Origin of the sequence: Paenibacillus sp. FSL R7-0198 (assembly GCF_038000415.1) — a bacterium.
GTDB lineage: Bacteria > Bacillota > Bacilli > Paenibacillales > Paenibacillaceae > Paenibacillus.
The window spans coordinates 3,748,643-4,210,015 of the sequence record NZ_JBBOCB010000001.1 but is presented as its reverse complement, the minus strand read 5'-3'; the positions used below and the strand labels follow the sequence as shown (position 1 = coordinate 4,210,015).

General features: G+C 47.2%; 384 protein-coding genes, 46 tRNA genes, 12 rRNA genes, 3 other RNA genes, 1 pseudogene and 5 riboswitches (2 of these 451 only partly in view). Of the genes and pseudogenes, 101 read left to right on the top strand and 345 right to left on the bottom strand.

Annotation, left to right across the window (positions count from 1 at the left end; translation table 11 throughout):
- Positions 1 to 672: the 3' end of an alpha-glycosidase gene (locus tag MKY87_RS18360; protein ID WP_340965648.1), read on the top strand. It extends 1,083 nt beyond the left edge of the window; only the last 672 of its 1,755 coding nucleotides appear in the window; its start codon lies beyond the left edge, outside the window; the stop codon is at positions 670 to 672.
- A 134-nt stretch (positions 673 to 806) separates the two neighbouring features.
- On the opposite strand, the gene MKY87_RS18355 is transcribed toward MKY87_RS18360, so the two are convergent.
- The 26 genes from MKY87_RS18355 to MKY87_RS18230 all read right to left on the bottom strand — a co-directional run bounded on the left by MKY87_RS18355 (position 807) and on the right by MKY87_RS18230 (position 28,047).
- Positions 807 to 1,319, bottom strand: coding sequence for a PadR family transcriptional regulator (locus MKY87_RS18355; protein WP_339786759.1), 513 nt, complete (start codon positions 1,317 to 1,319; stop codon positions 807 to 809).
- Positions 1,320 to 1,373: 54 nt separating this feature from the next.
- The gene (locus tag MKY87_RS18350; RefSeq protein WP_339786761.1) at positions 1,374 to 2,588 is read right to left on the bottom strand and encodes a YhgE/Pip domain-containing protein; all 1,215 of its coding nucleotides are present in this window, start codon (positions 2,586 to 2,588) and stop codon (positions 1,374 to 1,376) included.
- Between the two features lie 264 nt (positions 2,589 to 2,852).
- Positions 2,853 to 3,791 carry an L-serine ammonia-lyase, iron-sulfur-dependent, subunit alpha gene (sdaAA, locus tag MKY87_RS18345; protein ID WP_339786764.1) on the bottom strand — a complete coding sequence of 313 codons (939 nt, stop codon included), beginning with the start codon at positions 3,789 to 3,791 and terminating at the stop codon, positions 2,853 to 2,855.
- Positions 3,781 to 4,470 (bottom strand): L-serine ammonia-lyase, iron-sulfur-dependent subunit beta, encoded by a 690-nt coding sequence (sdaAB, locus tag MKY87_RS18340; RefSeq protein WP_339786766.1) that lies wholly within the window; start codon positions 4,468 to 4,470, stop codon positions 3,781 to 3,783. Before sdaAB ends, sdaAA begins: the two co-directional genes overlap by 11 nt.
- A gap of 112 nt (positions 4,471 to 4,582) precedes the next feature.
- A riboswitch (glycine riboswitch) is annotated at positions 4,583 to 4,718 on the bottom strand.
- Positions 4,719 to 4,722: 4 nt separating this feature from the next.
- Positions 4,723 to 4,847, bottom strand: a riboswitch (glycine riboswitch).
- A gap of 355 nt (positions 4,848 to 5,202) precedes the next feature.
- Entirely contained in the window at positions 5,203 to 6,219 is a 1,017-nt protein-coding gene (locus tag MKY87_RS18335) for a phosphotransferase enzyme family protein (protein WP_340965647.1), read from the bottom strand.
- 199 nt (positions 6,220 to 6,418) lie between these two features.
- Positions 6,419 to 7,174 carry a phosphate ABC transporter ATP-binding protein PstB gene (gene pstB / locus MKY87_RS18330; protein WP_036616781.1) on the bottom strand — a complete coding sequence of 252 codons (756 nt, stop codon included), beginning with the start codon at positions 7,172 to 7,174 and terminating at the stop codon, positions 6,419 to 6,421.
- A gap of 12 nt (positions 7,175 to 7,186) precedes the next feature.
- On the bottom strand, positions 7,187 to 8,074 hold the full coding sequence (gene pstA, locus MKY87_RS18325) for a phosphate ABC transporter permease PstA (protein ID WP_026081329.1): 888 nt from the start codon (positions 8,072 to 8,074) through the stop codon (positions 7,187 to 7,189).
- A 2-nt stretch (positions 8,075 to 8,076) separates the two neighbouring features.
- Entirely contained in the window at positions 8,077 to 9,012 is a 936-nt protein-coding gene (pstC, locus tag MKY87_RS18320; protein WP_017690972.1) for a phosphate ABC transporter permease subunit PstC, read from the bottom strand.
- 115 nt (positions 9,013 to 9,127) lie between these two features.
- Complete coding sequence (locus MKY87_RS18315; protein WP_340965646.1) at positions 9,128 to 10,054, bottom strand: phosphate ABC transporter substrate-binding protein PstS family protein; 927 nt, start codon at positions 10,052 to 10,054, stop codon at positions 9,128 to 9,130.
- A gap of 565 nt (positions 10,055 to 10,619) precedes the next feature.
- Positions 10,620 to 11,912, bottom strand: coding sequence for an arsenic transporter (locus tag MKY87_RS18310; protein ID WP_047840355.1), 1,293 nt, complete (start codon positions 11,910 to 11,912; stop codon positions 10,620 to 10,622).
- Positions 11,913 to 12,099: 187 nt separating this feature from the next.
- A complete protein-coding gene (locus MKY87_RS18305) occupies positions 12,100 to 14,187 on the bottom strand; it encodes a methyl-accepting chemotaxis protein (protein ID WP_339786770.1) in 2,088 nt (695 codons plus the stop codon).
- A 173-nt stretch (positions 14,188 to 14,360) separates the two neighbouring features.
- The gene (locus MKY87_RS18300; protein ID WP_340965645.1) at positions 14,361 to 15,428 is read right to left on the bottom strand and encodes an EAL domain-containing protein; all 1,068 of its coding nucleotides are present in this window, start codon (positions 15,426 to 15,428) and stop codon (positions 14,361 to 14,363) included.
- Between the two features lie 214 nt (positions 15,429 to 15,642).
- Positions 15,643 to 17,892, bottom strand: coding sequence for a bifunctional 2',3'-cyclic-nucleotide 2'-phosphodiesterase/3'-nucleotidase (locus tag MKY87_RS18295; RefSeq protein WP_340965643.1), 2,250 nt, complete (start codon positions 17,890 to 17,892; stop codon positions 15,643 to 15,645).
- 477 nt (positions 17,893 to 18,369) lie between these two features.
- Positions 18,370 to 18,786 carry a pyridoxamine 5'-phosphate oxidase family protein gene (locus tag MKY87_RS18290; RefSeq protein ID WP_036673192.1) on the bottom strand — a complete coding sequence of 139 codons (417 nt, stop codon included), beginning with the start codon at positions 18,784 to 18,786 and terminating at the stop codon, positions 18,370 to 18,372.
- Positions 18,787 to 19,429: 643 nt separating this feature from the next.
- Positions 19,430 to 19,888, bottom strand: a complete 459-nt coding sequence (locus MKY87_RS18285) for an NUDIX domain-containing protein (RefSeq protein WP_340965641.1) — start codon at positions 19,886 to 19,888, stop codon at positions 19,430 to 19,432.
- A gap of 99 nt (positions 19,889 to 19,987) precedes the next feature.
- Positions 19,988 to 20,761, bottom strand: coding sequence for a LamB/YcsF family protein (locus tag MKY87_RS18280; RefSeq protein WP_340965640.1), 774 nt, complete (start codon positions 20,759 to 20,761; stop codon positions 19,988 to 19,990).
- Positions 20,761 to 21,792 carry a 5-oxoprolinase subunit C family protein gene (locus MKY87_RS18275; protein ID WP_340965638.1) on the bottom strand — a complete coding sequence of 344 codons (1,032 nt, stop codon included), beginning with the start codon at positions 21,790 to 21,792 and terminating at the stop codon, positions 20,761 to 20,763. The genes MKY87_RS18280 and MKY87_RS18275 overlap by 1 nt, the downstream gene beginning before the upstream one ends.
- Positions 21,789 to 22,505 carry a 5-oxoprolinase subunit PxpB gene (pxpB, locus tag MKY87_RS18270; RefSeq protein WP_340965637.1) on the bottom strand — a complete coding sequence of 239 codons (717 nt, stop codon included), beginning with the start codon at positions 22,503 to 22,505 and terminating at the stop codon, positions 21,789 to 21,791. The genes MKY87_RS18275 and pxpB overlap by 4 nt, the downstream gene beginning before the upstream one ends.
- Before the next feature lie 38 nt (positions 22,506 to 22,543).
- Entirely contained in the window at positions 22,544 to 23,377 is an 834-nt protein-coding gene (locus MKY87_RS18265) for a DUF2785 domain-containing protein (RefSeq protein ID WP_340965636.1), read from the bottom strand.
- Between the two features lie 3 nt (positions 23,378 to 23,380).
- A complete protein-coding gene (locus tag MKY87_RS18260; RefSeq protein ID WP_340965635.1) occupies positions 23,381 to 23,971 on the bottom strand; it encodes a histidine phosphatase family protein in 591 nt (196 codons plus the stop codon).
- Positions 23,968 to 24,558 (bottom strand): DUF1572 family protein, encoded by a 591-nt coding sequence (locus MKY87_RS18255; protein ID WP_340965634.1) that lies wholly within the window; start codon positions 24,556 to 24,558, stop codon positions 23,968 to 23,970. Before MKY87_RS18255 ends, MKY87_RS18260 begins: the two co-directional genes overlap by 4 nt.
- Before the next feature lie 68 nt (positions 24,559 to 24,626).
- Positions 24,627 to 24,956, bottom strand: a complete 330-nt coding sequence (locus MKY87_RS18250) for a DUF952 domain-containing protein (protein WP_340965633.1) — start codon at positions 24,954 to 24,956, stop codon at positions 24,627 to 24,629.
- Positions 24,957 to 25,007: 51 nt separating this feature from the next.
- Positions 25,008 to 25,565 (bottom strand): GNAT family N-acetyltransferase, encoded by a 558-nt coding sequence (locus tag MKY87_RS18245; RefSeq protein ID WP_339786799.1) that lies wholly within the window; start codon positions 25,563 to 25,565, stop codon positions 25,008 to 25,010.
- Between the two features lie 28 nt (positions 25,566 to 25,593).
- Complete coding sequence (locus tag MKY87_RS18240) at positions 25,594 to 26,001, bottom strand: ribosomal maturation YjgA family protein (RefSeq protein WP_339786803.1); 408 nt, start codon at positions 25,999 to 26,001, stop codon at positions 25,594 to 25,596.
- 4 nt (positions 26,002 to 26,005) lie between these two features.
- Positions 26,006 to 26,557, bottom strand: coding sequence for a GrpB family protein (locus MKY87_RS18235; RefSeq protein ID WP_339786806.1), 552 nt, complete (start codon positions 26,555 to 26,557; stop codon positions 26,006 to 26,008).
- A 383-nt stretch (positions 26,558 to 26,940) separates the two neighbouring features.
- Complete coding sequence (locus MKY87_RS18230; protein ID WP_340965631.1) at positions 26,941 to 28,047, bottom strand: Ig-like domain-containing protein; 1,107 nt, start codon at positions 28,045 to 28,047, stop codon at positions 26,941 to 26,943.
- A gap of 181 nt (positions 28,048 to 28,228) precedes the next feature.
- Between MKY87_RS18230 and MKY87_RS18225 the strand changes: the two genes are divergently transcribed.
- Positions 28,229 to 28,432 carry a hypothetical protein gene (locus MKY87_RS18225; protein WP_133386936.1) on the top strand — a complete coding sequence of 68 codons (204 nt, stop codon included), beginning with the start codon at positions 28,229 to 28,231 and terminating at the stop codon, positions 28,430 to 28,432.
- Between the two features lie 223 nt (positions 28,433 to 28,655).
- Here MKY87_RS18225 and serS (MKY87_RS18220) read toward each other — a convergent pair whose 3' ends face one another.
- The gene (gene serS / locus MKY87_RS18220; RefSeq protein WP_340965629.1) at positions 28,656 to 29,954 is read right to left on the bottom strand and encodes a serine--tRNA ligase; all 1,299 of its coding nucleotides are present in this window, start codon (positions 29,952 to 29,954) and stop codon (positions 28,656 to 28,658) included.
- A gap of 387 nt (positions 29,955 to 30,341) precedes the next feature.
- Here serS (MKY87_RS18220) and MKY87_RS18215 point away from each other — a divergent pair, with 387 nt between their 5' ends.
- Positions 30,342 to 31,577 (top strand): MFS transporter, encoded by a 1,236-nt coding sequence (locus tag MKY87_RS18215; RefSeq protein WP_340965628.1) that lies wholly within the window; start codon positions 30,342 to 30,344, stop codon positions 31,575 to 31,577.
- 435 nt (positions 31,578 to 32,012) lie between these two features.
- Here MKY87_RS18215 and MKY87_RS18210 read toward each other — a convergent pair whose 3' ends face one another.
- Positions 32,013 to 32,522, bottom strand: coding sequence for a hypothetical protein (locus MKY87_RS18210; RefSeq protein WP_338590340.1), 510 nt, complete (start codon positions 32,520 to 32,522; stop codon positions 32,013 to 32,015).
- Between the two features lie 173 nt (positions 32,523 to 32,695).
- Here MKY87_RS18210 and MKY87_RS18205 point away from each other — a divergent pair, with 173 nt between their 5' ends.
- From MKY87_RS18205 to MKY87_RS18175, 7 genes are all read left to right on the top strand, one after another.
- Complete coding sequence (locus tag MKY87_RS18205) at positions 32,696 to 33,082, top strand: VOC family protein (RefSeq protein ID WP_289390983.1); 387 nt, start codon at positions 32,696 to 32,698, stop codon at positions 33,080 to 33,082.
- 17 nt (positions 33,083 to 33,099) lie between these two features.
- A complete protein-coding gene (locus MKY87_RS18200) occupies positions 33,100 to 33,855 on the top strand; it encodes an NAD-dependent epimerase/dehydratase family protein (protein WP_340965627.1) in 756 nt (251 codons plus the stop codon).
- Positions 33,856 to 34,000: 145 nt separating this feature from the next.
- Positions 34,001 to 34,113: riboswitch (TPP riboswitch) on the top strand.
- 221 nt (positions 34,114 to 34,334) lie between these two features.
- Entirely contained in the window at positions 34,335 to 35,375 is a 1,041-nt protein-coding gene (locus tag MKY87_RS18195; protein ID WP_340965626.1) for an ABC transporter substrate-binding protein, read from the top strand.
- A gap of 215 nt (positions 35,376 to 35,590) precedes the next feature.
- On the top strand, positions 35,591 to 35,881 hold the full coding sequence (locus MKY87_RS18190) for a thiamine-binding protein (protein WP_127551654.1): 291 nt from the start codon (positions 35,591 to 35,593) through the stop codon (positions 35,879 to 35,881).
- Positions 35,881 to 36,639 carry an ABC transporter permease gene (locus tag MKY87_RS18185; RefSeq protein ID WP_076216030.1) on the top strand — a complete coding sequence of 253 codons (759 nt, stop codon included), beginning with the start codon at positions 35,881 to 35,883 and terminating at the stop codon, positions 36,637 to 36,639. The genes MKY87_RS18190 and MKY87_RS18185 overlap by 1 nt, the downstream gene beginning before the upstream one ends.
- 37 nt (positions 36,640 to 36,676) lie before the next feature.
- Positions 36,677 to 37,585 carry an ABC transporter ATP-binding protein gene (locus MKY87_RS18180; protein ID WP_339786840.1) on the top strand — a complete coding sequence of 303 codons (909 nt, stop codon included), beginning with the start codon at positions 36,677 to 36,679 and terminating at the stop codon, positions 37,583 to 37,585.
- 81 nt (positions 37,586 to 37,666) lie between these two features.
- Positions 37,667 to 38,497, top strand: a complete 831-nt coding sequence (locus tag MKY87_RS18175; RefSeq protein WP_340965624.1) for a TatD family hydrolase — start codon at positions 37,667 to 37,669, stop codon at positions 38,495 to 38,497.
- A 115-nt stretch (positions 38,498 to 38,612) separates the two neighbouring features.
- Here MKY87_RS18175 and nfsA read toward each other — a convergent pair whose 3' ends face one another.
- The 15 genes from nfsA to MKY87_RS18100 all read right to left on the bottom strand — a co-directional run bounded on the left by nfsA (position 38,613) and on the right by MKY87_RS18100 (position 53,307).
- Positions 38,613 to 39,356 (bottom strand): oxygen-insensitive NADPH nitroreductase, encoded by a 744-nt coding sequence (nfsA, locus tag MKY87_RS18170; protein WP_340965623.1) that lies wholly within the window; start codon positions 39,354 to 39,356, stop codon positions 38,613 to 38,615.
- Positions 39,349 to 39,948, bottom strand: a complete 600-nt coding sequence (locus MKY87_RS18165) for a TetR family transcriptional regulator (RefSeq protein ID WP_340965622.1) — start codon at positions 39,946 to 39,948, stop codon at positions 39,349 to 39,351. The genes nfsA and MKY87_RS18165 overlap by 8 nt, the downstream gene beginning before the upstream one ends.
- Before the next feature lie 155 nt (positions 39,949 to 40,103).
- Complete coding sequence (locus MKY87_RS18160) at positions 40,104 to 41,264, bottom strand: YhgE/Pip domain-containing protein (RefSeq protein WP_338590320.1); 1,161 nt, start codon at positions 41,262 to 41,264, stop codon at positions 40,104 to 40,106.
- A 352-nt stretch (positions 41,265 to 41,616) separates the two neighbouring features.
- Positions 41,617 to 44,103: a heavy metal translocating P-type ATPase gene (locus tag MKY87_RS18155; RefSeq protein WP_340967478.1), complete on the bottom strand. Its 2,487-nt coding sequence runs from the start codon at positions 44,101 to 44,103 to the stop codon at positions 41,617 to 41,619.
- Positions 44,104 to 44,320: 217 nt separating this feature from the next.
- Complete coding sequence (locus MKY87_RS18150; RefSeq protein ID WP_017691004.1) at positions 44,321 to 44,521, bottom strand: copper ion binding protein; 201 nt, start codon at positions 44,519 to 44,521, stop codon at positions 44,321 to 44,323.
- Between the two features lie 58 nt (positions 44,522 to 44,579).
- Positions 44,580 to 44,981 carry a metal-sensitive transcriptional regulator gene (locus MKY87_RS18145; protein ID WP_340965621.1) on the bottom strand — a complete coding sequence of 134 codons (402 nt, stop codon included), beginning with the start codon at positions 44,979 to 44,981 and terminating at the stop codon, positions 44,580 to 44,582.
- Positions 44,982 to 45,106: 125 nt separating this feature from the next.
- Positions 45,107 to 45,595, bottom strand: a complete 489-nt coding sequence (locus MKY87_RS18140; RefSeq protein ID WP_339786852.1) for a GNAT family N-acetyltransferase — start codon at positions 45,593 to 45,595, stop codon at positions 45,107 to 45,109.
- A 123-nt stretch (positions 45,596 to 45,718) separates the two neighbouring features.
- On the bottom strand, positions 45,719 to 45,904 hold the full coding sequence (locus MKY87_RS18135; RefSeq protein WP_017691007.1) for a hypothetical protein: 186 nt from the start codon (positions 45,902 to 45,904) through the stop codon (positions 45,719 to 45,721).
- Positions 45,905 to 46,345: 441 nt separating this feature from the next.
- Positions 46,346 to 46,957, bottom strand: a complete 612-nt coding sequence (locus MKY87_RS18130) for a hypothetical protein (RefSeq protein ID WP_340965620.1) — start codon at positions 46,955 to 46,957, stop codon at positions 46,346 to 46,348.
- A 254-nt stretch (positions 46,958 to 47,211) separates the two neighbouring features.
- Positions 47,212 to 47,970: a nucleoside phosphorylase gene (locus tag MKY87_RS18125; RefSeq protein WP_340965619.1), complete on the bottom strand. Its 759-nt coding sequence runs from the start codon at positions 47,968 to 47,970 to the stop codon at positions 47,212 to 47,214.
- Position 47,971: 1 nt separating this feature from the next.
- Positions 47,972 to 48,643, bottom strand: coding sequence for a sulfite oxidase-like oxidoreductase (locus tag MKY87_RS18120; RefSeq protein ID WP_340910878.1), 672 nt, complete (start codon positions 48,641 to 48,643; stop codon positions 47,972 to 47,974).
- 47 nt (positions 48,644 to 48,690) lie between these two features.
- Positions 48,691 to 49,614 carry an ABC transporter permease gene (locus MKY87_RS18115; protein ID WP_017691011.1) on the bottom strand — a complete coding sequence of 308 codons (924 nt, stop codon included), beginning with the start codon at positions 49,612 to 49,614 and terminating at the stop codon, positions 48,691 to 48,693.
- Positions 49,598 to 50,665 (bottom strand): ABC transporter permease, encoded by a 1,068-nt coding sequence (locus MKY87_RS18110; RefSeq protein WP_062837193.1) that lies wholly within the window; start codon positions 50,663 to 50,665, stop codon positions 49,598 to 49,600. Before MKY87_RS18110 ends, MKY87_RS18115 begins: the two co-directional genes overlap by 17 nt.
- Complete coding sequence (locus MKY87_RS18105; protein ID WP_340967477.1) at positions 50,662 to 52,161, bottom strand: ABC transporter ATP-binding protein; 1,500 nt, start codon at positions 52,159 to 52,161, stop codon at positions 50,662 to 50,664. The genes MKY87_RS18110 and MKY87_RS18105 overlap by 4 nt, the downstream gene beginning before the upstream one ends.
- A 114-nt stretch (positions 52,162 to 52,275) precedes the next feature.
- A complete protein-coding gene (locus MKY87_RS18100; RefSeq protein WP_017691014.1) occupies positions 52,276 to 53,307 on the bottom strand; it encodes a BMP family lipoprotein in 1,032 nt (343 codons plus the stop codon).
- A 276-nt stretch (positions 53,308 to 53,583) separates the two neighbouring features.
- Here MKY87_RS18100 and MKY87_RS18095 point away from each other — a divergent pair, with 276 nt between their 5' ends.
- The 3 genes from MKY87_RS18095 (at position 53,584) to MKY87_RS18085 (ending at position 57,982) form a co-directional block, all read left to right on the top strand.
- Positions 53,584 to 55,005: a hypothetical protein gene (locus MKY87_RS18095; protein ID WP_340965617.1), complete on the top strand. Its 1,422-nt coding sequence runs from the start codon at positions 53,584 to 53,586 to the stop codon at positions 55,003 to 55,005.
- Positions 55,006 to 55,247: 242 nt separating this feature from the next.
- Positions 55,248 to 55,838 (top strand): DUF5317 domain-containing protein, encoded by a 591-nt coding sequence (locus MKY87_RS18090; RefSeq protein WP_338590296.1) that lies wholly within the window; start codon positions 55,248 to 55,250, stop codon positions 55,836 to 55,838.
- A 311-nt stretch (positions 55,839 to 56,149) separates the two neighbouring features.
- Positions 56,150 to 57,982: a bifunctional diguanylate cyclase/phosphohydrolase gene (locus tag MKY87_RS18085; RefSeq protein ID WP_340965615.1), complete on the top strand. Its 1,833-nt coding sequence runs from the start codon at positions 56,150 to 56,152 to the stop codon at positions 57,980 to 57,982.
- Between the two features lie 138 nt (positions 57,983 to 58,120).
- Here the strand turns inward: MKY87_RS18085 and MKY87_RS18080 are convergent, their stop codons facing one another.
- On the bottom strand, positions 58,121 to 58,288 hold the full coding sequence (locus MKY87_RS18080; RefSeq protein ID WP_017691019.1) for a hypothetical protein: 168 nt from the start codon (positions 58,286 to 58,288) through the stop codon (positions 58,121 to 58,123).
- 305 nt (positions 58,289 to 58,593) lie between these two features.
- Here MKY87_RS18080 and MKY87_RS18075 point away from each other — a divergent pair, with 305 nt between their 5' ends.
- From MKY87_RS18075 to MKY87_RS18060, 4 genes are all read left to right on the top strand, one after another.
- Positions 58,594 to 59,424 carry a sensor histidine kinase gene (locus MKY87_RS18075; RefSeq protein ID WP_340965614.1) on the top strand — a complete coding sequence of 277 codons (831 nt, stop codon included), beginning with the start codon at positions 58,594 to 58,596 and terminating at the stop codon, positions 59,422 to 59,424.
- A gap of 1 nt (position 59,425) precedes the next feature.
- A complete protein-coding gene (locus MKY87_RS18070; protein ID WP_036616682.1) occupies positions 59,426 to 60,082 on the top strand; it encodes a response regulator in 657 nt (218 codons plus the stop codon).
- A gap of 207 nt (positions 60,083 to 60,289) precedes the next feature.
- A complete protein-coding gene (locus MKY87_RS18065; RefSeq protein ID WP_340965613.1) occupies positions 60,290 to 62,005 on the top strand; it encodes a copper resistance CopC/CopD family protein in 1,716 nt (571 codons plus the stop codon).
- Positions 62,006 to 62,502: 497 nt separating this feature from the next.
- Complete coding sequence (locus MKY87_RS18060) at positions 62,503 to 63,264, top strand: YcnI family copper-binding membrane protein (RefSeq protein WP_047840387.1); 762 nt, start codon at positions 62,503 to 62,505, stop codon at positions 63,262 to 63,264.
- Positions 63,265 to 63,496: 232 nt separating this feature from the next.
- Here the strand turns inward: MKY87_RS18060 and MKY87_RS18055 are convergent, their stop codons facing one another.
- From MKY87_RS18055 to MKY87_RS18040, 4 genes are all read right to left on the bottom strand, one after another.
- Positions 63,497 to 63,769 (bottom strand): hypothetical protein, encoded by a 273-nt coding sequence (locus tag MKY87_RS18055; RefSeq protein ID WP_338590284.1) that lies wholly within the window; start codon positions 63,767 to 63,769, stop codon positions 63,497 to 63,499.
- Between the two features lie 56 nt (positions 63,770 to 63,825).
- The gene (locus MKY87_RS18050) at positions 63,826 to 65,115 is read right to left on the bottom strand and encodes a lipase family protein (RefSeq protein WP_338590282.1); all 1,290 of its coding nucleotides are present in this window, start codon (positions 65,113 to 65,115) and stop codon (positions 63,826 to 63,828) included.
- 31 nt (positions 65,116 to 65,146) lie between these two features.
- Positions 65,147 to 65,428: a hypothetical protein gene (locus MKY87_RS18045; RefSeq protein WP_017691026.1), complete on the bottom strand. Its 282-nt coding sequence runs from the start codon at positions 65,426 to 65,428 to the stop codon at positions 65,147 to 65,149.
- Positions 65,429 to 65,807: 379 nt separating this feature from the next.
- Positions 65,808 to 67,064: a DUF445 domain-containing protein gene (locus MKY87_RS18040; protein WP_340965612.1), complete on the bottom strand. Its 1,257-nt coding sequence runs from the start codon at positions 67,062 to 67,064 to the stop codon at positions 65,808 to 65,810.
- A gap of 454 nt (positions 67,065 to 67,518) precedes the next feature.
- On the opposite strand from MKY87_RS18040, the gene MKY87_RS18035 reads away from it, so the two are divergent.
- The 3 genes from MKY87_RS18035 to MKY87_RS18025 all read left to right on the top strand — a co-directional run bounded on the left by MKY87_RS18035 (position 67,519) and on the right by MKY87_RS18025 (position 69,988).
- A complete protein-coding gene (locus MKY87_RS18035) occupies positions 67,519 to 68,346 on the top strand; it encodes an aldo/keto reductase (RefSeq protein ID WP_340965611.1) in 828 nt (275 codons plus the stop codon).
- A gap of 275 nt (positions 68,347 to 68,621) precedes the next feature.
- The gene (locus MKY87_RS18030) at positions 68,622 to 69,140 is read left to right on the top strand and encodes a sigma-70 family RNA polymerase sigma factor (protein ID WP_340965610.1); all 519 of its coding nucleotides are present in this window, start codon (positions 68,622 to 68,624) and stop codon (positions 69,138 to 69,140) included.
- A complete protein-coding gene (locus tag MKY87_RS18025) occupies positions 69,137 to 69,988 on the top strand; it encodes a hypothetical protein (RefSeq protein ID WP_340965609.1) in 852 nt (283 codons plus the stop codon). The genes MKY87_RS18030 and MKY87_RS18025 overlap by 4 nt, the downstream gene beginning before the upstream one ends.
- 152 nt (positions 69,989 to 70,140) lie before the next feature.
- Here MKY87_RS18025 and MKY87_RS18020 read toward each other — a convergent pair whose 3' ends face one another.
- Positions 70,141 to 70,602 (bottom strand): cupin domain-containing protein, encoded by a 462-nt coding sequence (locus MKY87_RS18020; RefSeq protein ID WP_017691032.1) that lies wholly within the window; start codon positions 70,600 to 70,602, stop codon positions 70,141 to 70,143.
- Positions 70,603 to 70,859: 257 nt separating this feature from the next.
- Here MKY87_RS18020 and MKY87_RS18015 point away from each other — a divergent pair, with 257 nt between their 5' ends.
- Positions 70,860 to 71,711, top strand: coding sequence for an AraC family transcriptional regulator (locus MKY87_RS18015; RefSeq protein WP_017691033.1), 852 nt, complete (start codon positions 70,860 to 70,862; stop codon positions 71,709 to 71,711).
- A 153-nt stretch (positions 71,712 to 71,864) separates the two neighbouring features.
- Here MKY87_RS18015 and MKY87_RS18010 read toward each other — a convergent pair whose 3' ends face one another.
- Positions 71,865 to 73,478 (bottom strand): glycoside hydrolase family 28 protein, encoded by a 1,614-nt coding sequence (locus MKY87_RS18010; protein WP_340965607.1) that lies wholly within the window; start codon positions 73,476 to 73,478, stop codon positions 71,865 to 71,867.
- Between the two features lie 481 nt (positions 73,479 to 73,959).
- Between MKY87_RS18010 and MKY87_RS18005 the strand changes: the two genes are divergently transcribed.
- The 4 genes from MKY87_RS18005 to MKY87_RS17990 all read left to right on the top strand — a co-directional run bounded on the left by MKY87_RS18005 (position 73,960) and on the right by MKY87_RS17990 (position 77,256).
- Entirely contained in the window at positions 73,960 to 74,688 is a 729-nt protein-coding gene (locus MKY87_RS18005) for an amino acid ABC transporter ATP-binding protein (RefSeq protein WP_051449904.1), read from the top strand.
- A gap of 39 nt (positions 74,689 to 74,727) precedes the next feature.
- Complete coding sequence (locus MKY87_RS18000) at positions 74,728 to 75,558, top strand: transporter substrate-binding domain-containing protein (RefSeq protein ID WP_340965605.1); 831 nt, start codon at positions 74,728 to 74,730, stop codon at positions 75,556 to 75,558.
- Positions 75,559 to 75,659: 101 nt separating this feature from the next.
- The gene (locus tag MKY87_RS17995; protein WP_036616642.1) at positions 75,660 to 76,382 is read left to right on the top strand and encodes an amino acid ABC transporter permease; all 723 of its coding nucleotides are present in this window, start codon (positions 75,660 to 75,662) and stop codon (positions 76,380 to 76,382) included.
- A gap of 223 nt (positions 76,383 to 76,605) precedes the next feature.
- Positions 76,606 to 77,256, top strand: a complete 651-nt coding sequence (locus MKY87_RS17990; RefSeq protein WP_340965604.1) for an amino acid ABC transporter permease — start codon at positions 76,606 to 76,608, stop codon at positions 77,254 to 77,256.
- 507 nt (positions 77,257 to 77,763) lie between these two features.
- Here MKY87_RS17990 and MKY87_RS17985 read toward each other — a convergent pair.
- The 14 genes from MKY87_RS17985 to MKY87_RS17920 all read right to left on the bottom strand — a co-directional run bounded on the left by MKY87_RS17985 (position 77,764) and on the right by MKY87_RS17920 (position 93,037).
- On the bottom strand, positions 77,764 to 79,101 hold the full coding sequence (locus MKY87_RS17985; RefSeq protein WP_340967476.1) for an FAD-dependent oxidoreductase: 1,338 nt from the start codon (positions 79,099 to 79,101) through the stop codon (positions 77,764 to 77,766).
- 59 nt (positions 79,102 to 79,160) lie between these two features.
- The gene (locus MKY87_RS17980; protein WP_340965602.1) at positions 79,161 to 80,015 is read right to left on the bottom strand and encodes a carbohydrate ABC transporter permease; all 855 of its coding nucleotides are present in this window, start codon (positions 80,013 to 80,015) and stop codon (positions 79,161 to 79,163) included.
- Positions 79,999 to 80,913 (bottom strand): carbohydrate ABC transporter permease, encoded by a 915-nt coding sequence (locus MKY87_RS17975; protein WP_340965600.1) that lies wholly within the window; start codon positions 80,911 to 80,913, stop codon positions 79,999 to 80,001. The genes MKY87_RS17980 and MKY87_RS17975 overlap by 17 nt, the downstream gene beginning before the upstream one ends.
- 351 nt (positions 80,914 to 81,264) lie before the next feature.
- On the bottom strand, positions 81,265 to 81,969 hold the full coding sequence (locus MKY87_RS17970; protein ID WP_340965599.1) for a hypothetical protein: 705 nt from the start codon (positions 81,967 to 81,969) through the stop codon (positions 81,265 to 81,267).
- 27 nt (positions 81,970 to 81,996) lie between these two features.
- Positions 81,997 to 83,292, bottom strand: a complete 1,296-nt coding sequence (locus MKY87_RS17965) for an ABC transporter substrate-binding protein (protein WP_340965597.1) — start codon at positions 83,290 to 83,292, stop codon at positions 81,997 to 81,999.
- Positions 83,293 to 83,395: 103 nt separating this feature from the next.
- Entirely contained in the window at positions 83,396 to 84,163 is a 768-nt protein-coding gene (locus tag MKY87_RS17960) for a response regulator transcription factor (protein WP_340965596.1), read from the bottom strand.
- Positions 84,164 to 84,168: 5 nt separating this feature from the next.
- Positions 84,169 to 85,992 (bottom strand): sensor histidine kinase, encoded by a 1,824-nt coding sequence (locus MKY87_RS17955; protein ID WP_340965595.1) that lies wholly within the window; start codon positions 85,990 to 85,992, stop codon positions 84,169 to 84,171.
- 241 nt (positions 85,993 to 86,233) lie between these two features.
- Positions 86,234 to 86,422, bottom strand: a complete 189-nt coding sequence (locus tag MKY87_RS17950) for an aspartyl-phosphate phosphatase Spo0E family protein (RefSeq protein ID WP_223868875.1) — start codon at positions 86,420 to 86,422, stop codon at positions 86,234 to 86,236.
- A 190-nt stretch (positions 86,423 to 86,612) separates the two neighbouring features.
- Positions 86,613 to 86,882, bottom strand: a complete 270-nt coding sequence (locus MKY87_RS17945; RefSeq protein ID WP_340910929.1) for a hypothetical protein — start codon at positions 86,880 to 86,882, stop codon at positions 86,613 to 86,615.
- Between the two features lie 78 nt (positions 86,883 to 86,960).
- Complete coding sequence (locus MKY87_RS17940; RefSeq protein WP_340965593.1) at positions 86,961 to 87,647, bottom strand: hypothetical protein; 687 nt, start codon at positions 87,645 to 87,647, stop codon at positions 86,961 to 86,963.
- Between the two features lie 333 nt (positions 87,648 to 87,980).
- Complete coding sequence (locus tag MKY87_RS17935; protein ID WP_340910935.1) at positions 87,981 to 88,166, bottom strand: aspartyl-phosphate phosphatase Spo0E family protein; 186 nt, start codon at positions 88,164 to 88,166, stop codon at positions 87,981 to 87,983.
- A gap of 463 nt (positions 88,167 to 88,629) precedes the next feature.
- Positions 88,630 to 89,988 carry a helix-turn-helix domain-containing protein gene (locus tag MKY87_RS17930; RefSeq protein WP_340910938.1) on the bottom strand — a complete coding sequence of 453 codons (1,359 nt, stop codon included), beginning with the start codon at positions 89,986 to 89,988 and terminating at the stop codon, positions 88,630 to 88,632.
- A 30-nt stretch (positions 89,989 to 90,018) separates the two neighbouring features.
- Positions 90,019 to 91,389, bottom strand: coding sequence for a helix-turn-helix domain-containing protein (locus MKY87_RS17925; RefSeq protein WP_340965592.1), 1,371 nt, complete (start codon positions 91,387 to 91,389; stop codon positions 90,019 to 90,021).
- A 253-nt stretch (positions 91,390 to 91,642) separates the two neighbouring features.
- Entirely contained in the window at positions 91,643 to 93,037 is a 1,395-nt protein-coding gene (locus MKY87_RS17920; RefSeq protein WP_091020017.1) for a helix-turn-helix transcriptional regulator, read from the bottom strand.
- Positions 93,038 to 93,301: 264 nt separating this feature from the next.
- Here MKY87_RS17920 and MKY87_RS17915 point away from each other — a divergent pair, with 264 nt between their 5' ends.
- Complete coding sequence (locus MKY87_RS17915; RefSeq protein ID WP_340965588.1) at positions 93,302 to 94,426, top strand: LLM class flavin-dependent oxidoreductase; 1,125 nt, start codon at positions 93,302 to 93,304, stop codon at positions 94,424 to 94,426.
- 96 nt (positions 94,427 to 94,522) lie between these two features.
- Here MKY87_RS17915 and MKY87_RS17910 read toward each other — a convergent pair whose 3' ends face one another.
- A complete protein-coding gene (locus MKY87_RS17910) occupies positions 94,523 to 95,101 on the bottom strand; it encodes a TetR/AcrR family transcriptional regulator (RefSeq protein ID WP_340965587.1) in 579 nt (192 codons plus the stop codon).
- Positions 95,102 to 95,387: 286 nt separating this feature from the next.
- On the opposite strand from MKY87_RS17910, the gene MKY87_RS17905 reads away from it, so the two are divergent.
- The gene (locus MKY87_RS17905; RefSeq protein ID WP_340965586.1) at positions 95,388 to 96,596 is read left to right on the top strand and encodes an MFS transporter; all 1,209 of its coding nucleotides are present in this window, start codon (positions 95,388 to 95,390) and stop codon (positions 96,594 to 96,596) included.
- Between the two features lie 142 nt (positions 96,597 to 96,738).
- On the opposite strand, the gene MKY87_RS17900 is transcribed toward MKY87_RS17905, so the two are convergent.
- Together MKY87_RS17900 and MKY87_RS17895 are read right to left on the bottom strand one after the other, a co-directional pair.
- Complete coding sequence (locus MKY87_RS17900) at positions 96,739 to 97,107, bottom strand: VOC family protein (protein WP_249912958.1); 369 nt, start codon at positions 97,105 to 97,107, stop codon at positions 96,739 to 96,741.
- A 131-nt stretch (positions 97,108 to 97,238) separates the two neighbouring features.
- Positions 97,239 to 98,291, bottom strand: a complete 1,053-nt coding sequence (locus tag MKY87_RS17895) for an oxidoreductase (protein WP_340965582.1) — start codon at positions 98,289 to 98,291, stop codon at positions 97,239 to 97,241.
- A 165-nt stretch (positions 98,292 to 98,456) separates the two neighbouring features.
- On the opposite strand from MKY87_RS17895, the gene MKY87_RS17890 reads away from it, so the two are divergent.
- The 4 genes from MKY87_RS17890 (at position 98,457) to MKY87_RS17875 (ending at position 102,650) form a co-directional block, all read left to right on the top strand.
- The gene (locus tag MKY87_RS17890; RefSeq protein ID WP_340965580.1) at positions 98,457 to 99,320 is read left to right on the top strand and encodes a LysR family transcriptional regulator; all 864 of its coding nucleotides are present in this window, start codon (positions 98,457 to 98,459) and stop codon (positions 99,318 to 99,320) included.
- Positions 99,321 to 99,383: 63 nt separating this feature from the next.
- Positions 99,384 to 100,967 carry an AraC family transcriptional regulator gene (locus tag MKY87_RS17885; protein WP_340965578.1) on the top strand — a complete coding sequence of 528 codons (1,584 nt, stop codon included), beginning with the start codon at positions 99,384 to 99,386 and terminating at the stop codon, positions 100,965 to 100,967.
- Positions 100,968 to 100,979: 12 nt separating this feature from the next.
- On the top strand, positions 100,980 to 102,071 hold the full coding sequence (locus tag MKY87_RS17880) for an ABC transporter substrate-binding protein (RefSeq protein ID WP_340965576.1): 1,092 nt from the start codon (positions 100,980 to 100,982) through the stop codon (positions 102,069 to 102,071).
- Complete coding sequence (locus tag MKY87_RS17875) at positions 102,072 to 102,650, top strand: nitroreductase family protein (RefSeq protein WP_340965575.1); 579 nt, start codon at positions 102,072 to 102,074, stop codon at positions 102,648 to 102,650.
- Positions 102,651 to 102,980: 330 nt separating this feature from the next.
- Here MKY87_RS17875 and MKY87_RS17870 read toward each other — a convergent pair whose 3' ends face one another.
- The 4 genes from MKY87_RS17870 to MKY87_RS17855 all read right to left on the bottom strand — a co-directional run bounded on the left by MKY87_RS17870 (position 102,981) and on the right by MKY87_RS17855 (position 109,020).
- Positions 102,981 to 105,047, bottom strand: coding sequence for a methyl-accepting chemotaxis protein (locus MKY87_RS17870; protein ID WP_340965574.1), 2,067 nt, complete (start codon positions 105,045 to 105,047; stop codon positions 102,981 to 102,983).
- A gap of 229 nt (positions 105,048 to 105,276) precedes the next feature.
- On the bottom strand, positions 105,277 to 106,383 hold the full coding sequence (locus tag MKY87_RS17865; RefSeq protein ID WP_340965573.1) for a Glu/Leu/Phe/Val family dehydrogenase: 1,107 nt from the start codon (positions 106,381 to 106,383) through the stop codon (positions 105,277 to 105,279).
- Between the two features lie 286 nt (positions 106,384 to 106,669).
- Positions 106,670 to 107,299, bottom strand: coding sequence for a sporulation-specific diadenylate cyclase CdaS (cdaS, locus tag MKY87_RS17860; RefSeq protein WP_338590224.1), 630 nt, complete (start codon positions 107,297 to 107,299; stop codon positions 106,670 to 106,672).
- Between the two features lie 206 nt (positions 107,300 to 107,505).
- Positions 107,506 to 109,020 (bottom strand): DUF6359 domain-containing protein, encoded by a 1,515-nt coding sequence (locus MKY87_RS17855; protein WP_339790378.1) that lies wholly within the window; start codon positions 109,018 to 109,020, stop codon positions 107,506 to 107,508.
- 224 nt (positions 109,021 to 109,244) lie between these two features.
- Between MKY87_RS17855 and MKY87_RS17850 the strand changes: the two genes are divergently transcribed.
- The 3 genes from MKY87_RS17850 (at position 109,245) to MKY87_RS17840 (ending at position 110,526) form a co-directional block, all read left to right on the top strand.
- Complete coding sequence (locus tag MKY87_RS17850; RefSeq protein ID WP_339786951.1) at positions 109,245 to 109,538, top strand: hypothetical protein; 294 nt, start codon at positions 109,245 to 109,247, stop codon at positions 109,536 to 109,538.
- Positions 109,539 to 109,691: 153 nt separating this feature from the next.
- Positions 109,692 to 109,847, top strand: coding sequence for a hypothetical protein (locus tag MKY87_RS17845; protein WP_017691064.1), 156 nt, complete (start codon positions 109,692 to 109,694; stop codon positions 109,845 to 109,847).
- Positions 109,848 to 109,971: 124 nt separating this feature from the next.
- Entirely contained in the window at positions 109,972 to 110,526 is a 555-nt protein-coding gene (locus tag MKY87_RS17840) for a GNAT family N-acetyltransferase (protein ID WP_340965572.1), read from the top strand.
- A gap of 89 nt (positions 110,527 to 110,615) precedes the next feature.
- On the opposite strand, the gene MKY87_RS17835 is transcribed toward MKY87_RS17840, so the two are convergent.
- Positions 110,616 to 111,392 (bottom strand): Crp/Fnr family transcriptional regulator, encoded by a 777-nt coding sequence (locus tag MKY87_RS17835; protein ID WP_240768291.1) that lies wholly within the window; start codon positions 111,390 to 111,392, stop codon positions 110,616 to 110,618.
- Positions 111,393 to 111,765: 373 nt separating this feature from the next.
- Here MKY87_RS17835 and MKY87_RS17830 point away from each other — a divergent pair, with 373 nt between their 5' ends.
- The 8 genes from MKY87_RS17830 to MKY87_RS17795 all read left to right on the top strand — a co-directional run bounded on the left by MKY87_RS17830 (position 111,766) and on the right by MKY87_RS17795 (position 118,931).
- Positions 111,766 to 112,197, top strand: coding sequence for a GAF domain-containing protein (locus MKY87_RS17830; RefSeq protein ID WP_340910970.1), 432 nt, complete (start codon positions 111,766 to 111,768; stop codon positions 112,195 to 112,197).
- A gap of 215 nt (positions 112,198 to 112,412) precedes the next feature.
- Entirely contained in the window at positions 112,413 to 114,023 is a 1,611-nt protein-coding gene (locus MKY87_RS17825; protein ID WP_340965571.1) for an AraC family transcriptional regulator, read from the top strand.
- A gap of 117 nt (positions 114,024 to 114,140) precedes the next feature.
- A complete protein-coding gene (locus tag MKY87_RS17820; protein WP_091038061.1) occupies positions 114,141 to 115,139 on the top strand; it encodes an ABC transporter substrate-binding protein in 999 nt (332 codons plus the stop codon).
- Between the two features lie 123 nt (positions 115,140 to 115,262).
- A complete protein-coding gene (locus MKY87_RS17815) occupies positions 115,263 to 115,913 on the top strand; it encodes a response regulator (protein ID WP_017691068.1) in 651 nt (216 codons plus the stop codon).
- Positions 115,906 to 117,021, top strand: a complete 1,116-nt coding sequence (locus MKY87_RS17810) for a PAS domain-containing sensor histidine kinase (RefSeq protein WP_338590209.1) — start codon at positions 115,906 to 115,908, stop codon at positions 117,019 to 117,021. Before MKY87_RS17815 ends, MKY87_RS17810 begins: the two co-directional genes overlap by 8 nt.
- 267 nt (positions 117,022 to 117,288) lie before the next feature.
- Entirely contained in the window at positions 117,289 to 117,783 is a 495-nt protein-coding gene (locus tag MKY87_RS17805; protein WP_062837151.1) for an Lrp/AsnC family transcriptional regulator, read from the top strand.
- 12 nt (positions 117,784 to 117,795) lie between these two features.
- A complete protein-coding gene (locus MKY87_RS17800; RefSeq protein WP_074093159.1) occupies positions 117,796 to 118,383 on the top strand; it encodes a chromate transporter in 588 nt (195 codons plus the stop codon).
- A 2-nt stretch (positions 118,384 to 118,385) separates the two neighbouring features.
- Positions 118,386 to 118,931: a chromate transporter gene (locus MKY87_RS17795; protein WP_145152194.1), complete on the top strand. Its 546-nt coding sequence runs from the start codon at positions 118,386 to 118,388 to the stop codon at positions 118,929 to 118,931.
- A gap of 159 nt (positions 118,932 to 119,090) precedes the next feature.
- Here the strand turns inward: MKY87_RS17795 and MKY87_RS17790 are convergent, their stop codons facing one another.
- Entirely contained in the window at positions 119,091 to 121,448 is a 2,358-nt protein-coding gene (locus MKY87_RS17790) for an Ig-like domain-containing protein (protein WP_340965570.1), read from the bottom strand.
- Positions 121,449 to 121,674: 226 nt separating this feature from the next.
- Between MKY87_RS17790 and MKY87_RS17785 the strand changes: the two genes are divergently transcribed.
- Positions 121,675 to 122,280 (top strand): methyltransferase domain-containing protein, encoded by a 606-nt coding sequence (locus MKY87_RS17785; protein WP_036616541.1) that lies wholly within the window; start codon positions 121,675 to 121,677, stop codon positions 122,278 to 122,280.
- A gap of 262 nt (positions 122,281 to 122,542) precedes the next feature.
- Here MKY87_RS17785 and MKY87_RS17780 read toward each other — a convergent pair whose 3' ends face one another.
- From MKY87_RS17780 to MKY87_RS17755, 6 genes are all read right to left on the bottom strand, one after another.
- Positions 122,543 to 123,679, bottom strand: coding sequence for a glycosyl hydrolase (locus tag MKY87_RS17780; RefSeq protein ID WP_340965568.1), 1,137 nt, complete (start codon positions 123,677 to 123,679; stop codon positions 122,543 to 122,545).
- 73 nt (positions 123,680 to 123,752) lie between these two features.
- The gene (locus MKY87_RS17775) at positions 123,753 to 125,705 is read right to left on the bottom strand and encodes a glycosyl hydrolase (protein WP_340965567.1); all 1,953 of its coding nucleotides are present in this window, start codon (positions 125,703 to 125,705) and stop codon (positions 123,753 to 123,755) included.
- A complete protein-coding gene (locus MKY87_RS17770) occupies positions 125,698 to 127,626 on the bottom strand; it encodes a heparinase II/III domain-containing protein (protein ID WP_340965566.1) in 1,929 nt (642 codons plus the stop codon). Before MKY87_RS17770 ends, MKY87_RS17775 begins: the two co-directional genes overlap by 8 nt.
- Before the next feature lie 367 nt (positions 127,627 to 127,993).
- On the bottom strand, positions 127,994 to 128,650 hold the full coding sequence (locus MKY87_RS17765; protein ID WP_076216567.1) for an SGNH/GDSL hydrolase family protein: 657 nt from the start codon (positions 128,648 to 128,650) through the stop codon (positions 127,994 to 127,996).
- Between the two features lie 141 nt (positions 128,651 to 128,791).
- Complete coding sequence (locus tag MKY87_RS17760) at positions 128,792 to 129,121, bottom strand: AzlD domain-containing protein (protein WP_340965564.1); 330 nt, start codon at positions 129,119 to 129,121, stop codon at positions 128,792 to 128,794.
- Positions 129,112 to 129,816, bottom strand: a complete 705-nt coding sequence (locus tag MKY87_RS17755; protein WP_339790381.1) for an AzlC family ABC transporter permease — start codon at positions 129,814 to 129,816, stop codon at positions 129,112 to 129,114. Before MKY87_RS17755 ends, MKY87_RS17760 begins: the two co-directional genes overlap by 10 nt.
- 446 nt (positions 129,817 to 130,262) lie before the next feature.
- Here MKY87_RS17755 and MKY87_RS17750 point away from each other — a divergent pair, with 446 nt between their 5' ends.
- A complete protein-coding gene (locus tag MKY87_RS17750; RefSeq protein ID WP_339786977.1) occupies positions 130,263 to 132,263 on the top strand; it encodes a methyl-accepting chemotaxis protein in 2,001 nt (666 codons plus the stop codon).
- A gap of 378 nt (positions 132,264 to 132,641) precedes the next feature.
- Here the strand turns inward: MKY87_RS17750 and MKY87_RS17745 are convergent, their stop codons facing one another.
- Positions 132,642 to 133,121, bottom strand: a complete 480-nt coding sequence (locus MKY87_RS17745; protein WP_235193904.1) for a MarR family transcriptional regulator — start codon at positions 133,119 to 133,121, stop codon at positions 132,642 to 132,644.
- Between the two features lie 287 nt (positions 133,122 to 133,408).
- Here MKY87_RS17745 and MKY87_RS17740 point away from each other — a divergent pair, with 287 nt between their 5' ends.
- Positions 133,409 to 133,810 carry a RidA family protein gene (locus MKY87_RS17740; protein WP_091038044.1) on the top strand — a complete coding sequence of 134 codons (402 nt, stop codon included), beginning with the start codon at positions 133,409 to 133,411 and terminating at the stop codon, positions 133,808 to 133,810.
- Positions 133,811 to 133,834: 24 nt separating this feature from the next.
- Complete coding sequence (locus tag MKY87_RS17735; protein ID WP_340965563.1) at positions 133,835 to 135,331, top strand: monooxygenase; 1,497 nt, start codon at positions 133,835 to 133,837, stop codon at positions 135,329 to 135,331.
- Between the two features lie 188 nt (positions 135,332 to 135,519).
- On the opposite strand, the gene MKY87_RS17730 is transcribed toward MKY87_RS17735, so the two are convergent.
- From MKY87_RS17730 to MKY87_RS17720, 3 genes are all read right to left on the bottom strand, one after another.
- Positions 135,520 to 135,693 (bottom strand): hypothetical protein, encoded by a 174-nt coding sequence (locus MKY87_RS17730; RefSeq protein ID WP_176873052.1) that lies wholly within the window; start codon positions 135,691 to 135,693, stop codon positions 135,520 to 135,522.
- A gap of 99 nt (positions 135,694 to 135,792) precedes the next feature.
- Positions 135,793 to 136,986, bottom strand: a complete 1,194-nt coding sequence (locus tag MKY87_RS17725) for a DUF2087 domain-containing protein (RefSeq protein WP_340965562.1) — start codon at positions 136,984 to 136,986, stop codon at positions 135,793 to 135,795.
- Between the two features lie 272 nt (positions 136,987 to 137,258).
- Positions 137,259 to 139,232, bottom strand: a complete 1,974-nt coding sequence (locus MKY87_RS17720; protein WP_340965561.1) for a methyl-accepting chemotaxis protein — start codon at positions 139,230 to 139,232, stop codon at positions 137,259 to 137,261.
- A gap of 267 nt (positions 139,233 to 139,499) precedes the next feature.
- Here MKY87_RS17720 and MKY87_RS17715 point away from each other — a divergent pair, with 267 nt between their 5' ends.
- Complete coding sequence (locus tag MKY87_RS17715; protein ID WP_340965559.1) at positions 139,500 to 140,900, top strand: serine hydrolase; 1,401 nt, start codon at positions 139,500 to 139,502, stop codon at positions 140,898 to 140,900.
- 176 nt (positions 140,901 to 141,076) lie between these two features.
- Here MKY87_RS17715 and nagZ read toward each other — a convergent pair whose 3' ends face one another.
- The 7 genes from nagZ to MKY87_RS17680 all read right to left on the bottom strand — a co-directional run bounded on the left by nagZ (position 141,077) and on the right by MKY87_RS17680 (position 149,551).
- On the bottom strand, positions 141,077 to 142,798 hold the full coding sequence (gene nagZ / locus MKY87_RS17710) for a beta-N-acetylhexosaminidase (protein WP_340965558.1): 1,722 nt from the start codon (positions 142,796 to 142,798) through the stop codon (positions 141,077 to 141,079).
- 31 nt (positions 142,799 to 142,829) lie between these two features.
- A complete protein-coding gene (locus MKY87_RS17705) occupies positions 142,830 to 144,026 on the bottom strand; it encodes an exo-beta-N-acetylmuramidase NamZ family protein (protein ID WP_340965557.1) in 1,197 nt (398 codons plus the stop codon).
- The gene (locus MKY87_RS17700) at positions 144,026 to 144,736 is read right to left on the bottom strand and encodes a hypothetical protein (protein ID WP_340965555.1); all 711 of its coding nucleotides are present in this window, start codon (positions 144,734 to 144,736) and stop codon (positions 144,026 to 144,028) included. The genes MKY87_RS17705 and MKY87_RS17700 overlap by 1 nt, the downstream gene beginning before the upstream one ends.
- Positions 144,737 to 145,168: 432 nt before the next feature.
- Positions 145,169 to 146,278, bottom strand: a complete 1,110-nt coding sequence (locus MKY87_RS17695; protein WP_091038031.1) for an ABC transporter ATP-binding protein — start codon at positions 146,276 to 146,278, stop codon at positions 145,169 to 145,171.
- Between the two features lie 43 nt (positions 146,279 to 146,321).
- Positions 146,322 to 147,155, bottom strand: a complete 834-nt coding sequence (locus tag MKY87_RS17690; RefSeq protein ID WP_340967474.1) for a carbohydrate ABC transporter permease — start codon at positions 147,153 to 147,155, stop codon at positions 146,322 to 146,324.
- Positions 147,156 to 147,219: 64 nt separating this feature from the next.
- Positions 147,220 to 148,143, bottom strand: a complete 924-nt coding sequence (locus tag MKY87_RS17685) for a carbohydrate ABC transporter permease (protein WP_017691097.1) — start codon at positions 148,141 to 148,143, stop codon at positions 147,220 to 147,222.
- 55 nt (positions 148,144 to 148,198) lie between these two features.
- Positions 148,199 to 149,551 (bottom strand): ABC transporter substrate-binding protein, encoded by a 1,353-nt coding sequence (locus MKY87_RS17680; RefSeq protein ID WP_339787003.1) that lies wholly within the window; start codon positions 149,549 to 149,551, stop codon positions 148,199 to 148,201.
- Positions 149,552 to 149,908: 357 nt separating this feature from the next.
- On the opposite strand from MKY87_RS17680, the gene MKY87_RS17675 reads away from it, so the two are divergent.
- Positions 149,909 to 150,871 carry an N-acetylglucosamine kinase gene (locus tag MKY87_RS17675; RefSeq protein WP_340965552.1) on the top strand — a complete coding sequence of 321 codons (963 nt, stop codon included), beginning with the start codon at positions 149,909 to 149,911 and terminating at the stop codon, positions 150,869 to 150,871.
- Positions 150,872 to 150,893: 22 nt separating this feature from the next.
- Positions 150,894 to 151,799, top strand: a complete 906-nt coding sequence (gene murQ, locus MKY87_RS17670) for an N-acetylmuramic acid 6-phosphate etherase (RefSeq protein WP_339787009.1) — start codon at positions 150,894 to 150,896, stop codon at positions 151,797 to 151,799.
- Positions 151,800 to 151,958: 159 nt separating this feature from the next.
- Here murQ and MKY87_RS17665 read toward each other — a convergent pair whose 3' ends face one another.
- Both MKY87_RS17665 and MKY87_RS17660 read right to left on the bottom strand, forming a co-directional pair.
- Positions 151,959 to 152,798 (bottom strand): MurR/RpiR family transcriptional regulator, encoded by an 840-nt coding sequence (locus MKY87_RS17665; protein ID WP_036616797.1) that lies wholly within the window; start codon positions 152,796 to 152,798, stop codon positions 151,959 to 151,961.
- Between the two features lie 125 nt (positions 152,799 to 152,923).
- On the bottom strand, positions 152,924 to 154,153 hold the full coding sequence (locus MKY87_RS17660; protein WP_340965549.1) for an anhydro-N-acetylmuramic acid kinase: 1,230 nt from the start codon (positions 154,151 to 154,153) through the stop codon (positions 152,924 to 152,926).
- Positions 154,154 to 154,435: 282 nt separating this feature from the next.
- On the opposite strand from MKY87_RS17660, the gene MKY87_RS17655 reads away from it, so the two are divergent.
- Both MKY87_RS17655 and MKY87_RS17650 read left to right on the top strand, forming a co-directional pair.
- Positions 154,436 to 155,848, top strand: a complete 1,413-nt coding sequence (locus tag MKY87_RS17655; protein WP_340965548.1) for an N-acetylmuramoyl-L-alanine amidase family protein — start codon at positions 154,436 to 154,438, stop codon at positions 155,846 to 155,848.
- 34 nt (positions 155,849 to 155,882) lie between these two features.
- Positions 155,883 to 156,443: a GerMN domain-containing protein gene (locus tag MKY87_RS17650; RefSeq protein ID WP_340965547.1), complete on the top strand. Its 561-nt coding sequence runs from the start codon at positions 155,883 to 155,885 to the stop codon at positions 156,441 to 156,443.
- Positions 156,444 to 156,518: 75 nt separating this feature from the next.
- Here MKY87_RS17650 and MKY87_RS17645 read toward each other — a convergent pair whose 3' ends face one another.
- The 4 genes from MKY87_RS17645 to MKY87_RS17630 form a co-directional block, all read right to left on the bottom strand.
- Entirely contained in the window at positions 156,519 to 158,117 is a 1,599-nt protein-coding gene (locus MKY87_RS17645) for an MBL fold metallo-hydrolase (RefSeq protein ID WP_340965546.1), read from the bottom strand.
- Positions 158,114 to 159,784 (bottom strand): ABC transporter permease, encoded by a 1,671-nt coding sequence (locus tag MKY87_RS17640; protein ID WP_076254000.1) that lies wholly within the window; start codon positions 159,782 to 159,784, stop codon positions 158,114 to 158,116. The genes MKY87_RS17645 and MKY87_RS17640 overlap by 4 nt, the downstream gene beginning before the upstream one ends.
- Before the next feature lie 118 nt (positions 159,785 to 159,902).
- Positions 159,903 to 160,976, bottom strand: coding sequence for an ABC transporter substrate-binding protein (locus MKY87_RS17635; protein ID WP_133387000.1), 1,074 nt, complete (start codon positions 160,974 to 160,976; stop codon positions 159,903 to 159,905).
- A 70-nt stretch (positions 160,977 to 161,046) separates the two neighbouring features.
- The gene (locus MKY87_RS17630) at positions 161,047 to 162,063 is read right to left on the bottom strand and encodes an ABC transporter ATP-binding protein (protein ID WP_047840482.1); all 1,017 of its coding nucleotides are present in this window, start codon (positions 162,061 to 162,063) and stop codon (positions 161,047 to 161,049) included.
- A gap of 406 nt (positions 162,064 to 162,469) precedes the next feature.
- Between MKY87_RS17630 and MKY87_RS17625 the strand changes: the two genes are divergently transcribed.
- The 4 genes from MKY87_RS17625 to MKY87_RS17610 all read left to right on the top strand — a co-directional run bounded on the left by MKY87_RS17625 (position 162,470) and on the right by MKY87_RS17610 (position 167,587).
- Positions 162,470 to 163,378 carry a LysR family transcriptional regulator gene (locus MKY87_RS17625; protein ID WP_340965545.1) on the top strand — a complete coding sequence of 303 codons (909 nt, stop codon included), beginning with the start codon at positions 162,470 to 162,472 and terminating at the stop codon, positions 163,376 to 163,378.
- Between the two features lie 147 nt (positions 163,379 to 163,525).
- A complete protein-coding gene (locus MKY87_RS17620; RefSeq protein ID WP_340965543.1) occupies positions 163,526 to 164,386 on the top strand; it encodes a hypothetical protein in 861 nt (286 codons plus the stop codon).
- 371 nt (positions 164,387 to 164,757) lie between these two features.
- A complete protein-coding gene (locus MKY87_RS17615; protein ID WP_339787028.1) occupies positions 164,758 to 166,440 on the top strand; it encodes an AraC family transcriptional regulator in 1,683 nt (560 codons plus the stop codon).
- 94 nt (positions 166,441 to 166,534) lie between these two features.
- Positions 166,535 to 167,587: an ABC transporter substrate-binding protein gene (locus tag MKY87_RS17610; RefSeq protein ID WP_339787030.1), complete on the top strand. Its 1,053-nt coding sequence runs from the start codon at positions 166,535 to 166,537 to the stop codon at positions 167,585 to 167,587.
- A 138-nt stretch (positions 167,588 to 167,725) separates the two neighbouring features.
- On the opposite strand, the gene MKY87_RS17605 is transcribed toward MKY87_RS17610, so the two are convergent.
- The 25 genes from MKY87_RS17605 to MKY87_RS17485 all read right to left on the bottom strand — a co-directional run bounded on the left by MKY87_RS17605 (position 167,726) and on the right by MKY87_RS17485 (position 179,649).
- Positions 167,726 to 168,331 (bottom strand): short chain dehydrogenase, encoded by a 606-nt coding sequence (locus MKY87_RS17605; RefSeq protein WP_133387007.1) that lies wholly within the window; start codon positions 168,329 to 168,331, stop codon positions 167,726 to 167,728.
- A 185-nt stretch (positions 168,332 to 168,516) separates the two neighbouring features.
- Positions 168,517 to 168,587 (bottom strand) — tRNA-Gly (locus tag MKY87_RS17600).
- A 12-nt stretch (positions 168,588 to 168,599) separates the two neighbouring features.
- Positions 168,600 to 168,673, bottom strand: a tRNA-Pro gene (locus MKY87_RS17595).
- A gap of 16 nt (positions 168,674 to 168,689) precedes the next feature.
- Positions 168,690 to 168,766 (bottom strand) — tRNA-Arg (locus tag MKY87_RS17590).
- A gap of 6 nt (positions 168,767 to 168,772) precedes the next feature.
- Positions 168,773 to 168,847, bottom strand: a tRNA-Gly gene (locus MKY87_RS17585).
- 8 nt (positions 168,848 to 168,855) lie between these two features.
- Positions 168,856 to 168,943: transfer RNA gene (locus MKY87_RS17580), tRNA-Leu, on the bottom strand.
- Positions 168,944 to 168,952: 9 nt separating this feature from the next.
- Positions 168,953 to 169,028, bottom strand: a tRNA-Lys gene (locus tag MKY87_RS17575).
- A gap of 10 nt (positions 169,029 to 169,038) precedes the next feature.
- Positions 169,039 to 169,113, bottom strand: a tRNA-Gln gene (locus MKY87_RS17570).
- An 11-nt stretch (positions 169,114 to 169,124) separates the two neighbouring features.
- A tRNA-His gene (locus MKY87_RS17565) sits at positions 169,125 to 169,200 on the bottom strand.
- Between the two features lie 97 nt (positions 169,201 to 169,297).
- Positions 169,298 to 169,373, bottom strand: a tRNA-Thr gene (locus tag MKY87_RS17560).
- A 22-nt stretch (positions 169,374 to 169,395) separates the two neighbouring features.
- A tRNA-Asp gene (locus tag MKY87_RS17555) sits at positions 169,396 to 169,473 on the bottom strand.
- Between the two features lie 26 nt (positions 169,474 to 169,499).
- Positions 169,500 to 169,573 (bottom strand) — tRNA-Met (locus MKY87_RS17550).
- A gap of 16 nt (positions 169,574 to 169,589) precedes the next feature.
- Positions 169,590 to 169,665: transfer RNA gene (locus MKY87_RS17545), tRNA-Val, on the bottom strand.
- Between the two features lie 6 nt (positions 169,666 to 169,671).
- Positions 169,672 to 169,743: transfer RNA gene (locus tag MKY87_RS17540), tRNA-Glu, on the bottom strand.
- 17 nt (positions 169,744 to 169,760) lie between these two features.
- Positions 169,761 to 169,852, bottom strand: a tRNA-Ser gene (locus MKY87_RS17535).
- A 3-nt stretch (positions 169,853 to 169,855) separates the two neighbouring features.
- A tRNA-Asn gene (locus MKY87_RS17530) sits at positions 169,856 to 169,931 on the bottom strand.
- Between the two features lies 1 nt (position 169,932).
- Positions 169,933 to 170,008, bottom strand: a tRNA-Ala gene (locus tag MKY87_RS17525).
- A gap of 34 nt (positions 170,009 to 170,042) precedes the next feature.
- A tRNA-Ile gene (locus tag MKY87_RS17520) sits at positions 170,043 to 170,116 on the bottom strand.
- 57 nt (positions 170,117 to 170,173) lie between these two features.
- Positions 170,174 to 170,290: ribosomal RNA gene (gene rrf, locus MKY87_RS17515) — 5S ribosomal RNA — on the bottom strand.
- 75 nt (positions 170,291 to 170,365) lie between these two features.
- Positions 170,366 to 173,292: ribosomal RNA gene (locus MKY87_RS17510) — 23S ribosomal RNA — on the bottom strand.
- 368 nt (positions 173,293 to 173,660) lie between these two features.
- Positions 173,661 to 175,213: ribosomal RNA gene (locus tag MKY87_RS17505) — 16S ribosomal RNA — on the bottom strand.
- The 16S, 23S and 5S rRNA genes sit together here with 17 tRNA genes alongside, the layout of an rRNA operon.
- Before the next feature lie 617 nt (positions 175,214 to 175,830).
- On the bottom strand, positions 175,831 to 176,796 hold the full coding sequence (gene rocF, locus MKY87_RS17500) for an arginase (protein ID WP_340965540.1): 966 nt from the start codon (positions 176,794 to 176,796) through the stop codon (positions 175,831 to 175,833).
- Positions 176,786 to 178,006, bottom strand: coding sequence for an ornithine--oxo-acid transaminase (locus MKY87_RS17495; RefSeq protein ID WP_340965539.1), 1,221 nt, complete (start codon positions 178,004 to 178,006; stop codon positions 176,786 to 176,788). The genes rocF and MKY87_RS17495 overlap by 11 nt, the downstream gene beginning before the upstream one ends.
- Positions 178,007 to 178,147: 141 nt before the next feature.
- Positions 178,148 to 178,804: an amino acid ABC transporter permease gene (locus MKY87_RS17490; protein ID WP_091039262.1), complete on the bottom strand. Its 657-nt coding sequence runs from the start codon at positions 178,802 to 178,804 to the stop codon at positions 178,148 to 178,150.
- 23 nt (positions 178,805 to 178,827) lie between these two features.
- The gene (locus tag MKY87_RS17485) at positions 178,828 to 179,649 is read right to left on the bottom strand and encodes a transporter substrate-binding domain-containing protein (protein ID WP_091039264.1); all 822 of its coding nucleotides are present in this window, start codon (positions 179,647 to 179,649) and stop codon (positions 178,828 to 178,830) included.
- A gap of 322 nt (positions 179,650 to 179,971) precedes the next feature.
- Between MKY87_RS17485 and MKY87_RS17480 the strand changes: the two genes are divergently transcribed.
- Positions 179,972 to 180,616, top strand: coding sequence for a GntR family transcriptional regulator (locus MKY87_RS17480; protein WP_338590119.1), 645 nt, complete (start codon positions 179,972 to 179,974; stop codon positions 180,614 to 180,616).
- Between the two features lie 58 nt (positions 180,617 to 180,674).
- On the opposite strand, the gene MKY87_RS17475 is transcribed toward MKY87_RS17480, so the two are convergent.
- Complete coding sequence (locus tag MKY87_RS17475; protein WP_340965536.1) at positions 180,675 to 181,409, bottom strand: class I SAM-dependent methyltransferase; 735 nt, start codon at positions 181,407 to 181,409, stop codon at positions 180,675 to 180,677.
- A gap of 164 nt (positions 181,410 to 181,573) precedes the next feature.
- Here MKY87_RS17475 and MKY87_RS17470 point away from each other — a divergent pair, with 164 nt between their 5' ends.
- Entirely contained in the window at positions 181,574 to 181,918 is a 345-nt protein-coding gene (locus tag MKY87_RS17470; RefSeq protein WP_091039268.1) for a hypothetical protein, read from the top strand.
- Between the two features lie 247 nt (positions 181,919 to 182,165).
- On the opposite strand, the gene MKY87_RS17465 is transcribed toward MKY87_RS17470, so the two are convergent.
- The 4 genes from MKY87_RS17465 to MKY87_RS17450 all read right to left on the bottom strand — a co-directional run bounded on the left by MKY87_RS17465 (position 182,166) and on the right by MKY87_RS17450 (position 184,352).
- Positions 182,166 to 182,393 (bottom strand): cold-shock protein, encoded by a 228-nt coding sequence (locus MKY87_RS17465; protein ID WP_017691121.1) that lies wholly within the window; start codon positions 182,391 to 182,393, stop codon positions 182,166 to 182,168.
- A 187-nt stretch (positions 182,394 to 182,580) separates the two neighbouring features.
- Positions 182,581 to 182,781 carry a cold-shock protein gene (locus MKY87_RS17460; protein ID WP_024633772.1) on the bottom strand — a complete coding sequence of 67 codons (201 nt, stop codon included), beginning with the start codon at positions 182,779 to 182,781 and terminating at the stop codon, positions 182,581 to 182,583.
- A gap of 395 nt (positions 182,782 to 183,176) precedes the next feature.
- Positions 183,177 to 183,413 (bottom strand): DUF6953 family protein, encoded by a 237-nt coding sequence (locus tag MKY87_RS17455; protein ID WP_036607962.1) that lies wholly within the window; start codon positions 183,411 to 183,413, stop codon positions 183,177 to 183,179.
- A gap of 150 nt (positions 183,414 to 183,563) precedes the next feature.
- Positions 183,564 to 184,352: a CPBP family intramembrane glutamic endopeptidase gene (locus tag MKY87_RS17450; RefSeq protein WP_340965535.1), complete on the bottom strand. Its 789-nt coding sequence runs from the start codon at positions 184,350 to 184,352 to the stop codon at positions 183,564 to 183,566.
- 306 nt (positions 184,353 to 184,658) lie between these two features.
- Between MKY87_RS17450 and MKY87_RS17445 the strand changes: the two genes are divergently transcribed.
- A complete protein-coding gene (locus MKY87_RS17445) occupies positions 184,659 to 185,330 on the top strand; it encodes a phosphatase PAP2 family protein (RefSeq protein WP_338590111.1) in 672 nt (223 codons plus the stop codon).
- Positions 185,331 to 185,464: 134 nt separating this feature from the next.
- Here the strand turns inward: MKY87_RS17445 and MKY87_RS17440 are convergent, their stop codons facing one another.
- Positions 185,465 to 186,244, bottom strand: a complete 780-nt coding sequence (locus tag MKY87_RS17440) for a helix-turn-helix transcriptional regulator (protein WP_338590109.1) — start codon at positions 186,242 to 186,244, stop codon at positions 185,465 to 185,467.
- Between the two features lie 112 nt (positions 186,245 to 186,356).
- Between MKY87_RS17440 and pyk the strand changes: the two genes are divergently transcribed.
- Positions 186,357 to 187,772 (top strand): pyruvate kinase, encoded by a 1,416-nt coding sequence (pyk, locus tag MKY87_RS17435; protein WP_062838171.1) that lies wholly within the window; start codon positions 186,357 to 186,359, stop codon positions 187,770 to 187,772.
- A gap of 140 nt (positions 187,773 to 187,912) precedes the next feature.
- Here pyk and MKY87_RS17430 read toward each other — a convergent pair whose 3' ends face one another.
- On the bottom strand, positions 187,913 to 189,442 hold the full coding sequence (locus MKY87_RS17430; protein WP_340965534.1) for a methyl-accepting chemotaxis protein: 1,530 nt from the start codon (positions 189,440 to 189,442) through the stop codon (positions 187,913 to 187,915).
- Positions 189,443 to 189,622: 180 nt separating this feature from the next.
- On the bottom strand, positions 189,623 to 190,072 hold the full coding sequence (locus MKY87_RS17425; protein WP_091039275.1) for an SRPBCC family protein: 450 nt from the start codon (positions 190,070 to 190,072) through the stop codon (positions 189,623 to 189,625).
- A 256-nt stretch (positions 190,073 to 190,328) separates the two neighbouring features.
- Here MKY87_RS17425 and MKY87_RS17420 point away from each other — a divergent pair, with 256 nt between their 5' ends.
- On the top strand, positions 190,329 to 191,066 hold the full coding sequence (locus tag MKY87_RS17420) for a WecB/TagA/CpsF family glycosyltransferase (protein WP_340965532.1): 738 nt from the start codon (positions 190,329 to 190,331) through the stop codon (positions 191,064 to 191,066).
- 28 nt (positions 191,067 to 191,094) lie between these two features.
- Entirely contained in the window at positions 191,095 to 191,934 is an 840-nt protein-coding gene (locus tag MKY87_RS17415; RefSeq protein WP_340965530.1) for a helix-turn-helix domain-containing protein, read from the top strand.
- Positions 191,935 to 191,951: 17 nt separating this feature from the next.
- On the opposite strand, the gene MKY87_RS17410 is transcribed toward MKY87_RS17415, so the two are convergent.
- The gene (locus tag MKY87_RS17410) at positions 191,952 to 192,485 is read right to left on the bottom strand and encodes an MOSC domain-containing protein (RefSeq protein WP_339787161.1); all 534 of its coding nucleotides are present in this window, start codon (positions 192,483 to 192,485) and stop codon (positions 191,952 to 191,954) included.
- Positions 192,486 to 192,741: 256 nt separating this feature from the next.
- On the opposite strand from MKY87_RS17410, the gene MKY87_RS17405 reads away from it, so the two are divergent.
- From MKY87_RS17405 to MKY87_RS17395, 3 genes are all read left to right on the top strand, one after another.
- Positions 192,742 to 193,107, top strand: a complete 366-nt coding sequence (locus tag MKY87_RS17405; RefSeq protein ID WP_081745883.1) for a DUF1304 domain-containing protein — start codon at positions 192,742 to 192,744, stop codon at positions 193,105 to 193,107.
- A gap of 76 nt (positions 193,108 to 193,183) precedes the next feature.
- The gene (locus MKY87_RS17400) at positions 193,184 to 194,023 is read left to right on the top strand and encodes a DUF4261 domain-containing protein (RefSeq protein ID WP_340965528.1); all 840 of its coding nucleotides are present in this window, start codon (positions 193,184 to 193,186) and stop codon (positions 194,021 to 194,023) included.
- Between the two features lie 261 nt (positions 194,024 to 194,284).
- Positions 194,285 to 194,644, top strand: a complete 360-nt coding sequence (locus MKY87_RS17395; RefSeq protein ID WP_338590089.1) for a hypothetical protein — start codon at positions 194,285 to 194,287, stop codon at positions 194,642 to 194,644.
- Positions 194,645 to 194,791: 147 nt separating this feature from the next.
- On the opposite strand, the gene MKY87_RS17390 is transcribed toward MKY87_RS17395, so the two are convergent.
- The 36 genes from MKY87_RS17390 to MKY87_RS17215 form a co-directional block, all read right to left on the bottom strand.
- Positions 194,792 to 195,301, bottom strand: a complete 510-nt coding sequence (locus MKY87_RS17390; RefSeq protein WP_339787165.1) for a GNAT family N-acetyltransferase — start codon at positions 195,299 to 195,301, stop codon at positions 194,792 to 194,794.
- Positions 195,298 to 195,825, bottom strand: a complete 528-nt coding sequence (locus tag MKY87_RS17385; RefSeq protein WP_339787168.1) for a hypothetical protein — start codon at positions 195,823 to 195,825, stop codon at positions 195,298 to 195,300. The genes MKY87_RS17390 and MKY87_RS17385 overlap by 4 nt, the downstream gene beginning before the upstream one ends.
- Positions 195,826 to 196,158: 333 nt before the next feature.
- On the bottom strand, positions 196,159 to 197,166 hold the full coding sequence (locus tag MKY87_RS17380; RefSeq protein WP_339787171.1) for a LacI family DNA-binding transcriptional regulator: 1,008 nt from the start codon (positions 197,164 to 197,166) through the stop codon (positions 196,159 to 196,161).
- Between the two features lie 120 nt (positions 197,167 to 197,286).
- Complete coding sequence (gene iolB, locus MKY87_RS17375) at positions 197,287 to 198,093, bottom strand: 5-deoxy-glucuronate isomerase (protein ID WP_074093115.1); 807 nt, start codon at positions 198,091 to 198,093, stop codon at positions 197,287 to 197,289.
- A gap of 111 nt (positions 198,094 to 198,204) precedes the next feature.
- Positions 198,205 to 199,257 carry an inositol 2-dehydrogenase gene (gene iolG / locus MKY87_RS17370; RefSeq protein ID WP_340965527.1) on the bottom strand — a complete coding sequence of 351 codons (1,053 nt, stop codon included), beginning with the start codon at positions 199,255 to 199,257 and terminating at the stop codon, positions 198,205 to 198,207.
- 68 nt (positions 199,258 to 199,325) lie between these two features.
- Positions 199,326 to 200,801 carry a CoA-acylating methylmalonate-semialdehyde dehydrogenase gene (locus MKY87_RS17365; RefSeq protein WP_340965526.1) on the bottom strand — a complete coding sequence of 492 codons (1,476 nt, stop codon included), beginning with the start codon at positions 200,799 to 200,801 and terminating at the stop codon, positions 199,326 to 199,328.
- A gap of 98 nt (positions 200,802 to 200,899) precedes the next feature.
- Positions 200,900 to 201,910, bottom strand: coding sequence for a 5-dehydro-2-deoxygluconokinase (iolC, locus tag MKY87_RS17360; protein WP_339311763.1), 1,011 nt, complete (start codon positions 201,908 to 201,910; stop codon positions 200,900 to 200,902).
- Between the two features lie 199 nt (positions 201,911 to 202,109).
- Positions 202,110 to 203,012 (bottom strand): myo-inosose-2 dehydratase, encoded by a 903-nt coding sequence (gene iolE, locus MKY87_RS17355; RefSeq protein ID WP_340965525.1) that lies wholly within the window; start codon positions 203,010 to 203,012, stop codon positions 202,110 to 202,112.
- 53 nt (positions 203,013 to 203,065) lie between these two features.
- Positions 203,066 to 204,931 carry a 3D-(3,5/4)-trihydroxycyclohexane-1,2-dione acylhydrolase (decyclizing) gene (gene iolD, locus MKY87_RS17350; protein WP_340965524.1) on the bottom strand — a complete coding sequence of 622 codons (1,866 nt, stop codon included), beginning with the start codon at positions 204,929 to 204,931 and terminating at the stop codon, positions 203,066 to 203,068.
- Between the two features lie 391 nt (positions 204,932 to 205,322).
- A tRNA-Gly gene (locus tag MKY87_RS17345) sits at positions 205,323 to 205,393 on the bottom strand.
- A gap of 10 nt (positions 205,394 to 205,403) precedes the next feature.
- Positions 205,404 to 205,477: transfer RNA gene (locus MKY87_RS17340), tRNA-Pro, on the bottom strand.
- A gap of 7 nt (positions 205,478 to 205,484) precedes the next feature.
- A tRNA-Leu gene (locus tag MKY87_RS17335) sits at positions 205,485 to 205,563 on the bottom strand.
- Positions 205,564 to 205,580: 17 nt separating this feature from the next.
- Positions 205,581 to 205,657 (bottom strand) — tRNA-Arg (locus tag MKY87_RS17330).
- Positions 205,658 to 205,664: 7 nt separating this feature from the next.
- A tRNA-Gly gene (locus tag MKY87_RS17325) sits at positions 205,665 to 205,739 on the bottom strand.
- A 10-nt stretch (positions 205,740 to 205,749) separates the two neighbouring features.
- A tRNA-Leu gene (locus tag MKY87_RS17320) sits at positions 205,750 to 205,830 on the bottom strand.
- Between the two features lie 6 nt (positions 205,831 to 205,836).
- Positions 205,837 to 205,912: transfer RNA gene (locus MKY87_RS17315), tRNA-Lys, on the bottom strand.
- Between the two features lie 10 nt (positions 205,913 to 205,922).
- Positions 205,923 to 206,008 (bottom strand) — tRNA-Tyr (locus tag MKY87_RS17310).
- Between the two features lie 9 nt (positions 206,009 to 206,017).
- Positions 206,018 to 206,093 (bottom strand) — tRNA-Thr (locus tag MKY87_RS17305).
- A gap of 19 nt (positions 206,094 to 206,112) precedes the next feature.
- Positions 206,113 to 206,188: transfer RNA gene (locus MKY87_RS17300), tRNA-Phe, on the bottom strand.
- Between the two features lie 16 nt (positions 206,189 to 206,204).
- Positions 206,205 to 206,282 (bottom strand) — tRNA-Asp (locus MKY87_RS17295).
- A 26-nt stretch (positions 206,283 to 206,308) separates the two neighbouring features.
- Positions 206,309 to 206,382 (bottom strand) — tRNA-Met (locus MKY87_RS17290).
- A 16-nt stretch (positions 206,383 to 206,398) separates the two neighbouring features.
- Positions 206,399 to 206,474 (bottom strand) — tRNA-Val (locus tag MKY87_RS17285).
- Positions 206,475 to 206,480: 6 nt separating this feature from the next.
- Positions 206,481 to 206,552, bottom strand: a tRNA-Glu gene (locus MKY87_RS17280).
- Positions 206,553 to 206,556: 4 nt separating this feature from the next.
- Positions 206,557 to 206,632, bottom strand: a tRNA-Asn gene (locus MKY87_RS17275).
- Position 206,633: 1 nt separating this feature from the next.
- Positions 206,634 to 206,709, bottom strand: a tRNA-Ala gene (locus tag MKY87_RS17270).
- A gap of 34 nt (positions 206,710 to 206,743) precedes the next feature.
- A tRNA-Ile gene (locus tag MKY87_RS17265) sits at positions 206,744 to 206,817 on the bottom strand.
- A gap of 38 nt (positions 206,818 to 206,855) precedes the next feature.
- A 5S ribosomal RNA gene (gene rrf, locus MKY87_RS17260) occupies positions 206,856 to 206,972 on the bottom strand.
- A gap of 77 nt (positions 206,973 to 207,049) precedes the next feature.
- Positions 207,050 to 209,977, bottom strand: a 23S ribosomal RNA gene (locus MKY87_RS17255).
- A 364-nt stretch (positions 209,978 to 210,341) separates the two neighbouring features.
- Positions 210,342 to 211,894 (bottom strand): 16S ribosomal RNA (locus tag MKY87_RS17250).
- Positions 211,895 to 212,523: 629 nt separating this feature from the next.
- Positions 212,524 to 213,069 (bottom strand): GNAT family N-acetyltransferase, encoded by a 546-nt coding sequence (locus tag MKY87_RS17245; protein ID WP_340965523.1) that lies wholly within the window; start codon positions 213,067 to 213,069, stop codon positions 212,524 to 212,526.
- 51 nt (positions 213,070 to 213,120) lie between these two features.
- A complete protein-coding gene (locus tag MKY87_RS17240) occupies positions 213,121 to 214,725 on the bottom strand; it encodes a response regulator (RefSeq protein ID WP_340965522.1) in 1,605 nt (534 codons plus the stop codon).
- Positions 214,722 to 216,590 carry a cache domain-containing sensor histidine kinase gene (locus tag MKY87_RS17235; protein WP_340965520.1) on the bottom strand — a complete coding sequence of 623 codons (1,869 nt, stop codon included), beginning with the start codon at positions 216,588 to 216,590 and terminating at the stop codon, positions 214,722 to 214,724. Before MKY87_RS17235 ends, MKY87_RS17240 begins: the two co-directional genes overlap by 4 nt.
- A gap of 28 nt (positions 216,591 to 216,618) precedes the next feature.
- Positions 216,619 to 217,467 carry a carbohydrate ABC transporter permease gene (locus tag MKY87_RS17230; protein WP_036616400.1) on the bottom strand — a complete coding sequence of 283 codons (849 nt, stop codon included), beginning with the start codon at positions 217,465 to 217,467 and terminating at the stop codon, positions 216,619 to 216,621.
- Entirely contained in the window at positions 217,464 to 218,414 is a 951-nt protein-coding gene (locus MKY87_RS17225) for a carbohydrate ABC transporter permease (protein WP_340015285.1), read from the bottom strand. The genes MKY87_RS17230 and MKY87_RS17225 overlap by 4 nt, the downstream gene beginning before the upstream one ends.
- A gap of 47 nt (positions 218,415 to 218,461) precedes the next feature.
- A complete protein-coding gene (locus MKY87_RS17220) occupies positions 218,462 to 219,802 on the bottom strand; it encodes an ABC transporter substrate-binding protein (RefSeq protein WP_340965517.1) in 1,341 nt (446 codons plus the stop codon).
- Between the two features lie 266 nt (positions 219,803 to 220,068).
- The gene (locus MKY87_RS17215) at positions 220,069 to 222,312 is read right to left on the bottom strand and encodes a glycoside hydrolase family 88/105 protein (protein ID WP_340965516.1); all 2,244 of its coding nucleotides are present in this window, start codon (positions 222,310 to 222,312) and stop codon (positions 220,069 to 220,071) included.
- Between the two features lie 565 nt (positions 222,313 to 222,877).
- Here MKY87_RS17215 and MKY87_RS17210 point away from each other — a divergent pair.
- The gene (locus MKY87_RS17210) at positions 222,878 to 223,705 is read left to right on the top strand and encodes a methyl-accepting chemotaxis protein (RefSeq protein WP_249913659.1); all 828 of its coding nucleotides are present in this window, start codon (positions 222,878 to 222,880) and stop codon (positions 223,703 to 223,705) included.
- A gap of 155 nt (positions 223,706 to 223,860) precedes the next feature.
- On the opposite strand, the gene MKY87_RS17205 is transcribed toward MKY87_RS17210, so the two are convergent.
- Complete coding sequence (locus MKY87_RS17205) at positions 223,861 to 224,679, bottom strand: endonuclease/exonuclease/phosphatase family protein (protein ID WP_340965515.1); 819 nt, start codon at positions 224,677 to 224,679, stop codon at positions 223,861 to 223,863.
- A 301-nt stretch (positions 224,680 to 224,980) separates the two neighbouring features.
- On the opposite strand from MKY87_RS17205, the gene MKY87_RS17200 reads away from it, so the two are divergent.
- Both MKY87_RS17200 and MKY87_RS17195 read left to right on the top strand, forming a co-directional pair.
- Positions 224,981 to 226,738 (top strand): SWIM zinc finger family protein, encoded by a 1,758-nt coding sequence (locus MKY87_RS17200; RefSeq protein ID WP_340965513.1) that lies wholly within the window; start codon positions 224,981 to 224,983, stop codon positions 226,736 to 226,738.
- A 5-nt stretch (positions 226,739 to 226,743) separates the two neighbouring features.
- Positions 226,744 to 229,764 (top strand): DEAD/DEAH box helicase, encoded by a 3,021-nt coding sequence (locus tag MKY87_RS17195; protein ID WP_340967472.1) that lies wholly within the window; start codon positions 226,744 to 226,746, stop codon positions 229,762 to 229,764.
- Between the two features lie 146 nt (positions 229,765 to 229,910).
- Here the strand turns inward: MKY87_RS17195 and MKY87_RS17190 are convergent, their stop codons facing one another.
- On the bottom strand, positions 229,911 to 230,375 hold the full coding sequence (locus tag MKY87_RS17190) for a hypothetical protein (RefSeq protein ID WP_091038735.1): 465 nt from the start codon (positions 230,373 to 230,375) through the stop codon (positions 229,911 to 229,913).
- A 383-nt stretch (positions 230,376 to 230,758) separates the two neighbouring features.
- Between MKY87_RS17190 and MKY87_RS17185 the strand changes: the two genes are divergently transcribed.
- Positions 230,759 to 231,442 (top strand): type 1 glutamine amidotransferase domain-containing protein, encoded by a 684-nt coding sequence (locus MKY87_RS17185; protein WP_340965511.1) that lies wholly within the window; start codon positions 230,759 to 230,761, stop codon positions 231,440 to 231,442.
- A 102-nt stretch (positions 231,443 to 231,544) separates the two neighbouring features.
- On the opposite strand, the gene MKY87_RS17180 is transcribed toward MKY87_RS17185, so the two are convergent.
- The 4 genes from MKY87_RS17180 to MKY87_RS17165 all read right to left on the bottom strand — a co-directional run bounded on the left by MKY87_RS17180 (position 231,545) and on the right by MKY87_RS17165 (position 236,970).
- A complete protein-coding gene (locus MKY87_RS17180) occupies positions 231,545 to 232,504 on the bottom strand; it encodes a 2-keto-3-deoxygluconate permease (RefSeq protein ID WP_340965509.1) in 960 nt (319 codons plus the stop codon).
- Positions 232,505 to 232,510: 6 nt separating this feature from the next.
- Positions 232,511 to 233,968 carry a glycoside hydrolase family 1 protein gene (locus MKY87_RS17175; protein ID WP_036674654.1) on the bottom strand — a complete coding sequence of 486 codons (1,458 nt, stop codon included), beginning with the start codon at positions 233,966 to 233,968 and terminating at the stop codon, positions 232,511 to 232,513.
- Between the two features lie 89 nt (positions 233,969 to 234,057).
- Complete coding sequence (locus MKY87_RS17170; protein WP_339787214.1) at positions 234,058 to 235,986, bottom strand: beta-glucoside-specific PTS transporter subunit IIABC; 1,929 nt, start codon at positions 235,984 to 235,986, stop codon at positions 234,058 to 234,060.
- A 138-nt stretch (positions 235,987 to 236,124) separates the two neighbouring features.
- On the bottom strand, positions 236,125 to 236,970 hold the full coding sequence (locus MKY87_RS17165; RefSeq protein ID WP_340965508.1) for a PRD domain-containing protein: 846 nt from the start codon (positions 236,968 to 236,970) through the stop codon (positions 236,125 to 236,127).
- 329 nt (positions 236,971 to 237,299) lie between these two features.
- Here MKY87_RS17165 and MKY87_RS17160 point away from each other — a divergent pair, with 329 nt between their 5' ends.
- The 7 genes from MKY87_RS17160 to MKY87_RS17130 all read left to right on the top strand — a co-directional run bounded on the left by MKY87_RS17160 (position 237,300) and on the right by MKY87_RS17130 (position 245,864).
- Positions 237,300 to 237,836 (top strand): sigma-70 family RNA polymerase sigma factor, encoded by a 537-nt coding sequence (locus MKY87_RS17160; protein WP_124118256.1) that lies wholly within the window; start codon positions 237,300 to 237,302, stop codon positions 237,834 to 237,836.
- Positions 237,820 to 238,944, top strand: coding sequence for a DUF4179 domain-containing protein (locus MKY87_RS17155; RefSeq protein ID WP_340965506.1), 1,125 nt, complete (start codon positions 237,820 to 237,822; stop codon positions 238,942 to 238,944). The genes MKY87_RS17160 and MKY87_RS17155 overlap by 17 nt, the downstream gene beginning before the upstream one ends.
- A 33-nt stretch (positions 238,945 to 238,977) precedes the next feature.
- Entirely contained in the window at positions 238,978 to 239,559 is a 582-nt protein-coding gene (locus MKY87_RS17150) for a VanZ family protein (RefSeq protein ID WP_340965505.1), read from the top strand.
- Between the two features lie 200 nt (positions 239,560 to 239,759).
- Positions 239,760 to 240,392 (top strand): uridine kinase, encoded by a 633-nt coding sequence (udk, locus tag MKY87_RS17145; protein WP_017691162.1) that lies wholly within the window; start codon positions 239,760 to 239,762, stop codon positions 240,390 to 240,392.
- Between the two features lie 113 nt (positions 240,393 to 240,505).
- Positions 240,506 to 240,835 (top strand): chaperone CsaA, encoded by a 330-nt coding sequence (gene csaA / locus MKY87_RS17140; RefSeq protein WP_062837691.1) that lies wholly within the window; start codon positions 240,506 to 240,508, stop codon positions 240,833 to 240,835.
- A gap of 345 nt (positions 240,836 to 241,180) precedes the next feature.
- Positions 241,181 to 242,467 (top strand): S-layer homology domain-containing protein, encoded by a 1,287-nt coding sequence (locus MKY87_RS17135; RefSeq protein WP_338590036.1) that lies wholly within the window; start codon positions 241,181 to 241,183, stop codon positions 242,465 to 242,467.
- Positions 242,468 to 242,951: 484 nt separating this feature from the next.
- Positions 242,952 to 245,864 carry a DUF5704 domain-containing protein gene (locus MKY87_RS17130; RefSeq protein ID WP_340965504.1) on the top strand — a complete coding sequence of 971 codons (2,913 nt, stop codon included), beginning with the start codon at positions 242,952 to 242,954 and terminating at the stop codon, positions 245,862 to 245,864.
- Between the two features lie 364 nt (positions 245,865 to 246,228).
- A riboswitch (cobalamin riboswitch) is annotated at positions 246,229 to 246,346 on the bottom strand.
- A gap of 128 nt (positions 246,347 to 246,474) precedes the next feature.
- Here the strand turns inward: MKY87_RS17130 and MKY87_RS17125 are convergent.
- The gene (locus tag MKY87_RS17125; RefSeq protein ID WP_133387237.1) at positions 246,475 to 247,302 is read right to left on the bottom strand and encodes an AraC family transcriptional regulator; all 828 of its coding nucleotides are present in this window, start codon (positions 247,300 to 247,302) and stop codon (positions 246,475 to 246,477) included.
- 203 nt (positions 247,303 to 247,505) lie between these two features.
- Here MKY87_RS17125 and MKY87_RS17120 point away from each other — a divergent pair, with 203 nt between their 5' ends.
- Positions 247,506 to 248,807, top strand: coding sequence for an alpha-glucosidase/alpha-galactosidase (locus MKY87_RS17120; protein WP_338590030.1), 1,302 nt, complete (start codon positions 247,506 to 247,508; stop codon positions 248,805 to 248,807).
- 116 nt (positions 248,808 to 248,923) lie between these two features.
- On the opposite strand, the gene MKY87_RS17115 is transcribed toward MKY87_RS17120, so the two are convergent.
- The 8 genes from MKY87_RS17115 to ytxJ all read right to left on the bottom strand — a co-directional run bounded on the left by MKY87_RS17115 (position 248,924) and on the right by ytxJ (position 259,121).
- The gene (locus tag MKY87_RS17115; protein WP_074093094.1) at positions 248,924 to 249,625 is read right to left on the bottom strand and encodes a response regulator; all 702 of its coding nucleotides are present in this window, start codon (positions 249,623 to 249,625) and stop codon (positions 248,924 to 248,926) included.
- 1 nt (position 249,626) lies between these two features.
- Positions 249,627 to 251,219, bottom strand: a complete 1,593-nt coding sequence (locus MKY87_RS17110) for an ATP-binding protein (RefSeq protein WP_340965503.1) — start codon at positions 251,217 to 251,219, stop codon at positions 249,627 to 249,629.
- A 7-nt stretch (positions 251,220 to 251,226) separates the two neighbouring features.
- Positions 251,227 to 253,566, bottom strand: coding sequence for a histidine kinase (locus tag MKY87_RS17105; RefSeq protein WP_340965501.1), 2,340 nt, complete (start codon positions 253,564 to 253,566; stop codon positions 251,227 to 251,229).
- 88 nt (positions 253,567 to 253,654) lie between these two features.
- A complete protein-coding gene (kdpC, locus tag MKY87_RS17100) occupies positions 253,655 to 254,215 on the bottom strand; it encodes a potassium-transporting ATPase subunit KdpC (protein WP_340965499.1) in 561 nt (186 codons plus the stop codon).
- Between the two features lie 61 nt (positions 254,216 to 254,276).
- On the bottom strand, positions 254,277 to 256,277 hold the full coding sequence (gene kdpB / locus MKY87_RS17095; protein WP_340967470.1) for a potassium-transporting ATPase subunit KdpB: 2,001 nt from the start codon (positions 256,275 to 256,277) through the stop codon (positions 254,277 to 254,279).
- Positions 256,278 to 256,485: 208 nt separating this feature from the next.
- Positions 256,486 to 258,165: a potassium-transporting ATPase subunit KdpA gene (gene kdpA, locus MKY87_RS17090; RefSeq protein WP_445669423.1), complete on the bottom strand. Its 1,680-nt coding sequence runs from the start codon at positions 258,163 to 258,165 to the stop codon at positions 256,486 to 256,488.
- Positions 258,166 to 258,223: 58 nt separating this feature from the next.
- Complete coding sequence (locus MKY87_RS17085) at positions 258,224 to 258,355, bottom strand: potassium-transporting ATPase subunit F (protein ID WP_340965498.1); 132 nt, start codon at positions 258,353 to 258,355, stop codon at positions 258,224 to 258,226.
- Between the two features lie 226 nt (positions 258,356 to 258,581).
- Positions 258,582 to 259,121 (bottom strand): bacillithiol system redox-active protein YtxJ, encoded by a 540-nt coding sequence (gene ytxJ, locus MKY87_RS17080; protein WP_340965496.1) that lies wholly within the window; start codon positions 259,119 to 259,121, stop codon positions 258,582 to 258,584.
- 418 nt (positions 259,122 to 259,539) lie between these two features.
- On the opposite strand from ytxJ, the gene MKY87_RS17075 reads away from it, so the two are divergent.
- On the top strand, positions 259,540 to 260,397 hold the full coding sequence (locus MKY87_RS17075) for a hypothetical protein (protein ID WP_340965495.1): 858 nt from the start codon (positions 259,540 to 259,542) through the stop codon (positions 260,395 to 260,397).
- Between the two features lie 116 nt (positions 260,398 to 260,513).
- On the opposite strand, the gene MKY87_RS17070 is transcribed toward MKY87_RS17075, so the two are convergent.
- The 27 genes from MKY87_RS17070 to MKY87_RS16940 all read right to left on the bottom strand — a co-directional run bounded on the left by MKY87_RS17070 (position 260,514) and on the right by MKY87_RS16940 (position 295,300).
- Entirely contained in the window at positions 260,514 to 260,942 is a 429-nt protein-coding gene (locus MKY87_RS17070; protein ID WP_340965494.1) for a VOC family protein, read from the bottom strand.
- 167 nt (positions 260,943 to 261,109) lie between these two features.
- Complete coding sequence (locus MKY87_RS17065; RefSeq protein WP_340965493.1) at positions 261,110 to 261,670, bottom strand: hypothetical protein; 561 nt, start codon at positions 261,668 to 261,670, stop codon at positions 261,110 to 261,112.
- Between the two features lie 79 nt (positions 261,671 to 261,749).
- Positions 261,750 to 261,977 carry a hypothetical protein gene (locus MKY87_RS17060; RefSeq protein ID WP_017691180.1) on the bottom strand — a complete coding sequence of 76 codons (228 nt, stop codon included), beginning with the start codon at positions 261,975 to 261,977 and terminating at the stop codon, positions 261,750 to 261,752.
- Between the two features lie 188 nt (positions 261,978 to 262,165).
- Positions 262,166 to 263,038, bottom strand: coding sequence for a sugar phosphate isomerase/epimerase family protein (locus tag MKY87_RS17055; RefSeq protein ID WP_340965492.1), 873 nt, complete (start codon positions 263,036 to 263,038; stop codon positions 262,166 to 262,168).
- Positions 263,039 to 263,050: 12 nt separating this feature from the next.
- Complete coding sequence (locus MKY87_RS17050) at positions 263,051 to 263,926, bottom strand: sugar phosphate isomerase/epimerase family protein (RefSeq protein WP_338590008.1); 876 nt, start codon at positions 263,924 to 263,926, stop codon at positions 263,051 to 263,053.
- 17 nt (positions 263,927 to 263,943) lie between these two features.
- Positions 263,944 to 267,075, bottom strand: a complete 3,132-nt coding sequence (locus MKY87_RS17045; RefSeq protein WP_339787263.1) for an alpha-mannosidase — start codon at positions 267,073 to 267,075, stop codon at positions 263,944 to 263,946.
- The gene (locus MKY87_RS17040) at positions 267,072 to 269,384 is read right to left on the bottom strand and encodes a glycoside hydrolase family 3 N-terminal domain-containing protein (RefSeq protein WP_340965491.1); all 2,313 of its coding nucleotides are present in this window, start codon (positions 269,382 to 269,384) and stop codon (positions 267,072 to 267,074) included. Before MKY87_RS17040 ends, MKY87_RS17045 begins: the two co-directional genes overlap by 4 nt.
- A gap of 50 nt (positions 269,385 to 269,434) precedes the next feature.
- Positions 269,435 to 271,654 carry a helix-turn-helix domain-containing protein gene (locus MKY87_RS17035; protein ID WP_340965490.1) on the bottom strand — a complete coding sequence of 740 codons (2,220 nt, stop codon included), beginning with the start codon at positions 271,652 to 271,654 and terminating at the stop codon, positions 269,435 to 269,437.
- A 175-nt stretch (positions 271,655 to 271,829) separates the two neighbouring features.
- A complete protein-coding gene (locus MKY87_RS17030; RefSeq protein ID WP_083679689.1) occupies positions 271,830 to 273,467 on the bottom strand; it encodes an extracellular solute-binding protein in 1,638 nt (545 codons plus the stop codon).
- A gap of 133 nt (positions 273,468 to 273,600) precedes the next feature.
- On the bottom strand, positions 273,601 to 274,509 hold the full coding sequence (locus tag MKY87_RS17025; RefSeq protein WP_082763028.1) for a carbohydrate ABC transporter permease: 909 nt from the start codon (positions 274,507 to 274,509) through the stop codon (positions 273,601 to 273,603).
- Between the two features lie 15 nt (positions 274,510 to 274,524).
- On the bottom strand, positions 274,525 to 275,502 hold the full coding sequence (locus tag MKY87_RS17020; RefSeq protein WP_074093076.1) for an ABC transporter permease: 978 nt from the start codon (positions 275,500 to 275,502) through the stop codon (positions 274,525 to 274,527).
- Between the two features lie 314 nt (positions 275,503 to 275,816).
- Positions 275,817 to 277,229 (bottom strand): alpha-L-fucosidase, encoded by a 1,413-nt coding sequence (locus MKY87_RS17015; protein ID WP_340965488.1) that lies wholly within the window; start codon positions 277,227 to 277,229, stop codon positions 275,817 to 275,819.
- 691 nt (positions 277,230 to 277,920) lie between these two features.
- On the bottom strand, positions 277,921 to 278,979 hold the full coding sequence (locus tag MKY87_RS17010) for a Gfo/Idh/MocA family protein (protein WP_076210238.1): 1,059 nt from the start codon (positions 278,977 to 278,979) through the stop codon (positions 277,921 to 277,923).
- Positions 278,980 to 279,234: 255 nt separating this feature from the next.
- Positions 279,235 to 280,101, bottom strand: a complete 867-nt coding sequence (locus MKY87_RS17005; protein ID WP_340965485.1) for a sugar phosphate isomerase/epimerase family protein — start codon at positions 280,099 to 280,101, stop codon at positions 279,235 to 279,237.
- A gap of 105 nt (positions 280,102 to 280,206) precedes the next feature.
- On the bottom strand, positions 280,207 to 281,988 hold the full coding sequence (locus MKY87_RS17000) for a glycoside hydrolase family 35 protein (RefSeq protein ID WP_340965484.1): 1,782 nt from the start codon (positions 281,986 to 281,988) through the stop codon (positions 280,207 to 280,209).
- The gene (locus MKY87_RS16995) at positions 281,969 to 283,450 is read right to left on the bottom strand and encodes an alpha-L-fucosidase (RefSeq protein WP_340965483.1); all 1,482 of its coding nucleotides are present in this window, start codon (positions 283,448 to 283,450) and stop codon (positions 281,969 to 281,971) included. Before MKY87_RS16995 ends, MKY87_RS17000 begins: the two co-directional genes overlap by 20 nt.
- A 30-nt stretch (positions 283,451 to 283,480) precedes the next feature.
- Positions 283,481 to 284,245 (bottom strand): copper homeostasis protein CutC, encoded by a 765-nt coding sequence (locus MKY87_RS16990; protein WP_339787284.1) that lies wholly within the window; start codon positions 284,243 to 284,245, stop codon positions 283,481 to 283,483.
- Between the two features lie 450 nt (positions 284,246 to 284,695).
- Positions 284,696 to 284,869, bottom strand: coding sequence for a hypothetical protein (locus MKY87_RS16985; RefSeq protein WP_244661153.1), 174 nt, complete (start codon positions 284,867 to 284,869; stop codon positions 284,696 to 284,698).
- Between the two features lie 203 nt (positions 284,870 to 285,072).
- Complete coding sequence (locus tag MKY87_RS16980) at positions 285,073 to 287,856, bottom strand: glycoside hydrolase family 3 C-terminal domain-containing protein (RefSeq protein WP_339787287.1); 2,784 nt, start codon at positions 287,854 to 287,856, stop codon at positions 285,073 to 285,075.
- Positions 287,857 to 288,278: 422 nt separating this feature from the next.
- On the bottom strand, positions 288,279 to 289,367 hold the full coding sequence (locus MKY87_RS16975; RefSeq protein ID WP_339787290.1) for a low temperature requirement protein A: 1,089 nt from the start codon (positions 289,365 to 289,367) through the stop codon (positions 288,279 to 288,281).
- Between the two features lie 230 nt (positions 289,368 to 289,597).
- Entirely contained in the window at positions 289,598 to 290,554 is a 957-nt protein-coding gene (locus MKY87_RS16970; RefSeq protein ID WP_340965482.1) for a ring-cleaving dioxygenase, read from the bottom strand.
- Between the two features lie 132 nt (positions 290,555 to 290,686).
- Positions 290,687 to 290,914, bottom strand: a complete 228-nt coding sequence (locus MKY87_RS16965; RefSeq protein ID WP_076333539.1) for a DUF896 domain-containing protein — start codon at positions 290,912 to 290,914, stop codon at positions 290,687 to 290,689.
- 249 nt (positions 290,915 to 291,163) lie between these two features.
- A complete protein-coding gene (locus MKY87_RS16960) occupies positions 291,164 to 292,207 on the bottom strand; it encodes an SPFH domain-containing protein (protein WP_076210220.1) in 1,044 nt (347 codons plus the stop codon).
- 48 nt (positions 292,208 to 292,255) lie between these two features.
- Entirely contained in the window at positions 292,256 to 293,056 is an 801-nt protein-coding gene (locus MKY87_RS16955) for a TPM domain-containing protein (RefSeq protein WP_340965481.1), read from the bottom strand.
- Complete coding sequence (locus MKY87_RS16950) at positions 293,053 to 294,084, bottom strand: hypothetical protein (protein WP_047841485.1); 1,032 nt, start codon at positions 294,082 to 294,084, stop codon at positions 293,053 to 293,055. The genes MKY87_RS16955 and MKY87_RS16950 overlap by 4 nt, the downstream gene beginning before the upstream one ends.
- 68 nt (positions 294,085 to 294,152) lie before the next feature.
- Positions 294,153 to 294,854, bottom strand: a complete 702-nt coding sequence (locus MKY87_RS16945) for a PspA/IM30 family protein (RefSeq protein ID WP_340965479.1) — start codon at positions 294,852 to 294,854, stop codon at positions 294,153 to 294,155.
- Between the two features lie 227 nt (positions 294,855 to 295,081).
- Positions 295,082 to 295,300 (bottom strand): hypothetical protein, encoded by a 219-nt coding sequence (locus tag MKY87_RS16940; protein ID WP_338589967.1) that lies wholly within the window; start codon positions 295,298 to 295,300, stop codon positions 295,082 to 295,084.
- Between the two features lie 229 nt (positions 295,301 to 295,529).
- On the opposite strand from MKY87_RS16940, the gene MKY87_RS16935 reads away from it, so the two are divergent.
- The 4 genes from MKY87_RS16935 to pdxA all read left to right on the top strand — a co-directional run bounded on the left by MKY87_RS16935 (position 295,530) and on the right by pdxA (position 300,754).
- On the top strand, positions 295,530 to 297,212 hold the full coding sequence (locus MKY87_RS16935; RefSeq protein ID WP_340965478.1) for a sigma-54-dependent transcriptional regulator: 1,683 nt from the start codon (positions 295,530 to 295,532) through the stop codon (positions 297,210 to 297,212).
- A 166-nt stretch (positions 297,213 to 297,378) separates the two neighbouring features.
- A complete protein-coding gene (locus tag MKY87_RS16930; protein ID WP_036616292.1) occupies positions 297,379 to 298,365 on the top strand; it encodes a 2-keto-3-deoxygluconate permease in 987 nt (328 codons plus the stop codon).
- A gap of 95 nt (positions 298,366 to 298,460) precedes the next feature.
- Positions 298,461 to 299,756 (top strand): four-carbon acid sugar kinase family protein, encoded by a 1,296-nt coding sequence (locus MKY87_RS16925; protein ID WP_340965477.1) that lies wholly within the window; start codon positions 298,461 to 298,463, stop codon positions 299,754 to 299,756.
- Entirely contained in the window at positions 299,753 to 300,754 is a 1,002-nt protein-coding gene (gene pdxA, locus MKY87_RS16920) for a 4-hydroxythreonine-4-phosphate dehydrogenase PdxA (protein ID WP_340965476.1), read from the top strand. The genes MKY87_RS16925 and pdxA overlap by 4 nt, the downstream gene beginning before the upstream one ends.
- A 206-nt stretch (positions 300,755 to 300,960) precedes the next feature.
- Here pdxA and MKY87_RS16915 read toward each other — a convergent pair whose 3' ends face one another.
- The gene (locus MKY87_RS16915) at positions 300,961 to 301,884 is read right to left on the bottom strand and encodes an AraC family transcriptional regulator (RefSeq protein ID WP_340965475.1); all 924 of its coding nucleotides are present in this window, start codon (positions 301,882 to 301,884) and stop codon (positions 300,961 to 300,963) included.
- 198 nt (positions 301,885 to 302,082) lie between these two features.
- On the opposite strand from MKY87_RS16915, the gene MKY87_RS16910 reads away from it, so the two are divergent.
- Positions 302,083 to 305,253: an alpha-mannosidase gene (locus MKY87_RS16910; protein ID WP_340965474.1), complete on the top strand. Its 3,171-nt coding sequence runs from the start codon at positions 302,083 to 302,085 to the stop codon at positions 305,251 to 305,253.
- A 234-nt stretch (positions 305,254 to 305,487) separates the two neighbouring features.
- Here MKY87_RS16910 and MKY87_RS16905 read toward each other — a convergent pair whose 3' ends face one another.
- The 17 genes from MKY87_RS16905 to ssrA (MKY87_RS30755) all read right to left on the bottom strand — a co-directional run bounded on the left by MKY87_RS16905 (position 305,488) and on the right by ssrA (MKY87_RS30755) (position 322,375).
- Entirely contained in the window at positions 305,488 to 306,339 is an 852-nt protein-coding gene (locus tag MKY87_RS16905; RefSeq protein WP_339787322.1) for an aldo/keto reductase, read from the bottom strand.
- Positions 306,340 to 306,480: 141 nt separating this feature from the next.
- Positions 306,481 to 308,400: an AraC family transcriptional regulator gene (locus MKY87_RS16900; protein WP_340965473.1), complete on the bottom strand. Its 1,920-nt coding sequence runs from the start codon at positions 308,398 to 308,400 to the stop codon at positions 306,481 to 306,483.
- 193 nt (positions 308,401 to 308,593) lie between these two features.
- Entirely contained in the window at positions 308,594 to 309,847 is a 1,254-nt protein-coding gene (locus MKY87_RS16895; protein WP_340965472.1) for a mechanosensitive ion channel family protein, read from the bottom strand.
- 149 nt (positions 309,848 to 309,996) lie between these two features.
- A complete protein-coding gene (locus tag MKY87_RS16890; RefSeq protein WP_340965471.1) occupies positions 309,997 to 310,638 on the bottom strand; it encodes a polysaccharide deacetylase family protein in 642 nt (213 codons plus the stop codon).
- A gap of 186 nt (positions 310,639 to 310,824) precedes the next feature.
- Positions 310,825 to 311,700, bottom strand: coding sequence for a carbohydrate ABC transporter permease (locus MKY87_RS16885; protein WP_340965470.1), 876 nt, complete (start codon positions 311,698 to 311,700; stop codon positions 310,825 to 310,827).
- 15 nt (positions 311,701 to 311,715) lie between these two features.
- On the bottom strand, positions 311,716 to 312,585 hold the full coding sequence (locus MKY87_RS16880; RefSeq protein WP_017691225.1) for a carbohydrate ABC transporter permease: 870 nt from the start codon (positions 312,583 to 312,585) through the stop codon (positions 311,716 to 311,718).
- Positions 312,586 to 312,799: 214 nt separating this feature from the next.
- Positions 312,800 to 314,113, bottom strand: a complete 1,314-nt coding sequence (locus MKY87_RS16875) for an extracellular solute-binding protein (RefSeq protein WP_340965469.1) — start codon at positions 314,111 to 314,113, stop codon at positions 312,800 to 312,802.
- Positions 314,114 to 314,304: 191 nt separating this feature from the next.
- Positions 314,305 to 316,056 (bottom strand): response regulator, encoded by a 1,752-nt coding sequence (locus tag MKY87_RS16870; RefSeq protein WP_340965468.1) that lies wholly within the window; start codon positions 316,054 to 316,056, stop codon positions 314,305 to 314,307.
- The gene (locus tag MKY87_RS16865; protein ID WP_340965467.1) at positions 316,047 to 318,179 is read right to left on the bottom strand and encodes a cache domain-containing sensor histidine kinase; all 2,133 of its coding nucleotides are present in this window, start codon (positions 318,177 to 318,179) and stop codon (positions 316,047 to 316,049) included. The genes MKY87_RS16870 and MKY87_RS16865 overlap by 10 nt, the downstream gene beginning before the upstream one ends.
- Before the next feature lie 566 nt (positions 318,180 to 318,745).
- A complete protein-coding gene (locus MKY87_RS16860; protein ID WP_340965466.1) occupies positions 318,746 to 319,108 on the bottom strand; it encodes a hypothetical protein in 363 nt (120 codons plus the stop codon).
- Positions 319,109 to 319,213: 105 nt separating this feature from the next.
- Positions 319,214 to 319,666, bottom strand: coding sequence for a uracil-DNA glycosylase (locus MKY87_RS16855; protein ID WP_340965465.1), 453 nt, complete (start codon positions 319,664 to 319,666; stop codon positions 319,214 to 319,216).
- A 93-nt stretch (positions 319,667 to 319,759) separates the two neighbouring features.
- Positions 319,760 to 319,921: a hypothetical protein gene (locus MKY87_RS16850; protein WP_340965463.1), complete on the bottom strand. Its 162-nt coding sequence runs from the start codon at positions 319,919 to 319,921 to the stop codon at positions 319,760 to 319,762.
- A 213-nt stretch (positions 319,922 to 320,134) separates the two neighbouring features.
- Positions 320,135 to 320,707 (bottom strand): zeta toxin family protein, encoded by a 573-nt coding sequence (locus MKY87_RS16845; protein WP_340965461.1) that lies wholly within the window; start codon positions 320,705 to 320,707, stop codon positions 320,135 to 320,137.
- Entirely contained in the window at positions 320,700 to 320,897 is a 198-nt protein-coding gene (locus MKY87_RS16840; protein ID WP_340965459.1) for a hypothetical protein, read from the bottom strand. Before MKY87_RS16840 ends, MKY87_RS16845 begins: the two co-directional genes overlap by 8 nt.
- A gap of 194 nt (positions 320,898 to 321,091) precedes the next feature.
- On the bottom strand, positions 321,092 to 321,292 hold the full coding sequence (locus MKY87_RS16835; protein WP_340965458.1) for a hypothetical protein: 201 nt from the start codon (positions 321,290 to 321,292) through the stop codon (positions 321,092 to 321,094).
- A 171-nt stretch (positions 321,293 to 321,463) separates the two neighbouring features.
- The gene (locus MKY87_RS16830) at positions 321,464 to 321,841 is read right to left on the bottom strand and encodes a hypothetical protein (RefSeq protein WP_340965456.1); all 378 of its coding nucleotides are present in this window, start codon (positions 321,839 to 321,841) and stop codon (positions 321,464 to 321,466) included.
- Positions 321,842 to 322,114: 273 nt separating this feature from the next.
- Positions 322,115 to 322,375, bottom strand: a transfer-messenger RNA (tmRNA) gene (ssrA, locus tag MKY87_RS30755).
- 89 nt (positions 322,376 to 322,464) lie between these two features.
- On the opposite strand from ssrA (MKY87_RS30755), the gene MKY87_RS16825 reads away from it, so the two are divergent.
- Both MKY87_RS16825 and MKY87_RS16820 read left to right on the top strand, forming a co-directional pair.
- Positions 322,465 to 323,628 carry a DNA cytosine methyltransferase gene (locus MKY87_RS16825; RefSeq protein ID WP_340965455.1) on the top strand — a complete coding sequence of 388 codons (1,164 nt, stop codon included), beginning with the start codon at positions 322,465 to 322,467 and terminating at the stop codon, positions 323,626 to 323,628.
- Positions 323,629 to 323,631: 3 nt separating this feature from the next.
- Positions 323,632 to 324,366 carry an Eco29kI family restriction endonuclease gene (locus MKY87_RS16820; RefSeq protein ID WP_340965454.1) on the top strand — a complete coding sequence of 245 codons (735 nt, stop codon included), beginning with the start codon at positions 323,632 to 323,634 and terminating at the stop codon, positions 324,364 to 324,366.
- Positions 324,367 to 324,613: 247 nt separating this feature from the next.
- On the opposite strand, the gene MKY87_RS16815 is transcribed toward MKY87_RS16820, so the two are convergent.
- Positions 324,614 to 325,201, bottom strand: a complete 588-nt coding sequence (locus MKY87_RS16815; protein WP_340965452.1) for a hypothetical protein — start codon at positions 325,199 to 325,201, stop codon at positions 324,614 to 324,616.
- 231 nt (positions 325,202 to 325,432) lie between these two features.
- Positions 325,433 to 325,993: an RES domain-containing protein gene (locus MKY87_RS16810; RefSeq protein WP_340965451.1), complete on the bottom strand. Its 561-nt coding sequence runs from the start codon at positions 325,991 to 325,993 to the stop codon at positions 325,433 to 325,435.
- On the opposite strand from MKY87_RS16810, the gene MKY87_RS16805 reads away from it, so the two are divergent.
- The gene (locus tag MKY87_RS16805; protein ID WP_340965449.1) at positions 325,982 to 326,806 is read left to right on the top strand and encodes an ankyrin repeat domain-containing protein; all 825 of its coding nucleotides are present in this window, start codon (positions 325,982 to 325,984) and stop codon (positions 326,804 to 326,806) included. The two genes, MKY87_RS16810 and MKY87_RS16805, sit on opposite strands and share 12 nt — an antisense overlap.
- Before the next feature lie 476 nt (positions 326,807 to 327,282).
- Here the strand turns inward: MKY87_RS16805 and MKY87_RS16800 are convergent, their stop codons facing one another.
- From MKY87_RS16800 to MKY87_RS16750, 11 genes are all read right to left on the bottom strand, one after another.
- Entirely contained in the window at positions 327,283 to 328,230 is a 948-nt protein-coding gene (locus tag MKY87_RS16800; RefSeq protein WP_340965448.1) for a DUF3800 domain-containing protein, read from the bottom strand.
- A gap of 523 nt (positions 328,231 to 328,753) precedes the next feature.
- Positions 328,754 to 329,118: a transfer-messenger RNA gene (gene ssrA, locus MKY87_RS16795) on the bottom strand.
- 585 nt (positions 329,119 to 329,703) lie between these two features.
- Positions 329,704 to 330,186 carry an SsrA-binding protein SmpB gene (gene smpB / locus MKY87_RS16790; protein WP_062837738.1) on the bottom strand — a complete coding sequence of 161 codons (483 nt, stop codon included), beginning with the start codon at positions 330,184 to 330,186 and terminating at the stop codon, positions 329,704 to 329,706.
- A gap of 258 nt (positions 330,187 to 330,444) precedes the next feature.
- Entirely contained in the window at positions 330,445 to 333,240 is a 2,796-nt protein-coding gene (rnr, locus tag MKY87_RS16785; protein ID WP_340965447.1) for a ribonuclease R, read from the bottom strand.
- A 564-nt stretch (positions 333,241 to 333,804) separates the two neighbouring features.
- A complete protein-coding gene (gene secG / locus MKY87_RS16780) occupies positions 333,805 to 334,038 on the bottom strand; it encodes a preprotein translocase subunit SecG (protein WP_062837740.1) in 234 nt (77 codons plus the stop codon).
- 212 nt (positions 334,039 to 334,250) lie between these two features.
- Positions 334,251 to 335,537, bottom strand: coding sequence for a phosphopyruvate hydratase (gene eno, locus MKY87_RS16775; protein ID WP_076291983.1), 1,287 nt, complete (start codon positions 335,535 to 335,537; stop codon positions 334,251 to 334,253).
- A gap of 240 nt (positions 335,538 to 335,777) precedes the next feature.
- On the bottom strand, positions 335,778 to 337,322 hold the full coding sequence (gpmI, locus tag MKY87_RS16770) for a 2,3-bisphosphoglycerate-independent phosphoglycerate mutase (RefSeq protein WP_253429051.1): 1,545 nt from the start codon (positions 337,320 to 337,322) through the stop codon (positions 335,778 to 335,780).
- A 1-nt stretch (position 337,323) separates the two neighbouring features.
- Positions 337,324 to 338,076 carry a triose-phosphate isomerase gene (gene tpiA, locus MKY87_RS16765; protein ID WP_253429049.1) on the bottom strand — a complete coding sequence of 251 codons (753 nt, stop codon included), beginning with the start codon at positions 338,074 to 338,076 and terminating at the stop codon, positions 337,324 to 337,326.
- 36 nt (positions 338,077 to 338,112) lie between these two features.
- Positions 338,113 to 339,294 (bottom strand): phosphoglycerate kinase, encoded by a 1,182-nt coding sequence (locus MKY87_RS16760; protein ID WP_310342101.1) that lies wholly within the window; start codon positions 339,292 to 339,294, stop codon positions 338,113 to 338,115.
- 151 nt (positions 339,295 to 339,445) lie between these two features.
- The gene (gene gap, locus MKY87_RS16755) at positions 339,446 to 340,453 is read right to left on the bottom strand and encodes a type I glyceraldehyde-3-phosphate dehydrogenase (protein WP_017691243.1); all 1,008 of its coding nucleotides are present in this window, start codon (positions 340,451 to 340,453) and stop codon (positions 339,446 to 339,448) included.
- A 106-nt stretch (positions 340,454 to 340,559) separates the two neighbouring features.
- The gene (locus MKY87_RS16750; protein ID WP_221822444.1) at positions 340,560 to 341,585 is read right to left on the bottom strand and encodes a sugar-binding transcriptional regulator; all 1,026 of its coding nucleotides are present in this window, start codon (positions 341,583 to 341,585) and stop codon (positions 340,560 to 340,562) included.
- Positions 341,586 to 342,011: 426 nt separating this feature from the next.
- Between MKY87_RS16750 and MKY87_RS16745 the strand changes: the two genes are divergently transcribed.
- Positions 342,012 to 342,086 (top strand) — tRNA-Arg (locus tag MKY87_RS16745).
- 176 nt (positions 342,087 to 342,262) lie between these two features.
- Positions 342,263 to 342,859: an ATP-dependent Clp endopeptidase proteolytic subunit ClpP gene (gene clpP, locus MKY87_RS16740; protein ID WP_017691245.1), complete on the top strand. Its 597-nt coding sequence runs from the start codon at positions 342,263 to 342,265 to the stop codon at positions 342,857 to 342,859.
- A 166-nt stretch (positions 342,860 to 343,025) separates the two neighbouring features.
- Here clpP and MKY87_RS16735 read toward each other — a convergent pair whose 3' ends face one another.
- From MKY87_RS16735 to MKY87_RS16690, 10 genes are all read right to left on the bottom strand, one after another.
- Positions 343,026 to 344,123 (bottom strand): stalk domain-containing protein, encoded by a 1,098-nt coding sequence (locus tag MKY87_RS16735; protein WP_340965443.1) that lies wholly within the window; start codon positions 344,121 to 344,123, stop codon positions 343,026 to 343,028.
- Between the two features lie 387 nt (positions 344,124 to 344,510).
- Positions 344,511 to 345,263 carry an SIMPL domain-containing protein gene (locus MKY87_RS16730; protein ID WP_253429045.1) on the bottom strand — a complete coding sequence of 251 codons (753 nt, stop codon included), beginning with the start codon at positions 345,261 to 345,263 and terminating at the stop codon, positions 344,511 to 344,513.
- 156 nt (positions 345,264 to 345,419) lie between these two features.
- Entirely contained in the window at positions 345,420 to 345,689 is a 270-nt protein-coding gene (locus MKY87_RS16725; RefSeq protein WP_017691248.1) for an HPr family phosphocarrier protein, read from the bottom strand.
- Positions 345,690 to 345,947: 258 nt separating this feature from the next.
- Entirely contained in the window at positions 345,948 to 346,886 is a 939-nt protein-coding gene (gene whiA / locus MKY87_RS16720) for a DNA-binding protein WhiA (protein WP_253429043.1), read from the bottom strand.
- A gap of 6 nt (positions 346,887 to 346,892) precedes the next feature.
- Positions 346,893 to 347,879 (bottom strand): gluconeogenesis factor YvcK family protein, encoded by a 987-nt coding sequence (locus MKY87_RS16715; RefSeq protein ID WP_017691250.1) that lies wholly within the window; start codon positions 347,877 to 347,879, stop codon positions 346,893 to 346,895.
- 13 nt (positions 347,880 to 347,892) lie between these two features.
- Positions 347,893 to 348,792, bottom strand: coding sequence for an RNase adapter RapZ (rapZ, locus tag MKY87_RS16710; RefSeq protein ID WP_017691251.1), 900 nt, complete (start codon positions 348,790 to 348,792; stop codon positions 347,893 to 347,895).
- 51 nt (positions 348,793 to 348,843) lie between these two features.
- Positions 348,844 to 349,794, bottom strand: coding sequence for an ROK family glucokinase (locus MKY87_RS16705; protein ID WP_062837749.1), 951 nt, complete (start codon positions 349,792 to 349,794; stop codon positions 348,844 to 348,846).
- Between the two features lie 447 nt (positions 349,795 to 350,241).
- Complete coding sequence (locus MKY87_RS16700; protein WP_338594798.1) at positions 350,242 to 351,273, bottom strand: AI-2E family transporter; 1,032 nt, start codon at positions 351,271 to 351,273, stop codon at positions 350,242 to 350,244.
- A 162-nt stretch (positions 351,274 to 351,435) separates the two neighbouring features.
- Complete coding sequence (gene trxB, locus MKY87_RS16695; protein ID WP_124118319.1) at positions 351,436 to 352,395, bottom strand: thioredoxin-disulfide reductase; 960 nt, start codon at positions 352,393 to 352,395, stop codon at positions 351,436 to 351,438.
- Positions 352,396 to 352,566: 171 nt separating this feature from the next.
- Complete coding sequence (locus MKY87_RS16690) at positions 352,567 to 354,300, bottom strand: tetratricopeptide repeat protein (protein WP_340965441.1); 1,734 nt, start codon at positions 354,298 to 354,300, stop codon at positions 352,567 to 352,569.
- A 314-nt stretch (positions 354,301 to 354,614) separates the two neighbouring features.
- Between MKY87_RS16690 and MKY87_RS16685 the strand changes: the two genes are divergently transcribed.
- A complete protein-coding gene (locus MKY87_RS16685; RefSeq protein ID WP_340965439.1) occupies positions 354,615 to 355,070 on the top strand; it encodes a hypothetical protein in 456 nt (151 codons plus the stop codon).
- Positions 355,071 to 355,213: 143 nt separating this feature from the next.
- On the opposite strand, the gene MKY87_RS16680 is transcribed toward MKY87_RS16685, so the two are convergent.
- The 49 genes from MKY87_RS16680 to rpoE form a co-directional block, all read right to left on the bottom strand.
- The gene (locus MKY87_RS16680; RefSeq protein WP_340965437.1) at positions 355,214 to 356,971 is read right to left on the bottom strand and encodes a hypothetical protein; all 1,758 of its coding nucleotides are present in this window, start codon (positions 356,969 to 356,971) and stop codon (positions 355,214 to 355,216) included.
- A 253-nt stretch (positions 356,972 to 357,224) separates the two neighbouring features.
- Positions 357,225 to 358,175: a sugar phosphate isomerase/epimerase family protein gene (locus MKY87_RS16675; protein WP_253429031.1), complete on the bottom strand. Its 951-nt coding sequence runs from the start codon at positions 358,173 to 358,175 to the stop codon at positions 357,225 to 357,227.
- A 49-nt stretch (positions 358,176 to 358,224) separates the two neighbouring features.
- Positions 358,225 to 359,097, bottom strand: coding sequence for a carbohydrate ABC transporter permease (locus tag MKY87_RS16670; protein ID WP_091038632.1), 873 nt, complete (start codon positions 359,095 to 359,097; stop codon positions 358,225 to 358,227).
- Positions 359,098 to 359,166: 69 nt separating this feature from the next.
- Positions 359,167 to 360,066, bottom strand: coding sequence for an ABC transporter permease (locus MKY87_RS16665; RefSeq protein WP_253429029.1), 900 nt, complete (start codon positions 360,064 to 360,066; stop codon positions 359,167 to 359,169).
- Positions 360,067 to 360,183: 117 nt separating this feature from the next.
- Positions 360,184 to 361,785 (bottom strand): extracellular solute-binding protein, encoded by a 1,602-nt coding sequence (locus MKY87_RS16660; protein ID WP_340965434.1) that lies wholly within the window; start codon positions 361,783 to 361,785, stop codon positions 360,184 to 360,186.
- A 447-nt stretch (positions 361,786 to 362,232) separates the two neighbouring features.
- A complete protein-coding gene (locus tag MKY87_RS16655) occupies positions 362,233 to 364,494 on the bottom strand; it encodes a helix-turn-helix domain-containing protein (RefSeq protein WP_340965432.1) in 2,262 nt (753 codons plus the stop codon).
- A gap of 254 nt (positions 364,495 to 364,748) precedes the next feature.
- A complete protein-coding gene (locus MKY87_RS16650; protein WP_036616184.1) occupies positions 364,749 to 365,696 on the bottom strand; it encodes a ribose-phosphate diphosphokinase in 948 nt (315 codons plus the stop codon).
- A gap of 264 nt (positions 365,697 to 365,960) precedes the next feature.
- Positions 365,961 to 366,785: a histidinol-phosphatase HisJ gene (gene hisJ, locus MKY87_RS16645; protein ID WP_340965431.1), complete on the bottom strand. Its 825-nt coding sequence runs from the start codon at positions 366,783 to 366,785 to the stop codon at positions 365,961 to 365,963.
- A gap of 12 nt (positions 366,786 to 366,797) precedes the next feature.
- Positions 366,798 to 367,523, bottom strand: a complete 726-nt coding sequence (hisIE, locus tag MKY87_RS16640; protein ID WP_340967465.1) for a bifunctional phosphoribosyl-AMP cyclohydrolase/phosphoribosyl-ATP diphosphatase HisIE — start codon at positions 367,521 to 367,523, stop codon at positions 366,798 to 366,800.
- A gap of 1 nt (position 367,524) precedes the next feature.
- Entirely contained in the window at positions 367,525 to 368,286 is a 762-nt protein-coding gene (gene hisF / locus MKY87_RS16635) for an imidazole glycerol phosphate synthase subunit HisF (RefSeq protein WP_253429021.1), read from the bottom strand.
- Between the two features lie 30 nt (positions 368,287 to 368,316).
- Positions 368,317 to 369,051, bottom strand: coding sequence for a 1-(5-phosphoribosyl)-5-[(5-phosphoribosylamino)methylideneamino]imidazole-4-carboxamide isomerase (hisA, locus tag MKY87_RS16630; RefSeq protein ID WP_340965429.1), 735 nt, complete (start codon positions 369,049 to 369,051; stop codon positions 368,317 to 368,319).
- 62 nt (positions 369,052 to 369,113) lie between these two features.
- Positions 369,114 to 369,740, bottom strand: coding sequence for an imidazole glycerol phosphate synthase subunit HisH (gene hisH, locus MKY87_RS16625; protein WP_105602314.1), 627 nt, complete (start codon positions 369,738 to 369,740; stop codon positions 369,114 to 369,116).
- A 3-nt stretch (positions 369,741 to 369,743) separates the two neighbouring features.
- Positions 369,744 to 370,373, bottom strand: a complete 630-nt coding sequence (gene hisB, locus MKY87_RS16620; RefSeq protein ID WP_315939114.1) for an imidazoleglycerol-phosphate dehydratase HisB — start codon at positions 370,371 to 370,373, stop codon at positions 369,744 to 369,746.
- On the bottom strand, positions 370,366 to 371,670 hold the full coding sequence (gene hisD, locus MKY87_RS16615; protein WP_340967463.1) for a histidinol dehydrogenase: 1,305 nt from the start codon (positions 371,668 to 371,670) through the stop codon (positions 370,366 to 370,368). Before hisD ends, hisB begins: the two co-directional genes overlap by 8 nt.
- Positions 371,671 to 371,825: 155 nt before the next feature.
- Positions 371,826 to 372,485 (bottom strand): ATP phosphoribosyltransferase, encoded by a 660-nt coding sequence (gene hisG / locus MKY87_RS16610; RefSeq protein WP_062837770.1) that lies wholly within the window; start codon positions 372,483 to 372,485, stop codon positions 371,826 to 371,828.
- A 1-nt stretch (position 372,486) separates the two neighbouring features.
- Positions 372,487 to 373,686 (bottom strand): ATP phosphoribosyltransferase regulatory subunit, encoded by a 1,200-nt coding sequence (locus MKY87_RS16605; RefSeq protein WP_340965427.1) that lies wholly within the window; start codon positions 373,684 to 373,686, stop codon positions 372,487 to 372,489.
- 389 nt (positions 373,687 to 374,075) lie between these two features.
- The gene (locus MKY87_RS16600; RefSeq protein WP_340965425.1) at positions 374,076 to 374,618 is read right to left on the bottom strand and encodes an acyltransferase; all 543 of its coding nucleotides are present in this window, start codon (positions 374,616 to 374,618) and stop codon (positions 374,076 to 374,078) included.
- Positions 374,615 to 375,271, bottom strand: a complete 657-nt coding sequence (gene ppaX / locus MKY87_RS16595) for a pyrophosphatase PpaX (RefSeq protein ID WP_211083888.1) — start codon at positions 375,269 to 375,271, stop codon at positions 374,615 to 374,617. The genes MKY87_RS16600 and ppaX overlap by 4 nt, the downstream gene beginning before the upstream one ends.
- Positions 375,272 to 375,277: 6 nt before the next feature.
- Complete coding sequence (gene lgt, locus MKY87_RS16590; RefSeq protein ID WP_340965421.1) at positions 375,278 to 376,303, bottom strand: prolipoprotein diacylglyceryl transferase; 1,026 nt, start codon at positions 376,301 to 376,303, stop codon at positions 375,278 to 375,280.
- 121 nt (positions 376,304 to 376,424) lie between these two features.
- Positions 376,425 to 377,363, bottom strand: coding sequence for an HPr(Ser) kinase/phosphatase (gene hprK / locus MKY87_RS16585; protein WP_091011999.1), 939 nt, complete (start codon positions 377,361 to 377,363; stop codon positions 376,425 to 376,427).
- 420 nt (positions 377,364 to 377,783) lie between these two features.
- On the bottom strand, positions 377,784 to 378,908 hold the full coding sequence (locus MKY87_RS16580; protein WP_062837775.1) for an ABC transporter ATP-binding protein: 1,125 nt from the start codon (positions 378,906 to 378,908) through the stop codon (positions 377,784 to 377,786).
- A gap of 103 nt (positions 378,909 to 379,011) precedes the next feature.
- Positions 379,012 to 380,205, bottom strand: a complete 1,194-nt coding sequence (locus MKY87_RS16575; RefSeq protein WP_340965419.1) for a PucR family transcriptional regulator — start codon at positions 380,203 to 380,205, stop codon at positions 379,012 to 379,014.
- Positions 380,206 to 380,348: 143 nt separating this feature from the next.
- Positions 380,349 to 380,421: transfer RNA gene (locus tag MKY87_RS16570), tRNA-Lys, on the bottom strand.
- A 7-nt stretch (positions 380,422 to 380,428) separates the two neighbouring features.
- A tRNA-Tyr gene (locus tag MKY87_RS16565) sits at positions 380,429 to 380,514 on the bottom strand.
- Positions 380,515 to 380,526: 12 nt separating this feature from the next.
- Positions 380,527 to 380,599 (bottom strand) — tRNA-Phe (locus MKY87_RS16560).
- Between the two features lie 21 nt (positions 380,600 to 380,620).
- A tRNA-Asp gene (locus tag MKY87_RS16555) sits at positions 380,621 to 380,698 on the bottom strand.
- Positions 380,699 to 380,707: 9 nt separating this feature from the next.
- Positions 380,708 to 380,783 (bottom strand) — tRNA-Thr (locus MKY87_RS16550).
- 5 nt (positions 380,784 to 380,788) lie between these two features.
- Positions 380,789 to 380,864, bottom strand: a tRNA-Val gene (locus MKY87_RS16545).
- A gap of 9 nt (positions 380,865 to 380,873) precedes the next feature.
- Positions 380,874 to 380,950, bottom strand: a tRNA-Met gene (locus MKY87_RS16540).
- Positions 380,951 to 380,993: 43 nt separating this feature from the next.
- Positions 380,994 to 381,085, bottom strand: a tRNA-Ser gene (locus MKY87_RS16535).
- Between the two features lie 82 nt (positions 381,086 to 381,167).
- Positions 381,168 to 384,096, bottom strand: a 23S ribosomal RNA gene (locus MKY87_RS16530).
- Between the two features lie 203 nt (positions 384,097 to 384,299).
- Positions 384,300 to 384,375, bottom strand: a tRNA-Ala gene (locus MKY87_RS16525).
- Between the two features lie 22 nt (positions 384,376 to 384,397).
- Positions 384,398 to 384,474 (bottom strand) — tRNA-Ile (locus MKY87_RS16520).
- A 36-nt stretch (positions 384,475 to 384,510) separates the two neighbouring features.
- A 5S ribosomal RNA gene (gene rrf / locus MKY87_RS16515) occupies positions 384,511 to 384,627 on the bottom strand.
- A 106-nt stretch (positions 384,628 to 384,733) separates the two neighbouring features.
- Positions 384,734 to 386,286: ribosomal RNA gene (locus MKY87_RS16510) — 16S ribosomal RNA — on the bottom strand.
- A 347-nt stretch (positions 386,287 to 386,633) separates the two neighbouring features.
- A complete protein-coding gene (locus MKY87_RS16505) occupies positions 386,634 to 386,903 on the bottom strand; it encodes a pro-sigmaK processing inhibitor BofA family protein (RefSeq protein ID WP_340965418.1) in 270 nt (89 codons plus the stop codon).
- Positions 386,904 to 386,937: 34 nt separating this feature from the next.
- Entirely contained in the window at positions 386,938 to 387,213 is a 276-nt protein-coding gene (locus MKY87_RS16500) for a DUF2508 family protein (protein ID WP_340965417.1), read from the bottom strand.
- A gap of 186 nt (positions 387,214 to 387,399) precedes the next feature.
- Complete coding sequence (gene recR, locus MKY87_RS16495; RefSeq protein ID WP_062838113.1) at positions 387,400 to 387,999, bottom strand: recombination mediator RecR; 600 nt, start codon at positions 387,997 to 387,999, stop codon at positions 387,400 to 387,402.
- Between the two features lie 35 nt (positions 388,000 to 388,034).
- Positions 388,035 to 388,346 (bottom strand): YbaB/EbfC family nucleoid-associated protein, encoded by a 312-nt coding sequence (locus tag MKY87_RS16490; protein WP_036607248.1) that lies wholly within the window; start codon positions 388,344 to 388,346, stop codon positions 388,035 to 388,037.
- A gap of 41 nt (positions 388,347 to 388,387) precedes the next feature.
- Positions 388,388 to 390,133, bottom strand: a complete 1,746-nt coding sequence (dnaX, locus tag MKY87_RS16485; protein WP_340965416.1) for a DNA polymerase III subunit gamma/tau — start codon at positions 390,131 to 390,133, stop codon at positions 388,388 to 388,390.
- 174 nt (positions 390,134 to 390,307) lie between these two features.
- Positions 390,308 to 390,575: signal recognition particle sRNA large type (ffs, locus tag MKY87_RS16480), an RNA gene on the bottom strand.
- A 146-nt stretch (positions 390,576 to 390,721) separates the two neighbouring features.
- Positions 390,722 to 390,919 carry a 50S ribosomal protein L31 gene (gene rpmE / locus MKY87_RS16475; RefSeq protein WP_036607255.1) on the bottom strand — a complete coding sequence of 66 codons (198 nt, stop codon included), beginning with the start codon at positions 390,917 to 390,919 and terminating at the stop codon, positions 390,722 to 390,724.
- 103 nt (positions 390,920 to 391,022) lie between these two features.
- On the bottom strand, positions 391,023 to 392,297 hold the full coding sequence (locus MKY87_RS16470; RefSeq protein WP_339238988.1) for a radical SAM protein: 1,275 nt from the start codon (positions 392,295 to 392,297) through the stop codon (positions 391,023 to 391,025).
- Positions 392,298 to 392,394: 97 nt separating this feature from the next.
- Positions 392,395 to 393,720, bottom strand: coding sequence for a transcription termination factor Rho (gene rho / locus MKY87_RS16465; RefSeq protein ID WP_036607258.1), 1,326 nt, complete (start codon positions 393,718 to 393,720; stop codon positions 392,395 to 392,397).
- Positions 393,721 to 394,185: 465 nt separating this feature from the next.
- Positions 394,186 to 395,439 (bottom strand): UDP-N-acetylglucosamine 1-carboxyvinyltransferase, encoded by a 1,254-nt coding sequence (locus MKY87_RS16460; RefSeq protein WP_340965414.1) that lies wholly within the window; start codon positions 395,437 to 395,439, stop codon positions 394,186 to 394,188.
- 147 nt (positions 395,440 to 395,586) lie between these two features.
- Positions 395,587 to 396,441, bottom strand: a complete 855-nt coding sequence (fba, locus tag MKY87_RS16455) for a class II fructose-1,6-bisphosphate aldolase (RefSeq protein WP_076334179.1) — start codon at positions 396,439 to 396,441, stop codon at positions 395,587 to 395,589.
- A gap of 260 nt (positions 396,442 to 396,701) precedes the next feature.
- Complete coding sequence (locus tag MKY87_RS16450) at positions 396,702 to 397,088, bottom strand: response regulator (RefSeq protein WP_017691292.1); 387 nt, start codon at positions 397,086 to 397,088, stop codon at positions 396,702 to 396,704.
- A gap of 230 nt (positions 397,089 to 397,318) precedes the next feature.
- On the bottom strand, positions 397,319 to 398,923 hold the full coding sequence (locus MKY87_RS16445) for a CTP synthase (protein WP_076217010.1): 1,605 nt from the start codon (positions 398,921 to 398,923) through the stop codon (positions 397,319 to 397,321).
- A gap of 453 nt (positions 398,924 to 399,376) precedes the next feature.
- Positions 399,377 to 399,946, bottom strand: a complete 570-nt coding sequence (gene rpoE / locus MKY87_RS16440) for a DNA-directed RNA polymerase subunit delta (protein ID WP_091039194.1) — start codon at positions 399,944 to 399,946, stop codon at positions 399,377 to 399,379.
- A 462-nt stretch (positions 399,947 to 400,408) separates the two neighbouring features.
- On the opposite strand from rpoE, the gene MKY87_RS16435 reads away from it, so the two are divergent.
- Positions 400,409 to 401,563 (top strand): S8 family peptidase, encoded by a 1,155-nt coding sequence (locus MKY87_RS16435; RefSeq protein WP_340911322.1) that lies wholly within the window; start codon positions 400,409 to 400,411, stop codon positions 401,561 to 401,563.
- A gap of 283 nt (positions 401,564 to 401,846) precedes the next feature.
- On the opposite strand, the gene argS is transcribed toward MKY87_RS16435, so the two are convergent.
- The 5 genes from argS to MKY87_RS16410 form a co-directional block, all read right to left on the bottom strand.
- Positions 401,847 to 403,526, bottom strand: a complete 1,680-nt coding sequence (argS, locus tag MKY87_RS16430) for an arginine--tRNA ligase (protein ID WP_091020191.1) — start codon at positions 403,524 to 403,526, stop codon at positions 401,847 to 401,849.
- The gene (locus tag MKY87_RS16425) at positions 403,523 to 403,948 is read right to left on the bottom strand and encodes a DUF1934 domain-containing protein (RefSeq protein WP_017691299.1); all 426 of its coding nucleotides are present in this window, start codon (positions 403,946 to 403,948) and stop codon (positions 403,523 to 403,525) included. The genes argS and MKY87_RS16425 overlap by 4 nt, the downstream gene beginning before the upstream one ends.
- 265 nt (positions 403,949 to 404,213) lie before the next feature.
- Positions 404,214 to 404,483 (bottom strand): DUF6171 family protein, encoded by a 270-nt coding sequence (locus MKY87_RS16420; protein WP_338589831.1) that lies wholly within the window; start codon positions 404,481 to 404,483, stop codon positions 404,214 to 404,216.
- The gene (locus MKY87_RS16415) at positions 404,483 to 405,964 is read right to left on the bottom strand and encodes an alpha-N-arabinofuranosidase (RefSeq protein ID WP_338589829.1); all 1,482 of its coding nucleotides are present in this window, start codon (positions 405,962 to 405,964) and stop codon (positions 404,483 to 404,485) included. The genes MKY87_RS16420 and MKY87_RS16415 overlap by 1 nt, the downstream gene beginning before the upstream one ends.
- A gap of 218 nt (positions 405,965 to 406,182) precedes the next feature.
- Entirely contained in the window at positions 406,183 to 407,370 is a 1,188-nt protein-coding gene (locus tag MKY87_RS16410) for a WD40/YVTN/BNR-like repeat-containing protein (RefSeq protein WP_340965412.1), read from the bottom strand.
- A gap of 628 nt (positions 407,371 to 407,998) precedes the next feature.
- On the opposite strand from MKY87_RS16410, the gene MKY87_RS16405 reads away from it, so the two are divergent.
- A complete protein-coding gene (locus MKY87_RS16405) occupies positions 407,999 to 408,130 on the top strand; it encodes a hypothetical protein (protein ID WP_017691304.1) in 132 nt (43 codons plus the stop codon).
- Positions 408,131 to 408,438: 308 nt separating this feature from the next.
- On the opposite strand, the gene speB is transcribed toward MKY87_RS16405, so the two are convergent.
- Both speB and speE read right to left on the bottom strand, forming a co-directional pair.
- Positions 408,439 to 409,308: an agmatinase gene (gene speB, locus MKY87_RS16400; protein ID WP_340965411.1), complete on the bottom strand. Its 870-nt coding sequence runs from the start codon at positions 409,306 to 409,308 to the stop codon at positions 408,439 to 408,441.
- Between the two features lie 15 nt (positions 409,309 to 409,323).
- Positions 409,324 to 410,151 carry a polyamine aminopropyltransferase gene (gene speE / locus MKY87_RS16395; RefSeq protein WP_017691306.1) on the bottom strand — a complete coding sequence of 276 codons (828 nt, stop codon included), beginning with the start codon at positions 410,149 to 410,151 and terminating at the stop codon, positions 409,324 to 409,326.
- Positions 410,152 to 410,554: 403 nt separating this feature from the next.
- Between speE and MKY87_RS16390 the strand changes: the two genes are divergently transcribed.
- A complete protein-coding gene (locus MKY87_RS16390; protein WP_340965410.1) occupies positions 410,555 to 412,633 on the top strand; it encodes a transglycosylase domain-containing protein in 2,079 nt (692 codons plus the stop codon).
- A gap of 202 nt (positions 412,634 to 412,835) precedes the next feature.
- Here MKY87_RS16390 and MKY87_RS16385 read toward each other — a convergent pair whose 3' ends face one another.
- Positions 412,836 to 413,339: a YwhD family protein gene (locus tag MKY87_RS16385; protein WP_091039209.1), complete on the bottom strand. Its 504-nt coding sequence runs from the start codon at positions 413,337 to 413,339 to the stop codon at positions 412,836 to 412,838.
- A gap of 101 nt (positions 413,340 to 413,440) precedes the next feature.
- Here MKY87_RS16385 and MKY87_RS16380 point away from each other — a divergent pair, with 101 nt between their 5' ends.
- From MKY87_RS16380 to MKY87_RS16360, 5 genes are all read left to right on the top strand, one after another.
- Positions 413,441 to 415,432, top strand: a complete 1,992-nt coding sequence (locus tag MKY87_RS16380) for a M1 family metallopeptidase (protein WP_338589819.1) — start codon at positions 413,441 to 413,443, stop codon at positions 415,430 to 415,432.
- 10 nt (positions 415,433 to 415,442) lie between these two features.
- Entirely contained in the window at positions 415,443 to 416,294 is an 852-nt protein-coding gene (locus MKY87_RS16375; RefSeq protein WP_340965409.1) for a hypothetical protein, read from the top strand.
- 245 nt (positions 416,295 to 416,539) lie between these two features.
- Positions 416,540 to 416,677, top strand: a riboswitch (cyclic di-AMP (ydaO/yuaA leader).
- Positions 416,678 to 416,680: 3 nt separating this feature from the next.
- Complete coding sequence (locus MKY87_RS16370; protein ID WP_091039214.1) at positions 416,681 to 417,151, top strand: C40 family peptidase; 471 nt, start codon at positions 416,681 to 416,683, stop codon at positions 417,149 to 417,151.
- A 355-nt stretch (positions 417,152 to 417,506) separates the two neighbouring features.
- Complete coding sequence (locus MKY87_RS16365) at positions 417,507 to 418,001, top strand: GNAT family N-acetyltransferase (protein ID WP_339787424.1); 495 nt, start codon at positions 417,507 to 417,509, stop codon at positions 417,999 to 418,001.
- Positions 418,002 to 418,151: 150 nt separating this feature from the next.
- Positions 418,152 to 418,508 carry a c-type cytochrome gene (locus MKY87_RS16360; protein ID WP_036607288.1) on the top strand — a complete coding sequence of 119 codons (357 nt, stop codon included), beginning with the start codon at positions 418,152 to 418,154 and terminating at the stop codon, positions 418,506 to 418,508.
- Positions 418,509 to 418,582: 74 nt separating this feature from the next.
- Here MKY87_RS16360 and rbsK read toward each other — a convergent pair whose 3' ends face one another.
- From rbsK to MKY87_RS16340, 4 genes are all read right to left on the bottom strand, one after another.
- Positions 418,583 to 419,566, bottom strand: coding sequence for a ribokinase (gene rbsK / locus MKY87_RS16355; RefSeq protein WP_340965408.1), 984 nt, complete (start codon positions 419,564 to 419,566; stop codon positions 418,583 to 418,585).
- Between the two features lie 44 nt (positions 419,567 to 419,610).
- Complete coding sequence (locus tag MKY87_RS16350) at positions 419,611 to 419,907, bottom strand: 4a-hydroxytetrahydrobiopterin dehydratase (RefSeq protein ID WP_062838136.1); 297 nt, start codon at positions 419,905 to 419,907, stop codon at positions 419,611 to 419,613.
- 30 nt (positions 419,908 to 419,937) lie between these two features.
- A complete protein-coding gene (locus tag MKY87_RS16345; RefSeq protein ID WP_167483873.1) occupies positions 419,938 to 420,093 on the bottom strand; it encodes a hypothetical protein in 156 nt (51 codons plus the stop codon).
- A gap of 64 nt (positions 420,094 to 420,157) precedes the next feature.
- Entirely contained in the window at positions 420,158 to 420,451 is a 294-nt protein-coding gene (locus tag MKY87_RS16340; RefSeq protein ID WP_074092938.1) for a hypothetical protein, read from the bottom strand.
- Between the two features lie 233 nt (positions 420,452 to 420,684).
- On the opposite strand from MKY87_RS16340, the gene motA reads away from it, so the two are divergent.
- Together motA and motB are read left to right on the top strand one after the other, a co-directional pair.
- The gene (motA, locus tag MKY87_RS16335; protein ID WP_017691317.1) at positions 420,685 to 421,485 is read left to right on the top strand and encodes a flagellar motor stator protein MotA; all 801 of its coding nucleotides are present in this window, start codon (positions 420,685 to 420,687) and stop codon (positions 421,483 to 421,485) included.
- On the top strand, positions 421,472 to 422,290 hold the full coding sequence (motB, locus tag MKY87_RS16330) for a flagellar motor protein MotB (protein WP_338589808.1): 819 nt from the start codon (positions 421,472 to 421,474) through the stop codon (positions 422,288 to 422,290). The genes motA and motB overlap by 14 nt, the downstream gene beginning before the upstream one ends.
- Positions 422,291 to 422,503: 213 nt before the next feature.
- Here motB and rluF read toward each other — a convergent pair whose 3' ends face one another.
- Positions 422,504 to 423,205: a 23S rRNA pseudouridine(2604) synthase RluF gene (gene rluF, locus MKY87_RS16325; RefSeq protein ID WP_338589806.1), complete on the bottom strand. Its 702-nt coding sequence runs from the start codon at positions 423,203 to 423,205 to the stop codon at positions 422,504 to 422,506.
- Positions 423,206 to 423,223: 18 nt separating this feature from the next.
- Positions 423,224 to 425,563, bottom strand: a complete 2,340-nt coding sequence (locus tag MKY87_RS16320) for an ATP-binding protein (RefSeq protein WP_339787429.1) — start codon at positions 425,561 to 425,563, stop codon at positions 423,224 to 423,226.
- Positions 425,564 to 425,895: 332 nt separating this feature from the next.
- Here MKY87_RS16320 and tadA point away from each other — a divergent pair, with 332 nt between their 5' ends.
- Complete coding sequence (tadA, locus tag MKY87_RS16315; RefSeq protein ID WP_091039227.1) at positions 425,896 to 426,402, top strand: tRNA adenosine(34) deaminase TadA; 507 nt, start codon at positions 425,896 to 425,898, stop codon at positions 426,400 to 426,402.
- A 43-nt stretch (positions 426,403 to 426,445) separates the two neighbouring features.
- Entirely contained in the window at positions 426,446 to 427,015 is a 570-nt protein-coding gene (locus tag MKY87_RS16310) for a GNAT family N-acetyltransferase (protein WP_249913816.1), read from the top strand.
- A gap of 237 nt (positions 427,016 to 427,252) precedes the next feature.
- Here the strand turns inward: MKY87_RS16310 and MKY87_RS16305 are convergent, their stop codons facing one another.
- The 14 genes and pseudogenes from MKY87_RS16305 to MKY87_RS16240 all read right to left on the bottom strand — a co-directional run bounded on the left by MKY87_RS16305 (position 427,253) and on the right by MKY87_RS16240 (position 441,832).
- Positions 427,253 to 428,347 (bottom strand): hypothetical protein, encoded by a 1,095-nt coding sequence (locus MKY87_RS16305; RefSeq protein WP_315939820.1) that lies wholly within the window; start codon positions 428,345 to 428,347, stop codon positions 427,253 to 427,255.
- Positions 428,348 to 428,581: 234 nt separating this feature from the next.
- The gene (locus MKY87_RS16300; RefSeq protein WP_036607296.1) at positions 428,582 to 428,734 is read right to left on the bottom strand and encodes a small acid-soluble spore protein P; all 153 of its coding nucleotides are present in this window, start codon (positions 428,732 to 428,734) and stop codon (positions 428,582 to 428,584) included.
- 21 nt (positions 428,735 to 428,755) lie between these two features.
- Positions 428,756 to 428,932: a hypothetical protein gene (locus tag MKY87_RS16295; protein WP_340965405.1), complete on the bottom strand. Its 177-nt coding sequence runs from the start codon at positions 428,930 to 428,932 to the stop codon at positions 428,756 to 428,758.
- A gap of 29 nt (positions 428,933 to 428,961) precedes the next feature.
- Positions 428,962 to 429,300, bottom strand: a complete 339-nt coding sequence (locus MKY87_RS16290; protein WP_036607297.1) for a hypothetical protein — start codon at positions 429,298 to 429,300, stop codon at positions 428,962 to 428,964.
- A gap of 192 nt (positions 429,301 to 429,492) precedes the next feature.
- A tRNA-Ser gene (locus tag MKY87_RS16285) sits at positions 429,493 to 429,581 on the bottom strand.
- Between the two features lie 194 nt (positions 429,582 to 429,775).
- Positions 429,776 to 431,059, bottom strand: a complete 1,284-nt coding sequence (gene serS, locus MKY87_RS16280; RefSeq protein WP_340965404.1) for a serine--tRNA ligase — start codon at positions 431,057 to 431,059, stop codon at positions 429,776 to 429,778.
- Positions 431,060 to 431,333: 274 nt separating this feature from the next.
- A complete protein-coding gene (gene pdxT, locus MKY87_RS16275) occupies positions 431,334 to 431,924 on the bottom strand; it encodes a pyridoxal 5'-phosphate synthase glutaminase subunit PdxT (protein WP_340965403.1) in 591 nt (196 codons plus the stop codon).
- A gap of 18 nt (positions 431,925 to 431,942) precedes the next feature.
- Positions 431,943 to 432,053: pseudogene (locus MKY87_RS16270) on the bottom strand (pyridoxal 5'-phosphate synthase lyase subunit PdxS); the annotation flags it as partial.
- Between the two features lie 175 nt (positions 432,054 to 432,228).
- Entirely contained in the window at positions 432,229 to 433,617 is a 1,389-nt protein-coding gene (locus tag MKY87_RS16265; RefSeq protein WP_340965402.1) for a D-alanyl-D-alanine carboxypeptidase family protein, read from the bottom strand.
- 416 nt (positions 433,618 to 434,033) lie between these two features.
- Complete coding sequence (gene guaB / locus MKY87_RS16260) at positions 434,034 to 435,491, bottom strand: IMP dehydrogenase (RefSeq protein ID WP_289390816.1); 1,458 nt, start codon at positions 435,489 to 435,491, stop codon at positions 434,034 to 434,036.
- A gap of 367 nt (positions 435,492 to 435,858) precedes the next feature.
- Positions 435,859 to 435,975: ribosomal RNA gene (rrf, locus tag MKY87_RS16255) — 5S ribosomal RNA — on the bottom strand.
- 80 nt (positions 435,976 to 436,055) lie between these two features.
- Positions 436,056 to 438,982, bottom strand: a 23S ribosomal RNA gene (locus MKY87_RS16250).
- Between the two features lie 307 nt (positions 438,983 to 439,289).
- Positions 439,290 to 440,842 (bottom strand): 16S ribosomal RNA (locus tag MKY87_RS16245).
- Positions 440,843 to 441,280: 438 nt separating this feature from the next.
- Entirely contained in the window at positions 441,281 to 441,832 is a 552-nt protein-coding gene (locus MKY87_RS16240) for a hypothetical protein (RefSeq protein ID WP_340965400.1), read from the bottom strand.
- A gap of 88 nt (positions 441,833 to 441,920) precedes the next feature.
- On the opposite strand from MKY87_RS16240, the gene MKY87_RS16235 reads away from it, so the two are divergent.
- Positions 441,921 to 442,511 carry a TetR/AcrR family transcriptional regulator gene (locus tag MKY87_RS16235; protein WP_340965399.1) on the top strand — a complete coding sequence of 197 codons (591 nt, stop codon included), beginning with the start codon at positions 441,921 to 441,923 and terminating at the stop codon, positions 442,509 to 442,511.
- 88 nt (positions 442,512 to 442,599) lie between these two features.
- On the opposite strand, the gene MKY87_RS16230 is transcribed toward MKY87_RS16235, so the two are convergent.
- The 19 genes from MKY87_RS16230 to ftsH all read right to left on the bottom strand — a co-directional run.
- Complete coding sequence (locus tag MKY87_RS16230) at positions 442,600 to 443,937, bottom strand: TrkH family potassium uptake protein (protein WP_340965398.1); 1,338 nt, start codon at positions 443,935 to 443,937, stop codon at positions 442,600 to 442,602.
- Positions 443,938 to 444,140: 203 nt separating this feature from the next.
- Positions 444,141 to 445,652: a lysine--tRNA ligase gene (gene lysS / locus MKY87_RS16225; protein WP_253428933.1), complete on the bottom strand. Its 1,512-nt coding sequence runs from the start codon at positions 445,650 to 445,652 to the stop codon at positions 444,141 to 444,143.
- A gap of 116 nt (positions 445,653 to 445,768) precedes the next feature.
- Positions 445,769 to 446,248 carry a transcription elongation factor GreA gene (gene greA, locus MKY87_RS16220; RefSeq protein ID WP_076216743.1) on the bottom strand — a complete coding sequence of 160 codons (480 nt, stop codon included), beginning with the start codon at positions 446,246 to 446,248 and terminating at the stop codon, positions 445,769 to 445,771.
- Between the two features lie 248 nt (positions 446,249 to 446,496).
- Entirely contained in the window at positions 446,497 to 447,516 is a 1,020-nt protein-coding gene (dusB, locus tag MKY87_RS16215) for a tRNA dihydrouridine synthase DusB (RefSeq protein ID WP_253428931.1), read from the bottom strand.
- A gap of 96 nt (positions 447,517 to 447,612) precedes the next feature.
- Positions 447,613 to 447,807 (bottom strand): helix-turn-helix domain-containing protein, encoded by a 195-nt coding sequence (locus MKY87_RS16210; protein WP_339242857.1) that lies wholly within the window; start codon positions 447,805 to 447,807, stop codon positions 447,613 to 447,615.
- Positions 447,768 to 448,316 carry a 2-amino-4-hydroxy-6-hydroxymethyldihydropteridine diphosphokinase gene (gene folK, locus MKY87_RS16205; RefSeq protein WP_253428927.1) on the bottom strand — a complete coding sequence of 183 codons (549 nt, stop codon included), beginning with the start codon at positions 448,314 to 448,316 and terminating at the stop codon, positions 447,768 to 447,770. Before folK ends, MKY87_RS16210 begins: the two co-directional genes overlap by 40 nt.
- A gap of 9 nt (positions 448,317 to 448,325) precedes the next feature.
- Entirely contained in the window at positions 448,326 to 448,688 is a 363-nt protein-coding gene (folB, locus tag MKY87_RS16200) for a dihydroneopterin aldolase (protein WP_150364151.1), read from the bottom strand.
- Between the two features lie 116 nt (positions 448,689 to 448,804).
- On the bottom strand, positions 448,805 to 449,668 hold the full coding sequence (gene folP / locus MKY87_RS16195) for a dihydropteroate synthase (protein WP_340965396.1): 864 nt from the start codon (positions 449,666 to 449,668) through the stop codon (positions 448,805 to 448,807).
- Positions 449,665 to 450,549: an aminotransferase class IV gene (locus MKY87_RS16190; protein ID WP_340965394.1), complete on the bottom strand. Its 885-nt coding sequence runs from the start codon at positions 450,547 to 450,549 to the stop codon at positions 449,665 to 449,667. Before MKY87_RS16190 ends, folP begins: the two co-directional genes overlap by 4 nt.
- A 1-nt stretch (position 450,550) precedes the next feature.
- A complete protein-coding gene (pabA, locus tag MKY87_RS16185; protein ID WP_124118817.1) occupies positions 450,551 to 451,126 on the bottom strand; it encodes an aminodeoxychorismate/anthranilate synthase component II in 576 nt (191 codons plus the stop codon).
- A gap of 50 nt (positions 451,127 to 451,176) precedes the next feature.
- Positions 451,177 to 452,787, bottom strand: coding sequence for an anthranilate synthase component I family protein (locus MKY87_RS16180; RefSeq protein ID WP_340965392.1), 1,611 nt, complete (start codon positions 452,785 to 452,787; stop codon positions 451,177 to 451,179).
- A gap of 139 nt (positions 452,788 to 452,926) precedes the next feature.
- Positions 452,927 to 453,865, bottom strand: coding sequence for a cysteine synthase A (gene cysK, locus MKY87_RS16175; RefSeq protein WP_253428920.1), 939 nt, complete (start codon positions 453,863 to 453,865; stop codon positions 452,927 to 452,929).
- 345 nt (positions 453,866 to 454,210) lie between these two features.
- On the bottom strand, positions 454,211 to 455,161 hold the full coding sequence (locus MKY87_RS16170; RefSeq protein WP_340965391.1) for a peptidyl-prolyl cis-trans isomerase: 951 nt from the start codon (positions 455,159 to 455,161) through the stop codon (positions 454,211 to 454,213).
- 23 nt (positions 455,162 to 455,184) lie between these two features.
- The gene (hslO, locus tag MKY87_RS16165; RefSeq protein WP_253428916.1) at positions 455,185 to 456,105 is read right to left on the bottom strand and encodes an Hsp33 family molecular chaperone HslO; all 921 of its coding nucleotides are present in this window, start codon (positions 456,103 to 456,105) and stop codon (positions 455,185 to 455,187) included.
- A gap of 73 nt (positions 456,106 to 456,178) precedes the next feature.
- Positions 456,179 to 456,949, bottom strand: a complete 771-nt coding sequence (locus MKY87_RS16160; RefSeq protein WP_026081372.1) for a type III pantothenate kinase — start codon at positions 456,947 to 456,949, stop codon at positions 456,179 to 456,181.
- A 6-nt stretch (positions 456,950 to 456,955) separates the two neighbouring features.
- Positions 456,956 to 457,822 (bottom strand): carboxylating nicotinate-nucleotide diphosphorylase, encoded by an 867-nt coding sequence (nadC, locus tag MKY87_RS16155; protein ID WP_253428914.1) that lies wholly within the window; start codon positions 457,820 to 457,822, stop codon positions 456,956 to 456,958.
- Positions 457,819 to 459,453, bottom strand: coding sequence for an L-aspartate oxidase (nadB, locus tag MKY87_RS16150; protein ID WP_340967462.1), 1,635 nt, complete (start codon positions 459,451 to 459,453; stop codon positions 457,819 to 457,821). Before nadB ends, nadC begins: the two co-directional genes overlap by 4 nt.
- Positions 459,454 to 459,488: 35 nt before the next feature.
- Positions 459,489 to 460,427, bottom strand: a complete 939-nt coding sequence (gene nadA, locus MKY87_RS16145) for a quinolinate synthase NadA (protein WP_340965389.1) — start codon at positions 460,425 to 460,427, stop codon at positions 459,489 to 459,491.
- Between the two features lie 299 nt (positions 460,428 to 460,726).
- A protein-coding gene (gene ftsH, locus MKY87_RS16140) for an ATP-dependent zinc metalloprotease FtsH (protein WP_253428908.1) crosses the window boundary here: on the bottom strand, positions 460,727 to 461,373 show its 3' end. The gene runs 1,399 nt beyond the window's last position; only the last 647 of its 2,046 coding nucleotides appear in the window; the start codon falls outside the window, past its right edge — the gene reads right to left on this strand; the stop codon is at positions 460,727 to 460,729.

The following is a 461,373-nucleotide window of genomic DNA, read 5'->3' as shown; positions in this document are numbered from 1 at the left end:
CTGCAAGGTGACCAGTTCGATGCGTCCATGAACTATCCGTTTACCGATGCCGTGAATGCTTTCTTTGTGAAAAATACAATGCACGCAGAACAGTTCGCGAACTCCATCGGACGACAGTTATCCCGTTATCCGCTTCAGGCCAGCGAAGTGGCGTTCAACTTGCTGGACAGCCACGATACCCCACGGCTGCTCACGCTGTGTGAAGGCGACCAGCGCAAGATGAAGCTGGCTGCGTTATTCCAGTTCAGTTACATGGGTGCTCCGTGCATCTATTACGGAGACGAGATTGGCATGGACGGCGAACATGATCCGGGCTGCCGTAAATGCATGGAATGGGACGAAGCGAAGCAGGACCGGGAGCTGCTCGACTTTTATCAGAAATTGATCTCACTGCGTCATGCTCACCCTGCCCTGCGTGCAGAAGGCACCGTTCGTTTCCTGCAGGCTCGTCCCGATGGCAGCCAGCTGGTATTTGAGCGGCAAAATGAGGAGGAACGCATTCTGGTTCTGTTCAATCGATCAGAAGAGACGGCTATTGTCGAGCTGGAGGCCGATGACGAGGAATGGACCGAGTTATTCGGCGGAAACCATCGTACCGCCAAGGAAGATGGCGTACTCGCCATTGAACTGCCTGCGTATGGATATGCCGTACTAAGTACTAGTCTCACATAAATATCAAGTTATACTTGCTCATATGCAAGACAGGAGTCTGTTCAATTCATCGGCATATCAAACGAAATAGGCGCTCACAGATCTGTTCCTGATCTGTGGAGCGCCTATTTTGCATATCAATCACTATCATGGGATTACTCCGGCTGATCCAGTTGTTCCTTGAGCAATTGAATGGTGGCTTCATACTGAACAAGTCCCACTTGCATGCACAACCGTTGTGAAGGCGAGATGTGTTCGCCAAATTCCTTCATCTGATGCTGAAGCTTGTCATATAACAATTCCTTGCGTTTCAACTCTGTTGAAATCCACCCCGTTACAGTATTCTCATCCGCCAACTCTCCGAAATACAACCGCATCAGAAAATCAGAACGGAACACCTCGTCTTCCAGGGGACTCATCAGGTATGCGTGAAACTGTGCTGCTCCCTCCGGAGTCAATGAGTACACATTCTTGTCGGGTTTCCCTTCCTGCCTCACCGATTCCTTCGTAAGCAACCCTGACTTCTCCATCTTCGCGAGTGTAGGATATATGGTGCCAAAGCTGGCATCAAAGAAAAATGAAAAATATTGTTCAAAGTACTGCTTGATCTCATATCCCGAACATGGCTGATTGTGCAGTATTCCGAGGATGACATGCTGCGTGTTCATCGGTGCACCGCTCCTTTCCATTCCTCTTAACGTATCACAATCAGCCCCCCATATTCAATGATCGGATGAAGACACGGATGCTTCCAGAGAAGAAGGTACAGTAGCAATCTGTTTCTCCCTGTGAGATTCAGAAATTGCCGGGCCGGAACGTCTGATCCAGATGCTAAGGGCACCCAGAGTTAGCGTTGTAACCCCTATTGCTGCAAGGAACAATACATCCCTGCCGATCCCGTTTCCTCCAAGCACAAGGTTCGTCATCCCCTCTACGGCATAGGTCGCCGGTAGATACTGACCGATCCCTTGGTAGAACTCAGACATTACATCACGCGGAATTGTTGAGCCCGAGGACAACATCAGCAGAGGCAACAGCGCACTGTTTAACCAAGCCCCAGCATTGCCAAGCAACAACAAGCTCAACTGAGCCATGAGTATAAAAGATATGGTGACCAGCAACTGGAACAGCCATAACATGAACCAACCGTCTGCTGACGATACCCCCATAACATGCATCATCCCCGATCCAACGAGCGAAACAATAAATGCAGCACCAAGATTAACGATGTTGCGGGCCCAGAAACGCTCCCATTTCCCTGCCCTTCCACTCAGTTCACCAGACACTTTTTGCAGATTCATGCCAAGCAACATCGCTCCGGTAAACGTAGCCGTTACAATCAACATCGGTACCATGGAGAAAGCAAAATTATCAACAGGATTCAGTCGCTCCACCTCTGCCTCCACGCGTGAAGACAACCCTACCGCAAGCGCATCGGACTGATCAGCAGTCATACCGGACTGATTCAGCACTCCGCGAATGCCATTCTCTTGTACTTCACGGTTCAACGTCGCTGTAACTTGTGCGGCTACGTTCTGCATCACACTTTTCACGGTAGCCACGTTTGATTCGTTCATCACATACTTAACTGCAATCGGCTTCGACAAGTCTTCTGCCTGCTGCATGAAACCTGATGGAATCTCAATAATCATGTACACATCCCGATCCGTTAACATCTGTCGTGCTTCTTGCATCGATTCAGATGGTTTGATCTCGAAATTAAGACCTGCCGCCAAAGACTCGGCTACCGGTTCAGCCGCTACCCCATCTTCATTCACGATGGTGACAGCTAGCTCAGTCATTCTCTCATTAACCTGATCATATCCACTAAGCCAGATGATGTTAAAAAAAACCTGGAACAGCACGGCCGTAATTAAACCTACAATGGTGGCTCCGTTTTTCAAAAACAGTAGACTCGTCTGGAAAATTCCTTTCATTCTATCCATCTCCTTTAATTTTGTTTCGCTCTCATATATATCGTATTGATATATGACAATAGTTAATATATCAATACGATATATATGTCGTCAATGTTTTTTGTTTTTCTTCGTTGGAAAAAGACAAAAAAAAGCCGATACATCTCTTCACCAGGAAGGTATGTATCGGCTTTTCGTATCATGTAAGGAACTCTTCTTCACCTCTAATAATCAAGGCTCATGGTATCACGAGTTAGTGTTAGATTTAATTCATATCAATCCTATTTATGCCTTAGGTTCTACGTCATTTTCAGCAGGAGACTCCTGCTCAGGCTCTGCACGCTTTGCCTTTGGTTTAGCCAACTTCTGCATCATTTTGCGGCCGGTTGGTGTCTGGGCCAACCCGCCCTGGGCTGTCTCCCGATGGCGGCTCGGCATCGCGCTGCCTACTTCCAGCATGACGTCGATGACTTCGTCTGACGGAATGGCGCTACGCACTCCGGCCAGGGCCATGTCAGCCGCAGCCAGCGCCGTAACCGCACCCAGTCCATTACGGACGATGCAAGGAATTTCAACGAGGCCTGCAACCGGATCGCAGATCAGGCCCAGTGTATTTTTTAACGCCAAACCAACGGCATGAACTACCTGTTCCGGTGTACCTCCACGCAGTTCAACCATGGCACCCGCAGCCATGCCGATAGCTGAACCCACTTCCGCCTGGCAGCCACCTTCGGCACCGGAGATAAATGAATTGTTGGCAATAACATAACCAATCGCTCCCGCACAGAACAACCCGTTCACCAAATGTTCGTCCGTCCAGCCAAACCGCTCTTGTGAACTGATAAACACACCCGGGATAATGCCACAGGAACCAGCTGTTGGTGTTGCCACGATCCGACCCATGGAGGCATTCACTTCAGATACACACAGGGCATACGCCATGGCAAGTGCGGAAGCATCTCCTGAACAAGTCTCACCCTTGCGAATGTACTCGGCCATTTTTTTCCCGTCCCCACCGGTTAACCCACTGCGTGATGTTGTATCTTCCGTTAACCCTTTGCGTACCGCTTCCTTCATCACCTGATAATATTCAGACATCTGCTTCACAACATCCGCTTCCGGTGTATTGGTCTCCTGAACCTGCTCCTCGATCATCAGCTGAGCAATGGTTTTGGATTCCGCTGTACAGATCGTATTCAGTTCGTGTAAATGTTTAAATCGCATCCGAATCAACTCCTCTCTTCAAATCAATGACACGAATGTCTAACACATGGTCCAGCTCCCTTAGACGCTTGAGCATATCAGGATTAGGCACACCATCCATTTCCATCGCGGTAAGTGCTTCGCCATCACGGGCTTTCCGGTCCACCTGCATATAGCCGATGTTAACCCCGGATGAACTGATCGTGGACGTTACCGATGCAAGCACCCCTGCCTTGTCTGCATGTCGCAGAACGAGTGTTGGAAACTCACCACTAATCTGAACACGAAAATCATTCATCGCATGCACCGATACACTGCCACCACCAATGGATGCACCGATTAAGGAGCAGGCACGTTCTCCATGCCACAACTCAATTTTGACCGTATTCGGATGAGGAGCAGGCAGGCCACTTGTATAAAACTCAACCTCCATGCCTGCTTCCTCTGCGTATTGCTCTGCATCCGGGATACGTGGATCGTCTGTGACATAGTCCAAAAGACCGCCGATCAGTGCCAGATCTGTTCCGTGCCCCTGATAGGTGTCAGCGAATGAACCGTATAACGTCAGCCGGGCACGTTCTGGCGTACATCCCAGCCACTGACGAGCGATTCTTCCCAGCCTTGCCGCTCCAGCTGTATGTGAACTTGAAGGCCCTGTCATGGACGGACCAATAATTGAGAAAACATCTTTAAATCGCACTTTATAACCCTCCAATTGTATTCGTCATTTACATCCAGAATCTAATCCATATTGTTCCTTATTTACTGAATGATGACATCAAAAAAGGACAGAAGAAGGCCTCAGGCCCTCTCTCTGTCCTCGATACCTGAGAGTTTCACGATCAGCAGTGTCTCACGACAAGGTGCATTGCCTGCGATTACAGACAAGTTCACCGGTCTGACTGATCATATACCCCTTGGGTGGCGCAGTTCGCGCACTCTCCAGAGTTGCGTCCAACGATGGTACATTTACCTGAGAGATTAACCACTGCGCCGGGTGCGCAGCAGCTTGCTCCTTCGGTGCCTGAGCACTAGCCATTTTGCTCGGCTAATCCAGATCTCTCCCGCTCGTTATCATCCGCTATATGGAACCATTCTGAGCTTATGTCAGAACAGTCATGGAAGTCATTAATTTCTTCTTCATTAAGATTAATCGACCGGAAGATCAGTGTCAACAAACTTGACGATTTCTTTGGATGTATTTCCTTCATTTTCGATTGAACCGATGAAAACCAGAATATTTTGTCAGCTTTCATTACATTAATACGTTAAAAAGATCTTTTAAACAGCTCATTTCGTTCTACTTCAATCAATGATGTGCTTACTATTATTTATGATATTGTCCATGAAACCGTTCGGGTATTCAGGCAACCATAATCTTTGATCCACACTGCTCACTAACCCATCCGAGTCTGCACATCTGGATTATAATTCACAATTCGTAGAAGATACTCTTGTTCTGTACATAAGGTCTGCAATACTTGCTGCATAGCTTCGGCATGCGATCTTTCATCCATTCGTGCCTCGACTCATTCGCCATCTGAAAGGCATAATAACCCAGTGTAAAGATCAACATGAACCCTTCCATTAATCGGATATCACGATCCGTCAGTGGCGCGATCTGTTGGGTATAACCGGATAAGAATATGTCACGTTCCTCCCGATTAAACATAAGTGCTGCCCCTCCGGCATCAAAAAGATAATAACCATAACCGTGTAGACAAAAATCAATCATGGATATCCCCTGATCCGTTATCAGCAGATTGTTGCGAGTAATATCCCCATGAATGATCCCCCATGTCCCTGCGTGCTGCGGGTATGTTTCTAACTGTTCATTAATGTTCTCAAACGTCTCACGAAGCAGATCGAAGTCTTCCGTTGTAAAAATCCCAAGTCGGACGCCTTCCTCCAGCTGCCCTAGCATGACCAAGTTCTCATGGATGTTGCCATATGCCGGCCGCACCTTTGTTCGATCTGTCTGATTCTGCTCACGCCCATATTGATGAAGCATCTGCAGTTGTGCCCCCAGATCATAGATCTGCTCTGTTGTCAGGCGTTCTCCCTGCTGGATGTCCCTTCCCTCAATCCACTCCAGTACTGTACAGCAGATTTCTTTACCCGCTTCACTTTTCCATACCGTGACCCAGTCTCCCGATACATTCCGTACCGGATGCTGCACGCGCAATGCCGTCGTTGCATTTAACTCATGAAGCAGGTTCATCTCTGCCTCCAGCGCAGGAAGCGTATGCTGAATGCCTGTCATACTTGCATATGCGGCTTGATGGATACGTAGCAGATACTTCTGCCCGCTTGCTTCATCGACGACATGATACGTCAGATTCTCATTATGACGAATATATGAAACGACAGGTTTCTCAATAGTGTAGTTCTGTATAATCTGAGCTGCCATATGGTCGTAAGACATCTGATCCGTAGTGATTATCAACATCTCCTTCGAAGTCATGTAAACGTTCTCTTCACACTAAATATCGTAGCATAATGTTTATCCCGCATACAGAAAATCCCACTAAAATTATAAATTAAAAAAGCACAACCCCCGAACAACCGTCCAGGCATTGTGCTTTCTTTTGTCTCTATTAGTTCTTTATCTCTCTGTCTATTACTCTATGTTACACTCCATGATCCAATTAACCGAAACGTCCCATAATGTATTCTTGCGTCAGACGATTGTCCGGGTTCGTGAAAATATGCTCTGTATCCCCGTGCTCAATCATGCTTCCCAGATAGAAATAAGCTGTGTAATCCGAGATGCGTGCCGCCTGCTGCATGTTATGGGTAACAATAACAATCCGCAGCTCCTTCTTGAGCTCGGTAATCAACTCTTCAACTTTACCCGTAGATACCGGGTCAAGTGCAGATGCCGGCTCATCGAGCAGCAGAATCTGTGGTTCAACAGACAAAGCGCGAGCGATACATAGGCGCTGCTGTTGTCCGCCAGAGAGAGACAGAGCTGACTCATGCAGTCTGTCTTTCACTTCGTCCCAGAGCGCAGCACGACGCAAACTTTTTTCCACAATTTCATCCAGTGCCTTCTTACTCTTCGTACCGCGGTAGCGGGGGCCAAACGCGATATTGTTGTAGATGGACTTATGAAAAGGGTTCGGCTTCTGCCACACCATGCCAATCTTCTGGCGAAGCTTGATTACATCGGTTCCAGGCTCATTCAGATCGTTACCGTCCATCCAGATATGTCCCTCTGTACGGGAACCGGCAATCTCGTCGTTCATCCGGTTCAGCGACCGGAGGAACGTGGATTTACCGCAACCAGACGGCCCAATAAGAGCCGTTACGCTTGCTTCAGGAAACGTCAGGCTAATCTGCTTGACCGCCTGGAAATGTCCATAATATATGCTTAACTGTTCCGTACCAAAAGGTATGGCCATGTTGGTTCCTCCTTATTTCGAAGCTGTCATGCGGCGGAATACAACCCGACCGATCCAGCGTGCACTTAGATTGAACGCCAGCACGAGAATGACAAGCACGGCGGATGCCCCTGCTGCCACTTCTTTGGAATCTGGTCCAATACCTTCACTATTCACTTTCCAGATATGGACAGCAAGTGTCTCTGCCGGACGGAAAGGATTAAGCGGTGACCTTGGACTCGTCGGATTCCAATCTGTAAAGTCCAATGGTGGACTACTCATACCTGCGGTGAACATCAGCGCGGCTGCTTCACCGAAGATCCGGCCCGATGCCAGGATCGTACCCGTAATCAAGCTCGGCAATGCCACAGGCAGCAGAATGGAAGTGATAATCTTCCACTTGGACAGTCCAAGCGCCAGACCTGCTTCCTTCTGTTCCTTCGGAACGGCCCGGAAGGCCTGCTCCGTTGTCCGTACCATCAGTGGCAAGTTAAAGATCGCCAGAGCCAAGGCACCCGAGATCAGGGAGAAACCAAGACCAAATTGATTTACTAGCAGCAAGAGACCAAACAAACCGATAACGATGGATGGGAATGATGACAATACTTCAACGACCAGACGAATGAAGCTGGTAATCTTGCCTGGTTTGGCGTATTCCGCCATGTAAATCCCGCCACCCCATCCGAGTGGAATGGTAACAATCAAGGTCAGGACAAGCAAGAATACGGAGTTGAAGAGCTGTGGACCAATCCCGCCGCCACCCTTAAGCAACTGTGGTGCGCTTGTCAGGAAGTTCCAACTGATATGTCCAATACCTCTATACATGATGAAGCCAAGCAGACCGAGCAATAAAATAACAATGAACAGGGCCAGTACAACGATAACGGATGTTGCAATTTTATCTACCGTCTTTGCCTTCATTTTCATACCCGGTTTCTCCTTTCAAGCAGGCGAACCAGAATGACGAAGACAAATGTCATCACCAACAGGACAAGCGCCATACTCCACAGTGCATTGTTATGAACAGAACCCATCGTGGTGTTACCCATGCTGAGAGTAATTACACTTGTTAATGTTGAAGCTGATTCGAGCAAGGATGTTGGAACATGCGGTGCATTACCAATAACCATCTGTACAGCAAGAGCTTCACCAAACGCACGAGCCATACCCAAAACGACACCTGTCAACAAAGCTGGCAAAGTCGTTGGAATAATGACACGGTAGATGGTTTGCCAGCGAGTGGCACCCAGTGCATAGGAGGATTCACGTAATCCTTTTGGCAATGCGGACAATGCATCTGCCATAATACTTGTCACCGTAGGGAGAATCATTACCGCGAGAACAAGACATCCGGCTGCAATCCCGACGCCTGTTCCACCAAAGATACTGCGAAGCAAGGGTACGATGACACTCAGTCCGATAAATCCGTACACAACGGATGGAATTCCGGACAAGAGCTCAATCGCAGGCTGCAAGATTTTTTTCCCTTTACCCGGGACAATCTCTGTCATGAAGAGCGCTGCACACAGGCCAAGCGGACTTGCGATCAATGCTGCAAGCAAGGTTGTAATGAAAGAACCTGTAATGAACGGCAATGCCCCATAGAAAGCAGGTTCCCCCGTTGGATTCCACGTTTTCCCACCAAGGAATTCACTTATGCTTATTCCATTTTGGAAAAATGTTGATAGTCCCTTGGACGCTACAAAATAAACAATGGAAAACATGACAACGATCAGGAAAACGACACAAATCGACGTATAGATCCGTCCCGTCCACTCTTCCCAATAATGTTTCTCTTTTAAGGGCCGGCGCGGTTTCAACTTGTTATTCATTACCGTTCCCCCTTCGGTCTGTTCCATAACAACCATCCTTCTATAGTAGAATTAATGCAAAATATGGGATTATTTTAGAGCAAACCGCGTAAAGAGGCGGGACCTAAGTCCGCCTCTTTCGCTGTATGCGCAAGTTCAAAGATTATTGAACCACATTACCTGCTGCATCGCGTTTTACTTTCATACCTGACATTGGAATGTATCCCAGTTCTGTCACGTCATTTTGTTGAATTTCGTCACTCAAGATGTAGTCCAGGAATGCTTGTGTTGCTGCATCTGGCGTACCTTTCGTGTACATGTGCTCGTAAGCCCATACTGGATAAGTTCCTGCTTCTACGTTCTCAACTGTTGCTTCTACACCTTCGTATTTCAACACTTGCAAGCTGTCATCCAAGTAAGACAAGGCGAGGTAACCAATAGCACCTGGCGTTTCAGATACCAATTTTTTTACGTTACCAGAAGAATCTTCTTGAATCGAACCTTGGATATCACCCATTTTTGCACCCAATGCATACTTCTCAAAAGTTGCACGAGTACCGGAACTGCTCGGACGGTTTACAATAACGATTGCTTTATCCGCGCCGCCAACGTCTTTCCAGTTCGTTACTTTACCGGAGAAGATGTCGACCAGTTGTTGCTTCGTCAAATCTTTTACACCTGCATCTTTGTTACTAACTGGCGCCATAGCTACTACTGCTACTTGATGGTCAACCAATTCTTTTACTTTGGCTTCGTCCTCCAGTTTCTCTTCTGCAAATACATCAGAGTTACCGATTGTAGCTTGTCCGTCAGATACTTGTGTCAAACCAGTACCACTACCGCCACCTTGAACTTGAACCGTTACGTTCTTATATTCATCAACTGCCATAAATTTCTGTCCAGCTTGTTCTACCAGAGGTAGCAATGCTGTCGATCCGACTGCCAGAATGTTACCGCTAAGCTCAGTAGCAGCTTCTCCTGATCCATTGCTTGCGGCACCCTCTGTACCAGCGTCATTTTTCGATCCGCATGCTGCGAGTACCAGTACGAACGTTAAGGTCATCAAAATAAACGGCAACTTTTTAAACATGTTTTGTTTTCCTCCCCCAATGTAGTGATGGCGTTTTGTGAATTTGTTTGTTCACCATCAACTCTTTACTCATTGTAGTTTCGGTATGTCATCTTAAAATCAGTGTTTTGTAAACGCAATGTTAAAAATATCGGCTGTATATTGAAACATTTGGGATTTATTTGGCGCTGAGGTGGCCGCTTCGGGAGTGGACGTTGCTTCAATCGCTGTTATCCCCGGATTTATATGATTTACTTTTTATATGGAATACATCCGGGGATAAAGGCGAACGCTTCGCTTTTCCACAATCGTTCCGCTCCCTGCGCTGTGTCAGCGCTTGTTGGATCTCAGGCATTTCAATCTCCTGCCTGGGGAGTAGGCAAAGAAGGCCAGCCCTACAATGGGCTGGCCTTATGTAAATGCTTAACTGCTTAATTGAAATAGAGCATTCATTTCTTCTATAGAAGAAACAAAAGAGGAACAAAAAAAAACTGCCTCGCTGCCAGTGCGTAGCACCAGCTGTGAGAGCAGCTTTTACATTACAACAGAATTACCTTATTGATACTTAATGTAAAATCTAATTTTACTAACCTAGGATCCATAACCACAATGCCAACCCGGCTAGGGTAATTAACAATGTTGGAATCGTCAGGATGATGCCTGCTTTGAAATAATACCCCCATGTGATCTTCACACCTTTACGGGATAACACGTGCAGCCACAGCAATGTGGCAAGTGATCCAATCGGGGTCATTTTGGGACCCAGGTCAGAACCAATGACATTGGCATAGATCAATGCTTCCTGAATAATACCTTCGGTATGCGCGCCCTGGATGGCTAGAAGGTTAATCAACACGGTTGGCAGGTTGTTCATCACCGATGATAATACAGCAGCGATGATGCCCATCCCAAGCGAAGCAGCCAGCAGACCATGCTCTGCTATGGCATCCAGCCAGCGGCTCAGATGATCCGTTAACCCTGCATTACGTAGTCCATATACGACGATATACATGCCCACCGAGAACACCACAATCGACCATGGCGCTTCCTTGATTACCCGTTTCAGATCAACAGCCTCGCTCTTGCGTGCCAATAAAGCGAACAGCAACGCAACGGAGCCAACGATAACCGACACGGGAATCGGCAGAAACTCACTGGATGCATAGGCAACCAATAACAGCCCAAGCATGAACCAGGCGATTCGGAACATCCGTGGATCACGTATCGCTTCCTTCGGGTCACGTGCAGCGGAGATGTCGTAGCGAAGGGGTATGCTTTTGCGATAAAACAAAAACAACATCCCCGTACTCGCTACAATTGAGAACAGATTGGGCACAACCATGCGTACCGCATACTCCACAAATGTAATGCCAAAGAAATCGGCCGATACAATGTTAACCAGATTGCTGACGACCAGCGGCAACGATGTAGTATCGGCGATAAATCCACTCGCCATCACAAAAGCCAGCACCATGCGCTCATCAAACTTCAATGCACGCACCATCGCGAGCACAATTGGCGTCAGAATGAGCGCCGCACCGTCATTCGCGAACAAGGCAGACACCGCGGCTCCCAGCAGAATGGAGTAGAAGAACAGTCTGCGACCGTCTCCTCCAGCCAGCCTTGCCATATGAAGGGCAGCCCATTCGAAGAAACCCGTCTCGTCGAGAATGAGAGAAATCATAATAATGCCGACAAAGGCCAGCGTTGCATTCCATACAATAGATGCCACATCCGAGGCATCGTTTAAGCTGACAACTCCACATAGCAGGGCAAGCAATGCCCCGCCCGAGGCAGTCCAACCGATACCCAACCCACGAGGTTGCCAGATTACCAAGGTGATTGTCACTACAAAAATCAGTATTGCTACGTATACCATAGAGCCTCCTGCTGTACCCTGTATCCATATATTATTTCGTTAATTCAATCTTGTTTTGTAAGATTACACCGCTATATGCGCAGAATAACCAGACGATATATTTATACAGGGCTGCAGGAGCAATGTCTATCTTTATTTTCTTCTATTATAAAATGTATGGTAAATTGTGGTGGTAAAATACTAGGATTTATTCTTTGCCCTTATCCTTCGGTGTATCCTCTACCATCTTGAACATGCCAAGCAGTCCTTGTAATTGTTCTGCCATGCTATTCAGATGTGCCGACGATGATGCAATCTCTTCTACCGATGCCAGTTGTTCTTGCGAAGATGCAGACACGGATTCTGTATTCGCAGCCGATTCCTGGGTCACATTCGAAATATCACTCATCGCCTTGGCAACGTGGGATGCACCACTCTCCAGTTGCTTCGTTGTTGCGGATAAGTCATCCAATGTATGAACCGCATCTTCCACCGCCTCCCGAATCTGAGCAAAGGATTGTCCTGATGTATTCACGGCCTGAATTCCTTCTCCTACCCGAGTCTGAGCCGCATTCATAGCGATTAGAGCGGCATCCATGTCCTGACGGATATTATGAACCACCTCACCGATCTGCGCTGCCGAACTTCCGGATTCTTCTGCCAGTTTGCGTACCTCACCGGCTACAACTGCAAACCCACGACCCGCATCCCCCGCTCTTGCCGCTTCAATAGAAGCATTTAATGCGAGCAAGTTCGTTTGTTTGGAGATGGATGCAATGACATCAACCATACTACCAATCTCAACGGAACGAGCATTCAGAGATTGAACCACAGTCCCCAGCTGCTCCACCGTTTCCTGGATACTGTTCATCTGCACCACAGCCTGTCCTGCTGCCTCATTACCAGAAGTAGCTGCTCCGGACGTATTCCGCATATTCGCCGTAATCGATTGCACACGCTCTGACATCATCCGGACATCTTCTGCCATTCGGCTCATCTGTCCCGATCCGTCTTTCACGCTGTTTACCTGCTGCTCTGCACCTTCAGCCAGTTCCTGAATGGCCTGTGTTGAATGTTCAATCGCTTTGGTGGTTTGTTCTGCACTGGCAGACAACTCTTGAGAAGAAGCAGATACCTGCTCTGTCGTTTCCTGTACGCCCAGAATCATCATTCGAAGGTTATCGACCATACGTTCAAAATACTTCGCAAGTTCTCCGACTTCATCTTTACGCCCTGTTTCCATTTTCACGGTCAAGTCACCTTTACTCACGGCTCTGGCAGATTCCTGCAGTCGTTTAATTGGACGCAGCATGGAGCGTGTAAACCAGATAATAAAGATGAGTGTAAGGAAAGTAGCCGCCAGAATAACAATAAATGTGGCCATGCGAATATCCTTACTCGCATTGGTTATTTCACTCTTGAACATCGTGCCGGCAATTTTCCAGCCCGTTGCTTCATTTGTTGAGAAAATCATCATTTTCGGCTGATTGTTATACACGTAATCGAATTGGCCTTCTTGACTCTGATACATCTCATCAAGGGTGCCGCTAGTTTCCTGTGTACCTGCATCTGCTATAGGGGAAACGACATAGTTTTTGTTTGCATCCATAATAATGACGTAACCTTCTTTGCCCACCTTAATGGATGCCTGTTCTCGCAGGTCTGTCAGATCCAGAGACAAACCGATAACACCGGATTGATCCTTTAATGTTTTGGAAATAAATACAACTGCAACACCATCGGTATTAACAGACACAGCTGATACAACAGCTGTACCTGGCTTTTCCATCGCTAGTTTGTACCACTCCCGCTCCCTAGGATCATAAGCATCTCCCCGCGTACTGCTCGCTGTTGGTTTACCTCGAACCATGACTCCGTCTGTTGTTCCCACAAAAATATTCATGGCATCGGGATGCAAGCCCAGGTATTGCTCCAGCTTCACCTGAAGCTCCGGACTATCGTTCTCCCCTTTGATCAGGCTCGGATCAAGGGCATCCGCGAAATAGTTAATGTCATGAATCTTGTAATTCACTTGGCTTTCTACAATGGTATTGGCAGTGCTCACACTTTGCATGGCACTATCTACTAATTGTCCTTGTACGCCATCTTCAGCCATCGTTAGTGTGATCAAGCCGACTGCCAAGCTTGGCAGGAGTAGAACGGCCAGGAAGGAGACTAACAGTTTGTTCCTTATATTCCAGACGAAACCTTTCTTTTTCTTCTTTTTATTTTGATTATGTTTTGGTTTGGCAGGTTTCGCTGCTTTCATTGGTTTATTATCCTGAGTTTCACTCATGTCTTTCTCCCCCTCAAAATGTAAAAATGCCCTCTTTCTTTGTATGTATGGATCAATCTAAAAGGCTTATCTTATATATCGGCTAAATGAGGGTTTTTATTTGAGAGAAAAATGTGCAGGCACGCCAAACAAGCCACCTCTGATCAGAAGCGACTTGTACAAGGTACAGGTTACTAATTATTCCATGAATTAGATGAAGTATTGGAGTACGGGCCGCCTGGCGGTTGTGCCGAAGGTTTACCAAAATAGTAGCCCTGGGCAAGCTCAATACCTATGGAACGACAGAATTCAAACTCTTCCATCCGTTCGATCCCCTCGGCAAGGACTTGCCCTCCAAATCGACTCGACATCTCAACAATATGAAGAATTTGCTGTTGTTTGGTCGAATCCTGATCACAACGGTCAATAAGACTTCGATCTATTTTGACAAAATCCGGTTCTAACCGATTCATCAACTCTATTGTCGAATATCCGGCACCCACATCATCCAGTGCAACCGACATTCCACGGGAACGATATACCTCAAATATTTGCTGCAAGATGGGCATATGCTGAATCTGCTCTGTTTCCACGACTTCAAACACAAAATCTTTAGGGTCCAGCGAAAGGCGTTCAATCGCTTCAAACGTATGTGTCAGACAATATTCGGGATTATATATGGAGGAAGGCAGGAAATTTACGAAGCGTTTGACACCATGCGGCAGAAAAAGGGCACTGGTCTCAATAGCAGTAATACGCGCCAATCGATCCAGAAAAGAATGTAGTCCGGTCTCACGCGCAACTTCAAATAATTCATAGGAACTGAAGGATTTTCCATTCTCAGCAGGACGAAGCAAAAACTCATATCCGATAATCTGCTCCGATGCATCAACGATGGGTTGCATATGACTGCTGAATTGATGCTCCAGAATAATGGAAACAAGCTCCGCATGTTTGAAACGGGACTCCTGCATGGTTAGACTAATCCAACTTTCTTCATTAGCCTGTTCGTAAATAGGCATAATCTGAACAGTTAGGGTATCACGTAATGTCGGATCAATTTCGCCGATCTCTTCTATTAAGTTCTGAACTGTCTCAAGATTCGAAAAATGTATCCACATCATGTCATCCGACGTCTCGATAAGTCTTCCCGGCGTTTGTAGCGTTTGTAGCGCTTCCAGCAAAGCGGGGGAAATGGGACGCAAGTACAAGGTACCTTGGCCCTCTATAGGATAGATTGGACTGCAGCCACTGCAATTCATGTAGGACCCCCCTTGCCAATTTAGATTCCATGTCCATTAATGTTCACTTGTATATACCCAAAGTTTGTAAATATTATATCATGGGTCTTAAAATTAATCTCTACTGTTTTGATGACTTCCTGTATGACGGTTCTTGGAACAAATATATTCAAATTTGCAGAAAAAAAGACCGACAGTCTGATGACTGTCAGTCTCCTCCTCAGCTTATTAAACTTTAAGAAGCGGGAATCACGATTTTCTGTCCAACTTTCAGGTTATGCACATTTGAGATCTTGTTGGCTGTCGCAAGTTTGCGCCAGTCCACACCATATTTCAAACCGATGCGGTACAGGTTATCCCCTTTTTTCACTACATATACAACCTTGTTGTTGGTTGCCGGTTTCTCAGGTTGTGGCTTAGGCGTCGGTGTTGGCGTTGGTTTAGGCGTTGGAGCTGGCTCCGCACCTGTTTCAGGTGTTGTCGTTGCTTCACCTGTCAGTTTCAAGCCATACTCTGCAAAACCTTCATTGTTTGTACCGATGAATGACATCGCCGGGTTCGCTTCAACCAGATCTTTCGCATCCGGGGAAGAAGCAAACACAACTTCAAGATCGTTCAGCGCTGCTGCAGTTACACCAGCAGATGGTTTGATTGGTGCCAGGGACCAGTTGCCGTCCGCTGCCGGATTAATCGTTTTATTTTCACGAATGTAGTCGATGATCACTTGACGGTTCTCATCCGGTGCAGCCAGAACGATCCGTTTGCCGTCCGGGTTAGCAAGTTTGGATGAAGAAGCACGGTAGTTATTTGTCGCTACAATGAATTTTTGTGCTGGGTCAACCGGTTTGCCGTTAAAGCTCAGATCCTTGATCCGGCTTGCAGATGCATTAACAATCGTAGCTTTGCTATCGTATTTGGCTGGTTGGGTCACATCAATCTGATACGTTACACCATCGATAACATCGAAGTTGTACGTCGGGAAGTCATTGTTGATCAGTTGTTGTTGTCCACCTTTAGCCGGGTCGATCTGGTTGAACTGGCCTGCAGACCATTCCAGCCATTCTTTCAGTTCTGCGCCGTTAACCATTACAGCATGTACCGTATTTGGATATACGTACAGGTCAGCAACGTTTTTGATCGCAATGGTGCCTTTAGGAATATTCGTGTAATACGAAGCGCCTGAACGTCCACCGGCTTTGAATGGTGCACCTGCGGACAATACAGGGATTTTCTCGTATTCCGTACCTTGCATATGTTTTTCGACATACCATTTCTGTGCATTCGTTACGATCTGAATGGATGGATCATCCTGAACCAGAGCGAAGAAGCTGTTGATAGGTGCAGTCGTTTCGCCCACCGGACCACGAACATACTCCAATGTACCTTCATGCTCTTCATGAACCGCATCAATGATGTCCTGATCAGCCTCTACTAATGGTTTTTTGTTGGCTGTGTCATAGATTGGGCGTGCTTCCGTTTTGGAATCGACCACTTTCCATTTGCCATCCACTTGTTCTAGATCCAGATCAATAATCCCCAGATGATCACCCCAGAATCCTGGCTCTACAGCAGGAACGCCGTTAATGGTGCCCTTTTCCAGGTCTACCCCTTTTTTGCCGGCAAAATCAGCACTTGGGAACACTTTGTGGGCATGTCCAAATAGAATGGCATTAATGCCTTCAACTTGGCTCAGATACAGTACGGAGTTCTCCATCAGATCCGTTTGAGGAATTTCCTCAAATCCGGAGTGAGGAATAGCTACAATAATGTCGGCACCTTCAGCCTTCATTTTTGGAATGAATTTTTTCGCGGTAGCAATAATATCCTTGGCGATTACTTTGCCTTCAAGGTTAGCGCTGTCCCACTGCATGATTTGTGGCGGTACAAATCCGATCACACCTACTTTGATCGTATGTTCTTTGCCAGTCTCATCCGTTACCTTTTTATCCAAAATCTCATACGGTGTGAAGTAATTCTTGTCATTTGTCTCATCATCATCACCATCGTCTACATAGACATTGGCATTAATGTAAGGGAAGTTTGCTCCCTCCAGCGTCATGTCCAAGAAATCCAGACCATAGTTGAATTCATGGTTACCGATGTTACCTGCATCATAATCGAGCAGATTCATCGCTTTATATACAGGGTGAGTCTCACCCTTTTTCAGTGGATCAATTTTCGCAGAGTAGTCTCCCAGCGGATTCCCCTGAATCAGATCTCCATTATCAAACAGCAGGCTGTTCTTCGCCTCTTCACGGGCTTTCTTAATCAGTGTAGCTGTTTTGGCAAGTCCATACTGGTCTGTCTCTTTGTCGGAATAGTAGTCATAGTTAACCAGATTTGTATGAATGTCTGTGGTTTCCATGATCCGCAGTTTAACTTTGGCAGCATCCGCAGCCGATACAGGTACCGGAAACACCGCAAGCACGTTTAATGCAACCAAAGCGGCAGTCAGGCTTGATAATACTTTTTTACTCGTTTTCAAAATAACCCCTCCCGGTTATGTACATTGAATCATGCATTAATGGGCAAACGAAGAGCGCAGAAAAAAGATAGATTTCATGGGTTGTGCGTACTGACGCTCTGATGACATGCATCGGAATTTCAGGTAAGTTTATCTCACATGAACATCTATTTATGTCTGTGCTTGTCGTTTACATTCCAAATCATAACGCAATGTTCAGCCATTGAAAAGCATTATTTTTTACATTACCCGCACATACCTAGGCGAGTTTACATTATCATGCGTGATTTCGACAATTTTTTCAACATTTTAGTAGGTATATAGTGCTTATTATCTTTAAAATACGTATATTACATGTTTCTTACATGTATATCCAATTCAGAGTTATTCATCCATACCAAAAACCGTGAAACCATATTGGCTTTCACGGTTGGATTAAACTCTGCGCGTATTTTCGCATAAGGACGCTACTTTGCAGAGGTTATTTTCACATTCGGATTATTGTTCCCACACATGATGCTCATGATCTTTCCCTGTGTATTCAATACGAGTCGGGGTGATGTCCAGAATGACATAGTTCGGATCATTAGGTCCATCGAACCACGCTTTCAGTTCATCGTTCCACACTTGCTCACGCAAACCTTCGTTCTTTGTCACTTCACAGGTTCCTTCAATCTCAACTACTTCCTTGGAACCACCAGCCTCGTAACCAAGTAGCAGGCTAACATTCGGATTATTCTCCAGTTCCTCTACTTTGTGTGTACGGCGGTTCGTGGCCAGATGAATGTTCAGTCCATCGTTGAAAAGCGCCATATAGCGGGATTTCGGTTTACCATTCTCCACAGTTGAGAAGCTGCAAAAAGGGTTGTTTTCCAATGCTTTTACAATGTTTTGTTCCAATTCATTCTGGTTCATGGGAAGTGCTCCTTTCGGTTTTGGAGGTATATTGGAAGGACTCTTGTAGGCGGCCGTTTCGGGTACGAATCGTTCTTTGGATCGCTGTTATCTCTCAATGATCCTGATCTCTTCCTCATATGCATTGGATTAAAACCGATTCACACTGGCACTACGATGACAGAACAACCTTCCAATCGCTGTTATCCCCAGATTTTTTGATTCCCTTTTTCTAAAGGGAAAATCCGGTGATAAAGGCGAGCGCTTCGCTTTTTCAGGTTTCTTCTGTGCTCTCCGTTATCGTGTGAATGCTTAATTCCAAAGGATATATGATTGAAAATCCAAGATACATGCGAACACTTCGCTTCCTCAGAATCGATTCCGTACCCTCCACTACGTCTACCGTTCTCCCAATTAAGGTTGATTAATAAAAGTACAAAGAGAAGTGTAATTGTTACTATCTCTTTTTGTTTAATGACAGTTCATTAATCGCTTATAACTAGAGACAGCCTAATGCAACTCTGTAATAAGCCTGTACTTATAGTGTACCCACCTCACCTATGGTGAATCCCTTAAACCTGTACGCAAACGTGACAAAATCGGCAAAGCTGATTATTAAAATGTTTACATAAAGGGATTATCCCGTATTGTTCCTAGGATCTTTTTAATTCAGATCTCCAAGATAGATTGATGAAGAATCCGATTTAAGAAGCAATTCGCCAATTGTTTTTGGATATAAACGAATCTGGGACAGCTCTTCAAGTGCAATCCATTCCACAGCGACTTGGTGGTCGTCTGGATTGGAGCCTTCAAAAACGGTTGCCTCCGGATCTATCAGGCTGCACGCAAAATAAAATTCAACCTGGTGGATGTCTGCATCCCACTCGGCGAATTCATGATTTTTTCCGATATACTCTCGAATATGTAACAGCTCTCCCACGTTCACGGCCTGACCAATCTCCTCCAGACATTCACGTACGACCGCATCCTTGAGTTCTTCCCCTTTCTCCTGTCCTCCACCCGGGAATACATAAGCCGTACCATATTGGTCTTCCAGCCGGATGACCAGCAATCGTCCATCCTGCACAATGACAGCCTTCGCGGAGTTGCGTATGGGTTTCATTCTGTTGATCCACTCCTTGTCATTCTAAAATTTCAAAGTTCAATCCGAACAACCTGATACTACAACCTAATACTACTATTGTTCTGCTGAAAAGGCGTATCATCCTGTTGTATGCGCGGATAACTTAGTACCTTCAGATTCCAGCACACGACGAATCTCTTGAGCAAATGTGAGAGCGTTTGCTCCGTCACCGTGGATACAGACCGTCTCTGCCTTAATGGGAACCAACGTACCATCCGTGGATACAACTACGCCGTCTTTTACCATCTGGAGCACTTGAGCAATCGCTTGTCCCGACTCTTCAATGACAGCTCCTGCTTGGCTACGAGGGGTTAGCTTACCATCCGCCCCATAGGTTCGATCCGCAAACACTTCGCTCACACTACGCAGACCGATGCGATCCGCGGCGTGAATCAACTCACTGCCCGCCAGACCATACAAATACAGATCAGGCTGTACTTGATAAATCGCCTCCACGATGGCTTCAGCAAGCTTTGTATCTTCTGCAGCCATATTGTATAAGGCACCGTGCGGTTTCACGTGATGCATTCGCCCCCCACTTGCCCGGACAAAGGCATCCAGCGCACCAATCTGATACACCACCATGTCATATGCTTCCCGTGGCGTAATGTCCATACGTCTTCTGCCAAACCCCTGCAGATCCGGCAACCCAGGGTGGGCTCCAATGGCCACCTGATGCTCCAATGCCCTCTCTACCGTCAGCCGCATCGTAGCCGGGTCCCCTGCATGATACCCGCAGGCAATATTGGCTGATGTAATTAAGGGTAGAATGGCTTCGTCCGATAAAGTGCGATATATACCATAACTTTCGCCCAGATCACAATTGATATCCAAGGTTTTCGAGGTATTCATTAAGTGCCCCCCATTCCTGCCATTCTTCTGCGTATCAACTTATCCATGAGCTGCATATTGATTTCCTGTTGCATATACAACTGTCCAGCTTGATCAGGCATAATCTTTTTAAAATAAATTTGGGTTCCTGGCCTAGCCTGAGCCAGGATAGGTATATCCACCCGAGCTACCTGTGCAATGACAGGATAACCTCCAATCGTCTGATGGTCCGCCATCAGGATGATGGGCTGACCATCCGGTGGCACCTGCACCGTGCCATAGGTAACCGCTTCAGACAGCCGATCCAGCGGCTGATCCAGCTCCAGTCTGGAGCCCTGCAAGCGATAGCCCATCCGATCGGATTGCGGAGAGATCACGTATTTTTCGGCATAGAATTGTCCCAAGCTTGCCTCACTGAACAGCGAACTATCCTTGCTCTCCATCACACGAATAACAGATCTCCCATAATAGTCAGGTCTCTCACGTTCAGATAAAAACCACGCAGGGGCCAAAAATCGTTGATCCCGATCACTCTCCTCTACCTGCTGCTCAAGACGCTTCATCCAACCTTGTGCTTCACCAGAAGGTTCACCTGTAGATAACAGATCTGCCACACGCAGGGCTCTTCCTTCCAAACCCCCAAGACCTGTCTTGAGATCTGTACTTCGACTGCCCATGACTTCAGGCACAGCTATTCCACCCGCAATCGCCAGATAACTGCGCAAGCCATGACGACATGAGCCAAACTTCAGTACACTTCCAGCACGCACCAGCACAGGGCGCCACAAAGGTACGGGCAGATGATCCACCGTTGCCGTCAGATCGGCCCCACATAATGAGATGAGCTGGCTCTCCTGAAATCGAAGCTCCGGCCCCGTCATCGTCAACTCCAGCGCTGCCGCATGTCGGGAGTTGCCCACAAGCATATTGGCTGCTCTGGCTGCAAAGGTGTCCATGACCCCGCCAGGATGAATACCATACCGGCGATAACCGGTTCTGCCTTCATCCTGAACGGTAGATAACAGACCAGGGCGAATCACTTCAATACTCATCGTTCGCCCTCCTTCCGCTTCAACGCCAGATAGTCCTGCATCGTAATCTGTTCGAATCGAACCCGATCACCTGCTGCCAGCAAACTCGGTACGTTCTCATCCGGCCGAAACAACCGGAGTGGCGTTCGTCCAATACATTGCCATCCCCCGGGTGTATCCACCGGATAGATTCCCGTCTGTTTGCCACCGATACCTACTGTGCCCGCCTCAACCCGAAGCCTTGGCGTTGCCCGTCTGGGCGTAGCAATCTGTTCAGACAACCCGCCGAGATACGGAAAACCCGGTGCAAATCCAATCATATGTACGAGATAATCCCCGGATGTATGAATCGCAATAACGTCTTCTGGGGTCAGTCCATGTTCACTGGCAACATAGCCCAGATCAGGGCCCCACTCGCCACCGTAACATACGGGAATCGTGACCGTTCTGGGTTTGTCTTGAAGGGATTCCTTCATTTGATTCAACTGCTGAAGCAGGATTCGGCATAACTCGGGGTACGGGGAGATGAACGGATCATAAAATACTGTAACGGATGTATATGAAGGCACCCATTCGATCATGGCTGGCAAAGTGCTTTTTTCCAGCAAAGCACATACAGACATCACTCTGCGCTGCACAGCGTCAGACAATTGATCTCCACACTGGATGATAACCGCTGTCTCACCCAGCAGAGATAAAATCTCCTCCGTCCATGCATACGTCTGTTTGGTCATGCGCCATCTCCCCCTTTTTCCAAACGTTTAGCGTATCGTTATTTATCTCTCTCCAATGCCTGCAATACCAGTGAACAAACCGCCGGAAACGGCTCATCTTCTTCTGTACGTATCGCAAGATACAGTGTCTGCAAAAACAGACGCACATTCAGGTTCCTATGACTGGTTTCCAGAAGTGATCTGTTCACCGCCTGGTCTCCTTGATGAAGGAAATCGATCCACGTCGTAATATCCTTTGGCTCCAACAGATTGCGACGCAGAATGGTAATCACAGCATGCGCTATTCGCTGATCTTCATCATGGATGTAAACCACACTTGATTCCGTTATTTTTACAGCGAGTGCGTGCAGAAGTTCCAGCAGATCCGTTCGCTCCAGATATGGCGATTGTGCCAAGTCTTCAACCGCATCCGCCGCGTGTGCAGAGGCATGCGCCCAGCCTTTATTATCGGCGTAGCCGCGAACATCTTTTTCACGTTCCAGATATGTAGTTAACCGATGATGAATCCCTGCGATATCCTCATTGTCCAGGAAAGGTCGCTGACGATCCACATTCAGAATTGGAGGCAGTAACAATACGGAGAACGTCCGCGTAAACACACTATCCGTTCCCTGCTCTCCGATCCCATAGAACAGGTGCTGATCGTCCAGCGCCAACTGCAACATATGCCTTAGCTGATCTTCCGAAAATACACCCTGTCCAATCCATGTTGCAAACGTAACATAGATCAATTCATCCCGCAGGACAGGGTCAGTACTACCAATATGCTTCATCATATGCAGTGCCAATTCGTAAGGCTGTTCCTCGTGATCAATGGCATGATTAGACGACTGAATATGCTGTAATTTTTGTTTTAATATCAGAGCATCCATCTATTAGGACTCCCTAGACAAATCCAAATGTACGCTGCAATTGTACAGTTCGCATTGCCACGTATCATCTTTCTTGGCGATCCGGGTAATGGATGTGTTGGACAGCTTCACGCTAATATCCAGTTCAGGCACCAGACCTCGCAGTGTATTCCGCAGGACGGCCCCATGACTGACAACGATCACTTTTCCATTCGGGTGCTGCTGTACAATATCCTCAAGCACCGCACTACCTCGAACAGTTCCTGCATCTGCAAGCTCACGTCCCAGATCCAGAGTACTCCAGTCCGCTCCCCACTTGGCTAACCGTTCCTCTTCCGTCGTTCCTTCGACCTGTCCTCCGCCCATCTCGCGAAGTCTAGGGTCCAGATGAATCTCCTGAATGCCCAAGCGATCACCAATGATGCGAGCCGTCTCACTTGCGCGCTCCAAGTCACTTGCATAGATGGCATCCCAGGATTCTTCGGCGAGTCTAGCGGCAAGTAAAACTGCCTGTTCCCTGCCCTCCTGATCCAGCGGATTATCCGTCTGGCCCTGTGAACGTTTTTCCTTATTCCACGCTGTGCTTCCATGGCGAATCAATGCAATTTGAGTCATTGTTGTTCCTCACCTTTTTCTATATGAAGTTCATCTTCTGTAAAATGTTTGCGTGCCTTCGGCTTGGCAAATTTGCCGCCATTATATTGATCTGAACCGTTTCTCGGAATCGAGAGACTGTCCCAAGCTGTTTCTTTAAGCATTTTCGCGGCAAATACAATCTGCCCGACATGATACGGATAATGCGCCAATTGCCGAATAATAGCCTCCATGACGGTATGCCCTTCATTGCGAATGTATATGATATGAGACAATTGTTCCGGGGTAAACGAACGAATAGCTTCGAGTAGGCATGTCCAGCCTTCCTCCCATTTAGCGAGCAACTCTTCCCGGGAAGAAATATCATTCACGAACTCGGCGTCCCGTTCACGCCACGGTTTCTCACCATCTGTTGTCAGTACATCCGTCCAACGGGACAGCATATTGCCCCACAGATGTTTTACGATTACCGCAATGCTGTTCGCGTCTTCATTCCAGGATTGAAACAATTGCTCGGACTCCAGTTGTGCCATGGCTTTTTCCCCGAGCTGCTTGTAATACAAGGATTGTTTCTCGGCTGTCTCCAGAAAAACCTGATTCATATCCATCCGTTAACCACCCTTCGGAAAAGTATGTTGTCCCCTGATCATGTTCAAACAGAAGCGTCACATGTTACTTATTCAGGAAATGAGAATGTGCCGTCTGCATTCGGTTCAAATGGAATGACCTTACGCACTGCTTCCAGATTGAGTTCTCCATAGATATGTGGAAATAGTTCATTCAATTCGTAGAGATCCTCATACACCAGCTCTGGCTTTAACGCCTTCTCATCAATACTGAGTAATAACAGATCCGTGTGGCCTGCATAATATTGCCCGGCTACCCATGGAATCTGTTCCTTGGTGGAACAATGAATGAATCCGTCCGTCTCCAGGCTATCTGGTGCATACTCAGTCCCTTTCGACACTTGCTCCCACAACGAACGGGAAATAATACTATAAATCATGGTTCCGCCTCCTTCAATTTCTGCGATGTACCCTATGTGGCATTGGAAGTATTATAGATCATCCCGGATACGGGAGTACAATTTTTGATCTGTAAATACACCTTTGATCTTCAACTGTTTGCGTATCAAACCTTCGTACGACATGCCCAGCTTCTCCATTACGCGTGCAGAGCCTATGTTGCCTGCATTACATTTTCCCTCCAGCCGATTGCAGTCCAGTTCCCGAAAGCAATAATCCACGATAGGTTGCATCGCTTCTACTGCAAGACCCTTACCCCAGTGACTGCTGGCTATTGCGTACCCCAATTCAGCACTCTGCATGGGTTCGTTGAGATGAAAGATGCCACCTCTCCCGATCAAGGTCCCTGTTTCCTTCAGGACAAAAGCCCAGATATGTACCGTTTTTCGTTCATAATTATCCAGTACCCGCTGAATATATTGAATCGAATCCTCCACCGTCTCATGGCAGTTCCACAAGCTTTGCTGACTCACTCGCGGATCAGAGGCAAACGCATAATATTCATCAAGATCATCCATCGTAAGCCGCCTCAGTTTTAACCGCTGTGTTTCGAATTCGGGTAATTCGGCAAAAAGTTTTTCTACATTCATTCAGCACACCTCCATGATTCACTTGATTTCATGATCCAGCCATCTTATTTCTCAGGAAATAACGATCTATCATAACCATGCACAGAATACCAACCGAATATCGAATCAGATCGATCACCAGAAAACCATGTCCCAAAATAAGCGCACCCCATACGGTTGAACGTATCTCAATCAGCCAAGGCGTCTGAATCAACTGTGAGAACTCAATCATCCAACTGAATGCACAACTCAAACACATCGCCCATACCAAGCTGCGATGAGGCCACACCATGCGTACTCCGAAATAAATCATGCCCGCCCAACATGCATCCCCGAAATGTTCATGCACCCAACCTGGCAATCGTTCACCATAGTGTCTGGATGCGAGCCCTGCCGTCATGGTCATCATGACTGCGAAGAAATAGATCAGCCTGTCTCTGATAAGTACGCTTTTCAATCAATCACACGCCTTCATCAAGCACTTGTAAAATAAATTGCGTTTTGGCAGCGGTATACGATTCCCTATCTTCCTTGTTCTCATCAGCAAGCTTCGTCTTCAGGATGGCGTAAGCTTCCACGAGATCTGGGCGTTTTCTCAGCACATCCCGAAACCGAATTTGACGATCCCAGCGTTCTTCTCCCGGGCGCATTAGATGAAGGTGTACCGCTCTCTTGCCATCCTTGACCCTGACCCAGAATCGCCTGTATTCCCGTCCATCCAGTTCAGGCGGAACGTAATTCCAGCCCACCGGATTCAGCTGATCCGCAATCAAATCCATGTCGTCCCATGACTGTACCTCTGCCATTAGATCAATAATGGGTTTGGCGGGTAACCCTGGAATGGACGTGCTTCCAATATGTTCGAATTGATGGATATTAAACTGCTGTAACAGGTGTTTAAGTTGCCGGATTTCATCCTGAGCCTGCGCATCCCAATTGGGGTTGGCCGGAGCAATCTCTACCGACTCTGTCGCCCAGGCAGGCCAGTTTTCCGGTTGCATTGGATCTTTCATTCAGGCACCTCCTCTTCACCATGACATTTTAAATGGTAACCTTCTCTGTATTTTTCATAGGTGCGTTGCTTCATGCGCTCAATCGTAGTACTCCGTTGAAATGTAAGTGTGGAACTTAGGGATAAAAGAAGATATTTCAGGTAAGCCAGATCACTAGAGTTAGCGTCTGAGCTTATAATCGATGCTTTCATTTTCATCCCATCCAATCCCCATATATAGTTGTTAAAGCAGAAGGCATTTCAGATACATATTTCTATATATCCAAAAAGGAGCGTATGTCTACGCCCCTAGTTGTCTGTTACATTGATGATATTGATGATTTTAACGTGTCATGTACTGATTTTATCTTTGAATTGATGCAAAGCACTTCATTATATGAAGATTTATTTTACCGTCACAGGGATCGTCACTTTTTTGTTGCCCCACTTGGCCGTGATAGACGTTTTACCTTTGCCTACAGCCACGATCTTGCCATTTGTTACTGTCGCTACGCCCGGCTTTGTGCTGCTCCACACCGCACTGTTCGTCACAACAGTGGTTTTGCCAGTATCATACTGTGCCATCACACTCAGCGTTGTACTTCCCTGTGGGGATAAAACCAGTTTTTTCTGCCCTGTAATCAACTTTTTGAGCAAAGGTACAACGGTAACCTCTGCCTTTATTGTCTGATTTTGATAAGTTCCTGTCAAGGTCGCTTGTCCTTCAGTCAGCGTTTTGACTGCTCCATTTTTCACGATAGCTACATTTGTATTGGAAGAGGTCCATATCACTTGTTTCGAAAGGTTAATGGTTTTGCCATTCGCGTAGGTGCCGATCACCTTCAACGCTTTGGACTTCTTGATGTTCAGCTGCATTGTGGCAGGAGTGACCTCAACTTTGGTAATCTCGTCCGTCACAGCAACGGGGACTTTCACAATCGTTGTTCCGTATTTGCCTTGAAGCAATACTCTGCCGGGTGTAACGCCTTTGATTTTACCGTTTTCCAGCACAGCCGAAGAAGTGGATACGGACCACACAATCTCGGACGTTACGTCTTCTTCCTTCCCATTCGCACGGGTAATGCTTACTTTCGGAAGGGTGCTTTCACTGCCTTTTACAAAACTGTAGGAGTTTGGTGATGCTTTGATGCTTTTGATCTTCTCCTGCACTTGGACAACCAACTGGGCTTTAGACCCATCTACTTCTGCAAAAATGGTTGCTTCGCCCGCGGCCACAGCCTTGACTTTACCTTTCACCATCGTCGCGACTGCTGCATTACTGGTGGACCAAGTCACGCCTTCGGTAACATCCTGCTTGTTATCAAAACCTTCTACCGTTGCCATCACCTGAAGCGCAGCTGTTTCGGAAACACTCATCTTCTGCGGGCTGTTATTGGTTATTTCAATCGATTTCACGTCACCAGTAGCCGCCAAGGCCAACGAAGGGACCAGTATTGTTAATGTCATAATTAGAGCAAGCGTGCCTCGAAGCGCCAGTTTGATTCTACTCATTTTTAATTTCCAACTCCCATAATCCAATATTTTACTTCTATTATATTATATCGGATACGAATTGCATAAAGTTGAATAACATAAGTGGGAGTCTTGGAACAATTCATGATTTTCATTGTATAATATGGGAAGGCCGCGTAATACTGTTTTAATAAACCTAAAAGATGGGGGTGGGGTATGTATGATCGAAAAGAATTTGCTTGATATGGTTTCACCTAAAAATAACCGTAAACGTATGAAAGCTATCGTCACTTCGACATCCACCAAGATTCGTCCTGAAGACGAAGTGGTTCTATTGATGAAAACAGCCCGCAATCGTTTCAAAAAAGCCCTTGAATCTGGACAAATTGAAATCATTAACGAGCGTGAATGGAAGCTGCGTTGACATTAAAGAAATAATTTTATTTACTTACATAAACGAAGAAAATTCTGATTAAGAAAGCTATATCTTAGGTCCGAGCACTAACCATCAGTTATATTTGGCACAACATAGTAGGAGATCGGTTCGTTAAATAGTGTTATCGTTGAAAAGGGGATGTCCATCGTCACATGCAACATGACGTTTGGAACATCCCCTTTTTGAATTACTAGAGCTTTAACTAACCTCTCTAATTCACTTCATCCTGCTCTGGCAAAATCAAGCTCTCGGCCCCGCCCATATAGGGCCGCAGGGCTGGCGGAATGTGAATGCTTCCATCCTCCTGCTGATGATTCTCAAGCAACGGAATCAGGATACGCGGCGATGCCACCGCCGTATTATTGAGCGTGTGACAGTAGGCCAACTTGCCTTCGGCATCGAGGCAACGAATATTTGAACGGCGAGCCTGGAAATCATGCAGATTCGACGACGAATGCGTTTCTCCATATGCACCGCGGCTTGGCATCCAGGTCTCGATGTCATACTGTTTGTACGTTTTCTGCGACATATCCCCGGTACATACAGCGACAACACGATACGGCAGTTCCAATAATTGCAGCAATTCTTCAGCGTGTCCTGTAATCTCTTGCAACATGCGCTCCGATTCTTCCGCATCAGGGGCACAGAGAATGACCTGCTCAACTTTGGCAAATTGGTGCACACGATACAATCCGCGTACATCACGTCCGCCGGAGCCAACCTCACTGCGGAAACACGTCGATACCGCAGCCAGCTTCACCGGATCCTTAACATCGACAATCTCATCCGCATAATACGACACCAGCGGCACTTCAGAAGTTCCCACCAGCCACTTGTTCTCCCCTTCGAGTTCATAGACCTGATCTCGACCGGTTGGGAAGAATCCGGTGTTCACCAGCGCATCCTCCCTGACCATCAGCGGTACCTCCATTGGTGTAAACCCATGCTTCAGCAACAGATCCAAGGCAAGTTGCTGTACTGCCCGATGTAATAACAGACCAGCGCCTTTTAATACATAGCTTCGTGTACCGCCAATCTTAACTCCACGGGGAATATCGATGAGATCATGCAACTCCCCAAGTTCCACGTGATCTTTGGTATTATACTCGAACGTTGGCACCTCTCCCACACGTCGCAGCTCTACATTATCCGCATCCGACGAGCCATTGGGGGTATCCGGGGATACGATATTGGGTACCAGCCATTGCAGCTTGGTTACTTCCTCCTGCACAGGGGCCAGCCTCGCTTCCACCTGTTCCAACTGTTCATTGAGCTGTTTCACCTGGGCCCGCAAACCCTCGGCCTGTTCCCGATCCCCCGCTTGCATGAGTCTGCCAATGTCCGCGGATAACGTATTGCGCAATCTGCGTCCTTCTTCAATTTCCTGCAAAAGTGTTCTGCGTTCTTCATCACGCTCTAACAATGTGCGAATGTTGATCTTGATTTTTTTCCCGTCTGCTGCTGCCTGAACCTCTTCTTCATGTGCACGAATCCACTTCATTTCCAACATGGTCACCGTCTCCTTTGGCTGTAAAAATGCAAAGAGCGCCCTCATCCCTTGGGACGAGGAGCGCTCTGCTCGCGGTGCCACCCAACTTGCTGAATCAGGATATCCTGCTTCCAGCCTCTTGGTCCGCGATAACGGGCGGTTCCGGTTAACTTGGGGAAATATCGCTCCCCTGGCGAAAACGCCTCCGAGTTGGATGCTCTTCAACGGCATGGTCCGATCTGTAATTGTTGGTCTCAGTATATACGAACGCCGGACCAAATTGCAACCTTCTGTATCGATCAGGAATTCATGGCACATCGTAACATGTCCTGTTATGATAGACTTTGTCTTCAAGATTGCGCTCTATTGTGATCCTCAATTTATGTATATAAGTAGAAGGAGTTCTTTATGAAAAAATTACTTTGGATCGGATGTCTGTCCTATTTCCTGATTGGACTTGCCCACGTCGTGCTCGGTTCCATTTTACCGGTTGCACTTGAACATTACGGCAAAGATTATAGCCAAGGCGGAACGCTGATCTTTGCTCAATTTGCCGGATTCCTCGGTGGTGTATTGTTATCTCCATGGCTGAACAGACGCTTTGGTAAACGGGGTGGCCTGTTAATCGCCACAGCGTTGCTCTGTATTGCAGAATTATCCTACATGCTGTTGCCACCATGGGGCTGGATGTTCGTCATTGCACCCGCTGCCGGCTTTGGATTCGGAATGGTTGAGGCTGTTATTGGCACCATTATCATCGCTGCAATCAAAGACAATACAGCCGTTGCCATGAGTCGACTGGAAGTGTTATTCGGGATCGGGGCGATGGTCATGCCGCTTATTGCCAGCGGTCTGATTGCTGCCGGATACTGGCGTCTCTCCTTTCTCGTTGTTGCGATCTGCGCATCGCTGACCTTTGTTTTCTGGGCAAAAGGATCATTCGGTGAACTCGATAAGTTTCTGGAGCGACAGAGTTCAAATCACGCTTCCGTAAATACGCACTCTGCTGGGACATCGGGTGAGATGCATCCCGCATCTCCAAGTACACCCAGTCCAACCTATCGTGGCCGTAACAGGACTCTTCTGGTATTATTCGTTCTGTTCTTCTTCCTATATGTTGGCACAGAAATGAGTCTTGCGAACTTCATGCCGGCGATCCTGATTGAGAAAATGAACATGAAGGAAGCCGGAGCAGCGCTTAGTGTCACCTGTTTCTGGATTGCCATGTCCGTAGGACGACTCTTCGCCGGGTATATCGCAGAGAAATTCCAATACCGCGTATATGTCCTGTACAGTTGTCTCGCGTCTGTTCTTTTGTTAATGCTATTTCCATTTACAAACCAAATCTGGTCTGCATTTCTCATCATCTTGCTGCTTGGACTTGCGATGTCAGGTATTTTCTCCATTGCCCTTGTCTTCGCCAGTAAACTGCTGCCCGGAACTGAAGAATCCACACCCAGCATTTTGATTGCCTCAGGTGGAGTTGGCGGTGCCATTCTGCCTTTGACTACGGGATGGAGTCTTGATCATCTGGCGGTTAATCAATCTGCATGGATGCTTGCGATCTTTGCAGTTGGCCTGCTTGTCATTAGCGTAATCACGTATCAATGGCAGAACAAACATGTGGTGGATCCAGCGACTTAACAGTTATGTGTCGATGCAGTCCTGAGAATTAGAATTAGAAATAGAATACCTATTATAGAGATTGAGATGTCCACCGCCATGACCTGACGGTGGATATTTTGTTGTAGCGTTACTCTGTTCTAACGAACCTAACACACGCTATTCCCCTCCATTTCCGCATGTTTGAAATCTAACGAATCCTAAAGACGTTATTGTAGGTAATTATCTAAAATTCAAGGTCTCGTTGCAGTTTTTCTGCATAATAACACCCCTGAGATTCGTTAGATTTTTCATTCCCTAAAAACTGGCCTAATAAGGTGTCCTCGATTCGTTAGCGCTGTTATCATGGTGGAAAGTGTCCTATCTTTGCCTCGCTGATCACCTTTCATTAAAGGTGAAAATACGATCTATTCATTTGCACAAGATTGCCCAGGAAATACTTTGGGTCTGGGTGAATCACACACTTTTGTTAACGACAGGCATTACGGGCCCGTTATCCTTGATGAATTTACCAAATACATATCGGACGAGTGGCCCCAAAATGATCAATTGATATGGAAGCGCCAGGCTGAAGTTACGAGCGATTGTATGAAGGTACGTACGGAGTACGAATGACCCACTTAATTGATCCGCGAGATATGCCGAGATCATTCCATACATGGACATAATCAGTACCATGCCAATCACCATAAAAAATGACATAGCAAGCACACCCAAAATCTTGTTGGACTTGTCGAAGGGCAAGGAGAATGCAATCTTTCTCGCCACAGGGCCAACAATGAAAGACTCCACCAGAAACGCGATGACAAAACATAATATGAATTGAAGCAGTATCTCAAGCGGGGACATCTTGCCGAGTAACCCACTGTGCCATAGATTGAAGAACATCATGACCAAGACCATTCCTGTACACATCATTAATCCGAAAATAATTTGTTCCTTCTTGCTTGCTGGCAATTCTCTCATCCTCTCTGTTTACCTTCGTAATTATAGAGATGAGGAAACCCTCCACATAAGTGAACATTATGTGAACATTTATGGTTTTTTCAAATTAAAATCCGATTTGACAACCTCGTAGTACAGCCCTATGATATCCCTTAAAATGGTAGAGAATTTACTACATTTGGAGGAATATAATTATGAGTTTTCAAAAGCGCATTGACCACGTCGGCATTGCCGTTCGTGATCTGGATACTACGCTTCGTTTTTATACGGAGGTTGTTGGATTGGAACTGAAAGACCGGGTGACGCATACGAACGGTGTCATTCAGCTCGCCTTTCTCGGCTTCAATGGAAGTAACGAGACTGAGATTGAGTTAATTCAAGGATACAGCGACAAGCTGCCTTCCGAAGGTACGGTACACCATTTTGCGATCCATGTAGATGACCTTGATTCTGAGTACAAACGCATCCAAGCCACCAAAGCCGTATTTATTGATGGAGAGATTATTACACTGCCTAACGGTTACCGCTATTTCTTCATCTATGGACCTGAAAAGGAATGGATTGAGTTCTTCCAGCGCTAAGAATTGGAGTTGATTTCATGAACATTTTAATTACTGGCGCAGCCGGGAAAATTGGCCGGGACTTGTCCCAACACTTGTCAGAAGCATATCACCTGCGACTAACGGATTTGAATATCGGCAGACTGCATACGTATCAAGAAACCGACCATGAGATCATGACACTGGATGTGACAGACCCTGAAGCCTGTCAGCATGCTTGCGAAGGCATGGATGTGGTAGTACATCTGGCGGGAGACCCTTCCCCGAATGCCGGATTCTATGAATCGTTGTTGGACATCAATATCAAAGGTACATTTAATGTATTCCGTGCAGCTAAGGACCAAGGTGTGCAAAGAGTCATTCTGGCGAGCAGTGCACAGACGATTGAGGGGTATCCCATTGATGCTCAAGTCTATCCGGACATGCCAACACACCCACGGAATTTGTACGGGGTTAGCAAATGTTTTGGAGAATCGCTCGCTTCCTATTTTGCGTATACCGAGGGTTTACAAAGTGTTGCGATACGTATAGGTGCATATGATGATTTTCAACCGGACGGACCAGCGCTGGAAGCAAGGGATATGAGCGCGTATATTAGTCCGGCTGACTTGTGTGATTTGATGTTCAAAGCCATTACCGTTACCAATCTGGAGCCCTTCACCATACTGCATGGGATCTCGAATAATCGGTTTAAACGATTGAATCTGGAAACCACTCAGAAACAGGTAGGCTATGACCCAAAATCCGATGCTTTTGCACTCAGTCAGATTTCCTTATATGATTCGCCACGATAATTAATGAAAATAACACATCCAAACAGACCGTTATACATATGTATAACGGTCTGTTTGATAAGTTCATACGTGTCCCCATCCAGTTCCTGACTGGACACGTTCCACCTGCTGGCCTATAATTACACCTAGTAATGCCCGTAACTTCATAGTTTCCCAGGGGAGTCGGAATTGGCCGGCTGAGAGTGTATCCCACCAAGATACTAACCCTTAGACCTGATCTGGATCATGCCAGCGTAGGAATCGGAGTATATCGAAATGGCACAGCCCTATGGCTGAACGCCACCTCTCTAACGCCTGCACGCGTCCCGGATTACGGGACGCTTTTTTAATGTTCTTTTATATAGCCAGAGAGCTAAAAAAAGTGACGTTATCCAGATCTCAACTGGTATAAATCTGTCGATTTATGCAAGATGATTGGATATGAAGCCAAGGAGTACCCCGTGCCACTCGGCCGGACATACCGAAGGAGAGAATCACAGATGAAATGGCGTAAAACAATGGGACTGCTGCTCTTGTGTGTACTGCTGGTGACTGTAGCCGCATGTGGCGGTAAAGAAGCCGCCCCCGTAGAGCAGAACGGCAACACAAATACAGAAAGCAGTAACGAAGGTGGCACTGCCGCCTTAAAGGATATTAAAGTGGTGCTCGACTGGACACCAAATACGAATCATACCGGCCTGTATGCGGCTGTAGATCAAGGTTTTTACAAGGCCGAAGGCTTAAACGTGGAGATTGTACAACCAGGTGCCGGTGGCGCGGATACGATGGTTGCATCGAACGAAGTGCCTTTTGGCGTAAGTTATCAGGAGAGTGTAACTCAAGCCCGTACACAGGGTGTTCCTCTCGTCTCCATCGCAGCAGTTATTCAGCATAATACATCCGGGTTCGCTGCTCCGGCGGATCGGAATATCAAATCACCGAAAGATTTTGAAGGTAAAACCTATGGCGGTTGGGGTTCCCCAGTCGAAGAAGCCGTGATGCAATCCATTATGGAAGGCGACGGAGCAGATGTATCCAAAGTGAAAAACATTAACATGGGTGACGCTGACTTTTTCACCGCAGTGAAACGGGACATTGATTTCGCGTGGATTTTCTACGCTTGGACGGGGATTGAAGCCGAATTGCGCGGAGAACCAATCGACATGTTATATGTGAAGGATTATTCAGATGCATTGGATTACTACACGCCTGTCCTCGTAACAAACGAGCAGACGATCCAAAACGACCCTGAGCTGGTGAAAGCATTTCTGAAAGCCACTTCCGAAGGATATCAATATGCCATTGATCATCCCGAAGACGCAGCGAACATTCTGATCAAGGCTGTACCGGATCTGGACAAGGAATTGGTCCTGGCAAGCCAGAAATGGCTTAGTCCAAAGTACACAGATGACGCCCCGCGCTGGGGTGAGCAAAAGCAGGAAGTATGGCAGAATTACACCGACTGGATGTTTAGCAAAAAACTGCTCGATGAACAGATCGATGTAAGCAAGGCATATACAAACGCGTTTTTACCCCAATAAAAATTGCTTAAGTTTAACTTTTTACACAAGAACGAAGAGTGCAGAACCCATCTGAAGAAACAAAGTGTTCGCCTTTATCCCCGGATTTCCCCATTGAAAATGGATTCAAGAAATCTGGGGATAACAGCGATCGGAAGAGGGTACTGCAATCGGAGTGATAAGTGTAAACCTGGTTCAATTCATGCAATTTATCACGAAAGGAGCCGTGATCTCTCATGGCAAGCACACTACTTAGCATTCAGGTTATTCCCAAAACGCCAAATGGCGAGAATTCTTATCCTTACGTAGATCGCGCCATTGAAGTTATTCAGCAATCCGGCCTGAAATATCAGGTGAACGCGCTCGACACCACGATGGAGGGAGAACTGGAGGAACTGCTCGAGGTTGTCCGTAAAATGCACGAGGTACTTGTGGAGGCTGGTAGCCCAAGCATCATCTCCCAGATCAAAATCGCCCATAGCCCTGCTGGCTTCAGCATGGATACCCTGACGGAGAAGTATCGCTAATGCATGCCTATTTCAAAAGTGTATGGCCGCCCATTGTGGCGGTTATTCTCTTTATAGCGATATGGCAGGGAGCCGTCTCCCTCTTCCATATTGAGAAATGGATGCTGCCTGCACCATCCGACATCGCCCGCGAAGCGGCAACCCAGGCCGAGCGGCTTGGCATGCACGCTTCCGCAACCATTCAGTTAACCCTGATCGGATTCGCGGCCGGCACCGCGGTTGGATTATTAATTGCGATGGTGCTGCATTTGGTCCCTTTTCTCAAGTCGGCCCTGTATCCTTTACTTATTCTTAGTCAAAATATCCCAACCATCGCGCTCGCGCCGCTCCTGTTAATCTGGTTCGGATTCGGGCTGTTGCCCAAGCTGATTACGATCATCCTGGTATGTTTCTTCCCCGTTGCAGTGGCGGCCATGGATGGCTTGACCCGTACTGACGCCGCGATGATGAACTATATGCGCATGGCTGGTGCGAAACGTCACCATATCTTCTGGAAGCTGGAGCTCCCCCATGCGCTGCCATCCGTGTTCTCCGGTGTCAAAATTGCCGCTACCTATAGCGTGATGGGTGCCATCATCGCCGAATGGATTGGTGCAGACAAGGGTATTGGTTATTATATGATGCTGCAAAAGTCGGCTTATCGCACGGATCGCCTATTCGTGGCGATCATGATTATTGTCGCGCTCAGCTTGCTGCTCTTCCTGTTCATTGCCCTGCTGGAGAAGCTACTCGTGCGCTGGCGGCCACAGAAGCGATAATAAAGAAGTAATCTGTATATTAGGAAGTGATGACCATATGAATCGGCAACAGGACGAACAAGTCCAGCCTGGACGAGGAGCAAGTGTAGTGGAGCCAACGCACGGTGAAAAGTTAAACTCGGCTACGCCTAATCGACCTGCCAATACGACTCCTGCTTCGGTTCCACCTGCACTGGACGTTGTTAATGTTCATGCATCATTCCGTGAACGGCGGAGCAGGTTACCGGTTCTGAACGGCCTGTCCCTGACTGTGGAGCAAGGCGAGTTTGTCGCTATCGTTGGACCATCCGGCTGTGGCAAAAGCACCCTGTTCCACATCATCGGCGGTCTGCTGAAGCCACAGGAAGGCCAAGTGCTTATGAACGGTCAGAATGTAACGGGACAACGTGGCAAGATTAGTTATATGCCTCAACAACCCGCTCTTTTCCCTTGGCGTACCATTGAAGATAATGTACTACTTGCTGGTGAAGTAGCTTCAAGCGCTCCTCCTCGGGCTGAAGCTCTTGCGGAAGCTCGTAAGTGGTTAAGCAGCGTGGGTCTTGCCGGGTTTGAGCAAGCATACCCTCATATGCTGTCTGGCGGAATGCAGCAGCGTGCTGCATTTCTGCGTGCCCTGCTCAGTCCGCAGGAACTCATGCTGCTGGACGAACCTTTCAGCGCGCTGGATGCACTGACACGTAGCGACATGCAACGCTGGCTGCTCGATATCTGGGAACAGAACCGCCGCTCGGTGCTGTTCATCACCCATAATATCGAAGAAGCACTGCTGCTTGCGGATCGGGTCTATGTGTTATCCAACCGACCTGCAACAGTGTTGCACGAGGTACATGTTCCTTTTGATCGCCCAAGACGAGAAGAAATTACGGAGGAATCCGCTTTTCTGGAGCGTAAACGGCAGATTGCACAGTGGATGAGAGAAGAACAGCAGAAAGCCCGCCTATCTTGATAGCGCGGGTTTTTAAGTTATTATTTTCCTTTAATGGGTGATCCACCACAATGAATTCTGCGTAACATAGTTAGAATATAAATGAACACAAGGAGGAATTCCCTCGTGCATTCTCAAGCTTTTGCACCATTAATTGATGCTCATATTCACTTCGATCAGTATACCCCTGACGAACAACGCGAGATGCTGCTATCTTTCCCGTCTCAGCAGGTCGAAGCCGTCATAGCCGTGTCCATGAATCTCGCTTCTGCCCAGGCCAATCTGGAGCTTGCAAAACAACATCCACGCACCATCTATCCAGCCTTCGGTTTCCATCCAGAACAGGAACTGCCGTCCGCTGAAGAAATGGACCTGTTCTTCCAATGGATCGAGAAGCATATGGGACAAGCCATAGCAATAGGAGAAGTCGGCCTTCCCTATTACAACCGTCTGGAAGCGGAACAGGCAGGGCAGCGCTTCGATCAGAGCGGGTATATCAAGCTGCTTGAACGTTTCATCCAACTTGCCAAAAAGCATAACAAACCACTTGTCCTTCATGCGGTATACGATGATGCAGATATCGTCTGTGATCTGCTGGAGCAATATCAGTTCCGACGCGCCCATTTCCATTGGTTCAAAGGATCCCGCGAAACGGTACGGCGTATGGCTGACAATGGTTATTTCATCTCTTTCACGCCGGATATTCGGTATGAAGAAGAGATTCGTGAACTCGCCCGGCAATATCCATCAGAACAAGTGATGGCCGAGACCGACGGACCTTGGCCCTTCGAAGGGCCATTTCAGGGACGAATGACACACCCGGCCATGACCAGACAGGTCATCCAGGCATGGAGTGAAATCACTGGCATGGGAACCGAGCGGGCCGCCCGTCTCTTTTATCAGAACACAAAGCGTTTCTATGGCTTAACTTAAGTACCAGCTGGTAGCAGCAAGCACTCTCGCTTGCCCTGCCAACACAGCACTTTACAACAAAGCACAAAGAAGCCAGTCGGTTTCGCTCCGACTGACTTCTAATTTACTATATAACTTAACGCTTCAAGAATCCTTTGCCTTCCAGGAACGGTCTCACTTGCAACCTTGTCGGCTCAGTCAGGCGCTTCGCCATCAGTTCGGACCATGGAGTTGTTCGTTCACCGTTAGTCCGTTCTTTCATGTACGCCGTCGTTGTCTCATCATACTGCTCAACACCTTTGATGCTCTGCTCGGCATTATAACGATTACGATGCAGGACTGCATCCAGTGGCAGACGCGGGCGAATTCCCGTTTCCTGATCTGCAACACCAATACACATGCCATACACCGGATATACTCCTTCCGGCAAACCCAGCAACTCGGCTACTTCCTCAATTCGGGTACGAAGCCCGCCAATATATACGATTCCGAACCCTAGTGACTCCGCTGCAAGAGCGGCGTTCTGGGAAGCAAGTGCAGCATCAATCGTAGCTACCATGAAATTCTCGGTTGAATCGGCATACGATTCCTTCTCGGGAAGATGACGTTTCGCAGCATCACTCAGCCGATACAGATCAGCACACCATACGAGAAATACCGGACATTCATTGACATAGGCCTGGTTGCCTGCCAATTCAGCCAGCTTGGCTTTCTGCTCTAAGTCAGTCACAGCAATTACGGTATAGGCTTGCACACTACTTGAAGAGGAAGCCATCTGTCCAGCCGCTACGATGGCTGCAAGCTGCTCTTCACTTACCGGGTCTGGCTTGAATTTGCGTACAGAGCGGTGTTTCATCATCAACTCAATGGTTTCATTCATGGTGGTTCACTCCCAATCCTCGAAGTACGAACTCAATCGTCTGCTCAGCGAGCTCGTCTGTATTCATATCCTGATAATCAAAGCCAAATCGTGAATTCTTGGCCCGTTTGTGCGCCAAAGCCACACCCATAACCTGAAGCATCGCATAAGATACGGACTCGACCTGGAACAATCCCTGATCCTTACCCTCTTGCAGCAGTTCCCTAACTCGGGTCCAGACGGGGTCCAAAAAACGAAATACGGTAGCTGTGCGATGTGTACGCAGTGTAATTTCAAGCTGCACAATATCGCTCATCTCCCGATCCGTCATCGTGAACTTCACAACTTCACCAATAATTCGGCGGATACCTTCCACAGGCGAGGACACGGACTCTTCAGCCAGCGCGTTCATCATATGCCCAGGGAAAAAATGCTCAAATAACGCTTCGAACACCTTTTCTTTGCCGCCAAAATGATAAGACACCAACGACACATTGGCACCTGCCTCATCACATATTTGACGAACACTCGTCCCGTCATACCCCTGCTGTGCAAAAAGCTTCTTGGCTGCAAGCAATATCCTCGTTTTGATATCCAACTCCGGTTCCGTCATTCCGTCCCGCTCCCTCTTGTCCGTTCATCTCATTCGCTCCAGCTCAAGGACTGCAGCCAGCGACTCATCTGTCTATTATATTACACCAAGCACCCCGATGAAAATCATCGGGGTGCTTGTCCTATCCTATGATGCAATGGTATGCATCTGTTGTATTAGTTGTTTGCTTGAGCAGGGCTTGGAGCCATAGCTGGCATGCGTTGTTTTTTCAACAACGTCACGACCAGTGACAACGCAACGGCAACCAACAGTACAATCACGATAGAGCCCGCAGCAGACTGAACCCCCGGGCCTCCCAACTGCACGCTCAGAATACCCTGTACGGCGTATGTTGCAGGCAGGTACTGCCCAATGCCGCTATAGAAGCTGTTCAGCAATTCACGCGGTACCATTGCACCGGAAGATACCAGTTGCAAGGACAGTGAGATGATGTTGAACAGACTTCCTGCAGGTCCGAAGCAGATCAGGAAGAACTGGGAGAAGAACATGAACGTGCACAGGAAGAGCGCCTGGAACAACCAGAATGCAACGAATCCTTGTGCAATCTGTCCTCCCAGTGCCACAATCAGTGAAGATCCCAGCAAGGAAACGACCAATGCAGAACCCACGTTAATGACTACTCTCGCGCCAAACAAAGTCAATCGGGAATAGGTAGATGACAGCATACCCATGGCTGTCTGGAGGTTCATCCCCATGATCATGGCACCTACATAGGAAGCCAGTACCATCATCATCGGCACCATCTGATTATTCATCCCGTTAACCGGGTTGATGGACGTTGTCGTTCCTTCTACTCGGGTAGTCAGGTTTGTCGCGGCTTCAGCAGCCTGTTCGGCAGGAGCGCCTGAAGCAGTCAACACCGTCTGTACCCCTTGTGCTGTAGCTTGTTTGTTAATCGTGTTTGTCACACTTTGTGATACACCTTGCATCATGCTTTTAATCGTAACCGGGTTCGCTTCATTAATGGTGTATTTAATCTCGGCGGTGGAGCCAGCGGTCTGAAGCAATTCGTTAAACCCAGCCGGGATATCCAGCACCATGTGTACTTTGTGATGATTCAGCTGATCCAACGCTTCAGCCGCACTCAGATTGGATACGGTGTGGAAAGGCAGTGTTCCTGCGAGGGAGTCTGCAATTCCTTTGGACATTTCGCCGTCCTCATTCACAATCGCAACCGTCAATTCTTTCGTACGGTCATTTACTCCAGAATATGCGGTCATCCAGATCACGCTAAAGATCACTTGAAACATAAGTGCTGTTACGATCCCTACAATCACTGGCGGTTTTTTAAACAATGTACGTAAAGCCTGTAACATAAAAGGTGTCCTCCATTACTCAAATAGTTCTAATTTGATTTAAACAGTTGTTTGAATCAAACGATCGTTTAAATTTTATGTGAATATGTCCATATTGTCAACTCATTTTTTGAAAAATTCAGAAAACGTTAGCTTTATTCATGAATACAATTGATCCATTTTCACAAAAGAGCATTATGCTATCCTTTTCCCGAAGAAAAGAACATCTATACCAACGATTCAGACCGCACTTGTCTGGCGATTCAAACTGTTTTTTCTCAACAAAAAACACGGCCCGCTGCAGCGAACCGCGCATTTATTATCCTCACTTTATTACAATGAGGCGTTGAATATATCTCCAAACAAAGGTCGGTCAGTCATTTCTCTTCAGCTTCATGCGTTGCAGACGTAGGGAATTCAGTACAACCGATACGGAGCTGAACGCCATCGCCGCCCCTGCCAGCCATGGAGCCAAGAAGCCAACTGCCGCAATGGGAATACCAATAACGTTGTATCCGAGTGCCCAGAACAGGTTTTGTTTGATGTTACCCATCGTGCGCCGGCTCATCTCAATTGCATCTGCAATGCTGTTCAGATCACCACGCATCAACGTAATATCCGCCGCTTCCATCGCTACATCCGTTCCTGTTCCGATGGCCATCCCAATATCAGCAGTAGCGAGTGCCGGAGCATCATTAATGCCGTCACCTACCATCGCGACTTTCAGGCCACTCTCCTGAAGTTTCTTCACTTCCGCGGCTTTGCCTTCCGGCAGAACCTCAGCCAGAACTTTACCGATCCCTGCCTGTTCTGCTACAGCGCGAGCAGTCCGCTCATTGTCTCCCGTGATCATAATGACATCGATCCCCATCGCTTGAAGACGACCGATGGCTTCACGAGAAGTATCCTTGATGGTGTCAGCCACAGCCACGATCCCTGCCCACTGACCATCCACCGCGACCAGCATCGCTGTACGCCCTTGTTCTTCCAGACGGTTCATCTGCTGAACGGTTTCCTCAGAGACATTCACCTTTGCATCTGCAAGCAAACGACGCGTGCCGACCAGAATTTCCTGCCCTTTTGCTGAAGCTCGCACACCGTATCCCGGTATGTTCTCAAACTTCTCTGTTGGGGTTAACTCCAGACCCTTGGCACGGATACCCGCAACAATCGCCTCTGCCAGCGGATGCTCGGAACTCTGTTCGGCCGATCCTATACGCTCAAGCAGATCGGATTCCGTCCAATTCGGAGCCGTTACAACATCGGTAAGGACCGGTTTGCCTTGGGTTACTGTACCTGTTTTGTCGAGCACCACGGTCTGAATCTGTTGTGCCGACTCCAGATGTTCGCCGCCTTTGAACAGAATGCCATATTCAGCCGCACGTCCTGATCCAGCCATGACAGAGGTCGGCGTTGCCAGCCCCAGTGCACATGGACAGGCAATGACGAGCACAGCAATCGCTTTTTCAAGGGAACCAGCGAAGTCACCTGGACTTGCAAACAGATACCAGATCAGGAATGTCAGCGCGGCAATACCCACGACAATGGGAACAAATATGCCTGAAATGACATCTGCGATCCGTTGGATCGGTGCTTTGGAGCCCTGAGCTTGCTCGACTACTTTAATGATTTGGGACAAAGCCGTATCCGATCCCACTCGGGTCGCACGTAGTCGTAACACCCCATTTTTGTTCAGCGTAGCACCTGTAACGGGATCTCCCGGTTTTTTATCCACGGGAAGGCTCTCTCCACTTAACATGGATTCATCTACTGAGGATTGGCCTTCTTCAACAATACCATCCACCGGGATGCTATCACCCGGCTTCACCAGAACCAAGTCACCCACCGCAACATATGCGGCAGGAACCATAACTTCCTGTCCGTCACGGATGACACGGGCTTCACGTGGAGCCAGTTCGATCAGGCTTTTGATTGCCTGCGAAGAGCGACCTTTCGCCACAGCTTCGAACCATTTTCCCAGTAAAATTAACGTAATTAGAATTGCACTTGTCTCATAATAGAGTTCTACCGAAGGCATGGCGGCTGTGCTCGTTCCCATCGCGCCGTGATCCATGGTTGTAGAAGGTAAATACCCACTGGATAAGGTCAGATACAGACTGTAGAAAAACGCTGCGCTGGTACCCAGTGCCACGAGAACGTCCATATTGGCACTGCGGTTACGTAAGGCTTTGTACGCCCCCACATAGAACTGCCACCCAATCACGAACTGTACCGGCGTTGCCAGAATCAGCTGGAACCAAGGGTTCATGAAGAGATCTGGGACATAGATTCCGGATGTGAACGAGAAATGCCCGACCATTGCCCACAGTAAAGGAATCGATAACAACGCAGATATCATCCATTTCCACTTTTTGCGTTGCAGCTCACGTTCACGAACCGATGTGGTCTCTTCTTGCGTCAATTGCAGTTCAGCACCGTAGCCCATCTGCTTGATCTTGGCGGTAATATCCGAAGGTTTCAATGCACCAGCGGCATATTCGATATGCCCTGTTTCCAGCGCCAGATTCACATTCGCCTGAGATACCCCCGGTAGTCGGGAGAGACCTTTTTCAATCCGGGCAGAACAGGCAGCACACGTCATCCCCGTAATGTTCAGATCAACCGATTCGGACACCGTCCCGTAACCAAGCGCCTCGACTTTATCCCGCAACGCATTCACGTTGGTTGTCTTCGGATCATAAGATACGGTTGCCTGTTCGATGGCAAGATTCACATTGGCCTGATGCACCCCTTCCATACGGGACAAGCCCTTCTCCACTCGTGTCGAACATGCAGCACAAGTCATGCCCGTGATGTGCAGTGTTGCCTTCAGTCCTGGTGCTTCTGCCATAGGTGGCATTGGTGTGGGTTCGGATGATCTATCCATTGGTTTATTCGTTGAGTTATCCATCATGTCAGCTCCTTTCATGTCGATTCAATTTTTGTATGTTGCATTTCATTATACCCCCAAGGGGTATATATCAGACAGAAAATTAGGCTTAAACCTGACTCTTGGAAAAAGGTACTCTGACCTCTTTTTCGCCCATGAGCATGTTCGGTTTAAGCCTGTGATCCCGTTAGACTACATCGTATCCCTGATCTTCAATCGCAGCTTTGATCTGATCCACGTTCACCGTCTGCTCATCATATTCCACCGCTACTGTTCCTGCTGCCAGATCAACCTTACCACTCGCTCCGGTATTCTTCACAGCTTCTTCAACCGACTTCACACAGTGATTGCAAGACATTCCCGTAACGTTCAACGTAACATTAGACATTGTAAATTCCTCCTTGGGGTATATTAAATGATAAATTAAATAGGTGAATTGATTCAGCTTACTTCATTAACTTCCGCATCGTAACCAGCAGTTCATCCACAACCTCATGTTCACCAGCCTGAATACGCTCAACGATACAGCTCTTCATATGGCCTTCAAGCAAAAGTTTGCCTACTGAATTAAGAGCAGACTGAGCCGCCGCAATCTGCGTCAGCACATCATCACAGTACGTATCCTTCTCGATCAATCCCTTGATCCCGCGAATCTGACCTTCCACACGGTTCAAACGAGAAACCAGGTTACTCTTCATCTCCTGCGAATGGTGACTCTTGCGCACATGCTTCCCATCACTGCCCTCGGCATGACAGGATACCGCTTCTTCTTGAACTGTAGCCAAAGCTTCCGTTGAATCGGACTTGGAGGATTGCAAAGGTTCCTCGGGATGGCTCTGATGTTCCATCTGAACACCCCTTTTCTTTCGTTCTTTTCTAAGAGTAACATACCCCATGGGGGTATTCAAGAGTGTTTTGATATTTTAATAAAAATGGATGATTTACTTCCTAAAATTAAATAGAGCAGTTCATCTTATAAGGTATACTCCATCCTGCTGCTGCGGACGACCAGACCCATCTGTTCATAGAAAGCCTGTGCCCCAGAGTTAAAAGTCGACACGGATAATTCCACGCTGTCTGCCTGAAGCTCTCTCCCTAGCTCGATGAATGCTTCTAGTAACTGTTTGCCTGTTCCTTGGCCCCGATGCTTGGTATCCACTACAAGTTCATGGATGTACAGCATCTTGCGATCCACCATCAACGAGTTATCTTGAATAACACTTAACTGCGCACTCCCGTAACCCAGAATCAAACCCGTTTCCGAAGACTCGGCAACATACAGATAACGCTTGTCCGTTTCCAGCAGTTCGGTGAACTCCTTTTCCTCCATTCTCGTCTCTAACGCTCTGTATAGATCGGGCCGCCCCTCGACATGCATCTGGTGCAACTCATCCATCAACAATGACACGCCAGAGTAGTCCCTCATTTCTGCCTTTCGGATGTTAATCTTCCCCTTACTCATCCCCATCACTCTTTCATCTACTGAATTTTACATTATTATACAACCAAAAAGCAGATACCATAAGGGTACCTGCTTCGCTAAATTTATTTACATTTTACAAAGCGAATGTGATGCTCATGTTGTTTATTTTTTCGAAGAAGCATTTCCTTCATTAAAAGCAACAGGTGATGGCTTCGCAGCCCATTCATCCGCCTGCGGCTCAATGTCCACTCCGCTTAGAATCTTCTTTTTCTCCATCAAGGAATCCCCGTCTTCATCCAACTTGTTGCGAATTTCCGCCTCGTCCTGAGGTTGATTGTTCTGTGTCATCGTAGAGTCCTCCCTTTTTCGTATTCATGGTTGATGTTCCTTTATATAACGTGCCCACTTTCTGCATTATCATTCTCTTCGAGGATCAGGCCGTCCCCCAAGTTATGTGTTATTTGAATTAAACATTAACTTTATTAAGCTAAATCCATCTCTAAACCCTTGCTCGTACATTACTGACTCTGCTGTACCCTGAAGAAGGGTTATTACATTACAATAGTCCAAAAATAAAGCCATCCCCTCTGGCTTAACATATTCACATAGCTCCATAAACAAACGATCTATTGCAATGCAAATTGAGTATCTTATTGAACAACATATTGAAGAATTTGAGAAAGAACAAGGTGTTATTACCCCTGATACACATAATGACGTATAGATTTTGCGCCCTTAGTACATGCGCATTATCCATACGTCATTTTTCATGATATATCCTGTTCCCCGTTAATCGAAATCAACCTGTTTATCCAAAATGATTTCCTCTACTTTGTATTCCATCTCTGGTATTGAGGGAATCAAGGAGAATCGAACGTTATCCAGAGAAGAAGGAAGAGCAGGAACCACTCGGAAACTAATTTGAGTCTCCCCACCTCCTCCTCGACTACCATGTCTCATGGTTATATGTCTCTGTTCGCTGAATATTTCCAGAGCCAAATGTGGAACCATTTGTATACGCTCAGCTTCATTCCCCTTATATCGAATTTCCACGTAAACGAGGCTTTCGCCTTCATATTGCATTGAATGCGTAATCATATACTCACACGAATCTTTGATCATTTTCTTCATAATCGGCACCACACTTGTCAATTGGAGAGGTTCACTTGGATAGTAGTGCCTTTGCGGCATCGGCTGCACGCTACGGAGAACATATCGGATATCTTCCTCCTTCATATCCAGTAAGCTCACCCATTCATCGATGGTACTTTGAGGAGGCTGGTATTGGACAGCTCCGGTTATGTCCTTTCTGGCTGCAACCAGTTTCAAAAGTTGCTCATCAATCCGTTGTACCTCATCGCTGTATTCATTAGGAATTTCACGTAATTCACTCCAACCCATATTTAATCACTCTCCTAATTTAATGACTTGCCCTGCAAATACAATTCGCTACTGTACCTGCATCCCCTCTTCTTTTTCAGTTTATTTAAAAGGCTCCACTTAACCAAAAATGGAGAAATTAAAAAGGAAAGGACGCCCCTAGGTCATATTCGTGACCTTTCGGGACGCCCTTTTATATTATCCACATCCAATGGACAACTTCTACTATTTAGCTTTGTTACAATGAACACCAACTCATCCTTGCCTTAGCCAACCTATGCCTGATCCTGACGAGCAAGCGCGACTAGCGCATGTAGCGCTGCATTAATCTCGCGCTCAACCGCTTGTCCAACCGCATCCGTATGCGGATCATACTCGGCAGCCAGATCACTGTCCGCGAATCCATCGATCGCGACAATCGCTCCGGCGCGAGCGCCACGCAAGGTGCTGACGATGTAGAGCGCCGCAATTTCCATCTCAGCTGCAAGTGCTCCAGCCTGCTTGTACTTGCGGTGTGGGATCTCTTCCACGCCTGCAAAGAATGCATCCAGCGTTACGGTGATACCAACGCCCACTTTGCCTGCAAACGTCGCAGCATCCGCGCTACCCTGCTCACGAGCAGCCTCGATCAACGCTTGTGTCACCCCAATGTCCGCTACCGCTGGGAAACCATCCGGTACCAGTTGGCGAGTTAACCCGTCCGTACGAACAGCGGCTGTACTCACAATCACACTGCCTGCTGGATAATCGGCTGTATACGATCCCGCTGTACCTACACGAATCAGAGTTGTTACACCCGCGCGAATCAATTCCTCGAAACAGACAGCTGCTCCAGGTGAACCTACACCATGGCTGACCACAGCGATCTGTACCCCTTCATACAATCCAACAAATGTACGATACTCCCGACTGAACGCCAGTTCTCTCGCCTGCTCCAGCTTACGGGAAATCTTCTCCGCACGTGCCGGATCACCACAGACGATGGCGTATGCCGGCATGTCTTCCGAATGAATCTGCAAAATAGGCATCAACATATCAATCAAACTCCTTCTTCGTCCACTCGTCTTCCGGAATCGGCAGATCTTCACCCGAGAAGCGTTGCTCCTTGAACGGATCGGCAAAATGGTGGAAACCGTTCACTTCCCAGAATCCGTTACGGTCTTCTGTCATAAATTCCAGACCACGTATCCACTTCGCACTCTTCCAGAAGTAGAGTTGTGGCACGACCATACGCAGCGGAAAACCATGCTTGGGCGTTAGTGGCTCGCCGTTATATTTGAATGCAAGCAGTACATCATCATGCATCAATTCTTCAAGCGGTACATTTGTCTCATAATCATGATCTGCATGGATCATGACGTATTTCGCTTCCGGTTTAACCCCCAGAAGTTTCACAAAATCGGAGAAGCGAATACCTTCCCACGGCGTATCGAATTTCGACCAGCGTGTGACACAGTGAATATCACTCACTGTGTTCACCTGAGGCATTGCCTGCAACTCAGCTAGAGAGAACACCTTCTCCTCTTCCACTTCGCCGAATACTTTCAGGTCCCATGTGGACAAGTCATATTCCGGCACTTCCCCTTCATGCAGAATCGGGAATTTCTCCGTCAGCATCTGTCCCGGTGGCAAGCGATCTCCATGATCAATGCCTGCTTTGGGTGCCGGGGTTTTTCCTTTTTTCAAACGTTCAGCCTTGTTATGCAAGTGAGCTTCCTCCTTCTTCTTCTGCCTCTAACATAGACATTCAGGAATTAACGCGAGCTTCCGCCCGCTTTCAGTGCATCCTGTGCATAGGTACGGTCTTTGAAAAAGAACATCGCGACCAGCGTCACAATATACGGCAGCATCAACGTGAAATGGGTTGGCAAGGAGAAGCCTTGCAGACGAATACTCAATGCTTCCATGAAGCCAAATAGCACACTGGAGCCCATGACGCCCAGCGGGTTCGCTTGTCCCAGCATCGTTGCGACCAGTGCGATAAAACCACGACCCGCGGTCATACCTTCGGTAAACATCGTCACCTGACCAAGCGACAACTGTGCTCCAGCCAGGGCACACAATACGCCGCACATCAGAACGGCACCATACTGGATGCCACGTACCTTGATCCCGATGCTCTGTGCTGCAATCGGGTTCTCACCGACGGAACGCAGGCGGAAGCCGGATACACTTTTGAACAGATAGAATTGTAATGCAATCACGAGCACAATGCCGAGATAGACCAGGGGACTATGTCCCGATATTACATCGCCGACCCACGGAATGTCCTTAATCAGCGGAATATCCCACTTGGGAAGTCCCACCATGTCTTTGTCATAGTATGCACCCTTTACATCAAAAATCGCACGCAGTGCAAAGGTCGTCACCCCCGCAGCCAGGAAGTTGAGCGAGATCCCGACCACGATGGCGTTAGCCTTGAGATTAATACTTATAAAGGCAAAGAGCGCCGAGAATAACATCACAATAATAATGGAAAAGAGTACAGCCAACAGTACATTGCCAAACAGATAATTACCGACAATGGCGGAGAACGCACCGATCAAAACCAGTCCCTCGAGACCCACGTTGAACAGACCGACACGGGAACATAAAGCCCCACCGAGCGCTGCAAGCAGGATTGGAGTCATAATCCGCAAGGTTGAGCCAAACATGGCTGCATCAAACAGTTGTTGCATTGGACTTTTTCTCCTTTCTCCGCTTCAGGAATGAATAACCGATCTGAGCTGATACAAATAACGTCAATACAGCCTGAATGACACTGCCAACTTCCAGCGGCACATCCGTATTCCGTTCCATCCCCATGGCACCTGTCTGTAACGCAGCCAGCAAAATAGCTGCCACAGCTGTACCGAGTGGATGCGAGCGGGCAAGCAGCGTTGCCATAATACCGCTCCATGCGTAACTTGCCGATGACAGTGAGCCATCAAGGAAACGGTACTGTGTACCGAGCACTTCTCCCGCACCTGCCAGTCCAGCAAGTCCACCACTAATGACCATGGACAACATCATCATGCGAATGCGGCGAACACCACCGTAGGTTGCAAAGGACGGGTTACTTCCGAGCATGCGGATCTCGTAACCAGTCACCGTTTTGTGGGTGAACCAGTAGATCAGAATAGCCGCTACGATGGCAATAATGAAGCCAGCATGTAGCCCCATACCTTGGAACAACTTCGGCAACCAGATACTCTGATCAATCATGGGTGTCTGCGCCATCGCTGCTGATCCAGTCCGATCTTTAAATGGATAGGAGACCATGTAGCCACCAAAATAAATGGCAATATAATTAAGTAGTAAGGTTGTGATCAACAAGTTCATGCCAAACCGAGCATCCAGCCAACCTGCAAACAGGGACCAGATTCCACCGGCAACAATACCAGCCACAATCGCAGCAATACACACAAACCAGCCTGGGCCTGGCAGATAAAGCGCCGTGAGCGCCGCACTGAGCCCGCCAAGAATCATCTGGCCTTCGGCTCCCATATTGAAAAATCCGGCACGGAATGCCAATGCTACGCCAAGTCCCGCCAAGATGATTGGTGTGGAACGAGCCAACGTATTGGTGAAGAAGTAGAAGTTGCCGAAGGCCCCTTTCCACATCTCCGCATACGTATCCACCACATTACCGCCAACGATCAGAATCGCCACAGCCCCTGCAAGCAGACCGATGAATACGGCAAGCAGCGGCTGTACGAGTCCGCGAAGTGTTTCTTTTACCCGATTCATATCCGCTCTTTCCCTCCTGCCATTAACAAGCTGATCTGTTCCTCAGTTGCTTCCTCTGCTCTCAATTCTCCGGCAATTTCTCCTTCATACATGACAATAATGCGATCAGATAATTGCAAAATTTCGGACAACTCTGATGAAACGAGCAGAATACCCGCACCCTCACTGCGTTTGCGCAGTAATTCGGCATGAATCGTCTCCATCGCTCCGATATCAACACCACGAGTCGGTTCGGCTGCAATCAGAAACGGTGTATCTTGTGCAAATTCACGGGCAGCAATCAACTTCTGCAAGTTTCCTCCGGACAGGAATTGTGCCTTGGTCTCCGCAGAACCCGTCTTGATGCTGAACTGTTTGATCCAACTCTCTACCATCGTTTTTGCTGCTTTAGCTTTGATAATGCCGCGTGACTGTAAGCGATGATGGTGTCCCATTAGCCCGTTCTCGCGAACGCTCGCATCCTTGGCCGCTCCCCACATGTAACGATCTTCCGGAATATGAGCAAGTCCATGCTCCCGGATGCGCCGTACAGGCCAGTTGGTTGTATCCTGCCCGGAGAGCAAGACACGACCACTGTCAGCCTTACGGAGTCCCGCAATCACTTGTATCAATTCAGACTGGCCGTTACCCGAGATACCGGCTATACCAACAACCTCGCCTTTTCGTACCTCCATGTGGATGTCCTTGAGCGCGGAACGATCCTTCGCTCCGGACAGATTGACCCCTTCCACCTGAAGAACAGCTTCCGCTGGAACCGATGGCTGCTTGTCCATACGCACAAGTTCACGACCAACCATCAGACGGGACAATTCCTCCACATGTGTATCCTTCGCTTCCAACGTACCTGTCACCTGACCATCCCGAAGTACCGTGATCCGGTCGGCTACATCCATGACTTCTTGCAGCTTGTGCGTGATCAGTACAAAGGTTTTGCCCAGCTTGGCGAGAGATTTCATATTCGCCAGCAGTTCCTTCACTTCAAGCGGTGTCAGTACCGCTGAAGGTTCGTCCAATATAATGATGTCTGCGCCCTGATGCAGCACCTTGAGAATTTCAACACGCTGCTGCATGCCAAGCGGGCACTCGGACACTTTTTTCCACGGGTCAACCGGCATGCCATATTGTCTGCCAAGCTCGTTCACCTGGGCCGCTGCTTTTTTGCGGTCAAATGCGCCTGCCTTAGCCGGTTCGCGTCCGATCACGATGTTCTCCGCCACCGTAAAGGAAGGGAACAGCATGAAATGCTGGTGCACCATGCCGATGCCACTTGCCATCGCCTGGGAAGGCGTAGCAAAGCTTACCTCGCGTCCACGGACTTTGATTGTTCCTGACGTAGGCTGTTCCATACCGTACAGCATACGCATCAAGGTTGTTTTACCGGCTCCGTTCTCACCGACAAGGGCATGAATCTCTCCCTCACGCAAATTAAAACGGATGTCCCGGTTAGCGGTGAAGCCGCCGTATTTCTTTGTAATGTGCTCCATCTCCAACAGCATATCTTGCGTTCGCTCCTCTCGGTCTCGGTCATTTAATAGCAGCAAAACCGGCTGCCTGATCGGGCAGCCGGCTGATCAATTCCATCACTCATTCATTGAAAAGAACAATCAAAACTATTGTTGCAATGGATCTTTGACTACGATTTTGCCGGATACGATATCATCCTTGATTGCTTTAACCTTGTCGATCACTTCTTGTCCAACAAAAGCATTCAATGGAGATTCGCTGTCACGTGTAACGTAAGTCAGGCCTACACCGTCTTCTTTCAAACCGTAGTTAACAGCGCCTGCTTTGAAGTTGCCTTCTACAAAATCTTTCACAGTCTCATAAGCAACCGTATCGGTTGATTTCAATTGAGACAATACGATATGTTCCGGGTCTTCAACCGTACGGTCTGTATCCTGACCGGAAGTGTAGAAGCCTTTTTCTTTGGCTGCTTCGAACACGCCGAGATCACCTACAGCGGATGCGCCAGCGATGAAGTCAGCGCCTTTGCCGAATTGTACCAGCGCCAATTCTTTTGCTTTGGCCGGGTCATTAAATCCACCTACATAGTTCACGAGGAATTCTGCATCCGGATTCACGGATTCCAATCCTGCTTTGAAACCTTCCGTATATTTCTTGATCAATGGTACATCCATTGCTGCGATCATGCCGACTTTGTCTGTTTTGGTGGATAATCCAGCAGCTGCACCAAGCAGATACGCCCCTTCATATTCACGGAAACCAACGCTACGTACGTTAGGCAGATCCACTGTTGTATCTACAATTGCAAAGGACTTGTCCGGATTTTCTGCAGCAACTTTCTTCAATGCATCTTCTGCCTGGAAAGTGGCTGTAATAATCAGATCATAATTCTCGGCAACCGCAGCACGCAGATTTTGTTCAAATGCTGCCGGATCTGTCGATTCAATCGTCTTGGTGTCTACTTTGAATTCTTCGCCTGCTTTTTTGAAGCCTTCATCCATCTGTACAAAGAAAGGGTTAACCCCTATTTTTTCGGGAAGTACGAGGGCCATCCGAAGAGATTTCTCCGAATCACTGCCTTGGGCGGATTGTTCGTCTTTGGAAGCCGAATTCCCACAAGCTGCCAACAAAATAGCCAACATGATGATCGATAAGACGAACGATAAACCTCTTTTCATTTTGAAAATACCCCTTTTCAACATTCTTTTTTCTTATCCTAGCGGATACTGTCGATCCTTGTCAATAAATCTTTGAGCGTATACACTCAAATAGAATATAATTGACAACTCGCTTTCTACCAAGCTTTGGAAACCGCTCTGTATCAAGCTTTTTTTCGTTGACATCCAGCGCGTCTCCGTGCTAAAGTCAATCCAATTATTCTATTCTGATAGGAATTGTCAGAATTATAACCCAAAGCTGATCATTTTCCAACCCATCTTAAGGAGGCTATTCATTTGAAAAAGATTACCCAGATCACGTTGGCGGCCCTACTCGCCGCTCCGGTAACACTCGGCAGCCTTAGCTTGCCCGCTTCTGCTTCTGCAGCATCTGCAACTCCGGCTAAACCAACCACCTCACAAAGTGTCAAAGGACCGGTAGCTCAGGCTCCAGTTGCTTACACGGAAAGCGCAGCGGATTTTGCTCAATTCTTGCAAGCGAAATACAACGTTCAATTGCCGCAACAGATTACCAAAGGTGATTTCATTCAAGCCATTGCAGCCATCACGGAAGCAACTCAAACAAGTAACAGTGAAGCCAAAACTCCTGTCTTTACCGATCTGTCTTCTGGTGATTCTTCCTATGATGCTGCCGTATCCTTATACAATAATGGGGTTCTTACGGGTACAGAAGTACGTGCCAAGGATCAACTGAGCACTTATGCCGCCGTCTTCATCGCGGTGAAAGCAGCCGGATTCAAGGAACTCGCTTATACATATCCCACAGAGAAAACGGCCAAAGCACTTGCCAAAGTTGGCATTAGCCCTAACCGTGTTCAGGGACAAGCCGCACAGGAACTGGCTGCAGCGATTGATACAGGCCTGATTCCTGAGAGCCTTTACCCCGCTCTCCTTAAGGGTGGCGTGGCAAGTAAAGATTTTGCTAATACTTTGCTTGGACGCGTGCTGGTCAGTCAAGGGAAATACAAACATGAGATTGGGCGTTCTGGCGATGCGAACATCTATTCCAAACTGTATGCTGCATATCGCACAGCGGATCTGATCGAATCACCTGAGCTGAGAAAGATTGTGGATCAGGCCCTGCGAGATGATCTCGTAACAGGTTACAACCTGAAGGATAGCCGCTTTGATTCCAACTTTATCGATGAACTGACACTTACCTACGGCCACGATAATATCCAACATGCTGTACAGTTGGTTGGTTTGCTGCGTAGCGAAGGCATTGACGCCGATGTACAATTCCAGCCGAAGACATCTGCCTTCATTTATTTGAAGGAATGGGGCGAGCCGAAGGAAACACCAGACTACAAAGTGACACAGATCGAGAACGGCAACTATATTGCTTCTGCGAAGGAATATGATATTCAGTTCGAGTTCAACAATGTGGCAGACAAAGTTCGCTTCAACGACATTGTGCTGAAATATGCCAAGAAGAACAGTGACAGTACATCGCCATTGATTCTCAGTTCCTGGTGGCAACCACTTTATTACTCACCAACTGCATTAGCCAACTATCCGGTCATTTCCAATAATAAGATCGCGCTTGGCAATTACTATGCTCAGTCCTTCTCGCTGAAAGAAAATGCCAAAGCCATTCGGGAAGGTTTCCTGAAACTGGCACCTGATGCAGACATTACGACCTATGACTTCTGGGTGGACCAGCCTTTCTTCAATTATCTGAACGGTGGTTCCGAATAAGATAAGTTCCAACTCCAACCGAATTAAAGCTCGTATTTTGCCATTATAAACCTCCGTCTTTACCGAATTTTACAGGGATTTCGACCCCTGGATTCGTAAAGGCGGTTTTTTGTTCAGCATTTTGCAAATTTCTTCTAAAAAATCATTTTTCTCATGCAGGAATTACCAATATAAGGTCGAATCCTTTATGTACACAAACACGCAATCATATTGCATATCTCCGCACGAACAGGAGTTACTCCATGGTATATGACGGTATTCTACTAGGATTGATCGTTGGATTTTTTCGGGGCGGGTTGCGGCATGGACTCAACCAGTTTGCAGCACTCAAACTGCGAAGTGGCTGGATTTTCCCTGTATTGTTGCTAATCCAGTTCTTTATTTTCTATCTCCAGGAACGATTCGAATGGGTGGCATCCATTAATGGATATCTCTTTGCTGCCGTCTACATTACAGGGCTCGCTTTCCTGTGGCTCAACAGACACCACACCGGTTTCATGCTCATCTGGATTGGGGTATTTCTCAATTTTGCCGTTATGGCTGTAAATGGTGGGCGAATGCCAGTTTCTGTAGAAGCTTCTGCTGTACTCGGACCCTACTATGTAGACATGCTCCGGGAAGGCGGCGCCGTATCAAAGCATTTTATGATGGATGCGTCTACACGTTTGCCTTTTCTCGGTGATATCATCCCACTCTCCAGCCCTTATCCACGTACTCAAGTCATCAGCATCGGTGACGTAGTCATGAACGTGGGCATATTCCTTTTTATCCAGTACATGATGGTGAATCGGGACAAAAAGGCTGTGCAACCTGCTAAAACTCATCAGGCTTAATGAGAACCAGGTAGACTCCAAGGAAGGGAGGTCTTCTCCATGAAAAAATTTGAAGGTGTGAAATATTCCCGCATTGTCATCAACGCAATCATCGTGGCTTCTGTCGTTGTAGCATTAACTTCGGGATACAAGCTGGGCGGCTAGTATCCATACCGCCAAACAAGACAAACAGGCTGCCAGCGGCCTGTTTTTTCTTTCTGGATTTTTGCCAGGCAACTTGGTATGGTATACATCTATATAGTATACCCCTATACAAGAACACCAATTATATACACATCAAGAGTAGACTAAACCCAAGCAGGAGATTTTTTATGAACTTTATTCGTAACCTTATCCATAAGGCAGATCGAAGCAGTCTGTATGTTATTTTGCTTAGTTGTACCGGAATCGGTGTTTTTCTGTACATGAATAAATGGTCTTACCTTCATCTAACCACGGCGGATTGGGTCATGGTCTACACCATGCTTGGTGCGGCGTTAATTCTGGATTATTTCACGTTCCAGATTCCACCCAAAGGCAATCAGCAATCCATGGATTCATCGGTATACCTTGCCTGTATATTCATGTTTGGTGGAGCTTTCAGTTTATCTGTACTGCTTCCTGTCTCCATCATCCTGTTAATTAAAGACCGCAAGCTCACCTGGTGGAAACACATTGTCAATTTCAGCATCTACAGTCTCATGATTACGGGAGCAGCTGCTGTGTTTGATTGGACTGGCGGGCAATCGGGAACTTTGGACGGCTATAATCTGATTCCTTATTTTGCAGCACTCGCAGCCTACTTCATCATCAACACGATCACGCTTGGCTTATTCTTTCATTTCTCAACGAAGGATGCATTACAGCAGATGAAGCGGGCATTCGTTACCGAATCCCTGCTGGTTTATTTATGTACGCTGATTCTGGCGCTTGTCCTGACGATTCTGGTTGTACACAATGGCGTACTCGGTCTTTTGTTGTATCTAAGCCTCAGTATTCTGCTCTCTCATGCATTCAAGCAGTTGTTTGTCATGTATCAGACTATTGAGGAGAAAGCTAACACGGATCAACGTACAGGTCTGTTCAACCATAGTTATTTTGAAAGTATGCTGGAAAATGAACTCACTACCGCTCGTACGCAAGGAACACCACTCTGTCTGGGACTTATTGATATCGATGATTTCAAAAAGTATAACGATCGGTTTGGCCACCTTCAAGGTGACAGTCTGCTGGCCCTGCTGGGGGATTTTCTGATGCGAAAGACGGAAGGCACACCCGTTACCGCCTTTCGTTATGGAGGGGAAGAGTTCACTCTGCTCATGCCAGGAATGGAATTGGACGAATCCTACAAGTTTATGAATAAGCTGCGGAAACAACTAAATGACACGCCGTTTGAAGGCGTTGAAGTGTTTCCACACGGTTGTCTCTCCTTCTCGGGTGGCGTCGCCCCCTATCAGGTGGACATGTATAACAAATCCCAGCTCGTAGATCAGGCGGATAAAGCACTGTATTATGCGAAGAAACAGGGCAAAAACAACGTGCACCGCCACGGAAGCAATGATGGCATGGAACACGAGATTGATCTGGTACAGGACGTTCGTGACATCGAGCAGCAGCTTAATCTGTTCAGATACAAGGATATGGATACGTTTAAACATTCCAAACGGGTCTACAAATATGCCCTGGATATCAGTGAATTGCTCGCACTGGACAATGCGGAAAAGCGTCGTTTCGTGCTGGGAGCACTGATTCATGACATCGGAAAACTGGAGATTCCCTGGTCCATTCTGAACAAAAAGGACAAGCTCACCGCAGAAGAATGGGAAACGATCAAAGGACATGTCACCTGGGGCAAAAAAATGGTGATCACAAACGATCGCTTCGCCGATCTGATTCCGTACATTGAACTTCACCACGAGCGCTATGATGGCAAGGGCTATCCTTACGGACTGAAGGGTAACGAGATTCCCCGGCTCTGCCGCATGCTGACCGTGATTGACTCCTTTGATGCCATGACGACAGAGCGGCCGTATCAGGAGACCAAGAATGTGGAGGAAGCCATTCGGGAGCTGCGCGCATGTTCTGGTTCACAGTTTGATCCGGAGCTTGCCGAGTTGTTCATTCGATATATCGAGAAAAGAACCGCTCAGCAACAGTTGCTGTAAGATGAACGAAGCTACTTCTATATGCTCTTAAAAAGTCAAAGCGCTATCCCCGGTCTGATTCGGAGATAGCGCCATTTTTCATTTTCATCATGGAATGAATCGTACACCAGACAACTTCATTCTCGTGCAGATTCTACATTAAGATTTGGTATTCAGCTCATGTGAGGTCTGATGCAGCTCTTTAATCATCTGCTGCAAAAACATGTTGTCTTGGCGACTGATACCGTGCTGATTGTCTTGAACAAGCATCTGATGAATGTTCTTTTTGAGCAATTCACTGCGACGTTCCAATACTTCTTGACTCATGTTGTTGCGTCACTCCTTAACATGTTTTGTAATGAATTCACGTTCTATATTAAGTATAGAGGACCTTCTCCGATAGGGAAAACGGACTCAGCCTTCCTCAGCTGGACACACCAACCCTCACCTAGCGTGACAACATTTCACCCCTTGTCATTCTTAGATATCCTTCTAAATACTCCCTGATCCTCCCCAGCTTTCTCCAAAGACACAGACTAGGGTCTTGGACAAGCTTGCGTTATAATGGTCCCATCCCTGTATAAATAAATTACCTTATTAAGCTAATCCTAGATCAAAGGAGTTCTGCATTCATGTCCTATAAACAAATTAAATGGATGATTCTGCTGATCCCCACATTCACGGTTGGCATCTGGGAATACATTCGCCATCAGTTTCTGATGCCATACCTTTCGATGGATGCAGGAAACTGGTTAACACCCGTAATCGTTTACCTCGTCAGCGTGACCCTGCTCAGCCGATTGTTCCACATGCTCGAAGGTGCCAGGGCTGCTCTGGAGCAGGAACGTGCAGCGAAGGCAGCTCTGGAAGCTCGTGACCAATTGGCACGGGAACTTCACGACGGCATATCTCAGTCTCTTTTCCTGCTGTCAGTAAAGACCGATAAAGCAGGCCGTAGTCTGGCAGGGAGCGGGCATGAGCATGAGATCCAGGAGATTCAAAAAACCGTGCATGAAGTCAATACATATGTAAGGCAAGCCATTGCCCAGTTGCGTTTTGTTCCTTCCTCTACGGTAACATCAGAAATTATTTCACTGCATGCGCAGGTCGAAGTGCTCGTCAAGGAAACGGTACCTGGTGCACAGATTCATTGGGACCTGAGGGGTGTAACCTTCTCTGCCAAGGAGCAAGTGGAACTGCTCGCCTGTATTCGGGAGGGTTTACTGAATGTACGCAAACATGCACAGGCTACCCACGTTCAGGTTCACGCGGAGGGTAACCCGATTGCCTGGTTCATTTATATTCAGGATAATGGGAATGGACTAAGTGAAGATCCTCTTCATCTGAAGGATCGGTACGGACTGCGAATTACGAAGGAGCGTGCTGCCGAGATGGGGTGGTCTTTTACCCTCGATTCAAGACCGGGGCATACACGAATGACGATAGGGAAGGAGCATGCTTAGTATGGAACATGTACGTGTATTGGTTGTTGATGATCATGCGCATGCGCGTGAAGCGATCTGTAGCATTTTATCCGAGGACAGCCTGTTTGAAGTGATTGGTACAGCTTCGAATGGACAGGAAGCGCTGGAGCTCACCGGACAATGGATGCCTGACCTGATCCTGATGGACGTGCAGATGCCGGGCATGGATGGGCTGGAAGCCACCCGTCAGATCAAGCTGCGATTCCCTTATGTTATTGTTGTTATGGTCACGGTATCGGATGATGTGACCTTTCTGTTCGAAGCATTGAAACAAGGCGCTCAAGGTTATTTGCTCAAAAATCTAACGCCTTCCACCTGGCTGGAGTACCTGCGCGCCATCGTCAGTGACGATGCACCACTCAGCAAGGAACTGGCCTACCGGATTTTACAGGAGTTTCCCGCACCACGCAGTGAAGATGTGCAAGATAACCCGCTAACGGCGCGGGAGCTTGAGATTCTGCAATGGGTATCCGCGGGATATACCAATCGGGAGATCGCTGATCAGCTCGGTATTTCAGACCAGACGGTGAAGAATCATCTGAAGAACATTTTGCAGAAGCTGCAGCTTGAAAACCGGGTACAACTCACCCGCTATGCGCTCGAGAGCGGGCTTGCAGGACGTAAACTTCGTAAATAAACATTGTTGCTTCGGATTCACAGGTGCGTCAGACATAGGTGAGAAATGACATAGCATTCATGCTTTTGTCACAATTTTGAAGAACAATTCGTTTTTTTATAGCCCAATGTAGTCATACGCAGTCATTTTGGACAAAGTTATAATGGGTTAGATTGTGTTTAAAGGCCACGAATGACTACAAATCTATAACCTGAGGGTGATGATTTTTTGATTTTTACACGCTCTACCCTGAAATGGGGCAAACGGCACTGGGCATTGGTCACCAGCCTGTTGCTTGTGTGCTGCCTTGTTATGCCACAGTGGGCATCTGCCCATGCTTATATTGTTAAGGCTTCGCCAGGAGAAAATGAGATCCTCGTAGCTGCTCCGGAGCGGTTGACAATGGAGTTCAACGAGTCCTTGCAGACGGCCTTTTATGATATCAAAATTACCGGTCCTGACGGTACTCAGGCAGACGATGGAAAAGTTCAGATTGATGTGGATCGCCCTCATATTCTGGAGACTGGCCTGCGGGCTGGACTCGGGAACGGGACTTATGCCGTTAACTGGAAAGCTGTGTCTGCCGATGGACACCCGATTCAAGGAGCATATGTTTTCCATATCGGTGAACCATCCGGTTCTCCTGCCGGACTAAGTGATCTTACATCCGGTTCCGGTTCAACAGGTGGGCCGCTGAAATGGATCGTATCCCTGACAGACTGGATTCAGTATCTCGGATTGTCTGTCATTCTGGGGACACTTGCATTCTTGCTGCTGCGAATCGCACCGACATCCATGACAAGAGAACCTATGGATGTTCCGGGCAGCTACAGACTGTTATGGATCAGCTATGCTGCTGCTTCCTTTGCCGCTCTGATCAGCCTGCCACTGAATACGTTGTATGAATCTGGTGTGGCTCTGGGCGAGCTAAGCTGGGGACTAATCGGAAGTGCGCTCAAGCTGACATCCTTTGGTCAGATCTGGATGTTACAGATACTCATTGTAATGCTGCTGGCCGTCACGATTCTCTCCGGATATGATCGCGATCGATCCATCCGTGCTCGCATCTGGTCTTCTTACGGATCACTCGTGCTCGTGCTTGGATGGCTGTTCACTCATGCCATGACAGGACATCCAGCTGCGGCGGATCAACGTGTTCTCGCGATTGCCATGGACTTCGTGCATCTGATCGGGGCAGCCTTCTGGATTGGTGCACTAACCGCCATGGCGATATGTCTGCCTCCACTCGCCGACAAGCTACCTTCGAAGGTGCGAGGAGAAGTCTACTGGACTGCCATTCGCAGGTTTACCGCTTGGGGGATTGGCGCCGTAGCCGCTCTGGTTGCTACAGGAATATACAGCAGTCTGATTATTCTACCAGCACCTGTGCTGACCTCCTTGTTCACTACAGCCTATGGCCTTGTCCTGATTGGCAAGATCGTTCTGCTGATTGTGATGGTTCTCTTTGCATGGCGTCATGCCAGATTGGCAAAAGCAGCAACGGGAAGCAGATTATCCGGCAGCCTGAAAGCCGAGCTTGCTACTGGTGCTGTGATTCTCGCTCTTGCTGCCATACTGACACACCTGTCTCCAGGACAACCGGCTGCGGTCGGACCGTATCAGGAGACAAAGACTACAGAAGATGGCTCGGCGATCACACTTCAGGTGAGTCCCAATGTAACGGGAGAGAACCAATTTGAAGTCGATGTGAAACGAGCAGATGGAAGTATCGTTAACGATCTGGAACAGATCACACTGTCACTCACACATCTGGACATGGATATGGGGATCTATGAGATTACCATTCCGAAAAACGACACTGGTGTGTACAAGGCTGAAGATTACATCTCCATGCCTGGACGTTGGAATATCAAGGTACATCTTCTGACCAAAACGCTGGATGCACTGGATGCCGAATTTGAGATCGACACCGCCAAGCCATAGTTACACAACGTTTATATTGAAAAGTGACCCAATCTAAAATTAGTGTTTCTACAAACTGCAAATGTAGTGAAGGGAACGAAATTGATTCTGGAGAAGCGAAGCACTCGCCTTTATTCCCGGATTTCAACTTATTACTATTTAAATTGAACTATTATTTACACTGAAACGGAGAGGGCAGAAAAAACCTGAAAAAGCGAAGCGTTCGCCTAAAAGCTTTCTGAAAGAAAGCTGCTTCGGAAGCATATGCTATCACCGGATTTTCCCTTTGAGAAAAGGGAATCAAAAAAATCTGGGGATAACAGCGATTGGAGGGTTATTCTGTCATCGGAATGTATGTGTAAACCATCTTTTGTTCAATTTGTTGAATCAAAAAAATCCGGGAATAACGGTGATCGAAAGAACCATTCGTAACCGAAACGGCCTTTGCAGAACGTAGACACTCATTTAAGAAAATGGGCCGCATCATATATGATAAGAACTGAGAGGGGTTATTTATTTTGAAGAAAACATCATGGATTTCCAAACTAACATCCACTATCGCAACAGGTACCGCAGCATTCATGTTATTCGCCGGATTCGCGAGCGCTCACGTTACCGTTAGCCCATCCGTTGCACAGACAAGCGCATGGCAGACGTACACGATTAAGATTCCATCCGAGAAAGAACTGCCTACAACCAAAATCACCATGAAAGTTCCGGAAGGTGTTGCATTCAAGCAATATCAACCACTGGCAGGCTGGAAAATCACTACAGAGAAAAACGATTCCAATGAAGTAACATCGATTACGTGGGAAATTGACGGCGATAACGAAGGGATTCTGGCAGGACAATTCCAGCAATTCAACTTCGTTGCACAGAACCCTAAGGCGGAAGCTGAAGTAGCTTGGGATGCCTTCCAATACTACAGTGATGGTAGCATCGTAGAATGGACAGGCCAACCAAGTGACGCCAACCCGCACAGTATCACGACGATTAGCGAAGATCCGGCTGCTGCTGATAATGCTGCGGCAGGTGGCGGACATGATAGTGCAGGTACAGAAGGCGCCACTGGAGATAATGCAGCTACCGACGATAGCAAAGCAAACGATGACACCACGCTGGGCGATGCACTTAATGACACCGTTACAGGTGAGCCAAACAACACGGATACAGATCCGGGTACACTGAAGCTTCAACAAGCAACATTAATCGTATCCATTCTGGCCCTGATCTTGTCCTTCTTGGGGATTGCGTTGGCTACACGTCGCAAAAAACGTTAAGAACTAACTTACAGTTTTACGAAAACCTGAGAAAAATTCAGATAACAAAGAAGCCTATGGCATACGGGATCAAACCCGATGTGCCATAGGCTTTTTAGCTATCATCATCTTGATTGGCTACCCATGTTCTTTACAATCCGTGGTTAAGGCACTAATCATGCCGCTCCACGGTCACACTCTTATCCACGCTGATTGCCATCCGCAATATGGCATCAGCCAAACCACTCTTTAGCTAGCGTTCCTGATCCGTCTGGATCATAATCTCAATATATTGCAACAAGCTTTTCTTCTGCATTTCGATGGATTGAATACGTTTGGACAGGCCCGCAAAAAACTCTTCAATCTGCTGCCGTGTATGATCTGCGGACTGGCCTTTCCAATCGTTCAGCCGACTGTATAGCGCCCGCGCTTCTTGCTCATCGGCTTGCAGACGGGCAAGAAGCTGTGTCAGTTCTTTTTCCGCAATCCGAAGATCATTCAATTCCACCAGCAATTGTCCACCCACTCATGTTCCCCTCCCCTATGTACGTGATATCAACGCTAGCCACCCAGAAATCCGAATTAAAAATGAACCGGACTCTCGTCAGCCTGCCGGAAGGCATCCGCCTTCTCATCAATAAAGTTCAGGAACTGGCTGGTGTGTTTCATATGCCATGTGCCAAGCTCATGAATGGATGCGTCCAATTGGGTGACAATTGGCTCCAGTCTGCGACTGCGGCTTGTATGCAGATATTGGGCCATGCGGGTTCGCACCTGATTCAGCTCCGCATTGCACTGTTGTGCATTTTGCTTCCACCGTGAAGCGACACTTTTCAGTTCTTCCGGCGTTACCTGAATTAGTCCGGAAGCTCCCCCCACTGAACCGACACCTGCAACCATCTTGCTGGTCTGCACACCAAAGCTACGCATAATATCCGCAAGCTCCGTCATGATATTGGAAGGTTCACGGGGAGTTTTATTGATTTTCTCACCAGTGGTAGGGTCGTATAGATCATTGGAAATATAACCATTCTCGAACTGATACTGCTTCAGGTCGTGGTATTCCTTCCCACCAAAGGTGTTACCAATCTTATCCCCCATGCTCATGTTGTCATTCATGTCCTTGTAATTAGAGTTGATGTAATACATGGAACCCACATGACGATCATAGCCACCAAAGAATCCACTGGCAACAAAGTCACCCGGGTGACCGAAGTTTACGATCTGATTATCGAATCCACCCTCTTCTGCCTTGCGTTTCAGTGATGGTGTCAAGCTGGATATTACAGATGGCGCACTAAAGGTCACTGCCGTCATTCCCGTATGGGCTGCTGCATACTGAGCATTTCCGCCGCCTAGTGAATGCCCTGTCAGAGAGAAGTCCAAATTCTTGTATTTGTTCTGCATATCCTTCGCATAGTCTTCTGCTTCGTACATTTGATTCGGAAAAGGATTCAGCTTTTTATCAATCTGCCTATCCAGCTCACCCACAGCATTATCCAAATGGGTCAGTCCAGTGACGTCTTTTACCTTTTGGATTCCACCTGATAACCAATCGGGTGTGAAATCGGTAGACTGTTCAATTTTTCTGCCCAGTTCGGGGATCGCAATCTGACCATCCGCCAGAAAATCAAGCCCTTTACGATCCCATCCGGCACTTCCTTCTGTTCCTCGGTAAGAAATGACCGCCTGCCCCGTTTCCTGATTGTAAAAAGTCACTGCGTCAAACCCGGAATAACCGTTGCCATGGGTATCCTCAAGCACTTGCCATCCTGGTAGATTCGCATATTCGGTGCCTGCTTTGGCATTTTCGTAAGCCAGTTCCGACATCAGACGGTATGTTTCATCATCAATTCGTGGTGTATCTCCCATGTTATGTTCACCTCCCAAAATTCAATACAATCTACTTGGCAAAAGGATCGTAGCCTTTCTCAATGATGGCTGCCTTGATTGCAGGGCTCATTCCAAAATTTTTGATTTTTTTATCATTATAGTCATAGGAAATAGTGAACTCCTGATCCTCCTGCTCTACCACATGCCCTTCCATTGCAATCGAGTCCAGTGCCATTTCGGGTAGCAACTCCTTGCTGGTAATAACAACATTCATCTCATACTTGTCTTTGAAATATTTGACCGCTTTCGCTTCTGCTTCCTGAAAAAGTGCCTGTTTCTCACTTTCTTTCATGTTCTGACAGCCTCCCAAAATAAAGATAGATAGCACAATTAGTAAGAATACACATACCTTTTTTTGTATTGGCCTCATACCAATCACCTTCTTCTTATGATTTCAATGTATATGTGCACCCAATGAATCAGGATCATTCACCCATGCCTTCTGCTTCTGTTAACTGAATCATAGTACAAAATCAACATGACCACATCGGCTGAGAGCATCGTTTTTATGTATCTTTCTTCCTATATGATTCATACGCGTGTTCGCGTGTATATTACCCGATTTCCTGGATTTTGCATCATGAATGTTTAAAGTATTTCGTATTTCCCTTCCACGGCAAAAAGAGCCTGCTCTCGTAAAGAGCGGCCCTCATTTCTGCCATGTTGAACTGTTATGCCAATGCCATTTGCAGCGCAGTCAGCGCAATCCCGATAACAAATCCGGTAACAGCTCCGTTGATCCGAATCCATTGCAGATCCTGTCCAACCTTATCCTCAATCATTGAAACCAAAGTGGCATTGTCCATTTTGTCCACATTTTCGCGTACCAGTTTACCGATTTTGGAATGATTTTTCTCCAGCAGTGTTGTGACGCCATTTACGATCTTGGCATTCATGCCTGTCATCAACTCGTCATCTGCCCGCAGATCAACCAATACCCGCTCAATGGCAGGCAGTGCATACGTATCTACATACTGTCCATCTTCCATCGCGGCGAGCGCCTTGTCTCTCAGTTCGGTGAGTTTGTTCAGCACCGTTTCCTCTGCGTTCCAGCCCTCAAGCATATTGTTCTTCCAACTGTTGATTCCATCTTGCATAGCCTCGCTCATTGCCAGACGCACCGTCTGGGTACGTACCATATCAAGCACCTTGTACCTTAGAGCGCTGCCTTCACGTTTCATATCCTCTACCCGATCGAAGAGATATCCTTGTAAAATGCCACCCAGACGCTCCTCGTTCAAATAACCCAAGAACGCATTCATCGCAAACTGCATCAATCCGTTCATCTGAATGCCGCTGATGGCTTTCATGCCACTTTCACCTAAAAACATGATCGTCTCGGGTTTAACGAGCCACTCCTCGGCTTGCTTCAGTCCGTAGTCCAGCGCTTTGGCGTCGTAACCCCGCTCTGTCATCTGGTGGGCAGCCCGTTCCAGAATCGGACCCAGATCAAATGCGCCCGCTTGTGACTTGATCTCACGTGCTACGAGCGGAGCAATCTGCTCTAACGGCAGACCATCTAGAATTCGTTTGCAGAGCGTATCAATCATGATCTTGATCCCGTCACTGTGAAGCTCACGTGTCAATGTATCGAGCACCGTCTCCGCTGCTTTGAAATCTGCAATTTTCTCGGTAATGCTGTCTTTGTTGAGCAAGTTATTCTCTACCGCGGAGACCAGACCTTCCGTCATTTTATCGCGATTTTTTGGCAACAATGCCGTATGCGGAATTGGAATGCCGAGCGGGTGACGGAATAGTGCGGTAACGGCGAACCAGTCCGCAAGTCCACCCACGAGTCCCGCTTCAAATGATCCTACCAGCAACTTGCCCACGGGAACGCCCTGGAACGGCAAGGATGCAGCAAATCCCGCTCCCATTACTACGAGAGACCAAGCAGCTGCTTTTTTGGTTTGTTTAGGTTTAGCCATTGTATTCTTTCTCCTTTATGATTAAATCGTACGGTCCGGAATAGTCCGATTCCGCACTTCGTCTGTTCTTATGTCGGCATCTTGCATAATTCGATTCTAAACGCTCACGGGTACAAGATATAGACGAACAAGATCATTTCGATCTATATCTTGCTGATCGGAAGACGCTCATGGGATTTATGCAAAATGCTTATGTAAACTCTCCATAGCAAAGTCTTGACTTCCATATATCGTATACTTCATCTTATCACCCACAAGCGTCAAAACCAAACCTCTGGTTGAAGAAAAAGGATAATAACGGCGTTTGCTTCGTAAAATGGATCGCTCCCTTTTCCAAGACCAGGAAGATTTTAGTATAATCAATTAAGACGGCCCTTCGATATCGATTGGCTGCTGAACAGCAGGGTAATTACATAGTGGAACAATGAATCAATAAGAGGAGGAATTTCGGACCATGAAACACGTGCAGGACACAACCACACTCTATAACGGAGTCAAAATGCCATGGCTGGGTTTTGGGGTATTCAAAGTTAAAGACGGAGACGAAGTCGTTCATGCTGTCAAAACAGCCATTCAATCTGGTTATCGCAGCATCGACACAGCCAAAGCGTATAACAACGAAACAGGTGTCGCTCAGGGTATTCGTGAATCTGGAGTAGCTCGTGAGGATCTGTTCATTACCACTAAAGTATGGAATAGTGATCAGGGATATGAATCCACGCTAGCTGCCTTCGAGGCAAGCATGGAACGACTCGAACTTGAGTACCTGGATCTCTATCTTATCCACTGGCCGGTTAAGGGCAAGTACAAAGACACATGGCGAGCGCTGGAGAAACTCCATAAAGAAGGACGCATCCGCGCGATCGGTGTGAGCAACTTCCAGATTCACCATCTGGAAGACTTGATGATCGATGCCACGATCAAACCAGCAGTTAATCAGGTGGAACTTCACCCACTATTGATTCAGTCAGAGCTTCGTGAGTACTGCAACAAACATCAGATTCAGATCGAAGCCTGGTCTCCGCTCGGACAAGGTCATCTGATGGACCATCCGTTGCTGAAGGATATCGCCGCGAAATACAGCAAGTCACCCGCACAAGTGATTCTGCGCTGGGATCTGCAGAACGGCATCGTGACCATACCGAAATCCGTCACGCCTGAGCGTATTCACGCGAATGCCGATCTCTATGATTTTGAGTTAACTTCGGAAGAAATAGAGCAGATTAACGGCCTGAACGAGAACAAACGATTTGGTTCTGACCCAGACAACTTTAACTTCTAATATAAGCAAATTAATTCGATTACACCCGCCTTCGATCTTAGAAGAGCGGGTGTTTTGGTATGTGATGTTATAGGCAGTCTCTTCGTTGTTAAGAATGGAGGCGAGGTTCGTTATCCTATTCAGAGCCGAAAGAAAAAAAGTTTTTTAGACCGTTTAGAACTATTTTGTCTCCTCATCAGTCTAACGAGTGTCAAGCGAACTCAAGCACTTATATGGAATCCAGGCCTGGAACGAGCGGTGACTTGAATATTTAGGTTTATCAGGGGGGATCAGGAGTGATTAGACTGAACCATAGAAAGACAAAAGAAGACCAGTTCAGCGAAAAAATAACAGTGATTCAAAATAAATTATATCGACTGGCATACTGCTATGTTAAAAATGAACAAGAAGCGCTGGATATCGTATCCGAAGCGGTCTATAAAGGGTTCATCGCTTATGGAAAGATGGAATCCATGACTTATTTTGATTCCTGGATGTCACGAATTGTGATTAACACAGCGATAGATCATATTCGACGCAACCAGCGAGTGACCTATATGGAGGATCATACGCAGGAGTTTGTGGCTCCAGAGCGAGGAGCATCCGTGGAAGAGAAAATGGATCTGTATGATGCACTGGATCGACTCGTGCCCGAAGATAGAGCCTATATAATATTAAAGTTCTTTGGTAATATGCGTTTCCGGGAGATCGCTGAAGTGCTCTCCCTATCGGAGAATACCGTTAAGTCAAAATTCTATCGGATTATCAACAAATTAAAAATGGATTTAATTGAAGGAGAGGTTGGAGATCTATGACAGGTAAAGAACGTTACGAAAACATTGAAATTCCAGCTCAACTTACAGATGTTATTAATCAAGCCCAGCAAAAGGCTGCCGCTCGCAAAAGCTCCTCCCGTATCATTCGCTCTGCTTCCATTCTGGCAGCATGTGCTGCTTTTCTCTTCATAGTCAACATTCCTACTGTCGCAAACGCCATGGTCAAAATACCTGTGGTCGGAACGATTGTTCAGGTACTTCAATTCGGCGATGGCGGCAAGATTACCGATGGAGTAACTGTGGGATCGGAAGCAACCGAAAATACGCTTAAAATCAATTTTAGCACCGACGAGCAAGATCAGACTAATGATGCACCCCATTATAATGTAATACACAAAGAAGCACCGAATCGTATCCTCTTCACTTTTAGCGGTGCACGTTACATGGATATAGAGAAAGTCAAAGCCGACTTCATGACCCAGCCTTTAGTGAAAGATGTTTATGGTTCCATGATTTTAGACGACTCTTCCGTCGGATTCGTAGTTGTTTTAAAAGAAGGGGTACAGTATGCCGTAACGGAATTCAAGAACCCTGGATACCTGGAAGTGAAACTGACTTCCGACGGCAAACCGGTCACACCTCGGAAGGTATACTCTCTCCGCACAGAATCAATGCCTTTTGGAGAATCGATGGGTATAATGAAAGAATCCTATCCGGATGAGGACATCTCTTTCCTCAAAACGTCCACTGGTGAGTTCACAGCAGTTATTGGAGAATATCTTACCGCTGAAGAAGCTGAACAGAAGCTCAAAGAACTCGCTCAGCAACCGGATTATCATGAGGAGTTTTATGTGGACAGCTGGATGAGTAACGAGAATCCGAAGTGATTAGTCATTGCCAAAAGTGATGCTGATTCAAAAGGGAATCCTACATCCCTGAACTGGGCATAGACCTCAGCATACTTAATACGCTCGATCCAAAAAAATCCCGATTCGGATGCACTGAGCATCTCCAATCGGGATTTTCAAAATATCAAAACCTATTCGCTTTTGGATACCAGCTTGAAATCATCAAAGTGGAAACCTGGCGCTACTACGCAAGTTACCAGTACAGGCTCATCGCCCAGCGGACGTGCTGTCTGCCATACGCCGGCAGGAACGAGCACCTGTGGTGATTGCCCCGCAGCAATATCCATCCCCAGAACAAGAACTTCCTCGTTCTCCGGATTCTCCCCGTTGCCACCCAGCTTCAGTTCAACTGGACTGCCGCTGTGCCACAGCCAAAGTTCATCGGACAGAACCGTATGCCACTCGGAGATTTCATGTGCGTGCAGCAGGAAATACGTGGAACTTGCCGAGAATCGTGGGCCGGAGTATGTATCCGGCAGAACGGACTGTGGAATCTGATAAGATGCCTTCCATTCTTCCTTATACCAACCGCCTTCAACGTGAGGCTGCATATTGAGCGCAGCAACCAATGGCGATAATTCATGTGTCGTCATAACCTGTTTCCTTCCTTCCAAATCATATTGGAGACACTCCTTAACCAGAGTTTCGCCTCTCTCCCCCTACTCTAAAACATCATTCAAGTTTTGTCACCTTGACAGCACATATGGATCATGCCAAATTCGTTCTCTCGGTATTTAACGATAGGATTAAAGAAATATTTCATTTCCAATGATAGCGTTTACAAAAAGATGGATTTTCCGTTATGATATGGATATCGTTGTTAATCCGTGAAGCAGAGGGGAGCTGTACCATGAGTCTCATAGAGGATCGGATTGGACCCAAATATCGAATCGGTGAACATTCATTTACCATTGAACATATGAGAAGACATGATGGGAACGGTATGCCACAACCTCACGCTCATCCATTCTACGAACTGTATTACTTACTTGAAGGTGAACGAGTGTATTCCATGAATGGTCAGATTCTGTCAGCCCGCAAGGGTGATTTTATTCTGATTAATCCACACGATGTACATACCACCTCCAAAGGAAGCATTCCCGGCTTCGAACGAATTTTAATCGGTTTTTCGCCTGCTTTTGCAACGGGGATGGAACTCGGCATATGTGGTCTGCTGCCTTTTAATTGTTCAAGACTCCTTCGCTTGCCTGAAGCGGAACAGCCCGAGATGGAGCGTATATTGTGGCAGATGCTGCAAGAATGCAAAGAGCGACGCCCTCACTATGAGATCGCCGTAAGAAGTCTGCTTGCCCAACTTTTGATCCGTATTCATCGGGTAGAGGAGAACATCCGGCAGTCATGCCCAGGTCCCTTGCATCCAATGCAGGACAAAATCAGTGAAATTGTCACTTATGTGAATAAAAACTATACCGAACCACTTACGCTGGAGGGTGCAGCCAATCGTTTTTATATCAGTCCATCCTATCTGAGCCGAATGTTCAGCCGGTTTACCGGGTTTCGATTTAGCGAATATTTGCGAGTTGTTCGTGTCCGGGAAGCACAACGAAGATTGCTGTCCACACAAGAGCGTGTCCAGATGATCGCTGAGAAGGTAGGATTTGAGCATACGGCACATTTTAACAAAACATTCAAACAAGTCACCGGTACAACACCGCTGCGCTATCGCAAGGAACACCGGTAGATCATCAGATAACTTCATATTAAAGCCGAGTGGGTAGCCTCGCTCCAGAGATTACGTACTCCTTATATCAAAAGGCATCGCGATTACTGGATCTATGGCTGCACCACTACGGCTGAATTGGACCAACTTGTATTTAACCCTACTACATACTCTTTATCTGCGAATGATCACACCACTTCGTACTTCAGGACCCACAGAGATCTGACGACCGTCTGTGTCAGCATCGACTTCACGACATACAATGCCTGCGGACTCGTGTCCGGTCACCATCAGAAGTCGCCCATCTGCACCCTTGCCCTGAATGCTCTCTAACTCTGCCCCTTTGCACTGGTGCAAATGAACCAGCGGACCTTCAGTGATCTGCGCCTGCAATTCAGCGATATGCAGATGTTTTGCATGAGCACATTGGACACCACTACGAGCTTGCACGCGGTAACGCTGGATGATCACGCCATCCAAAGGCTGTTCGGGCAATCCACTCACAAGCAATGCAGTGTCGGCACCGGCACAGACCACATCCGATATTCGAATATCCCGGAACACTGGCGTCTCTTCGCTAATGTCCTGAGACAGATCACTGCCCCGGGCAGACCCTTCCTGATTTGCATAGAAAAAGGAAAACGAGATCGCTTCCATAATGATATCTTTCATATATATGCGCTCAATCTGAATGTCCTCAACCACTCCGCCGCGCCCACGTGCGCTTTTGAAGCGAAGGCCAATATCTGTTCCGATAAACGTACAATCCGACACACGCACATGCCGCACGCCGCCGGACATCTCACTGCCAATGACAAACCCGCCATGACCGTGATACACCGTGCAATCCCGAATGGTGATGTACTCCGATGGAAGACCCAGTTCACGGCCTTCGGCATCCTTGCCTGATTTCAGACAGATCGCATCATCACCGACATCGAATACACTCTTCTCCACCACCACTTGACGGCAGGATTCAATGTCCAGCCCATCTCCATTCTGTGAAAACCACGGATTACGCACACTCACGTTACGAATGGTGACATGCTCGGATGCCCAGGGGTGCAGATTCCATGCAGGCGAGTTCTGGAACGTTGGACCGTCCAGCAATACCCGTTTGCATCTGCGCAAGCTGACCATGTTGGGACGTAAAAAGTCTCTGACTTCTTCATAGGCAGAGACATCACGTACCTGCTCTTGATGCAACCGATTCGCGATAGTACCGCCCTCAAGTGCAGCTGTGGTAGGCCACCAGATTTCTTCATCTCCACCGGATTGCTCTACAACACCACCAGAAGCGACTAATCGGTTCCATTGTGAAGTGGTCATTTTGGAGCGTTTTACCGGACGCCATGCCTCACCGCCACCATCCCATATCCCCTCACCAGTAATCGCAATATCCTCCAGTTGATCACCATCGATCGGGGATTGGCAACGGACCACCTGCCATCCTTCGAAGCTTGATGCAATTAATGGGTATTGATTAAAATCTCGGCTAAATGTAACCAGTGCCCCTGCTTCCACATGTAGTTCGATACGGCTGCGCATTACAATCGGGCCTGTGAGCCATACCCCGGCAGGAATTACGATTCTCCCACCTCCTGCTTCAGCACATGAAGCGATGGCAAGTCGGAACATCTCCGTATTATCTGTTACGCCGTCTCCAACAGCTCCATAGTCTGTAAGCTGAAAATCCTGAGCAGGAATGACAGGCAAATTAGCTTCATAAGCTCGAACATCGGACTGGGTACTTGCTCCTGTCGACATTGGGGAGTGATATGTATTCATCGTGCAGAATCATCCTCTCTACCTGTAATGGAATTGTTATGAGATCAACATTTTGCTACGATCTACTTCGTTTATTCTCAGACGGGTACTCTCTCGCTCCATCATATCAATGGCAAGAAGTGCAAGGTTAAGCTTTTTTGCCATGTACACGTGGAACTTGATGCTATTTGTTTTTATAATTCAAAGTCATAAATCAGACATCACTTTCAGTATACTCTATACAACTATTCCAAAGGTTGGTAAACAACTAGGAGAATAGATTCATTTTTCTGTCAGGATTCGTCACAAGACATTTAATAACATGACAGATACATAACACATTTACTGGCTATAGCCCTAGAAAACCCATTACTTATGTCATGTTTTATCACAAACCAATTGCCATAAGCAGGATGACTATGTATGATTAAATAACTAGTTTCAATTTATTCCTTATTATTCCTTTTACACACAGACGTTGCAGAAAGGATGGGGTGTACTCTTGATTGAATTTAGGGGTGTCCAGAAGCATTTCGGTCATTTTCATGTCCTCAAGGATATCCATCTTCACATTGAAGAAGGAGAAGTCGTTGTCATTATCGGACCTTCCGGCTCCGGCAAAAGTACGTTACTCCGCTGTATTAACCGCCTGGAGACCATTACCGAAGGTGAACTTGTCGTCAGTGGGATTCCTCTACATCAGAAAAAGGTGGACATTAACCTCTTCCGCCGTGACATCGGCATGGTATTTCAACACTTCAATCTTTATCCTCACAAAAAAGTCATCGATAACATTACCCTTGCACCCATGAAGGTGCGCAAACAACCCAAAGAACAGGCAGCCGCAACAGCAATGAAGTATCTGACCCGGGTGGGCATTGCTGACAAAGCAGACAGTTATCCCTCCCAATTGTCCGGTGGACAGCAACAACGGGTAGCCATCGCCAGAGGACTCGCCATGGAGCCCAAAATCATGCTTTTTGACGAACCTACCTCTGCTCTCGATCCCGAGATGATCGGGGAAGTCCTCGATGTTATGCGTTCCCTTGCCCATAATGGCATGACCATGGTCGTCGTTACCCATGAGATGGGATTCGCCCGCGAAGTTGCGGACCGGGTCATCTTCATGGACGAAGGCCGAATTGTAGAAGAGGCCAACGCTGCCGAATTTTTTGACAACCCCAGAGAAGAACGAGCACAGCAATTCCTGAGCCGTCTGATTCATCATTGAGAATAATCCACTATTCCATTTTGAAAGGGGTCTTTATTCATGAAGAAATTATTGAAATGGCCATCATTTATGCTTGTCCTCATTCTCTGCCTTGTATTGTCAGGTTGTAGTACAGGAACAGATACACCTTCAGCGAGCGGTGGTGGTGACGCCGAGGCGAAAGGCACGATTGAGCGGATTAAGGAACGTGGCAAGCTCATCGCCGGTGTAAAATACGATACGAAGCTGTTTGGCTTGAAAGATCCTGCAAGTGGCAACGTTGAAGGATTCGATATTGATATCGCCAAGGCACTCGCCAAACAGATCCTTGGAGATGAGACCAAGGTTGAACTGAAAGAGGTCACTTCCAAGACACGTATTCCCATGCTGCAAAATGGAGACATCGACATCATCATCGCCACAATGACAATTACGGATGAGCGTAAGGAACAGGTAGATTTCAGTGATGTTTATTTTGAAGCAGGCCAATCCCTGCTGGTGAAAAACGACAGTGCGATTACCGGCCTGGAAAGCCTCAGCGGGGTGAAAGTACTCGCGGTGAAAGGCTCCACATCCGCTCAGAATATTCGCGAGAAAGCCCCGGATGCTGAGGTGCTTGAATTCGATAACTATCAGGATGCATTCACTGCTCTCAAAGCAGGTAAAGGCGAGGCGCTGACCACAGATAACATCATCCTCATCGGCATGCAACAGACGGATAACAGCTTCCAATTGGTTGGTGGCAATTTCACAAGCGAACCTTATGGTATGGCCATTCGCAAAGGCGACACTGCCTTCGTGGAGGAAGTCAACACGCTGCTCAAAAGCATGAAAGACAGCGGGGAATATGACACTTTACATGAGAAATGGCTGGGCGCGAAGCCCGAGTAACCCGAATTAAGATAGGTAAGCGGCGAATTCGTCTGCTGGATGCGAAGCATGAGCAGACGTAATCGCCGTTTCTACATCTGGAGAACGGAGGCTTCGCCTATATGGGCACATTGGATTTCAGCGTACTAATGCGACACTCGGATCGTTTTCTGGAAGGGTTCCTGAATACGATTCAAGTGAGCATTATGGCTCTCATTGGCAGCTTTATCCTTGGCGCAATCCTGGCTATCTTTCGGATATCCCCTGTGAAACCGCTGAACTGGATCGGCACGGCTTTTGTGGAATTTATCCGAAACATCCCATTGCTGTTGGTTGTGTTTTTCTTCTATCTTGGACTGCCTGCACTAGGCATCTCGCTGGATGGGTTTGTCTCCGGTACTCTGGGTCTGACCATCTACACCGCCGCTTTCATTGCCGAAGCGATCCGAGCGGGCATTCAGACCGTGCCGCGTGGACAACTGGAAGCAGCAAGGTCTTCCGGCTTGTCCTATGTACAGGCCATGAACCTGATCATTCTGCCCCAGGCCATCAAGATTGTATTGCCATCCATCGGCAACCAGTTCATCAATCTGGTCAAAAACTCATCCATTCTTGCCGTTGTCGCCGGTATGGATCTTATGTATTTTGCCGACTTGGTTAACTCGGATACGTTCCAGCCGCTAAGTGTGTACACCATTGTTGCGCTGTTCTATCTGGTGCTGACACTACCACTCAGCTTCCTGGTGCATTATATGGAGCGCAGGTTTGGACAGAGCGATGCAGAGGCGCGCAGCACCAAGGGCAAACCGAAAAAGAACAAACCGGCAGGTCAGGTCACCATGTAACAGATCGACTTGTACCTGCGCAGATTTTTAGGGAGATATATCAGCTTGTCCAAGTGGTTTAAATGAGTACTGGATCGTCTGTGTTTTACTGGCATTGGTGATCATGTCACAGTGTACACTGTAATTCACTGCTACGGTGCTTGAGTTGCTTTATACACAGTCCATGCCCCATCTATTGATCTTCGATATTCCATTCCTGCACACAGAAGGAGGCTAATAAAATATGGACTTTAGCGGGGCCTATGCGTGGCCCAACCTTCGTTTCCTGCTCCACGGATTCCTGATCACCCTGCAGGTAGCAGGGCTATCCATTATACTCAGCTTTGTGCTCGGCACCTTGTTGGGTACAATCCGGTTTACCCGTATCCCTGTTCTGTCACAGATCATGGCAGTGATCGTGGATACGATCCGGAATCTGCCGCTGCTGCTCATCATTTTCTTCATCCACATGGTACTTCCACAGCTCGGGATTAAAATGTCCGTCTTCTGGTCCACGGTCGTTGGACTGAGTCTGTTTGAAGGCGCGATGATCGCCGAGATCGTCCGTAGCGGTCTGAAGTCCGTTGAGCGCGGTCAAGTAGAAGCCGCCCGCTCCTCGGGCCTCAGCTACATGCAGACACTCGGTGGCATCATCATGCCACAGGCACTACGTCGCATGTCCCCGCCGATGGTCAGCCAGTTCATCTCACTCCTGAAGGATACTTCACTGGCGATCATCATCTCTCTGCCGGAGCTGATGCACAACGTGCAGATCCTTGGCGGTCAAAGTTTCGATTACATTATCCCGGCCCTGCTACTCGCAGCCGTATTGTATTTTGTCATCAACTACGCGTTGTCCATTGTTGCAAGACGACTTGAGGCACGGATGAATTGATAATCGGAAGGAATAGGGCATGAAAGAATACGATGCATGAATGAACATCAAGGAACCGAGACCTCGTGATTGATTAGATATGAAGGAATAGAGATGAAGGAAAGAACCAAATGTATGAAAAGTATGAAAGCGCCCCAAAGACTCTAAATCCACCCATGCAGTGGAATTGGAGTCTTTGGGGCTACAGTTACGCTCATCAATTCACGAGCTTCCCACCAATTTCTAACGAACTGAGAGAAGCTTATTTAGCCATTTTTGGGACATTTCCTAATCTAACGAATCTTAGACGCTCTATTCTTCCGATTTACCCCGCTATTACCCCCTATTGGAGCATTTTGAGCAAAAATAGCTTCACTGAGATTCGTTACATTTTTTATTTCAGCTTATAGCCCCGAATTAGACGTCTCAGGTTCGTTAAAACGTACGCCACCGCGAATTAAATAAACACCCACTCCCACTATTAATGATTCACCGATTCGCCCAATTCGTCCACAATCAGCTCATCCGCTAGATCGCTGCTCCGTTGTGACGTAATTCCGCCTGTAACAGCTCGATTGGCAGATCAACCGGGTCCAGCTTCATCTTCACTGTTAGTGCAGCTGCGGTTCCCGCGGCCTCCCCGGTAGCCATGCAGCTTGGAGTCAGCCTTGTCGTTGCATGCGCCTCATGTGTGGTAGAGATGCAGCGTCCTGCCGCCAGCAGATTGCGGATATTGCTAGAGATCAGACAGCGATACGGAATATCATATGCCCCATCCCCCTCTATAAATGCAGCCACCACACCTTGACCCGAAGGGTCATGGATATCAATCGGGTAACCACTTCTAGCGATCAAATCGTCGAACTTTCGTCCTGCAACCACATCCACCTGGGTCAACGCATAATGCCCAATGATTCGTCTGGATTCACGGATACCAATCTGCGGCGCTACTGCCGAGATCGAAGCCCGTTCAAATCCAGGCACATCACGCTGCAAAAACTCAGCGATCATCAGCACCTGCTTCCGGCCTTCCTGTTCCGCAGAGGTCAGATCCTCGGCATCTGTCGCATCGAGTCCCTGCACTCGGGTACAATTAATCAGCACTTCATCCTCTGCCGGTCCGGTAAAAAACAACACCTGATCGCGATTAATCGGTACACCCGCTTTTTTCCATTGGGAATAGAAGCCACTCACCCCGGTTAACGGAATGCTGTCCAGTTCAGCAAAGGGAGTTTTCACATAGAAATCCTCCGGGTGCTCCAGCATATACTGTTTCACTCGTCCAAGATCCACACCACGCATGCGGAATTTCATGGTCATCGGCTGTGACTGATGGTCTCCGTCTCGTCCCTTTGCCACAGAAGCACCCGCAAGATAAGCCAGATCCGCATCACCGCTTGCATCCACGAATACGTTCGCCTGGAACTCCTTTCTTCCAGACTTGCTGGTCACTCGCACCGCTTCCACCCGATCATCTACAACGACCACCTCGTCCACAAAGCTGTGCAATAACAGCCGGACACCAGCCTCCTGCAACATCTCTGCCGCAACCACCTGAAAGATGGCTGGATGGTACGGCGTGACGGTATGCACAAATCCAACCGTATCGCGCAAATGCCCAGGGGAGCCGCCACGTGCCTGCAATCGATCCACAATCTCCTGCGCAATACCTTTAATGACCTGCTCACCGCGCTCCGTATGGAAAGTCATCCAGGGATAAACCATAGCAGCGGTTGACATCCCGCCAACGAATCCGTATCGTTCCACCAGCACTGTTCGTATACCCTGCCGTCCAGCCGCAATAGCTGCCGCTATACCCGCAGGGCCCCCTCCCACAATAACGACATCTGCTTCTTCCTTTTTCATGCTCATCCGTTCACGCAAATGTTGTCCCTCCTTCCGTTCTATTGCACGTATTACACGGCTTATTCTTTCAGTCCCGTCATGGCAACGCCCTCAATGAAGCGCCGTTGTGCCAGGAAAAAAACAATTAACAGTGGCAAGGTTGCCATGACGGTGGCGCTCATCAGATATTGCCAGGCTGTACCCACTTCATCTGTAAACAGGGATAATCCAAGCGGTAGCGTCATTAGATCACGCGAGTTAATGAAGATCAACGGATCAAAAAACTCATTCCAGATCGTCACAAACGTGAAGATCGTCAGCGTAGCCATACCGGGCTTGGCAATCGGCAGCATAATTCGTGCATATATTCGGAAGCGATTGCAGCCGTCAATCATCGCCGCTTCCTCCAGCTCCGTTGGCACCGTAATGAAGAACTGCCGCATCACAAAGATCCCTAATACGCCCCCCGCACCAAAGATCGGCAATAATATCAGCGGAAGATGGGTATCAATCCACCCCAGTTGTCGCATGAATAGAAACATCGGAATCGCCGTCACCTCATGGGGAATCATCATCGCACTCAGTAGGATGAGAAATACCACATTACGTCCTTTAAACGGAATTTTGGCGAATGAGTAACCGGCGAGGGAAGCAAAAAATACCGTTCCCAGCACAACCAACGCAGAAATGTAGATACTGTTCCAATAAAAACGGTGAAACGGTATCAATTGAAAGACATCGATATAGTTCTGAAATCGGAATGTTTCCGGTATCCACTGCGGTGGATAGGTGAATATGCTCTGGGGTTCCTTGAATGATGTCGATATCATCCAGATAAATGGCACAATCATAATGAGGGAAGTCAGAGTCAGCAACAAATACGTCCCCAGAGTACTTCCTATCTTCCGCCCCGAAGGACTAGGCATCGCCTTCATTAAATACCCACCTCTTTCGGAGCTGCCATTGCAGCAGCGTCAGAATTAGCACGATAAAGAACAGTACATACGCAAGAGCAGAAGCATAGCCGAACTGAAATAGTTTGAATGCTTTTTCCCAGATATAATAAACCAATACCTTGGTGCTGTTGCTCGGCCCGCCCTGTGTCATCACATAGATCTGCCCAAATACTTTGAGTGAACCAATCACAGTCATGACTACGGTCAAAAACACGGTTGGCGTGATCATGGGCAGCGTGACGTGAAAAAAGGTTTCCCTTTTGCCCGCCCCGTCTAATGTTGCTGCTTCGTACAGTGAACGCGGTACCTGCTGAATCGCTGCAATGAACAGCACCATATTCAGACCGACATTTTTCAGCACACTTGTCACAATCACCGCCGGCATTGCCAAATCCGGATTGTATAGCCAGGCCGGACCTTTGATGCCCAGCATCAACAGAAGCTGATTAATCAATCCCGACTCTGTCGCATACATCAGCTTCCACACGATGGCCCATACGATCAGCGAAGTCATGACCGGAACAAAGATCGCTGTTCGGAAAATTCCGATGCCCCGCAGATTTCTGGATAGCAGCAATGCGAGCAGCAGGGCGAGCACAATATTAAGCGGTACCAGCCCCGCTGTGAAATAAACCGTATTGGCAAGCACTTTCCAGAACATCGCGTCTGTCATAATATTCCGGTAATTCTCCAATCCAATAAAATGATGATCCCCCAGCAGCGGCCAATCGGTCAGACTCATGTATAAAGCGAGACCCATGGGAAACAACAGCAGCAGGGTAAACCCAAGCACCATCGGCGATACAAACAGCCAACCCGCGATCTGGGCCTCTCTGGCGAGCGGCCCCCCTCTTTTGCGCTTGCGTGAATGGGTCAATCAGGCCTCCCCCTTTTAATCCAATTTCCTCCGAAGCTGAACTCTGCGACGATTCTATATAAGGTGCTGTATCAAAAGGATTGATCTCCCTCGCTCCAAGCGCTGACGAATCTACCGCATCTTATAAGGCAGATTTTTAAAGAATGCACCGGGTAACGAATCTCAGTCATCTTATATCTCTATAAAATGTCGCCAGAATTTTAAAAATCGACCAAATGGACGAAATAACGTCTCTCTGATTCCTTAAATTTCAGATCCGTACAAATGGACGTGAATAACATGTCCTCGATTCGTTAGAACAAATGAATGCTAACATGGGGTGCCCCCGTGATTCACGTGACTTTCAACTGATTAATTCGGACGGTTCAGACTGTCCACCGCATTGCGGAACTCATTCACAGCCCTTCGCAGCTGTTCCTCCGTGTTGCCAGTCACGACCGCTCCAAGCATAATCGCCTTTACCCCGGTATCGCGCAGCACTCGAACATCCGCCGGCACCAGCCTTCGCTGGGAAGGAACCAATACCGGTATCTGGGCTTGCAAGACCAGACGGCGATACTTGAGTACATCCGCGAAGCTTAGCGGTGTACCATATTCTTTTCCAGGTACAATGGATGCCTCCAGAGCGGTGAAGCCGAAGTGCGCTGCCGATGTTACGAGGGAAGCATCATATTCCTCATTGATCGCAAACGTTGGGTCCAGCCCCAAGTCATTCAACATGAAGGATGGCAAGTGATGTGCATAGATGGAATAGAAATCAAAACCCAGCCCGGAAAGCCCCTCCACATCCTCCCTTTGTGCCCCATCTATACTGCCAGACGGTACAACTCCGAGCGGTCCACCAAACTCACTGCGGATTGCCCGAAATACATCCGCATAGCTACCCAATGGACCAAAATGATTCCCGCTGGCGCGATGACCGACATTATAATGCACCTTCAGTGCATCAGCGCCCTCTTCCATGGCTGCCCGAGCCAAACCAATATCATTCTCAGGTAGGCTGACCACCAGCGACAGCGGTTTCCGCTCAAGCAATTCTTTGAATTTGCCCATCATTCTCACCTCCGGTTTCGATCGATTTACTTAGGGTTGCAGCACACTTTGGATCTCTTCCTGCATTTGTTTCAGGTTATCCTTAGCTGTCGCTGTTTTTGCAAATAGTCGGTCAAATCCCTGCAATACCGCATTGTCGATATCCTGCCAACGGATATGACCGGGAATTAAGCGCGCTTTGGGCATTTCATCAATGACGGCCTGCACGATATGATCTTTGCTTGGGTTATTCGGCTGAAGAATGAATGCATCTGAGTTCAGAACAGAGGTACGCGGAGGCACAAAGTAGGTGGCTGTCGCCTGAATCCCCTGCTCACTGGCAAAATACTTCAACAGTTTCTTCGTTTCCTCTGGATGTTTGCTGTCGTTGAACATGGCATATCCGGCCTGCCCCAGCATCGGTACACTGCCTTGTGAACCGGAAGGCATAGGAGCGATGCTCCATTCAAAATCCGTAATTTCTCTTGCTTTGGAAACATAGCTGTAATTATCAAAGAACATGCCCACATTACCCGCATCAAAGCTGACCTGTTCGCCCGCCTTCGGGTGTGATTCATCGGTGAACATCATGCGTTCCAGCAATTCAAAGGTCTGTACGCCATAGTCATCGTTCCAAGTGAACTTAGTCATGCCTTCATCGAATGGACCGCTTCCATTGGACCAAGAGTAGGAGGAGAGAACCGCCCAGGTCTTCCAATCGCGAAAAAAGTTGGCACCATAGACTCGGTTGGTCGCATCCTTGCTGGTAATGGCTTTGGCGGACTCTACGAACTGTTCCCATGTCCATTGTCCTTGGGTGGCAAGTGTGTTTGGATCAGTCAGGCCGGCATTGTCGAACAGCGTTTTATTGTAAAACATGACCACCGGAGGTGTAGAAAAAGGTAATCCCAGCAGTTGATCGCCATCACGGAACAAATCCAATGTACTTGGAATATAATCATCCAGCTTAAACTGTGCATCATCCTTGAACTCGGATACATCGGCCAGAATGTGATTGGACTTGAATTGTGGTACCATTCGCTCCGATACCCAGGCGAGATCGGGAAGGGAGTCTCCGGCGGCAAGCACCGAAATTTTTTGCTGGTATTCTGCGAAAGGTACGGATTCCATCGTTACTTTGATGCCTGGATTTTCCTTTGTGAAGTCAGCGATCAACTTGTTGTACACATCCATATGCGCCTGATTGCCCCACATCATGAACTTCAGCTCGACCTCTCCATTCTCTCCGCTTGCACCCCCAGATTCACTGCCGGAATTGGAGCTTGTGCACGCGATTGAAGCCATCATCATGAGTATAAACACCAGTATCAGTCCTGCTTTTTTCATGGAAATCCCCCTTATGGACGTCGTGGTATACATGTGCAACCAAAGTATAACGAAAGCATTGTTCCCTCTTAAATCACGTCAACTACAGAAATGGTATGGTTTTTCAAGAGATACTGAATCGGTCTCGATATTCTCCTGCGGTCCATCCCACCTGCTGCTTGAACACCAGCATGAAGTGTTTCGGGCTCTGATGCCCGGATAACCGTGCCACATCATAGATTTTGAGACCCGTGTTAATCAGCAACCACTTGGCCCGCTCCATACGTGCCTCCGTGATGTATTCCGAATAATTGATGCCTATTTCGTTCTTGAACAACTGGCTTAAATAAGTAGGGTTCAAGTTAACGAGATCTGCTATCGTCTGAAGTCGCAGATCTCCATCAGGATGTTGTTTGATGTGCTCCTTCACATCTCGGATAATCTTCCGTGTATCTCCACCAGCGTGTTCTGTTTTGCCAGATGGCTCAGGGATAGAAAGAGTTGTAATACCGTATCTGCGATCCAGCAGCAATTGAATCTTTTGTATGGATAATGCCAGTTCATAACGATCGATTGGCTTCAACAGGTAGTTCAACACCCCAAACTCCATCGCTCTGCGTGCATATTCAAACTCGCCGTAGCCGCTAATGATGAGCATTAACAATTCAGGGTACATGTCTCTGGCTTTGCTTACCAAAGTTAATCCGTCCATTTCACGCATGCGGATATCCGTGATTAACACATCCGGCACCTCACATCTCAGAAAATCCAATGCCTCGGTACCGCTCGACGCTTCGCCCGTTACCTGAAACTGGGAAGACGCTTGTACGATCAGCTCCCTTAGTCCCTGACGGATGACCGTCTCATCCTCTACAAGCAATACTTTATACATGCGCTTCAATCCCCTTTCGGTAGAAGTTGAATGGATATCGTGACCACCAGGCCCTGCCCTAGACTTCCATCAATGCTTATGCTGCCGCCTTCTCCATACATGAGGCGAAGCCTCTGGGCGATATTGTTAAGCCCCAGACTGTCCCCGGCATGGCAACGTAATGCCTGACTGGAAGGCTGTTTTGATATGGATTCGTTTAATTCGTCAATCTTTGCCTGAGTCATACCCTTACCGTTGTCTCGTACGCTAATCAGCAGCTCCTGGTCGAATTTCAAGGCAGATACCCAGATTACTCCTCCATTTTCCTGCCCTTCAATGCCATGGTAGACTGCATTCTCCACCAGCGGTTGCAGTACCAGCTTGGGAATCAAATACTCCGTTATTGCTTCTTCGATGTCATAGATAATCTCTAACTTGCCGTTGTAACGGACCTGCTGAATGCGTACATAGGATTGTACAAAAGCCAGTTCTTCTCCAAGTGGAACCTTCCGGTCCACCTTATCAATCGTATAACGCAGCAGCTTGCCAAGCGCCGTCACCATGTCCGACACCTCAGCATGCTTCTGGCGAATGGCCATCATGTTAATGGACTCCAGCGTGTTGTATATAAAATGGGGATTCATCTGGCTTTGCAACGCTGACAACTCTGCCTCCCGCTCTTGAATGCCCAGCAGAAACACCTCATTGAACAGTCGATGAATCTCTTCCATCATGCGGTTAAAGCCCCGGCTTATCTGCCCGAATTCATCACTGCTGAAGTGTGCTACACGCTGGCTAAAATCTCCCTGCTCCACCCGAATCATATGGTGCTTCAGTCGAATCAGTGGCCGGGTGATGCGATAGGATAAAAGAACCGCCAGAGTCGCTATGGCCGCCATACACAACACTGCGAACCATATCGTGAAGGTGAGCATCTCACCTGACTCCTTTTGAATCACGGCAATAGGTGTAAGACTGATCACCGAAAGCCCAGAATAGCTGGAGTGGTGTTGTACGTAGAGATAGGACTGCCCATCCAGAACAACTTTTTGATTTCCTGCATAGCTTTGAAGCTGTCCATGCATTAGCAACTGGTCGTACGCAGACATTCCTCCGGTTGAGGTGCGTTCGAACAGAAGACGCTGCTTGCTGTCTACAATCATCAGGCTTGCATTTTGCTCATAATTCAGATTGGATAACAGTTGGCCAAAGGCTTCCAGACGGATGTCAATCAGAATGTACCCCAACCGCTGGAGCGTACCCGGATCTCGAAGCACTCTGCCCACCGATATATACGATTCTTGCTGACCGCCCGTGTAATAGCCGGGTTCATGCGGAGGAAGCAGGCGCCATGTCCCTTCTGATTCTTCAAGCTCTGCAAACCAGTCATCCTGCCTGCTGTCCCATACCGGCTTAACCGCCAGTGAATCGAGATTGGAGAATAAAATACCGCTATTGCTGATCAGATGAATTCCACGAATCTCGGGTCGGTCATAAGCTTGACCAGATGTATAGAGCTTCATTTTCAGATAATCCTCAGACCTCGCCCATGCACCCGACCCCATTGAAGCATTGTATTTGCCCAGAATGCCAAGCACCATCTGATCGTAAAGCGGCAAGAGCGACAACCGCTCAAAGTCCTTCAGCAGCCGATTCAGATTGGCGTTAATCTGGCGAACCATATCAATGGTGAACTGCTCGGTCTTGCGATCCATCGTCTGCGAGAAATGCTTGTAGTTCATCACTCCCTGCAAACTTAGCGGCAGCAACGTCAGCGCCAGGAACAACAGGAGCAACTTGGTGCGCAGGTTTAGGTCTTTTCCGAAAAAAATGCGTACCTTGTCCATCATTTCCGTTCATCCCTCCCTCTCCCTATCATTGTATGAGCCCCCTTCACAGATCAATCTGGATATAACTGGGGTCATCATATCCAGTTTTAAGGATCATTCGCTATCCTGCCAACCCTGGAATTGGTACGGAATTTCAAGTTATCCGCATAGGTATCAGGTGAACGCAAAAAAGCCGACTGTATCGCTACAGTCGACTACGCTATTTCTATAGAACACTAATTAGACAAAAAAACCGACTGCATTATGCAATCGGTTGTCTGTTCCTAAGATGGCTTTTATATTTGAATCGATTATATTCATTAATAAGCTCGTCCAGTACCATGGACTGTCGGAGGACTTGGTTGTCCTGCATGCCATGATTCTCCGCCAAACGACTCAACTCTTGCCTGTTCCGTTCGATTTTATCTGTGATCTGTACCGGTTCACTCACAGCATGCACCCCCTCTTTGTATAACATTTTAGGATACATTGCCAAAAAATTCATATTATATTCCTTTGCAGAATAAAATGTTTATTTACATAAGTTTTCAAAGAAATTCAGCCTTTTTCATACTTATATGTTGAACTAAAGATTAAATTGTAAATAAGAAAAAAGTATTCGGGACCCGAATACTTTTTTCTTATTTACTTCGTAATGAATTTGCTAAATACAACATTAACATCCCTACAAATATCAATAATATTCCTTCAATTTTATACGACCAAATCTCTGAGTTTATAAAACTACCAAAGATATCAGAGGTATCAGACTTTACATTTTGGTATTCTGCAAGAACCAACATAGCTTTGTCCATACCCCAATCAGTACTCTGAGCAATAAACTGAAATCCAATAACAAATAATATAAGTGAACAGATAAGGGCTACTAAGGAAATCATTTTACTTTTCAAATTTAAATTCTCCTTTGATAATATAGTATTGCTGTTGTATGCGCTACCATATTACCAAAATTGTGAAATTATGTCTAGTTACCAACCAGTAGTATCTTGCCAGTAAAAGTATAAACCCGTCGGTTCTTTATACTCATAAGTACCAATATAAGAATCAGAAAAGAAACCTTGTTTCCATATCTGAAACGAATAGTAGTTGTATGTTGGTGCGCAGTAAATGGTATATGTTTTATTTGCAGGAATTTGGATTGGTCCGTATGTTTTGTTAAAGTTACGAGTTGCCTGATAAGTCGTGCCTAGCTTTGCAGCAATCTCTGCGCCTCCCCATCCAGCTTTCGAAGAAACCTCAGCAGAGAACGTAGTAGCTACACCATCAATAACAGACAAGGACAAGGGCGCTGGACCTTTTCCAATCGCACGCTCAATAACATTTCCAGTAATTTGGGTCATGTCAATGTTTTTCAGATAGTAGTCTCCTATCGCAGAAGGAAGCACCTGATCGTTTGATAGATTGGAACGGGTCTTATCAAAAGGAACATAATACCCTGCAATAATTGTTTCAGGATCAAGTCCTTGTGAACTAGCTTTTTCTTTAAAATTAGGATCAAAAATACCTATTGCACTTGTCTGAGAAATATCATTATTACTCACTATTTCAGGCGTATTCGTAATTATAACTGGTCCCTCAGATGAAGCAGATGCCACCGTTGAAAATACAGAAGAAATCATAATTGCTGTTAATAGAATTTTCCCAATTTTTTTCATAGATAGAACCTCCTCATAAGTTTTAAAATAGTCACGTTAATAACCTAACTAACTTAATAAAGAAACTAAGATCATATGACTGTGTTATCTTTGAATCTAGAATTCTCTCTTCATCGACTTAAATCAAGTTTTATCCATATCCTAACGTTGCAATCACCTCTTTTCTTTCTTTGTAATTGAGAACGTGCTCAGATTAATCATATAATCATTTTCAAAAGAAACTTAAATAAACTTTTTATGAATAATAATCCATAATATAGCCCTATTGTTATTAAATATTGATAATCATCATAAAAACACTTTTTTTAGTATGACTATGATTTCAAGTTAATTTCACAATACTTTACACCTCTTTATGCTCACTCCTAAAGTAACTCGATTATATTCATTAATTAGCTCATCCAGTGCCATAGACTGTTCAATAACTTTTATATTTGGGATTTCATATAGATCTACCAAGCGACTCAACTCTTGCCGACCTTGCTCGATTTGGTCTTTCAAGTTACTCAGTTCTCTCATGGCAAGACCCCCTCTAGGACATTCTTAAAAAACATTTAATATGAGTAGGCTATTTAGTTTCGCTAATGACGACAAGTACTTTGAAAAACATAATATATTTTGCATAATTTTGTAAAAAAAATTTCTTTAGAAAAGACCTAGTGCTTTTCTAAAACACAAAACAGCCTAACTCAGAATCAGTTAGGCTGTTTGTTTTATTATATATTTATTGACTTAGATAATTGAGAATACGTCTTTGCTGAGACAAGTTTGCGTGTTGTTTATAAGTCCCCTTAAAATCAAAACATTTTACTGTCATATGATCGTTATGGTTAAACGTTGAAAGAGGTAAGTGTATTAAGTATCTATACCGGTTTGATAAACTTTTAGTCTGCATTTATACTTTACAAGTTCATAATTAAACAACATATATGGAACGTACATTGTGCATCTTCTTCATCGTCCCTTCGCAGATATTTCATTATCAAAAAGTCGGTAAACTTAACTTTTCTATTACATTTTTGTAATTTCTGATCTGTGTTTCATTGGCCTCGCTTCTATACTCCCCGTACAAATCTACACATTTAATACACATCAGGTCATCTTTACTTGAAGAAGAGAGATCTAAACACATAAGTAAGGCATCCATTCCAAGTGAATAATTACGTTGTTTCATTTGATAATTTGCCAATTCATAGTAAAAATCTTGATACGCGTGGTTTAACATTTGATCGTTATAACTACCTTTAATATACATGTCAGTATTAAACAAATTGATCTGATCTTTAAATCTGTCTAAAGCATAGTCAATGTTAAAAGAATACTGGTTAGCTGCTTGCAAAATATTAATGAGTCCAGCTAATATTTCTGACGGGTTGTTTTCGATATAATCCAAATAAGAATTGATTACATTTTCTTGACCAAGCATTAATTGGGAAGCATATTGATTTCCTTCTCCCCATATTAGGAACAAATCTATTATTTGTTGATCCTCTTGTGTAGGATTCTCAACCTCAACTATTTCCAAGTATTTTTCTATATACTTTAGGACATTTTCATATTCCTTACGAGCATCATAGACGCTTGATAATAACAAGTTTGCATAGGCTACATATGTAAAAAGAGGATAGGCTGTTAGCCTTCTTTTATTACTTTTTCGCCTACGAGATTGAATTTTTAATTGGAATTCTGCTTTCCGTTCCAGTTCCCTTGCCCATGCATCAACCTTGTCCCACAAATGTATCGTATTATATACGTTTGCCAAATCTTTAATTGCATCCAATTGCACTTCTTCATTTAATTTATCAATATACGATTCGAACTTTACTGCTGCATTGAGATTATCATATTTACTCAGTGTTTTCTGAAGCAGGAAAATGCGGTACTGGCAAAGAGCCAACCGCTCCGAGTGTTGATACTTCTCACTGTCGGCCACACATTCATATAAAATGAGTGCCGCTTCATTCATGCTTTTACTATAGAGACTCTCTGCCACATCAAATAACTCATCAATATAGGATTGATCATCTGTCACATGAGTAATGACTTGTTCGATAATATCCAGCTTGCCAAGCTCAGCACAACGATATATAAACGGTTCTAAACGTCTCCAATGAGGTGCAGAATCAATAAAACATTCCACACCATACATATCATAAAAGTATCCCCGCTCTAAACCCATTGTTGATGTGATTTGGTCTAGTTGATTCATTGACATAAGTCTGGTTCCTTTGATGATCGCACTTAATGTACCAACATTAATGTCAGCCATTTCTGAAAATTGCTGTAGCTTATATCCCTTATTTTTCAAGTGACTTTCAATATAGGAACGTATATTGGACATTGTCTTCATCGTCCTTCCCCAGATGTTTTACTATCGAAAAGTCGGTACACTTAACTTATCTATTAGTTTTGTATACTGCTCTTCCTGAGTCTTACTGGCGCGATCTCTATATTTTCCGTATAAATCAATACATTTGATACACATTAGATCTTCATTACATGAAGAAGAACGTTCCAAACTAGTAATTAGATGTTCTATTCCCTGTTCAATTTGGTTCTGATTCAATCTGTATTTTGCTAGTTCGTAGAATAAGCGTATATATCTAAAATTTGATGCCTGTTCGTTATATATTCCTTTTACATGTCTTGCCGCTTTAATTTGATCAATGTGATTTTGGAATCTATTTAATGCATGGTCAATATTAAAAGAGTACTGATTTGCCGCCTGTATAATATAGGCGAGTGCTGTTAAAATTTCGGCATGATTAACATCTAGGTAATTTAAATAACGGTTTAAGCCTTCGAAGTCACCTGATAGTATTTTGTACAAATATCGATTGCCCTCAGCCCAGCCCTTGAATCTATCTATCAATTCTTGCTCTTCCTCTGTTGGATTTTTAATCCCATCCATAATATCCTCATAAACATCTGTGTACTCCAAAGCTTTCATATATTGCTTACGTTCTTCAGATACATTTGCCATGAGCAGATTAGCATAAGCTTTATAAGTAAATAGAGGATAAGAGGCTATTCTTGGTTTTCTGTTCCGTCTCATAGATTGAAGTTGAACTTGGAATTCAGTTCTTTGAATCAATTCATTAGCCAGTTCAAAAACCTTATCCCATAGATTTATCGCGCCATACAAATTAGCTAAATCTTTAATCGCATCCAGTTGTACTTCCTCATTCAATTTTTCGATAAAAGGTTCAAATTTTACTGCGGCATTTAAGTTATTGAATTTATTCAGTGTTTTATGAAGCAGAAAAATACGGTACTGGCATAAGGCCAACCGCTCGGAGTGTTGATATTTTTCACTGTCTGCCACACATTCATACAAAATAAGAGCTACTTCTTTTAATCCTCTAGCAAAAAAGCTTTCAGCTACATCAAATAATTCTTCTATATATGATCGATCGTCCGTTACATGAGTGATGACATGTTGTATACAATCCAGCTTACCAAGCTCAGCACACTCATATAGATATGGCTCCAAACGTCTCCAGTGGGGCGAAGATTCTATGAAGGATTCAACCCCATAACTCTCATAAAAATACCCTTTCTCTAATCTCATAACAGAAGTAATCTGATTCAGTTGGTTCATAGACATTGGCCTGTTGCCTTTAAGAATGGCACTTAAAGTTCCAACATTAATTCCAGTAATATCGGAAAAATGCTGCAACTTGAGATTCTGCTCTCTCATATATTTCTCAATATGTACTCTTATTTTAGGTACCAATTCCACTGTCTCACCTCCGTCATTAGAATCACTTATAATTCAATTTCATATAATAAATGTTATTTTAATCCTGTATTTTACATTGGTCAATCTATGAAAATACAAAAAAGCTTATTTCCTCACTCCGAAATAAGCCGATAAAGTATCCATAGTGATCCTTTTTATATATTACAATTTCCCGGTACCATGTCCTGATGGTGCATACATCCGATCTTTCACATCAAACTGACTTATAGGGAAATTGCTAATAATCACAACACTACACAAGAGTATAGTTATGATTTTTTTTATTTTCATAATAGCTGTAAACCTCCTCCATTAGATTGCGATAGTTATTTTCTATTTCTTTAGATGCAAAAGACCTGTATCTCTCAAAGAGAGCAATACATTGTATTATGTCATTAGAATTATTAATTCTAATAGCTGAACTCAGACAAGAGACAAGCTTCTGCATTCCTTCTGCGTATCGCTCTCTGTTAAAAAGATACATTGCCAGCTCAAATAAAAGTTTAGAGTATTGGTCATTCTTTATTTGTTCATTGTATCCTTCTGTTAAGGTTTTATCACTCAACATTAGATTAATGGAATTATCAAATTTTAGTAAAATATGATCTATATCCATTTCATAATTATTTGCCGCTTCAATAATTTTAACAAGAGCAGTAAGAGTTTCTCCTTCACTTTGCTCAACCCAAGCTAGATACACGGGGAGAACCTCTTTCTTTCCCATCATCAAATTATATAAGTAGGTGTTTGCCTCAGTCCAACTACTAAACATATCAATATAAAATATATCTTCGTCACTAAAATTTAACACACTAGCTAATTCAGCATTTTTTCTTGTATATAACAGTGCCTCAGTGTACTCACCTTTCCATTCACATGCGGTGGCCTTAAGCAAGTTTGAATATGCCTGATATACAAATAACGGATAAGCTGTGACCCTATCTTCTTTATTCACTTTTTTCTTAGTGTACGATTGGATAATTTCAGCTTTCCGTCCCAGATCATCAGCAAGGGAAAATGACTTATCCCAATATCGAAGTGAAGCATACGTATTCGCCAGGTCTTTTATCGCATCCAACTGCCGTTCCTCATCCAGCCGATTAATATATGGTTCAAAATGGACGGCCGCACGCAGATTCTCATGTTGGTCCTGACCGAGAGACAACGTGAAGATGCGATACTGGCACAAAGCCAGACGTTCCGAGTGTTGGTATTTCTCACACTCCGCCACACATTCGTACAACATCCGTGCAGCCTTTGTCTGTCCACGTTCAAGCATGCCTTCAGCCATCTCGAACAACTCCGAGATATACGAGCGATCATCCGTCACTTCCTGGATAACCTTATGAATACATTCCAGCTTGTCCAATTCAGCACAGCGCTGCAGGAATGGTTCCAGTCTCCTCCAATGAGGTGCCGATTCCACGAAACATTCAGCCCCATAAATCTCGTAGAAATATCCCTCTTCCAGCTTCATGCCTTGGGTAATCAGATCCAGTTGTGCCATAGCGATGGGCCGAGTCCCCTTAATAATTGCGCTAAGCGTTCCAGCGTTAACTCCCGATATATCGGCAAAATACTGCAGGGTGTACCCCTGTTTCCTGATGTAGTCCTCAATATATGAGCGTATCGTAGTTGTAGGTTCCATGTATCCCACCTCCACAATGAAAATCCATAATTTTGAATTTATATGATAAGCACAATTTTAATCCTAAATTTTACAGCGGTCAATAAAAATCGTGGCAATTTCCTTCACATTTATGCAAGGAGGCCTCGCTGTTCCTGCTTATAGAAAAAATCCATTAGAAGAATCCATGAGAACGTGATACATTTAATTCAACTTACATATCCTACTATTTCAATAGGATTATACGACACAGAAGTTATCAATTCAGTTCGAGGAGAAGGTCAGATGAAATTTGCCTTGTTTAGTCTCATGATGAATCTGCCTAATGCCGTAACCGGGGAAGCTCTGACAACTCAGCAGAAATTCCACAATATATTAGAGCAAGCAAAGCTGGCTGAACGACTGGGTTTCGATGCCTATGGGATCGGTGAACGACATGGTGCTCCTTTTCTATCTTCCTCTCCACCTGTCGTATTAACCGCAATAGCCGCAGCAACCATACGCATTCGGTTACTAACCACCGTCACTGTTCTTAGTATACTTGATCCGGTCCGGGTTGCCGAGGATTATGCCACGTTGGATCAATTATCGGGCGGACGGCTGGAGATGATCATCGGGAAAGGCAATGACCCTCGGCACTATCCGCTGTTCGGCATAAGCGAAGAGGAACAATGGGATTCACTAGATGAACGCTATCATTTGCTGAGACGGCTTTGGTCTGAAGAGAATGTAACCTGGCAGGGGACGTATCGCACTCCTCTTGAGGGAGTGACCACGTGGCCCAGGCCGCTTCAGCAATCCATCCCGATCTGGCATGGTAGCGCGTCCAGCACGGTCTCGACCGAACTCGCTGCCAAATATGGCGAGCCGCTCTTTACGTCGAACTCTTTTCACCCTCAGGCCAAATACAAAGCGTTAATTGATCATTATCGGGAACGCCTCGATTATTATGGTCATGATCCGCAGCAAGCCGTAATTGGTTCTGGTGCCGGCAGTCTCTATCTTGCGGATACGGGCGAAGAAGCCATTCGCCGCTATAAGCCATATTATGAAGCGTTCCATGCCACCGCCGCCGCACAGCATAATCAGTCGCCCTTTACCGATCTGGAGGATAACATTGCACGAGGTCCTGCGTTAATCGGCAGTCCGGAGCAGGTCATTGAGAAAATTCTGGACTATCATGCCGCTTACGGACATCAGGTGCTGAGTATCAGCGTAGATGGACTGACGCATAGCGAGCAGTTGGAGCAAGTGGAGCGTTTTGCCAAGGAAGTTGCCCCTGTATTACGCCGCGAACTGCCCAGTTCGGTATGGAATGAACCCCCGATGTTAACCCAGCACTCATCCTTCCTTTCCTCTAATGTTACAGATTCATGGCCCACAGCCATCTCACCTATATTCCAGGTTTAGTTCTCCCCGACAATACACTTCGGTTCCTTCCAGGGTGATTCCTACGAATCGCCCTCTTCCCTATTCCTCCCACTTGTATCGCCGCTCTCTCTGTACCTATTTGGCCTGAATCCCTTCAAACAAGGAACGAAGCAACACATCTACAAACGCATCCTCCATCGCTTCACCCGTCACTAACATGCGATAGAACACTGGCCCGTAGATCAGATCAATGTATAATCCAATGTCTATCCCACTTTTCAATTCGCCACGCTCCACACCCTTCTCCAGAATTCCCCGAGCTTCACGCCGACGTGGTTGGATATATCTTGTGCGGTATTCTTCGGCAAGCCCTTCATCCGACTGCCCTTCCCCAATAATCTGCGTAATCACTTTTCCTTCCCGACTGGTCAAAAAACGAACCAGATTACTCGCATGTATGCGTATATCCTCCAATACCGACCCTGTATCCGGCACTGGCAATCTTGCCGTTGCCGCAGACATATATCCGTCCATGATGACAGCGCCTTTATTCGGCCACCATTTGTAGATAGTGGCTTTGCTCACCTGTGCACGTTCAGCAATCTTCTCGATTGTAACCGCCCCGAATCCGTGCTCCAACAACAACTCATACGATGCTGTAAGAATGGCATTCTGGGTTTCCATGTTACGTGGACGTCCTCTTTTGGCAGTCATCTTGAGCCCTCCTGGATGTATAAAGTATATTTAATCATAAGTATTATTCATAAAAACGATACGTTCATTATACTAAACTGCCATGAGTACACACAATAATTCCATCCTCGGTTCACCTTTTCATCCTAATTAATATTCTCATTAAAATATTTCGAGCCTATTTACAATACTATACGTTTAGTTTATTATATATTTGTAATTAGTGAACACAACGTTTAGTAATTAACAATTTTAATATTAACTGTTTATTGCGAATACCAATTTAGAATTGTGGAGGATGATTATCATGGATATGAGACAACAAGTGAAGAAGGCACCTGTACCCACCTGGATTATTTTTTTGCTGGCATCCGCTTGTGGATTGATCGTGGCAAATCTGTATTATGCTCAGACCGTTATCGGACCGATCAGCATAACCACGGGTCTTTCTTCTGCCGCTGCCGGATTGATCGTAACGTTGACTCAGATTGGTTATGTTATTGGTTTGTTATTCATCGTACCGCTCAGTGACATTACCGAGAATCGACGCCTGGTCGTTCTTTTCCTCATCGTACTGGTTGTTGCTCTGATTGCTGCGGCTTTCTCGCCTACAGCTGTTGTATTTCTGACTGCCTCTCTGTTCATTGGTATAGGTTCTGTGGTCGCTCAAATTCTGGTGCCCTATGCTACATATCTTACTTCCGAGGAACAACGCGGACGGGTTGTTGGCAATGTCATGAGTGGTCTGCTGCTGGGCATTATGCTTGCTCGTCCTGTCGCAAGCTTCATCACCAGCCTCTTCGGATGGCAGACGGTCTTTGTATTCTCCGCCATTGTCATAGCACTTCTAATGTTGCTTCTGTCACGTGCTCTTCCTGCTCGCCAGCCTGAACCCACCTTAAAATACGGGCAGTTGATCGTGTCCTTGGGAACACTGTTCAGAACGATGCCTCTGCTTCGCCGTCGGGCGTTCTATCAAGCCAGTCTATTTGGAGCTTTCAGCTTGTTCTGGACCACGGTTCCGCTCAGACTGGCTAACGATTTTGGCATGTCACAGCAAGGCATTGCCTGGTTCGCTCTGGCTGGTGTCGGAGGTGCTATTGCCGCTCCCATTGCCGGGAGACTGGCCGATCGCGGGCTAACGCGTATTCTGACGGGTGCTGCCATGGTGATCGCTGCTGCTTCATTCGGTCTTGCTTATGTGTTCCAGAGCCACTCCACGTTTGCATTGATCCTGCTTGTTATCGTGGCAATCACACTGGATATGGCTGTCTCAGGAAATCTGGTGCTGGGTCAACGCATCATCTACTCCTTAGGAAGTGAAGCGAGAGGGCGTGTGAATGGCATATTCATGTCGATCTTTTTTGTCGGCGGTGCGATTGGTTCATCTCTTGGAAGCTGGTCTTATGCTCACGGAGGCTGGAATCTCACAACGCTGATTGGCCTGATCATGCCGCTGCTCGCTTTGGTGTATTACTTTACGGAAAAGAAAGCGGTAGTTGTCAGCAATGAATAAAATGAATATATCGCAGAATCCGAATAACGGAATAAGGGCAGAGCTAATCATCAAGATTAGCTCTGCCCTTATTGTTGTAATACTCACTTGTCTCCCTGTGACAGGAAGTTATCACTATTATTAAGATGGATACATTTGCGTATTAGGCTTTACTGTGAAGGGTAACTTGGTACCCGTCTGGGTCGGCAAATGTAAAGGTTCGTCCGAATGGTCCATCTATTGGTGCAGATGTAATTTGTACGCCTGCCGCAACAAGCTTGTCGTGGATTTCTTGCGTATCAGGAGCATGAAGCCACAGAGCGACACCAAGTCCTGGCTGAGCACCTGAACCGAGTTCTGTTCCTGGCAATAGGTCACGTAGAGCAAATGCAATAGGCTTGGTGTCAAAGACCACCGCATGAGGTGGTCCCGCCTGTGAACGTACCAGTCCAAGATAGTTTTGATAAAATTCGGCAGAGCCTTCAAGATTGCTCACTTGAAGTGAAATGAAATCCGGTCCGATTACTGACATAATGTAATGATCTCCTTTATATATGGGGTTGGTTGTTTAGGTTATCTTGATCATACAAGACCGCTCTTGCCAACAGTATGTCAGTAGTGTTTTACCTTTTTTCGATTTCTTCTCTTACTCGGTTTTCTCTTTTACACCAACACAGGCAGATGCGTAGCTGCATCATACTCCACCAACGGCTCACCGGCATGCAATTTACGCACCAAATCGGGGTTTGCAATAAATGGTCTGCCGAATGCAGCCAGATCTATACTTCCCTTGCCAATAGCGTGCTCTGCAGCATGAACATCCAGATCCCCCACACCAATGATGATTCCATCCCACTGACTTCGAATCCGCTCGTGAAAGGACTGCTCACCATCCCACGCTTTCGCATAATGATCTGTTGAGGGATGCAAGATTGTTATTCCCGTCTCACGGAACAAGTTCAGATATGCATCGATCATTCCAGCTTTGTCTACCCAAGCATAGGATGCATCATCATCCTTTTTCTCAGAGAATCGTACCGATATGAGATCCACAGGGATCTCTTTTTTTACAGCCACAATAATATCCCGCAGGAACCGCAATCTACCCGCAGTGTCTCCTCCATATTCATCTGTTCTGTGGTTGGTCTTCTCATTGATAAACTGGTCGATTAGATACCCATGCGCAGCATGCAGCTCGATCCCGTCGAACCCTGCCAGAACCGCATTGCGGGCGGCCGTCTGAAAATGCTGAATCGTATCCGCTATATCCTGTGTACTCATCGCTTGGGGCACCTGATACGGCTTATGCAGCTTATGCACTCTTCCTTCTGCTGCAAGGCTGGAGGGTGCCACTGGAGAGGTTCCGATCAGATCGGAATGGGACAACCTGCCGACATGCCACAGTTGAGCAATAATGGTGCCGCCATGTCTGTGAACAGCATCCGTTACCCTTTTCCAAGAAGTCGTCTGTTCATCTGTATATAAACCGGGGATGCCGTAAGTGCCTTTGCCTGCCAGATTCGGGTTAATGCCCTCGGTAATGATCAGTCCCACGCCATCCCGCGCACGCTGCTCATAATACGCCACCATCTCATCCGTCACGGTCCCCTCCTGATCATCAGCAAATCCCCGGGTCAACGGTGCCATCACCACTCGGTTCCTTAATTGCCACTGATGAATCGTCACCGGGCTTAATAGTGTTGAATGTGTATTCATTTTATCCATGTCATATCCCTACTCTCTTTGTCATTAGGGATATTGTACGGCGGCTCTGATATATCGTAAAATGATTGAAATATATAGTTGTATCTCTCAGAGAGATACCTGACATCAACATCTGCGGAAGCAATGTAAGTTAATCCACGTTCAGGAGGATACAGCATGGAACTTTCCGATATCGATATTGTTCTCGCGGTGGCACGTTCAGGAAAAATCTCACAGGCCGCGAAAGAACTAAATTATGCGCAATCCAATGTCACTACGCGTATCAAAAAACTGGAGCAGGAATATCAAATCCAGCTGTTCAACCGATTTCCCAAAGGTGTTGTGCTGACCTCCAAAGGTGAGCAGTTTGTTGAGTACGCCACACGCATTCGCAACCTTTTGCACGATCTGAAGCAGGATATGACCGATCCCGGTGAACCTTCCGGTACGCTGAAAATCGGCATTGTAGAAACGGCAGCATCCAGCCGCTTTATGGAGATTCTGAATGAATATCAAATAACCTACCCGAAGGTGTCCATTTCACTTGTTAACGCCACTTCACCCAAAGTACTGCGCAAGAAAATACAGGACTATGAGATTGATGGTGCATTTATCAGCGGGGCTTGTGTGAAAGAGGGTCTGAAGGTGGAATATGAGATGCAGGACACGGTTCATATCATCTCCAAGCGGATGGATACACCACCCGAAAGCCTGTGCCAAGTATCATGGGTTGTTTTCCCCGAGGGCTGCCCGTATCGTGAAATGACCGAAGAATTTTTGCAGGAAGAGGGGTTGTCCGCTCGCAATATTATCGAAGTGAGTACGATGGAAAACCTGCTTAGCTGTGTGGAGTCTGGAATTGCTTTTACCATTATGCCGTGCAACGTTATTCACAAGAAACCGGATGAATTCTCCGTATTTGATCTTGCAGATCGTTTTACTCATACCACGACAACCTTTGTCCGCGGTGAGGATCGGTATGTCAGCAGTGCGCTGGATCAATTCATGAAGCTGCTGAACCAGAAGTGCATTACGTTTTGATATAGAGAACTTTTACAAGCAGCAGTATAGTATGTACATTCACAGCAGTCAGGAGAAGATCAGATGAAACTCATGAATCTTTTATATAGGCTCATTGATGCCCGGCGTATCGACAACAATGCTGAACAAGTGTCCTTTCCATCCCGTCCACATCATACGCTGCTTGTTGTGATCAAAGGGAGCTTGACCGTCAAAGTCGAAGACAAAGTCATCTCCTTATGCTCTCCTCAAGTCCTTTCCGTCCCGCCTTCTCACACCTGTCTTGCAACTACCGAGGTACAGCATGATTTTCAATGTGTCACCTTAACCTACAATGTCTACAACGAAGAACTGGATGGCAACATGCAGCGAGTTATTGATCCACATCTTGAATGCATTGCCACTGTTGTTCCCTCAGCTCCCGTACTCGCCATTCAAATCCATGAAGGTGGGCAGAAGGAAGATCCATGGGCTGGAATGGCACGTCAGATCCTCTTTCAGGAACTGTGTCTTGTCCTATTGAAGCAGAAGAAGCAGAAATTCCAGGAAGATACAGCAATTGAAGCGGTAAGGCAGAGCCAAAAATATATCCATACACATTATCAGGAGAACTTCACACGCGAAAAACTGGCTGAAATGGCTGGACTGAGTGTCAACCGTTATTCCAGATTGTTCAAAAAAATGATTGGACAAGGCCCCATCGAATATTTGAACGCCGTACGTATCCGGGAAGCCGGTGATCTGCTACTGGCCTCAGACAACACGATCAAACAAACAGCACGCCAGGTCGGGTATGAAGATGAATTCTATTTTAGCCGAAAATTCAAAGCAACCACCGGATTGTCTCCCATGGTCTATATTAAAAAGCATCGCTCCGTAACACGTATCGCTTCACTTGCCCATCCATATACGGGGCATCTGCTTGCCCTTGGTATTGAGCCATATGCGGCACTGATTAATCCGGTCCATCAAACATCATATGAAATTAAAAATGTGATTCAAGTGGGCAGAGATCAGCCTGATCTGGAACTATTAATGAACGCACACCCGGAGCTGATCATTGGGTATGAAGGAACCGATTATGAAGAGCCCAAAAAAGCCGAATTATTTCGGCATATTGCCTCCACTTGTACCATACCTTTTGCAGGAGATTGGCGTAAACAGTTGTACTCCATTGCACAATCCGTGGGTAAAATAACAGCTGGTGAAGAATGGCTGGAACGTTATGAGTTATCGGTCAACCGGAAAATATCCGGAATACAACATGCCCTGGATGACCGTCCTGTGGCTGTGGCGCAATACGAAAATGGACAGTTCCGGGTATACGGCAACCGCAATCTGGGGACGGTACTCTATGATGATTTGCAGTTATACGTACCCCAAGCTCTACACCACGTATCCCATTCCCGTTTAATGTCACTGGAACAGCTGGTCCAGTCCGATATTGAACACTTCATTCTGTTTACAAGTGGCCGAGCAGACGAGCGTGCGCACACTGTAGCGTTGCTTATGCAAAATTCAATCTGGCAGCAATGGAAGGCGGTTCGTACGAAGCAAGTCTATGAATTGGGCGATTCCTCCCCCTACTCCTGTTATACTTCCTTGGCTCATAATCTGTTTCTGAATCGGGTTAGTCAGTTGTTCCTGAGCCAAACGTCCATGCATTAAACAGGAATATCCATGGATTACGATTTGGAATGCACCTATAATTATTTTGATAATGATAATCAAAATCAGTTAAAGGGTGTGTACAACGTGTCTTTACCTAACAACCAACGCTTCTCTACCTTTTTCAAATCAGGACGATTCCTTATAACCGTTCTTCTTCTATGCAGCATGCTTGCGGGCTGTGGGACTTCCCAGAACAGCGGGAGCTCCGCTTCACCCGAATCCAATGGGGCAGAACCATCAACGGCTGAACAGGGAAGTGAGAATACACGTACCATTTCCACGATCAAAGGGGATATCGAAATTCCTGCTGAACCCCAAAAAATTGCGGGTATGCTCTACGTCTTTGCTGACCAATTACTCGCTCTCGGCATTGAACCGACAGCCATGGTAACGTATAACGATCTCGGATTCCCTGAATATCTGGCAGATCAGATGAAAGATACCACTGCCATAGGATCCGGCGAGTCTCCCAATTTTGAAGCATTGCTCCAGGCTGAGCCGGATCTCATTCTGGCCTCCAAAACGTTAAATGAAGCAAACTATGAGCAACTCTCCAAGATTGCTCCAACGATCCTTTTTGATAATGAAGAAAAAGGAGACTGGGAGCGATTCATGGAAACGGCAACCGTTCTTGGCAAAGAAAAAGAAGCCCAAGCGGTCAAAGATGCCTATGATGCCAAAGTGACCACAACCCATGATGAGCTTGCCGTAAAAGCCAAAGACGAAACGGTGGCCTACATGCGCGTACAGGATAAACAGCTTCAGTTGATTAAACCTGATGATAACTTCACTCTGTTTGGTGCTCTGGGATTAACCCCTGCTTCAGTAGACAGTGTAGACTTCCAGGGATCATGGAATGTGGCAATCTCCGAGGAAATTCTGCCTGAGCTGAACCCGGATCGACTGTTTATCATTCTTCGTCCAGGGGAAGAAAACAAGGTTGTGCTTAATAACATCATGGATACATCCATCTGGTCCAATCTGAATGCAGTCAAGAACGATCATGTATATATCGGTGATGCCAACCTGTGGTTTGCAGGATACGGTCCCATCGGTCTTAGCAAAATTATTGATGAGATCGCTGCTTCCTTCGAGTTATAGATGGACATGATGAAACCCAAAACAAGCCTTAGGCAGACCGTGATCGAACGACGCACGATTCAGGAATTTAATGGCCTACCCATTCCCTTGGAAACGATTCATGAGATTCTGGAGGCCGCGATATGGGCACCTTTTCATTCCAAAAAGGAACCTTGGCGCTTCATTCTGTTTATGAATGAGGGCAGAGAGAAATTCGCGAGCGCTGTATTGAGTACACGCAATCCTGAATTTGTAGCAAAGTACGGACAACAAATCAGAGCAGCCTATTGTGAACAGACACCTGTGCATCTGGTTGTGGTTATGACAGCCAACCTGCCCTCCAAAGCGTGGGAAGAGGCTTTTGCTGCAACCTCGGCACTGATCCAGAACATACAGTTGCTCGCCTGGGAACAACAGATCGGCGTCGTATGGAAGACAAGTCCTTTCAACGAAAATCCACTATTCTGTGAAGCCATTGGTGTGACATCAGAGGAAAAAATAGTAGGCACACTTCACATGGGGTATTTTAACGCTGAAGATCAGCCTATCCCCAAGCCTCGCACACCGCTCCCTGAGCTGTTGCATCTCATTGATCACTAAATGGATTAGAGCACATTGATCTGGACCATAAAAAAGAAGGGGATGTCCTATAAGTCATGAATATGACAGGGGACATCCCTTGTTTGTGTTATTTTGTTTTAATGAACCTGAGACACGCTATTCGGTCCCATTTGCCCCGATCTGAAATCTAACGAATCACAGAGACGTTATTTCGTCGATTCGCTCAATTTTTTAGGTTTTGACAACGTTTTTGACGAAATAGCGTTACTGAGATTCTTTAAATCTTGCAAGCTCTGATGATCCGCCTTTTAAGGTGCGGTAGGTTCGTTAGCGCTTGGAGCGAGGCGGAATTCCTTTTGAGACAGACTCTTACTCCACCTTGAATCGCGCAGCCGATTCGGCCAGCTTTTGCGTCAATTGATCGATCGTATCGACCATGTTGGCCAACTGCTGCACCGTGGAAGACTGCTCCATCATGGTTGCTGTTACCTCTTCAACCGAAGCGGATACCTGCTCTCCTGAAGCCGACAAACTATGGGCTGACTCCAGTACAACATCCTTGTTCTGCAACATCTCTTGCATCTGTCCTGCCATTGTAGCGATCTGTTGATTAATGACCGATACCTTCTCCAAAATCACATCAAACGCCTGACGAGTCTGCAAGACAAGCTCATCCTGTCTGGACGAGATGGTGTGAATCTCTGCAACACTTTGGTTGTTCTCGGCGACATCGGCCAGATTCTGCTCGATAATGCTGGAGATTTCCTTGGACTGGCGGGAACTCTGCTCTGCCAGGTTGCGGATTTCCTCGGCTACAACTGCAAATCCTCTGCCATGCTCCCCCGCCCGTGATGCTTCAATTGAAGCATTCAATGCAAGCAGATTGGTCTGCTTCGCAATCTGGCTGATGGCTTCCGTGATCTGACTAATACTGCCCGAACTCGTTTGAAGTTTGACGGTAATCTCCGAGATTTTCTCCACTTCCCGTTCGTTCACCTCATTGATACGCATCAGTTCATTCACGACTTCATTCCCGTTGTGGAATACCGTTTCGATCTCATCCGCTCTTGCCTTCACATCCTGTGCACTGCTGTTCATGGCAGCCACTTTATCGCCAAAGGTGTTGAATTTACTTGCAATCTGCTCGGTATCTTCCGATTGAGCCTCCATCGCTTTTGCAATCCCCATGGACGTCGCCGAGGTCTCATCAATGGATCTTGCCGTCTGTCTGGATGTCTCCTCCAATTCCTGAGTGCTGTCCTGAAGAACATGAATCGAATTATTCATATCGGTAATAAGGTTCCTGTTCTGCTCCACCATAACATTGAAGCTCTCCGCCAGATCCTTGAATTCACTGTTATATCTGCCATTGGCCTTAACGGTCAGATCCCCTTGAGCAAGCTGTTTGAACAGCCCGATCAGACGAATGATAGGTCTCGTTATACTACGAGAGATCAACAATCCCACGCCAATAGCCAGAGCAATTCCTATCAAGGTCACGATAAGCATCTGGCGCTGTATATCCTCTACCGGGCGCTTAATATCATCATAATCGTCAATAATGACCACGGAGAGATCTGCACCAGGAATCTGATTGATACGATAGTAGGTATCATCTCGATCCATCGAATTGATTTTCACTTTGTCGGTGGCTCTGGCCTCCATAAGTTCCATGGCTTCCTTGTCCTCTTCCAGCGTTTGTCCCACAATGGAAGGATCCAATGAATCATACATAATGATACCGCTCCGGCTCAGCACTTCAACTCTGCCCTGACCATTGATCTGGATGTCCCCGAGTTGGCCCAGGAAAAAGCTGCTGTCCACCGACATAGCAAGCACACCCAGGATATTCCCCTCTTCATCGATGATGGGCTCCGAGAATGCAATAATGAGCTTCTTGCTATTCTTCGAAACGATCGCATCACTGATGAAGGATTTCCCCTGTATGGACTCCTGGAAATATTCCCGATCTCCCCGTGACTGTCCAATCACTTCCGGCATGGTTCCCGCCACCATGATTCCTTCCTTATCAAACACGAACAGATCTGGCTTGCTTCCTTCCGTTTCCGATATACTGTCGGTCAAGATCGTATTGGCCTTATTAAAATACGGGTTCTCATCCGATAAAAATTCTTCATCCGTCATGTCAGTTGTATTACGCAGCTCCAAGAGTTCCTTGAAGGTATTATGTACGGATATCGCATGACTCAATTGTTGCTGAAGTTGCATCGCTGTCCAAAGCCCTTCCCCAAGGCGGTCAGCCATCACATTAATCTCATCCTTGCTTTTCCTGACCACAACATCAGATGAGATCATATAACTTGTGGTCGTTGCACCAAGCAGAACCAAAACAACCAATACACTGATCATGAAAGGCAGTTTGATTTTAAGCGACATATTTTTGATCCTATGCCCTAACCCTTTTCTTTTCCCCATTTCCCACTTCTCCCCACTTCCCTGAACCATATGCATCTGAACGATGTACATACATTATCGGAAAAATCCATAGTAGAATTGATCATTTAGGGAGATATTGCCACTGTTTTCTTTTTTTCTGATAGCAACGTAAAAAAATGGCCTGTTAGATCGACATTATCCATCTTTGGAGTGGATGTTGCCGTTATCTAACAGACCAATTACAGATTTGGTAATGATTCAATTACGTTTACTTGCGCAATCTCCGGGAACTCAGTGCATGGTGACCATTCTGCAGGAATGTACTGCGGGTATTCTTCATCTGTTCGATCCGTCGCTCAGCCAGTCGATCTGCGGCAACATAGGTTGCGATGCCCTCGGTACGTGAGCTTTCGAATATTTTCTCCAGATTGGAATAGATCTCTCCGATCTTGCTCCACGCTCGATCCGCATTATAACCGTTCAGCTCATCCGCAATGTTAATGACACCACCTGCATTGATAACATAGTCAGGTGCGTAAACGATGCCCATGTCATACAGTTGATCCCCATGACGGGTCTCCAGCAGCTGATTATTGGCACAGCCCGCTACAACCTTCGCTTTAAGTGTCTTGAGCGTATCGTCATTAATCGTGCCGCCCAGTGCACATGGTGCATAGATATCGCAATCCACACTAGTAATGTCTGCGGGGTCAACAGCTGTCGCGCCGAAGCGATCCACAGCCTGTTTCACCGAGTCCTTATGGATATCCGTAACGATCAGATGTGCACCTTCCTCATACAGATATTTGCACAGATGCATCGCCACATTGCCGACACCTTGGACCGCTATCGTTTTACCCTCCAGCAGGTCGGTACCAAATGCTTCTTTCGCTGCTGCCTTGATCCCCCGATATACACCCCAAGCCGTTGCAGGTGATGGGTTACCGGATGAACCATAGCTCGGTGAGATGCCTGTCACATAGTCCGTTTCCTGATAGATCAGGTTCATGTCCTCTTCCGTTGTTCCCACATCTTCGGCTGTGATATAACGTCCGTTCAACCCTTGAATATATCGTCCAAACGCCCGAAACATCGCTTCGTTTTTGTCGCGCCTTGGATCTCCGATGATAACGGTTTTGCCGCCGCCAAGATTCAGTCCGGATACCGCATTCTTATATGTCATACCACGGGCAAGGCGCAGGGCATCTTCAATGGCTGCTTCTTCTGAAGCGTAAGTCCACATCCGCGTGCCTCCCAGCGCAGGGCCGAGTGTTGTGTCGTGTATGGCGATAATTGCTTTTAACCCTGAATTTCGATCCTGGCACAGAACCAGTTCCTCATAATCGTGATGCTCCATTGCTTCAAACCAACTCATGTGCTAACCGTCTCCTCCAACCATTTTTGCGATCCAATCGCATTGTTCTCTATTCATTGACCATCCTCTATTGTACCCATGAATACCCAGTTTGTGCAAAATCACATCGTAATGTCAGAGAAGCATCGATCGATGTTTCTCATATGGCGAGAGCAAAGCGGTCGAATTTCAGATTATAATTTTATCGTCTATCCATAGAAAAACCCCTCTCCCTTACAGGAGAAAGGTACAATTCCCTCAACTGCATCAACCTATTCGCCCCAAGTAGGCCACTTGATCGTTCACATTAAGGGAGCGTTTCAACCACATTGATTGGATGCAAATCCCCATCTACAGCAAATGAAGCCTGTCCCGTCTCTTCGGAAACAACCAATACAACCGCATCCGTCAATTCACTGAGTCCCAGTGCTGCCCGATGACGAGTGCCTATTTTTCGTTCATGCACTTCCGCTTGCGACAACGGCAGCACATTACCAGCGGATACAATTTGATTGCCACGAATCAGAACAGCCCCATCATGCAGAGGTGCACCGGGGATAAACAATGATTCCAGCAACGCATGTGTCACTCTTGCATCCACAGTCACGCCTGAGTGAATGATCGACTCCAACGGAATCTCCCGTTCAATCACAATCAACGCCCCATATCTCCGGTCAGATAGATGCTGTACGCTCGATGTTAATTCGGCAAACTTCTCGGTAAAGGGTGACAGATAACAATCCAGATAAAACGAAGAGGCGAGCACCTCAATCTGCTTGATCTCCGCTCGAATCTCTGCAAATTGCCCTAGCAGACAGACACTGTCATTGTCAAAACGGGATAACGTCATGTTCATTCGATCCGCCACACGATGCAGATCTGCCTTGAGCTTCTGTCTCATCGAGGAACTGTCACAGTCTGCTTGGTGAGTCATCATTCGCCGCCTCCTCTGGTTGGGTTGGGCTTCACGCCGCATCATTAGTACCCATACCTTCCCCTCCGTAGCAGATATTTATGCAATGGCAGGGTGGTATGGGCTAATCATGTTCGTGAATGTCACTGATATAACAAGCAAAAAAAGAGCCTGTCCGCAAAACTCCACGGCCAAGCCCTATTCGCATGTTGAGTTGATGTCTACTTCACTTATTGTGCTTTTCCGTATGAACCTGCTTTAAATGTAGTTGGGTCATACCATTTGTACCCTGCCGCGGGTGCAGCCCATGGCTCAAGTTGCGGCTCGGTTGATGCAGCTGGAGCTTCCATCGAAAGCAGGCTTGTTGCCGTATCCAATGTCAGTCCTGGCACTTGTGCCAGACTGGTGTAGCTCTCTTTGACCGCGAGCCATTTCACAGTATTCACAAGGAAAGTTGCATCATCTACTTCTTTGAATCCATCATAGGTCTTCTTGGTAGCACCGGTCTCTTCACGCAAATATTTCGGAGTCGCGTCTTCTACAGGTGAAGAGTCACCGATAAATGCGGCTTTGCCCGCACCAACCTTTGCAATGGCAGCATAGGCTCCTTCAGCTCGTCCACCACCGTTATATACGCCCTGATCCACGGCATTACCCCACTTGGACACACCACTTGGTACATAGACCAAGCCTTTAGCCTTGTTAGGGTCTATAATCGCAATGGTCGATCCCGCATGCATCGCTACAGAATTAACACCAGCCGTAATGCCGAAGGATTGTGCAGGTGCAACGATATCCGATGCATTTACATCTCCAAGGGCATTGTAGCGGAAACGGACACCAAAGTTCGTCGCGAGCCAGTCTGAACTCGTCACACTCTGCATCGCTGGTGATTCGGCTTCAGCCGAAGACATGCCTTTGGCTGGATTCAGGAAGGCACCTCGGCGATAGCCGTTGAATACTTCGGAAGAATCCCAGCGGTTTTTGTTGCGGTCTGCATTGTAGTGGTCGGAGATGAAGAAAACACTTCCTCCGTTCTGTACGTACTGCACAAGCGCAGCCTGTTCTGTCGCTTTGAACGGTACGTTGGCTTCGCCAATGACAAAGACGTCGTAATCTTTCAATTTATTATAGGTGATGGCTTGCTCACCGAATGTATACGGGATGCTGCGTTCCAGCTGATCCACGGCAAAGCCTGCGTTTCGCAAACCATTGGCAAAATCCGAAAATGCCCCGTCAATAATCCAGTCTGCAGCACCTGCTGTCTGGGCGTGGGTATTATCGAACAATACTTTCTTACCGGTACCATCCGGCAGTGTTGTGCCCGGGTTCGGTTCTGGATCAGGATTGGTTGTTCCGGAGGAAAGCGCGATGGACGTTGGGTTTTTGACTCCTGCATAGCTGTTGTAGGCACCGAGGGTTCCGGTTACGATGATCTTTTTCCCTACAAGACTGGGGTTGGACGCCAATCCATATTGCGATCGGAAAGATGAGGGAATCTGCACATCCAATAATCTGGCGTTGGTCCGCTCTGACGCTGAATCGGCAATCAGAACATTAAAATCATTGGCATACGGAGATGTAAACTTGGCTGTAAGTGACCCGGTAGCATGTCCAACAATGATTCCTTCAACCGTCGCTGTTCCTCCACCGCTCTGGGCAGCGATGGCCTGAGATACCGTAAGTGGTGCTGCAGCTTGTACCGGACTTTGCGAACCCGGCCCCAGCAGTGCGGTTGCCATCATGATAAAGACCAGGAATGCCCCGATCCAGTGCTGCCATAACGCCTTTTTCATATTCCCTTTCTCCTCCTCATAATTACCTGATAATGGGTTATCCTCCTTTAATTTAATTGTTCATATGCTGAATTCCTCTTTCTTTTTGTAAAGTTTATGAAAAAGTTTAGAAGTTGAGTCTATTGGCCCATACTGATTATCATTACAATTCCATTTACCGAAGGAGTAAAACGATGATGAAATTGGTATTTTTGATACTCTTGTTGATTGTTCCGCTGATTATGGCTTATGTTGCTCTTCGTTCCCGGATGGTTAGACGATTGTTTCATATTCTTGCGCTGCTCTGCTTCTATAGTGCGGCAACAGTCATCGCAGGTGATGTGTATGCGACGAATGCTCATATGACCACATTCACCACCGAGATTCACCATTTCCTGCTGAATGGCTGGTTCTTGTATCCGTCTGCATATCTCGGTGTATACATTCCCTATGTGCTGTGGATGAGCCTATTTTCAGAAAAAAGTTAAATTCGTTGCGGACTTGGGATTGCATTTTGCCAGCGTTCATTGCATAATGAATATATAAATGTGATAATGATTATCATTCTTGAACTTGTCTCTTTGTAACTTTCTACTGCATATGATTTTACGATTTTATAGATAAAGGGGAACGAACATCGAATGAATACAACTCTGCAAAAGGCTGATCTGCAGCTTGACGATTATTTGGATCTTCTGAACCTGGCAACCAATCTTGGTGATACGAGATGGCAGAAGGAAATTATCCGTAAGCTGGCTTATACTTATCCCGCAGTTCAATGTAAACAACCACAATAGCATTCCACATACATCATAAATCTACATTATGGCTCATGACCGATTCATTCGTTGAATCTGTTATGGGCTATTTTTGTTGTACAATGTACAGTAAAGTTATTCAAACGTGAAGGAGGGAACAACGATGCAACTGGAGACCGAACGACTCATCATCAGGGATATTCTGGAGACAGACTGGAAAAGTATACATAACTACACATCCATGACAGAGGTTACTCAACACACGGCATGGGGACCAAATACCGAAGAGGATACTCGAGAATACGTGCAGTTTGTGTTGGACATGCAGCAAACACAACCACGAGCGGGCTTTGAACTGGCGATATGTTTGAAAAAGGAGGGCATACTGATCGGTGGTGTTGGCCTTCACATCGAAAACACGAACGCTGAGATCGGTTATGTGCTCAATCCCGTTTATCAGGGAAAAGGGTATGCTGCCGAAGCAGCCCGAGCTACGCTTGGCTTTGGCTTCAATACACTTGGTGTACACCGAATTTATGCGAAATGCCGCCCGAACAACGAGGCTTCAGAGAACGTTATGCAGAAGATCGGTATGCAGCGTGAAGGTCTGATGCGAGAGCATTGGTTTTACAAAGGGGAATATCATGATTCGTGTCTATATTCGATTCTTGCAAAGGAATATGCACATGAACAATTTCACGGAAACTCAAAAAGCTGACTCCCATATATGGGACGCCAGCTTTTCTTTTCTTTTTCTCCGTAACGACCCCAATCGCCAATGGAGGTGAAGCCTCTGAACAAACTAATTTACAGTCGGCACAGCTCTACCGGACAGCTCGGGAATGTCGGACATCCACACATACAACGCAAGGCTGCCAGATCCCGAATCATCAGTTTGCCGTCCATCATATCCAGCGTACCTTGTTCTTTCCATGCCCCCAGCATCCGCGTTACGCTCTCCCGGGTAGCTCCAATCATCTCGGCAAGATCGGTATGGTTCAGCTTCATGTCCAGCACAATACCATCCGGTGTAACCCTGCCATACGAATTGCTGGCACGGATCAGTGTCGAAGCGAGGGCACCCGCCTTACCATAGAGCAGCAAATCACGGAATCTCGACTGGGTAATCCGCTGCGACAGTGCCATCCATTGCAAGAATTTCAAGGCAAGGTCGCCATGTTTGCTGAGTATACTTTCCAGATCGCTAAGCGAGATAATGGCCAGTTCCCCTTTTTCCGCCATCTCTGCACTGTAGCTATGATTCAATCCACCGATGCCACCGAATTCACCGATGAGATCGCCGCTTTGCTGAATGGATAAAATAATTTCCTTGCCATCCTCCGTCGACTTGGTCATTTTCACTCGTCCCGAACGAATGTAGTACAGATATCCGGCTTCATCGCCTTCGAGAAAGAGACTATATCCCGACTTCACCCGTTTGGGTTGCATTTTTGCTTCAATCAGGTCCCATTGCTCAGATGTAACGAACGAAAGGATTCCGCCTGTTTCCCGTGTCATTTTGCCCGCCTCCGCTTGTTTCTGCTCTGCTCTTTGGGTTGTTCTTTCTACAAATACTGTACCCATAACCTTCGTCCCCCTCGGTGATTCCTTATGTATCCATCATACCGCGAAAGTAGCGCGAGGGTTATCGGGGGATTACCTGATCCTTGACGAGAAACTCCCTGAATTTGCTGTGAGAAAAGTCACATTTCACCGATATGCCTCATCCTTCGCATTTCTTCAATCCCTTGGTGCACCTGATTCAGGAGTCCTTCACTGCCCAGGTTCAGTAGATTATGGAACGGAAATAGGGGTTTTCCCTGAATTACAATGTACGAGAAAGGGTCTACAATAGAACTAACATCGTAATACCCTTACTTTAAAATGATCCTAAAAGGTTAATGATAATAATTACACGTTACGTACGTTATAATTTCGAAAAAGGAAGTGTCCTCTCATGCATGATGAACTGCCATCTGGCATTCAGGAGATGATCGACGGCCTGCGCCTGAACACATCCAGCGACTTCTGTGGACTTGCCTGTCTGAACGGGACGATGCTACGCTGGAAGTATACCTCCGGGGCTAGTAATGAACGGGTGAAGCGCATGGAAATGCGCCCCGGACAAGATCTGGTGGGCACAGCCCTTCGGACTGGACGCACAGCCCGATCTGATGCACAATCCACCGGGGAGCATACACCCGGTCGTTGCCCGTTAATGCTTGCTGAGCGGTTGGTAAGTGCCATAGCGGTACCTGTGTTCCAGGAAGGAAGCGTGCCTGGCGCCGTGCTGCTCGTTGGCAGCAGACTGCCTTGCACCTTCTCACCGGACATGGTCCGGCAGACGGAGCAAGTCGCTCTACATCTTCAGCCGCACGTATATGGATAACGACATCTGTCTTTAATATGGAAGAAGTCTTGTTATTTCCTTAGGGGAGTACCAAGACTTTTTTTATTATAGTTATTCACAGTGGAGCGAGCCTTAGTCTGTTCACCTGTCTTCGCTCATCTGTATACATCGACGTCACTTACACAGATTGATATAATCGAGTCCATACATTCATATATTCATATATAGTATATACAGCTAAGGAGGCTACAGATATGTTTGTACTGACAAATGCCAGTGTTATTCCATGGGAATCCACACAGCACAACAGTACCATTTCCATAAAAACGCCTTCATTGGTTACCTGCACAGCGACGGTGGACTATAGATTTGGTAATGAGCACGGTGTTTTACATAAAGGGCAGTTACTTTTTCTACATTCCCAGTGCTCCCTGGAGCTTATACATATCCCGCCTTCTGCCTTCACCTTGTATCATATCGGTTTCCAGGATTACGTATTAACGGAAGAGAGTCCTGACAAGCGTGTTTATCAGCTTACATCAGTGAACTTGCCCTCACATGGTTCGAAGACCGGAGCAAGTCCACAGGTTCTGCGAATGCTCGCAATCATCCAGGAGCTTTCCGAAACGAGGACAGGAAGTGCCCAGACCGAAGAAGCCAGATCCCATTATCTGCTGAGTGAATTGCTTGAATTATTCAAGCTGGCGATTAAACCTTCTACAGAGATGGTAGACAGTATAATTCGTGAAGCACTTCGCTATATTAACCATCACTATGACAGCCATCTCACCCGTGAAGAACTCGCCAGATTAACCGGGTTTAATGCGAGCTACTTCTCCAGGTTCTTTCAAAAACAGGTTGGACGCAGCTTCCAGGCTCACTTGACCCGAGTTCGTATGGACAAGACGAAGCAATATCTGTTGTCTACGCAGGCCACCTTGAATGAAATTGCGCTGCTTGTGGGGTACGCCGATGGTTTATACCTAAGTCGAAAATTCAAACAGTTTACTGGGATTAGCCCAAGTGAATACCGACTACAGCCCCGCGCAAGACGAATTGCTACCGTACAGTACACAGGAGATCTGTTAGCCTTAGGCGTTAAACCCATTGCCGCCTCATTCCTACCCTGGGCGATGTCACCGCTGATCCAAGACGAGTTGCATGATGTGCTGGATTTGGATGAACATGGTGTGGAAGAAATCCTCCGAACTGAACCACCTGATCTGATCATTGCGCCAGATTATCTATACTATTTGCCCCATAAGCTCGAACAACTGGAACAGATTGCTCCGGTTATGGTCCTGCCATGGGACCAGTTAAATCGACTGGAGACTGTTCAACTCATCGGACGAATTATAGGTCGAGAGCAGGCTGCCGAAGACTGGATAGAGCATTACACCGCACTGGTCAGCAGTGAAGCTGAACGACTTGGGGCTGCAATCGAGCCTGATGAAACCGTTGGGTTATATGAACTCTGGGAAGACGGAACGATCTGTATCTGGAATGTAACGGCCAGAGCAGCATACAACGTATATTACGGACTCAATCTTACACCTGCCCCCAATATCCTTCGTGACGTTCTGGAATCCCACAATCATCAGTTTATCCAGGAAGATCAATTGACGGATTATGCGGCAAACCATATGTTTCTCGTGCTTCCCTCACATGAAGGCGGTCTGTATCATGATGCACAAGTCAAACTCAGGGAACGACCATACTGGAACAAGATTATGAATAACGGAAATAGCCGGATATATCCGCTCAAGCTGGAACAATTCTGGTGTAATGATGCGCTGGCTCTGGAAAAGCAGCTTCAGCTTATGGTAGATATCCTGATTCGGGAGAATGGTGACAAGAACAGGTAACCATTGTCCATGCTCAAGAGGTCACATTTTGAGATGGACGATACTTGTATCCAAAAGCTACGATACTAAGGAGGTTTTATTGAGAAAGATAATCATTATTGATTGGGGAGAGGCAGAATGACAGGGGTTAAATCAAAATGGTGGACTGGGCTTATGTTCCTGGTACTGGTGATTGGAATTATTGGCTGCTCAAGCCAAGCGGATGATACAAGAGAAAATAAAACTTCCTCATCTGTTACTACAGAAGAACAAACGGCAGACAGCGCCGCAGAAACGCAGATCATATCCACCGTTAATGGAGACGTTGAAATACCCACGAACCCGCAGCGGATTGTGACGCAGGGTTACCTCGCTGATTTTCTCGCACTTGGCGTCAAGCCAGTAGGCGCACCGGATTATGAGCTGGAAAGCCCTTATGTGCTTGATCTGATTGAAGGCGTAGCAGACATTGGTCGTATCGACGGCGGTTCAGTCGAAAAAATTCTTTCGCTTGAGCCCGACCTGATCGTCACTGTAGGTGGGGATGAGAAGCTGAATGAGCAATATCGCAAAATCGCACCAACCCTCATCATCCCTTATGGTACATACGACAATGTGCATGAGGAAATCACTGCCTTTGGGGAAATCCTAAACAAACAAAAGGAAGCTGCAGACTGGTTGTCCCAATTCGAAGTAAAAGTGAAGTCAGCCAAGGACTCCATTCAAGGGCTGGTCAAGGAAGGTACGACCTTCTCCAACTTCAGTCTCTTTGGTAAGGATTGGTACATCAACGGAGATGGTGTCAACCGCGGTGGACAAGCCATCTACCAACAGCTCGGACTGAAAGCACCAGACATTGTGCAAAAGGAACTGATTGATCAGGATAAAGATACTGTAACTGTATCCGAGGAGAAACTGGCGGATTATGCAGGTGATTATATTTTCCTCGATTTATCCAATGGAGGTTCGCTGGATGAAACATCACCCGTCTGGTCATCCCTGGACGCTGTGAAGAACAATCGAGTGTTTAAGCTGGATGGGGAACGGTTCTGGCCTTATGATCCTCTTGCCGTGGAGGCACAGGTCCAGGAGATTGCCAATATGATTCAGGAACGTTTCGGCCAAACAGAACATTAAGGTTCAATGTTTCTATCCCACAAGCTGAGAGAGAAAGAAGCTATTCGGAGATTAAAGCTCTGAATGGCTTCTTTTTTTGTTATGATATAGATAGAACTAAGGAAGCGGACAGGGGGAAATCATGTGATTCAACTATTAGTTGTAGACGACCATGTTGTCGTGCGTTCCGGGCTGATCGCCTTACTTGAAGGAAAGAATGATATACATATCGTTGGAGATGCCGCAGATGGCGATGAAGCCATTGCCAAGGCTCAAGAGTTGAAACCAGATGTGGTCTTGATGGATTTCAGCATGCCACCAGGCAAAGACGGTCTGACCGCTACTGCTGAATTGAAGAAATTGATGCCAGATGTCTCCATTTTGATACTGACCATGCATGACGATGAAGAATATCTGTTCCGAGCCATCCACGCGGGAGCATCCGGATACATACTCAAAAGTGCGCCGCATGAAGAATTGCTTGCCGCAATTCGTTCCGTAGCAGAGGGTAGCGCCTATCTGTACCCCAGTGCGACCAAGCGGCTGATGAGCGAATACCTGGACAAAGCCAAACAGGAAAACGCCGGACCGTATGACACGTTATCCGAGCGGGAGAAAGAGATTTTGTCCTGGATTGCCAAAGGTTACGCCAACAAGGAAATCGCCGAACATCTGATCATCAGTGTCAAAACGGTCGAATCCCACAAAAGCAATCTGATGGAGAAACTTGGCCTGCGTACACGCCCGGAACTGGTGAAGTTCGCCATGAAAAAGGGGTTGCTGAACTTTGAGTAGTGCACGCAAGAACAGACTAAGTGGACTCGCAGACCAGCCCGTACGCCTCTTGCTGAACGAAATCGATAATCACATTACGGATAATGAATTTCGCAGCAGGTTAAAGGGTTCCCTGCATCAACTGAGTGATCTGAAGTTTGCTCTGGATGAGTCCTCCATTGTTGCCCTCACGGACCGCAAAGGGAAAATCCAATATGTGAATGATAAATTCTGTGAAATCTCACAGTATGAGCGTGAGGAACTGATCGGTAAGGATCATCGAATCATTAATTCCGGATACCATGGCAAAAGTTTTATGAAAAACCTGTGGGACACGATATCCTCAGGTAAGGTATGGAACGGGGAAATTCGCAATCGTGCCAGAGATGGCAGTCATTATTGGGTCAACACCACCATTGTGCCTTTCCTTGATAACGACGGCGAGCCATATCAATACCTGGCTGTACGTAGTGAGGTCACCAAGCTGAAATCCGTTGAAGCCGAATTGCAGAAGATGATGTCCCAGGTCATGAATATTCAGGAAGAGGAACGACGCCGAATCTCGCGTGAACTGCATGACGGGATTGGACAGAGTCTCTTCTCTCTGGTGATTCAGATGGACCGACTGCTGGCAGACCAGCCTCAACCCGGGGTTGAAGCACTTCGTAAGCAGGTCACGGGTATTATGGAAGATGTACGTGGTATGGCATGGGAGCTGAGACCGTCCGTTCTGGATGACCTGGGTGTTGTTCCGGCGATTCGTACGTATATCGAGAATTACACCCGTCACTACGGGATCGAAGTTGATCTGGAATGTAATTTGCGCAAACGACTGGAGATGAACCGGGAGATAGCCATCTACCGAATTATTCAGGAAGCCTTAACGAATGTCGCGAAGTATGCCGATGTTGCCGAGGCACGTGTTACTATAGAAGACGCTGAGGACATGACGATGGTTATTATTGAAGACCAGGGTGCCGGATTCAGCGAAGCAACTGCTGGCAATGGCGTTGGATTGTTCAGTATGGAAGAGCGTGCCCGTGGTGCAGGAGGAACGTTGAGAGTTTCTTCCGAGCCTGGCGAAGGCACGACAGTTACCCTTTTACTGCCCAAGACAGCCCAAGTATAACCGGACATGCTTCGTATCGTGCTCTTCGCTTCACTTCAGCTACCTATTAACCGGCTGCTCGCTATTGGACTGTGCGAGTGGTCTTTTTTATTTCCGATTGGTCAAAATGACAAAATGAAGGCTCAAAATCGGTTAAATTCAATAATCAAGATAAATAGATTGACTCCAGTTACGATTCGTCATTAAACTATGAATGCCACATACACATTGTATGTTTAGTAAAATTTCATTGTTCATTTCATATAGCGAGAGAAAAGGATGGTCAACATGTCAGAGAAACGCTCCTCCAAAGGAGGAGAAATTCCACAAATGTACAATCTCGACGAGATGGATCGCAAAATCATCGCCGCGCTTCACAAGAACAGCCGGATATCCTACACGGACCTGGGTACACAGATTGGGTTGTCGCGTGTAGCTGTTCAGGCGCGCATTAATGCGTTATCCGAAAAAGGAATCATCGAACGTTTCACCGTGGTGATCAACCCTGGCAAGGTTGGGCTTCAGGTCTCCGCCTTTTTTAATGTCGATGTCGAACCGCCCTTCCTGGATGAAGTCGCTGAGAAACTGGACGAAGAGCCAGCCGTCACCAGCCTTTATCATATGACAGGCCCGAGTACCCTGCACATGCACGGTATTTTTGCGGATATGGAAGAGATGGAGCAGTTTTTGCTGGAGAAGCTCTATAAGATGCCGGGTATCGTCAAAGTGGAATCACAGCTATTGTTGAAACGTTATAAAAGCCGGATGGGCATGAGACTCTAGGAGGAAATCAGCATGGGTTGGAAAGATTACAACGGTCTCGTTATCGGAATGGTACGAACCGGAATTCTCGGATATGGCGGCGGCCCTTCGGTGATCCCGTTAATTCGTTACGAAGCCGTTACGCGTTACAAATGGGTCAGTGATGAGGAGTTCGGCGAGATTTTGGCTATCGCCAACGCCTTGCCGGGTCCCATCGCGACCAAAATGGCCGCATATCTCGGTTATAAAACCAAAGGTGTGCTGGGCGCGATTGTGTCCGTACTCGCTCATATTTTACCGACAAGCATTGCCATTATTGCTCTGCTCGGTTCCATGTACGCGCTGCGCGAGTCGAAAGTGGTAGCAGGCATGGTAGCCGCCGTGCGGCCGGTCATTTTTGTCATGCTGGGCATGATGGCTTATGAATTTGCCATGAAAGCCTGGAAGGGACTCGGTAAAGTTTTTGCCGCCCTATTCGGCGTGATTGCCTTTGTATTGTTGCAGCTTCTGGATATCCATCCTGGGATTGTGATCGCTGTTTTCCTTGGATATGGTGTCTTCCATCTGGAGCTAGTCCAGCGCTTCAAATCCAAAGGCAAGTCCGATAAGGGGGTGTCCTAAGGATGCTCCAGACATGGTGGGAATTATTTTGGGGATTTTTTGTAGCGAACATCTTGGGATATGGGGGCGGTCCAGCTTCCATCCCACTAATGCAGGAAGAGATTGTGAACCATTACCAATGGATGACCACAGAGCAATTCGGGGATGTACTGGCGATTGGTAATGCCCTTCCCGGCCCAATTGCAACCAAAATCGCTGCATTTGTCGGGTATCACGTGGCAGGCTGGTTTGGGGCATTTATCGCAAGTTTTGCCACGATCGTACCTTCCGCAACCGCATTAATTTTATTACTTCGTCTGTTGAACAAACATCGCACGTCACCAAAAGTCAAAGGTATGACCCTACTCGTGCAGCCGGTTATCGCTGTACTCATGATTCTGCTCACATGGGAATTCGGCCAGCTATCCACCGATTCCATCGGCATCTGGCAGACATTGATCATTGCAGGCATCTCGCTCTGGGTCATGACCAAGACCAAGCTGCATCCAGCCATTCTAATCGTGATCGCTTTTGCCTATGGTGCGCTGGTACTGTCTCACACGATGTAGTAGTAGAACGTGCAGGGAACGATCCCTGAATAAGACGTTTCAGATTCGTTAGCGTATGAAGACCACACTTTAGTTTATAGACCAAAAACGGTGATACCAGCTATTAGCTGGCATCACCGTTTTTATTTGTGTGTTTCACGCTCACATTTGGAAAAGCAATTACTTCGCTTCAACCACTACCGTGACTTTGGTTTTCATACCTGCAAATGTCACCGTAATCGTTGCTTTACCTTTACCGTTCGCCTGAATAACTCCATCTTTCACCGATGCTGTTGCAATACGGGAAGATTTCCAGAGAGCCGGTTTGGATACATTGGCTTCACTGCCATCGGCATACGTTGCAGTTGCCGCCACAGTTACCTTTTCACCAGGTTTCATGGTCAACGTTACTTTATCCGTCTGCAAATATTTCAGTGTATCCACATCTACAGCGATCGTGACAGACTTGCTGCCGTATTTGGCCGTGATTTTGGCTTTACCTGAACCTGTAGCTTTGACTTTACCTTTGGTCACTTGAGCTACTTTGTAACTGTTCGTTTTCCACTCAGCTTTGTCCGTAACATCACGCTCGCTACCATCGCTCAAGATAGCAGTTACTGTCAGATCAGCTGTATCGCCTGATTTCAGGGACAGAGCCGGCTCGGAAGCTTCAATACGTGAGATGACATCCACTTCAACTTGGATCGTCACTTTTTTGGAGCCGTATTCTGCTGTGATGTTGGCTTTACCACTGCTGTTACCCGTGATCACGCCTTTTTTCACATCCGCTACACGTGCATTGCTGGATTTCCAGGTTGCTTCGGATGTAACATCCAACGTGTTGCCGTCCTCATCCGTACCTGTTAGAAGGATCGTCTGAGTTTCTTTGGCAGACAGAACAACGAAGTTCACATCTGCTTCCAGTCCACTAGCCATACCTACTTCAACAGGCAGAGTCAGCGTTTTGCCTTCAATTTTCGCAGTAATGGTTACCTTACCTGTAGCAACACCTGTGATAACCCCTTTGCTATCTACCTCAGCGATTTTGTCGCTGCTGCTGCTCCATGTTGCATCTTCGGATACATCTTTGGATGTTTCACCATACAACGCCAGTACTTTGGCAGAAGTCGTTCCACCAACAGCTACGGATGCTTTTTTCTTATCCATTTCATACTTGTCCGGAACGTCAACATTTACGGTAAACTTAGCTGTTTTACCGCCATAAGTTACAGAGATCGTAGCCGTACCGGATTTGTATGCGATCAGATCACCGTTGGATACATATACAACATCTGCATTGCTTGAAGTCCACGTTGCTTTGGAAGTTACAACTTCTGTGCTTCCATCAATATACTCTGCATTGGCTACCAATGTTTTGGACTTGTTATCACCCGTAACACTCATAGCGAGTTTGTCATTTACATCTTTGATATCCAAATATCTTGCCGTATCTACATCCACAGCAATTTCTACAGTTTTGCCACTATAGGTTGCTTTGATCGTTGTTGAACCTGCACTAATGGCTGTGATCTGTCCCTTGAACACCGTTGCAACTTTCTCGTTGCTGGATGTCCATGTTGCCTGATCCGTTACATTCACATCGCTACTGTTTGGATAAGAAGCCGTTACAACGACATTAGCCGTTTTGGTTGTCTCACTCAAACGGAAGAAAATACTTTGTTTCTCCACACTCAGCTTGCTGGTCAGATCTACATCCACGTCAACGGAAACGGATTTCGTACCGTATTTGGCTGTGATCTTGGCAGAACCTGCCGAGTATCCTGTAATTTCGCCTTTGAGAACGTCTGCGACCTTCTCATTGCTGGATGTCCACTCCGCCAGATCCGTTACATCTTTGGTTGTGCCATCTGGATACGTAGCCGTCACTTTCACACTTTCACTTTTGTTCAACAACAGGTTAACCTGCTGTTTATCTACATCTACACGTTTAACCACTTCAACGTTAACATCCACCGTCACGCTCTGGCTGCCAACTTTCGCAGTAATAACTGCCGTACCTGCGCTTTGTCCAGTTACTTTACCATTCACAACGGTAGCAACCTTCTCATCACTGGTAGACCATTCTGCGGTACTTGCTGCTGCATTATTTGTTTCATTATCACTATACGTTGCTGTCAAAATAATTTCTTTTGTATCTCCCGTGCGCAAATCCAGACTTTGCACGTTTTTCGAAAGGGCTTTGACTTTCTTCGTCACTTTCACTTGAACGGTCTGACTCTGACCCTGGTAAGCTGCGGTAATCGTCGCTGTACCTTCTTTTTTGGCTGTAATTGCGCCATTATATACAGTTGCTATCGAAGCATCACTGGTACTCCAGGATGAACTGATCGTTACGTTTGCCGACGTATTATCAGAATATACACCTGTCACCGTAACGGAACTGGAATCACCAACTTCGAGCGACATCTCATTCTTGGAAACCACAATTTTGGACAGTTCTTTATCTGCCGCAGCGGCCAAGCCTACGTTGGAAATACTCAGCATCAACACCAGCATCATCACCATGTACTTGGTCAATCTTGGCTTTAACATCATTTCCCCCCGATTATCATCATTTTTTTCCTTATGTTTTATGTCGGCAAGTCCTTTCCAGATGTTTAGACTTTCAGGAAATTTTCAGGGAATTCTATGGAAATTAATTTATCTTCTATTCCTGTTTCAACTGATCATACCTGCGTATATTACGCATACCTATGTATATTGACTGTCTTGAACTTCTTTTAACAGGATTGGAGGAAACATAATGCATCAGCCTTTTGATTACATCGGGTATTGGGAGGAAACATATCGTTCGGGTGAAACTTCCGGGAGGGGTTCATACGGGGTTTTGGCTGAATTTAAGGCCGAGGTCGTGAACGGACTGATTCAACGTGAAGGTATTCATCGTGTCATTGAGTTTGGGTGTGGGGATGGCAACCAGTTGCAATACATGAATTATGAGGACTACCTGGGCGTGGATGTAGCGGCTTCTTCAGTAAAGCGTTGTGCTTCCCAATTTGCCAAGGATTCGTCCAAGAGCTTCATGCTGTATACACCAGGCCTATGGATTAACCGAGGTTTCCTGCAAGCCGATCTGACGGTCTGTCTGGATGTGTTATATCACATCACGGATGAAACAGATTTTCGCAATACCCTCTATGATATTCTGCACTCCTCAACAGCATGGGTGGTGCTTTACACCCGTTTGAAAGAAAACGGCAACCCGGGGATTGATACAATCCAGGACCGTAATCTGTTCGAATATCTCTTCGACTACCCTGATTTCAAAGTTCATGAGATTATTCCGCAACGTTATCCTGATCAATCTTCTGCCGACTTTGTCATCCTGAGACGTACGCCTTCGAAGTGAAAATCGATTCTTTCAGTAGAGCCATCCGCCTGTCCGCTTACCTTGATTTGTCTATTCAAAGCTCAAACTTAGATATACTACGTCTCCAATAGAAGGAATATCGTTCCTAATCCTAGAGACAGCCTTATGCGGACAGGTGATGATGGTTTGCTAATGATGTTACTGACAATTACATACTGAATATATAACGTATAACACGAACACAACCATACTGATCCGTTCTCACCTTCAGTTCCTCTTGTTCATAGCACTCAATTCTTTTTTAAAATAACCCCGCATATCCACGCAGCTTCGCCAACGCTTCCATATAGAAATAATCGCCGTATATAATCGGCACATTCAGCCCTCGCCCTTCCGGGTAATGCACCGTTCCCTGCATGATCAGACCTTCTTCCGCTGCCGAGTCGCCAGAGCTATAGTGCTCATGCAAGCCGCGGACGATACGCTCTCCCGCGGCGGCATAGGTTTCCCCGCGTGGCGACAGCTTCGCCAGCTCGAGCAACCCGCTCGCGGCAATCGCCGCAGCGGACGAGTCCCACGCCACCTGATGCTCCGCAGGTGCGCGGAAATCCCACACCGGCACGATCTCTTCGCCAAGCATGGCGAGGAAGAAATCGGCCGCACGCTCCGCTGTCTCCAGATATCGGGCTTCGCCCGTATACCGGAAAGACAGCGCAAACCCGTGCAACGCCCAGGCGGTCCCCCGCGCCCAGGCGGAACCTGGAGCATGGCCCTGTCCGCCATGCTCACGCAACTTCTGCCCCGTGTGTGGATCAAACTCCACCACGTGGCAGATGGACCCGTCAGCGCGGATGAATTCGCGCGCCACGGTGTCCGCATGCGCTTCCGCCAGCCAGCGGAAGCGAGGGTCGCCGCTCTGCTCGGATGCCCAGTAGAGCAGCGGCAGGTTCATCATGCTGTCAATGATGGCTACGCCGCGCGTATCCATTGCTGACGAGCTGAAGTTCCAGGCGCGGATGAACTCACCGCGCACGTGGAACCGGGCAGCGAGCAGGTTGGCGGCAAGCATGCCGCGCCGCCGTCCATCCATGCTGCCCGTCTGGCGATAGTTGGCTACGCCACTAAGCAGCCAGATGAACCCCAGATCGTGATCCACCGATTCGGGATCACGCAGACAACCTTCCAGTTGCCGCTCACAGCTTTCGGCAATGCGATGTAGCGGAGCCACCGCTTCACTTTCCGGCGCATCCCCATAGACCAGCCATAACAATCCAGGCCAGAAACCTGCTGTCCACCATTCCGGATCATTTCGATCATACATCCCCTGAGGGGCAATGTGTGGAAATGTATCCTTGATCCGCTTTGCGTTCCGAATCGTTTTGGCAGCACCCTGTTGCCACGCTTCCTCGAGCCATTTTACCGATGTTGATGTGTTCATGAACATATCCCTCCTCGATTCAATACCAGACATCTATGCTTGATGCTCCAGCTCATCCTCAACCTGAACACCTTCAGTTAACCTCGCCCAATCGGATCGTAAATGACAGACTTTGTGCTCCGCCCAATTCAATCCGTGCTTCCTTCAGCAACCCATTACGTGAAGCCACGGCCTGCTCCTCCAGATGTATAATGGCTCCCTGATCCAGCGCTGTAGATTCTACATATGCCCCGCGATACTCCGTTCGCACACTATGATCCGTGTGGGTAATCACCGCCTGTTCACGACCATCATGGAACATCAACGGAATGAGTGCACCTGCCGCCGCGATCTCACCTTCGAATTCATACGTTATGGTCAGCAAGTCTGCCTGTTGCACATAATGAGTACGCAATGTTTCAATTCCGGGTAATGGACCGACCCATGTCACGGCAAAAGAATTTTCCGAGGCGTTTACCACATCTTCCGCCGCTCTTTCCGCCAAATGCTGCTCCACTTGATTCCGCGTATCATGGTCCACCTTCTCATACACTATAGACCCTCCTCCCTGAGCCGGGTCTAATCCAACGTCACGATCATATGCACCACCGGATGGAATCCCCTCTGCAAGACTGTGCCATACCCCATCTGGTGTCTTCCAGGCAGGACAGTAGCTGAGCGGACGGACCTCCCCTTCAGCAAATTCCGTAAACCCGGCCTGCACATGGCTGGCAGCGGACGGACCAATTAGACCAGGTAACCCCATCTGCTGAATCCGTACCAAACCAGGGATCGTATACGGATCATTCATCGCCGTGTGTAGTACCAGTTGCTGACCAGGTATGGAAGCAATCACAGTTTCAAACCACCCATCGGTCTGCAAAACCCGGCTGCCCACCTCGGAAGGAAGGTACACTTCGCCCACATCGTCTCCCGGATCACTGAGACAAGCGTGAGCCAGCGCTGCTGCCGTCCACAGGTTGTAACAGGTGTGGTTGGTATAGATTTCATACCCGTGCCGATCTTCTGGCGCGTATTCATTGCGTACAATTTTCAGACGCCCATCATCCATCTTCCAGCGCTCCACTGCAGCAAAACACCGATTAGCCGCACGTGCAAAAGCACCCGCCATCACCGGATCTCCCACCTCCAGAGCCTGCGTTGCATGTGTGGAACATACATAAGCTGCGGCCGCTTCATTCCACTGGTGCTGGGAGCTGCGACCACGCGGCGGAATCTCACCTAGCGGCGAGAGCGTCAGTAGCGAGCTGAAGGCACCATGGCGCAGCTGCTCACGCAACCTGTCGGCAGTGGCACCTTCGTAACCAGCTTCAAGCATCACCCCAAGGTGATAACGGGTAGCAATATCATAGGAAAATGGACAATTCGGACGATCCAGCGGTCCATCCTGATACAACCCAAGGGCCGTAAACCGGGGCAAATGATAGGCTTCCAGATAACGATCCATCCACGTTGTATCCTCACTCGCCAGCTGTTCATGCCACCGCAGATATTCGCCAGAGATCATAATGGCGTTCCAGTTAATCATGCGATTGGGATTGTTCATCTTGCTCATCGTAAATACATAATCTTGTTCTGGATCAATCGTCTTGAGTGCCTCAGCCCAGATCTGTGCTTGTTCAGGCAGATGTGATTTCAACAACATATAAGCTCTCATCATGAGCACCGGAAAAAAATCAGGATGATTGTCAGGTGCGCTACCTTTGACCACGGCATCAATGCTCTGTGACAGGGCTGCCGCTGCGGAGTCAAGCAGATCTGTACGCCCCGCGTCAACCAGAACCGCCGCAGCCATCGCATAGGCTGGTGTAGAATAATATCTCTCCACACCCGAGAACGGGTCGATAATTGCACCCTGGCTGTCCTGATATGGCGTGTAAGCGCAAACAACACTTTCAACAAGTGCCAACTTGCGCTCCCTATTCCAGCCGTCTGCCGGAGGGGGGCCCGCTTGTTCTGCCAATGTGCGGTAATGTTCGAGTTCATCTTTCCATGGATACGTGGACGCGGATGTATATTTACTCATGCATGCTCACCTCGGTTTCTACCATTTTCGGTTCAATGATGAAGCGTACCTCACATACTGTTTCAATCAGATCAGAACTTTCTATGCAAACATCCGTCTCATCGATCACACCTGTCCATGATAGTGACGTTCGATAGAATTTGACTGGTACATTATCATGATCAACTGTGTCTATTCCCTCCGTAAGGACTTGCCACTGGTTCGCATCATACGTCATATGGACCGTTCCATGTACGCCTTGCCAGCGAATATTACCGCACTTCACCACTTCAGGCTGTACTCTACTCATCCATCGTTCAACAACACTTGAACACTCTGCATGTGAATCTGAAACCACCGAAGATGATCGTTCAGCCAAAGACACCATCCTGCTCTTCCATTGAAAACGGTCAATGAGACGCAATTCTGCTCTATTCCTGCTATCGCCAGAAGCCATCTTCCAATAAAATTGGCGCGTATAACAAGCCAGTGAAGCAGCTCCAGGGTATGCGAATGTCAGATCGAATGTTGTATTCAGCTCACCGCCATCCTCTGCCAACTTTGCCTCTAACACATGGGCTTGTGCTTGTCGGCCCGAGCTTTGCTCCTTGCCTTCAATGAGCGGAACGTTATGCCCGGATGACGAGATGTGGAACAACTGCTCTCTGCCAGGCGCAAAATACGCTTGGGTATACAACCCTGCTCCTGGATCACACAGAATATTCTCACCACCGCAATGGATAATGAACTGCCCCAGATCATTATGGTTGTGAGGTTCATCGTTATGCCCACCTTTAATGGAAATAGCCACATGAAGGGGTGTGCTGTTTGTACGTTTTGTATCTGGAGTATCGAGTGATCCTTTTGCAATCATCCAGCCCAGATTTTGAAAAATAAATCCACATTCAGCCTGCCTAAAGGCTCCTTCATCACCGTACACTGCCGGATCGCTCCACATCACGTTCCGCAATAGATGGGCCCAACGATGACAGGAATCATCGGTGAACAGTGGAATATGAAGCGGCAAATCTCCCTGTAACCCGAAACGGGATGCGAGCAAGGAGAGCAATCCGGAAGGAATCTCTTCCTGCTCGGCACTATCCGAATAATTCACATATGTACCGCCCGACAGATGAACTCGCAGCGGGAAGGCTGCGATGGCTGCTATTTTGGAACCCGTCAGCAGATCTAATTCACCGTCACTATACTCACGAAGCATCTCGGCATAATAGGTGTAATAACCAAAGCCATATACCCAATAGCCAATACCTTCGGCACAGCCGCCATCCTCACCATATCCGCTCAAGAATGCGTTCATACAGCTGACCGTATGGGAGATCGATTCCTGTAGTGTGAACTCATCCTCGAGCAGCAACAACGCGGCCATGCCACAGCACCCACCACAGACCGCCGACCAGTTGTGATCCGCTGTCTGCCAGTGGAACTTCCGTTGCTCCCGGTAAAGCGGTTTGAAGATTCGCCGTTCTGCTTCAGACCTAACCCGCTCTATGACAAGAAGATCCAGCCGCTCGGTGTGAATGTTCACAATCTCGGCCAGCATATGTACCGTCTCTGCGGCGAACAGATCAATGTTTCCATCCACCTGGTTGATCTCGCCCGTACCCAGATGCGCGGGCAAACACCACGTATACTCACCACACACGTCCCACAACATTTCTTCCAGCGCTTGCAGTGCATCCGGCCTAGCCGTGTCCAAGGCGAGCATCGCCACAGCAGCAAGTCTGCCTCTTCGATCGAAATAAGCCTCTTCATAGGCTTTGCGCTCACCCGTATCACTGAACTGTCGATATAGACGGAACGACAAGGAAGGCATCGGTTCTTTCAAGGCACGTTCAGCGTAAGCCTTCAAGTCTGTGTATAACGTAGCCAATTCAGGCCGGGATAACTTCTCTAAGAGTCTGTCGGCACTTAAGGATCTCAATGCTCTGCTCTCATTTCCACATTGGTTTATATTTTCATTTTCGACTTCGTGAATGGAATCTTCCACTGGATTCACCACTCTTCGTTAATGGATTGTCATATCAATATTACAATGTAATCGATTTCATTTTACCGGATATGATAGCACTTTTGAAGAATTATCCATTAGAACCCTTTCCACGACGTTACGCCCTTCTCCTTCCCAACACAAAAAAACGAAGAACCTTCGTCAGGTTCTCCGTTACATTCTGCCTGTCACCACAGGCTTTTTATGGCTATCTCATATTCTTAACTATCTTATATCCTCAACTAATCCTGTATACCTATAATGCTGTTGCCCATATCGCAACTGTCCGCTGTTGTTTATGTTACACAATTGCAAGCGAAGAATTCTGTACAACAGACAACCATTGACGTGCAATCAGCTCATGACCTGCCGCAGTTGGATGTACGCCATCCCATAACCAGTACGCTGCATCCGCCTGCTTCAGAGCGTCATTAAACGTCTGCTGTAATGGCACCCACACAGCTCCAAATTCTTCAGCAAGACCTTGGGCCAGTTTCTGATATTGACCGATATACTCTTCCCAGGCTTCCCATTTCTCCGCGGTCGCTCCGGTTCTCAGAATAAACGGCTCCATCAAAATCAGCCCCGTATCCGGCATCACTTCCCGAGTCTCTTCGAGCAAATGGCGATACGCCCGTCCGAAACGATCCGTTACCCCGCTAGGTTCACCATTCATCGTGCGCCATGCATCATTAACCCCAATCAGGATGCTGATCAGGTCCGGTTTCAGACTAATTGTATCCTCATTCCAGCGTGCGTACAGATCGGATGCTCGATCCCCGCTGATGCCCCTGTTATAGAAGGTCTTTTGCTTGCCCGCCAGTTCCATACCCAGTTTGCTGGAGATCAGATACGCATATCCGTGTCCGAGAAAATGATTCGGATCATCATTGCGTGATCTTCCCCCATCTGTAATCGAGTCTCCCTGAAACAATATAACGGATGGACTAGTACTCATGATTGAAATCGTTCCTTCCTCTTGTGCAAAATGGAAATACTGAACACCTCAGTCTCCATTTTATCCCTTTCGGCTACAATAGAAAATAGCGTTTTCATCACAATTCTATTCCTTCAGGTATTTCATATTTCAATCCACACTCTATCCCATCCAATATCGCAGTATCATCATAGCCACAATACCGACCAATACCGTTCCAAGCAGACTGCGTGTCCAGATCGCTACTGCAATTGTAGGCAGGGAAGCCCACAGAGCTGCATTTTGCGTAATCGGCACTAACTGGTTGTCCGACATGAACAGTTCCTGACCAATCAGCGCTGCCATGACCGCTACGGGTACATATTCCAGCCAGCGTAACAACCACATTGGAATCTGTATCTTGCTGAACAGCATCAGTGGCAGTACACGCGGGATAAATGTTAACAGCGCCGATCCCATAATAATCCAGAATACATCCCATCTTACTTCCATCGTTCCATGAACACTCCCATCGTTGCCGCAATGACCGCAGCCACAATGACACTCATGCTGCCAAGTGAAGCCATGCTGGCGAAGATTACACAGACCACGGCGATAATAGCCACATTAATGTGTATTTTTTTGTTTTTACGATGCACCAACTGCAGGACAACCAGTCCGATAAACATCGCTGGCAGGGCATAATCCAGACCCAGCCGTTCCGGGTTGGTAATCCAGCGTCCAAAGTATGCTCCCGCCATATTAGCCACGAACCAGTTCAGGTACGCGGTAATATTCAGACCATGCATCCAGCGTTCACTGAGCCTTTCTCTGCCAATTGCACGTGTCATCGCTACGCCAAAAGACTCATCCGTAAGCAATGAACCAATCCACATATTTTTAAGCGGGGTCAGATGCCGAAAATACGGCGATACAGCTGCGCTGAGCAGCAAATGGCGAAGATTCACAAAAAATATGGTGAATATGATCGCTACTGCTGACCCATTCGATGCGAGCATGCCTGCTGCAATGAACTGAGCCGATCCTGCATATAAAATCAGGCTGAGCAGTGCCGTTTCCGCCAGACTCAGACCTGCGGTCATTTCAATGACACCCGCTGCAAAACCAATACTCAAATAACCAAGCAGGGTTGGGATACAATCTTTGACTCCCTGCATGAATGTAGCCTGATCCTGGACCTCTTCCATGTTCTCCTGTCCAGATATCTGTAGTGTACTTTGGTCCAACTGCCGTACAACCCCTCTCCAATTTCTGTCTCCATAAACCGATATATATGGATGTAGATTCATCCAGGTACATTCTCCATGAAAACAACTTTTTTATGTATTCAACATGACCAGGTACATGCGTTATGGATTTCACAATCTGCAGTATTCACTTCACATTAATCTAGAAATATACCACAAGATGTGCACTAAGGGAGAGACAGATTACTTTTTATAGAACAGCTGTGATCCTAAATACCTATAAAAACGAAAAAAAATTTCGTGAAACTCATAAAAAATGTTGAATAAACTCGAATTTTGTCATACGATAGCACCAGAAACTTCTGGAAAGAATGGAACGAAATATCTTTTAACAGTTGGACTTGTCCACTAGACATGGGGATGAGTTACACAGAGGGGGAATGTGTATGAAAAAGATTCGTAAACAAGGGGCCAAGAGAACGATGCAGATGAGAGAGAAACTGATTTTGTCATTTGCCATCGTGCTACTCATTCCAACAATCAGTCTGGGCATTATCTCTTTCCAAACAGCCGAAGCCAAGGTTGAAGAGAAAATGTATGAGAACGCGATCAGCAGTGTTACGGTGCTCAACCAGACCATTGACCAGATCATTGGTGCAACACGCAAAAATGTTGATTTCCTGGCAAGTCAGCTGGACGCAGGCAATGTCGGACCCAATCAGGGTGACGAAACGGAGACCATCCGTACCTTGCTCGACGCGTATAAGGAAACCCATGATGACGTGGAACTTGCCTCCATCGGTACTGATCAGGGTGTGTATATTAATTCCCCTGTAACTGCGGTGAACAAAGAAGGATATGACCCGCGCGAACGCCCGTGGTATCAGGCTGCTACACAGAACAAAGATGTCCCTACCGTAATCACCCCCTACATATCAAGCAATACCGGCAATGTTGTTGCTTCGGTAGCTCAGACCTCAGCAGATGGCCATGGTGTTGTCTCTGTCAGCCTGTCGCTTGAAGCCCTCTCGAAGACCGTTAATTCCACAAAGATTGGCGAGAAGGGTTATATCTATATCATTGATAATGCCAATAAAATCATTGTACATCCTACCGAAAAACCGGGGACCGAAGGAACCATGGCACCCTATAAAGATATTTTTGCACAGAAAAACGGAAGTCTGACTTATACGCTAAATGGAAACCAGGAACACGCCTTTTTCTCCACCAATGAAACGACGGGTTGGACCGTGGTTGGTGTCATTGACAGTGGGGAAGTGACGGCTTCTGTCCGTCCAATCCTATACACCACACTTATTGTTGTAGCGATTGCAATTGCGGTAAGCTCAATCATTATTTTCTGGATTGTGCAATCAATCACCAAACCACTGAACCGCTTGGTGAAGGCATCTGACGAAATTAGTAATGGTAATCTGACCATCGAGGTTGCTGTATTGGGACAGGATGAATTTGGCAAGCTGAGCACCAGCTTCAATAAAATGAGCGAATCCCTGCGAACCGTTATTCAGGACGTGCGACACACGGCTGACGAGTTAACCGCCTCATCTACACAATTGGCAGTCAACTCATCGGAGACAACCAAAGCAACAGAGCAAGTCGCCTTAATCACGGAAGAATCCGCAGCTGGACTTGAGAAACAAACAAGCAGCCTGAAACATACGGCACTACAGATGAATGAGCTTGCTGGAGGTGTAGGACAGGTAACGAACAGCACACAGCAAGTATCCGAAGCTGCCATGCAAGCAAGTGAGCTCGCGGATAAAGGGAATGCTACCATGCAGACGGCCGTATCGGAGATGAGTTCTGTCAGTCGCTTTGTGCAAGGTATGGCAGATACTGCTGGACGACTTGAACAGCATTCCACATCGATTGGTGAGATGGTATCTGTCATTACAGATATCGCTGCACAGACCAATTTGCTTGCTCTGAATGCTTCCATTGAAGCAGCTCGTGCAGGTGAGCATGGACGCGGCTTCTCCGTTGTTGCCAGCGAGGTCCGCAAGCTCGCGGAACAATCCAGCCTTTCAGGCCAGAAGATTGTAGAGATGGTCGGAGCGATTCAACAGGAGATTTCCATGGCCAATCACAATGTACAGATCGGGCAACAGGATGTAAGTAACGGCATTCGTGCCGTTCAGTTTGCAGATGAAGCTTTTGCCCAGATTAGTGAGGCTGTTGGGGTCGTCAATCATCAGCTTGAGAACATTGCAGCTGCCTCACAACAGATGTCTGCAAGTACAGCCGAAGTGGTGCAATCCATTGATCAGATCCACGCGATATCGGAAACCAATGCCGATGGAACGGAGAACATCTCTGCTGCTACGGAGGAGCAAGTGGCTTCCATGCAGGAGATATCATCCTCTGCTGACTCACTCGCACATCTGGCTCACAAGCTGCAGAAGCTTGTGGAACAATTCAAGCTGTAATCGTTGAACGAAAGATTGTTTACACTAACACTACGATGACAGAATAATCTGCCAATCGCTGCTTTCGTACAGAAGATTAGTCCAACTTATTTAATAAATAGTCTGTTACATCAAAATCCCCTTTGCCATCACGTTGGCAGAGGGGATTTTGGTAATGATAGGACGTGAAATATGGCTGGATCGAAGGCGAAGGACGCTTCTTCTTCCTGATGAGCATCATCGATGTGTTCACCAACGTGTTTCAACTTGAGATCAATACTTCGCTAAAATATTGCATTTTGCGGACGAGGTTAAGCGTGTAATAAGCAGCCTCCCACTTGAACTGTATCCCCAATTGTTATTGATGTCTAACCTATGTACAACAATTTATTGGGTACGTTACCGATAGAAGTCCACCATATCTCCAAACAGCCGTTTAATAAATTCGAGCTCGCTTTCGTTATATCTTTCCAAAAATTCGTACATTCTTTGCTTTTCCTTCGTATGAAGCTCATCATGAGCAGCAAATAGCTTTTTGCCGATAGGCGTTAGCCGAAAATACACTTCCTTTTTGTTGTCGTTGAACTGGGATTTTCGCACCCAACCTGCCTTTAGTAATTTATTTGCGATCTTGGAGGTATTTCCTTTACTTAAATTGATTCTCTCCGCGATGGAAGTGAGATTGATCGGCTCCTGCTCTCCGATGCATGCAATGGTGTGCAGTTCCGTCATATTCAAGCTGAATTCTGATTCAATATGCTTCCGGATATCCTCCAGGTATGAGGCAGTTATTCGGGTTTCATATTGCTCTTTTTGCTCAAGAAACTGAACGAAAAATTCATGAATGGCCGTTTTGTTTTTACTGGCAGTATCCATCATTATGCTGGCTCCTCGACTTATTTGTTTTATTATATCATAGATTGTTCTCTGAGAAACATATGGGCATACCCATATTGGGATTGGGGTTGACATGGTAAATAGAAACCAAGTAAAGTTATATTGTTTCGTATGAAACTAAAATTATATATAATTTTCATCACACTTGTTTTAACAGGCAATAAAAAAGGTTCTAACGAAACAATAATTGATGAAGGAGGTTTGACGGAAATACTTGTCCACTTTTCAAGAGGAAATTTATAAAATATGGAAATGGAGCATACCTGCCTATGGAAGTCGTAAATCCGAAGACCTTGACGGATAAGGTTACATCTGTAATTTCTCATGTCGTGGTGACTACTGCCTCCAAATTGGCTTTCATCTCAGGTCAGGTTTCTGTAGATGAAACAGGATTATTGGTCGGTTCAGGGGACTATTACGCGCAAGCGATTCAAGTGTTCACCAACCTTAAGTATGCATTGGAAGCCGTGCGAGCGGATCCCTTGTACATTGTAAAAATGAATATTTTTGTTGTAAACCACAACCCGGAATTGATTTCGATTATTTTTGAGGCAGGATTTCATGTGTTTGGCCCTAACTGGCCGAAGACAGCAAGTACGTATATAGGCGTTCAAGCACTAGCCGATCCTGAATGGCTTATCGAAATAGACGCTATCGTGATTTTCCCATAATGTATAAGAAAAGAGGGTTTTGATATGAAATATGAAGTCATCCTGATTGGTGGCGGACCTGTCGGCATGATGCTGGCTGGGGAATTGGCATTAGCCGGTGTAAAGGTCTGCGTCATTGAGCGATTAAAAGAGACAACCCCTTATTCACGCGCGCTTACCGTACATCCTCGAACTCTTGAAATATTAGATATGCGTGGAGTGAAATCACAATTAATCAGTCAAGGCCGCTTACTTTCGAGAGGACATTTCGCCGGATTAGAAACTCCTTTGGATTTCACCGTTTTGGATTCTTCTTCCAATCACATTCTATTTTTACCGCAGAGTGAGACGGAGAAGGTATTGGAGGAATGGGCGCTTAGCCTTGGCGCAGAGGTCTGGAGAGAGGTTGAGGCTCTATCTGTACACCAGGATGAGGATGGGGTTGACGTTAAGATCGCAGGACCTCATGGAGAAACAACGTTAAGATCAGCTTATGTGGTAGGTACAGACGGAGCCAGAAGTTTGGTTCGCAAGCATGCAAACATATCATTTGAAGGTACAGATGCGACCTTCACGGCAATTCTGGGGGATGCCATTCTATCTGATTTGGCTCCTATGAGTGTCATATCCCGGATTACAGAAAAAGGATTGGTCAGCATCATGCCGATCAATGATCATATGTATCGGGTCTTGATGATCGATATGGAGAGAAGTAACATCTCTAAGGATGAGCCCGTTACATTGGAAGAGTTTCGTTCATCGCTCATCCGTACGACCGGAAGCGACCTGGGATTGAACGATGTGAAATGGATGTCCCGTTTCGGAAATGCGACGCGGCAAGCGGGACGATATCGGAATGGTCGATTGTTCTTGGCGGGAGATTCGGCGCACATTCATTTTCCCGCTGGTGGACAGGGAATGAACGTTGGCTTACAAGAAGCGATGAACTTAGGCTGGAAGCTTGCAGGAGCAATCAAAGGCTGGGCTCCGGACTGGCTATTGAACAGTTATCATGCCGAACGCTTTCCATGGAATACGGCCTTGCTCCGGAATACCGAGGTCCAAACCTTGCTTCTGGACGTGACTCCCCCTATCACGGAACTTCGAAGCATGTTAGCTAAACTGATTCAAATACCGGAGGCAAATTATCAAATCGCCGCACAAGTTTCCGCAATGGATGTACATTATGCTCCAGACGCCGAAGCGCCTTCCCATCCTTTAAATGGGAAACGTTTTAAGGATCTAAGCTTAAAGCTGAAAGACGGGCAATTGATCAACGCCTATCCGTTACTACACAAAGGTACTTTTCTTCTGCTGCATTTCCATTTTAATGAACAGAATAGCGGTCAATGGGAATCGTATAACAACCTTCAAGTTGTACATGCCTCTTTGGCTGAGGCTGACGCGGATTGGAACGACGTCCACACGGCGCTTATTCGGCCGGATGGGCATATTGCCTGGGCGATTTCTCTATCCGATCCAAATCCAATGCAAACCATAAATGAAGGAATCACTCGCTGGTGCGGAGACATTACCGTGTAGTCATTCGTTCGAGGTGCACAACTGACTTCCCATAGGATGAAGTTGTATTTGGGGCGTCTGAATGAACTATCACGGTATGCTGCACTTAAAAAAACGCAATGCAATGTTCTCCATGAGTATGGAAATACCGCCTGAGCGTTATTCAACAACGCTCAGGCGGTATTTTCATTTCTGAGAAAGAAGGTACTTTACGCTCCATTTCGTTCCGCAGCTGCAGATCGGCGACGCAGGGACAATGAAATAATAGCCGGGATCAGTCCAATGGCAACCAAAGCTCCACCAAGTAAACCAACGGATGCTAGCGAGATGCTTTCTACAACAATACCTCCGATTACAGCCTCTACAGCTGCCCAACTGCACAATAGAATTATTCGAACTCATGATGATCCCTGAAGCCTGAGAAAATTAAGCAATTCTATGCATTCGCTTGAATAAGAGGGGTTTGGTACGGAATAACGGAGTTAAACCGATTGCTTTTTATCTCCGTGGTACCCTTGATCTCCATAGGGCTCTAACTGTTCAAACCAGCGATTCAGACATTTGGCGAGTGCATCTTTGGAATCGTAATACGGGTTATCGTCTTGTTTCAATGTCTCCAGCACCTCGATCACAAACGCAGTCTCTCCATATTCATTCCATTCAGCCTGCAATCTTCGATTCAGATGGCTACCCATCTGTAACATAAACCGTTGTCCGTTAATGGTTTTCAGGTTCAGTGTGCTGTCGATATAAACTTTACCGTTACGTTCATTCCGAATCTGGTAGACGCCCGCTTCCGTTTTAACTTCTTTGGCCTGTTCCTGCAATTCTTTGCGACGATTCATCTTCTCCTGCTCCCCCTTTTCTTTGCGCTCCTGTTTTCCAACTTTGGCGCTCTGTTGATCTGTGTGGCTTCCCAGCCAATACTGACTGCCGTCTGGCTCACGTTCCAGCAAACCATAGTCGACGAGATACCTCCGTATTTCCACGTAATCATCATGAACTTCCTTCAGCAGCTCATTGACCTGTTTCTCGGAATATTTGCGCTCTGTCTCGAATCGTTTGGCAATTTCGATAAGCACAATATATTTATGCTTTTGCTGCATATGAAACGTCGTCAGCCGACCGCCAGTACCCTCTGGAAAATACTTATTCAGCACCTTCTCCCGATCCTGTTCTGTAAAATCAAATGAATCACGACGGATCGTATGTCCATGCCTTGTCACCGGTGACACCCATTCGGCTGGAGCCTGGGTATCCTTACTTTTGAGCAGTTCCATTAATGCCAGGAATATCTTGGCCTGCCGTTCCTTCTCCTTCAATACAAATCGATGATTCCGGATCGTGGAAGCACTCCCGATACCAAGGGCCTTCTGTACTTCAGCATCCTTCTTTCCTTCATGAAACTGGGCCAGTAATCCACGCTGGACATCAGACAATCCGGTTACGCTTTTATCCAGCTCCAGCAAATATTCAAATACCGATCCATGAACCTTCTCAATATGCACTCGCATATAACGGGCTGCCTCATAGAGCACTCCTTCTTCAGGGTAGACAATCCCAGATTCCGTCCTGTATCCGCAGCAGACACATATATAGGCGGGACCCTCCTCTATATAACCACGCTTGATCTCTTCCAATGAAGCTGTTTGCAACCAGGATTCCGATGATTTCATGTAAAAGCTCCTTTTATCATTGTTATGGTCATTTCAACCGTATAATAATCAAATATAATATAATTTTGTTTGTTTATTTATAGATATAATATAATTTTGTTTGTTATATGTCAATATAACGGAAAAGAATGCTGTGTTTAAATACATAACGGATGCCCCTTGTTCAACAGAAAAAAGACCGCAGGGTCGCAACCCTGCAGTCTCATCGCAGAAAGGGCATTTCAGCACCTTCCATAAGTATTTATCCTCAATCATTTTCATTTCAATCTCTGTTACAACTTAAACCGTTCAATCATGCTTTGCAGATCTTCAGCCATACGTGACAATGCTGCCGAAGAAGCTGCAACCTCTTCCATTGTAGCCAACTGCTCTTGAGCAGCCGCTGATCCATCTTCCGTTCCAGAGGCAATTCTGTCCGACAGAACCATTGTATCACTTACTGCCTTGTTGATATGACTCATGCCCCCATCAATTTGACGGGAAGCCGCGGATACTTCTCCAGCTTGTGCAGCCACCAACTGAACCGCAGTACGAATGTTATTGAATGCTTCGCCCGCTTCTGTAACCATCTGCGAACTCTTCACCATACCTTCTCCCGTACGGGCAAAAGTGGATTGCACCGCATTGGTTTTCTCCTGCATCTCATGCATAAGTTCATTAATCCGCTCGGCTGAAGCGCCTGAACTGTGAGCCAGTGTCTTCACTTCGTTGGCTACAACCGCGAATCCACGCCCTTGCTCACCAGCTCTTGAAGCTTCAATAGATGCATTCAAAGCGAGAATGTTCGTCTGCTTGGCAATGGCCGTAATCTCGGCCACGATCACAAGAATCTCTTCATTTTTCGCGCGCAAATCCTCAATGACCACAGACATGGCTTTGCTCTCATCATTCACCTGCTGAATATGGGTAACCGCTTCTTCTACTGTAACCATACCCGCTTCCGACTTGGTGGATGCATCCAGAGCGATACGAGCGGTGTCTTCAGCACTTGATGAGATCTCTTTGACTCCAATGGACATTTCGCCCACGAGTTGACCTGTAGCAGCAAGACTATTGTTCTGCAAAGTCGTTCCCGCAGCTGCATCCTGCATCAGTTCAGCCACCTGTTCTGTGGCTTTGGATGTCTGCTCGGAACTTGCCATCAGTTCTTCAGAAGATGCCGCCAACTGGCTGGACGTATCATGCACTTCTCCAAGCACATTACGAAGTGAAGTCGTCATCGTGTCGAAGCTTTCCCCGAGCTGTCCGAACTCATCCCGGCGCTGTAAACCTACCCGAACGGTGAGATCCCCGGCGCTTACTTTGGATGCTGCCTGCGTTAATTGCAGCAATGGCCGGTGAATGCTGCGGATAATGAATATAAGCAGAATCAACCCGATAACCAATGCAGATGCCACAATTGTAATTGAACGGATCAAAATAGGCCTTACAGCTTCACTTGCTTCGGAAGGAACCATCTCCCCAACAATTTTCCAACCTGTCACCGGATTGGTGAAATACACAGCTTCCACTTCGTGACCATCATATGTATACTTCACCGTTCCACTTTCCTTCGTATACATCTCATTGATGTAAGGTCGATCCGACTGTGTACCGGATTCAATATTGTAGTGGAACAGGAATTTACCCCCGTTATCCAGCATGTACAGTTTGCCTTCTTTACCAATACGTATCTGATCAACGGATTCTTTCAGATGATTGAGACTGACATTGGCCCCGAATACCCCTTTGCCATCAGCCAGCTTGGCAGCCGCCGTTACGACCCATTCACCTGTCGTGGCCGACTGGAATGTATCCGAGATTACAGGTTCGTCCTGAGACATGCCCATCGTATACCATGAACGTTCACGCGGATCATAGATCTGTTCCCCAGGATCAGGAGATTTCATCCAGCTGCCATCTTCCGCACCTGCGGTGAGTACACCCAGTTCCTTATGATTCTGAGACATCCGATCCATCTGCCTTTGCAGTGCAGGAGATTTATTAATAATATCGTTTGAAGTAATACCCGCAGCCATCTGCGCTGCGTTATCCTTCTCCATATCCAGCATTTGATTTATCTGCAGACTAAGCATTTCTGTTTTGGCCTGTGCGGAACGAATAATTTCCATTTTAACCTGGTCAGCAGCTTTTTGATAAGACAACCATCCCACGGTAATGCTCGGTACAATCAGGAACAGGAGCAATGCAGCGATCAGGCGCTTTTTTACGGTTAAAGTAAACCAATTTCGAATCCTTTTCTTCATTTAACTATCCCCCATCATAATCTTCACCCATCCTTTTATCGGACAATCGCTATAAAAATATTATGTGTCGATACTAAATTAGTACAAATTTAATTTAAATCATCTGATCAGATGATATTGATTATATCCGCTTAATCGTTTTGACCGTCTACGCGAGATCGTTTACAATGCTCATAAGTTGACTATTCATGAAACGATTGGAAGGGGAGGATTCACATCTTACGCAAGTCAAATGAAAGACAACGTATTTCCACGTTATATTCATCCATGTTCCGCATTCTGTTAGCGCTCATCCTGTGCGCAGGCCCGATTATGGGACAAGCTGGTATTACGGCATCCGCAGCGCAGACGACGCAAGCAGTTCACATTGAAGTGAATGGTGAGCAACAATCTTGGAAGAACGCACCACTTATAATCAAAGGCTCAACGTTTGTTCCACTACGGGATGTGGTCACATCGGTTAAAGGCACGTTGAAATGGGATAATCGCACCAAGACGGCTACCATTACCGTTGGCAGAGACAAGCTGATCCATCAGGCTGGCAGCAATTCCATTAAGGTAAACAAGGTCGATCTGGCCACAGGTGTGAATTCACGTACCGTTAACGGTACGTTGATGATACCTGTCCGGGCTATGGCTAATGCAATCAAGGCCGATATCAAAGTCCAACGTACAGCTACAGGTCAGATGAGTGTGAATATGGTAACCGATCAAGTTAGCCTGCTGAACAGCGAAGTTGCCAGTGTAGATGCGTATCTGCGCGAGATCAACTATCCAGGTATGGCGCTGATTGCCCGTGATGGCGAAGTTCTGCTAAGACAAGGCTACGGACTTGCCGACGAACAGACGCTGAACCGTCCGGATCAGAAGACTCGAATCGCATCGCTGAGCAAATCCTTCACAGCCGCGTCCATTCTGAGTCTCGTGGAGGATGGTAAGATTAATGTGCAAGATCCAATCTCTAAGTACATCTCCGGTATACCGAAGGGAGATCAGATCACGCTGCATATGCTGTTATCCCAGACTTCAGGTCTGCCATCGGCATTCGGTCGGGGTGAAGGAACTTCCATGGAAGAGACTGTAGAGGAGATTCGCCACAAAACGCTGAAGTTTGAACCAGGAAGTGCCTATCTGTACAGCAACAGCGGTTATGTTTTACTTGCATACGTCGTTGAACAGGTATCTGGCATGAGTTATGCCGACTACGTGCAGCAGACGATATTGAAACCACTTGGCATGAAAAATTCGGGAGAGGCTTCCCGTAAAGTGCACACGATTAGTGGTTTTGTTCAACAAGATAACGCATGGGTAACTGCCCCATATTATGTTTCCCAATCCGGATCAGGAACCATATATTCTACGGTGGATGATATGCTGAAATGGGATCGTGCGTTGTATACGGACAAGATTCTAAGCCAAGATACGATTGAACAGATGTATGAGCCCTACTCCGATAAAAACTATGGCTACGCCTGGATTCTCAAAGAGAACGGCACAAACCGTACCGTCTTCCATAACGGTAGTGGTGGCGGGTTTGCTACAGCCTTTTCACGTAATCTATCCGATGATATCACGATTATCCTGCTCGGCAACCACGCAGGTATGGACATGACTTCACTTTTGGATGAAGTTGAGGCACAAACAGCCAAAGCACTGCAATTGCAATAATTTATAATGATTCATTTATACAGAGCGAGCAAAGAGACGGTCCTATGGAGGATCGTCTCTTTGCTCGCTCTGTATCTGTTCTCATTTTAACGACTCACACTTCCGTTTCGCTCAACCCACAATCCATCTCTTCTCCATCCTGCAAAAGGCAGATTAACTCATATTCTTATCACTGCCTAGGAGACATCCACTCTTTCATCATCCGTCTGCTTTAACGTTACAGGAAGTTTCCCCGCAAGAGGAATGCGCCCCATCAGCGCCTGAGCGACGCTATCCATGGCAAGTGGCCGGCTCTCGTAAGCCGCTACATAGACCTGGGCATCCGGAAGCGCCAGCAGATCATAGGGGCTTCGCAATGCCACAACAGCCAGCGGTTTGCCCAATTGCTGTATCCAACCAATCAGCCTGCACTGTGGATCGCCGGAGGGACTTCCCGCATTGTAGGTACCCACCACAATCTGCCGAATGTCATCTGCTTCCGCTGCCTGAAGCAGACGGGCGGAACGAATGGCAACGTCCTCGGGTGTGACCGTCAGATCGACAACATCCAGACCATAATTGGATAAGGCTGAGCCCAAGGTGAACGTCTGAGTCAGCTGTTCGTCGGCAATTGTCGTCACGGACGTGGCAACCGTTATGACCAGCGTGCGTTCCGACTTCAAAGGCAACATATTCAGCTGATCGCGTACCAGTGTGATACTATTCTCGCTAATACGGCGGGCAACCTCTTGGTGTAATAAACTGTTGCGTTCAGGCCCACTGGAATGAGCAGGATCATTTGATGCCTTTGACGAAGGTGCATTCGATACTACACTGTCCAATTCCTCATCACCTGCACCACCTGTTTCACTCTCCAGCAAACCACGTTTCGCCTTGTACATCAGCAAGCGATTCACCGACCCATCAATACGTCTCTCGCTAATCCGCCCGCTTCTCACAGCTGCTATCAACGCTTCAAATGCTTCTGCCTGAAGCTTAGCCGTATGGCTAATTAACACCAGATCTGCCCCGGCCTCTACCGCCATTACGGCTGCATCGACAGTGCCATAGTTCACGGCAATGGCATCCATCTCCATGCAATCTGTCACGATCATGCCCTCATAACCCAGTTCCTGGCGAAGCAGACCGCTTAATACGGTTTGCGATAGCGTTACGGGCAGACGCTCTGGCTCCAGTGCAGGGAAATAAATATGCGCCGACATCATGGCATCGACACCTTCCGCGATAGCGGCTCGGAATGGAATCAACTCCAGACGCTCTACCCGTTCACGATCATGAGTGATGATTGGGAGGTCCAGATGGGAATCGGTATCCGTATCCCCATGCCCCGGGAAGTGCTTGGCTGTCGCTGCAATCCCAGCGTCCTGTATTCCCGCGATGGTTCTGGCCCCATATTCTGCAACGGATTGTGGAGATTCGCCGAATGATCGCACACCGATGACCGGATTAACCGCGTTATTGTTCACATCCAATACCGGAGCAAAGTTCATGTTAATGCCCATGGACTTCAGCTCCAACCCACTGATATATGCCGCCTGATACGCATCTTCAATGGAACCGGCAGCGGCAATGGCCATTGGTCCAGGCATCAAGGCGATCCCTTCGGTGATTCGAGCAACCATGCCGCCCTCCTGATCAATGGAGATCCAGAGCGGCACATTACCACTGCTTTTGGCAATCTGCTGTAACCCTAACGATAACCGCTCTACCTGCTCTGGCGACTCAACGTTGCGAGCAAAGTAGATTACGCCACCAATTGGATACTTTCGGAGAAAGGATTCCACATCGCCAACAGCTTCGGTGCCATGAAAGCCACAAAGCAGCATTTGCCCAACTTTCTCACGCAAAGTCATCTGTTTCGCCAGCCTCGACTGGTATAACTCGTTTAGCCCACTCATTTCATGCCTCCCTCCGATAACAAACATCCATTCATTGATATAACAAAAACGGCTTTCGCCGCTCCTTCCATTCCGCTGCCTGTACATTCCACGCTTCCATTAAACGAACGAAGCCCGCCCAGTCATGAATCGTTTCCCTGACTTCCTTACCCCCTGCCAGCAGGTCGATAAAGTACCTTGAACCCGGCTCTGGTGGCTCCAGCCAGCAGAATTGCTCCGGATAGAGTGATACCAGTTCATGTAAAAGCACCAACCCTGTCTCTACCGCCCGGAATTTCCTGCTGTCCGTTACAAAAATCCTTACACCACCACACAGCTCACCTGTATGTTTGGAGAATGTTGGGGACATGTACACTGGATGCACATGCACACCTTCCAGCTTGTATTCCCGAAATCGTTCCGCCAAACGTTCACCCTCAACCCAGGGGGCCCCAATCCACTCGAATGGGCGGGTCGTGCCCCTACCCTCCGATACATTAGTGCCTTCGAACAGGCACGTCCCCGCATATACCCGCACACTGTCCAGCGTGGGCATATTGGGAGAGGGTAACATCCAGGGAAGACCACAATCCGCATACTCCATGGAGCGCTGCCATCCTTCCATGGCAACCACGTCCAATTCGCAAGGTACATCCATCTCGCTGTTGACCATCAGGGCGAGTTCACCTACCGTCAATCCGGTACGTACAGGTACACGCCAAGCGCCAACGAGTGATTCATACCCCGCGTTCAGCACACCGCCTTCCACAACGTTTCCACCCAGCGGATTGGGACGGTCCAGAATCAGCATGCGTTTGCCCGCTCCAGCGCAGACCTCCATCATATGGAACAAGGTTGAGGCATACGTGTAATAACGGATGCCCACATCCTGAATGTCGAATAGCACCGTATCCACTCCAGCCAGCATTGCAGGCGTAGGTCTCTTGTAATCTCCATACAAGCTGAACACCGGAATGTCCAGACGTGGATGAAGCATGTCTCCGAATCTGACACCCGCCTGAAGCTCTCCATCCAGTCCGTGCTCACAGGCATAGAGCGCTGTAAGCTCGGTATTAGCCAGTCCGGCGCACACATCTATTGTCGATACAAAATCCGCTGTAATACCAGTCGGGTTCGTAATTAGACCGATTCGAGCACCTATTAACCACGGATGCGATAACCCTCCGGACAGAAGATCAACTCCCGTTTTTACAGCCGGGATCTGCTCGGTCCCCTTCAACTGGCCCATCACACATTCCCCTGGCTTATCCAGCCTGTATGCTGGTGATCATTACCACCTGTTACGACAGGCTCTTCTTCAGGCTCCAGCACATTAAGAGCAACCTTATGCTGATAGATGGCAAACATACCTCCAAACAGCGCTCCGAAACCAACGACAGTCAGCATCAGCAGCGCAGTCAGGCACATGGCCTGAAAACAAGCGCCCATCGTGTACCCCGGGTGACGGAAGAACAGCTTTACACTTTCCCCCATCGCCTGAACGATGCCCATGTTTTTTTGTAAAACAAGCTGCCAGGTATAAAACTGTGACATCAGCGCCATGAGAACAAAGAACGTCTGGAATACACCCACTGCTGTACCTGTAATTCCACCCTGTCCACCGTAATACCACCAGGTTGACCATAGAATGAAGCCAAGCACCGCGAAAAGCACACCCACCGACACTCCAGGGATTATTCCCTTCAACGTTCCGATCCATATATCCTTAAGCCCATTGCGCCGTTCCTTACGCTCCAATCTGTGATGCACGGCATAACAAACACCGAACAGGATGGGCATATATATTAAGGCCAGGAGCAGTATAGCGATCGGCAGCGGAGCAAACATCAGAATGGGAACCAATACGATAGAGCTAACGACACTGTACAAGGCCACCGGAATAATATCCCGATAGATTTCCGCGCCCGACTTGATCAATACTTCACTTAGCTTACGCATTTTTATTCTCCCTTCTATATAAGTTGGACTAAACATTTACTCAATAACGGAGAAAACAGAACAAATATGGAGAAGAGAAGCGTTCGCCAACAAAGGGCTATCTTAAAAGGGCTCCCCATTTGGGTTGGCTTGGCCGCACCGCCGGTCAGTATGTTGTACCAAACTTGCAACGTGCTAACGAATCTACCGCACCTTAAACGACAGATTTTCGAGGCATGCCAATTTTAACGAACTTCAGTGCCGTTATTTCGGTACAACCAAGGCGTCAGAGCCTGAAAAACAACATCTTCGAGTAAATAACGTCTCTGTGATTCGTTACATTTCAAACCGGTGCAAATGGGAGCGAATAACGTGTGTAAGGTTCCTTAAAACAAAATTATAACGAGAAAAAATAGTACACATTCACGCTCATTACGTTTAGGACAGCCCCACTTACTCCCGTCCAATCGCAAGTTCCGTCTCTGGATCGAAAAAGTGTGCCTTACGCAGGTCCAGCACAAACTTTTTGTCCATACCTACATAAGCATGTGTTTCGGGGTGAACCTTGGCCGTAACGGTACGGGCACCGGAATGGAAATACACCAAATTCTCGGAGCCCAGATGTTCTACAACCTGAACTCGTGCCTGCAGCATATGGTCTGTCGGGATATTCGGAGCGACATCGTCACCAAAAATATGCTCTGGCCGCAGACCCATAATCACTGGCTTGCCTTGATGACTCTGAAGACGAGCGAGTACATCTGCTGGCAAGGTGAATGATGCACCCTCGATGACAACCTGCGTGCCTTCAATCCGCGCATCAATGAAATTCATCGCCGGGGAACCGATAAATCCGGCAACAAACATATTCCGCGGACTCGCATACAGTTCTTTTGGTGAAGCCACCTGCTGAATATCTCCATGATTCATGACCACGATGCGTTCCCCAAGTGTCATGGCTTCTACCTGATCATGCGTCACGTACACAATCGTGGCACCGAGACGTTTATGCAGTTCTCCCAACTCCACCCGCATCTGTACCCGCAACTTGGCATCCAGATTGGACAGTGGTTCGTCGAATAAAAACACCTGCGGATCACGGACGATCGCCCGTCCCACCGCAACACGCTGGCGCTGACCACCAGACAGCTCGCGTGGTTTGCGCTCCAGCATCGCTTCCAGTCCAAGAATGGAGGCCGCATTCTGCACCTGTTCATCTATATAGGACTTTGGCTTTTTCAGATTTTTCAGGCCAAAGGAAAGATTTTCACGGATGGTCATATGCGGATAGAGTGCATAATCCTGAAACACCATCGCGATATCCCGATCCTTCGGATGCAGATCGTTAACAAGCCGGTCACCGATCACAATATCACCGCTCGTTTGCTTTTCAAGTCCGGCAATCATCCGCAGTGACGTTGTCTTGCCACAGCCCGAAGGACCCACAAACACTACGAATTCCTTATCTTCTATAACAAAGTCCGAGCCGGCCACAGCCGTGAACGTTCCTTTATGATCGTCTTTGAATTCTTTGCGCACTTGGCGAAACTCCACGCGTGCCATAGGTAGATCCCCCTTTACGTTGTCGCTTGTCCTGAACTAAAAGTTAACCTTTTACTGCACCGATCGTGATGCCTTGTAGGAAATAACGTTGCAGTGAGAAAAACAGAATGACCATGGGCAGCGCACCTATTGTAGCCCCTGCCATCATTGCGCCGAAGTCCGTTGATTCGGCAAATACAAACGAGGCCAGCCCCACCTGAATGGTACGCATCTCGTTGGAATTGGTAATGAGGAAGGGCCAGAAGAATTCATTCCACGAAGCCACAAACGTGAAAATCGCCAGCACCGCGATTCCCGGCTTTGCCATCGGCAGAATGACTTTCCAGAAGATACCGAATTCACTACATGCATCAATACGTGCCGCATGGATCAGCGATGTGGGCAGCGTAGACATGAACTGTTTCATTAAGAAAATGTTGCCCACACTAACGGCAGCAGGCAGAATAATGGCCGTATACGTATCTCCCAGGTCAAACACGTTGACCATCAGAATGTACAAAGGAATCAGCGTCACCTGTGCCGGAATCATCATGGTCCCGAGCAGAGTCCAGAATACCGCCTGACTCCCCGGAAACTTCAGTTTGGCGAACGCATATCCCGCCAGGGAGGCGAAGAATACATTTGTTACGGTCAGAATGATCGAGATGAGCAGCGAATTGTACAACCAGCGCCAGGCATCAGTTTTGGCAAAAAAGCGCTCATATGGTGATAATGACAGCTGCTCCGGAATCATCTGTGGTTTAAACGAAGCCGACATCGCACTATCCTGCACCGAACCAACGAGCATCCAATACATCGGAATGACCGTCACCAGCGCCCAGACCACCAGCAGAATGGATGCAACAACGAGCAGAATCTTTTTCTGTGTTGATTTCATGGATTTCATTCACCCCCGGATGCTTAATGCAACGTGCTCTAATCGTACGTGTTTTGAACTACCTCTAATACTCAATATCGCTGGAGAAATATTTGAATTGTATGACGGAGATGACAATGATGATAATCGCCAGTACAAACGACTGAGCCGAAGCCAATCCAAATTCATAGAACTTGAATGCCGTCTCGTAGATCAGATAAGCGATAGTAGTTGTCGCAAAGTTCGGTCCACCCTGTGTCATCAGATATACCGAGATAAACACCTGGAAGGATGTAATGACACCCGTGACGAGCAGATACAGCGTCGTTGGTTTGAGCAGCGGCCATGTAATCTTGCTGAACTGGGTCCAGCCGCTGGCATGATCAATATCCGCCGCTTCATACAGCGATTTCGGAATACCGCCCATGGCTGCCAGATACAGAATAATGCCCGCTCCGTGTGATCCAAGCCAGTTCATCAGAATGAGGGAAAAAAGTGCCGTTCCCGATTGGCCCAGCCAGATTACCGGGTCAAGACCGAACAGGCCGAGGAAGCGGTTCAGCAGTCCTGAATCCGTCGGGTCAAAGATTGCCAGCCATACAATGGAGATGGTTACCCCGGAGGCTACCGCAGGCAGATACATGGTAGCTTTGAAAAATGTCTGCCATTTGCTTTTCATTTGATAGATGAAATAGGACAGTACAAATGTAATGAGAATATTGACCGGGACTGTGCCTACGGTGAAGATCACTGTATTTTTAATCGACTTCCAGAACGTCTCATCTTTTACCAAACGCTCGTAGTTATCCAATCCAACCCACGTCGAGTTCATAATGTTGTATTTCTGGAAGCTCATCACAAGAGCCGTCAGAACGGGATACAGTGTGAAAATGAGAAACAGCAGGACAGGCGCCAAAATAAACAAATACGCCCACCCGTAGTCTCGCCAAAACCGGGCAACCCGGGAAGTCCGGGGCACAGACGGTTTTGGCGCAAGGGCGGTCTGCATGGCGAATCCTCCTCTCCTAATCAGTGTGGTTTTGCGTTATGTTTGATTGTCCGAGTTATTGTCCAAACATCTGCTGGCCTTTGCTCTTGAAGTCTTCTGCGATCTGCTCTGGTGATTTTTCTCCCGAGAACAGCGCCTGGATGTTTGGCTTCACAACCTGTTCCTTGAATTGTTTTTGCTGGGATGCTTTGTCGATATCCAGTTCCAGTACAACCGGCATCGCGATATTCTCTGCCATGACTTTTGCAGCAGCCAGATTATCCGGTTGACCAAGTTCTTTTCCTTTAAACAGTTCCACTTGGGACTGTCTTACGAATGGAAGTGCCAGTTCATTGGCCGAGTTCCCTGCTTTGGCACCACTAAGCGCCTCCATCACAAGGAACGTATTTTTGGCATGCTGTTCGCCTTTGTCCTTCTTCTGTTTGAAGGCTACATACCCTTCGCCGCCCATCGTTGTTGCTTCAGGTTGATCATCATTATGCGGTACAGGCAACAGGACAAAATCAATCTTCTCTCCCTGCACCTTGCCATCATCGATGTCCTTGTTGCGGTTCTGAATCATCACATCATAATAAGGAATCGCTTTGGAGATAATCGCCGTTTCCCCCGCGTAGAACATATCCGTCCGTTTCGCTGGAGCGAGAGCCGCCGTTTCCTTCGGCATATACCCTTGATCCATCAGGTTTTTGATAAAAGAGAGGGTATCCAGAATCCGACCATCATTCCATTGGAAAGTGCCGTCTTTATCAAGAACATCAATCATCCCGTTGTTCCGGGACAGCATTTCAATGAAGTCAAGCGAGGTTCCGTCGGTAACCAGTGCATATTGCTTGGCCCCGCCATCCAGCGTTTTGGTCAGCTTGGCAGCAGCATCGTTGAATTCGGACCAGGTCCAGCCATTTTGCTGAATGGACTTCCAATCAATGCCCGCTTCCTCCAGAATGCGTTTGTTACCACCCCAAGCCCATTGGAATTGATACAAGGGCAGACCATACTGTTTCCCCTGAATCTGGCCTAAATCCAGCGTACCTGGCAGGTAGTCGTCCTTAACCTCAGGTGTCAGGTAACTGTCCAATTCAAGTGCCAATCCCGTATTCACATATGTGCCATCTACGCTGTGAAAGTAAAGATCCGGCGGGTTGCCCGCGTTCAAAGCGACATCGAATTTTTTGGGCCCTTCCGCCCAGGAGAGCATTTCCGTCTTCACGGTAATGTTGGGGTGTTCTTTATTGAAATCAACGATTAGATCCTTGAGTTCATCTTCATATGTGCCATGTACAGGATAGGTCCATACCGTCACTGTATCTTCCGCATTCGGATCATCTGAAGCAGCACCCCCGCTATTCCCACAGGCAGTAACCAAGACCATCATCAACAACATCGTCCATACCAGACCCTTCTTTTTCATCCCTTCATCTCCTTCGCATGTCATCATCCGATTCTTTCATTGCCTAACCATGCTACCCCTTTTGTGATCATTCAGCCTTTAAACGGCATCCACCCATAAACTCGGCAGTAAGGAAAAGCACCTCCCCTGGAGATTGGACCTGCCAGTCGCAGGCTAAATCTCTTAAATGCAATATTAACGTCAACTTAATTGACATTAACAGTATTAATTCCTTCCAAAATTGTAGATTGAGTTCATTATATGAGTTGTAAAATAAAAATTCAACATTATTTTTTATTATAAAATTTAATTTTACTTTTTCTTTTCATGCCACTATACTATGTAAAAAGAAAACCCAAGCAAGCGAGGTGAGCCACTTTGCGAGTATATGTAGGCGTAGATGGAGGCGGTACCAATACTGATGCAGCAATCATTTCCGAATCTGGTGAAATTCTTGCCCGACTCAGCGGAGGTCCCACGAATCCTCATAGCGTATCAACTGAACAGGCCCTTTCCGAACTGCAACGAGTGCTGGAACAGCTATTTAATCTAATAAGTGATTTATCGACAAATTGTGAGGGTATATGCCTTGGTATGTCAGGTATAGATGCGATCCAAGAGCGGCAACTTATAGCCAAAGCAGTAAATAACTATATGAAGAGTCGTAATCGACAGGCATCAGAAGGTTGTCCAGTCTGGGTTGTATCCGAAGGAGAGATTGCTCTGATGGCCTCTCTCGGACATACTCACGGTGTATTGTGTATCTCTGGAACAGGTTCCATCGTGTACGGATTTACGCTGGAAGGAGAGCGATACCGTGCAGGAGGCTGGGGTCATCTGCTCGGAGATGAGGGTAGCGGTTATCGTATTGGGCAGCGTGCACTCCAAGTAGTTATGCAGAGTTATGACGGTGTTCTTCCTCCAACCCGTTTAACCCCGCTTCTTCTAAAGAATCTGAGCCTTCAAGATATATCGGAGCTAAAGACGCGAGTTTATCAGACGGATTGGGGCAAAACCGAGACCGCATCCATCGCCCGCTTAGCTATAGAAGCAGCTGAACTCGGAGATGAGGCCGCCCGGGCACTGGTCATCGACGAAGCCTCCCAATTGGCGGATACCGCCAAGGCGCTGATTGCCCGTCATCGGGAATTTGCATCCACTCAGGTTGTCCTGTCCGGATCACTTTTTCGATACGCTGCACTTTTCCGAAATACATTTATTCAGAAGTTATCGGGATATTATGGAGAGTTGGACTTTGTATATCGTGAAGATGCCCCCGCTCCAGCGGTTGGCGCAGCACAACTGGCAAGAAAACGCTGTTCCCTGAATGAATCATTTTAAAAGAGAGAAGGAGGCCATACAGATGAATCACATGCTGAATTCACTAATAACAGAACAACCCAATCCACTAACGGATCATATAGATGAATTGCCTTCGGCAGAAATTATGGAGCTAATTAATAAGGAAGATCAACGGATTGCGGAGCTCATTCAGCCCCTAATTCCGGTCATTGCTCAGGCTGCGGATCGGATCTTGAAGGCGTTTCAGTCTGGCGGCAGGCTTTTTTATGTAGGCGCAGGTACCAGTGGACGATTAGGAATACTTGACGCTTCGGAATGCCCGCCTACCTACGGAACCCCGCCTTCCATGGTGCAGGGTATTATTGCAGGGGGATTCCGGGCAGTGAAGGACCCGGTTGAAGGTGCTGAAGATAGTGAGGAGTTGGGAGCTGCGGACCTTGATGAACATGGCTTAGACAAAAACGATGTCGTGGTTGGCATTGCAGCCAGTGGACGAACCCCGTATGTGCTGGGTGCGATGAGACACGCCAAGGAGATCGGGGCTACGGTGATCAGCCTGAGTAATAATGCAGGCACGCCGATGACACTGTTGGCTGATGTGAGCATTGAGGCCGTTGTCGGCCCAGAGGTTGTCATGGGTTCAACACGTATGAAGGCAGGCAGCGCCCAGAAAATGATTTTGAACATGCTCACAACTACCGCCATGATTCGTCTGGGCAAGGTTTACCGTAATTTCATGGTTGATCTGAACCCTTCGAACGAGAAGCTTGTCCATCGGGCCAAACGCATGATCCATCTGGCAACCGGAGCGAATGAAGCAGATATTGAAGAGGCTTTTACTGGTGCAGACGGTCATGTAAAAACGGCAATCGTCATGCTGATGGCAGGCGTGGATGCAACAGAAGCCCAGCACAGGCTTGATCTGGCTGACGGATTTGTCCGCAGCGCCATTGCGGGGCCTTCCTGAGCCGTACAGGAGGTATCATTAGAGGTGGTAAGAGAGGTGGTAAGAGAGGAGCCCCACATTGGTCTGGGCTCTTTTTTTATTTTTTTATTCTAAAAGCGGATATAATCCGTCAAAAAATCCCCTCCTGTATAAACAGAAAGGGATTCATATGGTTCTACTTCACTTGTGCTCCAGAATAGCCTGTCGGCTCTTCTCCAAATACTCCACCGACTGGTTGTAATCCCGACTGGCAATCGCCAGATACAAAATGTCGATCACGTTCAACTGAGCAATCCGTGACGATGTGGCTCCGCTCCGAATATCACTTTCGGTGGAAGTAATCATCAGAGGCACATCCGCCATACTACTGAGTGTATTGCTGCCCCACTTGGTAATGCTGATTGTCGCTGCACCGCCATCGTGAGCATGCTTGAGACAGGAGATTACGTTTGAAGTCTCCCCTGAATACGAGATACATACCACCGCATCATCCTCACGAAGCGTCGTTGCGGACGAAATCTGCATATGCGGATCGGCGAACGAAAAGCTTGTACGATTGATTCGCATGAACTTGTAATGTGCATCCAGCGCAATCAGGTTGGAGGCCCCTACTCCATAGAAAAAGATCCGGTTCGCCTGATGAAGCACGTCCACGGCTTTTTCCACCAGACGTGGGTCCAGAATATGAACCGTATCCTTCACCGACTGAATATTGTTTGCGGACACATGCTGAATAATGCTCTCCATGGAGTCCTGGGGACGAATCTCCGTATATTGATATGGCTCACTCGTCTGCAAATCTCCGGCAATCTTCAGCTTCAGCTCCTGAAAACCCGTTACACCCAGTGATTTGCAGAGACGGATAATGGCAGCTGGGCTGCCTCCACTCCGTTCAGACAACTGGGCCACCGAGGATTGAACAGTTTCTTGCGGGTGATCGAGAATATAAGCTCCGATCTTCCGTTCGGACGGGGTCAAGTCATCCATTAATGCGCGTAAACGTACAAGTCCACCTTTCATGCCTTCCATTCGCTCCTCCTTTCCGTACTGCATTCATGTACAAGCATTTTATCTTATAATTCCACTCGCGTCTAATCGAATCCCTCGCCCTTCCATAACTGAACTCCAATTAAAGTCAGGCCTCACTAGAGTGTGAGATTGCCTGAGATTACGGCGTGTTTCGCTCCGGTTACTGCCGGGAGTGTATTGGTTCTTCCCATCAGTGCCTCATGGCCAAGTAGAGCAAATCCAATGGCTTCCCGAGCATCATCAGGTACGCCATAATCTGCTGTTCGTTCCAAACGGATATCTTTCGGTAGTCTCTGACGGATCATCTCCATCAACGTGGCATTGGAAGTGCCACCACCGCACGCAAGCATGGCCGATATTTGCACCTTGGGCAGGATAAAATCCTGCACTGCACGCACGATGGTCTCCGCGGTCAGACAGGTGGCAGTAGCCAGCGTATCTTCAAGCGTTAAGGAACGCGCTGCGGCCATCTCCATCAGTCTCACTGCATATGCGGCTCCATATACTTCTCGCCCGGTACTTTTCGGCGGAAGTCTTTTGAAGTACTCATCCTCCAAACACAGTTCTACCAGACCCTGATCGACCTTCCCCTGTGCGGCAATACTTCCATTCGGATCATAATGCTGCCGCCCATCCGTTGCCTGCCGCACAATGGCGTCCATCACCATATTCCCCGGTCCCGTATCAAATGCCGAAATACCTTCGGTAGATGACTCGGATGGAAGCACCGTCACATTGCCAATGCCACCGATATTCTGCACCAGCCGTCCTTCCGTCGGGCTGCGGAACATCAGAGCATCCGCATAAGGCGTAAGCGGGGCACCTTCCCCACCAGCCGCCATATCCCTTGCTCGTAGGTTACCAATCACTGGCAGCCCTGTCCGTTCTCGAACGACAGCACATTCACCGATCTGCAATGTCGATACCACATCAATACTGGCTCCCGTTGGCCCTGGAAATGCAGAGGCTACAGGAGCATGCCATACCGTCTGTCCATGCATGCTAATCACATCTACCTGCTGCGTTGAAATACCGGCAGACCGCATCAGTTCCGTAACGCTATGCGCATACCACTCCGATACACCAAAATGCGCGGCTGTCAGCTCGTCGACACGAGCTGTCCCCGGTGAACATAACCGGATCAGCACGTCTCTCAATCCATTCGAATACGGCACACAGACGAAATCAACCAGCTCTATCTGCTGTAATGCCCCGCTCATGTCGGTTTGAATACGCACCAATGCCGCGTCAGTTCCATCAAGTGACGTTCCTGACATTAGTCCGATGACCAGATGCTCCTGCTTCAAACGATACTTCTCCCACATCGGATAGCTGCCTGTATCCATCCACTTCCAACCTCCTACAAGACCCGATGAACACATCATCCTGCCATAATTTCACCCAGTATATGATATTAAATTTCACAAGTCAAACATTATATGAAATTTAATTACATCATTGAAAATAAAAAGAGAGATATTCATCCCATTTGCGATCACACATCATGTTTTCTTCCATCAATTGATAATTAGATATCAGAAGAGAAACATTTTTACATTTTTACCGTTTATACTATGTAGGCATATTTTGGAAGTGTCATATAGATCTAATACTAGTCGAGGTGCATAATGAAGAAAACCATTTTACTATTGTTTCTGAGCCTGTTCTTACTCGTTTTGTTCCCTAATCAGGGAAATGCCGCTGCAAGTTCGTCGAAAATCTTTATGGATGGAGAGGAATTAGTCCTCCCAAGTGATGTACAGGTGACGATTATCAATAAAAACGTGATGATCCCGATTCGTGTCGTTGCCGAAAATTTGAAATTCAAAGTTGATTGGAACCAACAAGCACGCACTGTAAAAATTCAGCAAGATCAACAGACGATTTCCCTAACCGTGGATCAAAAGCAAGCCATGGTTGCTGACAAACAAGTCACTTTGAACACAGCACCGCAAATTTTGAACAAAACGCTGGTGGTGCCCATTCGATTTGTCAGTGAACAAATGGGGCTTAAGGTAAGATGGAACAATCAAGACAAGATCGTATACTTAACAAACACCAGTAAGGGACCTGCTATCGACCCAGGCAACAGTTCTGGAAAAGGGGATTCAACGTCTACCGCTAAGGTTACCGATATACAATTTGCCAACAATCAGCTCGTTTTATCCACGGATGGGGCCGTTCAGCCGGTAGTAACGACCCTCAAGTACCCTGATCGTTTGGTTGTGGACTTGCCTGGAGCCACCTTTGGTGATATCTCCCAACCGCTGGATCAAGGACTCAATGGCAAGTTGGATGTGAGCGGTTATCCCAATGTGACAGAAGTGAGATATTCGCTGTTCAAACGAGAACCGGCACAAGTTCGCATTGTCGTGGAATTGAATAATGTGAAGGATGTCCAGTACAACCAGAACGTCATTGCCGATAAACTGATTATTGATCTAAATGTTGCGGGAGACAATGTCACACCTGCTCCAGTCACTCCAGTAGGCGGTTCAGGACGCAAGGTCGTGGTCATCGATCCAGGACACGGTGGCAGTGATCCAGGGACGATCAGCATCACGAACAAACCCGAAAAAGAATACAATCTGGCATTAGCTCACAAAGTACAAGCCCTGTTGCTCAATGAACCTAATATCGAATTGGTGATGACTCGTGAAGGTGATACCTATCCGACCCGTCCTGAGCGTGTTCAGCTCGCCAATCAATTAAATGCAGATGTATTTGTATCTATCCATGGCAATAGCGTGAAGTCCGCCCCTCAAGCCACAGGTACGGAGACATATTATTATCAACGCAGTAACAGCAAGGAATTAGCTACTATCATTCATCAACGTTTGGTGAAAGCCATGGGTCTCAGAGATCGTGGTGTGAAAAATGGCAACTTGGAAGTGATCCGAGACACGACCATGCCTGCAGTGCTTTTGGAAGTGGGATTCTTGAGTAATGTACTCGATGAAGAACTGATGTCGTCCGAAGTTGTTCAGATGAAAGCCGCTCAAGCGATAGCCGATGGAATCAAGGAGTATTTGGGCCTATAAATTATCAAATAAATCAAATGAAGGAAGTGATTCTTTGAATAAGAAGCTAGGTTGTGCACTTATATTATCATGCTTGATCGTTATCGGAGTTGGATGTGCCCAGAAGCCAGTGAGCCAATCCGGTTCGAATGAACCTGCTGTTCAGGGAGGACAGGCGCAGGCGCCAAACCCATCCGAAACGGAGGTGGATCTGGGTACAATGAATATACAAGTCGTCGATGTATATTTGGCAGATTCTCAGGTACTGGAGCTTGAGAAAACAGAGCAGGAAATTGAATACAAGGATGATTCCGAAAAATATGAAAAAACATTTGCAGCGTTGCAAACGAACACCAATTCGGAGCTTGTTTCCCTCTGGGAGCAGGTGGAACTGCTCTCTATCCATTCTGCTGAGGGTACGGTTACTTTGGACGTTCATATCCCCGCTGAAGCCAATCTTGGTACCAGTGGAGAATTGCTCGCATTGGAAGCTTTAACTACAACGATGTTTCAATTTGATGAAGTGAACAGCCTGAATATACTGGTGGATGGTGAAGCCGTGGATAGTTTGATGGGTCATGCCGAACTGGAACACCCTATTCATCGCGAACCCTAAAGATCACACAGCAATGGAAAAAGAACGTCCCCAGGGACGTTCCAATCTGGCGCATCAATTCGATTCATGCACAATTCACACATATAGCTCGTCACCAGCAGACAGTGAATGTATAACTGTTCCCGGTGACGGGTTATTTCTGAGCAAACCTTCTTTTAAACGGTCCGTCTCTGCCCGGTCAGTATGCACAAGGACCGTATGCCTTGCTGGAACCTGATGCAGCATCCGTTCAACATCCTTCCAGCCCTGATGCACTTTATAACGTATTTTCCGCACCACACACACTCCATACTTGTCAGGAACCCGTAGCAGCTTATCAGCAAATGTACCATGAGCAACATGCCCGGTGAGCAGAATCAGATTCTCCTCCCTGTCCGATAATTGACTATAATACCAACGGGCAAGCGAGGACTGCATCATGCCGTCCGGAATGAACCATAGCGAAGCAGCATGATGTTCCAACAGTTGTTCCCGCTCTTGGGTGGTCGTAGGCAGATCCCATCCTCGTCCAGTCAGAAAGCCATCAATTTTGTCTTTCAACGAACTTCCGTTGACATGCTCTCCCTTCTCCCTCAACCAATACGGAACATGCATAAGCTGCTTCATGCCGTCCACCAGCCCTTGTTCCACTACGATTGGGATAGCCGGGAATTGTTGCTGTGCCCACAGTATGATCTCCTGTCCACGACCTACGACTGGCATGGGTAAGAGCACCTTTCCGCCTTGAGCAATCGTCTGGCGAATGGCTCGTTCAAGCTGTTCCAGTTTGTCGGCCTGTGTATCCTGGTCCGTACCGTAGGCCGCATCAACGATTGCCAGATCCACCAGTCCGACGGAAGATATTGGCGCAGCGTCTGCAACGTCTGCTACGTTTGCTTTGCCTGCTCTGACTGCTCCATCTGCTCCGTTGGATGTGAAGTTCCCTTGCTTCATGGGTATCTCCATGGATACAAGTGTTCTTGACGATGCCTCTGATGCAACAGATGTATGATCTTGTGACGTTATGAATTCTCCAGCCTTTTGCCCACTGTTTATGGCGATTAGTTCCTCTGTACCCCACCGTTCGCTGCTCGGAGCATCGAACACAGGATTCTCACGAAGCATGTTTGTCTGCCAGAACGCCTCCGCTGGACAATCCTCATGTAAAAGCAGCGATTCGGACGTGTAGTCCCCGGAATAGAAAATCCGCTTACCTTCCATTTCAACCCCAAACCATACCGATCCAGCCAGATGTCCACTCCGGCCCCACATCACTTTTACTTCGGGAATCGGTTCGAACCAGGTTTGGGATACAACCTCATCTTCCAGATACCGATAACGAATAGCCTGCTCATCTACTTCATCATAAGGAAGTTCTTCGCCTATACGCTCTACAAACCTTCGCCAGTTGGCAAAATACGTACGCAGCTGCGCCCTCGTCTCTCTCGTCGTCCACACTTCACCCTGGTAGCCCATCTTATACAGCAAAGGGATGGCGACCGAATGATCCTCATGGGCGTGGGACAAAAACACCGCATCCAGTTGCGGGACAATCTCTGGTTCAATCAGCGGATACTGGCCCGTACCTTCTTTTTTCACACCACAATCCAGCAAAAGGCGAAACCGGCTCCCGCTCAGGAGATAGGCGGAACGCCCATGTTCCCCTGCACCGCCCCATACGTTCAGTTTGATCATGATGCATTCCACTTTCTCTTTGAATTCAGCAGTTCGATTCCCAGCAGCATCAGCACCGTCATGCCTACAGTTACAACGGCCATCGCCATTCCGAGGGATACCTGACCTTGTTCGAACTGGGCAAAAATATACGTAGCCGACGTCTGCATCGACGGCGGAAGAATCAACAACGAACCTACCAGCTCCCGGGTAGCAATCGTAAAGGTCATCATCCAGCCGGCCAGCATGCCGGGCAGGATTAGCGGGATCAGGATTCGCCGCAGAATATACAGCGGTTTCCCGCCAAAGACTTGCCCAGCCTGGAACAACGTTCCGTCAATCTGGGTAAAGCTCGATTTTACATACTGCACGGTGTAAGGCAAGAAGAGAACAACGTACGTGAGCACAACCATGCCGTAGGTGTTATACAACGTGACTGGCATCCAGGGTGAGTTCCAGAAAAGAATCAGACCCACGACCATCACGATACCCGGCACCGTATTAGGCAACAGACTGAACAAGTCAATCACACGCTGCATGAATGAAGATGATCTGCCGATCGCGAGTGCAAATCCGGTTCCGATAATAACAGCGACCGTTGAAGCCGCGAGGGATAATCCCAGACTGTTCCCGATGGCCTTCATACTCACTGATCCCCAAGATAACAGCTCCTTGTAATGATCCAAGGTGAGATTATCAAAAGCAATTCCTGATCCCCGTAACTTCATGGTCGAAGCGGCGATAATGGAGAAATACGGAATACCTATCGACAGGATCAACAGGATTGCAAGATACGCCCCGCACAACCATCCTGCTCCGCCACGAAGAGAATATCGCTTCGAACGTTGCCCTTTGCCACCAACCAGACGATACGTGAACTTTCGACTCATGGCAGACTGCATATACCACATCACCAGACAGACGGACAGCAGCACCGATGCCAGTGAAGTCGCCTTGCCGAAGTCAATCGGCCAACTGGAGATGTACTTATGAATTTCGGAGGTCATGACATAATAGCCAATCTTGCGCCCAAAGGTCGCTGGTGTTCCGAATTCCGCAATCGTTTTGACAAAGACCAGCATGATCCCCATTCCGTAAGACGACAACAACAGGGGTAAAATAATACGTCTGAAACGGTACCCTGCACGTGCACCATGCACGGCTCCCGCTTCTTCCAGATTGCCACCGATGCGGATCAATGCATCTCGAAGCAGCAGATACAGGAATGGGAACAAGTGCAAGCTCATGATGAGCACCATGCCCCAGAAGCTGAAAAACAGCTCACTCCAGCCCGCAGATGAGGGCACCCATTGCTGAAGGTATCCCCCTTTTTGCATAAACAGAATCCAGCCCATCGAGCCGATATACGGCGGGGTCATGAACGGAATCATCAGGATTACATCGACCCAGCGATGCTCACCCATCCGAGTCTTCGCCATCATCCAGGCCAGAGGCAGCGCCAGCAGCGTGGTTACTGCTACAACGCAGATGCCAAGCCAGACGGAATTCAGCAATACACCCGATAGATGATGACCGGTAATCGTGCGAATCGGAGCCATCCAGTCCCATTGTCCATCCGGATACACACTTTGCCAGAAGATCAGCAAGAGCGGTACACCAATGCTTATGGTCAGCAGAAAGAGGGCCAGAATCACGCCCACTCTCCGAAAAATTCGGTTGTTGTCCATTCCAACAGGTTTCACTACGTTCACCTCACATGACTTTCCACAGACAGCAGGTATTCCTTTTGCCTAATTGTGTCTCTATACTTGTTCTTCTTTGGGTATTTTGCATATGCAAAAGTACTTACTTAAAAGTCTCGGAAAAACGCGCCGCTGTCTCTTCGCCATGTTCGCTCATCCAGTTCCAATCCACTTTAAGTTGTGGAATATCCTTCACATTGGCACGGTTAGTCGCTTCAATGTCTTCGCGGCCTGGGATCAGATAAGCATCTGCAACAAGCTTCTGTGCTTCATCGGACAATAGATAGTCAATGAACGCTTTGGCATTCTCTACATTTGGACTGGATTTCAGAATCGCTGCCGGCCTTGGGCTGATTACCGTGCCTTCCTCAGGATAAACGATATCCAGTGGTTCACCTTTTGCTTTGGAGGAATACGCCATGTAGTCCACACCTGCCGCTACGATGCTTTTGGCACCCGTAATGACTGGATCAAGTGCTTCCTGATTGGCACCTGCCATCGCTACACCATTGGCTTTATAGGCACTCAGCAGATCCCATCCTTTTTCACCATTTGCACTCAGGTACCCTGTGATGAAGTCGAGTGCTGAACCTGATAATGTAGGGTCGGGAATGTTCACTGCATCTTTCCACGCAGGCGTAGCCAGCTCTGCCCAACTTGTTGGTGGTGTAGATACTAGTTTGGTGTTATAAACAATACCCAATGCGGAAGCGCTGCTGCTGAAATAGTTGCCCTCTGCATCCGACCAATCCTTGTTCAGCTTGTCTGCATTGGCTGCTTCAGGGTAAGGCATGGTCAGTCCGTCTGCTTTCAAAGCCTGTGCTGAAGGTAAAGAGGCTAGAATTACAACGTCTGCAACCGGATTGGACTTCTCTGCTTCCATACGAGCCAGAATTTTGCCTGTCGTTCCCTGGAACATCTCAACTTCAATCCCCGTTTTGTCCGTAAATCCACTCACAATGTTATCCGCCAGCTTCTGTGGGCCAGCACTGTACAAGACCAACTTGCCACCAGCCGGTTTCGTTGTTTCCGCCGCTGCTGCTGTGTTTCCCTCACCCGCGGGTTGTGCCGCATTGCCTGTGGTTGTGTTCCCTGTACTACATCCGAACAAACTGATACTCATTACCGCTGTTAATAACAGCATTGCGCTCTTTTTCCGTGTTTTCATACCCAACATATTCGTCCATCTCCCCTGGTTTCTTATAAAATGTGTACTCTTGCTTCCAACTGCGTGCTTGTTCAACAATTTAATATGCCACTGCGATCGCTTCGTTCTGCTTCATACTCGGGTGGTCATAACCGTCCATTCGGCATATCCGCTCAGGGGTTACATAGAGCTGCACCCGCTCCCCTACGCGCACTCTTTGGTTCATATAGGCTGTCCATACGCCCAGCCCTTCCATCTGCACTCGTACTTCATAACGCTCACCTACATAGCTGACACTAAGTACCGTCCCTGGATAACACAGATCATCATGACCTGTTTTGTTCCAAGTGACATGCTCTGGACGCACCATCGATTGATTAGGCGTGAGCCAGTTGGACTTTCCGATAAACGAAGCGACATATGGATCACTCGGCGCCGAATATATCGTTTCCGGACTTCCCTTTTGCAATATCCGACCCTTCTGCATCACCACAATCTCATCCGACATCGACATCGCTTCAATCTGATCATGTGTGACGTACAGCGCAGTCAGCCCCATGTCCCGAACCAGCGACATCATCTCAATCCGCATCTCTTCCCGGAGTACAGCATCCAGTGCACTCAGTGGCTCATCGAACAGGATCACACCAGGTCTAACCGCTACGGCTCTGGCAAAAGCAACCCGTTGCTGCTGTCCACCAGACAGCTGATGAGGATATCGATCTTCCATGCCTTGCAGGCGAACCATGCCAAGTGCTTCGTTCACCTTTTGCCGCAGATCAGATTTCTGTTTTCCGGCCTTCAGGCCAAATGCTACATTTTCGTATACGGTCATATGCGGCCATAATGCAAAATCCTGAAACACCATGCCCAGATTACGCTTGTGTGTTGGTATATCAATCCGCTTCGCCGCAGAGTAGATACACTGACCATCTGCACGAATCTCCCCCGCGTCCGGCTGTTCCAGCCCGGCCAACATGCGGAGCAGTGTTGTTTTGCCACAGCCCGATGGGCCGAGCAGGGTCGTGAACTTTCCATGTTCAAGCGTTAGATCTGTCGGCAGCAGCGCGGGTGTTTGATTAAATGATTTTTGAATTCCTGTCATCTCTAATTTCATAAGCATCCCTGCCTGTCTTCTGTTACTTGATCTCTTGCACTGTTCTCAGTCTAACGTCCGCTTTCGCGAGTTGTATGTCTTGTATGTAAAATTGGAATTAACTTTTTAGATGAATTCTGTTGATGTTCATAGATTAAATCTATAGTAGGTGAATTAAATTAATTTTCATTTTGTCGCTCCGATTACAGCACCATCTTCCGATCGCTGTTATCCCCAGATTTCTTTTATTTCCTTTATAAAGGGAGAAATCCGGGGATAAAGGCGAAGCATATGCTTCCGAAGCAGCTTTCTTCCAGAAAGCTTTTGGCTCCGCTTCTTCAGATTGGTTCTGTACTCTCCGTCTTTATGAAAAATATTAGATCATCTTATATATTGGGCTAGTAGAAGTGAAAGGAGTGTTGGGACATTGAATCTGATCAAATTGCAAATTGTTGAGCTGATCGATAAGCATCATCACATGACAAGCGTGGCCGAGTTACTGGGAATCAAACAACCGACCGTTACATTTCATATGAAGTCATTGGAGGAAGAGATGGGTGTGCGATTATTTGAATCACGCAGTGGAAAGACCTTTTTAACCGAAGCCGGACAGGCTTTGCTCCACTATTCCATCAAAATCAATGCTTTGACCCAAGAGGCAAGGCGGGTAGTGAAGGAATATGACAGTCTCTATCGGGGCACCCTGCACATTGGGGCAAGCTATGTACCAGCTACATATCTGCTGCCTGCCATGCTCAATACCTTTTCTCAAGAATTCCCGGGCATTCGTATCGTCTTATCCGTCAAACCTTCACCTGTCATTCGCGAGATGCTGATTCGGCATCAGATTGATCTGGGGGTGATCTCTTCCGAGCCATTTGTTGGACCCGCACTGCAAGCTGAGACGTTGTGTGAAGACGACCTGGTATTGATCTGTTCTCCGCAACATGGGTTGGCCCAGAAGGATGCATTAACCCCTGATCATATCGCGCAGATTCCTTTTGCCTTACACGGCAATGAGTCCAGTACTCGTCGGTTAACCAATCAATGGCTTGCGCAACATGACATTCGTTTGCGGAGTACGGTGGAGATGGATTCCCTGGAAGCGATCAAACAGCTCGTGTTAATCGGGGGGCATGTCTCATTCATGTCTCGGATGGCGGTACAGTGGGAGGAACAGCACGGGCTCATTCAAGTTCTTCCCATTCCCGGAGAGCAGGCACCACGCCATATATACACCGTACATAACAAGGACCGCCACCCTTCAGTTCAGGTAAACCGCTTCAAAGAAGTGCTGCGAGAGGTGAGTCACGGCTTCCCCATTTTCCATGGCTGATTGCCTTGATCCGCTATAAACTATCGTTTGCCATTCATCAAATCTATGCAGGGTTAACGCAATGTGCGCTTCCCTTTAATCGCTTTCAGATACTCGGGCGATAAAGTGGGATCTGTACGTTAATCCAGATTAGGAGAGTGATTGGTTTTGAAAAAGTGGAAAAAGGTAACAGCCTCATTGATGCTGAGCATCGTAACATTGGGAAGTGGAATGACATTTCTGGGAGCACCCCAGGCTTCAGCTGCTGCCAATGCCGTTCCTGCTTATGAAGTGAAGTTTCTGGCCAAGCCGGAACTTGTATTAAATACAGATGGGACACCACGCAGTGAAGTGATTCAGACACTCGGCCTGAGTTCCACGCCAAGAAACATTAACGTAGAGTACTTCGACACCAATGCTCTCGGATTGGATCAACAAGGATGGAACGTTCGTTTTCGCAAAAAGGGTGACAAGAATAACTACGAATTGACTTATAAAAAACGCTACCCTGTGATCAATGGCGATATCAACGCAGCGCTGACTCTGGCTAACCAAGAGGGTTTTGATAAATCAGATGATAACTACGAGGCTGAAATTGATTGGGGATACGGCAAACAGACACTAAGCTTCTCCAATACTAAAAAAGTCGATACCAAAACAACAGGTGTTCAACTTCCTTCAGAGCAAGAAGCCTTAAACATGTTGCTGGACAAGCTTCCGGGCAAATTGAAAAACTGGACTGCCTCCAACTGGGGTAAACAGCAGCTTACACAATCCCGTGCATATGGTCCAATCACATTCCAACGTTATGAAGGTACATGGAATGGTCAAGAGCTTACACTCGAAGTATGGCCGATCCGTGACGCAGCAGGTACAGGTATTGAGAATATCGTAGAGGTTTCTTTCAAAACCGATGATGCTGTAGCCGTATCCGCACTGCGTACCCAACTGCTGCAATTGCTGGAGAACAACAACTGGCTGATTCCTGCAGATGGCTTGAAAACACAAACGATTCTGGAAAGATACTAATCGCTAGCTCTAACAAAAAAGACAAGTTCCTCTTCCTGCGGACATCGTAGGAGAGGGCTTGTCTTTTTTTGCGTAGTGAATTAAATGATCTGTTATTTAAGTAATTCTACGATTAACATCGGTTGAGATTTTACTGGTTATTCCCTCAACAGTTTGGATGATGGGAAATATGTATTGGCTATTTTACAACTCGGTAACCTATATCAATTCAATTTATAGTGGAGAATTACGTGGTTCAATGATCAGAATTCGCTATATCATCTCATATTATCATATGGACTTCTTATTTGTATGACAATATGCGATAATTGATAATGATTCTCAAATACATCATATATAATGTTACTATCGTAAGTTAAGGAGGGATTCTGGTGACTTTGCAAGTCTTTCCACTGATATCTAACGGTGATCATACCCGTGACCTATATGCAAGATTCAAAACATCCGAAGTTCTCAATCAAACGTCTTTTCTTCCCCCATTCGTATTAGCTGACTCACATCTTTTGCTCATCTGTACTGGCGGTGAGGCCGATATTCGTATTGGGCATAGGCTGAATCATGCCACAATCGGCAAAATGTATCTGATCCTGCCAGGAACAGCAATAGAATATACACCGGATGAGGTTCATCCTTTACAGGGCATCGCGATATATTTTGATCTGTTAAAGCCCATTTCAGATATGAACAAAACCACTTCTGGATCTACTGTAATGGAGATTTACCAAAAAGGGTTACTTCGTTCGTCTTATGCCGATGAATTACCGCATGAACTTTTTCAGGAATGTACCAGAATTGCCTCACAGCTCCATGAATGCATCTCTGTACCTCAAGAAAATCGTCCATTTCGTATTCAGACTTTGATGCATGAATTGTTGACCCATGTGTATGCTCCTCCCAAAGAAAGTGCAATAGGAGATTCCGAACACACCTCTGCTTTGGATCAAACGCTTGAACTTATTGAGCTTGGATATGCTGAGCATCTTTCTCGTGAAGTTCTTGCCGGTGTGGCAGGCATGAGTGTATGGCACTATTCACGGGTATTCAAAAACCGTACTGGCATCAGTCCCATGGAGTACGTGAATAACATCCGCATGGACAGGGCCAAAGAGATGCTGCTCGTCCCCGGCCAAACCATCAAACACATCGCCTCACAGGTTGGTTTTCAGGACGAGTTTTACTTTAGTCGCAAATTCAAAAAATATGTTGGCGTGTCTCCCTCTACCTATCAACGGCAGAAACGCAGTAAAATTGCTGCTCTCTCCTTCGGAACCACTGGCCATCTGCTGGCATTACAGATCATCCCCCATGCGGCATTGATCGATAACCGACGGGATCAACACAGGAATCTGTTTTTCTCCAATATCCCTTATCATCTGGGACGTAGCAAACGCATGAATCCTCATATCTGGCAAACCAACGTTGAGTTGTTGATGCAAGCGAGCCCGGATCTCATAATCTGTAATGAGTACGAAGCCCATACGTTAAAAAGAACGCTGCAGCGAATTGCTCCTACCATCGTTATCCCATGGAAAGGATTGAGCTGGCGGGAACACTTCGTACAAGTTGCCTCCATTGTGGGACAGCAACAGGATGCTCAGCAGTGGTTGGAGCAGTATGATGACAAGGTAATCCATGCTAAAGAGCAGCTTACTTATTTCATCGGAAAGGATACGGTCTCCATCATTCATATCATGATGGGTCATCTGTTAATCTACGGGCGACGCAATGGGGGCGCTGTTCTATATAACGACCTGGGCGTGTCCCCTTCACACGATCTGCTTCCAGGGCAAGTCTATCGTGCATTGGATGAACAGGAGTTGCCTCAAATGGTTGGAGATCGCATGTTACTGATTGTGGACCAGGACTTAGAATCCCAGCAACGTTGGCATAAACTACAACATACTCAGCTATGGCAACAATTGATACCCGTGCAGAACCAGCATGTATATCTGCTAGATGAAATGCCTTGGTTGGATTATTCACCATATGCCCATGATCAGATCATCGATGAAACCCTGAAACTTTTTGGTGGTACTCAGCACATTAATCCATGACCGGATAGCACAGAAGGCTATGTCTCCCCCAACATGAGACCGCTACAATATAAAGTGTACTGAGAATCAATATCATTAGAAACACAGGGGGATTATGATGTACAAACAGCATTATGTCAAAATAACGGGGATCCTGTTCATACTCGCCATGTTACTTGTTGCGTGTGGGCAGACACCTGAAAGCACTTCGCAGCAATCTACGGATGGCGTGAAATCAGCTGCGGGGACAGATGGGGACTCATCCACTGAATCAACTACTAAAACCGTGGAGAGCGCCAGTGGCAGCAAAGAAATCCCGGCACATCCCGAACGGATTGTGTCCATTAATATGGAGGACATTCTCCTCTCCTTGGAGGTACCACTGGTACTTGCTACACCTATTGGCCGGCAAGATTACCTCAATGAGCAACTTGAAGCCCAAGGCGTGGCTGTCGAACCCATTAATGAAAGTGTCAATTTTGAAGCTGTAGTCAGCGCAAATCCGGACCTTATTATTGCCAATGCCAGTTTGGATGCCAAAATTCTCGAACAACTTGAGAAAATCGCGCCTACGATCACTTATGATCGCCGTAATTGGCAGGAATCTATCGTACAGGTAGCTACTGCATTGGATATTGAAGAGCGGGCTGAACAGCTTTTACAAAAAAATAAAGATCAGGTAACTGAAGCTCAGAAACTCGCAGCCGATATCACCAAGACCAAACCAACAGCTGCATTCCTGCGCCTGGAAGAGAAAGATATGCGTTTGTTCTTCTCGTCCATTCCATCTACGCCATTCCCAGCTTCTAGTTATGTAGGAGCGGGCTATGAAATTGGATTCACTCCCGATGCTCTCGTTACCAAACTCGAGGCTGAGAATCCAGATCGGATGAATGCCAGTATCTCGGTTGAGCTTTTGCCTGAAATCAAAGCAGACTATCTGTTCATTGTGTCCATTAGCTCAGATGGATCAGCTGAAGCTTTGCAAAAAACAAAAGATGAACTCAACGAAATCCAGCAACTCCAAGTATGGAAAAGCCTACCCGCTGTTCAAAATGATCATGTCTATGTCCTCAATGCTAAGAAATGGCTCATTGATGGCCCCATTGCCGAATCGCTCAAACGTAATGAAATGCTCGAAGTTCTTGGACTACCTGCTTCACAATAGTAAACATACCTCTGTTTCTTCCACAACAAACAAAAGGAGATTCACCGGATTTTCGGTGGATCTACTTTATATTTAATATTCCAAATGGTCTCATCCAGCAGTTCTTCATTCCAGTAATTCTTCATTCACATCAGGCTTTTAATATATTTTAAAGTTTTGGGCTGTTTCGATCCCAAGTGCACTCTGGATAAACGTATTAGCCACTTTCTCTACAGGTACAGGATTAAATCCAATAAAGAAATCCTTATATTTCTCCGCCGACTCTACAAATAAGTTGGGACTAACTGAGTTCAAACGAATGCCTCGTGGCAACTCAAACGCTGCCGCTTTGGCAAACGCATCAATGGCCCCATTGACCATAGCACTTGATGCGCCTTTCTCAATAGGGTGGTCTTGTATTATGCCACTGACCAACGTGAAACTCCCTTTGTCATTAATATAGTGCTGACCAATCAACACGATATTAACCTGTCCAAGCAGTTTACCCTGCACACTAATCATATTGTTCTCAGGTGTAAGTTCTTCGAGTTTCGCATAATGGGTCTGACCTGCCGCCACAATGACGTAATCAATATTTCTCACCGTTTCAAAGAGGGTAGTAATACTCTCTGTCGAAGTCATATCCACCTGAACATCCCCGGATTGTCTACCTGCTGTAATAACCTCAACGGAATAATCTCTCAGTTTCGCAACAACAGCTTTACCTAGCGTTCCGTTTCCACCAATGACCAGAGCTCTTTTCATTACTGTTTGTCCTCCTTTATAAATAAACACGGTAAATCAGATACGAATTGTTCTATTTATTAAAACAAAGATTCTATCCTTAATCAAATGACAATTGACTCTATTTTAAAAGGAATCCACTTATTCTTTTTAACGCAAAAAAAAGCCCTTGCTATAAGCAAAGGCTTTTCTGTATGTTACTCGGAAGCGGGTGATGGGAATCGAACCCACGCTATTAGCTTGGAAGGCTAAAGTTCTACCATTGAACTACACCCGCAAAATAAAAAAATCGGGATGACACGATTTGAACATGCGACCCCCTGGTCCCAAACCAGGTGCTCTACCAAGCTGAGCTACATCCCGATACTTATGAGAATAATGGCGCGCCCTGAGAGATTCGAACTCCCGGCCTTTTGATTCGTAGTCAAACGCTCTATCCAGCTGAGCTAAGGGCGCAAATATTGGAGCGGAAGACGGGAATCGAACCCGCGACCCTCGCCTTGGCAAGGCGATGCTCTACCGCTGAGCCACTTCCGCAAAACATATGGTGCGGTCGAGAGGACTCGAACCTCCACGGGGGGTTAGCCCACACGGACCTGAACCGTGCGCGTCTGCCAATTCCGCCACGACCGCAAAATATAATGGTGAGTCATGAAGGGCTCGAACCTTCGACACCCTGATTAAAAGTCAGGTGCTCTACCAACTGAGCTAATGACTCATAAATGAAATGGCTGGGGATATAGGATTTGAACCTATGCATGACGGAGTCAAAGTCCGTTGCCTTACCGCTTGGCTAATCCCCATTAAAAAATCATGGGGCGATCGAGGGGAATTGAACCCCCGAATGCCGGATCCACAAACCGGTGCGTTAACCACTTCGCCACGATCGCCATAGAGTAAGCCATTCATCCACTAAGAGTATCTTAGTATTAGCAACTGCATCTATAATATACATTCTATCACAAATTCAGATGTAAATACTAAAAATGGTGCCGGCGAGAGGACTTGAACCCCCAACCTACTGATTACAAGTCAGTTGCTCTACCAGTTGAGCTACACCGGCACGGTGTATATTTAATTAAAAATGGCGGAACCGACGGGATTCGAACCCGCGATCTCCTGCGTGACAGGCAGGCATGTTAGGCCAACTACACCACGGTTCCAGATCACTTTCTCAGGGAAAGTATAATTGCGGGGGCAGGATTTGAACCTGCGGCCTTCGGGTTATGAGCCCGACGAGCTACCGGGCTGCTCCACCCCGCGTCGTTATAAAGTTATATGGTGGAGGCTGAGGGGATCGAACCCCCGACCCTCTGCTTGTAAGGCAGATGCTCTCCCAGCTGAGCTAAGCCTCCATAATATGACCCGTAGGGGATTCGAACCCCTGTTACCTCCGTGAAAGGGAGGTGTCTTAACCCCTTGACCAACGGGCCTTGCTAAAAAAATTATCTGGCGGAGAGAGAGGGATTCGAACCCTCGAGACGCTTGTGACGCCTACACGATTTCCAATCGTGCTCCTTCGGCCAGCTCGGACACCTCTCCATATGGCTCCCCGAACAGGGCTCGAACCTGTGACAACTCGATTAACAGTCGAGTGCTCTACCAACTGAGCTATCAGGGAATGGTGGAGCCAAGCGGGATCGAACCGCTGACCTCCTGCTTGCAAGGCAGGCGCTCTCCCAGCTGAGCTATGGCCCCATACACTGTGTATTTCTTTGTTGTGGTCTTGCTATGGGCCCTGGTGGACTCGAACCACCGGCCTCACCCTTATCAGAGGTGCGCTCTAACCAACTGAGCTAAGGGCCCTTATATATCCCTTATTCCTTGGCAAGGGGGGCAAAAAAAATACCCCAAAGGGAAATCGCTTGGCGGCGTCCTACTCTCCCAGGACCCTGCGGTCCAAGTACCATCGGCGCTAGAGGGCTTAACGGTCGTGTTCGGGATGGGTACGTGTGGAACCCCTCCGCCATCGCCACCAAACGCGTAGCTTACATTTCAGAGATCGTTCTCTGAAAACTAGATTCGAAACGAAACACGCGAGTTATCACTTGCTAATTGGATAAGCCCTCGACCGATTAGTACTGGTCAGCTCCATGCATTGCTGCACTTCCACCCCCAGCCTATCTACCTCGTCGTCTTCAAGGGGTCTTACATACTGGGAAATCTCATCTTGAGGGGGGCTTCACGCTTAGATGCTTTCAGCGTTTATCCCGTCCGTACATAGCTACCCAGCGGTGCTCCTGGCGGAACAACTGGTACACCAGCGGTACGTCCATCCCGGTCCTCTCGTACTAAGGACAGCTCCTCTCAAATTTCCTACGCCCACGACAGATAGGGACCGAACTGTCTCACGACGTTCTGAACCCAGCTCGCGTACCGCTTTAATGGGCGAACAGCCCAACCCTTGGGACCTACTTCAGCCCCAGGATGCGATGAGCCGACATCGAGGTGCCAAACCTCCCCGTCGATGTGGACTCTTGGGGGAGATAAGCCTGTTATCCCCAGGGTAGCTTTTATCCGTTGAGCGATGGCCCTTCCATGCGGTACCACCGGATCACTAAGCCCGACTTTCGTCCCTGCTCGACTTGTAGGTCTCGCAGTCAAGCTCCCTTATGCCTTTGCACTCTTCGAATGATTTCCAACCATTCTGAGGGAACCTTTGGGCGCCTCCGTTACTCTTTAGGAGGCGACCGCCCCAGTCAAACTGCCCACCTGACACTGTCCCCGCACCGGATTACGGTACCAGGTTAGAACCTAGATACGATCAGGGTGGTATCCCAACGTTGCCTCCATGGAAGCTTGCGCTCCCACTTCAAAGGCTCCCACCTATCCTGTACAGATCGTACCCAAATTCAATATCAAGCTGCAGTAAAGCTCCATGGGGTCTTTCCGTCTTGTCGCGGGTAACCTGCATCTTCACAGGTATTAAAATTTCACCGGATCTCTCGTTGAGACAGCGCCCAAGTCGTTACGCCATTCGTGCGGGTCAGAATTTACCTGACAAGGAATTTCGCTACCTTAGGACCGTTATAGTTACGGCCGCCGTTTACTGGGGCTTCGGTTCACAGCTTCGGATTGCTCCTAACCACTCCCCTTAACCTTCCAGCACCGGGCAGGCGTCAGCCCGTATACTTCGCCTTACGGCTTCGCACAGACCTGTGTTTTTGCTAAACAGTCGCTTGGGCCTTTTCACTGCGGCCCCCTCGTGCTATTCACACTACCGGGGCACCCCTTCTCCCGAAGTTACGGGGTCATTTTGCCGAGTTCCTTAACGAGAGTTCTTCCGCGCGCCTTAGAATACTCTTCTCGCCTACCTGTGTCGGTTTGCGGTACGGGCACCTTCACCTGGCTAGAGGCTTTTCTTGGCAGTGTGAGATCATGACCTTCGCTACTACAATTTTCGCTCCCCATCACAGCTCAGCCTTAATGATGTGCGGATTTGCCTACACATCAGCCTCACTGCTTAGACGGACATCCATCAGTCCGCGTCACTACCCTACTGCGTCCCCCCATTGCTCATAACGGCTTACGGTGGTACAGGAATTTCGACCTGTTGTCCTTCGACTACGCCTTTCGGCCTCGCCTTAGGTCCCGACTTACCCTGAGCGGACGAGCCTTCCTCAGGAACCCTTAGGCTTTCGGCGGATCAGATTCTCACTGATCTTTTCGTTACTCATACCGGCATTCTCACTTGTATAATGTCCAGCGCTCCTTACGGTACACCTTCAACCCTTATACAACGCTCCCCTACCCCTGATGCAAAGCATCAAGCCATAGCTTCGGTGGTGTGTTTAGCCCCGTTACATTTTCGGCGCAGAGTCACTCGACCAGTGAGCTATTACGCACTCTTTCAATGGTGGCTGCTTCTAAGCCAACATCCTGGTTGTCTGTGCAACTCCACATCCTTTCCCACTTAACACACACTTGGGGACCTTAGCTGATGGTCTGGGCTGTTTCCCTTTTGACAATGGATCTTAGCACTCACTGTCTGACTCCCGGAAGTAAGTCTATGGCATTCGGAGTTTGACTGAGCTTGGTAACCCTTGCGGGCCCCGCACCCAATCAGTGCTCTACCTCCACGACTCTGTTTTCCGAGGCTAGCCCTAAAGCTATTTCGGGGAGAACCAGCTATCTCCGAGTTCGATTGGAATTTCTCCGCTACCCCCACCTCATCCCCGCATTTTTCAACATGCGTGGGTTCGGGCCTCCAGTGCGTGTTACCGCACCTTCACCCTGGACAGGGGTAGATCACCCGGTTTCGGGTCTACGTCCACGTACTATGTCGCCCTATTCAGACTCGCTTTCGCTGCGGCTCCGGCTCTTCACCTTAACCTTGCACGGGAACGTAACTCGCCGGTTCATTCTACAAAAGGCACGCCATCACCCCTAAAACGGGCTCTGACTTTTTGTAAGCACACGGTTTCAGGTTCTATTTCACTCCCCTTCCGGGGTGCTTTTCACCTTTCCCTCACGGTACTGCTTCACTATCGGTCGCTAGGAAGTATTTAGCCTTGGCAGATGGTCCTGCCGGATTCATACGGGGTTTCACGTGCCCCGCACTACTCGGGATCCGTCTCGGAGGGAACAGACTTTCAACTACAGGGCTTTTACCTTCTTTGGCGGGCCTTTCCAGACCTCTTCGCTTAACCGGTTCCTTTGTAACTCCATGTGAGACGTCCCACAACCCCAAAGAGCAAGCTCTCTGGTTTGGGCTTCTCCGCGTTCGCTCGCCGCTACTGACGGAATCACTATTGTTTTCTCTTCCTCAGGGTACTTAGATGTTTCAGTTCCCCTGGTATGCCTCACACTAACCTATGTATTCAGTTAGGTGTAACTGGAAATTACCCCAGCTGGGTTTCCCCATTCGGACACCCCCGGATCAAAGCTTGCTTACAGCTCCCCGAGGCAGTTTCGTTGTTCGCCACGTCCTTCATCGGCTCCTAGCGCCTAGGCATCCTCCGTGTGCTCTTAGTAGCTTAACCATTTTGTTCCGGTTTCGGTCGCTCGCTTCCCTTGATTTGGACTACGTCCAAATCCAAAAGTCGCTCTCACCCGATACCATCACAAAAGCAATTTAACTACCTTTATACACTTGACTTGTTTGCACAAGTTCAGCTTAAAGGAATGTTCTAATTCGCGTTTGTTTCGTTTCGATATCTAGTTTTCAAAGAACAAGCTCCATGCAAAAGCAAGCTGTTTTGAGAGTTTGAGCTCTCAAAACTGAGCAACGAGTGAGTGTTGTGCTCTTCATTTCATCCACACCGAAGTAATGGACCAGAATGAATCGCTGTTGCAGGTTCTCAGAACCTGCTTATTTGAATGTTTCCACTCGGGAAACGATTCTCCATAGAAAGGAGGTGATCCAGCCGCACCTTCCGATACGGCTACCTTGTTACGACTTCACCCCAATCATCTATCCCACCTTCGGCGGCTGGCTCCTTGCGGTTACCCCACCGACTTCGGGTGTTATAAACTCTCGTGGTGTGACGGGCGGTGTGTACAAGACCCGGGAACGTATTCACCGCGGCATGCTGATCCGCGATTACTAGCAATTCCGACTTCATGCAGGCGAGTTGCAGCCTGCAATCCGAACTGAGACCGGCTTTGTTGGGATTGGCTCCATCTCGCGATTTCGCAGCCCGTTGTACCGGCCATTGTAGTACGTGTGTAGCCCAGGTCATAAGGGGCATGATGATTTGACGTCATCCCCACCTTCCTCCGGTTTGTCACCGGCAGTCTATCTAGAGTGCCCACCCGAAGTGCTGGCAACTAAATATAAGGGTTGCGCTCGTTGCGGGACTTAACCCAACATCTCACGACACGAGCTGACGACAACCATGCACCACCTGTCTTGAATGTTCCGAAGAAAAGGTACATCTCTGCACCGGTCATTCAGATGTCAAGACCTGGTAAGGTTCTTCGCGTTGCTTCGAATTAAACCACATACTCCACTGCTTGTGCGGGTCCCCGTCAATTCCTTTGAGTTTCAGTCTTGCGACCGTACTCCCCAGGCGGAGTGCTTAATGTGTTAACTTCGGCACCAAGGGTATCGAAACCCCTAACACCTAGCACTCATCGTTTACGGCGTGGACTACCAGGGTATCTAATCCTGTTTGCTCCCCACGCTTTCGCGCCTCAGCGTCAGTTACAGCCCAGAGAGTCGCCTTCGCCACTGGTGTTCCTCCACATATCTACGCATTTCACCGCTACACGTGGAATTCCACTCTCCTCTTCTGCACTCAAGTCACCCAGTTTCCAGTGCGATCCGGGGTTGAGCCCCGGGATTAAACACCAGACTTAAATGACCGCCTGCGCGCGCTTTACGCCCAATAATTCCGGACAACGCTTGCCCCCTACGTATTACCGCGGCTGCTGGCACGTAGTTAGCCGGGGCTTTCTTCTCAGGTACCGTCACCTTGAGAGCAGTTACTCTCCCAAGCGTTCTTCCCTGGCAACAGAGCTTTACGATCCGAAAACCTTCATCACTCACGCGGCATTGCTCCGTCAGGCTTTCGCCCATTGCGGAAGATTCCCTACTGCTGCCTCCCGTAGGAGTCTGGGCCGTGTCTCAGTCCCAGTGTGGCCGATCACCCTCTCAGGTCGGCTACGCATCGTCGCCTTGGTGAGCCGTTACCCCACCAACTAGCTAATGCGCCGCAGGCCCATCCCCAAGTGACAGATTGCTCCGTCTTTCCAGTTTCCTTCAGGCGAAGAAAACAACTATTCGGTATTAGCTACCGTTTCCGGTAGTTGTCCCAAACTTGAGGGCAGGTTGCCTACGTGTTACTCACCCGTCCGCCGCTAACCATCAGAGAAGCAAGCTTCTCTTCAAGTCCGCTCGACTTGCATGTATTAGGCATGCCGCCAGCGTTCGTCCTGAGCCAGGATCAAACTCTCCAATAAAGTATTGAAAAGAGCGATAAGCTCATTTTGAATCTGACGAGATTAAAAATCTCATTTGTGCTCCAGCCGATCCAAGCCAAGGCTTGTTTCCAACTTTCGCATTCATTCTGCAAGCAGAATGTTTACTCACTCGTTGTTCAGTTTTCAAAGATCAAACTTGTTCCGTTACCGAATGTCGTTCTCTTCAGCAACTCTTATATAATATCATGTCCGAACCAACTTTGCAAGCTCTTTTTTTTAAGTTTCTTTCGAAGCTTATTTCATTTGCTTGCCGCACCGTGTAAACCGTGTTTTCTTGGCCGGAATTAGAATATATCATGTACAGATTTCAATTGCAAGTCTTTTTTCAAAAATGATAATCAACCCACATCATCAGCACAATATGTAATCTGACGCTCCTGTACTTTAGAAATAACTCTCCGCATCCTCATTACGACGCTTCTAATATACTTATCCATTAAACATAACCAGGGAAGCCACTTCCACTGCGATTGCAGTGAACAATTGATTGTGACTAGCCCTGGTTTTCGAAGATCTCAGTTTTCTTTCCTTCTATAATAGATAAGAAATTATATTCCTTAGGCAAAGCTTGCACACTCCGCATCACTTCTCAGTGCTTACAATATGCGCTTACCAAGTAACGAAGCGATCAGTTCCACACCAAGCCTTGCCGTATGTCTATTGTGGTCAAACAACGGATTCACCTCAACCAGTTCCATCGACGTAACTTGATTTGTGGAAGCAAGTATCTCCAATGCATAATGTGCCTCTCGATAATTCAAACCACCCGGTACTGGGGTGCCCACACCCGGAGCTTCCCGCGGATCCAGACAATCCATGTCAAAGCTGACATGAATACCATCTGTCCCTTTTCCCGCAGTAGCTACTGCTTGCTCAATAACTTGCTGTATTCCCATACGGTCAATATCATGCATCGTAAATGCTCGGATTCCCAGTCCCTTAATCTGCTCTTTCTCATACTCATCCAAATCACGCAGACCAACATAGACCAAGTTGGACGGATCAATAAACGCGCCTGCTCCAGCAATGTGTGACAGATTGAATGCAGTATGCCCCAAGGATGCAGCCACGCTCATCCCATGCATATTACCGGACAAGCTACGTTCTTCCGTATTCAAGTCTGCATGCGCATCAAACCAGATCACACCCAAATTCGAATAATGCGCTGTTAGCCCGGCAAAAGTACCAATCGCTACACTATGATCTCCCCCAAGCACAAGTGGAAAAGCCCCCTCCTCTACTGCGCCTGATACTTCACTACACACCTTCTGACTGACCTGACGTACCTCATTTAAATGTTTTACACGATTTCGCTCAATAGGGGCAGCCGGTTCAGAAGGACAATCTACCCGCACTTCTTTGGAAAGTACTAGCCCAAGACTCGCAATCTCCCGCTTCAGTCCAGCTGTAATCAATTCATCAGGCCCCAACTCTGCTCCACCTCTTGCTCCACCGAGTCCAAAAGGAACCTTAATGATAGCAATATTACGTCGCACAGATGTTTGACTTGTATCAATAGAAGTATCTTTTATTCCACCATGGACATCATCATCATTTTTCATGTAGGTCAGCTCCCTCATTGTTGATCAATACCTGCTCAATTCTCTCCAGTGCCCAGTCAATCTCGGACTCTTTAATCGTCAGTGGTGGAGCAAATCGAATGGTTGTCTCATGGGTTTCTTTACATAGCAAACCAGCAGACATCAATCGCTCACAATAGGGACGTGCTGATTCATGCAGCTCAACACCAATAAATAACCCTCTACCCCGAATATCCCGTATGGCTGAACTGCGAATATCTCGAAGTCTTTTCATAAAATAGTTCCCCAGACGCTCCGATCGCTCGGCAAGCTTCTCATCTTCAAGAACTTTCAGAGCTGCTATAGCCACGGCGCAGGCGAGTGGGTTACCCCCAAACGTAGAACCATGAGACCCCGGCTCAAACAAATCAAGTATCTCCGCATCGGCAGCAATAGCCGAGATGGGCATGACCCCTCCCCCCAGCGCTTTACCCATAATCCAGATATCTGGTTCAACCCCTTCCCAGTCGGAGGCAAAACGGCGACCCGTTCTTCCAAATCCGGTCTGGATCTCATCAGCTACAGTCAACACCTGCTGGATCTTACACAGAGCAAAGGCTTCAGCCAAATATCCATCAGGCGGGATAACAATTCCAGCTTCGCCCTGAATAGGCTCTACAAGAAAACCAGCCGTATTTGGCGTAATGGCCTTTTTCAGCGCTTCTATATCTCCATAGGGAATAATCCGGAATCCAGGTGTGAACGGTCCAAAATCTTTTTTATACTCCGCTGAAGAGGAAAAGGAAGTAACCGTCAGAGTTCTTCCATGAAAGTTACCAGAACATACGATAATTTCGGCTTGATTCTCCGGTACACCTTTGCAACGATAAGCCCATCTACGTACTGCCTTTACCGCAGTCTCCACCGCTTCAGCTCCTGTATTCATGGCAAGAATCTTGGATTTGCCCGTGAATTGTGAGAGTTTCTGATAAAAAAGAGAAGCGGAGCTGCTGTGGAATGCCCGTGATGTCAGCGTAACCTGATCTGCCTGATCCTTGAGCGCCTGTATGATCACAGGATGTCTATGACCATGATTCAATGCAGAGTATGCACTTAACATATCCATATAACGGCGGCCTTCAGGGTCTTGCACCCATACCCCTTCCGCCTGTTCAATAACAATAGGGAGCGGATGATAATTAGGTGCAGCATAACGCTCCGACCAATCAATTAACATTTTGGAATCTGACATACACACCCAACACCTTTCCAAAATATTGTATACAAAATACAATAACAATGTATGCGATACCATCGCCATTTACGACTACATCCCGCCATTTCCACTCCAGCCTACTCCAAACCTTTCTCGAATCGAATCCTTTATCAATAGTTATCGGGAAGTAGACAGTTTCCGTTCCAGCCAAGAGAGTAAATTAGCCAGTGTAAATGTGATTATAAAATAGAGGCCGGCGGCAACAAGCAGCGGAGCAAGCGGCTGGAACGTAACACCCTGAATTGTTCTGGCCGTGTATATAATCTCGGCTATGCCGATCATGGAGACAAGAGAAGAATCTTTAATGATAATAATGAATTCATTACCGATGGCTGGAAGCATGTTACGAAAAGCCTGCGGCAGTATAATATAGCGAAGTGTCATACCATGTGTCATACCAAGGGAGCGCGAAGCCTCTGTCTGTCCTTTATCAATCGCTTGAATCCCGGCCCTGAACACCTCCGCCATATAAGCCGAGCTATTCATCGTCAGAGCTACCACCCCCGACATAAATGCCGGCAAGTTCACACCTACAACCGTCAGACCATAATGAATAATAAGAATCTGTACCAGCATCGGTGTTCCTCGAATGAGTTCAATATACGCCGAAGCCACAAATTTAATTGGCCATATTCGGGATATTCGCATTAATGCCATGATCACACCAAGTAACGTACCAAACAATACACCGAAGAAGGAAAGTTCCAGCGTGACCCACGCACTTCGTGCATAATCCTGCCAATGTTCTAATAGAAAGGAAAAATCTAAATTCACGGCATATCCCTCACTCGTCCGGTTTATTCGCCGAGCATCTCATTCGCTTCAACGACGAACCGTTCAATATCTCCGTTCGTTTTGAGCTTTTCCAATGTAGTGTTGATCTGATCCAGCAGCTTCTGATTACCTTTCTTCACCGCGATGGCCGAACCACCCTCATCTTCAGCCTGTTCAATCTCTACATTCGCAACAACAAGCCCCTCTTGGTTCTTCACATACTGTTCAGCCACCGGCTTCTCCAGAATGAGTGCGTCTACACGCCCCGTCTGCAATTCCAGAATCAGCTCAGGTATTTTGGCCAGAGAAGTGAGCTTTGCTCCCTCTATTTCCTGAGCAATCCCTTCCTGGATGGAACTCTTTTGTACGCCAACCTGCTTGCCTGATAGATCATCTATGGACTTTAATGCCGTATCTTCCCCTTCTCTAACAAGTACAGCTTGCTCTGCATAATAGTAGATATGCGTAAAATCAACGTTCTTCTTTCGTTCCTCGGTAGGGGTTAAGCCTGATATTACAAAATCAACCTTATCTGTACCGAGGGCCATAAGAAGGCCATCAAAGTCCATGTCCTCAATCTTCAGCTCGGCTCCCAGATCAGCCGCAATTGCTTTCGCAATCTCGATGTCAAAACCTACAATGGTATCTTTACCATCGATTTTCTTATGAAATTCATAGGGTGCATAGTCCGCACTGGTTCCAAGTACAATTACTTCCTTTTCCGCAGAGCTACTGCCCGAAGACGAAGTAGCGTCTGATCCGGTCTCTGTCGTTTTTTCCTGCCCACATGCGGACATGAATACAACCACTAACAACAGCATCATTGGCAACAGTACTTTTTTCACACATCATACCCCTATTCTTTTTTTGAATGAGTAGCACAATAATTTGTATACAATATACATAAGACAATATATGGACTTATATGTAAGTAATACTAACAAACATTCTGGTTTATCACAATCATTATTTAAACATTTATACGCTTTAATTCCATAAAATGTGCTATATATAACACAGCATTTACATCGGCTGAAACATGAAGTTTGCTTGCCCAACTCCCCCCTCGGTGTTAAGATGATAAAAACTTGAAACTCCTGAACGGCGCGTACAGTACGGCCTTAAACCCATCTATTTATTCACTATACATAGAAAGGAGGATTCGGTATGGAGGTACCCAAATACCGATCCTTGAAAGACCACGTATACGATTACATTGCCCAGAAGATTCAGGACGGGACGTTACTTCCCAACCAGAAGATCAACGAGGCCGAAATATGCAAAAAGCTGGACATCAGTCGCACGCCTACTCGGGAGGCCCTTTTCCAGCTGGCTTCAGACAATCTGCTGCAATACATCCCACGCAGGGGATTTATAGTCACTCCTTTTGATGCAGGCAAAAAACTGGAGTTCTCCCAAGCGATCGGTGTGCTGGAGGCACTTGCTGCTACACTTGCAGCAGACCATCTCAGACCATCTGAACTTTTGGAGATGGAAACTCTCGTTGTTCGAATGGACGAAGATATTAGCCAGCTTGATCTTGCTGCCTACAACAAGAACCAATATCAGTTCCATAACCTGTACATTCAGCGATGTGGTAACGCCACAGTCATTGAGATGTTAAACACATTGAAGAACAGTTTCATCCGGCAGTCGTATGTTAGTGATAATAAACCAAAGCTATCTGAGGTACTGCTCGAAGTTAATGAAGAGCACCGGCAAATTTTAAGTGCTTTTCGAGCCAAGGATAAGAGCCAACTGGAAGCCCTGCTCAAACACCACTGGCGGATTATCGACAACGATATGCTGTAGTACGTTCTGTCGAAACAAACCAAAGGCAACCCACACGATTGTGTGAGTTGCCTTTTTCCTATTTTTCCTTTTTGACCTCCAACGGTGCCCTTGCTTCAAAAACAGCATACCCCAACTTTTTGCCGTATTTCGCGAGCAACCGATCATTGGTTTGACTCATTCGCTGCATACGTTCATCCTCAAACCAATTCATATCGATCTCACGATGCGGATCATGATCAACGCCCCATTTTTCCATGGATCGCGAATGTTCCTTGACCTCTACCTTGGTGAAACCACACTGCTTGAGGCGTTTTCTCCATGCTGTGGCCGTTACCAGAGTTCGTATACCGTAAAATTGCTTTAACCGGCGACACATCAATTCGGTCTTTTGGCCTGATAGAACCATCTCCCGATCCACCAAAAGTCCAGCGGGCTTCAACACTCTTCTATACTCAGTTAGTGCACTCCGCCATGGAGTAAAGATCGTAACCGACTCCACGAATACCATATCAAAATGATTTTCCGGGAAAGGCAACGATGCTACATCAGCCTGAACAAATCGAACATCCACCCGTTCTCGTCTTGCTCGCCGAACGGCCTTATCCAGCATCTGGCGATTAAGATCAATGGCCGTTACTTGATAACCCCTTTTAGCCAGGTAACACGCAGTCCTCCCAGTGCCACATCCTATCTCAAGGATATGACTATCCACAGGCAGAGATAAACTCTCCAGCAACTTCAGCGTTGCCAAAAAACCTCCGGGATGGGCACTCCCCTCCCCTAACCGAGCCAGCATGTCATGATAATCCACGCGACACCCCCTCCTCACTACTCCCAGTGTATGGAATAAACTCAAAAACGGCTCCTCCCTATTCGATTTCCCGGGTACTCGTCCATACCAATTGGTCTTCTTTTTACTATGATATACAAACCGTTGAATTCAAGCGGCAACCGCATCTAATGAGGAGGATTTGCATGTACAGAATTAATCGGGTATGTGAAGAAACGGTTTCTCCGCACGTTGGACGTTCCGTTTGTCTCGTTATGAAAGACGGTAAGCATATGTATGGTACGCTTAGTCAATGTCGTGATGGCAAAGTTTATTTGAACGGATGTTTCGAGGGACCACGTCTATGTTCAGTCAAGTCCAAACAACAGCTGGTAAAAAGCAGCAAGAAAAACGCTGTTGCATCAAAAAAAGTTAAATCTTCAGCCTACGGTCGATATGGATACGGTCGCGGTTATGGCTATGGAGCAGGAGCAGGGATCGAACTGGCTCTGGTAGCAACTCTGTTTTTGCTGCCATTCCTGTTCATTTAAAACTCAAATCTGCTAGCGGTAAGATTGTAGTCATAACAAAGACCCTTTTTGCTATAAGCAAAAAGGGTCTTTGTTTTTTTTCATGTGATTCTCGTCATTTACATTATTTTTCTGTTAAAAAATGATACAAAAAAAGGCATTCGCTAAAACGAATGCCGGGAACTTCATATTTAATACCCTTACCTTCGCACAGGGTGTCTTGTTTGATCTTAAAAAAAAACACCTCGTTAGAGGCGGGTAAGCTATGTTAAATCCGATTTCCTTTAGGCATCGTTTTCAGATTACTATTCGAATTCTCAAGCAATGGTAGCATCCTAGTCGTGCTGACCATCTCAGAAGCACATATCGGACAAGTAGGTACGTTATCAAACGCAAAATTGTCCCGCATCCATCCTTTGCACGTATCACTCGTACATTCCCAGATTGCCGCATCAGCTTGTGGAATCTCTTCCAACGGTTTTTTGCGATTATACATGACTTCTACCCCCTTTGTTATGGAAAAACATCTAACCGACGTTATTTCACAGAAGCCTACACTTAGCGGAAGTTTCACGTCCCACCAGACCCTGCCTCGACAACTAATGGGTCGACTTTTATATAACTGATCAAAAAAAAGAAGCTGCCTTTACCATTATAACATGTTAAAGGCAGCTATGCTTTAATTACAGTTTTACAACTTCTTCTGCTTGAGGACCACGGTTTCCTTGTACAATTTTAAATTGCACGCGTTGACCTTCGTCCAGCGTTTTGAAGCCTTCGCCTGTAATAGCGCTGAAGTGTACGAATACATCTTCTCCGCCTTCAACTTCGATGAAACCGAAGCCTTTATCAGCGTTGAACCATTTTACTGTTCCGTTTTGCATGTGAATTACACCTCCAAATAAAGATTAACATGTTCCTTTGTTCTTTGCAGCAAGCAAATAAAAATTCACACATTGAAAAAGGTACCAGTCATAAACCTATAAGTGATCGCCCTTTACAATATATGAATTAGGTTTTCCACTCTCTACAACTTGTTTTTATTATAACTCCATTTCAGCCAAAAAGCAAATCTTTGTATTTTCTTTTCAAACAGCTTTGGAAATACATGTTATTAACACGCGTGGGGCCAGGGTTCATAACGCTTATGTGCCTGGTCGCTTGTGTACGGTCTTATGAAAGGATATGCAGATCTAATCCATCTTATACATTTTTTATATAATATTCTGACATGCATATCCAACACAACCAATGAATCATCTTACTCCAGTATAACACACTATGTCCATGCCCACATAAATGCATCCCGATCCCAGGCGATCTGCCCACGATGAAGCTTTCGGAAAGCTTTCTTCACTTCTTTGGACAATGATGTATTGCCGTTCTCGTTCACAAAAACAAACTCTTCGCCAAAATGGGTCTTCACATATTCTATGGCAGCTTCCTGATGAAGTGTTCCTGTGAATTTAATCTCCTGTACCATCCATTCTGCTACACCTTGTGCTGTCTTCTCCACTATATCACCTACTGTCTAAACCTAATGTACGGATAGGCAGACCTCGTATCATGAACATATCTGTCTTCCCGCCAGACTGAAGTATACCATGATCCAACTGCTGACGGGAAACTGTATGATAACTACTTTTAAGCAATACCCGCAATACCCTTAATGAACAACCGTATTCGCTTGCCCACTCCCTTTGGATGGAATAGACGAATTTGTTCGAATGCTCCACACTAACCATGCACAGTAAGCAATCAGTACTGCCAGTATAAACAGATCGTAAGGAAGTGTACCTGTGTCCTCCAGATCATTCGCTAGAAATTGAATCAGATTATGTATGAAATGAAAAAATATAAGCGGTACGATATTGCCGTTCTTCAGCATCAATAGCGCCAGTACAGCTCCCAGGAGCAGCGCATAGATCAATTGCATGATCGTATCCGTCATATCCTGACCAGACAATGCGTTCAGCAGATGTGTAATTGAAAACAATATGCTGGAGGTCACAACTGCGGCCACTGCACTTTTTTGAAGCAATGTTTTGAAAATAAGTCCCCGATAGATCGTTTCCTCTACAAAAGCTACGAGCAAGGTAAAAAAGATGAAAAAAGCTACTCTAGACAAGCTCAGCTCCCCAAATCCTTTCAGGGAAAGTGTACCCAGTACAAGGAGTAGTGGAATATAATACTTTGCGTGGCCAGCCGGGATACTTCGCAAAGACCGGAAGCCAGTCTCTCCCCACTTGCGCCTTAACGTCAGATAGATCATCAGAACAATTGCGATGGGTGTAAAGGAAATGAGTACAGGGGAAGTGTAGTCCAGTTGTTTTATCGTCGCAATGGCTCCTGCAGCAAATACGGCTAACAAGAGAAGTAGCTCAATAATCACAACGGTGAGCACAGGTTTGCGCTCGGAAAAGGAATGTTTTGGCTTGGATTGCGGATTAATCATACATTTCCCTACCTCGTTTCATTTACTTTTTTTCGTTGTCATATGAATTTATATGCCAATATAGTTGTATCACATCATCCGTATATTGAATATCCCTATTATGGATAAAACTATAAAAGTAACAAAAAAGAGACTTATCCTGACTTCTTTTCCCCTAAAATCAGGTATGGCTTATACCTTGATCTGTCCATTATAGTATTACAAGAGTTCAATGCTGCAGGGGTGTGGCGACTCTCCAACGTCATATATCTATGAAGTACCCATTAACGATAGTTTTACAATGCATAATGAAATCAGGGGGATACTATGAAAGCATTCTTTCAGCGCTGGGGGCATTTACTGGCTATTCTGTGCATACCGCTCCAAGGCTCCATTTACGTATTTCTAGGCAGTAACACCGGAAGTGATGTCTTCTACAATTATGCCTGGATTGATACACAGATTCCTTTTCTCAAAGAATTTATTTATCCGTACATTAGCTGGATGCCCATTCTGTATCTTGGATTTCTCTATTTGGGTCTGACGAACAAGTCGCTATTCTGGCGTACGTTGATTACCTATAATGTTGGTGTCATGGCTGCCAATGTCTGTTTTGCGGTGTTCCCTACCCATGTCCCACGTCCGGAGGTCGGCGGAACTGATCTGAGCAGCGTGTTAGTGCAGTTTATCTATACAAATGATGCGCCCTTCAACTGTTTCCCAAGTGTTCATGTTCTGACCAGCTATTTGCTGTTTATTGTGATTAACAGACACTTGAACTTTAGGCCTTTGGCACGGATTTCTTGGTCGGTATGGCTATGGTTGATTATTGCATCAACGGTGTTTGTAAAACAGCATTCCTTGCTGGACATCGCTGGAGGCATTTTGTTTGCTGAGGCGGCGTATTGGACTGTACATGTCTTTGCTCTTCGTCTTGGGCAGGCACGAAAAAAAAGCAAGCAGCCACTCACAGCTTCTAATCCAAGCAGTCATGTATAACGACATTTATATATGTAACAGGTGGGATGATGATCCTGCTATACAGCAAAAGAGGGCATAGGCCCTCTTTTTTTGTACTCATTTAATTAAACCTACTTATATAGAAGAACTTTATTTGGGTTGGACTACGCGTTTCATACTATAGGTGGCCGTTCATGAAGAAGGTCAGACGGTGGACTTCCGGTTATACGTTTGAATATGCGGTAAAAATAAGACAGATCCCGGTAGCCGAGAAATTCGGCAATTTCCTGGATGGAGAGTTGTGACTCAGTGAGCAGATATATGGCTCGTTTCATCCGTTGATCATGGACATATTGACTGATGGTCTGATTTGTCATGCTTTTGAATAATGCAGCAGCATAATTGGGCGTTTTATTGATCTCGTCCCCGAGTTCTTCCTTCGTCACTTTCTCCCGATAATGCCGCTCAATATACCGCTTCATCCGTTCAACATGATTATGCCTCTCCGGCGGGATGACTCCACGATCAAGCTCCCTGTTCATATAAATCAACACTTCCATCAATAAGGCTTGGCTCATCATGACATAATAAGACGGACGCTCCTGCCATTGTTGATAAATAGCGCTCATGCGTTGATGGATCAGTTCGTAACATCCAGGTTTATGCCGCAAAGCCTCATACCGTTCCAATGCTGGCAAAGTTTCCGTATGGTCGCGTTGCAGTTGAATTACAATCTGTGTGTGCGTTACTGTAGGAATACTTTTGCCGTAATATGGGACGCCACCTGGAATGAGGAGCAATTCACCCTTTTCCATGATCTGTTTATCACCGTTCACCCAATATACACATTTTCCATAAGTAACCAAGCTAAGCCGCCAAGTTTCTTGAGATTGCACAGCTTCTTCGTACCAACCGACACCATTAATATGTCGTACTTCAAGTGGAGTGACCATAACACACCTCATTATCGGACTATACTCTAATCATTGTACTATAGTTCATACCCTGATTCGACAGAAAACGCTACAATACACATATAAGCTTAAATATGAGGAGGAAATTAGCATGTTAAAAACAAAAATTATTTGTACCATGGGACCTGCTTGTGACTCAATCGAATTGTTAAAAGTAATGATTCAGGAAGGTATGACCGTTGCCCGTCTGAACATGGCTCATGGCGAACTGGAAGATCACGTTACACGGATTAACAATATCCGCAAAGCAGCTTCCGAACTGAACACCTATGTACCGATCATGATGGATATCAAAGGGCCGGAAGTACGTATCGGTAAACTGAAAGAAGCATCCTGCCATCTGCAAGCTGGTAAAGAGCTGATCCTGACTACCGAGGAAATTCTTGGTGACGCTGAGCGTATCTCGGTAAACTATCCAGAACTGAACCTCGTTGTGAAACCTGGCGATCGTATCCTCATCGATGATGGCCTTGTGGATCTGACTGTACTGTCTGTGGAAGGATCCGATATCCATTGTAAAATCATCAGTGGCGGCATTCTGAAACCACGCAAAGGGGTTAACTTGCCAGGAATCAAAACGACATTGCCAGGTGTAACCGAGCGTGACGTTATGCACATCGGATTTGGGATCGAAAACGATATCGAAATTATCGCAGCATCCTTTGTTCGTAAAGGCGATGACATCCGTGAAATCCGCAGCATTTTAAAAGAACGCGGTGTAGACCACGTACAGATCATCTCTAAAATCGAAAACCAGGAAGGTATGACGAACCTGGACGATATTATTGAAGCATCTGACGGTATCATGGTAGCTCGTGGAGATCTCGGGGTTGAAGTTCCGATCGAAGACGTACCAATGATGCAAAAAGAAATGATCGATAAATGTAACCGCGCTGGTAAACCGGTTATCGTAGCTACACATATGCTGGAGTCCATGCAAGTGAACCCACGCCCTACTCGTTCCGAGGTAAGTGACGTGGCAAACGCTGTACTTCAAGGCGCTGACGTTGTGATGTTGTCCGGTGAATCAGCTGCTGGTAAATATCCGGTACAATCCGTGCGCACGATGGCTGCTGTTGCTCGCCGTGCTGAAACAATGATCGATTACAAAGAGCAATTCGCACAAAAATCGGCTCAACAGATCGCTGATATTACTGAAGTTATCAGTCAGGGCGCTGTAAGTTCTTCCCTCGTACTGAATGCAAAAGCAATCATCACTTCGACTGAGAGTGGATTCACAGCACGCATGATTTCCAAATATCGTCCAAAAGCGCCAATCATCGCAGTTACACAACATGAAGAAGTATTGGCGAAAATCTGCCTGCTCTCCGGTGTTATTCCGGTTATGGGCGACAAAGTAACCACAACGGATGAAATGTTCGAGTCTGCTACTCGTAACGCAATCAAAACAGGTTATATCGAAAAAGGTGACATCATTGTATTGTCCGCCGGTGTTCCAATCGGTCAATCCGGTAATACAAACCTGATCAAAGTTCAACAAGTCTAATTCAATAGCTGAAACTGAAGCTATAGATCTTAGCTATATACAGAAATACAAAAATCCACCGAGAGCAGAAATGCATCCCGGTGGATTTTTTGTTAGATATGTGTGTAATGATCGTGATGTTACAACAAATGATTCCGAAATTATAGATTCCGCGAGTAATCAACCAGATCCTGTGACATCGTGTTGATCTCATCCATTGAAGCATTCACCTGCTGTGTCAGGGCAGCCTGATTTTGCGTTAACGTGGACATATTACCGATATGTTCAAGAATTTGATCAATCAGTGTTTTCATCTTCTGCATGCTATCTTCGATATTTACCGTAGCCTCTGAACTGTGATCAGCCAGTTTCCGCACTTCACCTGCAACGACGCCAAATCCCAGTCCCAGCTCTCCCGCACGTGCAGCTTCAATTGCTGCATTCAACCCCAGCAGATTGGTCTGACTGGCAATCTCTCGAATAAACACGGTGATATTCTTCGTATCATCTGCACTGCTTTTCACTTGAATAGCTGCATCGGCGGATAACTCCTGTGCAGTCACCAGATCCTGTGCCTGATCGGTAATCGAGTTGATTCCACGTACCATCTCGCCAATGGACTCCGACAATTGTTTGGTTTTGAGATTCATGGCTTCCACGATCTGTTCCTTATTCTTCTCATGGGTAACATCTCGAATGGTTCCAGCTACACGGAGTGGTACTCCATCCTGATCCCTAATGGTCTCCCCACCCGCGTGATACCACCGATACTCCCCGTCTTTGCGTTGCAGACGATAATCCAGATCGTACGGCGTACGACCACTGTAATCGTTCATATGTCTGGCAAATTCGTTGATCGTCCGATCATGGTCTTCCGGATGAAGTCGGCTGCTCCAGCTGCTGAACACATTCGGGAAATCCTGCTCGTCTTTAAACCCTAATTCTCGGCGGAATTGAGGTGACCACCAAAATTCATTATTTGGGTTAACCACATCTCCGGCTACAACGGTCATATCCCACGGTGCCTCCACCAAGGCTCGGTTAACCAGATCATATCGGGTGACGAGTGCTTCCAGCTCATCAGACTTGCTCTTCTCCTCATGAATATCAAACATGATGCCCAGAAGTTTGACCGGAACGCCAGCTTGATTTCGGATGACTTGTCCAAGGCATCGGAACCAGCGGATTTCTCCACTTTTTGTAATCATACGGCTGATGACGTTATAGGCAGTTGTTGCTCCAGTGTCATTCACATGTTTCATAATCTCCTGCACCAGTTGGGGTCTGTCATCCGGATATATCGATTTGGCCCAGCTTGCAAATGAATCGGGATAATCCTTGGAACTATGGAATCCTAACATTTGGCGGAATTCCTTCGAAAATGCCACAACATTATTGTTATCCAGTGGATCACCTGCAACAATTTCAGATTCCCATAATCCCACATTCATTGCCTGATTCAGCATTCTAAGACGCATTTCCACAGCTTCGTTGTGTGTTTTCATCATATGTACTGCTTTTTTGATATTATTAGCTATTTCATCATTATCCTGAAATTCAATGCCACCTTCAATCCATGCGTCATAGTTGCCCTTTTCTGCATTTGCTACGAGTTTACGACTATACTCCAGTAAATTTTGATGTGCATCTATACGAATTTGTTTGGTCGATTCAGTACGTTTACGAAACATGTTCATTTCTCCTCTTAGGTCATATGATATATATTTCGACATTATCAGACATTAAATGTAGAGCAATGGTCTTTAATATGTATAAAAAAACAAGAACCAGTGCTGAATCAGCATTGGTTCTTGTTTTAAATGCTCTTTATTTTTTATAATCATAAATCTTAAATGACTGCCTCTTACCCGCTACCAGCCAAAATTCAATGTTTTCCCCGTTTCCACCCAAGTTTTGATGCTGCTAAGGATCATCCACCAGCTGCTCTGTGCACTCGCAAAGGAAGGATGGTTTTCTGTAAATTGATCATTGATCAGCGTCAGCTTCGTACACTCCCCCACAGTCTCCAACTGGAAGACCACTCTGGATTGAAGCTCGGCATGATTGGCATGGTATGACGGTCCGGGATGCTCCTGATAACTAAGTCTGGACAACGGTTCAAATTCCAATATATCTCCGTACACATGGACAGTCTCCGCACCATCATTACCTGGCCCTACATAAGCAAACGGTTGACCTGGTTGGAAATTGGTGCGAAGTTCACTACCGAAAAAGCTGTTCCGTGTGCCGTCTGGTGATATTAGAGCATTCCACACATCTTCCAGTCCTGCATTGATATAAAATTCATATTTCAGTTCCATGGACTCACTCCCTTTATGTATTGGATAAGCGATCTATCAACCTCGCACTCCTATCCTATCGTTATACCCCAAAGACCGTATTGTAAAAACGCGACATCAGTTAAAATATAAGCTCTTTATGTTTTCGGGAATGTTATACCCTGATCCAAACGGATTGCGTCATATAGTGCTTTCCCAGAAGATCAGATATACTAAACTGGAATGAAATAACAGGTCTATTCAAGGTGATGGGACTAAATTAGAAAGGAAATGAGACATGAGCCAATCAACGAATATTATGGGCATCCCTTTTCCCAATGTAACGATGAATCAAACGGTTGCAATCCTTGGTGAAGTCGTAGATCAGGAAAGTACTGAACTATTTCATGTCATCACAGGCAATCCCGAGATTGTTATGTCCTGTCAACAGAATGCCTCTCTTCGCGAGGTTGTCGATCAAGCCGGGTTGGTCACAGCTGACGGTGCCGGCATTGTAATGGTATCCCGTTTTCGGGGCGGACAATTGACTGAACGGGTAACGGGTTGTGATCTGCTGTTTCGTTTATTGGAGGAAGGCGATCAAAAACAATGGTCATTCTACATGCTGGGAGCAGAGGAAAGCGTAAGTGAACAGGCCGTGAAAGTTATTGCGCAGCGTTACCCTGGAGTTATCGTAAAAGGTAGACACCATGGTTATTTCCAGGCAGATGAGGAACAACAGATTGTGGAAGAGATTCGTACTGCTCAACCAGACTTTCTTATCGTTGCTCTTGGTGCACCCCAGGCGGAACACTGGATTAATAAGTATCGCCACCAGTTGAACGCTCGTGTAGCCATAGGTGTTGGAGGCAATCTCGATATCGTGGCAGGCAAAACCAAACGTGCCCCTGCGATATGGCAGAAGCTTAACCTGGAATGGCTCTATCGCCTCCTCAGTCAACCTTCGAGATGGCGCAGGCAACTCATTTTACCCCGCTTTGCTGTGCAGGCATTGTTGTTCAGAGAACCTAAATAATGTGAGATGAGCAGGAGGGATGATTCGGATGAAACAGGTAGAACACGGAGACAGACCAAGTATGGGCCTGCTGAATCTGAATGAAGGTGATCATAAATATCAACTAACACGCCATGCTCCTTCCGAAGCACTTCGGCCTTTTGTTAAACATTACTGGATCGTATCGTGGGATCTGACTGGACTTGAACCGTATCCCCAACATGTCGTGCCTAACCCCTGTGTCAATCTGGTCGTGGAACGAAACAATACGTTTTTCTTCGGACCATCGGGACGTAAATTCTCCTATCTTGTGAGCGGGAAAGGTCGTGTATTTGGCGTGAAGTTCAAACCAGGAGGTTTTTATCCCTTCCTGCGGGTTTCTGTCTCTTCATTGTACGGACAGCCGATGAATGTATCCAATATTCTTGACGTCACAGCGGACTCCCTGGAAGACCGACTTCTTGGGGCGGGGGATGATGCGGATAAAACCAGTTACATCGACCAGCTATTATGTGCACACCTTCCTGCTGAAGATGCTCAAGCGAGAATGGTTAACGATATTGTGCAACAGATTGAACAGAACCGGGAGATGCTGAGAGTAGATGATCTATCTTCCTATTGGAATATGCATACCCGAAAGCTTCAGCGCCTGTTCAATCAGTATGTGGGCATCGGACCCAAAACGGTAATTAAGTTGTATCGTCTGCAAAATGCTGCAGAAATGATGGACCGCGGTCTTCATTGTGACCTGATTAAGCTATCTCAGGACCTTGGATATCATGATCAATCCCATTTCATCCGAGATTTCAAGTCTATTATTGGCAGTACACCAGAGGAGTACTTACACTCTAGACATCCGAATGGTGAGCGCCGAGGGCTGATCAATTAAGAAACCCGTCCTGAAAATCAGGACAGGCGAATGACTTCTATGGTATCCCCCGTATGGATGACACCTTCCCGTTCGACCGAGCACACAATCCCACGTTTTTTTCGAGCCGCAGGCACGAATTTTTTGCGCAAACCGTCCTGTTCGTAGAATTGTTCAATCATTTTCCCCGGATGTACACAGGGAAGGTTCTCTCCTTCACATATTAACCCTGTCCCGTTCGGAAATAAAAGCCGTGTTCCGGCAGGCAGTTCCGTCAATCGATCAATGCCACGAACCAGTATATTGGCACCAAGCCACTCTGGACGCACTTCAGGAATGTTCATTTTCTCAGCAATAAGAGCACATTCTTCCTCAGACACAATACTGATCTGGCGGCGATTCGCAATCGGTGTACCGCGCTTGTAGATTTTCTGACGCGAGTCCGCTGGACGTAGCAGACCATAATGACGGTCATCCGGAATTCCTGCGAGCTCAATGTCGACAAAAGGTACAACTCGGGTCACAAATGTGGATGGATCATCAGCCAGCAAGACGACTTGAACTGTTCCCATAGTAATCTCCTCCCTTTCCTGAGCACTATCACTTCTCTATTGTTCATTATTACCCAATGAATGGATTGTCGACAATCGGCGTATGCTTACCTTTGTACGTTTTTTTTATTTCAACATTATAACTCACTTGGAAAACGATAAATATTTTATATAACACACAATTAAATTGTTAAAAATTAATTTCACTCTTTCCGTTCTCGTTGCAAACATTTATACTAGGATGGACAAGTAAATAAATTACATATCAGAAAGCAAGGTGTTTCCTTTGATTAGTATCATTTTTGTAGCTCTTGTAGCTGTCGAACACTTCTATATCATGGTGATGGAGATGTTTATGTGGACTCGTCCACGCACAATGAAAACCTTTAATCTCACGCCGGAATTCGCCAAATCCACCAAATCCCTTGCGGCCAATCAAGGCCTTTACAATGGATTTCTTGCGGCAGGTCTGATCTGGGGACTCGTATATCCGGATGCTGCCGTTGGACAGCATATTCAGATTTTCTTCCTGGCGTGTGTGATTATCGCGGCTCTTTATGGGGGAGCAACTTCCTCACGGTCGATCATTATCAAACAAGGATTGCCTGCGATTATTGCATTGTTGCTAGTTCTGTTCCTGTAATTTCTGTCGAATGGTGCATTGCTTCGATTCATGTTAACTCCTTTATGGTAAGGTAGTGAATAGATAGCAGTGTACAATGACCAGAATCGTTCTGGAATTGGAAGGAGAACATGTCATGGGATTGTTTGACAAGCTTCGGCGGCGCAAAAAGGAGAAGGTACCTGCAGGTGGTGCTGTCGAATCGACGAATTACAGTGAAACCATCGTGGGTTTTGTCCTGCTGGAGCGTGACGATTGTGATTTTGACCTCTTCATCAGGAACATGAAGAACGAATGGGATATCGAGATTGAAGAACGCCCGGAGGAGGGCAATCTCTTTTTCGAAGTGAATGGGATGCAGGTGGTATGTGCTCACATTGCTGCGCCTGTGCCTGACCGTGAAGTTGAGGAGAATGCCAAACTCAACATCCTTTGGCGAGAAGCGGAGCAAGTTACCTCACGGCACCAGTCTCAGATTATTGTCTCTGTTCTGAACGCAACAAATGCTATTGAGGGACATGTTCTGTTCACTCAAACAGCGAGTGCCTTATTACAGTTGGATCACGCGCTGGCAATATACATGGCCCCGCTTGTCGTTGAAGCCAGTCAGTATGTCGAAATCAGCCGTGGGATCAAACATGATGAGTTGCCCGTCTCGCTCTGGATTTTTATCGGATTATACCAAAATGCCGAAGGCTCTTCAGCTTATACTTACGGACTACGTAACTTTGGTAAAGAAGAGATGGAGATTATGCAATCGTCGGAGTCCTTAAGCGATGTATTTGAGATGATGTTCATGACCACAACGTATGTGGTTGAGAACGACGTCACACTGCATGACGGGGAAACACTTGGTTTCTCGGCAGAGCAAAAGCTGAGCATTTCCCTTTCCAAAGGTGTAGCAACGGAAGGTAACAGTTTGAAGATTGGCTTCTAACTTACGTAGTTATCTTAACTTTATCGTGTCACAGTTGTAGAAGCCGTCTGGAGTTCAACCTCTGGGCGGCTTTTAGCTATTTAACCTTCCTTCCAATGAAGATATGATAACAATCCCTGAATTTAACTTCCCTAGGAATAAGTAGTCCATAAGAACCACTCAATTATGAATTCAGTTTTCATTCCCGTTATAAAAAGGTATAATTAATAGGCTTATAGTCTCATATATTACATATTATTTTATTATCGAGGAGTTGCCTACATGTCTGTTAGACGTTTGGATTCAACTAAACCTATTATTGAAATTATCTGGGAAGGTATTGTTTCTCCTGAACATGTCGAACAAGCAAATACAGAAATTCAGAGAATAGCTGAACAATTGGGAAGTTCGTTTGATGTGCTAGTAGATATGCGGAACATGAAGGCTTTCCCTCAGGACACCAAAGAAAAAATTGTGGAACACCAGAAACTACTGACACAGTGGGGTATGAAGCGAGCCAGTGTAGCCGTAGGTGGTGCGATCGCCAAAATGCAATTGAATCGGATCTCCAAAGAGTCGGCGCACCAGACTGAATTCCAATGGGAAACGTATGACGAGGCTTTGGCATTTTTGTTGAAATAATATTGAAGTGATACGGACTCAGTATAAGAGAGCTACTGATGCTGTACCTTGCACACAGAAAGAGGCGTTCCCCATGAGGAAGCGCCTTTTTCTTTTACAGTTCCACGTGGCTTACTCCGTTTTTCCAGTGATACGACCGCTCATCATTTAAGATTCAAGTTTACTTACACGCACCATCGTTACAGATGTACCATTTAGGCACTCCTCCACAAATCCTAACCGCTTATATAAGCGAATCGCTTGGTTATCCGGGTCAACACTGAGCGAGACTGCTTCAATTCCCCGCCGTTCGACCTCATCTAATGCGGTCTGAAGCAGTGAGGTACCTACTCCTTTTCCACGTGCATCTTCCGTTACAGCCATCCCCATCTCTGGCGTAGCTGCATTCACATAACCGTATCCCGCATCCTGATCCGTATAGAATCTTAATGTTATTGAACCTAATCTCTTACCTTGCTGGTCAACTGCAACATACCCGAAATCCCCTGCTCTTCCCCAGCCTTCAACGTATTTGGACAGTCCGGGAGTATGAATACTTTCGATTGGAAGAGGTGCATCACCTTCTCTTCTATGCAGGGATGCGTATAACATCTCCCACAGGAAAGGGATATCCTGTTCTTCAATAGGGCGTACATAATAGTTGGTTATGATGGTCATGTTTGCCCCTCCTTCAACTTTTCAAAAAGGCTGTCCATCTCAATCAGATTAAACTCATTGGTAACCTCGTAGTCCTGAAATTTGTCTCTTGTTTTCGCACCGCTATAGATGGAGATAGATTGTTCATTATAAAACGTGATTCCGAAATCTTCAGTAAAGCGCTCTTCTTTATTTATGGTAAGTCGCCACTCATAGTAATGCGGACTCCTTTCAGAAACGTCGAATTCCCGTACTCTTTTAAGATCAACATCCTTTAATAGCTTCAGCATATCTCTAATCTCTTTGGGATCTGTAATCGTTATTTCATCATCTTCATTATACGGTTCATTGTCGGAAATTTTCCTAATCGTCAGTTGATCCAATGTATCCAGCATCGTCATATGATCTGTGACCTCTGCTCGAAACGTCGTATGTTTGCTGGGGATATACATAGTATATTGACCAGAGGTATACATACGCACTGCAATAACTAAAAAAACAATAATCATGGCGATACCCATAATCATCTTGATTCGTCTACTCATCCCATTCCCCTCTCTATACCTACATAAAACATATAAATTGGTAATTATTGATATATTCCCAGTATAACATCTCACTCCTTCTGTTCCAATGTCATTTCTTATCTCTGGTTCCTCAATTACGATGACGTTTTGGGCTACACTAAAAATTAAAGATTTAAATGAACAAGCCGCGTTCTCCCATAGGGTAACGCGGCTTGTTTGTTAACTTTGTTATATTGTTTTATTACCTATTCAGAACCAGGTAAGACGATAACCCTTATCCCAAGCCATGAATATGACACATGTAGGCTTGGACTCACAACTGGTCAGGTTACATCAGAAACCTAATTGTTTTCAGCCCAATACACGGCCTGCAGATTCTCGGATAACCAGCTCGGGCTTCAGGACAATCTTCTGCGGTTCTTTACGCTCATCCTTTAACTCTTCAATCAACAGATCTACAGCGCGATGTCCCAGTTCTTCAATTGGTTGGGCAACAGTCGTAAGTGGTGGACTGGTTACCGAAGCCAGAATGGTATTATCAAACCCGATAATCGACACATCCTCTGGCACGCGTAGCCCCAGCTCTTTGGCTGCCTGAAGAGCACCGATGGCCTGAATGTCATTACAACAGAACAAACCTGTCGGGTGATCGTTCTCACCGAGCAGCAGTAGCGCCTCTTTTTTGGCCGAGCTCAGATCAGCTGCCGATTCTCGGATCTGATTCGGTTCCAGCGTATGACCTGCCTTAATCAGTGTTTCACGGAATCCACGTACACGTTCCTGACTGCTGCTGACTTTGGACGGTTCCGACAATACCGCTACACGGGTGTGCCCAAGTTCAAGCAGATGCCCCGCTGCGAGTGCTCCGCCGAGTATGTCGTCAATGGTGACCGTATGTACCGACAGCGATGGCATATGACGGGCAATCAGAGCAACAGGGATAGACTGCTGCAAGAGGGGTGACAAAATTTCGGCATTATCGATCCCGGTTCCGATCATCATGCCATCAACCCTTTTTTGCTGAAGCAGATTCAGATAACGCTCTACCCGCTCGTCCTTATTATCCGTACTGCAGATGACCACGCTGTAGCCCAATTGACGGCTTCGATCCTCGACCGCTCTCGCCAGTTCTGCAAAATACGGGTTCGAAATGTCCGGTACGAGCAGCCCCAATGTATACGTCTGCTTGCCTGTAAGTGCAGCTGCGATCGCGCTGGGCTGATAGTGAAGGCGTTCCATGATCTCCATAATCTCGGCGCGCCGCTTCTCACTGATCTTACCTTTGCCATTAATGACCTGCGAGACGGTTGCAATGGATACACCCGCCTCGCGTGCTATATCGTATATGGTTGCTTTCATTGTTTTTTCCCCATTTGTGCTATATATAATATACATAGATAATTGTTCTCTTCTCATTATGCAGGGGGAAGTCTGCATACGCAACTTGAAGTGAGCACAATGTGCGTAGCAGGAATTGTTTTACTTTTTCATCAACCACTCATGGTCAGGGTCGTTATGGAATTTCCAGGTCCGAGTAGGGCCGGCCATCACGTTCAAATAATAGACCTCATACCCCGGAGGAGCACCTACCGGATGATATCCGTCCGGAACAAGCACCACTTCACCGTTTTTCACTGCAAGCGTCTCATCCACAGAACGATCGTCCGTGTATATGCGCTGAATGGCAAATCCCTGCTCAGGCTGCACACGGAAATAATACGTTTCTTCCAGCAAAGATTCATCCGGGAGTGCGTCCCGATCATGCTTATGTGGCGGGTAACTGGACCAATGCCCATCTGGCGTGAATACCTCAACAACGAGCAGACTGTCCGCTTCCTTTTGTTCCGGCAAAATGTTGTGAATCTGGCGTTCCAGATTACCATATCCTCGCGCCTCTACCCCTACATCTTCGGGTGCAATGAGACGAGCCGGGTACGTGCCTTTACCGGGTGCAACACATATAGCGATTTCCAGTTCGGTACGTGCTGTGATCTGTACTTGATCGGAAGTTGAGACGTAGACCGAGTACGGAGGTATTTTCTCGAAAACACTCATTCTTTTTCCGATATTATCCCATGTGTGCTCCCGGGTACTTACATTGGCGAAACCACTGAGAAGCACCACACAGAGTTCCTGATCACCGCTCTCACGGGTTAACGTCTCCCCTTCTGCCAACTTCGCTACCTGAAATCCAACATATTCCCACCCGGCCGACTCCGGTGTTACGTTGATAAGTGTACCGTCCCCCTCCGGGTTGACCACGGGTTTTACAATACGTTCTGACATCTTGCCATCCACTCCTTTCTGTATTCGTTCACAACAACCTGATACTTATAAAAAAACAAAAACCTGGACCATTCTTGCGCTCTATTAGAAAAAATGACTTTAATCATCCACCTATGGCGTTGCCGTTTGCGATTCCAGTGACACCCCAGGGACTTCACTCAGCTTCACAGGTCTTCCCCGCTCCATGGACAGTTTTGCTGCCAGCGCAATTCGTTCTGCCTGTACTGCATCGTGGCCATCTACGATAACTGGTGTATCATGGATGATCGCATCGATAAAGAGAGCTGTCTCCTGCACATACGCTTCATTGTAGCGTTCCAGGAAAAAGTGTAACGGTTTGTCGCGCATGAGCCCGGCCGCTGTACTGATCTCAGCTGTATTCGGATGATCATTCGCCGCTGCGGCGCTGCCCATCGAGCCAAATACTTCAACACGCTGGTCATACCCGTATACTGCCTGACGGCTGTTATCAATAACACCAATCGCACCGTTGGCAAACGTCATCGTTACAATCGCTGTATCCACGTCACCATGTTCCGCAAAAACCGGATTGATCAGGACGTTGCCCTGAGCGTACACTTCTTCCACTTCACTCCCGGACAGATACCGTGCCATGTCAAAATCGTGGATCATCATGTCCATGAAAATCCCGCCAGACACCCGGATATACTCCGCAGGCGGTGGACTCGGGTCACGAGAAGTAATTTTGATAATATGCGGATCACCAATCGTACCATCCTGCACATGTGCACGTATCCGTCTGAAGTTGTGATCGAATCGGCGGTTAAAACCAATTTGCAGCTTCACACCAGCCTTCTGAACTGCTGCTACCGCCGCTTGGGTCTGTGCCAGATCCATGCTGACCGGCTTCTCGCAGAAGATATGTTTGCCCGCCTGAGCGGCCTGTTCGATCAGCGGCACATGTGTATCAGTTGAAGAACAGATCAGCACCGCGTCTACATTAGGCATCGAGATCAACTGGCTGCTATCCGTTGTTACCACAGGGATGCCACGGTCGGAGGCCCAAGCCTCCAATTCAGGACCTGCAAACAAGTCACTGATTCCCACAATCTCGGCATGCGGGTTGCGCAGGAGATTGTCTGCATGAATTTTGCCGATCCGTCCAGCACCAATGATGCCAATTCTCACTTTGTCCTTGCCCATTCCGTTATCCTCCCTATGTGCGTCCATATGGGCTAGGCGTTCCCTTAGCCCGAGTGATGCTCTGGTTGTTACCAGCGCGCCGTTACCATCTTCTTGCGAGTGTAGAATTCAACACCATCCGTGCCATTGGCATGCAGATCACCGTAGAAGGATTTCTTCCACCCGGAAAACGGGAAGAATGCCATTGGCGCAGGTACGCCCAGGTTAATACCCAACATGCCCGCATCAATCGTCTCACGGAATTGACGCATACTCGCTCCGCTGCGGGTGAACAGACACGCCCCGTTGGCAAAATCGGAACGGTTCGCCAGCTCAACGGCTTCCTCCAGCGTAGACACTCTTGCCACCGAGAGTACTGGAGCAAAGATCTCATCCTGCCAGATTTTCATATTGCTATCAACTTGGTCAAATACCGTTGGCCCTACAAAATAACCGGATTCACCTGTCGCCTGATCCTTACGTCCATCCCGGATCAATGCCGCGCCTTCCTGCTCTCCGGATTCAATGTAACTGAGTGTACGCTCTTTATGTGGTCCACGGATGACAGGACCTAGGAACACGCCCTCATCCATGCCGTTACCAATGGTAATGCGGTCTGCCGCTTCCACCAGCTTTTGTACCAGTTCGTCAGCCACATCACCCACAGCCACAACAACCGCACATGCCATGCAACGCTCCCCTGCTGAACCAAAAGCTGCACTGGTAATCTCTTTCACGGTTAGATCGAGATCTGCGTCCGGCATAACGATGGAGTGGTTTTTGGCACCAGCCAGTGCCTGTACCCGTTTGCCATGCTTGGATGCAGTGGTGTAGACGTATTCAGCTACAGGTTGTGATCCGACAAAGGAGATCGCTTGAACATCCTTATGTTCCAGCAAACCGTTCACGACATCATGCGCACCGTGAACGATGTTGAGCACGCCGTCCGGAAGTCCCGCTTCCTTGAACAGCTCAGCCAGGCGACCTGCCAGTAGCGGTGTGCGCTCGGACGGCTTCAGGACAAAGGTGTTACCACACGCAATAGCCAGTGGGAACATCCAGCACGGTACCATCATCGGGAAATTGAATGGGGTAATTCCCCCAATAACACCGATCGGGTAGCGGTACATGCCCGACTCCAGTCCTGTCGCGATGTCAGGCAGTTGTTTGCCCATCATCAGATTCGGGGCACCTGCCGCGAACTCGACGCATTCAATGCCACGTAATACCTCGCCGTACGCTTCGGCATAACTTTTACCGTTCTCCAGCGTCACCAGGCGAGCGAGCTCTTCCCAATGTTCAACCAGCAACTGCTGGTAGCGGAACAGAATACGTGCACGGCGTGGAACCGGTGTGCTGCTCCAGGATTTGAACGCTTCTCGTGCTGTCTGAACCGCCAGATCCACGTCCGCTTGTTCGGACAGTGGCACATGTGCAATAACCTCTTCTGTAGCCGGATTCACCACTGGCTCCGTGCGAGTTGACGCTGGGGTTACCCAGGCACCTCCGATCCAGTTTTGTACCATTGTCGCTGTTGCAGACGCTTCAGAAATTCCTTTTCCCATAGCCCTGTCTCCCTTCGCTTATGTGTAATCGCTTATGTTCAACATGTTCATTGTTATAGATCTGTATGAGTACGTTGTTCAAAGTATTGCAACGTGCTTCAAGACACGGTAATCTCGCCCCGATTGCAACGTTCGATGTAATCATTCACCTGTTCCACCGTTGGCATCGCATCCGAACAGCTGTGGCTTGAAATGACGATACTTGCTGCGCCACTGCCATACGCCATGCTGCGCTCAATCGTCCAGCCCTGCATCAATCCATACAGGAAGCCGGCCGCATAGGAGTCGCCTGCACCAAACGTTTTGACCACTTTTGCCGGATAGCTGTCCGCACGGTGAGAAAGCCCTTCGCGTGTATAAGCAATGGAGCCTTCCTTACCGTGTTTGATTACTACAATATTCGCTGAGAAATCAAACCATTTCTGTGCAGTTACCTGATCGCTATGATCCGGATTGTGGTCGAATGTCTCCATCATGTCGAACTCTTCACGTGTACCCAGGATGATATCGCATTTCTCGGCTGCGAGGTTATAATAGACCGCTGTCTCTTCGTCCGATGTCCAAGTGTATGGGCGATAGTCCAGATCAAACACAATAACCGTGCCATGTTTTTTCGCATACGTTAGTGCCTGTAATACGGCTTCACGGGATGGGCTCTGTGCGAGGGCTGTGCCTGAGATTAGCAGCACTTTGGAGTCAGCAATCAACTGCTCTTGTACCTCTTGCGCCTGTAATAACAGATCCGCTACATTGTCCCGGTACATCAGGATACTGCAATCTGTTGGGCTTTTGATTTCGGTAAAAGCAAGCCCCGTCACCGCTCCGGTGTCATCTGTAACTACATTTGATGTATCGATGCCGTTCTTCTCCAAATAACTCTGGATGAATCTGCCCATCTGGTCATTGGCGATCTTACCAATAAAAGCCGTCTCCATACCCAGTCTGGACATGCCAATCGTAATATTGGCCGGAGAGCCGCCAACATACTTCGTGAATGTCATCGTCTCTTCCATCGGGCGATTGATCTCATTGGCGTTCAAGTCGATGCACAAGCGGCCAATCGCGGTGAAATCCTTCTTCCTGGATACGGGAAAGGATACGTAAGTCATTGCATGTGAGCCCCTTTCTGTAGTGGGATTTTACATGTTGTATATGGATATCTAGACTAGTTACTCATTCCATTGTAAGGACTCGTAAACGTCTAGAGTAAGTCAGTTTTATTTTCCAATCGTAACGTTATACTCTTGCTGGCCTTCTTCCTTTTTCACTTCATGGGTGTGGCCTCTGACCGCTGCAATGCTGAACGAATCAGCTGTGTTGGTATAACGATTCCATATAGTTCAAAGATCGCTTGGCATACTCATAAGGGTTATGAATCGCAGGGTCCTGCTCTCCTTCAAGCATCGCCCAGCCATCGTACCCTCGTGTGATCAGTTCTTGCAGAATTGGTGCAAAATCAATGCATCCATCTCCTGGTACAGTGAACACGCCTCTACGAATACAACCGACAAAATCAGACTGCTCCGCGCGTGCTTCATCCAGCACATGAGGGCGAATGTCTTTCAGATGGATATAGGCGACCCGATCATAATGTTTGCGCAACAGTTCAAGTGGATTGGCTCCGCCATAATAGGCATGACCAGTATCATAGAGCAGATACACGAGAGAAGGGTCTGTCAGCTCCATCAGTCGATCAATCTCATCCGGTTGCTCTACCACTGTGCCTCCATGATGATGGTACGTAAGCTTCAACCCATGTTCGCGGGCAATAGCTCCAGCTTCGTTCAACCCTTCAGCGAGAATATGCCATTCAGATTCGTTGAGTCTAAGCACTTCTTTTTCATTCGGTGTCCGTCTTGGATCAAAATGAAGTGACCCGCCTACCTCCGCCGTACTGATCACCTTACTGCCCATGGATTGCAGAAATTCCGCATGTCTGCGATAACTGTCCAGCTCCGACTGACGATACGCCGGATCGGAGAGAAGTACCGATTTCCACTGGGAGACCAGATTGATATTCCTTTTGCTCAATTCCTCACGCAATATAGCAGGATCAGTTGGATATTTACGTCCCATCTCTGTACCTGTCAGCCCAAGACGCTGAATATCATCCAGAATCTGTGCACACGTTGTCGCATCACCATGCTCCTTCACATCTTCACCGACCCAATTGATCGGATGAATCCCAAGCTGGAATGGCAGCTTGCTCATTGCTCCACGTCTCCTTTGTCGTTCAACATTGTGGTTCACTATATTAAACCGGATTAAATAAGTCTTGCTTTAGCGCGGTTGGCTTGCATGGTTTGATGGGCATGAACTACCTTTTCCTCGGCAGATACTTCTGGCACACCTACATTCCACCACGACTCGTATCCACCTGCGTTGGTCCCAGGCACGACCGGAATCTCAATCAGCGTACTCACTGTTTCGTTCTTCGCATCTCGAAGTGCTTGTTCCAGCTGTTCTGCCGTCTCCGCTTTATAGGATTTGGCTCCCATGCTTCGTGCGTGTGCAGCAAAGTCCATTGGCATGTAATCCCCGGTCAGTCGTCCACTCTCGGATTCCCGATAACGGAACTCATTGCCGAACCCGTCACTACCATGTTCCCGCTGCAAATTATGAATACACTGGAATCCATTGTTGTTGAATAATAGAACGGTCATCTTCTTCTGTTCCTGCAAACTGGTCACAAACTCCGAATGCAGCATCAGATAACTGCCATCCCCCACCATGGCGTACACTTCACGATCCGGCTCAGCAAGTGCTGCTCCGAACGCTCCGCTTACCTCGTACCCCATACAGGAGAATCCATACTCCATGTGATACGTCTTTGGTTCAGCCGCACGCCACAGACGATGCAGGTCTCCTGGCAGACTGCCTGCCGCACACACAATAACGGAGGAAGGATCAATCGTCCGATTAACTATGCCGACTGCCGTTGTCTGTGCCAGCCCTGCTTCATGTTGAGCTGCATACAGCCGATCCACTTCTGCATTCCACTCAGCGCGGAGATCAGCGATTTCGGATGCACCATATGCACTGCGGTATTGTCTTTGCTGCAATTCCTTCTGCAAAGCCTGCAATCCTTCGCGCGCATCTGCCAGGATGGCTTTTCCGCCTAACTTGGCGGCATCCATGCCGTTCAAGTTGATGTTGATGAATGACACTTCCGGATGCTGAAAAGCAGAGCGGGACGCAGTCGTGAAATCCGAGAACCGCGTACCGACGCCGATCACAACGTCTGCTTCTCTCGCCAGCCTATTGGCTGCCAGAGAGCCGGTAACCCCGATGGCCCCCACATTCAGTGGGTGGTCCCAAGAGACTGCGCTCTTGCCCGCCTGCGTCTCGGCGATCGGAATACCAAATGCTTCGGCGAACTCCACGAGTTGAACGGACGCCTCAGAGTACAACACACCGCCGCCTGCAACGAGCATCGGCTTTCTGCCTCGGGCAATCTGCTCCGTTGCCCGCTCAATGGCTGCCTGTACCGGGGGGCGACGGTCCAGATAATGTACTTTGCGGGCAAAGAACGATTCTGGATAATCGTACGCCTCTGCCTGCACATCCTGCGGCAGTGCGAGCGTTACTGCTCCCGTCTCTGCTGGATCGGTTAGTACACGCATGGCCTGTGTAACAGCAATCATCAGCTGTTCGGGACGAACAATGCGATCCCAGTACTTGCTGACGGCTTTGAATGGATCAGTGGCTGAGATCGTATAATCACTGCTCACTTCCAACTGTTGAAGTACCGGGTCCGGTTCCCGTGTAGCAAAGTTGTCTCCAGGAAGCAATAAAACCGGAATTCGGTTCACCGTTGCAGTAGCTGCCGCTGTAATCATATTCAAAGCACCAGGTCCAATAGATGTTGTACATGCATAGATCTGTCTGCGGTTCTTCTGCTTGGCATAAGCCGCTGCCGTATGCACCATACCTTGTTCGTTCTTGCCTTGCATATACGTCAGGCTTCCCGGACTGCGCTCCAGCGCTTCTCCAATGCCTGTTACATTGCCATGTCCAAAAATACCGATGATTCCCTTCACAAACTTGGTTTCCACCCCGTCAACCGAGATATATTGCTGATCCAGGTATCGAAGCAGTGCCTGAGCCATCGTTAGTCGAATTGTATTCATGAATTGATCGCCGTCCTTTCCTTTACGGGTTAAGCGCTTAATCTACGTTAAGTTTAAGCGCCTTACCCCTTAAGGTTAAGCGCTTAATTGATATGGTATTACAGGTTAATGATTTACGCAAGCTATTTTTGTAAGCGTTTTTATATAAGTGGTAAAGAAGAGTATATCCAGGCGTTATACGGTGCGTTAGATCTGTTCCATTTGAATAGCGTCCACAATTAACAAGGACAAATTTAAGGTGGGGAAATTTATGCAAGCTCGAGTTACATCCTGGTACATGATAAAGAGCCATATACTTTCTGAGAGCACCACGTACTAAATTACCAATATATCTATGAATGCAAAAAAAGAAAGAGACGGTGAGTACCATCTCTTTCTTTTTCAATATATAAGCGGGTGATGGGAATCGAACCCACGCTATTAGCTTGGAAGGCTAAAGTTCTACCATTGAACTACACCCGCATAACAACAATCGGGATGACACGATTTGAACATGCGACCCCCTGGTCCCAAACCAGGTGCTCTACCAAGCTGAGCTACATCCCGTTATCTATACCGGCGAGAGGACTCGAACCTCCACGGTTTCCCACTCGATTTTGAGTCGAGCGCGTCTGCCATTCCGCCACGCCGGCAAAATATGAAGTTATAATGGCGCGCCCTGAGAGATTCGAACTCCCGGCCTTTTGATTCGTAGTCAAACGCTCTATCCAGCTGAGCTAAGGGCGCAAAATATTGGAGCGGAAGACGGGAATCGAACCCGCGACCCTCGCCTTGGCAAGGCGATGCTCTACCGCTGAGCCACTTCCGCAAATAAGGGATGCGCGTGGAGGGACTTGAACCCCCACGTCAAAGACGCTAGATCCTAAGTCTAGTGCGTCTGCCAATTCCGCCACACGCGCATATAATGGTGAGTCATGAAGGGCTCGAACCTTCGACACCCTGATTAAAAGTCAGGTGCTCTACCAACTGAGCTAATGACTCATAGAAAAACTGGTGGAGGATGATGGATTCGAACCACCGAACCCGTACGGGAGCAGATTTACAGTCTGATGCGTTTGGCCGCTTCGCTAATCCTCCAGGATTACATGGTGCCGGCGAGAGGACTTGAACCCCCAACCTACTGATTACAAGTCAGTTGCTCTACCAGTTGAGCTACACCGGCGTATTAAAGGTGTTATATATGGTGGCTCGGGACGGAATCGAACCGCCGACACGAGGATTTTCAGTCCTCTGCTCTACCGACTGAGCTACCGAGCCTTACTAAATCAAAAAATGGCGGAACCGACGGGATTCGAACCCGCGATCTCCTGCGTGACAGGCAGGCATGTTAGGCCAACTACACCACGGTTCCAGATCACTTTCTCAAGGAAAGTATAATTGCGGGGGCAGGATTTGAACCTGCGGCCTTCGGGTTATGAGCCCGACGAGCTACCGGGCTGCTCCACCCCGCGTCGTTATAAAGTTATATGGTGGAGGCTGAGGGGATCGAACCCCCGACCCTCTGCTTGTAAGGCAGATGCTCTCCCAGCTGAGCTAAGCCTCCATATTATGACCCGTAGGGGATTCGAACCCCTGTTACCTCCGTGAAAGGGAGGTGTCTTAACCCCTTGACCAACGGGCCTTACTGGCTCCCCGAACAGGGCTCGAACCTGTGACAACTCGATTAACAGTCGAGTGCTCTACCAACTGAGCTATCAGGGAATGGTGGAGCCAAGCGGGATCGAACCGCTGACCTCCTGCTTGCAAGGCAGGCGCTCTCCCAGCTGAGCTATGGCCCCATACTCTGGTGTATTTCTTGTTGTGGTCTTGCTATGGGCCCTGGTGGACTCGAACCACCGGCCTCACCCTTATCAGAGGTGCGCTCTAACCAACTGAGCTAAGGGCCCTTATCAATTTTCGAAAAAAAATACCCCAATGGGGTTTCGCTTGGCGGCGTCCTACTCTCCCAGGACCCTGCGGTCCAAGTACCATCGGCGCTAGAGGGCTTAACGGTCGTGTTCGGGATGGGTACGTGTGGAACCCCTCCGCCATCGCCACCAAACGCGTAGCTTACATTTCAGAGTGTTGTTCTCTGAAAACTAGATTCGAAACGAAACATGCGAATTATCACTTGCATATTTGGATAAGCCCTCGACCGATTAGTACTGGTCAGCTCCATGCATTGCTGCACTTCCACCCCCAGCCTATCTACCTCGTCGTCTTCAAGGGGTCTTACATACTGGGAAATCTCATCTTGAGGGGGGCTTCACGCTTAGATGCTTTCAGCGTTTATCCCGTCCGTACATAGCTACCCAGCGGTGCTCCTGGCGGAACAACTGGTACACCAGCGGTACGTCCATCCCGGTCCTCTCGTACTAAGGACAGCTCCTCTCAAATTTCCTACGCCCACGACAGATAGGGACCGAACTGTCTCACGACGTTCTGAACCCAGCTCGCGTACCGCTTTAATGGGCGAACAGCCCAACCCTTGGGACCTACTTCAGCCCCAGGATGCGATGAGCCGACATCGAGGTGCCAAACCTCCCCGTCGATGTGGACTCTTGGGGGAGATAAGCCTGTTATCCCCAGGGTAGCTTTTATCCGTTGAGCGATGGCCCTTCCATGCGGTACCACCGGATCACTAAGCCCGACTTTCGTCCCTGCTCGACTTGTAGGTCTCGCAGTCAAGCTCCCTTATGCCTTTGCACTCTTCGAATGATTTCCAACCATTCTGAGGGAACCTTTGGGCGCCTCCGTTACTCTTTAGGAGGCGACCGCCCCAGTCAAACTGCCCACCTGACACTGTCCCCGCACCGGATTACGGTACCAGGTTAGAACCTAGATACGATCAGGGTGGTATCCCAACGTTGCCTCCATGGAAGCTTGCGCTCCCACTTCAAAGGCTCCCACCTATCCTGTACAGATCGTACCCAAATTCAATATCAAGCTGCAGTAAAGCTCCATGGGGTCTTTCCGTCTTGTCGCGGGTAACCTGCATCTTCACAGGTATTAAAATTTCACCGGATCTCTCGTTGAGACAGCGCCCAAGTCGTTACGCCATTCGTGCGGGTCAGAATTTACCTGACAAGGAATTTCGCTACCTTAGGACCGTTATAGTTACGGCCGCCGTTTACTGGGGCTTCGGTTCACAGCTTCGGGATTGCTCCCTAACCACTCCCCTTAACCTTCCAGCACCGGGCAGGCGTCAGCCCGTATACTTCGCCTTACGGCTTCGCACAGACCTGTGTTTTTGCTAAACAGTCGCTTGGGCCTTTTCACTGCGGCCCCCTCGTGCTATTCACACTACCGGGGCACCCCTTCTCCCGAAGTTACGGGGTCATTTTGCCGAGTTCCTTAACGAGAGTTCTTCCGCGCGCCTTAGAATACTCTTCTCGCCTACCTGTGTCGGTTTGCGGTACGGGCACCTTCACCTGGCTAGAGGCTTTTCTTGGCAGTGTGAGATCATGACCTTCGCTACTACAATTTTCGCTCCCCATCACAGCTCAGCCTTACAATGTGCGGATTTGCCTACACATCAGCCTTACTGCTTAGACGGACATCCATCAGTCCGCGTCACTACCCTACTGCGTCCCCCCATTGCTCATAACGGCTTACGGTGGTACAGGAATTTCGACCTGTTGTCCTTCGACTACGCCTTTCGGCCTCGCCTTAGGTCCCGACTTACCCTGAGCGGACGAGCCTTCCTCAGGAACCCTTAGGCTTTCGGCGGATCAGATTCTCACTGATCTTTTCGTTACTCATACCGGCATTCTCACTTGTATAATGTCCAGCGCTCCTTACGGTACACCTTCAACCCTTATACAACGCTCCCCTACCCCTGATGCAAAGCATCAAGCCATAGCTTCGGTGGTGTGTTTAGCCCCGTTACATTTTCGGCGCAGAGTCACTCGACCAGTGAGCTATTACGCACTCTTTCAATGGTGGCTGCTTCTAAGCCAACATCCTGGTTGTCTGTGCAACTCCACATCCTTTCCCACTTAACACACACTTGGGGACCTTAGCTGATGGTCTGGGCTGTTTCCCTTTTGACAATGGATCTTAGCACTCACTGTCTGACTCCCGGAAGTAAGTCTATGGCATTCGGAGTTTGACTGAGCTTGGTAACCCTTGCGGGCCCCGCACCCAATCAGTGCTCTACCTCCACGACTCTGTTTTCCGAGGCTAGCCCTAAAGCTATTTCGGGGAGAACCAGCTATCTCCGAGTTCGATTGGAATTTCTCCGCTACCCCCACCTCATCCCCGCATTTTTCAACATGCGTGGGTTCGGGCCTCCAGTGCGTGTTACCGCACCTTCACCCTGGACAGGGGTAGATCACCCGGTTTCGGGTCTACGTCCACGTACTATGTCGCCCTATTCAGACTCGCTTTCGCTGCGGCTCCGGCTCTTCACCTTAACCTTGCACGGGAACGTAACTCGCCGGTTCATTCTACAAAAGGCACGCCATCACCCCTAAAACGGGCTCTGACTTTTTGTAAGCACACGGTTTCAGGTTCTATTTCACTCCCCTTCCGGGGTGCTTTTCACCTTTCCCTCACGGTACTGCTTCACTATCGGTCGCTAGGAAGTATTTAGCCTTGGCAGATGGTCCTGCCGGATTCATACGGGGTTTCACGTGCCCCGCACTACTCGGGATCCGTCTCGGAGGGAACCAACTTTCAATTACAGGGCTTTTACCTTCTTTGGCGGGCCTTTCCAGACCTCTTCGCTTAACCGGTTCCTTTGTAACTCCATGTGAGACGTCCCACAACCCCAAAGAGCAAGCTCTCTGGTTTGGGCTTCTCCGCGTTCGCTCGCCGCTACTGACGGAATCACTATTGTTTTCTCTTCCTCAGGGTACTTAGATGTTTCAGTTCCCCTGGTATGCCTCACACTAACCTATGTATTCAGTTAGGTGTAACTGGAAATTACCCCAGCTGGGTTTCCCCATTCGGACACCCCCGGATCAAAGCTTGCTTACAGCTCCCCGAGGCAGTTTCGTTGTTCGCCACGTCCTTCATCGGCTCCTAGCGCCTAGGCATCCTCCGTGTGCTCTTAGTAGCTTAACCATTTTGTTCCGGTTTCGGTCGCTCGCTTCCCTTGTTTTGCTTACGCAAAGCCAAAATTCACTCTCACCCGATACCATCACAAAAGCAATTTGACTACCGTTTTTATTGAAACTTGTTTACACAAGTTCAGCTAAAAAGGAATGTTCTAATTCGCGTTTGTTTCGTTTCGATATCTAGTTTTCAAAGAACAAGCTCCATGCAAAAGCAAGCTGTTTGAGAGTTTGAGCTCTCAAAACTGAGCAACGAGTGAGTAGTTTGCTCTTCATTTCATCCACACCGAAGTGATGGACCGAAATGAATCGCTGTGCAGGTTCGAAGAACCTGCTTATTTGAATGTTTCCACTCGGGAAACGATTCTCCATAGAAAGGAGGTGATCCAGCCGCACCTTCCGATACGGCTACCTTGTTACGACTTCACCCCAATCATCTATCCCACCTTCGGCGGCTGGCTCCTTGCGGTTACCCCACCGACTTCGGGTGTTATAAACTCTCGTGGTGTGACGGGCGGTGTGTACAAGACCCGGGAACGTATTCACCGCGGCATGCTGATCCGCGATTACTAGCAATTCCGACTTCATGCAGGCGAGTTGCAGCCTGCAATCCGAACTGAGACCGGCTTTGTTGGGATTGGCTCCATCTCGCGATTTCGCAGCCCGTTGTACCGGCCATTGTAGTACGTGTGTAGCCCAGGTCATAAGGGGCATGATGATTTGACGTCATCCCCACCTTCCTCCGGTTTGTCACCGGCAGTCTATCTAGAGTGCCCACCCGAAGTGCTGGCAACTAAATATAAGGGTTGCGCTCGTTGCGGGACTTAACCCAACATCTCACGACACGAGCTGACGACAACCATGCACCACCTGTCTCCTCTGTCCCGAAGGAAAGATACATCTCTGTACCGATCAGAGGGATGTCAAGACCTGGTAAGGTTCTTCGCGTTGCTTCGAATTAAACCACATACTCCACTGCTTGTGCGGGTCCCCGTCAATTCCTTTGAGTTTCAGTCTTGCGACCGTACTCCCCAGGCGGAGTGCTTAATGTGTTAACTTCGGCACCAAGGGTATCGAAACCCCTAACACCTAGCACTCATCGTTTACGGCGTGGACTACCAGGGTATCTAATCCTGTTTGCTCCCCACGCTTTCGCGCCTCAGCGTCAGTTACAGCCCAGAGAGTCGCCTTCGCCACTGGTGTTCCTCCACATATCTACGCATTTCACCGCTACACGTGGAATTCCACTCTCCTCTTCTGCACTCAAGTCACCCAGTTTCCAGTGCGATCCGGGGTTGAGCCCCGGGATTAAACACCAGACTTAAATGACCGCCTGCGCGCGCTTTACGCCCAATAATTCCGGACAACGCTTGCCCCCTACGTATTACCGCGGCTGCTGGCACGTAGTTAGCCGGGGCTTTCTTCTCAGGTACCGTCACCTTGAGAGCAGTTACTCTCCCAAGCGTTCTTCCCTGGCAACAGAGCTTTACGATCCGAAAACCTTCATCACTCACGCGGCATTGCTCCGTCAGGCTTTCGCCCATTGCGGAAGATTCCCTACTGCTGCCTCCCGTAGGAGTCTGGGCCGTGTCTCAGTCCCAGTGTGGCCGATCACCCTCTCAGGTCGGCTACGCATCGTCGCCTTGGTGAGCCGTTACCCCACCAACTAGCTAATGCGCCGCAGGCCCATCCCCAAGTGACAGATTGCTCCGTCTTTCCAGTTTCCTTCAGGCGAAGAAAACAATTATTCGGTATTAGCTACCGTTTCCGGTAGTTGTCCCAAACTTGAGGGCAGGTTGCCTACGTGTTACTCACCCGTCCGCCGCTAACCATCAGAGAAGCAAGCTTCTCTTCAAGTCCGCTCGACTTGCATGTATTAGGCATGCCGCCAGCGTTCGTCCTGAGCCAGGATCAAACTCTCCAATAAAGTATTGAAAAGAGCGATAAGCTCATTTTGAATCTGACGAGATTAAAAATCTCATTTGTGCTCCAGCCGATTCAAGCCAAGGCTTGTCTCAACTTTCGCGTTCATTCTGCAAGCAGAATATTTACTCACTCGTTGTTCAGTTTTCAAAGATCAAACTTGTTTTGTTACCGAGCGTTGTTCTCCTCAGCAACTTTTATATCATAACACTTCCGATCCAACTTAGCAAGCTCTTTTTTTAAGTTTCTTTCGAAGCTTATTTGTTTTGCCTGCGGCACTTTGTTTCTCGTGTTTTTTTGGCCGGAAATAGAATATATCATATACACAATACAATTACTACTTGTAAAATATCCCATCAGCAAACTAACTATATATTTGATTCAATCTCTTCATAATCTCTTTTTCCAATGGCAATATCCTCTTACTATATCCTATATACACTCACCAGTCTAACCTGTCTCAATATAGGTTGTGAACAGACCCATTCAACATCATTACATTCGTTCTATAAAATAAGAAACATAATACCTCTACTCAATAATGCTGCTATCTGTTATGTGGATTTCGAATCTAATAACTGAACTCTATAAGCTGTGGGCTTATATAGATTGTGCTTTTCACTTTTTTTACTATTAGTCTTTGAACCTGCCCATCACTATCGTGTCATGATACTGTCCATCCGCATGTCGCCGATCCTTTTTCAAAATGCCTTCGATCCCAAAGCCGCACTTTTGATATAGCTCGATTGCCTTATCGTTGGATGCCAGCACGTTCAACGTCCTCTTCTCTACACCAGTCTGGTCTGCCCATTCTATCGACTTCTCCAGCAAGTTCTTTCCAATTCCATGTCCCCAGAACTGTCTGGTTACACACACGCCGAACTCAACCTTATGGCAAAAGCGCTTCAACTCTCTGCCTTCACATCGGGAGTACCCCACAATCTCGCCCGCCACTACTGCAACAAGGAACAGATTCCGTGACTTCTCAGTGTCCGAATGGATGACCCGACTAAACTCTGCTGCGTCGATATACGCCTCGCCCTCTTCACGATCCATGTTCTCGGTTTCCCCATCGATTTGTACACGTAGTGAAGACAGGGCCTCAGCATCCTTTTCCTCTGCCGATCTAATGGAGTAAGATAAGCCTTTAGTGTAATATTCCTGCTGATCGATCATCATAAGAACCATACGTCCTCTTCCACTTTATTTAATTACTGTACCTGTATCGCTCTACCCCACCTCAGACGGACTCTTGCCCGTAAGCATTTTGAACACCTGGCTAAAATACGTTGCATTACGAAACCCCGTCATCTCGCTCACCTCATATACCATGTAATGTCCCGACTGCAACAGTTCCAACGCCCTCTGAATCCGGTACCCGTTCAAATAACTCACGAAATTCTCACCGGTCACCCTTTTGAAAAGTTGACTTAGATACTTCGGATGTACGAACAGCCCCTTGGCTATCGCTTCAAAACTAATCTCACTGTCGTAATGAAGCTCTACATACTGTTTCACCTGCTCGATAAGTTTATTGCTTTTCTTCTCGCCCATCTCCTTACGTATCTGTTCCAGCCAGTCGCAGATAATACGATCCATCCAGCTTACCAGATCATGCAACGCATATTTCGATTGAATTTCACGCAAAAAATCACTCATCGCCAGCGGCGGGGGTAACATCGGGTGAAGTCGGTTCCAGCTATGAATCAACGTGTCAAACAGACTGACGGCCACCACCTGTACATCCTGTATGCCAACACAGTTGCCCTCTTTCAGCAAAAGGCAAATATGACGCCATACCTCTTCCGCCAGATCAGGTCTAATATCCGCCCAAGCCTCATTCCATTGACGAAGCAATACTGAATAATCGGTCACACTTGGTTCTGTATCCTCAGACGCTTCATAGTGGTAGATACGACTTCCACCTTGAAACTCTGCCGTTTCCACCGCTTCCCTGCTCTCGAGATAAGAATCTATCACCTCACAGGGGTGACTCTTGGATCTCCCGATTCCAGCACTCACTTCAATTTTCAGATACGTAAAGATCTGATCGATCATCCGCTCCACAAGTGGCAGACATTCCTCCAGATGATCTTTATCTCCTAATAGAAGCAACACAAATACCTGATCCGAATAATCAACGATCTCTACCTGACCATTCGTGTGCGCCGCTTGCTCCTTCACCGTCTCCTGAATAATATCGGCCGCCCCATAGCGGAGAAGCTGCCAATCCCGCTCTTTCATTCGTGTCAAAAATACGGGGCGATTCAGTTGCAGACTAATGGCGCGTGTCTGGGAGGACATATGAATGCCTATATAGTCCATGCGTTCTTTGGGCAGCTCGTCTGCCCGATATCGCGTAGTCAGCAGTTCGTGAAGAAATTGTTTGCGCAAATATGGTAGTACCCGTCCAACCTCCTGCTTGTACGTCTGCTCCAACCGCTCATGCCGCTCTCGCACATCTTGTTCCAGTAGCACCTCCCGCAGCACAGACTCAATCTCCTCAACCTCTGCCGGCTTCAGCAAAAAGTGATTCACCCCCCAGCGCATGGCTGCCCGGGCGTTCTCGAATTCGTCATATCCACTAAGAATGATGATCGGCAGGTGGGGATGATCACGTCGCAACATCTGTGTGATCTCAAGCCCGGTCATCCCCGGTAGATAGACGTCAGTCATAACGACATCTGGATGCATGCGGTGAAACAACTCCAACGCATCCAAGCCATTGGAAGCAGTGCCTGCAATGCTGAGGCCCAGAGAAGGCCAATCAATATGATCTGTTAATGCCTTTACAATATGTGGATCGTCATCAACAAGCATAATGGTCTTCATCATTTTTCACCGTCCAGCCATAGATTTAATTGCTCGTCGGTCTCAATACGCGGCAGCGTAATGGTCACTTCCACGCCACCTGTCTCTCTATCGCTCAGTTGAACGCCATACCTCCTCCCACAATAAAGCTGGATGCGCTGATGTACATTCCTTACACCGATGCCACACGTCTCTTCGAGTTTCCACCCCTCCGGCAACCCCCGCCCATTATCCTTGATACGAATGACGATATCCTCATGTGGGCCAACCTCTTCGTGCATATGCACCTGAATTCGAAGTGTGCCTTCTTCAGGATGCCCGTGCATAACGGCATTTTCGATAAAGGGCTGCAAAATGATCTTGGGAATGTAACAACCGCGAATACGCGGATCGATCTGCTCCTGATATTGAATGGAGAACGGTAGCCGCTCTGACTGTATGTTGACGTAGCAACGGGCATGTTCCAACTCATCACGAACCCGTATAAACAATCTCCCTCCACTCAGTCCGATCCGTAACAGCTTACTGAGCTGCACAATCATGCGACTGATATCCTTGGCTTCGTAATCGAGTGCGCGCCAGTGGATCATGTCGAGAGTGTTGTATAGAAAATGGGGTTTGATCTGGGCCTCAAGCAAGCCCGTCTGGGCTTCGCGCTTGGCTCGGCTCTCTTCCTTCACCTGTTCCATCAGCGTTGTGAGCTGTGAAGCCATGTGATTAAAGCCATAAGCCAAGTGGGCATATTCCTCCGTAAACGAAAGTTGCACCCGGGTATCGAAGTCCCCTTTCTCCAGTTGTCTCATTCGCTTGATCAATTGTCGCAGAGGACGGATGATCTGCCTTACAAAAAGGTACGCAAGTACAGCCGAGCATAATAGTCCCAGCACGGCGATGCCGAGGATCTGCCAGCCCGCTTGTCTGAGCGGAGATAACAGTGTATATACCGGAATAGTCTGTACAAGGCGCCACTGAAGCATAGCTGGCCTGGAGTACAGCACCAATTGAGCACCTCCGGGTTGGCCGGAAACCACTTCGTATCCGTCTTCACCAGGTTGGACATGTTCCTGAATCCATGCACTATCTATAATAGAAGAAGATGAATTTACAGCTCCACCTGTTTCCTGTACTGTACTCGCTTCATTTCTTCTATCCGCTCGTTCATTCTCCCCTGCTGGATCAACTCTCCCCATCTGCATTACGACATTACCAGCCGTATCAACCAACAGCACTTTTCCATCAAGCACCATGGGTACATCAGCAAACCTGCGTACGATGTCCGCTCTGCTCAGTCGAATGAGCACATAGGCAACCGTTCCGCCCCGACTATCAAAAATCCGCTGAGCGTATCCGACCAGGGATTGGCCCGATTCGTTCTCACGCAACGGAACCCAAGCTGCATCAGCCTTTTCCAGCGTAGCAAACCAAGAGTCGTGTGTGATGGTGTCCACCGGAAATATGCGATCAGCCATAGTGACTGTCACTTCATTAAAGACATCCGTATACAATTCAATGGAGGTGATGCCTTCACTCACAACCATGGTATGATCCAGGATTCGAGAGACCTCTCTCCGCTGGTGAATCTGTGCAAGCCTGCCCGTATCGGCCTTTTCGAGCAGATTGGACAGTTCCCGATTGCTTGCTAAACCGTATGCGGTTCCTGTTACCCCTGTGATGAAATCAAATCCCCGACGTGTACTTTCGTTCAGAAGAGCCAGACGTGCTTTGCTAATCTCGGCAAATGTGACCGCAGAGAAAGACTGATATGCCAGCCAGACAACAACCGAGACGAGCAACAGGTTAAACGCAATAAAGCAAGTCACCATCAACGTGGAGAGCTTGCTTTGTTGCAGCTTTTGATTAATGAATGAAGACCATCTTCCTTTCCCCATGGAAAAATCAACTCGTTTCGTCTTGGAATTACCCTTTGAGCCCAGAGGTCGCGATTCCTTCCACGAAGTACTTTTGACACACGATAAACACAATGAAACATGGCACCAACGACAACACCGACATGGCAAACATCGGACCCCAATCGGATTGAGAACTGGAATCAAGGAACAGACGCAGACCCAGCGGTACGGTGTATTTGCTCACATCACTCAAGTAGATCAACTGACTGAAGAAGTCGTCCCATGTCCACAAGAACGTAAAGATCATCGTGGTAACCAGCGCTGGAAAAGCAAGTGGAATGATGATTTTGGTGTATATTTTCACAGGACCGCATCCATCAATGGTTGCCGCCTCATCCAGCTCTTTGGGCAATCCCCGGAAGAACTGTACCATGAGGAAAATGAAGAAGGCGTCGGTCGCCAGCCATTTTGGCACCACAAGTGGCAGATACGTATTCACCCACTCCAGGTGGTTGAAGAGAATATACTGCGGGATCAGCGTCACATGATGTGGCAGCATGATCGTCATGAGCATCAGGCCGAAGCAGATGGCTTTGAAACGAAAATTTAGTCGGGCGAAGGCATATGCAGCCATTGAGCATGAGATGACATTGCCCAGCACGGCGCCAAGCGACAGGATGACAGAGTTGGTTAGAAAGCGGGAGAACGGATTGCCCTGAATACCCGACCAGCCATTCATATAATTTTGCCAATTCCATTCCTGTGGCCAAAACCAGGTCTCCGTAAAGATCATATGTCCCGGTTTGAATGAACTGCCCAGCATCCAGAGGATCGGGTAGAGCATGACAAAGGCGATGCCTGAGATCAACACATGTTTGCTGACGACCCATGCTGTAGAGTTCCGTTGTCCAATCATGATTTCCCACCATCCTCATAGTGCACCCACAGCTTGCTGCTGCGGAATACGAGCAATGTAAATACGCCAATCAGGATCACCAGCACCCAGGCCATCGCGGAAGCATAGCCCATCTGAAAGAATGAGAATCCTTTTTTGTACAGATACAGAGAGTACATTAAGGTTGAGTTCACTGGTCCTCCGCTACCATTACTGATAACAAAAGCCTGTGTGAATGATTGAAAAGACGTAATCAGCTGCATCACGAGATTGAAAAAGATAACGGGTGACAGAATCGGCAACGTTATATAGAAGAATCTCCGCAGAGGACCGGCACCATCTACCGCTGAGGCTTCATCATATTCAGGTGGAATCTGCTTCAAGCCAGCCAGGAAAATAATCATCGACGATCCGAACTGCCACACGGATAACAGCACGATGGAGTACAGGGCATACTTCGGATTGGCAACCCAATCGGGCGCTTTAATGCCTACCATGGCAAGAACACTATTGAGTAGCCCGTCCCCACCCAGCATTTTACGCCACAACATCGCAATCGCCACGCTACCTCCAAGCAATGTCGGGATGTAATACACTGTCCGATAAATACCTAATCCTCGAATCCCTTTGTTGAGCAACATCGCTACAAGCAGCGCGAAGATCAGTTTGACCGGTACGGATACAGCGACATACGTGAATGTGACTTTGAGCGACTGAGTGAACAGTTTATCCGATGTAAACATCGTCGTGTAGTTATCCAGACCGACCCAGGAAGGGGCGGCCAGGATACTGTAATCGGTGAACGAAATGTATAACGATACCAACATGGGACCCAAGGTGAGAAATAACAACCCGACAAGCCATGGGGCGAGGAACAGAAGAGCGGCTCCATTATGCGCATATCTCCGTTTGACCTGCCGGACAGCTACACGCTCGATTCGGGCTTGACTGACCTGTGATGTCGTCATCTTCGCAACCTCCCCGCAGAATTAGAAGTCTGAGACCGTTCCAACCGTTATTGACTTGATCCAAGTGTAGCCTTGGCTCCTTCAATAAACTGGGCAATGACATCTGGCGTATTGCCTTGACCGAAGGCGATCTGCTCGCTTGCGCTCTTGAAACTTGTGTCCACTTCAGCAAATCCTTGCGGGTATGGCGGGTCAATCTCGCTGGAGTTCTTCGATACAGTATCGATAAATTGGAAAATGGTTTGCTCCGCTTCCGGCAGCGTAGGCTGCATCTGTTCACGAATGCTGGAATTGACCGGTACCCCACGTTCAGAACCAAGAATAGCGGTTGCTTCTGGATCATTGACCATAAAATCAATGAACATGGCAACTTCCTTCGGATGTTTGGTTTTGCCATAACCGGAGAGGAACTGGCCTGGTTTCAGATATTCACCGATTTGCTTTTCACCTACACCATGCGGAAGCACTTGTATGCCAAGCTTATGATCCTGGTTTTTGTTCACCTGCTGGAATGTCAGCAATTGATTGGACCATGCAAAATCCATGGCAGCTGTACCCAGCGAGATCGGGCGTGTCTCCAGCGCATTGGTTGTGGATGCCGTTATCTCCGCTGTGGTCACTCCACCATTCTCGCGTAGTGCACTCCACATATCGAACCATTGTTGAAGCTCCTCGTTGGTAGCTGTCATTGTGCCACCATCAAACAATCCTTTCCCGGATTGCCGAATAAACACTTCAAACATGTTTGTTGTACCGGAAATGTCTGCCGATCCATAGAACCCCTCACCTTTGGCTGCGGCGATCTTGGTTGCCATATCCCCAAAGTCCTTCCATGTCCAGCTCTCTTGTGGTTCTTCAATACCTAATTCCTGAAATACGGTGGCGTCATAGATGACACCTGGTGCGTTAACTCCGAGGGTAATTGCATATAATTTATCGTCAATCGAACCGGCTGTAATCATGCTCTGATCATGATCCTCTGTCCGCAGCTCTTTGCTCTCTGCAAACGGGGTCAGGTCAAGCAAGGCCCCACGCCGGGCAAAGTCAGTCAGAAATGCGTAATCCATCTGGATGATATCTGGTGCATTCGAACCGGCTACCTGTGTAGTCAATTTGTCAAAATAACCATCCCAACCGGAGTATTCAGGTTTAATGGTGATTCCCGGATGCTTCTCTTCAAATAATTGAATGACTTTGGTCGTCAAATCATGTCTGGTCTGTGATCCCCACCAGGTCATGCGCAGTTCAATCTTGCCTGAAGAGTCTCCTTCACTTCCACTTGCTTCACCAGAAGAAGCTGGCTTATCGGAGGTCCCTCCCGAACAGGCTGTAGCGAACAATAACAGGGACAGGCAGAACAGGGTTACCCACTTTTTGGTGATCATCATAAATGAATTTCCTCCCCTTTTCACTTCCATGGAATCGCTTACAAAACCTATTGTATCGGTCCATTGCTGTACATGACATAAACAAAAGTAAGCTTTCCTGTCAAAAAAGTAAGGAGTTAAAGGAATCAAAAACCACCAGGAATACCATTCCCGGCGGTGATGTTCCCGTCTCAGATATGATTACGGGTATACAACCGTACTACATGAAGCAGAAGACAACTTGTTGTATAGGAACGATAGTATGAAAATCAGACCTCGGTGGTCTGTCAGGAATGTGAGACGGCAGGTGAAGACACCCTGTGCTCAGCCAGATGTTCCTTCATTTTGGCTACCTCAGTTCCTGCCAGCATCATAATGCCTATTCCGTGATTGTCATTGGTGACGGTACGCAAGTCCTGATCATAATACTCTGCCGTAAACGCATATCGTGATCCGCTACACACGCCATGCACATTCCCTTGACGATCAATTGCTTTGCAGATGAGTCCCTTCCAAGCCCGCTCGGCAGCTGTGACGTAAACTTCAGGGTCTTTGAACCAGCCAAAGCGTACACCTCTCGCAAAACCATAGGCAAACATCGCCGTGCAGGAGGCTTCTTCATATGTCTGCGGATTATTCAAAACCTGATGCCACAACCCACTCTCCCCTTGTAGTGCCGCGTACCCTTCACACAACTCATTGAAGAAATTAATTAGAGCCGGGCGCTCGGGATGCTCTGCTGGCAAAGCTTCCAGTACCTCCGTCAAGGAAAAGAGTGTCCAGCCATTCCCCCGTCCCCATGGAATCTGCGTTGCCTGTCCGTATTTGAAATCATACACATGGGACATGATCTTGAACTCAGGCATAAACAGATACTTCCGATACAGTGAAAATTGTCTGGCAGCTTCATCCAATGCGGCTGAGTTGCCTGTCACCCGTGCATAACGAACGAGATACGGCGTGCTCATATAGAGGTCATCTGCCCACATGGTATTCTCGGCATACTCCCCTACACATGTGCGATAAAACGCCCCATCCTCCTGCCGTTCCAGGCGTGAAAGCATGAAATCTGCAATCCGTTCAGCAATCGGAAGAAACGTTGGTTCATGACACTCTGAATACGCTTCCAGCATGGCTGAACCAAAAGAACCGCAGTTATCCAGCATTTTCAGCATGACCAGTTGTTGATTGACAGCCGGGAAACCATACTGCTCCCGATCCCATAATGAGTACTCATACATCTGGGTACATGCCTGCACATGCTCAGCCGCATAACGTGTAATGTCCGGTCTCTGCAAATAACGCCCAGTCCGTAATAGACCATATACAGTGACACCCAATGGATAATCCCAGCGACCATAATTAGTCACACTGCCCACGGTCCATTTGTTGCTTAACATGGCATTTTCATAATAAGGTCTGATCCAAGCATCCGGTCGATCTAAGCGCCAATACGTCTGTTCTAGCCCCGTTTGGTACACTCGGTCTGTTCGGGTTAGATCCGCCAAGTCCGGTTCAACCTCCGATTCAAAAGGTCCAACATATAACCAGGAATCTCCGGAAGCACCGTGCACACGCTGAGGAAGTTCAAGTAGAAGTGGCTTACCCGAAACGGTTGCGTTCAGATTAAAATGCCAAGGTCCCTCGGTAGCGTTGCATTCACTTCGGACAAGCAGATCACTCCGTCCAAAAGAGGCTGGTACATCCACCTCGAACGGACCCGCCTCTTTCACTTGCGCCACAGGCTTGCCGCTAATCCATATACTTAGAGAACCGGAGGATTGACCTGACAATCGTACCTGACTTCCGGTTGAATCGTTATTGTTCAGATGAGTCCAAGCATACACATGCCGCCCAGGAAGATTCCCGTATATTCGTTCGAGAGCTGGCTTGGTTTTATCTTTATCAGACCAGCCTGTCTCAGGCAGCCACTTCAAACTGTAATCTGCTTCTTTTCCAAGCAGGTCTGGTTGCTTACTCGCGGCCGGATTAGGTTGGGAGAACACCCAGCCCGCTTGCCCCTGTCTCTCTTGAAACGGTGCAAATACGTTCAGGATACGCACTTTACCTTCATCTGAACCAAACTGGCAGCCAAATCCGGCAGGGGTATTTTTCATTTCCAGCCATAAGGTGTTCCAACCGGGTTTGATGTCAATGCTGAGCTTCACCGTTGCATCAGGACTAATCTCATCCATCACGGTAGAGCGATAGACCATCTGCTCATTAAAATAGAAACGAACAGGTCCATAACAGCGGACCAACACATCCAGGTTTCGGTCCTCGTCCCCCCAAACCAGAGCAGCTGCGTAGGATATATGGTCTTTAGGTGCATCAGGAAAGCGTTTACCTAAATTCAGATCATAAAGGCCTTTTTCATTTTGCAAAATACCAGACTTCTGGAATACCCGATATACAAAATCAGCCTGCGCATTGGCCCCAATATATCTCTCAGCCAGCACCTTCAGCACCTGATCCTGATCTTCTCCAAATCGGTAATACATGCTCTGTGGTTCACTGAAATAAGTCGTCATCGATGGCACACATCCTTCTCCCGTTGAAATAAAATCTTATCCGAAATAAAACGTTTGCCTGGGCAGGCCAGATCCGTATTCTGCTATCACAGCTTCAGGAGATATAGCGCTTAACCTTCGTAAGAAACTCCCTTGTCCTAACGTTAATACCTTCTAGTTTACTCAGACACCAATTAATAATCCCAGTATAACTGACATGTTCTATGGTGGCTACAGATTTTTGATTACGCTTACAAAAAATCAGGAAATTCGGTTTTTCCTTCGCCAATTACACCTTTATTGGGACATTAATTTAAAAAAACGGAAAATGTTACCGATATAGAGACTATATAAGTTGAACTAATCATTTACACAGAAACGTAGAGGACAGAAAAAACCTGAAAAAGCGAAGCGTTCGCCTTTATCACCGGATTTTTCCCTTGAGAAAAGGAAATTAAAAAAATCTGGAGATAACAGCGATTGGAAGGTTATTCTGTCATCGAAGTGTACGTGTGAATATATCTTTAGTTCAACTTATAGAGATTGAAAAAATTCCACTTTTTGTATCGGGAAGGAAAGATGCACATTGAATACTCTTGAATCTCTGGTAAATGCTATGCCTTTTGTTAGCCAAATGTTCCGTGACGACATATCCATATCCATTAATGATCATGAGAAAGTATTGTATTTTTCCGAAGCAAAAAGTCTGGAGATTGGCGTGAAGGTTGGAGATGAGCTGCATGACGATTATAAAAATTTCAAAATGCTCACCAACAAGGATACACGTACCGTGGCACGTATGCCTGGTGATCTGCAGGGCAGACCTTTTGATGCCATTCTAATCCCTATTAAAGAGAACGATCAGGTCGTGGGTATATTGGGTGTGAACTACGCACTGGATAGTCACATGACACTGGAAACGCTGATCCGTGAAAATGAAACGACCATTAATGCGCTCGTCGGCGGCATTCAGCAGATTGCAGCACATTCCGAAGAACTCTCTGCAACCTCCGAAGAGATTCTGCGCAACTCCAAAAAAGCTTCAGAGAACTCCGTCAGTGTGTCTAAAGTAACAAACGTCATTCGTGAAGTATCGGAACAAACCAATCTGCTTGGACTCAACGCCATGATCGAGGCAGCTCGTGTGGGCGATCAGGGAGCCGGCTTCGGTGTAGTTGCCAGTGAAGTACGCAAGCTGTCGGATCACACGAAACAAGCAGCAGCTGATATCGAAACATCCCTCGGTAGTGTACAAGATTCCATGAAACATATGGAGCAGGAGATCGGTCAGATTACAACCGCAACAGTGGATCAGGCCAAGCTTGTTACCGAATTCATGGAAAGTATCGAACAGCTTAGTGAGACAAGCGCGAATCTGAAAAAGTTTGTACATCAGATGTTGGCGCTCGAATAATAATACAGTTCCACAACAGAAAGAACAAAAGATATGAAATGTACATAGCAAATGATTTAGAATGTGAAAAGCCTCCGGCGACTTCCCTTTGCAGGAAGTCAGCGGAGGCTTTGTTTCGTATTTGCAGTGATATCCTATTTATAGTCGAATGGCGGTTATATCTCTGCAGCGACGCCAAAATGGTCAGACACGACCGGTCCGTTTTTACCGTTCAAGACCACGGTAGAAGATTTAGCCTGAATCGGACGATTGGAGAAAATATAGTCGATCCGCAGATCGCGTTTGTTATCTGCCCAGCCGGCAATGGCCTTCACCACGGTTGCTCCTTCATCCTTTTGCAATGCTGTGGTGTACAGGTCATTCCATCCTTTGCTCATCATATAATCGTAACCTTCATCACGCACTTCCGCGACATTATTAAAATCACCCATTATATATAACGGCTGATCCATGTAGGGGGCAAGCTTGCTCTCCGTCAACTCCCACTGTCCCTTGAAAGGTTCCTGCGCATCATCCCACCAGTTATAATGTCCGTTCACAAACCAGGTTGCTTCACCTTGGACGACCGTCTGGATTCCCACAATCTTGCGTGTACGATAGTTGTTATAATCCCGCATGTGGGACACGTATTCCCCAAAAGCCTGCTTAATCGGCGTCCGGCTAAGGATCGCCAGTCCTTCATCGTATTTTTGGAACCCGACATGCGCGGGAATCCACGTCCAGTGATATTGCTCTGTCAGCTGCTGAAGCAGGACGTAGGCATAGTTGTCTTTTTTAATCACAGCATCCGATTCAGTAGGATAATACATCTTCAGTTCTGCTGCAGAAAGCGCCGCTTCCTGCATGGACTGGTTAACCTCTTGCATGGAGATGACATCAAATTGATGTGTATTAATAAAATTAGCCAACTGACTGATCTTGTTTAGTTGATCTTCTTCCGCCCAGGCGTGTGTGTTTAACGTCAGTATTTTCATATGCTCTCTCCCGTTGTGTGTAATATGGCCGTTTCCCCGGCCTGCATCGTTCCTGATAGGAATACATACCATAAGCATACACAATATGGTGCAATCATGCATTCCGTCCGCCAGCAGAACCGAGGTGTTCATCCTGATTCCAGTTGGTCTAAAATAACTTCAAATTCTTCATAACCCATGCACGGATTGGCTCATAACTGATATGATGGATACAACAAATTTACAACATCACGTCATAGACGTGGTGATTACTGAACCTATGTTTACCCCAGGAGATGGAATGATGAACATACCGAATAACATGAGGATGGATGATGCGCAGTGGCAACAGTTGATCAGGCAGGTTGCAGAGCATTTTAATAACCTGACGATCATGCGCGGATTCCAATATTATAAACAGAAACGTGTCGGACCATTAACCTATTCCGAACAACAAGGGATCTCGGCCGTTGTACAAGGATCGGAAGAGTACGAGGTCACACTAAGCATGCAATCCCTGACTACAAGTCATTGTACCTGCCCGGTGAGTTCCGTATGCAAACATATGACGGCTGTATTAATGAGTTATGCCGAGCAACTGGAGCGACCTGTGCATGCGATTGTGAATGCGCACTCCAGTACTGCGCTCAAACAAACGACCAAACCCGTCGGGGCCATGTCCGCAGGACTATCCAGCTATGCAGATGCCGATGAACAGCAGGATATGGATATTCCGGACAACCAATACAGCCAGATCAAGGAGCGTGCAACAGAGCTTGCCGATCTCGAAATCTCGGAATGGCATGAGTTATTCCACTCCTGTCTGAGACGACTGGGTACCGGCACCGCAAGCACATCCTATGTGCAAGAAGCAACGGACGAGCTGTATGCCATTAAGCCAAGGCTGACCGCTGCGATGGACCAACTTTTTGAACTACATGTGCAGCTGCATCTCATCCGATTCTGCGTGCCGCCGGCTCGTAACTCCATCACGCATACCCCGGTGTACTTGAGCTACCCTGCCCAGCTCGCGGTGGATGCACTTCTGAAAGACATTGAACGGATCTTTAACCATCTGCTAGACCTGACCGTTCTAAAGGGAAACAAGCTTGAACAACTTTGGAACAGACTGTCTGAAACCTCGGCTTATTTACGTAAACAGATGATGCCTGAGACAGCCAGCATGATGTTCTTCACTCCGATCTATCGACAACTGTGGTTGAACTGGATCGTACCTGAGCTTCAAGGGTCGCGGGACATGTTAGCGTCGGAACAGGCTATCTTAAATGATATAGAGCGCGGTATAATCGCCGCTTCTGCGGCTTCTCAGTCAGGTGGAAGTGTCTTGAGTAGCGCTCAAAGTAATGGAAGTAGTAGTGATAGATCAGGCAAAGCGGTAACACTGCCCCTGCCGCTAGTACTCGCGCAGAGCTGGATGCACTTCCATCTGGGGCAGGATGATCAGGCGTGGCAACGACTCGTCCATGGAAGCTCAGCCTATGGCATCCCGCCAGAACATCTGCTGCGTTTTCTCCATGTACTCACAGATTTGGCTGAATGGAAGCGGCTTGGGGATTGGTTGGTACAACTTGGTCCCCTGCTGGCGAATCGGCGTAACACACCTTTGAATGATTACATGCATCTGTGGGACACGGCCATTCAGCATCTGCCGGATACAGAGAACCGCATGTGGGACACGCTTGTCAGTATGCTTCCCCACTCCCGCCCCGCCTACGAGGATGCCATGCATTCGCGTGGACAATGGCGCAGGTGGATTGATTTTCAGCTGAGTACGGGAACGGAACCTCTCGAATTCCGCGTAGCCATGCTGCAACCAATTGAAAAAGATGCACCTGAACTGCTGCTCCCCTTCTATCACCAGGCGGTGGAGCGTTATATCGGACACAAGAACAGGGATGGATACAAAGCGGCGGTGAAGCTGCTGAAACGTCTGTCCAAAATCTATAAAAAGTTGAAGCAAGAAGAGCACTGGGAGCAATTCATCACCACACTTGCCGTTCGTAACAGTCGGCTGCGCGCCCTGCAGGAAGAGCTTCGGAAAGGTAAACTGATCTCATGAGCTTAATTCATCCTTACACTGAAACGATTGAGGTTCACCTCGCTTTAACCGGATATGGCGATGCTTTGTTTTACGGAGCACTCAACACACACCACTTTGTATCGGGACAGTCGCTTAAGCAGCGATTGTTCGCCTGGCATGTGCCTTCCTTCTACGGTACCGAACTGGAAGTTCGGCAGATCGAGGAGATTGAGCTGGTTGTTCTGCCTGCGGAAGAAGTGATTCCCTTTTTTGCTGAGATGCATACCCTACTTCATATTGAATGGAAGTGGGACGAGCAAGCGGAACATCTGATTCGACTAGCTCCAGCACTGGCATCCTCCATAGAGAAACGAAAATACGTACCTAGCTTCGAGGCATACCGTGCAGGACAGCTTCAGTGGACCTGGGACCCGGATAGCTTGAAAAAGCAGGAGCGGGCATCGCTTACCAAAGCGATTCAGCAAACGGACGAGAGTTATGCCGAAGGACTTGGGGCGGCCTATTCCGCCTTTGTATTCCAGCGCTGGTACAGTTCGGAAGAAGCTGCAACGGATCTTCGGCGTGAATTCCCGCAGTTGTTCCCAGAGCGCGGCACTCTACCCAAGACAGCCGGGATGGATGCTCAGTCCTGGCTCGTATCCATTGGCTGGAAAGCAGATGCCGCACCATTCAGACCCATGCTGCAATTGCAGGAGCCGGACGAGGATGAGCCATCTTGGCGGCTGCGATTGGTGTTGCAGAACAAGCTGGATGCCGCTGTATTGGTGCCCGTCATGCTGGATTCACGGGGCAGACTTGAAGGGGAATGGCCAGAGGTATGGACACCGTTCATTCTGGATCGCTCCGCCGGATGGCTGGATCAGCTGCGTGCACATCTGCCGCGTCTTGGAAGCTCCATTAGTGGTAGGCGGGATGTGCTGAGTGATCCTTTGGGAGATCAGGAAGCCTGGCAGTTCCTGACGCAGGATAGCGGCAGGTTGCTCGCAGCGGGCTGGCAAGTTCTGCTGCCTGGTTGGTGGGAAGCAGCCCGTAAGAAGAAACCAAAGCTGCGTGCTAAGGTGCAGCCGGAGGAAGGCAGTGAACGGGGGCAGTCCTTCTTTGGACTGGACTCGATTATTCATTTTGACTGGCGAATTGCGATTGGTGACACCGATCTCAGCGAAGATGAGTTCGCCGACCTTGTTGCCCGTAATGAACGACTGGTTCGCTTCCGTGGAGAATGGGTTCCTCTCGACCCCGACCTGCTGGAACAGATACGTCGTGCCATGGGCGGTGTAGATCGGGAACAAGGACTCTCATTCCAGGATATTCTGCACCTGCATCTGCTGCACAATGAGCAACGGGAATATCGCAACCAGAAATGGAAGGAAGGACAACAAACCGAGGAAGAGCAGCAACCACAGGATGATCAGAACATTCGGCTGGAAGTAGAACTGAATGAGCACCTGAACCGGGTTATTGCACAACTCGGTGGCGGACAAGGCGGCGCACCTTCCCTGCCCATTCCGACAGGGCTTCATGCCGAGCTGCGATCGTATCAGAAGGAAGGTTTTGCATGGCTTGGTTTCCTGCGCAGATTCGGACTTGGGGCATGTCTTGCCGATGATATGGGTCTCGGGAAAACCATTCAGTTTATCACGTATCTGTTACACATCAAGGATCATGAACCACGTAAGCCGGGACAAGCCCCGGTACTTCTGATCTGCCCAACTTCCGTACTGGGCAACTGGCAAAAGGAAATTAGCCGCTTCGCACCCTCCATTCATGTCAGTCTGCATTATGGCGCACGCCGATTAAGTGGAGAAGAATTCCGGGAGCAGACCGAGCAGCTGGATATTATTATCACGTCCTTTGCTACGGCTACACTGGATCAAGAGATGTTACAAACCTACACCTGGGCATGCATCTGTCTCGATGAAGCGCAGAATATCAAAAACGCCCAGACCAAACAGTCCTTAGCGGTCCGCAGTTTCCCGGCGAAACACCGCATTGCCATGACAGGTACGCCGATCGAGAATCGTTTGTCTGAGCTGTGGTCGATCTATGACTTTATCAATCCAGGATATCTGGGCAACGCCCGGGCATTCCAGACTCGCTTCATCAGTGCCATTGAAAAAGATAAAGATGAGCAGCGCATGCAGGATCTACAGCAATTGGTGAAACCATTCATGTTGCGCCGCAAGAAAAAAGATCCCAATATCCAGCTTGATCTGCCGGACAAAAACGAGATGAAGACTTACATTCACCTTACGGGCGAACAAAGTGCATTGTATGACCAGTCCGTACAGGCCCTGATGGATAAAATGAAAGAGCTGGAAGGCATCAAGCGCAAAGGTGCCATTCTATCGGCGTTAACCCAGCTCAAGCAGCTGTGTGACCACCCTCTGCTGTTGACCAAAGAGGCTTTGCCTGAGGAACTGCCTGAAGACGGCGCATTAACATCTGCTTATGACGTGTACAGTCCGCAAGATATGGCGATGCTGATTAGTCGCTCTGCAAAACTGGAACGACTGATGGAACTTGTCCGGGAATTGCGGGACGAAGGCGAGCGATGCCTTATTTTCACCCAATACATCGGTATGGGACAGATGCTGCAACAGGTACTGCGTCAGGAGTTGCAGGAGCCTGTGCTGTATCTGCACGGGGGTACCTCCAAAACGGCACGGGATCGTATGATTGAGGAATTCCAATCCCGTACATTGCCTGAGGATAAGCAACCGTCCGTCTTCATTCTGTCCATCAAGGCAGGCGGTGTGGGATTGAATCTAACCGCAGCCAACCATGTGTTCCATTTTGACCGCTGGTGGAACCCTGCTGTTGAGAATCAAGCCACCGACAGAGCTTATCGGATGGGTCAGACCAAAGATGTTCAGGTGCATAAGTTCATCTCTCTTGGCACATTAGAGGAGCGGATCGACGAGATGTTGGAGAGCAAACAGCAGCTCAGCGATAACATCATCACAAGCTCTGAGAACTGGATTACCGAATTGTCCACGGATGAGTTGCAGGATCTGTTCACTCGGCGTCGTGACTGGTCGGGCTAACTTGAATTGAAGATTTACAGTACAGGCTAAAAATCAGATTTCAGAGAAATCAAATAAAATAAATAAGAAACACAAAAAGAGCGAAGTTTCGGAATTAAAATTCCGGCTCCGCTCTTTTTTGTCTTGTTGCAGTTAATCATCCGTTCTTAACGCATGTTACCAATGATAGATGATCTTGAATCCTGCATTTTTTTGATAAAGTTTGTCATAACATCAAATGCTTCATTACGCTTGTTGGACATGGACTGCAGACGAAGCATGTCCATCTGTTGGGAGTTGCTCGCTGCGTCAATTTGGCCTTTCAGCTTTTGAACAGCTGCTTCATCCCCGTTTTGCTGGGCTATCTGCAATTGAGCGTTCAAATCCGCGATCTGTTGATTACGGTTCTGTACTTCCTGGATTTGCGTTTGCAATTGTGCATCCAGTAATTTGGTACGTTCTTGTTGGACCATCATCAATGCTGTTTCGATATCCATACTGCTAAAGTTGATAGGTGTTACGCCAGAGATGTTGGAGACGGAAACTGTGCTCGCTGAAGCTGAAGAGACGATAGATACTGCAGCGACAGCAGCAACTACGGATGAAGCGAAAAATTTACCTGAACGTTTCATGACTGTTCCTCCGAGTCCATATGTAATATGTACCAGTTTTTGTTGGTATCTTCCGTCATTCTAAATCAAAAGTACTAGTTGTTCAATCAAATTAACTTCAAATTCGAATTAATTTCGAGATCCCTTACACACGCCTACCTCCGCTTACAATATGAGTAAAATAAACAGGGCATTATAAGTAAAAGTGCATTCTTACGGGCATATTTACTACGACTAGATTGTTCTTTACTCCTAAGCTTGAAAGTCACATTAGAGATCTACGATACGTTCATGATTTTACTTTAAAAAATAGTTATGTTATATTTAATAATAGATTTTACACAATTTAATTTTGTGATATTTAATATAAATTAATGTTATACACTTTACGGGAGGTTTTTTATATGAAAAAAATATTGGTTGTTCTAACAAACGTGGATAAATACGCAACGAAGGACGAGCCTACTGGCTTATGGCTGAGCGAAGCAACTCACTTTATTGAAGAGTTTGACCATAATGACAATGTTCAGATCGATCTGGTTAGCCCTAAAGGTGGTAACGTGCCTCTTGATCCGAAAAGCCTGGGCGACTCCCTCGATGAGAGCACCAAAGCCTATTTCGAGAACGAAGCGTTCATGAACCAATTGAAAAATACGCTGAAACCTAGCGAAGTAAACGCGAGTGACTACGATGCGATCTACTTCACAGGCGGTCACGGTACGATGTGGGATTTCCCGGACAATGCCGAACTTCAAGAGCTTTCTCGTGAAATCTATGAAAAAGGCGGCGTTGTATCCGGCGTGTGCCACGGGGTTACAGCCCTGTTGAATGTGAAGCTGTCCAATGGCCTGCTTTTGATCAACGACAAAACCGTTTCCGGCTTCACGAATGAAGAGGAAGCATTGGCTCAACAAACCGAGTATGTTCCATTCCTGTTGGAAGATGCTTTGAGAGAACGTGCTGCACAATACGATAAAGCGGCTGACTTCAGCTCTTATGTCACAACAGATGGCCGCGTGGTCACAGGACAGAATCCGCAATCCAGCAAAGCTGTAGCCGAAAGTGTTAAACAATTGCTGGGTCTGTAAAATAAACCGATCTATCCCCTCCTCCCCCAGGAGATCATATAGATGTATAAAGCAAAACAGCACGTGATCCGTCATGACCTGACAGAACACATGCTGTTTTTTCTAGTGATTTGTTGATGCAGAAGCTTCCGTCGTTGTTCCTCCAGCCAGACGTTTCACGATATAAGGCACGGTCACCGACGTCAGGATCACGGCAAACGCAATCTGAGCGATAGCTGTGTCCACATATGGCGCATACGCCGGATTGAACCCGGCAGCCATCGAAGGCACCACCATGGATAATCCAGCTACCGAACATGTCGCAGCCGCTGCGTAACCGGGCCTCCTTAGTATCGCGCGATCGATTCCAATGAGCGGTAGCATGCAGATCAGTAAAAATAATACCGTGACCAACAAACCGGACAAACTGGACTGGAATGCAATACGCAGATCAATATTGGACCCAAAGCTGGTACCTAGAAAAGGTAGCAAAATCAGTGTTCCCGGAGCGAACATCTTCTGTATGTTTCTGTCCAGGTTACCAAGCAGTATCCCTATCAAGAAAGGTACTAGCGTAGCAAGTACACTAAGATAATCGATACCGACGCCACTTGCCGAATTCAATATCATGACCGGAATAACCGGTACGGCGATCAGATTCAGAATGCCAAACGCAGCACGATCCACATCATCTCCGTACGTGTTCATCAAGGCCAGATATAATCCCGGATTACAACTGGTTAGAACGGCAATGAAGGCTACCGCAGAAACTCCCCCGACCCCACTAATGCCAAAAAAGTGTACAAACGCCCAGCCGAACAGACAGCTGATGAGGATACGTGAAATACAGAGCACCCCTGCTCTCTTCAAGGTCACCAGAAGCTGTGACAAGTTAAGCTGTGTTCCTGATATCAGTAAAATCATACCGATCAGCACCATGGTACCTTTCGATGTGAACAGTGCTGTCGTTGGATCTCCGATCTGAAAAAACGATGGAAACACCGTGTTGATGACCGCAGCGGCCAGCATAGGAACAATCAGCAAGCCGCCGGGTATTTTTTTGACACGACCCAGTATGTTCATGGTGCGTTACAGTTCTGCTCCGTTGGTACGGATCACATTCTGATACCAGAAGAACGAATCCTTACGATATCTTTTTAGCGTACCGTTGCCATAGTCGTCCTGATCCACATAGATAAATCCGTACCGTTTGCTCATCTCGGAAGTCCCTGAACTGATCATGTCGATCGGCCCCCACATTGTATAACCCAACACTTCGACCCCATCGGCAATGGCAAGTCCCATCTGTTCGATATGTTTGCTCAGGAAATCAATCCGGTATGGATCGTTGATCGTTCCATCTTCATTCAGCTTGTCGTAGAAGCCTGAGCTGTTCTCCAGAATGAAGACAGGCTTTTGATACCGATCATAGACGAGATTAAGCGTATAACGCAGGCCAATCGGATCAATCTGCCAACCCCACTCGTTAGCGGGCAGATGCGGGTTTTTATATACACTGTGTACATTACCTGCCGTTAGTTCGAGCTGCTCCGTATCACTGCTGGAAATCATGGAGTTGTAATACGACATCCCCACAAAGTCAGCCGTATGTGCGCGAATGCTATCCAGATCGCCGTCCTCGATGTTCAACTGGATCTCCTTGTTTTTGAAATACGTTTTACTATAGTAAGGGTACTCGCCTTTATTGAGCACATCGAGATAGAACTGATTTTTCATCTGATCATCCTGCTGCATCTGAAGTGCGTCCTCCGGCTTGCAAGTGTAAGGATACGTTGTAAAATAAGCGACCATACTTCCGATCTGGTTATTCGGATCAATCTCATGAGCCATCTTGGTTGCTCTGGACGCAGCTACAAATTGATGATGCAACCCCTGGAACAACATTTCCTCATAATTCGGAGCATCATAATCAATGATTCCCAGCGTTTTGGCCGATGCTTTCACGCTCATGTTGATCTCGTTGAACGTCACCCAATATTTCACTTTGCCCTTGTAGCGATTAAACAACACATCGCAATAGTTCACATACAGATCGATCAATTTGCGGTTATACCATCCTCCGAACTTGTCCATAAGTACAATTGGCGTATCAAAGTGACTGATGGTGATCAGGGGCTCCATACCCTGCTTAAGACATTCATCAATAACCTGATCATAGAACTCTAGTGCCTTTTCGTTCGGAGCGGCATCGTCGCCACCTGGAAATACTCTGGCCCATGAAATAGAATAACGGAAGACTTTGAATCCCATCTCGGCAAATAAAGCGATATCCTCACGGAAGTTATGATAAAAATCGATCCCCCGGCGCTTCGGATATTTCACGGTATCCGGGTCATTCCTGGCCTCTTCAATCATCTCCCAATTCACTCTGATCTGCTTGGTCACTTTGCGATCGTTCTTCTCGTTAAATTTCATCACTTCTGGGATGGTCAGGCTCTTGCCATCTACATTATAAGCTCCCTCGGCCTGACAGGCAGACAGTGCACCGCCCCATAAAAAATCTTTTGGAAAATTGGAATTTGTCATTTTAGTTTCCTCCTGTTATTACGTGTTATTAAGTCTTATTAAGACCATCTAGCTTGTAACTTGTAGCTTAATGAAAAGATGAGCAGTTCTTACGGAATCAGCTTAAGCAAAGGTTCACTCTCCCGGATCGGGCCGCTGGTCGCTGTAGTCAGCACATCTCCGTACTGTTGCATGTTGGTAACGACAATGGACGTAATGGTGTTGTAGCCCGCTGAAGTAATGCCCTCCGGATCAAAATCCACCAATAAATCCCCGGCCTTAATTGTCTGTCCCTGCTCGATATAGGCGTTAAAATATTTGCCTTTCAAGCTGACGGTATCCACCCCGATATGAATCAGGATCTCGACACCATTCGCTGCCTTCAAACCGATGGCATGTTTGGTGCGATAAAGCGCCTCAACTACTCCGTCAAATGGAGCGTATACCTTGCCATCTGTCGGAACGATTGCAATGCCTTTACCCATCAACTCTTGGGCAAACGCCTGATCTTCCACCTCAGAGATCGGTTTGATCTCCCCTGTCATTGGACTAACGATAAGCATGTCAGAAGATGTGGATGTCTGTGATGGCACTGACTCCGGAGTAGTGTCCGTTGCAACTGCCGCCTGATTGCTATTTACTTTATTCGTAGCTTGCTGCTTTGATTTATTTCCATCTGTATCTTCCTTGATGCCAGCCAATAGCGTGAACACAAACCCGAGTACAACTGCGGCAATACAACCAATAACGACATACATGTAACGATCTGATGTATACGTACCAATTGCCAATACACCTGGCAGTGAAATTGCATTCGCTGTTGTATGCACCAAGCTGTAGAATCCACCGACTAATCCACCTGCCAGGCAACCTGCGAAAAAGGGACGTTTATATTTGAGCGTAACACCATAGATCGCCGGCTCAGTAATCCCGAACAAAGCGGTGAATCCACTTGAAGCAGCTGCTGATTTCATCGTTTTACTCTTCGTCAGTACAAACACACCGAAGGCTGCTCCAGCCTGAGCCAAATTCGCTGCCAGTGCTGTTGGTAACAGCACGGTTGCACCAAGTGTAGCCACTTGTTGAACCTGAATCGGCATGATTGCATAGTGCATACCAAACATGACCATGATCGGTTTGAAAAATCCAAGAATCGCACCAGCAAGAACACCTGCGGTTGAGAACAATGAGTTGATACCATTGGTCAACCAGTCACCGATATATGATCCTACTGGACCAAGCACGATTAGTTCCACCGGAATCATAATAAACAAAACAATCATTGGGGTAAGCAGGACCTGTAAAAACTTAGGAATCACTCGATTGACGATCGGATACACATAACTCATAATCCATACCGCCAAAATGATTGGAATGACGGAAGAGGAATATTTCATCAACAGAATCGGCATGCCGAGAAAATCAATACTGTTTACACCCGTCTCAGCAATCTGAGCCGCAGCGTTCAAAATGGTTGGATGCATTAGTCCCGCAGCAAGAGCTACCGCCAAATAGGGATTGGTTTTGAAACGATTTGCAGCACTAACAGCCAGGAAGAACGGCATAAAGTAGAAAATACAGTCCCCGATCATGTTAATGATCGTCAGGAAACCGGATCCTTCCAGGTAACCCATGGCAGTTATAACGGTAGCCAAACACTTGATCATCCCGCAACCAACAAGTGCTGGCAGAACAGGTGTGAATATACCTGCGATGGTTTCAAGCACTACATTGACGGGGTTCCGTCTCTTTTTCGGTCCACTGTCTGTAGACTCCGTAAGCTCGCCAATCTTGTCAGAGGTTAGATTTCTCACTTCACTATAGACTGCATCTACCTTGGCACCGATAACAACCTGAACCTGTCCACCGGAATTTTGTGCCTTGAGCACGCCTTCGAGCTGATCCAGCGCCTTGAGGTCTGCTTTGTTATCATCCTTTAATACGAATCTCAAACGGGTTGCACAGTGTGTTAGCCCGGATATATTTTGCTCGCCGCCAACGAGATCAAGTACGTTTTTAGCCAATTCTTTGTTGTTCATGACCCTTCTCCTCTACATGAATAAATTGGATATATAAAAAATGACCAAGCCGGGGAATCGTCATTCCCTAGGCTTGGTCATGCCTGATCGAATCAGTAACAGTCCAATATGGATTATTCGGTTAGTTCCTTCACTAGTTCATTCCGTTGGTTCATTCGAAATCAATCGTTGGATATGCAGAATCAAATATAACTTTTCATCATCGGAACAGGTCCAGCCATAATTACTTTTCAGAAAATCAGCAATCTTCTCCACGCAAGCGAGTTCCTTCGGAAACTTCTCCTTCACCATTAGAAACAGCGATTCATTCTCGTCTTTGAGCGATTTACCGCTCATCTGCCTCAGAATGAAATACCGGATATGTGTGGCAAAGCGCATGAAATGGATAGAGTCCTCCTGAAAGTCAATTTTGAGCGCATATTTGATCACGGACAGGATTTCGCCCGTAACTGTGGTTACCTTGGTGGTATCCGTCATCTCTCCAGAGCCCACCTGTGCATTAACAAAATGCAGAGCAATCAGTGTTGTTTCGGCTGTTGGCAGAGCGATATCCGTTTTTTCCTGAATCAGCTTCAGCGCAGCCTCCCCCACCCGGGTCTCGTCCGGATAGAGTGTCCGCACTTCCCATTCCAGCGGATTTTTGATACGGATGCCTTCTCTGGTTCGGGTTAATGCAAAACTGATATGGTCGGACAGGGTGAGAAGCAGATTCGGGTTAAATGTTTTATTCAGGATCTGACTGCCCAGCTTGATGACTTCCTCCGCGAGATAAATATCCTCAATTGGAATACTGTTCAGCAGATCATACATCCGGATGTTCTTTGGTGCTACGAATATTTTCTCCACCAAGTCCGTCTCCGTCAGCTCATAGGGCGTTTTCAGAAATCCTACACCCTTACCTACGACAAAAACCTCTTCGTTATGTTCATTAATAGCGATGGCTACGTTATTGTTTACTTTCTTGATAACCTTCAATGTTCTCACCCCCCAACAAAAATAAAAAAAGACCGAAAGCGATTACAGTAAAGCAATCGAATTCGGTCATGCCTGGTTTCCCCAGTAACAGTCCGTGTTATGAATATAAGTTTATTATAGTGCTGTTTTTGAAAAAGTCAATCATCCAATCTTAGGGAAAAATCACCCACTCTTATCATTGAAGGGAACGTAGAGACCCGATACGTCATATATAACAACGCCCTTTTTTATAACTATAAAAAGAAAATGTGACCATATGCTCTACCCGCCAGTCTAATTCATATAAAAACCAGCCAAGTGCTGGCTTCATCCCTCCAATACGAAAGGAGCTGTTATCCATGGGTTCAACCGATCTCGTTAACCAGGCCATCCAAGGAGATCGTGAAGCCTTTATCCGGCTTATCCGAGACATTGAAAACTCTTTGTACAATACGGCAAAATCCATGCTGCGAAAAGAGGAGGACGTGGCCGATGCCATTCAGGAGACAATCCTGAACGCATACAAATCGGTGCATACACTCCGGGAACCCCGGTATTTCAAAACCTGGCTGTTTCGCATCCTCATCAATGAATGCAACACGATGCTGTCCCGCCGCTCTCTCTCCACCGCTTATGCGGAAGTACCTTCAGAAAAGCGGGAGCATTCCAGTCCCTACGATGAGGTCGATATGAGAGAAGCGGTAGACCGTCTGGAGGAATCGAAACGAATTGTTGTCGTTTTGCATTATTTTGAAGACCTGTCTCTCCGTCAAGTCGCCGATGCCCTCAATATTTCCGAAAGTGCAGTGAAAATGAGACTTACTCGGGCAAGGCAGGAGTTATATCAGAAATTCAAAAATTTTCGGGAGGTAAACTTACATGTCAAACCCGTTTAATATCGATCAGGAATTAAAGAACCAAGCGAAGGAGCGTCCTCTGATGTCTGAACACGTTCGTAACCGGATTGATGCCACACTGGATTCTCTGCCAGCGTCACCCAACACATTGAAAACCGAACAGACTTTGCACTCCAGTCGCCGGAACAAGCGATGGCACAAGGCTGCAGCTGCGACGATTGCAGCCGGAGTATTGGGCGTGACCGTATTTGCATCCGGCTTTGTATCACCGGCCATGGCTGCCTCCTTGCGCAATATCCCACTCGTGGGTAGCCTCTTCAGCTCGATAGAAGCCGATATGGGTCTGCGAACGGCGGGCAACGAAGGCTTGACTACCCCTGTTAACAGCAAGGTCGCTTACCAGGATGTGAAGCTGGAAGTGCTTGAAGCGGTATATGATGGTACCCGTGCTGCGTTTCTGGTTCATTTCACTGCGCCTAATCTGAATCAAGGCGAATATGACAATGGCAAGGACATCGTGAAACTGAGTAGCGGAATTGAGAATGTCTTTTTCAAAGTCGACGGGTCTCTTCCGAATAGCGGACTGTTCTATAGTTCGGTAGGAGAAACGCAGCCAGATACACTGCTCTTTGAGCAGGTCATTTCCTCCGATCAGGGAACGGCACATTGGCCAGATCGGTTTGATGCTCAAGTTCAATTGACGTTGCAGGGCATTGATCATGAGTTCGAGCTGACGGTTCCATTTGCCAAATCAACAGAAAACATTCATCAGGTTCTGCCTAACACAGCCATGACTAACGATCTGTTTACTGCCTCTGTTACGGAAGCTGAGATTACCCCTGTCACTACTCGTCTAACTACTGTTATCAGTTTGAACGATAAGAGTACTCTTACGGCAAAAGAGCAGGAACAGCTGAGTCACATCGGATTTGCAGTCTATGATGATCAAGGGCGGCAACTGACCTCACTTAGCGGCGAGGGCATATACGAGGGTAACCAACTGAAATCGGAACGCATATATGCCACAACAGCCAAGGATGTAAAATATCTGATAGTGAAACCTTTCGAGATCAAGGATGACTTCGCTGAAGAGGTTAAAGACACACAATTCATCAAGGGAATGGAAATGAAGATTCAGCTTCAATAGCCTGATCTCATTTCCTTATGAAGGAGCCATTCCATGTCCATCCAATATTCAATCTCATCTCCCATCATACTTGGTCCGTTATTCGTTCTAGTCCTACTCGCCCTGATGCTCCACGCCAGGGTGAGTAAAACCAGGTATACGGTCAGACAGTATGTGTCGATGCTCGCATTTGCCATATATATGTTGGGCGTTATGCATTTTGTATTTTTCCCTATCGACGTGAACATCGGAATCTATGCCAATCAAACTCCATGGTATCAAAGCATTCAATGGATTCCGCTCCTGACCGCGGATGCACCAAGCTTTCTCCTAAACATCGTGCTGTTTATGCCACTGGGGTTCATGCTTCCTTTCATAAAACCTTGGATTCATTCGATACAAACAGCAGTATTAGCAGGATTGACCGTAAGTTTCCTCATTGAAATAACACAGCTCCTGCTCCGAGTAACCTTGGGTAACGGTCGCAGCACCGATCTGAACGATATAATAGCCAATACAACGGGAAGTGTACTTGGTTTTATCATTCTGAATCTGTTCACCAAAAGTTCCATCGGACAGCGCCTAATGGCCCTATGGGAGTCACCACGGGGAGTATCATCCAAAGATATGCAGTAAAATGAATATTAGCATGCATAACGCCCCTTGAAGGCAAAACCTGGTCCATACACTAAGATGAAAAAAGTCGTCTACTATGGTACAATGAAAAAATTGTGTATTCAGAGACAGACATGTGGATAAAGGCCATGAACGAAGGATTTCTGATGCCTTTTATCCATTCATCATGCTGCCATTCTAGGGAGGCTTATGGAACAACCATGCTCATCATTGGTATCGCCGGAGGAACCGGCTCCGGTAAAACGACGGTAGCTCGCTCCGTCATAGACCGTCTGGGATCAGGTAAGGTTACTTTTATATCCCAAGACAATTATTACAAAGACCAGTCGCAGCTCACACCTGAGCAACGCCGACTCACCAATTACGATCACCCGTTTGCATTCGATAATGATCTGTTGATTGAGCATCTCACCCTGTTGAAAAAAGGCCAAGCGGCGTATGCTCCCGTATATGACTTCACCATAGATAACCGTGCTGCCAATGAGACGGTTGAACTGGCACCGAACCATATTGTCATTGTAGAAGGATTACATGTGCTGATTGACGAACATCTTCGCAGTCTAATGGACATCAAAGTATTTGTTGATACTGATTCCGATGTGCGGATTCTGCGGAGAGTACTGCGGGACATTGAAGAACGCGGACGTACGATCCAATCCGTGTACAAACAATATCTCGAAACGGTAAAACCAATGCACGATGCGTTTATCGAGCCATCCAAAAAGTATGCTGATATCATTATTCCAGAAGGCGGACATAATGAAGTAGGTATTCAGATGTTATCCATCCTCACCGAGAAATACCTCACCGGGGAAAATTGGAACGGCGCTTAATTTTGTTTCAAAGCAACACAATAGAAATCCAGGTTACGATACAGCGTAATCTGGATTTTTTGTTGATTTTTCATTTATAATAGTCCCCAATAGTTGAAAGGAGATCTACCCCTATGGCTACTTTTGAAGAATTCATGCAGCATGACATCCGGGTTGGTACCGTGGTGGAAGCCGAACCCTTCCCCAAGGCTCGCATACCCGCTATTAAAATGACGATCGACTTCGGACCACTTGGCCTGAAACGTTCCAGCGCTCAGATTACCCAACGATACACGCCTGACATGATCATTGGTAAACAGGTCGTTGCTGTAGTTAATTTCCCACCCCGGCGGATTGCCGGTTTTGTCTCTGAAGTACTCGTGCTGGGCGGCGTGCCTGGTGAAGGCGATGTTGTCTTGCTCACACCGGATAGTCCGTTGCCAAATGGAACACCGATAGCCTGACTTTATTTTGAGCAAGAATAATATGGGCTTTTCAAATGTTTGGAAATCGAGTATCCTTGATGTATTGAGTATTGAATTGACTATTGATGGAACTACATATGTTGGAGACCTTAAAGCATAAGGCTATGAATCTGCGGATTCGTGGCCTTTTTTTGTGTTTTTCGAGGAAATATAGGTCTGGAGCATTAGTAAGAGTTGTCTGGAGAGGAAGGAATATATTGATATATCATACCAACAGACTAGTTATACATGGTAGAATAATGATTATTATTACAAATTTAGTATCTAGTAGCCTGAAAAGTACATATCAAGGAAAAAAACTCACAATTGAGAGGAGTAAGATTCATGAAAAAAATGATGATTTCCGGCGTAACGGCATTAGCTTTATTAACAGGGGGTATCGCAGGTTTTGGAGGCGTTGAGAGTTCTGTAGAAGCCGCACAAGCTACAACTAAATTCAAGGACGTTCCAGCTACACACTGGGCATCCGCAGCGATTAATTCAGCCGTGGAACAAGGGTATTTCAAAGGGTATACTGACGGAACATTTAAACCAAGCTCACCTGTCACCAAAGCTGAAATGGCAAGTATCTTGGGACGTCTATCCGAACAGCCTAATGCATCAACACAAGAACAAAACAATTTCACGGACATACCCGAGTGGGCAAAGAGTGGTGTCTCAATTGCTATCGCAAAAGGTTTTATCAACCCTTCTAATTACAAGGGAAAATTTGATGCACAAGGCGCTCTTCAACGAGGCGAAATGGCTATTTGGCTGACGCAAGGGCTAACCGTTGTTGATCCTGAGTACAAACAAGTACTCTCCGATGTGACCAACACCGTTGTGCCTGCAAAGGAATATTTCACTGGTAAACTCGCAAGCGCTCAAAAAAATGCTGTAGCCGTTGCCCTGGGAACAGGACTGATGAGTGTAGCAAACGATAAAACATTTGGTGTCGATCGTACTACAACACGAGCGGAGGTTGCTGTATTGATCGCCCGTTATGCAGCAGTTGCCAAGACAAAGCCTGCCGATTTTCAGGGTTTAAATGAGCTGCGAGCAGTGGGTTTGACGGGGACGAATTTGAATATTATTGCAAAGTCTTTCAAACAAACACCTGAAAGAAAAATTATTCTATCAAACAATCAGAAGTACGATGAAGTTGTAACTAATGACTTTTCGAAAGTTAGAAACAAAGAAATCGTTACCGATACAAATTATGCTGATCTTAAAGTTTTGAATTGGATTATTGTAGATACTAATGTCGCTAGCAATAACCGTAGCATTTATTATCCCGTTTTTGTAGATGAAGGAGTAAAGCTCCAAAACGATAGATATTTCTCTTTCGTCGAGTTTGATTTAAATATTAAATCGGCATCCATGAACCAACCACAAGCCGGAAGTCTCCTTAATTCAGCTACCTTTAATCCTTTGGCTTCCCCACAGTCAAAATCATTTTTGTCATATGAGGCTCCAAAAACAGGAGACTACACCTTGAATAGAGGAGTCTTTGGAGTTAAAAACCCTATATATTGGGCACAAGGAATGTTACATTTTAATCAATCTGTGACGAGGGCTGTGACCTTAGAAACCAAAGAGGGGGCAATCTTTAGTGTCATCGATACAAAATAAAATAAAAGATTTGAGGTTGAAGCCAGCTATCAGTAAATTACTGATAGCCTTTCTAACCATCTACGCTGTATTAACACCTTATTCATTTGTGCACGCCGGTGGCGGACCTGGTACTAAACCTGCAATAAAACCACAATATATGGTACCTGAAACACCAGCTAAATCTCAACTAAAAGTTATACCTGTTGAAGGGCAAAAAATGACCAATATTGGTATTTATATTTATCAAATTGATGATTTAAGATGGAGCGTTGATGGCGGATGTAGTGGGCCTAATGATCATATTTTGCTAGCTAACGATCCATCAACAAATCGTCCCGTTTCCTCGACAGTTTGTGTTGATCTTGATCTGGATAAAGAATTGTACAAACCTGCAATATATATGGATAAGAACAGCGACCCTTATCCACGATCAGAATTAACCGAGGTATCTCTAAAGCCTCATTATATGGATGACAACCAACATTACAATGCAGATTTAAATATGCCTAAACTTGTTTCTGTTGACTCCTTCAATGGTAGAAGAACAATGTTCACCATGAAAATAGGCGGCGTTATCAATGCAACAGCTGCTAGAGAATATAACCCACCTAAATGGTCAGCAGATTACATCTTCAATACAGATCTTTATTGGAAAGGTCTTGTTGAAATAACCAAAGAGATCAACCTTACCGCTGGCGGGCAACTTAGCTTGAACCAGTCCAAACAATTGAATGCAACTGTCAAAACCAAAAATGGAGATGGAAACTTTGGTGCGGAGACCAATGTAAACACTGGCAGCGGTGGTACAACTACATGGGAATCATCCAATCCTGGTGTCGCTACCGTTAGTAACTCCGGATTAGTTCAAGCCGTCAGCAGAGGAACGACAACCATCACCGTACTGTGGAAGAAAGATGGATTTGAGTTAACTACCACTACAAACATTGGTGTTGAAGAGAACCCAGGTACGGGTGAGGGCGACGGGAACGGAGGCGGTGGTGGAGGTTGCACGCCAACGATTGGACCACCTTCTGCTGGAACCATTATGAGCATGAATGATCTCGATCCTAATGCCAACGGTGTTATTAAGTCAGATAACAGAGATAATGAGACATTTAATGAATTAAAAGGAATACCTACTTCCGAGTCACTCTACACAAACGCCTTTGCTGACAATTATCTATTTAAACAAGCTTGGGCGAAAATGAGCGGTAAAGTTACATACAACTGTAATGTCACCATCTCGTACGACAGAGAATGGACAGTACCTGGACCAGAAATATGTGATGATGATGGTTGTACACCAGGGCCACCTGTACCCGCGAACGACACGGTACCCAAGCCATACACCTTCCAGATCACAAGAGACTACTCCTACTGGAAAATTAACAATCTGGAAATATACAAGATCGCTAAAGCAACGATGAATAATTACGCTTTGCCCGGTGAGACCGTTACGATGAATCCAACAGGATACACACCACCAATACTAGAGTCTAAAAATGATGAATCTGTAGAAAGCCATGTACGACCAGGGCAAACCACTTCAATCTCATATACTCCACCCAAATTAACAGGTGGTTTGAACCAACCTCCCAGTGTGCCTGATGATACATCACGGTTAAAAGGGATGGCTGAATCCAATACACCTCAAAGTAAAGTAAATAATGATCTAGTCAAATTCAACAACACAACCATTATGAATGATGTGGAAGCAACCAAAGATGGCCCAACACCATCCAACATCCCTAATCCAACGACAATTGGGCGTGATGTGCTGTACAAACCGGGTAATATGATCAGCAATTCCCTGCTGAATAAAGCAAACACTACAAGCTCTGGTGAAATCTATTATGATTTGCTACCGGGTAACGTGAATGGCGGCTCCAATAAAATATTACCGATTAACGGCATCAACACCGTCACGGTACACACCCCTGTCGTCAACTACGCCTGGGTATCGGATGATCAGCCGCATAATCAGAAAACCGTACCGGACCCAGCCAGCGCTGCACTCATTCTGGAACGTCCGTTCATTGTACGAATTCCCACATCGGGACAGCAGTTGGACGCAGCGAGTTATCCCGGTTATGGAAATCGGGACTATGCCAAATATTTTCGAATCAAACAGGTGCAATTCCCGTTTGATGTCTATAACGCAGATCGGAGTCAGTTTATCCCTGCCAAGACATGGGTCGATATTCCGGTCAATCAACTGGATACCACATTCTATCTCCCTGTATGGGTAGACGAAGGCAAATATCACATTGTATTCCGTAATATTGCAGAGAATGCACCTGCAAACTTTACCGAGCAACAGGATGCCAATACCAATCTGACACATCATGTTGCAGCAGATACCGTACCGGTAGATGTGATCGGAAGGTTATATGATTTTCACGTCACTGATATCTCCGATTACAACTGGGAAAATGTATTTCGCAAGCGATTGGGTAGTCCCGACCCAACGGGCCTTAGCTACTGGGCAGGGATGAATAGCATTGATGGTGATCCGAGAGGTAATCTGACTCCATTTGTATTGCCCATCCGACCAGGAAGCCATCCGGTGCAGGGATTCGCTAACGCGACTGTGAAGACGGGGTACCATTTCAAGTTCGATCTGAAGACCAAGGGCAATATGTTTGGCAAGCAGGATGGTATTCGAATAACACCAACTTTTTCTTTTGTAAGCAAAGACGGTTTATCCCGACAAGAAGTGGATCTGTACTACCATCGAGGCCAGGAACGTCTGATCCGTATCGGATCGGCTCAGGATCTGGAGAAACGCTTTGTTGTCCTGAATTCGCGGCTTCGAAATGTACTCGGCATAGAGTTAGGCGATACAGCACGTTACCAGTATACGTATGAGCTGTCAGCGGAAGAACGCAACCAGCGTACGTTGGCAGAACATATGGTTCGCCTGGTTGATCAGACTTCTCATCAAAAAACATGGGTAGGCCGTTATGACTGGATGATCCTGTCTGCTCCAATTCGGACACTCATCGGACCCAAAACGGGCATTCCTTCCGGGGTCAACGTGGACCGCGCCAATGCAGCAATCCAGCGTTGGTACGGGGAGTACAGCTTGCCAGCCGATGTATATGCTGTACCAAAAGGGACGGATCTCGAACCCCTTGCCCAACAAAATCAGCTAGATGAGAAATCGAAGATTTTTCTAAAGAATGGTTATATCGTAGTTAACTTCAACATGGAGAGCCTGCGGAATGGAAATACAGAGGCGCCCCATCTGCAATACATTCATGCACCACTGATGAATCAATGGCAGATGGAAGGTTTCAACAAAACGCCAACAGACAGTCAAGGCAGAACCTGGCCACTGAAGGATGGCGATATTGTCTTTTACCATGCTGATCAGTCTAGCCGGAACGACTTCCAATCCCAAGTACCACACTAGTACTGAATCGCTCATGTCAGCACGATTGGCTAAGCAGATGTAGCCAACCACATGTGGACAGAAGAGTCTATATGGGGAGTACCTCTCCAAAATAAGACTGAATATCTATATAGCGACAATCACCCAATGAAGCAATCAATAAATATATGATGAAATAGCCATGAAGTGCCGGATTAAGTACTATACAGCCTGCGCAAAACTATGGTGTACTGAATGCATAGGTGCGCTGAACGACATACGATGAAGCATTCACAAGCTATTGCTGTATCACGTTCCAACTACAAACAACATACCTGTTATACAACAAAAGGGTTACCCTGAAAGTCATCTATGGACTTCTGGGGTAACCCTTCTTGCATCATTCTCTCCTGGCTCCAGAATCATCGTCACTTGCAGCTCCTTCCCGGCTTACACCAGTGGATTATCGCTACTTGACTCCTCTGTTACAGTGGCGAGACCGCGCCGGTATCACACCGGACTTCCCTATTAAGCTTCCACCCTGACGGGCAAAGCACCAAGTTCCACATATTCAATTACACTTCTGTATCAGAATAGCGGGACGACGATTAATGCTCAAAACTTTCTTTTAAATTTGAAGCAATAGGTGCATCTAATCTCGATTTCTCGAACCCTTTGGAGACACACCCGTCACTCGCTTGAACATCTTGGAAAACAGTAATGGGTCTGTATAGCCAACCGAATGTGCCACTTCACTGACCGACAGCCCTGGATTCTGAAGAAGTTCGGCAGCCCGATTCATACGGTACTCCAGAAAAAAGGACTGTAGCGACATGCCATATCGCTCTTTGAACAATCCCGATAGATACGTGCGATCCAGCCCCACAGCTTGGGCAATATCCAGAATGGAAGTTCGCTGGCTGTACCTGTTCTCCATAAACTGCACCGCCTGCCGGATGTACGTCTCTTTGTTCGAAAGGAGTTGCCCTATTTCTTCCTTCACAGGCGAAGAAGAGATTAATTCTGCCACCAAGCGATACAAGAGACTCTGATTCATCACATCGCCTCCTGGACGCGTAGAAGCCTGGACCAACTCCGTATACAACTGTTCCATCGTATTTGTATCCTGGGCATCATATATCGGACGCTCCGGGCTTAATTGGGCACGTTGCATGAATGCTTTGGCTTGTACGCCTTTAAAACCAAACCACGAATACGTCCAGGGCTCCTGCGGATCTGCCTCATAATGAATAAGTGTGTCCGGGAGAATGACAAAACCCTGTCCCTCGCTAAGTTTGTATTCCTGATCCCCCATGTACACGGTGCCCCGTCCTTCATGGATGTAGTGCACAATGTAAGAATCACGTACACCCGGTCCCCAATAATGCGCAGGGTCACATGCCTCCCACCCAAAAAACAACAACATCAGCTCCATCTGTGTCCAGCCTGCGGGAACCACATTCATCTCAATGCGACTCATTTTTCGCCCTCCATCCTGACTTCGTTCCGCTTACCTCTTCATTTAGTCCATTTATATTATAACAGCTAAAGTGCTTCCATATTAGTTGAAAGCGGGAACAAAAATGGGATTATGACATGTTTGAAAGGGGTTGAGCCATAGTTATATGTGCCGAATCGGCCTATAGTTGGGGTACAACATTTTTCAGGGAGGCTGAACTTAAGATGAACAAAATTACTTTTCTCGGTGCAGGCAGCACCGTCTTTGTTAAAAATGTATTGGGTGATGTCATGATGACCGAAGCACTGCAGGATTTTGAATTGGCATTGTTTGATATCGATGCTGAACGTTTGAGCGATTCAGAGCGTTTGCTGACCAGTCTGGCCCGTTCACTCGGAAGTCGTTGCGTCGTGAAAGTATATCATGACCGCAAAGAAGCGCTGCGCGGGGCCAAATATGTCATCAACGCCATCCAGGTCGGTGGATATGATCCATGTACCATTACGGACTTCGAAATTCCGAAGAAATACGGATTGCGTCAAACAATTGCAGATACACTCGGTATTGGCGGAATTTTCCGTAATCTGCGTACGATTCCGGTTATGCTGGATTTCGCCCGAGATATGCAGGAAGTATGTCCGGATGCGTGGTTCCTGAACTACACTAACCCGATGGCTGTGCTTACCAACGTCATGAACGTACATGGTGGGATCAAAACCGTAGGATTGTGTCATAGTGTACAGGTATGTGTACCACATCTGTTTGATGCACTGGGGATCGATCAGACAGGTGTTGTGGCGAAGATTGCAGGGATCAACCACATGGCGTGGCTGCTCGAAGTTACCAAAGACGGGCAGGATCTGTACCCCGAGATTAAACGTTTGGCGAAAGAAAAACAGAAAGAACAGCATGACGACATGGTTCGTTTTGAGTTGATGCAGCGTTTTGGCTATTATGTGACGGAATCCTCAGAACACAATGCCGAGTACCACCCTTACTTCATCAAGCGGAATTACCCGGAGCTGATTGAACGCTTCAACATTCCATTGGATGAGTATCCACGCCGCTGTGTGAACCAGATTGAGGGCTGGAAAGAAATGCGTACCAAGCTGTTTGCCAGCGAAAATATTGAACATACCCGCAGCCGTGAATACGCATCGCATATTATCGAAGCGATGGAGACAAATAACCCGTACAAGATTGGCGGCAACGTCATGAACAACGGACTGATTACGAACCTGCCGCGTGAAGCATGTGTCGAGGTCCCTTGTTTGGTGGATGGATCAGGAATCAGCCCTACGTATATTGGGGATCTGCCTCCACAACTCGCGGCATTGAACCGGACAAACATCAACACGCAACTGCTGACGATTGAAGCAGCAATCACCGGCAAAAAAGAACATATCTATCATGCTGCCATGCTTGATCCACACACGGCTGCCGAACTGTCTATTGATGACATCGTAGCGATGTGTGATGAGTTGATTGAGGCTCACGGCGACTGGTTGCCAAAATACACGTCATAATATAAAAGCACCGTTTCCTTTGCAGCTAAAGGGGACGGTGTTTTGTTCTTTCCATATGCTCACCCGCTGAATGGTGCATCACATCATTGTTACGAAATGTCCCGCTCTCTTAAACGTTACTCGGCAGGGAGCAAAAAGCGATAACCAATGCCAGGCTCCGTCTGAATGTACCGCGGATTCGTTGGATCTTCATTTAATTTTTTACGCAGATGTCCCACATATACCCGAAGATAATGGCTGTCGGACTCATGATGATGCCCTCCCCATACTTGCTGCAAAAGCTGACGCTGGGTGATGATTTTCCCTGCATTGGAGGCAAGCACCTTCAGCATCTCATATTCCGTTGGGGTTAATTTGACCAAAGCCCCCTCCAGTTCGACCTGCCTTTGGGCCAGATCAATCGTGAGTGATCCAAAGCGCAGTATTGGCTCATCCGTTGTTTTGGCTACATGACGCAGTGCCACCCGAATACGGGCAACCAACTCACCCATTCCGAATGGTTTGGTCACATAATCATCTGCACCAGCATCCAACGCGGCAATTTTGTCTCCCTCCTGATCCTTCGCTGTCAGCACAATAATTGGCACTTGTGACCATTCGCGAATCCGGCGAAGTACCTCCATGCCAGACATGCCCGGCAGACCAAGATCAAGGATGATCAGATCCGGATGTACAATACTGGCCTGAATAACGCCCTCTTCGCCATCCCCACACTCGTGGAGTTCGAATTGGTGTGCCTGAAGGGTGACCTTGAGCAATTTGCGAATCTGCGGCTCATCATCGATCACCAGTATGCGAGCCCCTAGTGGTGCGTTCATGTTATTCTTCAACCTCTCCTTGTTCTGAATAGGGAAACTGTGATCCGTGAGCCTCCATGGGGATATCTATGCGCATTCTCGTCCCCCCGCCCGGATTCGGCTCTGCCACAATGGTACCTCCGTGGACTTCAACAATGCCTTTGCAGATCGCCAGACCAAGCCCCGTTCCTGTGACATGCTGAGTCGACTCTGAGCGATAGAACTTATCAAATATACGCAATCTTTCCGCTTCCGGTATACCGATGCCTTGATCAGCTACCCAGATCGTCAATTGATCTGTACTCTTATCGCTTGCCACAGTGATGACAATCTGGCTCTCATCAGGCGAATATTTGAAGGCGTTGCTGACGATATTGACCAGCACCTGCTCCAGCAATACTTCATCTCCGTAGATAAAGGCAGGGTCATCAGGCAGGTCAACTTGAATGTTGCGATGCGGACTGAATCCCCGAACTTGTGTCAGTACAACGCTAATGATGTCTCCCACGTCACACCATTTCCGGTTCAGCTGCAACATGCCGCTCTCCAGCCGAACCATACCCAGCAGATTCGTTACGAGACGATTCATGCGCAAAGCTCCATCCCGAATGTTGCCTGTCAATTCTCTCCGATCCTTGGGTGTAAAAAGAGTATCATTCTCCAACAATCCCGTAGCCGAGCCGATAATGGCGGTTAGGGGAGTACGCAATTCATGGGAAACAGAGTCCAGCAGCGCTGTACGTATGCGTTCTGATTCAGCAGTGATCTGCGACAAACGGGCCTCTTCCGCCAGCTTCACTCGGGCAATAGCACCTGCGGCCAGCCCACCGCATGCCTCCAACAGACGAAGCTGTTCTTGCTGCTCATGAACTTCGCCAGCGTCCATGCTCACGGCGAGTACGCCATGAATCTGCTCCTCTGTGCGTAGCGGTACGTATAGCCCGGGAGATTCCCGTAAAGTGGATGATCCCTTACCTGCGATCTGTCCGTGATGATACACCCATTTGGCAATGGCAATCTCCGACTCTCCATCTCCCCAGCCATCCTTTTCCCCTTCTGATGCGGATGCAGAAGAGCTTGTAACCAGAAGATCCCCCTGTCTATCCGGAAGATACACAGCCGCCGGCTTACCCAGGGTAAGCGATACTTGGGTTGCAATGTTAACCAGTAACGTATTCAGATCCGTAATGGCTGTCATCTGACGACTCAATGCGTACAGGGAGTTCGTCGTGGCCTCGCGTGCTTTTACCATCTCCAGTTGTTGTCGCAACCGACCTGCAAGACTCGCTGTCAGGATCGCCACCGCAAGATACACGACAAAGGAAATGAGATACCTCAAGTCTTCAACCGTAAAGCTCAAATACGGCGGTACAAAAAAGAAGTCAAACATAATGACACTAAAACTCGCGGCATATACAGCTGGTCCCATTCCCCAATACACAGCACTCACCAGAACGGGAAACAGGTATACAAGCGCTACGTTAACCAGATCACCGCTCATGCCGATGGCATGAAGCAGCAAAGTTAGCAGCGTCACCCCAAGGGTCACCCATACATATGCCGGAATCCGTTTCCCACGGGATGGCAGTGTTTCTTTTTTTATTCGTTCAGACAATATCCATTCACATCCCGCTCAGTTCATAATCGTAATCTGCAACGATCAATACATCCAGATGCCGCGACAAGCGTACAAGTCGGTTGACCACCGAACCTGAGCCGCGGTAGCCATTCAGCCACCACACCCGTCTTGCCTGCCCGACTACCAACTGGGTTGCTCTCGCCTCCGATGCCTTTCTTGCCAAAATCTCAGGTACATCGCTCAGCCTTGGACTGTGATGAATGTGAAATTGACCACCAAGCCGAATCGTCAGCTGCTCCAACGCTTCCAGATGGCACTTCACTTCGTCACTCATGGACTCACCGATGTGGATATGGTGTACATGCCAGATGGCTTTTAGACGATAAGCCATGCGGAATCCGCGCCGGATCAGCCGCTCGGCATGACGATCACTGCTTACACATACAAAGACGGCTTCCTGTCTGCGCCAAGGTCCCCGAAGTGCAATTTTGGCCTGCTGTGCTTCAAGCCGTTCATCGACATCGTCCGCCAGCTCGCGCAGAGCAAGTTCTCGCAGGGCAATCAGATTACCGATTTTGAAGAAATTCGCAAGGGCTTGCTCGACCTTGGCAGTTGCATAGATTTTACCCTCCCTCATGCGCTGCCGCAAGGCCTGGGGTGCCACATCAATCAACTGCACCTCATCCGCCATCTGAATGATCCGATCGGGTACGGTCTCGCGGACACGAACACCGGTAATATGTTCAACGGCATCATTCAGACTTTCGAGATGCTGTACATTCATTGTGGTAATCACCGAGATGCCTGCATTCAGCAGGAGCAGGACATCTTCATAACGCTTTTGCCGGACACTTCCAGGTACATTCGTATGCGCCAGTTCATCCACAAGCACCACTTCCGGACAAAGACGCAGAATACCCTCGGTGTCCATCTCTTCCAGCCGAGCCTCCTGATACACTCGCTGCACACGAGGGATCACAGATAAGTGACCCATCTGTTCCACGGTTTCCGCCCGCCCATGTGTCTCCAGCAAGCCGATTTGCACATCGATGCCCTTACGGAGCAAATCATTACCTTCCCGCAGCATCATGTAGGTTTTGCCTACACCTGGTGCGGCTCCGATATATATTTTGAATGTGCCGCGCTGAATCTGGCCAATCTGTTCCTTCATTTCCTGCTCGCTTAGTCTGCGGTATGTCAGTGACTCCACCTCGTTTACCTTGGCCGGAACTACACGTTCACCCTCCCTGGCCGCTCGATCAGCAACCAGAAAGAGATCCACACCACGTAATCTGCGTAGCAGCGAGTTAACAACGGACCCTTGCCACAATTCCTGCCAGCGCGTACGCCGGGAGTGCCCCATCACAATCCGGGTAATCTGGTGCTCCATGGCATAACGCGCCAGTGTAGACGGGATGTTGCGACGGTGTAATATAGACAGCTCCTCCATATGGCCACCAAACTTCTCCACCAGCTTAACCATATTCCGCCGAAATACGGTTGCCTCTTTGGTTAATGGCTGCTTCATATTCCGAAAAACCACAGCGCACAGATCACCATTCAACCGTTTGGCAATCTGTTGTCCACGCCGGATATAGATGGAGCCGTTCCAATGATATTGCGTGGACACCAGAATCCGTTCCATGATGCCTGTTGTGAGGGTAATTCCCATCTCCTCCCGATGCTCGCGCAGGGATTCATTCACCCCTTCTGCAACCAATCTCAGGGCCAGTTCGCGCAGAATACCCAGATTGCCTTGACGAAATACAGCTTCTCCCTCATGCCCCTTCAGGTGACCTTCTGCCAGACGGCTCAGTATGGTTTCCGGCGTGACGTCAATCAGCTTGACTTCATCCGCAAGTTCCAGTGTATCCGCAGGTACCGTATGTTCTACTGTGATACCCGTAAGTTGCCGCGCCAGCTCGGTATACCCTTCCAGTTCATACACATTCACCGTTGTCATGACACTGATGTTGTTTCGGAGCAAAAACTGAATGTCTTCCAGCCGGGTAGCATACCGGGCGCCTTCTCTGTTGCGATGTGCCAAACCATCCACCAGCACAACCTCCGGATTACGCACCATCAGTGCATCCAGGTTCAGATCCTTCATCTCTACATCATCACTCTGGCGCAACCAGTGAATGCTTGGTATCCGTTCAAGTGCGCCAAGCTGTTCCACCGTTTCCGGTCTGCGCATTGTGGAGACGGCGCAGATGACCACATCAATGCCCTGCTCACGCAACGTATTCCCTTCTCGTAACATGTGATACGTTTTGCCCGATCCGCTGACTGGGCCGATGTAGATTTTGAGGGTACCCTGCTGCAGCTTCGTAATCATCTTCAGCATCTCTTCCGGTGACTTGCGCTTGAAGCTGTCTTCCATCCGTCCCTCTCCCCCTTTCCTTTAAAAATAGGATGAAACAAATAGAGAAAGCCCCTCCCGATATATCGTGAGCAGGCTAATATGTTTGTTAGTTCATTTCTGCTGTCAGCGCCAGATTCAGAGCCGTTACATTTACACGCGGTTCCCCGAATATACCCATCTGACGACCTTCCGTATGCTCATTTACAAGTTGCACAAGCTGCTGTTCACTAAGCCCCGTAGCTTCGCTAATGCGTGGGATCTGTGCCTCAGCGGCTTCGGGAGAGAGATCCGGGTCAAGTCCAGAGCCTGAACCCGTCACGAGATCAGCAGGGATCTGCTTCAATCCCGGATTTTCCTGCTGGAGCTGGGCCATCTTTTCCTTCATCTCGCCGATATATTCCTCCGAAGCTACGGCGCGATTTGAACCAGCTGAAGCCGTTGGGTCATAACCGGCACTCGATGCCCGGGGCTGGAACAGCCCCGGCGATTGGAAATCCTGCGCCAGCAGGGACGAGCCGATGATTTTCTCATCTTGCGTAATCAGACTGCCGTTCGCCTGCGCAGGAAAGAGAAGTTGGGCTACACCAGTCGTTACAAGCGGGTAGATTAGCCCGCATATCAACATAAGCACAACAGATAGCCTTATGGCGGGTAAGAACATGTTCATACAGATCACTTCCTGAATTCATTAGGATAAAAGAACAATTTTGATAAGCGTTGTTATCTCGTTAAAGAATCCCCGACAGTACCATGTCAATCAGCTTAATTCCGATAAAAGGTACAATCACACCACCTACGCCATAGATGAACACATTGCGGCCAAGTAATCGTTCGGCTGACATCGCCCGATACTTAACCCCTTTCATCGCGATGGGAATAAGCAACGGAATAATAATGGCATTGAAGATCAGCGCCGACAGGATCGCAGACTGCGGTGAAGCCAGATTCATAATATTCAGCGCCTGAAGCTGCGGCATGGCGAGAATAAACATGGCTGGGATGATGGCAAAATATTTCGCGATATCATTGGATATCGAAAAGGTTGTGAGTGCGCCGCGTGTAATCAACAGCTGCTTGCCAATGGAGACTACCGACAATAACTTGGTCGGGTCCGAATCCAAGTCAATCATGTTGGCCGCTTCTTTGGCCGCCATGGTGCCCGAATTCATCGCCAGGCCCACATCAGCCTGCGCCAGAGCAGGAGCATCGTTGGTACCGTCGCCTGTCATGGCGACGAGTTTACCCTCCTGCTGCTCTTTTTTGATTGCAGCAATCTTGTCCTCGGGCTTCGCTTCAGCAATAAAATCATCCACGCCCGCTTCCAGCGCTATGGTCGCTGCGGTTAACGGATTGTCACCTGTACACATAATGGTCTTGATACCCATGGCGCGCATCTCGGCGAACTTCTCTTTTAGCCCTGGCTTCACAGTGTCTTTCAGATAGATCACACCGTAGATTCGTTCATCGATGGCCACAGCAAGCGGCGTGCCTCCAGCCTTCGCAATTCGATTTGCAATCTCATCCAGATCACCAGGTATACGGCCTCCTTCGGAAGCAATATATCTTTTGATCGCATCCACCGCACCTTTGCGGATTTTCATTCCGCTGCTCAGATTCAGACCGGACATCCGTGTCTCTGCCGTGAATTCCACATTTTCCGCATTAGCATACTCTGTCTCAGACCAACTCTGACCTTGTTTACCTGCCAGTTCCACAACAGAACGTCCTTCTGGGGTCTCATCTCGCACAGAAGCCTGTAAAGCAGCTTGCGTCATTTCTGACGAAGTAATGCCCTGAACGGGAATAAACTCAGATGCCATGCGATTTCCGTATGTGATCGTCCCCGTTTTGTCCAGAATCAATGTATCAATATCCCCGGCCGCTTCCACCGCTTTACCTGACATGGCGAGCACATTGAACTGCGTAACCCGGTCCATCCCGGCAATACCAATGGCAGACAGTAATCCACCAATTGTGGTGGGGATCAAGCAGACGAGGAGTGCGATCAATGTCGCCAGATCTAGTCGAATACCAAGGTAATTTGCCATTGGAACCATCGTGAGTATGACGATCAGAAAGATCAGAGTTAATACGGCGAGCAGGGTTGTCAGCGCGATTTCATTAGGTGTTTTCTGGCGCTGAGCACCCTCAACCAGAGAGATCATCCGGTCAAGGAATGACTCACCCGGATCCGTCTGAACACGCATGACGATGTAATCGGACACGACACGTGTCCCCCCGGTAACGGAAGAGAAATCGCCTCCTGCCTCCTTGATAACCGGGGCGGATTCTCCCGTAATGGCCGATTCATCAATGGAGGCCAAGCCTTCCACAATCTCACCGTCCGTCGGGATCAGTTCACCGACTTCCACACGGACCATATCGCCTTTTTTCAACTGGGTCGAAGACACTTGCCGGATTGTTCCATCCTTCTGCACCAGATTGGCCATGGTGTCCGACTTCGTCTTGCGTAACGTATCCGCCTGGGCCTTGCCTCTCCCTTCTGCAAGTGCCTCCGCGAAGTTAGCGAACAGCAGCGTGAACAGCAAAATGAAAAATACGGCAATGTTGTACCCGCGCCCAGCTTCCGATGCGGTGAAAAGATCTGGATTGATGCTCAATAAGAGCGTAATGAATGTGCCAATCTCAACAATAAACATAACCGGATTTTTGATCATGACCACCGGATTTAGTTTCTTGAACGCATCCAGTGAAGCCTGAAGTATCATATCCTTGCTTAACGAACGTTTTGATCCGGGATCACGTTGAATATTACCGCGGTTGTTATCCGGCTCATTACCCTTCGTTCTAAACATTTCTGTATCCATGTGTTGCATCGTCTGCTCCTTCTTTCGTTCGACTGCATTCATCGTGCACTGCCACCTCCATACGTTACGTCCTTACACCAATTCCTCTGTAGTACCCCTGTCATTTCCCTCATTGAATCATGGCCAAGTGTTCTGCGATCGGTCCAAGGGCAAGCGACGGGAAGAATGTGAGTGCGCCGACAACAACGATCATCATGACCAGAATGCCAGCAAAGAGAGGTGTGTGTGTCCGCAATGTTCCCGTGGTTACCGGTACAACCCGTTTTGTAGCGAGTGAACCCGCAATAGCCAGCATGGCGATCATCGAAACGTACCTTCCCAGCAGCATAACGATACCAATGGCGATGTTGTAAAAATCTGTATTGGCATTCAGTCCGGCAAAGGCCGATCCATTATTGGCTGCACCCGAGGCAAAAGCATAGAGAACTTCGGTCAGGCCATGCATGCCCCTGTTTGAGATGGACGCAATGGCTTCAGGCCGCATAAGCGCGAGTGCCGTTGGCGCCAGAATAATCAAAGGATGAATGAGCAAGGCGATGGATGCGAGCTTCACTTCTTTGCCCTCGATTTTTTTGCCCAGAAACTCAGGTGTTCGTCCCACCATCAAGCCACAGATAAACACAGCCAGAATCACATACAACAGTCCGTTGATCAGCCCTACCCCTTTGCCACCAAACACGTTATTAAGCATCATCTGAGCCAGTGATACCATGCCTCCAAGTGGAGTGAGCGACTCATGCATATTGTTGACCGAACCTGTAGTAGCCGCTGTCGTGACTGCCGTGAATAAAGCCGATTCGGGTATGCCAAACCTGACCTCTTTCCCCTCCATATTGCCATGCAGACCTGCTGCATCCAACGCGGGTACACCGCGATATTCGGAGACAAATACGGTGGTCAACATCACAAGGAAAAGAAAACTCATCGCTGCGAACAATGCCCAACCCTGCTTCCGGTTATTGACCATCAAGCCGAAGGCGTATACCAGTGCAGTCGGTAACAGCATCATACAGACGATATGCACCAGATTGCTCAGGGCCGTCGGATTCTCAAATGGATGTGCAGCATTGGTTCCAAACCAGCCACCACCGTTGGTGCCAATGTGTTTGATCGATTCCAGTGAGGCGACCAGTCCACGTGAGATGGTCTGCTGCGCACCTTCCAGCGTGGTTGCGTTCACCGCTCCCGCGAGCGTCTGGGGCACACCCTGGAACACGAGGAACAGGGCCACGATGAAACTCAGCGGTAAAAAAATTCTCGTAATCGACCGTACAAGGTCGACGTAAAAGTTCCCCAGTTCATCCCGGCGGCCTACCAGCCCGCGAATAAACGCAATGGCCACTGCAAATCCCGTCGCTGCCGACGTAAACATCGGGAACGTCACTGCCAGCATCTGTGACAGGTACGACAGGGCGTTCTCGCCCGTATACGACTGCCAGTTCGTGTTGGTCATGAACGAAACGGCCGTATTAAATGCCTGCGCCACTGGCATATTGCCGATGCCATCCGGATTGAGTGGTAAATATTTTTGCAGTCGCAGCACCAGAAACATCAATACCAACATTACAAAGTTGGAGAGGAGAACGGCCGTGAGGTACTTTTTCCACCCCATGGATTCGTTCTCGCGTACTCCCATCAATCGAAAGAGCAGTCGCTCCGGCCCACCAAAAATCCGATCCAGCCCCGTTCGCTGTCCATCGAACACGTTCACTATATATTTTCCCACCGGTTTCACCAGCAGCAGGATGATTAGTAGCGTCACCGCTACTTGCACTACACCGATACCCATATCCGCATTTCCTCCCTATTCGACGTTCCCTTGTTCCGCATTACGTACATCGTCAGCATCAGAATTTTTCTGGCTTCACCAGCACATAACCGAGATAAATCACCAGTGCGAGTACAATCATGCCGATGACAATCATTCCGCTCCCCCTCTCTGCCCTCAAGCCTTTTCGCAGAATTTCAAGAATCCCCAAAACACCGCAAACAGCAGCACAACCAATCCAATCATCGTGGCATCATTCACCATGCGCCCTTCCTCCCTCTCTCTACCGTTCTCTGCACCTGCTACATGTAAAATCGTAATATGAAACGCTGTAAAAAAGGGGTAAAGAAATGCCTCCACAGGTGTAAAAAAAGCGTAAAAAAGACCCAATCTCCTCAGCTCTGGGCTGAAAAGAACGGGTCTATAAGGTGTACTATTTATCCAAATGGATTCTGTGCCCACTGCAATAATCTTTTCTTCGTGATTTTGCCATGGGAGGTATGTTTGACAACTTGCCCCTGATCGAGCAGAAGCACCTGTGGTGACTCATGATGAACCTCTGTCTCTTCCGCAATGTAGCGGGATAACGAGCGATTTTCAATCACTTTAACAATGTGGTAATCCATGGGTTGTTTGGGATCTGATGCATTGGTGCCCACAAAAGCTATAAACTCTCTGTACGCTCTTGCACTGATTGGACACGTCGTGCTGTGTTTCAGAATAAGCACCGGATGATCCTGCGAGCGATGAAGCGCGTCTTCCCAGTCACCAAGTTTATGCAATTCACGGACATGTTCGCTGAGCATATGTTCCGAGTCTGACCCTGCACGTTTGCTAACCACCGAACCAATCACAATGCCAAGCGCCAAGCCAAAAGCAATCCCGAGTCCAAGCTGCTGTGTAGCTGTACCAATACTGACTCCCATGGCAACACCTATAGCAAGCCATACGGCTTGATGATTTACTTTTTTATCCATACGAATCTTCCCTTCCTGATATATGTATATCAAGGCTATATAAATTGAACTAACCATTTAAACGATAACGGAGAGGACAGAAAAAACCTGAGAAAGCGAAGCGTTCGCGTTTTATCACCGGATTTTTCTTTAGAAAAAGGGAATCGAGAAAATCTTGGGATAACAGCGGTTGGAAGGTTGTTCTGTCATCGTAGTGTCTGTGTAAATAATCTCTAGTTCAAAATTATAGAGTAACAACTTCTACCCTTATATTCTGATCAAATTATAGCACAGGCCTCTGTGAGCAGGCTTTGAGAATCTTCATCTCCGAATACAGATTTTAGCGTTTGGATTTATGCAAAATGCTCATTTGTGATACACTGGTTGTAATTTGGAAACGATGAACATGAAGAATGGATTGGAAGGGCGGAAATTCCATATGACATACGCGTTTATGATTGAACCGCAGGATTTTATTGCGCTGGATAACGAAGATGAACTGATTGAGAAATGTCAGGAGTGGGGCTTGCTTTCGGGTAAAGCAACCAAACTCAAAACGTTCTATTATAAAGGAAACGGATTAAACATGCCGTGCACCATCATTGGATATGTGGATCACATGGCAGCCGTTATTCAACTGGATAATGGACAAAAGCATTGTATTCACCCGTCGTATCTGAAAGAAATGCAAGCGTCCAGCTACAATGCCAGAAGTATAAGCACAGCCGGATCAGATCAAAGCACAGAATCGACAACTTCGGATACAGTCGTACCAGTTACCCCTGCTGAACTTACGCAAACTCCAGATGCCCTGGTTAACCCGGATGAAATGCCGGTGAATTTGGATGATTCGGACGAGACGGACACAGATGAATTCTCCTCGGGGCTGAAGGGTGATCCGGATGGGTTAGTAGAAGAGTATGTTGGACCTCAGTCTGGGGCAGCCAGTGAAGCCAAACCCAAAGCCAAAACAGCGAGCAAAGCCAAGACCGTTAAGATTGATCTGCCCGAAGGTAAAGTGAAGATGAGTGCCGTTGTCAAAGAATTCACCACCGTACCGAATCACTTCTCGGACAATGACGATGAAGTCATCATCTATGAAGCAGTTACCATTACAGAGCCAGACGTCATCGATGTTGGGGAAGCCTGGTCGAGCCACAGTGCTACCGTTAAGAAACAGGAGCTGGAAGTGGGAGATGTCATTACGTTTGAAGCAAAAATTATCAAGAAGAAGCTGACACGTAACCCGGTTCCTTATAAAATCAACAACCCTTCCAAGATTCAAAAGGAAGGCTAATCAAGGAAGATTAATCACGAGTCATTTCAAAAAAAGCAAAAAAACCTCCACAACTGCTCAAAGCAGATTGCGGAGGTTTTTGCCATTTGGAGTTTATATTAGTGAAGAGTACACTCTTAAGCTTGTCCCGGCGTGGCACTGATCTGAAACTGTACGCCAAACTTGTCGACAACCGAGCCGTAGGCTGGACTCCAGAACGTTTCTTGTATCGGCATTTTCACTTCGCCACCGTCTTGCAACTGGTTGAAAATCGCTTTGGCTTCATCCGCCGTATCCGTGTTCACCGTAACCGTAACATGATTACCTACAATGTACGGCATACCTGGAAACGTGTCGGACAACATTAATACCGAGCTACCAATCTGCAAAGAAGCATGCATAATACGGTCTTTTGCTTCTGGCGGGATGGGGTGATTCGGGTCAGATGGACCGTCGCCAAATGTTTGAAGCGCGAGAACTTCGGCTCCAAATGCCTTTTGATAAAAATCTACCGCTTCACGTCCATTACCGTCTGTTACCAGATACACATTCAAGCTGATCGACATGCGTTCTTCATCTCCTTGGGCTCTTGTAATTATACGATTCACGCCACTTGCGACATGAGTATATATGAACAGGTTGTCCTTTGACAAGCGTATATTTCTGCACTCATCTCTGCGGACCTTTACACGATTAGGGTTACCAACATATTCTTAATCCATCCCTCTCTCCACTACTTCTTACGCTTGCGTATATAGTAGAGAGTCGTGATCAGAACACCCGGAACCAGTGCTGCAAAACTGGCATAGATCAGACACCATTTCAACAGGGTACATATCGGAGTGAGTTCAGCAAGCACAGGCGTACGTTCAGGATAACGATACATGATCAGGGACGCACCTATATTTTCAAGCATGTCCATAGCCCAACCTAAGACCGGAATCAGATTCACCCAACGCCAGCAACTCTTTACCGGAAGCACGCGATAGAGTATCGATAACAGAACAACCAAGAGGAACAGATAGGCCAAGGGCCATATGAGGTCAAATGTGAATCGTGCCTGAATATAGGCGCTCCGCCCTGCTTCACCATACTGCTCAGCCATCTGATAAAGATCATTTGCAGTGTACAGAAAAGAGGAATCCGGGGACTGCCCACCACCTGTGGCCTCCTCCGACTTTGCCGCCTGCCAGGGCAGAATGAATGCAATAAAACAAGCAAATACAACAACCGCAGCTGCAACCCATTTCCAATTCACCCGCTGATAGAACCAATTTGACACTTTTTTCAGCACGTTCTGTCCCCTTTCCGATAAAAAAAAGACCACTCTCCCGAATCCTGTCGGTAAAATGGTTGTGTTCAATCCTATGAAGTTATCGAGCTTGAACGATGTTATCTATTTCACTTTTCAATAAGAGGTATCGGTGAACACTTCTCATGATCGGGACCTTCGTTAGTTTGTTCTTGTCCACGTACAGTTTCATCTGGTCTTTGGTCAAACCAAGCAAACTTCCAGCTTCCGATACCGTCAATACTACCTCTGGGTTCGTAGCATTAAACGTCCTCTTTACTTTCTGATTCCAGTCCTCGAATACCTGCATAGATCAGTGACATCTCCTATCCATAGCCAGTTATTATCAGGCTGAATATATCCAGTATACCACACTTGTGCTGCTCGTAACTTAATCGTTGCGCAGAACCATATTCTGATAGACTTTTTCAGTTGCTGTAACATGAGAAAAAAAGCCACGTCTGAACGTGGCCCTTGATGATCTCTCTATGATATTTGTCACGCCTCTTCCCAGAAGCGGCGCAGGTTGTCCATGGCGATTTTGGATGCGGATTTGCATTCCTCCATGCCTTCGAACTCCACCGTAATGTTGCCATCATAGCCGGAGTCTTTGATCAACTTTACAATTTTGCGGATCGGAATATCCCCTTGCCCAACGATGGCACCTCGCAGGAAGTTGCCGTTGGCTGTTGTGAACCATTCACCCTCACCCGGATGCTCATCATAAGGACGGAAGTAGAAGTCTTTGAAGTGGACCAGAGAAGCGTAAGGCAGGTTTTTCATGACACCGATGATCGGGTTCTCATCCACGCACATGAAGTTGCCAATATCGAGTGTTGTTCTGAAGTTCGGACGATCCACAGCATGCAGTACACGCTGCACCCGATCACTCGCCTGCACGCTGAAGCCGTGATTCTCAATGGTTGTGGTGATACCAAACTGCGCAGCATAGTCCGCAATGATCTGGCTTCCCCGCACCATCAGAGGCAGATGCTCCTCGAACCAGGCAATGGTCATCTTCTCCTTCGGCAGGGTAAACGCCGTGACGTCATGACGCAGATGTTTTACACCCATCCGGTGTACGACATCCACATGTCTTTTGACCCGAGCCATCTCTTCTGCAAACGCTTCTTCCGTCTCCTGCACAAAATTTGCTGGCATCGAGTAGTTGGACAGTTCAATACCCACAGACGCTGCCCGCTCCCGAATCGCATCCGCCAGATCGTGATTATCCTCTACAGTATAACCGTAAGGTACCATCTCCATATGCTCGCCGCCGTTCGCCGCAATCCAGTCGATCACATCCAGCACCGTCATCTCACCCGAATTCAAATCGTTCAACAAACTATACGTGCTCAGGCCCACTTTCATCTGCTCAGCTCCCTATCGATATTGTTGGATAAATTGAACGGCCTTGCGAATATCCTGCTCCGGCTGATGACCAACCTCACGTTCAATCGTCAGATAACCGGTGTAACCAATCTCCTGAAGCGCTGCAAAGTATCCGTCAAAGTCAACGCCACCCTCACCTAAAGGAACCTCGCGGAAAAATGTTCCTGAAGAGACCATCTCGGCAATCTTTTCGTGATCCATAGGGGCATAACCGACCGCTCCATATACGTCTCGTGGGTCAACTTCCTTCAGCCGCACACCATCCTTCACATGAGTATGTACGATGTAATCCTTGAGCAAATGAACGCCCCGTGCCGGATCATCTCCCGTCACCATCACCATATTCGCCGGGTCAAAATTCACCGATACTCCGTTGGTCGACAACGTATCCAGGAATCCTTTCAAGTCAGCAGCCGTTTCCGGTCCTGTCTCAATGGCAAAATATGCGCCAACACTCTTGGCGTATTGGCCCAGTTCCTCACAAGCAGCATGCAGCGTAGCATAAACTTCCGATGAAGGGTCGTGTGGAACAATACCGATATGTGTTGTGACGATGTTGGTGCCCAGATCGAGAGCCAGATCAACGATCCGCTTGGACTTCTCCACTTTCCACGGATTATCTTCCTTGACCTGAAACCCATGTCCACCCAGATCACCAACCAATGCTGAAATTTCAAGACCCAGAGAATCGATGTAACTCTTCAGCTCTTTGCGCGCCGCAGGCGACAAATTTTCGGGGTCCATCTCTCCCTTGACGGCGTAGATCTGCACACCTTCTGCACCTACGTCTTTGGCTTTGTTCAACCCATCCCGTACACCTACGCCAAAACTATCCACGATGACACCAATCTTATTCGTTAATTTCATGTCATACCTCCTGAAGATTACGTATTTGGATTCATTGGAACAAGTTTCACCGACTTAATCTCATACGGTTTGAAGGTCAGTTCGAATGTGCCGTTTGGACAAAGCAACGGTTGGATCTCATCCTCCAGCAGATTAATGATGGACGCATTAATTTCCTTTTCAGCCCACTGAACTTGCACCGTTTCCCGACCTCCTGATGATTCGTAGAAACGCAGCACCGTTCCCGATCCGTCTTCTGCAGGCTTGATTGCATCCAGAATGACATGTTCACTGTGGAACTGAACCCAAACGTGTTCAGCTGGCAAGGGACCCGGAGACGGACTCGCTGCCACAACCTCCACCGGATGATTCAGCTCCATCGCTCGGCGAACGACAGCGGCATGTCGCCAATCGCCCTGATGGGGCAGGATCGAATATGTGAACTCATGATCGCCTTGATCAGCATGTTCATCCGGCCATTTCGGGGCACGAAGCAGGGACAGGCGGATCGTCCGATCCTTGATGTCGTATCCGTACTTGCAATCATTCAGCAAACTCACACCGCTATTGCCCTCTGAGATATCCGCCCAGCGATGCCCGCAGACCTCGAACTGCGCCTGCTCCCAACTGGTGTTGTTATGGGTTGGACGCTCCAACGCTCCAAACGGGATTTCATAGGCTGCTTTGGCTGCCACCAGATCCACCGGAAAGGCCACCTTGAGCAGCTTATGACTCTCATTCCAGTTCACTTTTGTATGGAAGTCAACACGCCGCTGGTGACGATGCAAAATGATATCCTGGCTGATCTCCGATTGATTCAGCTTCCAGACAAAACGCAGTACATCTCGCGTAGCCCCGCGCTGTACAACCTCTCTGGAGATCAACTGCACCGCACCTGCTCGCTGGGATTCAAATCGTGGATCGATATCCCAGGCGTCCCAGTACGTCGGTTTGTCGTGGAAAAACTGCCACTCATTCGCCCGATCACCGGGCTTCAGCCAGTCGCGGCCTACCGTTTTGTCATACCATCGGGTGATCTCTCCCAAGTCATTAAACTCAAGCGTGTAAGACTCGGTTTCCCATATGGAAGGGAATTGTTCTTCTTCCCTTACTGGAAGGATAACATCCGGTGTCTCGCGCAGCCATATGGTTGTATACCCAAAAGCAGGAATCGATGGAACATACACGAGCAGCGTGTACTTGTCTTCCTTTTGCTCCAGATCACTGGCCAGTCGGTTCCCTTGACGATCAAATGCAGCCACCCCGGCGAGGTGGGCATCCCCTGTAATGGTGATATTCTCTCCACGTTCCCAGCCAAGGCTGTTGAATATAATGTAGGGGAGACCATCCACTTCATCTGTTGCGATATTCTCCGCAAGGGTATCCAGCGTTTCCCGCAGTGCGGATGTACCTAATGCAAATACCTTCGTGTACTCCTCAGTGGACGTTACGTAAACTTCAGGAATCGACGTTCCCGGAATAATGTCATGGAATTGGTTGAGCATAATCAGCTTCCAGCCTTCATCCAGATCATTCTTCGTGTGTGCAGCGCAAGCTCCGGCAAATTGCCCCCAGATCTCCGCTTCCCGATACAATACCTCTGCTTTTCGGTTGCTACGTTTGTTCCTCGCATGAGTTGTATACGTTCCGCGATGCAGTTCCAGATACAAGTCCCCGTGCCATTTCGGCAACGTCGGATTATTTAATGATATGTCTTCAAAAAAAGCGCCAGCTGTACTGAATTTGCTGATCGGCTGCCCCACCATCAAGTGGGATCGCTCCGCAAACTCCACCATCTCATTCGTCACGCCGCCACCACCATCGCCATGTCCGTAAAGCAACATTTGCTCAGGGTGCACATCCTTTTGTTTAAATGATTGCCAGTGTTCATCCACATCTTTGGGCCGTGTATGTTCATTCACCCCATGGTTAAGATACGCAAGCACGGAAGTGCCATCTATGCCTACCCAGTCGAAGAGGTCATACGGAAACGCATTGGTATCATTCCAATTCAACTTGGTGGTCATAAAATAAGGAATATCCGCGAGCTTCAGCATCTGCGGCAAGGAAGCACAGTAGCCAAAGGTATCCGGTAGCCACTCGATGTTGGAGCGCTTGCCAAATTCCGTCTGGTAGAAGTTCTGTCCATACAGAATCTGCCGAACTAATGACTCGCCGCTCGGAATATTCAGATCCGGCTCCACCCACATGCCTCCAACCAATTCCCAGCGGCCTTCGGCAATACGGGCTTTAACTCGCTCGTACAGCTCCGGGTAATGATCCTTCACAAAGGAATACAACTGCGGCTGGCTCTGGGAATACACAAAATCCGGGTACGTGTCCATCAACGTACACATGGTCGAAAATGTGCGGCTGGACTTGCGAACCGTCTCACGTACAGGCCACAGCCAGGCTATATCAATGTGGGATTGTCCAACCAGATGCATGAAGCCACTTCGATATTCCTCCGGCTCTTCCTGCTGTACCGACTGTACTAATCCATGTTCGAAGTTCTGTATCCATGCTGCATCGGTCCAGCGGTCCGGATCATTGTACATGTCATCCATCACCCGATGAATAGCCTGAACAAGTGCCATCCGCTTGGGCTCCTTCTCGTTATATGCCCGAAGCGATTCGGCGAGTACCGTAACGCTGTACATCAGGCTCTGCAGTGGCTGATTAACATGAACCAATGCTGCCCGAATGCCCTGAATAGGCGGCTGAATAACAGCTTGTCGATTAAGTGGATCATTCGGCTCTGGAATCGGATCATAGAGTTCAATCTCCAACTGCGGCGTATTGCCTACCCGACTTCGCGGAAGGGGTACGAATCCGTGATTTCGATCCAGCCCGTGATAAGGTATGCCATTCACCTTCAGCAGCCCTTCTCCTCCAGCCTCGAAGACCAGCCCAACAGCTCGATCCTCCCAACTGTCCGGAATCTCCACACATTTGCGCAGAAAATACGTCGTTCCGTGTACGCTGTTCAGCGGATTCAAGTTTTGCATTGCCTTGTCAGCCTGCTCATCTTTATTTTCATATCCCTGCTCGTACTCATATTCTCCTGGCCGAATGTATCTGGCCTTCTGCATCTCCCACGCCGGAAGCTCGATCGTATCCAGCCACTGCGACCGGTTCATATCTTCAATGAATCGCTGAATTCGAATCATACCTCCACCCCCACCTTCTGGATATGCAGACTGCAAGCGGTCAAGTCAGCCGAATTGCGGCCAACCATAAGCCTGAATTTACCCGGTTCCACGACAGACTGGAGACGAGAGTCGATGAGTGCGAGATGTTCTTTTTGCACAGGGAACGTAACGGTATGAGTCTGTCCTGGCTCCAGATGGATCTTACGAAAACCTTTCAGTGACATCTCAGATCTAGTAACCGAAGCCGACACATCCGTGATGTACAACTGCACAACCTCACTTCCCGCAACCCCTCCGGTATTTGTGACTTCAACCATTACCTGTGCCTCATCTTCTGGCCCAATCACATCCGGTATAACCCTTACGTTCTCGTATTTGAATTCGGTATAACTCAGTCCATATCCGAACGGATACTGAGGCGCAAGATCCATCTCTAGATACCGCTTGCTACGAGTGCGTTTGGCATGATAGTAGACCGGAAGCTGCCCAACATGCTTGGGAATGGAGACGGTAAGACGGCCAGATGGATTGACATCACCGAACAGAATATCTGCAATCGCGTTACCACCTTCCTGCCCAGGGTACCACGCTTCCACAATGGCATGGACATGCTCATCAATCCAAGGTTCAGCAATGGGACGGCCGTTAATATACACAACGATAACCGGTTTCCCCAGCTTATGTACCTCCTGCACCAGCTCCAATTGAACACCCATGAGATTCAAAGACGCCCGGTCAATGCCCTCGCCACACTCCATGTCGTTCCATGGATCATCGGTCACCACTGAAGCACCTGTCCTCAAGTCTATGGTACCTTCACCAAAATCGCGGGCGCTGGACCCGCCCATCACCATCACGATGACATCGGCCTGTTCCGCACAGGAGAGAGCTTGCGCAAAGCCCTCTTTGGAGTCGCCTTTAATCCGACAGCCGGGTGCGTACAGCACCTGACCCGAATCAGCGCCAAGCTTGCGCGTAATGCCATCCAGTACGGTGACGATCTGTTCTCTCGGCTGTGGCGAGGTATAGTCCCCAAGCTGGTTATAGATATGGTTTGCGTTCGGACCAATGACAGCTAGCTTTGTACCTGTTTTGGCAAGCGGAAGAGTATTTCCCTCATTTTTCAGTAAAACAATCCCCTCTTGTGCAACTTCCCTCGCCAGCTGAGTATGGTCTTCACATCCGATGACCTGTTCTGCAAACTCTGGATCAACGAAAGGCTTTTCAAATAGCCCAAGTCTGAATTTCATCTCCAACACCCGCCGCACAGCCAAGTCCAGATCCTTCTCTTCGATCAATCCCTGCTCCAGCGCCTGACCGAGATGTTTGCGATACATGTACCCGGACATCTCCATGTCTACTCCTGCCTGAAGGGACTGTGCTACGGCCTGCTCTCCGTTCTCGGCGGTGTTATGTCCATGGACCAGCATCTGAATGGCGCCAAAATCAGTAATCACAAACCCATCAAAACCCCACTGCTCACGCAGAAGGTCATTCAGCAAATACGTACTGGATGTGCAAGGTACGCCATCAATCTCGTTATAGGCGGTCATCACGGAGCAAGCCCCGGCTTCCACTGCTTTTTTGAACGGTAACAGATCTATTTCATGTAATTCACGTAAGCCCATATGAACTGGAGCAGCATTGCGCCCACCCTCCGAGCTGCCATAAGCCGCAAAATGCTTAAGTGTCGCCACAATTGTCTGGTTGGAATCAAGGCGGTCACCCTGTAGTCCCTTCATGGCTTCTACTGCAAATTCACCGATTAAATATGGATCTTCGGCAAAACATTCCTCCGTCCGTCCCCATCTCGGGTCACGTACGACATCAAGCACCGGGGAATACGTTGCCGCTCCCCCCTGACTCCGGGTCTCCACAGCGATGGCTTCACACATCTTGCGGTACAACTCCATATTCCACGTACTTCCCACCGTTAAAGGTACCGGAAATACTGTCGCCCCAATCGCCATATGCCCGTGGGAACATTCTTCTCCGAACAAGATGGGAATGCCTAGACGAGAATGCTCCATGGCATACTGCTGAATGACATTTGTGGCAACGGCTCCCTGCCGTGGAGTAAGCCCCGTTTCCAGCGTCACTTCAGTCCATGGATCGGCCCGAAGCACACCATACAGAGAACCGACACCACCCTGTTCCATGTCCGCTTTGAACTCTTCCGTCACCTGTACTGTACCATCTGCTGCTTTATCATACGTCTTCCAGCCCATCGGCTGGATGAGTTGTCCAATCTTCTCTGCCGTTGTCATCAGTCCGATTAGATCCTGAACCCGTTCCTGAATGGGAAGCGAAGCATCTTTATAGTCCATATGCACATTCTCCTTATGCGTTCGGAATTAGTTAGGCGGGTGCACTTACATCACATGGCTTTGCGGTAGTCACTTGGTGCCACACCCACCACGTTCTTGAAAGCCCGGTTGAAGGAATTATAGTTCGTATATCCCACTTCTTCACTGATCTCCTGAATGGCCTTATCGGTCTCCTGCATGAGCAGCTTGGCTTTTTCGATGCGATGACTAATGAGCAGATCCACAAACTTCTCCCCAATCTCATCCTTGAAAAGCTTGCTCAGATACTTCGGATTAATATCGAATAGATCACTAAGGTAGTTCAGTGACAGATCAGGATTGTTGTAATGCTCTTCGATGTATTTGCGAATCTCCAGAATATGTGATCTGTGTTTTCGGGAACAATGCAGCGTCTGCATCTGCAGCGCCAGTTCTCTGAACCCTTCCCAGCACAGCTCACGCAGGTCATCTAACGTCTCCCAGCCCTCAAGCCTTGGGAGAAGCGGGGTGAATATAACGGCCCACGAATCCTGATACTCCCGTGGAAGTTCGGCAAATTCCCGATTGTAATGTTGAAATAACAATTGGATCGTATTCATAATCTCCTGACGGGACAGAACAGACTCACTGATTTGTTCAAACAGTCTTTCAAAATGCTTTTCCCACACATCGTCCGATAAACGCATCGCCTGTACCAGCAGTGAGATGGTCTTCAGGAACTCATACACATCATTGGTCGAATTTGGCACATCGCTACACGGAATGATACGATTTATCCCCAGTACAGCCTTGTACTCCAGCGCGTGCACAGCTTCTTTCAATGAAGCTTTCAGCCCCCGAATATCGACAGCAACCCGACCAACACCAATGGTCACGGTGAAGTTCAGATACTGATCGATTCTGTCCAGATAACCAGCGAGCAATCGATGCTCCGTCTCCTCAGCCTGTTCCATGTCCGGAATCCAGAGGATGGCGTACAGACGCTGATCGGAGATCCATTCAGCCCATACTTCCGTTCCTTCATGGCGCGCACTCTCCTGCAGAATACTGGATAACACAAATTTCAGGAGGGATTGGTCCTGATGATGATACTCCGTCACAAATGCATCATACCGGTCCATCTCAACTACCATGACGGCCCAGCGATGCTCCAGCTCAGGCAGTTTGAACTTCTTCATCTCCGCTGTCAGCTCCATGCTCGTAAAGTCTCGTGTGCCCTCCAGCAACTCCTGAAAGAACATTCTTTTCTGTAAAATCAGATTCTCTTCATGTTCCTCCTGATATTGTCTCGTCTGATCAATCATGCGTTCCAGCGTTGTATGGATGAATCGGAACTCATTCTCCTTGCCATAATTGAGCCCCGATTGTTTCTGCGAAGAGACGGTCTGAATTAACGTTACAATCTGCTGAATCGGCTTGTAATTTCTACGGGTCACGTAGATCACCCACACCACCCCAATCAACACAACCACTACAGCAAAGGCAAACCAGATATTATAAAATTGCAGAGTCCATTTGACGATTTTTCCATTATTGAGACCTGTCTGCACCTTCCAACCGCTATAACTCGACGTGAATTCGGAGAAGACTTCTCCCGACGTGGTTTTAGTAGAAGCCGCAACCCCTTCTGGCAAGCTGCTATCCCACAGATTGCCGCCTGAACGGTTGAAGATGTTCACAAACGTAAATTCCGGATCATACATCTGCATAATGGATTTTCTCAGGGTACTTAGGTCCACGTTTGTCACCACAAGTCCTTTGCCGTTTCCTACACTTCGCACAATCGTAATCACCTGCTCAGTCGCTTGTGAAGGAAAAGCTCGGAATGCTCGTGCCCCTGCCCACTTCTGTTCATCCCTTGACCGGCTATCTGCAATAAAGTCTGCATCCGGGAACTCTTCAATCGGAACAGCCTTCCCGTTACTGAAGACCGTGCCATCCCCGTATCGAACGAGATAAATTGAATCAATCAGCGGATACTCTATTTTCAATTCATCAAGCACCTGGACCGCCTGAATGCCGGCATAAACATCATCGCTGCCAGATACCGAGAAATAATTCTTCAAGTTAGGGTTGGTCAAAATCTCACGCAGTACCTTGAAGTCGATGGAGCGCAGGGAGTTGTCCAGATATTGCGTGACCTGAGAGGCCAGAAATTCATTGGCCTTAAGCGCTTCTCTACGGTTCTGTTCATTGAATACTTGAAAGAAAATAAAGAATAGAATGGTCGTCACAATAAAGAAAACAGGCAGATACGATAACAGCAAACGTCTAAACCAATTGTTGTTCATCTCCGAGATCCCCCCACCATTACTGTTCATGCTGAATGACGACAATTATCTGTGCTGATCGCTAATTTCCCATAAATATTCAGTACATTATATCGGATGACGTGGGGTTGTCATAGGAGAAGACCGTCCCGGTCACGGGTGACAGACGGGACAGCCTCTATATTGAATCCTTCAATTATTGATTCTTCTCAATGGCACGCTGGTAGATCTCAAGGTAATTACTCAGTCCGAGACCATCGAAGCCTTTGACATATGAATCCCATTCCTTATCAATGCTCTTGCTGCCAATAATGAACTGTGCCATATTCGTCTGCACATAATCCTTGATGGCCGTAGTCAGTTGTGCAGCTGATTCCGTATCCTCTGGACGGATAAATACGTTCGCAGGGTATACTTCTTTGGGTGCATAAGGTTCATACACATTGGTAGCTTGAGCCAGACGTGTACCATAACCCTCTGCTTCTAGAGGATTCTGTCCTTCCGCAAACAGATTACGGAACGTGTTGGATAAGTCATGCGCTCCGATCTGTGACCAGCTCTCGTTCACAACAACGTTCGGATCACGCTCAGGCAGGTTGTAGTAGCTGTATTTGGCCGGCTCGCCATTGATGTTTTTCTCATCGGCATCTGCCTTCTTCCAGCCCTTGCCTTCAGTTGGTCCATACTCCGCGTACAGCGCACCTTCTTCACTGAACATGTAGTCTACAATTTTGATGGCGGCAATCTGCTGTGCTTCTGTCGCTTTGTTCGTGATGGCAAACTCAAACTCACCTACGCTCTGCGTGGCGCCTGTCGTCTGCACTCCATCGGGTCCTTTCAATGGGGGAACGATCTCCCAGTGCTGGTGACGGGTGATGTCTTTGTCATAAGTATTCACGAGATAACTGACCAGCGCCGTTGTAATGGAACCGACCACTTCATCGCCTTCCTTGTTCCCCAGCTGTCCAATCGCCTGATCGTTTTGCGTGAAGGAAGCCGGATCAATCAGGCCATCTGCATACAGCTTGTTCATGTACTCCAGCCCTTTCTTCCAGCCTTCCTGATTGGCGGCAAAACTCACCTTGCCATCGTTCACGATCAGGTATTTGTCGTTATCATTGTATATAAAGCTATTCATCAGGTAGGCATCAATGTTGCCATTCCATACATACTTGTTCGGTGCGCCCGTGAGTGGAATCTCGTCCGCTTTCCCGTTACCATTCGGATCTTGTGTCTTAAACGCCTTTAGAACGGTATACAGTTCATCAGTTGTGGTTGGCATTTTCAGACCCAGATTATCGAGCCACTCCGTGTTGATCCAGTATTTCTGTGCATACGTGCAGTGGTAACATTCATTGAAGATTGGCAAAGCATAGATATTGCCATCCGGTGCCGTGATGGCTTCTTTGAAGTATGGCTTCTCTTCCATAATCTTGGTCAGGTTCGGACCATACTCCTTAATCAGATCCTGTAGCGGAAGGAACACGCCCTGTTTTCCATAGGTTTGAAGATCTGAGGTGGTGAACTTGCCGTGAAGAAACACTTCCGGATAATCACCACTGGCCAGCAGCAATTGTCTGCGATCCTGCAAAGCGTCCGTTGGGGCCAGATCCCATTTTAGGGTAACGTCGAACTTGTCTTCGATAAATTGGGTAAATTCATTCTCTTCCATGGACGCTTTGCCTTGCGGAGCAAAGAGGGTCATGGTTACAGGACCACCGCTCTCCCCGCTACCGTCGCTACTTCCACCCGATTCCTCGGATGAACTGCATGCGGACAACAAAGCCATCGAAGCAAAGACCAGAAACAACATCGAAATCCAAGATTTTCTCAATCTGACTCCTCCTTTTTGTTTATAACGGCAAATTATTGACTTGTACTGCATGCACGTATATAAAATCGACCCCGGAAGCCGGCGTGTTCCTTCCACCTCCTTTCAAGAGGCAACCGGGCTTAACTCACAAGGATTAACCTTTGAGGGAACCCACCATGACCCCTTTAACAAAATGCTTCTGTACAAATGGATACATGATCAGAATTGGAATACTCGCGACAACGATCAGTGCATATTTCAACACCTGCTCGAACCCTTGGTCCCGCATCTGTTGGCTGGTATTGGCAAGCATCGCCGGATCAGCCGCGTTCAGGATGAGCAGATTGCGAAGCACGTATTGCAGAGGGAACAACTTCTCGGAACGCAGATAGATCAGTGCATCAAAGTACGCATTCCAGTGACCTACGGCATACATGAGTGTCATGACCGCCAGAATGGGCTTTGATAAGGGAAGAACCACGCTGATCAGATACCGGATATCCCGGCAACCATCCATTTCTGCGGCCTCTCCAAGCTCTTCCGGGATGGAAGACTGGAAGAACGTCCTTGCCACGATGACCTGGAACACCGCGAGCGCCCCGGGCAACCACATCGCCCAACGTGTATCCAGCAGGTGTAAGTCCTTCATCAGGAGGTAGGTGGGAATCAGACCACCATCAAAGAACATCGTGATCATCATGAAAATAATGATGGCTCCTCGTCCATAAAACGATTTTCGTGACAAAGGATACGCCAGCATGACGGTCAGCACCACGTTAATGAACGTACCCACCACGGTGTAGATGATCGTGTTATAGAAACCGAGCATAAGCTGTTGGCTTTTGAAAATGGAGATGTATGCCTTGATGTTAAAGTCTACCGGGAACAGCCACACCTGACCGGATGTCACGGCTCGTGAAGAGCTAAACGAAGAACTGATGATATACAAGAGCGGATAAAACACCGTTAGCAGTATGGCGAACAGAAAGATGTAGTTAAGTGTCATGAAAATGCGGTCACCGAGCGGGTCCTTGATCCGGTTACGATTAATCAGGTTGAACATGGATAAGCTCCTCCTTTACCACAAGCTGTTCTGGGATACTTTGCGAGATATGCCGTTGACGATAACCAGCAGGATCAGGTTGATAATGGAGTTGAAGAACCCTACTGCCGAGGAGAAGCTGAAATTCGCTCCGATCAGACCCACCTTGTACACATACGTGGAGATGACCTCCGAAGCGCTTGTGTTGAGTGGATTCTGCATCAGGTATATTTTCTCAAAGCCCACGCCCATAATGCTGCCCAGACTCAGAATCAGCATGATAACGGTGACTGGAACGAGCGATGGGAGGTCGATGTGCCATATTTTCCGAAGCCTTGATGCGCCGTCCATCTTTGCTGCTTCATAGAGAGATGGATCAACGCCAGCAAGAGCTGCGATATATATTATTGATGAATATCCCATGCCCTGCCACACACCTGACCAGACATAGATCGATTTGAAGTATTCCGGGATGCCCATGAAATTGGTCATCGGGAAGCCGAGCAGTGTGAACAGCTTGTCTACCACGCCCACATGTGGGGAGAGCATCAGAATGATAATGGATACCATGACAACGGTGGAGATAAAATGCGGAGCGTAGGTGACCATCTGTACGGTCTTCTTGAAGTAACCCGTTCGAATCTCATTCAGCGCCAGGGCCAGCAGGATCGGAATAGGGAAACCCGCAATTAAGGAATAAAAGCTGATGCCTATCGTGTTTTTGATTAACAGCCAGAAGTTTGGAGATTGGAAGAAGGCCTCAAAGTGTTTGAATCCGACCCACGGGCTTCCCCAGATTCCTTTGACCACACTGAAGTCCTTGAAGGCGATCTGGACACCCACCATAGGGATGTACTTGAAGATCAACAGATACAACACCGGGGGCAGCACGAGCAGGTAGAGCTCCCAGTGTTTCTTGAGGCTTTTGATGAATGGATGCTGCCGCTTGGGCTCCACATGTTTCCTCTGCTGGAGTTCCATCTTGGCGGGTATGCTTTCCGTAGCTCGACTCATTTGCGTCACTCCTTCTACACCTCAAGTGTAATAATACATTACATTTACATCCCTTAAACATCCTTTTTTCTGTTCCTAGTTCCTTGTTCAACAAAGATGATGTAAACATTCATATCAGGTAGCGCTTTCTTGATTTGATAGTACATCGCACGGTAAACTTTTATCAATTTGCAATTTTCTCCGACTTCTCTTTATTCCATAAACCCTTGTCTGACAAGCGATTACAGGCTGTTTCTGGTGAAAATTATGTTCCTTATGTATGATTAAAAAAATCCCGGAGGTGGTTAGATCTCCCCCGGAACTGACATGGCGTTCTATGCAATTGTGATCAATCTGAACGTGTGTGTGATCGGCGCTGCACTGGTTGTAGCGGATTGTGGCAGTTCCACGAGAAGCCCGTCTTCCGTCTGCTGATACGAAAGTACGTCATCGCTACCGACGAGTTCAATCCGCTCTACTTTTTCCAGATAAGGAATGACCAACTGTGGTTGTGCGGTCTCATTCTCGTTTCGGTACAAACGGAAGGCATATACGGTGTTGTTCTCTTCCTTCTGGGTGAAGGCCCAATCTTTCGTAAAATATGGCGCGCAAATCCGGGTTCCATAGACGCCTTCTCCGTGCGTACCCAGCCATTCACCGAGGCCCTTGATGCCTCGAATAGCCCCTTTGGGCAGACGCCCATCGGGTTGTGGTCCTACATTCAGCGCCAGGTTACCACCCTTGGACACGACTTCGAGCAGAATATGTGCCAGCTGTCTTCCCGTTTTATACTGATCATCGAAACCAAAAGCAAAGGAGTTGCCCACGGTAATACAGCTTTCCCATGGAATATTCATCGGATGTTCCGGTATGGTCTGCTCGGGGGTAACGATATTCTCATACGGTCCACCGACGGTGCGATCTGCAGACAGGAGCCAAGGTTGTGTGGTCTGACGCGCCCGTTCCACGACTTCTCCCAGCCTGATATCCTGACCATGGCGACCTTCGCGCACCCAGCCAGCATCCAGCCACAGACATTCGATCCGCCCGTAATTCGTCAGCAGTTCCATGATCTGCTCATGCGTGAACTCCACGAATTTCTCCCACAGCCACGGATACTTATGGGGATCATACGAAGGGCCTCGCCACATATGACGTCCACGCTCCATGCCCGGTGCCCAGTAATACGGGGTATGCCAGTCCGCTTTGGAGAAATACGCTGAGATGCCAAGCCCTTTGGCCCGAAAAGCGTCAAATAGTGATCCACAGATGTCCGCATACTTATGGGTATGAAAAGGCGTGTCCTTACCCGTAATCCGGTAATCCGTCGTCTTGGTATCCCACATGCAGAAACCGTCATGGTGTTTGGTGGTGAACAGGAAGTATTTGAACCCGTTATCTGCCGCCATCTGTGCCCATTCCTCGGGCTGGAAGCGAATCGGATTGAAAGTTTTGTTCAGATCGAAATATTCCCGCTTGAAATCTTCCATGTCATCCGTCCAGTCGATGTCATCGCGCGACCAATCGCCATCTTCGTCGCTCAGCGCCCAGGACTCCACGAGGCCAAGCTGGGAATACGGCCCCCAGTGCATCATCAGCCCCAGCTTCTGGTCCTTGAACCACTCCAGCCGCTCATTCAGCAACGGGTCCTCCGGTTTGATCCACTCTTCCTCTTTGCTAAAATTGTGCACGCCGGCTTCGACAATCTGCTCTTCCTGCTCCAGTACGGTTTCTTTGGTTTCGCTCATCCTGTTTCATCTCCTCTGGATTAGATAAAAGATAAACCATGCATGTTACGCCTGGTCACTCCGAGTGCAGTACCATCTTCCGATCGCTGTTATCCCCGGATTTCTTTTATTTCACTTTATAATTGTTGGAAATCCGGTGATAAAGGCGAGCGCTTCGCTTCTTCAGATTGGTTCTGCCCTCTCCGTTTTGGCGTAAACGGTTCGTTTAACTGTTAAGGGGCGTAGTAACTTTGTATTTTGAGTGCGGTGCCATCTTCAATTAATATGAACCCCACATCTCCCTCGTTTCTATAAGGAAACCCAGCTGCTGAGCCTGGCGAATGGGTAAAGTTTTTTTAAGGAACACAGGGCGTCTTATTTAGCCTTTTGATCCTCTTTTTAAATTGTAAGGAACATCAGACACGTTATTTCCCGAAATTAGGTGGTAAAAACGCTGTAAACTGCTGCTTATTCTCATATAGCATGTGTCAGGTTCCTTAGATTTCTGCTAGCGCTCCAAATCCTTAAATAGGACGCCTCAGATTCGTTAGCGCTCGCTCCATGCTCTGCTCCAACCACGAGCGGAGAGGACGAATCCACACACCCGCCCGGAGCGGAGCTTTTCATTGAAAAGGAGCGAGGTTCTCATAACTTTCACTGCCACGGGAGTAGTACAGTATCAAAGCAGAGCATCCCCTTATTGCAATGCCTTTTACAGCGTAATTTCGCGGCCCTGACGGGCTGATTCGTAGATGGCACAGAGCATTTTCATCACTTCGACGCCGTCTTCGACGGGGCTAAGGGTTTCTTTGCGGCCCTGTGTACTATCTATAAAATGGTTGATTTCGTTGCGGAACGATCCCATAAAGTCGAATGATTTGAAATCCACCTGTGGTGTCATGTTCAAAATGGTGTTGAATTTCTCGCCAATAATCGAAATTTCCGGCTCCAACTCGGCACCGCCCTTGTCGCCATATAGTTTGACCGAAGTCTCATCCGCTTTGGCATGGAGTGTGAAACTGACATCCACGAGTAGGCTCGCGCCGTTCTCGAAACGAATCAGGGCATTCGCCATGTCCTCAACGGTGTTCTGTTCCGCGTCATAGTCGGCTGCTTTGTAGAACGAAAGATTGTTAATGTTCGAGCGGTTCCCCAAACGGTTGGATACGTTAGCGGAGACGGATTTCACCTTCGGTCTGCCCATCAGATACCAGCAAATGTCGATCACATGCACCCCGATATCGATCAGTGGGCCGCCGCCGGAGCGGTTGATATCCGAGAACCAGCCACCCGGATTGCCCAGACGACGTAGACTGGAGGCTTTGGCATAATAGATCTCGCCCAGTTCACCCTCGTCGATAAACTTCTTCAGAATCTGTGCATTGTCGCTATAGCGGCGAACAAAACCGACTTGCAGCAGCTTTCCGCTGCGATGAACGGCCTTCTCTACTTCGAGGGCATCCTCCACGGTTTGGCAGAGCGGTTTCTCACACAGCACGTTTTTGCCCGCGTCCAGGGCAGCAATACTAATCTCCGCATGGGAGTCGTTCCATGTGCAGATGCTGACGGAATGAATCTCGGGCAGTGCGAGCAATTCTTTGTAATCGGTAAACACATGAGGTGCATCATATTGCTTTGCCACTTCTGTGGCACGTGCTTCATTCAGGTCACAGATAGCGTATATTTCAACGTCAGGGTTACTGGCATAGGCTTGCAAATGGCAATCGGATATTGATCCGGCACCGATGACGGCGACTTTCAATTTGGACATAGGGCTGATTCCTCCATAAATAAAATAATTGACGTCCAGCGGGTAGACGTTCCGGTTGCGAATCGTTCTTCCGATCGCTCTTATCCCCAGATTTCTTTAATCCCCTTATTGCAAAGGGGAAATCCGGTGATAAAGGCGAACACTTCGTTTCTTCAGAATCGATTTCGCCCCCTCCACTACTTTTCCTGACTGAACTAACTTTCTGTTTGAACCATACGTAACAAGTCATATTTCATTTAAAACAAGTACTCAGCCCTATGCCTCTTCCCATAGGCGGCGGACGTTATCCATAGCAATGCGTGAGGCGGTTTTGCAATCTTCCATGCCTTCAAATTCTACCGAGATATATCCGTCATACCCGGATTGTTTCAACACACGGAACACCTCAGGCATGTCGATATCGCCATGGCCCACAATGGCACCGCGCAGGTAATTGCCATGCGAGGTTTGGAACCAGCCTTCACCGGGGTTTCGGTAGGAAGGTCTCCAGTAGAAGTCTTTGGCGTGTACGATCGACGCGTACGGAATGTTATTTTTTACGGCACTCACCGGATCTTCATCCACACAGAGGAAATTGCCGACATCCAGCGTGGTCTTGAAGTTACTCCGCGCCGTTTCGTGCAGCACACGCTGAATTCGCTCACTCGACTGCACATAGTACCCATGGTTCTCGACGCTTGTTGTGATTCCAAACTCCGCTGCATAATCGGCTATCCGCTGACAAGCCTTCACCAGTATCGGCAGATCGATCTCGAACTGTGCTACGGTTCCCTCTGGTGCGGGGCGGAAAGCCACGTCATGACGCATCAGCTTCACTCCTAACGCAGCAGCCACATCCACATGCCGCATCACATTCTGGATCTCTTGCTCCAACGCTTCGGCGTCCTCCTGCACAGCAAAGTTAGCACCGATAGCATAATTGGAAATATCGATTCCTACCTCTTTTGCCACAGCTTTGATCTTATCAATCAACTCCGGATTATCGATCAGACTGAATCCCATTGGAACAATCTCCACATGTTCTCCGCCCTGATCGGCAATCCAGCGAATGGCATCCGGTACGGTTAATTCTTTGCGATCCAATGCTTGTTGCAGACTGTAGGTGCTGAGTCCAACTTTCATTTTTCCTCATCCTCTCCTGTAGTCAATGTCCATACCCAACGTATACCTTTTTCCGGTGGACACGACAATTATCAATAATCGTTTGGCTCTACTATTTTCCTTTTCCTAGCCCAAATCCGGTGTATCCACAAACGTTACGACCAGATCAGCCGTCTGATGAAGCTCGAATACCATGATTTCATTCTCACCTTTTTGAAGGAGCGGAGCAGGTACATACAACGTTTTTTGCGGTCCTTTATTCCAGTAGCGCCCCAGATTGAATCCGTTTACAAATACAACTCCCTTGGTCCAGTTATCCAGTCGCAGAAAAGTATCTCTTACATCCGTGATCTGAAGATTTCCCCTATAAAAGGCTGGTCCCTGTACTTCATTAATTGTTTCGTTAATTGCTTCGCTAATCACATCGCTGAATTGTAAACCGGACAGATCAGTTAATGGCAGACAATGATTCGTCCAATCATATAAAAATTGAAAGCCATGGCGCACCCCCTCCGTAATCCCCTTCGGATCTCTCAGGTACGGACCATAGTTGATTCGCCCCATATTTTCAACAAGGATCAATAGATCTGCGCCCCCTGGCGGCACCTCAAAGGAAATCGATACTGCTGTATTCCCTCGTTCCAACACGCCCTGAAATTGCCCATCAACAAACACAAGCGCACGGTCACGAACCTCCTGAACCACCAGTTCCTGTCGCTCCCTTGGCCCGGATATTCGGGTTTGATAACAAATAAAGCCATAATCCTGACCCAGCTTCTCCATCGGTTCCGGATTCGTGCGTTGCAACGGGGCAGATATCCGGTCCAACTGCGCCAGTAATGACGCCTGTTGGTTTAACTCCACTCGCCCATAGCCGATAGTCCCCTTCGATTCTGGCAGCACAAGCTCACCCAGACCGCTGTCGCTATACCGAGCAATAAGGTCCCTCACCGCATGGAACTTCGCTGTCGGCTCCCCGGATTCACTGAGTAGTGAATCGTAGTCGTAACTTGTAATTGTGGGTTCGTATTGATCCTTCTGCTGACAGTTCGCCCCGTTATAAAATCCAAAGTTTGTTCCCCCGTGGAACATATAAAAGTTAACCGAAGCCCCTGCTCGAAGCATCTCCTCAAACACACCCGCCACATCTGGGGCTTCTCGGGTATGATGCGACTCTCCCCAGTGGTCGAACCAGCCGTTCCAATACTCCATGCACATCAAAGGTTCTTCCGTCTGATATTCACGCAGCTTGGCAAACGCTCCTTCCGTTCCTGATCCAAAATTGACTGTAGCCAGATGCCCCGCCACTGATCCCGCTTGCAGCATGTGGTCTGTCGGCCCGTCCGAGGTAAATAACAACACATCCATACCGCGCTCCACCATGCCATCACGTAAATATTGCAGGTAACTCGCGTCGTTCCCGAAGCTGCCGTACTCATTTTCAATCTGCATTGCGATAATCGGCCCGCCATGGGTGCTCAGAAGAGGTTTCAATTTGGGCAAAAGCACATCATAATAACGATCCACATTCGCCAGGAATTTTGCATCATTACAACGAAGACGGATATCATCATCCGCAAGGAGCCAGGCAGGTAATCCGCCAAACTCCCACTCGGCACATATATAAGGACTTGGACGAACAATCACATGTAGACCCACATCTCCCGCAATGCGAATAAAACGTTCGAGATCAGCCATGCCTTCAAAACAAAACTGCCCCGGCTGCGGCTCATGAATATTCCACGGCACATACGTTTCTACTGTATTAAAGCCACAGGCTTTCAGCTTGAGTAACCGATCCTCCCAATATTCGGGGACCACTCTGAAATAATGGATGGCACCTGACAAAATCCGAATGGGCTCGCCATCATACATGAATTGTGAACCTTTATACGTTAGCAACGCCATTTGACAGCCCTCCCCGCTCGCTCAGATATATGCCTAACCCGGACAACGTAGGATACCATCTGGATTCATGAATGGTTACTCGCATCCTTCTCGATGTGACCTGTGGGAAACAGCAAATTCGCTTGTAGCCCACCACCGTCCCCTTGTAGAACTCTTCCCAACCGCCATCTGCCCTCTGTGACTCCAGTGTAAAACGCTCAATCCGTTGGCCTGTCTGGATATGTTCCATCAGCACCACCCGGTCAAATGAGCGTTCCCCCTGCAAATCCAGCTCGATCCAAGCCTGCTCGGTTCCTTCGTGCGGACACCAATACGTCTCCCGTCGTTCCGTCAGCACCTCCGATACGGCATGTTGTTCATCCATCGTCTCCGATGCTTTTACCAGCGCCTGCAAGGCCAAATTTTCCTGAAAAATGGTACGCAGCGAATCTCCCAATTCCTGTAGTCGCTCCACATCACGTTCGTGAATGAGACCACGCGTATCCGGTGGCAGATTGAGCAAAAAGGTGGCGTTGCCCCCCACTGCGCCGTAATAGACGGCCAGCAGTTCTTCCAATATTTTGACCTGATCATCTTCACTGGCATGATAGAACCATCCTGGACGAATTGAGGTATTCACCTCGGCAGGGTACCAGATCAGTTGGTCACCTTGGGAACGAATGACCACCCGGCTTCCCAAATCACTGTCCTGCGTATTAATCCTTGTGGCAAACTCACCATCATCCACCTGCTGCGATTGCTCCTGAATCTTCTCATTATCCTGCATATGCGCTGGCACAACGCTCCATTCCGATTCCCGCGTATGCCCCGCCTCATTGCCACACCAGCGAACATCCGGGCCACATACCGAGATGACAGCTTCGGGCTGAAGTTCACGAATAAGCGCATAATAGGCGTCCCAGTCATACACCTGCCTTTTGCCAATCGGACCCTCCCCACACGCGCCGTCGAACCATACACAAAAGATATCGCCATAATTCGTGAGCAGCTCGCGCAACTGTTGGAGGAAAAACTCGTTATATCTCGCCGAATCTCCATAAGTGGCTTCATGCCGATCCCAAGGAGACAGGTACACGCCAAACTTCAATCCACCCTCACGGCAGGCATCGGCGACTTCACGAACCAAATCCCCGTCACCGTTCCTCCACGGACTGGCTGCAACCGTATGCGCTGTAAACTGGCTTGGCCACAAACAAAATCCATCATGATGCTTACATGTCAAAATCAGCCCCTTCATCCCGGCAGCCTTGCAAGCCTGCACCCATTGCGCTGCGCTCAGTTCAGAAGGATTGAAAATCGCCGGGTCTTCATCCCCAGTGCCCCATTCCCGATCCGTAAATGTATTTACCGTAAAATGAATAAACGCGTAGAACTCCATCTCCTGCCATCTCAGCTGGCGTTCGGATGGGCTGACCTGTGCTGCGGACTTAATCCATTCGGCTGGTTGCAGTTCATAATTCATGGCGTATCACTCCTTTTATTTAGCGCATCCCTAAATCATTGGACCACCCTTGCTTGGACCGCTACTCAGTGCACTACTGTCCATGAATGGCTGTGATGCAAGCAATAACTGCTGCTTGGCTCGAGCGATAAGCTGCGAATCTGCGGGATGGTCGAAGCTTCCTTCACGGCGTACGCCTGATCCCATATGTATCTCTGTGATACCCGTCTGACTCACTAGCGTTTGAATTCCCTCTATGGTGACCCCCGACCCTGCCATGACAGCGATGTTCAAGGTTTGCCCCAATTGCTGAAGCTGTTTCAGTTCCAGTATGGCTTCAGGCGCTGTCTGTTTCCCTCCCGATGTAAGCACACGCTCCACGTTGCCCAATGTGTTAATGGCCTTGAGCGCCTCAGTCAGACTTGTGCTCACATCCATTGCACGATGAAACGTAACCCCTAAATCCTGAGCTTCGGCCATACATAATTGCATGGATAGGAGGTCCACTTCACCAGCTCCTGTAAGAGCACCGATCACGATACCAGCGGCTCCAAGTTCCTTCGCCACGCGGATATCCCGGGTCATGGCCTGGATGTCATCTGCGCTATAGCGGAACGAGCGGCTATGCGGACGGATCATGACATACACTGGGATGGAGACTTGGGACAGCACTTGCTCCATGAAGCCATAACTGGGGGTAAGTCCTCCTTCGGACATCGCAGACACCAGTTCAATCCGATCAGCCCCTCCCTCCTCAGCTGCCTTGGCATCTTCCACATTCACAGCAATGACTTCCAATACAGGTTGTCTTCCCATAAGGTCGCTCCCTTCACTTCATCGTAGATTATTCCTGAACCGTTAACCCGTATCGATAGACATCACTCGAACAGCACACAGCCTGATCCATGACATAAAGGACCGACTGAACGCTTCATCAGCGCTCCTGCGGTCCTTCTTCATCATTATTTGACGATGTTCAGCTTCCAGATTGCAATCTGCAAAGGTTGACTGTCCTGAACGATATATGGTTTGTCGGTAATGATCTTCATGATTGGATTCTCCTTTGGGGACCGGAATGGGCTAGCAAATAGAGAGCACAACGGATTTCATCACTTTAAATAATGAGTTTTGTTATTTTTGTTATTTATAATGTTATTATCAATTAGCAATAGTCTAAAACGTTAGGATCAGAACGTCAATACAAAAAAAAGACACCCAGAGGGTGTCTTCATGTCTTGGATAACCTTCTGGTTATCCGAGCTTTTTCTATTTTCTACGCCGAGCCTTCGTCATTCGATTAAACATAATCAGTGCAGCAATAATCATGGCTATCATGGCAATATTACTCGCCACTTCTTGTGATAGTCCGAAAAGAACTCCCAGGTTAGTCACCAGGCCTCTTACAATCAGCGCCACCACAACCAGCAGGATTGGACTCAAAAAATTATAATTTCTCATTCCTCGCAACACTCCTGACCCCATTGTTCAGAACTACGAATCTCATAACACTATCATAACAGTAGCTATTCTGTGTTACAACAAAGGACACCCGCGTACAGTGTCCTTTGTCATATACCAACGTATTCTGCTTTTGATGAACAACCTTTCGATTGCTCTTATCACCTGATATTTCCGATTATCTTCTATACCTGCTTGAATTCGATCCAGTCAATCTGGAGACCTGGTTTGGTGAAGTCCAGTTTCAATTCATACAGTCCTGCTTCAAGATCTACTTTGACAAGCTTCTGTCTGATCCATTTGCCTTCCGTACCATTCGTTTGAATGGTGGTCACCAACTGGTCATTCAGGAGCAGGTTACATGCACTTTGAGCCAGTTCCGGCTCAGGGGACATGATCTGTACGATAATCCGATAATGGCCGGCCTCGTCCACTTTCATGTAGACCGGTTCAGCTACCGCAGGTTTCACCTGTGCGTTCTCAACCAGATCCTGAGTTTGTGTAGCAGATAGGGAAGCATTCGCTTGGAAAGAAGCGACGTTCTCCACGATCTCGTGTTTTCTACCTGACACCGGTGCATTCATGATGAACTTGCAGATGTTGATTGCGGAGCGTTGCAGCTCTCCACGCGTCAATGTTCCATTTTCCAAGGATTCAATCGTGTTGTCGTCCCAGCCATTGATCTCTGCGCCGTAGTTCGGTACAACCATGTAGAGATCATTCTGCGCACGAATCATCCAGTTCGTGTATTTGCGATCAGCTTCTCCACCTTCGGTCACATCATTCATAATCGCCCACCAGTCGGTCATTACGATTCCTTCGAAATTCCATTCGCCACGCAGAATTGTGGTGTTCAGGTCGTAGTTGGATGCCGCCCAGTGTCCGTTAACCGGGTTGTAGGAAGTCATGATGGAGTTTGCTCCGCCTTCTTTTACGGCGATTTCGAACCCTTTCAGGTAAATTTCACGCAGTGCACGTTCGGAGACAACAGCATCTACTTTACTGCGGTGTTTCTCCTGGTTGTTGCAGGCAAAGTGTTTCAGTGTGGCATTGGAACCACCCTTCATAATACCTTTTGTACACGCTGCGGCAAATACACCCGAGATCAGCGGATCTTCGGAGAAGTACTCAAAGTTCCGGCCATTGAGCGGGCTCCGGCGGATATTTAGTCCAGGTCCGAGCAGGGTATCCACCTGATTTCTCAGCAATTCCTGTCCTTCCATCACATACAACTCTTCAACAAGATCCTTGTTCCAAGTCGCCGCAAGCAACGTACCAATGGATACCTGTGTTGCCTTCTCGCCACTATCCATACGAATACCGGACGGGCCATCTGCCGTACATGCTACCGGAATACCGTAGTTAAACAGGCTGTCGCTGACACCACCAAATGCAGATGCTGTTCCTGAAGTAACGAGCGGACTGCTCATACCTTCGCCACGGACAATCGCCGCCAGATCCTGATCACTCAGTTGAGCGATGAAGGTTTCCAGACTCACTTTGCCAGCTTTAACGTCACTCAGCTTGTGGCCTTGGTTGCCCGTCTGCTCCAGCGTTTGCGGGAGATTCTGCTCAATCCGGTTCGCCATGGATATCTTACGTTTCGGTACTTCTGCATAAGTCAGTTCATAAGATCCATCTTCCTTGCGCGTACCTGGTTTCATCCGTGTAAAATCTTCAGTTGGGGCCATCGCTTCTTGCAATTGCTCCACCAATTGAAGAGATTCAATACTATAGCCATCCTGGCCATCAATGCTAATGTGCTGCACTTGTTTCACACTGGTTCCTACATGCAGTCGGTATGTGCCTTCTTCCAGAACGTATGCTGAAGCATGACCTGTAACACCCGCATCATCGTAAGATGCCATCGCATGGATCGGGAAACTGATCGTCAGAAGTTCTGACTCGCCCGGCTGCAACAATCCTGTTTTTCCAAAAGCCACCAAAGCCTTCACCGGTTGTCCCAGTTTGCCTTGTGGTGCTTCATAATAGACTTGCACAACCTCTTTGCCCGCATATGTTGTACCTGAGTTGGTCACATTTACACGAACTTCAATGTAGGTTTCGCCGTCTTTGGACACGGATTTTGCTTCTTCGTGCTGGGCCAAAAACGTCGTATAAGACAGGCCGTAACCGAATTCAAACTGAACGCGCTCAGGTCGAAACGTTTCGAAATAACGATAACCTACATAGATATCTTCCTGATACAGGTTCTTGAACTCATTGCCATAGTTGCTTGTCGAAGGGTAATCTTCAATGGAATATGCAATCGTATCTGTCAGTTTACCGCTTGGTGTAACGTCCCCCGCCAGCACATCGGCAATCGCGTTGCCACCCTCCATACCGCCATGCCAGGAGTAAATTACGCCTTGGATTGGATGTAGATACGTTTCGTTTAACCAGCTCATGTCGATGATATTTGAGACATTCAACACAACGATTGTGTGTTCAAATTGCGAAGTAACTTGCTTCAACATCGCTTTCTCATCTTCTGTCAGTTGGTAACTTCCTGGCGCATCCGCATTATCCTGGTCTTCTCCTGCTGTACGTCCAATCACGATAATGGCTTTGCTGGATTGGCTTCTAGCCTGTGCAACGAGTTCATCCGTCAAAGGCATTTCTTTCTGATTCCATGGCTCGGCCGCCCATACTTTTCCGCCATCATTAAATGGATTTTCCTCGATCCACTTCTCATAGACAGCTGCCAGTTCTTCATTCACCGTAATATTCTTTTTGCTGCGAAGACCATCCAACAGATTTGTTGTATAGGCCACATGAACGCTACCGCCTGAACCCGTGCCGCTGCGATAATAATTGACTTGAATCCGACCAAAAACTGAAACGTTTTCGTTTTCACGAAGTGGAAGCACTTGGCCTTCATTTCTGAGTAAAACGGCTCCTTCTGCGGCAACCGTACGACTAAACTCTGCAAACCCTTCCAATGGAACTCCGATTTGATGTGTGCTCAATGATTTCCCTCCTGATTGTCATCCCCATATCTACGAATCGCTATATATAAAATGAACTCACAAAACATACACTAGGCCACTACTATGACAGAACAACCCTTCGATCACTCTTATCCCCCGATTTCTTGATTCCCTTTTCCTAAGGGAGAAATCCGTTGATAAAGGCGAACGCTTATGCTTCTTCAGGTTATTTCTGTCCTCTCCGTTTTCATGTTTGTTTCTTACACTCATTTTATATAAAAGATATTCTATGATCTGGTAGATTCACTTGTACCTAGTCTCATATTAACAGATTCTATAGAAGAAATTAAATTAGATTTGTGCTTTATTTATTTAATTAAAACATGTCCAGGATTAGCGGCATAATAAAAAGCCACGGACATCTGTTGTCCGTGACTTTTCTTGATTTTATATTACTCATATTAAGTCGTAAGTTTCGCATACACCAGGAAGAATAACATTTCTTCGCCCATGATGACATAACCCGGAACCTGGTAGACCAGATCCACAAGGACAAATGCCACAAGCAACCCTACCATGACCGCCAGATGACGCGGGCCCAGCCGCAGATGTGCGTGTCTGTAGCGATGAAACACAAGGGAAGTTGACAAGAAATACAACAGCGTTGATCCAAATACAAACCCTAGCATGAACACATAGTTTAACTGATTCTGATATAACAGCTGAATTGAAGCAGCGATCATACTCATGGAGATGTAGATGAACAGATGGCCGTATATGATCGCTTGCCCGGCAGTACGGATCTCTTTGCTGACCTTTTTCTCCACGTTGTCGAAGTACTGCCACCACATCGCAATGACAAAGATGGACGTAAAGGCGGCAAACAAAATCGATTTCATATCCCAATGATCGGCTTGCAACACAGCGATAATGCTTACCACCGATTCACCCAGCAGGATAAGTGTAAAGAGCGCAAAACGTTCCAACAAGTGATGGGTCTGAACGGGCACTTTCACCAAGTTTTTGCGTCCGATCAGCGGAAGCACAATATCAACGGCAATCCCCACATACAAAATCAAGTAGCGCAACCAGGAATCGAAGAATAGTGAGCCCGATGAGATTAATATCCCAATAAGGAAACAGATGCCCAAGTAACGAGCCGCTTGCTGCTGATGCTCGCCTTTTGACTTGTGAGCCGTCAGATACTGAATCGCCGTAAATGCCCTTGAGCCGATATATCCAATGAAGAAGGACAGGTAGTATTGGTCAAAATGGGTAGAAAGGCTCGCCGTCATGACCATCACGGACAGAAGCTGAAGGATGAGAAATATTCTATGGATCAGGATGTCTTGACCATAGCGGTTAATAAACAAGGTCTGACCGACCCATGCCCACCAAACAGGGATGAAAATAAGCACAAACTTCATTAAATATTCAAACGTAATTACTCCGTGTTCGGCATGTAACAAGACATGACCCGCTTTGGAGACCGCTGCTACAAAGAGCAGATCGTAAAACAGCTCCAGCCAGGTAACCTTTTTCTCCATCATCCTTCGTTGCTCCTTTGGTTATTCTCATAATCTAACGTCAGCTATATAAGTTGAACTAAAGATGATTCACACATACACTCCGATGACAGAATAACCCTCCAATCGCTGTTATCCCCAGATTTTTTTGATTCCCTTTTCCTAAGGAAAAATCCGGGGATAGCGTATACTTCCGATGTAGCTTTCTTTCAGAAAGTTTTTAGGCGAACGCTTCGCTTTTTCAGGTTTTCTTATTAATTCGCAGCTGTAGCAGGTGCGAGCGTTCTTACCACAATTGGTTGCAGATTGTCCTCAATTTGAGGGCGGTATTTCTCAAACCACTCTGGCAGCATCAATTTTTGTCCAAGCGAGTCAGCAGGTTCATCTTTGGCAAAGCCCGGAGGATCTGTAGCAATTTCGAACAGAATGCCACCAGCTTCTCTGAAGTAAATTGCGTTAAAGTACTGACGATCCCGAACTGGAGTCGGTTGATACCCGTAATCACGTACAGCTTCGCTCCACTGTGCATGCTCCTCATCGTCTTTGGCACGCCATGCAATATGGTGCACGGTTCCTGCACCGCCCATACCCAGAGCCATACGTGTCACCGGAACATCTACGACATTACCGATATCCCCGCTGGACCGGAAACGGGCATACTCTTCATTTTCACTCACTCTGACAAATCCCATGATTTTTTCAAGAGCATCCATCGTTCTTTGCGGATTAACACTGAACAGGACAGCACCGCCGAAGCCTTTGATCGCTTTATCTGTTGGAATTCCTTCATGCGCCCAAGTGCTGGTTGCTCCTTCTTCCCGTTCAACGAGCTCAAGCCGCAGGCCTTCGCTATCTTCGAATTGAAGCAGCTCTTCATTGAAGCGACTTGTTTTGGTTACCTCAATGTTATACTGTTCCAACCGGTTCTGCCAGAAGCCAATCGACCCAGGAGGAATGACATAGGAAGTGATGCCGACCTGACCTCCGCCAATTTTGCCCCGTGGTGATCCAGCCGATGGGAAGAAGGTAATGATGGTACCCGGGCTTCCGTGTTCGTCTCCAAAGTACAGATGATATACATCAGGTGCATCGAAGTTAATTGTTTTTTTCACGAGACGAAGTCCCAAAACTCCGGCATAAAAATCAACATTGGCCTGTGGATCGCCTGCGAAAGCTGTAATATGGTGAATACCTGCTGTTTGAATAGTCATGATTAATTCCTCCTTGGTTTGGTAAGCATGTTTTAAATTGATTAGGTGTTAGAGATATTTGAGTTAGTTAGTTGATTTATAGTAAGTTTGCATTATCTTTAAATTAAGATATATGATCTAGCGAATTATATGCTAGTCGTTATTTTGATTGGCCTGTTCTTGTTTCAATTTATCAGGAGTCACGTCATCGCCGTTTGGATCATAGATGGTTGCATTCAGCAGAATGTCGTTGACCGAACCGCGAAAAGTTTGCAGGTATTCCTTGCGAAGACGAGCCTGTTCCTCTTTCTCCATCTCCGTCAATCCGCCCTCTTTGGCTTTTCTTGAAAGTTCATTTATTCTGGTCAATGTTGGGATCATCATCTTGATCTCTCCTCATGTAATGGATTAAAGATATTTGTTCTTGGCTGCTATTTATATTTAAATTAAATATCTTAAGTTAAAGATAAATGATTTGTGATCGGTTGTCAACTCTTTTATCAAAATTGAATAACTGCACTCGTTCCTCTGCTCTACGCCATGTTGCTTTAACTATGCACCCATACAAAAAAGGGCTAGCTCCGCAATAACTCAACCACTGCTGAACTAGCCCTTCATGTATTTAATTCATTAGCCCAGCTTTTGACCACAGTTCGGACAGAAGTTGGCACCTTCATTTTTGGCTCCACAGTTCGGGCAGAAATTTGGCTTCTTGTTGCCTTCTGTAGATGAAGATGTATTCGAATCACCGTTGCTATTTCCCGCTGGTTTCTGGTCGTTATTTTGATTCTGAGACGAATTGGAATTATTGTTCTGGTTTTGGCCTTGGTTCTGGTTCATGTTTTTCATCATTTCATTGGCCATGTTCATACCCATCATCATGCCCGCCATATCCGAAGCTGCGCCGCCGCCCTGTACTTTACCGGATGAGATGCCGTCTGTCATGCTGACCTGCTGATACTTTTGCAGATTACCAATCATCTCATGCGAAGCAGTTTTTGTAATCATGTCCTGAATCTCTTTTGGATAATTGAAGCTCATCACCTGGAAACCGGTAATCCCAATGCCGATGTCCATCATCTGCATATCCAGATCTTCCTGAATCCCCTTGGCAATATCGGATGCATTGGCCTGCAAGTTGAACATATCCTTCCCTTCACGGCTAATCCACTTCATTAGAAGCTGATCCAGCACGGAAGTAATTCGGATTTTGACATCCTCGACCAGATAACTCTGTTTGATGCCTGCAATCTTATCAATCAGGGTCACATAGTCACTTACTTTGAAATTAAATGTTCCGTTGGCCCGAATCGGCATCCCGCCCGGGAGTTGCGGTGTTGGAATCAATACCGGACTTTGTGTGCCCCAACGCACGGTGAACTCTTTGGTATTTACAAACAAGACTTCGACCCGCATCCCGCTGTTAAATCCGAATTTGAACCCTTTTAAGGTAGAAAGAAACGGAATGATCTCGGAATCGATATTAAACGATCCTTCGTCCTCGAAAATCCCCTCCACTTTACCGTTATTCAGGAAAATGGCGTCCTGGCCCGAACGGATGATAAGTTTACTCCCCTTCTTGATCTCCCGGTTGCTCCACTTCCAAAATATCATGTCATCTCTGAACTCTTCCCATTCCACCACATTCGAAAATTGATTTCTGAAAAATCCCATACTCATTCCCATCCCTTCTAATTAAAAAATCCGCATACTCCGTAGTGACTAGAACGAACCTCTACTTCCACTGTGTGAATGACCGCCTCGGGAGGTACCCCCGCCTCCTCCTCCGCCACCGTTGTTATTGTTCTTCTCGATTTTGCGCTTGGTTACGGTCGTACGGATATAACGATCCTGACGATCAATTACACTGGAATTGCTTGAATCCTCATAAGTCGCACGATTGACCGTGACACGTCCCCCGGAACGATAGGTCATAATACCAACAACAATACCGCCAAGAACTACAGATACTCCCAACTGAAACCAACCGTTGAACAAAATATTGTTCGGATTCACACCGGGTTCATACCCCATATATTTGTAAGAGAGCTCAATGTATTTCTCAAATGCGAGTTTATAATCCCCACTGGACAATTCAGAGGTAATTCGGTTACGGATAGAATCTAGTCGCTGATCACTCAAATATTCTTTTGCCTTATAAAATCCAGCCAGATACACTTCGCGATTATTCATATCCATCGTTAATATGACAGCATTGCCAAGTTTTTTGTCGTACCCTAGCTCCTGCTTATCATAAAAATCTTCAGTTAAGAGCATGACATCCTGATTCTCAACATTATTTGTTGTCAAGATAACAAAGTCCGTCTGCCGTTCCGCGCCATACTGATTCGCAAGTAGATTCAGTTCACTGATCTCCTGCTCACTCAGCAGGTTGGCCTCATCGTAGATGAGATTTTTGCTCTCCGCTGCGGATGCCGATGACATGGAAATCAACGGAGCGACAAGGGTTATCATAAGTAAAATGAGCGTAGCCATCACGGCCAGAGGGGTTCTTTTTCTCATAAGAATCCACCTCCCATCATCCAGGAAACCAGCTTCAGTGACAACAACGACACCGCAGAGACTCCTGCGAACCATCCAGCTACTTTGGCTTTGCTGATCGGCGGTTTACCGACCACTTTACCTGTCTGGCCATTCATGGCAAAGGTATACTGCGCACGATTATAGTCATAGTTGACCATCCACACCGGGAGCAGCACATAGTCTGCATTTTTGAGCGTAGTATCAATCTGTTTGTCCGTGTAGCTCACGCTGCTATATCCGGATACGGTTGAAGCAATATAAGAATCAATGTACGATCTCGTTTTATCCTTGGCCCGTGGAAAAAGTTCCTCGTCCGTATAACTGTATTTTTCCGCAATGTACCCCGCCAGATACGGGGTCTTGAACAATTTCAGCTGATTATATGGGAAAGGCTCCAGCTTATCCATCAGTTCATCCTTCATTTTCTCCGACGCATCAATGGGCAGATTCACATAATTCAGCCGAATTCGGCGGTATATATCAAAATGCTGTGTTTCGGTGTAATGGTAGTCACCCTGGGTGTAGGATCTGACCTTGGTGCCACGACCATGCACTTCGATTTTGTTATGTAACTCGTACAACCAGAACGGCACGTACATACCAGTAATGCTCTGAATCCGATCGGCGGACATGAAGCCACTTGGCGTTAAGAGGCCGTTTTTGCACCACTTTTTGAAAGCCTGCTTGGCTTGATCCTTGTTGATTGAAAAGGGAATCACCATCGCGGGGGCCAGATTGCCCGTCAGCCGATCACTGAGTACAACCGCCGCACCGCAGAAACTGCATGTCGTCGCACTGGTCTCCGGCTCTGTGACAATGTCAGCTCCGCAGCTGTTACAGTGGTATTCTTTGACCTCATTTTCGGTGAATACTTGTCTTTTCAAGGGATCGGGGATCTGCTCTATGTTGTCCTGGCGGCCGCAGCTGGGACAGGATAGTGCACCTGACACACTGTCAAAGATCATACCACTGCCGCAGTTTGGACATTTATATTCAATAACCGGCATCTGCTCACCTCAATGTTAACGAAATATGATTTTTTTCTGTCCTCTACGTTATAGTGTACAAGTTAAACTCACTTCTTCAGCTTTTCATGAATCGCTGCGAGTTCTTCCTCTGCACTTGGCGACGCATTCTCATTATTACCCGCATCTGCGTTCATGTCCCTCTCCAACTGGGCAATTAATTCGTCCAAATCATCTTCCTGTGCCCCAGCACGAAGTTCTGCCAAAGCCTCTGCTTCGTTCAGCGCCTGATTCGCCTTGTCTTCCATGGCCTTCAATGCAGCATCAGCTCTGCCCGCAGATGCATTCCGTTCGTTGGCCTGTTGCTGCGCCTTTGCATCTGCCATGCGACCTTTCAGTTCTGCATGCCGAGCTTCCAATTGCCCCAGATCTGCAACCAGTTTATCGTTCATATGCTTCATCATCTTGGCTTTAGCAGAAGCACGTTCATAGGCGGATTGTAATTCGTTCAATTTGTCAGCAAACTTCACTTTCTTCTCCAGAAAAACACGTGCCTTGTCTTCGTCTCCCGACTCCGCTGATTTTTCCGCATACCGCTGTAACTTCTTGACCTCGGCGTTACACTCATCCAACGCTCGCTTCGCCCGGCTCTCATCTGACAGCACCGCTGCCGTCTCTGCTTTTACCTGACCCAGATCACTGCTCAGGCTTCGCATATACTCATTCACGCTCTTCTCCGGGTCTTCCGCCCGAGATAACATGTGGTTCACATTCGCCTTCATCACGTCTCTAAACCTCGATAAGATTCCCATTACTTGTTCCTCCTCCGAAAAGTTCATATGTATACTATAATACATGAATACACCCACATACGTTTCACATTTCACGTTGGCAAGTGGAGTCCGTACGATCCAAAGTCAGAAAGTAATGGAGTAATAAAAAAAAGACGAGCACCTATAGTGTCGCCTCATGACCTTGTATAAACACACAAAAACGTAAGTACTAACCCTTTGCCCGCACTCTACAAATCCCTACCTAACTATGGCTCCACCGGAAGACTCTCCACCGCTGTGAAAAACACATCCAATAGTTCAACTTTGTACGTAATGCGGACGTATTCTGTGATTAACGCCACATCCTCTTCCCTTTGATACTCCAGACATGGACGGCCCTCACTCCACAGTACCCTGCACGAAAACTTTCCGACAACATCCTTAATGATGTGATCCGGCTCCGCTACTTTATGAATGTCTCCCATATGAAATCTCCTCATTTCTCTACACTTATCGTGTGCAATTATGCATTAATTTTGAAATACATAACGATTCGATTCAGTGTACTTCATCACATTCCACTCGGGAGAGTTATGAAGGCATATCAAACAGGCATTTTGCAGACACAACCGTGTTGGTTCCCCCATAGGTGCCATTCCTTCGCAAGTTGGCTATAATAAGGGGATCAAAGTTTTCTATAAAGGCAGGAAAATTATGCGTACACGAGTTCACTTTATTGCTCCCTACGAATCGATGATTCCTATTATACAAGAGTGCATTCCTCGCTTTCCCCAGTTAACCATTCAGACGGACGTGGGCGACTTGGCAAACGGTGTGGAATTAGCTACTCAAGCTGAGAAAAATGGTGCAGAGATTATCATCAGCCGCGGCGGAACCGCCCAATTGATTAAAAAAGCAGTGACCATTCCCGTCATTGATGTGCAGTTATCGGGCTATGATATGATTCGTTCACTTACACTAGCAAGCCAGTTTAACGGCCAAACAGCCATTGTTGGCTTCTCCAACATCACCTCTGGTGCACAATCCATTATTGATCTGATGGATCTGCCCCTCAAGGTCTATACCATACATAGCTCGGAAGATGTGGCACGATTGCTCTTGGAGTTGAAGGCTTCCGGGTACCGACAGATTGTCGGAGATGTGATCACCGTCAACACCGCGAAGACCTATGGTCTGGAGGGATTGTTAATTCAATCTGGCCAGGAATCCATTCTTAGAGCGATGGAGGATGCACAGCTAGTCTACCGTTATTTGAGTAAAAATCATGCGATATCGATCATCCTGAATGACCTGGTTACACGGGAACATCCGAATTTACTTATTTTAAATGAACGGAATGAAGTGGTATTCGAGAACCTGACTGATTTTGAGAAAAATCCGCTGACCGATAATCACATGTATCTGACCAACACCAGTCTGGAATTCCATCAATCCCAGATCCAAAATGTGTTCATGGTGGACGATTACCAGCTCACGGTTAATGCCTATGAAACAACCCTGGACAACAGGAACTACAAGGTATATATGCTGGAAAAAGGACAACCCTATGCCTTTGCACAATTTGGCATAACAACGTTCACGGACGCATCGATGGAGCCTATTGTTGCTGAATCCCCTGCCATGCAGGCGGTATTAAAGAACATTCGGGCACTTTACGAGCATCATGAACCGATCTATCTGCTGGGTGAAGCGGATTCCGGTAAATCTTTTCTGGTCAAACATATTCATCAGATGTACTCCGGTGGCGGACTGTTATTACAGATGGATCTCTCGCAAGTTCCGCCCGGTCATTTGCACAAGATACCACTCGCCAAGGTTCGAAATGTAGAGATTAACCACATGGAAACACGTATGGAAGATCCGGAGTTGCTCTCCTTTATCCAGAACTGCCTTCAAAATCAGATTGGGGTATTTATACTCGGGGAACAGATATTGAACCCGCATTGGTCACTCGATCTGGAGCTTAATACAATCATGATGCCAAATCTTGCGGATAGACCAGAGGATCTGGCTCCACTGATGCAGCATTTCCTTACGGGTTACTACCAGAAATACGGAACTACTGCGGTAAGAATAAAAGAAGATGCACTACAGCTGATCCAAGATCAGATCACACATATGAACGTCAATCAGCTGAAACATCTGATCAAGCAGGCTGCACTCAATGAACAGGAGTATGTAATCACCACTGCTACCTTATCCCGCTTGCTGGATCAGCAACCTTCTTCAAGCCCAATGAAGTTGAACGGTACGCTGAAGGAGATTGAGAAGGAAGTTATTCAGTTCGTGCTTCAGGAAGAAAATAACAATCAATCGAAGGCCGCAGAGCGTCTGGGGATTAACCGGGCCACATTATGGCGTAAACTTAAAGATTAACTTTAAGTTTGCGTCTTTTTTATCGTCTTTATATGTTGCATTTTTAAACAGTTGACCGAGTATTTAAAATTTACAATAATTTATTGTTGCTATATTAAACGATATGGGATAACATAATCCCTGCAAGCGCTTCATAAAAACGATTACTTCATAAGGAGCTACTACTATGAACATTAAAGCAACTTTAGATCGCATCCCTGGCGGTATGATGGTCGTTCCCCTGTTACTTGGTGCAACCATCAATACATTCTTCCCGAATGCTCTGCGCATTGGCGGATTCACGGAAGCCCTTTTTGTCAACAGTGCCAGTACTTTGATTGCCCTGTTCCTGTTCATTGCGGGTACACAGATTACGTTTAAAACAGCAGGTTCCTCTGTCGGCAAAGGTTTGACCTTGCTTACGTTCAAATGGGTGATTGGTGCAGCCCTTGGTTTTATCGCTATTTTGTTTGCGGATTCAAACGGGTTATTTCTCGGCCTTGCCCCGCTTGCCATTATTGCTGCGATGACTAACTCCAATGGCGGTTTGTACATTGCTCTCGCCGGCCAATACGGGAAAGAAGATGACAAAGCAGCCTACCCTTTCCTAGCACTCAGTGATGGCCCTTTCCTAACCATGGTAGCGCTCTCCATCTTTGGTGCGATGGGTTTTGCCAACGGCATGTTCTCTCCTATGGCCTTTGTCGCGGTATTGCTTCCGCTCATCGTTGGTGTCATTATTGGTAATCTGGACCGCAATCTGGCGGAATGGCTGCATAAAGGCAGTGACAAACTTGTTCCGTTCTTCGCATTTGCTCTGGGTATGAACATTAGCTTCTCCTCCATCATTCAAGGTGGTCTTAGCGGAATTTTACTGGGTGTGTTGACCGTGCTATTAACGGGCGGTATCGGTTTCCTGCTCTTTAAAGCCATTGGCTGGAACCCCATCGTTGGTGCTTCCGAAGGTTCAACAGCCGGGAATGCCGTAGGTACACCTGCTGCCATCGTGGCTGCTAATGCTTCATTTGGCCCGATTGCCGAGATTGCTACGGTGCAAATTGCAGCGAGCGTTGTTACGACAGCCATCCTGTTGCCGATCTTCATCGGGTTCCTCTCCAAACGACTGGAGAAGTCAGGTGGAGTCGAGAAATATAATCAACGACCAACCACATAAATGGTTTTCACCTAATTTAATGTGCTTAATCTGTGCTTAATGAATGAACTGAACGGACTTTTTATAAAGATGTGCTTACAAGGAGGGATGACTGCATGAAATTAGCCATTATTGCAGATGATTTGACCGGTGCCAATGACAGCGGGGTGCAGCTTGCCCGTCATGGCTTGAAGACCAGTGTTCTTTTTAATATGGATGAAGGACCTCTTACACGATATGATGCTGTCGTCTTTGATACAGATAGTCGTTCCATATCCTCGCAAGAAGCGTATGACCGTGTATATCGTGCTGCTGAATTGCTGACGAATAATGGATTTGAAACAATTTTCAAAAAAATGGACTCCACCATGCGCGGTAATATCGGTATCGAGATTGATGCTGTATATGATGTCGTAAAGCCGGACTTTATGATGATTGCCCCGGGTTATCCAAAAAATAACCGGACGATACTAGAAGGAATTCATTACCTGAACGGCGTTCCGCTGGCAGATACTGAAATTGCCCATGATCCGAAGACACCTGTTACGATTTCCTACCTTCCGGACTTATTGAAACAACAGACCAAGTACGAAGTTGGCGAGATCACCGTCGCCGATCTGGAAGCCGGGCAGAATCATATTCGCACCAAGCTGGAGCAGCTGAAAACAAATAACATCCCGTATGTGATGGTGGACTCCACCGAAGAACGCCATCTGGAACTGATTCTGCGTATGACTCGCGACATGGATTATACCTTTACTTGGGCAGGTTCGGCGGGCATTGCCAATTACCTCCCCGCACATTACGAGTTGGAGTCCAGGGCTGCTTCACTTGATATCCCGGAGAATTCCGGTCCAATTCTGACGGTGGTAGGCAGCGTAAACAAGAATTCCCGTGAGCAACTGCATCGCTTGATGCGCAAGTCCCGCGTGGCTTCAGTCTCCTTCCATTCTTTCAAAGCGGTATCCGCAACCGCAGACCGCACGGAAGAGATGGAACGTGTCTATAAGGAGGTCCGAGACAAAGCGCTGGAAGGACAAGATGTTGTCCTCTACTCCACCGCTGAACAGGTGGATATCGAACTGGCACGGGCAACGGGCGAAGTTCGTGGTCTCAATCACACGGAAGTCAGCAACCAAATTGTACTCGCGATGGGTGAGATCTGTGCCAGACTGCTGGAAGAGGGACTTTTCAAAGGGGTATCCATGACCGGTGGCGATACGGCAAAACAGATCTGTCTGAAATGGAATATTAGCGGCTTCGAGCTGCTGGATGAGCTTGAAATCGGCGTGCCGATCTCCAAGTTTATAGGGATTGATGATCTGCATGTGATTACCAAAGCAGGCGGATTCGGCAAACCCGATGTCTTTATTCATGCGATTCAAAAATTAAAAGGAGGTATTCTTGTATGAAACCTACAATTGGAATTACGATGGGCGACGCAGCAGGTATTGGACCGGAGATTATTATGAAGGCACTGGGTCATAAAGAAATGTACGATCAGTGCAATCCACTCGTTATTGGTGACGCGAAAATTCTGGAGCGTGTGTTACCTGTCATCGGCTCAAGTCTGAACGTTAACGCGATTCAAGAGCCTTCTGAAGCCAAGTATGAATTCGGTACTGTGGATGTGATTGATCTGAACCTCGTTCCTGCGGATCTCGAATACGGTAAAGTATCTGCCGTGGCTGGAGATGCAGCATTCCAGTTTCTCGCCAAAGCCATTGATCTTGCCAAAAAACAGCAGATTCACTCCATCTGCACCGCGCCTTTGAACAAGGAAGCTCTGCACCAAGGGGGGCACCTGTACCCGGGACACACCGAGATTCTGGCGGATCTGACGGATACGCAGGACTTCTCTATGATGCTGACCACGCCGAATCTGCGCGTTATTCACCTGACAACACACATGGGTCTGATCGATGCCATTGCAAGTATCAACCCGGAAAGAACGTACACCGTTGTGAAGCTTGCTCATGATACGTTGAAAAAAGCAGGCTTTGAGAATCCGCGCGTTGCCGTATGCGGAATCAACCCTCATGCCGGAGAGAACGGCTTGTTCGGTAATGGTGAAGAAGAAGAGAAGCTGCAGCCCGGCATTGAGCGTGCACAGCAGGAAGGCATTAACGTCGTTGGTCCACTCCCGGCGGACACACTCTTCTTCCGCGCTGGTCGCGGGGACTTCGATATCGTTGTAGCCTGCTACCACGACCAAGGCCATGCGCCGATCAAAGTAATGGGCATCGAGGAAGGCGTGAACATCACCGTTGGCCTGAAAGGCGGCATCATCCGTACATCCGTTGACCACGGTACAGCCTTCGATATCGCTGGCAAAAACATCGCCGATGATAAAAGTATGCTGGCTGCCATTCGCTCTGCCATTGAGCTGGCGCCGAAGGATCAAGTTTAAGAGTAGCCGTTATACGGGGCACATGAGTAATTCTGGTTGTGCCACCATCACTAGGTAGACGTAATCTATATATTAGAAGGAAAAAGGCAATCCCTTTGTAACTTGGAGGGTTTGCCTTTTGTATATCTCCATATATCTGTGGCTGTGGCTGTTGCCATTCATGCAGCACCGCTCCACTGACATCCCCAGATCATCTCTGTCTTCTGTCAGCGCTCAGGCCTACCCAAAGATATCACTTCACGTTCGCTCTGTGAATGTCGGCTACGGCGATATGCACTCGGTGACATTCCGCTCTGTTTGTTGAAGATGCGGTTGAACTGGGAAAAGCTTGTGAACCCACACTGTGCAGCAATATCTGTGATTTTCTCACTCGAATTCAGCAGCAATTGCTGGGCATTCCGAATACGCGTCATCTGCACATACTCCGTGAAGGTGAAGCCTGTAACCTTATTGAATTGGCGAGACAAGTGATGGGCACTTACATAAAAGCGCTTGGATACCTCGTCCAAAGATAAATCCTGCTGATAATGGCTGTGAATATAAGAGGCAATGGCATACATGCGCCTGGACATCGTTGATCCAGTCTCTTCACGCACATACCCGTTCTCTGCCGAATAACGATGAAGGGCACAGAGAAACTCCATGAACTTGCTATGAATCATAACCGATTGAAGTGCAGAAGGATGCTGCGATATAGCAAAAATATCATTGATCGGCGCGAGGACTTCCTTGCGTCTTTCTTCTGTAAATCGGAATATCGGAATGGGTTCATCAAAAATCGAAAACAGCTCATTGTAATCGTTCTCAAGACCAGGTGTATTACGTGGCATGGCAAAGGTGATCATCAATCGTTTCGGCGGGGCACCCTTCGGATATTGCGTTTTATGCAGCAAAGAAGGTCGCAGCAGAACGATATCCAGAGGCTGGATATCATATAAACTGCCTTCAATGATGTGCGCAGCTGTTCGATCCAGAAGAATACAGATTTCATAGAAATCATGGAAATGCTGAAACTCCATATTTAGATCATGAGAACGCTCGTCATAATCCAGATGATAAAAAAGCGAATCTCCAAGCTGGTTCACATGGACCGCATATCCCTGCTCGTATGCCAAAACCGATTGTGTCATGAACATGCCTCCATCCTGGTTCTAATGAGTTTATTTTAGCATGAAATGCAATAAAAAGACGTTATTTTCAGCATACAATACGTAGTTTCGCCCATTTCTCTTTTGTTATGATAAAGTTAATATGTTAGCGCTTGCAAAAATCTCGCTCCAACAACGACCACAGCCTGTACTTACTACAAACCAAGGTGGGAAACCAACATGAAAATGAATTCCTTGTATACTCGAATCCATACCATTGTTAAACACTTGGAACGTGCACGACTAACCTCAAAGACATATATCCCTGAGCTTTATCATAAAGAAAGTGGTTACCACTCCTGGGAACTGGTGCATGAGGACCCTTCCTCCTGGAACGTATTCCGTAAAGGTGATGGCTGGGGCGGCAAAGACGTACACAGTTGCTTCAAAACCCGCATTCAAATCCCGGATCATCTGGAAGGAAAAAAGGTCGTTTGTGCCATCGTCACTGGCGCTGATGACATCTGGAATTACGATAATCCGCAATTTCTGGCATTCCTCAATAGGGAATTGATCTGCGGTCTGGATGTGAATCATACGGAGATCGACCTGACATCCGCTGCGGCAAAAGGTGATGAATTCGAACTGGCATTATATGCTTATTGCAGTACTTCTGCCGCGGATGTTTTTCTGAATGTATATATTGCCGAGCATCATCAGCAAGTCTCCGATTTGTATTACGATCTTAAGGCTGCACTCGATGCTGCTGATCTGCTGCGTGAGGATGATCTGGAGCGGCTGAAGCTTATCGAACATCTGAATAAAGCCGTGAATCTGCTGGATTTGCGCCAGGAAAACAGCTCAGAATTCCATGCATCGGTACTGGAAGCACGCCGATATCTGCAAGATCATGTCTATTGTGATATCCGCCCTGCTGGTGATCACATCCCTACCGTGCACTGTATCGGACACACGCATATCGATGTGGCATGGCTGTGGACATTGGATCAGACTCGGGAGAAGGTCATTCGCAGCTTTGCGAGTGTACTCTACTTGATGGACAAGTTCCCAGAGTATACCTTCATGTCCTCTCAGCCCCAGCTGTATGCATACCTGAAAGCAGACTACCCATCCCTATATGAGAAAATCAAGGAAAAGGTGGCCGAAGGCCGCTGGGAAGCGGAAGGTTCAATGTGGCTGGAGGCCGATTGTAACCTGATTTCGGGTGAATCCATGATCCGTCAGATTATCTACGGCAAACGTTTCTTCAAGGAAGAGTTCGGTGTGGAGAACCGTGTGCTCTGGTTGCCGGATGTATTTGGTTATAGTGCAGCGATGCCGCAGATTATGCGCAAGAGCGGCATTGATTATTTTATGACAACCAAAATTGCCTGGAATGATACAAACCAGATTCCGAACGATACGATGTACTGGCGAGGAATCGACGGATCAGAGGTTCTGACCCACTTTATCACAGCAACAGACTATGACAAACATCCTGATTTCAGGCAGCGTCGCTTCGAAACAACTTATAATGGACGGTTTAATGCTTCGCAAGTGAAAGGTACGTGGCAGCGATACCAGAACAAAAACATCAATGCAGATGTCCTGCAATGTTTCGGATTCGGGGACGGCGGCGGCGGACCAACCGAGGAGATGCTGGAGCATGGCAGACGACTTGATGTTGGATTGCCGGGTGTACCCGCGGTGAAACGTACCTTTGTACGCGAGTTTTTTGAGAAGCTGGAGCAAAATCTGGCGGATGTTCCTTCCGTTCCCCGCTGGTCGGGAGAGCTGTATCTGGAGTATCACCGGGGTACCTACACGTCCATGGCACGCAACAAACGGTACAACCGTCATAGCGAATTTGCGCTGGCCGATGCCGAGCTTTATGCCATGATTCATCGTCAGGCAAATGCACAGGCGACCTATCCAACCAATGCACTGGAGCATGCATGGAAGCTGACGATGCTGAACCAGTTCCATGATATTCTCCCGGGCAGCTCCATTGAGCAGGTATATGTGGATTCCCAGGAGCAATATGAAGAAGTTCTGCGTGTCACAGATGAGCTGAAAGACAGCGCACTGAACGGCATTGCCAGCCGAATTACATCTGATGGCGAAGCCATTGTGGTATTTAACACCACCGGATTTGTACGCACGGATGTGGTTGAACTGCCTGCTTTTGCAAGAAAAGTAACCGTCTACGATGGAGATCACCCTGTACCAAGCCAGCGAACTCCCGAAGGCGGACTTGTGTTCCTTGCAGAGAACGTGCCTGCATCCGGGTATAAATCCTTCCGAATTACACCGGATCTGACAGACGAGCTTGTCGCGGGGGTATCGGTTGTACAGTGGGAAGCAGATCAGCGCCACATCCATACACCTTGGTATGATATTCAACTGAATGAAAGTGCCGAATTCACATCCGTTTGGGACAAGCTGGAGGGCCGTGAGCTTCTTCAGTCTGGCAAGCGCGGTAACGTGCTGCAAGTGTTCGAGGATCGACCTGCGGAATACGAGGCATGGAACATTGACGATTATTATGAACAGCATATGTGGGAGATTAACGACCTGCTGTCGCTGGATTGGGTTGAAAGCGGGCCGGTACGTTCCGTGCTTCAAGTGAAGCGACAGTTCCTGGACTCGGTCATTGAGCAAACGATCATCTTCTACGCACATACACGCCGGATTGATTTCCGTACGTTTGTGGATTGGAAACAGGAACATTTGCTGCTGAAAGCCGCCTTCCCGCTCGATATCTGGAGTGAGAAAGCGGTCTACGAAATCCAGTACGGCAACGTTGAGCGCGCTACCCACCGTAATACGAGCTGGGATCAAGCCCGGTTTGAAGTATGCGGACAGAAGTGGGCCGATCTGGCGGAGAACGGGTACGGTGCTGCTCTGCTGAACGACTGCAAATACGGATATGATATTCATAACTCGGTGATGCGACTGTCACTGATCAAGAGCGCAACGTACCCGAATGAAAATGCCGACAAAGAGCAGCACGTATTCACCTACGCGCTCTATCCGCATCAGGGCGACTTCCGTGAAGGACGTGTCATACAAGCTGCTTATGATCTCAACCGTCCGCTGGTTGCTCGTGAGATTGCATCGCAAACCGGTACGTTGCCGGGAACATGGTCACTCGCATCGGTCGATCAGGATAATGTCGTGCTGGAGGTTATCAAAAAAGCCGAGAACAACGATGATATGATCATCCGTCTCTATGAAGCACACGGCCGCCGCAGCCGTGCTTCCCTGCAATTGCCTGAGGGAGCAGGTACAACGGCGTACGCGTGTGATTTGCTTGAGAACAACGAAGTGGAATGCACCGTGGAAAATGGTCGGATTTCTTTTGATATCAAACCGTATGAGATTCTGACCTTCCGGATTCCGAGCGTGTAGCCGGCATTTTTCGGTGAATATGTAGCATAGCCGTTCATATTATGGGTGCTTCTTGTCATGGCTGACAAGGGCACTCTTTTTCTTTTTACCAGACTGCCATCCCTAGATATACAAAAACACCCCCGGAATATCATCGGTAGAGCCAGAAGGCTTTACCATGTTTATTCACAGGGGTTTCTGATCACCGATGGTAGATTATAGAGCAACCAACTTAGCCATCGGATACGTCATTCTTTAAAATTCTTCATACTCGCTTGGATCTTGATCCCATAACCGTCCATCAGGACGATTAAATGCAGAGATGACCTGCATCTCTTCTGTGCTCAACTCAAAATCGAATATATCGATATTTTCCTGCTGATGCTGCAAGGAGCCAGCTTTCGGAATGGGAATGGAACCTAGCTGAACATGCCAGCGCAGAATGATCTGAGTTGGCGTTTTGCCATGCGTTTCCGCAATCCGAAGAATGTTCTCATCCTTCAGAATATCCTGTACGGCATCATTGCCACGTCCAATCGGACTCCAGGATTCGTTCACGATGCCATGCTTCGTATCCTGTTCCCGCTGATCGGATTGGTCGAAGAATGGATGCAGCTCAATCTGATTCAGACTCGGCGCTATCCCCGTTTCCTTAATCAGGCGTTCATTGTGCTCAGGCAGGAAGTTGCTGACTCCAATGGATCGGATATATCCACGTTTTTTGGCTTCGATCAGCGCTTGCCATGCCTCGACATACATGTCCTTCTTCGGATTGGGCCAGTGAATCAGATACAGGTCGTAATAATCCAGATCGGCTCTGTACAGGGATTCCTGGATCGCCACAAGTGCTTTATCATGAGCGTGATAACGACCCGGCAGCTTCGAGGAAATGAGCAGTTCTTCTCTGGCGATGGAGCTTTGCTTGATTGCTCTGCCCACGGTTGCCTCATTCTCATAGTTATACGCCGTATCAATTAATCGATAACCCGCATCCATTGCGGACGCAATCGATTTAACGCCTTCTTCACCTTTTAAACTATAGGTACCAAATCCAATTGCAGGTACTTTCAAGCCATCGTTCAATGTATATTCCGGAATATGATTCATGTGAGAACTCTCCTTTGCCAAAAGGTTAGATTATCGTTCCGAGATTAGACTGTTAGAAATTGATCGTCCTCTCGTTATTCTACCCCTCCCAGTGGGCTTGAATCAATTTGGCATAAGAGAGACTACAAGGTATTGGACGTTCTATTCGTTGTTTCCGACCAGTATATCAACAATGATGTCCAGCTGTTGCTCTACCGAAATGGGGTCACTGAGCAGAAACTCGTCGAAATCAATATTGTAGACCTTATTCGCTTTCCCTGCTGGCGATTGCTCAATCAGTTTCTGTACATCCTTGAGTTTATCCTCCGCCCCGTCATTGACAGCAAGGAATAACCGGTCACCAATAAAGTCAGGAATCACCTCAGAAGAAATTTCCCACGTCTCACCTTTGATCACGTCTGTCTCTACCTTGGCGGTTGGCTTCAACCCGAGATATTTGTAGATGATATTGCCTCCCATATTGGTATCCCCGTATACAAAAAGAGCATCTGGACGTACGTTTAATATGGAGAACGTCTCATCGGCACCTACATAAGGGCTAATTTTTTCTTTATACTCCGCGATTTTGGCCTTGAATTGCTCGTTCCATAACCGCGCTTCTTCTTGCTTCCCAAGAATATCACCAAACATCTCCACATCTTTAATCGGGTCGTTGTACTGCTCGACAACAATGGTTGGAGCAATCTGACTTAGTGCATCATACCCGCCTTCCACAGCCTCCACAAATGCTGCCGTTGTAACAATCAGATCTGGCTCCAGTGACAGAATTTTCTCGGCATCTGGCGGAACACCCACATCTGCAATACCGGAAGTATCACTTATAAGTGGATTATCTAAAATAAATGTCGTTGTGCCAACCGGCTTCACCCCAAGCGCCATTAACTCACCCAAGTGATAAAAGCTGACGACTCGCTGTGGATTCACAGGAATCTCGGTTTCGCCTTTCAGATGTTTATACATCCGCGTTTCCGTAGCTGCGCTGTCTGTAGTTACAGCAGTAGTCGTATCTGATGAAGCTGGCTGGGAAGCCGCTGCTCCTGAAGTACTGCTTGTCTGGCATGCACTTAGAAGCAAGGATGTACATAGTAACATCATCGCCCCAAAGGCCGGTCGTGAAAATCTAAACATGGATGTGTCCCCTTCCCTAATCCGTTGATAATAAGTCTCATTCTCATTATGAGAAAAGGATTTAGGGGTTACAATAGACGATTCTAACCCGCGCAATGGATTATACTGAACCTGAATCTTTTGCCGATGTTCCGCACGAAACTGAAGTGGCGATAAGCCGGTATGCTTTTTGAACAAGCGACTGAAATAATACACATCTGCATAACCTACGTTGTTTGCAATTTCCTGGATACGGGCCTCGGATCTTAGAAGGTAATGCTTTGATCTGTGAACGCGCACATGTATGAGATACTCAATCGGTCCTAGTCCAATCTGGTTTTTGAACAAACGGGATAAATAGCTGGCGCTGCAATGGTATCTCTTGGCTAGTTCCTCGGCTGTAATCGGCTCACTATAGTGATCGTGAATGTAGTGGATTGCCTCAGTGACGATGTTGGATCTGCTGCCTTCCTTTTTGGCCGATGTCTGGATCTGTTGCCGCATGATCTCGTACACCAATGGAAGAAAGACGGATTGCGCCTGTAGCTTGTCTATCGAGGTTGGCTCTTGCCATAGACGATTCATGGCTTCACTCTTTTCCTGAACAGGGAGTACTGCATACGGGGCGAACCCATACGTCACTTGGAAGCTCTTCTGATCTTCCGGCGATGCACACTCCGCTGTATATAAAATCAGATAGCAGGCAAAGTCCTGATCCAGCGGTATAATACTCAGCTCAGCATCTGCTCCCCCATGTAATATGTAGGGTGAACGGTTCTGGTAGACTTTTCCTGATATACTTACCCTAGCCTCTCCATGAGTAGTAATTAAGAAAAAGCTGGTATGCGCTACATAGTGATCAGGAACCGTTCCATGCTCCGCACGATAATACCGAATATCTAGCAATCTAACGGCAGTTCGGCTCCACCGTTCGATATGGGCTTCCCAATCCATATGCGTTCCCCCTACTTCTTCGTTCATAAAATATGCCTATTATATCACAGACAAAAAGCCCTCAACCCAGATGGGTTAACGGCTTATGAATTGAAACGGCATATTGAAAAAAGGCAAAGCTGTTATGATGTCATATCTATCGTAATAGATAACTATGAAATAATTTTATCGCATCCATTTTTGAAATAAAATCCTAGTATTCTCGCGCATATTGCTTATCCTCTTTCAGTTGCACAATGTCATGTCCGGTTGGATTCTGGAAGGCCCGCAGTCCAAATGTTGGCGCCACCGCGAAGATATGGTCAAAGATATCCGCTTGCACATTCTCATACACACCCCAGTTGATATCATTGCTGAATGCATAGATTTCAAGAGGCAGTCCGCGATCTTCCGGTGCTAGTTGTCTCACAATCATCGTCATGTCCTTATTGATTTTCGGATGATTTCTCAGATATTGATGGATATATTCCCGGAACACACCGACATTTGTCAGCTGTCTGCCGTTCACGTTGCTTTCGGTATTCACCTGGTGCTCCATGTTGTACGCTTGAATTTCTTTCAATTTTGCTGTGACATAATCAGTCAGGTAGTGGATTTTCTCAAATTCGGCTACCATCTCTTCCGTACAAAAACGGATACTGCTGATATCAATATAGATACTCCGCTTAATCCTTCTGCCGCCGGACACCTGCATGCCCCTCCAGTTACGGAACGAATCCGAAATGAGGGCGTAGCTTGGAATCATCGTAATGGTTTTATCAAAATTCATAACCTTTACCGTGTTCAATGTAATGTCAATGACGTCACCGTCCGCATTATACTTTGGCATCTCGATCCAGTCACCAACGCGTACCATATCGTTCGACGATAGCTGTACACCGGCCACGAGGCCCAGAATCGAGTCTTTGAATACGAGCATTAATACCGCCGATAACGCCCCAAGTCCACTGAGGATAATGAGCGGGTTCTGTCCAATCAGGCTGGAGATGACGATAATGCCCCCAATAATGAACAGGACAATCTTGGCTACCTGAATGTAACTCTTGATTGGGCGAATCTTCGACACCTCATAGGTACGATAGATATCATCGAAGACATTCAGCAGAGCATTCAGAATCGTAATCATGATTACAATCATATAGGTCATTGCTGATTTTTCAATTATGGCCTGATAGGGCGAGAAAATATAAGCAGAATAATAGATTATAATGGCTGGCACAAGATGCGACAGCTTCTGAAATAAATTTTTTTGAACCACGATGTGGCCCCACTTGAAACGATTGTTACTCACGATACGATGCACCGTCTTCAGTACCACTCGTTTGGCAATAACATTCGCCAGTACCGAGATTAGCGCGATAAAAATAATCATAATCACATTCGAAAGGTATCCAATGGAGGGTTCACTCATGCCGAGTTCTTCTAGTTGATTTCTGATAAAGTCCATTGTTTCCTCCTGACATAATCTAGTTTAGCCTATTATTATAAAGTAGTTTGAGAGGGCAAGCAAAGTTTGTGCTTCCGCTCCGTTCTTCCTATGCATTATATATATTTAAAAAAGGACCCTGTCATTCAAAGAATGATGGGTCCACTTAATTATGTCGTCTTTATATCATGCTCACGAGAAATGTCCAATAACTCACTCACCGTGACCATACGGTACCCTTCCGCGACCAGTTCATCCACCAGCACACGAACCGCCTCCACCGACTGGGAACGATCCCCGTACCCATCATGGAATATGAGCACGCTGCCAGGTTTCACCGCCGACCGGCTATGCTCCAGAATGTGCTCAACGCCGGGATTGTCCCAATCCCTCGCATCCCCGTTGACCGCACCAATCGTGCGATATCCACGCTCCGCTGCCAGAGACAGTATATCATCGTTTACGCCAAAATACGGCGGTCGGAAGCTGCGGGCAGGTTGCCCCGTAACTTTTTGAACAAGATTTTCTGCGCGTTGCAACTCCTCCCCGGCTTCCTTTAGCGTCAACTTGGTCAGATCTGGATGCGTGTACGTATGGTTAGCGATCTCATGCCCTGCACGATGCACCTCCGCCGCAATCTCCGGGTGGTTCTCCATCTCTTGGCCAATCATGAAAAACGTCGCCTGCCCACCGGCACGCCGGAATATCTCAAGCACTTGAGGTGTGTACACCGGATGTGGCCCATCATCAAACGTGAACGCAACAACCTTTTCCCGAACAGACTCCTGCTCTACCATCGCAATATTGACCATACTATAATGACCCCTCTCTGCAACTGACTGGCTATATCCCCCTTATTATTCCATGTCCATACGCCGCGGTCCAGTCCAGAGATCACACCTTGCGAAATCCCGAATCAAGCCGATATCCACCAGAAAGAGAGTACAGCGAGCGAGCAGCAAGCCCTTCTACCGCCAAGCCTCCAGTCCAGCCTTCAGCTAACCCTTGATCGCACCTGCGATCATACTCTTCTGCACCTGTTTGTTCAACAGCAGATAGATGACTACCGTTGGCACCGTTGTAATCATCAGTCCCGCACCAATGATGCCCCATTGCGTAATGTACGTTCCCACCATCGACATCATGCCCACCGTCAATGTCTGGTAAGCCGTGTTATTGATAAACGTGACAGCAAACATCAGCTCGTTCCAGCAGGACAGAAATGTGAAGATCGCTACAGTTGATATGGCCGGACGCACAAGCGGCAGGATAATGGAGAAAAACGTCCGGTATATGCCGCAGCCGTCGATAACCGCCGACTCCTCCATCTCTCTCGGGATACCTTTAAAAAAACTGCCCAGAATGAACACCGCCATCGGAATGCCAAATGCCACATAGGGAATGATCAGTGACCAGTAGCTGTTGAGCAGGCTCAGATTCTTCAAAATAATAAACAATGGCAGCAGCGCCGCATGAATCGGCACCATCATGCCCAGCAAAATGAGTGTCATCGTGAACCCGCTGAGCTTCCAGTTCATTCTCGTGATTGCGTATCCCGTCATGGAGGACAAGATCAGTACCAAGACAATGGAGGCCGCAGTAACCAGCACACTATTCATAAAATAGGTCAGCACATGGCCGTCAGACATGGCTTTGGTGTAGTTGCTCCACAGAAATGCTTTGGGCAACCCAGCTACATCACCACTGAAGATCTCACTGTTATCCTTCAGGGAAAACAGCGCCAGCCAGATAAGCGGGTAGATCTGCACAATCGCAACGAGGATCAGAAACGCTTGCAGAAACACTTTCCCGATCGGTCCGGAGATGGACCTCGGCTTGGGATTTTTTTGCAACATGACTTCTACGGTACTCATGCCTTTTGCCTCCCTCTACTCCGTTTTGAACAATGAATTAATGAGGATCGTACACACTAGACACTCCACAATGATAAAGACCGAGATCGCACTGCCATATCCGTACCGGAACGTATCAAAAATGGTAGCGTACATCAGTGTGCTCGGCACTTCAGTTGTATAAAATGGTCCGCCTCCCGTCAGCACATAGATCAGGTCAAACACCTTGAACGCACCGATGACGGAAAAAACGAGGCTTACCTTCAGAATCGGCTTCATTAGCGGGATCATAATGGACCACGCCGTGCGAATACGGGAAGCACCATCCATTCGAGCAGCTTCGAGCACATCCTGAGACACGGACTTTGCTCCTGCATACATCAGCAGCATGTGATACCCCACGTACTGCCACAAGGTCGGAATAAACGATGCCGCCAAGGCGGTGTCCTTCTGCCCCAGCCAGTCCTGTGCCAGGCTGGATAAGCCGATACTTTGCAGCAGCACGTTCAGCAGGCCATAATCGGCATTGTAGATTTTTGACCACAACTGGGCAATAACCACCGTTGAGATCAACACCGGGATAAAATACACGGTCCGGTAGAACCCTTCCCCCTTGACGTTGGACGCCAGAATCAGTGCGAGCACCAGCGAGATTGGCAGTTGAATGAACACCGAAGCACCCGCGAATAACAGGGAGTTTTTGATAGAATTCAGCACACGGGTATCTTTAAACATCTCTACATAGTTGTCCAGGCCGATAAATGTACCCCTGCCCACGCCGTTCCAGTCCAGCAGACTGTAATAACTGGAGACAAAGATCGGAATAAGCACAATGCCGCAGAACAGAAGCAGCGTCGGCAGTACAAAGACGGCTATCGTGCCTTTATTGGAAAATACAGAGTTCATTATTGTTCTCCTCTCAAAGGCGTGACCGGGATATTCCGGACCACGCCTTGTTTGGGTTCATCTTCATGATTAGAAGCGGTAACATTGCAAGCTCACAAGGTCTATGCGCAAGATATTCACAGGCAATTTGCAAAGACTTCTAGTGTAAGGACCTAAGGCCTGTAAGCATTTAAGCATGTAAGCTTGCACGCACGTATACCTGCCTATCTGTTTTCTATAGACTTAGCTCTGTTGGTTTGAGCTGTGCCATCTGTTTGCAGAACTCCTCCGGTGTTACATCGCCGGCAAGCAGCTGGGCAATCAGGTTTTTGTGCGCTTCGGCAGACTCCGCAGGCAGAATGTTATCCCACCACGCGATGAATGAGGTCGCCGTTTTCATAATATCTGCCGCAGACAGATCAAGGGAGGACAGGCTGGATGTGTCGAGTGCATCGGTTTTCCAGCTTGGCAGACCCGCTCCAGCCAGGAACCCTTTCGTACCAAGCTGCTCACTCAGATACATGAGGAATTCCACGGCTTCCTTCGGATGTTTGGTATTCTGGTTGATGTAGAAACCATCGACGGCTCCGCCAAAGATTTCGGTATTTGTGCCTTTGCCATCTTCAAATACCGGGAACGGAATCACTTTCACTTTGCCTTTGACTGCGGAGGACGGGTCCTCAATGCCTGCATTCACCCAGTTGGCCTGGAACATCATCGCGCCGTTGCCTGCATTAAATGCACCAAGCATCTCGTCATAGCTCATGCTGAACATGCTGCTGTTGAACGCTCCTGCTTGTGCAAGCTGCTGCATTTTGGTCGCGGCGGCAACAAAGTCGGGCGAATTCCACTTTGACGGATCTTTAAAAGCTTCCATCACCGCAGCATTGCCTGCCTGACGCATCGCAATAATGTCGTACCAGTACATGCCCGGCCAGCGATCTTTCTCTCCAATCACAGCCGGGGTGATTCCTGCCGCTTTCAGCTTGGCGACTGCATCCAACAGTTCGTTATATGTGGTCGGAATCTTGGCACCCGCCTGCTCGAACAATTCCGTATTCACGTAAAGATTGGCGATATGAGTATACACGGGCAATGTGTAGATTTTGCCGTCCATATTGATGGCCTCCGCCATACCCGGACCCATTCGTTCTTTGATATCGTCCGTCAGGTAACTTGAAATTTCCAGCACATTGCCGGATTTGATGTACGGCTGCATGAAGCTGCCGCCACCCATGCCATAGAACAGGTCTGGCGCTTCACCAGCTGCAATTGATGTTTTGACTTTGGTTTTGTACTGTTCTCCTGTCGTGCCCGTACGTTCAACCTGAATGTCTGGGTGCTCGCTGTTCCATTTCTCAACAATCTCGGGCAGTAACTTAGCCGAAGGATCGGTATTGCCAACCGATTGATCCCACAGCGTCAGCTTGATCTTGCCGTTACTTTCCCCCTGTGCTCCACCGGACGAGCCCGATGAACATGCCGCCAGACTGCTTACAATGCCCAGAGTCAGAATTAGACTTGCTGATTTTTTTAATAGCGCTTTCATCTCTATGGACCTCCCTATGCGTTTTAGTTGGTTCTAGCCCATATTTTAGGCAAACTGTGCGTTGTTCTCCATTTAGAAAACAGGCATCGATTTGTAATATTCGAACATATGTGGAACTGGAAGTGGAAGTGCGTTTACGCTCAAACCATCTCTGCACTCCCCCACACTCCCCATTTTTGCATTCTCGTTTTTCAGGTTTTTACATTCCGATACTCATTCATGGATCGGCCGATATGTTTTTTGAACAAGACGCTGAAATAGTGTGGGTCCGGGATGCCTACCTGCTCCCCAATCTCATACCCTTTCATATCCGTCTGTTTCAGCAGCATTTCAGCCTTCTTCATGCGGAGTTGGGTCAGATATTCCACAAATGTCTGCCCGGTTTCTTTTTTCATCAGCCGCCCCAGATGGCCCGAACTTACGTAAAAAGCAGCCGCGGTGCTAGAAAGCCCTACTTCCGCATTGCCCATGTTCTCTTCAAGATAAGCCTTCACCCGGTCGATCAGATTACCTTCCTTGGCCTGTCGCTTGGCTTGTATGACATCCGATACGGTGCGGACATGCTGCTCCAGCATGCTTTTTAGTTCGGGCAGATGATCTGCTGTAAAAATGGCCGCAACCGCCTCTTTGTTCAATGCGTGCTCTCCCTCAATCTGTTGCTCTATGGCAGCACGCTGGCACTCCGTAACCACATCCATGGCTGCCATCCGAAACTGTGAAACGTCCGAAAACGGCACAGACAGCATACGCTCCAGCAACAATACGGCTTCTTCCCCCGCACCAACACTGACGTAAAATTGCAGTTGTTGGAGCAGCTGAGCATCCGAGTGGTAGGGCTTTTTACCGCCTTCGATGACCAGATCCTCGAAGCAAATAACCTGATTTTTTCCCACAAATGCCTGATAATCGAGTGCACGACACGCCTCCCGGTATCCCACACAGGCCCTTCCCCATCCTGATTGCCATTGCCCAATCCCTACGGTCACATCAACTTCACATCCTTCAAGCTTAAGTGTATGTTGAAGTTCTTCTTGAAGCTGCTGTACCTGATTGGCAAATTCCGTATCCGCACCAAGTGAGAGCACAACTATCCGGTTATGCGAGTCCATGACGATAATCGTATGCGAATCCTGGGGATAAAAAGCCTGCACCTGCTTCATGCCTACCATTCGCAGCAGAATATGTATTTCCTCAACGGTTTGTGGATGGGCTTCTGTCTGATAATGGCTTAATGGGGGTTGATCGTGTTGTTGTTGTTGAAGCCCTCGTTGGGCTTGGTGTCTTTGGTGATATGGTTCGGATAGATGCAGATATACCTCTGGTGCAGCTATCTTCGCTTGCGGTACAGCAACCTCCACCTCCATGACTGCGATGCGCAATTCTGGTTCACCAGACGAGATAGGGATACCGAAGAAACGCGCCTTCTCTTGTAGTTCATCCTCAGGCATCACATCAATTAACCATTGATTCACAAATCGCTCCCTGAGATAAGGCAAGCTCTGCTTCATCTCCTCTCGCAACTTCATCAGCTCATACTCGCGCCCGATCTCCTGCTCGATTGCCACTCGCAGCTTCGCCGTAACCTGTAATAACTCAGAAGCACGAATGGGTTTCAAAATAAAATCGGATATGCCCAGCTTCACACTCTGACGAGCATATTCAAATTCATCATGCCCCGTCACAACCACGATTTTTATGTTTGGGTAACGCTCCATGAGAATGCCGCTCAGTTCAATGCCGTCCATCTTGGGCATGTATATGTCCGTGAACACGATGTCCGGACGCAACAGCTCAACCTGGTTCAAAGCCTCTTCAGCATCGGAGGCCTCGCCAATGATGGTCATGCCTTGCTGCTTCCAATCGATACGCATGCGCAGCAGATTTCGGATGAGGTACTCGTCATCCACAATCAATACCTTTAGTGGTTCCACAGTCAATTCCATGATGCATCGGCTCCCTTCGGGATCGTTATGATAATGGTTGTTCCTTTTCCAACCTCGCTCTGCAGCTTGAGTCCATCTTCTCTGTCATAAAAAATGCGAAGCCGCTCCATCGTTCCCCACAAGCCAAAGCTTGGATTGTGTTTAGAGTTATAGGTAATCTTAGAAAGATTGGAAAGATTAGTTGAATTAGAGGGGTTAGATGAGTTAGTTGAGTCAGAACGGTTAGAACGGTTTATTTCTTTGCGTTGAACCTGCTGCACTTCTTCCTCGGACATGCCGACTCCGTCGTCAGTGATCGTTAGAATTACCCCTTCCTCGGATCGATGTGCTTGAATGCGTATCGTGCCTGGGCTGCCTTTGGGACGAATGCCATGATACAGTGAATTTTCCACCAGCGGCTGGAGCACGAGCTTGGGAATCATCACCCGCTCACAATCTGGAGCAATATCGTACCGCACCTCAAACACACCGGGGTAGCGCACCTGCTGGATCGTCAGATAATTGCGTACAATCTCTACCTCCTCGTGCAATGTAATCAGTTCACGGCCTTTGCTGACACTCAGTCGATAGTAACTTCCGAGCGCTTCTAACAGCTCACATACCTTATCGTTCATGCCCGACATGGCCAGGGAGGTGATGGAATCCAGTGTGTTGTATAAAAAATGCGGCTTGATCTGCGCCTGAAGTGTATTCAGCTCTGCACGGCGGATCGTCTGCTGCTCCTGAATGATGCGTTTCAGCATCTGGTCAATCTGCTCAATCATCTGGTTGTACCCTCCATATAGCTGTTCGAACTCGTAGCTGTTCAGCTCAACCGTTACTTTACGGAAGTTGCCACTTGGCGCTTTCTGCATGGCACGAAGCAGCTTGTGAATCGGCTTGATGACACTGCGCGAGATGATGAATGAACTTACAAAAAAGACAGTCCCGTTCACCGCCAGCAGGATCAATGCGAGCAGCACCATGGATTTATTACGGGTATCGGTAGCCCGGTATGGACTCATGCTGATGAATTTCCACTGATCATCACCAGCCGAACGATAGGTAACCGCATATTCCTGACCACCCGACTGCAAGGTGATGAAGCCAGAGGGCTGCTCTCGAAAGGTTTGTTTTAACTTGGCCTGATTGGCCTCTAACATCTCGTACATCCCTTCCTGTCCAGAAGCCGCAGACATGGATGCGTCGGATACAGCAGGCACGACCTTCTTTCCATCGGTTGCGTTGGTTGCGATCAGCCGCTGATGCTCATCCAGAATGGCCACCTGAAATGAATCCGGTGCAGACAGGTTGGCGTAGGCTTGAGCGATGGATGCCCCCTTGATGTTCATAACCAGAAATCCAAGCGGAGACGTATCATCCAAATCGCGAATGAGGCGAATAAATGAGACCACCTCTTGCCCATCATTTTCCCCCGTCGCCGAGACACCGCTGTCGTTGTTGCCACCATTCAGCCTGAGCAGATATCGTCCGTTGTGCTTCAAGGCCTCTTCATACCACAGCGCTTCCTTCACATTTGCTTCCATAAACGTAGGCCATTCCTGTGTACCAACCGAGAATCGGTGTCCCGAATTATCGTAAATATAGACTGAATCGATAATTGGAACCGCTTGCATAATATTGGTTAAATACGCGCTGACCTTGGACTGTGTCTGTAAATTGGAGTACACATTGCCCTGCCGCAGCAGGTTCTGCAAGTTGGGATCGGATAAAATCATTTTCGAATAATTATTCACGTTTTCGATCATCAGATTAACGTTGGTCTCAATGGATGTAATTGTCTGCAGTGATGCTTCATTGATCTTTCGTTGCGCATCTCTTTCCGAGATTCGATTCAGCACCAACGCACTGAACGCCACCGTTAGCAGAATAATGACAAAGTAGGCAAACGGGATTTTAAAAGCCAATGTCCTGGGCTTGCGTTGAATGAACTCTTTGAAACGGGGAGTCCACTTCTTCTTCATTGCACTGGAGTTTGCTCTTGTGTTTGCTTTCATATTATCGTTTGCTTCTGCATTGGTCTCGACATCTGATGCTGTTGCTGTCGCTTTCGCTTCAATTGTTGCATCTCCTTCTGTTGTTGCTCCTGCATCTGTTGTTGCATCCTTTGCTCTGTTTTTCACTCTGACCCTCCTTTGGTTCCGAAGTGTGATGGGTTTAACGGTTGGGATCTGATGACCAGTTGTGATACCCACCACTCTCTTGGATTGTATACAATTGTATATTATAGGACGGTGTATGGAGGAGGCTCAATTCTTTTTATCGCTTGGGGATGACATGGACTGAGTAAAAGGATGTGGGAAGACGGATGTTGTGAATACTTCGGGTATGGGGCCCCTTGACTTAAAACCCCAAGGAGCACTGCTTTATAAAATTTTGGAGGTACAGATAGTAAGTTGGAAGTTGTGCTGGATGGAGAGTGATGCAGGGGACGCGGAGGATCTTACTACACAAAAGACGCTGATAAACATCTGCCTTGATATGCGCTTCTTTTGAGCAGAATTACAATATGTACGAGCATGCACAAATCTTACTATGGGGCGTGTGTTGATCGAGTGGTTAAGTTTGGGGAGTCCAATCATCATTTTCTCGTATAATGAAATTAAGTGGGGAAATTTTCGGAGGCAAAACGCCCTCGGGCAGGACAAGTACAGAGTTCGTTATGGTAAACAGCCACAGCCACTCGTGATCAAAGCGAGAATTCGGTCACGCCTTTTTTGGAGGCATATTTCAGTGTGTAGCTTCCCTCTGTCCCATAAGGCATCGTGGCGATTTGGATGCGGGTGTAATCGAGGCGGCTCTCCCTCAGCACTTTTTTAATTAGCGCTATACTCCGATCCTCGTCCGTTACCACACAGAAAATGTTCATTACATATTCCTTTGGATCAGCCACACGGCTACCAAGATCACATCCATCCACCTCTCCCAACTCTGCCTGGGTTAGAACGGTTTCCAGATATTCCATTACCTTTTCCTTCAACCAATGATCTCGTTTGCTGCCCTGCTCGCTCTTCAGCGGATATTGCACCACAAGCCAGTATTTTTCATTCATTCAGCTTCACCAACCAATCTTTATAGGATAGGCATTACGTTATGTGCGTGCACTTGAACGATAAGAATGCATGTGTCAGCCTTTATTTCTCCAGTTCCAAATGGGCTAGATTATTGACCTTACTGCTTTTTGGAATTGTACTGCTCTTCCGTTTGCAGGATGGGGAACATGATGATGTTTAATGAGATGGGAGCTTAACGTGTCTGCTGACTTTCTGCCAATAGCCACGATCTGAGCATCAGGATTCAGTTGCATAAGCTGTCTTGCGAATAACACACCATCCTCCAACTCTGCCAAAGTCGGCGTTCGATTCGTCATCCTGTTCTCAGAAGATTGATAGGGATGAAAGGGATAGATGTTCCAAAATATAAAGTCCATTGGTTTCCACCTTGCACTGGATAACACTTCGCCCCATATGATGGATGCTGTCGGTTCTGCGAATCCATACAATGCCTGACTCCGGTTAGGTTTGGCGATATTAGGCAGGCTTGTTCGGACACCCGGCTCACCTGGAAAAATCATCTGGTGATCCACCAACGAGTGATTCCCCGTAACCATTCGCTCAGACGTCAAGGGTACGCCGGAGAACCTCGCTCCTTGATATCCCACAGCTTCCGCAATAAATATGTACCGAGCCCTGCACATTCTTGGTTACAAATACCTGACCAAATGTTCCGAACGAATATTTACCGCTTCGGGGCCGATATCATAACCCGTCACATAATCTCTCCAAGGATTAATCACATTTACTGGCGAGACATATGCTTGTACCCCTGCAACAAACTCGCGGATCTGTTGCTGCGTTTGGCTCATGCTTTTTTGCCTCCTTTAGGAGATTACAGAGTATATCGGGCTTGCACCAGCTTATTTTACAAATATTATAGCATAAACAGAAAAACCACCAACCAGATTACTGGTTGATGGTTTCTTGACTCTAATGGAGGCGAGGGGAGTCGAACCCCTGTCCGAAGGTAACGACACATAAGCTTCTACGGGTGTAGTCACAGTTTTGAAGTTACCCGAGTGTCAGTAACCCACAAGAACAGGATTAGCCCAAGCAGGTATGGACTCAACACAATAGATCAAATTACTCTGTATGATTTCTGCAACAATTAAAGGCTCGTATGTATTATCAATGATGATAACCTGATCTGCGATGGCTAGAGCTGGTTTAAGGTTCTTCAATGACTCACCATATCGATAACGAATGTCTTCTTCTGCAATCCAATGTCCACCTTGTTCAACACGAGAGGCAACACGATCTATATGCATTTGAACATCTTCAAGGCCGATATAGTACACGACAATTTCGTAATTGTTTTCTTTTGCAATCTCCATATGTTTTAAAACAAATGATCCGGACAATGTCGTTTCAATAGCGAAGTTTACACCACTTTTAATGAGTGATCGGATTCTTTTTACAGCTTCCCTGCCAGCAGACAGATCAGCACTACGAGGATTCTCTGGCTTCAACTCTCTTGCAATCTGATCCGGATCAACCAGTTCACCAAGCCACGCTCTCATTTGCATGCTGAGTGTACTTTTCCCTGCTCCATTGGTGCCCGCAAACACAGTCATGACTGGTCTGATTTCACTCATGATACTCCAACTCCTGGCGTTTCCCAGTAGCGTCAAATATAATTTCGAACTTATTACCCGCAGCATCCTCACGAACGCGTTTGTTATTCTTTATATAGTAAATAGAGGCACCTGATTCTTTAGCTTGTTTCCGTGCATGTTGATTGGCTTTTTTTAAAATTTCTTGGAGCTGTTCTCGATTTTCCAGCATCTTGAGTCCCCCAATCTAAATTTATGCTTATTATATCATAAACAGAAAAACCACCAACCAGATTACTGGTTGATGGTTTCTTGACTCTAATGGAGGCGAGGGGAGTCGAACCCCTGTCCGAAGATAACGGCACATAAGCTTCTACGGGTGTAGTCACAGTTTTGATGTCACCCGAGTATCGCCCCGTAATACAATTAATACTCCTCAAAATCTTGTTCGTCAAATACCACATCCTCATTAATTCCGCGAATACTGTACTTCACCTCTTCACATAACAAAGCATCTGATTCTTCACTTGTATATTTACAAACATTAGCATCAAACAATACAAGGTTATATCCATTAGATACAGAACTTTTAAAGCTAATGCCATCAAACAGCAAATGAAAATGCATTATCTGAGGTAGGGACTGAGGATAATGTATTTACTCCTTATGCAATCCAAAATAAAAACTTCGAATTGGATTTATTAAAAAACACTACTGCTGACCCTACTGGTGATTGGACAATACAGATAGGATATCCACATATTAATCTGTATGTTAAAAATACAGGATCACAATCTTTTAGAGTGGTTCCTTTGATTGTGTAAGAAGAACTTGTCCTTTGGGTAATCCTAATCCACCATAAATAGTTACTGTATAGGCACCTGAAGGAATGAGCGGCATATGATCATTATTTATTAATTCTACTATTGCTCCTGCTGTAACGTTCTCATCAAAAATAACTGTATTCTTAATGTTGTGCTTTACCTCTACTCTAAAAGAGTGTACTCCTATATTTTTTACATTAAGTTTAATGTGTGGATACCCTATTGAAACAAAATAATCTTTCACAGGGTCTACTTGATCACCCATCAAATCCCAAGTTAGTGTTTGTGTTTCCTTAGATGTATTAGGACTGATTTCAGTAATTTCATTTTCCTCTTCAAATTTTAAATCCATATTACTTTTCCAAGCAATAGATACTCCAATAATAAGTGATATAAACAATATAATGGTGCCAGTAATGACTAAAACTTTTTTTTCACTTATTTAACATTCCTTTCAATAAAATTAACTTCTTATAGAATCGCATCAGAATTAACCCGATTGATATGACTTTATCATCCATCTCTTTCTATAAATTTATTTAAAAAAACCAATTTAAATTTATGCTTATTATATCATAAACAGAAAAACCACCAACCTGATTACTGGTTGATGGTTTCTTGACTCTAATGGAGGCGAGGGGAGTCGAACCCCTGTCCGAAGATAACGGCACATAAGCTTCTACGGGTGTAGTCACAGTTTTGATGTCACCCGAGTATCGCCCCGTAACCGGCTATACGTTGGGTCAGCCTGATTGTCTTCTTCAGCACACCACAGACTTCGTTGCGTATCTACTACTTGTTAGCCCCTACATCCGGCACATGGACGATGCAGAACGGAGCACACGCTCACATTTTCCATCGCAACCCTTAAACTGGAATCCTTATCAAAAGAAGCTTAATGTAATAAAAATCGCTAGATGATATAATGTCAGCAGACAAATAATGTTTTGTAATTGTAGATATTGGAGGACATACATGAAAGCTCTTGAATTATTCGCAGGTGCGGGAGGGCTGGCTCTCGGCACAGAAAAGGCTGGTTTTAAGCATGTAGCGGTTGCTGAGTGGGATGCGGACGCATGCTCAACTTTACGCTTAAATAGACCAAACTGGAACATAATTGAGGGTGATGTACGACATCTCACATACTCTGACTTTGGCACAGACCTTGACTTGGTTGCCGGAGGACCGCCGTGCCAACCATTTTCTTTAGGTGGGCGACATAAAGCTTGGAATGACGAAAGGGACATGTTTCCCGAAGCTATTAGAGCAGTACGCGAGACAAGACCCAAAGCCTTTCTATTTGAGAACGTACGTGGTCTAACACGCCAATCGTTTTCCACTTATATTGAATATATTGTATTGCAGTTAACTTACCCATCATTAAACCGTAAAAAACGAGAATCGTGGCAAGAACATTTGTCGCGTTTAGAACAACATCATACAGGAACTGGTGGCAATAGACCTGAATATAAGATTATTCCTCCCAGGATACTAAACGCCGCTGATTATGGAATCCCACAAAAACGGGAACGTATCTTTTTTGTCGGTTTTCGTGCGGATGTTAACGCACAATGGTCATTCCCAGAAGCTACTCACTCTCAACTTGCTTTGCAGGTTGCCAAGTGGGTTACTGGCGAGTACTGGTCTTCAAGAAATATTGTCCCTACTCAAGCAACCCCTTCAGACAAAAAAGTTGCTACTCTTTCGCAAGCATCATTCGAAAGTATATTATCTCCTTGGACAACTTTGAGAGACGCTATTAATGATTTGCCTGATCCTGTTTTGAAAACTGATATTGCAAACCATATTTACCAACCTGGAGCAAAACCCTATCCTGGACATACTGGCAGTGTTTTGGACGAGCCTTCAAAGACATTAAAGGCCGGTGCTCATGGTGTACCAGGCGGTGAGAATATGATTGCATTCCCTGACGGTACTTATCGTTATCTAACAGTGAGAGAATCAGCACGGGTACAAACCTTCCCTGATGATTATTTATTTACTGGGCCTTGGAGCGAAGCGATGAGGCAGATAGGAAATGCCGTTCCTATGGAGCTCGCAACCCAAGTAGCTAAACAGATATATGATGTTTTAAATCGAACAGAATTTGAAAAACGGCTGGTAAAAAGGTGTGTATAAACTATGCTGATACCTGGATTTGAAGAATTTGAGCTTGACCTTGAACTTGCTTTTAAAAGAGATCTTCCTCCTTTTATAGAACGTGTAGAAGCGGCTCCTCTATCGTATATAAATGTTGGTACGATACCCACTAAAAAAAATGGCGTTTATTTATTACTCCAAGATAACAGAGTTATGTATGTGGGAAAGACAGATTCAAGGGGAGGTTTTCAAGACCGCTTGAATCGTCATGCAACCCATCTTCATCATCGAAAAGGGATTGAGCCAAGCTCTGTGTTTTTTAAAGCCATTGCAATTCCAGTATTTAAAAACGCAGATCTTGAAGTAATGTTAATTGAACATTATAAAACTCTTTGGAATAACTCTGGGTTTGGCGGAAACGACCCCGGAAGACAACGTGACACTCAAGAACCGGCTAGATTTGATAAAGAGTATCCAATCGACATTGATATCCCTGTTGATTTCGTACCTATGGGTAGTTATTCTTGTATTGAGCTATTAAAGATTTTATCAATTAACCTGCCTTATACATTTCGGTACGAAAAGAAATTGTATCAGGACGAACTTACAAATATAGTCGATGTTGTTATAGAAAACATGACAGTAAGAGATTTGCTAACGTTAATTCTTACTAAGTTACCGGAAGACAGTTGGCAAGCAACCGTACTTTTGGGTAGAGTCATTGTATATCGTGAACGGCGAAAATATCCTTATCAGCAATCAATCATTCTCTCTTGATTTAAAACAGCGGTTTCTAATACCAGGGATCGCTCTTCGCTTTGTACTTCCACATTTAACCGTTATTGACCGATAAAGCAGAAAGCCCACCTTTTAAAGGCGGGCTTTCTGCTAAAACATATGGAGGCGAGGGGAGTCGAACCCCTGTCCGAAGATAACGACACATAAGCTTCTACGGGTGTAGTCACAGTTTTGGCAAATCAAATCTATTGCCTACTATAAAATAGATTAGCATAATTACCATTACTTATTTAAAAGTATCTAAAAACCATTTTGCAAGTTTTGATGTAGATTCTATTTTTAAAATCTCTTTTATTTCTTTCTCCTCACGCAATGAGTACCCTAACGACATCATATTATTTACTAATTCATTGGTTTTTCTGTTGTATATGTATACCCCACGTGTCCCTTCACCATAAAGTCTTACATTATCAAGTTCCATCTCTTTTCCACTTCCTGTACTAATTACAAAGTCAGAAGCATCAAGAGTAGAATCAAGGGGAAGAAAAACCATATCCACATAACCTATTTTGTTATCTTTATCAAGAACAACCTCACTAATTTCATAATTAAACTTCACTTTTTCTATATTTTCCTCAATTCCATGTGAAATTGTAATTGTGTTTGTTAGTACTTTCCTTATATTCTCTTCTGTACCCATATACGTCTTATAATTATTTGTGATATAACTGTAAGCAGCTAAATTTATAAATGCACTAACTAGAAAACCCCAGAAAAATCTATTCCAAAAAAACTCTTTTAATATAAAAAGGGAATAAATCTCGAATTTACTTTTTTTATGTGTTTCTTTCCTGGAAATAGTTATATGGCCCATAAGTTACTCCTTTCATCTTAGATTAATCTGCTCCAGTATACAGTAATAAAGAATAGCCTTAAAGCCTCAACTTATAAAATAAAAGAATAAGACCATTTCCATAATTTCACACACATAAAAAAGCACCCCTCAAGGTGCTTCTTCTGATACTACGTGACAGCGTACCCCACTACTAGTTAGCCCCTATCCCTGTCACATGGGCGATGCAGGGAGAAGCACGTACACAGTTTCTTAGACTTTATCAGATCTTTTAGAAATTTCGTATGTTAGTCCAACTGTGTAAGTGGTCACTTTGTCACTAACTTCTACATCTCCTTTTTCACGGGCTTCAAAAAGAGCGAAATTAGTGTACTTTAGATCCGAATGAACTCCCTCATATTTTACACCAGCATAACCAATTGAGCTACAGCATGAGCCGATATAATTTGGTAATAGATATGCTTGTTTTAAAAGGTCTGTACCTTCATTCTTTTCATTAAAGAAACCTTGGAACTCAGAATCAAAATTTCCTATGTCAAAAACTTTTAAATCCTGTGTCACTTTAAACTCAGCAATATCAATTACATCTTCATGAGACGGGTTAACCTCGTAGGGTATAGCTTGAGAATCGTTGGTTACATACAATACAGGCACTCCTATGGCATTGAATCTTCCATGTTGAGGTTTGCCAGCCGGAGGAGACCACATACCGTCTTTATTATACGCTTCTTTTGAATCCTTTTTACGAGTTCTTCCGCGATAAAGAGATGAGCCATCTACATGAATTACGGAATATTCACTGTGAGAGTGCAAGCTGAGGATATGAATATTTCTCCGACTACAGTGAAGAGTCCTTCACCGAATGGCACATCTGTGAACGAAAATGAATGGACAGCTATTGCAACTGAGCTCAACGGTTATAACTGGAGTGAATTGGTAGGATATGACCGTCTAGTGGTTATCGTCGCAGGCTTCATGAAGAGCTGGGAACAAGAAAATTTACAAGTGGATGGCGTCACAATTAATGTAGATCAGGATGCTCCGGTTATAACTGAGCTAGTAATTGCCCTATATGGGGACACCAAATATGCTCATATGAATCTGATTGAAATTATGGGAGTGATTAAAGAACAATTGCAACAAACTGAAAATTCTATAGATGTAAGTGATGCACTCGATGAAGACTTGTATTACGCTGTAGCCGATGATAATTACAATGAAGTAGTCCGTTTGTTGGATCAAGGAGCCGATCCTGCCAATTCTTCATCAATAATAGCGGCTGCTCGTAATAAAAACGTTGCTTTGATAAGTCTCTTGATTCAGTACGGTGATGATCCAGATTACTTTTTCAGAGGAGAAACCCCGTTGTCCATACTTGTTCAGGATGATGAAGTAGAGTTAGTGAGCCAATTGCTTGATCATGGAGCAAATCCTGAAATGGGAACCCCTTTATCCTCACCGCTCCAAATTGCAGTAGAATTAGGCTCAATTAACATGGTGCAGCTATTGCTAAAACACGGAGCTGACAGTAACAGGTTTATCGAAGGAGAGAAGAGTATACTTCATATTGCTGAGGAATTAGGACATACGGAAATCTATCAATTACTCAAAGAACAGGAACATTGAATATATTTTTTATGTATCACGTTACAAAATCAGACTTGAGACAATATATAGAATGTATTTAGAAAGAATGAATCACTTAATGTTAAATGTGGGTTAACAAGTTGCAATTATAGCTTTTAGCAGTGTTTTTGTAGGTCCATCGTTTTAATCCAGTGCGATGTAGATTAGTTCAAGTTCGTTGATGTGGATGAAGTAGCGGATGGGATGTAGGTATTCCTGTCCGCTATTCGATGTTTAGAACATCTTCGCCGCAAGGTTTGGTATTCGAATTCATTATTTCTCTATAGCTACGTTACAAAATTGCTACTTCGAGAATATATAGATATGTAACCGCACCAACCAGAAATTATCCACAGCTACACAATACTAAAAATCGTTAAAATCACCTTTTTTCAACCCTTATACCAATTACACAGGTAAAATGAGTTAAAAAAGACAAGAAGGCTACCAATAAGATTCGACTTAGCATCCCTCCCTCAATTAAGTAGTGAATAATTCCGCCCTCTTCCCTCAACTTCGTCCTTGTATCCAAGCAACATGCGAACCAACGTATTCGGATACTCCATCAGCTTACGGTACTCCTTTGTTGATAGATCAGGATTTCTCAACATGATTGCCTGAAGCTTGGCTATTTCTGAAACATCATAACGAGACTTGTACACCATAAATTGAGATACGTAATCGCCTACAGACAACTCTGACAGATTTTCATTGCCGTTCCATGAATACAATTTGATCTGTTTTATGAACCGATCTACGTTACTACCTTCAGACAAGAAGCGATATACCAGATCACTCTTAATCAGCGTTGTATTTGAATTTCCTATGTAACTTTGTTCCATCAGAAATACTACAATCCCCATAAACGTATCAATAATTTGAAGAGGAATAGATTCATGAGACTCTTCCGACTCAACGGATGCAATCTTATACCTTTTGCTCCGATATACGGAATGAGCATTCATCTGCTCTTTAATTTTGGAATGAAGTCGTAATGAATCATACTCATCGTTCCGGTCAATTTTAATATTCACATCTACCTGACCGCTCAAGTGCCGTGTCACCCCGTAGAACAATCTTTCGGGAATTTTGATGTAAAAAAGATTTCTCAGCTCCATCATCGTAAGATTTAGTTGCCGAGCAATGTTGTGAGCTTTGGTATTATCGACAATCAAAATATTGATATTCACATCCTGATTGATGATGTAGTGAAGAACCTTGAAATATTTCTTCAAATATTGGTCATGATTGTATTCCCTAAAATGTAGTTCGCTCTTAGTACCCATTTCTTCATACATACGTTGTATCGTCTGCGTTACGTCCGTCATTGTCTGTTCACTGCCACCATAAGCACCGTAATATGAATTCGCTTTTCCTGGCTGGTCAATTTTGTTTGCTTCATCGAAATAGATATTATATATCATTGTACACATCCTAAATAGCCAAAATGATAATGTAAGACTTGACTTTCATTCTTATACATAATATCATGATTATATATAAATAATACGGATGAGTATAGTCTTCTCCGCTTCGTTAGCTAGAGCTGACTATACTCAAAAAAAGAACCTTCTCCGCTTCGTTAGCAGAGTTGGTTTTTTGTGTTTTACACTAATTTTTCTTTGTGAGTTTGATCTTCTAAACATACTGTGTGCGTCGAACTACAGAAAGAAGAGATCTATAACATGGATACACGCTGTCACATCTCCGCCTGCGGCGAACGGAAGAAGACAAACTGGTTGATCCAATGTAAAGCCGATTATGGGACGATACTCGGGTGACAATCAAAACTGATACGTACAGAGGTACCGCCATGTACATCATCAGAGATATGTCGTATTCGACGACAGAGAAGCCCGAAGCCTTAGAGCCAGAGCGGTTTACCCCACCCCTTCGAATACGTGCAAGCAAAAACAGCCACCAAATGGTGGCTGTCACTGATACTACTAATGGAGGCGAGGGGAGTCGAACCCCTGTCCGAAGATAACGACACATAAGCTTCTACGGGTGTAGTCACAGTTTTGATGTCACCCGAGTATCGCCCCGTAACCGGCTATACGTTGGGTCAGCCTGATTGTCTTCTTCAGCACACCCCAGGCGGAGATGTGACAGCGTATCCCACTACTTGTTAGCCCCTAATCCTGTCACATGGGCGATGCAGGTTAGAAGCACGCACACAGTTTCTTAGGCTGCGAAAGCGTAGTTTGTTTGTTGTTTGCCGTTTAATAGGCTTTAGCGTTGATGAAGCGGACGCGTCCCCACTACCCGCTACCCATGCTCGAACTATCCCCGTCGAATCCATAAACGCCCCCTCAATGAAGAAGGGCTCCAGGATTAATCCGTGAATACGGAGCAAAGGTGCTGCACATCTTTTTCCTCCAAGGTAAAAAGATGCTTCTTTCAAACTCGGCATTCCTGTCTGCTACATGAGTAATCATAACACAGAACACGTCACCGAAATAGTACAGATTGCTGGAAGACATTCCAGCAGGCTGAGCACGTGTACAAAGTTATCCAATACAACAGGCTCAATCGTCTACATATTATACCGCGTCACCATTCGGAAGTAAAGTTACCCAGATCGGATTCCGAACAACGGCACCTAAGTATTTTACCCACGATACAGGCAAACTACGCAAGAGCTAATAATTTAATTCATCTCCGCGCCATATTCCATGCTCCTACTTACTCCCCTCTCCACATCATATCAATAAAATCATTCACAGCACACCTCAACAAATCTCATCTAATTACCTTCGCCAATACAAAATAAAAAAGCCCCAATCTTGTCCATTGCAGGACAAACCTTGAGACTCCTTACCTCGTAAATCGCTCTTCCTAGTTGCATCACGTTCTTATATAGCTGCTAAAATGGAGCTTCACGCCCAGCGCTCCACTTAACGCGCAACCTTCTGCTTCTCGCGCATTGCCCGTTGAATATCACGTTGTGCATCCCGCTTGGCTGCAGTCTCACGCTTATCAAACTGCTTCTTACCTTTACCCAGTCCGAGCAAAAGCTTGGCATAACCGTTACGGATATAGATTTTCAGCGGCACAATGCTGTACCCATCCTGTTTCGACAGCCCGAGCAACTTGTGAATCTGTACTTTATGCATCAACAACTTGCGTGTACGTGTCGGATCGAGCGGATTATTTCGGTTCCCTTGTTCAAAAGGACTAATATGCATATTGTGAATATGAATCTCACCGTTTCGAATCGTGGCAAATGCATCACCAATATTCGCACGGCCGTTACGAAGAGATTTGATCTCCGTTCCGGTAAGCACCATGCCCGCTTCATACGTATCTTCAATGAAGTAGTCATGGGAAGCCTTTTTATTCTGTGCGAGCACTTTACTCTGTCCATCATTCTTGCCCATGTCCTCACTCCTTCTCGTAAAATAAGCCGGTACCATGCTCTATAGCAGCGCACCCATTGTTGCACCAAGGTACCACGTGCCAGACCTTAATTGTAGCAAGTACGGCTGTTAAAATCAAGAAAGAGGCGACCTCTGCCGCCTCTCCTCATTACACCACTTCCAGACTGTGCGAAACAACACACAACGGAAAGTGACTATTTCTCCAACGCTTAACCCGGAGGAACGAATCGTAATTCTTCTCTCCAAGTTACGTTAGTTTTATTTTTTCTTTTTCCGTACAAAAGCTGCCGTGCCGTTACCAGCTGCACCTTTGCTCTTCTTCCGCTTGCGTCGTGGTGCTCCGCCTTCCTGAGTGCCACCCGGTGTTGCAGCTTCTCCGATAAATACGCCGCTCGGCGAAGTGTTCTTACGTCCACTTCCGCCTTTGCCACCTTTACCGCCGCCCTTGCCGGACTTAAAGCTTCCTTCACCGCGACCGCTGCCGCTGTTCAGGCCACTTCCTTGTCCACCAGTTGGACCACTTTCCGATCCACCCGATGTAGAGCTATAACCGCCTTTACCTGAGCCAAAACCAAAGCTTACCGCGCCTTTGCCCCGTCCAGTTGATCCGCCCGCATCACCAGCACGACGCTCACCTTTCAGTTTACCGCCGCCTTTACCAGCGTAGCCACCGGATGAGCCTGCGCCCGTACCTGCACTCGCTGCTCCGCTGCGACCGCCACGTCCACCTTTGCTGCTCTCTTCCGTTGATCGGCCACCACGGTTGCCTCCAGCACTGGCTGAGCTGCCTTTGCCGCCACGCGAACCGCTGAAACCACCTGGTCCACCCTTGCCACCGCCGCGTCCGCCGCCGCTACCAGGACGTCCACCTTTACCGCCACGTCCGCCGCCGAAGCCGCCAGGACGTTCACCGCGAGGTTTCATATCCACCATTTCAAAATCAATCGTATACTCTTCCATGCTTACACGTGCCACACGAATCTTCACTTCATCACCGATGCGGAAGACTTTCGAGGTACGTTCACCAATCAGAGCCATATGCTGATCATCAAAATGGTAATAGTCGTCCGTGAGCGCGCTCAGACGAATCAGACCTTCAACGGTGTTCTCCAGTTCAATGAACATACCGAAGCTGGTCACACTGCTGATCATGCCTTCGAACTCTTCTCCGACTTTATCAAGCATGTACTCGGCTTTTTTCATTTTCTCCGTATCCCGCTCAGCTTCTACCGCCACACGTTCACGTTCCGAAGACTGCTGTGCAATATCAGACATGCGAGCCGCCAAATACTCCTGACGATTCTCTGGCAAAGCACCATTATTTTCAATCACTTCGCGAATCACCCGGTGAATAACGAGATCGGGATAACGACGAATTGGAGACGTAAAGTGACTATAGAATTCTGCCGCGAGGCCAAAGTGACCTGACATTTCAGAATCATACTTCGCCTGTTTCATGGAACGGAGCATCATCGTACTAATCACGGTTTGTTCTTTCGTTTCTTTGATATCCTCAAGCAACGATTGAAGCGCCCGTGGATGAATCGCATTGCCACGTCCTTTGACCTGGTGTCCGAAATTCGCCGCAAAGGCGAGGAAATTTTGCAGTTTTTCCTGATCTGGATCTTCATGTACACGATAGATGAATGGAACCTTCAACCAGTGGAAGTGCTCTGCTACCGTCTCATTGGCTGCAAGCATGAACTCTTCAATGATTTGCTCCGCAATTGAACGCTCCCGTTTCACGATATCGATCGGTTTGCACTCTGCGTCCACAATGATTTTGGATTCCTCAAAATCAAAGTCAACCGCACCACGGCGCATACGCATAGCACGCAGCTTCAAGGCAATCTCTTTCATCAGATGAAAATCATCCACCAGATCCTTATAACGTTCAAGCAATTCCGGCTCTTCACCTTCAAGGATTTTACGAACGTTGGAATACGTCATCCGCTCTTTGGTTTTGATTACACTTGTGAAAATGTCATGTTTTACAACCTTCATCTGGTCGTTAAACTCCATCTCACAAGACAGGGTCAGGCGGTCTACCTGCGGGTTCAAACTACAGATACCGTTGGACAGACGCTGTGGCAGCATCGGAATAACCCGATCCACCAGATACACACTGCATCCACGGTTGTAGGCTTCTTGATCAAGCTTAGAATTCTCCTGCACATAATAGCCAACGTCGGCAATATGAACACCTAGACGGTAGTTCCCGTTAGGTAGTTTCTCTACATTTACAGCATCATCCAGATCCTTGGCATCTTCACCATCAATCGTGACAATGTTCAGTCCGCGCAGATCACGGCGACCCTGTTGTACAATCTCTTCATCCGTGATGGAGTCGGGTGCTTTCTCCGCCTCTTCTACCACCTCATCAGGGAAAGCTTCAGGCAACTGATGCTTGCGAATAACGGACAAAATATCAATACCCGGCTCATCCTTATGACCGAGAATCTCGATCACTTCACCCTCGGCTGCCGCACGGCCTTCTGGATAGCTGACGATCTTGGCTACGACCTTCTGTCCATCAACCGCCCCTGCAAAGTTGGTACGCGGGATGAAAATATCGCGATTAATCCGTTTGTCATCCGGAATAACGAAGCCGTACACCTCATGGCTTTGGAACACACCGACAACTTGTGTCACAGCACGAGTAACAATACGGACGATCTCACCCTCCAGGCGACCGCCAGAAGGGCCTTGGGACGTGACTTTAACCAATACCGTGTCACCATTCATCGCACTCTTCATATCATTGGCGTGAATGTACACATCCGGGTGCTCCCGATCCTCAGGAATGAGGAAAGCAAAACCTTTGGCGTGAGCCTGTAAACGTCCACGTACCAAATCCATGCGCTCTGGCATGCCATAGCGATTGTTGCGAGTCAGCAAAACTTTGCCGGATTCCTCCAGCGTATTCAGCATAATCAAAAAGGCTTTGAAATCAGCTGCGTCTTCAATCGCGAAGTGCTGTTCCAACTCCTGATAAGTCATCGGTTTATAAGCGGTCTCCCGCATGAAGTCGAGCAATTGTTGTTCTGTTATCATTAATATATTCACCTCGGGAAACATAAAAGTGTAATCGGATCTCATCTGTTTATGTATCGGAATTCTTACCATTTTCATGCAATCATATCACTGTCGTGAAGAGTATAGTCGCGCATCCATACTATCTCATACCCTAGTATACACGAATTCAATCCAGCCCATCCGTACCTCGCAAAAAAACCACAGTTGCCTGGCGCTCCACTAAAATCACGCTTTCACGTATCTCTACAGACATTTTATGCGATACACGTGCTGCACGCATCTGGCAAAGGACTACATCCGAAAATTTTCTGTACACATGACATTCATTATAGGGAGTGAGTTCGCGCGTAACGAATAAGCGAGGGACATATCCATACATGATAGGGGTTGTGTTGCATGTTAAGGAAGGAAAACCGAACAGAAGTGAGAAGAAGACCGAAATCATGGAGTCTATAGATTAGATTATTGTTGGAAAAGTTTGGACACGTAAGAATTTATTAAAAAACCCCCGTTTCTCCACGAAACGAAGGTTCATCAATTAAGCCATTAGCTTAAGCTATTCATTGCCCAGCAGTTCCAATTTTACTTGGAAACCACCGTAACAATAATAGACAAAATCATAAATCCTGCACCCAGTACCACCGTTGCACGTTGCAGGAAGAGATCCAATCCGCGCGCTTTCGTTTTACCGAAAAGATGTTCCGCACCACCGGAGATGGCACCCGCCAAACCAGCGCTTTTCCCGTGCTGCAGCAATACTACAGTGATTAGACCGATCGAGAAGACAACGAGCAGCAATTTCAAAGCAATATCCATTCTTTCCACCTCCTACCCATGTGGGCATAACATCTCACCATAAAAACAGTTACTTTAATTGTAACATAGCTATTGTTGTGATACAAGTAGTGCAGTTCATACAATGCCCTAAATTTCACCATCTACGTGATCTGTACGTTGTACCATTACACCGTTTCAATAAAAAAGACAAGCCGGTTACCCGGCTTGCCCGTAAAAGCTGGATACCCAGCTTATTTTTTAAGGTTGTAGAATCCTTTAAGACCATTGTATTGAGCCAGTTCACCCAGTTGATCCTCAATGCGGAGCAATTGGTTGTACTTCGCGATACGGTCTGTACGGGAAGGAGCACCCGTTTTGATTTGACCAGCGTTTGTTGCAACAGCGATATCAGCGATTGTGCTGTCTTCGGACTCACCGGAACGGTGGGAGATTACAGCTGTGTATCCTGCACGTTTAGCCATTTCGATTGCATCAAATGTTTCAGTCAATGTACCGATTTGGTTAACTTTGATCAGGATGGAGTTACCGATACCTTCTTCAATACCTCTGCCCAGACGCTCAGTGTTAGTTACGAACAAGTCATCACCAACGAGTTGTACTTTGTCTCCCAATTTCTCAGTGAGCAATTTCCAACCATCCCAGTCATCTTCAGACATACCGTCTTCAATTGTGATGATTGGGTATTTCTCAACCCATGAAGCCAAGAGGTCAACATACTCAGCGGAAGTGTAAGATTTACCTTCGCCAGCAAGAGTGTACTTACCATCTTTGTAGAACTCAGTGGAAGCTACGTCCATACCCAAGAATACGTCAACACCTGGTTTGTAACCAGCTTTTTCAATCGCTTCGATGATTGTAGTGATTGCTTCTTCGTTCGAACCAAGGTTCGGTGCGAAACCACCTTCGTCACCTACAGCTGTGTTCAAGCCTTTGGAGCTCAATACGGACTTCAGGTTGTGGAAGATTTCCGCGCCTACGCGAAGAGCTTCTTTGAAGCTTGGTGCTCCAACTGGAAGAACCATGAACTCTTGAACGTCGATGTTGTTGTCCGCATGCTCACCACCGTTGATGATGTTCATCATTGGAACTGGCAATGCTTTAGCATTGAATCCGCCCAGGTAAACGTACAATGGCAGGTCCAGAGCGTCAGCAGCTGCGCGAGCTACTGCCATGGATACAGCCAGGATTGCGTTAGCACCCAGTTTACCTTTGTTTGGCGTACCATCCAAAGTGATCATCAATTTGTCGATACCCAGTTGATCCAATGCATCCATACCGATAACTTCTGGAGCGATTGTTTCGTTTACGTTTTTAACAGCTTGCAGAACGCCTTTACCGAGGTAACGGGATTTGTCGCCATCGCGAAGCTCAACTGCTTCGTGGGCACCAGTGGATGCACCAGATGGAACGATTGCGCGTCCGATTGCGCCGGACTCCAGGTATACTTCAACTTCTACTGTAGGGTTACCGCGGGAGTCGAGGACTTCGCGAGCGTACACGTCAGAAATAATAGTCATTTGTGATAATCTCCTTTAAATTTAAATTTATTAAAAATTAGGACCACTTGTGTTTTCCCTTTTCCACTACGTCAGCAGAATCGTCCTCTGATCGCTGTTATCCCCTGATTCCATTGAACTTATTTTCATAAGTTGGAATCATGTGATAAAGGCGAACGCGTTGCTTCTTCGGACAATTTCTGCTTCCTTCGTTCGGGGTAAACTCCAAACTTCCCAATTTCATATATGTTGTTGCGTAACTTATTTACGGGTAGCGATGACGGATGTACCTGTCATTTCTTCCGGTTTAGGCAATTGCATCAGGTCAAGGATCGTTGGCGCGATATCCGCCAGGATTCCGCCTTCACGCAATGTTACATTGGCATCCGTAACGATGAATGGAACCGGGTTCGTTGTATGAGCCGTGAACGGACGTCCTTGCTCATCAAACACCATATCCGCGTTACCATGATCCGCAGTGATCAGTACAACGCCGCCTTTGGCAAGTACTGCATCCACAACACGGCCCATGCATTCATCTGTTACTTCAACCGCTTTGATGGTAGGCTCCAGCATACCGGAGTGACCAACCATGTCAGGGTTAGCGAAGTTCAGAATGATGGCGTCATGTTTGTCTGCTTCGATCTCGCGAACACATGCGTCAGCCACTTCATACGCGCTCATCTCTGGTTGCAGATCATATGTTGCAACTTTTGGTGAGTTGATCAGTACACGAGTTTCGCCCGGAAGCTCCACATCACGACCGCCGCTGAAGAAGAAGGTAACGTGCGGGTATTTCTCCGTTTCTGCAATACGCAGTTGTTTTTTATTGTTCTGTACCAGAACTTCACCCAGGGTGTTGTCGAGGTTCTTCGGCGAATAAGCCACATAACCTTCAACCGTCTCACTGAACAAAGTCAAACATACAAAATGCAAGCCCACTGGGAACTTCGGACCACGATCGAAACCACGGAAGTCCTGGTTCGTGAATACTTGCGACAGCTGGATTGCACGGTCAGGACGGAAGTTAAGGAAGATAACGGAATCGCCGCTCTCTACCAAACCTACCGGCTCACCATCCGCTTTGACGATAACCGTTGGTTCAACGAATTCATCAAATACGGATTTCTCATACGATTCTTCAACCGCTTTGAGTGGGTCAGTGTATTTCGGTCCATCTCCATAAACGATGGCGCGGTATGATTTCTCAACACGTTCCCAACGTTTGTCACGGTCCATCGCGTAATAGCGACCTTGAACCGTTGCGATTTGTCCTACACCAACTTCTTCAATCTTGGCGATCAGCTTCTGCATGAAGTCTTTACCACTGTCTGGCATAACATCACGGCCATCCATGAAAGCATGAATATATACATCATTCATTCCTTCTTTTTTGGCCAGATCCAGCATAGCAAACAGGTGGTCGATGTGACTATGTACGCCGCCATCGGACAACAAGCCGTAGAGATGAAGCTTTTTACCGTTTTGTTTCGCTTCGCGAACCGCTTTGACAAGTGTTTCATTGTCGTAGAACTCGCCATCACGAATGGATTTGGAGATACGGGTCAAATCCTGGTATACGATCCGGCCGGCACCAATGTTCAGGTGACCTACCTCGGAATTTCCCATTTGCCCTTCTGGCAAACCTACAGCTTCACCGCAAGCAGTGAGCGTTGTATGTGGGAATTGGCTCATAAAACGGTCGTAGTTCGGTTTCTTGGCTTGCGCTACCGCGTTGCCTTCCACCGTGTTACGCAGACCGAAGCCATCCATGATGATCAGTGCTACAGGTTTTGGAGCTGTCATCTTACTTCGCCCCCTCAACAAGCGCGATGAACGAAGCCGGCTGCAAGCTGGCACCGCCAACAAGCGCGCCGTCGATGTCGCTTTGTCCGAGGTATTCTGTTACGTTCTCCGGTTTAACACTGCCGCCGTATTGAATACGAACTGCACTCGCAACCGTCTCGTTGTACAGATCCTTCACCAATGTACGGATGTAAGCAATAACTTCATTCGCATCTTGGGAAGTGGAGGATTTGCCTGTACCAATCGCCCAGATTGGCTCATAAGCGATAACGACTTGTGCCGCTTGCTCTGCAGACAGACCTGCCAGCGCAGCTTCTGTTTGCACTTTGCATACGTCTTTTGTTTGGTTCGCTTCACGCTCTTCAAGCGTCTCACCGAGGCAGAAGATTGGAGTCAAACCATGACGGAATGCTGCATGCAACTTTTTATTGACAGTCTCATCGGTTTCCGCAAAATATTGACGGCGCTCCGAGTGACCAACGATGACATAATCCACACCCAGGTCTTTCAGCATTACACCGCTGATTTCGCCTGTGAATGCACCATTATCTTCAAAATGAAGATTTTGTGCACCAATTTTGATGTTTGTGCCTTTAACGGCTTCTACCAGGGATGGCAGATTTGTAAACGGTGCGCAGATTACAGTTTCCACGCCTTCAACTTCCGCTTTTCCTTTAACTTCCTGAATGAAGTCATTGGATTCGGAAACCGTTTTGAACATTTTCCAGTTACCTGCGATAATCGGTGTTCTCATGGGTTTCAACTCCTTCATGCTATAGACTACTAAAACTTACTTGTCGTTCAATGCCACTACGCCTGGAAGTACTTTACCTTCCATGAACTCGAGCGATGCTCCGCCACCTGTAGAGATGTGGTTCATCTTGTCAGCCAATTTAAACTTCTCAGCTGCTGCTGCGGAGTCACCGCCACCAATTACAGTGTAAGCTTCTGTCTCAGCGCAAGCTTCCGCTACTGCACGAGTACCGTGGGAGAATGGCTCGATTTCAAATACGCCCATTGGTCCATTCCATACAACCAATTTGGAGTTTTTGATTACGTCAGCATAGATCTCACGTGTTTTAGGACCGATGTCGATACCTTCCCAATCTGCTGGGATGCCATCGATGTCAACGATTTGTGTGTTTGCTTTCGCACTGAAATCGTCAGACACTACGATATCTACCGGCAGGTAGAAGTTTTTGCCCAGTTTTTTCGCTTTTTCGATAAAACCGAGAGCAACATCAAGTTTGGATTCATCCAACAAGGATTGTCCAATCTCATGTCCTTGTGCTTTGAAGAACGTGTAAGTCAGACCGCCACCGATGATCACGTTGTCTGCAATGTTCAGCAGGTTGTCGATTACATCGATTTTGTCCTTAACTTTGGATCCACCAATGATAGCTGTGAAAGGACGCTCAGGGTTGGAGATTGCTTTACCCAACACTTCAAGTTCTTTCTCCATCAACAAACCGGACACTGCTGGAAGCAAGTGAGCGATTCCTTCAGTCGAAGCGTGTGCTCTGTGAGCCGCGCCAAACGCATCGTTAACAAAAACGTCAGCCAGTTCAGCAAATTGTTTTGCCAGTTCCGGATCGTTTTTCTCTTCGCCAGCGTGGAAACGAACGTTTTCAAGCAACAATACGTCGCCGTTGTTCAGTTCAGCGATTTGAGCTTTAACAGCGTCACCAACAGAATCGTCAGCTTTAACAACGGTTTTACCAAGCAATTCAGACAAACGCTCAGCTGCTGGAGTCAAACGCAAGGATTCAACCACTTCGCCGTTAGGACGACCCATGTGGCTTGCCAAAATGACTTTAGCGCCTTTTTCAATCAAGAAGTTGATTGTAGGAAGCGTTGCACGAATACGTTTGTCATCTGTAATTTTACCATCTTCGAGCGGCACATTGAAATCTACACGGACAAAAGCCCGTTTTCCTGTCAATTCGATATCGCGTACACTTTTTTTGTTCATCTGTATTTCCTCCGCACCCATGTATTTGGTGGACCAATCAAGAGCTAAAATCCCTTGTCAATCCTGGTGTTTTTGAGAAATTTGCAAAATGTAGATATATAAAGAGCGGAAACAATATAGCATCTGTTTCCGCTCTATTTTATTTCAGATATTACTTAATCATTTTTGCAAAGTGCTCCAAAGTGCGAACCAATTGTGCAGTGTAGGACATTTCATTGTCATACCAAGCTACAGTTTTAACCAATTGTTGGTCGCCAACAGTCAGAACTTTAGTTTGAGTTGCATCAAACAGGGAACCGAAAGTGATTCCTTGGATATCGGAAGATACGATTTCGTCTTCTGTGTATCCGAAAGTTTCTGGATCGGAAGCTTCTTGCATAGCTGCGTTAACTTCTTCAGCAGTTACTTTTTTGTTCAGAACAGTTACGAGCTCAGTCAGGGAACCAGTAGCTACTGGTACACGTTGAGCTGCACCATCAAGGATGCCTTGCAGTTCTGGGATTACCAGACCGATTGCTTTAGCAGCACCAGTTGTGTTAGGGATGATGTTTTCAGCTGCTGCGCGAGCACGACGGAAGTCACCTTTAGGGTGTGGAGCATCCAACGTGTTTTGGTCGCCAGTGTAAGCGTGAATTGTAGTCATCAAACCTTGAACGATTCCGAATTTGTCTTGCAGTGTTTTTGCCATAGGTGCCAGGCAGTTTGTTGTGCAAGATGCGCCGGAGATTACAGTTTCAGTACCGTCGAGGATTTCATGGTTTACGTTGTAAACGATGGTTTTCATGTCGCCAGTAGCTGGTGCGGAGATAACAACTTTCTTAGCTCCACCTTTCAAGTGTTTCTCAGCTGCTTCTTTAGTTGTGAAGAAACCAGTACATTCCAGAACGATATCTACGCCCAGGTCGCCCCAAGGAAGTTCTTCCGGGTTACGGTTAGCCAATACTTTAACTTCTTTGCCGTTCACTTTGAAGAAGCCATCGTGTACTTCAACATCGCCATCGAAGCGACCTTGAGTTGTATCATATTTGAGCAAATGAGCGAGCATTTTAGCATCAGTCAAGTCGTTGATTGCTACTACCTCGATGCCTGCTACATTTTGAATACGGCGGAATGCCAAGCGTCCAATACGTCCAAAACCGTTAATACCTACTTTAATCATGAGTAAGTTCCTCCCAAGTTTTGATTAATTTTTTATGAAACTTATATATTCAAGACAGACGGTGAAGTCCGTCAAGACAACAATAGTTGTGATGCAAAGTAAACCCTTATTCCATTTCAGCAACGATGACTTCGGCAGCAGCCTCATCAATAATCAGAATATCTTCCTGACCAAATCGCAACACGGAGTGAATGGCAGCAGCTTTGCTTTTGCCACCTGCAATTCCAATCACGACATCGGTTCGTTCAATATCCTGAAGTCGCATACCCAGTGTAAGCATGGTATGTACCACCTTACCCTGATCATTAAAGTAATAACCGAAAGATTCAGATACGGCTCCTTGCTCCTGAAGTTCATCGATAATCTCCGTCGCAAGTTTACGTCTTGTCGCCATCTCCACGGCATCACCAATTCCATGAATTACAATCCGCGATTTCCGAATCAGCTGCAGAATCTCCTGAACACTGGGGTCCTGGATTAATGATTCGTAGGCATGATCACTAAGCAAATCCGGTACATGCAGGAGTTTGTATTGCGCTCCTACCCGTTTTGCCATTGTGGATGCAATCGTATTTGCCTGAATTTCAAGGCTTTCTCCAAGTCCACCGCGTGCCGGTACGAACCAGACACCTTTGAGCGATGTTGGCGGAGTCAGTTGCTCTGCGACTTCGGCCGTTGTTGATCCGCCAGTAACGGCGACAACGTCGTTGTCACTCATGATATTGCCGAGAGCCTTCGCTCCGGCTCTGCCCAGTTCCCTTTTGGCAAATGGAGAAACGTCCGAATCACCAGGAACCACAACTACCTTTTGCAGACCGTAGGCTTGCTTGATGCGCTCTTCCAGCTCGGATAATCCGAACAACTCTTTGGCTACGGGCTCTAACTGCTGCAGCAAATCATACCCTGCCTCGCTGATCTTCATTCCTGCACTGTCAATTTCAATAAGTCCCTGAGCCTTTAACAGATCGGTCTCAGCCCTCAGAACCCGCTCGGTCATCTGCATGGAATTAGCTAACGTTCTCCGTCCGATCACATCCGATAACATGATCTGTTGCAGAATCGTATACCTCTTTTTCAAGATATCCATGAGATCAGGCAGAAGCTGCTTTTGTACTTCTAAAATCGTTCGCATGCTTTCCACTCCCGCAAGTTCTCGTTCTAAGCTCTCTTTCGTGGCCCTAAAACGTCCCGGGTTAACTTTTTAAGTCCCACGTCTATTCTACCTAAAACTGACGTGACATGCAAGTGTTTCAACGTGTTATTTCGACACGCATTCAGCGTTTGTACGCGCCTATTTTCACAATCCTAGACTTCCATGATCAAGGACTAGCTCACGCATACCATATATAGAAGAAACAAATGAATTCAATCTACATATCGCTCAGAATCACATTTCATACGGCATGTCCAAAACCTCTAATAGCATTTACTTAAATGCACTCTTTATCCACTCTTCTTCATCATGATCATTTTTGGGTTAATCCAAACCAATACCACAACGAACTGCTTGCAATTAAATATTTCATGAGCTATAATCATTATTGCTGTCACATAATGTGCGCCCGTGGTCCAATGGATATGACGTAGGCCTCCGAAGCCTGAGATCCAAGTTCGATTCTTGGCGGGCGCGCCATTTTTATTTAACAGCTCATAACCCATTTAACCAATGAAACCGGAAAGGTTTCTTTTTTTTGCAAGTTAGTTTGACTTTCTTTGACTTTTTGTTTGGAATTGTTTATTATGTGGGTAATACGGTAACAGTTTAAGTATAAACACCAATAACATTTACATTCCAAGGAGGTTTTTCACGTGAGTTTTATTCCAATGGTCGTTGAACAGAGCAACCGGGGTGAGCGCGCCTACGACATCTACTCCAGATTGCTGAAGGATCGTATTATTTTCCTTGGTAGCGATGTTAATGACGTAGTGGCTAATGCCATTATGGCACAGATGTTGTTCCTGGCTGCGGAAGATCCGGAGAAAGACATTCACTTATACATCAACAGCCCAGGCGGATCGATTACAGCCGGTATGGCGATTTACGATACAATGCAATTCATCAAACCGGATGTATCTACCATCTGTGTAGGTATGGCGGCTTCCATGGGTGCATTCTTGTTGAATGCCGGTGCAAAAGGTAAACGTTTTGCATTACCAAACAGTGAAATTATGATTCACCAACCACTTGGTGGTGCACAAGGTCAGGCTTCTGACATCGAAATCCGTGCTCGTCGCATTTTGAAAATGCGTGATACGTTGAACCGCATCATCTCTGAGCGTTCAGGTCAACCTCTGGAGCGGATTGAGAAAGATACAGATCGTGACTACTTCATGAGTGCTGCTGAAGCTGCCGATTACGGTATCATTGATAAAGTTATTGAAAACGTAGGTTCCCAAGGAATCTAAGTGTTAGTTAGACCACGGTCTTCGCGTTAATATATCAATACCTAACGTAATCAGCAACACCTCATTGTGTTGTCTATACGAGAAGAAGCCCTCATCATGATCATGATGAGGGCTTCTTTTTTCATTTTATAAGAAAAATAACTTAAGAGTGCATAATAATGATTCTTTATTTGGTTCCCGTTACATCGCTAAATGGTTCTGTGCCTTTAGGAAGAATCTCTTTATACGTAAATGGCATTTCAGGGAATCCCTCTGCGTACGCTGTATACTCATACAGCTGGAAGAACACGACCACACCCGTTGGTGTAACATAGAAATCCTGATCTTTATTTAACCCTTTATACCCATCGAGGTATCCACCGCGGGCTTTCAGTTGCTCGCCCACTTTTTTACCCAACGTCTCACGCATGGTTTTGTTATTTTGCAGCACATCATCTAATGTAAGCTCCTTACCTGTGTCCAGTGCAAAGGTGTGGCCCGTACGGTATGTCATACCATGAGCGCCAGCATAATCTTCGTATCGTTGTGTAATGAGTCCCAGCACGCCTTTTTCGTTGTACGTCACTACATAAGAGCTCTCAAATGCATATGGACGGTTGGCTGTAGCACCGCCGAATTCAGATGTCTGTTTCTTGAAGTCAGCTACATAAGCATCCACTTCGTCTTTCAGCACTTTGTTGATGGCCGCTTCAGCTTCTTTGCTGGCAAGTCCACTTACCTGCGGATATTGAACATCTACTTCAGCATTTTTCACAGTGACATTAACTGTGGCCGCTTTAACTGTCACGCTATTTTGTTTCACCTTGCTGAGTGTTAACGTTTTGGTTTTGCCATCCCAATTTCCCTGTACACCCAGATAATCTCTCATTGCCGAGAATGGGATATATAATCGACCCTGAATCAATTTTGCTTCCACCTGAGGGTAATAACCGTTAATGTAAACGTTTGGCTGTCCATCCATCAAGCTAACAGTCATCGCATTGTTGGCTGCTGTTACCGTATATGACTTGGTTTTGGCATCATATTTCAACGTACCGCCCGCTACATCTTTGACCGCTGTCAGCGAGACCCAAGTCGATCCACCTTGAAGAAGTCCTTTTTGAGTCAGTGTTTTCCCACCCGATTTCAGAGTTACCTCAGCCGGGGTTGTCACTTTTGAGGATACAGAAGCCGCCTGTACCGAACTATCCTGCCATACCGAACCACTACCTACAATAATTCCTGCTGCAAGCAACGCACTTGTCCATTTTTTCCATGATGTCATATATAAAACTCCTCTCTGAATTCACAATTAGGTATCATTGCGTATGTAATCTTGACCTGTTCGCATATCTCATACGCTCACCTCTTTATTATAATTAACCCAATTTCGGAAAGGTTTACAGCTCGAGTTACAATGTTGATGAATATGAGACGGAAAATATAAGGGGATATGACCTTTTTGTCACGAACAACTATACAAAAAAGATACCAACAAACAACATTTCACGTTGCTTCAAAAAGGGTTCCCTCCTATCAAACTTCATTAAAGTTTGCTTTTCCAACAAAAAAGACTCTGTCCACAGGACAAAGTCTTTGTCATTATTTCGTTGTACCCTTCAAATGAAACTTGTAAAGGTTACTTGAGCTCACAATCCTGGTTCACTCTTGTTTATTTCATTTCATACGTAATATTCAGGATTGTACTTACTTTAACCTGGCCTGTTTCAATCTCCGTGCCACCTGCTGTATCTTGTGCTTTGGACATTAAAGCCTCGCTTGCATAGAATACAGGCACATTGGCATCACCTTGGCTCACGGAAAGAACAGCACCCAGTTGACGTTTAACTGCTTTTGCAATGGCGCCAGCTTTCACATCTGCATTGGCAACAGCCTTCTCAATCACTTGGGACTCATAAGTTTCCGGATTTTCTACAGTAAAGCGCACATTCTCAATATTGTTGGCACCTGCCCCTGAAGCAGCATCGAGCAACTCGCCGATCTTGTCCATCTGACGATACGTGACTGTCAGTGTATGGTGCGCTGTGTATCCTTTAATTTGTTGTCCGTCTTTTTCGCTATACGTATAGTTGGGTTGTACAGAGAACTGACTGGTTTGAATGTCGTCTGCACTGATCTTCCACGTATTCTTCAGCAAGTTGGATACCTTTTGAACTTTGGCAGCATTCGCTTTTTGAGCAGATGCAGCTGTCTCTGCAGTACTGTTCACACCAATGGACAGATAAGCAATATCAGGCTTCACCTGAATCTCACCTTTACCCACGACATTAATCACATTCTGTTGTACGCCTTGAACCTCTGCAGCATAAGCATAGTTTCCTGGCGCAACCCATGCGGTTCCTCCTACAAGCAACGTACTTGCCACCAGCACTGCACCAAACGGTTTCATCCATTGTTTACCCATCACGATAGCCTCCTTATGTGTTAACATCTCAAACTTTAATCGATTTGATACCTTAACAGACGGGACAAATTCCATAATGTTGCACTTGACGATAGCAAATACCTCAATAACGCAAAAAAGCCCCTTTCGGGACTTCTTCATTGGATTGATCATATCTTATTGGTTTTCGAGCTCTTCCTTGCTTACCAGACTAACTAAAGCGTTTACAGCCTGTTCGGCATCCGCGCCTTCTGCACTAATCTGGATTTCCGTACCTGTGCTAATCGCAAGGCTCATGATCCCCATAATACTTTTTGCATTAACTTTTTTGTCGTCCTTCTCGACGAACACTTCAGACGAGTACTTATTCGCTTCTTGAACGAACAGTGCCGCAGGTCTGGCATGGAGACCCGTTTTCAAACGGACAACTACCGGGTGCTTTGTCATGGAAACTTACCCCCTATTATGAAATCTGGACATTAAATACACAATTATATTTATACAACATTATACCATTAACCCGTGCAGGACACTAGAAGAAAAAACTCAGGGTGCTTTGAAGGACATTATCTTGCCCTATTTCATCTTTTGCAGAGCGCATCCAATGACCTAAGTGAAGTCTCCCAGATCCTTAACGGGTATAACTTTCCCGACCGTTTCTGTTCAGCAGAAACAGCCGACCTTGTTACTTTACCCTACGACGTCTTAACCATAACGTTCTGTGCGCACTTTCTCAGCCAGCTCATCAATTTTACGAAGCCGATGGTTTACTCCCGACTTGCTAACAGTACCCTTAAGGAGTTCGCCCACTTCCTTCAAATTGATATCTGGATGAGCCAGTCGAACCTCCGCCACCTCGCGAAGTTTCTCAGGCAGTGACTCCAGACCAACTTCTTTTTGCAACAAACGGATATTATCGATTTGTCTTACCGCCGCTCCAATTGTTTTATTCAGGTTGGCAGTCTCACAATTGACAATCCGGTTAACGGAGTTACGCATGTCTCGCATAATCCGTACATCTTCAAACTTGAACAAGGCCTGATGAGCACCAATGATGCTGAGCAGCTCAATGATTTTCTCGCCTTCCTTAATGTATAGGATGAATCCTTTTTTCCGTTCTATACACCGGGCATTCAGATGAAATTCATTGGCCAGATCAACCAGCGCCTGACAATGCTCCTCATACATGGACGCAATCTCCAGATGGTACGAGGAACCTTCCGGATTATTAACCGATCCACCGGCCAGAAATGCACCGCGAAGATAGGCCCGTTTACAACAGTTCTGCTGAAACAGCTCCGTATTAATTCCTGGCGTAAACAGAAAACCTTCCGATACAATATGAAGACTCTTGAGAATCTCCTGTACCATAGTTGGAATACGAACAATATATACATTGTTCTTTTTCAGCCGCATTTTTTTGCGGACCAGTAATTCCGTATGCACTTGAAAATGCTTTTTAAGCAGAGAGTATGCCCGTCTTGCAATGGCGGCATTCTCCGTCGAAATATCCAAGATTACTTTTTTATTCGATAACTGCACTGCACCAAGCATACGGATGAGGGCTGAAAGTTCCGCCTTTTCGCAGCACGGTTCGCTCTCGATCATGGTTAACTCTTTTTTGGTCTGTGCTGCAAACGACATGGGACTTCACCTCTTCCGTAACATCCAATTTTGTACCAGCTGGTAGATGTGATGACTTAACTTGTCGGCATCATGACGCAGATAAGTCTTGAACAGAACAAGAGTATCTGCAACCACCTGATAGCCGGCACTTTCGAGTACATTCATATCCAGTACAACCGGTTTTGCTCCTTTTTCCGCATACTTATTCTGCACTTGCAGCGGAATATCCCCATTATTTACGATAACATAGTCGAAGAGCTGATGACCTATATGCTCGTGTACCGCCTTAAGGTGGTCACTTACCGTATAGTTATCCGTTTCTCCCGGCTGTGTCATAACATTACAGATAAACATCTTCACCGCATCAGCCTCTACCACAGCTTCTGCAAGCTTAGGTACAAGCAGATTGGGAAGGATGCTTGTATATAGGCTGCCTGGCCCGATCAGAATGGCGTCAGCTTGACGAATAGCCTCTACCGCCTCTGGCAACGGCTCCACGTGATCCGGTTCAAGGAAAACACGTTTGATGCGTCCGCCTGCCTCGGGGATTTTGGATTCACCTGTAATAATTGTGCCATCTTCCATCTCGGCATGCAACACAACGGCCTGCCCAGCTGCTGGCAATACCTCACCTCGAACGGCAAACACGCGGCTAAGCTCCCGCACTGCGGTCACAAAGTCGCCCGAAATATCCGTCATTGCAGCCAAAATCAAATTTCCCAAGCTGTGGCCTGCAAGCCCCGCGCCTGTATTGAAACGGTACTTCAACATATCTGAAAGCAATGGTTCTACATCAGCCAGTGCCGTAAGCACGTTGCGAATGTCGCCCGGAGGCGGCATCTGTAGCTCATTGCGCAGGATGCCTGAACTTCCACCGTCATCTGCTACCGTGACGATGGCCGTGATATCCAGCGGCTTCTCTTTCAAACCGCGTAACATCACGGATAATCCGGTTCCGCCGCCCATTACAACTATTCTCGGACGTTCTCTTCGTGGTCCGGCCTCTTTCATCCCTTCACCCTCTTCAATGACGGTCCCGGTCAGCGTCGCGATGGCTCACGGTGACAGCTTCTGTCTCGCTGCTTCCCAACATCTTGCCCAAATATTCCGATATTGCTACCGAACGATGCTTGCCTCCGGTACAGCCGATTCCAATAATAACCTGGCTTTTGCCTTCCTTCCGGTATTGCGGAATCAGGAAATGCAGCATATCCAGCAGCTTGGTCAGAAACGCCTGTGTCTCTGGCCACTTCATAACATATTCGTACACATCACTATTCTGTCCCGTATTCGGTCGTAAATGATCAATATAATGCGGATTCGGTAAAAAACGTACATCAAACACCAGATCAGCATCAATTGGAATGCCATATTTAAATCCGAACGACGTAATATTCACTGACAGCATTTGGCTTTCCAGATGAGAGAAGCGGGAAATGATGCGTTCTTTCAGTTGGGCAGGCTTCATTGTACTTGTATTCAGTACCTGAGTAGCGGAGTTTTTGAGTTCCTCCAACATCTTGCGTTCCAGTCGGATGCCGTCCAGCGGCATGCCCTCAGGAGCCAGAGGATGTCTGCGCCTGCTTTCTTTGTAACGCTGAACAAGTACAGAATCTGTAGCATCCAGGAATAAAATTTCGCAATGAATGGTAAAATGATCTTTAATATAGTTCAAAGACTCGGACAGAGCCGTAAAGAATTCACGCCCGCGCAGATCGATAACCAATGCAACCTTACCAATCTTGCCGTTTGACTGTTCAATTAGTTCCGCAAATTTTGGAATCAATACCGGTGGCAGATTATCCACACAGAAGAAACCCAGATCCTCCAGGCTTTGTACTGCAATGGTTTTACCTGCCCCGGACATGCCCGTAATGATAATGAGCGTGGCGCCTGTGCCTGGTGAGCCTTCACCTTCAAGCATAAATGTCCCCTCCTTATCATATTGCTGTCTTCATATATTGTTACGAGGTTACTAGGAACGCAAGAGAAGACCTGCCGCACCCACAATACCTGCATTATTACCAAGTGTAGCTTCCAGAATCTGAACCCCTTCTTGCAGTGGTTCCGGTGTCAGCTTAGCAAATACGGTACGTATTTCATCAAACAAGAAATTGCCGGCTTTGGATACGCCGCCACCAATGATGAACATCTCCGGGTTAATGACAGCTGCTACAGTAGCCATGGACTTGCCCAGGTAAAAGGCCGCACGGTTTACAATACGCTGTGCCACTTCATCGCCTGCCTTGGCAGCATCGAATACTTCTTTGGCTGCAATCTTGTCGACGAGTGCCAGTGACGTATGATCACCGCGTTCTACCGCATCCTTCGCCATACGAATAATACCCGTTGCAGAAGATACAGTTTCTACACACCCCATTTTACCACAGCCGCACTTGATGGCCTCCAGATCAGGTACAACACTAATATGACCCAGCTCTCCCGCCATACCCGAGAAGCCTTGATAGATGTTCCCATTCAAGATCAAGCCTCCGCCAACGCCAGTACCGAGCGTATAACATACGCAATTGTCTACGCCTTTGCCGGCACCTGCCCATACTTCACCCAGTGCAGCCACGTTTGCATCGTTATCTATTTTGATTGGCTTGCCCAGACGTTCTTCCAGAATCGAACGAATGGCCACATTCCGAAATCCGATGTTAGGGGCATGAACGATAATTCCCTCGCGTACATTCGTGAAACCGGCCACTCCAGCGCCTACACCCTCAAGCTGTTCCCAACTGTAAGGTGATTCGGCTACGATATGTCGGACATACTTCTCGATGTTGGCGATGACCGTGTCTACGCCCTTATCCACTTCAGTCGGTCCTTCATACGTATGCATTAGCTGACCTTGTTCATCGCATATACCGACTTTGATTGCTGTTCCGCCGAGATCGACCCCAACGTAGATTTTCTCAGACATGCTGCAAGCCACCTTTATCTATCTAAAATAGTTTAAGTCCTACGTACCAACTATAATTGAAGGATACGCCTGGGTCAAGACGATAAGACCTCGGATACATCATGCTTTGACAGGGTTGTGAACCACATCACATAGCATTTATGAATACGTATACAATCTTATTACCTTCATTTATAAACGCACGCTTCATTCCTTCCTCCATAACAGAGGAAGCCTCAACTCATGATATTGCATCTTCACTCGTTCCATTCATAAAAGATGATCATCGTCCCCTCATAACGGTGACTCGTCTTATGCACCCGCTCACCTGTCATTCCCATGCAGAAAGCGATCTATTGACGGTATTGCCAACAAAAAAGCGCCTTCCATGGTTGGAAGGCACCTTACTTTTCACAAATATCTGAAGTTGTTCAATTTGATTGAACTCAGCCATTCTTCAGCTATACGTCACAACTTCGATTCCACACGTACCGGCTCTTCTGTCTTCTCCATCTTATTCACATCCAGAATATCAAGCAGGAAGACGAAAATCGGAATACCAATGATCAGCCCCCAGATCCCCAGGAAGTGTTGCGACAGAATCAGTACGATAAAGGTGTAGAACATCGGCAATTTGGTCTTATGTGCCATCAGTTTTGGATTCAGGAAATACGTCTCCAAGGCATGAATAACAATAATCATGATGATCACAATAATGCTTAATTTCAGTCCACCCATCTGATACCCGATCAGACAGAGCGGTACAAGTGAGATGATAACCCCCGCAACGGGAACCAGACTGAGCATGAACACCAGAATGGTCAGAGCGAACAGATACGGGAAGCCCAGAATCCATAAGCCAAGTATCGTCAGCACCGTATTAAACACCGCAATCAGAAGCTGTGCCTCAATGACTTTACCGAAAGAAGACACGAATTTGTCTCCCAGATAAGCCACTTCATTATAGAACCATCCAATTTTACTTGTTTTGAACTTGGACGTGAACTTGGATATCTCCTGCTTCTGCAACAAGAAGAACAGACTCAGAATGATGACGAGCAGAATAAACTCCAGCCATTTGCTCAAAGCGAAAATATATTTCAATGCATCATTGGTGTAATTTTTAATATCGAAGGATTGAAGATAACCCGCAATTTTGGATGCAAAATTATCACCGTCTGCACTATCCAGAAATTTCATAATCTCGTTCGTTAACTGAACGACCTGATCCACGATCCGCGGTGAATATCTGGAAATGCCAAGTACAATTACTGCGATAACAATCATATAGAGCAGGATGACCACAACTTTATAATTGATCGGAAACAACCGATTCAAACCACCTGTAATGAAATGCTGTAACCTGTTCATGACATACGTCACCAGGAACAACAGCAGAATCATGTGCAGCATACTCCCCATACTGAACAAAACTAAACAGAACAAGAGCAGGATCAAAAATCGTCTCACTGTCGCATTCTGTAGCCAATCTTTTATCATTTCCCCCAAAATCTTCACCTCACAGCTAATATGCCCCATATGTATACGAACTCATGCCCACTGTAGTTTCAAAAAAAGAGAAGCCTTCCGGCTTCTCTCATTACATGAGACTTCCCGTTGTCTCTTATTCCTAGCATATGCCTAACCTCACGCATGTCATGCTTATTTATCCAACGTTTCGCTCCAATCATGGACAATGCTTCCTTCAAGGAACTTCTCACAATCCATCGCGGCCATACAACCGGATCCTGCAGCCGTAATAGCTTGACGATACTTCGTATCCTGAACATCACCACAGGCAAATACACCCGGTATATTGGTCTCCGTCGTTCCTGGTTTAACCACAACATAGCCATGTTCGTCCAGTGTGATCGCATTACCCAAAAATCCGGTATTTGGTGTGTGACCAATGGCAACGAATACGCCATCTGCTTCAAGCAACTCTTCCTGCCCCGTCTCGTTGTTGCGTACCTTCAGGCCTTTGACACCCATAGCTTCAGGTACGACCTCGAGAGGAGTACGGTTCAGCGCCCACTTCACCTTCTCATTGCTGCGAGCCCGATCCTGCATAATCTTGGATGCACGCAATTCATCCCGACGGTGAACCAATGTGACGTCTGTTGCAAAACGAGTCAGGAAGCTCGCTTCCTCCATGGCGGAGTCACCACCGCCCACAACCACGATCTTTTTGCCGCGGAAGAAGAAGCCGTCACATGTCGCGCATGTACTTACACCACGTCCCACATTTTCCTGTTCACCCGGAATACCGAGATAACGAGCGGATGCACCTGTGGAGATAATGATCGATTCAGCTTCCAGTTCACCGATTCCTCCAACTTTGACCTTGAAGGGCGGTTTGCTAAAATCCACTTCTTCCACCCAACCGTTTTTGAATTCCGCTCCAAAACGTTCAGCTTGCTTACGCATGTTATCCATCAGTTCAGGACCCATGATACCTTGCGGGAAACCGGGGAAATTCTCAACTTCCGTTGTCGTTGTCAATTGACCACCCGGCTGAAGACCTTCGATAACCAGTGGTTTCAGATTAGCACGAGCCAGATATATCGCTGCTGTCAGACCCGCAGGTCCCGTTCCGATCACAATCGTTCTGTATTTAGACATATAGATACAGCCTCCTTAATTAAGGTGAGAATGTGTTGTACTAGCGATGAACTTGCCAAGATGATATCCTACAGGCATTTACGAGGCCCATTCGTTAAGTTTACCCGTTTTCCCGGTTGTTGTATCCTTCACCTCATGATGTCTTTCTGAAAACGAGTGAGGGCCAACTTTCTATACAAGTGGTGGATTGCTGTTACACACCGAATGAATCTGTTTAGCATACTTGCTAACCGTTGATGCCGATATCCCATACCGCTCAGCAATACTTTGATAGGTAACGGGACGACTGTGATTCTTCGCTGCCAAATATTCAAGTCCCGCAGCCCAACCCTCAATCTGCTTCGTGCCCGGAACCTCCGGATGTACCCGGGATACATAATCCGTCCAGAGCCGTTCCATCTCTTGCTGCAACTCAGCCTTTGCTTCAGACATCTGTAATGCACGATCAACAACAGCCTGCCAATGGGAGGTCGAGCCAGTGTCCGATTGTTCTGATGTGGATTGAATCTTCCCAATGGACTTCAAGGCAACAGGAGAAAAGGGTCGAACCACCTCAGTATTCTGATCCTCATGTTCAGCGGATTTCAATCCGCTCAGTACAGCTTGTGCTGCCTCAAGCAGATCCTGTTCTTCTCCCGGCTCTTCAATAAAGGATTGCAGAGCCTGCTGCACCTCATAATCACCGATCATTCCAAGCGCATGAATAACCTGTAGCTTGGTTGCCCGATCACCATGCCGCAATGCCCAGAAGAACGATGAACGAATTAATGGATCATTCTTCATTTCTTCAGGAATGCCGTTACCATAGTTTTCCCACTGTCTGAATTGCTCGTCAAATGGCAGATGATAGTGATAACTTAGCTTCTCTGGCTCTTGCTCGCCTTGTCTTACAGCTTCAAGACCTGACAGATAGTACCGAGATACTTCGGAACCCGGATCAAGCTTGGATACATGATGCCATAAACGCTCAGCAGCATCATAACGTTCTGTATTATAAGCCGCCACTGCTGCATAATGAGCAAGTGCCGGATCAGCAGCTGTCTCTTCATCCTTGAGCAAACGCCGGAAGTGAACATAAGCCGTATCGTGTTGGCCCAGAATTCCCATTGTTGTCGCCAGTTTGTAGACTTGTTCGTGCTGGAACGGCACGATGACCCGCAATTTTTTGATCAGAAGCAGCACTTGATCAGCCCGGTTCTCATTTTGATGGAAAATAGCCAGATTACAGAGTGCATGCAGATTACCTGGTTCCTGTTCAAGCACTTCGGCAATGGTCTCTTTTGCTTTGGAAAACAGACCCATATAATAGTAGGCGAGTGCCAGATTGTTACGGGCAGCCAAGTAATCAGGATAATCAGAAGACATGCCTTCGAGCAATTCAGCAGCCTGTGCAAATTTCCCTTCTTCCAATAGTTCCCGTGCCTGATCGTGCTCCACTACACCTTTGCGTGATTTAATTCGATTCAGTTTGGTCGGACGATCCAGCTCATAGTACAGAAGCTCCATCATCTCTTCGGCCTCCGTCATGAACTGACCCTGGGTGTCCTCCTCCAGATAGGTAACAAGTGCTTGCTCGGCTTCCTCAAACCGATCCATATTTGCATAATTGTTCGCCATATAGAAATAACATTCCGTCATCGACGGATCTACCACTTCCAGCACGTTAGCCAGAATGGCATTGGAGGCTTCGTAATCCCCCTTCTCCGATAATATACCCGCCATATTACAATGATTTACCGGATTTTCCGGTTCGTATTCAACAGCTTTGCGAAAATATTTTAATGCCTTGTCAACATGATTACGGTCCAGCGAGCGGACAGCTCTTTCAAAAAAGAAAGAAGCATCCAAGTGAATCGGTATAATATTGGCAAGGTGTCCCTCAGCCCGCACTAGCTTGCCCTTCATCTTCCAAGGCACCTCCTCTTTGCATTTCATTCATACTCTCCAGTATACCACATCTTAAGGCCCACTTCTCAATATGTAGTTTCATGTCGTTTATGAAAAAAATGCAAAAGAAAGTGATATTCCATTTTGTAGGAAACATATCACCTTGGAGCGTTGTTTATTAAAAGGATACCCTTTTTTGCCTAGAGATTCCGACACCACTTGCCACAGGATCTCTTTGCAGTATTGCATTAGTCTAATCCTGTCAGTTACGGGATGTCGTGTGTAATCATAAGAATGAAGGCACATCATTATTATTTTAAGGAGATGTTATATTGATGATTTCGAAAATAAAACCACTTATATTCATCTTAATCTGCTTGTTTGCTTTGAATGGATGTTCAGAAGATATAAAAAATGATGAAAATCATTTTACACTTGATGAAGTAGTAACAGCGCTGGAGTCTCAAAACTTGAATTTAGTGTCCTTTGGTATAACCGGGTATCCTTTGAAATTAAATGTTGTTGTGCCTGAGGTGTACGCCGTTGAATTGCCAGTGAAAGAAGAAGATCCGTATAACCCTGAATTTTTACATTTCTATATTTTCAATTCTGAAAAGGCTCGCATTAGCGGGACCAAAGAATTCAATAAACACATGGAAAGTGCCCATTTCACAACGTTCCCTTTTCTATATGAGAAAGGAAATGTTCTTATCGTCTACTGGAGCAATACCAAAGATAATCCTCTGTTCACTAAACCAATCGAAACTGCGTTGGAGCAACTGAAATGATAGTTCACAGTATGAGACGTATCCTGAAATATCAAAATCCATTAAGTTGCATGGATTGAGCACATCATTGGGGATGTAGTGAAATCTTCGCCGTAATCATTCGTAAAAAAGAAAACCAAGCCCGCAGGCTCGGTCTTCTAAAGTTATGACTCAATATTCAACGCCATCGAAGGCGAAAGTGAAATATGAATGGTTTTATCAAACGGTGTCATGAAATTGACCAGCACAACCTTACATTTGTCCGGTAATTTTGCCTCCCGTACCGTTGCCGCCAGATGCCCGAGTTCGCCCCCGGTGATCTCCAGCCAGTCTTCTCCGCAGGTATAGCGTAATGTACCGCTTTTCCACAGATAGTGACCCTCACTCGTTTCCATCGCGTCCTCACAGGTCAGCTCACCTTCGCTTCCAAACACAAAGGACAATTGCATCATCGTATCCTCCGGTTCATTCCCTGTGAGATGCATCGTCCAGCCATTTTCCGTATGCAGAACTTCTGCCCCTACGCGCAATGTCTGCTCATGAGTAAGTTGACGACTCTGATGGGGTAACAAATACCACGGACTTATTGTTGATGCAGCAGATTCCGGCAGGAGTTCCGTAGGAATCGGACCGTAGTACCCTTTCTTCTGTTCACCCGTCAGATGATATCCCTCGGGCAGCTTCGTCATGTTTTGCATGGGTATATATCCTGGATTAAAATAAGAAGCCAGTTGCACAGCAAGCAGACGTACCTTACCGTGTCGGAGTGCAAAGAAAGGTGGAACTTCTGTCATGACAGTTACGCTTGTCTCACCCTCACGGATTCGGGCCACAGGAGCACCAAAGTCCGTGTGCATCCGACTGTGAGAGATTCGTCCATGATGTCCAGTCGAACCCATCTGCCCCAGATATTGCTCGCGTACAAAGTGTTCATTCAGCATCAACTCGTAATTTTCCGGGAGCGAATTCTTCGTACCACTGGTTTGTTGAAGATCAGGTTCCAGCAACAATCTAACAAGAGCGTTGACCGAGCATACGCCCGGGTCCGTTAATGTACTATCTGCCCATGTTGCCATGCCCGCAAAAATGGAGTCACCATCTATCTTCGCCAAGATCGCATATGGTAGATAATACGACGACAAGTCGTGAATGCTTCCCAGATCCTGCCGACCAGAATAATCTGTCACAATCTCACCCGTGGGATGCACCAGATACACCATCATACGAAGATTTAGACGCACCGGCTCCAGCAACTCTGGGCGCTTGAGCAGACGTGCCGCATGAATGAGCATAATGTCGCTTACCGCATTATAGATTCCGTTGCTCCGTTCGGTCCACTCCCCATCGGGTGTAATATCCATGCCTTCCGCCAGCCACTGCTCTGCGCGCTGCACAGCTTCCTCCACACCAAAAATTTCATGCAAGAAACCGAGCGCCGCGCATAGCACCCAGCGATGATTAGGCGTATGACAGCCTCCTGTAAGCATGGTTGGAATCGTGCGTTCCAGAAACAGCCTCATGTTGGTTAGTACAGGTTGCAATGGTTCCCATTCCTGTTGCTGAAGTAGCTGATACAACTGTGAATATCCCACAACGACAAATGCAGTGTCTGGAGGGGAGTGGTAATTAGTCCAACCCGGAGATATTGAACCATCTTCATGCTGGAAGCGGAGTACATATTCCGTAGCTATCAGCAGTCGATCTAACAACGCCTCATCCCGATAATAGATGGAGTCCGGATTGGAGAGCGCAGCTCCCCAGTAACACATATCCGTGGGCGTGCCAGTTGTGTGGTTGACCCAGGCAACACCTGTATAGGGATCGATGGTGCCTCCATAATAACGGCTTTCAGGGTCAAGCATCTGCCGGGATATGCCTCTTTCTACCGCTCTGTCATTACTCTCCACCAGTTGTTTGTACATGTGCAGTCCCTCCATACCAATGCATTCTCCCGATGTGCGGACTATGTTGCTTCAGCACCTTCAATTCAGTACAGAAGCATACTCATACCGCCCGTAGGTGAGTTCATTTTTCTCGTCAGTATATACCATATACCGACAAAAGTCGCTAGAAAATACGTGCTTGTTTACTTCATATTTACGGGTCTTTGTCACTGAGGAAACAGTCGTTGAACACACGCTGTGAACACGCCAACTGTTTCCCCCATCACCGCGCCTACTCTGTCACTCCAAGCTTCTTCATAAGCAAGTCATGACTCTCGTGAATCTCTTCTGCCTTACAGGCAGACTTCAACTCATACACCTTCACTTGTGCCCGGCGGATCATCGGCAGATAGGCATCATAGAAGTTCATATCCTTACTGTGAACATACGGGCACCAGTGATCAGAGAGACCGAGGGTCTCATGAATATGCACCCCTACGATATCATCCATCAGCCCCTGCATTTCCCCCACACTGTCATAAAGGCCCATTCGGTCCATCATGATGGCATGACCCGTATCGTACCAGATACCAACCGGTGCCCCTTTGAGGGCCGTAATAATGGTCTTGGCTTCGGCAAGGGTAGGAATCTGTTGTGGTCTGGATCTCGTCTCAATGCCAAAACGAACATCCAGACCTTTAGCTGCCGCCCGATTGCATACTTCATCCAGACTGGCGATAATTTTCTCCACATACCCTGAACTGAGAGCTTGCCGCCGCTCCATCAATTCCGCCCATTTGCTGCGATACTTCGGTGAATCCGGGCCTTCCTCGTTATAGATCTTTCCAAGATCTTTGCTGATATCCTCTGGGAAAGGTACCTCTCCGGGGTGCACAACAACAGCTTCTCCCCCATAACGCTGGGCATATTCAGCCGATTCTACTAGCAATTCGATCGCCCGCTTACGTTTCACTTCATCTTCGAAGCCGAGCAAAATGGAATCTGTACCATAATCGGGATCAGGGTCATGTGGAAAGGTATTGTGGACACTAGAAATTCCGATCTCTCCACGCTCAATCATGGGCTCAATCGTCGTGAGCATCTCCTTCGTCACATTATAATTGAGTTCCACCCGGCGAAAGCCGAGATCTGCAATCTCACGAATCATATCTTCCCCGACATCATGTTTTCGGATATTCCAGCATGTGGAGAACGAATATATCCCCTTATCTATGTGCTGCATCTGTTTTCCTTCTCCTCCCTCTGGCTAAACTTTTTACACCAGCCTTAACTCAACCTTTTACCGCGCCAAGCATCGCACCGCTGACAAAATACTTTTGCAGCCACGGATAGACGAGCAGAATCGGAACGGTTGCGAAAATAACGGTCGCGGCCTTGAGACTCTCGGGAGTCAATGGCGTACGGTTAGCACCCTCCATCTGAGTAAGCTCGCTGACCATATTGTTCTGTACCATTTGGAATAACTTCAGTTGAAGCGGGTACAACTTCGGATCGTTAATATACATCAGGGAATCCTGGAACCCATTCCAGCGTCCAACCGCATAGAAAAGAGCTAATGTAGCCAGTACTGGCATGGATAATGGCAGTATGATTTTAAATAACGTGTGTACATGTGAGCTGCCGTCAATTTCTGCTGATTCTTCTAGACTTTCAGGAATACCTCTGAAGAATGAGATCAGGATAATCAGGTTAAACGGACTGACCAGTCCAGGCAGAATCAGTGCCCACACTGAATTAAGCAAGTTCAGGTCACGAATGAGCAAGTACTCAGGGATGATCCCGCCACTGAAGAACATCGTAATGATGATGACATACATGAAGAGCTTGCGCCCTTTCAATTTTTTCTTGGTTAACGGGTATGCAGCTGCCAGTGTGAACATCATGCACAAGACAGTAGTAGCAATTGTCAGAACCGTTGTGTATCCCAGTGAATAGATCATCGACTGATCAGAGAACACCTGAATATACGCATCCCAATTGAATTCTTTAGGGAATATGGTTACTTCACCTGACGTAATCGCACGGTTAGAGCTGAATGATATCGCAATCGTGTGCAGAAATGGAGCCAGACAGAATATAACAAACAAGGTGATAAAGGAGATATTAACGATATCAAAAATCCGGTTTGAGGTGCGTTCACTCATATGCGCACAGCTCCTTTACTGATGGTCTATACAAACAAGCCGATTGGTGCCTCTTCCGTTCATCACAACCTACAAAATACCTTCACCGGTTGTTTTCTTCGAAATATAGTTGGAGCCTAGTACGAATACAAGTCCTACTACTGCCTGGAACAATCCGACGACAGTTGCCAGCGTGTATTGTCCTGATTCAAGACCAACTCTGTATACAAAGGTACTGAGTACATCGGAATATTCACGCACAGCCGTATTACCAATGATATAAGGCCGATCAAAACCGATGCTGACCATATGTCCAAGATTAAGAATGAGCAGGGTCACAATGGTTGGTTTAATGCTTGGCAATGTAATATGCCAGATTCTCTTCAGCCGCGATGCTCCATCAATTTCAGCTGCTTCGAACAATTCCTTGTTGACGCCGGTTAATGCAGCAAGATATAGAATGGTTCCCCATCCTGCACTTTGCCAGACACCTGTGAACAGGTATGTCACAAGCCATGGATTTTTTTCTGTCAAAAATGGTATTGAATTTAAACCCATACTCTCCAGTACACCGTTAACCATACCGGATTGATTACCGAACAATTGGTATACAATTCCCCCGATGATTACCCATGAGATAAAGTGAGGAATGTACAGAATGGTCTGTGATATTTTTTTAAACCATTTGAATCGAACTTCATAGAGCATGATCGCCAAAATAATAGGAGCTGGAAATGAAACGATCAAATCCAGAAAATTCAGCATAAAGGTGTTACGCAATGTGGTGTAGAAGTCCCGCATTCCAAACACTTCACGAAATGCATCAAAACCGATCCACTCACTTCCACTGATTCCCTGGAACAAGTTAAAGTCCTTAAAGGCGATCTGTACACCGTACATCGGTCCATAACGAAAGATTAAAAAGTAGATAATAGGCAGTGAAATTAGCGCGTACAATTGCCAATATCTCTTCAAGTATGTGGTGGTCAAGTCGGTTTCCTCCTATCAACTAAGAAACGGCTGTGCCGCCAAGCCGGCGGCACACGTCCCTTCCAAAGTTATACGGTAACATGCATATCTGTCTTTGATCTTAAAGTGTAGAGCTAGTTAGTTTGCAGGGAGTGCTTGAACTGCTTCTTCAAGTTCTTTTTTCAGTTCAGTACCACCGAGCGACATGAAATCAGCCATTTCTTTCTCATACACCGCATCGAAATCTGCTGGCTTAGCCATCGCTGTTTTTACAATAATGACGTTCAATTTATCTTTGAGAGCTGTGCTGTACTTCATCTCTGCTTCAATCGGTTTATCGAAGATAATCGGTCCCACTGTATCGGTGTTGGCAATATCAATGGATTGTTTCAGGAGCTCCTGGTTATTCTGCGGGAAGCCCAGAATCCATGCTTTTTCATTCGTTGCCTGATCACCGATGTTTTTACCGTTGGAGATAATTGCTGTATCCCCTGCATTGAACAGGCGATCCTGCGCTTCTTGGGATGCATCTTCCTTCACAACTGGAATGCCGTCTACCAGATCATAGTTCTCGCCTTCCACACCACTGTAGATATCAATCAGATTGTTGTCAGATGCCATCCAGTCGAGATATTTGATCGCTTCGACAGAACGTTTGCTGCTCTTCGGAATCATAATGTACATACCATTTGTTCCGTAGCGTGACTTGATGTGTTTGTTGTCTGCATTTGGATTAGTGTATACATCCACCGGCAACACTTTGCTGCCACTCACGTTCTTGGTTAAATTATCCAGTGTTCCATCTCCGTAGAACATGGCATCCACATCTTCAGACCAGTAACCTACGTTACCGTTTTGAATGTCTTTACCTAACTGCGTTTTGTCTTCATCCAAACTGAAATCTTTGCTGATCAAACCTTCGTTGTACAATTTGTTCAGGAACTGCATCGATTCTTTGAATCCTTCATGCAGCGGCAACTCATACCGTTGACCGTAAGTCAGGTCGCCACTAACAGGCTTGATGAATGAGTAGATGAGCGTTTCGAATTGAGCCGGTGCAAGAGCCATACCCATTGGAATGTTTTTGCTTCCGAGACCACCAGGATCTTTATCCTTGAACGCTTTCAAAGTTGTATATAATTCATCCGTGGTCTTCGGTGCTGGCAATCCCAGCTTATCGAGCCAATCCTGACGAATGTAAGAGCTGTATCGGCCTGTGATAGCACGTTTACCCGGAACAGCAAATTGTTGTCCTTCTACTTGCCCGAACTTCAAAGTATCTTCGCCCAGGAACTTCTTCAGGTTTGGACCGTGCTGTTCAATCAGCTCACCAACATCAGTCAGTCCACCTTGTTGGGCATATCGATAAAACACGCTTGAGTCATAAACAAAGACAATATCAGGGACATCCGTATTACTAGCCATCAGGACATTCAGCTTGGTAACTTCCTCAGAACGCTGAACGGGTACAAACTGTACATCAATATTGTTGGGATCACCGAACTTCTCCTGAATCATTTTAGATAGATAGTTGTTCGTAATTGTGTACGGCGAAGGGCTGTTACCACGGTCGAAAATCTCCACCTTTAAGGTAACGCGCTCACCATTGCCTGATGTTCCGCCTTCAGCTGATTCTTCTGATGCTGATGAGCATCCCGCAAGTAAAGAAACGCCCATTACCATCGTAAGCGCCAAACCCATCCATTTCTTCAGACTCCCTTTGGTTGCTTTTCTTGTCATTTTGTCATCCCCTTTGGCTTTGCGTGAATGTTTAAAGCTTGCCCAGAGTATTTCACATTTTTCCGTTGTCCTGCAATAAACCAGTTTCGGAAGCGCTTACAAGCGGATTATGGTTTATATGCTAAGCCCATTTTCGCAGACTGATTATTTTCCCAAAGCCGCGCTGCCCTAGGCTGTGATGGCTCTAAACGCCTCACGACTCGGAACTGCCTGTCCCCATTCGGATAAACCATTTTCACACACTGCCTATATTCGCATACGGGGAAAAACAGGAATATTAGCTTGTTATCCTGCGAAAACAGTTGCATCGATCTCACGTAGCAGAGAACTGTTCAACCAAAAACAGGGCGAACCTCTGCAAGCCTGCTCTCCTGGTGGAAAGTGACTGCATGAAATTCACCCTGTGCTATCCTGATGTACAGATCTCAGAATATGATCATCATTGCGTTACTCTTCGGGTTCTCGATGTTCTCGTTTCAAACGACGATAATCTCCTGGTGTAATGCCCGTTACCCGTTTAAATACACGTCCCAACGTAATTCCATTTGCATATCCAACCTTCAGGGCAATATCCTGCAGAGAGTAATCCGTATTGAGCAGAAGCTGCTCCGTCTCCTTCATGCGAAGCTCCGTAACAAAATCAACAAACTTCATGTTGAATTCTGTCTTGAACAAATAACTCGCATGTTTGCCCGTAATCTGGAATCGGTCGCTGAGATGTTTCAATGAAAGATCAGGATTCGCAAACTGTTCTTCGATATAATTTTTCATTTCGTTAACCATGGCTTTGTAACTCTTGGTTTCCGTTACCGCCACATACGTTCTGAATAAGTCCGTCAGACCATCGAACAGAAGACTCTTCACATCCGTAAGCGTCTCTGCCTCTTCCACAGCACTCAACCATCTATTGATGTTGTCTTCGGACAGCTCTTCCTGGAGTCCTTCCGACATCATGGCCACCTCTCGGCTGAGCATCTGTAACATCGCCTGAATCAGAGAACGAATCTCGTCATCTGGCAGTTTGTTCTGTTCAAATGCTGTAAAGATCTCCTCCAACTGTTCCCGCCACTGTCCACTCGACATCCGGAACCGCTTAACAAAGTCCGCAATCATCTGTAGATAAGTATAGGTATCCAGCAAAGGATGCTGTGGTTCACCGCAGTCGGCTTGGCCGACATCTCCATTCATCAATAGTTTGCGTTGCATTACCGCTTCTGCTGCCGCATAGGAATTGCGTATCGCACCGATTCCCTGAGCAATAGGTCCAATACCAAAGCTTAAGGAAATGCGTAGATTTTGTTCCACCCAAGATTTGCATTCCTCAGCTACAACACGAATCTGACCAGACATGTCTATGTTGTTATCACTCTGTTCTTTGAACACGAAAAGGATTGCAATCTGATCTACACTAATCCATTCCGTCCAGCATTGTACTCCCGTATTACGTGACAGTTCTTGCAAAACGTTCATCAAGGCAAACTTCAGCGTATTTTGTTCACCTCTTGTGTACCTCTCCTGAAACCCCTTCTCATAACGGTTAATCTCTCCAACGACAACGACAAAGCGCGAGGAGTCATGCACGTCATTCAGTGGAGAGAGCTCTTTTAATTGCTCTGCTGCATTTTCGATGTGTTCACCATGCAATAGGGCATTGAACAACTTGCTACGCTGCATGAGTACATTTTCCCTGCTTTTCTTGTCATAATCCATCATGTGATTAATCAGATTCTCAAGCACACCGTCAATCATCTTCATCTCATCCGTGCGAGCACCCGAGTGCTCAAACGCCCGAATCTGATGAGACTCGATCCGGTTCATGATAATCTGAATGGGTTTATAGTTACGACGAGTAATATACACGATATACACAATCGCACAGATGACAGTCACAATCGCAATGATTACCCATACATAAGACACGACAGATACCCAGCCAAATAAGTTGCCGGCCTTGATTCCACTGGATATTGTCCAGCCTAGTCTTTCTAGTGGCAGCTTGTTCAGTTCCTGACCATCTATCGAGCCTTCTTGGTCCGAGTGTGCATTATACACAACCTTACCGTCACGATCCGTAATCGTCAGGAATGAGAGCTGACCATTAACCATACTATCTACACTTTGTTCAATGCTGCTCATCTTGATATTAATGACCAATGTGCCCTGAGAGCCAAAAGGCAAAGGCATATCCTTGTTCACGGTCAATACACGAATAGGGGTACGTTGAACAGAGCCCGTATCGAATTCCCGAACTGGCTGCCAGCCTGAACCGATAGATCCGGTAGCCATCTGATCAATCCATGCCTTATCCGAGAAACTTTCTGCTTCTCTGGAACCACTTATGGTCAGAACATGTTTATTTCGCTTGTCATATAGATAGATGGATTGAATCCATGAGGACGAATTGGTTAGCTCACGTAAATTCTGCGCAATTGCATACACCGTGTCCGAGCTGGCCAGGTTGGTATTATTAAAATAGAGTTTGTATGCCTGCTGACTCTGTACCGTTTCCAGGATGGATAATTCAATATCCCTGATTGTGCGATCCACTGTGTCTATCATATAACTGGAGGAGATCCGGTCTGCTTTTTTCGTTTCCTCTTTAGAAATGTCATTGATAAAAACAAACGCGATGAAAATGAGTATGGTCACCGTAAGAAAAAAAATTGGGAAATACGAGAACAGTAACCGGTAGTACCAATTACGAGACAATAGACCCCACTCCTCACTCCACGATGCCAATGTTCTCAGCCGTGGTTCTACTGTTCAGCATCCATCTCACCTTAGGGGCTGAATACTATATGATAACGTTATCATAACTGATTTTATGTTATTATAGCACAAGCCTCTGAGCAGCAATGCAAGAATTGAATTCCAAGAGCCAAAACAAAAAAACCGTGCTGAGCAGACAACAACTCAGACACGGAACTGTTCATCTGGCCACACACCGTTATATCCTCGATGCTCTAAATGCCAGAATCCTTAAACAATGTGGCCATGGAGCCACCATCCACAATAATGCGCACGGCGCGAGCCAGCATTGGCGCAACAGGTAACACTTTGAAGCATTCAGGGTGGTCATCTGGCAGTGCGATCGAGTCCGTAACTACCACCTCTTCAATTGACGGGTGATTCAATTTACTTACTGCCCCATCTGAGAACAATCCGTGTGTTGCACATACATATACATTTTTGGACCCGCGTTCCTTCAACCCTTCCACCACATTCAAAATGGTTGTTCCGGTGTCGATCAGATCCTCAATAATAATCGGTGTCCGTCCTTCTACATCACCAATGACATGGGTAATTACTGATTCATTATGGCTTGGACGTTTCTTGATCATAATGGCAAATGGGGAATCCAGACGATTAGCCAGCTTCTCTGCCATCGATGCTCGTCCCGCATCAGGGGAGACCACGACAGGGTTCTCAATCCCTTTGCTTAACAAATAATCACTAATCAGATCGAGCGATGTCATGTGATCAACTGGAATGTTGAAGAAGCCCTGAATGGCCGCTGCGTGCAGGTCAATCGTTACCACTCGATTGGCGCCAGCCGTAGTTAATACATCTGCGACCATCTTGGCCGAGATCGGCTCCCGTGGAGCGGATTTGCGCTCTTGACGAGCATAGCCATAATACGGAACAATGATGTTCACAGTGCGTGCTGAAGCCCTCTTTGCGGCATCAATCATCACCAACAGCTCGACAAATAGCTCATTGATCGGATGAGACAACGACTGTACCAGAAACACATCACAATTACGGATCGTTTCTTCATAATGAACGTATATTTCTCCGCTTTTGAACCTGGACAGCTTGATCTTGCCCAGTTGTACTCCCAGCTTGTCACATACCTGTTCTGCCAGCTTAGGGTTCGATGAACCGGAAAAAATACGTAACGAATGCTGCATAATGCCCTCCCGAGGGTTGAAGTCCCTATATAATCCCTTATCTAAAAGCGAGTGTTCAAAAAGTCCGGTTTTCAGTACCGAGAAGATGGGATAAAGCTAGAAATGGAGTAGCGGAGCGTAGGCAAAACTACGTGAGCAACGGACATTTCGACTGAATTCCAGCTTCGATGCTGAAGATGCCATTAGGCATCCTTCGTAATCAAAGGCGGACTTTTTGAACTACCTCTAAAAGGTTATTTCCTACCCTCATTATACTCCACTGGCTTATACATTTAAAGGAATGAACGAGCGCTGACGGCCTTCAAAAACAGCGACTTCCGTACAGCCCAACTCATGTAAAAGTGCTTCAGCTTCCGGCAAATAATCCCCCAACTTCAGTGGGTCATGTGCATCAGAACCCATGGTTAATGGAATGCCCAATCGAATGGCTTCCGTCAGCATTCTGCGACTAGGGAACATCTCGGCACAAGGCTTCGATAATCCGGAAGCATTCAGCTCCATGGCGCAGCCGCTTTTGGCAATTGCCTGTAGCGCTGCGTTCTCCAGTGAGATACGTTCGTCTGTCTGCTCCTCTGAAGGAACATAGCCAAACCGTTTAATGACATCCGTATGGCCCATAATATCGTACATGCCCGTGGCAGCTGCCTTGCTTACAGCATCATAGTACTGACGATATACTTCAAGGATGCCTTTGCCCTCCCAGTGATGGGTCTGGCGGAAATCCGTAATGTCCCATTCCCCGAGGAAATGAACGGAGCCAATCACATAGTCCCATGGATAACGCTCAATGATCGCACGAATCTCTGTTTCCCAGCCTTCAATATAGTCACCTTCCAGACCAACACGTACGTCAATCTGCCCACGGTAACGTTCTTTCAGGGAGAAACACTCCTCTACATAACGCGGCAACTCATCCATAGGCATCGCCATTTCCGGATAATATTGAGCCGGATCGACATGCAACAATGGCATGTGATCGGACAATCCAATCTGGGATAGTCCGATCTCCACACCACGCTGCACGTACTCTTCCAGTTTGCCAACGGCATGTCCACACCGCTCATGGTGTGTATGATAGTCTATACGCACGAAACTCGCCTCCTAATCTCGGCGAGGCCGTTCATGACGGCGGCTCAGCTCTGACATAATGTCGTCCAGTGGCAGCTTGCGCTCTTGTAACAGGACGAGCAGGTGATACATCAGGTCACTGACTTCCAGACGAAGCTCGTCATTATCTTTATTTTTGGCGGCGATGATCGTTTCGGATGCTTCTTCACCGATTTTTTTCAATATTTTGTCTACACCTTTATCAAACAAATACGTTGTGTATGCACCCTCAGGGCGTTCCCGTTCACGCTCTGCAATAACGGATTCCAGTTCAGCCAATACCTCAAAGCGACTTTCGGAACCGGAACTTGCAGAAACAGATGCCGCACCCGCTTCATCCGGAGCCTTGTCTGTCGAATTCTCTGGCAATCCAATGATCTCATTATGGAAACAAGTTACCGCCCCTGTATGGCAAGCGGGACCGTTCGGTTTGACCTCAACCAACAAGGTATCACCGTCACAATCATATTTTAGGGAAGTAATGGTCTGCACGTTGCCAGATGTTGCCCCTTTATGCCACAGCTCTTGGCGCGAGCGTGACCAGAACCAGGTTTCACCGGATTCAAGCGACAACTTCAGAGATTCGCGATTCATATAAGCCATCATTAAGACTTCCCGAGTATCCACGTCCTGCACAATGGCAGGAACCAAACCATCACTCCAACGAATGTGTTCCACAACCTGTTCCAAGGACAACTTTTCCTTGATTTCATCGCTCACTTTAGTCACGGATCTCCACCCCTTGTTCTCTCAAATGTTGTTTTAACGCCGGTACGGCGATTTCTTTGTAATGGAAAATCGTTGCGGCCAGACCTGCATCCGCTTTGCCTGTGGTGAATACATCATAGAAATGTGATTCCTTGCCCGCACCGCCCGATGCGATGACCGGAATACGCACAGATTCGGATACAGCTGCCGTCAGCTTCAGATCGAAGCCGTCTTTTGTTCCGTCCGCGTCCATACTGGTTAGCAGAATCTCTCCCGCGCCCAAGCTCTCAGCCTGTTTAACCCATTCCAACGCCTTGATACCGGAGGGTTTCCGTCCACCATGTGTATAGACCTCCCACTCGCCCCAAGCATCGTTATACTTGGCATCGATCGCTACCACGATACACTGCGAGCCAAAGCGACGTGCACCATCGGCAATCAACTGCGGATTAAGTACTGCGGCTGTATTCACTGCAATTTTATCCGCTCCTGCACGGAGAATCCGCTTCATGTCCTCCACCTTGGAGATGCCACCACCTACCGTAAAGGGAATGGCGATCTCGCCAGCCGTCTGCCGCACGACTTCTTCCATCGTTTCGCGACCTTCTACCGAAGCAGAGATATCGAGAAATACCAATTCGTCCGCGCCCTCGCGGTCATATAGCGCCGCCAGCTCTACCGGATCACCCGCATCGCGGAGATTGACGAAGTTGACGCCTTTGACGACCCGGCCGTCCTTCACGTCCAGACAGGGGATGATTCTTTTTGCCAGCATGCTACCTCTTCCTCTCTACCCGAATATCCCTTACTTATTTACCGCACGTACCGCTTCAGACAGATCGATGCTTCCCGTATACAGTGCTTTACCCACGATTGCTCCACCAACACCATCATCGGCGTGACGACTCAGACGAAGCAGATCATCCATTACACTCACACCACCGGAAGCAATAACCGTCCGTCCGCTTGCCTTGGCCAGAGATACAATCGCTTCAACATTAGGACCCTGCATCATACCATCACGGGAAATATCCGTAAAGATAAACGTTTCTGCCCCATACGCCGCCAATTCCTTCGCGAGCACCTCTGCCTGTACTTCCGATGTTTCAAGCCATCCGCGGGTTGCCACATAACCATTACGAGCGTCGATGCCAATTGCCACTTTGTCGCCGTAACGTCCCAGTACTTCCTCTGTAAAAGTACGATCCTCAATGGCTGCTGTTCCAATGATCAGCCGGCTAACACCCAGACCCAGCAAACGCTCTACATCCGCTACTGTACGAAGTCCGCCGCCCACCTGAACAGGTACGTTCACAGCCGAGGCAATCCGCCCGATCAGCTCATCGTTAACAGGATGACCTGCTTTGGCACCATCCAGATCCACCAGATGCACGTATGTACCGCCTTGCTTCTCCCAGGAAAGAGCTACTTGAACCGGGTCATCGTTATACACAGTCTCCTGATTATAATCTCCCTGCACCAGTCTTACACATTTGCCGTCCCGGATATCAATCGCCGGATATAGGATAAAAGATGACATACAAGGCCTCCTGAATATGAATTAGATTTGTACGCTTTCTATAGTTAAGAAGAGATGATGTTTTACCTTTGTACAGGTGCTCCTGTCAGAGCCAAAAAGTTGCCGAGCAGCTTCATACCGAGCTCTCCACTTTTCTCCGGGTGGAATTGCATGCCGAAGTTGGATCCTCTGCCTACAATGGCTGTCACCGGATGTCCGTAATCCGTTACCGCCAGCAGATCGTCCCTGTTTTCAGTAAGCGCATGATAGGAATGGACAAAATAGACGTGACCTGCCTCAAGCCCCGTAAATAGCGGGTTCTCCGCGTGCAGGAACTCCAAACGGTTCCATCCCATATGAGGAACCTTCAGTTCTCCTGGTGCAAATCGCACCACTTTACCTGGCAATATATCCAGTCCCTCATGTTCGCCATGCTCTTCACTTGAGCTGAACAACAACTGCATCCCCAGACAGATACCGAGCAGTGGCTTGGACCCGGCAGCGGCTTCTTTCACCACCGTATCCAGTCCACTCTCCCGCAAATGAACCATCGCATCACCAAAAGCACCTACGCCTGGCAGAATGACACCATCTGCGCCAAGAATCTCTTCCCGGTCACCCGTGACCAGCGCTTCGTAGCCAAGACGTTCGACCGCTTTGCCGACGCTGTGCAGGTTACCCATACCGTAATCGACAATTGCAATCGCCATCGTCTACAGCACTCCCTTCGTGGAAGGCACACCCGTTACACGTGGATCAATCATCGTAGCTTCATCCAGTGCACGTCCCAATGCCTTAAAGATCGCTTCAATCATGTGGTGGGTATTCTGACCATAGTGCACAATGACATGCAACGTAATCCGAGCTTCCAGCGCCAATTTCCACAAGAATTCATGTACCAGCTCCGTGGAGAAACTGCCTACCTGTTGGGAAGGGTATTCTGCACGGTATTCAAAGTGAGGTCGGTTGCTCACATCAATAATAACCTGAGCGAGTGCCTCGTCCATCGGGACAAAAACACTGGCGTAACGCTTAATACCGCGTTTATCACCCAACGCTTCTCGCAACGTCTGTCCCAGACAGATTCCGATGTCTTCAACCGTGTGATGATCGTCGATATCAATATCTCCACGGGCCTGCACGTTCAGGTCGAATTGTCCGTGCTTCGTGAACAGATCCAGCATATGATTCAGGAACGGTACATCTGTTTCAAGCGTGGATTGTCCTGTTCCATCTACATTAAAGGCCAATTGGATATTGGTCTCGTTCGTTTTGCGGTCAACCTCTGCTTGGCGCACTGCACCTTTGTTTTCAAGTTCAACACCATTATTTTGCTTATCCATTATCCGATTCCGCCTTTCCTTCCTGTTCTAACCTTACAGCGATTGCACGGGCATGCCCTTCAAGACCCTCATGACGGGCCAACTCTATAATAGCCGCTCCATTCTGCAGCAGCGCTTCTTTACTATAATAGATCAGACTCGATTTCTTGATAAAATCATCCACATCCACTGGCGAACTGAATCGCGCAGTTCCATTGGTCGGAATAATATGATTGGGTCCGGCAAAGTAATCCCCCACCGGCTCCGAGCTGTACGGGCCGAGGAAGATCGCGCCGGCATTCTCGATCCGGCCAGCGTAAGCCATCGGCTCCTGCACCATGATCTCCAGATGCTCCGGTGCGAGCCGGTTCACCACGTCGATTCCCTCATCGATGGAATCGACCACAATAATTGCGCCATACTGTTCCACCGAAGCAGCAGCGATATCACGCCGCGGCAACACTTCAAGCTGCCGCTGTACTTCGCCCTGCACGGCTTCCGCCAGCACGCCCGAATTCGTGACGAGAATGGCCGATGCCATCTCGTCATGTTCCGCCTGCGACAACAGGTCCGCGGCGACATACACCGGATTCGCCGTATCATCGGCGAGTACCACAATCTCACTCGGCCCAGCGATACTATCGATATCGACCGCACCGTACACTTCGCGCTTCGCGAGCGCCACGTAAATATTGCCCGGTCCACAGATCTTGTCGACCGGTGCAATACTCTCCGTGCCGTAAGCCAGGGCGGCGATGGCTTGGGCGCCGCCAACCCGGTACATCTCGCTTACGCCTGCTTCCGCAGCAGCAACGAGAATGTACGGGTTAATACCTTCGCCACCGTTCGTAGACGGCGGCGTCACAAGAACAATCTCCGGCACGCCTGCCACTTGTGCCGGAATCACATTCATCAGCACAGACGATGGATACGCTGCTTTACCACCAGGTACATAGACCCCGACCCGCTTCAGCGGTCGGATGACCTGGCCCAGCAGGCTGCCGTCCGGCTGCCAATCCATCCACGAGTTGCGTTTCTGCTTCTCGTGAAACGCACGAATATTGGTGGCGGCTTGCCGAATCGCCGTCACAAAGGATGGCTCCACGGCTGCATAAGCCGCCTGCAGCTCTTCCTGCGGCACGCGCAATTCCGCGGCCGTCAGCTTCGTGCGGTCCAGCTGCTCCGTGTAACGCAGCAGTGCCGCATCACCCTCACGGCGAATGTCGCTGACAATACGCCGTACCGTTTCATTTTGCTCTGGCGTGCCATACTCCACTTCCCGCTTCAGATCAAACTCACGTGCAGGTACAATTTTCATACGTACAACCTCCTCATCCTCTGTAATGCCTGCCTTTATATGGCCAATTCGATTCTGATTTTTCACGTTTCTTGCTTCTATCGTTTCATTTTTTTGTTATTTCCGTTGCTTTATTTCTCGTTCTTGCTACCTTGCAGTCCTTGCATATCAGTAATTTATCCCCGAAGGCTTCCCGCCGATATCTCATTCGATGCCGGAATAACCTGCTGAAGTGCATCACACAAAGCCTGGATTCGTGCATTTTTCATCCGATAACTTACTCGATTAGCGATAAGACGGCTGGTGATGTCCAGAATGCCTGTCATCTCCACCAATCCGTTCTCGCGCAGCGTCTGACCAGTCTCCACCAGATCGACGATCCGGTCTGCCAGACCAATCAAGGGTGCAAGCTCAATGGAACCATTCAGCTTGATAACTTCGACCTGCTGCCCTTGCTCCCGGAAATACTGTGAAGCGATCCTCGGGTACTTCGTTGCAACACGTTGCTGAATGCCTGGCTTCCAGTCGGGAAGTCCAATCACAGACATACGGCACTGGGCGATTCCCAGATTCAACAGTTCGTACACATCCCGATTTTCCTCCAGCAGCACGTCTTTACCAACAATTCCGATATCAGCAACACCGTACTCCACGTACGTTGGAACATCTACTGGCTTCGCCATGATGAATTCCATTCCCGCTTCCGGTACTTCAATGACCAATCTGCGTGTATCATCCACGTCTTCTGGAATATCCAGCCCCGCTTCGCGGAACAATTTGGAGGCTTTTTTATAGATTCGGCCCTTCGGCATGGCCACCTTCAGAATATCCGACATCTCAGCGTCCTCCTTCTTCAGATCCGTAAGTAATAACCTGCTCAGCCTGAACGGTTGTTGCTCCAGCAGATACAGCACTTGCTCCAGCCCCGTCTTCAGGAAGAAGGAGTGTCACTACATTTTGTCCCAGACTGCGTAATCTTGCCGCTTCCGTTAGTGCCTCGGCCCGACGTTTCGGGCTATATTGGATAAGTATCGGTTTTTTCTCTTCAATGGTAATACCGTGAACGCCATCAATAATCCGGTTGGTTTTCAGTGCAAACCCTGTAGCTGGCAACGAACGCCCGAATTGTTGTAACAGATTGTCATACCGCCCGCCGCTACATACCGGAGATCCCAGTTCTGCTGCGTATCCTTCAAACGTCATGCCCGTATAATAGGAGAAATCCCCGATCATCGTCAGATCAATCAGCACATGTTCGGATACACCGTACGCTTCCAACACTTCGAATACGGCACACAGATGTGCAATCGACTTTGCTGCTTCAGCGCTTGAACTTAGCTCTACCGCATGTGTGCATACTTCCTTGCCACCGCGCAGACGCAGGATCGCTTCGAGCTGTTCTTTCAACTTGGGTTCCAGGTTCAATGCTTCGATGGACTGGCGATAGCCGACATAATCACGTCCGAGCAGCCCTTCCTTCAATTGCTCCTGCTCCGTTGTCTGGCCTGGAATGACTTCCTCCAGTAATCCGTTCAGGAATCCCATATGGCCGATCGCTATTTTAAAAGAAGACACGCCCGCTGCCTGCAAAGAGGCAATCGCAAGCGCAACAACTTCTGCATCCGCCTCAGGTGAGTCGTCTCCAACCAACTCCACGCCTGTCTGGAAGAACTCCGCTTCACGCCCAGCTTCCTCTTCAATAGAGCGAAATACGTTCGCATGATAGGACAGACGCAGCGGCAACTGCTCATCTTTGAGCATGGACGAAACGACACGTGCAATCGGAGCCGTTAGATCCGATCGGAGCACCAGCGTGGTTCCCCGGCTGTTTAGCAATTTAAATAATTTGCGATCCGATGTAGAGCTTGCCACACCTACCGTGTCGTAATATTCAATCGTTGGTGTGATGATCTGGCGGTAACCCCAGCGTTCCATACATTCCAGTACATTGCGTTCAATCGTCCGCAGCTTGGATACTACATGTGGTGTATAGTCGCGAAATCCGGTTGGTTTTTCAAATCCTTTTGGTTTGGACATTGGTATTATTCACCCCGAGTCAGTAATTTAAGAGTGGTACTCGTTCTATATCAACAGGATTTATGTAGTGTAAATCCCCATTCTATCTTGTAACCCTGAATCAACGTATTGCTGCAAAATCCTTCATCTATTGGTTTAGTTCAACCTTTATCACGTTTAATTTCTTCAATAATACTTTCACATGGTAAAGTGCTAACAAACTAAAGGATATGGGATATGATAACATGAAATCCGCACTACCGTCAACAATACCGAAGCTTGATTGCCCTTGGATAGGCATATCGTTTTATATACACACCGTTACCCTCGCCAATCGGTATTTATATACGAAAAAAGCTGCCATAAGCAGCTTTTTACTTCAACCCATCTTCTTTCATTACGTTATTGACTTAATGCACACTACCCTGAGAAGAATCATCCGTATTAAAGACAGTCTCTTCCTTAGAAGCCGCGGCACGGGATAAATCACGCAGTGGATTACCTCCAACAAAAGCTCCTGGTGCAACATCCTTATGTACGACTGCTCCAGCAGCTACAACCGCTCCATCCCCTATGGTTACCCCAGGCAGAATCGTTGTATTGGCACCAATCAGTACATTTTCCCCGATAATGACCTCGCCGAGCCTGTACTCCTTAATGAGATACTCATGAGCGAGAATTGTTGTGTTGTAACCGATGACCGAGTTTTCGCCGACCGTTATTTTCTCCGGAAAAAACACATCCACCATCACCATCAGGCCAAAGGCTGTGTGTTTTCCCACCTTCATGCCCAGCATTCGGCGATAAATCCAGTTCTTCACCGATAGGATTGGACAGTAGCGTGACAACTGGATCCAGATAAAATTACGAACGCCCTTCCACGGACTCACTGTCTTGTAGATATGCCAAAGTGCATTCTGGTCCTCTACCGGATAGCGGGTTACTTTTCTCATGAACGTCCCGTTTCAACACGGATGAGTTTCAACAAGTCTCTCATGTCATGCAGCATATGATCGGGTCCATATCCATTCAGGATTGTTTCCCCTTTAAGAGACCATGCAACCCCAGCCGAGAGTGCACCCGCATTTTGAGCCGATTGAATATCCACCGGACTGTCACCTACCATCAACGTTTTAGCAGGATCTGCACCCAGTTCCGTCATAGCTTTTAATACAGGCTCAGCATGTGGCTTCGGATTCGTCACATCGGTCACGGTTACAATCGTCTTCATATATTTCAGTAGGTCAAAACGTTCTAGCACCTTTAATGTAGATGGACGAATTTTGGTTGTGACTACACCCATCACAATGCCAGCCTGATGAAGCGCCTCTACTACCTCAATGACATGTGGAAAAGGTCTAACCATCGCTTCATGATGGATGTCATTATAGGCACGATAACCTTTCACGTACTCGGAGACTTCCTCCTGACCAGAGAAGGTACGCATTTGCTGCTCCAGTGTGCCACCCATATGCGGAATGATCTGTTCCCGTGTCCATGGAGCTGAATGTTCCCATCCCCCCATGACATGCTGGAATGAGCTGATAATCAGCTCATTGGTATCAATAATCGTTCCGTCCAGATCAAACAATACCGTGTCAATCATGTTGCATTACTCCTTTTTATCATCAACTTGCTTCGGATCATCTTTGGCTGGAGGTGTTACCTTGCTCTCTTTGCCAACAACTGTTCCCGTATGTTCCATATCATCTGAGGTAACTTTGGACGATACAATCGGATCACTATAACGAACATCTGCCTTACCTGTCACTCTTCTCACCACAATGAATACAACAGCAACAATAATGATGCCAATAGCGAGCAGTTGCGAGATTCTTACGTTACCATAGGCAGGATCAAGATAGCCTTGTTCAAAGCCCATTGCAGTCATTGGAGACCACAGCCCGTTTACTAATGAAGCAACCCATTGCGGAGCCTGGAAGCCAAGACTGTCCGTACGCAAAGCTTCAATGAAAAAGCGACCGATAGAATACCAGATGAAATAAGACATGAACAGTTCACCTGAACGCAGGAACTTCTGACGACGCAGAACCAGCAGCAAGATCAGGCCAACGAGGCTCCACATCGATTCATACAAAAACGCAGGATGATGGAATACGCTATCTACGTTCATTTGATTCACAATAAAGTCCGGCAGATGAAGCTTGTCTCTCAAAAATGATTCTTCCACAGGACCGCCGTAGGCTTCCTGATTCACAAAGTTCCCCCAACGTCCGATCATCTGTCCAACAATCAGCCCAGGCGCACAGATATCGGCCATACGCCAGAAGTTATACCCTTTACGACGGAAGAAAATAACAGCACAGATGATTGCACCAATAAGGGCACCATAGATGGCAATACCACCATTCCATATTTTAAAGACATCCCAGAAATTATCCTTATAATCTTCCCACTTAAATGCAACATAGTAGATGCGGGCACCAATGATGGCAGAAGGCACGCCCAGCAGGACCATGTCCATGAACACTTCCTGGGGAATGTTGTAGCGTTTGCCCTCCCGGATCACGAGCAGAAGTCCTATAAGTGCCGCGGCACCAAGAATAAGCCCGTACCAGTGAACCTTTAGCGCTCCAATAGAGAACGCAATCGGGTTCAACAGTAATAATGTATCCATTCATTCACACTCCTATTTATTCGATCAATCGCACGCATGACGAATGGTTGGCATGCCCTGCGCCTTCAGAGAAGCAGAACATGTCAACCATTTATCTTCATTTCCTTATATCAAATATTTCTTAATCCATGTCTTCCATATCTTCCGAGATGGTTGCTGTCAGCTTGTTCGTAAATTGCAGTGCAGCATTAAGACCCATCTGTTTCAGACGATAGTTCATACCGGCTACTTCAATAATAACCGCCAAGTTCCGTCCCGGACGAACAGGAATCGTAACGAGAGGCACATCTGTATCAATGATACGTGTAGTCTCTTCATCCAGACCCAGACGATCGTATTGTTTATCCTGCTGCCATGCTTCCAGACGTACAACCAGGGTAATCCGTTTGTTATTCCTAACGGCACCGGCTCCGAACAATGTCATGACGTTGATAATACCGACACCTCGAATTTCGAGCAAGTGGCGGATCAATTCAGGTGCAGTACCGTGGAGCTGAAAATCTGACGTTTGGCGGATCTCTACCGCATCATCGGCAATCAGTCGGTGTCCACGTTTAACCAGTTCAAGTGCTGTTTCACTCTTACCAATACCGCTACTACCTGTGATCAGCATACCTACGCCATAGACATCACAAAGTACACCGTGAATGGTTGCTGTTGGTGCTAATTTGCCCTCCAAAAATCCGGTGATCCGGCTGGACAGAATCGTTGTTGCCATATTACTGCGCAGTACAGCCAGATCCCGTTCTTCACTGATATCAATCAGCTCTTGCGGGACTTCAAGTCCGCGCGTTACAACGATACACGGGGTCTCTTCCGTACAAAGACGTTGCATGCGATCACGTCGCTCTTGCTCGGGTAACATTGCAAAAAAGGCAAGTTCCGTTCTTCCAAGCAACTGAACGCGTTCTTGAGGATGATATTCAAAATAACCGGCCATTTCCAGACCAGGACGGTTCAGATCATCTACCGTAATGACTCTTTTCAATCCGTGAGATCCAGAAACAACCTCCAACTGAAACTGCTGTACCAATTCGGATACTTTCACTTTTTTCGCCATTTGTCTCTTCCTTTCAGCATTCGCTGTACCTCTATGTAATTCAGATCGTGTATCAGTTCTTTCCATTATTAGCGCATTCACAACATGGGGTACAAAATGCATACCCTTCCAACAGTCGGTTCTCTCAAATATATGAAGACAGACCTTCAAATAATCTTAAATGAATTCAGGGATGAATGCAATCGCAGCCTCCGACAACCATTCGTAAGAAAAGTCTTCTGATCGAGCACCCATCGGGAATACTACATGGATGGTTTAGCGGTTGTCTATCTGGTAATTATGAATCCTAGCCACGCTGAATATTATAGAATTCATTAATTTTAAAAAAGCCCCTTCCAGCAATAACGGAAGGGGCTCTCATTACAATGTATAATTGCGTTAACTGTCAGATTCCATCGTCACCGAGGAATCCCAGTAATATTAGTCTTGAAGAAGTACGTTCACTTCAGTCTCTTTGTCAAAGATATGAACTTTGTTCATGTCGATGGCCATTTTAACTGTGGAACCATCACGAGTGTTAGAACGTCCATCTACACGTGCGATTGTTGTATCGTTACCTACACCGCTCAAGTAGAGGAGCATTTCGTGACCCAGGTTCTCTGTTACATCTACGTGAGTAGAGAATACAGAGTTCGGGGATGCTTCCAGGAATACTGGCTCTTCGTGAATGTCTTCTGGACGAACACCCAGAATGACTTCTTTGCCAATGTATCCTCTAGATTTCAACACTTGTGCTTTACCTTGCGGGATTTCAACGTCCACGCCTGGAGCTACGAAGTGCAGGTTAGCACCTTGCTCAGCCAGTTTACCCGAGATAAAGTTCATTGTCGGGGAACCGATGAAACCAGCTACGAACAGGTTAGCCGGCAGGTTATACAACTCTTCCGGAGAAGCTGCTTGTTGGATGATACCATCCTTCATAACTACGATCCGGTCACCCATCGTCATTGCTTCGATTTGGTCATGCGTTACGTAGATAACTGTTGTTTCCAAACGTTTAGCCAGTTTAGTGATTTCCGCACGCATCTGACCACGAAGTTTAGCATCCAAGTTGGAGAGAGGCTCATCCATCAAGAAGACTTGTGGGTCACGGACAATCGCACGTCCTAGAGCGACACGCTGACGTTGACCACCGGACAATGCCTTAGGTTTACGCTCAAGCAAATGTTCAATATCCAGGATTTTAGCTGCTTCACGTACACGTTTGTCGATCTCGTCTTTTTTAACCTTACGCAATTTCAAACCAAACGCCATGTTTTGATATACGCTCATATGCGGATACAAGGCATAGGATTGGAATACCATCGCGATATCGCGGTCTTTAGGTGCAACATCATTAACGACACGGTCACCGATATAGAGTTTACCTTCAGAAATTTCCTCAAGGCCTGCGATCATACGCAGTGTTGTTGATTTACCACAACCGGACGGGCCTACCAATACCAGAAATTCTTTATCTTTAATGTCCAGGTTAATGTCAACTACAGTTGCTTTATCAGAACCCGGGTATTTTTTGAAAATATGCTCTAAACGTACTCCAGCCATGATTGTTGCCTCCTCAGAGATCATTTTGTAATCGAATACAATTTGTATTTTTATATTACCCTATCTGCATGAGGTTTGACTATTCGCAAACTGCACAAAAATATCAATGCTTTTTCGTCACTTTGTACATAAGCAGCAAAAACTGCACTAGAACAGCACTTTCGAAGTGCCTTACATCGTAACCAATCTCTTGTTTGATCTTGTCCAGACGATAAACCAACGTATTACGATGAATGAAAAGCCGTTTGGCTGTCTCGCTCACATTACAGTCCAGGCTAAAAAAGGTCTCCAGCGTAGCAAGAGTCTCACTGTCATTGAAGAGTAACGTGTCTTTGCCTGTTTCCTGTATAAACCGTATCCGTTGTGCATCTGGAATACTCGCTACCAATCGTTCCAGATGCAGATCCCATGGGAGATGAATATGTTGCGTAACATGGAATGCTCTCCCCAAGTGAACACTTTCTTTAAGAAGAGCCGTGACTGCTACTAGTTGTTGTGCGGGTATGCATGGCAGGGATGCAGACAGATGGAACACCCCAGCCCACTCACTGGCAACCAGTTCATGTAACCCAAGACAAAAAGCGTTCAGTGAATCCTTTTTGGCTTCCGTTGTATCTTCTTCAGCTTCTTCTGTAACAATTTCTTTATCACCCATGAAAACCCACTCTTGCTCCCCTAAGGGAATCAATACAATCTCCTCGCCAAAATAACTCTCAAGCAACTTGTTGAGTTCCTTGGATCGTAAACGATGTGCATCCGGCGTATCTCCTTGCAGCAAGAACAGAATTTTCTCAGTATTCAAATCTGCAGGTACCACAAAGCGATCAGGAACCGCTTCAGATTCCTGCTTGGTTGGTTCTTCGATCTGCTCTCTAAGCCAGAGACCCAATTCAGTCAAATACTGCTCCCTGTCATTCTCATATACAACAGGCTGTGTCTCATCGGGTAATCCTGTGTTGGAACGGATCAAAAGCTCAATAAATCTCCGTCTCTCCACAGTGATAGATCTTGCAGCGCATCCCCAACATACAACGGTCTCATCTATCTCATTCATCCGAACCTTAAAAAATATACGCTCTCCCGTATTCAAACTGATCACATCGGATAAGCTTGGAGATGTAGATTGTTCAGATAACCCCTGACTATCGCCTTCATTACCAAAGGTCTCTGAATTTTCATGAAGACCTACCAGATTCGCAACGGATTGCGTCCACTCTTCTATTGTAATTTCATATTCGTCCAAAGTTGTGCCTATAATGACTTCAATTTGCTGTTTTAGATCAGGTATGAACTTCATATAATGAACGTCACCACTCTGCATGTTTTCTATTAGTTTATCATATCTTGCGCAGCATTAATAAATATCCATAATCCGTTATAATTACATAACAAAAAAGAGCGACTAATCAAATTAATGATTAATCACTCTTTTTTTAAAGATGAGTCATGAAGGGCTCGAACCTTCGACACCCTGATTAAAAGTCAGGTGCTCTACCAACTGAGCTAATGACTCATAAAACTGGTGGAGGATGATGGATTCGAACCACCGAACCCGTACGGGAGCAGATTTACAGTCTGATGCGTTTGGCCACTTCGCTAATCCTCCAGGGATTAAAGGTGGCTCGGGACGGAATCGAACCGCCGACACGAGGATTTTCAGTCCTCTGCTCTACCGACTGAGCTACCGAGCCATATTTAATTTTTAGGATTAATGGCGGAACCGACGGGATTCGAACCCGCGATCTCCTGCGTGACAGGCAGGCATGTTAGGCCAACTACACCACGGTTCCAGGCATTAATGGTGCCGGCGAGAGGACTTGAACCCCCAACCTACTGATTACAAGTCAGTTGCTCTACCAGTTGAGCTACACCGGCGTATATGGTGGAGGCTGAGGGGATCGAACCCCCGACCCTCTGCTTGTAAGGCAGATGCTCTCCCAGCTGAGCTAAGCCTCCTGGGTAATATGGTAGCGGCGGAGGGGATCGAACCCCCGACCTTACGGGTATGAACCGTACGCTCTAGCCAGCTGAGCTACACCGCCATATTAATTGTGTCTCGATTGCTTGTCCATCTTAAGGTAAAGATGGCGGAGAGAGAGGGATTCGAACCCTCGCACCGCTTACGCAGTCTAACCCCTTAGCAGAGGGTCCCCTTATAGCCACTTGGGTATCTCTCCAAATAACAATCTTCAACATCATTCAAGGATTGCTCCCTGAAAACTAGATTCGAAACGAAAGTGTGCGAACTATCACTTGCAATTGGATAAGCCCTCGACCGATTAGTACTGGTCAGCTCCATGCATTGCTGCACTTCCACCCCCAGCCTATCTACCTCGTCGTCTTCAAGGGGTCTTACATACTGGGAAATCTCATCTTGAGGGGGGCTTCACGCTTAGATGCTTTCAGCGTTTATCCCGTCCGTACATAGCTACCCAGCGGTGCTCCTGGCGGAACAACTGGTACACCAGCGGTACGTCCATCCCGGTCCTCTCGTACTAAGGACAGCTCCTCTCAAATTTCCTACGCCCACGACAGATAGGGACCGAACTGTCTCACGACGTTCTGAACCCAGCTCGCGTACCGCTTTAATGGGCGAACAGCCCAACCCTTGGGACCTACTTCAGCCCCAGGATGCGATGAGCCGACATCGAGGTGCCAAACCTCCCCGTCGATGTGGACTCTTGGGGGAGATAAGCCTGTTATCCCCAGGGTAGCTTTTATCCGTTGAGCGATGGCCCTTCCATGCGGTACCACCGGATCACTAAGCCCGACTTTCGTCCCTGCTCGACTTGTAGGTCTCGCAGTCAAGCTCCCTTATGCCTTTGCACTCTTCGAATGATTTCCAACCATTCTGAGGGAACCTTTGGGCGCCTCCGTTACTCTTTAGGAGGCGACCGCCCCAGTCAAACTGCCCACCTGACACTGTCCCCGCACCGGATTACGGTACCAGGTTAGAACCTAGATACGATCAGGGTGGTATCCCAACGTTGCCTCCACACAAGCTGGCGCTCATGTCTCTTAGGCTCCCACCTATCCTGTACAGATCGTACCCAAATTCAATATCAAGCTGCAGTAAAGCTCCATGGGGTCTTTCCGTCTTGTCGCGGGTAACCTGCATCTTCACAGGTATTAAAATTTCACCGGATCTCTCGTTGAGACAGCGCCCAAGTCGTTACGCCATTCGTGCGGGTCAGAATTTACCTGACAAGGAATTTCGCTACCTTAGGACCGTTATAGTTACGGCCGCCGTTTACTGGGGCTTCGGTTCACAGCTTCGGGATTACTCCCTAACCACTCCCCTTAACCTTCCAGCACCGGGCAGGCGTCAGCCCGTATACTTCGCCTTACGGCTTCGCACAGACCTGTGTTTTTGCTAAACAGTCGCTTGGGCCTTTTCACTGCGGCCCCCTCGTGCTATTCACACTACCGGGGCACCCCTTCTCCCGAAGTTACGGGGTCATTTTGCCGAGTTCCTTAACGAGAGTTCTTCCGCGCGCCTTAGAATACTCTTCTCGCCTACCTGTGTCGGTTTGCGGTACGGGCACCTTCACCTGGCTAGAGGCTTTTCTTGGCAGTGTGAGATCATGACCTTCGCTACTACAATTTTCGCTCCCCATCACAGCTCAGCCTTAATGATGTGCGGATTTGCCTACACATCAGCCTCACTGCTTAGACGGACATCCATCAGTCCGCGTCACTACCCTACTGCGTCCCCCCATTGCTCATAACGGCTTACGGTGGTACAGGAATTTCGACCTGTTGTCCTTCGACTACGCCTTTCGGCCTCGCCTTAGGTCCCGACTTACCCTGAGCGGACGAGCCTTCCTCAGGAACCCTTAGGCTTTCGGCGGATCAGATTCTCACTGATCTTTTCGTTACTCATACCGGCATTCTCACTTGTATAATGTCCAGCGCTCCTTACGGTACACCTTCAACCCTTATACAACGCTCCCCTACCCCTGATGCAAAGCATCAAGCCATAGCTTCGGTGGTGTGTTTAGCCCCGTTACATTTTCGGCGCAGAGTCACTCGACCAGTGAGCTATTACGCACTCTTTCAATGGTGGCTGCTTCTAAGCCAACATCCTGGTTGTCTGTGCAACTCCACATCCTTTCCCACTTAACACACACTTGGGGACCTTAGCTGATGGTCTGGGCTGTTTCCCTTTTGACAATGGATCTTAGCACTCACTGTCTGACTCCCGGAAGTAAGTCTATGGCATTCGGAGTTTGACTGAGCTTGGTAACCCTTGCGGGCCCCGCACCCAATCAGTGCTCTACCTCCACGACTCTGTTTTCCGAGGCTAGCCCTAAAGCTATTTCGGGGAGAACCAGCTATCTCCGAGTTCGATTGGAATTTCTCCGCTACCCCCACCTCATCCCCGCACTTTTCAACGTGCGTGGGTTCGGGCCTCCAGTGCGTGTTACCGCACCTTCACCCTGGACAGGGGTAGATCACCCGGTTTCGGGTCTACGTCCACGTACTATGTCGCCCTATTCAGACTCGCTTTCGCTGCGGCTCCGGCTCTTCACCTTAACCTTGCACGGGAACGTAACTCGCCGGTTCATTCTACAAAAGGCACGCCATCACCCCTAAAACGGGCTCTGACTTTTTGTAAGCACACGGTTTCAGGTTCTATTTCACTCCCCTTCCGGGGTGCTTTTCACCTTTCCCTCACGGTACTGCTTCACTATCGGTCGCTAGGAAGTATTTAGCCTTGGCAGATGGTCCTGCCGGATTCATACGGGGTTTCACGTGCCCCGCACTACTCGGGATCCGTCTCGGAGGGAACCAACTTTCAATTACAGGGCTTTTACCTTCTTTGGCGGGCCTTTCCAGACCTCTTCGCTTAACCGGTTCCTTTGTAACTCCATGTGAGACGTCCCACAACCCCAAAGAGCAAGCTCTCTGGTTTGGGCTTCTCCGCGTTCGCTCGCCGCTACTGACGGAATCACTATTGTTTTCTCTTCCTCAGGGTACTTAGATGTTTCAGTTCCCCTGGTATGCCTCTACATAACCTATGTATTCAGTTATGAGTAACTGGAAATTACCCCAGCTGGGTTTCCCCATTCGGACACCCCCGGATCAAAGCTTGCTTACAGCTCCCCGAGGCAGTTTCGTTGTTCGCCACGTCCTTCATCGGCTCCTAGCGCCTAGGCATCCTCCGTGTGCTCTTAGTAGCTTAACCTCGTGCTCCGGTTTCGACTGCTTGCTTCCCTTGTTTTGCTTACGCAAAGCCAAAAGTCGCTCCCATTCGATACCATCGTACGTGCAATCTACCGTTTTTATTGAAACTTGTTTAACACAAGTTCAGCTAAAAAGGAATGTTCTAATTCGCGTTTGTTTCGTTTCGATATCTAGTTTTCAAAGAACAAACTTGTAAATCATTTTTGGTGGAGCCAAGCGGGATCGAACCGCTGACCTCCTGCTTGCAAGGCAGGCGCTCTCCCAGCTGAGCTATGGCCCCATATGAAATTTAAAGGTATAGATGGTGGGCCCTGGTGGACTCGAACCACCGGCCTCACCCTTATCAGAGGTGCGCTCTAACCAACTGAGCTAAGGGCCCACATTATATATACTTTTTGAACCCAAAACGGGTTACGCTTGGCGGCGTTCTACTCTCCCAGGACCCTGCGGTCCAAGTACCATTGACGCTGAAGGGCTTAACGGTCGTGTTCGGGATGGGAACGTGTGGAACCCCTTCGCTATCGCCACCAAACGTTTGAGAGTTTGAGCTCTCAAAACTGAGCAACGAGTGAGTAACTAGCCGACCTGGCTAGATTTTGTATTTGAATGTTTCCGTTACAGGAAACGATTCTCCATAGAAAGGAGGTGATCCAGCCGCACCTTCCGATACGGCTACCTTGTTACGACTTCACCCCAATCATCTATCCCACCTTCGGCGGCTGGCTCCTTGCGGTTACCCCACCGACTTCGGGTGTTATAAACTCTCGTGGTGTGACGGGCGGTGTGTACAAGACCCGGGAACGTATTCACCGCGGCATGCTGATCCGCGATTACTAGCAATTCCGACTTCATGCAGGCGAGTTGCAGCCTGCAATCCGAACTGAGACCGGCTTTGTTGGGATTGGCTCCATCTCGCGATTTCGCAGCCCGTTGTACCGGCCATTGTAGTACGTGTGTAGCCCAGGTCATAAGGGGCATGATGATTTGACGTCATCCCCACCTTCCTCCGGTTTGTCACCGGCAGTCTATCTAGAGTGCCCATCCGAAATGCTGGCAACTAAATATAAGGGTTGCGCTCGTTGCGGGACTTAACCCAACATCTCACGACACGAGCTGACGACAACCATGCACCACCTGTCTCCTCTGTCCCGAAGGAAAGATACATCTCTGTACCGATCAGAGGGATGTCAAGACCTGGTAAGGTTCTTCGCGTTGCTTCGAATTAAACCACATACTCCACTGCTTGTGCGGGTCCCCGTCAATTCCTTTGAGTTTCAGTCTTGCGACCGTACTCCCCAGGCGGAGTGCTTAATGTGTTAACTTCGGCACCAAGGGTATCGAAACCCCTAACACCTAGCACTCATCGTTTACGGCGTGGACTACCAGGGTATCTAATCCTGTTTGCTCCCCACGCTTTCGCGCCTCAGCGTCAGTTACAGCCCAGAGAGTCGCCTTCGCCACTGGTGTTCCTCCACATATCTACGCATTTCACCGCTACACGTGGAATTCCACTCTCCTCTTCTGCACTCAAGTCACCCAGTTTCCAGTGCGATCCGGGGTTGAGCCCCGGGATTAAACACCAGACTTAAATGACCGCCTGCGCGCGCTTTACGCCCAATAATTCCGGACAACGCTTGCCCCCTACGTATTACCGCGGCTGCTGGCACGTAGTTAGCCGGGGCTTTCTTCTCAGGTACCGTCACCTTGAGAGCAGTTACTCTCCCAAGCGTTCTTCCCTGGCAACAGAGCTTTACGATCCGAAAACCTTCATCACTCACGCGGCATTGCTCCGTCAGGCTTTCGCCCATTGCGGAAGATTCCCTACTGCTGCCTCCCGTAGGAGTCTGGGCCGTGTCTCAGTCCCAGTGTGGCCGATCACCCTCTCAGGTCGGCTACGCATCGTCGCCTTGGTGAGCCGTTACCCCACCAACTAGCTAATGCGCCGCAGGCCCATCCCCAAGTGACAGATTGCTCCGTCTTTCCAGTTTCCTTCAGGCGAAGAAAACAACTATTCGGTATTAGCTACCGTTTCCGGTAGTTGTCCCAAACTTGAGGGCAGGTTGCCTACGTGTTACTCACCCGTCCGCCGCTAACCATCAGAGAAGCAAGCTTCTCTTCAAGTCCGCTCGACTTGCATGTATTAGGCATGCCGCCAGCGTTCGTCCTGAGCCAGGATCAAACTCTCCAATAAAGTATTGAAAAGAGCGATAAGCTCATTTTGAATCTGACGAGATTAAAAATCTCATTTGTGCTCCAGTCGATCCAAGCCAAGGCTTGTTTCAAACTTTTGCGTTCATTCTGCAAGCAGAATGTTTACTCACTCGTTGTTCAGTTTTCAAAGATCAAACTTGTTTTTTTGCCGCCATTTTCTCTCAGCGGCGACTTTTATAATATATCATACTTCGTTTGTTTTGGTCAAGTGTTTTTTTGAAATTCTTTTTCGAAGCTCGTAATGAACTTCTGCATTTCATCTAAGCATCTAACCAAGCAAGCAAAGCAACGAGATATAATGTACCATATAAATATCCTGTGAGTCAACTATCCAAACAAAGAAATTTTCAACCCCAATAATAGCCCCACACCTGGCAATCCCAAAACAGCTACAGTCCCTATCGTTGCAGGGTTCAGTGGGATGTAGGTTCCTATAATCCAGCCGGAATAATTCACGATGTATATCCCAACTGCAGCAAGCACCAGATGAATTCCGAATGACGTGAAAACCGATAACCCTAACCGCTTTCTGAATAAAACCAGGATAAGTCCCAGTAACGATACAACCAATACACTCCCCAGTATAATACTCTTCATATGGTACACCTCCATGTTTAATGTAAACCCGGCTCTACATACTCATCCCTCGCTGTGATGCAACATCATCATTAGCTCTGGCTCGCTTTGCTCTCCTCAAATGAATCTGGTACTTCCGCTCAGCTGCCTCCAATACATAAATGGCATAATCAATTTCATCCTGCCCCTGTGCATCTTCAAACTGTCTCATAGCCCGTTCCCATTCCTGCTTAGCCATCTGAATATCTGCATAGATCTGTTCCTCCTCAAGCTCCTTCAACACTCTGTTGTGTTTCTCTATTGAGTTCCGTGTATTTCGCCACAAAAACATAATCTCTCCTCCTCCTGATCAGCACAGCATATTCTCATACTTATCAGGGAAAGGACAAACTTAGAACTCGAGCATTCATTTTCTCCACAAAAAAAAAGAGAGCCCAAGGGCTCTCTTTGCACATCGAAACTTATTTAGCATTCGAAGTTTCCAAGGAGGTGCATTGCATAATACAAAACGAAAACACTAACGCATCTCCCTGCGCCCTTCTAACGCTTTGGAAAGGGTCACTTCATCCGCATACTCAAGATCGCCACCTACAGGCAATCCATGCGCAATCCGGGTCACACTGATCTCAAACGGACGTACCAAGCGGGAGATGTACATCGCTGTAGCCTCGCCCTCAATATTGGGGTTTGTCGCCAAGATGATCTCTTTAATACGTTCATCACTTAATCGAATCAGGAGTTCCTTCAAACGAATATCGTCTGGTCCGATTCCCTCCATAGGTGAGATCGCACCCTGTAACACATGATAGTATCCATCGAATTCCTTGGTGCGCTCCATGGCCACCAGATCTTTCGAATCCTGAACTACACAGATTACAGAGACATCCCTGGACTTATCCTGACAGATGCGACACGGGTCCGTATCGGTAATATTACAACATACAGAACAGTAATGAAGATTACGCTTCACACTTACGAGTGCTTTGGCAAAATCAATAACGTCATCTTCCTTCATGTTAAGCACATGAAAAGCTAAACGCGCTGCCGTCTTGGGACCCACACCCGGCAATCGGGTGAAGGCATCAATCAGCTTGGCTATTGGTTCGGGATAATACAATCGATTGTGTCTCCTTTGACAGGATCAATTTTTAATTAAAATAATCCCGGAATATTCATGCCGCCTGTGAACTTGCCCATATCCTTGTTGGCAATCTCATCGGCTTTGGCCATTGCATCATTAACAGCTGTCATAACGAGATCCTGCAACATTTCAACATCTTCCGGATCTACCGCTTCAGGTTTGATCGTGATAGCAAGCAATTTCTTGTGTCCGTTAACTTCAGCCGTCACTACACCGCCACCGGATGTACCTTGGACTGTTTTGTCCGCCAATTCCTCTTGTGCTTTCAGCATTTGCTCCTGCATTTTCTTCACTTGTTTCATCATTTGGTTCATGTTGTTCATAATTGTTCATCTCCTTCGTTATGGTTATCGCGCTATGCGCATTATTCTTTGATCACTACAAGGTCCTCACCAAAGAGCTGGATGGCTTCATCAATCCATGGCTGCTTGTTGCTTGAACCGCCGTCTTCATGCTCAGGTTCAAGCTTAAAGTCCTCCTTTGGCGTTTCAGAAGCTCCCTCCGTTGCTCCGGTCCAATCTTTGAGCATCATCGTCACCAATCGCGCAGGACGCCCAAGCTGTTCGGACAACACCCGCTCAATAACTTCACGATTAGCCTGCTTCTCCGTTGTTTCACGGTGAATGTTGTTTTTAAAAGCAACCAACACATTGTCTTCAAGCAATGATACCGGCTCACCATCCACGAACCATGCGTGAACGGTAACCCTCTCTTCCTTCACCCGTTGCAGGATCTGACTCCATTTTTTGCTGATCTCTGCGAACTCAGGGGCTCCCTTGCGCGCAACATACTGATCCAACTGTGCAGGAAGCTTCGCAGGCGAGTTGCCTCTCGATACAGGAGCTCGTGTTGCCGGACGCGATGGAGCGCTCGATGCACCTTCTCCACCAGACAACCCACTTTTTAGTGCACGATCCAACTTCTTCTCCAACTCAGCAAGTTGCTGCTTCAAGCGGTTGATCTCTCCCCCATCAGCAGGTGCTGCATGAGCTGAAGTTCCCACCTGAACAGAAGCCTCGCCTTGAGCTGGAATACTACACAGTTTAAGCAATGCAACTTCAAATAATGTCTGTGGCTGTACTGCATACTTCATTTCACTCTGGTACCGATTAAGGGTATCAATCATGTGGAACAGTTGTTCCCTGGTGAATGACTCCGCCATATCACGGAAAGATTCCGGATTAAGTACCCGGTCCGTCAGTTTATCTGCATCAGGCACCATCTTAATCATAAGCAAATCACGGAAATAATACAGCAAATTCTCCATGCACTTGTCTGCACTCTTTCCTTCATGCATGAAACCTTCGATCATCTGCAGAATATGACCAACATCACCCTTGAGCAGCGAAGCAGCCAGTTTGGCAAATTGCTCTGAAGCAATTCCCCCCGTCATGTCCATGACCTGCTGATACGTTACTCGCCCATCCGTAAATGAAGAGATCTGATCCAGCACACTAAGTGCATCCCTCATTCCACCGTCTGATAAACGGGCAATGTATTGGAGCGCATCCTGGTCCGCTTCCATGCCTTCCTGTTCACAGATCAGGGTAAGTCTTGCTGTCTGCTCTTCCAGGGAAACCCGGCGAAAATCAAATCGCTGACAGCGCGATATAATGGTAGCCGGAAGGCGGTGCGGTTCTGTTGTTGCCAAAATAAACATCACATGTGGAGGTGGCTCTTCCAATGTTTTGAGCAAAGCATTGAATGCCTCTGTCGTCAGCATGTGCACTTCATCAATAATATAGACTTTCTGCCGGACTTCGGTTGGCGCATATTTAACCTTTTCCCGAAGATCACGGATTTCTTCAACGCCCCGATTGGATGCAGCGTCAATCTCCTGTACATCCATCACAGCGCCAGTCGTAATCCTGCGGCAAGCTTCACACTCGTTACAAGGTTCAGGCGCAGGCCCACGTTCGCAGTTCACAGCTTTGGCCAAAATCTTGGCGGCACTTGTCTTCCCCGTTCCTCTGGGCCCGCTAAACAAGTAGGCATGGGAAGTCCGCTGTTCACGAATCGCGTTCTGCAAGGTCTGAATAATATGCTGTTGCCCCACCATATCTTGAAACGACTGGGGACGCCAAGCCCGGTATAACGCGATATGCTCCATGATGCGTTACCTTCCTTCCACTTCGCATTCGAGTCCTTTGTCGTTCCCCCATTATACTATATTCCAGGGTGAATCCAAACTTTATCTGACTCATTCATGCGTGGTTTTTTAAGACATATCAAAAAGACCTCTGCATACATACAACTGCAAAGGTCTCTACATTTAAATGGTAAGCCGTGCACCTGCTATCGATATTCGCGATCCAAGTGGCACCCCTGAACAATAGCTCGGGCTAGGCAACCCTCCGGCACAAGAGTGATCTCACTTATGGCTGCTTCCTTCCGGACCTGACCAGGTTCATGAGTACTCATTGCGGAGGACCCAACCGTCAACACCACGTTCAGGGACCAAACCTCACATCGACAAAACCTCTAGCAGGAATTCAACCTCGCTATAGCGGATTGCGAGTTACAGGGCACCGCTACCTCCCCATCTAGCACGGTAAGAAATAGTATAACGTAAGGTCATCCAAATTGCAACCAGAGGAAAGCGGAAGCAACTATGCTTACATATAACATATAAAAACCCCTGCCAGATCAGCAGGGGTGTGTTGGATGCAATTAGCAGACAACTCCAAGAATTGTCCTATTAGATTCCGTATTTCTTCTTGAAACGATCAACACGGCCGCCAGCATCGATAAACTTCTGTTTACCTGTGAAGAACGGGTGGCACGCGGAGCAAATCTCTACACGAAGTCCGTCTTTAACCGAACCTGTCTCAAAAGTATTCCCGCAAGCGCAAGATACTTGACCAATCGTGTAATTAGGATGAATTGCTTCTTTCATTACCTTTCACCTCTTTCCGCCCTGAGCCTCAAGCGGACCCAGAGTAAATGGCACAACTCTGAGATTATAACACGGCCTTGTGCCCTGTTGCAATCCATTATTGTTAAGAGGTAATCAACCGTTTTGGACGTGCCATTCCAGCTGGTGGAACATGGGTATACGATCCGATCACAACATCAGGCAACTCGTCTTCAAAGATCTCAATCATCTGCTTCATGCCCAAGATATCGCCTTGAGCAGGAGGAATTAATTCCAGATAACTCTCCGGATCAATATTGAGGTTACGCATCTGAATCAAGCGTAGATCGGTTCTTCTCGCAAACTCAATCATCGCCTCAATCTCTTCTTCACGATCCGTTACACCCGGGAAGATCAAATAGTTAATCGAGGTGTATACACCCTGCTGCGCCGCGTATTTCATCGACTTTTCAACATTGGCTAAGGTATAACCACGCGGTTTATAGTAGGCGTTATAGTGGTCATCCAGTGCGCTAATTGTACTTACGCGCATCAGATCCAATCCAGCATCTACAATACCTCTAATATGATCGTTCAGACCGGCATTGGTATTAATGTTGATATACCCCATGTCCGTTACAGAACGTACTTCGCGAATCGCTTCAATAATCAGCTTAGCCTGCGTAGAAGGCTCCCCTTCACAACCTTGTCCAAAGCTAATGATGGACTCCGGCGTCTTCAGGTGTTCCAGCATAACCTCCACAATCTCATCCACACGTGGTCGGAAGTTCATACGTGTCTGCGGGGAAACAAAGCCGCTATCATCCGGTTGCTCGGAGATACACCCGAAACAACCTGCATTGCAAGAATAGGATACTGGTACTCCACCTTCCCAACGGTTCAGGAACGTGTTCGATGAAGTCAGACATTCATATCCAAGCGCACAGTTGGATAGATGGGTATAGAGACGGTTCTCGGGGTATTGCTCTGTCAATCGTTTAACCCCGGAACGCACATCGTCACGGTCACAGTTGAGCGGATTCCATTTGTCAGGACTATCCGACTTCGAAGCGGTGACATAGAAACCACCATCTTTCCATACTACTGCGGAATAACCGAACAACGGCAACTTATACTCCTTATCCGTCTTCACATATCCCGGGAGGCACAAACGAGTAAATCCTTGCGGAAGCAAAGCACCTACAGCCTGTGTGTCCGTTGGCATTGGCAGCATCTCACCGGTGTCCGGGTCCATACCAATGGGCCGGGTGCTCGGGAGTCCAACCAACGTTGCGCCCTCTGGCAAAGGGATAAGTTCGTCTTCCATAATCTCCACGATCATATCTCCACTGCGGGCAAGCCCGTACAGGGAAGGATGATCAAATACATTACCTTTTTCATCTGCGTATACTAAATACATGATGTTCTCCTCACATCTAATGGGTTAAACCTAACGACGAGTGTATTGTAACATTCACAGCAGTGCTGCAAAAAGAAAGTGATTAGTCGAACGACACTTACGTCGAAGTACCTGACGTAGCTGTCTGTCTAGGTGAGCGACGGGTGGTCGTTGTCCCGGAATTGCTTGTCGGGCTATTACCAGCCGAATCAAATGCCGCCAAAAACTCTGCATTTGTCTTGCTGTTACGAAGTTTCTTCAGGAATCCTTCGACAAAGTCATGGGAATCATTCATGTTTTTACGAATTGCCCAGATTGTATCCAACTCTTCCTTGCTGAGCAACACTTCTTCACGGCGTGTGCCGGAACGACGAATGTCGATTGCCGGGAATATGCGGCGCTCTGCCAGACGACGGTCCAGATGAAGTTCCATATTACCCGTACCCTTAAATTCTTCATAAATGACGTCATCCATACGTGATCCGGTATCAATCAATGCAGTTGCCAGGATGGTCAAGCTTCCGCCTTCTTCCACATTCCGGGCAGAACCGAAGAAACGTTTCGGACGATGGAATGCAGCCGGATCAATACCACCACTAAGTGTACGACCGGATGGTGGAATAACCAGGTTATATGCACGGGCAAGACGCGTAATGCTATCCAGCAGGATAACAACATCCTTTTTGGCCTCAACGAGACGAAGCGCACGCTCAAGTACCAATTCCGCCACTTTAATATGATTCTCAGGCAGTTCATCAAATGTCGAAGCCACAACTTCCCCTTTTACCGAACGCGACATATCCGTTACTTCCTCTGGACGTTCATCAATCAACAGGACAAACAGTTCAATTTCAGGATTGTTAGTTGAGATGCTGTTGGCAATTTCTTTGAGGAGAAGCGTTTTACCCGCTTTGGGAGGTGCTACGATCAATCCGCGCTGTCCCAATCCTACCGGGGCGAGCACATCCATAATTCGTGTGGACAAATGGTTGGGGGATGTTTCGAGAACCAGTTTTTTCTGCGGATACAGTGGGGTTAGTGCCGGGAAGTGAAGTCGCTCTGCAGCCGCCGATGGATTCTCACCATTTACAGCGTTGACTTGCAACAAACCGAAGTATCTCTCGTTTTCCTTAGGCGTTCTACATTTACCTGATACGAGGTCGCCTGTTCTTAGGTCAAACTTGCGAATCTGAGAAGCCGAGATGTAGATGTCTTCCGTACTTGGCAAGTAGTTAATCGGCCGAAGAAATCCGTAACCTTCAGGTAAAATCTCGAGTACGCCTTGCATGAACATCAGACCGCTCTGTTCGGCTTGTGCGCGCAGTATAGCAAAGATTAATTCTTTCTTTTTTAACGTACCATAGTAAGGTATCTGATATTTTTTGGCTAGTTTGTAGAGGTCCGTTAGTTTCATTTCTTCCAAATCGGAAATTTGTAGATCCATATAATAACCACCTATTCAATTAATAAGTCCGTGTGAAATGGATAGTTTCGCTAGATGTTCCGGCTATAGAGCGCAGCATCTGCCACAATCTCTTCTGTCCATTGTACGGAATGTAACCGTTATAATGCAAATACTTGTCTTTGAGTGTAAGTTTCCGGGTGGGATGGCCAATATTCGGCATGATCCGCTATTGAGTGAACGATGCATTGAGGCGATCAATCCGGATAGACCGGCTATGGAGCGCAGTTCAAACAAAACCGGGGGTTGGGGATGAAAAATGATGTTCTTACAGCCATATGAAGTTTAATTCAAAAAAAGACCCTCCGGTAAAGGAAACAGTAACATTTCGTCTTATGCCGGAGAGACTGAGAACTCTATTAAAACAGGTTTACCTAATCATCGAAAAGATATGCAGTTCAGTTAAAATAAACATGTGTATGACTGAATCACGCATAATGCTTACCATTAATCCGTTTCCCGCCACACATCTGCACCGAGCAAGCGTAGGTTAGTCACCAGATGATCATAACCACGGTCGATATATTCGACCCCAGTTACTTCAGTCACACCCTCACTGACGGTGAGACCTGCAATCACCAGCGCTGCTCCAGCGCGAAGATCGGATGCTTTTACTTTGGCCGCGTTCAATGCACTGCCTTCAATAATCGCTGACCGTCCTTCTACTCGAATCTTTGCGCCCATCCGTACCAATTCAGGCACATGCTTGAACCGATTGCTGTATACAAAGTCGCTCAGGACACTTACACCGGTTGCCTGTGTTAAAACACTGGTCATTGGTGACTGTAGATCCGTCGGAAAACCAGGATACACAAGTGCCTTCACGTCGACATGATTATAGTTCGGTTTGCCAATAACACGTATACTTTCATCCAATTCTTCAATGCCAACACCCATCTCCAACAGCTTTGCCGTTAAAGCTTCCAGATGTTTGGGAATCACATTGTCAATCAGAACATCTCCACGTGTCGCTGCTGCAGCGATCATATACGTTCCCGCTTGTATACGGTCCGGAATGATGGAATGACGGCAGCCTTTAAGCTCCGAGACCCCTTCAATACGGATCGTTTCGGTACCTGCACCCTTAATGCTGGCACCCATGGAATTTAGAAGTGTTGCTACATCTATAATCTCAGGCTCTTTAGCCGCGTTTTCGATAATTGTAGAGCCTTTGGCACGAGTAGCCGCCAGCATGATATTAATGGTTGCGCCGACACTGCTTACATCAAGATAAATTTTTGCTCCGCGCAGCTCTTTGGCATGCAAATGAATGGAGCCATGTTCGTTCGTTACGGTTGCGCCAAGCGCTTCAAATCCTTTGATATGTTGATCAATTGGACGAGGCTCAAAATTACAGCCCCCTGGTAAACCTATGGTTGCTTCTTTGAAACGTCCTAGCAATGCACCCATCATGTAATACGAAGCACGAAGCTTCTTCACGGGACCATTCGGCATAGGAATCGATTTGATATCAGAAGGGTCAATTTTCATCTGACTGCCTTCCCAAGTCACATATGCTCCGAGTTCCTCCAAAATTTCTGCATAAACCGCCACATCACTCAAAAGCGGCAGGTTGTCCAACACGACTTCTGACTCGGCAAGCAATGCTGCAGGAATAAGCGCAATGGCGCTGTTCTTGGCGCCGCTTATAGTTACAGTTCCCTGTAACGGACGTCCGCCACTAATCATCAATTTTTCCATAAAGCTTAATGTCCCCCTACGTGTTTTGCAGCCGATGAACGGCAATACGTGCTGATGGCTTCCGATGTAGAAATAAGGTGTGAAAATGGAAAGACACCGGCTAGGCGGTGTTCTTCCATTTCACAGTATGGAACTGGCAAAGATAATTTACGCTTTGTTGTTAGAACCAAACTCGCGGATTTTACCTTTAACGGTTTCTTTGATTGCATCACGGCCTGGTACGATGAATGTACGTGGATCGTAAGCATCTGGTTTAGCTGCAAGCACTTCACGAACCACTTTTGAGAAAGCAATTTGGTTCTCTGTGTTTACGTTAATTTTGGAAGTACCCAGGGAAATGGCTTTGTCGATGTCGTGTTTAGGAATACCTGTACCACCGTGCAATACGAGTGGAACTTGTACCGCGTCACGAACTTCTTCCATCTCTTTGAAGCCCAGGTTAGGCTCGCCATGGTAAGGACCGTGTACGGAACCAAGAGCCGGTGCCAATGTGTCGATACCTGTTTCTTTAACGATACGGATACACTCGTTCAGGTCAGCGTACATGATACCGCCAATAACGTCGTCTTCTTGTCCGCCTACAGTACCTACTTCAGCTTCTACAGAAACGCCTTTAGCGTGTGCATATTCAACAACTTTTTTAGTCATTTCGATGTTCTCATCGATAGAGTGGTGGGAACCGTCGATCATAACGGATGTGAATCCAGCATCGATCGCTTCTTTACACTTGTCGAAGCTTGAACCGTGGTCCAGGTGAATTGCAACTGGAACGGTGATTTTCATGTCGTGAATGAGTCCTTCTACCATTTTAACTACAGTGTAGAAGCCACCAATGTGACGTGCTGCGCCTTCGGATACACCCAGGATTACTGGGGATTTCTCTTCTTCAGCAGCACCAAGAATCGCTTGAGTCCACTCAAGGTTATTGATGTTGTATTGACCAACTGCATATTTTCCTTCAAGTGCTTTGTTCAACATGTCTGTCATAGATACTAATGGCATGGTTTCAATCCTCCTAGGGGTTTGGGTTGTGTCTATGGTTTTTAGCCGAAATCACATACGGGCTTATTATACCACATCCCATGTCAAATACTAAACAAGCATTTGCAAAAATGCTGTGCTTTGCAGCACAGTTTTCATAGACACCGCTTTATAACTTCCCCATTTCCAATATTCCCCGGATGAAGGAGTGAAATACCCCATTCTCCCACCAAGTACCTTCTATGTTCTCCACACGCAAAAAAATCCTGTATCAACAGGATTCAGCTGCATTTATTGGCGGTACCATTGCGAAGTTGCATATTCACAGCCACTCGCATCTCGTCGATATCAAACGGTTTCGTAAAGTGCATGAGCGCTCCGAGATCTGTGGCTTCCTTAATCATGTCCAGTTCACCATAAGCGGTCATCATGATCACCTTGATACCCGGATCAATTTCTTTAATATGCTTCAGGATTTCCAGACCGTCCATCCCAGGAATCTTCATATCGAGCAATACCAGGTCAGGCTTGTCATTATTCACAATCTCCAGAGCAACCTTGCCGTTGGGTGCTTGAAACGTGTTATACCCCTCACTGCTGAACACTTCCATTAACAGGATTCGGATACCATTCTGGTCATCAACAATCAAAACTTTTTTATCTTCCACTCTGTAACCTCCTAGAATTAGGAAAGCATGTACATCTTCGAATCTGGATAACTATCCCATAGTCGTCATGATAAGTATTCTACCTCTTCCATTAAAATCCTGCTACCTTCACAAAATGACAAAAAGCATTTCCACCTGCTCTTTACACAAAAAAAAAGGGATGTTCAGGCAGCCGCTATGGTTGCCAGGAACATCCCCAATATCTATTACGTTAACACTAAAACCATGTATTACTTCTGTGCATTCTCCAGAGAAGCTTTTACAAACTCACGGAACAATGGTTGCGGACGGTTCGGACGGGAAGTGAATTCCGGATGGAATTGTACCGCCAGGAACCATGGGTGTCCTGGAAGTTCCACGATCTCAACCAGACGTCCATCCGGGGATGTACCCGAGATAACCAGTCCTGCTTTTTCAATCGTTTCACGGTATTCATTGTTGAACTCATACCGGTGACGGTGTCTCTCATACACCAGCTCGTCATCATAACAAGCCATCGCCAAAGAACCTTCCTGAAGCTTACAAGGATACAGCCCCAGACGCATCGTGCCACCCAGATTCTCGATATCTTTTTGCTCAGGCAACAGATCGATCACAGGGAATTCCGTAGCCGGATTAATCTCGGAGCTGTTCGCACCATTCAAACCAACGATGGAACGTGCATATTCAATAACGGAAACCTGCATACCCAGGCAAATACCAAAGAACGGAATTTGTTTCTCACGAGCATAACGGATTGCCGATACTTTACCTTCAATACCACGATCTCCGAATCCGCCAGGAACAAGGATACCACCAATACCATGCAACAGGTCGCCTACATTCTCATCCGTAATATCTTCAGAAGGAACCCAGCGGATTTTCACATCGGCATTGGATGCAAATCCTGCATGAGACAACGACTCAACAACACTCAGGTATGCATCATGCAACGCTACATATTTACCAACAATAGCGATCTCAACTGTATGCTCCAATTTGTTGATCCGGTCAACCAGCCCTTCCCACTCGCTCATATCCGGTGCAGGAGTAGTCAGTTTCAGGTGATTTACCACGATCTCATCCAAGCCTTCTTCACGCAGGTTCAGAGGTACTTGATACAACGTGTCTGCATCACGACATTCAACCACGGCATTCTCATCAATGTCGCAGAAGAGAGCGATCTTGGCTTTCATGTCTTTAGACAGTTCATACTCCGTACGGCATACAATCACATTCGGTTGAATACCGATGCTGCGTAATTCCTTAACACTATGTTGCGTTGGTTTTGTTTTCACTTCACCAGCTGCTTTGATATAAGGAATAAGTGTTACGTGAATGTACATCACATTGTCGCGACCTACATCACTCTTGATCTGACGGATAGCTTCCAGGAAAGGCAAACTCTCAATGTCGCCCACTGTTCCGCCAATTTCCGTAATAACCACATCCGAACCTGCTTCACGTCCAGCGCGGAATACACGCTCTTTGATCTCGTTCGTAATGTGTGGAATAACTTGTACCGTTCCGCCCAGATATTCCCCGCGCCGCTCTTTGCTGATGACGGAAGAGTATACTTTACCAGTCGTGACGTTGCTGTTTTTGGAGAGATTGATATCAATAAAACGTTCATAGTGGCCAAGGTCCAGATCCGTTTCCGCGCCATCATCCGTTACAAAAACCTCGCCATGTTGATAAGGACTCATTGTTCCCGGGTCGATGTTAATATATGGATCAAATTTCTGGATTGTTACCTTAAGCCCTCTGTTTTTCAGCAATCTGCCCAGAGAAGCAGCCGTAATCCCTTTGCCCAGGGAGGACACAACTCCGCCCGTCACGAAAATATACTTTGTCACTGTTATTACCCTCCTAATATAAGTACAGAAATTCAGGCGATATATGGTGTTATCGTAACCTGTTTCCCAGGTAATCATCGTTAAAAAGAGCAATGGCAGAAATTCCCTGCATCTGCGAACTGCTCTTTCTGCGAAGACGGTTTAAATACACGTTGTTCTACAGCAAAAAATGGTGCAAATATTCCGGTAGCCTTCATTCCATTTGGTGTTTTTGATATACAAAAACGGGCCACGAAATGTTGGCCGGGAGCATACGGAAAAGAAATCATTTTGCAAAATTATGCCTCTAAAAATACAAAAAAAAGTACTCCCGCAGGACGGGGCACCTTCTATAAAAAACATAAATATATTGTCGCTCATTCATAAGCCCATGCAATAGTTTACCCGTTACCCCGTCCGCTGTCAAGGCTGACTATTCCGGGGAAACGGGTAAATTATAGACGTCAAAAATGACTACCGATTATCAGAATCGTCGTCAAATTCATCCTCGTTTTCGGACTCTTCTTCGTCTTCTTCGAGGTCTTCATCTTCCAGATCGTCATCTTCAACCAGCACTTCTTCTTCGCTGTCTTCTTCGTCAAAGATGTCGTCTTCGTCTTCATCTTCTTCGTCTTCATCTTCGTCTTTATCCGGGCTGTCGAAGTCTTCATCGCTGTTATAGCTGTCTTCTTCTTCACCGAAGTCTTCATCTTCCAGATCATCGTCTTCATCGTTGATGATACGCGGACGCTTCGCACCCGTCATGGAATCTTCTGTTCCAGCCACCGGATACCAGCGCTTCAAGCCCCACAGACTTGTACCGACGCAAGCAAAACGGCCATCGATATTAATCTCGGTATATAGCTGGGCGATAAACTCGTTGATTTCTTCATCAGTCATTCCGCGCTGCTTCGCTACCTCATTCATCAAGTCACGATAGTAATACGGCGTATTAGCCGCTTTCAGCACCATAAAGGCAAGGTCCACCAAAGGGATCTCTTTTACCTTTTCTTTATCAATTTTCAAATTGAGCGAGGTACTCACTGCAGACACTTCCTCTCACACAAAATTCACTTTTTAACCCCTACGAACTGGACTGTTACGTATAACATATCCATTAACAAACCTAAGTAAAACCTATTTAGCGTTAAAAAGCAAGTTTTTATGTACGGATGTGACGCAAATGCGGAGAGCAGCAACAATATGTCCATATATTAAACGTGAAGTGACATCGAACCCACAAGAATATCCTCTTTTGCCAAAGAGACAACTCCATAATAAAAAAGACGGAGTCCCCTCCGCCTTCTGACTGTATACCCTTGGAGGATTACTCCTCACCAGGTTCCCCGCAAGAGCCCTCTAGCTCTCCATCCATCATATGTCCCTGCGCCCGTTTTGACACGAAGAGAATGTGTTTTTGTAAAAAAAGGGCAAGTTCCCCATGCGGCGGGATGAGCGCATTCATAGAATACCTCAGCATGTTCATCCCGAAGGGGGCTGCCCATTATGGACTATACTGGTTTATTGCATCAATTGATTGACGGAATGCGACGCCCTGAACCAGAACAGGGAGGGCGATATTTGATCCGATTTGCCAAACCGCAGCAGTACGAGGCCTGTCTCGTAGAATTGTCCCGAATGCGGAATGAATTCACCGACCTTGGGGCTGTCCGTTCCTCGCGACTGGCTCGTTCCATTATCGCTCCAGTCCAACGCCCGGAGGACCTATACCGCTATGCGGATGAGATTACGATTGAAGCAGACGTCCCCATCTCCCTCCATGCCACCGCACTCCACAACAAACCAAGTAATGCCCAAGGCATACCATGGGGAGTGAAGCAGATTCGGGCGCCCAAAGTATGGTCTGTGTCTACCGGACACCGAATTAAAATCGGTGTGATTGATACAGGTGCTGATTATCACCATCCTGATCTTCGTTATTCCCTGGCACGCGGAATCAATCTGTTAAACCGCAGCCTGCTTCCTCATGATGATAACGGACACGGTACCCATATTGCAGGGACCATCGCCGCAGCCAACAGCACCGCAGGCATGATTGGTGTTGCTCCACGCTCCCTGATCTATCCGGTGAAAGCATTTGACCACAACGGATCGGCTTATGTGTCCGACATTGTACTTGGCATCGACTGGTGTGTACGTAACAAGGTCGATATCATCAATATGAGCTTTGGCATGAAAACACGCAGCAAGGCGCTTCTTGACGTTGTCAATCGTGCATACCATGCTGGAATCGTTATTGTTGCTTCGTCAGGAAATGACGGCAAACGCCGCAGTATTGATTATCCGGCAAGGTATCCGCAGACCATATCCGTTGGGGCAACCGACAAAAACAGACGTATTGCGTCCTTCAGCAATCGTGGCGCATATGTGGATGTCTATGCACCTGGTGATAAGATCGTCTCCTCTTGGGTACAAGGCAAGCACCACGAGATGAGCGGCACATCCATGGCGACGTCCCATGTGAGTGGCGCTATCGCCTTGCTGCTCTCCAAACATCCGGGGTTGTCCCCGAGTGAAATCAAGACACTCGTCAAACGTGCTACGATCCCGCTGCGCGCCCGCAAGACCACCACCGCAAAAAGTAAGGTGCGTGGTGGTGAGATTGATGCCCTGAAGCTAATGCAGGAGGGCGGGGAGTGAGCCAGCTCTGCAAGAGGACAGCAGAACTTAATTGAGACTCGTTGCAAAACCCAGTAGCCCGGCCCAGGCAGTACGCACGAGGGAGTATACCTAGCGGCTGAGGCTCTAGGTTACGCCCGCTGTGATGTAAAGGTAGGCTAGTGTACCTTGGACCAGGCATTTCTTTTTCTTCAGCTAGGGTACACAACAAAAAAAGTCTCCATGTACCACGTTGAAGGCAATCAACGTGGACAGGGAGACTTTTTGCCTTAGGCAGAGCGGCGATGTGCCGCTCGCATGGAATTTACATTTTGTCAGGAGCGGTTACGCCTACCAGACGAAGCGCTGTTGCAATAACGGTACGTACAGCACCGATCAATGCTAGACGTGCCTGAGTTTGCTGCGCATCTTCCGTAATGACACGTTCTGCACGGTAGTAGCTGTGGAACAGGGATGCCAGCTCGTATACATAACGGATGATACGATGAGGCGCATATCCTGTTGCTGCTGCCGAGATTTCCTCAGGCAGCTCTCCCATTTTGCGGAGAAGGTCATACTCATGCTCTGTAGTAAGCTTGGACAGGTCAATCTGTGCCAGTGGCAGCAGTTCAATACCTTGTTCTTCAGCCTGACGGTATACGCTGCATACACGTGCATGCGCGTATTGTACGTAGAATACCGGATTCTCATTGGATGTCGAAATCGCAAGGTCCATGTCAAAGTCCAGATGGGAGTCCATGCTGCGCATTGTGAAGAAGTAACGGATGGCATCAATGCCGACTTCATCCATCAGGTCTTCCATCGTTACAGCTTTACCTGTACGCTTGGACATCTTCACTTTTTCACCGTTCTGGAACAAGCTCACCATCTGTGCAATCAAGACCACCAGTTTCTCAGGATCATTGCCCAGTGCTTGCATCGCGGCTTTCATCCGTGGAATATATCCATGGTGATCGGCACCCCAGATGTTGATCATCGTGTCGTATCCACGAGCATATTTGTCGCGGTGATAAGCAATATCAGGCGTCAGGTAAGTATACGTGCCATCGTTCTTGATCAACACACGTTCTTTGTCGTCACCATACTGCATCGTTTTCAGCCAAGTTGCTCCATCTTGCTCATAGATTTCATTGCGGTCACGCAATTCATCAAGTACTCGCAGAACTTCTCCATTGTCATACAGGGAAGTTTCGCTGAACCAGATGTCAAAGTTAACACGGAAGCGATTCAAGTCACGTTTGATCTTGTCCAGTTCCTTCTCCAGGCCGAAATCACGGAAATAAGCCGCACGGTCACCCGGATGCATGGACAGCAATTCGTCACCCTTTTCAGCAACAAGCTGCTTGGCAAATCCTTTAATATCTTCACCATGATAACCATCTTCAGGCATCTCAGCATCCTGACCCAGCTCTTGCAGATAACGAGCTTCAATGGAACGAGCCAGATTAAACACCTGATTACCTGCATCATTAATGTAGTATTCACGGGTTACATCATATCCTGCGTAGTCAAGGATGTTACATAGTGCATCCCCTACAGCTGCTCCACGGGCATGGCCCAGATGCAGGCTGCCTGTCGGGTTGGCACTGACAAACTCCATCTCGACTTTGCGTCCTTCTCCGATGTTAATTCTTCCGTAATCTTTACCCTGCTCCTGCACAAGCGCAAGTACTGGATAAAGGTAACTCTTGTCCAATTTGAAATTAATGAATCCTGGGCCAGCAATCTCAGCCTTCTCGATTCCGGCTTCAGCCAGATTCAGATTGGCAATGATCTCTTCAGCAATCTGACGCGGATTGCGCTTGGCAATCTTGGTCAGCTGCATGGCAGCATTGGTCGCCAAGTCCCCGTGTGTCTTCTCACGCGGCACTTCCAATGTGATGGCTGGCAATTCGTCCTGCGTAACAATTCCGGCCGCCACAATGGCGTTGCCGATGGCCGTGCTTACCCGTTCGTTAATCGTATCTAGTGGATTACGTGTCATGAAATTGGTTCCTCCTGTATATGCAAACTAATCGCGAAATGTCCGGATTCTTCATCAAAGCGGTAAAAGTCGTAGCTCCACGCTGCGCGTGCGCTCAATCCCTGAATGGAAAGTTCCAGCTTCTGTGTATGCGTGGACAGGGCAAACGACATGTATGGCGATCGGTAGAAACCAGGAAGCTTCCGATTCAATTCAAAAGTCTGCTCCGATTCCACCTCACCATGACGTATAATCTTGATGGATTGTCCGCCCAGCTTCAATGTTGTACGGGTTGTACCTCCCTCAGGTCCAACCTGCGGTTCTTCATAACGAACATAAAGAACAGACCCTTTTAACACGGCTTCACCCTGCATTTCCTGCAGCACATCTTCACCTTCATAACGGCTGTGCAGCCGGATGTGTACCGGTCGCATGTTCGACATGAATGTTAACCTCCATTATATTCGAGGCGACGCAAAATCAGGCACGGCTGGTGAGAACAGCCCTTCCCGTATTGTTGTGTCGCTATACGCGCTCATATTCCCGGATAGCTCGCTATCCTACACTCTACTGTATAACTATATCCAGTTCCCTCGCTCAATTCAAATCCAAATTCAGAGTTTTTTCCTCATCAAGCCAAAAAAGAAGAGCCGCACCTGTAAAGTGCAACTCCCTTTTGCTTCATTATAATAAGATTCGTTCATCCGATCAGGCCCATTGCGATTCATAAGGAAAAGGACATGTCGACTCACTCAGCTTCGCTCGCACCTGTACGAGACAACCACAATGCCGACAAGTTGTGCCATATTGCAATCCCGGACAAGCAGAGCAGATGGATAGCCGACGTTCATATTCCTCATCCTGTACCGTCTCACGCGAGCGTGAGGCAATCTCCACAAGTCTGGCCATTTTGGCATCGCTAATCTTCACATCGTACTGATCATCACAGCCCTTGCAAGGTTCCTGCCTTTTCATCATTAACCCTCAACAGCGATGACCCCAACCGATGCTGGAGGAAGAACAAAACGCAAAGTGTTATTCTCCAGTGTGAGTCCCTCCCACGCCGCAGGCTGAACATGATTCGGCTGTTCAAAGGTATTGAATGCACCAAAATCAGTATGGTGCAGAATCTGCCCGGTTACTTTAGCCGCTTGAGCTGCGTCCAGCTGACACACAACTTCCAACTCATCGGTATGACTCAGATTACAAGCTGTCACATGAATGACCCCATCCTTGTTGCGGGACGCTGACAAGCTGAGCTGCGGAATGGTTTCTTCTCCGAAGGTATACCCAGGGCTTTCATAATTCAAATCCAGTCGCTGTGCATCCATATGAACCTGATACATATCAAATACATGGTACGTAGGGGTCAGGAGCATTTTGTCACCTTCCGTGAGCACAAGCGATTGAAGCACATTGACGATCTGCGCAAGATTTGCCATGTGTACCCGTTTATTATGTTGGTTGAAAATATTCAGGTTAACACCTGCAAGCACAGCGTCCCGCATCGTATTTTGTTGATAAAGGAATCCTGGATTGGTTCCCGGCTCAACGTTATACCACGTACCCCATTCATCCACAATAATGCCGACTCTGCCCTCTGGATCATATTTGTCCATAATCTCGGAGTGCTTCACCAGTAATTCATCCATATGGAGCGTCTTTTTCAAGGTGGTGAACCATTCAGACTCGCCAAATCCTGTAGCTGCGCCTTTATCATTCCACTCTCCTGTAGGGATGGTGTAATAATGAAGACTGATTCCATCCATAAAGCGAGCAGCCTCCCGCATCAGGACTTCCATCCATTCATAGTTGCCTTCGTTGGGTCCACAAGCGATTTTATAAATCTCGTTCCCGGAATAGTTACGTACATATGTAGCATACCGACGGTATTCATCCGCATAATATTCAGGACGCATATTGCCGCCGCATCCCCAGTTCTCATTTCCCACGCCAAAATACTTCATTTTCCACGGTTCTTCCCTACCGTTACTCTTACGCCAGTTCGCCATCGGGGATTCGCCGTCAAACGTGATGTACTCCACCCATTCCTGCATCTCCTGCACTGTACCGCTACCCAGGTTGCCACTAATATATGGCTCCGTGCCGAGCAACTCACATAATCTCATGAATTCATGCGTACCAAAGTGATTGTTCTCTTCCACGCCGCCCCAGTGCGTATTGATCATACGGGCACGCTCACTCTTTGGACCCACGCCATCTTTCCAGTGATATTCATCGGCAAAACAACCGCCTGGCCAGCGAAGTACTGGAATATTAAGCTTCTGCAAGGCCGTCAATACATCATTTCGAATCCCATCCGTATTCGGAATGGGTGAATCTTCTCCTACCCACAGCCCCTCATAAATACAACGTCCCAAGTGTTCGGAAAAGTGACCATATATATTGCGATTTATTAATCCTTGATCTGAATCCGCCTTTAAAATAACATCAACCATGATTTCAACCTCCATATAATGTATTGTTATCGCTTACAATAACTCGTTTTAGAGTAGGTTTCAACCGTTTTTATTTCTAGACAAACAAGCCTCTTCCTGTGTAAATGATTAGGAAAAGGCCTGTTTGTTATAGAAATTCATGCAGAGGTATACCAAATTGATTTTTATTCATTTCTAATTTGGATTTGCTCCATTGTTATTTCAGAATAACAGGCTATTTAATCCTGCTCTGAAGGCAACAACATTTTTTGTGTCCACGTCGTTCCACCATCTGTAGTCTGATAGATCGCAGGAGAGTTATCACTTGTGACTACGAGCCAACCAGTCTTGGCCGATGGGAACGAGATACGGGAACTGTATCCCGGATCTTTCAGGTCAATATTTTTCCACGTGGAACCTGTATCATAAGAACGTCCAATACCCACTTTGCCAGCTGCGGGTGAACCTGCAGACAGATAAGCCGTCTGATTACCAATCAACGCCATGTTGCCGGGATGGCCACCCGGGTTGGCTGGTCCGTTTCCTTTGCCTGTACTATTTGTACCTGGTGCAGGACCTCCCCCTGCTGTAGATTGCGCAAATACTTGGGTCCAGTTCTTGCCTTGATTACCGCTCGCATAGAGAGAGTAGGATTGTTGGGACATGCCTGCATCACCATACAGAAGGGCCCATACTTGCTGGCCATGTGCATACAGATCTGCTCCGCTCCATGTGTCTGAGACAACTCGAAGAGAAGTGGTCCAGTTTTTGCCGCCATCACTCGTTTGCTTCAGATGGTATCCCGATCCAGGTACAACCACGACGGCATACCCTTGTTTCTCTGTTGCAAAGGCAGCTGCACGCGTGTTGGCAGGTGTATTCATTTTACTCCAGGTTACCCCGCCATCCTTCGTCTGATATGCACCATTATAGGTGTAACCAAAACCTACATCTTTATTGCGAAAATCGATTCGCTTCAATTGAATACCCGGCGTATCGAGCCGCGTCCAGTGAGATCCCCCATCTTTGGTACGTATCAGATAGGTTGCAGGTGAATCCTTCACTCGCGCCAGCGCATATCCGTTCACATTATTCGGAAAATCAAGCTGTGTGAATTGCCATTGTCCAGTATAAATGGACTGCCACGAACATCCTGCATTCGAAGTACCGATCAGGAAGCCTTCACCCCCAGCTCGTCCAGTTGTATCATTAAGAAAATCAATGTCAGTAAATTGCAGGTGTTGCTCTTCCACACCGCTGCCCTTTTTCAATGTAGCAGATAGTCCATGATCTCCCTTTCCACATGCCTGCGAGGATGCAGCGTTAGCACCTGATAGCGTATGTACCGGTCCCATCCCCCAAGCCAGCGTTAACGATAATGCGAGTGCACCAATCCGTTTCCATGTCATTGTACTCTTGGTTGTCATCGTAACACCTCCTTCTATGGTTTTACCCAAATATGATGGTTCTAACGTAACAATCTGATTAACCCTGATGACAATTCCGCAAGAAAAAAACCACCTTTACCCATGATTGGATCATGTAGGAAAGGGTGGTTCATCACCAAACATTGTGTACTCTAAGTTAAATGGGATACGTCACCACAGCAAGGATAACAAAACTGATACTTAAGAAAAGGCATAAACTAAAATATATTTTGTTGTATTTATATTCCCGAATACTATATGCAGCAAAAAGCATGGCCAGATCAGCCACCATCAACGTGAAGTTGAGAAATATCGTCACTGCTAATACAAAATTGATGACAAACACTATAAAAACTGCAGTTAGCCACCTGGGATACATACTCAATTGAGTCCGAATCACACGCATTCACACCCACCTTTCCCTTCCTCTATTTCCATATTATACACAAATATTAAGATAGAGTCATACCGAGGCACGATATCTGCGTAAGAGGAGAGTCCATACGAACACATGAAATAAATGGTAGAGACAAGGGAACATACGTGCTATAATTCATGTTATGGACTTTTGAATATCGGTGGATGTTTTCCAGACCATGGCGCAGCTTCCCGAAAGGGGGTGACGTCGATGGTCAAACTTGTGGCGTTGCTTGATGTAATCCGATGGATTGCTGCGATCCTCAGTATTGTACTGAGTGGGCGAAAGCTTTACCGTTGGTTGCGCAAAAAGTTTCGTAGCAAGCGAAAACCCACCTCATAAGGTTGGACGCCTGACGGTGGGTTTCGCTTGAATAGCATTATTTAGTTCATGCGCGCCGTGGCAATCCACAGCCTTTCGGGTCCTAAGAGTCTTTACCGTTGACGCGGTGAAGACTCTTTTTTAGTATATGACCGAACCCGATCACCATATACTTCACGAAAGTAATATATCAATTAATATACTACTGAATACTTATGTAGACAGTATAGCACAGCTCTGTCCAAAAGTTAACAATACAAAACGCCCTCCACTGCGCAAAGTTGAACCCGCGCAGACAGAGAGCGTTATACTTATCGATTATTCTGTGATTATTTCACGAATCCAAGCAGCATTTCACGGATCAGCTTCGCAGCTACAATCTGTGTCTGTTGTGTTGGATCATAGATTGGTGCAACTTCAACCAAGTCACAACCAACTACATTTACATCAGATCCTGCGATCATATGGATGGCTTCCAGCAGTTCCTTGGACGTAATGCCACCCGCTTCTGCTGTACCTGTTCCTGGTGCTGCTGACGGATCAAGCACATCGATGTCGATGGTCACATACACCGGACGGTTGCCCATCTTGGGAAGAGCTTCTTTCATCGGAGCTGCCACTTCAAATGGATAGAAGTTGATGTTCTCGCGACCGTACTGGAACTCCTCACGGGAGCCGGAACGGATACCGAACTGATAGATGTTTTGGCCACCCATCAACTCAGCTGCTTTACGTACTGGTGTGGAGTGGGACAATGGCTCGCCTTCATAGTTTTCACGAAGGTCAGCGTGTGCATCAATATGAATCAGAATAAGATCCGGGTATTTCTTGTACATCTGTTGGATGACTGGCCAAGTAACCAGATGCTCGCCACCGAGACCAACTGGGAATTTGTCGTCAGCGAGCAGACTGCCGATGTATTCATGAATTACCTCAAGGCTGCGTCCCGCGTTACCGAAAGGCAAGAGCAGGTCTCCAGCGTCAAAGTATGTCATGTCTACAATGCTTTTGTCGAGATATGGGCTGTACTCTTCAAGTCCAACCGATGCCTGACGGATATGAGATGGGCCGAAACGGGAACCCGGACGGAAGCTGACGGTGTAATCCATCGGCATGCCATAGATAACTGCTTTGGAGTTCTCATAATCCTCAGAGCTGCAAATAAATACGTTTCCTGAATAAGATTGATCCAGTTTCATTAATGATTTCCCCTTTTATTTCGTTAAATCTTCCACGAATTTAGGAAGTACAAATGCTGCTTTGTGCAGACGCGGAGAGTAATACTTGGTGTCCATCTCCGGGATTTGAGTCTCATCCACTTCGAGCGGGTCATGTTTCTTGCTACCCATGGTGAATGTCCACAAACCACTTGGATAGGTTGGAATATTACAGCCGTACACATGTACGATCGGGAAGATTTCTTTGACGTCTTTGTTCACCTTCTGAATCAGATCCGCCTTGAACCAAGGGTTGTCCGTTTGGGCAACGAAGATTCCGTCTTCTTTCAATGCTTCGTAGATGCCTTGGTAGAACCCACGCTCAAACAATGGAGCAGCAGGGCCTACAGGCTCGGTGGAGTCTACGATGATCACATCGTATTCATTTTTATGTTCAATAATATGCATGTAGCCGTCGTTTACGAGCACTTCAACATTAGGCTCGTCCAACTTGCCGGCGATTTCAGGCAAATATTTTTTAGAGTATTCAATAACTTTACCGTCAATTTCGACGAGAACTGCTTTTTCTACAGCAGCATGCTTAATGACTTCACGAATGACTCCGCCATCGCCGCCACCGACAACCAGAACTTTTTTCGGATTCGGGTGAGTGTTCAGCGCAGGGTGTGCCGCCATTTCGTGATATACGAATTCGTCTTTTACAGTCGTCATCACCATGCCATCAAGAAGCAACATGTTACCGAATTCTTCGGTCTCTACCATGGCCAAATCTTGAAAATCCGTTTTCTCTGTAACATAGGTCTGCTTAATCTTCGCGGTGATCCCGAATACCGGGGTCTGTTTCTCCGTAAACCACAATTCCATAATCTCTACCTTCTTTCCGTAAAGTTAATGATCAGCCATACCCGAACAAGTGCTATGCACTATAATCGGTTCGCCCAAGCACGTCCAGCGTTCGGCGCCATATCGCGTTATCATTGCTGGCCTGCGGGAAAGGTCCGCGGTTCACTTCATTATATAGATTAAATTGACCAGAGCGTCTGACTAATCAATGAATCAATGACCATTCGTCTGTTCGTCCTTACGCGCTTTAGTATCTTGTGCCGAATCTTACCTTTTCATTACCCTTTTGCATTATACGCGATTGACGTTTATACTGCAAAACGGTTTTCAAGGCGGAAATGCTACATTTTGTTTGCTTATGCACCCGATTGAATATCCCTGCCAATCAAGTCCCATACTGGAAGAAAAGAGAGGAGCCCGTTCCATGACCAAGCCAAATCAAAAGACCCGCAAACGCGGGTTCCGTTTACGAAAATTCATTAAAAACCTGTCTCTGCTCGCCGTGCTCGCTATACTTGCTACCGCTGCAGGATTGGTGTACCTATACGCAACCAGCCTGCCTCTCGCAGACTCTGACCGGAATTCCAGATTACTGGACAGTCAGGGTGAAGTCATCGCTACCTTCTCCGCAGGTGGCAAAGACTCTGTACCCGTTCAACTGGAGGATATCGCTCCAGATCTGGTCAATGCCACTCTCGCTGTAGAGGACCGCAAATTCTATAATCACTACGGGTTCGACGTGCAAGGGATGGGACGGGCTGTGCTCGTTAACCTCGAACATATGCAGATGTCGCAGGGTGCGAGTACATTGACTCAACAGCTGGCGCGTAACCTATATCTATCTCATGAGAAAACATGGACTCGCAAAGCCAAGGAAGCCATGTACACGGCGCAATTGGAGATGAAATACAGCAAGGATGAAATTTTGCAGATGTATCTGAACGAAATCTATTATGGGCATGGTGCGTACGGAATCGAAGCGGCTTCGCGAATGTATTTTGGCAAATCAGCCAAACAGCTGGATCTTGCAGAGAGTGCCATGCTGGCAGGAATCCCGAAAGGACCTACCTACTATTCACCCTATAACCATATGAAGAATGCCAAAGACCGACAGAAGATTGTGCTGAATGCCATGGCTGATATCGGTAAGATCACCCAAGCCGAAGCGGATAAGGCCTATGAGAAAATGCTTTCGTTCAAACCGGAAAGTGAGCGTAAAACGGTGGAAAGTGCCCCGTATTTTCGTGACTATATCCGGAATCTGGCCATCAAAGAGCTGGGAATCAGTGAAGCGATGCTGGATCACGGAGGATTGAATATCTACACCACCCTGGATCTGCGTGTACAAAAAGCAGCTGAAGACGCCATAGCGAAGGGTATGGATGCCAAAAGCGAGCTGGAGACGGCCCTCGTGTCCATCGACCCTCGTACGGGCTACATCAAAGCCATGGTAGGCGGCAAGAATTATCGCACCAATCAGATTAACCATGTACTGGCGACAACGCGCCAGCCAGGTTCGGCGTTTAAACCCATTATGTATCTGGCAGCCCTGGAATCCAAGCAGCTCACCAGTGCATCCATATTTAACAGTGAACCTACCCTTTTTCACTATGACAATGACCGCAAAACCTATAAACCCGGCAACTTTGGAGACAAGTATCTGGGTGAGATTGATCTAAGACAGGCGATCGCCGCTTCAGACAATATCTATGCGGTGAACACCATTATGCAGATCGGTCCTGAGCAGGTTGTGAGTATGGCAAAAAACCTTGGCATTACAAGCAACCTGAGCGCCGTACCTTCTCTTGCACTGGGAACGTCACCTGTCAGCCCGCTGGAGATGGCGTCGGCCTTTTCCGTCATTGCTGCTGGTGGACAACGGACGCCACCTGTAGCCATTCTGCAAGTGACGGATGCCGCAGGACGTGTACTCTATGAATCGCCTCAGACGAAGGCTGAGACCGTTGTGGAACCTGCGGCAGCTTATGTACTGACACGTTTAATGGAAAGTGTCTTCGAAAATGGAGGAACGGGCAACCGGGTGTCTAAGGCGATCAAACGTCCGGTAGCGGGAAAAACGGGAACAACCAACACGGATGCCTGGCTCGTTGGATTCACACCGGAGCTCTCCACCGCGGTATGGGTTGGGTACGACCAAGGCAAAGCCATCTCAACTTCGGATGGCCGCCGGGCGGCTCCGATCTTTGCCCAGTTCACAGAGCAGGCACTTGCGAGCGTACCACCCAAAATCTTCACCGTGCCTGATCATGTCGTAAGTGTCTATATTGACCCGGAATCCGGCAAGCTGGCAGGCAACGGTTGTGAAGAGAAACGGCTGGAAGTTTTTATTGATGGTACTGAACCGACAGAGGTATGTCATGGCACGACGGATGATTCGGATTCTGGAGAAGATGAGAAGACCCGTCAGGTACAGAATCAACAAGGCATACAGGAAGAGAAACATTCCTGGTGGGGAGATTTCAAACGTTGGTGGGTAGAATGACGCAAATGCGCGATGACTTAGTTGCGTCACCTATAACCTCTGGTTATATTGAACAATTGGAAATTCACTTCGGATGAAAACTCATAATTATTCAGATCAATGAATACGATTAATGCACAAGCAAAAGACCCCCAGCCGAACTTTCCGGTCAAGGGGCCTTTTGCTTTTTTTTGCTTTTATACTTTGTTGAAAATGATCTGCCTTAAGCGAGTGCTTCCTTCAATACATCTGGAGAAGCATTCCACCAGTCTTCGTTGTGTGAGATCAGCAGTGTCTTAAGTGCAGCTCGAGCTTCAGGTCCAAGCTCATCCAGCATGAAGCGACGCTTCAAGGCATAATCCATGCGATTCACATGTTCCGCCAGCAGTTTCCATCCACGTCTTGCTTCCGTATCAATCCACATCTCACATGCCGTTGCTCCACCATACAGTTGGCCTTCCTCCGTGCGATCCACAGCTACCCACACCAGCCATACCTGGCGTCCGTTGGGCACATCTTCACGATTGGTAGAGAATTTGATATTGCGTTCCACTTTGCTCTTCGCATGCATCGCACCGATATCGATTTTGGCTTCGCCATTATCAATAATGACCGGGGAAAGGTTATTCAGATCAATGGAGCCTGCACCGAAGCCTTTATGCTTGCTTTTTGCACTAACGATATTCAAGGCAATCTGTTTTTTGCCGTTTTGCTCGTTTTGGTCCATGTTTATAGCCTCCAAGGGTTGATACAAATATTTTAACTAATAATTGTCCCATTGCAAACATATACATGCTGTAGATGCTTGTCAACGGGAGGTATTTAACGATGATTCCACGACGCGCCAAGAGCTGGCTCACTGCATCCCTGGCCCTGTGTGTACTTGCCGGAGGGATATGGATCACTCTGGGTTATAATCGCTCAACTCATTCAGAATTGCCAGTACTCGCCCCCGAATCGGGCAAGCCCAAGGCAATAGCTCCAACCCCAGCACCTCCAGAAAGTGTACAGACCCCTACAGCCGAAGTGTACAGCAACCGTGTTGTGGAATATCACATGGATGTAAAACTGGTCGAAGGGAATGTACTGGAAGGGACTCAGACGATTACCTGGACACACCCAGGTAAAAAAACCGTCAGCGAGCTTTATTTTCATATGTACCCCAATGCCTTCTCTTCTGCTGACACCACCTTTATGAAGGAATCCGGTGGAAAGCTTCGTGGTGATGTCATGCCTACCAATGGTTATGGCTCCATGAACATTACCGAAATGAAAACGGAGGACGGGCTCTCTCTGCTGCACCGGATGCAATATGTGCAACCAGATGACGGAAATATCAAGGACACCACCCTCATTAAAGTACGCCTGCCCAAACCCGTTAAAGGCGGGGAAAGCATCACACTCCACACCCGATTCGAAGTGAATCTGCCGAAGATTTTTGCCCGAATGGGAACTGCTGATAATTTTGTCATGGCAGGTCAATGGTTTCCCAAATTAAGTGCCTATGAACCTGTAGGCAGGCGTGGACGAACAACGGAAGGCTGGAATCTGCACCAATACCATGGCAATTCAGAGTTTTACGCCGACTTCGGTATATATAGTGTGCGTATTCGGGTGCCTGAAACATACAAAGTTGCTGCTACCGGATTTCCGACGCAACAAGCCGTGGTGAAGAATGGAGAAAAGGTCTATCAATTCTATGCCGATGATGTACATGATTTTGCCTGGGCAGCTTCACCGGATTTTGTCTACGCCGAGGAACCCTTCTCTGCACCCAATGTGCCTGGTGTACGAATCAAGTTATATCTGGACCCTGCTCATCAGGATCTTAAAGAACGTTATTTCTACGCCGCGAAGGCCGCACTAGCCAATTATAGCAAATGGTTTGGCCCATATCCTTACGCTACCTTATCCATCGTTGTTCCACCCAAAGCGGGGAACGGTGCTGGAGGCATGGAGTACCCTACGCTAGTTACGGCCTTTGGAGCCGATGATACTACCCCAGGTTATGACCTGGAACGTACCGTAGTCCACGAGATCGGACACCAGTACTTCTACGGTATGGTTGCCAGCAACGAATTCGAGGAAGCCTGGCTGGATGAGGGGTTCACCTCTTATGCAGAAGACAAACTGATGGAGCAGGAATATGGATTGATTCCGAATCTGCCGGTACAATCAGGCCTGATTACGTCTCCTTCATCTTTAACACAAGAATCCTGGAAGTTCGATTCACAGAATGAGTATGCAGCCAATGTCTATACACGTGGCAAACTTGTATTGCTTGGTATCGAACATCAAGTCGGCGCAAAAAAGATGGAACGCATTCTCTCTACCTATGTGAAGAAGTACCGCTTCAAACATCCCACTTCGGCTGATTTTCAAAACGTTGTGGAACAAGTGACCCGTACTTCCTGGTCTGATTATTTTGACCAATACGTCTATGGTAACGGGATGGCTGACTTTGCTGTAGAGCAGATTCGTGTTACGCCCGTACAGAAAGACGGTCAAACATGGTACGAGTCATCCGTGACGATCGCAAAAAAAGGAAGTGATTACAACGCCGTTCCTGTTCGCATTGCTTTTGAAGACGGGCATATCCTCACCAAACAATGGAATGGCAAAGAAGATCGCATCACCTATAAATTAACTCACACATCCCCCGTATCCTGGGCCATGACCGATCCCCTGTACACGATCGTGCTGGAGAACCGCCATATGAACAATTTCCTGAAATCCGGACTGGATGAGCAAGCAAAATCCCGCTGGAGCATGAGTGTAACCAAACTAATAGAAGCCATATTCGGAGGTCTGTCATGGTGAGGTGGAAACGGTGAAAGCAAAAATACGTGAAGGCTGGTTTCTCGTCCGTCAGCATATGTTCATTGCCGCACTCTTATTTCTCTATCAACTCATTTGGGGATATTTCTTCTATCGAATGGTACAATCGGCGGTCATCCCCCTACTCCTGCGCTATCCAGATGCTGATGCCGGGGAACTGAGTACACTTTTGTTCAAAATGGAAAGTCAACTTAACTTGTCTACCCATCCGGAGGTTCATCGTTATCTATGGATTCTAGGGGGCATGCTGCTGGTTCGCATGTTGATCAGCCCCCTCATTCAGGCAGGACTACTCTACTCACTTCAGCACTTTAACTCTACAGAAGAGCGCATCCCCTTTGTCCGCGGAATCAAAAATCTGTGGAAACCGATGCTGCTGCTCCACACCATACGTACATTATTGATACTTCTGCCCGCCTACTGGCTCATACCGAAGCTCTACTCGATTCTCATGGACGGATTTCATTCCCTTCAATTACTTTTGCCTGGTATACCTTATGTTGCTGCCTGGATTGTATATGGTTGGATCATCCACCATGCCGTGCTCTACATGCAGTTCGGTGTTTCGGCACCAGAAGGAGAAGGCGGGGCTCACGGTACCCTCAGAGCACTCTGGATTGCACTGCGTCATCTCATCGCCGTAATCGGTATTGCACTCCTGCTGGGCGGAGTTCACCTGCTTATCTTCGGGGCATTCACTTCAGCCTCATGGTTATTAACGGGACTTACCGGACTTATACTACAACAGACGTATCCACTTGCGAGATGTCTATTGAATCTGTGGAAAATATGCAGCCATTTCCGATTATGGCAGTCCAAAATGTCCAAAGGTGAGAGCAGATAGTTTAAAAATTGTTACCATCACATGTTAAACTTATGGCCTAATATGTACTTATAAATAGGCAAACCTCAACCTTTCCCCGTCAAAGGTCGAGGTTTTTTTTGCTAAATTTGTTGCTAAACGTTGCCAAAGCCGTACTCCTCTGTTACAATAATCGCAGTGAGTTTTTAGTAACAACTTTGTAATCTTTACATTCATATTTGTAACTACTTAAAATTAAATCGTCATTTCTTGATTTCGCAGGTGCATAACTAGCATAGCCAAATTCCTGGCACCTGGGAAGCGGGGGAACCAGTTATGGGTGAATTGATCTTGCTACAGAGGGATCATAGGGGACCTTCAACCGAATCCTTAAGCTAACCTCGCAGGCGTTGGAAGGGGAATATCTCTTGTTCAAGAAGAAATTAACCGCAGCTGTACTTAGCATCACATTTGCATTATCGCTTGGTGCAGGTAGCGCATTCGCAGATTCAAAGATGGACACAGTAATTGATTCAGCAATGGGAACTACATACAAAAGTGGGGGAACAACGCTTAACGGCTTTGACTGCTCCGGATTTACACGGTATGTATTCGACAAATTGGGTATTGATTTGGCACGCCAATCCAGTTCCCAATTCGACATGGGCGATTCCGTATCCCGCATGGAAATGAGAGCTGGCGATCTGGTATTCTTCAATACAACAGGTAAAGGCGTATCTCATGTAGGAATCTTTGTAGGGGATGGAAAGTTCGCACACTCCTCTTCTTCCAAAGGCGTTACGATCAGTGCATTGAGTGAAAGCTATTGGGCCAACCGTTATGTTGGCGCGAAACGGATTATGAGCACGGACGCATATGAATCACTGGCCCTTGACTAGGGACAAGCTGAGCAACATGATGCTGTAACCATTAACCATACTGGAACGAAGCAAGAAGCATAACAGAACCGCCCGGTACATTCTCCGCAGGAATGTATCCGGCGGTTTTTTTGTGCTTCAATCCTTATTCATGTTGCAAGTTATACTCGGGGCATATCCTGCGACATCAACAGGTTCATTTTGCGTTCGTTCGTCCGTGCCCTTATGATGTTTTTACCCATCCCGTTATAATATAAACGAAATTACCGGAACTTTTGTTTCATTTTTTTTCTTGGGAAGGAAGACTTGCTAAATGAACATCACTTTTGTAGAGTGGACAAAGAGTTCTGTTTCAAGGAAAGGAGCATGCAGGTGTATGAAGGAAACCCCTGTGACGTTTCACGTTGTACCCATGCGAGAAGAACATGCGGAGCTTATCTGCAGTTGGCAGTATGATCCGCCTTACAATATCTACAGCTGGCTCCCCTGGGAGCAGATGAAAGCTCTGGAAGTGGAATTCGGAGATGCACAGCTGCGGCAGGAGCAATATGCAATCGTCCTGGATCAGAACGATCGTATATGTGGGTTTGCTCAATACTTCCCACTTCAAGGGGTAACCCGGATTGGCCTTGGCATGCATCCAGAGCTGTGTGGTCAGGGTCAAGGGACAGCTTTTGTCACTGCCATTGTACAGGAAGCCATTCGACGAAATCCCACGAATGAGATTGATCTGGAAGTACTCACTTGGAATGCTCGTGCCATTCAAGTCTATCTGAAGAGTGGATTTGTCACCCAGGATACATACGAACGACAGACCCCAACCGGCTTGAAGCCCTTTCACTGTATGGTTTATGAAGGGCCTCGCGGTTAGAATCCATTGCAAAACAACCACATTTGCCCCTTGTTATGTGATTAGTTCAAAAAATTCCCACAAAATGCTATGATGTCAGTACAGGTTCCGTTATAATGATATGGATAGTTTCAGGTTAGATGATCTTTCATTCTGGAGGGGACATAAGGGATGCACAAATGGATCATGAGCGGAGTATTTTTTGCAGCATGCGCTTTAGCTATTGTTTTAATGTTTACGCTTCCAGGGAAAGAAGAAGTGGCTGAAGAAGCCAAACCAACCATGCCGGAAGTAACATTGGATGCCGGACAGGCTGAAGCACTGGTCAAAGCCAATTGTATCTCCTGTCACGGGGATCAGCTTCAGGGTGGCGTAGGACCTGCTCTGGCTAACATCGGTAGCCAGGATGATCTGGAGAAGATCTATTCTACGATTGTCAAAGGTAAAGGTGGTATGCCTTCCTTCAAGGGCAAGCTGCAGGATGAAGAAATTGCAAATATCGCCATGTGGCTGTCAGAGAAAAAATAATCTGTGCACGCACATAACGAAGAGGCGCTTAATCCCCTTTTGGGAGAATAAGAGCCTCTTCGTTATACCAATTATTAGGCCTCTGTGGCATGCTCAGCCAGAAAGGCCTCAACTTCACGTGCGGACGGCATCCCGGACTGGGCGCCGAGCTTCGTCACGGATAACGCGGCCGCACCCATGGCGTAGCCTACGGCCGCGTCCAAAGTCTCACCGCGCGCGAGGGCTACCGCCAACGCGCCGTTGAAGCAATCGCCAGCGCCGGTCGTATCGACGGCGCTTACGGCGTAGCCGGGCGCACGGCACGCGCCGGCACGCCCTGCTTGTACGCGGCCGCCAGGCGCCGCCGCGTACACAGCCCCCTCGGGGCCGAGCGTCGTGACGACAGCGGCCCCGAGGGATGCGGCGAGCTCTGCGACCGCCGCATCCAGGTCTTCCGGCCGGAGATGAGCCCGGCCGGTAAGCACGGCAAGCTCACTGCGGTTCGGCGTGACAACGTCGACGCACCGCAGGAGCTCCTGGGGCAGACCCGGCACTGCGGGAGCCGGGTTGAGCACCACCAGTGCGCTGCCTTCAGCCGCCAGTTGGGCGGCGCGGGTAACCGCTGGCAGCGGGATCTCCAGCTGCAGCAGCACCGCTGCGGCTGCAGTCAGGCTTTTTACCGTATCCGCCTCTTCCAGCATCTCAGGCACCACTTGTCCATTCGCACCAGGAATAACGATAATCCGGTTGTCTCCCCGAGAGAGCCAAATGGAAGCCGTCCCTGTAACCGTTTCTTCCAATATGCGAACCTGCGAGGCATCTGCACCACTTTCCGTCAGACTGTGCAGCAGACGTTCGCCAAAACCGTCCGATCCCACCGCACCAATCATCGTCGTCTGTCCACCCAGACGCGCAGCGGCAACAGCCTGGTTCGCCCCTTTGCCACCAGCGAGAAAATGCAGCTCCTCACCGCTCACCGTCTCTCCCTCTTCCGGAATCGTGTCTGTCTTCACCACGAGATCCATATTGAGACTGCCTACGACAGCAATAAGAGGTTGTTTCTGATTATAGTCTGACATGTATGGTTCACTCACTTCCGGCCGCGCGATAATAACCGACCTTGTTATTCCGACCTCATTTTGTCATAAGCTTCGTTATATTGCCCTGCTTCCTTGATATCTACAGATGTGATACCACCCGCATCCCATGACGTGAGACGCAGCGTAACCGTTGTATAATCAATCGTAATAAAAGGATGATGATTGAATGCTTCCGAGATCGCAGCGACCTCATCCACAAATGCAATCCCTTTCATGTAGTTGGAGAACACGAATTTACGTACAATCCACCGTCCCTCTTCCAGTTCCCAGCCTTCCAGCCTTCCCAGATGAGCTTCGACTTCCTCTTGCGAAAAAACCATGCGTTATCTTCCTCCCCATAGGATGGTACATTACAGACGTGAGTCCGTATAACCACCGACACCTTCGGCGCTATCAACAGCAACCTCAAAGGCCAGGCTCACCGCCATGCGGTTGGCCCATTTCACGACTAACATCTTACCACGGACAAGCTTCAAAATCCAATCAACTACATGGCATAGAACCACTAACCATAAGGCTTTGAGGGCAATTCCAATTCCATTTATACCCCTGAAAATGCATGTAAACACACTAAATTAAAGGTACAAATGTCAACTCTTCTTCCCCGATCAAAATATGAATACGGTGCTGTTCCTTATCATGGATGACCACACCACTTCCAACTGGAATAACAGACTCCTCGCCCAGCGCATAGAACAAATCCTCCGCCAACGCCTCATCCACTTCAAGTTGGTCAGATGCAGCCAGTCTCTCCCACTCTTCCGCGTCCATTTCAAAGAAAACATACCGATCCGGTATGCGTCCGATTGCCGTTGTCAGATCTGTCAAAATTCCTTCATAATCCCGTCCATGCTTTACGCCCATTGGCTTTTCACTCCTATTCGGCCCCTAAGGAGCGGATTTGATCTTATTATACCTGAAAATAGCCCTTAAAAAAAAAGGCCTTCTGGTCGATAAATACATATATGACCGTTTTAACTGTTTTAGCAACCGTAAGGAATGCCTAACATTGAACGGATTGCGGCCAAAAATTCGTCCGGAAGCCCGAATACAGCCGCTTGAAAGGATTCAATTTTATCTCATGGATGAGGTGTATGATGAACATTTCAACGATTATTGGACTAGTTTTTGGACTGGTCTCCCTTGTACTCGGTATGTTCCTGAAGGGTGCGCCCTTAATCAACCTGGTTAACAATCCGGCAGCCTACGTTATTATCTTTGTTGGTACGGCAGGAACTATCTTTATCGCATTTCCAATGTCTGAAGTTAAGAAAATCCCTAAGCTTTTCGGGATTATTTTCAAAAATCAAGTACTTATTGATCGAGTGTCTCTGATCGGCACGTTTATGGATTGGGCTTCCACTACCCGTCGTGAAGGTTTGCTTGCACTGGAATCAAAAGTAGAAGAGATTGACGATCAGTTCCTTCGTGGCGGTATGCGTATGATTATCGACGGCAACGATCAGGAATTTGTAAGTGATGTACTGATGGAAGATATTCATGCTACAGAGGAGCGCCACCGTGGCGGTGCCTTGATCTTCGCTCAGGCGGGGATGTACGCGCCAACGCTCGGGGTTCTCGGGGCCGTTGTAGGTCTCATCGCAGCACTTGCCGATCTCAGTGACATGGAGAAACTCTCCCATGCGATTGCGGCAGCATTTATCGCAACACTCCTTGGTATATTTAGTGGTTACGTGTTATGGCACCCGATGTCTAACAAGCTGAAGCGGATGTCCAAGCAAGAAATGGAGATCAAGCTGATGATGGTTGAAGGATTGTTATCCATACAGTCTGGTGTATCCACCATTGCCATCAACCAAAAGTTATCCGTATTCCTGACACCTTCCGAACGTAAACAACTGGAAGAGAAGGAGGGATCATCAGGTGAAAAAGGCTAAAAAGCACGAACCACATGAAGAACATATAGACGAGAGCTGGTTGCTTCCCTATTCTGACTTGATGACCTTGTTGCTTGCCCTGTTTATCACGTTGTTCTCCATGAGTTCACTCGATGCAGCCAAGTTCGAGCAGATGGCATCCGCACTAAGCAGTGCATTGAATGGAGGCTCCGGTGTTCTGGATCATACGTCCATGAATCCGGATACGCCAGGTGCCGATCTGGGTAAGAACAAACAGGAACCTACAGAAATCACCAAGAAAACACCAGCTCAGATAACGGATGCACAGATGGCTCAAAAAGAACAGGAAGATCTGGAGAAGCTTAAGAAAAGGCTTGACCAGTATATCTCGAAGAACGGACTTTCGGACCAGCTGAATACCAAGCTGAATCAGTCTGAATTGAAGATCACCATCAGTGATAACGCCCTGTTCTCCTCAGGCCGAGCAGATGTGAAGCCTGAATCACGATCCCTGGCCAAAGCAATCTCAAGCATGCTGCAGGAGTTCCCTGAATATGAAGTGGTGGTATCCGGTCATACCGATAATATTCCCATTTCGAACAACCAATATAAGGATAACTGGGATCTGAGTGCAGATCGTGCGCTCAACTTCCTGAAAATCCTGTTGCTGAACACACAATTGGACCCTTCCAAATTCACACCAAGTGGTTATGGAGAGTATCATCCGATTGCCAGTAATGACACCAATACCGGACGGGCACAGAATCGCCGTGTAGAGGTATCTATCATTCGGAAGTATCAAAGTAACAATACAAATGTAAAAGCCGTTGGCGGAGGAAACTAGAGGCCTGCAGCGATTCATTAACCAAAGACCGTTCCCCAGGTACAAGGAGAACGGTCTTTTGGGTTTATATAAAGCTTATGCTTGGTTTATCTCTACATTTTTTCACACTATTTGCGAAGATTCACCTGTCGTCATTGACCTTATACCAAAAAGCCCTGCGCTCCTTTTCGGAAAGCAGGGCTTCAATCAGTTAATTAGTCAAAGTCGAATCAACTATTCCAGTGAATAGTCCAACAGACCGCCCAGCTCCGCTTTTTCAGCAGGGGTAAGCTCTCTCCATGAACCTGTCGCCATTTCTCCAAGATGAATGTTCATGATCCGAATACGCTTCAACTTACGAACCTCGTAGCCAAAGGCACTACACATCCGCCGAATCTGACGGTTCTTTCCTTCAGTCAGGATGATACGGAATACTCGATCCGTCATCCGGGTCACGGTACAAGGCAGGGTCATTTCACCCAATATCTTCACCCCAGTGCTCATACCTCTAAGGAAACTCGGGGTTACAGATCGATCAACAGTAACGATATACTCTTTCTCATGGCGTCCTTCTGCTCTAAGTATCCGGTTAACGATATCTCCATCATTGGTCATCAGGATCAAACCTTCCGAGTCCTTATCCAAGCGTCCAATAGGAAAGATACGTTCATCGTGTCCGACAAAATCAACGATATTGCCCTGAATATGCTGCTCAGTTGTACTTGTGATTCCAATCGGTTTATTCAGGGCAATATATACGTGTTTTCTCTTTTCCTTGATCGGCTTGCCATTGATTCGTACATCGTCGCCTTCTTCTGCCTGACTGCCCAGTTCAGCCTTAACTCCATTAATGGTTACCTGACCACTATCCACCAACTTGTCGGCTTCACGCCGGGAGCAATAACCTGTTTCACTAATAAATTTATTAATACGCAAAAGGTAATCTCACCTCATCTATTTCTCTTCATCTGTAAGTGGTTCATCCGTTACCTGATCTGCCTCAATAACCTCCGGTTGTTGCTCGGATGCAGGCAGTTCAATGATAACCGTTGTTCCCTTGTTCATGACGCTTTTAATATCCATCATGCCCTTATGTGATTGAATAATGCGCTGACTGACCATCAGACCAAGCCCTGTCCCAGACTCTTTATTCGTAAAGAAAGGCTCCCCAAGCTTGGGCATCATCTCTTCCGGGATACCGATGCCTTCATCCCTGATCTCAATTCTGACGCGTTTCGACTGCTCGTCATGCTTGAGCTTGATATGGATACTTCCTCCATTTGGCATGGCCTCCATACCGTTTTTCAGCAAATTGATGAATACCTGCTTCAACTGGTTCTCTTCACAGTGTACCATAGCCGAATCGGATGAGGCACGCAGTACAAATTCTACACCATGCAGATGCGCCTGACTATCCAGTAACGAGATGACATCGCCAAGAATAAAACGAATGTCCCGATTCTGAAAATGAACCGCCTGCGGTTTCGCTAAAATCAGAAATTCACCAACAATAAGGTTGATGCGATCCAGCTCCGATAACATCAGATCCAGATGACGATGATTCAGCTTGTTGCTCTCTTGCTGTAACTGCAGGAATCCGCGCAGTGTGGTCAATGGATTACGAATCTCATGTGCTACACCTGCTGCAAGCTGGCCCACGGTTGTTAGCTTCTCAGAACGTCTGAGCAGCTCTTCCATCCGATTACGACTTGTAATGTCCCTGGAGACACTAATAAGTGCGGTAATCTCTCCAGCCTCGTCTCGTACCGGAGCCGTACTGACACTGACCTCTACTCGGGTCCCGTCTTTCTTCATCCATGTGGTTTCGTTGGACGTAATGGACATGCCCTCAACGAGTTGGGCATGCTGACGTTTCATTTCTTCTTCTGCCTCTGGCGGGATAATCTTCAGATGACGACCTTCCACCTCACGACTTCGAAAGCCATATAATTGTTCAAATGCGCGGTTAACCCGCAGTACTTTTCCTTCAAGATCCGTAATGTGAATAGCATCCGCTGTCTGATTGATGATGGATTCCAGATGCTCTTTCACCGCCCGATTCTCTTCATACATCTGTTTCAGACGGCTCGTATAATGGCCCAGATTACGAATCATGGCATTAATACGATTGGCCAGTTGGCCAAGTTCATCCTTCCTCCGTACTTTCAGCCGGAAATCAAAGTGTCCATCCGCTACATCATTCACTTTGCCCAATATGGATTGGATCGGACGTGTTATATAGCCTGCGAGCAGATAGCTGCCAAAGATCACAATCTCCAGCAAAACCAATGATATGGAGGCATGGCTAACCAACTGCTCAGATACCATGGAGGAGATTTGCTTATAGTCCATGACAATACTGATCACATAGGAAGACTGATTGGGTGTGAAAATGGGAATAAAGCTCTTCAGTACCTTCTGTTCATGCGTTTCACTGACAAAAGATACATTTTGCCCTGTTCGAATGGCGCGCACCACAGCACGATGATCCTCATCCGTAGAACCATACTGGTATGTACCAAAACGAATCGGTCTGTTATTCAACTTGCTAAAGTTCGAATCTCTTCCGTCATCACCCATGTTGGGGCTGCCGAAAGTCAACGGATTGATGCCTGTAATCTCCAGAATGGAGGGATTGACCTCACGGATTTTATTCAAAATCTCATCCGGACTAGAGATTTTCACATAGTCATCAACTTCCGTATTATTATAGAAGGGATTGATTATGTAGTTTCTCTTTCCATCATGGTAGTAACCCCAGATATCAATATCCGAAGGACTGGATGTCGAATATTCAAATCCATCTGACCAGAAATGCTCCAACTTCTGCCCTTGGGGAATCGTTACCTGTTGTTTTTCAAACAACTGCTTAAAGGCCTGATACCAGTAGGTCATGGATTTGGTGGACAGCCCGAGTTCTCTCGGATCCGAGGAGCGGCTAACCACAATATCATCATCCGTCTGCTCCATTAACGAGATATGCGAAACGCCGACCTTTTGGCTCAAGCGTACAAGTTCTTCATTTGTGATATTATTAATATCCGGGTCCAATTCTTCAGCCGCCATAACAGCAGCAAGCCACAGATTGTTTCCAATCTGCCGTTTTACATAATCCGAACTGTATTGATTCTGTTCGACAGCAATTGCAATCTGCTTTGCAGTGAGCACCATCTTGGTTTCACTGTCCTGCCTCAGATTCTCTTCTGTAGTATAATAACTCAGTGCGATATTCAACACTAAAATAACGAGCACTGAGCACGACATAATCATGGATAATTTCGTTTTAATAGACAAGTTTTTTTGTTCACCTCTCGGCTTGTACCCTCTGGCGATATATGGCAAAACCTATCTCCATCATAACGCTTGTATGACTTTTTGAAAAGGATAATTGACCTGTGTCCAAAAGTTACCGAATGAATGAAAAGCTCGAAATTCGTTGTTTTTTGCATTTTCGAACTCTACAATGAAATTAATCACTATATTTATCCACATACCCACAGGCTTGTGGATAGTTTGTTTATAACTATGTGAGCAACTACACGGTTATCCACAATTCTATACACAACATGTTAACAACCCGAATACTTGTTCGCTGAATAAACGATTTTGGAAGGAGTTATATAGTAATGACTGAACATTTTCTCCAGACCGATCTTGCGCATTTATCTGAGGAAGCTCAGCATGAGCACTGGATGCGAGAGGCCATTGCTGAGGCTTACAAAGCCGAAGCTCTTGGGGAAGTTCCGATTGGAGCTGTAATCGTACAAAATAACCAAATCATTGGTCGAGGATACAATCTGCGTGAAACTACGCTGGATTCTACCGCCCATGCAGAGATGGTAGCTATTCGTCAGGCCAGCGAGACCATTGGAGCTTGGCGTTTGTTGGATTGTTCTCTGTACGTCACACTGGAACCTTGTCCGATGTGTGCAGGTGCAATTGTACAATCCAGGGTCCCCCGCGTAATCTATGGTACGGCTGATCCCAAGGCAGGCTGTGCAGGTACACTGATGAACCTGCTACAGGAGCCTCGTTTTAACCATCGCACCGAGGTGATTCCGGATATCCTTCAGCCCGAATGCTCTACGATGCTAACTCAATTTTTCAGAAGTCTGCGCCAAAAGTTAAAATAGTCACCGACTACAAACATCCCAATTAGAAAGGAAGTGTGCTGTAATGGCACTAACACTCTATGATACAGCCAATGGCATAAGCCTTCGGTTGCTCACACCCCAGGATACACAGTCCTATCTGGACCTGATTCAGGTCACACGCGTCCCCTACCAGTCTGTAGAACCCGTGCGAGACGATGAATTCTATACACTGGATGCTCAGACTCGGCGGATTGAGGATCGGGTCAAGGCAGCAGAAGAAGGTACAGGATATCAATTTGGAATCTATACCATTAAAGACAGCCTGTTGATTGGACAAGTAAGTATCAACAATGTCGTATTAGGCGTTGCCAATTATGCAGATATGGGTTACTTTATCCATCCAGATTATCAGGGCGGCGGACGAATGACAGCAGCGGTTAAACTGGCCGTAGCTTATGGCTTCCGTGCGCTGAAGTTAAATCGGGTTCAGGCTGCAGTATTGCCCTCCAACAAAGGTTCACAGCGCGTACTGGAGAAGAACGGATTCCAGTTTGAAGGTACTGCTCGCAGATACCTCAAGATCAACGGCAAATATCAGGATCATCAGATCTATGCTGTACTTGCTGAAGACTTGGGCGAACTTGCGAATTAATTAATTTAGAAGTTCCCACACAAAACTGTCTGTATTTCCAATTTAACAATATACAGATAAAACCGCACTATCCTAGTTATGTAGGAAAGTGTATAGATCACCAGCCACGATTTAAAATCAAAGATCAATCATTTTGCGGATATCCCCTCATACGCTGTGTAACAAAAAAACCGCCTGTATCCAAGCGGAAGGAGATTATCCTTCACTTGAATCACAGACGGTTTGAACTCAGCGAGATTAGTATCCGTATGAAGCGTTCATCAATTCTTCGAACTCTTGCATAGTAATTACGTCATCGCCAGTAGGGATGTTGATTTTGAATGCTGCTTTTTCATTAATCTTGGTGTACGTATTGGAACCAGTAAATGCCAATTTCACTTCGTCTTTTGTATCTTCCGGCTTGATTAGCACATCAGCGACCATCTTTTGATATACAGGGAAGTCGTTTTTGTCCAATGCGAAATCAATGTTGAATTGGTTGATTGTCAGAACATCTTTCAATTTATCCAAGTCTTTAGCCATTTCAGCCTGATCTGCTTCAGTGATCTTCAGATCTTCTTTAGCTTTGTCGATATCAGCCTGATCCATTTGCAGCATTTCACGATATTCCTCTTTGGACAGAATATCCAATACTTTAGGCATAGCTTTTGTTACCAGTACAGTAACTGCTTCTTTAACATTGTCATTATTCACCGAGAATTGTACAACCTGCTTCGCATCTACACCTTCAGGAAGTTGTGCATCTTTGGTGTCTAGATTTTTGAAGAATTTAGCTTGATCGTACTCGCTCAGCACTGCGTCCATGACTTCGTTGCTCAGCTTTTGCGTTTTGGCTGCGTCCATAGCATCCGGGTTCCATTCTGTACCCTCTTGCTCAGCCAGTTCTTTCAGATCAAGTTCCAGGAATTTGCCAACAACGTTCTCCGGAATTGGGAAGAACGGAATATTCGGCACTTTCACATAGAGTTTCTCAGCTGTCATCACCATTGGAATGGTAAAGGTCATACCCATATCGCCTTTAAGCTCGATGCCAAGAGTCATCTCTGTCTGCATTGGCTCACTTTGGTATACACCTGTTACATTCAACTGAGCATCCTTCAGCATGCTCATAAACTGAGTCATAGTAGGATCAGTTTGTGAAGCATCCCCAGGTTTATAGCTCAATTCATTAATTGTAAAGTTGGAACTCATTTCATACGAAGTCAATTTGGAAGCATTGGCCGCAGCCGTCTTCAATGCCTCTTTTGGCTCCTGCTTGCTGCTACATGCTGTCAATGCCATAGATACGGTCAACAGCAACGTAAGAAGAAGCGCCCCCATACGTTTAGTCATTTGTTTCTCTCCTCTCGTGATAACCCCAAAAAAAGTAATTCAATATCAATGATATACCATATCACCAGATACCGAAACCTAATTTGGGAAAAATGTGATCTTTCCTCTTTAAAATGGCTACAAAGACCTATGTCAGCTTTGGGAATATGCGTGTGCCTGTCTTTATATATGTATGAATACGCAAAAGCCCCCTGTTAGGTAACAAGGGACTTTTGCGTGAATCTGTTTCTTCTATTAACCTTGGGGATTCAAATGATCCACATGATTTTGATTTTTTACTTTTTTGGAACCGGATAATGGCTCCTGCATGGAAGAGCGTTTGGATGAATGACGATGCTGTTCGGATGCTTGTGCTTCCGGTACGGGAATTGTTTTTGGTTTGCTCATATTATTGCCCCCTCATCATTGTTAGGAATGGGATGGGTCCCTATCTTCCGGTTTGTCATGATTCAGTGCATCCTGATGACGGCGATCATTAATATCTTGCTGAATTTGCTGGGCATGATGACTATTTACGGCAGGTTGCTCCAGATCATCGACTACATTTTGCAGGTTTTTGTCAACTCCCGCTTTGGCTTTAGTCAATTGAGTTCACTCCTTCAGATTTCAGGCTATTATCTCGTCTGGGATTGTAACGACTGGGCGCATTCATGAATGTGCCGTGTATAATCGTGAGCCAGTTCTTGAATGGGTTCTGTACGCTCATCCGTCGTTCGTCCATCCCGTTCCACATCAATCAGCTGTACGCTGACTTCACGCGAATCGACATATGCGCATTTGAAATCAAAAGAATACATCTCATGACCTGCTGTCGCAATGTGTATCCGAATGGCCTGCTGATCGGCTTCATCCGCCATCACTTGAGCCTGATCGCCAACATTCAAGACTTGAGGCAAACGTTCTTGCCAAGCCCCTACAAGCTCTGTCTGATCGATGTTTAACTCGCGGTTCATCTTACCACCTCCACTCCTATAAAGTGCGGCGATGAAGATGTTTTTATACATATTAACCTTATTCAAAATATAACGTTGTACTGTGCAACGTATACATGGATCACCAACCTGTATGCTCATTACGTTTAACAAACTCACAACGCAAAAAAGGACCCGAGCGAGATCGCTCAAGTCCTTGTTATAAGTGTAGTATGGCGGAGAGGGTGGGATTCGAACCCACGTGGAGTTGCCCCCTAACGGTTTTCAAGACCGCCCCGTTATGACCGCTTCGGTACCTCTCCAGGGAATTAACTTTTATAAACTTGCCACGAAAAGTATCATACCACATCTCGACATTATAATGCAACCTTTTTTATATCAAAATTGATAATCCCGTGTCAGACAACTGCCTCGGCTTTACAAAACACTCCAATCCGCCATTCCAAAATGACGGATTGAGTTTGTATTCCTCTTGATGAGGATGGTTAACTAACTCTTAAGAGCGACGTGCAATCACACTGGTGCCGCCCATATAAGGACGCAATGCTTCAGGAATAACAACCGTGCCATCTTCCTGTTGATAGTTCTCCAGGATAGCGGCTACCGTCCGTCCAACAGCCAATCCTGACCCGTTCAATGTATGAACAAATTCCGGTTTGGCTTTTGGCTCTCTGCGGAAACGGATATTGGCACGACGTGCCTGGAAATCCTCACAGTTGGAGCATGAAGAAATCTCACGATAGGTATTGCTCTCAGGCAACCATACTTCAATATCATACGTTTTAGCTGAAGTGAAACCCATATCTGCCGTGCACAAAGTCAGGACGCGATACGGCAAGCCCAACAATTGAAGCACACGCTCCGCATTTTGAGTCATTTGCTCCAGCTCTTCATACGAAGTCTCTGGAGTAGAGAGCTTGAGCAGCTCTACTTTGTTGAATTGATGCTGACGAATCAAGCCGCGTGTATCCCGTCCAGCCGAACCGGCTTCAGAGCGGAAACAAGAGCTGTATGCCACAAAGTGTTTAGGCAATTGATCTACATTCAGAATCTCTTCGCGATGGTAGTTCGTTACCGGAACTTCAGCAGTAGGGATTAGATAATATTCAGTATCTTTCAACTTAAACAGATCTTCTTCGAACTTAGGCAGTTGACCTGTTCCAAACAAGCTGTCCCGATTCACGATGTATGGAGGCAGAATCTCTTCATATCCATGTTGATCGCTGTGCAGATCCATCATGAAGTTGATCAATGCACGTTCCAGACGCGCACCCAGACCTTTATAAAAGGTAAAACGGGAACCTGTTACTTTGGCAGCCGCTTCAAAATCAAGAATATCGAGATCCTGCGCAATTTCCCAGTGTGCTTTTGGTGCAAAAGTAAATGACTTCGGCTCTTCCCAACGACGAATCTCAACATTGTCGTCTTCAGAAGCTCCAATCGGTACACTTTCGTTAGGAATGTTCGGAATCGCCATTGTGAGATCATTGATCTTCACTTCCAGTTCCCGAACTTCTTCGTCCATGGCTTTGATTCGATCAGAGACTTCACGCATCTCCACAATCAGATCATCCGCATTCTCACGATTCTTCTTCAGTCTAGCAACTTCCGCAGAGACCGTATTCCGACGGCTCTTCAGTGTTTCACTCTCTTGAAGCAATTCCCGACGCTTGGCATCCATCTCGGTAAATCCAGCGATAAGATCCAGCGATTTGCCACGTTTATTCAATGCTTCTTCTACACGCGCATACTCATTCCGCAATATTTTCACATCAAGCACGATATACCCCTCCTAAATAACCTCACAACGTGAAGCATTATGTTAAAATCCATTCTCAAAACTCTACTGTATATACCTTACTATATACTTATCGGAACCTGTAACCCAAAAAACAACCTATATCCCCGGTGTTACCCTCCGCTGCGATTCCCGCTATGAAGCAGATACAGGCAACATCAGGCATCCGTTCAGATGCAACTGCCATCCAGCGGCCTTACACGGCTTCTGGGGAAGTGATCCGATGACCGGGAGATCATAGGTTGTACATCATGCATTATTTAGAGTCTACCGTGTGTTTGTAGGATCTGGCCATGTCTACAAAATAAGTATGCAGACGATAGTCATCCGTCAACTCCGGATGGTAGGAGCAAGCCAGCAAATGCCCCTGACGAGCGGTAACAATCTCATCCTTGTATGTGGAGAGAACTTCGACCTGGTCTCCGACACTCTCGATCAAGGGCGCCCGTATAAACACAGCCCTTACCGTTTCCTCAATGCCTTTGACTGGCAAATCCGTCTCAAAACTTTCTCTCTGCCGTCCAAATGCATTTCGGGATACAGTCATATCCATTAGCTCCAAATGAGCTTCCTCTTGCCCTGCAATGTGTTTAGCCATAACGATCAAGCCAGCACAGGTACCAAACACAGGTTTGCCTTCAGCAGCAAACGCGCGAATGGCATCCATAAACTCATACTTACGCATCAGCTTGCCAATCGTTGTACTTTCCCCGCCAGGAAGGATAAGACCATCCAGATCGTCCAATTGCTGAACCTGTTTGATAGCCACACCTTCTGCTCCAGCGCGTTCAATACTCCGTATATGCTCTGTGACAGCCCCTTGAAGTGCTAAAACGCCGATCTTCATTTGCACATTCCCCTTCTCTTACCAGCCACGATTTTGCATACGCTCGGAAGGTGCAAGTTTGGATATCTCTATGCCCTTCATCGGTGCTCCAAGATACTTGGACACTTCGGCCCGTAATGTATGTGTCGTTCTAAAAAACATTGGAGTTTTTTGCTTCATTATACGTGAATTCTAACTTGATATTTTACCGGAAAAATTGTAATTATACAATCCATCCGGTCGGAATAACTTGTATTTTATCAATGATATGACCACATAAACATCAAATTCATGATCATACTCTTTCCATGAAGTTTGCTATGGATTAAAACAGGTTTTTAATCCCGTCAAAAAGATCCACGAAGAAATCCTTCACGGCACGGAAGAACAAACGGAACCATCCGCCTTTTTCAGCCTCTTCCGCAGTAATCAAGTTCACTGTTTTTTCCTGTGGCTCAATTCCATCTGCTTTATACGTGTACGTTACCGTACCAACCTTTGTACCTGCCTTGATTGGTGCTACCAGCTTGTCAGCCTCAGTTACGTTGGCTTTGAACGTCACATCCAGGTTCTGGGTACCTTTGGGTACAACGAAACTTACCGCATTATCTGTTACGACAGGAACGGTTGTTTCTTTACCTTTTTTCACAGGCACAGCTTCCCAGCCCGTCACTTTGGTCTTGCCTGCAACAGCCTGCTTCACTTCAAAGTTGTTAAATCCAAAGTCCAATACCTTTTTAGTTTCTCTGAAACGTGCGGATTCCGAATCTGTGCCCATAACGACACTAATTAGACGCATACCGTTACGTTCCGCTGTACCTGTAAAGTTATTACCTGCGTTCGTGGTATGGCCTGTTTTCATTCCATCCAGACCTTCATAGGCATAGCTTTTGAAATTGGTTATATTTTTATTCGCTTCCAGCATCCAGTTGTAATTGATAATTGGAGCTTTATCATTTGGACGGAACTTATAGGATTGAATGGTTGTAAAATCTTTGTAGTCCGGGTGATCCATGATGATATATCTGCACAGAATCGCAGCATCCATTGCGGACATCACTGTTTCCTTGTCTTCAGCTGGACGGAAGTCGGCAGGCATATCTGCTCGGTCTAGACCGGAAGAGTTGATGAAGAACGTATCCTTCATGCCCATACGCTTCGCTTCATCATTCATCATTTTCACGAAAGCTTCTTCCGAACCAGCAACATGTTCAGCCAAAGCAACCGTAGCATCATTGGCAGAGCCAACAGCCATAGCTATATAGAGATCCTTAACTGTGTGCTGGTCACCTTCCGCGAGGAAAATTCGCGACCCGATACTTTGTGCAGCATTCTTTTTAACAGTTACAATATCGTCCCAGCCGAATTTACCTTGTTTGACTTGTTCGGCGACAATGTACTCTGTCATCATTTTGGTCATACTTGCAGGTGGCATCGCTTTATCCGCATCAACATTTAGTAGAATCTGTCCCGTTGAGGCTTCCATAAGCACTGCAGATCTAACTTCAAGCCCAAGTGAGTCTACCCCAGGCACCTGCACGGCTTTCTCCGTCTTCGTTGTTGTTGCTGCAGCAGTCAGAACCTGACCGGAGTTATCCGCAGCAGCCATGACCGGCATTACTGCAGACATACAAAGCATGTTAATTAGCATTACCGAGGCTACGCTCTTTTTGAGCATTTGGCGTTTCTTTTTATTCATGTGTTTGGCTTTCAATGATGAATACTCCCTTCGATCCAAAGCATTGTGAATTGCTTCAGTGCAGCTTATGCTGCGATTTTCTTGTTCCCTAACCTGTGTGTTTGATGTATGAGATGTGTGCTATATGCGCTGTATCGAACGAGCAATATTATTGCCCCTAAAGTTCGTTATCGATTGTCACTTAGTCCGCATTTTGCAAATGCTTATGTAAAAGGACGTCCGCGCTTCTGTTTAACTGGCAGCCTTTTCTGGCACTGCATTTGCTTTTCAAAACCATATTCATAGATTCACGTCAAATAGCCGCCGCAACGCCTTAATCCATCCATGGATCGTCACCGCTTGTTCTATTCTATCACAGGGGTATCAGCAAAAAAAGACAGACCCGGTGAAAATCACCGAGCCTGTCCTGGAAATGATTAACTCTCTTCAGATTACAACGAGTAGTTAGGTGCTTCTTTGGTAATCTGTACATCATGGGGATGACTTTCGCGCAGTCCTGCACCTGTAATTCGGATAAAGCCTGTATCGTTACGAAGTTGCTCCAAGTTACTTGTACCACAGTATCCCATACCCGAACGCAGACCACCAATCAGTTGGTGGATCGTATCAGACAATGGCCCTTTGTAAGCGACACGACCTTCGATTCCTTCCGGAACCAGTTTCTTGTCATCATCTTGGAAGTAACGATCTTTACTACCTTGTTTCATTGCAGCCATTGAACCCATACCGCGGTATACTTTGTAGCTACGTCCTTGGAAGATTTCAGTTTCCCCCGGGCTTTCCGCTGTGCCGGCAAACAAACTTCCCAGCATCACCGCGTGTGCGCCTGCAGCCAGTGCCTTCGTAATTTCACCGGAATATTTAATTCCGCCGTCCGCGATAATCGGAACTCCATATTCGCGTGCCACTGTTGCACAATCGTACACTGCAGTTACTTGAGGTACACCAATACCAGCGATAACACGTGTTGTACAAATCGAACCTGGACCAATACCCACTTTAACTACCGAAGCCCCTGCTTCGATCAGGTCACGAGTGGCTGCGCCAGTAGCAACGTTACCTGCAACGATGGTCAGGCTAGGGAAACGTTCACGAAGCTGACGTACAGCTTCAATGATATTGATGTGGTGTCCGTGAGCCGAGTCTACCGTAATCAGGTCGACACCAGCTTGTACCAAAGCATCAGCACGTTCAAATGTATCTTTGGAAATACCAATCGCTGCACCAACCAACAGACGTCCTTGAGCGTCTTTGGCTGCATGAGGGAATTGAATGGCTTTCTCAATATCTTTAATCGTGATAAGACCTTTCAATGTGTTTGTCTCATCAACTAATGGAAGTTTTTCAATCTTGTGCTTCTGAAGGATACCTTCAGCTTCTTGCAGTGTAGTGCCTACAGGAGCGGTAACCAGATTCTCACGAGTCATGACTTCGCTAATCTTGATGCCGTAATCATGGATAAAACGCAAATCGCGGTTAGTCAAAATACCAACCAGCTTCTGATCTCCTTCAATAATAGGTACACCGGAGATCCGATATTTCGCCATTACTGCTTCCGCATCAGATACCAGATGATCTGCCGTCAGTGAGAATGGATTCGTAATTACGCCACTCTCCGAACGTTTAACACGATCTACTTCTTCTGCCTGTTGTTCAACCGACATATTTTTATGGATAATACCGATACCGCCTTCACGTGCAATGGCAATAGCCAATGTCGCTTCAGTTACCGTATCCATACCCGCACTAATCAAAGGAATATTTAGCTTTACATTGTCGCTCAAACGAATAGATACATCTACTTCTTTAGGCAGTGTCTCGGATTTCCGTGGCACTAGCAATACATCATCAAAGGTGAGGCCTTCCTTACCAAATTTATCTTCCCACACGCAAGTGTTCCTCCTTATGTTTGCTCAGCTTTACGGTCCAAAACCCGAAGATTCCAGGCTGTATTTTACGCCGAAAATACGTTTTCTGAAAAATTTATTATTGCCATCTTAGCAAAGCGATATTTAGACTGTCAAGGAAAAGTACTTGGTTATATCAGGTGTATTGCCTGATGAACACAACTGTTTTTCCAGAGCGGACATGTCTAGTTATTACACAAAAAAACGTCAATTCGTATCGAATAACGTTACATTTATACAACCTATTGTGCTGATAAATCAATACATCCAATCTGTATTTTAATCCCATACTGCATAATAAAACTATATAATAAAAACCACCACCGAATAACATCGGCAGTGGTTCTTTGCTTGGCGGCGTCCTACTCTCCCAGGACCCTGCGGTCCAAGTACCATCGGCGCTAGAGGGCTTAACGGTCGTGTTCGGGATGGGTACGTGTGGAACCCCTCCGCCATCGCCACCAAACGCATAGCTAAGCTTACATTTCAGAGTGTTGTTCTCTGAAAACTAGATTCGAAACGAAAGATGCGAACTATCACTTGCAATTGGATAAGCCCTCGACCGATTAGTACTGGTCAGCTCCATGCATTGCTGCACTTCCACCCCCAGCCTATCTACCTCGTCGTCTTCAAGGGGTCTTACATACTGGGAAATCTCATCTTGAGGGGGGCTTCACGCTTAGATGCTTTCAGCGTTTATCCCGTCCGTACATAGCTACCCAGCGGTGCTCCTGGCGGAACAACTGGTACACCAGCGGTACGTCCATCCCGGTCCTCTCGTACTAAGGACAGCTCCTCTCAAATTTCCTACGCCCACGACAGATAGGGACCGAACTGTCTCACGACGTTCTGAACCCAGCTCGCGTACCGCTTTAATGGGCGAACAGCCCAACCCTTGGGACCTACTTCAGCCCCAGGATGCGATGAGCCGACATCGAGGTGCCAAACCTCCCCGTCGATGTGGACTCTTGGGGGAGATAAGCCTGTTATCCCCAGGGTAGCTTTTATCCGTTGAGCGATGGCCCTTCCATGCGGTACCACCGGATCACTAAGCCCGACTTTCGTCCCTGCTCGACTTGTAGGTCTCGCAGTCAAGCTCCCTTATGCCTTTGCACTCTTCGAATGATTTCCAACCATTCTGAGGGAACCTTTGGGCGCCTCCGTTACTCTTTAGGAGGCGACCGCCCCAGTCAAACTGCCCACCTGACACTGTCCCCGCACCGGATTACGGTACCAGGTTAGAACCTAGATACGATCAGGGTGGTATCCCAACGTTGCCTCCACGCAAGCTGGCGCTCACGCTTCAAAGGCTCCCACCTATCCTGTACAGATCGTACCCAAATTCAATATCAAGCTGCAGTAAAGCTCCATGGGGTCTTTCCGTCTTGTCGCGGGTAACCTGCATCTTCACAGGTATTAAAATTTCACCGGATCTCTCGTTGAGACAGCGCCCAAGTCGTTACGCCATTCGTGCGGGTCAGAATTTACCTGACAAGGAATTTCGCTACCTTAGGACCGTTATAGTTACGGCCGCCGTTTACTGGGGCTTCGGTTCACAGCTTCGGATTGCTCCTAACCACTCCCCTTAACCTTCCAGCACCGGGCAGGCGTCAGCCCGTATACTTCGCCTTACGGCTTCGCACAGACCTGTGTTTTTGCTAAACAGTCGCTTGGGCCTTTTCACTGCGGCCCCCTCGTGCTATTCACACTACCGGGGCACCCCTTCTCCCGAAGTTACGGGGTCATTTTGCCGAGTTCCTTAACGAGAGTTCTTCCGCGCGCCTTAGAATACTCTTCTCGCCTACCTGTGTCGGTTTGCGGTACGGGCACCTTCACCTGGCTAGAGGCTTTTCTTGGCAGTGTGAGATCATGACCTTCGCTACTACAATTTTCGCTCCCCATCACAGCTCAGCCTTAATGATGTGCGGATTTGCCTACACATCAGCCTCACTGCTTAGACGGACATCCATCAGTCCGCGTCACTACCCTACTGCGTCCCCCCATTGCTCATAACGGCTTACGGTGGTACAGGAATTTCGACCTGTTGTCCTTCGACTACGCCTTTCGGCCTCGCCTTAGGTCCCGACTTACCCTGAGCGGACGAGCCTTCCTCAGGAACCCTTAGGCTTTCGGCGGATCAGATTCTCACTGATCTTTTCGTTACTCATACCGGCATTCTCACTTGTATAATGTCCAGCGCTCCTTACGGTACACCTTCAACCCTTATACAACGCTCCCCTACCCCTGATGCAAAGCATCAAGCCATAGCTTCGGTGGTGTGTTTAGCCCCGTTACATTTTCGGCGCAGAGTCACTCGACCAGTGAGCTATTACGCACTCTTTCAATGGTGGCTGCTTCTAAGCCAACATCCTGGTTGTCTGTGCAACTCCACATCCTTTCCCACTTAACACACACTTGGGGACCTTAGCTGATGGTCTGGGCTGTTTCCCTTTTGACAATGGATCTTAGCACTCACTGTCTGACTCCCGGAAGTAAGTCTATGGCATTCGGAGTTTGACTGAGCTTGGTAACCCTTGCGGGCCCCGCACCCAATCAGTGCTCTACCTCCACGACTCTGTTTTCCGAGGCTAGCCCTAAAGCTATTTCGGGGAGAACCAGCTATCTCCGAGTTCGATTGGAATTTCTCCGCTACCCCCACCTCATCCCCGCACTTTTCAACGTGCGTGGGTTCGGGCCTCCAGTGCGTGTTACCGCACCTTCACCCTGGACAGGGGTAGATCACCCGGTTTCGGGTCTACGTCCACGTACTATGTCGCCCTATTCAGACTCGCTTTCGCTGCGGCTCCGGCTCTTCACCTTAACCTTGCACGGGAACGTAACTCGCCGGTTCATTCTACAAAAGGCACGCCATCACCCCTAAAACGGGCTCTGACTTTTTGTAAGCACACGGTTTCAGGTTCTATTTCACTCCCCTTCCGGGGTGCTTTTCACCTTTCCCTCACGGTACTGCTTCACTATCGGTCGCTAGGAAGTATTTAGCCTTGGCAGATGGTCCTGCCGGATTCATACGGGGTTTCACGTGCCCCGCACTACTCGGGATCCGTCTCGGAGGGAACCAACTTTCAATTACAGGGCTTTTACCTTCTTTGGCGGGCCTTTCCAGACCTCTTCGCTTAACCGGTTCCTTTGTAACTCCATGTGAGACGTCCCACAACCCCAAAGAGCAAGCTCTCTGGTTTGGGCTTCTCCGCGTTCGCTCGCCGCTACTGACGGAATCACTATTGTTTTCTCTTCCTCAGGGTACTTAGATGTTTCAGTTCCCCTGGTATGCCTCTGCATAACCTATGTATTCAGTTATGAGTAACTGGAAATTACCCCAGCTGGGTTTCCCCATTCGGACACCCCCGGATCAAAGCTTGCTTACAGCTCCCCGAGGCAGTTTCGTTGTTCGCCACGTCCTTCATCGGCTCCTAGCGCCTAGGCATCCTCCGTGTGCTCTTAGTAGCTTAACCTCGTGCTCCGGTATTGGCTGCTCGCTTCCCTTGTTTTGCTTGCGCAAAGCCAAAAGTCGCTCCCACCCAAAACCATCGTACGTGCAATCTACCGTTTTTATTGAAACTTGTTCAACACAAGTTCAGCTAAAAAGGAATGTTCTAATTCGCATTTACTTTCGTTTCGATATCTAGTTTTCAAAGAACAAGCTCCATGCAAAAGCAAGCTGTTTGAGAGTTTGAGCTCTCAAAACTGAGCAACGAGTGAGTGTTTTGCAGCTAAGCTGCGTATTTGAATGTTTCCGTTGCAGGAAACGATTCTCCATAGAAAGGAGGTGATCCAGCCGCACCTTCCGATACGGCTACCTTGTTACGACTTCACCCCAATCATCTATCCCACCTTCGGCGGCTGGCTCCTTGCGGTTACCCCACCGACTTCGGGTGTTATAAACTCTCGTGGTGTGACGGGCGGTGTGTACAAGACCCGGGAACGTATTCACCGCGGCATGCTGATCCGCGATTACTAGCAATTCCGACTTCATGCAGGCGAGTTGCAGCCTGCAATCCGAACTGAGACCGGCTTTGTTGGGATTGGCTCCATCTCGCGATTTCGCAGCCCGTTGTACCGGCCATTGTAGTACGTGTGTAGCCCAGGTCATAAGGGGCATGATGATTTGACGTCATCCCCACCTTCCTCCGGTTTGTCACCGGCAGTCTATCTAGAGTGCCCATCCGAAATGCTGGCAACTAAATATAAGGGTTGCGCTCGTTGCGGGACTTAACCCAACATCTCACGACACGAGCTGACGACAACCATGCACCACCTGTCTCCTCTGTCCCGAAGGAAAGATACATCTCTGTACCGATCAGAGGGATGTCAAGACCTGGTAAGGTTCTTCGCGTTGCTTCGAATTAAACCACATACTCCACTGCTTGTGCGGGTCCCCGTCAATTCCTTTGAGTTTCAGTCTTGCGACCGTACTCCCCAGGCGGAGTGCTTAATGTGTTAACTTCGGCACCAAGGGTATCGAAACCCCTAACACCTAGCACTCATCGTTTACGGCGTGGACTACCAGGGTATCTAATCCTGTTTGCTCCCCACGCTTTCGCGCCTCAGCGTCAGTTACAGCCCAGAGAGTCGCCTTCGCCACTGGTGTTCCTCCACATATCTACGCATTTCACCGCTACACGTGGAATTCCACTCTCCTCTTCTGCACTCAAGTCACCCAGTTTCCAGTGCGATCCGGGGTTGAGCCCCGGGATTAAACACCAGACTTAAATGACCGCCTGCGCGCGCTTTACGCCCAATAATTCCGGACAACGCTTGCCCCCTACGTATTACCGCGGCTGCTGGCACGTAGTTAGCCGGGGCTTTCTTCTCAGGTACCGTCACCTTGAGAGCAGTTACTCTCCCAAGCGTTCTTCCCTGGCAACAGAGCTTTACGATCCGAAAACCTTCATCACTCACGCGGCATTGCTCCGTCAGGCTTTCGCCCATTGCGGAAGATTCCCTACTGCTGCCTCCCGTAGGAGTCTGGGCCGTGTCTCAGTCCCAGTGTGGCCGATCACCCTCTCAGGTCGGCTACGCATCGTCGCCTTGGTGAGCCGTTACCCCACCAACTAGCTAATGCGCCGCAGGCCCATCCCCAAGTGACAGATTGCTCCGTCTTTCCAGTTTCCTTCAGGCGAAGAAAACAACTATTCGGTATTAGCTACCGTTTCCGGTAGTTGTCCCAAACTTGAGGGCAGGTTGCCTACGTGTTACTCACCCGTCCGCCGCTAACCATCAGAGAAGCAAGCTTCTCTTCAAGTCCGCTCGACTTGCATGTATTAGGCATGCCGCCAGCGTTCGTCCTGAGCCAGGATCAAACTCTCCAATAAAGTATTGAAAAGAGCGATAAGCTCATTTTGAATCTGACGAGATTAAAAATCTCATTTGTGCTCCAGTCGATCCAAGCCAAGGCTTGTTTCAAACTTTCGCGTTCATTCTGCAAGCAGAATGTTTACTCACTCGTTGTTCAGTTTTCAAAGATCAAACTTGTTTCGCTACCGAATGTCGTTCTCTTCAGCAACTTTTATATCTTATCACATCCGAACCAACTTTGCAAGCTCTTTTTTCAAGTTTCTTTCGAAGCTTTTTTCAATCGCTTGCCGCACCGTGTAAACTGTGTTTTCTTGGCCGGAATTAGAATATACCATGTACAGATTTTGATTGCAAGTCTTTTTTTCAAATATTATCAACCATTAAAACGATACGTTCAGAACGTATATAGGGTATTCTCCCTTTTTAGCAATTTCGTATGCACATCCATTTGCATTTTATTGTTTAACATTCCTAGCAGGAACTTTTCTTGGCCATAAACTATAGCTAAAACTTATCAGAAAATCGATTCCGATTATGATTCCCCACATTTTAATCAGATTATAGAGGACGGCTGTACGTTCAGCATTCCCAATCCACCATATCATGGCGAATAGAAATGCACTGCCTATTGTCCAGGCCAAAAGATGTCTAAACCATCCACTACGCTCACGACTCGCATGTTCTCTGCCATATAACTTGTTGCTACGAGGATTCTCTCCGCCTTTGAACCAATATAGGAAGTATCGATCCGCCCAAGCGATCATCTGATGACCATAGGCGATACTTACTCCGATATACACCGCAGCAATACCATGAATCATGCTCGCTGTAGCTCCACGCTGAAGATCTATCACAGTGGCCACCAGCAACAACAGATCCACTATTGGTGTTGCCATCAGTAGACCAATGCCTAACCTTTTCATGCCAAGAAGATACCTGACACTTAGACCCGCAAACACAAACACCCAAAAGGCAATCTCACATCCTATAATGAAATAACCAATCATCTGTTAACCCTCCTTTTTATAATACGAATGTATTAAATACAATTTAGCACATTTGTATCATAATAATCAACAATGATATAATGTTCATATGCCTAAAATTGTTGATCACGATAAACAGCGTGTGCTCGTGGCCGAGGCAGCTTGGCGTATTATACGAAGAGATGGCATGGAACAAGCCTCTGTTCGAAATATCGCTGAAGAAGCAGGATTTTCGGTCGGTTCAATGCGTCACTACTTTTCCACTCAGTCAGAACTACTACTATATGCCATGAATCTGGTATCCGAACGGGTATCCAACCGAATCCAACAAATGTCCCTCACCGGATCTCCTGTGGATAACATGAAATGCTTATTACTCGAGTTATTACCAAACACAGATGAAAAACTGGCCGAAATGGAGGTGTGGTACGCTTTTACAGCCAGATCCAAAACCGATTCTACGCTCAAAGAACTTGCCGATACAGTGTATGATGAACTCAGACAGGCTGCAGGCTACGTTATCACTCACCTGATCGAACATGATCTTACCAGACCAGATCTTGATATTAAACTTGAGATTGAAAGATTGTACGCACTCGTGGATGGCTTGGGTATCCATACTGTGCTTAGACCTGATCAGATGAATGCCAAGCTCATGGATGATATTCTCAGCTTGCATCTTGCTTCCTTGTGCCGTTAAACCAAAAAAAACCGCAGTACATTCGTTATGACTAAACCCTGTTACGATAACAGGAGAGTTAGTTCTGAATGTCTGGCGGTTTTTCTTTTTATCCGATAATGATCCGGCCCTCCGGATGACGATACAGTTTTTTCTCTTTGCGAGGACGAAGGGCATACGCGATGGTTAGAGGCCCGATCCGGCCTACAAACATGGTAAAGGTAATAATGATTTTTCCCCAATTGGTCAACTCATCCGTCACTCCCACGGAAAGCCCCACGGTACCGATTGCAGATGCAGCTTCAAACATCAGTGAGAGGAATGGCGCATCCTCGGTCGTAAGTAGAAGCATTACCACGATCATGAATATGATCAGAGAAACCATAATAATGGTCAATGCTCTCATCAGCAGCTCCTTCGGAACACGTTGGCGGAAAAACACGATATCCTTATTCCCCCGAATCATGGCATACACTGCACCAATCATGATCAGGAATGTAGTCGTCTTGATTCCGCCCCCGGTCGATCCTGGGGATGCCCCGATAAACATCAGCAGGATGAAGAAGAATTGGGTAGCCTGCCTCATCTCCGTAATATCAATGGTACTCGTCCCAGACGAACGTGTAGAGACCGACTGGAAGAAGGACGCATAGATCTTCTCGCTCCAGGTGAGCGAAGCCAATGTATGTCCATTGGTAAATTCGAAAACAAACAACACAATCGCTCCTATACCAATCAGCGCTCCCGACACAGACAGCACCAGTTTCGACTGTAGGGATAGACGACGGCGTTTGCGATACTCAAACAGATCATTTAACACAACAAAACCTAGTCCACCAGAGATAACGAGCACGGAAGCAGTCAGGTTGAATATCCAGTCTCCGGTATAGTATTGAAAGCTGTTGCCGAACAGATCAAATCCGCCATTATTAAACAATGAAACGGAATGAAATATCCCATAGTATACAGCCTGACCCAATGGCATCTCTGTTGCCCAACGCAGCGCTAGTATGAAAGCAGCCACCCCTTCAATGGTAAAGGAGAAAATCAGCACCTTGCGGATAATACGTACGATCCCTTCCATACTGTCTGCATTAATGGCCTCTTTGAGTAATAGCCTGTCCTTAAGTGAGATTCGCTTGCCCAAAACTAGCGCAAAGAGAGTAGCCATGGTCATGAAGCCGAGTCCACCGAGCTGCATTAATACCATAATGACGATCTGACCAAACAAATTAAAGGTGGTCCCTACATCCACAACGACAAGTCCTGTCACACATGCGGCAGAGGTTGATGTAAAGAGCGCGTCAATAAACGCCAGATGCTCACCACTTTGGTTGGAGATTGGCAACATGAGAAGCACTGTTCCAATCGCAATGATAAGCAGAAAACCACCGACCAGGATTAACGGGGGAGATAAGAATTTGGCAAAGTGAAGCCTGAACTTCATGAAGGGCACCTCTTTTAACAAAATACGAACAGGTTGGTCTAACTTAAATCACAGACGCAGTTCCACCATAATGGCGTGCTGAGAACACGGCGTTCTGACAAACTTTATTTTAGCGCCTATGTAAACCTAAAGAGGAACTTGCCTCAGCATCATACTGAACGGCAGGTTCCTCTTCTATTATGAACGTATGATACGTTCCTTATTTAATCTTGCGTACGAGGACGCATGTGCGGGAAGAGCAGTACGTCACGAATCGAAGGGGAGTTGGTAAGCAGCATGATCAGACGATCAACCCCGATTCCCAATCCGCCTGTCGGTGGCATACCATATTCGAGCGCACGGATGAAGTCGTCATCCATCTCATGAGCTTCGTCGTTCCCATGTTCTTTCTCCAGCATCTGTGCTTCAAAGCGCTGACGTTGATCGATTGGATCATTCAGCTCTGTGAACGCATTGGCATGCTCGCGTCCAACAATGAACAATTCGAAGCGATCCGTGAAGCGTGGGTCTACATCGTTTTTCTTCGCCAGCGGTGAGATTTCAAGAGGGTGTCCCGTGATGAATGTCGGTTGAATCAACGTCTCTTCCACAAATTCCTCAAAGAACGCGTTCAGAATATGACCAAATGTCATATGTTTTTCAACCGGAACCTTATGTTCCTTCGCCAAGCTATGTGCTTCCTCATCCGTCATATGTACGGAGAAGTCTACGCCCACAACTTCCTTAACTGCATCCACCATCGTAACACGACGCCACTGCGGCGTAAGATCTACTTCATGGTCTCCATACTGGATCACTTGCGTACCCAGCACTTCCTGTGCAATATGAGCTACCAGGTTCTCCGTCAATTGCATAATATCCTTGTAGTCTGCATATGCCTCATACAACTCAATCATTGTAAATTCTGGATTGTGACGTGTGGACATACCTTCGTTCCGATATACACGGCCGATCTCATATACCTTCTCCAGTCCGCCAACAATCAGACGTTTCAGGTGAAGCTCAATCGCAATCCGCATGTACAATTCCATATCCAGCGCATTGTGGTGCGTGATGAACGGACGTGCTGCAGCTCCTCCTGCGATGGTATGCAACGTAGGTGTTTCCACTTCCAGATATCCAAGAGAATCCAAGTAACGACGCATCGATTGAATGATTTTGGAACGTGCGATAAAGGTCTGTTGTACGTCCGGGCTCATAATCAGGTCAACATAACGCTGGCGGTAACGCAGCTCTACGTCGGTGAGGCCATGGAATTTATCCGGAAGCGGATAGAGCGATTTGGACAGCACTTCAAGGTCTTTAACTTTGACAGAAGTTTCACCTGTTTTGGTCTTAAAGATCACGCCAGTTACCCCAACGATATCGCCAAGGTCCAGCAGACTGAATGCCGCATACTTGTCCTCAGGCACGGTATCCTGACGAACATAGATCTGGATTCTGCCGCTCAGGTCCTGAATATGTGCGAAGCTTGCTTTACCCATTCCCCGCTTCGCCATAATCCGTCCGGCAATACTGACTTCGATGTGCTTCTCTTCCAGCTCTTCCTTGGTCAGTTCTTCATACTTTTTCAGAATGGAGCCGGCTTCTTCGTTACGTACGTATTTTTGGCCAAAAGGATCGATTCCCAATTTGCGGAGCTCGTCCAATTTGTCACGGCGAATTTGTAAAAGCTCGCTAAGTTCGGTTTCCTGATTCAAGACTTCATCCGTCATGATCTATATTCATCTCCTTATTTACATTGCAGGCATCGCTTGAGGACAATCTTCCTCAAATGTTGAAAAAGCTTCCCTAAGGAAGCTTTTGTTTACCGTGCCCAACTGCTTCGTTACTATAGCTTTTTAATATCTACAATTTTATATTGAATTACGCCAGCAGGCACACTTACATCAACAACTGTACCATTTTTCTTGCCCAAGATCGCTTTACCGACAGGGCTTTCGTTAGAAATCTTGTTCTGAAGCGGGTTTGATTCAGCAGAACCTACAATTGTATATTCTGTGATGTCGCCGAATTCCAAATCTTCCACAGTAACTGTTGCACCTACACTCACGACATCGGTGTCAATCTCATCACTGTTAATAATGCGTGCGTTCCGAAGCATTTTCTCCAAAGTAATAATACGACCTTCAATGAAAGCCTGTTCGTTCTTGGCATCTTCGTATTCAGAGTTCTCACTGATATCTCCATACCCGATGGCTACCTTAATCCGTTCAGCCACTTCGCGGCGCTTCACTGATTTCAATGTTTCCAGTTCTTCTTCCAGCTTCTTAAGTCCCTCTGGTGTAAGGATAACTTCCTTGTCGCTCATCTCAACCGATTCTCCTGTCATGGGAATAATTTGATTGTACGGCAACGGAATCAGTGGTAATTACATAGCTCCGCCCGCATACATCTTCAAAACTATATGAAGTTCTCCAGAGAAATAGAATATTCCTCCTGATGACTAGCCTTTAATTAACGCACATGGCGAATTTATACTGTGAAAGTATAGGGGAACGATCTCGAAAAGTCAATGTTACGTCATCTGTAGCTGTAAACGTTTTAAGCCAGCCTTAATTACGATGCACTTCCGGCAACTACCGGTTCTGACTCCAGATTACCTTCGCTTTTCAGCTGACTCACAAAGTTCTCCAGAATCTGTACCATCTCATCCCGCTTGGTGCCTTCCATAATAACATCCTTGATACGGGCAGATCCTTTCAAGCCTTTCAGATACCAAGCCAGATGTTTACGCATCTCGCGTACGGCAACCGTCTCATTCTTCAATGCAATCAGGCGATCCATATGCAGGATGGCAACACGGATCTTCTCTTCGCCATTAGGGTCTGGAAGCAATTCACCCGTGCTTAAGTATTGAATGGTACGATACAGCATCCAGGGGTTACCCAGCGCGGCACGACCAATCATAACTCCGTCACAACCCGTTTCATCCAGCATACGGCGTGCATCCTCTGGTGTATGGACATCACCGTTTCCGATCACTGGAATAGAGACAGCTTCTTTTACATCTTTGATGTGTGACCAATCAGCTGTGCCTGTATAGAGTTGCTCACGCGTACGGCCGTGCACACTTACCGCCTGTCCGCCCGCACGTTCAACCGCGAGCGCATTCTCAACCGCGAAGATATGCTCGTTATCCCAGCCAATACGCATCTTGACCGTCACAGGCTTCTCAACCGCATCGACTACAGCGGATACCATCTCATAGATCTTGTTCGGATCTAGCAACCAACGTGCACCTGCATCACATTTCGTTACCTTTGGCACAGGGCATCCCATGTTAATGTCGATGATGTCTGCATTGGTTTCTTTGTCTACAATTTTGGCCGCTTCTACGAGTGAGTCACGATCACCACCGAAGATCTGAAGGCTCAGCGGTTTCTCACGCTCATCTACAAACAACATCTCCCGTGTACGCTGGTTGCCATGAACAATGGCTTTGCCACTTACCATCTCCGCACATACGAGGCCTGTTCCGAATTCTTTTGCGATTAATCGAAAAGCCGGATTACATACGCCAGCCATCGGCGCAAGTACGACCTGATTTTTCATTTCAATGCCACCAATGTTAAGCACGGTAGTCGTTTCACTCCTTTTACAATTCTATATAAATCAACGATTATGGTTCGATCGATATCTCTGTTGTTATAGCATGACAAAACCGAAACGGTCCTAGTTGCCCTGCAACTCCTCGATACTGATTGCCAGCACACCAGCAATTCGATCCAGCTCTTGCTGTGATACCTTACGGTTCCCCCGCTCAATGGTTCCCAGAATGGCCAGCGAGATGCCTGTCTCGGCAGCAAGTTCATGTTGTGTTAAACCTTTCAGCTTCCGGAATGCCCGGATTCGATTGGCCAATTGCATGTTTTCCAAAGCTGTATTCCATCCTTTCCATCCAGTACAGACAACGATGAGTGTACAAAGGTATACAAACCTGAAACCTCGTCCTCCGGTACGATATCCGACAGTGGCACCAGTACAAAAGCCCGCTCTCCCATACGGGGATGAGGCAATTGAAGCAATTCGGTATCTCGCGTCTCACCCTGCATCCAGAGCAGATCCAGATCAACAGTGCGCGGTCCCCAGCGAATATCACGAACACGGCCAAGCCGGTTCTCGATATCCAGTAATTCCGTAAGCAACTGCTCCGGTGTCAGCATCACCTGTACGGCGACTGCCATATTCAGAAAAGCAGGCTGATCTACATATCCTACAGGTTCCGTCTCATATAGCGCTGAACAACGCAGAACGGATATATGAGGGTGTTCATCGAGCAAAGACAACGCTTCAAGCAACGTCTGTTCCCGGTCACCCAAATTGGCCCCTAAAGCAATATAAGCCTCTGAAGATTCAGAGGTCGAATGTGCAATCATGATCGGTTCTCACTTTCTTGTGCGGCGAAGCTCTACCGTTACGCCCTCAAAATGAATGTCGAATGGCGGATGTGGCTTCGTCACCTTGACTGTCAATGCATTGATAATAGTATAAGTGTCTAGTAAAGAAGATGCAATATGTTCGCCCAAAGCTTCAATTAACTGGAATGATTTATTCTCTACAATCTGTTTTACCAGCTCATGGATCTCCGCATAATTGATCGTTTTGGTCAGATCATCGTTACGTCCAGCCTCACCGAGGTCCATGTCAATCTCCAGATCAATATAATAACGTGCCCCTAGCTTCCGCTCCTCGGCAAATACACCGTGATATCCGTAATACTCCATTCGATGCATGACCATTCTATCCATACGATCCGCCTGCCCTCTATATATATTGAAATCCTAATCTATTCGAAGTTATCCCTTCGCTTCGCCTTTTGAAAAACGCTGCGCTTCCACTGACGGGTCACTTGGACCCGCCAGAATTATTTCCTCCGTATACCCGGAGAAGCATATAACATGGCATCACACATGTCTGCCGTCCGCCGAATCGACTTCACATCATGAACCCGAACCATCTGGCAGCCTTGGGCGATGCCGAAGGCAACGGTCGCTGCCGTTCCTTCCAGCGCATCATCGGCACCAACATCCAGTGTGTTCTGGATGAATCTTTTGCGTGAAGTGGCTAGCAGAACCGGATAACCCATTTCATTGAGTAAACCGAGCGATGACATGAGAGTCAGATTTTCTGCGAGATCCTTCACAAATCCAATGCCTGGGTCCAGGATAATCTGATCTGCTTTCACGCCGGCTCCCAGCGCAATTTGAATGCTCTCCTGCAAATCGCTCACCACATCACTCAAATAATCGGTATAGTCTCGCTCCTGCCGATTATGCATCAGAATAAGGGGACACCCCAGCTCTGCTGCCGTGCGTGCCATATCTGGATCTGCCTTGGCACCCCACACATCATTAATGATATGGGCACCGGCTAGAATAGCTTGACGCGCAACATCGGCCTTATACGTGTCTACCGATATCGGAATGTGCGGGGCTTGCCGATGCAATGCTTCGATAACCGGAATGATCCGGCTCAGCTCTTCATCGGCGCCCACTACCTTAGAACCTGGCCGTGTGGACTCCCCGCCGATATCAATCAGGTCCGCCCCGTCCTCCATCATCTGCATGGCATGAGCAACCGCCCGCTCCACATTCGTATACCGTCCACCATCCGAGAATGAGTCAGGCGTGACGTTAAGAATGCCCATAACCTGTGTTCTTGCACCCAGCTTCAACTCAGCTGGCCCCCATGCATAGTTCCGTTCATAGATGACAGGTGTAAGTGTCATGAAGTATACCCCGCTTTCTGCCGGTACATACCCAGAAGGACTGTTGTAACCGGGCCTATATGTCCGTTGCTGATTATCGTTTCGACTCCATCCTGATCCCGCAGAGTCGTAACCGGAACCAGTTCGGCAACCGAGCCTGTTAGAAATATTTCATCTGCTTGCAGGAGGTCCTGCCAAGCAGCTAACGTTTCTATGCAAGGAATTCCTTGCTGCGTGGCGATTTCAAGTACCACGGCTCTCGTGATGCCCGGCAGAATGCCGGTTGAGAGTGCTGGCGTGTAGAGCACATTTTCCCGTATCCAAAATACATTGCTGACAATACCCTCAGCGACATGCCCATCACGGGTTAACTGTAGACCTTCTGCACCCAGCACATCCTGCCCATACCCGTTCAGCTCCCGTTTCGCCAGAATGCTGTTCATGTAATGCAGTGACTTGAACCGGATTTCACCTTCGGGCGTGTTGCGTGGCGTAGACAACCGTTGAAGCTTTTTGCCACTTTCATATAAAGAGGGAGTGGGTTCAGGTAATGCTTTTGCCAGTAAAATATGATTTGGCTTCGAATAATCACCAGAAGGTAGACCTAGCGGCGCTTCACCCGCGGATACCGTGTATCGCACGTACGCATCTTGAAGTCCGTTCGCCTGCATCAAACGTTGAATCCAATCTGTCACCTCTGCCGCGGTCGTTGTAAAAGGGATGCCAAGTTCCTTACACCCCGAGGCCATGCGCTCCAGATGCCGTTCCAAAAGAAATGGGACACCCTGATAGGTGCGAAACGTCTCGAACAATCCAAGTCCGTACAAAAAGCCGTGATCCGTTACAGGAACCACGGCTGCCGCCATATTGACCAAATCTCCGTTTATCGCGGCATATTGCATATTATACCTTCACCTGTTGGGACAGGAAGTTGCGAAGCATCTGATGCCCGTGGTCTGTAATAATGGATTCCGGGTGGAATTGAACCCCTTCAATCGCATATTCTTTGTGGCGCAAACCCATAATTTCCCCTTCTGCTGTCTCCGCTGTAATCTCCAGGCAGTCAGGCAGGCTGCTGCGCTCTACAATGAGGGAGTGATAACGGGTAGCTGTAAATGGGGATGGCAATCCGGCAAATACGGATGTTCCATTATGGTGCATCTCGGATGTTTTGCCGTGCATCATGCGCTCTGCACGAATGACATTGCCGCCAAACGCTTGTCCAATGGACTGATGCCCCAGACAAACACCAAAGATCGGAATACTTCCCTTGAAATGCTCGATGACTGCCAGGCTAATGCCCGCTTCATTTGGTGTACAAGGACCCGGAGAGATCAGAATATGATCAGGTGCCAGGGCCTCTATGCCTGCCAAATCAATCTCGTCGTTGCGGCGAACTTCAACCGTTTCGCCCAGTTCACCAAGATATTGAACCAGGTTGTACGTGAAGGAATCGTAATTATCGATAACCAGTATCATATGCCTGCTCCTCCTCATCTTCCGTCAATGCAAATGACGGTTGCTTCGTTTTATTTTTTAATCGCTTCTGTTCGCTCCACTTGTTCCTGTTCAATAGCTCTGCTTGCTTCCGCCTCTTCGCTGTAATTCACAGCTCTCATCATCGCCCTTGCCTTGTTGCGGCATTCCTTGTATTCCCGATATGGATCGGAATCAATGACAATGCCTGCACCGGCTTGTACATAACCAATACCATCCTTAATGGCAAGTGTACGAATGACGATGTTCAATTCCATATTTCCACTGTAATCCATCCACCCGATGGAACCCGTATAAGGTCCACGACGCACAGGCTCAAGCTCCTCAATAATCTCCATGGTGCGGACTTTGGGCGCTCCTGTAATCGTTCCACCCGGGAATGTCGCAGCAATCACATCAAATACGGATAACCCTTCTGCCAGTCTGCCTTCCACCTGGGAAACGAGATGCATGACATGGGAATACTTCTCGATGGTCATCAATTCAGGCACATGAACCGAACCGTAGGCTGCAATCCGTCCGATATCGTTACGTTCCAGATCAACGAGCATAATATGCTCCGCCCGTTCCTTCTCACTACCCAGCAGTTCATCCGCCATAGCTTTATCCTCTGCCTCATCACGGCCCCTTCTTCGGGTCCCCGCGATGGGACGTGCACTGACTTTACCGTTCTCCACTTTGACCAGAAGTTCGGGAGATCCGCTTACCAGTTGAAAGTCTGGACTACGAAGCATACCCATATACGGTGATGGATTCACGAGGCGCAACCATTCATAAATATGCTCAGCGCTCGAATGAAGCCGCTTTTCCTGTCTCAAGGACAGATTTACCTGGAACACATCGCCCTGTCTGATATATTCCTGTACTGTGCGTACAGCCTGTTCAAAGTCCTCCTGTGGGAAGGAGGTCGCCCACCCTTCGGATTCCCTTTCCGCATCTTCAGGCTGCGGTGTACGATTGACCTGCTTGTTGCGGCGTTCCAGTGCCTGCATTTGTTCCTCGGCCTGTGCAACCCCCATAATATGAAGCCATCGTTGCTGCATCGCTATCGCCCGTGCCTCGGCTACTGCATATAGACCACGGACATCGGTTTCGTTCAGATTAGGTTCTATAGCCAGGTGAACCATGCAGAAAAGTGCCTCTTGCTGATGGTCATACGCCCATATTTCTTCAAAACGCATCCACCAATAATCCGGCAGAGCCGGGTTATCTTCAGCTAAGGCTGGAAGCTTCTCCAACGATCTCGCCACATCATAGCTGAGATAACCTGCGTATCCACCCCCAAAGTCTGGAGCTCCAGTAACTTTAGGTGCACGATAAGGGGCTGTCCATCTCTTCAATACATCAAGCGGCTTGCCGCTGTCCGTCGAGGTGGTTCCTTCCGGTACATCACGAATAACCGCTTCCTGACCCTTCCCGGAAATAACGGATACGGGGTCTAGTCCCAGAAATGTATATCTTCCGCCTTTGCCATTCTCCAACACAATTGCGTATGGTGACGCCTGTTCCCAGGCTGCCTCCCACGATAACGGTAAACCGCCATGATACGGCCCCTCATCCGACTTGGTGATATAGGGCAACATGGTCCAGCCTTGTTCAGCCCACTCCATCCAGTCGGCGTATGTTGTCATCAGGTGTGTCATTGCGGTTTGCCGCCCTCCATCTGTCGCTAGTTCTATTGTCTGATAGTATACTAAAGCGCCGCTCCTTTTAAAAGCATTACGCCAAAAATCCTCCATACCCGTCAGCGGGCAAGGAGGATTGGTTTTGTCATTTGTAGGCTTAGCCTTCGAAGTTGTAAAGCGGTGTGCTGAGGTAACGTTCGCCGTTACTTGGCACGATTACAACAACGCGTTTGCCCGCGCCCAATTGTTTCGCAACCTGAAGACCTGCACGGATCGCTGCACCGGAAGAAATACCGGACAGGATGCCCTCTTCCTTCGCTACCTGACGAGCCGTCTCGAATGCATCATCATTCTCAATGTGGATGATCTCATCATAGATTTCCTGGTCAAGGATCTCAGGAATAAAGTTGGCACCAATTCCTTGAATCTTATGAGGTCCTGGTTTGCCGCCTGCGAGAATTGGCGAAGCAGCTGGTTCAACTGCAACAATTTTAATACCAGGGAAAGCTTCTTTCAGCACTTCGCCTGTACCTGTAATTGTTCCGCCTGTACCAATTCCTGCAACGAAAGCATCCAACGTACCACCCACAGATTGAATTGCTTCAACAATCTCAGGGCCAGTCGTTTCACGGTGGATCTTCACGTTGGCTTTATTTTTAAATTGCTCAGCCATGAAATAAGATGGGTTTTCTTTCAGCAGTTCTTCGGCTTTTTTAACAGCACCGTTCATACCTTCAGCTCCAGGTGTAAGCACAAGCTCAGCACCATACGCACGAAGCAAGTTGCGACGCTCCAAGCTCATCGTCTCAGGCATTACAATAACGGACTTGTAGCCTTTGGCTGCAGCCACCATCGCGAGTCCGATTCCTGTGTTACCACTTGTTGCTTCGATAATGGTATCACCTGGTTTCAGCTTGCCTTCTTTTTCCGCTTCTTCCACAATGCTAATTGCGATACGGTCTTTCACGCTTGAACCTGGATTCTGATACTCCAGCTTCACGAATACTTCAGCACTGCCTTCAGGTACGATACGGTTCAGACGAACAAGCGGAGTACCTCCGATGAGTTCTGTTACGTTATTAACTACTTTAGCCATATGAATGCCCTCCTTAGTGGATGAATAAAACTTGAGTCCTGTTAACCTATACTGTGCGGCCGATAGCCTCTGGGATGTTATAGAAGAACTGCGGAAATCCTGTTGCTCCCATCCCTTACTGCTAAGATTTCTAGACAGGGTGAAGGTTTCCGAAAGTTTCTTTGTTCATAAGTAAAGCTTTTATATCCGAGTAAACGAGTAGGTATTTATTATTTTCATCTTATCAACGTTAACCCTTATTGTCAATATGAGTACTCAAAAAAATACTCTGCCTTCGGCCCTAAGACCGCAGACAGAGTATTTTTATCAAGATGCAGCAGCGTGAGACAATATTTTCCATTGAAATCAGGAGGCAGGAATCTCGGACAGGATTACGGCTTCATACTTGTTACGCAGCATTTGCTCCACCTGTGGCAAGGGATCTGCCTGACTCAGAGCCAGCTGCATTCGAATCTCCTCACGGACCTCTTCGGCCGATTGCACCTGTTGTTCTTCTTTATCATTGAGTCTGATAATCGCATAGCCTTCTTCCACTCGAACCGGACCGGCAATATCGCCTACATCCAGCCCGACAGCGAGTTGAAGGAGTTCTTTTGGCTGGAATGGATCATTCCGCTCAATCCAGCCCAGCCTGCCACCAGCATCACGAGAGAAGCTGTCTGTCGATTGCCTGCGGGCAGCTTCTTCAAAGTCTTCCCCCTTCTCCAACGCATCCAGTAAGGAATCGGCTTCCTCTTCTTCCTTCACTACGATGATGGACAAGTCATATTTCTCGGGGGAAACGTAATCCTCCCGGTGTTCAGTCCAGTAATGCTCAATATCTGCATCCTTGATCTGTATGCCGATCGTTGCGATTTTCTCCAGCAGCAGCCTGTAGCCGGCTTCCAATTCAAGTTCCTGTTTCGACAGGCCCAATTGAGACTTCATTTCGTCATAATACGCTTTCTCCGAATCGTACCCATCCATCGCGGCCGCAAGTTCTCTTGCAATCTCTTGGGGAGTGACGATCAACTTGCGTTCAATTGCTTCGGCATATACTGCTTTACGGTTTAACATCTGAAGTAATAACTCACTGCCGTAACGTCGTTTTAGCGCATCAGTCCACTCTTTGTCTGTGATGACTTCTCCGTTGATCGTCGCTACGGTGCTTCCTTCTTCCGTATTGGCATCATGGGATGCATCTGTCTCGTCTTTGCCCTGCCTGAGACCATGCATAGCCATCACCGTACCCATGACCAGCATACCCAGCGTCAAGACAATGACAGCCGTCCACAACCCTTTTTCCTGTCTTGTCATTCCGCATCCCGTCCCCGCATAGATCAGTTCTTGGCTTGCTCTAGGATGGTCTCAAGTTGTTCTTTGTTAAAGTCATAGGCTTCATTACAGAATTGGCAAACGACTTCAGCTCGGCCCTCTTCTTCAATTAATTGCTCCATCTCCGTTTGGCCCAGGCTGATTAGCGTCTTCTCTACCCGCTCACGTGAACACTCACAGCTAAAATGAATATCCAATCCTTCCATCACTTGTACATCTGGCAACAATCGGCGAAGCAACTCTTCCAATTCAAGCCCCTGCTCCAGTAACGTCGTCACTGGCGGCAACGTACTAATGGCGTTTTCGATCGCCGTGATCTCTTGATCTGTCAATCCCGGCAACAGTTGCATAATGAATCCGCCTGCGACAATAACGGAATTATCCGTATCAACGAGCACACCAACGCCTACAGCAGAAGGTGTTTGCTCCGATTGAGCAAAGTAGTACGTGAAGTCTTCACCCAGTTCTCCTGAAATAATAGGCACACTGCCACGATATGGCTCTTTCAATCCCAGATCCTTCGTTATGTTAATGAAACCTTCCGTTCCAACCGCGCCGGCAACGTCCAGTTTCCCCACACTGTTGCTTGGCAGATGTACATGCGGATTAGAAACATATCCTCGTACTTCGCCTTTGGCATTGGCATCGGCTACAATCTGTCCGATTGGCCCATCGCCGTTGACTTGTACCGTTAACTTCTCTTCCCCTTTGAGCATTGCACCCATAATGGCTGCTGTTGTAACCGTACGCCCCATGGCAGCTGTAGCCGTGGGAAACGTATCATGTCTTCTGCGTAGTTCCTCAACCAGTTCTGTAGTTTGGACAGCAAAGGCTCTTACCTTTCCATTCATTGCTGTACCACGAATTAACCGGTCATGCTTGTTGTTGTTTTCCAAGTCATTCAGCCTCCTTTGGCGTATCGCCATAATAGTTGTAACACAGAAAAAACGGCACAACACTTAAGCTGTAATCTCAGCCCGCTGTATGCCGTCTCTATGCTCACCTTTCCCGGTTCCGCTCATATATAATACGCAGCCCTTCAAGCGTAAGCAGCGGATCAACTTCCTCTATACTACGGGTTTCTTCTGCGATAAGTGTAGCGAGACCACCCGTCGCGATAACTCTGGGCTTCGCACCCATCTCCTCGCGAATGCGTTCTACAATACCGTCTACCTGCCCTGCATAGCCAAATATAATACCTGCTTGCATGGCATGAATAGTATTACGGCCAATGACCTTTTTAGGTTTCTCCAGCTCTATACGAGGCAGCTTGGATGCCCGCTCATATAGCGCTTCAGTGGCGATCTGAATGCCAGGTACAATAGCTCCCCCCAGGTAGTGACCTTTTTCGTCAATACAGTCAAAAGTCGTTGCGGTACCGAAATCGACCACAACGAGAGGGCCGCCATATTTCTCAACGGCTGCCACTGCATTAACAATACGATCTGCACCCACTTCACGAGGGTTCTCGTATCGCAGGTTCAAGCCAGTTTTGATGCCAGGCCCGACGAGTAAAGCTTTTTTGCCTACATATTTCTCACACATCGCTTCGATGACATTCACCAGTGGCGGAACCACAGATGAGATGATGACACCTTCGATGTCACTTGCCCTGATGCCGGACATATGAAATAAATTATAAATCAATACGCCGTATTCATCCACTGTTGACTGACGGGATGTACTCAGACGAAAGTGGTGCAGCAATTCCCGGCCTTGATATACGCCGAGCACCATATTGCTGTTCCCCACGTCTACAACTAGAATCAAAGGGGTTCACCCCTCTTTCTTTTCATTTAAATCCAGGCTGATATCCAGGCTCTCAAAAGAATAGGTTAACCTGCCGACCGAAATTACATCCACACCACTCTCTGCAATACCACGAATGGTCTGGAGAGATACGTTACCGGATGCTTCAACCTTCACATGAGGAGCCTGTTCACGAATAAGCTCAACTGCTTCACGCATCCGCTCTGGATGCATGTTATCCAGCATAATGATATCTGCCCCGGCTTGCAAGGCTTCTCTCACCTGCTCCAGGTTTTCAGTCTCCACTTCAATTGTCATCGTATGTGGAATAACTGTTCGCGCACGCTGTACCGCCTCGGTGATTCCGCCTGCACCCTTGATGTGGTTATCCTTTATCATAACAGCATCGTACAGTCCAAATCGATGATTCGCTCCGCCACCCACGCGCACTGCGTATTTCTCAAGTAATCGGTGACCCGGCGTTGTCTTACGTGTATCCACGAGCCTGGTCTCAAGACCATCCAGCACATCTACGTAGGCACGCGTACGCGTAGCAATTCCGGACATACGTTGCAGCAAATTGAGTGCCAAACGTTCCCCCGTAAGCAGTGAATGTGTACTTCCCTCTACCTCGGCCAAAATCGTGCCATGGGTAACCTTGTCTCCGTCTGTTACCTTCGGTGTAAATACAAGATCAGGATCAACAACCTGAAACACAAGTTCAGCTACGGTCATGCCTGCAATAATACCATTGTCTTTGGCGTGTATAATGGCCTTGGATTGGTTGCCTGCCGGGATCGTCACACTTGTTGTAACGTCACCTGCACCAACATCTTCACGAAGCCAGTTTTTGATTGATTCGATAAGCCCTTCATTATATCCGTTCAGTATCATGACATCAATTCCTCCACAATCGCTTGTTCTCGCTGCTGCAGACTATGCTTCTGCCACACGATATCATCACGTGCCGGGAAATCCTCTCGATAGTGAGCCCCCCGACTCTCTTCGCGGTGTAATGCTCCGCTGGTAACTAACCAGGCACAGGTCAGAAGGTTGGCATACTCCAGCTCTTCCTTATGAGTGAGTATCTGATCAAAAAATTGCAATTCCTGTTGCAGCTTGTCCATGGCCTTCTGCAGGTCCTCACCATTCCGGCGCAAGCCTACCTGACGAACCATCATTTTCTGTAATCGTAAGCGTCTTTCGGATACCGGCTTTTGCTCTTCCATGATCTTGTTGATCTTGCTATTCATGGTTCCAGATGAAGGCGCACCCGCTCTTACTTGTAATGAACCAAGCTGAGGAAGAGATTGAATACGATCAACAATTCTCCGCCCAAATACAATCGCTTCTGATAAAGAGTTGCTTGCCAGGCGGTTAGCTCCATGTACTCCTGTAGAAGACACCTCGCCACAAGCAAATAATCGAGAGATGCTGCTCTCTCCACTCAAATCCGTTTTCACTCCACCCATCATGTAATGGGCAGCAGGTGCAACGGGAATCCAGTCCGTTGTCATGTCTAATCCATAACGCATACAAGTCTCATATATGGTAGGGAACCGATGCTTGATCATCTCTGGCTGTTCATGCGTAATGTCCAAATACACAAAGGTACTGTTGGTGGACTCCATCTCACTAACAATCGCTCGTGCCACGATATCGCGTGGTGCTAGTTCAAGCTGGGCATGATAACGATCCATGAAGCGTTCGCCCTTCACATTGCGCAGATATGCTCCTTCGCCGCGTACTGCTTCTGACACAAGAAAACGCGGGGCCCCCGGGTAACAAAGAGAGGTGGGATGAAATTGGATGAATTCCATGTCACGCACGATAGCACCAGCCCGATAAGCCATCGCTACACCATCGGCAGTAGCTACGTCGGGGTTCGTTGTGTATCGGTATAGTTGTCCTGCCCCACCAGAGCAAAGAACGGTTGCCTGTGCCTTCACGAATACTTGCGATCCGTCATCCTTCTGAACCAGTGCGCCAATGCATTCCCCTCGCTCTGTAATCAGGTCAACAACAAAATGCTCATCCCATACTTCAATCCCAGGATGCTCATTCACTTCGACAGCAAGTGCACGTACAATCTCATATCCCGTGGCATCCCCGTTGGCATGCAAAATACGGCGGTGGCTATGCGCACCTTCCTGCGTCAATGCCAACTCGCCGTTCTCCAGATCAAACAAAGTACCTAAACGAATCAGTTCCTTCACTCCGTCCGGACCCTCATTCACCAATACCTCTACCGCCTCGGAGCGGCATAAGCCCGCTCCTGCAACAAGTGTGTCCTGCAAGTGGTATGCAGGTGAATCATCCTCAGCAATAACCGCAGCGATTCCTCCCTGCGCATATCTGGTGTTACTTTCAAGTAATGACTTCTTCGTGATCATTAATACACGTTGTTGTTCACTTGCCTTAATGGCAGTAAACAAACCAGCAATCCCTGAGCCTATAACCAATACATCCGTCTCTACCATGGGTAGCGCAGACAGATCAAAATCAACTAAATATTGCGGTATCATGTTATTCACCTGTCTTGGAGCAAGAGTAGCGCATCCTATTTTACCAACAACATGCGCTCTAGTGATTCTCTGGCTTTGTCGGCAACAACCGGTGGCACGTAGATTTGCGGCTTCATCGTTTCCAGGCATTTCACCAGTTTCTTCAAGTTGTTCACCTTCATATTGGGACATACAAGAAACTTGGTAGCAAAGTGGAACTGTTTATCCGGACTATCCAGACGAAGCTGATATCCTGTACCATCTTCGGTACCTACGATAAATTCCTTCGCTGATGAATTTTTGCAATACTCCAGAATAGCTGTTGTGCTACCTACAAAATCACCCATCTCTACAACCTCAGGTCGACACTCTGGATGAACAACAAACTCTGCATTTGGATGCTTGGCTCGCATCTCCACGACATCTTTGACTGTGAGCATATCATGCGTGTTGCAGTAACCTTCCCAGATAATCATTTTCTTGTCTGTATGCTGCTGCACATAATGTCCCAGATTTTTATCAGGTACCCAGATAATTTCGTCAGAATCCACCGATTGAATAACCCGAACCGCATTCGCTGAAGTACAACAGATGTCAGTCTCAGCCTTAATCTCAGCCGAGGAATTGATATAAGTAACAACCTTGGCGTTAGGGTGTTGTGCTTTCAATCTGCGTAGTCCATCCACGTTCACCATATCTGCCATCGGGCAGCCCGCACGTTCATCCGGAATAATAACTGTTTTGTTCGGCGCCAAAATTTTAGCGCTTTCACCCATAAAATGAACACCACAGAAAACAATCACATCTGCATCTGTTTGTGCTGCCTTCTGGGCTAACAGAAACGAATCTCCGCGGAAGTCAGCAACCTCCTGTACTTCATCACGTTGATAATAATGGGCAAGAATAATGGCATTACGTTCCTTCTTCAATTCCATCAGCCGCTCACGCAGCTCGCGGTTCATCTCAGCCTTGCGCTCTAAAGCCAGAGCTTCCACCTGTGATCCTCTCCTTTATCGGGACAGCGTCATGCGCTGTTTCGTAGGGCTAACCTAAGTCGTTAACTTCGCTTGAGAAACGAATCACAAGCGGTTTAACAACTAATTTACACAACGTTCACGACTCTGTCAATAAATGAAAAAGGCCCAGTACAGCGCCTTAACCACCTGTTTGCTAACTGGTTCGCCATCTAACTCCCGTTTATCTTTATCTATCCTCTTTTGAAATAATGGATAAAAAAAGAGAGCCCGAGGGCTCTCCTGATTTCACCTGCTGTCCTAGCCAGATGTATTATGCATTAAGACGTTGGCTTCGTTCCGCCATCATCCGGGTTATTGTTATTACCCTTTTCCAGATTCGGAGCTTCGTTTGGGATATCTCCGGCTGGTGGCTCAGGCGTTTCATCTTTACCTTGAATACGGACACGCACATCACCGATGTTGTCGATGATTGGCTCTCCGCCTTCAGTTGGTGTGCCTTCACCATCATTGTCGTTCTCTGCTTTTGGAGTTAAGGAACCAGTTTCGATCAATTGCTTGATCTGATCCATTTCCAAAGTCTCTACCTCAAGCAAAGTTTGAGCGATCAGATGCATCTCTTTTGAATGTTTAACAAGCAAGTCCTTACATTTCTCATAACATTCATTGATAAAGCGTTGCATTTCCTGATCAATCTCATACGCAATGGAATCCGAGTAATTCTGTTCATGACCGATATCCCGACCAAGGAATACCTGTCCTTGTGAACTTCCGAATTGCATAGGTCCCAATTTCTCACTCATACCGTATTCCATAACCATGCTGCGAACAATACCTGTCGCTTGCTGGAAGTCACTGTATGCACCAGTACCAATCTCTCCGATGAACAATTCTTCAGCTACACGACCTCCGAGAAGTCCGGTTACTTTATCCAACAGTTCCTGCTTGGTAACCAGCATACGGTCTT

What these genes read in the sequence shown, in the direction of transcription:
- iolE (WP_340965525.1), bottom strand. Translation starts at nt 203,012, where the DNA reads ATGAGCAAGCTGCCATTCCAGCTTGGGATTCATCCGATCAATTGGGTC.
- greA (WP_076216743.1), bottom strand. Translation starts at nt 446,248, where the DNA reads ATGAGCGACAAGGAAGTTATCCTTACACCAGAGGGACTTAAGAAGCTG.
- MKY87_RS17205 (WP_340965515.1), bottom strand. Translation starts at nt 224,679, where the DNA reads ATGAAAATACTGACGTTAAACACACACGCCTGGGCGGAAGAAGATCAA.
- MKY87_RS16705 (WP_062837749.1), bottom strand. Translation starts at nt 349,794, where the DNA reads ATGTCTGAGAAAATCTACGTTGGGGTCGATCTCGGCGGAACAGCAATC.
- MKY87_RS16715 (WP_017691250.1), bottom strand. Translation starts at nt 347,879, where the DNA reads ATGAAAGAGGCCGGACCACGAAGAGAACGTCCGAGAATAGTTGTAATG.
- ppaX (WP_211083888.1), bottom strand. Translation starts at nt 375,271, where the DNA reads ATGATTGACACGGTATTGTTTGATCTGGACGGAACGATTATTGATACC.
- folP (WP_340965396.1), bottom strand. Translation starts at nt 449,668, where the DNA reads ATGACACTTACACCTGTCATCTATGAACGGAACTATGCATGGGGGCCA.
- MKY87_RS18235 (WP_339786806.1), bottom strand. Translation starts at nt 26,557, where the DNA reads ATGAAAGATCCAATGCAACCGGAAAACTGGCCTGCCTGGGCGACAGAG.
- MKY87_RS17880 (WP_340965576.1), top strand. Translation starts at nt 100,980, where the DNA reads ATGGATTACGATTTGGAATGCACCTATAATTATTTTGATAATGATAAT.
- MKY87_RS16895 (WP_340965472.1), bottom strand. Translation starts at nt 309,847, where the DNA reads ATGGACTTTATCAGAAATCAACTAGAAGAACTCGGCATGAGTGAACCC.
- nfsA (WP_340965623.1), bottom strand. Translation starts at nt 39,356, where the DNA reads ATGAATGAAACCATTGAGTTGATGATGAAACACCGCTCTGTACGCAAA.
- MKY87_RS16670 (WP_091038632.1), bottom strand. Translation starts at nt 359,097, where the DNA reads ATGAGTGAACGCACCTCAAACCGGATTTTTGATATCGTTAATATCTCC.
- MKY87_RS16460 (WP_340965414.1), bottom strand. Translation starts at nt 395,439, where the DNA reads ATGGAAAAATTGATGATTAGTGGCGGACGTCCGTTACAGGGAACTGTA.
- hisA (WP_340965429.1), bottom strand. Translation starts at nt 369,051, where the DNA reads ATGTCATCTTTTATCCTATATCCGGCGATTGATATCCGGGACGGCAAA.
- nagZ (WP_340965558.1), bottom strand. Translation starts at nt 142,798, where the DNA reads ATGAGTGGGCTAAACGAGTTATACCAGTCGAGGCTGGCGAAACAGATG.
- murQ (WP_339787009.1), top strand. Translation starts at nt 150,894, where the DNA reads ATGAATCACATGCTGAATTCACTAATAACAGAACAACCCAATCCACTA.
- MKY87_RS17115 (WP_074093094.1), bottom strand. Translation starts at nt 249,625, where the DNA reads ATGAACGCACCACTAGGGGCTCGCATACTGGTGATCGATGATGAGCCG.
- MKY87_RS16870 (WP_340965468.1), bottom strand. Translation starts at nt 316,056, where the DNA reads ATGGAATTGACTGTGGAACCACTAAAGGTATTGATTGTGGATGACGAG.
- MKY87_RS17800 (WP_074093159.1), top strand. Translation starts at nt 117,796, where the DNA reads ATGGGTTGGAAAGATTACAACGGTCTCGTTATCGGAATGGTACGAACC.
- MKY87_RS18200 (WP_340965627.1), top strand. Translation starts at nt 33,100, where the DNA reads ATGAACATTTTAATTACTGGCGCAGCCGGGAAAATTGGCCGGGACTTG.
- MKY87_RS17380 (WP_339787171.1), bottom strand. Translation starts at nt 197,166, where the DNA reads ATGAAAGCAACCATATACGATATAGCACGCGAGGCGGGTGTATCCATT.
- MKY87_RS16500 (WP_340965417.1), bottom strand. Translation starts at nt 387,213, where the DNA reads ATGTTTTTGTGGCGAAATACACGGAACTCAATAGAGAAACACAACAGA.
- kdpA (WP_445669423.1), bottom strand. Translation starts at nt 258,165, where the DNA reads ATGGGTATCGGTGTAGTGCAAGTAGCGGTGACGCTACTAATCATCCTG.
- MKY87_RS17040 (WP_340965491.1), bottom strand. Translation starts at nt 269,384, where the DNA reads ATGGACTATAAAGATGCTTCGCTTCCCATTCAGGAACGGGTTCAGGAT.
- ytxJ (WP_340965496.1), bottom strand. Translation starts at nt 259,121, where the DNA reads ATGGATAAAAAAGTAAATCATCAAGCCGTATGGCTTGCTATAGGTGTT.
- MKY87_RS18115 (WP_017691011.1), bottom strand. Translation starts at nt 49,614, where the DNA reads ATGCAACAACTGTTTGATGCAGCCATGTTTGGCTCAACCTTGCGGATT.
- MKY87_RS18070 (WP_036616682.1), top strand. Translation starts at nt 59,426, where the DNA reads ATGGAACATGTACGTGTATTGGTTGTTGATGATCATGCGCATGCGCGT.
- MKY87_RS17980 (WP_340965602.1), bottom strand. Translation starts at nt 80,015, where the DNA reads ATGAAGGCGATGCCTAGTCCTTCGGGGCGGAAGATAGGAAGTACTCTG.
- MKY87_RS16390 (WP_340965410.1), top strand. Translation starts at nt 410,555, where the DNA reads ATGACCAAGCCAAATCAAAAGACCCGCAAACGCGGGTTCCGTTTACGA.
- MKY87_RS17440 (WP_338590109.1), bottom strand. Translation starts at nt 186,244, where the DNA reads ATGGTCACTCCACTTGAAGTACGACATATTAATGGTGTCGGTTGGTAC.
- MKY87_RS17965 (WP_340965597.1), bottom strand. Translation starts at nt 83,292, where the DNA reads ATGAAAAAAGCAGGACTGATACTGGTGTTTATACTCATGATGATGGCT.
- MKY87_RS17450 (WP_340965535.1), bottom strand. Translation starts at nt 184,352, where the DNA reads ATGATTAATCCGCAATCCAAGCCAAAACATTCCTTTTCCGAGCGCAAA.
- kdpB (WP_340967470.1), bottom strand. Translation starts at nt 256,277, where the DNA reads ATGATACTTCAGGCTTCACTGGATGCGTTCAAGAAACTAAATCCGGTG.
- secG (WP_062837740.1), bottom strand. Translation starts at nt 334,038, where the DNA reads ATGGATATTGCTTTGAAATTGCTGCTCGTTGTCTTCTCGATCGGTCTA.
- pstA (WP_026081329.1), bottom strand. Translation starts at nt 8,074, where the DNA reads ATGAAGGCAAAGACGGTAGATAAAATTGCAACATCCGTTATCGTTGTA.
- MKY87_RS17750 (WP_339786977.1), top strand. Translation starts at nt 130,263, where the DNA reads ATGAAAAAGATTCGTAAACAAGGGGCCAAGAGAACGATGCAGATGAGA.
- MKY87_RS16675 (WP_253429031.1), bottom strand. Translation starts at nt 358,175, where the DNA reads ATGCAGCACATAGATAAGGGGATATATTCGTTCTCCACATGCTGGAAT.
- MKY87_RS16420 (WP_338589831.1), bottom strand. Translation starts at nt 404,483, where the DNA reads ATGATGAAAAGGCAGGAACCTTGCAAGGGCTGTGATGATCAGTACGAT.
- MKY87_RS16875 (WP_340965469.1), bottom strand. Translation starts at nt 314,113, where the DNA reads ATGAAAGCGCTATTAAAAAAATCAGCAAGTCTAATTCTGACTCTGGGC.
- MKY87_RS17130 (WP_340965504.1), top strand. Translation starts at nt 242,952, where the DNA reads ATGCCTAAACTTGTTTCTGTTGACTCCTTCAATGGTAGAAGAACAATG.
- MKY87_RS17930 (WP_340910938.1), bottom strand. Translation starts at nt 89,988, where the DNA reads ATGTCCAATATACGTTCCTATATTGAAAGTCACTTGAAAAATAAGGGA.
- MKY87_RS17910 (WP_340965587.1), bottom strand. Translation starts at nt 95,101, where the DNA reads ATGACTGCCAAAAGAGGACGTCCACGTAACATGGAAACCCAGAATGCC.
- MKY87_RS16880 (WP_017691225.1), bottom strand. Translation starts at nt 312,585, where the DNA reads ATGAACTCTGTATTTTCCAATAAAGGCACGATAGCCGTCTTTGTACTG.
- MKY87_RS16975 (WP_339787290.1), bottom strand. Translation starts at nt 289,367, where the DNA reads ATGATGGAGAAAAAGGTTACCTGGCTGGAGCTGTTTTACGATCTGCTC.
- MKY87_RS17410 (WP_339787161.1), bottom strand. Translation starts at nt 192,485, where the DNA reads ATGGGAACAGTTCAAGTCGTCTTGCTGGCTGATGATCCATCCACATTT.
- eno (WP_076291983.1), bottom strand. Translation starts at nt 335,537, where the DNA reads ATGACTATTATTTCTGACGTGTACGCTCGCGAAGTCCTCGACTCCCGC.
- MKY87_RS17865 (WP_340965573.1), bottom strand. Translation starts at nt 106,383, where the DNA reads ATGAGTTGGTTTGAAGCAATGGAGCATCACGATTATGAGGAACTGGTT.
- MKY87_RS17970 (WP_340965599.1), bottom strand. Translation starts at nt 81,969, where the DNA reads ATGATGGGCAAATTCAAAGAATTGCTTGAGCGGAAACCGCTGTCGCTG.
- MKY87_RS17850 (WP_339786951.1), top strand. Translation starts at nt 109,245, where the DNA reads ATGATGAAATTGGTATTTTTGATACTCTTGTTGATTGTTCCGCTGATT.
- rnr (WP_340965447.1), bottom strand. Translation starts at nt 333,240, where the DNA reads ATGATAACAGAACAACAATTGCTCGACTTCATGCGGGAGACCGCTTAT.
- MKY87_RS17460 (WP_024633772.1), bottom strand. Translation starts at nt 182,781, where the DNA reads ATGCAAAACGGAACAGTAAAATGGTTCAACGCTGATAAAGGCTTCGGT.
- MKY87_RS17700 (WP_340965555.1), bottom strand. Translation starts at nt 144,736, where the DNA reads ATGCGTAAGCTAAGTGAAGTATTGATCAAGTCGGGCGCGGAAATCTAT.
- serS (WP_340965629.1), bottom strand. Translation starts at nt 29,954, where the DNA reads ATGTTGGAAATGAAGTGGATTCGTGCACATGAAGAAGAGGTTCAGGCA.
- MKY87_RS16580 (WP_062837775.1), bottom strand. Translation starts at nt 378,908, where the DNA reads ATGGCTGGAGTACGTTTAGAGCATATTTTCAAAAAATACCCGGGTTCT.
- MKY87_RS17645 (WP_340965546.1), bottom strand. Translation starts at nt 158,117, where the DNA reads ATGATCAAACTGAACGTATGGGGCGGTGCAGGGGAACATGGGCGTTCC.
- MKY87_RS18205 (WP_289390983.1), top strand. Translation starts at nt 32,696, where the DNA reads ATGAGTTTTCAAAAGCGCATTGACCACGTCGGCATTGCCGTTCGTGAT.
- MKY87_RS16760 (WP_310342101.1), bottom strand. Translation starts at nt 339,294, where the DNA reads ATGAACAAAAAAAGTGTACGCGATATCGAATTGACAGGAAAACGGGCT.
- rpmE (WP_036607255.1), bottom strand. Translation starts at nt 390,919, where the DNA reads ATGAAAGAAGCAATTCATCCTAATTACACGATTGGTCAAGTATCTTGC.
- MKY87_RS17170 (WP_339787214.1), bottom strand. Translation starts at nt 235,986, where the DNA reads ATGAACAACAAAGAATTGGCTAAAAACGTACTTGATCTCGTTGGCGGC.
- MKY87_RS17605 (WP_133387007.1), bottom strand. Translation starts at nt 168,331, where the DNA reads ATGAAAAGAGCTCTGGTCATTGGTGGAAACGGAACGCTAGGTAAAGCT.
- MKY87_RS18015 (WP_017691033.1), top strand. Translation starts at nt 70,860, where the DNA reads ATGAGTCTCATAGAGGATCGGATTGGACCCAAATATCGAATCGGTGAA.
- MKY87_RS17795 (WP_145152194.1), top strand. Translation starts at nt 118,386, where the DNA reads ATGCTCCAGACATGGTGGGAATTATTTTGGGGATTTTTTGTAGCGAAC.
- MKY87_RS16970 (WP_340965482.1), bottom strand. Translation starts at nt 290,554, where the DNA reads ATGACTATTCAAACAGCAGGTATTCACCATATTACAGCTTTCGCAGGC.
- MKY87_RS18040 (WP_340965612.1), bottom strand. Translation starts at nt 67,064, where the DNA reads ATGGCTAAACCTAAACAAACCAAAAAAGCAGCTGCTTGGTCTCTCGTA.
- MKY87_RS16470 (WP_339238988.1), bottom strand. Translation starts at nt 392,297, where the DNA reads ATGTATTTAGTATACGCAGATGAAAAAGGTAATGTATTTGATCATCCT.
- MKY87_RS17855 (WP_339790378.1), bottom strand. Translation starts at nt 109,020, where the DNA reads ATGATGGCAACCGCACTGCTGGGGCCGGGTTCGCAAAGTCCGGTACAA.
- MKY87_RS17900 (WP_249912958.1), bottom strand. Translation starts at nt 97,107, where the DNA reads ATGTCAGTAATCGGACCGGATTTCATTTCACTTCAAGTGAGCAATCTT.
- rocF (WP_340965540.1), bottom strand. Translation starts at nt 176,796, where the DNA reads ATGAAAAATGATGATGATGTCCATGGTGGAATAAAAGATACTTCTATT.
- MKY87_RS16385 (WP_091039209.1), bottom strand. Translation starts at nt 413,339, where the DNA reads ATGGACCAAAACGAGCAAAACGGCAAAAAACAGATTGCCTTGAATATC.
- pstB (WP_036616781.1), bottom strand. Translation starts at nt 7,174, where the DNA reads ATGGCCATACCTTTTGGTACGGAACAGTTAAGCATATATTATGGACAT.
- MKY87_RS18225 (WP_133386936.1), top strand. Translation starts at nt 28,229, where the DNA reads ATGATCGAAAAGAATTTGCTTGATATGGTTTCACCTAAAAATAACCGT.
- MKY87_RS17230 (WP_036616400.1), bottom strand. Translation starts at nt 217,467, where the DNA reads ATGATTGGACAACGGAACTCTACAGCATGGGTCGTCAGCAAACATGTG.
- gap (WP_017691243.1), bottom strand. Translation starts at nt 340,453, where the DNA reads ATGATTAAAGTAGGTATTAACGGTTTTGGACGTATTGGACGCTTGGCA.
- MKY87_RS18020 (WP_017691032.1), bottom strand. Translation starts at nt 70,602, where the DNA reads ATGACGACACATGAATTATCGCCATTGGTTGCTGCGCTCAATATGCAG.
- MKY87_RS16300 (WP_036607296.1), bottom strand. Translation starts at nt 428,734, where the DNA reads ATGAGCAAACCAAAAACAATTCCCGTACCGGAAGCACAAGCATCCGAA.
- gpmI (WP_253429051.1), bottom strand. Translation starts at nt 337,322, where the DNA reads ATGACAGCTCCAAAACCTGTAGCACTGATCATCATGGATGGCTTCGGT.
- MKY87_RS17905 (WP_340965586.1), top strand. Translation starts at nt 95,388, where the DNA reads ATGGATATGAGACAACAAGTGAAGAAGGCACCTGTACCCACCTGGATT.
- MKY87_RS17760 (WP_340965564.1), bottom strand. Translation starts at nt 129,121, where the DNA reads ATGGAAGTAAGATGGGATGTATTCTGGATTATTATGGGATCGGCGCTG.
- MKY87_RS16650 (WP_036616184.1), bottom strand. Translation starts at nt 365,696, where the DNA reads ATGCAGCATTCGTTACGTATTTTTTCCGGTTCATCGAACCCTAAGCTG.
- MKY87_RS18210 (WP_338590340.1), bottom strand. Translation starts at nt 32,522, where the DNA reads ATGAGAGAATTGCCAGCAAGCAAGAAGGAACAAATTATTTTCGGATTA.
- hisD (WP_340967463.1), bottom strand. Translation starts at nt 371,670, where the DNA reads ATGAAAATTGTACCTGCACGTGAGTTTGATCTGAAGCGGGAAGTGGAG.
- tpiA (WP_253429049.1), bottom strand. Translation starts at nt 338,076, where the DNA reads ATGAGAACACCGATTATCGCAGGTAACTGGAAAATGTTCAAAACGGTT.
- MKY87_RS17845 (WP_017691064.1), top strand. Translation starts at nt 109,692, where the DNA reads ATGAATACAACTCTGCAAAAGGCTGATCTGCAGCTTGACGATTATTTG.
- MKY87_RS17020 (WP_074093076.1), bottom strand. Translation starts at nt 275,502, where the DNA reads ATGAGTCGAGCTACGGAAAGCATACCCGCCAAGATGGAACTCCAGCAG.
- MKY87_RS16935 (WP_340965478.1), top strand. Translation starts at nt 295,530, where the DNA reads ATGCGTACACGAGTTCACTTTATTGCTCCCTACGAATCGATGATTCCT.
- MKY87_RS16310 (WP_249913816.1), top strand. Translation starts at nt 426,446, where the DNA reads ATGGCACTAACACTCTATGATACAGCCAATGGCATAAGCCTTCGGTTG.
- MKY87_RS17010 (WP_076210238.1), bottom strand. Translation starts at nt 278,979, where the DNA reads ATGTCCAAATTGAAAGTCGCCGTCATCGGTGCCGGATCAATATCCGAT.
- MKY87_RS17035 (WP_340965490.1), bottom strand. Translation starts at nt 271,654, where the DNA reads ATGAACAACAATTGGTTTAGACGTTTGCTGTTATCGTATCTGCCTGTT.
- udk (WP_017691162.1), top strand. Translation starts at nt 239,760, where the DNA reads ATGCTCATCATTGGTATCGCCGGAGGAACCGGCTCCGGTAAAACGACG.
- rbsK (WP_340965408.1), bottom strand. Translation starts at nt 419,566, where the DNA reads ATGTCAGACTATAATCAGAAACAACCTCTTATTGCTGTCGTAGGCAGT.
- MKY87_RS16415 (WP_338589829.1), bottom strand. Translation starts at nt 405,964, where the DNA reads ATGGTTGATGTTATTTTAAAGGCGGATTCAGATCAAGGATTAATAAAT.
- MKY87_RS17685 (WP_017691097.1), bottom strand. Translation starts at nt 148,143, where the DNA reads ATGCAGACCGCCCTTGCGCCAAAACCGTCTGTGCCCCGGACTTCCCGG.
- MKY87_RS16410 (WP_340965412.1), bottom strand. Translation starts at nt 407,370, where the DNA reads ATGACAACCAAGAGTACAATGACATGGAAACGGATTGGTGCACTCGCA.
- MKY87_RS16940 (WP_338589967.1), bottom strand. Translation starts at nt 295,300, where the DNA reads ATGGGAGACATTCATAAAGTAGCGGAGCCGGATCACATCATTAAGGAT.
- MKY87_RS16505 (WP_340965418.1), bottom strand. Translation starts at nt 386,903, where the DNA reads ATGAAGAGTATTATACTGGGGAGTGTATTGGTTGTATCGTTACTGGGA.
- MKY87_RS17150 (WP_340965505.1), top strand. Translation starts at nt 238,978, where the DNA reads ATGTCCATCCAATATTCAATCTCATCTCCCATCATACTTGGTCCGTTA.
- MKY87_RS17935 (WP_340910935.1), bottom strand. Translation starts at nt 88,166, where the DNA reads ATGAGAGAACTGAGTAACTTGAAAGACCAAATCGAGCAAGGTCGGCAA.
- nadB (WP_340967462.1), bottom strand. Translation starts at nt 459,453, where the DNA reads ATGATACCGCAATATTTAGTTGATTTTGATCTGTCTGCGCTACCCATG.
- MKY87_RS17070 (WP_340965494.1), bottom strand. Translation starts at nt 260,942, where the DNA reads ATGTCGATCAGCTTGAATGTGTATCTGGTAACAGACGGTAATGGACGT.
- MKY87_RS17705 (WP_340965557.1), bottom strand. Translation starts at nt 144,026, where the DNA reads ATGGGCCAGTTGAAGGGGACCGAGCAGATCCCGGCTGTAAAAACGGGA.
- MKY87_RS18215 (WP_340965628.1), top strand. Translation starts at nt 30,342, where the DNA reads ATGAAAAAATTACTTTGGATCGGATGTCTGTCCTATTTCCTGATTGGA.
- pyk (WP_062838171.1), top strand. Translation starts at nt 186,357, where the DNA reads ATGTTAAAAACAAAAATTATTTGTACCATGGGACCTGCTTGTGACTCA.
- folB (WP_150364151.1), bottom strand. Translation starts at nt 448,688, where the DNA reads ATGGATAGAATGGTCATGCATCGAATGGAGTATTACGGATATCACGGT.
- MKY87_RS16235 (WP_340965399.1), top strand. Translation starts at nt 441,921, where the DNA reads ATGCCTAAAATTGTTGATCACGATAAACAGCGTGTGCTCGTGGCCGAG.
- hisG (WP_062837770.1), bottom strand. Translation starts at nt 372,485, where the DNA reads ATGTCGGATATTCTGAAGGTGGCCATGCCGAAGGGCCGAATCTATAAA.
- MKY87_RS18105 (WP_340967477.1), bottom strand. Translation starts at nt 52,161, where the DNA reads ATGCTGTTGGAGATGGAGCACATTACAAAGAAATACGGCGGCTTCACC.
- MKY87_RS16340 (WP_074092938.1), bottom strand. Translation starts at nt 420,451, where the DNA reads ATGGGCGTAAAGCATGGACGGGATTATGAAGGAATTTTGACAGATCTG.
- MKY87_RS16915 (WP_340965475.1), bottom strand. Translation starts at nt 301,884, where the DNA reads ATGACACAATCGGTTTTGGCATACGAGCAGGGATATGCGGTCCATGTG.
- fba (WP_076334179.1), bottom strand. Translation starts at nt 396,441, where the DNA reads ATGCCATTAGTATCTATGACAGACATGTTGAACAAAGCACTTGAAGGA.
- iolG (WP_340965527.1), bottom strand. Translation starts at nt 199,257, where the DNA reads ATGGGCAAGGACAAAGTGAGAATTGGCATCATTGGTGCTGGACGGATC.
- MKY87_RS18155 (WP_340967478.1), bottom strand. Translation starts at nt 44,103, where the DNA reads ATGCCACCTATGGCAGAAGCACCAGGACTGAAGGCAACACTGCACATC.
- argS (WP_091020191.1), bottom strand. Translation starts at nt 403,526, where the DNA reads ATGACACGTAATCCACTAGATACGATTAACGAACGGGTAAGCACGGCC.
- MKY87_RS18185 (WP_076216030.1), top strand. Translation starts at nt 35,881, where the DNA reads ATGCATGCCTATTTCAAAAGTGTATGGCCGCCCATTGTGGCGGTTATT.
- kdpC (WP_340965499.1), bottom strand. Translation starts at nt 254,215, where the DNA reads ATGAACATGTTCTTACCCGCCATAAGGCTATCTGTTGTGCTTATGTTG.
- whiA (WP_253429043.1), bottom strand. Translation starts at nt 346,886, where the DNA reads ATGTCGTTTGCAGCACAGACCAAAAAAGAGTTAACCATGATCGAGAGC.
- MKY87_RS17895 (WP_340965582.1), bottom strand. Translation starts at nt 98,291, where the DNA reads ATGAATACACATTCAACACTATTAAGCCCGGTGACGATTCATCAGTGG.
- dnaX (WP_340965416.1), bottom strand. Translation starts at nt 390,133, where the DNA reads ATGGAGCATATCGCGTTATACCGGGCTTGGCGTCCCCAGTCGTTTCAA.
- MKY87_RS17050 (WP_338590008.1), bottom strand. Translation starts at nt 263,926, where the DNA reads ATGAAATTAACGAATAAGATTGGTGTCATCGTGGATAGTTTTGGCGTA.
- MKY87_RS17755 (WP_339790381.1), bottom strand. Translation starts at nt 129,816, where the DNA reads ATGGAAGAGGTCCAGGATCAGGCTACATTCATGCAGGGAGTCAAAGAT.
- MKY87_RS17635 (WP_133387000.1), bottom strand. Translation starts at nt 160,976, where the DNA reads ATGTTGGGTATGAAAACACGGAAAAAGAGCGCAATGCTGTTATTAACA.
- pxpB (WP_340965637.1), bottom strand. Translation starts at nt 22,505, where the DNA reads ATGACCAAACAGACGTATGCATGGACGGAGGAGATTTTATCTCTGCTG.
- sdaAA (WP_339786764.1), bottom strand. Translation starts at nt 3,791, where the DNA reads ATGCGATTTAAACATTTACACGAACTGAATACGATCTGTACAGCGGAA.
- MKY87_RS18300 (WP_340965645.1), bottom strand. Translation starts at nt 15,428, where the DNA reads ATGAATTGCAGTGGCTGCAGTCCAATCTATCCTATAGAGGGCCAAGGT.
- MKY87_RS17105 (WP_340965501.1), bottom strand. Translation starts at nt 253,566, where the DNA reads ATGGAAGACAGCTTCAAGCGCAAGTCACCGGAAGAGATGCTGAAGATG.
- MKY87_RS17695 (WP_091038031.1), bottom strand. Translation starts at nt 146,278, where the DNA reads ATGGCACGCGTGGAGTTTCGCCAAGTGCGCAAAGAATTCAAAGACGAT.
- MKY87_RS18315 (WP_340965646.1), bottom strand. Translation starts at nt 10,054, where the DNA reads ATGTTTAAAAAGTTGCCGTTTATTTTGATGACCTTAACGTTCGTACTG.
- MKY87_RS17820 (WP_091038061.1), top strand. Translation starts at nt 114,141, where the DNA reads ATGACAGGGGTTAAATCAAAATGGTGGACTGGGCTTATGTTCCTGGTA.
- MKY87_RS17185 (WP_340965511.1), top strand. Translation starts at nt 230,759, where the DNA reads ATGAAAAAAATATTGGTTGTTCTAACAAACGTGGATAAATACGCAACG.
- motA (WP_017691317.1), top strand. Translation starts at nt 420,685, where the DNA reads ATGAACATTTCAACGATTATTGGACTAGTTTTTGGACTGGTCTCCCTT.
- MKY87_RS17175 (WP_036674654.1), bottom strand. Translation starts at nt 233,968, where the DNA reads ATGACAAATTCCAATTTTCCAAAAGATTTTTTATGGGGCGGTGCACTG.
- MKY87_RS17025 (WP_082763028.1), bottom strand. Translation starts at nt 274,509, where the DNA reads ATGTTCAACCTGATTAATCGTAACCGGATCAAGGACCCGCTCGGTGAC.
- MKY87_RS17720 (WP_340965561.1), bottom strand. Translation starts at nt 139,232, where the DNA reads ATGAAGAAAAGGATTCGAAATTGGTTTACTTTAACCGTAAAAAAGCGC.
- MKY87_RS16290 (WP_036607297.1), bottom strand. Translation starts at nt 429,300, where the DNA reads ATGAACCGCGAGTTAAACATCGATCAGACAGAGCTTGTAGGGGCTTGG.
- lgt (WP_340965421.1), bottom strand. Translation starts at nt 376,303, where the DNA reads ATGGATACATTATTACTGTTGAACCCGATTGCGTTCTCTATTGGAGCG.
- MKY87_RS17940 (WP_340965593.1), bottom strand. Translation starts at nt 87,647, where the DNA reads ATGAAAAAAATTGGGAAAATTCTATTAACAGCAATTATGATTTCTTCT.
- MKY87_RS16905 (WP_339787322.1), bottom strand. Translation starts at nt 306,339, where the DNA reads ATGAATCATATTCCGGAATATACATTGAACGATGGCTTGAAAGTACCT.
- MKY87_RS17640 (WP_076254000.1), bottom strand. Translation starts at nt 159,784, where the DNA reads ATGGACAACAACCGAATTTTTCGGAGAGTGGGCGTGATTCTGGCCCTC.
- MKY87_RS18175 (WP_340965624.1), top strand. Translation starts at nt 37,667, where the DNA reads ATGAACACAAGGAGGAATTCCCTCGTGCATTCTCAAGCTTTTGCACCA.
- MKY87_RS17060 (WP_017691180.1), bottom strand. Translation starts at nt 261,977, where the DNA reads ATGCAGGTATTCGAGGACTGGAATCAGAAAGTAAAGAGGACGTTTAAT.
- MKY87_RS16435 (WP_340911322.1), top strand. Translation starts at nt 400,409, where the DNA reads ATGGACTATACTGGTTTATTGCATCAATTGATTGACGGAATGCGACGC.
- MKY87_RS18100 (WP_017691014.1), bottom strand. Translation starts at nt 53,307, where the DNA reads ATGAAAAGAGGTTTATCGTTCGTCTTATCGATCATCATGTTGGCTATT.
- iolC (WP_339311763.1), bottom strand. Translation starts at nt 201,910, where the DNA reads ATGACTTACGTATCCTTTCCCGTATCCAGGAAGAAGGATTTCACCGCG.
- MKY87_RS18255 (WP_340965634.1), bottom strand. Translation starts at nt 24,558, where the DNA reads ATGGATATGAATCAGGTTTTTCTGGAGACAGCCGAGAAACAATCCTTG.
- MKY87_RS17740 (WP_091038044.1), top strand. Translation starts at nt 133,409, where the DNA reads ATGGAAGTCGTAAATCCGAAGACCTTGACGGATAAGGTTACATCTGTA.
- MKY87_RS18165 (WP_340965622.1), bottom strand. Translation starts at nt 39,948, where the DNA reads ATGACGGAACCGGAGTTGGATATCAAAACGAGGATATTGCTTGCAGCC.
- MKY87_RS18245 (WP_339786799.1), bottom strand. Translation starts at nt 25,565, where the DNA reads ATGAATGTAGAAAAACTTTTTGCCGAATTACCCGAATTCGAAACACAG.
- MKY87_RS18080 (WP_017691019.1), bottom strand. Translation starts at nt 58,288, where the DNA reads ATGAGTCAAGAAGTATTGGAACGTCGCAGTGAATTGCTCAAAAAGAAC.
- MKY87_RS18010 (WP_340965607.1), bottom strand. Translation starts at nt 73,478, where the DNA reads ATGAATACATATCACTCCCCAATGTCGACAGGAGCAAGTACCCAGTCC.
- MKY87_RS16965 (WP_076333539.1), bottom strand. Translation starts at nt 290,914, where the DNA reads ATGATCCCAACATTGACCAGAATAAATGAACTTTCAAGAAAAGCCAAA.
- MKY87_RS18035 (WP_340965611.1), top strand. Translation starts at nt 67,519, where the DNA reads ATGAAACACGTGCAGGACACAACCACACTCTATAACGGAGTCAAAATG.
- MKY87_RS17690 (WP_340967474.1), bottom strand. Translation starts at nt 147,155, where the DNA reads ATGAAATCAACACAGAAAAAGATTCTGCTCGTTGTTGCATCCATTCTG.
- cysK (WP_253428920.1), bottom strand. Translation starts at nt 453,865, where the DNA reads ATGGCTAAAGTAGTTAATAACGTAACAGAACTCATCGGAGGTACTCCG.
- MKY87_RS16725 (WP_017691248.1), bottom strand. Translation starts at nt 345,689, where the DNA reads ATGACAAAGCACCCGGTAGTTGTCCGTTTGAAAACGGGTCTCCATGCC.
- MKY87_RS17780 (WP_340965568.1), bottom strand. Translation starts at nt 123,679, where the DNA reads ATGAACACATCAACATCGGTAAAATGGCTCGAGGAAGCGTGGCAACAG.
- MKY87_RS16170 (WP_340965391.1), bottom strand. Translation starts at nt 455,161, where the DNA reads ATGACAAGACAGGAAAAAGGGTTGTGGACGGCTGTCATTGTCTTGACG.
- MKY87_RS17990 (WP_340965604.1), top strand. Translation starts at nt 76,606, where the DNA reads ATGGACTTTAGCGGGGCCTATGCGTGGCCCAACCTTCGTTTCCTGCTC.
- MKY87_RS18310 (WP_047840355.1), bottom strand. Translation starts at nt 11,912, where the DNA reads ATGGTATACGTAGCAATACTGATTTTTGTAGTGACAATCACCTTGGTA.
- MKY87_RS17960 (WP_340965596.1), bottom strand. Translation starts at nt 84,163, where the DNA reads ATGTATAAAGTATTGCTTGTAGAGGATGAGACGGTCATCCGTCAGGGA.
- hisH (WP_105602314.1), bottom strand. Translation starts at nt 369,740, where the DNA reads ATGGCGATTGCAATTGTCGATTACGGTATGGGTAACCTGCACAGCGTC.
- MKY87_RS16845 (WP_340965461.1), bottom strand. Translation starts at nt 320,707, where the DNA reads ATGAGTGAAATCAGACCAGTCATGACTGTGTTTGCGGGCACCAATGGA.
- MKY87_RS18160 (WP_338590320.1), bottom strand. Translation starts at nt 41,264, where the DNA reads ATGTTACAGGCTTTACGTACATTGTTTAAAAAACCGCCAGTGATTGTA.
- MKY87_RS18265 (WP_340965636.1), bottom strand. Translation starts at nt 23,377, where the DNA reads ATGGATGCTCTGATATTAAAACAAAAATTACAGCATATTCAGTCGTCT.
- lysS (WP_253428933.1), bottom strand. Translation starts at nt 445,652, where the DNA reads ATGACGGATGAAGTCTTGAATCAGGAAACCGAACTTAGCGAGCTTTTA.
- MKY87_RS16885 (WP_340965470.1), bottom strand. Translation starts at nt 311,700, where the DNA reads ATGAGTACCGTAGAAGTCATGTTGCAAAAAAATCCCAAGCCGAGGTCC.
- MKY87_RS16750 (WP_221822444.1), bottom strand. Translation starts at nt 341,585, where the DNA reads ATGCGAACGATTTTAGAAGTACAAAAGCAGCTTCTGCCTGATCTCATG.
- MKY87_RS17055 (WP_340965492.1), bottom strand. Translation starts at nt 263,038, where the DNA reads ATGAAAGTGGGCCTGAGCACGTATAGTTTGTTGAACGATTTGAATTCG.
- MKY87_RS16230 (WP_340965398.1), bottom strand. Translation starts at nt 443,937, where the DNA reads ATGAAGTTCAGGCTTCACTTTGCCAAATTCTTATCTCCCCCGTTAATC.
- MKY87_RS17390 (WP_339787165.1), bottom strand. Translation starts at nt 195,301, where the DNA reads ATGACCATCATAACCAACTATTATGTACGCCCTATTGAAGAACAGGAT.
- MKY87_RS17045 (WP_339787263.1), bottom strand. Translation starts at nt 267,075, where the DNA reads ATGATTCGAATTCAGCGATTCATTGAAGATATGAACCGGTCGCAGTGG.
- pdxT (WP_340965403.1), bottom strand. Translation starts at nt 431,924, where the DNA reads ATGAAGATCGGCGTTTTAGCACTTCAAGGGGCTGTCACAGAGCATATA.
- MKY87_RS16735 (WP_340965443.1), bottom strand. Translation starts at nt 344,123, where the DNA reads ATGACATCATGGAAAAAATGGACAAGTGCGTTGCTTGCAGCAGGAATT.
- MKY87_RS17955 (WP_340965595.1), bottom strand. Translation starts at nt 85,992, where the DNA reads ATGATGGACAAGGTACGCATTTTTTTCGGAAAAGACCTAAACCTGCGC.
- MKY87_RS17985 (WP_340967476.1), bottom strand. Translation starts at nt 79,101, where the DNA reads ATGAAAAAGGAAGAAGCAGATGTCGTTATTGTGGGAGGGGGCCCTGCG.
- MKY87_RS16855 (WP_340965465.1), bottom strand. Translation starts at nt 319,666, where the DNA reads ATGGTTACGGGGAATCACTCGTTGGTGGATCACCAGATGATTTTTCCA.
- MKY87_RS17225 (WP_340015285.1), bottom strand. Translation starts at nt 218,414, where the DNA reads ATGACGACATCACAGGTCAGTCAAGCCCGAATCGAGCGTGTAGCTGTC.
- cdaS (WP_338590224.1), bottom strand. Translation starts at nt 107,299, where the DNA reads ATGATGACTCACCAAGCAGACTGTGACAGTTCCTCGATGAGACAGAAG.
- MKY87_RS16730 (WP_253429045.1), bottom strand. Translation starts at nt 345,263, where the DNA reads ATGGGTAAACAATGGATGAAACCGTTTGGTGCAGTGCTGGTGGCAAGT.
- MKY87_RS17190 (WP_091038735.1), bottom strand. Translation starts at nt 230,375, where the DNA reads ATGAAACGTTCAGGTAAATTTTTCGCTTCATCCGTAGTTGCTGCTGTC.
- MKY87_RS18195 (WP_340965626.1), top strand. Translation starts at nt 34,335, where the DNA reads ATGAAATGGCGTAAAACAATGGGACTGCTGCTCTTGTGTGTACTGCTG.
- MKY87_RS16660 (WP_340965434.1), bottom strand. Translation starts at nt 361,785, where the DNA reads ATGACAAGAAAAGCAACCAAAGGGAGTCTGAAGAAATGGATGGGTTTG.
- MKY87_RS16350 (WP_062838136.1), bottom strand. Translation starts at nt 419,907, where the DNA reads ATGGTTTTTTCGCAAGAGGAAGTCGAAGCTCATCTGGGAAGGCTGGAA.
- MKY87_RS16490 (WP_036607248.1), bottom strand. Translation starts at nt 388,346, where the DNA reads ATGAACAACATGAACCAAATGATGAAACAAGTGAAGAAAATGCAGGAG.
- MKY87_RS18125 (WP_340965619.1), bottom strand. Translation starts at nt 47,970, where the DNA reads ATGTTGATGCCTATTTTGCAGATTCATTCGGAAGACATGCCGGCATAC.
- pabA (WP_124118817.1), bottom strand. Translation starts at nt 451,126, where the DNA reads ATGATACTGGTTATCGATAATTACGATTCCTTCACGTACAACCTGGTT.
- MKY87_RS18085 (WP_340965615.1), top strand. Translation starts at nt 56,150, where the DNA reads ATGAACTTTATTCGTAACCTTATCCATAAGGCAGATCGAAGCAGTCTG.
- MKY87_RS17425 (WP_091039275.1), bottom strand. Translation starts at nt 190,072, where the DNA reads ATGGAACTGAAATATGAATTTTATATCAATGCAGGACTGGAAGATGTG.
- MKY87_RS17420 (WP_340965532.1), top strand. Translation starts at nt 190,329, where the DNA reads ATGAGCCAATCAACGAATATTATGGGCATCCCTTTTCCCAATGTAACG.
- MKY87_RS17715 (WP_340965559.1), top strand. Translation starts at nt 139,500, where the DNA reads ATGTTCCGCATTCTGTTAGCGCTCATCCTGTGCGCAGGCCCGATTATG.
- MKY87_RS16995 (WP_340965483.1), bottom strand. Translation starts at nt 283,450, where the DNA reads ATGAATTATGAACTGCAACCAGCCGAATGGATTAAGTCCGCAGCACAG.
- MKY87_RS16425 (WP_017691299.1), bottom strand. Translation starts at nt 403,948, where the DNA reads ATGTCGAACATGCGACCGGTACACATCCGGCTGCACAGCCGTTATGAA.
- MKY87_RS17915 (WP_340965588.1), top strand. Translation starts at nt 93,302, where the DNA reads ATGAAATTTGCCTTGTTTAGTCTCATGATGAATCTGCCTAATGCCGTA.
- MKY87_RS16305 (WP_315939820.1), bottom strand. Translation starts at nt 428,347, where the DNA reads ATGACTAAACGTATGGGGGCGCTTCTTCTTACGTTGCTGTTGACCGTA.
- MKY87_RS16820 (WP_340965454.1), top strand. Translation starts at nt 323,632, where the DNA reads ATGCTGATACCTGGATTTGAAGAATTTGAGCTTGACCTTGAACTTGCT.
- MKY87_RS16835 (WP_340965458.1), bottom strand. Translation starts at nt 321,292, where the DNA reads ATGCATTTTCATTTGCTGTTTGATGGCATTAGCTTTAAAAGTTCTGTA.
- MKY87_RS18110 (WP_062837193.1), bottom strand. Translation starts at nt 50,665, where the DNA reads ATGAATCGGGTAAAAGAAACACTTCGCGGACTCGTACAGCCGCTGCTT.
- MKY87_RS16680 (WP_340965437.1), bottom strand. Translation starts at nt 356,971, where the DNA reads ATGTACAAACAACTGGTGGAGAGTAATGACAGAGCGGTAGAAAGAGGC.
- pdxA (WP_340965476.1), top strand. Translation starts at nt 299,753, where the DNA reads ATGAAACCTACAATTGGAATTACGATGGGCGACGCAGCAGGTATTGGA.
- MKY87_RS16405 (WP_017691304.1), top strand. Translation starts at nt 407,999, where the DNA reads ATGGTCAAACTTGTGGCGTTGCTTGATGTAATCCGATGGATTGCTGCG.
- MKY87_RS18285 (WP_340965641.1), bottom strand. Translation starts at nt 19,888, where the DNA reads ATGAAACCCATACGCAACTCCGCGAAGGCTGTCATTGTGCAGGATGGA.
- MKY87_RS18145 (WP_340965621.1), bottom strand. Translation starts at nt 44,981, where the DNA reads ATGGAACATCAGAGCCATCCCGAGGAACCTTTGCAATCCTCCAAGTCC.
- folK (WP_253428927.1), bottom strand. Translation starts at nt 448,316, where the DNA reads ATGATTGCACATTCGACCTCTGAATCTTCAGAGGCTTATATTGCTTTA.
- iolB (WP_074093115.1), bottom strand. Translation starts at nt 198,093, where the DNA reads ATGTCAGAACGTATTGTAAAACCCGTGGTCAACCCGGAGGGGGACGGT.
- MKY87_RS17395 (WP_338590089.1), top strand. Translation starts at nt 194,285, where the DNA reads ATGTCTGTTAGACGTTTGGATTCAACTAAACCTATTATTGAAATTATC.
- MKY87_RS17870 (WP_340965574.1), bottom strand. Translation starts at nt 105,047, where the DNA reads ATGGGGAAAAGAAAAGGGTTAGGGCATAGGATCAAAAATATGTCGCTT.
- MKY87_RS17240 (WP_340965522.1), bottom strand. Translation starts at nt 214,725, where the DNA reads ATGATGAAGACCATTATGCTTGTTGATGACGATCCACATATTGTAAAG.
- MKY87_RS17660 (WP_340965549.1), bottom strand. Translation starts at nt 154,153, where the DNA reads ATGGATACAGGCAGCTATCCGATGTGGGAGAAGTATCGTTTGAAGCAG.
- MKY87_RS17385 (WP_339787168.1), bottom strand. Translation starts at nt 195,825, where the DNA reads ATGAGTAGACGAATCAAGATGATTATGGGTATCGCCATGATTATTGTT.
- hslO (WP_253428916.1), bottom strand. Translation starts at nt 456,105, where the DNA reads ATGGCGATACGCCAAAGGAGGCTGAATGACTTGGAAAACAACAACAAG.
- MKY87_RS18250 (WP_340965633.1), bottom strand. Translation starts at nt 24,956, where the DNA reads ATGATTTATAGTATTATTTCCCGTTCGTTGTGGGAGCAAGTGTCGAAA.
- MKY87_RS17830 (WP_340910970.1), top strand. Translation starts at nt 111,766, where the DNA reads ATGCATGATGAACTGCCATCTGGCATTCAGGAGATGATCGACGGCCTG.
- MKY87_RS17610 (WP_339787030.1), top strand. Translation starts at nt 166,535, where the DNA reads ATGATGTACAAACAGCATTATGTCAAAATAACGGGGATCCTGTTCATA.
- MKY87_RS18335 (WP_340965647.1), bottom strand. Translation starts at nt 6,219, where the DNA reads ATGTTGATAATCACTACGGATCAGATGTCTTACGACCATATGGCAGCT.
- MKY87_RS16925 (WP_340965477.1), top strand. Translation starts at nt 298,461, where the DNA reads ATGAAATTAGCCATTATTGCAGATGATTTGACCGGTGCCAATGACAGC.
- MKY87_RS17400 (WP_340965528.1), top strand. Translation starts at nt 193,184, where the DNA reads ATGACCAGAATCGTTCTGGAATTGGAAGGAGAACATGTCATGGGATTG.
- MKY87_RS16825 (WP_340965455.1), top strand. Translation starts at nt 322,465, where the DNA reads ATGAAAGCTCTTGAATTATTCGCAGGTGCGGGAGGGCTGGCTCTCGGC.
- MKY87_RS17160 (WP_124118256.1), top strand. Translation starts at nt 237,300, where the DNA reads ATGGGTTCAACCGATCTCGTTAACCAGGCCATCCAAGGAGATCGTGAA.
- MKY87_RS16990 (WP_339787284.1), bottom strand. Translation starts at nt 284,245, where the DNA reads ATGGGAAGACAACCTGTATTGGAAGTCATTGCTGTGAATGTGGAAGAT.
- MKY87_RS17135 (WP_338590036.1), top strand. Translation starts at nt 241,181, where the DNA reads ATGAAAAAAATGATGATTTCCGGCGTAACGGCATTAGCTTTATTAACA.
- MKY87_RS16605 (WP_340965427.1), bottom strand. Translation starts at nt 373,686, where the DNA reads ATGTCCAAACCAAAAGGATTTGAAAAACCAACCGGATTTCGCGACTAT.
- MKY87_RS17665 (WP_036616797.1), bottom strand. Translation starts at nt 152,798, where the DNA reads ATGAAAGGTGGACTTGTACGTTTACGCGCATTAATGGATGACTTGACC.
- speB (WP_340965411.1), bottom strand. Translation starts at nt 409,308, where the DNA reads ATGAAACTGGATCAATCTTATTCAGGAAACGTATTTATTTGCAGCTCT.
- MKY87_RS17465 (WP_017691121.1), bottom strand. Translation starts at nt 182,393, where the DNA reads ATGTATAATCGCAAAAAACCGTTGGAAGAGATTCCACAAGCTGATGCG.
- MKY87_RS16890 (WP_340965471.1), bottom strand. Translation starts at nt 310,638, where the DNA reads ATGGTCAATATTGCGATGGTAGAGCAGGAGTCTGTTCGGGAAAAGGTT.
- MKY87_RS18190 (WP_127551654.1), top strand. Translation starts at nt 35,591, where the DNA reads ATGGCAAGCACACTACTTAGCATTCAGGTTATTCCCAAAACGCCAAAT.
- rho (WP_036607258.1), bottom strand. Translation starts at nt 393,720, where the DNA reads ATGGATCTACAAATTTCCGATTTGGAAGAAATGAAACTAACGGACCTC.
- MKY87_RS17075 (WP_340965495.1), top strand. Translation starts at nt 259,540, where the DNA reads ATGACATACGCGTTTATGATTGAACCGCAGGATTTTATTGCGCTGGAT.
- MKY87_RS16830 (WP_340965456.1), bottom strand. Translation starts at nt 321,841, where the DNA reads ATGGATTTAAAATTTGAAGAGGAAAATGAAATTACTGAAATCAGTCCT.
- MKY87_RS17430 (WP_340965534.1), bottom strand. Translation starts at nt 189,442, where the DNA reads ATGTTTCGTAAACGTACTGAATCGACCAAACAAATTCGTATAGATGCA.
- MKY87_RS18355 (WP_339786759.1), bottom strand. Translation starts at nt 1,319, where the DNA reads ATGAACACGCAGCATGTCATCCTCGGAATACTGCACAATCAGCCATGT.
- MKY87_RS17365 (WP_340965526.1), bottom strand. Translation starts at nt 200,801, where the DNA reads ATGGGAAAAGGAATTTCTGAAGCGTCTGCAACAGCGACAATGGTACAA.
- MKY87_RS16700 (WP_338594798.1), bottom strand. Translation starts at nt 351,273, where the DNA reads ATGATAAAAGATTGGCTACAGAATGCGACAGTGAGACGATTTTTGATC.
- MKY87_RS16365 (WP_339787424.1), top strand. Translation starts at nt 417,507, where the DNA reads ATGAAGGAAACCCCTGTGACGTTTCACGTTGTACCCATGCGAGAAGAA.
- MKY87_RS18150 (WP_017691004.1), bottom strand. Translation starts at nt 44,521, where the DNA reads ATGTCTAATGTTACGTTGAACGTTACGGGAATGTCTTGCAATCACTGT.
- MKY87_RS17995 (WP_036616642.1), top strand. Translation starts at nt 75,660, where the DNA reads ATGGGCACATTGGATTTCAGCGTACTAATGCGACACTCGGATCGTTTT.
- MKY87_RS18230 (WP_340965631.1), bottom strand. Translation starts at nt 28,047, where the DNA reads ATGAGTAGAATCAAACTGGCGCTTCGAGGCACGCTTGCTCTAATTATG.
- MKY87_RS17920 (WP_091020017.1), bottom strand. Translation starts at nt 93,037, where the DNA reads ATGGAACCTACAACTACGATACGCTCATATATTGAGGACTACATCAGG.
- MKY87_RS16240 (WP_340965400.1), bottom strand. Translation starts at nt 441,832, where the DNA reads ATGATTGGTTATTTCATTATAGGATGTGAGATTGCCTTTTGGGTGTTT.
- MKY87_RS17875 (WP_340965575.1), top strand. Translation starts at nt 102,072, where the DNA reads ATGGACATGATGAAACCCAAAACAAGCCTTAGGCAGACCGTGATCGAA.
- hisF (WP_253429021.1), bottom strand. Translation starts at nt 368,286, where the DNA reads ATGCTGGCAAAAAGAATCATCCCCTGTCTGGACGTGAAGGACGGCCGG.
- MKY87_RS16210 (WP_339242857.1), bottom strand. Translation starts at nt 447,807, where the DNA reads ATGCAATTGGCCAATCGAATCCGGGCATTCCGGAAGCTGAAAGGTTTA.
- MKY87_RS17775 (WP_340965567.1), bottom strand. Translation starts at nt 125,705, where the DNA reads ATGAGTAAATATACATCCGCGTCCACGTATCCATGGAAAGATGAACTC.
- MKY87_RS18000 (WP_340965605.1), top strand. Translation starts at nt 74,728, where the DNA reads ATGAAGAAATTATTGAAATGGCCATCATTTATGCTTGTCCTCATTCTC.
- MKY87_RS18050 (WP_338590282.1), bottom strand. Translation starts at nt 65,115, where the DNA reads ATGGGAGATACACCACGAATTGATGATGAAACATACCGTCTGATGTCG.
- MKY87_RS17220 (WP_340965517.1), bottom strand. Translation starts at nt 219,802, where the DNA reads ATGATGATCACCAAAAAGTGGGTAACCCTGTTCTGCCTGTCCCTGTTA.
- MKY87_RS17120 (WP_338590030.1), top strand. Translation starts at nt 247,506, where the DNA reads ATGAACAAAATTACTTTTCTCGGTGCAGGCAGCACCGTCTTTGTTAAA.
- smpB (WP_062837738.1), bottom strand. Translation starts at nt 330,186, where the DNA reads ATGGGCAAGAATGATGGACAGAGTAAAGTGCTCGCACAGAATAAAAAG.
- MKY87_RS17825 (WP_340965571.1), top strand. Translation starts at nt 112,413, where the DNA reads ATGTTTGTACTGACAAATGCCAGTGTTATTCCATGGGAATCCACACAG.
- MKY87_RS17735 (WP_340965563.1), top strand. Translation starts at nt 133,835, where the DNA reads ATGAAATATGAAGTCATCCTGATTGGTGGCGGACCTGTCGGCATGATG.
- MKY87_RS17180 (WP_340965509.1), bottom strand. Translation starts at nt 232,504, where the DNA reads ATGAACATACTGGGTCGTGTCAAAAAAATACCCGGCGGCTTGCTGATT.
- MKY87_RS17215 (WP_340965516.1), bottom strand. Translation starts at nt 222,312, where the DNA reads ATGACGACTTATTTCAGTGAACCACAGAGCATGTATTACCGATTTGGA.
- MKY87_RS16900 (WP_340965473.1), bottom strand. Translation starts at nt 308,400, where the DNA reads ATGGATTGGGAAGCCCATATCGAACGGTGGAGCCGAACTGCCGTTAGA.
- MKY87_RS16850 (WP_340965463.1), bottom strand. Translation starts at nt 319,921, where the DNA reads ATGAGCCAAACGCAGCAACAGATCCGCGAGTTTGTTGCAGGGGTACAA.
- MKY87_RS16840 (WP_340965459.1), bottom strand. Translation starts at nt 320,897, where the DNA reads ATGCTGGAAAATCGAGAACAGCTCCAAGAAATTTTAAAAAAAGCCAAT.
- MKY87_RS16360 (WP_036607288.1), top strand. Translation starts at nt 418,152, where the DNA reads ATGCACAAATGGATCATGAGCGGAGTATTTTTTGCAGCATGCGCTTTA.
- MKY87_RS16800 (WP_340965448.1), bottom strand. Translation starts at nt 328,230, where the DNA reads ATGATATATAATATCTATTTCGATGAAGCAAACAAAATTGACCAGCCA.
- MKY87_RS18135 (WP_017691007.1), bottom strand. Translation starts at nt 45,904, where the DNA reads ATGACACAGAACAATCAACCTCAGGACGAGGCGGAAATTCGCAACAAG.
- MKY87_RS18090 (WP_338590296.1), top strand. Translation starts at nt 55,248, where the DNA reads ATGGTATATGACGGTATTCTACTAGGATTGATCGTTGGATTTTTTCGG.
- MKY87_RS17890 (WP_340965580.1), top strand. Translation starts at nt 98,457, where the DNA reads ATGGAACTTTCCGATATCGATATTGTTCTCGCGGTGGCACGTTCAGGA.
- hprK (WP_091011999.1), bottom strand. Translation starts at nt 377,363, where the DNA reads ATGGCGAAAAAAGTGAAAGTATCCGAATTGGTACAGCAGTTTCAGTTG.
- MKY87_RS16960 (WP_076210220.1), bottom strand. Translation starts at nt 292,207, where the DNA reads ATGGGATTTTTCAGAAATCAATTTTCGAATGTGGTGGAATGGGAAGAG.
- MKY87_RS17655 (WP_340965548.1), top strand. Translation starts at nt 154,436, where the DNA reads ATGAAGAAAACCATTTTACTATTGTTTCTGAGCCTGTTCTTACTCGTT.
- MKY87_RS18045 (WP_017691026.1), bottom strand. Translation starts at nt 65,428, where the DNA reads ATGAAAGAAAGTGAGAAACAGGCACTTTTTCAGGAAGCAGAAGCGAAA.
- MKY87_RS17470 (WP_091039268.1), top strand. Translation starts at nt 181,574, where the DNA reads ATGTACAGAATTAATCGGGTATGTGAAGAAACGGTTTCTCCGCACGTT.
- MKY87_RS17200 (WP_340965513.1), top strand. Translation starts at nt 224,981, where the DNA reads ATGAGGATGGATGATGCGCAGTGGCAACAGTTGATCAGGCAGGTTGCA.
- MKY87_RS18275 (WP_340965638.1), bottom strand. Translation starts at nt 21,792, where the DNA reads ATGAGTATTGAAGTGATTCGCCCTGGTCTGTTATCTACCGTTCAGGAT.
- MKY87_RS18180 (WP_339786840.1), top strand. Translation starts at nt 36,677, where the DNA reads ATGAATCGGCAACAGGACGAACAAGTCCAGCCTGGACGAGGAGCAAGT.
- MKY87_RS17630 (WP_047840482.1), bottom strand. Translation starts at nt 162,063, where the DNA reads ATGAAATTAGAGATGACAGGAATTCAAAAATCATTTAATCAAACACCC.
- pstC (WP_017690972.1), bottom strand. Translation starts at nt 9,012, where the DNA reads ATGGAACAGACCGAAGGGGGAACGGTAATGAATAACAAGTTGAAACCG.
- hisB (WP_315939114.1), bottom strand. Translation starts at nt 370,373, where the DNA reads ATGGATAAGCAAAATAATGGTGTTGAACTTGAAAACAAAGGTGCAGTG.
- MKY87_RS16575 (WP_340965419.1), bottom strand. Translation starts at nt 380,205, where the DNA reads ATGAAGTTCATACCTGATCTAAAACAGCAAATTGAAGTCATTATAGGC.
- MKY87_RS16945 (WP_340965479.1), bottom strand. Translation starts at nt 294,854, where the DNA reads ATGGGAATCTTATCGAGGTTTAGAGACGTGATGAAGGCGAATGTGAAC.
- MKY87_RS16930 (WP_036616292.1), top strand. Translation starts at nt 297,379, where the DNA reads ATGAACATTAAAGCAACTTTAGATCGCATCCCTGGCGGTATGATGGTC.
- MKY87_RS17835 (WP_240768291.1), bottom strand. Translation starts at nt 111,392, where the DNA reads ATGGGTACAGTATTTGTAGAAAGAACAACCCAAAGAGCAGAGCAGAAA.
- MKY87_RS17000 (WP_340965484.1), bottom strand. Translation starts at nt 281,988, where the DNA reads ATGGCGTTGCTAACGTATAAAGGTTCACAATTCATGTATGATGGCGAG.
- MKY87_RS18290 (WP_036673192.1), bottom strand. Translation starts at nt 18,786, where the DNA reads ATGAACCAGAATGAATTGGAACAAAACATTGTAAAAGCATTGGAAAAC.
- MKY87_RS17885 (WP_340965578.1), top strand. Translation starts at nt 99,384, where the DNA reads ATGAAACTCATGAATCTTTTATATAGGCTCATTGATGCCCGGCGTATC.
- MKY87_RS17680 (WP_339787003.1), bottom strand. Translation starts at nt 149,551, where the DNA reads ATGAAAAAGAAGGGTCTGGTATGGACGATGTTGTTGATGATGGTCTTG.
- MKY87_RS17805 (WP_062837151.1), top strand. Translation starts at nt 117,289, where the DNA reads ATGTCAGAGAAACGCTCCTCCAAAGGAGGAGAAATTCCACAAATGTAC.
- MKY87_RS17015 (WP_340965488.1), bottom strand. Translation starts at nt 277,229, where the DNA reads ATGAGCGAAACCAAAGAAACCGTACTGGAGCAGGAAGAGCAGATTGTC.
- MKY87_RS18280 (WP_340965640.1), bottom strand. Translation starts at nt 20,761, where the DNA reads ATGAATACCTCGAAAACCTTGGATATCAATTGTGATCTGGGCGAAAGT.
- csaA (WP_062837691.1), top strand. Translation starts at nt 240,506, where the DNA reads ATGGCTACTTTTGAAGAATTCATGCAGCATGACATCCGGGTTGGTACC.
- MKY87_RS16380 (WP_338589819.1), top strand. Translation starts at nt 413,441, where the DNA reads ATGATTCCACGACGCGCCAAGAGCTGGCTCACTGCATCCCTGGCCCTG.
- MKY87_RS16815 (WP_340965452.1), bottom strand. Translation starts at nt 325,201, where the DNA reads ATGGGCCATATAACTATTTCCAGGAAAGAAACACATAAAAAAAGTAAA.
- MKY87_RS17155 (WP_340965506.1), top strand. Translation starts at nt 237,820, where the DNA reads ATGTCAAACCCGTTTAATATCGATCAGGAATTAAAGAACCAAGCGAAG.
- MKY87_RS17725 (WP_340965562.1), bottom strand. Translation starts at nt 136,986, where the DNA reads ATGAAATCATCGGAATCCTGGTTGCAAACAGCTTCATTGGAAGAGATC.
- MKY87_RS17765 (WP_076216567.1), bottom strand. Translation starts at nt 128,650, where the DNA reads ATGAGTACTAGTCCATCCGTTATATTGTTTCAGGGAGACTCGATTACA.
- tadA (WP_091039227.1), top strand. Translation starts at nt 425,896, where the DNA reads ATGACTGAACATTTTCTCCAGACCGATCTTGCGCATTTATCTGAGGAA.
- MKY87_RS17005 (WP_340965485.1), bottom strand. Translation starts at nt 280,101, where the DNA reads ATGAAAGTTGGACTCAGCACCTACAGTCTGCAACAAGCATTGGATCGC.
- trxB (WP_124118319.1), bottom strand. Translation starts at nt 352,395, where the DNA reads ATGTCTAAATACAGAACGATTGTGATCGGAACGGGACCTGCGGGTCTG.
- MKY87_RS16690 (WP_340965441.1), bottom strand. Translation starts at nt 354,300, where the DNA reads ATGAAGGGCAAGCTAGTGCGGGCTGAGGGACACCTTGCCAATATTATA.
- MKY87_RS17785 (WP_036616541.1), top strand. Translation starts at nt 121,675, where the DNA reads ATGCATCAGCCTTTTGATTACATCGGGTATTGGGAGGAAACATATCGT.
- MKY87_RS17415 (WP_340965530.1), top strand. Translation starts at nt 191,095, where the DNA reads ATGAAACAGGTAGAACACGGAGACAGACCAAGTATGGGCCTGCTGAAT.
- MKY87_RS18130 (WP_340965620.1), bottom strand. Translation starts at nt 46,957, where the DNA reads ATGGGTTGGAGTGAATTACGTGAAATTCCTAATGAATACAGCGATGAG.
- speE (WP_017691306.1), bottom strand. Translation starts at nt 410,151, where the DNA reads ATGGAATTGTGGTTTACGGAGAAACAGACCCCGGTATTCGGGATCACC.
- MKY87_RS17245 (WP_340965523.1), bottom strand. Translation starts at nt 213,069, where the DNA reads ATGATGATCGATCAGCAGGAATATTACACTAAAGGCTTATCTTACTCC.
- MKY87_RS16910 (WP_340965474.1), top strand. Translation starts at nt 302,083, where the DNA reads ATGAAAATGAATTCCTTGTATACTCGAATCCATACCATTGTTAAACAC.
- MKY87_RS17480 (WP_338590119.1), top strand. Translation starts at nt 179,972, where the DNA reads ATGGAGGTACCCAAATACCGATCCTTGAAAGACCACGTATACGATTAC.
- MKY87_RS18305 (WP_339786770.1), bottom strand. Translation starts at nt 14,187, where the DNA reads ATGAGTGAAACTCAGGATAATAAACCAATGAAAGCAGCGAAACCTGCC.
- MKY87_RS16860 (WP_340965466.1), bottom strand. Translation starts at nt 319,108, where the DNA reads ATGAATGAAAAATACTGGCTTGTGGTGCAATATCCGCTGAAGAGCGAG.
- MKY87_RS16955 (WP_340965481.1), bottom strand. Translation starts at nt 293,056, where the DNA reads ATGAGAAAAAGAACCCCTCTGGCCGTGATGGCTACGCTCATTTTACTT.
- iolD (WP_340965524.1), bottom strand. Translation starts at nt 204,931, where the DNA reads ATGAATACAATTCGACTAACGATGGCTCAGGCACTGCTTCGATACCTG.
- MKY87_RS17235 (WP_340965520.1), bottom strand. Translation starts at nt 216,590, where the DNA reads ATGGGGAAAGGAAGATGGTCTTCATTCATTAATCAAAAGCTGCAACAA.
- MKY87_RS17125 (WP_133387237.1), bottom strand. Translation starts at nt 247,302, where the DNA reads ATGAGTCGCATTGAGATGAATGTGGTTCCCGCAGGCTGGACACAGATG.
- nadC (WP_253428914.1), bottom strand. Translation starts at nt 457,822, where the DNA reads ATGATACTGAACGGATATAATGAAGGGCTTATCGAATCAATCAAAAAC.
- MKY87_RS17495 (WP_340965539.1), bottom strand. Translation starts at nt 178,006, where the DNA reads ATGTCAGATTCCAAAATGTTAATTGATTGGTCGGAGCGTTATGCTGCA.
- MKY87_RS16190 (WP_340965394.1), bottom strand. Translation starts at nt 450,549, where the DNA reads ATGCAATATGCCGCGATAAACGGAGATTTGGTCAATATGGCGGCAGCC.
- MKY87_RS17445 (WP_338590111.1), top strand. Translation starts at nt 184,659, where the DNA reads ATGAAAGCATTCTTTCAGCGCTGGGGGCATTTACTGGCTATTCTGTGC.
- MKY87_RS17840 (WP_340965572.1), top strand. Translation starts at nt 109,972, where the DNA reads ATGCAACTGGAGACCGAACGACTCATCATCAGGGATATTCTGGAGACA.
- MKY87_RS17745 (WP_235193904.1), bottom strand. Translation starts at nt 133,121, where the DNA reads ATGATGGATACTGCCAGTAAAAACAAAACGGCCATTCATGAATTTTTC.
- rapZ (WP_017691251.1), bottom strand. Translation starts at nt 348,792, where the DNA reads ATGCTTGAAGGTGAAGGCTCACCAGGCACAGGCGCCACGCTCATTATC.
- MKY87_RS18140 (WP_339786852.1), bottom strand. Translation starts at nt 45,595, where the DNA reads ATGAGTAAGGGGAAGATTAACATCCGAAAGGCAGAAATGAGGGACTAC.
- MKY87_RS16950 (WP_047841485.1), bottom strand. Translation starts at nt 294,084, where the DNA reads ATGCCGGTTATTGAATATAAATGTCCAAACTGCGGCAGTGGTATGATC.
- MKY87_RS16180 (WP_340965392.1), bottom strand. Translation starts at nt 452,787, where the DNA reads ATGACACACCTGATGACAACATACGCCGACTGGATGGAGTGGGCTGAA.
- MKY87_RS16600 (WP_340965425.1), bottom strand. Translation starts at nt 374,618, where the DNA reads ATGAGAAAAGTAACCCGCTATCCGGTAGAGGACCAGAATGCACTTTGG.
- MKY87_RS18075 (WP_340965614.1), top strand. Translation starts at nt 58,594, where the DNA reads ATGTCCTATAAACAAATTAAATGGATGATTCTGCTGATCCCCACATTC.
- MKY87_RS18025 (WP_340965609.1), top strand. Translation starts at nt 69,137, where the DNA reads ATGACAGGTAAAGAACGTTACGAAAACATTGAAATTCCAGCTCAACTT.
- MKY87_RS18260 (WP_340965635.1), bottom strand. Translation starts at nt 23,971, where the DNA reads ATGACTCAAATTGCATTGATTCGCCATGGAAGCACAGCGTGGAATAAG.
- MKY87_RS18350 (WP_339786761.1), bottom strand. Translation starts at nt 2,588, where the DNA reads ATGAAAGGAATTTTCCAGACGAGTCTACTGTTTTTGAAAAACGGAGCC.